Genomic DNA, 458,388 nt, shown 5'->3' on the forward strand with positions numbered 1-458,388 from the left:
CAGGCCGCCGCGACACGCCCGGGATGCGGGTTGTTTTGCGGGGGTGGGGTGGTCCGCGTAATGTCTCCTCTTGTCGCCGGAACGGGCGGGAAGCTGAAAGGCTTCCGGAGCTGTTCTGGCGGGTGATGATCCTGGTGAAACAGAAGTTGCCGCGGCCTACGGGTTGCGTGTGTACCACCAACTGAGCTAGGGTCTGATTCTGCTTCCGACGTGAGTGCTGGGCCTTGTGGTCTGGATCACTCCCACGGGGAGCGGTGGAGTGTGAGCTCCGATGGCTGGCTGTGATGGTCGGTGTCGGGAGCGTCCGTTCCTTGAGAACTCAACAGCGTGCACAATGTCAAATGCCAAATACCCGTGGCATCGTCCTTCTGGATGGTGTCCGGATTCCTTTGGAAAACATTTAAACAAACAAGCAAGTCAGTAATGATTTGTTCTGTCGGTTTCAAACTTGCTGGTTCGTGTTCGATTCCCGTTCACGTCCGGCTTTAGATGTGCCGATCGCCTTCGGGTGATCGTGCGTTTAAGCATTTATGGAGAGTTTGATCCTGGCTCAGGACGAACGCTGGCGGCGTGCTTAACACATGCAAGTCGAACGGTGAAGTCAGAGCTTGCTCTGGCGGATCAGTGGCGAACGGGTGAGTAACACGTGAGTAACCTGCCCCCGACTCTGGGATAACTGCTAGAAATGGTAGCTAATACCGGATATGACGACTGGCCGCATGGTCTGGTCGTGGAAAGAATTTCGGTTGGGGATGGACTCGCGGCCTATCAGGTAGTTGGTGAGGTAATGGCTCACCAAGCCTACGACGGGTAGCCGGCCTGAGAGGGTGACCGGCCACACTGGGACTGAGACACGGCCCAGACTCCTACGGGAGGCAGCAGTGGGGAATATTGCACAATGGGCGAAAGCCTGATGCAGCAACGCCGCGTGAGGGATGACGGCCTTCGGGTTGTAAACCTCTTTTAGTAGGGAAGAAGCGAAAGTGACGGTACCTGCAGAAAAAGCACCGGCTAACTACGTGCCAGCAGCCGCGGTAATACGTAGGGTGCAAGCGTTGTCCGGAATTATTGGGCGTAAAGAGCTCGTAGGCGGTTTGTCGCGTCTGCTGTGAAATCCCGAGGCTCAACCTCGGGTCTGCAGTGGGTACGGGCAGACTAGAGTGCGGTAGGGGAGATTGGAATTCCTGGTGTAGCGGTGGAATGCGCAGATATCAGGAGGAACACCGATGGCGAAGGCAGATCTCTGGGCCGTAACTGACGCTGAGGAGCGAAAGCATGGGGAGCGAACAGGATTAGATACCCTGGTAGTCCATGCCGTAAACGTTGGGAACTAGATGTGGGGACCATTCCACGGTCTCCGTGTCGCAGCTAACGCATTAAGTTCCCCGCCTGGGGAGTACGGCCGCAAGGCTAAAACTCAAAGGAATTGACGGGGGCCCGCACAAGCGGCGGAGCATGCGGATTAATTCGATGCAACGCGAAGAACCTTACCAAGGCTTGACATATACCGGAAACGTGCAGAGATGTACGCCCCGCAAGGTCGGTATACAGGTGGTGCATGGTTGTCGTCAGCTCGTGTCGTGAGATGTTGGGTTAAGTCCCGCAACGAGCGCAACCCTCGTTCTATGTTGCCAGCACGTAATGGTGGGAACTCATAGGAGACTGCCGGGGTCAACTCGGAGGAAGGTGGGGATGACGTCAAATCATCATGCCCCTTATGTCTTGGGCTTCACGCATGCTACAATGGCCGGTACAAAGGGCTGCGATACCGTAAGGTGGAGCGAATCCCAAAAAGCCGGTCTCAGTTCGGATTGAGGTCTGCAACTCGACCTCATGAAGTCGGAGTCGCTAGTAATCGCAGATCAGCAACGCTGCGGTGAATACGTTCCCGGGCCTTGTACACACCGCCCGTCAAGTCATGAAAGTCGGTAACACCCGAAGCCAGTGGCCTAACCGCAAGGGAGGAGCTGTCGAAGGTGGGATCGGTGATTAGGACTAAGTCGTAACAAGGTAGCCGTACCGGAAGGTGCGGCTGGATCACCTCCTTTCTAAGGAGCATGTGCACCTCTCCTCTGTATACAGGGAGATCAAGGGTGCCAAGTCACGCGTCAGGCGTATGTCCTGGCGGTGGCGCTCATGGGTGGAACATTGACATTGATGCCGGCTGATATGTCGTGCTGCTAGTACGCCTCCTTGTGGGGTGGGAACGTGGTGCGGGGTGTCGAGGGCATGTTGCACGCTGTTGGGTCCTGAGGGACCGGGCCGCACCTTTCGGGTGTGTCTGGTTTCTTGTCGGACCCTTTCCGTCGTCCTGTTGTGGATGGCGGTGGGGTACCGCCCGTATATTGAGAACTACACAGTGGACGCGAGCATCTTAGATTCACCGGTTTTCCGGTGGATCACAAAGATCTATTTATAGATCATTGGTCAATTCTGTCTCCTCTAGGGGAGGCGAAACGATTCAATCTCATGTGATTTCAAGATTCTAAGAGCAAACGGTGGATGCCTTGGCATCTGGAGCCGAAGAAGGACGTATAAATCTGCGATAAGCCTCGGGGAGCTGATAATAGAGCTTTGATCCGAGGATCTCCGAATGGGGAAACCCCGCCAGGCCCTTTGGGTGACCTGGTGACTCCCGCCTGAATATATAGGGCGGGTAGAGGGAACGTGGGGAAGTGAAACATCTCAGTACCCACAGGAAGAGAAAGCAAAAGCGATTCCGTTAGTAGTGGCGAGCGAAACCGGAAGAGGCCAAACCGATCATGTGTGATATCCGGTAGGAGTTGCATGGTCGGGGTTGCGGGACTTTCCGTACAGTTCTACCGAGCTGTGAGGGCAATGAGCGCGATATAGACGAATGGTCTTGAAAGGCCAGTCATAGAGGGTGCGAACCCCGTAGTCGAAATGTCGTCGCCTGTCCGGAGAGTATCCCAAGTAGCACGGGGCCCGAGAAATCCCGTGTGAATCTGTCAGGACCACCTGATAAGCCTAAATACTCCCAGATGACCGATAGCGGACAAGTACCGTGAGGGAAAGGTGAAAAGTACCCCGGGAGGGGAGTGAAATAGTACCTGAAACCGTTTGCTTACAAACCGTTGGAGCACCCTTGTTGGTGTGACAGCGTGCCTTTTGAAGAATGAGCCTGCGAGTTAGTGATATGTGGCGAGGTTAACCCGTGAGGGGCAGCCGTAGCGAAAGCGAGTCTTAATAGGGCGTATGAGTCGCATGTTCTAGACCCGAAGCGAAGTGATCTATCCATGGCCAGGTTGAAGCGACGGTAAGACGTCGTGGAGGACCGAACCCACTTCAGTTGAAAATGGAGGGGATGAGCTGTGGATAGGGGTGAAAGGCCAATCAAACTTCGTGATAGCTGGTTCTCTCCGAAATGCATTTAGGTGCAGCGTTGCGTGTTTCTTGCCGGAGGTAGAGCTACTGGATGGACGATGGGCCCCAAAAGGTTACTGACTTCAGCCAAACTCCGAATGCCGGTAAGTGAGAGCGCAGCAGTGAGACGGTGGGGGATAAGCTTCATCGTCGAGAGGGAAACAACCCAGACCACCATCTAAGGTCCCTAAGCGCGTGCTAAGTGGGAAAGGATGTGGAGTTGCATAGACAACCAGGAGGTTGGCTTAGAAGCAGCCACCCTTGAAAGAGTGCGTAATAGCTCACTGGTCAAGTGATTCCGCGCCGACAATGTAACGGGGCTCAAGCACGCCACCGAAGTTGTGGCATTTATATTATAGGCAGGCCTTCGTGGTCCAGCCGTATGGATGGGTAGGAGAGCGTCGTGTGGCCAGCGAAGCGGCGGTGTGAACCAGCCGTGGAGGCCACACGAGTGAGAATGCAGGCATGAGTAGCGAAAGACGGGTGAGAAACCCGTCCTCCGAAAGACCAAGGGTTCCAGGGCCAGGCTAATCCGCCCTGGGTAAGTCGGGACCTAAGGCGAGGCCGACAGGCGTAGTCGATGGACAACGGGTTGATATTCCCGTACCGATGAAGAACCGCCCAAGACAACCCAGTAATGCTAAGTGTCTGAATCCTTGATTCGATCCCTTCGGGGTGACGGTCTTGGCCTAGCACACGACCCTACGCTGGTGCGTTTAGCGTATTAACAGGTGTGACGCAGGAAGGTAGCTGAGCCGGGCGATGGTAGTCCCGGTCTAAGGATGTAGGGCAGAAGATAGGCAAATCCGTCTTCTATTGAGCCTGAGACCCGATGGGTAGTCCTCACGGACGAAATCAGTGATCCTATGCTGCCGAGAAAAGCATCGACGCGAGGTTCCAATCGCCCGTACCCCAAACCGACTCAGGTGGTCAGGTAGAGAATACTAAGGAGATCGAGAGAATCGTGGTTAAGGAACTCGGCAAAATGCCCCCGTAACTTCGGGAGAAGGGGGGCCTGAGGCGTGTAGGGATTTACTCCTGAAGCGTTTGAAGGCCGCAGAGACCAGTGGGAAGCGACTGTTTACTAAAAACACAGGTCCGTGCTAAGTCGCAAGACGATGTATACGGACTGACGCCTGCCCGGTGCTGGAAGGTTAAGAGGAACGGTTAGCACGCAAGTGCGAAGCTGAGAATTTAAGCCCCAGTAAACGGCGGTGGTAACTATAACCATCCTAAGGTAGCGAAATTCCTTGTCGGGTAAGTTCCGACCTGCACGAATGGCGTAACGACTTCCCAGCTGTCTCAACCGCGAACTCGGCGAAATTGCACTACGAGTAAAGATGCTCGTTACGCGCAGCAGGACGGAAAGACCCCGTGACCTTTACTACAGCTTGGTATTGGTGTTCGGTGTGGCTTGTGTAGGATAGGTGGGAGACTTTGAAGCTCGGACGCTAGTTCGGGTGGAGTCATTGTTGAAATACCACTCTGGTCACTCTGGATATCTAACTTCGAACCGTAATCCGGTTCAGGGACAGTGCCTGGTGGGTAGTTTAACTGGGGCGGTTGCCTCCTAAAAAGTAACGGAGGCGCCCAAAGGTTCCCTCAACCTGGTTGGTAATCAGGTGTCGAGTGTAAGTGCACAAGGGAGCTTGACTGTGAGACTGACAAGTCGAGCAGGGACGAAAGTCGGGACTAGTGATCCGGCAGTGGCTTGTGGAAGCGCTGTCGCTCAACGGATAAAAGGTACCTCGGGGATAACAGGCTGATCTTGCCCAAGAGTCCATATCGACGGCATGGTTTGGCACCTCGATGTCGGCTCGTCGCATCCTGGGGCTGGAGTAGGTCCCAAGGGTTGGGCTGTTCGCCCATTAAAGCGGTACGCGAGCTGGGTTTAGAACGTCGTGAGACAGTTCGGTCCCTATCCGCTGCGCGCGTAGGAAATTTGAGAAGATCTATCCCTAGTACGAGAGGACCGGGATGGACGAACCTCTGGTGTGTCAGTTGTTCCGCCAGGAGCACCGCTGATTAGCTACGTTCGGAACGGATAACCGCTGAAAGCATCTAAGCGGGAAGCCGGCTTCGAGATGAGATTTCCATCCCTTTTAGGGTGAAGGCTCCCGGCTAGACTACCGGGTTGATAGGCAGGATGTGGAAGCGAGGACTAAAGACTCGTGGAGCTGACCTGTACTAATAAGCCGATATCTTGAAAACACTTTGCTTGCGTCCACTATGTGGTTCCCGATATACGGTCGGGTATCAATTGAATATCAGCTTGACTGGTCGATTCATCACAGATTTCATGCCCCCTGTGGGGTGTGTATGAGGTGTTTCGGTGGCCATAGCGAGAGGGAAACGCCCGGTTACATTCCGAACCCGGAAGCTAAGACTCTCAGCGCCGATGGTACTGCAGGGGGGACCCTGTGGGAGAGTAGGACACCGCCGGACTTTACTTGTTTGATCGGGGAGGCCCGTCGCACTTTGTGCGGCGGGCCTTTCTGCGTTAACACGCACGATTCCGAGTCGCCGCCGTCACGAGCGCGAGCAGGTGGGCGTAGCGGGCGGGGTCCGTACGGGCTGACATCGATCGGATGCTGATCTCGTGCGGACAGTCCGCCATGCGCGCGTCTCCGGCGAGGGGGCGGACACGTCCCGCAATCTGCCGTCGGCACTGACGCCTTGCAGACGTGCGCGATGCCGATGGTGGACACAGGTGCGCGTCGCGCGATGGGCGTGGCCCGACCGCCACACGACGCTGGTCCGTGCGCAGCCGTTACCCTGGACTCGGATCATCCGCACGACCCACAACACCACAGACATCATCTGGCCCGCGAGGCCGACAGGAGCACAGTGAGCGACTCATCCGATCGAGACAGCCGGCCCGAGGGCCAGGACCGCGGATCGTCGCACTCCCCGCGTGGACGGGACGGCGGGAAGCCTCCGTACGAGCGTGGATCGTCGGGCGCTCCTCGGGGTCCGCGTGACGGCGGGCGAGCATCGGGGCCCCGCGGCGCAGCGGGCGATCGTCCTGCTCGCGATGGCGAGCGGAAGCCCTGGTCGAAGGACGGCGCCGGTGGTCCCGCCCGTCCTGCCCGGGACGGAGAGCGGAAGCCCTGGTCGAAGGACGGCGCCGGCGGTCCCGCCCGTCCCGCTCGCGATGGCGAGCGGAAGCCCTGGTCGAAGGACGGCGCTGGCGGGTCCGCCCGTCCTGCCCGTGATGGCGAACGGAAGCCCTGGTCGAAGGACGGTGCGGCGGGATCCGGCCGACCGTCCGGCGCGGGTGACCGCAAGCCCTGGTCCGCGGACTCCTCCGGTGGCGGTCGTCCGTCGCGCGACGGCGAGCGGAAGCCGTGGTCGCGTGATGGCGCGCCCGCCGGTGCCCGTCCCGCCCGTGATGGCGAGCGGAAGCCGTGGTCGAAGGACGGCCCGCGCGACGCCGGCCGTGGCGGCGGCCGACCGCCCCGCGACGGCGACAAGCTGTGGACGCGGGACGGGCGTCCCGCCCGGAACGACCGCGATGCCCCTCGCTACGAGGAGGCGCTCACCGAGGAGCAGCTCCGCGCTCGCGAGCTGCGATCGGTGCGACCGCGTCATGAGGATCCCGAGATCCCCGAGGACGTGCAGCCGGGGGACCTGGACAGGATCGCGCGCAACGAGCTCAAGACGCTGAGCAAGGACAACGCGGAGGGCGTGGCGCAGCACCTCGTCATGGCGGCCCGTCTGATCGAGGAGGACCCGGAGCTCGCGCACCGCCACGCCACCTCGGCGGCCCGGCGCGCGGGACGCATCGCGGTCGTCCGGGAGTCCCTGGCGATCACCGCGTACGCCGTGGGCGATTACGCACTGGCCCTCCGCGAGCTGCGTACGTACCGGCGCATCTCCGGCAAGAACGACCAGCTGGCCCTGATGGTCGACAGCGAGCGGGGACAGGGACGCCCCGACAAGGCGCTCGAGCTCGGTCGGTCGGTGCCGAAGGAGACCCTGCCCGCGGCGGAGCAGGTCGCCCTCGCGATCGCGATGTCCGGCGCGCGGCTGGACCTCGGACAGACGGAGGCGGCTCTCGACGAGCTGTCCATCGCGCAGCTGAACCGCGACGTGGCCTACTCGTACAGCGCCGACCTGTTCCACGCGTACGCGGAGGTCCTCGAGGAGCTCGGACGGTCCGACGAGGCCGACGCGTGGCGCCAGCGCGCCGACACGGCCGAGGCGGCGTTCGCGGATCCCGACGAGGGGTGGGACGACATGGTCGAGGTCGTCGAGGAGGAGCTGGAGTCCGACGACCAGGTCGACGAGGACCAGGTCGACGAGGAGCTGGTCGACGAGGACCAGACCGGCGACGTCCGGTCCGACGCGGAGGATCTCGACGGCGCGACCGGTGCGGATGATGACGCGGCGGACGAGTCGGCAGAGGACGGCGCCGACGAGCCCGTCGGGCCCGGTGGTGCCGCGCCGGATGACGCGCCGGCTCCGCCGAGCGAGGACGGGGACAGCGCGGAGATCGCCATCGACGTCGACGGCGAGCTGGACGCATCCGCGGGTGCCGAAGGCGACGCGGACACCGCGACCGCGACGGACGTCGACGCGCGACCGCATGCGGATGCGGGCGCCCACGGCGACTCCGCTGACGCCGACGACCGCTCCTCCGACGACGAGGAGCGTGACGGTGTTCGCTAGGGCGGCGAAGGGGAGTGCGCCCCTGGACGGCGTGGACGTGATCCTCGCGGACCTCGACGGCGTGGTGTACGCCGGGCCGGACAGCATCCCGCACGCCATCGATGCGCTGAACCGCGCGGAGGGCGCCGGCATCCGCCTGGGCTACATCACGAACAACGCGTCGCGCACCGACGCGTCCGTCGCCGCGCACCTCAGCTCGCTCGGGCTGACCGTGGCGCCGGAGGACGTCGTCACGTCGCCGCAGGCCGCGCTGCGTCTCCTCGCCGACCGCGTGCCGGCCGGATCCACCGTGCTCGTCGTGGGCGGGGAGGGCCTCGTGCACGAGCTCGAGAAGGCCGGCTACGTCGTCACGCGCACCGTCGAGGACCACCCCGTCGCCGTCGTGCAGGGCTTCGCTCCCGAGGTGGGCTGGACCCAGCTCGCCGAGGCCGCGTTCGCGCTGGCCGACCCGGACGTCGTCTGGGTCGCGACCAACACGGACTGGACCATCCCCGTCGCGCGCGGCATCGCGCCCGGGAACGGCACGCTCGTCTCCGCCGTGCACACGGCCGTCGGCCGGCTGCCGGTGGTCGCCGGCAAGCCGGAGACCCCCATCTTCGACGTGGCACGCGAGCGCTTCGGCGCCCAGCGGCCCGTCTTCCTGGGCGACCGGCTCGACACCGACATCCTCGGGGCGACCCGCGCGGGCATGGCGTCGGTGCACGTCCTGACCGGGATCGACCGGGCCAAGCAGCTCCTCGCGGCGGAGGAGGACCAGCGGCCCACGTTCATCCTCGAGCACCTCGGCCAGCTGCACGAGCCGTACCCGGAGACGCGCTTCTCGCAGCAGGGGAGCGTGGCCACGGTCGGCAAGGCGTCCGTGCGCATCGCGGGCGACCGCGTCGAGGTCGTCAAGGACGGCGGATCCACGATCGACACGCTGCGCGCCGCCTGCGCCGTGATCTGGAACTCCGGCCGGCCGATCTACGGGCTGGACGTGCCGGAGTCGCTGTACGTCGCGACCGGTGCGCGCCCTGCGTAGCGTGACGGCGTGACCGACGACGCGGACCGGCTCGGCGCCCGTGAGCCGGACGCCCGCCCGGCTCCGGCCGGCGACGACCGCGACGTCGCGGAGGAGCTCGTGTCCCGTCTCGAGCTGATCGAGGGGCAGCCGCTCGACGAGCGCGCCGCCTCCTTCGCGCTGCTCCACGACGAGCTCCGCACCCGCCTCGAGGGCGGGGACGGGGCGACGGCGCGTGGCTGACCCGACGCCCGGTCCCGCTGCGGACACGCCGGACGCCGTCGGCGGCGAGCTCCGGCTGGACGCCGCCCTGCCCGCCCTCGGCCTCGCACGCTCACGCACGCACGCCGCCCGCTTGATCGCCGACGGGCTCGTCACGGTCGACGGGCGCGGCGTCGTCAAGGCCTCGTTCCGCGTCGTGCCGGGATCCGTCGTCGAGGTCGCGGGCACGGACGCGTACGTGAGCCGCGGCGCCCACAAGCTCATCGGCGCGCTCGACGCGTTCCCCGGGGTCGTGGTCGCCGGGCGCCTCGCGCTCGACGTCGGCGCGTCCACCGGCGGCTTCACGCAGGTCCTGCTCGAGCGGGGTGCGCGGCGCGTCGTCGCCCTCGACGTGGGGCACGGCCAGCTGGATCCGCTGATCCGCGAGGATCCGCGCGTCGACGTGGTGGAGGGGTTCAACGTCCGCGAGCTCGCGCCGGAGACGCTGGCGGAGGTCGCGCCCGGGACCGCGGGTGAGGCGCCGACGCTGGTCGTCGGCGACCTCTCCTTCATCTCGCTCGGCCTCGTGCTGCCGGCCATCGCGCGCACCGCCGCCGAGGAGGCGGACATCGTGCTGCTGATCAAGCCGCAGTTCGAGGTGGGGCGCACGGGCATCCGCGAGGGCATCGTGCACGACGCGGGCCTGCGGGACGACGCCGTGATGCGCGTGCTCTGGTCGGCGTGGGACCTGGGGCTCGGCACGGCCGGCCTCGTCTCCTCCCCGATCGTCGGCGGTGCCGGGAACCACGAGTACCTCGCCTGGTTCAGCGGTCGTGCGGGGAGCAATCCGACACAATGGAGATCGACGTCGAACGAGATCACAGGAGCGTGAGCGAAGTGGCTGGACCCGCGAGGCACATCCTGGTCGTGTCCCACACCGGGCGGCGCGACTCCATCGACGCGGCGCTCAGCGTGTGCGCGCAGCTCGCGGAGGCCGACGTCCGCATCGTGCTCACGGCCGAGGAGAAGGCCGACATCCTGCCCTTCGCCCCGGAGATGTCCGGCGTCGCGGTGCTCGGCGAGGACGTGCAGACGGCCGACCTCGAGATCGTCATCGTCCTGGGCGGCGACGGCACCATCCTCCGCTCCGCCGAGCTCGTGCGCGGCACCTCGGTGCCGCTCCTCGGGGTCAACCTCGGGCACGTCGGCTTCCTCGCCGAGAGCGAGCGGGAGGACCTGACGGCCACGGTCCGGCGCGTGCTCGACCGGGACTACACGGTGGAGGAGCGGATGACGCTCGACGTCACGCTCAAGGTCGGCGCCGACATCGTCTACCGCACGTGGGCGCTCAACGAGGCGACCGTGGAGAAGGCCAGCCGGGAGCGGATGCTCGAGGTCGTGGTGGAGATCGACGGCCGCCCGCTCGCCTCCTACGGCTGCGACGGCATGGTGGTCTCGACGCCCACCGGATCCACGGCGTACGCGTTCTCGGCCGGCGGTCCCATCGTGTGGCCGAGCCTCGAGGCCATGCTCGTCGTGCCGCTCAGCCCTCACACGCTCTTCGCGCGCTCCCTCGTCGTGGGGCCGGAGTCCACGGTCGCCGTCGAGGTGCTGAGCCGCACCGCCGGCTCCGGCGTGCTCTGGTGCGACGGCCGCCGCACGCGCGACATGCCGCCCGGCGCCCGCGTCGAGGCGCGGCGATCCACCATCCCCGTGCGCCTCGCGCGCCTCAAGCAGTCGCCGTTCACCGACCGCCTCGTGAACAAGTTCGAGCTGCCGGTCACCGGCTGGAGAGGTCCCGTCGACCGTGATTGAGGAGATCACCATCCGCGACCTCGGGGTGATCGGCCAGGCGACGCTGCCGCTCGGCCCGGGCTTCACGGCCGTCACCGGCGAGACCGGCGCGGGCAAGACCATGGTCGTCACCGCGCTCGGGCTCCTGCTCGGCGCGCGTGCCGACTCGGGAGCCGTGCGGCAGGGGAGCGAACGGGCGGTGGTCGAGGGGCGCTGGATCATCGCGGCGGACGGCCCCGTGTCGGAGCGCGTGCGGGACGCCGGGGGGGACGTCGACCCGTTCGGCGACGGCACGCGCGGCGAGCTCATCGTCACGCGCCAGCTGTCGGCCGAGGGCCGCAGCCGCGCGTCCGTCGGGGGCCGGGGCGCCCCCGCGGCGCTGCTCACCGAGATCGGCGAGCAGCTCGTCGTGGTGCACGGGCAGTCCGACCAGATGCGGCTGCGGTCGTCCACGGCGCAGCGCCAGGCGCTCGACCGGTTCGCGGGATCCGCGCTCGCGCCCGTGCTCGGCGAGTACCAGGAGGTCTTCCGGCGCTGGCAGTCCGCCCGGGCCGAGCTCGACCGGCTCGTGACGGAGCAGGACGCCCGCACGCGCGAGGCCGAGGAGCTGCGCGCCGCCATCGACGCGATCGAGGCCGTCGCCCCGCAGCCGGGCGAGGACGAGGAGCTGCGCGAGCGCATCGACCGCCTCACGAACCTCGAGGACCTCCGCGCCGCCGCGTCCGCCGCGCACGAGCTGATGTCCGCGGAGGACGCCTCGGGCGAGATGGCCGACGCCGCCTCCGTGCTCGACACCGCGCACCGCCGGCTCGACCGCGTCGCGGCGCACGACCCGGGCCTCGCGGAGATCATCGAATCCCTCGACACCGCGCGCATCCTCGTGTCGGAGATCGCGGTGCAGCTCTCCGGCTACCTCGCGGGACTCGACGCCGACGGTGCCCGCGAGCTCGAGTCGCTGCAGGACCGCCGGGCGGAGCTCACCGCCCTCACGCGGGTGCACGGGCCCACGGTGGAGGACGCGCTCGCGTTCCTCGACACCGGCAGCGCCCGCCTGCTCGAGCTCGACGGCGACACGGACCGCATCGACCTGCTGCGCGTGGAGGTGGAGCGCGACGAGGCGCTCGTCGGCGAGCTCGGCGCGCGCGTCACCGCGGTGCGCGCGGAGCACGGCGCCCGCCTCGCGGAGGCCGTGACCGCGGAGCTCGGCGCGCTCGCCATGGCCGACGCCTCGCTCGAGGTGCGCGTGTCGCCGCGCGAGGAGCCCGCGCTGTCCGGGGCCGACCGCGTCGAGATCCTGCTGCGGCCGCACGCCGGCGCCGAGGCGCGCCCGCTCGGCCGCGGAGCGTCCGGCGGCGAGCTGTCGCGCGTGATGCTCGCGATCGAGGTCGTGGTGGCCGGCGACGACCCGGTGCCCACCTTCGTGTTCGACGAGGTCGACGCGGGGGTCGGCGGTGCGGCCGCCATCGAGATCGGCCGGCGCCTCGCGCGGCTCGCCGAGCGCGCGCAGGTCATCGTCGTCACCCACCTCGCGCAGGTCGCCGCGTTCTCCACGAACCACCTGCGGGTCGTCAAGGGCGGCGACGGGCAGGTCACCGCGTCCAGCGTCACGCAGCTCGAGGGCGACGCGCGGATCCAGGAGATGGCGCGCCTGCTCTCCGGCTTGCCGGACAGCGAGAGCGGCCTCGCGCACGCCCGCGAGCTCGTGGAGACGGCCGCCTCGCTCCGCTGATCCGCGGCCGACCCGTGGTCCATCCGCCGGGGACCCGCTGCCGGGGCCCGGCGCGGGCCGTCCGCCAGTGGGCCACGCGGGCCGTCGGCGCGCCCGGCTGTCGCACCGCCCCGATTCCCACGTAGGATGGAAGCCCGTGGCGGACATTCATTCAGCAGCGGACACGGACTCGAGCAACACGACCAGCACGACCAGCACGGCAGCAGGCAGGACCACCCGGCACATCTTCGTGACCGGCGGCGTCGTCTCCTCCCTCGGCAAGGGCCTCACGGCGGCCAGCCTCGGCAACCTCCTCACGGCGCGCGGCGTCCGCGTCGTCATGCAGAAGCTCGATCCCTATCTCAACGTGGATCCGGGCACCATGAACCCCTTCCAGCACGGCGAGGTCTTCGTGACCGACGACGGCGCGGAGACCGACCTCGACATCGGGCACTACGAGCGCTTCCTCGACATCGAGCTCGACCAGGCGGCCAACGTGACCACGGGCCAGATCTACTCCGAGGTCATCGCCAAGGAGCGCCGCGGCGAGTATCTCGGCGACACCGTGCAGGTCATCCCGCACATCACCGACGAGATCAAGCGCCGCATGCGCCTGCAGGCCTCCGACGAGCCGCAGCCCGACGTGATCATCACCGAGATCGGCGGCACGGTCGGCGACATCGAGAGCCAGCCGTTCATCGAGGCGGCGCGACAGGTGCGCCACGAGCTCGGGCGGAACAACGTCTTCTTCGTGCACGTCTCGCTCGTGCCGTACATGGGCGCGTCCGGCGAGCAGAAGACCAAGCCCACGCAGCACTCGGTCGCGGCGCTGCGCTCCATCGGGATCCAGCCGGACGCGCTCGTGCTCCGCAGCGACCGGCCCGTCTCCGACTCGAACAAGAAGAAGATCGCGCTCATGTGCGACGTGGACGAGCAGGCCGTCGTGAACGCGGTGGACGTGCCGAGCATCTACGACATCCCGGAGATGCTGCACCGCCAGGGCCTCGACAGCTACATCATCGACCACCTGGGGCTCCCCGCCGCGGACGCCGTCGACTGGTCCGGCTGGAGCGACCTCCTCGACGCCGTGCACGACCCGAAGCACGAGGTCACCGTCGGCCTGGTCGGCAAGTACATCGACCTGCCCGACGCGTACCTCTCGGTCACCGAGGCGCTCCGCGCCGGCGGGTTCGCGCACTCGACGCGCGTGAAGCTGCGCTGGGTCGCGTCCGACGAGTGCGAGACGCCCGAGGGCGCCGCGAAGATGCTCGGCGACCTCGACGCGCTGTGCGTGCCGGGCGGCTTCGGGATCCGCGGCATCGAGGGCAAGCTCGGCGCGCTGAAGTTCGCGCGCGACAACAAGATCCCCGTGCTCGGCCTGTGCCTCGGCCTGCAGTGCATGGTCATCGAGTACGCGCGCAACGAGGCCGACCTCGCCGGCGCCTCCTCCACCGAGTTCGACCCGGACAGTGCGTTCCCCGTCATCGCGACGATGGCGGAGCAGGTGGACATCATCGCGGGCGGCGACCTGGGCGGCACCATGCGCCTCGGCGTGTACGAGGCGGCGCTCACGGAGGGCAGCCTCGCGGCCGAGCTCTACGGCGCACCCGTCTCGCACGAGCGCCACCGCCACCGCTACGAGGTCAACAACCAGTTCCGCGAGCGCATCCAGGACGCCGGGCTCGTGTTCTCGGGCACGTCGCCCGACGGCACGCTCGTCGAGTACGTGGAGCTCCCGCGCGAGGTGCACCCGTTCTACATCGGCACGCAGGCGCACCCGGAGCTCCGGTCGCGCCCGAACCGCGCGCACCCGCTGTTCGCCGGGCTCATCCGCGCGGCCCTCGACCGCCAGGCGGCCAGCACGCTGTTCGCCGAGGACGACGCGGAGGCCGTCGCGTGACCGACGCCCCCACGGGATCCCCGGCCGACGGGCTCCACGACGACCCGGTGACGTACGAGATCACGTCGAGCGAGCGCGTATTCGAGGGCAAGATCTGGGACATCCGCCGCGAGACGTTCCGCTACGGCGACGGCGAGATCACGCGGGAGTACGTCGACCACACGGGCGCCGTCGCGGTCCTCGCGATCGACGACCAGGACCGCGTGCTCCTCATCAAGCAGTACCGGCACCCCGTGCGCACGCGCGAGTGGGAGATCCCGGCGGGACTCCTCGACGTCACGGACGAGCCGCCGCTGACGGCCGTGCAGCGGGAGCTCGCGGAGGAGGTCGACCTCGAGGCCGCCGAGTGGAGCGTGCTCGCCGAGTTCCTCACGACGCCCGGCGGCAGCGACGAGGCGATCCGCGTCTACCTCGCCCGCGGGCTCACCCCCACGGCGGAGGCGTTCGCGCGCACCGACGAGGAGGCCGACATCGAGAAGCGCTGGGTCGACCTCGACGAGGTCGTCACCGCGGTGCTCGAGCGGCGGATCCAGAACCCGTCGACCGTGATCGCGGTGCTGCAGGCGCACGTCGCCCGCTCGCGCGGCTGGGCGTCGCTCGGACCCGCGGACGCGCCGTGGCCCCGGCACCCGAAGCTCCGCGACGGCGGGAGCGCGTCGGGGTCGTGACCGCCGCGGCCGAGGGGACCGGGGGAGCCGCGCCCGACGTCGCGCCCGAGGTCCCGGCTGCGCCCGAGGTCCCCGTCGCGCTGCGCCGCGCCGTCGACCGCTGGCTCCGCCACGTCGAGGTCGAGCGGGGCCTCTCGCGCAACACGGTCCAGGCGTACCGCCGCGACCTCGCGCGCTACACGGCGCACCTCGCGGAGGCGGGCGTCGCGGATCCCGCCGACGCGACCGCCGCGCACGTCACCGGCTTCGCGCAGCGGGTCCGCGACCCCGAGCAGGGCGGCCTCACCGCGTCGTCGCTGGCGCGCATGCTGTCGAGCGTCCGGTCGTTCCACCGCTTCCTCGTGGAGGAGGGGATCGTCGAGGTCGACGTGTCCGCCGACGCGCGGCCGCCGAAGCTGCCGAGCCGCCTCCCGAAGGCCGTCTCCATCGAGACGATGACGCGGATCCTCGACGCGACCGACGGCGACGATCCGCTCCGCGTGCGCGACAAGGCCCTCCTCGAGCTGCTGTACGCCACGGGCGCGCGCGTCAGCGAGATCACCGCGCTCACGGTCGACGACGTGCTCGGCCCGGACGGCGCCGCCGACGAGCTGGTGCGCGTCCTCGGCAAGGGCGGCAAGCAGCGGATCGTGCCCGTGGGGTCGTTCGCGCGCCGCGCCGTGGACGCCTACCTGGTGCGGGTCCGCCCGATCCTCGCCGCGCGCGGCACCGCGACGCCCGCCCTCTTCCTCGGCCTCCGCGGGCACGCGCTATCCCGTCAGAACGCGTGGCTCGTGATCAAGGCGGCAGCCGAGCGCGCCGGCGTGACGGAGGAGATCTCCCCGCACACGTTCCGCCACTCCTTCGCGACGCACCTGCTGGCGGGCGGCGCCGACGTGCGCGTGGTGCAGGAGCTGCTCGGGCACTCGTCGGTCGCGACCACGCAGATCTACACGCGCGTGACGGTCGACACCCTGCGCGACGTCTACACGACCGCGCACCCGCGTGCCCGCCGGGCGTGACGCGGCCTCCCCGGTAGACTCGCAGGATCCGGCGGGACCGCGCCGGAGGAGCGGCAGGAAGAGACCCACGTGACGCGCAAGCCAGATGTGACCGAGCTCCCGGGAATGGACGTCCCCGTGCTCGGACCCACCGGCCGGGAGCTGCGCGACTTCGCCGAGCCGGAGCCGCTCGCCTCGCACGGGCCCGCCAAGATCATCTCGCTCTGCAACCAGAAGGGCGGCGTCGGCAAGACGACCACCGCCATCAACCTCGGTGCCGCGTTCGCGAGCTACGGCCGACGGGTGCTGGCCGTCGACTTCGACCCGCAGGGCGCGCTGTCCGCCGGCCTCGGCGTGCAGACCCACGACGCCGTCACGGTCTACGACCTCCTGCTCGGCACCGTGAAGGACCCGCGCGAGGCCATCCAGACCACGGGCTTCGAGGGCCTCGACATCATCCCGGCCAACATCGACCTGTCGGCGGCGGAGGTGCATCTCGTCAACGAGGTGGCGCGCGAGCAGATCCTCGCGAGCGTGCTGCGCAAGGTGAGCGGCGACTACGACGTCATCCTCATCGACTGCCAGCCGTCCCTCGGCCTCCTCACCGTCAACGCTCTCACGGCGAGCCACGGCGTGCTGATCCCGCTCGAGTGCGAGTACTTCGCGCTCCGCGGCGTGGCCCTGCTCGTGGAGACCATCGAGAAGGTCAAGGACCGGCTGAACCCGGGGCTCGCGCTCGACGGGATCCTCGCGACCATGTACGACTCCCGCACGCTGCACTCCCGCGAGGTGCTGCAGCGCGTGGTCGAGGCGTTCGACGACAGCGTGCTCGAGACCGTGATCGGCCGCACCGTGAAGTTCCCGGACGCGTCGGTGGCGGGCAAGCCCATCATCCAGTTCGCGCCCGAGCACCCGGCCGCGCTCGCGTACCGCAAGGTGGCGCGGGAGCTCATCGCGCGTGGCGCCGTCGCGTAGGGGCACGTCCCTGGTGGAGCCCGAGCTCCCCGACGCCCCGACCGGCACGGATCCGGAGCGCGCGTTCCGCGTCAGCATCGGCAACTTCGAGGGCCCGTTCGACCTGCTGCTCTCGCTCATCGGCAGCCACGAGATGGACATCACCGAGGTGAGCCTCAGCCTCGTGACCCACGAGTTCATCGCGCACATCCGCGGGCTCGACGGGCCGGACGACCTCGACGAGGCCAGCTCGTTCCTCGTCGTGGCCGCGACCCTGCTCGACCTCAAGCTCGTCGGCCTCCTGCCGCAGGGGGAGCTGGTGGACGCCGAGGACGTCGCGCTCCTCGAGGCCCGCGACCTGCTGTTCGCGCGGCTGCTGCAGTATCGCGCGTTCAAGCAGGCGGCCGCGTGGTTCCAGGAGCGGATCGCCGCCGAGTCGACCCGCGCCTTCCGCGACGTGCCGCTCGAGGAGCGGTTCCGCGCGCAGGTGCCGGAGCTCGTCTGGACCACCTCGCCCGCCGACCTCGCCGCCATCGCGCTGCTCGCGCTCGCGCCGCGCGAGATCCCGACCGTGGGGCTCGACCACCTGCACGCGCCGCTCGTGAGCATCCGCGAGCAGGCCGCCGTGGTCGTCGCGCGGCTGCGGGACGGGGAGCCGGTCACGTTCCGCGAGCTCGTGGCCGACGCGGGGCTCACGGGCGTCGTGATCGCGCGGTTCCTCGCGGTTCTCGAGCTGTACCGGGTCGCCGCGATCGAGTTCGACCAGCCGGAGGCGCTCGGCGAGCTCACGCTCACCTGGACCGCCGAGAGCTGGTCCGACGACGCGCTCGCGAGCCTGGGGGCCGGCTATGACAGCTGAGCCGGATCCCGTGGACGCGGACGTGGACGCGGGCGCCGTCGACGGCCGGCCCGACGCCCCGCTCGACCTCGACCGCGCGCTCGAGGCGCTGCTCATGGTCGCCGACGAGCCGCAGAGCGTCACGACGCTCGCGACCGCCACCTCGACGCCCGTGAAGGAGGTGCGGCGCTCCATCCAGCGCCTCGTCGACGACTTCGACGGTCGGACCGGGGGAGTGCGCCGCGGCTTCGAGCTGCGCGAGGTCGGCGGCGGCTGGCGCGTGTACGTGCGGCCCGAGTACGACGTGGTCGTGCGCGACCACGTGCTCACCCAGAACCCCACCCGCCTCTCGCAGGCGGCCCTCGAGACGCTCGCGGTGATCGCCTACAAGCAGCCGATCAGCCGCAGCCAGGTCGCCGCCATCCGCGCCGTGAACGTCGACTCGGTGGTGCGGACGCTGCTCGCGCGGGGCCTCGTGACCGAGGCCTACACCGACGGCGAGACCGGCGCGATCCATTACGGTACGACAGACCACCTGCTCACGCAGCTCGGCATCAACTCGCTCGACGAGCTCCCCCCGATCTCCCCGTTGCTCCCCGACGGGGCGGAAGGCTTCCATGACCCCCTCCACTGAGAACAGCCACGCCTGGCAGCCCCACTCGAACGCACAGGCCGACGAGCCGGTGCAGGGCGTCCGCCTGCAGAAGGTGATGGCCGCCGCGGGCGTCGCCAGCCGCCGCGTCTGCGAGGACATGATCGCCGCCGGTCGCGTCACCGTGAACGGCGAGGTCGTCACCGAGCCCGGCCGCCGGATCGACCCGGACGTGGACGAGGTCGCGGTCGACGACCAGGCCGTGCAGCTCGACACCTCCAAGCGCTACCTGATGCTCAACAAGCCCGTCGGCATCTACTCCTCGCTGCGCGACGAGCGCGGCCGGCCCGACCTCCGCGAGTTCACCGAGGAGTTCGAGGAGCGCCTGTTCAACGTCGGCCGCCTCGACGCGGAGACGAGCGGCCTGCTGATCCTCACCAACGACGGCGACCTCGCGCACGTGCTCGCGCACCCGTCGTTCGGCGTGCTGAAGACGTACATCGCCAAGGTCACCGGTCGGGTCACGCCGCAGACGATCCAGCGGCTCACGCAGGGCGTCGACCTCGAGGACGGGCCGATCCAGGCGGATCGCGCGCGCATCCTCTCGGGCGGCGGCGACCAGACGCTCGTGGAGATCACGCTGCACTCGGGCCGCAACCGCATCGTCCGCCGCATGCTCGACGAGGTCGGCCACCCGGTGGAGGAGCTCGTGCGCCGCCAGTTCGGGCCGCTGCACCTCGGATCCCTCGGGGTCGGCCGCGTGCGCGACCTGACGTCCGACGAGCTCGGCCAGCTCCTCACCATCTCCCGCGAGGCCCGCGCGCAGGCCGGACCCGCGAACCCGCAGGGCGCCGGCGCGGCCGCCGAGGCGCAGGGGGACGTCGACCGCGAGGACGGCGAGTGAGCGATCAGGCCGCCTCCCCGGAGGCGACCGACACGCGCGTGCAGGGGACCGTCCGCATCGTCGGCACAGGTCTCCTCGGCACGAGCATCGCCCTCGGGCTCCGAGCCCGCGGCGTCGACGTGGTGCTCGCCGACGCGTCGCCGACCACGCTCCGCCTCGCCGCCGACATGGGGGCGGGACGCATCGCCGACGTCGGCGCCGCGCCCGACCGCCCGTCGCTCGTCGTGGTGTGCGTGCCGCCGGACGTGACCGCGCGCGTGGTCGCGGCCGAGCTGGACGCGCACCCGGACGCGCTCGTCACCGACGTCGCGAGCGTGAAGGCCGCCCCGCTCGAGGAGCTGCGCGCCCTGGGCGCCGACCTCTCCCGCTACCTCGGGTCGCACCCGCTCGCCGGGCGCGAACGCGGCGGCCCCGTCTCCGCGACGGGCGACCTCTTCCTCGGCCGGCCCTGGGTCATCGCCGGGCACGGCGGCATCAGCTACACCGCGGGCGCGCCCGTCGAGCAGCTGATCCTCGACCTCGGCGCCGTCCCCATCGAGATGACGGCGGAGGAGCACGACGCCTCCGTGGCGCTCGTGTCGCACGTGCCGCAGATCGTCGCGAGCCTGCTCGCGTCGCGGCTGACGGACGGATCCGGCACCGCCCTCGGCCTGTCCGGGCAGGGCCTCCGCGACACCACGCGCATCGCGTCGAGCGACGCGTCGCTGTGGGTGCAGATCCTCGGCGCCAACGCGTCGCGCATCGTGCCGATCCTCCGCGCCATGCGCACCGACCTCGACGAGGTCATCGACGCGCTCGACGACGTCGACGCGCAGGGCGCCCGGCTCCGGGTGGCCGAGCGGATCCAGGCGGGCAACGCCGGCGTCGCCCGCATCCCCGGCAAGCACGGGCAGGACCGCCGCTTCGCCGCGATCACCGTGATGATCGACGACCGCCCCGGCCAGCTGGCCGCGCTGATCTCCGACGTGGGCGCCGCCGACGTCAGCATCGAGGACCTGCGCCTCGAGCACTCGCAGGGCGCGCAGGTGGGTCTCGTCGAGATCGCCGTGCTGCCCGAGGCCCGCGACCGCCTGGTCGCGCGGCTCGACGAACGGAACTGGAGGATCGCCGGATGACCGGACGAGACATGCCCGCCGACGACACCACCGTGCCCGGGACGGAGGCGAGCGAGGCGCCCGCGCCGGACGCGCTCGCGCCGGACGCGCCCGGGGCCGACCCGCTGGAGGACGTCCTGCTGGTGGACGCCACGCTCAACCGCACGGTCGTCGCCGTCGACGGCCCCGCCGGCAGCGGGAAGTCGAGCGTGAGCCGCGCTGCCGCGCGCGCCCTCGGCTTCGACTACCAGGACACGGGCGCCGCGTACCGCGCGCTCAGCTGGTTCGCGCTGGAGAGCGGCGTCGACACCGAGGACCCCGCGACGGTCACGAGCCTCATCGAGGGCTTCGAGTACGACATCGCGATCGACCCGTCCGAGACGCGCGTCACCGTCCGCGGCACCGACGTCACGGAGGCCATCCGCACGCCCCGCGTGTCCGCCGTCGTGAGCCGCGTGGCCCGCGTGCCGGAGGTGCGCCACTACATGGTGGAGCTGTTCCGCTCGCTCATGGCATCGAGCGACAAGCCCGGCATCGTGGTCGAGGGGCGCGACATCACGACCGTCGTCGCACCGGACGCGCAGGTGCGCATTCTGCTGACGGCCTCCCCGGAAGCTAGGATGAGGAGGCGTTCCGCGGAGACGACCGACCAGTCGGCCGCCGCGGTCGGCGAATCACTCGCCTCCCGGGATCGGGCCGACTCGCAGGTCGTCGATTTCATGAACGCCGCAGATGGTGTGACCACCATCGACTCCACGGAGATCGACTTCGACCAGACCGTCCAGGCGGTGGTCGATCTCGTTCACGCACGAAACAGATTGAGGCGCGGCCCGGTGACGGGCCGACACGCCAGAGGAACAACATGGCTGATCACGACGACGACTTCCCCGAGCTCGACAGCGGGCTCTCCGAGCGCCTGTCGAGCATCGACGAGGAGCTGGCCGCGCAGCGCGCGCAGACGCTCCGCGCAGGGCTCGAGGACTACGAGCTGGAGGACGAGGACCTGGAGGTCCTCGAGTCCGCCACCGACGACCCGGACCAGGTCACGTACCTGCCGGCGCTGCCCGTGCTCGCGGTCGTGGGCCGCCCGAACGTGGGCAAGTCGGCGCTCATCAACCGGATCCTCGGCCGCCGCGAGGCCGTCGTCGAGGACACCCCCGGCGTCACGCGCGACCGCGTCTCCTACAAGGCCGAGTACGCCGGCCGCTGGTTCACCCTGGTGGACACCGGCGGCTGGGAGCCCGACGCCAAGGGCATCAACGCGTCCGTGGCCATGCAGGCCGAGATCGCGATGGACCTCGCCGACGCCGTGCTCTTCGTCGTCGACGCGAACGTGGGCGCCACGAGCACGGACGAGCACGTCGTCCGCCTGCTCCGCAAGACCAAGAAGACGGTGATCCTCGCGGCCAACAAGGTCGACGACGCGCGCCAGGAGCCGAACGCCGCCACGCTGTGGTCGCTCGGCCTCGGCGAGCCGCACCCCGTCTCCGCGCTGCACGGCCGCGGCGTCGCGGACCTGCTCGACCTGGTGCTGAAGACCCTGCCGCTCGTCTCCAAGGTCGCCAAGGAGGAGGTCGGCGGTCCCCGCCGCGTCGCCATCCTCGGCCGCCCGAACGTCGGCAAGTCGAGCCTGCTCAACAAGGCTGCGGGCGAGGAGCGCGTGGTCGTCAACGAGCTCGCCGGCACCACGCGCGATCCCGTCGACGAGCAGGTGGAGATCGCCGGCAAGGTGTGGCGCTTCGTCGACACCGCCGGCATCCGCCGCCGCATGCACCTCGCCCAGGGCGCCGACTTCTACGCGTCGCTCCGCACGAGCGCGGCACTGGAGAAGGCGGAGGTCGCGGTCGTCATGATCGACGTCTCCGAGGTCATCAGCGAGCAGGACATCCGCATCATCGAGCTGGTGCTCGAGTCGGGCCGCGCGCTCGTGCTGGCGTTCAACAAGTGGGACCTCCTCGACGACGAGCGTCGCCGCTACCTCGAGCGCGAGATCGAGACCGACCTCGCGCACGTGTCGTGGGCGCCGCGCGTCAACATCTCGGCGCGCACCGGCCGCCACATGGAGAAGCTCGTGCCGGCGCTCGAGACGGCGCTGGAGTCGTGGGACACCCGCATCGCGACGGGCAAGTTCAACGCGTTCCTCGCCGAGCTCACCGCGGCGCACCCGCACCCCGTGCGCGGCGGCAAGCAGCCGCGCATCCTGTTCGGCACGCAGGCCTCGAGCCGTCCGCCGACATTCGTGCTCTTCACGACCGGGTACCTCGACCCGCAGTACCGCCGCTACATCCAGCGCCGCCTGCGCGAGATCTACGGCTTCGAGGGCAGCCCGATCATCGTCAACATGCGCGTGCGGGAGAAGCGGAAGCGCTAGCGAGCGCGGCGCGGAAGCGCTAGCACGCGCTCCCGCGGGCTCCGGCTCGCAGTACGACGGACGGCGTCGATCCCTTGTCGGGGTCGGCGCCGTCCGTCGTCGTGCGTCAGCGGCCGGGCGCGGAGGCCGGCTGCAGGAACACGGTCAGCTCGAGGGCGGTGGCGGGCACGTCCTCGAGGGCCACGGCCATCTCGGGGGTCACCCGCTGCACGGATGCGGTCGACCGGCACACCCCGTCGCGGTCGGTCGACTCGCCGACGGAGCCGAGGATCTCCTCGGGGGTCACAGCGGTGATCCTCCGGCTCGCCGTCACCAGCTCCGCGGTCGAATGCGGCGCACGGCGCACGACCAGGTGGTCGAAGATCGGCTCCAGCCTCTCCCTCGCCAGCCGCACGTCTGTCGCCGTGACGGTGGCGGACCGGCTGTCGGCGGTGATCTCCAGGTGGACCCCCACGATCACGCCCCTCTCGCGGAGCGCCCGCAGGGCCGTCGTGATCTCGGAGCTCGGGGGATCGCCGTGGTCCATGGTGCCCACCGGTGCGACGGGACCCTCGTCGACCGCCCGGGAGACCGCGACCGACCTGCCCGTCCAGACGCCCGTCAGGCGTGCGTGCCGCGCCTCGGCGTCCGGCCACGCGGGCGTGTCGGCGCCGCCGCCGTCCAGCCGCACGACCAGGGGCTGGTCCAGCATGACTCCGGGGAGGAGGTCGGGGTGCAGCGGTCCCAGCAGCAACCCTCGATCCCTGCCGTCCGTGACGACGATGCCCGAGACCGTCACCTCGTCCCCGGGGCGGAGGACGAGCGGCCATGCGTTCATGCGTCGACGTCCCTCGTCCGATGCCACCTCGTGCAGTGGGTCGCTCGCGCTCCCTGTCTCAGGAGCCTCGTGTCCTCGAAGCGTAGACGGACGGCGTCGATCCCCTGTCGGGGTCGGCGCCGTCCGTCGTCGTGGGGCCGGTGCGGATCACGTGTACCAGGTGGGCTCCGGGATCTCGCCGAGGAGCACGTGCCGGCCGACCTCGCGCCGCTTGTACGCGATCGGGTCGTGGAGGCTGTGGGTGCGGAGGTTCCGCCAGAAGACGTCGAGCCCGACGCTCGACGCCGACGCGCGAGCGCCCGTGAGCTCGAACACGCGCGTGCCGACCTCGAGGCCGTCCTCGACGATGCGCGCCTTGGCCGCGGCGACCCGCACGGCGATCTCGCCGCGCTTCCGCTCGGTGAGCTTCTCGCGGGGCGCGTGCAGCACCGCGCTGATCTCGGCGCCCACCGCATCCAGCAGCGCCTCCGACGCCCAGAGCTTCGACTGCAGCTGCCCGTAGCCCTCCAGGACGTACCACTCGTCGGTCGCGCGCTCCTTGTCGTCGCCGCCGTAGGGCCACGCACGCGTCGTGCTCCGCGTGTAGGCGGCGGCCGTCTCGAGCGCGCCCTCCGCGATGCCCTGGTAGAAGTTCGCGAACACGAGCTGGATGGCGGGGACGTTAAGGGTGCCGTAGGTGAGCGGCTGGAAGACCCTGTCGACGAAGCCGGCCGCGTCGGACCACGGCACCCGCACGTCGCGGATCTCCACCGATCCCGACTCCGTGAGCCGCTGCCCGAGGCTGTCCCAGTCGTGGCCGAAGACGATGCCCGGCTGGTCCGTCGGCACGATCGCGAAGACGTGGGTGTCCGTGCCCTCGACGACGCCCTCGAGCACGGTGAGGTCCGAGACGACGCCGCCCGTGGAGAACGACTTCCGGCCGGAGTAGACGAGCTCGTCGCCGTCCTCGCGGATGACGAGGTCGGAGTCGCGCGGGTTCACGGCGCCGCCGAAGAGGAGGTTCCCGGTGGTGGCGAGCTTCTCGACCGCCTCGATCTGCGCATCGGTCGCGACGAGACGCGCGGCCCACGCCCAGAGGTAGTGGTAGCCGAGGAGCTGGCCGATGGATCCGTCGCCGCGGGCGACCGCGCGGATCACCCTGTACGCCGTGTCCCAGGTCTGCCCGCCGCCGCCGTGCTCCGCGGGGCCGAGCAGCGTGACGAGGCCGGCGTGCTTGAGGAGCGCGACCTCCTGGTGCGGGCTGGCGCCGGCGCGGTCGCGCTCGACCTGGTCGACGGCGAGGATGTCGGCGACCTCCCGGGCGCGGGCGATCCACGCGGCCGGGGTCGTGGGGCGCCGGGTGCCCTTCCAGCGGTCGACGGGGGCGTCGCCGAGGGGTGCGGGGCGGGGGCGGTCCGCGGCGGATCGCGCGGTTCCGGGGGATGCGGCCGAACCGGATGAGGGTCGGGGCTCGCGGTCGATCAGGGTCATGTCCTGTCCTCTCGTGAAGGGGCGCGACCGGTGCCGCGCCTCGCGGTGGGGCCACGGTAGGTGCGGGTCGTCCGGGGCCGCGAGGGGTGTGACGGCGGGTGTCCCCGCGTGACTACGCGGGGCGTCACGGGGTGTCACGCGGGGATCCGCGGTCGGGCGCGACCAGGCAGGGGAGGGCCGCCGAAGTGTCCCGATCCCGCGCTCCTGCGCGTTCCCGGCCGGTGCGCGGCGTCGCGTCGTACCCTGATCCGGGCGCACCCGACGCCCGCTCACGAGACCGTGGAGGATCGCACCGGTGGACCAGCTGCTCAGCCGTCTCGACCGCATCGCCGCGGGTCGCCAGGCGGGCCACGTGATCGCCGAGGACATGCGCGACCACCCGTGGACGGCTCGGGCGTTCCGCTGGATCCGGTGGATCCTCGTCGCCGAGACCTTCGTGGGCGCGGCGGCCGTGGCGATCGCCGTGATGCTCGCGGCCGACGGCGTCGACGTGGCGCCGGCCGTCTGGTTCCGCTCCTTCGTGGTGCTCGCGATGACCGTCACGCTCTACTACTTCGCCTGGCGCGCGTCGGCCGGCTACTGGTGGGCATACTCGCGCCTGCGGCTGTTCAGCCAGGTCTTCCCCGTCGTGACCCTCGTGATCGCCGCGATCCCGGGCCTCTACCCGCTCTGGATGGTCGTCGAGCAGATCGTGTTCTCGCTGCTGCTCATCGGGGTGGGGGACATCCTGCGGGGCGACCACATGCGGGAGGCGTTCCCGAAGCCGGGGCGGGTGGGGCGCGCGGCGTCCGGCTCGTCCTCGGCCCGGCCGTCGGGTGGCGCGGCCGCCTGATCCGGGTGCTGCTCTCGCGGCTCGCGCGTGCCGGAGCAGTCCCGCTGATGCGGTAGGCTCTACGAGTTGCCCAGCGATGGGTAGCGGGCTGTGGCGCAGCTTGGTAGCGCACTTGACTGGGGGTCAAGGGGTCGCAGGTTCAAATCCTGTCAGCCCGACGGACATGCCTCGGAAGGACCTATGGGTCCGGCCGGGGCATTCGTCGTTTTACGACACCTCCCCTATGGGGGCCGCAGCCTCGCTTGCGAGAGCGCTCACTGATAATTTAGCCTTATTGTTACCAGGCGCAGTCAAGAGGATCTCCATGGCTGAGCAATAGATGCTGCGTGGTCCGCACGACTGCTTTGGTACCGGCGATAGAGGTTGACATGGTGCAAGAGGCTCGGTCGATCGCGATTCTTGTCGGAAACGGACTATCAATTGCGTTTAATCACGAGCTTGCCCTCCAAAGTCTTACAAGCGAAGTTTTAAGCCGGATCGAAAATGCCGAAGGCGGAGATGTGGTATCCGCAATGAAAGAAATTGCGGAGCGCGCCCTACCACGCGGAGTCTCCAGTGACAGTGATTTCGAGATGCTTGTAGGCGCATTTGGTGCTGAGTCCCGAACTTTAGGACTGTTGGGCACCTTGGCCAAATTGCAATCCCCTTCAGATAGAAAGCTACGACGTTCTATAAAACGCGTCTCAGTCTTTGCAAATCAAGTAAGAGACAACGGCATAAGCTACGTACTGCAGGTCATTGCAGAGCGTTCTCATGCTTATGAAGACGAGTCGGTGCAACTACGTAACCTCGTAAAGGACATAATACGCGACTTTGATGGAAAAGTCACATTTGGCAATCTAAACTACGATACTCTTCTATTGGCTGCCCTGCTTTCTGTCTGCCAAGACGAACTCGCAGATATGGGGCATGGCTGGAGAAGCGTGTCGGTTACTGTCGAAGACCACCGAACTATTTCTGTTCCTGCTCTACGGGCTGATGTTACGGATTTTCCCACTAATCGTAGGGTGCAGCTGCTGCACATGCACGGATCTCTTACCTTTTGGGCAACAGCGGACGGTACCATTTTCGCGAAGTTGCCCCGGGAGTCGCTCGAGGATGCTGACCAGTGGGAGGCAGTCCGGGCGCGAACTACTAACGTAAGACCTGTTGTTGTGCTCGCTAATCAAAAAGACAAAGCTGAGCACGTAGAGAGATACCCATTTAACCTGGCATATGAGGCGTTCAGTGCCGGCCTCTCGCGGGCGGCCCACTGGCTCATCATCGGGTACTCCTTCCGAGACGCTCCGGTAAACACTCAATTGAAAGTAAAGTTTCGGCTTGCGATTGACCCTCCGATCGTGCTAGTTGTTTTATTTGGAGATTCACCTACGAGGGTTGAGATAGAACAAGCCTTTGGTTGGTCACGCGACGATGGGGCTTCTGAGGAATGGCTGCTTATCGACCGAGAAGGCGCAGACGGCGTACAAGATCGAGCGGTATGGACCACCTTTGTTTCGTAATTACTTTTATAACTTTCTAAGTGCTTGTCCATGCGTGTTTAAAGAGTGAGTCAAAAGCTTCTTCCTAGCAGATCTCAAATCCGAAACCAATCACAAATTCTTGATACGTGAATAGTTATGCGGCGAGGCGTTCCTAACGATAGGAAGCTGTTGTCATATCAGCGCTGACTCCGAAGGGCATAAGCACAGTCCGTTGTAGGTTACGAATATACTGGCCTCGGCGGTCCCATATAATGTATCGTTTTATCCTAATGCTGCCACCGGCAGCGTTCCATCACCAAGTGCGTGCTCAGGACCACCTGCGGACATACGCAGTAATCGAGAAAGCTGTAGAGAAGTAAGATAGCGAAAACTTTGAGCTGGCTCGACGTGAAGATATCGTCGAAGATCTGGCAGGCTCACGGGGTGCGCCCACACGTCCGGCTCTCCGAGCTCAAGAACAGAACACACTCGTGCTCCCGAAAGATATTCGGATAATTCAGCCTGCCCAATGCCAATGGCACTTGAATAGTCTCTCCAAATGTCCTCCGCGTTACTGCGCACTAGGCCTTTTACGCGCATCGTACCGAGTATGGCTTTCTCGGGCGAGCTCGAGTAAATGACAACCGTCATCCCCTCGGGCACGGCCGGAAAACGACGGCGGACTTCCGCCGTCTTTGTACCGGTAAGTAGTCCTTGGGCAAAGCGCGGACGAACAGATAGTAGTAAAATCGAACTCACGATCTAGGCCCTTTGTCGGTCTGAATGTTCATCACGTCATCGAACATCTCAGGGCTAACCTTCCGCATACTTTGCACATTTCCGTTTACATGGCGCACGAAAACCTCATCGTGACGCGAGATCGATTGTTTGAGTACTTCAGTGTCTTCAAATCGTATAACACTGACAGTGCCGGTTTTGTCGGCTGCGGCCTCAATATCGGATCGACGGAGAACGCCGACCGTGCCAAACCGGGTCAAAGCATCATTTACTGGCAAGCGGACGGCTTCCACGAGTAGCGACCTTGCAACAATTCGGCGAATGACGTGCTCCGTCTTCGAATCGCTGGTCGCGTACCACAGAATGCGAGCGGGCAAGTTCGTGGGAACAATTCGCGTGCCCGAGAAGTAAACAAGCTCGCGTGACAGACCAAGTCCTCGTCGCCGAAGCGATATAAGTCCGTCGTTCAAGCCTAGGAGATGAGTCGCCCACCGAGGCTGAATAGGTATCACGTACGTGTCCAGACCCGCGTTGCGAACGACGAGCGGCCATCTATTCCTTTCGGCCAGGCGAATCTCGTAAGGCGAGCTGATGGTAAGGGCAGACGCATCTGCTGAAGCAGGGCCGAGGGCCGCAGCACGCGGATTCGCGGCGCTAAATCCGTCGGCTAATAACGCAGCGTCAAGGGTATCGGTAACGCCGGGATCAGAAACTTCTATTCGGGTCGCTCCTCGCTCCCAGGCTTCACGTCGAAAATGTCGAAGTAGCTGGAACGCGACTGTACTACCTCGTTCCCCGCGAACCGCCCGGATCATCAGTAGTCGTAGCGTTGGCCCATCTAGTTCCCACGCAGCGAGAGCCCATAAGCCACCTTGCGAGTCTGTAAGCTTCTGCACTTGAGTTGAATGCCGTTTTGCGAGGAGCTCACGAAATCGTCGTGCGAACACCTCGGGTTTGGTCTCCTTGGCGTATGCGCGAAATGCCGGTTCTAGCTCAGGCTCCACGTCAATGACGTCGCGCCATTCAAGATCGCCGTCGTCGATAAGGTGTGAACGAAAGTCCGTCAGAAACGACGTTGGACTAAGGGCTGCAATGAGCTGATGCGGCCGGACTATTCGGATGCCATGTTCGCCCAGATTCCATCCACGGGCTGCGGTAATTACGTTGCCATCATTTGTCACAAAGTAATCGGCGCCCGCATGAACAGCGTCAGCGATGTGGAGTACGTCCTTTTGTAAGCTCGGGTCTTTGCTAAGTAGCTGAGGTGCCGTTGCGGCCAGTAGGTTGTCCTCGACCTTACGGTTATCTGGGCGAAGAGTGCTTAATCGTGTAAGGTGCTGCGTCGCAGCCCGAACATGCCGACGTGCAGTCTGGTTCTTGTTTTGGCTTATTTCATTGTCCACTTCTCCTGAGACGGCGAATGTGATCAGCGGCTGGAGCCAGTCTGCTTCAAGCTCGCTACTTTCTTTTCGATGAGCACGTACAACGTCTGTAGGAAGGAACAAGTCATTTATAACATTGGTATCGAGAATGGCGAGGGGAAGATTCGATGAGAGGATCGCGGATTCAAATAGATCAAGTCCTTCTTCAATGTGAATCCTCTTGACCCAGTTCATTAGCACTGAGCCTGTCAGGGCTCGACCTGCGCGCTCTGACGCAACATGCATCCCCAAGGATTGCCAAAAGCCGTCTACCCCGTAGTCAGTTCTGCACGAGGCCGTGACGAATATGCGATGAGGATGCAAGCTGATCGCAGTGTCAACCATCGCGCGCGCCAGGCCCGTTCCCCGTGCCTGCTTTTGTACACACACGTGAACTAGTTTAATGAGATTACTTCGCGGTACGTCGTAAAGGACGTAGCCGGCGATCGCGTCGTCGACTACTCCGACTAGGAGGCCGCCGTGTTTTGCCCGATCGCGGAACCCCATATCGGGCATGGGACCAAGCCGCGCTCGATTTAGTTTATGAATTGCAAGAACGGCATCGAACTGCACCTGCGCGTCGGGCAGGTCCGGTTCCCATACCACAACGTCTACATGCACTCGATGCCCCTGTCTCTTCGCGCGTCCGCTACTGTCTAGCACTGGTTGCGCGGCAGAACAGTGAGCCATGCCGTAGGCCCCCCCGTTTACTGCTTGTGCATTGCCAACTGTCCTGCGAGGCGCAAGTGCTGGTTGGGCGTGTCCGAGGTGCGGCTAGGCCGTCCTGGAGAGCAAGGCCGCAGGTGCTGGGGCGCTTCGACGAGCCTTGTAAGTTATATTGGTTCGCGACGCGCATTAATGAAGGGTGAGGCTGTACTACTGTCGGTGGCAGCTTCTTCATCGCCGCAGTCGGGGCCGTGCGAGCTTCCGCGTCTACGGCGGTAAATACGCTCGGGCTCCGTCGCGTTGACAGGTTCCAGCTGCTCGCACTCGCCACAGCTACGCCTCGTGATGGGGAGAATAACTTTACTCCGGCTCTGGAGCGGGTCACGCCTGCTTCGGCTCCTAAGCTGGCGGCGCGCGCGAACTGCCGGCTTCTGCGCCTGCGGCACCGGCGGCAGCCCGGCCCCGCAAACCACTCTCATTGAGCTGGTCGCCTACTGCTCTCCGTCGTGGCGTAGTCGTGCCGCTGGCCGCCGTAACTGCGCCGGTGGCAGCAAGGTAGTTGCCAACAGCGGAGACTTCCACTGGAACGCCATGTGAGCGATGTCCAGGCGGCCGCCGCCGGCCGGCGCGGGCACCCTCACCGCACATTCCGCACCGTAACCATTTCCGCGCCCTGGAACGTCTGCCGCTCCTCGGCGCCGTCGCGGGCGAAGCGGTTGCGGCGGTAGAAGGACTCCGCGCGCGGGTTGTCGTCGGCCGCCCAGAGGTAGGCGGGGGCGTCGACCACGGCCGCGTCCAGCAGGGCCTGGCCCGCGCCGGAGCCGTGGGCGGAGGCGACCACGTTGATCGCGTAGAGCTGGAACGGGCGCGGCGGATCCTCGTCGCGCGCCGGCCCCGCGAGCGTGAAGCCCACGATGCGGTCGCCGTCGAGGGCGACGAAGGGCAGTGCCTCGGCGAGGCCTTCTGTGAGAGTTCGACGCCACTGCTCGGCCCGCGTCGTGACGTCGAGCCCGTCGAGGTACGACGCCGGGAGCAGGTGCGCGTACGTCTCGCGCCAGGCGCGGACGTGGACCTCGGCGATCCCATCCGCGTCGTCGGGGACGGCGGGGCGGACGGTCGGTGGCACGGTCATCCCGAGATCCTAGGCGGGTCGGCATCCGGCGACCGAGACGGCCAGGCACCATGCAAGCCCGAGAACGGCGTACCCGCCGGATCCATTCCCCCCATGACGCCGCGTTTCACCCCGTTACGCCGTGTGATGACGCCTACTGCGAAAACCCTGCGTGCGTGTTGGAGTGGCGTCATCCCACCCGCATCACAGACACGCAGGAGCAGAACCATGCCTCGTCCACCGCGCACCGCCATCGCTCTCACCGCCTTCGTCGCGGCGACCGGTCTGCTGGCCGGCTGCTCGGCCGGTGGCGGGGGAGGGGCGGATCAAGCCGCGAGCGGCGAGCCGAAGCCCGGCGGCACGCTCACGTACCTCGAGCCGCAGACCTGGACGACGCTCTACCCGCCGGCCGCGGGCTTCTACCCGAACGGCGCGGTGGTCAGCAACATCACCGACCGTCTGCTCTGGCAGGACCCGGAGACGCTCGAGCTGCAGCCGTGGATCGCCACCGCGCTGCCCGAGGTCAACGCCGACGCGACCGAGTACACGTTCGACATCCGCGACGACGTCACCTACTCCGACGGCACGCCGCTGACCGCGGAGAACGTCGTCGCCAACTTCGACCTCTACGGCAAGGGCGACACCGCGCGCGCCCTCACCGTCAGCGAGGCGATCAACAACTACGACCGCGGCGAGGTCGTCGACGCGGACACCGTCAAGTTCCACTTCACGGCGCCGGCGCCCGGCTTCGCGCAGGCCACGTCGACCATCAACTCGGGGCTCGTCTCCGACTCCACGCTCGCGAAGGCGGACGACGGCTTCGGGCCCGGCCAGGCGAACACGGTCATCGGCAGCGGCCCGTTCGTGGTCGGCGACGAGGCCGTCGGCACGCAGATCTCCCTCACCGCCCGCGAGGACTACGACTGGGCGCCGCCCGAGGCCGAGCAGCAGGGCCGCGCGCTCGTCGACGGGGTCGACCTCATCGTCGCCGCCGAGGACAGCGTGCGCGTCGGCACGGTCGTCTCCGGGCAGGCGGACGTCGCCCGGCAGATCGAGGCGCCGGACGAGGCGCAGTTCCGCACCGGCGACCTGCAGCTCGTCGCCGCGGCGACCAACGGCGTCGACAACGGCCTCAACCTCCGCTTCCGCACCCCGCAGCTCGAGGACGTGCGGGTGCGGCAGGCGATCATCGCGGGCGTCGACCGCCAGGCGATCCTCGACACCCTCTTCAGCGACAGCTACCCGCTCGCGACCGGCGTGCTCGCCAAGAGCGCGCTCGGCTACGTCGACACCTCCGCCTCCTACGAGCACGACGCCGACAAGGCCGCCGCCCTCCTCGACGAGGCCGGGTGGACCCTCGGATCCGGCGGCGTCCGCCAGAAGGACGGGCAGGACCTGGAGCTCGTGTTCAACGAGGCGCTCCCGCAGCCGCGCTCCAAGGAGGTCGTGACGCTCATCCAGTCGCAGCTCGCGGAGCTCGGGATCAAGGTGGAGCTGTTCTCGGGCGACCAGGCCGCGCAGACCAAGGCCTCGCAGGACCCGGACGCGCTCGAGGTGTACCACTCCATGGTCGGCCGCGCCGACTACGACGTGCTCAAGTCGCAGTACTTCTCGACCAACCGGAACGTGCTCCTCAACCGCGACCCGTCCGACGGCACCATCGCCGACCCGGAGCTCGACGCGCTCCTCACGGCGATCGCGTCGGAGCCCACGACCGAGGGTCGCCAGGCCGCGTCCGCCGCGGCGCAGCAGCACATCGCCGACCAGGCCTACGTGCTCCCGATCTTCGAGGAGCCGCAGGTCTACGGCCTCCGCGGCGACGTGCAGGGCTTCGCCACCGAGTCCGTCGGCCGTCCGACCTTCTCGGGCGTCTGGCTGAACCGCTGATGCGCCGGCCGTCGCGCGCGACGGCGCGGCGGGCGGCACGGCGAGGGGCACCGCGATGAGCTACGTCCTCCGCCGCGCCGGCCAGGCCGTCGTCGTGCTGGTGCTCGCCTACGTCGTCGCCTACGTGCTGCTCGCGGCGCTCCCCGGCGACGCCGTGCTCGCCCGCTACGGCAGCCCCGAGCTCGGCCTCTCGCCCGAGCAGCTCGCCGCGATCCGCGAGTCCTACGGCGCCGACCGGCCGCTGATCGTGCGGCTCGGCGAGTCCGCGGGCGCGTTCCTCCAAGGGCAGCTCGGGTACTCCGTGCAGAGCGGCGCGGCCGTCTCGACGCTGCTCGCCACCGCGATCCCGTCGACGCTCGTGCTCGCCGTGCTGGGACTCGTCGTGGCCGTGGTGCTGGCCGTGCCGATCGCGTTCCTCGCGACCTACGGCGGCGCCCGCTGGATCCGCCGGATCTTCCGCGACCTGCCGCCGCTGCTCGTCTCGCTGCCGGTGTTCTGGGTGGGGATCATCCTCATCCAGGTGCTGTCGTTCCGCCTGGGGCTCGTGCCGCTGATCGGGGCGAGCCCCGGCGAGGCGCTGATCCTCCCGGTGCTCACCATCGCGGTGCCGATCGCGGCGCCGCTCGCGCAGGTGCTCATCCGCAGCATCGACGACGTATCCGCGATGCCGTTCGTGCAGGTGGTGCGCGCGCGCGGCGCCGGCACGCCGTGGCTGCTCCTCCACGGGGTCGGCCGGAACGCGCTGCTGCCGACGCTGACCATGGCGGGGCTCCTGTTCGGCGAGCTCGTCGGCGGGGCCGTCGTGACCGAGGCCGTGTTCGGCCGCGCGGGCGTCGGCCAGCTGACCGTCCAGGCCGTCGCCAGCCGCGACAGCCCGGTGCTGCTCGCCGTCGTCGTGCTCTCCACCGTCGCCTACGTCGTGATCAACCTCGTGGTCGACCTCCTCTATCCGGTCCTCGACGCGCGCCTGCGCAGAGGAGGTGCGCGATGAGCGCCACCACGCTCGCCACCCTCGACGCGCCCCGCGCGCGCCCTGCCAGCCGGGCCCGCCTCGCGTGGGGGCTCGCCGTCCCCGTGCTCGTCGTGCTCGTGATGCTGCTGTGGGCGGTCGCGCCGCAGCTGTTCGCGTCGGGCAGCCCCACGGCCTCCGTCGCGCCGTCGCTCCAGGCGCCGAGCGCCGCGCACTGGTTCGGCACCGACTCCACCGGCCGCGACCTCTACACGCGGGTCGTCTACGGGGCCTCGCAGTCCGTCGTGGGCGCGGTCGTCGCGGTGCTCGTGGGGCTCGTCGTCGGGACGCTGCTCGGCGTCGTCGCGGGGGCCGTCGGCGGCGTCGCCGACGACGTCCTCATGCGGCTCGTCGACGTGCTGCTCGCGATCCCCGGGCTGCTGCTCTCGCTGAGCATCGTGATCCTGCTGGGCTTCGGCACCACGAACGCCGCCATCGCGGTGGGCGTCACCTCCATCGCCGTGTTCGCCCGGCTCTCCCGCGCGGAGGTCGTGCGGGTGCGCGTGAGCGAGTACGTGGAGGCGGCCTACGGATCCGGCGGCACGCTCGTGCAGGTGCTCCGCCGGCACGTGCTGCCCAACTCCCTCACACCCGTGATCGCCCTCGCGGCGCTCCAGTTCGGATCCGCGATCCTGCAGATCTCCACCCTCGGCTTCCTCGGCTACGGCGCGCCGCCGCCCACGCCCGAATGGGGCCTCCTCGTCGCCGAAGGCCGCGACTACGTGGCCACCGCGTGGTGGCTCACCGTGCTGCCGGGCGCCGTGGTGGTCGCGGTCGTGCTCGCCACCAACCGCATCAGCCAGTCCATCCGAGGAGGGCAGCTCGCATGACCGATCCCACGCCCCCGCTCCTCGCCGTGCGCGACCTCCGGGTCGACTACCGCACGGCGGCGGGCACGCGCACGGCCGTCGACGGCGTCTCCTTCGAGGTCGCCGCCGGCCGCGTCACCGCGCTCGTCGGCGAGTCCGGGTCCGGCAAGTCGTCCGTCGCGCAGGCCGTCGTCGGGCTGCTCGCGCAGAACGGGACCATCGCGGGCGGCGCCGTCGCGCTCCGCGGCACCGAGCTCGTGGGCATCGGGGAGTCGCGGCTCCGCGGCATCCGCGGGCGCCGCATCGGGCTCGTGCCGCAGGATCCGGGCAGCTCGCTCGACCCCGTCGCCACCATCGGCCAGAGCGTCGCCGAGGGCCTGCGCATCCACGGATCCCGCGACCGCCGCCGGAACCGGGCCCGCGTGCTCGACCTCCTCGAGCGCGTCGGCATCGACGACCCCGAGACCCGCGCCCGGCAGTACCCGCACGAGCTCTCCGGCGGCATGCGCCAGCGCGTGCTCATCGCCGCGGCGATCGCGCTGGAGCCCGAGCTGATCATCGCCGACGAGCCCACCAGCGCCCTCGACGTGACCGTGCAGCGCCGCGTGCTCGACCTGCTCGACCGCCTCCGCGCGGAGACCGGCGTGGGCGTGCTGATGATCACGCACGACCTCGCGGTGGCGGCCGAGCGCGCCGACGACGTGGTCGTCCTGCAGCGGGGCCGCGTGCAGGAGCAGGGGCCCGCCTCCCGCGTGCTCGCCGCGCCCGCCTCGACGTACACGCGCGCGCTCCTCGCGGACGCGCCGTCGTTCCGCCAGGTGGTGGAGCGGCGGCCCGCGGTCGTCGACGCGTCGGCGCCGCCGCTCGTGGAGGTCGCGGGGCTCCGGCGCGAGTTCCGGCGCCGCGGATCCTCGCCGCTGGTCGCCGTCGACGACGTCTCCTTCGCGGTGCCGCGGGGCACGACGCACGCGATCGTGGGGGAGTCGGGCTCCGGCAAGACCACCACCGGCCGCGCCATCGCCGGCTTCGACCGGCCGACCGCGGGCACCGTCCGGGTCGGCGGCGTCGACGTCACCGCGCTCCGCGGGCGCGCGCTCCGGGAGTCCCGGCGCACGGTCCAGCTCGTGCACCAGAACCCGTTCGGGTCGCTGGATCCGCGCCAGACCGTCGCGCAGATCATCCGCGAGCCGCTGCTCAACTTCCGCGACGGCGCCGACGCGGCATCGCGGCGGGAGGCCGTCGCCGAGCACCTGCGGCTCGTCGACCTGCCGCCCGAGACCGCCGAACGGCACCCGCGGGAGCTGTCCGGCGGCCAGCGGCAGCGCGTCGCGATCGCCCGCGCGCTCATCCTCCGGCCCGAGCTGGTGGTGCTCGACGAGGCCGTCTCGGCGCTCGACGTGACCGTGCAGGCGCAGGTGCTGCGGCTGCTCGCGCGCCTGCAGTCCGAGCTCGGGCTCACGTACGTGTTCATCTCGCACGACCTCGCGGTCGTGCGGCAGATCGCCGACACGGTCTCCGTGCTCCGGCGCGGCCGGCAGGTCGAGGGAGGACGGGTGGACGACGTGTTCCACGACCCGCAGCACGAGTACACGAGGGAGCTGATCCGGGCGATCCCCGGCACCGGTCGTCCCGCCCGCGAGGACGAGGGGGCGCGCGCATGACCGGCGCCCGGCTCGGCTTCTTCGGCCGCGTGCTCGACGCGGGCACGCCGGCGGAGCGCTACGAGGCGGCGCTGGAGCAGATCCAGCACGCCGAGCGGCACGGCTTCGCCTCCGTCTGGCTCGCGCAGCACCACTTCGGCGAGGAGGGCGGCGGTCTGCCGTCCCCGTTCGTGTTCCTCGCGGCGGCCGCCGCCCGCACCTCGCGCATCGGCCTCGGCACGGCGGTGCTCACGCTGCCGATCGAGGATCCGCTGCGCGCCGCCGAGGACGCCGCCGTGCTCGACCTCCTGAGCGGCGGACGCGTGCAACTCGGCCTCGCGAGCGGCGGCACGCCCGCGTCGTTCCCGGCGTTCGGACGCGACCCCGGGGAGCGGCACGCCCTGTTCCAGGATCACCTCCAGGTGCTTCTCGACGCGCTCGACGGCCGCGGGGTGCGCGGAACCGACTCGCGCATCTACCCGCCCGCGCCGACTCTCTCGGCCCGCATCTGGCAGGGCACGTTCTCGGTGGCGGGCGGCGCGCGCATCGGATCCCGCGGCGACGGCCTCATGCTCTCCCGCACGCAGCCGCGCCCCGACACGGCGCCCGACGCGCCGCTGCACGAGCTGCAGCTGCCCATCATCGACGCGTACCGGGAGGCGCTGCCCGAAGGCGCGCCCGAGCGGGTGCTCGCGTCGCGCACGGCGCTCGTGGTGGATCCTTCCGACGTCGCGGCCGCCCGCGCCCTCGCCGAGCCCGCCCTCCGCCGCTTCGCCCGCACGATCGTGGGCGACGCGGTCGACGCCCTCGACCTCGACGCCGTGCTCCGCGTGACCGACACGCACCTCGGCACGGTCGACCAGGTCGCGGACGGCCTCGCCGCCGACCGCACCCTCGACGCGGCGACCGACGTCTCGTTCCAGGTGCACTCCATCCCCGCCACGCACGCGCTCACCCTGCGGAGCCTGGAGCTGCTGGGCGCGGAGGTCGCGCCGCGGCTCGGCCTCGCCACCGGAGGAGCCGCCGCCGACGGCCTCCGCGACGCGCACCTCGGCATCGCCGACCGCACCCCGACCCCCGCACGCCCGACCCCCGCACGCCCGACCCCCGCACGAGGAGGAGCCTCATGACCGGATCCGACACCGCCCGCGCCGACGTGATCGACCTGCTGGCCGGCCTCACGCCCGACCACCCGCTGAGCCGCGTGCGCGACCTGCGCCCCGACGCCCGCGCCAACGCCCAGCGGAGCTTCGAGGCGCTGCTGGAGCCCGCGGATCCCGGCGCCTTCGGGTACGCGGAGCGGTACGCCGTGGCCGCGTTCGTGGCCGGGCTGCACGGATCGGAGCGGGCCGCCGCCTTCTACGCCGACCTGCTCGGCGACGCCGACGCGGAGCTCGCGCCCGTCGTCGACCGGGCCGCCCGCGCCGCCGCGACCGCGGGGCCGACCGGGGCGTACCGGGAGCCGGGCCTCGCCGACGAGAGCGTGCCCGGGGACTCGTGGGAGCCGGACGCCGCCGCGCGCGACGCCCTCGGCACGCGGCTGGCCGCGGCGCTCGCGCACGCGCACCTGCTCGTGATCCGCCCGCGCGAGTCGAGCCCCGCGGCCCTCCGCGCGCTCGGCGCCGCCGGGTGGACGCCCGACGAGATCGTGAGCCTCTCGCAGCTGATCGCGTTCCTCACCTTCCAGCTGCGCGTCGCGTGGGGGCTCGCGGTGCTGGCCGCCGAGTCCGCCGACGCGACCGCCGAGCCCGCCGCCGCGACCGCGGAGCCCGCCGACCGGACCGCATCCACCCCCGACCCGGCAGGAGCCGCCCGATGACCGCCGTCGATCCCGTCACCGACCCCGTCGACCTCGCCCGCCCCGACGTGTTCACGCAAGAGGGCCTCGGCTGGGTGCCGTGGCTCGAGCCCGTGGCCGAGGACGCCCTCGACGACGTCCAGCGCGCCGCCCTGATCGAGCCCGCCCGCGCGCGCATGCCGTACTTCCGGCTGCTGGCCCGGGATCCGGCCGCCCTCGAGGCCCGCACGCTCACCGACCTCGACATCTTCCACAACCCCGACGGCGGCATCGGCCGCGCCGAGCGCGAGCTCGCGGCGGCCGCCACCTCGCGCGCCAACGGCTGCGTGTTCTGCGCCTCCGTCCACGCCGCCGCGGCCACCCGCTTCTCCGGGCGAGAGACCGACGTGCAGCGCCTCCTCGACGAGGGCACCGACGCCGTGCTCGGCGACGAGCGGTGGGACGCCGTGATCGCCGCCTCCGTGGCGCTCGCGTCGACGCCGCTCGCGTTCGGATCCGCCGACGTCGCCCGCCTGCGCGCGGCCGGGCTCGACGACGCGGCCGTGGTCGACGTGATCAACGGCGCCGCGTTCTTCAACTGGGCGAACCGGCTGATGCTGTCCCTCGGCGAGCCCGAGGTGCCCGCGTCCCGGCGCGGAGCGGGCGCGTGAGCGGCCCCGGTGGCTCCGCCGTGCCCGCGCTCCTCGACCACGTCGTCATCGCGGGCCCGGACCTCGCGGCCCTCGTCGCGTGGTTCGCCGAGCGCACGGGCGTCGAGGCCGAGCCCGGGGGCGTGCACCCCAGCGGCACGGCGAACGCGCTCGTCGCGTTCACGGTCGACGGCGTCCGCGGCCCGTGGTACCTCGAGCTCATCGGCCCGGATCCGGCGCGCGTCGACCGCACGGTGCCCACGCGCTTCGGGATCGCCGGGCTGACGGCGCCGCGCGTCGTCACCTACGCGATCCACCCGTCCGCCATCGCCGATGTCGCGGCCCGAGCGCGCGAGGCGGGCGAGGATCCGGGACCCGTGTCGGACCTGTCCCGGCGGACGCCCGACGGCACCCTCCTCGAATGGCGCCTCACGCACCCGCGCGGCGACCGGCCGGACGTGCCGTTCCTCATCGACTGGGGATCCACGCCGCAGCCGGGCACGACGATCGGCCCGGCCGTCGAGCTCGTCGCGTTCACCCAGACGGCGGCGGATCCGACGCCCACCGAGGCCGCCCGCGCCGCCCTCGACCTGCCGCCGGGCTCCCTCGCGGACCTCGCGGCGGGCCCGCGCGACGGCTACGCGCTGCGGCTGCGCCGGGCCGACGGGACGCCGGTCGACCTCTGACCCGGGCGGCGAGGCGACGCGACGGGCACCTCGTGCTCGGGCAGGGGCACGGTCACGGCGCGTGACGCGCGCACCAGGATGTGGGGACGGTGCCCGCCGCATCGCAGGTGGCGATGCGGCGGGACCTCCTCAGTTCGCGATGACGGACGCCTCGTCGTACGCCTCGTGCTGGAGTCCCTGCCAGAGCGGTCCGAGGTTGTGGGACTCGTCGCCGTAGACGTTCGCGATGTTCGCGAACTGCGGGGCCTCGGAGGAGTCCCCGGCGAGGATCGGTCCGCCGGACGCGCCGCCGGTCATGTCGCACCGGAAGGCGATCTGCTGGGGCGAGACCTGGCTGCCCGTCGCCGTGCAGCGTTGGAGCGACGTGCCGTCGAATCGTCCCGCCCCGGGGTATCCGTACGCGGTGACCGCCTGGCGCGCCGGCACGTCGAAGAGGACGGGGGACGCGCCCACCCGGCTCGTGATGTCCACGTGGTCCTGGTCCCGCGCGACGACGAGGAACGCCGAGTCCAGGGCGTCGTCGTCGCCGCCCGCGGTGTAGCCCGCGGTGACCCTCCCGCCGACGACGGCCCACGCGCCGAAGGGTGCGTCGCCCCCTTGCTCGTCCGGGTAGAAGACCATCGACGACGCGTACTTCCCGCCCTGCGTCACGCAGTGGGCGGCCGTCGCGATGGTCGAGCGGTTGGGCGACTCGACGACGTTGGCGGTGCACCAGCGCGTGTCGTCGCCGATCGTGAAGTACATGCGGCCCATGTGCGACACGCGGGGGACGCGTTGCGCGTGCCCCGTCTCGGCCGCCGCGCGGTCGTCCACCGCACCGGTGGGCCGCGGGGCGGCGGCGGCCACGGATCCCGATCCGGTGGTCGGGGTCGCGGCTGCCCGCCTCTCGGGCGTCCAGAAGGCGACGGCGGTGGCAGCGCGATCGGGTGCCACGGAGAACGACGTGCTGCCCGCGCCCGCGGCGTGGCCGGCCGCCTCGGCGGTGGGGGCGACGACGAGGAGGGCGGCGGCGACGCAGACGGCGGCGGACGCCGAGATCCGGGCGCGGGTGGGCGGTGCGGTGCGGGGGGTCATGAGGAGCCTCTCGATGGGTGCCGCAGAGCGGCAGGGTCGCGACGACGGACGTCATCGCGGGTGGCGCGGGGGGGGGGGGGGCGACCGTGGATCAGGAAGCGGCCTTCAGGTAGGCGGCGCGGATCACGGGGCCCCAGCCAGGGGAGAACAGGCGGCCGTCGCCGGCGTTCGTGCTGACCGAGTACTGCGCACCGGAGGGGCCGACGCCGTCGAACCAGGGTCCTCCGGAGGCTCCCGGCGTCATCGAGCAGCCGACGCCCTGGCCGTCGTCGAACTCTGCCGGCTCGGCCGGTCCGCGGCACGTCCACAGGTGCTGCGAGTCGTACTTCCCGAGGGCGGGGTAGCCGTAGAGGCTCGAGTACAGGGAGCGGCTCGCTCCGAACTCCACGGCGGACGCCCCGACCGTGTCCGTGAGCGTGCGACCCGTGGGGCTGGCGACCGTGAGGAACGCGGTGTCGAGGTGCGGGTCGTACGACCCGTGCCAGCCGGCCGTGATGGTGACGCGCGTGACGGGCCACTCGCCGTACGGCATCGCACCCCCGTCGTACGCGGGGACGAACACCGTGTACCGCGGGGCGCCGTCCGTCTCGTCGTCCATGCAGTGCGCGGCGGTCGCGACGGTCAGCCCGTTCGTCGACGCGACCGCGTTGGCGCTGCAGTTCGTGGACGCGCCTGCGTAGCCGAGGTAGAGGCGCCCGATGTGCGGGACGGGCGCCGCGCGGCGGGCCTCGGAGATCGGAGGGGGCCCGGCGGCCGGGCCGGCGAGGGACGCGGCCGGATCGGAGGCGGCCTGCGCTCCGGCGGGGATGGAGCCCGCTGCGGATCCCGCCGCCTCGGCCGTGGCGCGATCGGTCTCGGCGATGCGCTCGGGCGTCCAGTACGCGAGGGCCTCGGCGGCGGCGTCGCCGGGCAGGTCCACGACGGTCGGGGCCTCGGCGGCGGCATCCGCTCTCGACGCGGGCTCGGGGGCGGCGTGCGCGGACGTCGACGACAGCGACAGGGCCGGGGCCAGGCACCCGCCGAGGACCACCGTGGTCACGACGCCCCGGACGACCGCGCGCGTCATCCTGCTGCGGGGTCGCGCGGGCGCCGCGCGGCGGTCACCGCGGGCGGTTTCGGCGGACGGCCGCGACGGTGCCGCCGAGCTGGAGGGGAGGGGCGCTGCCGGGGGCAGCGCTGCGGAGCGGTGGGACATGGGGATCCTCTCGAGATGCCACCGGGGTGGCCGTGATGGCGGCCGCGGACGCGGACGCCGGGCGGGTCGTGGGTCGTGTGTCGTGCGTCGGAGGGACAGGGGCCGCCGAGGCGAGGACGGCGGCACGGAGGCAGAGGCCCCGGCCGACGCGATCCGTCGGCCGGGGCCGGGCAGCATGCGACGGCACGGGTGGGGAGATGGTGCGCGTCCGCGTCGGGGGCCCGCGGTCGGAGGAGGCCGAAGCTAGCGGCACCGGGGCAGGCGGCGTGCGCCCGCCGCACAGACCCCGTGTGACGGAGCGCTACCGCCGCGGCGAGCGCTCCGCCCGGCCCATGGGAGGGTGGAGATCCGACGAGAGGATCCCCATGCCCGACGCCCGGCCCCCGCTCCGCTTCGCCGCGTTCGTGATGAACACCGCCAGCCACATCCAGCACGGGCTGTGGCGGCACCCGTCGGCCCGGCAGCACGAGTTCGACGACGTCCAGCTGTGGGTGGACCTCGCGAGGACCCTCGAGCGCGGCCGCTTCGACGCCATGTTCTTCGCCGACGTCGTGGGCCTCTACGGACCGGGCGACGGCGCCTACGACGTGAACGCGCGCGAGGGCCTCCAGTTCCCGAGCAACGACCCGTCCGTGCTGATCTCCGCGCTCGCCGTGAGCACCGAGCACCTCGGATTCGCGTTCACGAGCTCGGTGCTGCAGGCGCACCCGTTCGACTTCGCCCGCAAGGTGTCGACGCTCGACCACATCTCGAAGGGCCGCATCGCCTGGAACGTCGTGACCAGCGCGCTCGACGGCGCCGCCCGCAACTTCGGCCACGACGGCCTCGAGGACCACGACGCCCGCTACGCCTGGGCCGACGAGTACCTCGAGGTCGTCTACAAGCTGTGGGAGGGCTCGTGGGACGACGACGCGCTCCAGCGCGACAAGGAGCGCGGGGTGTTCTCGGACGCGTCGCGGATCCACCGCATCGACCACGAGGGGCCGCGCTACAGGGTCGCGGGTCCGCACCTGTCGTCGCCGTCGCCGCAGCGGACGCCCGTGCTGTTCCAGGCCGGATCCTCACCCGTCGGCCGCCGCTTCGCCGCCCGGAACGCGGAGGCGCAGTTCATCCTGTCGTCGACGCCCGAGAAGACCCGCGCCCTCATCGAGGACACCCGGGCGCTCGCCGTGGACGCCGGCCGCCGGGCGGACGACCTCTCCTTCTGGCTGGGGCTCTCCTTCATCACCGGGAGCACGGAGGAGGAGGCGAAGCGCAACGAGGCCGAGATCGACGAGCACCTGAGCGCCGACGGCTTCCTCCTGCACTCCAACCTCGGCTTCGACCCGAAGACGGGCGAGCAGCTGGATCCGGCGACGCCGCTCTCCCAGGTCGAGACGCAGGCCGGGCAGAGCCACCTGAACTGGCTGCGGGAGGCGTCGCCCGACCGCGAGCCGACCATCGCGGACCTCGCCCGGCTCTCCGCGAAGCTGCGCGGCCGGGTCGTGGGCACCCCCGAGCAGATCGCGGACGTGCTCGCGGGCTGGCAGGAGGCGGGCGTGGATGGGATCATCGTCATCAACTGGACCCTGCCCGGCAGCTACGAGGACTTCGTCGACCACGTGACGCCCGTGCTCCAGGAGCGCGGCCTGCAGCAGCGCGAGTACGCGCCCGGGACGCTCCGGCACAAGCTCACCGGGCGCGACCGGCTGCCGGAGTCGCACCCGGCGGCGGCGTACCGGGGCGCGTTCTCGTGACGCTCGGCTCGGCGACGGGCGCGTCCACCGTCGAGCTGCCCTGACCCGGTCCCGCCGCGCGCCGTGCCGCCCGACCTGGGGGCGTCGGAGCGGCCGGGAGCGCGGCGCGCGCTCGGTACGGTGGAGGGGCGGCCGCGACGCCGCCGGACCGGGGGATCCATGACGACGCACGCGCCCAGCCGAGCGCAGCTGGACACGACGCCGCTGACCGGCCGCATCGACCGCGACGACCTCCGCCGGTTCCGCCGCGAGTTCACCGCGCGGTTCCCGGTGCTCGCGTCGCCGCTCCTCGTCGGCGGCCGCATCGGGATGGGCCTCCTCGCCGCGCTCGCGATCCCGCTCGGCGGCGTCCTCGTGCTCGTCGGGGGCCTCGGCGCGATCCTCACCGAGGATCCCGAGACGCGCGGCGACGCGCTCGGCATGACCGTCTTGGGGATCCCGCTGCTGGGCGCCGGCGTCTTCTTCGCTTGGTACCTGATCCGCACCCGCCCTCGCCGCAGCACCATCCGCGCCCACTACCGGCTCGCGCGCTTCGGCCGGGCCAACGGCCTCAGCTACGCGCCCGGCCCGCTCGCCGACGGGCACATGGGCCAGGCCGCCGCGCGCGGCATGCACCTCACCCGGATCATGCGCCCCCGCACCGCCCGCCCGGTGGAGTTCGGCAACCATGAGCTGAGCCGTGGCTCGGACTTCCACGGGATCACGCAGTTCGGCGGCTACGCGATGATCGGGCTGCGACGCGAGCTGCCCCACATCCAGGTGCTCGCGCGCGGCACGCGCCTCCGCCGGGCGATGACGCCGACCGTCGACGTGGCGCGCGCGCAGCGGCTCGAGCTCGAGGGCGACTTCGACCGGCACGCGGCGCTGTACTGCCCGGAGGGGTACGAACGCGACGCCCTGTACCTCTTCACCCCGGACGTGATGGCGGTGCTCGTCGACCGGGTGCGCGGCTTCGACGTGGAGATCCGCGGCGACCGCCTCCTGCTGCGCTCGCCGGCGGACATGGTGACGCTGGATCCCGACCGCTGGCGCGACGTCATCGACGCGACCGCCGCCCTCCTGGCGAAGGTCGACCGCTGGGAGCGCTGGCGCGATGACCGGCTCGCGTCGCTCGAGGGCGTCGAGGGGTCGGTGCTGACGGGATCCGACGACCCGCTCGCCGTGCCCGCCCCCGGAAGGGCCCGTCGTCGCGCCCGGCGCTCGCGCGGCGTCGCGGCGGCCGGACGGCGTCTCCGCACCCGGCCGACCGTCGGGCTCCTCCTGCTCTGCCTGCTGGCCGCCGTGTTCGTCGGCTTGGGCTTCCTCATCACGACGCTGCCGTGAGCGACGACCGGGCCCTCACGCGGTCGCGCCTCGAGGCGGCTCCGCTCACCGACCGGATCCGCCGCCGCGACCTCCGCGCGTTCCGACGGGAGTTCCGCCGGGCGCACCCGGAGGCGGAGGGGATCGGGGTGAGGGGACGCACCGCGCTCATGGTCCTCCTCACGTGGATCAGCGCCCTGGCGCTCGTCCTCCTGGCGGGGACCGTCGTCGACACCCTGCAGGAGGGCGAGCCCGACGCCCGCGAGGAGGTCGTGTTCCAGGGGCTCATCGGCGCGATCTTCCTCCTCATGCTGGTCGTCTTCGGCAGCTGGGTGATCCGCTCGCGCGGCCGCCGCGGCGGCTACCGCGCCCACCTGCGCCTCGTCCGCTTCGGCGAGGCGAACGGCATGTCGTACCTGCCGGGGCCCATGTCCGACGGGCACTTCGGATCCGCGCGCCGCTACCTCGACCTCACGCGCGTGATGCGGCCGATCGCGGCGCCCGGGGTCGAGTTCGGCAACCACGAGATCGTCGCGTCCGGACGGAACGGGTCGCCGCGCTTCGGCGGGTACGCGATGATCCGGCTCGGGGCCGAGATGCCGCACATCCGCGTGATCGCCCGGCGGGGCGCGCTCCGACGCGCCCTCTCGGCCGCGCGGCAGCCCGACCGGGATCAGCGCCTCTCGCTCGAGGGCGACTTCGACCGGCACTTCGCGCTCTACTGCCCGGAGGGGAGCGAGCGCGACGCCCTCTACCTCTTCACGCCCGACGTGCTCGCCGTGCTCATCGACCGCGTGCGCGGCCTCGACGTCGAGATCGCGGGCGACCGCCTGCTCCTCACCTCGCACGACGACGTGGTGACGCGCGACCCGGAGCGCTGGCGCGACGTGATCGAGGCGACGACCGCGCTCGTCGCGAAGGTCGACCGCTGGGAGCGCTGGCGGGCCGATCCCCTCGAGCGGCCGGAGGACCCGTCCGCGCTCGACGCCGTCCTCGCCGCCATGGGCCTCCCGGACACGGGGCGGGCCTCCCGGCCGAGGCGCGTGCGGCGGCTGCGGATGCGGCCGACGCTCGGCGGCGTCGTCGCGGTGGGCGTGCCGGTCCTCCTCGCCATCGTGTGGTGGATCGCGGTGGCCGTCCTCGCGTGACCCGCCGCCGCCCGCGTCACTCGCCCGTGACGCCGTCGACGAGCTCCCGGATCACGTCGACGTGGCCCGCGTGGCGCGCCGTCTCCTCGATAAGGTGCACCACGATCCAGCGCAGGGACGGCATCTCCTCGGGCGGCCCGGCGGCGGCGATGTCGTCGAGGTCGTGCCGCGCGATGACGGCGTCGCTCTCCGCGCAGGCCCGCTCGTAGTCCGCGACGATCTCCGCGAGGGAGTCCTCGGGGCCGACGCGCCACTCGCCGTCGGGATCGTCGTCGCCCCCGAACCGCCGGTCGTAGTCGCCGGCCTCCATGGTCTCCACGGTCCACGACCGCTCGACGTCGGCCAGGTGGCGCAGCACGCCGGAGATCGACGTGGCGCTGGGGAGGACGCGCCGCGCGCCGTCGGCGTCGGAGAGGCCGCGGGCCTTGCGGATCACGGTGGCGCGGTTGAGCGCGAGGAAGCCGGTGAGGCAGGCGCGCTCGTCGGCGCGCGGCGGGAGGGGGCGGTCGTCGGGGCCGAGGGCGTCGGCATCCGCGCCGCCCGCCGTGTCGGGGCTGTCGCTCGTCATGGCCGGAGCCTAGGGCGGGTTCCGGCACCCGGGGAAGGGCTGCGGGCGCGGGGATCCCGCGTGGAGGGCCCGCGCATCCACCGCGGGTCAGACTGGGCCCATGACCTCCCGTCCCGCCTCCCGCCCGCGTGCCGCGACCACGGATCCGCGCATCGCCCCGGACGGCGGCCGGCGCTCGGTGCCGCGCACGCTCGCGCGGATCCTGCTCGGGCTGGTGCTGCTCCTCGCCGGCACCGGCCACCTCACGGTCGCGCGCCAGTCGTTCCAGGCGCAGGTGCCGACGTGGCTGCCGATGGATCCCGACTTCGTGGTGCTCGCGTCGGGCGTGGTCGAGATCCTGCTCGGCCTCGCGCTCGTGCTGCTGGGGCGCTGGCGGGTGTGGGTCGGGCTCGTGGTCGCGGTCTTCTTCGTCGCGATCTTCCCGGGCAACGTCTCGCAGCTCGTCAGCCGCACGCCGGCCTTCGGGCTGGAGACCGACGCCGCGCGCGCGATCCGGCTCGTCTTCCAGCCGCTCCTCGTGATCTGGGCCCTCTGGTCGACCGGCGCCTGGTCCGCCTGGCGGAACGGGCGCGCCCGCCGCTGACCGGGGTCGTGACTCCTTGCATGGGTGCGTGTGTCCGAGCAATCGAGGCCGATGGCTACTTGAGCAGTCGACTCACCGCGCGCTCGGCCTCTGCAGTCCGCGACCCGAGTGCGAACCATGCGAGTGCCCCGACCAGTGGCATGGCGATGATGGCGAGGATCCATGCGGCACGGGACCACGAGTGCAGACCCGGGACGCGACTGATCCGCAAGAGCGCGACGACGATCGTCCCCAGGTAGACCGCGAAGAAGACGATGGCTGTGACGTATCCGATGGTATTTGCGCGTTCGTCCGCATATTGTGCATGCCTTCTGCGGACGATCAGGCCCGCGGGAACGACCCGCCGGGGGGATCGTTCACAGAAGGAGGCTGCATCCATGAAGGTCAGAACATCGTCAGCACCAGCGCTCGGGGTCTGCGGCGCATCGGTGATCGCCGTATCGCTCGTGAGCCCCGCGCACGCGGCAGAGAGCCGAGCATCCGAGGTGGAGGCGGGTCGATCTCGGACGATCACCCATCCGAGTGGCGTGGCGACGACGGTGGAGCTCGGGATCCCGGAGAAGGTCGGCGTGGCCGAGGTCGAGTCGGATCCCGGGCTGACGCGCAGGCAGAAGCAGGAGATCGAGGACGCGGCAGCGGTTTCGACGGACGCTCTATCGTCGAACCATTGGAGCCGATTCACCATCGGCGGCTCGTATCAGCAGACCCGGAACGGCACCTTCTACTACGGCGGAAGTCGGGTGTGGATCTCGCAGAGCTACGGTGGGCGGCAGGGATCCCACGTGTGTTTCTCGAATCATGATGTGACTCCCATCGAGAACATCACAGTCGGCGAGAACGGGGGGATCACCTTCCGCCGCCTGACCTGCGATCGGGACGTCGCGCAGCCGATCGGGATCACCACCCGTGCGAGCATGACGGCGACTGTCTCGAAGGACGGTCGCATATCGGGATTCGGTGCCACGGTGGGCTGACGGTGTGAGGTCGCCCAGGTCGCGGTCGGTTCCGGCCGGCCGCGACCCGCGGGGGAAGCTGCGCGCCCTCGGGTGGGCACGGGCACATCTCGATGGGAGGAATGCGGATCGAGACCTGCACGGGTTCCTCGTCAGGCCCGGGCCGTCCCGACGCGCGAGAGGATGGCGGCCGTCGCGGCCCGGACGCCGGTCTCGAGGGTGCCCTCGAGCGTCGGCGCGAACTGCGGCGTGTGGTTGCCGGGCGGCGGGGTCGCGCCGCCGAAGGCCTCCGGCTCCACGCCGCCGAACGCCCAGTAGACCGTCGGCACGCCGATCGCCTCGCCGAGGATCCCGAAGTCCTCGCTGCCCATGATGGGCGGCGACTCGACGACGCGGTCCGCCCCGAGCTGCGCCGTGAGCGCCGCGACGACGCCGCGCGTCGCCTCCGGGTCGTTGCGGTTGAGCGGGAACGAGACGATCTCCTCGATCTCGGGCTCGGGCGCCCCGCTCGCGGCGGCCTCGGCCAGGATGATCCGCCGCACGGCCGCCAGCACGCGCTCGCGCACGGCCACGTCGAAGGTCCGGATGCTCAAGCCCAGCACCGCGTGCTCGGGGATGATGTTCTCCTTCGTGCCCGCCTGGAACGTGCCGACGGTCACGACGGCCGCCGCCTGCGGGTCGATCTCGCGGGCGACCACGGTCTGCAGGCGGAGCACGATGGCGCTGGCGGCGACGATCGGGTCGATGGAGTTGTGCGGCTGCGACCCGTGGGCCCCGCGGCCCTTGACGGTCACGCGCCACGAGTCGGACATGCTCATGAACGCGCCCTCGCGGGTCGCGACCACGCCGACGGGGAGCGGGAACACGTGCTGGCCGAGGATCACCTCGGGGCGCGGCGCGCGGTCCCAGAGGCCGTCGGCGAGCATCGCGCGGGCGCCCTCGCCGGTCTCCTCGCCGGGCTGGAAGACGAAGACGACGGTGCCCGCCCAGGCATCGCGGTTCGCGGCGAGCGCCTGCGCCGTCGTGAGCGCGGCGGCGACGTGGAAGTCGTGGCCGCAGCCGTGCATGGTGGGCACCTCGGTGCCGTCGCGCTGCACGCCGGTGTCGCGGCTGGCCCACGCGAGGCCGGTCTCCTCGAGGAGGGGGAGCCCGTCGGTGTCCGCGCGGAACGCGACCACCGGGCCGTCGCCGTTGCGGAGGATCCCGACCACGCCGGTGCCGCCGCAGCGGCTCGTCTCGGCGCCGATCGCCTCGAGGTACGCCTCGATCGCGGCGGCGGTCGCGTGCTCCTGCATCGACAGCTCGGGGTGCGCGTGCAGCGAGCGGAACAGCTCGTGCGCGTCCCGCACGTCGTCGTCCAGCAGGGTGACACCGGGGTGCACGTCCATGGGGATCCTCCTCGCGGGGTGGGTGGCCTCCCTCGTGGGGACAGGTGGATCCAGGCTAGGCCCGTGCCGCTCCGGCCTCAGTCGTCGGAGTCGGGCGTGCGGTCGTCGACGGACCGGCTGACGACGTCGCCGGAGCCGGCGTCGATCCGCACGCCGTGCGTGACGCCCTGCGCGTCGACCACGTCGCCCTCCCAGACCACGGTGCCGCGGTCCTCGTCGAGGCCGAGCTCGGTGACCGTGCCGGCGACGGCGCCCGTCATCGCGGTTACGGCGTCGGTGGAGGAGACGCGGGCGGCCTGCAGGAGGGCGGCGTCCTCGGCGAGGTCGTCCGGGTCGTCGGAGTCGGCGACGGGTCCCGCGGTCACGGCGGATCCGTCGGCAAGCGTGTGCACCTCATGCGTGCGGCCGTCCTGCTCGGCGACGACGACCTCCCACGCGGTGCCGCCGGCCTCCTGGTCGACGGAGAGGAGCGCGCTGCCCGGGACGGCGGCGACGGCGGTCTCGACGGCGGCGGCGAGCGCGCCGTCGGCCGGGATCTGGGCGGCGCCGTCGGTACCGGTGGTCGGGGCGGCGGACGCGGACGAGGAGTCCGGGGCGGGTGCGGCGGCGGGAGCCGTGCCGCCGGTCGAGCAGCCGGCGAGGGCGAGGCCGCCGAGGAGGGGGAGGGCGAGCGCCAGGGCGGCGCGGCGGGCGGTGGGGGATGCGGTGTGCGTGGTCATACGGCCACGATGCCCGGGGGCACCTTGCGCGGACCTTAAGCCGCCGTCAGCCGACGCCCAGGCGCGTCGGCGGGGTCAGGCCGCGTCGCCGTAACTGGGCCCGTGCGCGGATCAGCGGGCGTCGCCGGCCGCGGCCGGCAGGCGCAGCACCACGCGGGTGCCGCCGCCGGGCGCGTCCGCGATGGCGACGGATCCGCCGTGCGCCTCCGCGACCGCGCGCACGATGGCGAGCCCGAGCCCGGATCCGCCGGAGTCCCGGTCGCGTCCCTCGTCGAGGCGCACGAACCGGTCGAGGACGCGCTCGCGCTCGGTCGCCGGGATCCCGCGGCCGTCGTCGTCGATCGCGAGCACGACGCCGTCGGCGCTGGCCGCGGTGGAGACGGCTACGGTGGACGCCGCGTGCCGTGCCGCGTTCTCCGCGAGGTTGCGCACGGCCAGCGCGAGGAGGCGCGCGTCACCGGCGACGCGGGCGGCGGCGATCCCGGATCCGTCGACCCGCACGCCCGTGCGCGCCCGCAGCCGGGCGATCTCCTCCAGCGCGACGTCGTCGAGGTCCACGTGCCGCCGGTCGAGCGCCGCGCCCTCGTCGAGGCGGCTGAGGACGAGGAGGGCGTCGACGAGGTCCTGCTGCCGGGCGCCCTCGGCGAGCACCACGTCGGCGAGCTCGGCGAGGCTGGTGCGGTCCGGGTGGATCCGCGCGAGCTCGGCGTGCTGCCGCACGGTCGCGAGCGGGGAGCGGAGCTCGTGCGACGCGTCGGAGACGAAGCGGCGCTGCGCCGTGCGGGCGGCGTCGAGCCGGGCGAGCATGCCGTTGAGCGTGCGGGCCAGGCGGTCGAGCTCGTCGCCCGTGCCGGGCTCGTCGATGCGCCCGTCGCCGGGAGTGGAGCCCACGGCCTCGGCGTCGCGGCGGATCCGCTCGACCGGCCGGAGCGCGCGGCCCACGACGACCCACGCCAGGAGCGCCACCAGGGCCACCACGACGGGCACCGCGACGAGCAGGAGGCGGACGACGGCGGCGAGCGCGTCGTCGGCGTCCTCGAGCGGGGCCGCGACCACGACGGTCACGCCGCCCGCGTCATCCACGTCGTCGGACACCGCGACCCGCCGCTCGCCGTCGTGGACGATCACGCCCGATCCGCCGCCCGCCGTGAGCGCGGATCCGCCGGCATCCTCGCCGTGCGCGATCACCCGGCCGTCGGCGTCGAGCACCTGCACGAGGTCGTCGTCGCCGAGGCCCGTCACGGCGTCGGGGCCGCGGGCCGCCACGGCGTCCGCGATGGTCTCGAGGGAGCGCTCCGCGCCCTGGCGCACGCCATCCTCGAGCGAGGCCCGCAGCACCAGCGCGAACGCGACCCCGCCGACCGCCCCGAGGACCAGCGCGATGAGGGCGACCGCCGTCGTGGCGCGCACGCGCAGGGACCGGCGCCGTCGACGCGGCTCACGCATCGGATCCGCCCAGCCGGTAGCCCGCACCGCGCACCGTCTCGATGGTCGCGGTGCCGTACGGCCGGTCGAGCTTGCGTCGGAGGTGCGCCACGTACACCTCGACGATCGACGGGTCGCCGTCGAAGTCGTCGTCCCACACGTTCGCCACCACCTCGCGCTTCGACACGACGCGGCCGGCGTTCCGCGCGAGGAACTCGAGGACCGCGAACTCGCGGCTGGTGAGGTCGATCTCGTCGCCGCCGCGCGAGGCCCGGCGCGGACCCGGGTCGACGACGAGGTCGCCGATGCGGTGGGCGACCGGCCGCGCGGGTGCCCCGCGACGCACGAGCGCCCGGATCCGGGCCACCAGCACGGGGAACGCGAACGGCTTGGTGACGAAGTCGTCGGCACCCGCCTCGAGCGCCTCGACCTCGTCCCACTCGCCGTCCTTGGCGGTGAGGATGAGCACGGGCGTCCAGATGCCCTCCTCGCGGAGCGTCCGGCAGACGGCCCAGCCGCTCATGCCGGGCATCATCAGGTCGAGCAGGATCGCGTCGTAGCGGTTCTCGCGCGCCCACCACAGGCCGTCGACGCCGTCGTGCGCCACGTCGACCGCGAAGCCCTCGGCCTGGAGCCCGCGCCGGATCCCGTCCGCCAGGCGCCGCTCGTCGTCCACCACCAGGATCCTCATCCGACCACCGTGGCAGACGGGCCCGCCGCGCACCTGCGGGGCGGGGTCAGGAGGGGCCGACGGCGCCGCCGGGTGCGGGGTCCACGAGCGCCGGGTCGCGGATGATCCCGATGGGCGTCGTGTCGAGGTTCACCGACTGCACGACCACGCGCTTGGAGCGGCGGCGGAGGTGCCGCCGGGCCTGCGGGGTCGCGAGGAGGTTGCCGAGCACGAGGCCCGCGCCGATCGCGAGGGTCGTCGCCATCGCCCCGACGAACGCGCCCGTCGCGCCGGAGGTGCCCGCCATCGAGTTGAGCAGCGCCGAGGCGACCGCGAGCGACGGCAGGAGGGATCCGCAGAACGCCGGCACCGCGATCGCCGTGGCCGAGACGCGCAGGCGCGCCGCGACCACCGTCCCCAGCGCGCCGAGCAGCGTCGCCACGAGGAAGGTGGCGGCGAGCAGCGGCACGCCGGCCGACTTGAGGAGCCACAGCGACGACGTGCCGACGAGCGCGACGGCGATGGCGACGGGCATCACGCGCGCGTTGGCGCCCTGCGTGATCCCGGTGGCGCCGGCCGCGAAGAACGTGGTGATGAGCAGCATCCAGAACGGCAGGGCGCGGAGAGTGATGTCGGTGGGATCCACCTCGATGTCGACGCCGGAGGTGAGCGCGAGTCCGCCGGGGATGCCGACGGCGATGCCCGCGACGATGAGCAGGATGATCATGGCCCGCGACACCGACATGGCCCGGAAGCCCGAGATGGCGTCCTGCGCCCAGGTCACGATCGTGACGTGGGGGAGGATCAGCACCACCACCGCCGCCACCATCGCGGCCGAGCTGCCCGCGGGCAGGAGGCCCCACCAGATGGCGAGCGTTCCCAGCGCGGCGACGGCCGCCGACTGCAGGGCGACCACGAAGAACGGCGGGATGCCGCGGCGCGACAGCTGCCGGCCGAGCACCATGACGCCGATCATCAGGAGGAACGCGCCGACCGCGCCCGCGAGGGATCCGCCGGCCTGCAGCGACACGGAGACGCCGAAGAGGCCCATGGCCGCGTCGGTGATCCACGACGGCCAGCGCGGCGGCGACTTCAGCACCTCCACGAGGCCGTCGACGGCGCTCGTCATGTCGCGGTCGTCGTGGAGGAGCTCGTCGACGATCTGGTAGACGAGCGAGAGCCGGTGCAGGTCGCTGCCCTCGGCCGTGACGACGCGGAGCTTCACGAGCGGCGGGCCCTCGAGCGGCGCGTACTGGATCGTGATGGCGGTGCCCGTGATGTCGAGCTCGAGCGGCGCGAGGTTCCACTTCGTGCTCACGGCGACGATGGCGATCTCGACCGCGCGCACGTCGGCGCCCGAGGCGAGCATCACCTCGCCGAGGTCGAGGCAGAAGTCGATGATCTGCCGCGGCGAGTACAGGTCGCCGAGGCGGCCGTGCGCGGGCTCGGTGCCCTCGTAGATGGTGCCGCGGAGGCGCGCGCGGACGTCGCGCATCTCCTGCGGGTTGACGCGTCGGCGGCGCTGGCGCGGTGGACGTGCGGCGCCGGGGTCCCGGCGGGGACGACGCGGATCCGCGGGCGGCGGGCTGGTGCTCAGCGCGATCAGCGCTCCGTTCGTGGCCAGCCCGCATCGAGCGGGGGCGGATGGTGGATCGGTCCCACCCTAGGCGCGCGTCGGGGGAACACGAGCGCGGCCGAGCTGGGAGCATGTGCGGATGGACGAGGCCGAGGCGATCGCGCGCGCCGCGCGGCTGTGGCAGTCCGGTCGACGCGCGGCGGCGCTGGAGTCGCTGCGCGCCCGGGTCCGCCGGTCGCCCGGTGACGCCGAGGCCCGGCGGACGCTGGTCGGGTACTACCGGGAGCTGCGGGCGCCGGATCAGGCGGGCCGCTACGCGCTCGCGATCCCCGGTCTCGCGACCCCGGCCGAGCAGGACCGGGCGGCGCGCCAGTTCGCCGCGGCCGGCCGGGGCACGGCCGCGCTGCCCGGCTACCTGGCCCTCCCGGGCGGCGACCTGCCGACGGAGGTGCTCGCCTTCGTGATCGCGGTCGAGCGCCACCGGGAGCAGCGCCGGTCGGCGTGGGCTGCCGCGCACGCGCGGGAGCAGCCGGAGGACGACGACCTCGCCTTCGCGGTGTGGGCGCTCGTGGGGACGTCGGTCGCCCTCGCCCTGCTGGCGGGGGTCGTGGGCGCCCTGGCCGGCGTGCCGGTGACGGGCTTCGCGCGCTGGTCGGCCCTCGTCGTCGTCGTCGCCGTGCTCGTCGGCTGCGCCGTGCAGTGGCGCCGGCCGATCGCGCGGGCGCTCGCCCGCTAGCCGAGGCGGGCGGCCAGCTCCGCGAGCTCGCGGGAGAGGGCGCGCGCCCGGGCCGCGAGGTCGGCCTGCTCCGCGGCGGGCGTCCGCGGCGGCGCGGAGGCGGGCGGGGACGCGAGCCCCGCCGGCGCTGCCGCGGGCGCCGGATCCACGGGCTGCACGGGCGCCGCCGAGTCGCCCTCGGTCGTGAGCACGTCGATGTCGAAGACGAAGCGGTCGGCGCGGTGCCAGGTGCGGAACACCTCGACCGGGTCGCCGGACGCGTCCGTGCTGGTGCCCTCCAGCACGAGGACGGGCGCGCCCTCGGCGACGCGCAGCGCGGCGGCCACCTCGGACGAGGCGCCGACCGCGCGCACCTGGCGCCGTCCGGCGGCGACCTGGATCCCCAGGCGGGAGCGGAGGAGGGCGTGCAGGGAGGCGTCCGTGAGGTCGTCCGCGGTCAGCCGGTCGGCGATCCCGCTCGGCAGCCAGGTGTGGATGAGCGCCACGGCCTCGCCGCCCGCGGAGCGGAGCCGGCGGAGGAGGTGGAGGTCGGATCCTCCGAGCGTGCGCTCCGCGTCGGCGTCGCGCCCGGGCGCCAGCTCGAGCACGCGCGTGGCCACGGACGGGACCTGCGTCGAGAGCCCCGACACCCGCTGCACGAGGCGGTGCAGCTCACCGCGCGGCGCGACGATGCTGCCGCGCCCGCGTCCTCGCTGGACCAGCCCCTCGGCCGTCAGCGCGTGGAGCGCCTGGCGGACCACCGACCGGGACACGCCGAACCGCTCCTGCAGCTCGGCCTCGGTCGGGAGCTGCGAGCCGGGCGGCCAGGTGCCGTCGACGACGGGGGCGCGCAGCACGGCGGTCAGCTGCGCGTGCAAAGGCCCCGCATGCGCCGAGGAGACCGCGCCGGGATCCAGGTCGTCGATCCGGTTCGGCACGGTCTCCTCGGGTGTCACGGGTCAGGCGGCGGGGGCGTCGATCTTCTGCGCCGTGCGCCACACGTGGTCCCAGCCGGGGGCCAGGGACGCGGCGCGCTCCACCGACAGTACAAGGCTCGCCTCGCGGGCGATGCCCTGGCCCGCGATGTCGAACGCGGTGCCGTGATCGACCGAGACGCGCACCACGGGCAGGCCCACGGTGATGTTCACGCCGTCGTCGCCGTACACGGCCTTGAAGGGCGCGTGCCCCTGGTCGTGGTAGCAGACGACGACCAGCTTGTACTTGCCGCGGACGGCCGCCGGGATCAGCGCGTCGCCGGGCACGGGCCCGACCACGTTGAGGCCCCGCGCCCGGGCGGCCTCGACCGCGGGCGCGAGGATGTCCGCGTCCTCGTCGCCGAACAGCCGGTTCTCGCCCGCGTGGGGGTTGAGGCCCGCGAGGCCGATGAGCTCGTCGGGCGTGCCCATGGACGCGGCGAACGCGCCGGCCAGGTCGAGCACGTCGCCCGTGCGCTGGGGCGTGATGTCGTCGATCGCCTGGCGCATCGACACGTGGGTCGTGAGGTGGAAGAAGAACAGCTCGCCGGCGGAGAGCACGAGCGAGAAGTTCTCGACGCCGAACTCGTGCGCGAGGAGCTCGGTGTGACCGGGCCACTTGTGCCCACCTGCGTGCATGGCGGCCTTGTTGAGCGGTGCGGTGACGATGCCGTCCACCTCGCCCTCGCGCGCCAGCCGGCACGCCTCCACGACGAAGCGGTAGGAGCCGTCGCCGGCCGCGGCGCTGAGCTCGCCGACCGGCACGTCGGCGAGCGACGGACCCGTCTGGATCAGCTCGATCGTACCGGGCTCGTTGCGCGCCTCGGCGACGGAGGCGATGACGCGCACCTTCTCCGGGTCGCCGCCCACGGCGACGACGCCGCGGCGCATGGCCGCCTCGTCGCCGATGACGACCGTGACGGCCTTCTCGCGCAGGTCGTCGTGGCCGAGCAGGGTCTTGGCGGTGATCTCGGGGCCGATGCCCGCGACGTCTCCGAGGGTGATGGCGAGTCGGGGGAGGGTCATGGTGCTTCTCCTTGCGTGGGGGTGGATGCGGGGTGGTCGAGGAGCTCCGGCACGATGTCCGTGAGCGACGAGGGGGAGCCGAAGCCGCCCGCCTTGGTCACCACGGGCATGCCGTGCAGCCGTCCGCCCTCGATGGTGCCGAGGGGCATGCCCTCGCGGATGGCGTCGCGGACGAGGATCGCGTCGGCGCCCTGACGGGTGAGCACGGCGCGCGCGCCCTCTCCGCCCATGAGCACGAGCGCGCTCGCGCCGCGGCGCGTGATGACGCGGTCGGCGATGCGGGCGAGCCCGGCCGCCACGCGCTCGGCGACGGTCGGCGATGCGTCGGGCGTGGAGCGGTCGACGCGCGCCGTGCGCTCGGGGGCGAGGACGACGGTGACGGACACGGCGTCCGCGTCGATCCCGTCCTCGTCGGCGGTCGCATCCGCGTCGCCGTCGCCGATCAGCGCGTCGAGCGCGGGGGCGATGGTGCGGACGCGCTCGGCGAGGGATCCCTCGGCCGCCGCGGCCGCCAGGTGGGCGTGCTGCCCGCGGGAGACGTCGTGCAGCGAGCTGACGACGACCACCACGTGGCGCGGGGCGGCGACGGAGGCGGCGGCGCGCGGGGCGTCCGCGCGCGGGGCCTCGAGGCCGACGCCCCACTCGCGCGCCATCTCGCCGGCGAGCCCCGCGGATCCCACGGGGACGGCGCGCGGCCCGAGCAGGGCGAGCGCCTCCGCGACGAAGCGCAGGTCGGCGGTGGTGACGGCGTCGACGGTGACCACGCGGGCTCCCGCCGCGGCGGCCGTGGCGATGCGGACGGCGAGGTCCGCGGCGTCGGAGGCCGCCTCGACGTGCGCGCTGCCGGGCAGGAGGACGGCCAGGGCGCTCGTCGTGACGGGGGTCACGGGGTCGCGGCCGACCGACGTGGTCTCGACGCCCCGGCCGTCGACGAGCAGCAGCCCGCCCTCGACCGTGCGGCCCATGGCGGGGTAGGCGGGGCAGACGACGGCCACGGCGCTCGGCTCGCGCGAGGACCAGGCGGCGAGCGCCCCCTCGACCTGCTCCTGCACCGTGCCGCGCATGGTCGAGTCGATCTTCACGAAGAGCCGGTCGTCGCCGTCGGCCACGGCGCGCGCCACGGCGGCGCGCGTCGACGCGCGGGCCTCGTCCGGATCCTGCGCCCGCGCGTCGGTGACGATCGCGATGACGGAGCCGTCGTGGCCGTGCTGCTGGACGTCGCCGCCGAGCGCCAGGCGCGCGGCCCAGCCGGCCCGGGCGAACTGAACGGCGGAGTCGGCGGCGCCCGTGAGGTCGTCCGCCACGATGGCGACGGATCCGACGGACGCCCGCGTGCCTGCGGCGGGGGCCGTCACGGCGGGGGAGGCCGGCGTCACGCGGCACCCGCCCCCGGGCCGGCGCTGCGGCGGCCGGTGGATCCGGGACCCGAGCCGTCCGCGTCCGCATCGGCCGCGATCGCCGCGGCCTCGCTCTCGGCCAGCGCCTCGTCGCGGGCGCGGTCGTCGGAGATGGCCTTCATGCCGCCCTCGCGCTTGAGCACCCAGGCGGCGAGGATCGGCGCGAGGACGGCCGAGACGAGCACCGCCGAGGCGACCTGCGCGGTCGCGACCTCGACGTACGGCGCGAAGCTCGGATCGGCCGCGCCGACGATGGCGGGCGTGGCGATCGCGTTGCCCGCGGTGGTCGCCGACGCGATGCCGAGGCCGGACTCCTTCCCGCGGCGCAGCAGGAACCGGTAGCCGAGGTAGGCCACGGTGCCGGTGAAGACGGTCGCGATCACGCCCACCACGATGCCCGACAGCCCGCCCGAGACGACGTTGCCGAGGTCGATGCCGGTCCCCAGCGCGAACGCGAAGAACGGGATGACCATGTTGGGGATGGGTCGCATGATCTCGGTCCACTTGGCGTCGAGGTTGCCGACGATCACGCCGAGCAGCAGCGGGATGACGGCGGCGAGCAGCAGCGTGTAGGGGATGTCGGCGAGGCCGGCGGCGCCGAGGAACAGCAGCGAGAAGAAGGGGCCGTCGTTCACGGCGCTGGCGATGTACGCCCCGCGGTCGCGCTCCCGGCCGTAGCGACCGGTGAAGGCGAGCCAGATGCCCCCGTTGCTGTTGTCCATGCTCACCAGCAGCGCGAGGATCGACACCCCGAGCAGGCCGTCGAGCCCCACCAGGTTGCCGAGGACCACCACCGCGGTGGCCGGGATGATCGACTTCGTCAGCAGCAGCACGCCCGAGGTCGCGAGCACGGGACCCGAGGTGCGGAGCGTGATCTGCATGCCGGTCGCGAAGATCAGGATGCCGATGAGGGGGAGCGCGCTGTCCTTGAAGAGCGCGGTGGTGAAGTTCCCGAGGTCGAGGAAGCCGGGCGCGAACGTGCCGACGATCGATCCGAGGATCAGCGGGATGAGCATGAGGCCGCCGGGGATGCGGTTCATCCCGTCGAACAACGGGACGCGGCTGGTCGGTAAGGGGTCGGATGCCATGGCGGATCTCCTCTGATCGTCGGCGACGTTGCCGCGCGCACCCTCGGCGTTGAGTACGTACACGGTGTACCTACATTAGATCGCGCTCCCTGCGCGCGTCAACGGCGTCGGCGATCACGGCTCGTCCGTCAGCCGATCCCGCGGGCGTCCCGGATGAGCCGGGCCACCGCCGGCAGGTCCGGCGCCGACCAGGCGAGCGCCCCCAGCTCGGCCACGGGCACCCAGCGCAGCTCGTCGTGGTCGGTGCTGGTGGTGGGGAGCGGGCCGACCGGATCCGCGAGGTAGCAGGCGAGGTCGATGACGCGGTCGCCGACGGGCACCTCGGAGCGGTCCACGAGCGCGCCCACCGTCACGTCGATCCCGAGCTCCTCGCGGATCTCCCGCACGAGCGCCTCCTCGGGCCGCTCACCGGGCTCGACCTTGCCGCCCGGGAACTCCCACGTCCCCGCGCCCGGCTTGTGCGCCGCGCGACGGCACGCGAGCACCCGCCCCTCGCGGACCATCACCGCCGCCACGACCTCGAGTCCCGCCATCGTGCGCCTCCCGTCTGGGGCCGCCGGGCCCGCGTCGACGCTACCGGCCCGACCGGGCGGGCCCTCGGTCGGCCTGTACCGTGGGTCCTCCGGCATCCGCCGCGACGAGAGGCTCCACCACGTGAAGATCAGCCACCAGCGTCACTTCGTGGTCGCGGCCGAGGTGCTGCACCTCCCGAAGGCCGCGGATCAGCTCGGCATCTCGCGCGCGAAGCTCGCCTCCTCCATCCGCGCGGTCGAGGAGCACTACGGCAAGGCCGTGTTCGACCCGCAGAGCACGGAGACCCGGCTGACGAAGACCGGGCGGCTCGCCTACGAGGAGGCGCTCGAGGAGCTCGCGAAGCCCTCGACCCCGCCCGAGGCGCCGAAGCCCCCGGCCGGCGGCAAGGCCAAGGCGTCGAAGGGGCAGGGCCGTGCGCCCGTGGTCAAGGGCCAGCCCAAGCCCTACAAGCGCACGCAGGGGCGCTGACCCGCTACGGATCAGCGCCCCTGCGCGGTGGTGCGTCGTGCTACCTCGCGAGGAACTCCAGCACGACCCGGTTCCACTCCTCGGGGTGGCTGACCGTGACGCCGTGCGGGGCGCCCTGCACGACGTGCAGCTCGGAGCCCGGGATGGCGCGGTGCGTGCGCTCGCCGGATCCCTCGAACGGCACGGTCGCGTCGCCGTCGCCGTGGATGACGAGCGTGGGCACGGTGACCTTCGGGAGGTCGTCGCGGAAGTCCGTGGTCGCGAAGGCCGCCATCGACGCGAGCGCCGCGTGCTTCTTCGACTGGTGCGCGAGGGCGATCGCCTCCTGGCGCTCCGCCTCGGTGACCTTCAGCACGCCGTCCACCGAGAAGAACCCGGTGGTGAACTCCTCGTAGAAGGCGTCCTCGTCCTTGGTGAGGCCGGCGGTCATCTCGGCCGCGGCCTCCTTCGTGAGCGGGCCGTCCGGGTTGTCGTCGGTCCTCTCCAGGTACGGCGGCACGGCGGACGCGAACACGACGCTGCGGAGGCGCTCCTCGCCGCGGGTGCCGATGTAGCGGGCGATCTCGCCGCCGCCCATCGAGAAGCCGACGAGGGTGACGTCGCGGAGGTCGAGCTCCGTGAGGAGCGCGTCGAGGTCGGACGCGAAGGTGTCGTAGTCGTACCCGGTGAGCGGCTTGTCGCTGCGGCCGAAGCCGCGGCGGTCGTACGTGATGACCCGGAAGCCCGCGGCCTGGAACGCGGGGACCTGCTTCGACCAGGACTCGCCCGACAGCGGCCAGCCGTGGATCAGGACCACGGGGCGGCCGGAGCCCCCGGTGTCGTCGACGTGCAGGTTCGTGTCCTTGAGCAGCCCGTGGTGGGCGGTGATCTCGGTCATGCGGTCGTCCTTCCGTCATGCGATGGGTTCGTGCGCTACCTGTTGCCTTCGGAGCCGTGCCGGGATCGGGGCGGTCGCGTGGGCCGACGTCCGGCGCCGAGGCGCAGGGCGGGAGGATGGACCCATGACCCGAGCGAACTCCACGTACCGCGCTGCCCGCGACCTGCTCCAGGATCTCCGCGCTGACCGGACATCCGCCACCGAGCGCTTCGCCTGGCCGGACGTCGGCGCCTCCTTCAACTGGGCGGTCGACTGGTTCGACGAGATGGCGCGCGGGAACGACCGGGTCGCGCTGCGCGTCGTCGCGGGCGACGGTTCCGAGCGCAGCCTGACCTTCGACGAGATGGCCACGCGGTCCGACCGGGTCGCGACCTGGCTCGTGGCCCGGGGCGTCCGCAAGGGCGACCACGTCATGCTCATGCTCGGCAACCGGGTGGAGCTGTGGGAGGCGATGCTCGCCATCATGAAGGCCGGCGCCGTGATCCTGCCCACGTCCACCGTGCTCGGATCCGCCGACCTCGCCGACCGCGTCACCCGCGCGGGCGTCGCCCACGTCATCGCCGACCTCGCGCACACGGCCGTGTTCGACGACGTGCCGGGCGGCTACGGCCGCATCGCGATCGGCGCCACCGAGGCCGCGCCCGTCCCCGCGGGCTGGGCCGACTACCGCGACGCCGACGACGCGCCCGCCGACCGGGTGGGCGTCGCGGTCGCGTCCACGGATCCGGCCCTCGTCTACTTCACCTCCGGCACCACGAGCAAGCCGAAGATGGTCGTGCACACGCACACGTCGTACCCGGTCGGGCACCTGACCACCATGTACTGGCTGGGGCTGCGGCCGGGCGACGTGCACCTCGCCATCAGCTCGCCCGGCTGGGGCAAGCACGCGTGGAGCTGCTTCTTCGCGCCGTGGATCGCCGAGGCCACCGTCTTCGTGCACGACTACGCCCGGTTCGACGCGCACGCGCTCGTGGAGCAGCTCGACCGCGCGGAGGTCACGACGTTCTGCGCGCCGCCGACCGTGTGGCGGATGCTCATCCAGGCCGGGATCCGCGAGCGGCCCGGGAGGCTGCGCGAGATCATGTCCGCCGGGGAGCCGCTCAACCCCGAGGTCATCGCGCGCATCGAGGAGTGGTGGGGGCTCGTGATCCGCGACGGCTACGGCCAGACGGAGACCACCGCCATCGTGGCCAACCCGCCCGGCGCGCCCGTCGTGCCGGGATCCATGGGCACCGCGCTGCCGGGCGTCGACCTCGTGCTCGTGGATCCGGTCACGGGGGAGCCCGCCGACGAGGGCGAGATCTGCCTCGACCTCACCACCCGGCCCGTGAACCTCATGGCCGGCTACCTCGGCGACGACGCCCGCACGGCCGAGTCGATGCGCGACGGGTGGTTCCACACGGGCGACGTCGCCCGCCGCGACCCCGACGGCACCATCACGTTCATCGGCCGCACCGACGACATCTTCAAGTCCTCCGACTACAAGATCTCCCCGTTCGAGGTCGAGAGCGTCCTCATCGAGCACCCGGCCGTCGCCGAGGCCGCGGTGGTGGGCGCGCCGGATCCCGTGCGGCTCAACGTCGCCAAGGCCTACGTGCACCTCGCGGCCGGGTGGGAGCCCGACGAGGAGACCGCGCTCGCCGTGCTGAGGCACGCGCGCGAGCGGTGCCCCGCGTTCATGCGCGTGCGCCGGGTGGAGTTCGGCGAGCTGCCGAAGACCGCGTCGGGGAAGATCCGCCGCGTCGAGCTCCGGCAGCGCGAGGTCGCAGCGGCCGACGCCGGAGAGCGCCTCGCGGGGGAGTGGCGCGACGACCAGTTCCCCGGGCTGCGGACGCGCTGAGCCGGACGCGATCGGCTGCCGCCGCGGGGTGACGGGAGGGGTGCTCGGCGCCGGGTAGCATCCCGTCATGCCCCTCGCCTCCCCGTCCGCCCTCGAGCCGCGGCCGGTCGCCCGGTGAGGGAGAACCCGTCGTACGCCCTCGAGGACGAGGGCGAGGTCCGCCGGCTCGTCGCCGAGAACCCGTGGGCGACGATCGTGAGCGGCACGGGCGCCGGGCTCGTCGCCTCGCACTACCCGGTCCTGCTCGATCCCGACCGCGACGACCTCACGCTCCTCACCCACGTCGGCCGACCCGACGAGCGGATCCACGAGCTCGGCCAGCGTGACGGCGCCGACGGCGAGGTGCTCGTCATCGTCCAGGGCCCGCACGGCTACGTGTCGCCCGGCTGGTACGACGCCCACCCGGCCGTGCCCACCTGGAACCACATCAGCGCGCACCTCACCTGCCGCGTCGAGATCCTCTCGCCCGAGGAGAACCTGCGGGTGCTCGGGCAGCTCGTCGACCGCTTCGAGGACCGGATGCCGGAGCCCCGCCGCATCGCGGGCACCGCCCCCGACGCCGCGTACGCCGCCCGGATCAGCGCCGGCACCGTGGGCGTCCGCCTCGTCGTCACGCGGTTCGTCGCGAAGGCGAAGCTCAGCCAGGACAAGCCGCCGCACGTGGTCGAGCGCGTCCTCCAGGAGCTCGAGCACGGCGCGGAGTACCCGGACCCGGCGCTCGCCGCGGAGATGCGGCGCGCGGCGGCGCGGGCCCGTGCCGCGGCCCCCGCGGCTGCGGCGCCAGGGGAGGGCCCCGCGTGACCGCGCTCCTCCTCGCGGGCGGGCGCCTGCCCGGATCCCCCGCGCTCGTCGACGTGCTCGTGCGCGACGGCGTCATCGCGTCCGTCGGCCCCGCCGGCTCCGCGGACGCCGCGGGCGTCGAGGCGCGCGCCCTCGACGGCCGGTTCGTGATCCCCGGCCTCTGGGACAACCACGTCCACTTCACCCAGTGGACGAAGGTCTCCCGCCGCCTGGACGTGTCGCGCGTGACCTCCGCCGCCGAGGCCGTCGCGCTCGTCCGGGACGCGCTCGCGGCGCGTGCCCGGGCCACGGGATCCGGCCCCGTCACGAGCGCGGGCGCCCCCGAGGCGCTCGTCGGCTACGGCTTCCGCGACGGCCTCTGGCCCGACCTCCCCACGAAGCACCTGCTCGACGCCGTCGCGGGCGACACCCCCGTGCTCCTCGTCAGCGGCGACCTGCACTGCTGCTGGGCGAGCTCCGCGGCGCTCGCGCCCCACGGCTACGGCGACCACCCCACCGGGCTCCTCCGCGAGGACGACTGCTTCGACTTCATGTACCGCGTGGAGGAGGGCGACGCGTCGTCGCTCGACGCGCGCGCCGTGCAGGTCGCCCGCGACGCCGCCCGCCGCGGCGTGGTCGGCGTCGTCGACCTCGAGATCGACGAGAACGCCGACCGCTGGCGCCGGCTCGCCGCCCTCGGCCACGACGCGCTGCGGGTCGAGTTCGGCGTCTGGCCGCAGCACCTCGACCGCGCCCGCGAGGAGGGCCTCCGCACCGGCGACGTGCTCGACGGCACGCGCGGCCTCGTGCGCGTGGGACCCGCGAAGGTCGTCACCGACGGGTCGCTGAACACCCGCACGGCGTACTGCTTCGACCCGTACCCCGACCTCGACGGCCAGGGCGGCGGCGCGCACGGCGGCGCCTGCGGCACGCTGTCCGTCCCGCCGGACGAGCTGCTCGGCCTCATGGTGCAGGCCGCCACGCAGGGTCTCCGGCCCGCGATCCACGCCATCGGCGACCACGCCAACCGCCTCGCCCTCGACGCCTTCGCGCACCTCGACCGGGAGCTGCGCGGGGCGCACCGCGACGCGGACGGGCTCGTCGGATCCATCGAGCACGCGCAGCTGCTCACGCACGAGGACGTCGCGCGGTTCGCCGCGCTCGGCGTCGTCGCGAGCGTGCAGCCCGAGCACGCCATGGACGACCGCGACGTCGCCGACGTCTACTGGGCCGGCCGCACGGGCCGCGCCTTCGCCCTGGCCGACCTGCGCGCCGCGGGCACGCGCCTCGCGCTCGGCTCCGACGCGCCCGTCGCGCCGCTGGATCCCTGGGTCACCATGTCCGCCGCCGTCGGCCGCGCGCGCGACGGCCGGGAGCCGTGGCACCCGGAGCAGGCGATCGACCGCGCCGCCGCGCTCGACGCGTCCGTCCGCACGCGGGTGGCGCCGGGCGAGCGGGCCGACCTCGCGGTCGTGGATGCGGATCCGCTCGCGGGCGGCCCCTCCGCCGACGACCTCCGCGGCATGAACGTCGCCGCGACGCTCCTCGGCGGCCGGTTCACGCACGACACGCTCGGGAGCTGACGGCAGGAACACCCCGGGGGAGCCGGGCGTTGGGCCCAGCATGAGAGCGATCACCTACACCCGCACCGGTGCCCCCGACGTCCTGCAGCTCGTCGACCGCGACGAGGCCGCGCCCGGCCCCGGCGAGGTGCGCGTCCGCGTCGTCGTCTCGGGCGTGAACCCCACCGACTGGAAGTCCCGCGACGGCGGATCGCCCGGCCAGGAGCTGCCGTTCCCCGAGGTCGTCCCGAACCAGGACGGCGCGGGCGTCATCGACGCCGTCGGCCCGGACGTCACCGACCTCGCCGTCGGCGACCGCGTCTGGATCATGCTCGCCGCGCACGGTCGCCCCACCGGCACCGCGCAGGAGAAGACGATCCTCCCCGTCGACCGCGTCGCGCCGCTGCCCGACGGCCTGTCCTTCGAGCTCGGCGCGAGCCTCGGCGTCCCCTCCGTCACCGCGCACCGCGCGCTCACCGTCGCCGAGGACGGCCCGTCGCGCCTCGCGCCCGGCGCCCTCGCGGGGAAGCACGTGCTCGTCGCGGGCGGCGCGGGAGCGGTCGGCCACGCGGCCATCCAGCTCGCGCGCTGGGCCGGAGCCACCGTGATCACCACGGTCAGCTCGCCCGAGAAGGCCGCGCTCGCGACCGCCGCCGGCGCCCAGCACGTGGTCGACTACCGCGCGGGCGACGCGGCCGCGGAGATCCAGGCCATCGCGCCCGACGGCGTCGACCTGATCGTGGAGGTCGCCCCCGCGCAGAACGCGGACCTCAACCAGCAGGTCGCGCGGAACCGGGCGTCCATCGCCGTCTACGCGAACAACGGCGGCGACGAGATGACGCTGGCCGTCGTCCCCAGCTTCGTGAAGAACCTGCGCTACCAGTTCCTGCTGCTCTACACGGTGGGCCAGGAGGCGCTCGACGCCGCCCGCGCCGACATCCACCTCGCGCTCATCGATGGCGCGCTGCCCGTCGGCGAGGAGGCGGGTCTGCCCCTGCACCGCTTCGCGCTCGAGGCCACGGCCGACGCGCACCAGGCGGTCGAGGACGGCGTGACCGGCAAGGTGCTGATCGACGTGACGCCCGCCTGATCAGCGGGCGCGGACGACGGATGACCGCATCGCCTCGGGCGATGCGGTCATCCGCGCTTCCGGCCGGCCTCGGCCCGGTGCGGCGACTCCGTGCGCCCCCACGCGCGTCGTCAGGCGTCGGCGCGGACGAGCGGGGTCGCCCCGGTGAGGTCGAGACCCACGTCCACGAGCACCACGCGGCCCGCGAGCGCGCGACCGGGCTCGCGCAGGAGGCCGGCCTTGCCCGCGCCGAAGGTGACCGTGACGTCCGCGGGCAGCACGGTCGGATCCGGCACCGCGCCGTCGTCGCAGCCCACGCCGCTCGGGATGTCGCACGCGACGACGATCGGACCGCCGGCAGCCGCGACGACGGGCAGCAGGGCGGCGACGACGCGCCGGGCCTCGCCGCGGAGGGCCGGGCTCGACGTCGTGCCGATGCCGAGGATCCCGTCGACGACGAGCCCGGATGCCCGGCCGAGCGCCGCCACCTCGTCGTCGGCCAGCTCCTCCGCGGCGGCGACGGCGATGCCCGCGGCGGCGGCCTGCGCGGCGCCGCGCTCGTGGACGCGGTCGGCCGTGCGGATCACGCGCACCGCGCGCCCCTCGCGCGCGAGCTCGGCGGCGGCGAGCAGGGCGTCACCGCCGTTGTTCCCCGCGCCGACGAGCACGAGCACTGCCCCCGAGGGCGCGAGGGCGCGGCACTCCCGGGCGAGCCCGGCCGCGGCGATCCGCATGAGCTGCGCCCCGGCCGCGAGCAGCGGCGCCTCGGCCGCGCGGATGTCCGCGGCCGCGTACCCGTCGGCCAGGGAGCCGGGCGCGATCATGCCGACGCGATCCGGTCGACCAGCAGCTCCGCCCAGGCCCGGTAGACGCGCCCGTAGAGCGTGTCCTCGGGGTTCGGGGCCGCGAACTCGGGGATGCGCCACGCCGGGAACGGGACGCTGTCGGCGCGGTCGAAGCGCTCGACGACGCGTCGGGTGCTGCGGTTGAGCGCATCCGCGTGCCGACCCACGGGACCGGCGATGAGCGGCGGCGTGACCGGCGAGATCTCCAGCGGCGGGACCTCCGTCACGAGCACGAGCGCGCCCTCGGGCATGCGCGCCTGCATCTCCGTGATGCACGCCCCGAGCAGCGACTCCCAGAGCGGTGTCGGCGTGAAGCGGATGGCGTCCCCGATCCCGAGGGCGAGGACGGCGACGTCGGTGCTCGCCCACGCGGGGAACGCGTCGAGGCCCGCGCGCCAGGAGCGCACGGTGAAGTCGGGGAACGACTGGACGGACCAGAAGACGCCGCGTCCGGTGCGGACGGAGAGCTTGTGCGCGACCTGCCCGGCGACGCCGAGGTCGTGCGACACCGTCTGGTAGCCCACCGCCGTGCCCTCGCCGACGACAGCGAGGCCGTACGGATCCGGTCCCGGCATCGAGCCGGTGGGGGAGTCGCGGGGGAACGTGGCGCGGCGCATCTCCCGGTAGAGGACCCGGTACTGCAGCCGGCCGACGGTGGCCGAGCGGAGCGACGCGAGCGGGCCGGAGGACAGCAGGCCGGCGCCCGACGCGTCGCGGACGGGGTCGCGGTCGCGGCCCGGATCGGCGGAGGTGGGCGGAACGCCGGTCATCGCAGCCCGTCCCGTCCGTCGCGATGCCCCCGAGCGGGGACGTTCGCAGGATATCCCGCGGGCGGGGGCGCCCTCCACCGGAGGCGCCCCCGCCTTCGCAGGACGGCCGGGCGGATCAGGCCAGGATGTCGCGGACCATGGGCGCCACGATCGTGCCGTAGCGCTCGATCCCGCCCATCATGCGCTCGTGCGAGAACGGGCCCGCGCTGTACTTGAGGTCGAAGCGGGTGGCGCCCACGGCCTTCAGGGTCGCGGCGATCTTGCGGGCGACGGTCTCCGGGGATCCGACGTACAGCGAGCCGTGCTCGATCTCCTGCTCGTAGGAGGCGCGGGCGAGCGGCGGCCAGCCGCGGTCCTTGCCGATGCGGGCGTGCATGACCTGGTAGTCGGGGAAGAACGCCTCGCGCGCCTCGGCGTCCGTCTCGCCGACGTAGCCGGGCGAGTGGATCCCGACGGGCAGGCGCGGCTGCTCGAGCTGGTCGAGGGCGCGCGCGAACAGGTCGGCGTACGGGGCGAAGCGGTGCGGCTCGCCGCCGATGATCGCGAGCATGAGCGGCAGGCCGTGGCGCGCCGCGCGCACGACCGACTCGGGGCTGCCGCCCACGCCGACCCACGTCCTGATGCCGTTCACCGTCTTCGGGAACACGTCGTGCTCGGTGAGGGAGGCGCGCGTGGAGCCGCTCCAGGTGACGGGCGTCTCCTTGATCAGCTCGGCGAACAGGCCCAGCTTCTCCTCGAAGAGGCGCTCGTAGTCGCTCAGCTCGTAGCCGAAGAGCGGGAAGGACTCGGTGAAGGAGCCGCGGCCGAGGATGACCTCCGCGCGGCCGTCCGAGACGGCGTCGAGCGTGGCGAAGCGCTGGAAGACGCGCACCGGGTCGTCCGAGCTGAGGACCGTGACGGCGCTGCCGAGGCGGATGCGCTCCGTCTTCGCGGCGATGGCGGCGAGCGCGACCTCGGGGGAGGAGATCGCGTAGTCGTCGCGGTGGTGCTCGCCGAGGCCGATGAAGTCGATGCCGACCTGGTCGGCCAGCACGCCCTCCGCGACGACGTTGCGGATCACCTGGGCGTAGGGCAGCTCACGGCCGTCCGATCCCACGGTCACGTCCCCGAACGTGTCCAGTCCGAGCTCGATCTCCTGCGCCATGCTGTCCTGCTTCCTGATCCATGCGAACGTATGCATTCGGTTCAACTGTAGGGGCGGGTCCGGCATTCCCGCGAATCGGCGGGACCGGATCCGCCGCCTGCGGGATCAGTCGGCGACGGGCTCGGTGCGCGCGATCTCGGTGTCCTCGACGCGGGACTCCGGCATCAGCAGCCCCGCGACGACGGTCGCGAGCGCGCAGACGCCCACCGCGAGGAACACGGCGCCCGAGGCGGCGATCACGGCGTCCGGATCCCGCTGCCCGCCCGCGGAGGCGGCGAAGATGGCGTTCGCGATGGCCCCGAACACGGCCACGCCGACGGCGCTGCCGATGGACCGGGCGAACAGGTTCGCGCCCGTGACGACGCCCCGCTCGCCCCAGCCGACGCTCGACTGCGCGCCGATGAGGCTGGGCGTCGCGACGAGGCCGAGCCCCAGGCCCACGACGAAGCAGCCCGCGGCGATGCCGGCGAGGGTGGGCGTGGCCGCCAGCCCGGCGATGGACCCGGTGCCCACGATGGTGAGCGCCATGCCGATGAGCACGGTGCGGCGGAACCCGATGCGGAGGTACAGGCGGCCCGAGAGCGACGCGGAGATCGGCCAGCCGATCGTGAGCGCCGCGAGCGCGAGGCCCGAGACGAGCGGCGTGACGCCGATCGACCCCTCCAGGTACGTGGGCACGTAGGACGTGAGGCCGATGAGGATCGCGCCGACGCCGAGCGATACGAGCGTGGTCGTGAGCAGGAGGCGCCGCGAGAAGACCCAGAGCGGCAGCACGGGCTCGGCGGCGCGGCGCTCCACGAGGAGGAAGGCGACGATGAGCACGGCGCCGACGCCGAACGCGCCGATGCTGGGCAGGGAGTCCCACGCCCACGCCTGGCCGCCCTCCAGCACCGCGAGGATCAGCAGGCTGAGGCCGACCGTGAGGAGCGCGGCCCCGGCGTAGTCGACGCGGTGGCGCGTGCGCTCGATGGACTCGTGGAAGCGGCGGACGATCATCCAGCCGGCCACGAGGCAGAGCGGGACGTTGACGAAGAAGATCCAGCGCCAGCTCGTGAACTCGGAGAACACGCCGCCGAGGGTCGGGCCGACCACGCTGGAGACCGCCCACACGCTCGCGAGGTAGCCCTGCGTCTTGGCGCGCTCGGCGACCGTGTAGATGTCGCCGGCGATCGTGATCGCCATGGGCTGCACGGCCCCGGCGCCGAGGCCCTGGATGGCGCGGGCCGCGATGAGCGCGGGCATGCTCCAGGCGAACCCGCACAGCACGGATCCGACGAGGAAGAGCCCGATGCCGATGAGGATGATGGGCTTCCGGCCCACGGTGTCGGCGAGCTTCGCGTAGAGCGGCACCGACACGGCCTGCGCGAGCAGGTAGATCGAGAACAGCCACGGGAACGAGGCGAAGCCGCCGAGGTCCGCCACGATGGACGGCACCGCGGTGGCGAGGATGGTCGAGTCGATGGCCACGAGGCCCGTCGTCATCATCAGGGCGATGAGGATCGGGCCGCGCTCGGATCGGAATCCGACGCCGCTGGTGTCTGTCATGAGCCTCCCGGGTCGTCCGGTCAACGCAGGGCGGGGCCGGGCGCATTCCCGCACCGGGAGGAACGCATGTGGTCGACTGGGGGCATCCCCACCGGAAGGACCCCCTCGTGACGTTCCGCGCCCCCGACGCCTTCACCACCCGCCCGACGCTCCGCGGCACCTTCGGCATGAGCTCCGCCACGCACTGGCTCGCGTCCGGCACCGGCCAGGCCGTGCTCGAGCGCGGCGGCAACGCGTTCGACGCCGCCGTCGCGAGCGCCTTCGTGCTGCACGTGGTCGAGCCGCACCTCAACGGGCCGGGCGGGGACATGACCGCGGTCGTGCACGTCGCGGGGGAGGACGCGCCGAAGCTGCTCATGGGGCAGGGATCCGCGCCCGCCGCCGCGACCCCGGAGCGCTTCCGGGAGGAGGGTCTCGACCGCGTGCCCGGCGCGGGCGCCCTCGCGGCCGCCGTGCCCGCCGCGGTCGACGCCTGGCTCCTGCTGCTGCGCGACCACGGCACGTGGGAGCTCGCCGACGTGTGGGCGTTCGCCATCGGGTACGCCCGCGACGGGCACCCGATGCTCGCGCGCGTGAGCCGCACCATCGCGGGCGTCGCCGACCTCTTCCGCGACCACTGGACCGCGTCCGCCGCGTTCTGGATGCCCGACGGCGAGGCCCCGGTCGCCGACTCGCTCGTCACGAACCCGGCGTGGGCGGCGTCCTTAGAGCGGATCCTCGCCGAGTCGTCGGCCGCCGCGGGCCCGGACGCGACGCGCGAGGACCGCATCGAGGCGGCCCGCACGGTCTGGGCCGAGGGCTTCGTGGCGGAGGAGATGGTCGCGAGCGCGCAGGAGGCGCACCGCCACTCGACGGGCGCCGACCACGCCGGCCTCCTCACGGCGGAGGACCTCGCGTCCTCGCGCGCCTCATGGGAGGACCCGGTATCGATCGCGTTCCGCGGGCTGCGCATCTGGAAGACGGACGCCTGGGGCCAGGGGCCGGCGCTGCTGCAGGCGCTGATGATCCTCGACGGGTACGCGGACGACGAGATCGACCCGTCGACGGCCGCGGGGATCCACCGCATCATCGAGGCGCAGAAGCTGGCGCTGGCCGACCGCGAGGCGTACTACGGCGACGCCGTGCCGGGCGGGGCGCCCCTCGACGTGCTGCTGTCGGCGGAGTACGCGGCCGAGCGGCGCGCGCTCATCACGGACGCGGCGTCGCACGAGCTGCGGCCCGGACGCGTCGACGGCGTGGAGCCCTTCCTGCCGCCGCTCCTGGTCGAGGGCGACGCGCCCGCCTCCGCCGGCGGCACGGGCGAGCCGACCGTGTCCCGCACGGGCGAGACGCGCGGCGACACGTGCCACCTTGACGTGGTCGACCGGTTCGGCAACATGATCTCCGCCACGCCCTCCGGGGGCTGGCTCCAGTCGTCCCCGTTCATCCCCGCGCTCGGCTTCTGCCTCGGCACGCGCCTGCAGATGACGTGGCTCGAGCCGGGCGGCCCGTCGTCGCTCGTGCCCGGGCGCCGGCCGCGCACGACGCTGACGCCCACCCTCCTCACCCGCGATGGCGAGCCGGTGGAGGCGCTCGGCTCGCCCGGCGGCGACCAGCAGGACCAGTGGCAGCTGCCGTACCTGCTGCGCACGATCATCGGCGGGTTCTCCCCGCAGGAGGCCGTGGACGCACCGACGTTCCACACGACGAGCGTCCCCGGGTCCTTCTGGCCGCGCACCTGGACGCCCGGCGGCCTCGTGGTCGAGGGGCGCGTGGGCGAGGACGTCATCCAGGACCTGCGGGCGCGCGGCCACGAGGTCGAGGTGGTGGGGGACTGGACCCTCGGGCGCCTGTCGGCCGTGACGCGTGATCCCGCCACCGGCCTCCTCGGCGCGGCGGCGAACCCGCGCGGGGCGCAGGGGTACGCGGTCGGGCGATGACGCTCGACCGGCAGATCGCGTCGGCGCTCATCGCGGACCACGCCCGGCGTCGGGTCGGCAGCGACGCGGCCCTGCGGGCGGCGTCCGCCCCGGGTCGGTTCGTCGCGGAGCCGGACGCCGCGACCCCGTCGGCCGGCATCGTGCTCGGCGCCTCGGAGCAGCGGAACGCGACATGCGGCGACGTGGTCGACCTCCGGGTGCTCGCGGCGGATCCGCCGGATCCCGCGGAGCCCCCGCATCCGGCGCTCGACGCGGGCGCGGTCGTGGATCCCGCCGAGCGCATCGCCGTCCGCTGGCACGGCCGCGGCTGCACCGTCTCGCAGGCGTCGGCGTCGATGCTCGCCGAGCTGGTCGAGGGGCGCACGGCCGCGGAGGCGTCGGCGCTCGTGGTGGAGCTGCGCGCGCTGATCCGCTCGCACGAGCTCCTCCCCGGCGCGGAGGACCGCCTCGGCGACGCGTTCGCCCTGGCCGACTCCGGCCGCTACCCGCTCCGCGGCACGTGCGCGCTGCTCGCGTGGCACGCGCTGCAGGAGGCGCTGGGGCGCTGAGGGTCCGCCGCGACCTGCGCAGCCCACCGACAAGTGTCCTGTGCACAAGCGTTCGTGCCCGGGGCTCGGTCGCTGCATGATGCGTGCAGGGGCCGCGACGGTCGCGGTCCCTCGGCATCGGAGGAAGCATGCGGCTCTCGCGCACGACACTGTCCATCCTCGCCATCGGCTCCCTCGCCCTCGGTGGAGCCGCGGCTCCGACAGGGGCGGCTGCCGCCTCTGGACGATCGGCATCGGTCCCGGCCGCGCTGTCCGCGGGCGATCGCGCGCGCATCGAGCAGCGCCTCATCGACTTCGCCGTCCCCGAGCACCTGCGCGCCGGCCTCCTGGAGGCGGCCCGGCACGGACGCGCGTTCGACGCCGCGACCGGCGCGGCACCCACATCGACCGACACGGTCGTGCACGACGGGCTCCAGTACTCCGTCTCCCGATTCGACGACGGCTCCTTCATCGCGACGGCGCTCGAGACGCCCGGCGGCGGCACCGCGGTCCAGCCCGACGACATCCAGGGCTGCTCGCGGTACACGGGCGCGGGGGTCACGGAGTACTCGCACTGCCTCGTCATCAGCGACACCCCGACGCTCACGCTGCAGTTCCGCGCGTCCTACCACCGGTCGGCAGCGGCGTCGGGCATCGACGGGATCTCCGACTGGGACATCCAGGCCTACGGCGGATCCTGCGCCCTCCAGGAGTTCGACGTTGTCAAGGCGGGATACGGGTCGGCCACCGGCCCCGCGAGGGCGCGGCTGCGCTGCTTCGCGACCGCGGTAAGCGGCATCGCGAGCTCCTACCCGTACCTCGACCTGGTCATCGACGGCTCAGGGGCGCGTTCCGAGTCGAACTTCTGAGGCGCCGTCACGGGCGCCGGTCGACGTCCGCGCCGGTGCTGAGGTCCGCCGCCTCGATGAGGCGCGCGTCGTGGGCGGCGAGGTACGCACGGGCTCCTGCGTCGCCGCGCACCTCCGCGGCGAGCGGTTCCCAGTGGTCCCGCCCGATGAGCGCGGGGTGCCCGACGCGGCCGCGGAAGACGGCCTGGCGGAGCGTCGTCGGATCCACGGCGCCGGCCGCGAGCACGCGGCGGACGGTCGCCGTGTCGAGGTCGGGCACGTCGACCGGCACGATCGCGAGCGCGACGGGTGGCGGATCCAGGGCGGCGGCAGCCCTCAGCGCCGCGCGCAGGGAGGCGGACATGCCGTCGGCCCAGTCGTCGGCGCGCACGACGACCGCGGAGCCGGCCTCGGGCAGCGTGCGGAGCAGCGCCTCCGCCTCATCCGCCGCCGCGCCGAGCACGACGAGCACGGGCGAGCAGCCGGCCTCGGCGAGCGCGCGGACCGCGGTCGCGAGCCAGCGCCTGCCGTCGGGATGCGTCGCGAGCGCCTTGGGACCGCCGTACCGGGTGCCGGCGCCCGCGGCGAGCACGACGCCCGCGACCCGCGCGCTCCGTCCCGCGCTGCCGCCCGCGTCCCCTGCCTCCGCCATCCGCCCATGCTAGGAGCCGGCTCGCCGCTCCCTCGCCCTCCTCAGCCGCGCGTCCTACGCTCGACGCATGGATCCCGACACCGCGTCCGCGCTCGCGCTCACCCTCTCGCTCGGCGTGCCCGTGCTCGCGATCCTCGTCGCCGTCGTCCTCGCCGTGGCCAAGGCCCGCGGGGCCGGGTGGGGCTGGTACATCGTGGGCTGCACGGTCGGGGCGCTCGTGCTCGCGCTCGGCCTCGCGATCCTCGCGACGTGGGCCGCGCAGACGGGGACCGGGTACCTCGACGAGGGCGGCAGCACGTTCGGGATCGTCGTGATGGGCGTGCTGGGCGGCATCGCGACCTTCGTGGTCGGCCTGGTCGCGGGCGTGGTCGGGCTCATCTCGGCCGCCGTCCGCCAGCGCGACCGCGCGCCCTCCTCCGCGCTCGTCCACGGGTGACCCGGCGCGCTTCCGGCACGGGCATCGCCCCGACCGGCGACCGCCTGCCCCCGCGTCGCCCCCGCACCCGTCCGCCCGGACGCGTCGCCCGCACCGCGACCGGCGTCGCGACCCGCATCGGCCCGACGGGCGCCTTCGCCGCCTTCCTCGCCCTCGGCCTCCTCGTGATGACCGCGGCGTCGAGCCTGTTCGCCGGCCTCTACGTCGCGGTCGTCGACGACGCCAGCATCGCCCTCCTCGACGAGCCCGTGCTGCACCTCGCCATGGACATCCGGTCGCCGTGGCTCGACGCCGCCGTCACCGTCTTCACCGAGGCGGCGGGCGTCTACGCCGTGCCGATCGTGGGCGTGGCCGTGATCGTCGCGCTCGCCATCCGTCGACGGCAGTGGGTCCCGGTCGTCCTCGGCGTCACCGCGGGCGCCGGGTCCCTCCTCATGACCGAGGTGGGCAAGGAGCTGCTCGGCCGCGATCGCCCGCCGCGCGCCGACGCGGTGCCGCCCTACGAGACGTCGCCGTCGTTCCCGTCCGGCCACACGCTCAACGCGACCGTCGTCGCCGGGATCGTCGCCCACCTGCTCGTGCTGCGCCAGGTGCGTCGGGCCGCGCGCGTGCTCACCTACGTGATCGCCGTCGCGTTCGCCGCGTCGGTGAGCCTCAGCCGCGTGTACCTCGGCCACCACTGGCTCACGGACGTCCTCGCCGGCTGGCTGCTCGCGCTCGCGTGGCTGGCGCTCCTCGTCGTGGCGCACCGGGTGCGGCTGCGGCTGCGGGAGGCGCGGCACGCGGAAGCCGAGGCGTCGGAGATCCCGACCCGATGAGACGGCGGGGCGTGCCCGCTCGCCGCTGATGCGGCCGGTTACGTTCGGTCTGGTCGCACCGGGCGGCCGGAGACGAGGTGCCCTGTGCCGCTGGACGAGCTCGACCGCGAGATGATGCGATCCGTCGCCGCCTACCTCGACCGCGTCACCGCGCTCGCGGCCGAGGGCGTCGGCGAGCGCACGCCGCTGGGCGACGCGCTCTCCGCCCACCTGGGTGAGGACGCGACCGGCCTGCCCATCGTCGTCGAGCAGGTGCCGGCGCACCGGCTCGTCGACGCGGACATCGCGCTCGACGAGCTGGCCGCCTCGGCTCCCGGGACCCTCATCGGGTCCACCGGCGGCGAGCAGCGCTTCCACTCGTCGATGTCGGAGCTGATCGCGAACCCGCACGTGCGCTATGCGCCGGGGCCCGTCTCCTACGCCGACCGGGCCACGGGTCCCGACGCCCGGCGCCGGGTCGTGCAGTTCGGCATCCGACTCCTCCGCCACGACGGCGTGCCGCTCGTCGTCGTGCAGCGCGGCGCGGCCCCGCAGTTCGGTCGGGAGGAGGCGCAGCTCGAGGTGATGGGGGCGGACGCCGACGCGGTCACCGCCTTCCTCGAGCGGCTGCGCGCCCTCATGATCGAGCGCAGCGTGCTCCGCGGGCAGGTGCTGTCCTTCCAGGCCACGCAGTTCGGCGCGTCCGCGGGCGCGTCCTTCGTGGCCCGCCCGGACGTGCCGGAGGACGCGGTGGTGCTGGAGGAGGGCGTCCTCGAGGAGGTCGTCCAGCACGTCGTCGGGATCGGCGACCATCGCGACGCGCTCCGGGCCGCCGGGCAGCACCTCAAGCGCGGCGTCCTGCTCTACGGTCCTCCCGGCACGGGGAAGACGCTGACCGTGCGGCACCTGCTCGCGCGCACGCCCGGGGTGACGGCGGTCGTGCTCACCGGCTCGAGCATCCAGTTCATCACGCAGGCGGCGGAGATCGCGCGGACCTTCGCGCCGTCGATCGTGGTGCTGGAGGACATCGACCTCGTCGCGATGCAGCGCAACGCCTCGCCGCAGCCGCTCCTGTTCGAGGTGCTGGACGCGCTCGACGGCCTCGACAGCGACGCGGACGTGGCCTTCGTCATGACCACCAACCGCGTGGAGACGCTGGAGCGCGCCCTCGCGACGCGACCGGGCCGTGTGGACCTCGCCGTGGAGATCCCGCTGCCCGGCGCGGAGGCGCGCGCCCGCCTGTTCCGCCGGTACGCGGACGGGCTGCCGCTCTCGGAGCAGGCGCTGGACGCGGCCGCGCTGGCCGCGGACGGGACCACCGGCTCCTTCGCGAAGGAGCTCATGCGCCGGACGGTCCTCCGCGCCGCGCTCGACGGGCGGCGACCCGGGGACGACGACCTGGCCGCGGCGCTCGACGGGCTCCTCGCCGCGGGTGCCGCCCTCACCCGACGCCTCCTCGGCAGCGGCGGTCCGGAGGACGGACCCGCCTACGACCCGGACGAGGAGGGCGACGCCGGCTACCACGTGGGCACCGCGGGCGGGGCCGTCTTCGACGGGTCGTACGCGCCGTACGGGTCGCACGATCCGTCGGGGGAGATGGGCTCGGTGACCTCGTCGTCCTCCGGCATGGACCCCGACGGCGGGCCGCACGGCTCCGCGCCTCACGTGGACGGCGACGCCGAGGACCGCGCCGCGCACGAGGGCGACGCGCGGCGGTAGCGGCACCGTCGCCGCAGGGCGACGCGGCCGGCCCGCGACCGGAGGCCGCCTCGTCCCTTCGGATGACGATGGCCGTGACGCCCCGGCCCCTCAGCCCGCCGACACCCGCCGCCCCTGCACGAAGACGCCCGCGATGGCCGGCTCGCGCAGACCCATGAGCAGCGTGAAGAGGATCTGGTCGGTGGCGCGGGCCTCGTCGTCCGAGCGGATGCCGTGCGCGAGCGTCAGGGCGAGCGGCTCCCAGAGGTCCGGCGTGATCGTCAGGAAGTCGGCGTCCTTGCCGACGTCGAGGTTGCCGTAGCGGTCCTCCATGTCGAGGGCGCGGGCGCCCGCGAGGGTGCCGGTGAACAGGAGCTCCGCAGCGTCGAGCTCGACGCCCTCGTCGCCCGGCTCCGAGAGGTGCACCTTGAACGCATCGTTGAGCACGCGTGAGATGAGCCACTCGTCGCCGGCGCCGACGTCGGATCCGAGGGCCACGTTCACGCCCGAGGCGACCGTGCGCCGCCACGGCATGGTGCCGGAGCCCAGGAACTGCTGCGACGTCGGGCAGTGCGCGATGCTGCTGCCGGTCTCGCGGAGGCGCGCGAGCTCGGAGTCCTGGCAGTGCACCGCGTGCGCGAGCACGCTCCGGCGGCCGAGGAGGCTGGATCCGCCGCGCGCGGACCCGGGCAGGAACCGCCCGTCGTAGGTGTCGAGGTAGGTGTCCGTGCCGTAGACCTCCCGGACGGCGGCGATCTCGCCCGTGCCCGGCCGGTCGTTCTCGTTGAGGTGCGAGTGGAAGTAGACGCCCTCGCCGCGCGCCACGTCGTACAGCTCGCCGAGGCCGCGCAGCGTGGTCGGCGTCACGGACAGGCTGAAGCGCGGCACGATCGCGACCTGCAGGAGCGCGGTGGTCGCGTCCCCGGTGTCGACGGCGTGCCAGCGGTCGATCTCGTCGCACGAGAGGGAGATCGCCGCGTCCTCCGTCGTGAGCAGCGGGGCCGCCGGGCCCGATCCCACGGTCTGGATCCCGCGCCCGCTGACCAGCCGGAGGCCCGCGTCGCGGGACGCCTCGAACAGCGCGTCCTGGGCGTGGGGGAAGGCGGACCCGAACACCAGCGCGCTCGTCGTGCCCGCCATGATCCGGCGGCGCGTGAAGTCGTGCGCGATCATGCGCGCGAAGCCCTCGTCCTCGAGGCGCGCCTCCGACGGGAACACGCACGAGTCCAGCCACTCGAGCAGCTGGCCGCCGCCGTGCGCGCTCGTCGTGTACGTCTGCGGGAAGTGCACGTGCGCGTCCACGAAGCCGGGCAGGAGGAAGTCCGACGCGTCGCCGTGCACGGGGGCGTCGGCGAAGCGCGCCGGCAGCTCGCGGAACGGGCCGACCCACGCGATGCGGCCCGCGTCGTCCACCGCGAGCGCGCCGTCGGGGACGGAGACGAGGTGCCGCCGCGCGTCCTGGACGACCGGGGCGCCCGAGATGTGGAGGACGTGGCCGCGGTGCACGGCCCGGCGGCCGGGGGTGGCGGGGGTCGAGGAGGGGCGGTCGGTGCTCGTGGCGCGGTGGTCGCTCATGCGGATCCGTTCGCTCGGCGGGCGGGGGACGACGGGGCGCCCGCGTCCGGCGAGGTGCGTCGACATGCTGCCGGTGCGCCCGCGTGGAGGCCGGCGGGAGAGCCCTCGACATGATGGTCGCACTCCCGGCTGGGGCACGCGCCGGGCGCACCGACATGCGGAGTCACCCAGCGAGCCGTCACACGGAGCGCGCTGCGTCCTCCGCGTCGAGCAGGGGCATGAGGAGGGCGTCGATGCGGGCGAGGCGCCGCGGGGTCATCACGTGGAGCGCCACGATCACCGCCGCGAGACCGAGGGCGAGCGCCCACGCGTACCAGGGGCCGCCGAGCACGCCCCACACGACCCCTCCGACGACGAGCGCCCCGCCGAGGACGGACAGCAGCGGGGCCACCTCGGCCTCCGCGGACGCGCGGCGGCGGAGCAGGGCGCCCGTCCACGCCTCGACGTCGGCTCCGGGAGGCAGGCGGCCGTCCTCGACGGCCTCGGTGAGATCCAACCCGTCGGGCCCGGCGTCCGCGCGGGCGCGGATGCGGCGGAGGACGACGCCCAGGATCACCCCGCTGACGGCGGCGAGCACGGCGCGCGTGATCAGACGCTCGGGGCGCAGCGCGTCCTCGCCGAGGGACAGGTCGACGAGCGTGTGCACGACGACGTACCCGATGACGACGGGGAGGACGAGGAGCGCGACCGGACCCCCGAGCCAGCGGCGGCGGAGGCGGCGCCATCGGCCGTGGGGGGCCACTGGCGACGGGGCGCCCTCCGGCGAGGACGTCACGCGGACACGCCGCCCGACGGGGGCGAGGCCCGGACGGACGATGACGCGGCCCGGTCGTCACGCTCGCGGACCTGCTGGAGGAGGGCCTCGATGCGCGGCAGGGCGCGCCGTGCCTGCAGGACGACGCCGATCCCGAGGCCCACGAGCACGACGATGGCGAACCAGCCGACCGGGCTGCCGGGATCGAGCACGACGAGCGCGATGCCCATGGCGGCGAACACGAGGAGGACGAGCGGCGTCAGCCACACGCTGCGGCGGGACTGGCCGCGGCGCCACTTGAGGGCCGGGATCCAGACGGCCGGCTCGGCCGCCAGCGGGGCCTTCCCCGTCCGGATCGCCGCCGTGATGTCCGCCGAGGTCGACGCGCCGCCGTTGCGGCGGCGCTGCCATGCGACGACGGCGACCATGGCGCCTCCGAACAGGAGCGACCCGACGAGGCGCAGGACGACGCCGATCACGGACAGCCCGTCGCCCGTGATCAGCAGATCGATGACCGTGCGGACCACGAAGTAGACGGCCGTGACGATGAGGAACACGCTGCTCAGCGACGCGCGCTCGATGCGCTCCTGCAGCCCCCTCACGAGATGCGGGCCGGGGCGGTGTCGGGGCGGGCGCGGTGCGTCATCGTGTCTCCTCGCGTGCGGGGCGCCGGGTCCGTGGGCCCCGCAGCACGACCCTATCCAGCGGCCGGCGGGATCCGATCCCCGGGCGCGGGCGGCGTCCATGCGGCGCGCTCCTCGGCGTCCTGCCGGCTGCGCTCCCTGGAGCGGGATGAGGAGGGCGTCCACGCGGTCGCGGCGGAAGGGGCGGGACACGATGTGCCACGCGGACCAGGTGACGAGGACCGCGAGCGCGACGAGAGCCACCGCGTCGGCGGCACCGCGCGGGTCGCCGTCCCCGCCGCGCGCCGGGAGGACGACCAGGAACGCCACGCCGACGACGAGCACGAGCGCGACGGGCATGCCCCAGGTCTCCTGGCGGATCTCGTGACGGCGGCGCTCCAGCGCGCGGAGCCAGGCGGACGCGTCGGCGCCCGCGGGCAGCTCGCCGTCCTCGACCGCCTCCGACACCTCGACCTCGCGCGGGGCACCGGGCCGGAGGCGCGCGCGGATGCGGCGCGACCCGACCGCCAGGGTCCCGAAGAGCAAGGCGAAGCCGATCCGGAGGACGAGGGCGCCCGACCCCTCCGACGGCCCGTCCGCGTCGAGCGCCCAGAGCCAGGCGTAGAACAGGGCGGCGATCACGAGCGCCTGGACGGCGGCCGGGGCGTCGGCCCAGGTGCGACGTAGCCGTCGGAACAGCGGCTGACGGCGCTCGGGAGCGGTCGTGGTCATCGGGCCTCCTCGTCCAGCGCGGCGGATGCGGCGCACGGCACCGAGGGAGCCCCCCGGCATCCGGGCCCACCCTATCCAGGCGGCCGCCGGGGCGTGACGCGGGCGGTAGCATGCGCGCGCCGGCGGTCGGCGGCACCGCGGACCGGTGCCTGGGCGGATCCGGCCCCCGGTCGTGGCAGGCTGGGCGCCGAAGGGCACACGTCCCGTCCTCACATCCCGTCCCATCCCGCCGTCCACCCGCCCCGCGCCCGCTCGCCGGCGCGTCCGTCCCGGAGGTGCCGTGCTCGAGATCGCCGCTGAGGTGCTCGACGCCCTCGCCGACGGCCGCCGCCTCGCGGTCGCCTGCGTGACCGACGTGCTCGGCAGCGCGCCGCGCACCGCCGGCACGGCGATGGCCGTGGACGACCGGGGCCGCGTCATCGGATCCATCTCCGGCGGGTGCGTCGAGGGCGCGGTCGTCGAGGTCGCCGCGGGCGTGCTCGACGACGGGGTCCCCGTGCTCACGTCCTTCGGCGTCAGCGACGACGACGCGTTCCAGGTCGGCCTCACCTGCGGCGGGCGGATCGGCGTGGTCGTGGTGGAGGTCGCCCCGTCGGGGGATGCGCGCTCGCCCGTGCCGGACGCCGTGCGCGCCGCCCTCGAGGACGCCCGTGCCGGCCGCGGCGCAGCGCTCGCCCTCGTGCTGGAGGGCCCGACGGCCGGCACGTGGATCACGGCCGCCCCCGACCCCGACGTCGACGCGGCCGTCGGCGCCGACCCCGCCCGGCGGATCCGCGCCGAGCTCGCCGCCCGCCTCGCCGCCGGCCGCTCGGGCACCACCGAGGTCGACTGCGCCGACGGACCGCTCCGGGTGCTGCACCTCGTCGCCGCGCCGCCGCCGCGCCTGCTCGTCTTCGGCGCCGTCGACTTCTCCGCCGCCCTCGCGGACGCCGCCGCGCTCCTCGGCTACCGGGTCACCGTGTGCGACGCCCGGCCCGCCTTCGCCACCCGCGCGCGCTTCCCGTCGGCGCACGAGGTGGTCGCCGAGTGGCCCGACGAGTACCTGGCCCGCACCGAGGTCGACGCCCGCACCGTGATCTGCGTGCTCACCCACGACGACCGCTTCGACGTGCCGCTCCTCGTCGCCGCGCTCCGCCTGCCCGTCGCGTTCGTCGGGGCGATGGGAAACCGCACGACGCACGAGCGCCGCCGCGCCCGCCTCGTGGAGGAGGGCCTGACCGACGCGGAGCTCGCGCGGCTCCGGTCGCCCATCGGCCTCGACATCGGCGCGAGCACGCCGGGGGAGACGGCCGTCTCGATCCTCGCGGAGGTGCTCGCGGCCCGCGCCGGCGCCGCGGGCGCACCGCTCACCACCACCACCGGGCCGATCCACGGGGAGACCTCATGACCGCCGCATCCGCCTCCGCCGCGCCCGCCGCCTCGGCCCAGCCCGGCCTCGCCCGCCGGCTCGGCCTCCTCGACGCCACCGTGCTCGGCCTCGGCGCCATGATCGGCGCCGGCGTCTTCGCCGTGATGCCCGCGGCAGCGCGCGCGGCCGGCGGCGGGCTCCTCGTCGGGTTGGCGATCGCCGCGGTCGTCGCCTTCTGCAACGCGACCGCGTCCGCGCAGCTCGCGGCCCGCTACCCGTCGTCCGGTGGCTCGTACCTCTACGGCCGCGAGCGCCTGGGGGAGTGGCCGGGCTTCCTCGCGGGCTGGTCGTTCGTCATCGGGAAGACCGCGAGCTGCGCTGCGATGGCCCTCACCTTTGCCGCGTACGCGGTGCCCACGGCATGGCAGCGCCCGGTCGCGGCGCTCGCCGTGGCCGCGCTGGCGGTCGTGGGCTGCCTCGGCGTGACCCGCACGGCCCGGCTCGCGCGGGTGATCATCGCGGTCGTCCTCGCGGTCCTCGCGCTCGTGCTCGTGGCGGGCCTCGTCGCGGGCGGCCCGGGCGCGGCCTCGGGCCCCGCGGCCGGCGTGGTCGACACGACCCCCTACGGCGTGCTCCAGTCCGCGGGCCTGCTGTTCTTCGCCTTCGCGGGATACGCGCGGATCGCGACCATGGGGGAGGAGGTGCGGGATCCGGCGCGCACCATCCCGCGCGCGATCCTCCTCGCGCTCGGCGGCGCCCTCGTCGTCTACGCGCTCGTCGCCGTGACCCTGCTCGGCGTGCTCGGGGAGGCGCGCCTCGCCGGATCCACGGCACCCCTCGCCGACGTCGTGCGCGACGCGGGCTGGGCGTGGGCGGTGCCCGTGGTCGCGGTGGGCGCGGCCGCCGCCTGCCTCGGCGCGCTGCTGGCCCTCCTCGCCGGGATCGGCCGCACGTCGCTCGCGATGGCACGCGAGGGCGACCTGCCGCGCGGGCTCGCCGTCGTGCACCCGCGGTACCGGGTGCCGCAGCGGGCCGAGATCGCCGTCGCGGTGGTCGTCGTGGCGCTCGTGCTCACGGTGGACCTCCGCGGCGTCGTCGGCTTCTCGTCCTTCGGCGTCCTGCTGTACTACGTGGTCGCCAACGCCGCGGCCTTCACGCAGGACCGCGCCGACCGCCGCTACCCGAAGGCGCTGCAGGTGCTGGGCGTCGTCGGCTGCCTGGTGCTCGTCGCGACCCTGCCGCTGCCGTCGATCGCCGCGGGCGCGGCCGTGCTCGCGGTGGGCGTCGTCGGGCGGTCGGTCGTGCTCGCCCGGCGTCGTCGCGGATCCGCGCCCGCCGCCTGACCCCGCCGCCTGACCCTGCCGCCTGATCCGCTCAGGACTCCCGCGTGCCCCGCTCGCCGAGGGTCGTCGGGCTGTCGAACCGCGGCTGCGGCCCGCCGCCGTGGAGGAGCCGCCACACGCGGTCGCGGGACATGGGCAGGTCGTGCGGCCGGATCCCGACGGCGTCCCGCACCGCGTTCGCGAGCGCCGGCGCGACCGGGTTGTAGGGCGCCTCGCTCATCGACTTCGCGCCGAGCGGCCCGTTCTCGTCGTGCGTGTCGGCGAACAGCACCTCGGTCACGGGCAGGTCGGCGAGCTGCGGGATGTGGTAGTTCCGCAGCACGTCGGTGAGGATCCGGCCCTCCCCGTCGTGCACGACCTCCTCGTACATGGCCGTGCCGATCGCCTGCGCCGTGCCGCCCTCGACCTGTCCGCGCAGCTGGGCGGGGTTCAGCACGGTGCCCGCGTCGACGGCCTGCACGGAGCGGAGGATGCGCACCTCGCCGGTCGCCGGATCCACCGCCACCCGGAACGCGTGCACGTTGAACGCGAGCGAGCGGAGCGCGCCGTCCTCGCGGGCCTCCGCGGCGAGCCCGTCCGGCCCGACGAGGTCGGCGACGGGCACCGCGACGTCGCCGGCGACGAGCGCGTCGGGCGTGAGGGCGAACGCGGCGCCGGCGATCCCCGTGCGCGCCGAGGCGGCCTCCCGCAGCAGGCCGGCGAGCGCGGTCGCTGCCCGGTGCACGGCCTTCCCGGCGACCACCGTGCCCGCGGAGCCGAACGCGCCCGTGTCGTAGCCCGTGACGTCGGTGTCGGACTGGCGGATGCGGATCCGCTCGGGCGTCGTCCCCAGCGCGGTCGCGGCGAGCTGGGCGTGCACCGTGGTGGTGCCGTTGCCGAACTCGGCCGTGCCGACGGACACGGTCACGATCCCGTCCGCGGCGAGCCCCACGTGCACCTCGGCGAAGTGCCCGCGCGGCGGCATGGTCGCGATCATCGCCGCGGCCATGCCCTCGCCCACGACCCACCGGTCGCCGTCCGGCACCGGATCCCCGCCGCCGTCGCGGAGCGCCGCCTCGGCGAGGTCCAGGCACTGGTCGAGGCCGTAGCTGCCGCCGAAGCCGAGGTCCGGGCCCTCGGCGTGCGTGATGATCAGCGGGTCCCCCGGCACGACCGCGTTCCGCCGCCGGATCTCGAAGCCCGAGATGCCGAGCCTCCGCGCCAGCTCGTCGAGCGCCGACTCGATCGCGAAGATCACCTGCCCGAGGCCGTAGCCGCGGAACGCGCCCGACGGGAGGTTGTGCGTGTAGACGCTCTGCGCGTCCACGCGCTTGGCCGGCGCGCGGTACAGGGCGATCGACTCGTTGCAGCCGTGGAACATGACGCCCGGCCCGTGGTTGCCGTACGCGCCCGTGTCCGAGAGCACGTCGACCGCGAGGGCCGTGAGCACGCCGTCGGCGGTGGCGCCGACCGTCACGCCGACCCGCATCGGGTGCCGCGCGGGCGAGAGCGTGAACTCGTCGGACCGCGTGAACTCCAGCTGCACCGGGCGGCCGGTCGCGAGCACGGCGAGGGTCACGACGTCCTCCGTGAGGATCTCCTGCTTGCCGCCGAAGCCGCCGCCCACGCGCGCCGTGAACACGCGCACCCGGTCGGGCTCCAGCTCGAACAGCCGGCAGATCTCCCGCTGCACGAGGAACGGGACCTGGGAGCTCGTGCGGAGGACGAGGCGGCCCTCCTCCATCCAGCCGACGGTCGCGTGCGTCTCGAGGTGCGTGTGCGCGACGCGCTGGGTGGACCAGGTGCCCGACACGACCTCGTCGGCCTCCGCGAGTCCCCGCGCCACGTCGCCGTGCTCGCCGTGCATCTCCGCCACGATGTTCCGCTGCGGGTCGGCGAGGCGGGAGACGGCCGGGTCCTTGTCGCCGTGCACGAGGGGCGCACCGGGCCGCCGGGCGTCCTCGGGGTCGAACACGGCGGGCAGCGGCTCGTAGTCGACCCGCACGAGGCGCACGGCCTCCTCGGCGATCCCGACGGTGTCGGCGATCACGGCCGCGACCCGCTGGCCGCGGAACCGCATCACGTCGTCGAAGACGCGGCTGTCGTCGGGGTCGTCGAAGCGGTCCTCGTGCCGGGCCGAGGAGTAGAGCGTCGCGGGGGAGTCATGGTGCGTGAGGACGGCGTGCACGCCCGGCAGCGCGAGGGCGGCGGAGGCGTCGATCGACCGGATCCGCGCGTGCGGGTGGGGGCTGCGCACCAGGCTCGCGTGCAGGAGGCCGGGGACCGTCACGTCGAGCGTGTACGGCTCGAGCCCGCTGACGACGCGCTCGCTCGCGGGGGCGTGCAGGGACGTGCCGACGCGGCCGGTCTGGGCGCGCTCGCCCGACGGGGCCCGCTCGCCCGCCAGGGCACCGGGAGCCGCGGTCCCGGTCCCGGATCCGGTCCCGGTCCCGGTTCCCGTCGTCCGCACCGGTCCCAGCCCCTCGGGCCGCGCGCCCCCGCAGCCCGGCGCGTGCGCGTGGTCGGGTCCGCCGTGCGCGCCCCGGATCGCCTCGTCGATGGCGCGGTACCCGGTGCACCGGCAGAGGCTGCTCTTCATCAGGCGCGGCAGGTCGTCCAGCTCGTCGTCGGCGAGCGACGCGGCCGTGACCACCATGCCGGGCGTGCAGAACCCGCACTGGAACCCGGCCTCCTCCACGAAGCGCTCCTGCACCGGGTGCAGGTCGCCCGGCGTCCCGAGTCCCGTCGCCGTCGTGACCACGCGGCCCGCGGCCCGGAACGCCGGCATGATGCACGAGTGCACGGCCTCCCCGTCGAGGAGCACCGCGCACGCGCCGCAGTCGCCCGAGTCGCAGCCCTTCTTGACGCTGTGCACCTCGTGCGCGCGGAGCCAGGTGCGCAGGCTCTGCCCGGGAGCGGGGTCGCCCGGGATGTCGCGTCCGTCCACCGTCATGCTCACGTGCGCGCTCCCGTCGTCGTGGTGGCCGCGGCCCCGGGCGGGGTGCCGCGCTCGCCGGATGCGGGGCCGTCGCCCGCGCCCGACGCGTCGCCGGCCAGCTCCGCGCGGATCTCCTCCGCCAGCAGCGCGCTCACCGCACGGCGCCAGTCGGCGGCTCCGTGCGCGTCGGTGAACCAGGATCCGATCGCCCGCACGTCGTCCGCGAGCGCGCCCGCCGCGGGGAGCCCCGGGTAGCGGAGCAGCTCGGGCCGGAGCGTCGCGCCGGTGACGCAGAGCGTGAACGCCCCGTCCTCGTCGAGCCGCCCGATCACCACGGACCCCGACCGCCCGATGGGCGACAGCGCGATCTTCCGGAACGCCGTCCGCGCGCGCAGCGACGCCGCCGGCACGTGGATCGAGCGGAGCACGTCACCCGGCTGGAGCGCGGTCGTGCGGTCGCCCGTCACGAGCTCGGCGACGGGCATCCGCTCGTCGTGCGCCGGCACCTCGTCGGTCGCCGCGCGCCAGATGAGGGCGTCCGCGTCGAGCGCGGCGGCGAGCGCCGTCATGGGACCGGCGGGAAGGGCGGAGCAGATGTTGCCGCCGACCGTGGCGACCCGCCAGATCTTGGTCGACCCGAACAGGGCCGTGCACGCCCGCAGGAACAGCGGGTGCGCGCGCCAGCCGTCGCGCTCCGCGATCCCCGCGACCTCCGCGATGGTGCACGTCGCCGCGATCTCGAGCCCGTCGTCGGTCACCGTCAGCGACGGCCAGCCGAGCGTCTGCAGGTCCACGAGCCCGATGAGGTGCGGATGCGGCTCGGCGAAGATCCCGGATCCCCCGGCGAGCGCGGCGACCGCGGGGCCGAGGGCGGCGAGGTCGGCACGGGTGCGGGCGGGGAGGACGGAGCGGACGGTCGGCTGGTCCATGGGTCTCCTCCGGGCGTCCCGGTCGGCGGCCGCGGTCCTCGTGGAGCGCGGGCGCGTCGGGCGTTCGAGAGCGATCCTCGCATCCGCAGCCCGGCGCCCCCGACCGGCGCCCCCGCGCTTGCCGACCCTCACCGGCAGCTGTCACAGTCGGGTGATCGACCCGGGGGACACCATGAGCAGCCGCACGCCCGCACGCAGCCGACGACGACGACGACGCGCGGCCCCGACGGGGCGGGGTGCCGCCGCGCTCGCCGCAACCGCCCTCCTCCTCGCTGGATGCTCCGTGGGACCGGACGGCCCGCCGCCGGTCCCGTTCGAGGCCGTGGCGATGCCGGCCGACGCCCCGACCGCCACCCCGGGCCAGCGCCTGGCGATCGGCGACCCGATCGCCCTGCCGAGCGCGGACGCGACCGGCGCCGTGTCCGACGTCGTCGCGACGGCGCTGCTCGGCGTCGTCGAGGGCCAGCCCACCTACTGGTCCGGCTACGAGGACGGCGAGCGCTTCGCGGATCGGACGCCGTACTTCGCGTTCGTGCAGACCCGGTGGCTCCAGGGCGACCGCGGCCCGCAGGACGGGCCGGTCCTCCGCCCGTTCCTCGCCGACGGCACGGAGGTCGACATCATCCAGCGCGAGGTGGGCGGCATCAGCATGAGCGGTGAGTGCCCGTACGAGGTGCCGGACCTCCGCCTGGAGGAGGGCCACGACGTCGAGGAGGACCTCGCGTGCGTCGTCTACGCGGTCCCCGCCGGCCAGGAGCTGACGGAGCTGCGCTGGCACGACGTCCCGCGCATCGTCGTGCAGACGCCGGATCCCGCCACGCACCCGTTCCTCGCGGCCCCCGTGGTGTGGGAGGTCGACCCCCTGCCGGCCACCCCGGTGGAGGGCTGATCGCCGTGCGCTCGTCGCGTCCGTCGCGCCTCGCCCGCCGTGAGCTCCGGGCTGCGGCCGTGCTCCTCCTCGCCCAAGGCGTCCTGATGGAGGGCCTGGTGGCCGTCGGGCTCGTCGTCCTGCTGGTCCTCGGCGTCCCGCAGTCCACGCTGACCGACAACGCGCAGGTCTTCGCGCTGCCCTATCTGCAGGAGCACCTCCACCTGATGATGGCGATGAGCGGGATCTTCGCCGCCCTCCGCATCACCGCGGGCATCGCCCTCTGGCGGGACCGGCTGTGGGGGCTCGCGCTCGCCGCGATCATGTGCGCGGTCACCCTCGTGCTCATGGTGTTCCTGCTGCCGGCCGGGCTCCTCGACGGCGTGCTCTCGGGCACGGCCCTCGTCCTCCTCCTGCACGCGCGGCTCGGCCGCGACGCCGACGGGCGCCCCCGACCCGCCCTGCCGGCGCGCTGACCGCCCCCGGCCGGGGGCGCGCACCCGCGCTCGGTACAATGATCCGTCGCCCCCTCATCGGTCGGGCGCACACGACAGCACACGAGAAGCAACAAGGGGATGATCCATGGCGGGCAGCGCACGGCAGTTCAACGTCGCGCTCGAGCCGACCGTGGATCCGGCCACCAGCGAGGAGGAGTTCTCCCGCCAGGACGACGCGGTCGCCCCCGCCCCGGCCACGTGGCCCACCACGCACCACCGCCCGGACGTCATGGTCCGCAAGGGCCTCGCCACGCTGGTCAACCGCGAGCTCACGCCCCACCAGGCGCTCGTGACGGACCTCCTCTTCATCCGGGACGCGCTGCTCGCGACCGGCATCGACTTCTGGCTCATCCGCGGCAACGACGAGCGCCCCGTCATCGCCATCGACGTGCAGCACCGCGACACCGTCGTGCGCGCCCTCGTCGCCGCGTGCGCCGACGAGCCGCTCTACGCGAAGACCGTCGACGGCCGCCGCCGCCCGCCGCTCCTCGTCGCCGACGGCCGCGTCACCGACAACCCCGACGCCGGCATCTTCCGCCTCTACCGCCCGCGGATCGAGCCGGTCGGCCTCCTCGCGTACGGCGCCTCCACCGCGGTCGAGCTGCAGTTCTTCCGCTTCGAGGGCGAGACCATCGTCTGGCCGGTCGAGAACTCGCTGACCCGCGAGATCCTCCCGGCGAACGAGGTCGTGCCCACCACGGTCGAGATGTACGGCCACGAGTGGAGGACGCTCCGCGGCATGTTCGACGCGCAGGCGTCCGACATCACGTTCGACATCGACATGGTCTTCTCCTGGGTCGACGGCAACGACCCCGAGTTCCAGAAGCGCCGCGCCGAGCGCATGAAGGACGTCGTGGTCGGCGAGGGCGACGACTCGGAGGCGCGCTTCCGGCAGATCGACGAGCTCAAGTACGCGCTGCGCTCGGTGTACCTCTTCGCGCCCTGGGTGCGCCGGATCTTCATCGTCACCGACTCCCCGCGGCCGGCGTGGCTCGCCGACCACCCCGGCGTCACGTTCGTGCGCAGCGAGGAGTTCTTCACGGATCCCGCCGCCCTGCCCACGCACAACTCGCAGGCCGTCGAGTCGCAGCTCCAGCACATCCCGGGGCTCAGCGAGCACTTCCTGTACTCCAACGACGACATGTTCTTCGGCCGGCCCGTGCAGCCCGGCATGTTCTTCTCGCCCGGCGGGATCACGAAGTTCATCGAGGCATCCACGCGCATCGGCCTCGGGGACAACGACTCCGACCGCAGCGGCTTCGAGAACTCGGCGCGCGTCAACCGGCGCCTCCTCATGGACCGCTTCGGCCGCCTCATCACGCGGCACCTCGAGCACGCGGCCACGCCGCTGCGGAAGAGCGTGCTGCTGGAGCTCGAGCAGGAGTTCGCCGAGGACTTCCACCGCACGCAGCTCAGCCGGTTCCGGTCCAGCACCGACATCTCCGTCACGAACTCGCTGTACCACTACTACGCCCAGATGACGGCGCGCGCCGTGCAGCAGGAGAGCGCCAAGGTCACGTACGTGGACACCACGTCCCGTGCCGGGCTCGACCTCCTGCCGGGCCTCCTCAAGCGCCGCTCGCAGGACTTCTTCTGCCTGAACGACGGCTCGTTCCCCGAGGTCCCGGCTGACGAGCGGCAGGAGCGCGTGCAGGACTTCCTCGAGCGCTACTACGGCATCCCGGCGCCCTGGGAGGCGGAGGTCGCCGACGCGGCCGGGTCCTCGGACGCCGCGCCCGCCGCACCCGCCTCGCCGGCGGATTGAGCCGCGCGGGCAGCCCCGCCGACCGCACCCCGTACGAGGTGCTGGGCGTGGATCCCGCGGCCGGCACCGCGGACCTCCGCGCCGCGTACCGTCGGCTCGTGCGCGCCACCCACCCGGACACGGGCGGGGAGGCGCACCTCTTCCACGCCGTGCAGCGCGCGTGGGAGGTCATCGGGGATCCCGCCGACCGCGCCGCGTACGACCGCGGGCAGGGCCGCGCGTCGGCGTCCGACGACGACCCGCTCGGACCGGACGACGCCGGGTACGCGCCCGCGCCCGGATCCGGCACGCGCCTCGGCGCGACCGTGCACGGCACCGCGGGCGCCCTCGCCCGCGCCCACTACCTGGATCGCGTCGCCGCGTGGCAGGGCGTCGCGCCCGGCGCGGACCTCGGCGTGGATCCCTGGTCGCCCGAGCTCGTGCGCCGCGCCCCCCGCGACGTCCGCTGGCTCCTCGCGAAGGCCCTCGCGGAGGAGGCGACCGCGCGCGCCGCGGCGTCCCTCGGCATGGGCGCGACGATCTTCCACGACGTCCGGCCGCTCGCCGGCGACGGCAAGGTCGACCACGTCGTCCTCGCGCCCGCGGGCCTGTTCGCGCTCAGCTCGGAGGACTGGGGCGTCGCGGTGCAGCTGGTGCGCGGCGAGCTGCAGCCCGTCGCCGCGGATCCCGACGGCGCCTTCGCGCCCGGCGACGCGCCGGTCACCTGGCTCGCCGGCGCTGCGCGCTCGCTCGCGGCGTCCGCGGGCGTGCGGTTCGCGGCCGCGGTGGTCGTCGTGCCGGACGACGCGCTCGCGCAGCCCGTCGAGCGGGTGGAGCGCGGCCGCAACCGCGGCGCGCTCGTCGTCCGCCGGTCGGTGCTGCCGCTCGTGCTGCGCGACGGCGTCTCCGAGGAGGGCCGGCTGAGCGTGGCGGATCCCTACGCCGTCCGGGCGCTCCTCCGCGAGCGGCTGACGCTGCTGGGGCCCGCCGCGGGCTGACGCCTGCCTCGCCGCGGGTCAGGCGGGCAGGTCGGTGGGCGCGTCCTCCGCGCCCGACGCGGTGTCGGCCGCGTCCTCGTCGGCCGCGACCGAGTCGCCGCCGCTCGACAGGCCGCCGTCGCCCGGGGCCTCCTCGTCGTCGAGGTGCCGGACGGCCTCGCCGTCGGGGACGATGCCGCCGGTGCTCGAGTCGGGGTCGCCCTCGCCGGGCATGCCCTGCGTGACGCCGGGGGCGCCCTGGACGGTGGACAGGGGATCGATGTCGGAGTCGCTCATGCGTCGACCGTACGCCGGAGCCCCGCGCGCGTCAGGGCGGGCGGGGCTCCGGGGTCCGTGCGGACGGGGATCAGTCGATGCGCTTGATGCCCTCGAGGCGGCCGAGCAGGTCGCGGTCCTGCGCGTCGAGGTCGCCCTCGGCCGCGACGACGCGGATGGCGGCCTCGAAGTCGAGGTCCTGGTCGTCGGCGACGCCCGCGACGTCGGCCACGACCCAGAGGAAGCTCACGAGCTCGGGGAGGATCTCGGACAGCACCGCGTCCGGGAAGATCGCCGCGGCCTGGCGGAACAGGCGGTCGGTGGCCGGGCCGCCGAACGCGTGGTCGAGGTCGGCGACGATGCCGTCGTCCTCGTCGAGGTCGGTCGAGATCCAGTTGGCGACGTGCTCGCCGTCGAGGAGGATCGCGGAGATGAAGAGCGGCTCGCCGCCGGACTCGCTCTCGACGATCTCGGTGATCGTGTAGCCGGCGACGCCGGGAGGCGTGAGAAGGGAGTCGTCATCCATGCGCCAATGCTAGCCGTGCGGGGCCGCCCGTCGAGGCCGGATCCGCGTCCCGACGGCGCGGGATCGCCCGGCGGCCGCGGGTAGCCTCGTCAGGTGATCCCCGCCGCCGACCTCCTGCCCGCCGAGCGGGCCGACGCGTCGGCGCACGCGGGGGAGCGGCCCGTCGCGGCGGTCCTCGATCCGTCCGCCTGGCACGACCGCGCCGACCGGCACGCCGGCCGGGCCGACGCGTTCTCCGCGGGCTTCCGCGAGCGCCGCATGGCCGGCCGCACCCACGAGGTCGACGACTTCCTCTTCACCTACTACCCGCACAAGCCGTCGCTCCTCCGCCGCTGGCACCCGGGCGCGGGAGCGGTCCTCGCCGACGCCGCGGGCGAGGAGCGGGCGGCCTGGCGGTGGTACGTCGCCGACGCCGAGCGCGCGGCGGGCGGTGTGCGGGTGGACGCCGCCGCGTACCTCGCCGCGCGCGGGTCCACGGCGTCGTTCGTCGAGCGGATCCTCTCCCGCACCGCCGCCCGCCCCGGCCGCTTCTCCTGCTTCGGCCTGCACGAGTGGGCCATGGTCTACCGCGTCGCGCCCGGCGAGCAGCGGCACGAGAAGCTGCCGCTCCGGCTCGGCTCGGCCGCGACCGACGAGGTCGTGGAGACGCACAGGCTGGCCTGCACGCACATCGACGCGTTCCGCTTCTTCACGCCCGAGGCCGTGCCGCGGAACGCGCTGGCGCCCACGCGCGAGACGCAGCCGGACCTCGAGCAGCCCGGCTGCCTGCACGCCGGCATGGACGTCTACAAGTGGGCGACGAAGCTCGGCCCCCTCGTGCCCGGCGAGCTCCTCCTCGACGCGTTCGAGCTGGCCCGCGACATCCGCTCGCTCGACATGCGCGCGAGCCCGTACGACGTCTCCGGGCTCGGCCTCGAGGCCGTGCGCATCGAGGAGCCGTCGGGCAAGGCCCGGTACGCGGCGGAGCAGCGCGGGTTCGCGGGGCGGTCGAACGCGCTGCGGGCGCGGATCCTCGACGAGCTCGCGCACGCGCGCCGCGTGGCCGCCGCCGGGCTCTAGGGCCGCGGCGCCGTGACGCCGATCAGACCCGCCGACCGCGCGGGTCAGCGTCCGCGCACGCCCTCCGGGTCGCGCAGCCGCTCGATGTCGCGCCGGTCGCGCTTGGTGGGGCGCCCCGCGCCGCGGTCGCGCACGACCGTCGCGGGCGCGGCGTCGCGCGGCGGGGGCGGGGGAGTGAGGTCGGTCATGGCCTCCGCGGCGACGGCGGGACCCACGCGCTTCACGAGCGTGCGGCGCACCACGAGGATCCGCTCGGCGCCCGCGACCCGCACGCGCACCTCGTCGCCCGGCCGCACCGCCTGCGACGCCTTGACGCGCTCGTCGGCGACCCGCACGTGCCCGGCCCGGCACGCCGCCGTCGCCTGCGACCGGGTCTTGTAGACGCGCACGGCCCAGAGCCAGCTGTCGACGCGGACGGCGGCCTGCCCGGCGGGGGCGGGGGGCAGCGCGTCGTCGAGGGGCATCCTCCGACCCTAGGCGACGGCTCCCCGGTACGCTGGCCCGAGCATGTCGATCACCCGCCGCACACTCCTCACCGCGTCCGTGTCGGGGCTCTCGCTCCTCGGCCTCGCGGCGTGCACGCGGACGACGCCCACCCCGGCCACCCCCACGTCGATGCCCTCCGCGACGCCGACGCCCGTGCCCACGGCGGATGCCACGGGCCTCCCGGATCCGGTGGCCTTCGCGCGCTCCGACTGGGCGGGCGACCCGTTCGCCCGGGGATCCGGCAGCTTCCTGCGCCCCGGCGCCACGCGCGCCGACCGCGAGGCCCTCGCGCGTCCCGTCGACGACCGCGTCTTCTTCGCCGGCGAGGCGACGAGCGCCGACCGCCCCGGCACGGTCGCGGGCGCCTACGCGTCCGGCCTGCGCGCGGCGGACGAGGTGGACCGCGCGGGCGCCGGCACCGAGCGCGTCGCCGTCGTCGGCGCCGGCATCGCGGGCACCGCCGCCGCGCGGGCCCTCCGCGACGCCGGGCACGACGTCGTGCTCGTCGAGGCGCGCGCGGAGCTCGGCGGCAGGATCCGCGCCGCCGGCGGCATCGACAGCCCGGACTGGCCGCACCCCGCCGAGCTCGGCGCGCTCTGGCTCGCCGCCGACGACGACCACGTGCTCCGCGACGCCGTCGAGGCGGCGGGCATCTCCCGGTACGGCCTCGCGCTCATCCCCGAGCACCGCGGCCCCGACGGGCAGGTGCGGGATCCGTCGACCGCGGGATCCGACGCCCTCGCCGGCGCGCGCGCCCACGCCCTCGCCCAGCCGGGCGCGACCAGCCTCGCCGCCGCCCTGCGCGACACCGGCGCCGACGAGCTCGACGCGGACGGCGGAGCGGCCTCGCCCGCCGCCGATCTCGCCGCGCTGATCGCGACCGACGTCGCGATCGCCCACGGCGCCGCCCCGGACGAGCTCTCCGCCGCCCACGGCCTCGACGAGCCGGGGCCCGTCGGCAACGTCGCCGTCACGGGCGGCTTCGCCGGCCTCGTGCAGCACCTGCTGCGCGACCAGGACATGGACGTCCTGCGGGAGGCCACGGTGTCGCGCATCGCGTACGGCGAGGGGCGGGTGGGGCTGCGCCTCGGATCCGGCGAGTCCCTCTCGGTCGACCGCGTCGTCGTCACGGTGCCGCTCGGGGTGCTGCAGGAGGGCGCGATCGCGTTCGACCCGGCGCTCCCGGCCGCGCACGACCAGGCGATCCGCGCGCTCGGCCCCGGCCGCGCCGATCGGATCTGGCTCCGCTTCGCCGCGCCGTTCTGGTCGACGACCGCCACGGTGTGGACCTCGCACGACGCCGACGGGAGCATCACGCGCTGGTACAACCTCATGCCCATCTCGGGCGAGCCCGTCCTCATGGCCGAGGTCGGCGCCCTGGCGGCCGAGCGCGTCGCGGCCATGGACGACCAGGAGCTGCGCGCGGCGGCGCTCCGCACGCTCCTGCCCTTCGCGGATCCGGACCTCCTCGAGCCGGCGACGCCCGCCCCGACGGACGGACCGGGCGGGACGGCGACGCCGAGCCCGACTCCGACGCCCTAGCGGTCGACGCGCGCGGCGGCCGGGTGCGGCGCGGCGGGCGCGTCCTCCGCGGGATCCGGGACGGCCGGCGGCGGCGACGCGAGCCCAGGAGCGCTCCCCGGGGAGGCCGCGTCCTCGACTGCCCCCGCCCGCGGCGGCGCATCCGCCGGCCGAACTCGGCTGAGGCCCACGACCAGCGCCGTCACGCCCGCCAGCACGCCCGCGACGAGCGCCAGCCACGCGGCGATCTCGAACGGCACGCCCACCTGCGCGGGGTCGAGGAAGAAGTACGGGTACCAGCCGACGCGCGGCCCGCGGATCTCCGTGAACGCGCACCAGGCGAGGGGGAACGGCATCGCCCAGCCGACGGCCTTCCAGGTCACGCGCGGGCGGCCGGGCGCGAGGGTCCAGTCGAGGAGCGCGTACGCCGGGATCACGAAGTGCAGCAGCCGGCTCGACCACGGCACCTCGACGTAGTAGGCCTGCGCGCTCGACTCCAGCACGATGAGCCCGAAGACGACGCCGGACACCACGACGTAGCTGAGGACGACGGCGCGCACGGCCGCCATGAGCCGCGGCTCGATGCCGCCGCGGAGCGCGTGGAGGCCCGACGCGGCGAGCACGACGACCCCCGCCATCCCGCTCTGCGTGGTGAAGTAGCTGAACCAGTTCTCCGCGGCGAAGGTCGTGAACCCCTGCACGTAGTCGAAGTCCGCGGCGAGCGCGACGACGCCCACGAGCGCGGCGGCCAGGCGCACGGCACCGAGGATCCTCTGCACAGCACTCCGATCGCGGCCGACTCCCGGCATCCCCGTCGCGTCCAGTCTACGAACGAGGTCTCACGATCGCCTCCGTGCCCTCGCGCGTCGCGGGCGGGGACGGCAGGATGACCGCCATGAGCCCTTCATCGCGATCCACCAGCCAGCAGGTGCAGTTCGCCTCCTTCGGGGGTGTGGACGTCCTCGAGGTCGTCGACGTCCCGCGGCCGACGCCCGGCCCCGGCGAGGTGCTCGTCGAGGTGTTCGCCGCGGGCATCAACCACATCGAGGCGTACATCCGGCAGGGCCGCTTCCCCGACGAGGTGCCGACGGCCTTCCCGAACGGCCAGGGCAGCGACTTCGCGGGCTGCGTCGCCGCGGTCGGCGAGGGCGTCACGCGCTTCCGCAAGGGCCAGGACGTCCTCGGCCACACCGTCATGGCGGCGCACGCGACGCACGTGGTCGTGCCCGCGGGCAACGTCGTCCCGAAGCCCGCGCAGCTCCCGTGGGAGGTCGCGGGCGGCCTCTTCCTCGCGGGCCTCGTCGCGCACGACGTGCTGCACGCCGTCACGGTGGGCGAGGGCGACACCCTCGTCGTGTCCGCCGCGGCAGGCGGTGTCGGCAGCATCGAGGCCCAGCTCGCGATGCGCCGCGGCGCCCGCGTCATCGGCACGTGCGGCGAGCGCAACTTCGACTACCTCCGCCAGATCGGCGTCACCCCCGTCGTCTACGGGGACGGCCTCGCCGACCGGATCCGGAAGGCCGCCCCGAACGGCGTGCAGGCCTTCGTCGACAACTTCGGCGGCGGCGAGCAGGTGGCCGAGGAGCTGGGCGTCGCGGCCAAGCGCTTCAGCTCCAGCGACGACCGGAAGCACCTCGAGCTCGAGGCCGTGCTGCCGCCCGTCGAGGAGGACGACGTGCACCGGTCCCGGACCCTCGCCACGGTCGCCGAGCTCGCGGCCAAGCGCGAGGTGGACGTGCTCGTCTCCGGCTTCTACCCGCTGGCCCAGGTGCAGGAGGCGTTCGACGACCTGGAGCGCCGGCACGCGCGCGGCAAGATCGTGCTCGGCATGCGCCCCGTGCACTACCCGGGCGACCGGCGGAGCACGGCGAAGGCCCGCGACGTCGCCGACGGCCGGGCCTGACGCGGACGTCGGCCGGGGTCGCGCGGTGTCCGCGCGCCCCGGATCGACGCCGTCAGGTGCGGAGGACCTCGGCGGGCTCCGGCTCGGCCGGCGTCTCGATGTGCGCCTCGCGCCAGCGGAGCAGGTCGCGCACGGCGGGCGACTCGTCGCACTCGAGCATCACGACCGCGGCCCGCGGCGTCGCGTCGTTCACGGCCAGCCACGAGCGCACGCGCTCCGAGGTGTCGCCCACGAGCATCGTGAGCACGGCCGCCGGCGTGGCGGAGTTCCGTGCGAGGCACGCCCGCACGCCCTCGTCGGGATCGCGCGCGAGCGCCTGCTGCACGTCGAGCGGCGCGTGCCGGCTGCTGGCGACGCTCTCGCGCACCTTGGGATCGCGGTGCTCGGCCAGCAGGCGCAGCCGGCGGATCTTGCTGGGCGTGACCTCGGGCGCGGGATGCAGGGCGGCGGCCTGCTCCGCGGTGAGGACGGCGGGCGCGGTCCGGTGCAGGGCCTCGAGCTGCGCGGCGGTGGTGAACCTGATGCACGACATCCTCCGACGCTACCCAAGGCGGCCGTGAGATGGTGGATCGCATGAGCGCCGATCGCCCGCCCGAGCCCCCGCGCGGGGCGCATCGCGACAGCGGCGACGCGTGGGTCGAGGGTCCCGACGGCCAGCGCTTCTGGGGCGCCTTCGGCGCTGCGGGCCTCCTCGTGCACGACCCCGACCGCGGCGTCCTCCTGCAGCACCGCGTCGCCTGGAGCCACCACGGCGGCACGTGGGGCCTCCCGGGCGGGGCGCGTCACGCGGGCGAGTCCGCCGTCGACGGCGCGGCGCGCGAGTCGGCCGAGGAGGCGGGCGTGCCGCCCGCCGGGATCCGGCCGGTGCTCGCCACCGTGCTCGACCTCGGCTTCTGGAGCTACGCCACGGTCACGGCGCGCGTCCTCCGCCCCTTCGAGCCGCGCGTCGCCGACGCCGAGAGCATCGAGCTGCGCTGGGTGCCGGTCGACGAGGTCGACGCGCTGCCGCTGCACCCGGGCTTCGGCGGATCCTGGCCCATGCTGCGCGCGGAGCTCGCGCGCGACGTCACCCTGGTGGTCGACACCGCGAACCTCCTGGGCTCGCGGCCGGACGGCTGGTGGCGGGACCGCGCCGGCTCCACGACCCGCCTCCTCGCCGAGCTCGACGCCCTGGCGCGCGACGGGCTGCCCGCCGCCGACCTCGACCTGCCGGGCGACGTGCGCTGGCCGGACGTCGTGGCCGTCGTGGAGGGCGCCGCGCGCGACGCGGCGCTCCCCGAGGTGCCCGCGACGGATCCCGCGCTCCCCGTCCTCCGCGCCCCCGGGCTGACCGTGGTCCCGGCCCCGGCGGACGGCGACGGCGAGATCGCGCGGGTCGTCGCCGCGGCGCGGGACGCCGGCCGGGAGGTCGTGGTGGTCACGGCCGACCGCGGGCTGGCCGCGCGCGTCGAGGAGCTCGGCGCCCGCGTGCTCGGTCCCGGCCGCATCCGCGCGCTCCTCGACGCGCGCGCGGCCCGCGACGCGCGCTAGGCCGGGCGGGCCGGCGGCTACCGGCCGGCGGGATCCGTCACGAAGTCGATGAGCTGCTCCACCCGGCCGAGGAGCGCGGGCTCCAGGTCCCGGTACGAGCGCACCTGGCCGAGGATCCGCTGCCAGGCCCGGGCGATGTCCGCCTGCTCCTCGTGCGGCCAGCCGAGCGCGGCGCAGATGCCGTGCTTCCACTCGACGCTCCGCGGGATCACGGGCCATTCGCGGAGGCCCAGCCGCGCGGGCTTCACCGACTGCCACACGTCGACGTAGGGGTGCCCGACCACGAGCGCGTGCGCCCGGTGCGGCCCGCGCGCGACGGCCTCGGCGATGCGGCTCTCCTTGGATCCGGGCACGAGGTGGTCGACGAGCACGCCGACGCGGCGGCCCTTCCCGGGGCGGAACCGGTCGAGCTCCTCGTCGAGGTGGTCGACGCCCTCGAGGTACTCCACGACGACGCCCTCGATGCGGAGGTCCTCGCCCCACACCTTCTCCACGAGCTCGGCGTCGTGCCGGCCCTCCACGAAGATCCGGCTGGGCAGCGCCACGCGCGCCTGCCGGTCGGCGACCGCGAGCGACCCGGACGCGGTGCGCGCGGGGCCGGCGGGCGCGACGCGCGGCACCCGGAGCGCGACGGGCTCGCCCTCGAGCAGGAAGGATCCGCTGAGCGGGAAGGTGCGCTGCTTCCGCCGGAAGTCCTCGAGCACGACCATGCCGGACTCGACGCGCACGATCGCACCGCAGAACCCCGTCGACAGCTCCTCCACCACGAGGTCGCGCGTCGCGTCCTGCGGCCGGGGCGCCGCCTTCGCGGGGCCGCGCCAGCCGGTGGCGAGCACGTCCTGTCCGTAGCGGTCGTCGTCGAGGGGAGGCGGCGTCATCCCCCCAGGCTCCCACGGGACGCCTCGCGCACCCGGTCGACGAGCCGACGCCACGGGCCCTCGACGGCGGCCTCGCCGAGGTGCGCCTCCCGGTCGTCGGCGCGCACGAGGTACGTGAAGCGGTCGGTGCCGGGCGTGGGCGGGGCCGGCTCGTCCCAGGGGCAGTCGTCGACGAGGGCGCACCACGCCGCCTGCTCGTCCGCGCCGTCGTCCACGCGCACCGACCAGGTGCGGGTCATGCCCGCGATCCCGCCCGTGCGCGACACGGCGATCTCCACCTAGACCTCGATCCCGACGCCCTCCCACGCCGCCTGGACCGCGGCGACCTCGGACGCGTCCTCACCGTACCGCGCCGCCGCCGCGTCGATCGTGGCCCGGGCGAACGCCGGGAAGTCGCAATCGGCCCGCACGCTGCCCGACTCGAGCACGTCGTACCAGATCCGTCCCGCGCCCTCCCAGGCCGCGCCGCCGATGGCCGTGGCGGCCAGGACGAAGGCGCGGTTCGGGATCCCGGAGTTGATGTGGACCCCGCCGTTGTCCTCCTGCGTCTCCACGTAGTCGTCCATGTGGCCGGGCTGCGGGTCCTTCCCGAGCACGTCGTCGTCGTAGGCCGTCCCCGGCACGCGCATCGACCGCAGCGCGAGCCCCGTCGACCGGTCGAGGAACAGCTCCGCGCCCACGAGCCAGGTCGCCTCGTCGGCCGACTGCCCGAGCGCGTGCTGCTCGACGAGGACGCCGAAGACGTCGGAGATCGACTCGTTGAGCGCGCCCGACTGCCCCTGGTAGACGAGGCCGAGCGTCAGCTCCGTGACCCCGTGCGTCAGCTCGTGGCCGATGACCGTGAGCGAGCGCGTGAACGGCGCGAACACCTCGCCGTCTCCGTCGCCGAAGACCATGCGCGTGCCGTCCCAGAACGCGTTGTCGTACTCCTCGCCGTAGTGCACGGTCGCGAGCAGCGGGAGGCCCCGGTCGTCGAGCGACTCCCGGCCGTAGACCTCGGAGAACAGGGAGTAGGTGGCGCCGAGGCCCGCGTAGGCCTCGTCGACCTCCGCGTCGCCGGTGTCGGGCGCCCCCTCGACGCGCACCGTGCGGCCGGGCAGCTCCTCGCGGTTCCCGGCGTCGGAGATCGTGCGGTGGATCCCGGACGGGTCGCGATCCGCGCGCGCCGACGCGTCCGGCTCGGCACCGGGTCCCCGTCGGTCGTGGATGAGCGGCCCCTGGTCGCGGAGCGCGCGGCGCGCGGCCTGCCGCGCGGCGGACATGCGCTCGGGGTCGGCCTCGGCGAGGCGGGTCAGCAGGTACGGCGGGAGGATCGTGCGTCTCATGCCCCGAGACTCGCACGGGGCGGCGACATCGTCACGGGCCGGGGCGGATCCCGCCCCGCCGTGCCGCGACCGGATCCGGTGCCGCGCGGCGCCTCACCGCGTCCAGCGGTACCCGAGCTCCGGCCGCCCGGGCGTCCCGTACCGCGGCACGCGCTCCACCTGGCCGACGTCCGCGAGGTACTCGAGGTACCGGCGGGCGGTCACGCGCGACACCTCGAGAGCGCCGGACACCTCCGCGGCGGACACGCCCTCCGCGACCGGCGCGCCGTCCACCCCGCCGCCCGCGGGCCCGTCCCCGCGGGCGATCCCGCGCACGAGGTCGAGCGTCTCGGCCGACATGCCCTTGGGCAGCCGGGAGTCGGACGCGGGGGAGCGCAGCGCGGCGAGCGCCCGGTCGACCTGCAGCTGCGTCGTGCTGCCGCTCCCCGCGCCGAGGCCCTCGCGGTAGCCGACGTAGGCCGCCATCTTCTCCGCGAAGGCGGCGAACGTGAACGGCTTGATGAGGTACTGCACGATCCCCGCGGTCACGGAGCTGCGCACCACGGCCTGGTCCCGCACCGCGGTCACGGCGACGACGTCCGTCGCGCGTCCGGCCGCGCGCAGCCGGCGGCAGACCTCGAGGCCGTGCATGTCCGGCAGGGTCATGTCGAGGAGCACGAGGTCGATCCCGTCCGCGCCGGCCTCGGCGACGAGCCGCAGCGCCTCGCCGCCCGTGTGCGCGACCCCCGCGACCGCGAAGCCGTCGAGCCGGCCGACGTAGAGGGCGTGCGCCTCCCCGGTCAGCACGTCGTCGTCGACCACCAGCACCCGGATCACGCGCGCACCTCCCCGGCGCGGGCCACGTCGGCCGCGTCGTCGTCGACGCGGGGCCCCGCGGGGTCCGCCGGCAGCACCACCCGGACGCGCGCGCCGCCCAGCCGGGAGTCCGCGTCGCCCACGTCGACCGCGCCGCCGAGCCGCGCGGCCGATCGCGCGACGAGCGCGAGCCCCACCCCGCGCGGCCCCGCGTCGCCCGTCTTGGTCGTCACGCCGAACTCCAGCACGCGCGGCCGGACCGCGGGATCCACGCCCGGACCGTCGTCCGCGACCTCGATGACGAGCGCGCCCGCGCCCGTCCGCGACAGCGACAACTCGACCCGCCCCCGGTCGTCCCCGCGCGCCGTGGCGACCGACGGGTCGGCCGCGGCGTCGATCGCGTTGTCCACGAGGTTGCCGAGGATGGTCACGAGCTCCGGGGCGGGGACGCCCGGATCGCCCGTGCCCTCGGCGACGCGCACGGTCAGCTGGACGCCGCGCTCCGCGGCCTGCGCCGCCTTGCCGCGCACGAGCGCCCGCACGACGGGATCCGCGTCCTCCGTCAGCCCGTCCTCCGACGCCCGCCGGTCCGTCTCGAGCTCCGCCGCCGCCAGCGCGAGCGCCTCGCGCGGCCGCTCCAGCTCGATGAGCGAGACGATCGTGTGCAGCCGGTTCGCGAACTCGTGCGTCTGGGCGCGCATCGCGTCGGCGAGCGTCCGCAGGGTGGCCAGCTCGCCCGAGAGGCGCTGGACCTCCGTGCGGTCGCGCAGCGTCGTCACCGTCCCGAGCCGTGCGGCGCTCCCCGTGCGGCCGGTCGGCAGCGCCGGCCGCTGCGTGACCACGAGCACCCGCCCGGACGGCAGGTGCACGACCTCGTCGGCCGTCGTCCCGGCGGCCAGCATCCGCTCGATCGCGGGCGGGAGGCCGAGCGCCTCGACCGCGACGGGCGCGTCGGCCGGGTCGAGGTCCGTCTCCAGCAGCTCGGCCGCCTGGTCGTTGTGCAGCACGAGCCGCCTGTCCCGGTCGACGAGCACGATGCCCTCGCCGACGGAGTGCAGCACCGACTCGTAGTAGGCGAGCATCCGCGCCATCTCCTCGGGCCCGAGGCCCCACGTCGTCCGCTCGAGCGACCGGCTGAGGAGCACCGCGCCGGCCGCGAGCAGCAGCGCGAGCGCGCCGACCGTGCCGACGAGCCCCGGCAGCCGGGCACCCAGCACCTCGGTCACGCGCTCGACGGTGACCCCGGCCGCGACCAGCCCGACGATCCCGCCGTCCGCGTCGCGCACGGGCACGACCGCGCGGACGCTCGGCCCGAGCGTCCCGGTGGAGGTCTCGGTCAGGGACCGTCCCGCGAGCGCCGGGCCGGTGGTGCCCCGGTACGTCCGGCCGATCTCGTCGGGGTCGGGGTGGGTCACCCGCACCGTGTCGCGGTCCATGATCGTGACGAAGTCGACGCCGGTGTCGCGCGTCACGTCGAGCGAGTAGTCGAGGAGCGCGCCCGTCGGATCCGCGGAGGTGAGCCCCTCGGCGACGCGCGGCGAGTCCGCCACGGTCGTCGCCACCGCGAGGCTCCGGTCGGCGGCGGCCTGCTCGGCGCGCTGGCGGGAGTCCGCCCAGAGCGCCGCCGTGGCGACGACGGCGACGACGAGGAGCACGGCCAGCTGGACCGCGAGGAGCCGCGCCGCGATGCCGCGCGGGAGGCCGGGGCGGCGGAGGCGGATGCGGCCGGGCAGCGCGGCTCGCGACATGCTGCCTCCTCGCGTCCGCTGCCGGCACCCCGGCAGGAACATTATGAACACAACCCCGGGCCGTCCCGCCCCCTGGGACATCCTGACGTGACCGCCTGGCGCACCCCGTGCGCCGGCGCCGCTCACGAGACAAGGACGTCCCATGACCAACCCCATCGCCGCGCTCCGCCGCCTGGACCGCCAGCACTACCTCTACATCGCCGTCATCGTGGCGGTGCTCCTCGGCGTCACCGTGGGCCTCGTCGCCCCCGAGACGGGCGTGGCGCTCAAGCCCGTCGGCGACGCGTTCGTCGCCCTCATCAAGATGATGATCGCGCCCATCATCTTCTGCACCATCGTGCTCGGCGTCGGATCCGTGGCGAAGGCCGCCACGGTCGGCCGGGTCGGCGGGCTCGCGCTCCTCTACTTCATCGTCATGTCGACGTTCGCGCTCGCGATCGGCCTCGTCGTCGGCAACCTCATCCACCCGGGCGAGGGCCTCGACCTCAGCGGGCTGCGCGCCCCGGAGGGCACCGCGGAGGCGACCGACGAGAAGGACTTCCTCCTCTCGATCATCCCCACGTCGCTCCTGTCGTCGCTCACCTCGGGCAGCATCCTGCAGACCCTCTTCGTGGCGCTCCTCGTCGGCTTCGCCCTGCAGCAGCTCGGGAAGCGCGGCGAGCCCGTGCTCGAGGGCATCCGCAACATCCAGATCCTCGTGTTCCGCATCCTCAGCATGGTGATGTGGGTGGCGCCCCTCGGCGCGTTCGGCGCCATCGCGGCGGTCGTGGGCGCCACGGGGATCCAGGCGGTCATCAGCCTCGCCACCCTCATGATCGGCTTCTACATCACGTGCGCGCTCTTCATCGTGGTGGTGCTCGGCTCGCTGCTCTGGTTCGTCGCCCGCGTCAACATCTTCCGGCTGATGAGGTACCTGGGCCGCGAGTACCTCCTCATCGTGTCGACGTCCTCCTCCGAGGTCGCGCTGCCCCGCCTCATCGCCAAGATGGAGCACGTCGGCGTCTCGAAGCCGGTCGTCGGCATCACGGTGCCCACGGGCTACTCGTTCAACCTCGACGGCACCGCCATCTACCTCACGATGGCGTCCCTGTTCATCGCGAGCGCGCTCGGCAGCCCGCTGGCGATCGGCGAGCAGGTGTCGCTGCTGGTGTTCATGATCATCGCCTCGAAGGGCGCCGCGGGCGTCACCGGCGCCGGCCTCGCGACCCTCGCGGGCGGCCTGCAGTCCCACCGCCCCGACCTCGTGGACGGCGTCGGGCTCATCGTCGGCATCGACCGGTTCATGTCCGAGGCGCGCGCGCTCACGAACTTCACCGGGAACGCGGTCGCCACCCTCCTCATCGGCACGTGGACCCGCGGCATCGACGCCGACCGCGTCGCCCTCGTCCTCGGCGGCGGCGACCCGTTCGACGAGACGAGCATGGGCACCGAGCACGACGGCGACCTGGAGGCGCCGGCGGAGGCCCTCGAGGCCGACGTGACCCGGTCCGGCGAGCACGGCGACGACCCGCGACCCGCATCCCGCTGATCCGCCGCCGGGACCACGCCCGGGTCGTCCCCCGTCGTGGTCCCGGCCGTGTCCGATCCGTTACGCTGTCAGGTCACAGGAGGTACGACCATGGATGGACGCGAACAGGGTCACGACGCCACGCGCGTGCCCGAGCAGTACACGAGCACGGACACCACGGCCACCTTCCGCGACGAGCTCGGAGCGGCCCTCGCGGGCCTCGACGGCGTCGTGTCGGTCGAGGAGAAGGACGCCGTCACGGCGCTCCCCTCGGGATCCGCCCTCCTCGTGGTCCGGCGCGGACCGAACCAGGGGGCCCGCTTCCTCCTCGACGCCGACGTCACGGTCGCCGGCCGCCACCCCGACGCGGACATCTTCCTCGACGACGTGACCGTGTCCCGCCGCCACGCGGAGTTCGTCCGCCAGGGCACGTCGTTCCAGGTCAAGGACCTCGGCTCGCTCAACGGCACGTACTTCGACGGCGTCCGCATCGACACCGCCCTGCTCCAGGACGGCGCGGAGGTGCAGGTGGGCAAGTTCCGCCTCACGTTCTACGCGTCGCGCACCGACCTCGTCGGCCGGACGATCGAGTAGTGCCGGCGTCCGCCGCCCGGTCGACGCCAGCCCGCACCCCCGGTCTCCTCAGCATCGGGCAGGTGCTCGCGCGCCTCACCCCGGAGTTCCCCGACCTCACCAACAGCAAGCTCCGCTTCCTCGAGGAGCAGGGCCTCGTCCAGCCGTCCCGCACGGAGTCCGGCTACCGCAAGTTCAGCCCGGCCGACGTGGAGCGCCTCCGCACCGTCCTCGGGATGCAGCGCGACCACTACCTGCCGCTGAAGGTCATCCGCGCCTACCTGCGCGACCTCGACGCCGGCCTGTCGCCCGCGCTCCCCGGCGCGGCGACCACGCCGCCCGCGTCCATGCTCGACCAGGAGCGCCGCTACAGCCGAGCGGAGCTGGTGCGGGAGTCGGGCGCCACGGCGCCGCTCCTCGGCGACGCGATCACGGCGGGCGTGCTCGTGCCCGCCGAGGTCTACGGCGAGGAGGCCGTGCAGGTGATGCGCGCGCTCGTCGAGCTGCAGCGCACGGGCATCGAGCCCCGGCACCTCCGCGGCTTCCGACAGGCGGCGGAGCGCGAGCTGAGCCTCATCGAGTCGGCCCTCGTGCCCGTGTCCCGGCGTCGTGACGCGTCGAGCCGCGCCCACGCCGCCGAGCTCGCGCGCGAGATCGCCCAGCAGCTCGAGGTCGTGGCGGGGGAGCCTCATCCGCTCCGCGCTCGGCCGTCTCTCCTCCTGATCGCGCTGGCGTCCACGGGCCCGGCCCGTAGACTGACATGTCCGCACGGGGCCGTCCGCTTGTCGGAGGGCGCCGTCGGGACCGGCCGATCCGCACCCCCGACGGGGGCGCCGCGGAGGGCCGGGGCGACACGCCGGGCGCTTCCGCCGGATGTCGTTGATCGGGCCCGCGGGCCCCGCTACCGTGAGAACACGATCCCGACGAACCGACCTGAGCAGCGCGCGACCCCCACCGGGGCGGGCGGCGAGGGGTGGAAGGCAGAACGATGAGCGACTCCACCCCGGACTCCGGGCGCTACGACCTCGGTCTGCTGTTCACCGACGGCCTCCCCGAGATGGACGCCAGCGCCGGCTACCGGGGCGCCGTCGCCGCGCGCGCCGCGGGGATCACCTACCGCCAGCTCGACTACTGGGCCCGCACCGGCCTCGTCGAGCCCACCGTCCGCGGAGCGTCGGGCTCCGGCACCCAGCGCCTCTACGGCTTCCGCGACATCCTCGTGCTGAAGCTCGTCAAGCGCCTCCTCGACACCGGCATCTCCCTGCAGCAGATCCGCACCGCGGTCAACCAGCTCCGCGAGTCCGGCGTCGTCGACCTGGCGCAGACCACCCTCATGAGCGACGGCGCGAGCGTCTACCTCTGCACCAGCAACGACGAGGTCATCGACCTCGTGAGCCGCGGCCAGGGCGTCTTCGGCATCGCGGTCGGGAAGGTGCTCCGCGAGGTGGAGCACAGCCTGGTCGAGATCGACACGCAGACCGTGGACCCCACCGACGAGCTCGCGGCCCGCCGCGCCGTCAAGGCGTCCTAGCCCGCTCCTCGGGGCCACGGCGCATCGGGCGCACGGTCGGCGCCTCCGCGATCGGGTGTGCTCGGCGAGGCGATCGCCTCCGGCCTGCGATCTCGACGGTCATGCCGATCCGCGCCGTCGTCGCGGCCGTGGAGCCGGGCAGCGGATCAGCGCGCGGTGTTCTCCGCGTAGTCGCCGATCTTGGCCGTGCGCATGATGCGCTCGAGCAGCTGGTCGAAGTTGCGCGCCATCTCCTGCGCGCTCTCGCCCGGCCAGACGTGCAGCGGCTTGGCGGCGCCCTGCGCCTGCTGCAGCGACGTGCGCTCGGGCAGCTGGGGGCTCAGGACGAGCGGGCCGAACATGTCGCGGAGCTCCTTGATGCGGAACTGGTGCTCGAGCGACTGCACGCGGGCGCGGTTGACGATGATGCCGAGCGGCTGCAGGCGCGGGGAGAGGCCGCGGCGGATCTCCTCGATGGCGCGGAGCGCGCGGTCGGCGGCGGCGACGGAGAAGAGGCCGGGCTCGGTGACGACCGTGACGCGGTCGCTGGCCGCCCACGCGGTGCGCGTGAGGGCGTTGAGCGACGGGGCGCAGTCGATGAGCACGAGGTCGTAGTCGGCCTCGACGTTGGCGAGCGCCTCCTCGAGCTTCCAGATGTCGCGGATGCTGGGGTGCGGGCCGTCGAAGTTGATGGCGGACGGGCTGCCGATCATGACGTCGATGGTGCCCGAGCGGCCCTTGGTCCAGCCGCTGGGGGCGATGGCCGCGCGCACGATCTTCTCCTTGGGGGAGGCGAGCACGTCGGCGACGTTGAGGTGGCCGGCGACCTGGATGTCCATGCCCGTGGACACGTCGGCCTGCGGGTCGAGATCGACCACCAGGGTCCTCAAGCCGCGGGAGAAGGCGGCGGACGCCAGTCCCAGGGTCACGGTGGTCTTCCCCACGCCCCCCTTGAGGGAGCTGACGCTCAGTACATGCACGTGGGAGAGGCTACCGTCGATACTCTGGGAAGACCTAAACGCGGGGGTGCCCGAAGCCCCGTCCGACGAGAGGCCCCGCCATGTTCGAGAAGATCCTCGTCGCCAATCGCGGGGAGATCGCGATCCGGGCCTTCCGCGCCGCCGTCGAGCTGGGCGCCCGCACGGTGGCCGTCTACCCGCACGAGGACCGGCACTCGCTGCACCGGCTGAAGGCTGACGAGGCGTACCTGATCGGCGAGGAGGGCCACCCGGTCCGGGCGTACCTCGACGTCGACGAGATCATCCGCGTGGCGCTCGAGTGCGGCGCCGACGCCATCTACCCGGGCTACGGCTTCCTCTCGGAGAACCCGGGCCTCGCGCGCGCGGCCGCGGCGAACGGCATCGTCTTCATCGGACCCGATGCCGACGTGCTCGAGATGGCGGGCAACAAGGTCACCGCCAAGGAGCACGCGACCTCGGCCGGCGTGCCCGTGCTCGCGTCCACGCCGCCGTCGACCGACGTCGACCTGCTCCTCGCCCAGGCCGAGGGGATCGGCTTCCCCATCTTCGCCAAGGCCGTCGCGGGCGGCGGCGGTCGCGGGATGCGCCGCGTCGAGCGCGCGGAGGACCTCGAGGACGCGCTGCGGGCCGCCATGCGCGAGGCCGACAGCGCCTTCGGCGACGCGACCATGTTCCTCGAGCAGGCCGTGCTCCGGCCCCGGCACATCGAGGTGCAGATCCTCGCGGACGCCGCCGGCGAGACCGTCCACCTCTTCGAGCGGGACTGCTCGGTGCAGCGGCGCCACCAGAAGGTGGTGGAGATCGCCCCGGCGCCGAACCTCGACCCGGCCGTCCGGGACGCGATGCACGCGCACGCCGTCGCCTTCGCCCGCAGCATCGGCTACGTGAACGCCGGGACGGTGGAGTTCCTGCTCGACACGGACGGCCCCCGCGCGGGCCAGCACGTCTTCATCGAGATGAACCCGCGCATCCAGGTGGAGCACACGGTGACCGAGGAGGTCACCGACGTCGACCTCGTGCAGTCGCAGATGCGCATCGCGGCAGGGGAGACCCTCGCCGACCTCGGCCTGCACCAGGAGGACGTCGTGCTGCACGGCGCGGCGCTCCAGTGCCGCATCACGACCGAGGATCCCGCGCAGGGCTTCCGGCCGGACACCGGCAAGATCACGACCTACCGCTCGCCGGGCGGCGGCGGGATCCGCATCGACGGCGGCACGGTCGCCACCGGGGCGCAGATCAGCCCGCACTTCGACTCGATGCTCGCGAAGCTCACCTGCCGCGGGCGCGACTTCCCCTCGGCCGTCACGCGCGCCAAGCGCGCCCTCGCCGAGTTCCGGATCCGCGGCGTCTCCACCAACATCCCGTTCCTCCAGGCCGTGCTCGACGACCCGCAGTTCCAGGCGGGCGACCTCAGCACGTCCTTCATCGACGAGCGGCCGGGCCTCGTCCGCAGCAACGTCTCCAAGGACCGCGGCACGAGGATCCTCAACTGGCTGGCCGACGTCACGGTCAACCAGCCGAACGGGCCGCGCACCGCCCTCGTCCGGCCCGCGGACAAGCTGCCCGACGTCGACCTCCGGCAGGCGGCGCCCGCCGGATCCCGCCAGCGCCTGCTCGAGCTCGGCCCCCGCGGCTTCGCGGAGGCCCTGCGCGCGCAGACCGCCCTCGCGGTCACCGAGACCACGTTCCGGGACGCGCACCAGTCGCTGCTCGCCACCCGGGTCCGCACGCGCGACCTCGTGGCCGTCGCGCCGCACGTGGCGCGCACGACGCCCGAGCTCCTCTCGGTCGAGGCGTGGGGCGGCGCGACGTACGACGTCGCGCTGCGCTTCCTCGGCGAGGACCCGTGGGAGCGGCTCGCGTCGCTCCGCGACGCGCTGCCGAACATCGCCATCCAGATGCTCCTCCGCGGCGCCAACACGGTCGGCTACACGCCGTACCCGACCGAGGTCACCGACGCGTTCGTGCAGGAGGCGGCCGCCACGGGCGTCGACGTCTTCCGCATCTTCGACGCGCTCAACGACGTGGAGCGCATGCGCCCGGCCATCGACTCGGTCCTCGCCACGGGCACCACGGTGGCCGAGGTCGCGCTCTGCTACACCGGCAACCTGCTCGACCCGGCCGAGGACCTCTACACGCTCGACTACTACCTCGCCCTCGCCGAGCGGAGCGTCGCCGCCGGGGCGCACATCCTCGCGATCAAGGACATGGCCGGTCTCCTCCGGCCGGCCGCCGCCGAGCGGCTCGTGACCGCGCTCCGCCGCGAGTTCGACCTGCCGGTGCACGTGCACACGCACGACACCGCGGGCGGGCAGCTCGCGACCCTCCTCGCCGCCAGCCGCGCGGGCGCCGACGCGGTCGACGCCGCGAGCGCGCCGATGTCGGGCACCACGAGCCAGCCCTCCGCCTCCGCGCTCGTCGCGGCCCTCGCGGACACCGAACGCGACACCGGGCTCTCGCTCGACGCGGTCAGCGACCTCGAGCCGTACTGGGAGGCCGTGCGCCGCCTCTACCGTCCCTTCGAGTCCGGATTGCCGGGTCCCACCGGCCGCGTCTACCGGCACGAGATCCCGGGCGGCCAGCTGTCGAACCTCCGGCAGCAGGCCACCGCGCTGGGACTCGCCGACGACTTCGAGCTGATCGAGGACATGTACCAGGCGGCCGACCGGATCCTCGGCCGCATCCCCAAGGTCACGCCGTCGTCCAAGGTGGTCGGCGACCTGGCCCTCCAGCTCGCGGCCGCGAAGGCCGACCCGCGGGACTTCGCCGAGAACCCGCAGGACTACGACATCCCCGACTCCGTGATCGGCTTCATGGCCGGCGAGCTGGGCGACCTCCCGGGCGGCTGGCCCGAGCCCTTCCGCACCCGCGTCCTCCAGGGCCGCGACGTGCGCATCGGCGTGACGCCCCTCTCCGTCGACGACCGCCGGGTGCTCGAGGTGCCGGGCGCCGAGCGCCGGCGCACCCTCAACCGCCTCCTGTTCCCGCAGCCCACCGAGCAGTACGAGACCATCCGCGAGCTCTTCGGCGACCTCTCCGTGCTCGACACCGAGGACTACCTGCACGGGCTCCGCCAGGGCCAGGAGCACGTCGTGCGGATCGGCCGGGGCGTCGAGGTCATCATCGGCCTGGAGGCCGTGGGCGACGCCGACGCGTCGGGCATGCGCACCGTCATGGTGGTCATGAACGGCCAGCTCCGGCCCGTGTTCGTGCGCGACCGGGGCATCGCCGTCACGACCGTCGCCGCCGAGAAGGGCGACGCCTCCCGGCCCGGGCACGTGTCCGCGCCGTTCTCCGGCGTGGTGACGCTCAAGGTGCGGGAGGGCGACGTGGTCGCCGCCGGCCAGGCCGTCGCGTCGATCGAGGCCATGAAGATGGAGGCGGCCATCACGTCGCCGGTCGCCGGCCGCGTCGCGCGGCTGGCCGTCCCCACCACCCAGCAGGTCGACGCGGGCGACCTGCTCGTGGTCGTCGAGAACGAGAAGTGAGCCCGATGACCAGCACGCACCCGACGCCCGACGAGACGCCCGACGAGCGCTACGACCTCGTGGTCGTGGGCGGCGGATCCGGCAACTCCATCGTCGACGAGCGCTTCGCCGACCAGCGGGTCCTGCTCGTGGACGACGGCGCGCACTTCGGCGGCACCTGCCTCAACGCGGGCTGCATCCCCACCAAGATGCTCGTGCACGTGGCCGACGTCGCCGCGGGGACGCGCGAGGGCGCCGCCCTCGGGATCCGCGCCTCGGTCGAGGCCGTCGACTGGCCCGCGATCAGCGCGCGCGTCTTCGGCCGCATCGACGCCATCAGCGAGGGGGGACGCGAGTGGCGCGAGAGCGGCGCGGAGAACGTCACGCTCCTGCGCGAGAGCGTCGGCTTCGAGGCGCCCGGCGTGCTCGTGACGGCCAGCGGGCAGCGGATCACCGCGGACCGGATCGTGCTCGCGGCGGGGTCCCGGCCGCGCCCGCTCCCGGCGGCGTACACGCCGGACCCGGCGATCCACGACTCCGACTCGATCATGCGCATCGCCGAGCTCCCGGCCTCGCTCCTCATCGTGGGCGGCGGCTACGTGGCGGCCGAGTTCGCCCACGTCTTCAGCCACCTGGGCGTGCACGTCACGCAGGTGGCCCGCTCCCCGCACCTCCTCGCCCACCTCGACGAGGACGTGTCCACCCGCTTCACGACGCTCGCGCGCACCCAGTGGGACCTCATCACCGACTGCGAGGTGGAGGAGATCGAGCGCGACGGCGACGTGCTGCGCTCGCGCCTCGCATCCGGCCACCTGGTCGAGACGGAGGCGGTCCTGGTCGCGCTCGGCCGGATCCCCAACACCGACACGCTCGCCGTCGCCAACGCCGGCTACGACCTGCACGAGGACGGCCGCATCGTCGTGGACGCCGAGCAGCGCGTGCTCGCGGGCGGGGAGCCGGTGCCCGGCGTCTTCGCGCTCGGCGACATCAGCTCGGAGCACCAGCTCAAGCACGTCGCGAACCACCAGGCCCGCGTCGTGCAGCACAACCTGCTGCACCCCGACGACCTCGTCGGCGGCGCGCCCGGGCCCGTCCCGCAGGCCGTGTTCTCGCGTCCGCAGATCGGCTCGTTCGGCCTCACGGAGGCGGAGGCGCGGGCGGCCGGCCCGGTCGTCACGGTCGAGCAGCCGTACTCGTCCACCGCCTGGGGCTGGGCGCTCGAGGACACGACGTCGTTCTGCAAGCTGGTGGTGGATCCGCGCGACGGCGGCACGATCCTCGGCGCGCACATCATCGGCTCCGACTCGGCCGCGCTCATCCAGCCCCTCCTCACGGCCGCGAGCCTCGGCCACCGGGTCACGGGGCTCGCCCGCGCGCAGTACTGGCCGCACCCGGCCGTGACGGAGGTCGTCGAGAACGCCCTGCTCTCCGCCGAGTCCGCGGTGGCCGACTGGGCACGGGAGAATGGTCCGGGCGATGCGCCCGCGGGGGCCGGTCGACCCTGACCCGCCGCCCGCTGAGGACCCACGGAAGCAGAGAATGACTGAACGACAGATCCGCCTGTTCGGCGATCCGGTGCTGAAGACCGTCTCCTCGGAGATCCGCGAGATCGACGAGGGCGTGCGCGCCCTGGTCGAGGACCTCCTCGACAGCGTGCGGCCCGACGGCCGGGCCGGGGTGGCGGCGGCGCAGATCGGCGTGAACCTCCGGGCGTTCAGCTACGACGTGGGGCCGGCGTTCGGCTACATCCTCAACCCGGTCATCGAGGAGCTCCGCGGCGAGGCCGTGCTCGTCGACGAGGGCTGCCTCTCGGTGCCCGGCCTGTGGTTCCCCACGATGCGCCACCCCGAGGCCGTGATCAGCGGCATCGACCTGGACGGGAACGCGGTCCGCCTCGAGGGCACGGGCGTGCTCGCGCAGGCGTTCCAGCACGAGGTGGACCACCTCGACGGCCTCGTGTACCTCGACCGGCTCGACAAGCAGCGCCGCCGCGAGGCGATGAAGCAGGTGCGCGAGTCCGACTGGTTCTGATCCGGTCCCGGTTCCGGTCCCGCGCACGTGCACGGGACCGGCGACCGGGCGTCAATGCACCAGCGAGTGGCCCTCGGTGTTCGGCGCCGCCTCGTAGATCCGGGTGATGACGTCGGCGAACGCGTCGAGCACCACCTGGCGCTTGATGCTGAGCTTCGGCGTGAGGTGCCCGGCCGCCTCGGTGAGCTCCACCGGGAGCACCACGAACTTCCGGATCGACTCGGCGCGCGAGACCGTCGCGTTGGCCGCGTCGACCGCGCGCTGCACCTCGGCGAGCACCGCGGGGTTCTGCGACGCCTGCTCGAGCGTCAGCGACGGGTCCTGGCCGTTGTTGCCGAGCCAGACCTTGAGCATCTCGGGGTCCAGCGTGATGAGCGCCGAGATGAACGGCCGCCGGTCGCCCGCGACCACGACCTGCCCGACGAGCGGGTTGGCGCGGATCGGGTCCTCGAGCGCGGCGGGCGCCACGTTCTTGCCGCCCGCCGTGACGATGATCTCCTTCTTGCGTCCCGTGATCGTGAGGTAGCCGTCCGCGTCGTAGCTGCCGAGGTCGCCCGTGCGGAACCAGCCGTCGTCGAAGACGGCCGCGGTCGCCTCCTCGTCCTGCCAGTAGCCGTCGAAGACGTTGACGCCCTTGACCTCGATCTCGCCCTCGTCGGTGATCCGCGTGGAGACGCCGGGGAGCGCGGGCCCCACGGTGCCGATCCGGAAGCCGGCGACGAGGTTCACGCTCACGGGTGCCGTCGTCTCCGTGAGCCCGTAGCCCTCGAGGATGGTGAGCCCGAGCGAGCGGTAGAAGTGGCCGAGCCGGAGGCCGAGGGGCGCGGACCCGCTCACCGCGTAGCGCACGCGACCGCCCATCGCCTGCCGGATCTTCGAGTAGACGAGCGCGTCGAACAGCGTGAACTGCAGCGCGAGCGCCAGCGGCACCTTCCCCGCGTCGACCGCGACCGAGTGCGCGTACGCGACCTCGGCGGCCTTCCGGAACACCTTGCCCCGGCCGGCGCCCTCCGCCTTCTGCTCCGAGGAGTTGTAGACCTTCTCGAACACGCGCGGGACGGCGAGCAGGAACGTCGGCTTGAACGACGCGAGCGCGGGGAGGAGCTGCGTGGTGTCGGCCTGGTGGCCGGTCTTCACGCCCGCCTGCACGTTGAGGATCGAGATGAAGCGCGCGAACACGTGCGCCGTCGTGATGAACAGCAGCGTGGACGCGCCGACCTGCACGACCTCGCTCATCGCGACCTCGGCGTTCCGCGCGAGCTCGACGAAGTTCGCGTGGGTGAGCACGCAGCCCTTGGGCCGTCCCGTGGTGCCCGACGTGTAGATCAGGGTCGCCATGTCGGAGCCCACGGCGATGTTGCGTCGGCGCTCGATCTCCTCGTCCGGCACGTCGACGCCCTGCCGCGCGAGCTTGTCGAGGTCGCCGAGGTCGATCTGCCACACGTGCCGCACCGCGGGCAGCTCCGGGTGCACCTCGTCGAAGCGGGAGAAGTGCTCGGCGGACTCGAGGACCACGGCGACGCTGCCGGAGTCCTGCATGTTCCAGTGCACCTGGCCGGGGGAGGACGTCTCGTAGACGGGCACGAGGACGCCGCCGGCGAAGAAGACCGCGAAGTCGACGAGCGTCCACTCGTAGCGCGTGCGGCACATCATGCCGATGCGCTCGCCCGGCTCGATGCCGGCGGCGACGAAGCCCTTCGCGAGGGCGACGACCTGGCGGTGGAACTCGGACGCCGAGACGTCGGTCCACCCGCCGGACCCGTCCGGCAGCGCGAACAGCGGAGCGTCGGGGCTCGTCCTCACGCGGTGGACGAGGACGTCGGTGACGTTGTCCTCGGGTCTCGCCTCGACGGCGGCGGGCATGGTGTGCTGTTCCACGGCAGCTCCTTCGGTACCGGAAATGGTGGGGTCAGCTTAACGGCGGCCGGCGCCCCCGCGCTCGTCCCCGGTCGGGGGCGTCCGGCGCGTCACTAGGATCGACTGGCGAGACGAACGGAAGGGCCCGCGGAGTGCATGCAATCGGGATAGACATCGGCGGGACGAAGATCGCGGGAGCCGTGGTCGACGAGCTCGGCGTCATCGCGGCGGAGGACCGGGTCCCGACCGAGGCGAGCAGCCCGGACGCCATCGTCGAGGCCGTCGTCGGCATGGTCGAGCGCCTGCGCGCCCAGCACCCCGACGCCGTGGCCGTGGGCGTCGCGGCGGCCGGCTTCATCGACGCCGCGCAGTCCACCGTCTACTACGCCCCGAACATCAACTGGCGCAACGAGCCGGTGCGCGAGAAGCTGCGCGGCCGGATCGACCTGCCCATCGTCATCGAGAACGACGCGAACGCCGCCGGCTGGGCCGAGTTCCGCTACGGCGCGGGCCGTCTGGTCAGCGACATGGTCACCCTCACCATCGGCACCGGCGTGGGCGGCGCGATCGTCGCCGACGACCGCCTCTTCCGCGGCGGGTTCGGCGCGGGCGCGGAGCTCGGCCACATGCGCGTCGTGCCCGACGGACTGCCGTGCGGCTGCGGCGCCCGCGGCTGCATCGAGCAGTACGGTTCCGGCCGCGCGCTCCTCCGCACCGCCGACGAGCTCGCGGACCTCGGCGGCACGCACGGTGCGGGCCTCGCCGCGCGCCGCCAGGAGGTGGGCACGCTCACCGGCCACGACGTGAGCGACCTGATCCAGGCCGGCGACCCCGGCGCCCTCCTCGCCCTCCGTCGCCTCGGCGGCTGGCTCGGGGAGGCGGCCGCCAGCATCGGCGCGATCCTCGACCCGCAGATGTTCGTCATCGGCGGCGGCGTCGCCCAGGCAGGCGACCTCCTGCTCGACCCGATCCGCGATGCCTACCTCGCGCACCTCCCGGCCCGCGGCTACCACCCGGAGCCGGAGTTCCGCATCGCCGAGCTCGTGAACGACGCCGGCGTCGTGGGCGCGGCCGACCTCGCCCGCCTGCACGCCGCCGCCCTCCGTCACGGAGCCTGACGCCGGGCGGCCCGGTCCCCGCCTGCCGGGCGCGGGCGTCGCCGCTGGCTATGCTGGATCCGACCCCGCCCGGAAGGTGGCCATCCGATGTTCTACTGGTTCATGAAGAACCTGGTCGCGGGACCCGTCCTCCGCAGCACCTTCCGCCCCTGGGTCACCGGCCTCGAGAACATCCCCGCGAAGGGCGGCGTCATCCTCGCGAGCAACCACCTGTCGTTCATCGACTCCGTGTTCCTGCCGCTCCTGGTCGACCGCAACCTCGTCTTCCTCGCGAAGAGCGACTACTTCACGGGCACCGGCCTCAAGGGCTGGGCCACGAAGATGTTCTTCACCGCCACGGGCATGCTCCCCATCGACCGGTCCGGCGGCAAGGCCTCCGAGGCGTCGCTCAACACGGGGCTCCGCGTCCTGGCCGAGGGCCGGATGCTCGGCATCTACCCCGAGGGCACCCGCAGCCCCGACGGCAAGATGTACCGCGGCCGCACGGGCGTCGCCCGCATGATCCTCGAGGGGGAGGTCCCGGTCGTCCCGATCGCGATGATCGACACCGAGAAGGTCATGCCCATCGGCACGCGCATCCCCAAGGTCCGCCGGATTGGTGTGGTCATCGGCGAGCCGCTAGATTTCAGTAGGTTCGCCGGCCTCGAGGGAGATCGGTTCATCCTCCGCTCCATCACCGACGAGATCATGTACGAGCTCTCGAGGCTGAGCGGCCAGGAGTACGTCGACGTCTATGCGACCTCGGTCAAGGAGAAGCGCGCGAGCGCGGCCCGCTGACCGTCTCCCGCACCGCCTCCACCGCGCACCACGCGCACGACACGAACCGGGATCCCACCGTGGCCTCTGAGCACCTCGTCCCCGCCCACCCCGACGTCCTCGCCGGACTCGACCACTGGCGCACGCTCGAGGTCAAGCAGCAGCCCGCCTGGCCGGACGCCGCCGCGGTGCACGCCGCCAGCGCCGAGATCGCGCTCCTGCCGCCGCTCGTGTTCGCGGGCGAGGTCGACCAGCTGCGCAGCCGCCTGGCCGCCGCCGCCGACGGCCGCGCGTTCCTCCTCCAGGGCGGCGACTGCGCCGAGACCTTCGCCGGCGCGACCGCCGACCAGATCCGCAACCGCGTGAAGACCGTGCTGCAGATGGCCGTCGTCCTCACCTACGGCGCCGCGATGCCCGTCGTGAAGATGGGCCGCATGGCCGGCCAGTTCGCGAAGCCCCGGTCGAGCGACTCGGAGACGCGCGGCGACCTGACGCTGCCCGCCTACCGCGGCGACATCGTCAACGGCTACGACTTCACCCCGGAGTCCCGGGCGGCGGATCCCGCGCGGCTCGTGAAGGGGTACCACACGGCCGCCTCCACGCTGAACCTCATCCGCGCCTTCACGCAGGGCGGGTTCGCCGACCTGCGCGAGGTGCACAGCTGGAACAAGGGATTCGCCGCGAACCCCGCCAACCAGCGCTACGAGCAGCTCGCCCGCGACATCGACCGCGCCATCAAGTTCATGGAGGCCGCGGGCGCCGACTTCGACGACCTCAAGCGCGTCGAGTTCTACACCGGCCACGAGGGGCTGCTCATGGACTACGAGCGGCCCATGACCCGCATCGACTCGCGCACCGGCACGCCGTACAACACGTCGGCGCACTTCATCTGGATCGGGGAGCGCACGCGCGACCTCGACGGGGCGCACGTCGACTTCCTGTCGCGCGTCCGCAACCCGCTGGGCGTCAAGCTCGGCCCGAGCACCACGCCCGAGACGGTCCACGAGCTCATCGAGAAGCTCGACCCGGATCGCGAGCCCGGCCGCCTCACCTTCATCACGCGCATGGGCGCCGGGAGGATCCGGGATGCCCTCCCGCCCCTGCTCGAGGCCGTCAAGGCGTCGGACGCGAACCCGCTGTGGGTCACCGACCCGATGCACGGCAACGGCCTGACCACGCCGACCGGCTACAAGACCCGTCGCTTCGACGATGTGGTCGACGAGGTCCAGGGCTTCTTCCAGGCCCACCGGGCGGCGGGCACGCACCCGGGCGGCATCCACATCGAGCTCACCGGCGACGACGTCACGGAGTGCCTCGGCGGCTCCGAGCACATCGACGAGGCCACCCTCGCGACGCGCTACGAGTCGCTGTGCGACCCGCGGCTCAACCACATGCAGAGCCTCGAGCTCGCGTTCCTCGTCGCGGAGGAGCTGGCGGCCGCGCGCGGCTGAGCCGCATCCGGCGCATGACGCCCCGTCGCCCTCGAGGCGGCGGGGCGTCGTCGTGTCCGCGCCGGGGAAGGGAGCGGGGATCAGCCGGAGGCCGTGATGCCGAGGTTGATCGTCGAACCGCGCCGCGCGAGCGCCTGCGCCTCGGGGCTCGCCGAGGCGACCCGCGTGATGCTGTTGGGCAGCGCGTCCCAGAACGCCGAGTACGCGTACTTGAACCCGGCCGCGTCGAGCGCTGCCTTCGCCTCGTCGCGCGTGAGCCCGACGACCGCCGGGACGGCGACGAGGTCGGGGCCCTTCGACACCTCGAGCCCCACCGTGCTGCCCGGCGCGCCGTCGAGCCCGGAGCGGACCGGGTCCTGGTTCACGGGGTAGACCGAGATGACCTCGCCCTTCTCCACGTCGTCGCTGAAGCTCTGCTTGCCGGCCTCGCCGACGAGGCCCGCCTGGGCGAGCGTCGCGACGGCCTGGTCGACCGAGCGCCCGTTGACGTCCGGGATCGGGCCGGCCGCGACCACCAGGGTCACCGGCTGCTGCTCGGGGTACTGGGCGCCGATGGGCGCGCCGGCGGCGTCGAGGACCTGCACGACCGTGCCCTCCTCCGCGTCGCCGTACTGGCGGATGGTCGACTCCTGCACCACGAAGGGCACGTCCTGCAGCCGGGTCCGGGCGTCGCCCTCCGCGCTGCCGACCACGTCGGGCACGTCGAGGAGCTGCGGGCCGGTGGAGGCGTAGACGGTCACGGTGGATCCCTGGTCGACGGGCGTGCCCGACGCCGGATCGCTGCGGGTCACGTGCCCCACCGCGACGTCCACGCTCGGCTCCTCGGCGCGCGCGACCACGAAGCCCTGGCCCTGCAGCGTGCCCGCGGCGTCGTCGACCGCCATCTCCGCGACGGTCGGGACCGGCACGCGCGCTCCGGGTCCCTGGCCGTAGTACCAGCCGGTGCCGCCCGCGAGGGCGGCGAGCATGACGATGAGGAGGGCGAGCACCCAGCCGCGCGCGCGACGGCGCTGTCCCGCCGAGACCAGCGCGGCGACGGACTCCGGCTCGGAGCGCTCCGTCTCCTGCCGCAGCATGACGGGCGGACCGCCGACCACCTGCGTCTCGCCCGTCGTGACGGGCGGCAGCGCCGGGGCGCTCGGGAACACCACGGTGCGCTGGAGCGGGGCGGGGTCGCCGGACCGCGCGTCGAGCCGGTTCTGGACGGCGTAGAGCTCGTCCAGGAGGGCCCGGGCGTCGCGGGGGCGCTGCTCGGGATCCCGCGCGGTCGCCCACAGCACCAGCTCGTCGAGCTCGACGGGCACGGACGCGTTGGCGATGCTGGGCGTCGGCACCTGGTCGTTGGCGTGCTGGTACGCGATCTGCATGGGCTGCTCGCCCTTGAAGGGCTGCTCCCCGGCGAGCATCTCGTACATCATGATGCCGACGGCGTAGATGTCGCTGCGGGTGTCCGCGATGCCCCGCGTGACGAGCTCGGGGGAGAGGTACGCGATCGTGCCGAGGAGCGCCTGGCCGGTCGCGGTGTTCGCGCTGACGGCGCGCGCGAGGCCGAAGTCGCCGATCTTGATGCGCCCGTCGTCCGCGAGCAGCACGTTCTCGGGCTTGAGGTCGCGGTGCACGATCCCGGCCTTGTGCGCGGCGGCCAGCCCCGACAGCACGGCCTCGAGGATGTCGAGGGTCTGCTCGGGCGTCAGCCGCTCGTACTCCTGGAGCAGCTCGCGGAGCGTCATGCCGGGCAGGTACTCCATGACGAGGTACGCCATGTCCGAGTCCTGGCCCTGGTCGAAGACGTTCACGACGTTGGGGTGCGCGAGGCGCGCAGCGGACCGCGCCTCCTGGATGAAGCGGTCGCGGAAGGCGCTGTCGTCCGCGAGGTGGCCGTGCATGACCTTGACGGCCACGCGGCGCTCCAGGCGCAGGTCGGTGGCGACGTAGACCGTCGCCATGCCGCCGCGCGCGATGCGGGACCTGACCTGGTACCGGCCGTCGAGGAGACGGCCGATCATCGGGTCGGTCGGGCTGGAGGTCACTGGATGATTCTAGGGATCGACGGTGTCCCGGCCTCCCCGGCACACCGGTGCGCCGCCGCGCGGGTGCGCACGCCGATCGGCGTCAGCCGATCTCGTCGAGCCAGGCCCAGGCCGAGGCCTCCCACTTGGCGTACGCGTCCGGGTAGGCCGAGTACTGCACGGCCTGCGCCGCCTGCGTGACGGTCATGGACTTCCAGCCGGCGATGTCCAGCAGACCGCGCGTCGCTCCCGGGTTCGGGTTGACGGGTCCGCCGAAGAACGCGCGGGACGCGAAGACGGGGTCGTTCAGCTGGGCGGGCTGGCCCCAGCCCTGGCTCGGACGCTGCTGGAACAGGCCGATGGAGTCGCGGTCGCCCCAGTCGAGGTTGCGGAGGGTGGACTCCTGGGCTGCCGTCGCGAGCGCGATGACGAGGCCGTAGTCGCTGACGCCGGCGTCCCGTCCGACCTGCACGATGGCGCGCGCGTTGCGGCGCATCTCGTCGGTCAGGATCGTCGTCCCGTGGAGCGACGCGACCTGCACGACCGCGGCGGAGGCGTGCGGGATGGTGAGCTTGCTGCCGGCGTAGATGATGCTCGACCAGTTGAGGCCGTTGGCGTTCAGGAGGTCCTGCACCGTGACGCCGGACTCCTGGGCGATGCTGTGCAGCGTGTCGCCGGTCTCGATCGTGTAGGTGCCGGACAGCCCCGCGGTCGCGGCGGGCGATGCGCTGGCCGGCGCCGCGGGAGCGGAGGGTGCGGCGGGAGCCGACGCGCCGGGGATCGTGAGCCGGTTGCCCGGGAAGATCGTGCTCGTGGCCTGCAACCCGTTGGCCTGGAGGACGGCGGACGTCGAGACGCCGTGCTTGCCCGCGATGCCCGACACGGTGTCGCCGGCGACGACCGTGTAGCTCGCCCCGGACCCGCGGGGCGCCGTCGCGGGCGCCGGGGTGGAGGAGGAAGCGCCGGAGCCGCCGAGGGTGAGGGTCTGGCCGGGGAAGATGGTGGTCTTCCAGCCGAGGCCGTTCTGCGCGAGCACCGACGCGGTGGAGATGCCGAAGCGGCCGGCGATGCCGGAGACGGTGTCCCCCTGCTCGACGACGTACGTGGCGGGTGCGGCGACCATGGGCGCGGCGGCCGGGGCGACGGCGGGCGCGGCGACGCGCGGGATCTTCGTCTGCGTGGGACCGGACTTGGCCTTCGGCACGCGCTTGACGGGAGCGGCCTCGGCGGGCGTCGCCATCCCGAGGCTGACGGCGAGCGAGCCGACCAGCACGATCGGCATGGTGGCGAGGAGCGCCTTGGAGCGGCGGGCTGCCGAGCGTCCGGTCGAGGAGTCCGCGGACCGGCTGGGGTCGCGAGGAGGGGTGGGTTCGGTCATGGGCATGTTGGTCTACTCCGGCCGTCGTGCTCGATTCCCTGATGCAGGAGTTCCACGTTAACACGCAGGGGAAGCAGAGCGCACATAAGTGACGGATGTGGCTGGAGTGAACAGCGACACGCCTGTTCGGCGGATGGGCAGCTGCATCCACCCCTCACCCCCTGCGCGGCGCCACGACGGTCCCTGTCCCGCCCGCGGCCCGGGACGTGCCAGCATGAGAGACGTGAACGAGCCCTATTCCGACCGTGAGTGGTTGACCGTCCCCGATCTCGTCGACCTCCTGGGTCTCACCGTGAGCCGCGTCCGACGGCTCATCGAGGACCGGCGCCTGCTGGCCGTCCGCCTCGACGGCGTGCTGAAGGTCCCGGCCGTGTTCCTGCGCGACGGCGAGCCGCTGTCGGAGCTCCGCGGCACGATCATGGTCCTCGGCGACAACGGGTTCACCGACGAGGAGGCCATGGACTGGCTGCTGACGGAGGAGCCGAGCCTCAGCGCCGCTCCCGTCGACGCGCTCCTGGCCGGACGCAAGGCCGAGGTGCGACGGGTGGCGCAGGCGACGGCCTGACCCGCTCCACCGGCGTCCGCCGACGTGCGCGATCCGCGACGGTCCCGGGTCCGGTCAGGTGACGCGGCGCGTGACGCTGTCGACGAGCAGCTCGAGCTGGTTGCGCGCGCGGGCGCCGATGGGCGCCTCCCGCAGGGCGGCGAGCGACTCCCGCACGTGGCGCGCGATCATCCCCTCCACCTCGTCCAGCGCACCGCTCTCCCGCAGGATGGACTGGAGCGCGCGGATCTGCTCGTCGTCGAGGTCGGGGTCCCCGAGCAGCGCGTCCACGGTGCGCCGCACGCCGTCCGGCAGCCGCCGCCGCGCGAGCGCGATGAGGACCGTGCGCTTGCCCTCGCGGAGGTCGTCCCCGCTGGGCTTGCCCGTCACGTCGCTGTCGCCGAAGACGCCGAGCACGTCGTCGCGCAGCTGGAACGCGATCCCGAGCGGGAGGCCGACGGCGCGCAGCGCGGCGACCTGCTCCGGCGTGGCCCCCGCGAGGCTGGCGCCCACGACGAGCGGCGCCTCGATGCTGTACTTCGCGGACTTGTAGACGATCACGTTGTGGGCGCGGGCGAGGGTCTCGTCCTCGGGGACGGTCGGCCACGCCACCTCCTCGAGCACGTCGAGGTACTGGCCGACCGTCACCTGCGTGCGCATGGTGGCGAGCTCGGCGCGGGCGGCCCGCGCGGCGGAGCCGTCCGCGAGCGCCAGCAGCGAGTCGATGAGGAGCTCGTCGCTCCAGCCGAGGAGCAGGTCGCCCAGGAGGATGGCGCCGGCCTCGCCGAACGCGGCCGACGACCCGCCCCAGCCGCTCGACGCGTGGAGGGTCTCGAGGCGCCGGTGGGCGGCGGGCCGACCGCGACGGGTGTCGGAGCGGTCGATGATGTCGTCGTGCACGAGCGCGGCCGCGTGGAAGACCTCGAGGCCCGCGGCGACCCCGACGACGGCCCGGTAGCCGGGTCGCTCCGCGCCCTCCGGGCGTCCCGCGGGGGAGGGCTCGAGGTCGATGACCGACCGCCAGCCCCAGTAGCAGAACTGCGCGCGGAACCTCTTGCCGCCTCTCAGCAGATCCGAGGAGAACTCGTGGATGCGCACAAGATCCGGGCTGATCTCCCGGAGTCCCGCCGCCTGCGCCGTCAGGAAGTCGTCGAGGCGGGTCTGGACGTGGCTGACGAGGCGGTCGCTTTCGGGCACCCGCCTAGCCTAGCCAGGGGCAGGGAGCTAGAATTCACGGGTGAACACCAACGCGTCGTCCCGAGCCTGAGGGGAACATGATGCCGCTTTCCGAGCAAGAGCAGCGCCTGCTGGAGGAGATGGAGCGCAGTCTCTATCACAACGACGCGGACTTCGTGGCGACCGTCAGCGGTCGCCGCAGCAGACCCAACTACACGATGGTCGTCGTCGGGGTGCTGGTCATCGTGCTGGGCATCGCCGCCCTCGCCGCCGGCGTCATCACCAAGCTGGCCATCATCGGCATCCTGGGCTTCGCGATCATGATCGTGGGCGCGCTGCTCATCTTCAGCCCGCGCGGCACCGTCGAGGACGCGTCGCCGACGAACGCCCCGCGTGCTCCCGGCCGCGGAGGCGGCGCGCGACCGGCCTCCTCGTCGTCCTTCATGGACCGGATCAACGAGCGCTGGGAGAAGCGCCAGGGCGGTCGGGACTGACCACCCGCTGAGGCGGTCCTCCACCGCCCTCCACTCGACCCGAAGGGGCCGATCCCGTACCGGGGTCGGCCCCTTCTCGCGTCTCCCACACCCCTCCCGGTCCCTCCCCAGCGCCCTCCGCGCGGTCCTCCGACCCCCCGGAGGGCGCTTCCGCGTGCCCGCGGCGCGCCGGGAGCGAGACATCCCTCCACATCCCTCCCCGCCGCACCGCCCCCGGATCCACGGCGATCGGAGCCCGCACCCCGCGAATTCACCCCGGCGCTCTGGCGGTCGGTGGAGGGGTGTGGAGTAAAGTGGAGCAAGTCCTGAACCACGGCCGGAGAGACAGGGGGTGTCGGTGTGTTCCTCGGTACCCACTCGCCCCGCCTCGACGACAAGGGGCGGCTCATCCTCCCCGCCAAGTTCCGCGACGAGCTCGAGGGCGGCGTCGTCATGACCCGCGGCCAGGACCGCTGCATCTACGTGTTCACCACGCGCGAGTTCGAGGAGCTGCACGACCGCATGCGCCAGGCGCCGCTCGCGAGCAAGCAGGCGCGCGACTACATGCGCGTCTTCCTGTCCGGGGCGAACGCCGAGACGCCGGACAAGCAGCACCGCATCACCATCCCGCAGGCCCTCCGCACCTACGCCGGACTCGACCGCGAGCTCGCGGTCATCGGCGCGGGCAGCCGCGTCGAGATCTGGGACGCCGGCACGTGGGACGAGTACCTCACCGCCAACGAGAGCGCGTTCGCCGACACCGCGGAGGAGGTGATCCCCGGCCTGTTCTGACCCCGGCCCCTGACTCCCAGCCGTCCGACGCCCTGCCGCACTTCCCCGGTGGCAGGTCGGGACGGATGGGGATCAGGAGCCGCGGACAGGGCAGCGGGATGCCATGGCCCTCGACGACATCCACACCCCCGTCCTCCTCGCGCGGTGCCTCGAGCTGCTCGCCCCCGCCCTCCAGGGCGAGGGCGCCGTGCTGGTCGACGCCACCCTCGGCATGGCCGGCCACTCCGAGGCGTTCCTCGACGCGATCCCCGGGCTCCGCCTCGTGGGGCTCGACCGCGACCCCGACGCCCTCGCCATCGCGGGGGAGCGGCTCGCCCGCTTCGGCGACCGCGTCCACCTCGTGCACACGGTCTACGACGGCATCGGCCGCGCGCTCGACGGGCTGGGCATCGGCGAGGTCCAGGGCGTCTTCTTCGACCTCGGCGTCTCCTCGCTCCAGCTGGACCGCGTGGAGCGCGGCTTCTCCTACTCGCAGGACGCGCCGCTCGACATGCGCATGGACGGCACCGCCGGGCTGACCGCGGCCCAGGTCGTCGCGGAGTACGACGAGCTCGAGCTGCGGCGGATCTTCTACGACTACGGCGAGGAGAAGCTCGCCCCGCGCTACGCCAGCCGCATCGTGCAGGCGCGCGAGCTGGAGCCGATTACCACGTCCGCGCGGCTGGTCGAGATCATCCAGCAGGCGACCCCGGCCGCGGTGCAGAGGGCCGGGCACCCGGCCAAGCGCGTGTTCCAGGCGCTGCGGATCGAGGTCAACCAGGAGCTCAGCGTGCTGGCCCGGGCCATGCCCGCGGCCATCGACCGCCTCGCCGTCGGCGGACGCGTCGTCGTCGAGTCGTACCAGTCCCTCGAGGACCGGATCGTCAAGCGCGAGCTGCGTGCCCGCTCCACCAGCACGGCCCCGGTCGGGCTCCCCGTGGAGCTCCCCGAGCACCGGCCCGAGCTGAAGCTCCTCGTCCGCGGCGCCGAGCTCGCGGACCAGGACGAGATCGCCCAGAACCCCCGCGCCGCATCCGTACGGCTGCGCGCCGCCGAACGAGCCAGGAGGCGACACGCATGACCGATGCAGCACGCGCGACCGCGCGTCCCCGGATCCGGCCGTCCGCCGAGCCCGCACCGCGCCACATCGAGGTCGTCGCCACCCGCGGACAGCGACGCGCGCGGCCCCGCACCGTCTACGCGCTCATCGTCGTCGGCGGGCTCTTCGTCGTCCTGCTCGCGCAGCTCCTGCTCTCCATCGGGCTGTCGGACGGCGCGTACGCCATCCAGTCCCTCCAGCAGCAGCAGAAGGAGCTCGACCGGACGCACCAGTCGCTGACCGAGGACGTCGACCGGCTGTCGTCCCCGCAGAACCTCGCGCGGAACGCGCAGGCGCTCGGCATGGTCGCGAGCGCGTCGCCCTCCTTCCTGTCGCTCGACGGCACGATCCAGGGCACGCCGCAGGCGGAGGACGGCGCGACCACGCCGCTCACCGCGGACACGCTCATCGGCAACTCGCTCCTCTCGGGCGTCCCGCTGACGATCGAGAGCGACCCGGCGAAGCGCGCCGCCGCGGTCCAGGCGGCCACCGCGCAGGACGGCGGCGCCGCCGTCGACCCGGGCTCGGCCATCCCCGGATCCGCCGAGGCGGTGGGCGGAGTGACGGCCGGGAGCGTGAGCGCGCCTCCCGCCTCCGGCGCGGCCTCCGGGCTAGCGTCGGCCACGGCGATCCCCACCCCCACGACCCGCTGACGCGCGCCCCGCTGAGGGGCCGCGGACGCCGCACGACCCCGCGCCGACCGAGCATCGCACCGCCCCGCAGGCACCGAGAGGAAAACCCGAGTGAGCACGATCTCGAACCGACGGCGCATCGCCTTCTCGCTCATCGCGATCCTCGCCGTCATCGGGGTCTTCGTCGTGAAGCTCATCGACATCCAGGTCGTGCAGGCCACGGAGCTCAACGAGGCCGCGCTCGGCAAGCGGGCGATCTCGCAGACGCTCCCGGGCGTCCGGGGCAGCATCTACGACGCGCAGGGCAAGGTCCTCGCCGACAGCGTCCTCCGCTACGACGTGACGATGGACCCCTCGAAGGCCGGTGACTTCACGCGCACCGTCACGGGCGACGACGGCAAGCCCGCCAAGCAGGACGTCACGCTCGCCGAGGCGGAGGCGCAGCTGGGCGCGATCACCGGGCAGAGGCCCGAGGAGATCGACGGGCTGATCGACGGCGCCCTCGCCAAGGACCCGGACTCGCTGTTCGCCTACGTCACCAAGGGCGTCGACGTGGAGGCGTACCTCGCCATCCGGGACCTCGAGATCCCGTGGATCTACTTCCAGGCGGTCTCGAGCCGCACGTACCCGAACGGGCAGATCGCCGGCAGCATCCTCGGCTACATCGCCGGCGACGGCACCGTCAAGGCCGGGCTCGAGCAGGAGTACGACTCGTGCCTGTCCGCCGAGGACGGCGCGCAGACGTACGAGCGCGGTGCCGACGGCGTCGCCATCGCGGGCAGCACCGTGACGCAGAAGCGGGCCGTGGACGGCAGCGACGTGATGACGAACATCGACACGGACCTCGAGTACTTCGCGCAGACCGCCGTGGCGGAGCAGGCCGTGAAGGTGGGCGCGGACTACGGCCACGCGACCATCGTCGAGGTGAAGACGGGCAAGGTCATCGCGGTCGCCGAGTACCCGTCCGTCGACCCGAACGACGTCACGGCGACGAAGCCGGAGGACCGGGGGAGCCGGGCGTTCGGCTCGCCCTTCGAGCCGGGATCCACCCTCAAGGCCGTGACGGCCGCCGCCCTCGTCGACTCCGGCAAGGCCGACGCGTCCACCCGCGTGGTCGCGCCGTACACGTTCACGCGGCCCGACGTGAGGCTCAGCGACAGCTACGTCCACCCCGACCTGCGCTTCACCCTCGCGGGCGTCCTCATGGACTCCTCCAACACGGGCATCTCGGCGCTCGGCGAGCGCCTCCCGGCCGCCGACCGCTACGACTACCTGAAGGCCTTCGGCGTCGGCGAGAAGACGGCCATCGACTTCCCCGGCGAGAGCAGCGGCCTCATCCGCCCGTGGCAGGACTGGGACCCGCAGACCAACTACGCGACCATGTTCGGCCAGGGCCTCACGACCACGGCGCTGCAGGTCGCGAGCATCTACCAGACCATCGGCAACCACGGCGTGAAGCTCCCGCTGTCGCTCGTCGCGGGCTGCAAGCAGGCCGATGGCACCGTGACGGACCAGCCCTCCACCGAGGGCACGCAGGTCGTCTCGCCGGAGGCCGCCGAGTCCACCGTGAACATGCTCGAGACGGTCGTCACCTCCGGGCACCTCGCAAAGGACCTCACGATCCCCGGCTACCGCGTCGCCGCGAAGTCCGGCACGGCGCAGGTGGCGGAGGCCGACGGCAAGTACGGGAAGAACTACCTGGTGTCGATCGCGGGGCTCGCGCCGGCCGAGGACCCCCAGTACGTCGTGTCGATCAGCCTGGCCAATCCGGATACCATGAAGTCCTCGGCGGCTGCGGCGCCGGTCTTCCAGAAGATCATGTCCCAGGTCCTGAAGACCTACCGGGTCCCGCCCTCCAGCGTGCCGTCCCCGAACCTCCCGACGACCTACTGAGAGATGAGGGCGATGACCTCCCCTGCCACTCCCGCCCTCCGCCCCGAGCATCCCGTCGCACGGTCGCTGTCCGGCCTCGTGCGCGACTTCGCGCTCGACGTCGTCGGCGACGTGGACGACGTCGAGGTCACGGGCGTCACGCTCTCGTCCGGGGACGTCCAGCCCGGCGACCTCTACGTCGGCCTCCGCGGAGCACGCGCCCACGGCGCGCGCTTCGCGACCGACGCGGCCGCCAGCGGCGCCGTCGCGGTGCTCACCGACCCCGACGGCCTCGCCGACGCGCAGGCGTCCGGCCTCCCCGTGATCCTCACCCCCGACCCGCGGGCCGCCCTCGGCGACATCGCCGCGTGGGTCCACCGCTCGGCGGAGGACCCGGCCACCCTCTACGGCGTCACGGGCACCAACGGCAAGACCAGCGTCGTCTACCTGCTCGACGGGCTGCTCCGCCAGCTCGGCGTCGTCACCGGCCTCACCTCCACGGCCGAGCGGCGCATCGGCGAGGAGAGCATCACGAGCCGCCTCACCACCCCGGAGGCGAGCGAGCTGCACGCGCTCCTGGCGCGCATGCGCGAGGCCGAGGTCCGCGCCGTCACGATCGAGGTCTCCGCGCAGGCGCTGTCCCGCCACCGCGTCGACGGCCTCGTGTTCGACGTGGCCGCCTTCATCAACCTGAGCCACGACCACCTCGACGACTACGCCGACTTCGAGGAGTACTTCGAGGCGAAGGCCGCGTTCTTCGACCCCGACCGCGCCCGCCGCGGCGTCGTGTCGCTCGACACGGAGTGGGGGCAGCGGATCGTCGACGGCTCCCGGATCCCGATCACCACCATCTCCACGAAGCCCGGCGTCGAGGCCGACTGGACCGTCACGGTGCTCGAGCAGACCCCCGACTCCACGGGCTTCCGCCTCGAGGGGCCCGACAACCGCGTGCTCGTCTCCCGCGTGCCCGTGCCCGGCTGGTTCATGGCCGCGAACGCCGGCCTCGCCATCGTGATGCTCGTCGAGTCCGGCTACGACCTCGACGCCGTGGCGCACGTGCTCGACCGCGACGGCGGCATCCGGGCCTACATCCCGGGCCGCGCCGAGCGCGTCTCCGGCGACCGGGGCCCCCTCTTCTTCGTCGACTACGGCCACACGCCCGACGCCTTCGAGCAGACGCTGCGGGCCCTGCGGCCGTTCACGCCGGGCCGGCTGGTGATGGTGTTCGGGGCCGACGGCGACCGCGACACCACGAAGCGCGCCGAGATGGGCGCGATCTCCGCCCGGCTCGCCGACGTCGTGGTCATCACCGACTACCACCCGCGCTACGAGGACCCGGCATCGATCCGCGCGTCGCTCATCGCGGGGGCGCGGGCCGCGGTGCCCGACCGCGAGATCCACGAGGTGCCCGACCCCGCGACCGCGATCCGCACGGCGGTGTCGCTGGTCGGCGAGGGGGACACCATCCTCGTCGCCGGACCCGGGCACGAGGACTACCACGAGGTGGCCGGGCGCAAGATCCCGTTCTCCGCCCGTGACGACGCGCGCGCGGCCCTCCGCGACGCAGGCTGGAGCTGACATGATCGCCCTCACCCTCGCCGAGATCGCCGAGGCGGTCGACGGCCGCCTCCTGCTCCGGGGCGACGCCTCGGCGCAGACCGTCGTCGACGGCGCGGTCGACACCGACAGCCGGCTCATCGCGCACGGCGGGATCTTCGTCGCCAAGCCCGGCGAGGAGACCGACGGCCACCTCTTCGCGCCCCAGGCCGTCGAGGCGGGCGCCGCGCTCCTCCTCGTCGAGCGCGAGCTCGACCTGGCCGTGCCCCAGGTGCTCGTGCCCGACGTGGTCGACGCGCTCGGCCGGCTGGCCCACGAGGTCGTCGCCCGCGTGCGCGCGATCGGCGACCTGCGGATGGTCGCGGTGACCGGATCCAACGGCAAGACGACCACCAAGAACCTGCTGCACGCGATCCTCTCCACCCAGGGCGAGACCGTGTCGCCCGTCGCGTCCTTCAACAACGAGGTCGGCGCGCCCCTGACGATGCTCAAGGTCACGCGCACGACGCGCTTCCTCGTGGCGGAGATGGGCGCGAGCGGGCTCGGCGAGATCACGCGCCTGGTGCGCATGGCGAAGCCCGACGTCGGCATCGTGCTCACGGTGGGCCTCGCCCACGCGGGCGGGTTCGGCGGCATCGAGCGGACGCTCGCGACCAAGACCGAGATGGTCCAGGACCTCCTGCCCGAGGACACGGCCGTCCTCAACGCCGACGATCCGCGGGTCGCCTCCATGAGCGACAAGACCCAGGCGCCCGTGCTGTGGTTCGGCCGGGACGCGCGCGCCGCGGTCCGCGCGACCGACATCGTCGCGTCCGCCGCGGGCACGACCTTCACGCTGCACCTGCCCGACGGGTCCGAGCGTCCCGTGTCCTTCCGCGTGCTCGGCGAGCACCACGTCACCAACGCGCTGGCCGCGGCGGCCGGCGCCTGGGCGCTCGGCGTCGACGGCGACGCGATCGTCTCCGCCCTGCAGACCGTGCAGCGCGCCGAGCGGTGGCGGATGGAGGTGCTCGGCGGGAACGGCGTCACGGTCATCAACGACGCCTACAACGCGAGCCCCGACTCCATGGCGGCGGCGCTGCGCACCCTCGCGCAGATCAAGGGACCCGACCAGCGCACGGTCGCGGTCCTCGGCGAGATGAGCGAGCTCGGCGAGTTCTCCGAGGAGGAGCACGACCGCGTGGGCCTCCTCGCGGTGCGCCTCAACATCGGCCAGCTCATCGTGGTGGGCCGGCCCGCGCGCCGCCTGCACCTCGAGGCCATCGCGCAGGGCTCCTGGGACGGCGAGTCGATCTTCGCCGAGGACGCCGCCGAGGCCCGCGAGGTGCTCGACCGGATCCTCCGCGACGGCGACCTCGTGCTGGTGAAGTCCTCGAACTCCGCGGGGCTCCGCTTCCTCGGCGACGAGCTGGGGGAGAAGTACGCGTGGTAGCCCTCCTCTTCGCGGGCGCCTTCTCGCTCGCCTTCACGCTCTTCCTCACACCGCTCTTCATCAAGCTGTTCCACCGCCTGCAGTGGGGCCAGTTCATCCGCGACGACGGCCCGCAGACGCACCACACCAAGCGCGGCACGGCCACGATGGGCGGCATCGTCATCATCCTGGCGAGCGTCATCGGCTACTTCGTGGGGCACCTGCTCACGTGGGACGGGGTCGGGTTCGACCCCGTGACCCCGTCGGGCCTGCTCGTGGTGTTCATGATGGTGGGCCTCGGCTTCGTCGGGTTCCTCGACGACTACCTCAAGACCCGCAAGCAGCAGTCCCTCGGGCTCGGCGGCTGGCAGAAGATCGCCGGCCAGGTGCTCGTCGCGGCCGTCTTCGCGGTGCTCGCCATCACGCTGCGCGACCCCGTGTCGGGCCTCACGCCCGCGTCCACCGCCATCAGCCTGTTCCGCGACCTGCCGCTCGACTTCATGGCTCTCGGCGCGGTCATCGGCACGGCGCTGTTCATCGTGTGGATCTGCCTCATCGTCGCGAGCACCTCGAACGGCGTCAACGTGGCCGACGGCCTCGACGGATTGGCCGCGGGCGCCTCCATCTTCTCGATCGGCTCCTACGTCATCATCGGCTTCTGGCAGTTCAACCAGTCGTGCGACAGCGTCTCCAGCTACCAGAACGAGTACCGCTGCTACGAGGTGGCGAGCCCGCTCGACCTCGCGATCATCGCGGCCTCCATCGTCGGCGCCCTCATCGGCTTCCTCTGGTGGAACACCTCGCCCGCGCAGATCTTCATGGGCGACACCGGCTCCCTCGGCCTCGGCGGCGCCCTCGCGGCCCTCGCGATCCTCAGCCGCACCGAGCTGCTGCTCGTCTTCATCGGCGGCCTGTTCGTGATCGTCGCGGGCTCGGTGATCCTGCAGCGCATCTACTTCAAGCTCACCCATGGCAAGCGCATCTTCCTCATGAGCCCGCTGCATCACCACTTCGAGCTGAAGGGGTGGGCGGAGGTCACGGTCGTCGTGCGCTTCTGGATCATCGCCGGCCTGCTGGTCGCGGCCGGCGTCGGCACCTTCTACCTGGAATGGATCACGCAGTAGAGATGACGGACGCTCCCCTCGACGACGACGGCCCGGCGCTCGCGCGCCCGGACTCCCTGCACAGCTGGCACGACGACTGGACGGGGCTCCGGGTCGCCGTCCTCGGCCTCGGGCGCACGGGCTTCTCGGTGGCCGACACGCTCGTGGAGCTCGGCGCGGACGTGCTCGTCGTCGCCTCCGACGCGTCGCCCGAGCGGCTGGCGCTGCTCGACGTGATCGGGGGGCGGCTCGTGCGCCCCACCGAGCAGGAGCCCGTGCCCGCGGAGCTCGAGGCGTTCGCGCCCGAGCTCGTCGTGGTGTCGCCCGGCTACGCGCCGACGCACCCGCTGCCCGCGTGGGCGAGCGCGGCGGGGATCCCGCTGTGGGGCGACATCGAGCTGGCGTGGCGCGTGCGCGACAAGACGGGCACGCCGGCCGAGTGGATCACCATCACCGGCACCAACGGCAAGACCACCACCACGCAGCTCACGGCCGCGCTCCTGCAGGAGGGCGGCGTGCGCGCGGTGCCGTGCGGCAACATCGGCCTGCCCGTGCTCGACGTCGTCCGCCACCCGGACGGCTTCGACGTGCTGGTGGTCGAGCTCTCCAGCCACCAGCTGCACTACATGCGCGGTGTCCGGCCGTACTCGAGCGCGTTCCTCAACCTCGCGGACGACCACCTCGAGTGGCACGGCTCCCGGAAGGCGTACGCGGCCGCCAAGGGCCGGGTCTACTCCGACACCCGCGTCGCGTGCGTCTACAACCGCGCCGATCGCGCCACCGAGGACGCGCTCCGCGAGGCCGACGTGCAGGACGGCGCGCGCGCCGTCAGCTTCGGACTGGACGTGCCCGGAGCGAGCGACCTCGGCATCGTGGAGGGGATCCTCGTCGACCGCTCGTTCCACGAGGAGCGCTTCACCACGGCGCTCGAGCTGACGACGCTCGACGAGCTCCGCTCCGTCGGCCTCGCCGCGCCGCACATCGTGCAGAACATCCTCGCCGCCGCCGCCCTCGCGCGGTCCTACGGCGTCTCGCCCGCGGTCGTGCGGCAGGCGCTCCTGCGCTTCGAGCTCGACAGCCACCGCATCGAGCGGATCGGCGAGCGGGACGGCGTGGCGTTCGTCGACGACTCCAAGGCCACCAACCCGCATGCCGCGTCCGCGTCGCTCGCGGCCTTCCCGTCGGTCGTCTGGGTGGTCGGCGGGCTCCTCAAGGGGGTCGAGCTCGACGCGCTGATCCGCGCCCACGCGACGCGCCTCCGCGCCGCCGTCGTGATCGGCGCCGAGCGCGCGGAGGTGCTCGCGGCATTCGCGCGACACGCGCCCGACGTCTCCGTCCTCGAGGTGACGGACAGCGACACTGAGGAGGTCATGCGGTCCGCGGTGCGGCTCGCGGCGGGCGCCGCCCGGGAGGGCGACACCGTCCTGCTGGCACCGGCAGCGGCATCCATGGACCAATTCACCGACTACGCCGACCGCGGGCGCCGATTCCGCGCCGCGGTCGACCACCACCTGGGAGGTGCGGCGGATGACACTGCCCCCGAGAACGACGCGGACCCCTCGCGCGGCTGACGCGCCGGGCCCCCGCGGCTCGCGCACCCCCGCCGCGCCCGAGGTGACCGACGACGAGGGGACGCAGCGTCGCGGCCTCGCCGCCCGGATCCACCTCGGCCGCGCCTTCCACGCGGAGAGCGGCTCCTACTTCCTGCTCCTCGGCACGACGCTCTTCCTCGTGGTCTTCGGCCTCGTAATGGTGCTGTCGTCGTCGAGCATCGACTCGTTCGTCGCCGGCGGCGGCTTCTTCGGCATCTTCCTCAAGCAGGGCCTGTTCGCGCTCATCGGCGTGCCGCTCATGCTGCTCGTCTCGCTGGTCCCGCCCCTGTTCTGGAAGCGCTGGGCGTGGATGCTGCTGCTCGCGGCGTGCGCCGTGCAGCTGCTCGTGTTCGGCCCGATGGGCGTCAAGGTCGGCGAGAACATCGGCTGGATCCGCATCGCCGGCACCACCTTCCAGCCCGCGGAGCTCATCAAGGTGGGCCTCGTGATCTGGCTGGCGTTCATCCTCGCCCGGAAGCGCCACCTGCTGCGCACCTGGCCGCACATCCTCATCCCCGTGCTCCCCGTCGCGGGCGGCGCGGTCGGCCTGGTCGCGCTCGGCGGCGACCTCGGGACCGTCATCATCATGGCGAGCATCGTGCTCGGGGCCCTCTTCTTCGCGGGCATCCCCATCGGCAAGCTCACGCTCATGCTCACGATCGGCTCGGTCCTGGCCGTGCTCATGACGGTCATCAGCGACAGCCGCATGCGCCGCGTGACCGAGTTCCTCACCGGCCAGTGCGACTACGCGGGCGGCTGCTGGCAGTCGACGCACGGCCTCTACGCGCTGGCCGCGGGCGGCGTGTTCGGCGTGGGACTCGGCAACTCGAAGGCCAAGTGGATGTGGCTGCCCGAGGCCGACAACGACTACATCTTCGCGATCATCGGCGAGGAGCTCGGCCTCATCGGCGCGATCGTGCTCATCCTCCTCTTCGTGGTGCTGGCCGTGGGCTTCATCCGCGTGATCCGCGCCAACACCGACACCTTCGCCCGCGTCGCGACCGGCGCCGTCATGACCTGGATCATCGTCCAGGCCTTCGTGAACATCGGCGTGGTGCTGAACCTGCTCCCCGTGCTCGGGGTGCCGCTGCCGTTCGTCTCCTCGGGCGGCTCGTCGCTCGTGACGACGCTCGTGGCGATGGGCATCGTGCTCGGCTTCGCCCGGCGTCCCACGACCGAGGAGTCGCCGGACGTGGTCCCGGCCGTCATCGGGATGCGCTCGTGACCGTCTACCTGCTCGCCGGCGGCGGCACCGCCGGGCACGTCAACCCGCTGCTCGCCGTGGCCGACGAGCTGCGCGCGCGCGAGCCTGCGGCGACGATCCTCGTCCTCGGCACGCGCGAGGGCCTCGAGTCCCGCCTCGTCCCCGCCCGCGGGTACGAGCTGCTCACCATCGCGCGGCTGCCCTTCCCGCGTCGACCGGACCGCGCCGCGGTGGCGTTCGCGCCGGCGTTCGCCCGGGCCGTCGCGCAGATCCGGCGCATGATCGCCGACCGCCATGTCGACGTGGTCGTGGGCTTCGGCGGCTACGCGGCCGCTCCCGCGTACCTCGCGGCCCGCCGCGCGGGCGTCCCCGTCGTCGTGCACGAGGCGAACGCGTCGCCCGGCCTCGCCAACCGCCTGGGCGCGCGCGTCGCGACCGCGGTCGGCACCACGTTCCCCGACACCGTCCTCCCGCACGCGGAGGTGGTCGGCATGCCGCTCCGCCGCGAGATCGCGACCCTCGACCGGGAGGCCGTCCGCGACGTCGCGCGCGTCGAGCTCGGCCTCGACGCCGACCGCCCGACCCTCCTCGTCACGGGCGGCTCCACGGGCGCCCGGAGCCTCAACCGCACGGTCGTGCAGGTGGCCGAGCGCATCACCGCGACGGGAGCGCAGATCCTCCACATCGTCGGCGGCGCGCAGGAGTTCACCGACCCCGGCGTCGAGCGCTACCACGTGGTCGGCTACTCCGACCGGATGGAGCTCGCCATCGCCGCCGCCGACCTCGTCGTCTCGCGGGCGGGCGCCGGCGCCCTGTCCGAGCTCACGGCCGTGGGCATCCCCGCCGTCTACGTGCCGTACCCGGTCGGCAACGGCGAGCAGGCCGTCAACGTCCGCGGCGTGGTCGCGGCCGGCGGCGGCGTCGTCGTGGCCGATGCCGACTTCACGCCCGACTGGGTCCTCGCGCGCGTCCTGCCGCTCCTGTCCGACCCGGCGGCGCTCGCGCGCATGTCCGACGCCGCCGCCTCCGTCGGCACCCGCGACGGCGCCGCCCGGATGGCCGACCTGGTGCGCGACGCCGTCGCCGCCCGGCCGTCCCGGCCCCGCGCCCGGCGCTGACCACCGCCCGCCCCGCTTCCCCCACTCCCGAGGAGACCGCACGTGATCGCACCCGACCTGACCATGGACATCCCGACCGAGCTCGGGCGCGTCCACTTCGTGGGCATCGGCGGGTCCGGCATGAGCGGCATCGCCCGGCTGTTCCTCGCCGCGGGCCACCGCGTGACCGGGTCCGACTCCCGCGACTCCGACGCGGTCGAGGCCCTGCGGGCGCTCGGCGCGGAGATCCACGTCGGACACGACGCCGCCCACGTGGGCGACGCGGAGGCGCTCGTCGTCACCGGCGCGCTCTGGCAGGACAACCCCGAGTACGTGCTCGCCAAGGAGCGGGGCCTCCCGATCCTGCACCGGTCGCAGGCGCTCGCCTGGCTCATCTCCGGCCAGCGGCTCGTCGCGGTCGCCGGCGCGCACGGCAAGACCACGTCCACCGGGATGATCGTCACCGCCCTCCTCGAGGCGGGCCGCGACCCGTCCTTCGTCAACGGCGGCGTGATCGGCGGGCTCGGGGTCTCGAGCGCACCCGGCTCCGAGGAGCTCTTCGTGGTGGAGGCCGACGAGTCCGACGGCTCGTTCCTCCTCTACGACACGGCGGTGGCGCTCATCACCAACGTCGACGCCGACCACCTCGACCACTACGGCTCGCACGAGGCCTTCGACGACGCGTTCGTGCGCTTCGCCTCGGCCGCCTCCGAGCTCGTCGTGATCTCGAGCGACGACCCGGGCGCGCGCCGCGTCACCGAGCGCATCGAGGGACGCATCGTCACGTTCGGCGAGGACCCCGCGGCGGACGTGCGGATCTCCGACATCGTCACCGACGGCCCGGTCGCCTTCACGCTCACGCAGGACGGCGTCTCCCGCCGCGCCGCGCTCCGCGTCCCCGGCCGCCACAACGCGATCAACGCGGCGGGCGCCTACGCCGTCCTCGTCGGTCTCGGCGTGGATCCCGACGACGCCATCGCGGGCCTCGCCGGCTTCTCCGGCACCGGCCGCCGCTTCGAGCTGCACGCGGAGGTCCGCGGCGTGAGCGTCTACGACGACTACGCGCACCACCCCACCGAGGTCCGCGCCGCGCTCGAGGCCGCGCGCACCGTGGTCGGCGCGGGCCGCATCATCGCCGTCCACCAGCCGCACCTCTACAGCCGCACGCAGATGATGGCGGGCGACTTCGCGCGCGTGTACGAGGAGCTCGCCGACCACACCATCGTGCTCGACGTCTTCGGCGCCCGCGAGGACCCGGTCCCCGGCGTCACCGGCGCGCTCGTCTCCGAGCGCTTCGCCGACGCGAGCCGCGTGGACTACCTGCCGGACTGGCAGGAGGCCGCCGACCGCGCCGCCGAGCTCGCGCGCGACGGCGACTTCGTCGTGACCCTCAGCTGCGGCGATGTGTACCGCATCATCCCGCAGGTCGTCGGGGCGCTGGAGCGCCCGGTCGCGTCCGGCGGGACGGCCGCACCCGCCGCGTCCCCGCGGCCGCGCGAGTGAAGCGGCCCGAGGGCTTCGACCGGCCCCGGGCCCCGCGGCAGCCCGCCCCCGGCGCCCCCGCGGAGGACGGTGAGGCGCCCGCGGCCCGCCGCCGCGGATCCCGAGCAGCCGTGCCTTCCGACGCCGGGCCCGCCGCGGATGGCCCCGCGGGTGCCAGCGTGCCCCCGGCGCGCCCGGGCGCGGGGTCCCCGTCCCGCCCGGCCACCCCGCGTCCCGCGTCCGCACGTCCGGTGACCCCGCCGCCGGCGCCGAGCACGGGCGCCGCGCGGACGTCGGGCGCGCCCGCGTCCGGGCCCCCGCCCGCGCCGCCGCGCCCGCGCGCGGACTGGCGCGACGACGACGAGCCCGACACCGAGCCGATCGTCCTCCCGCACCTCGCGCAGGCGCCCGTCGAGGCCCCGCCCGTCCCGCGCACCGGGCGCGAGCCCGCTGCGCCGGGCGCGGGCGGCCTGGTCGGCCGGTTCGGTGCGCGCGCCCGCGGTGCCGCGTCGGGCACCTCCGCCGCGGCCGGCGCGAAGCCGCTGAGGCGCCGCGCCCGGGCCGAGGGCGAGCCCGCACCGCGCGCGCACCGTCCGGCCCGTCCCGCGAGCGCCGCCACGGGCGACGCCGAGGCGCGTCGTCAGCTGCGGCGCGCCCGTCGCGAGCGCCAGCGGTACGAGCGCCAGGAGGTGCGCCGCTTCACGCAGCGCGCCCGCCGTCGTCGCGCGGGCCTGCTCGGCGCGCTCGGTGCGTTCCTCGTGCTCGCGATCGTCGTGGGCGTCGCGGTCTACTCGCCCCTCCTGGCGCTGCGCACCGTCGAGGTCGAGGGCGCCGACCGCGTGTCTCCCTCGAGCATCCAGGCCGCGCTGTCGGACCAGGTGGGCACGCCGCTGCCGCTCGTGGACCTCGACCGCGTGGGCGATGAGCTCCGCGCCTTCCCCCTGATCCGCAGCTACAGCACCGAGAGCCGCCCGCCGTCGACCCTCGTGATCCGCATCGTCGAGCGCACGCCCGTCGCCGTCATCCAGTCGGGCGCCGGGTTCGACCTCGTGGATCCCGCGGGCGTCACGATCGAGCGCGCCACGGCCCGCCCGGACGGCTACCCAGCTCATCGACCTGCCGAGCGCCGACTTCTCCAGCCCCCGGTTCCAGGCGGCCGCCGCCGTGCTCGTCGCGCTCCCGGGGGACTTCCTGCCGCAGGTCGACTCCATCGAGGCGAACACCACCGACGACGTCATGCTCACGCTCCGCAGCGGCAAGAGGGTGCTGTGGGGGAGCGGCGAGCGGTCGGCCGACAAGGCGCAGGTCCTGCAGGCGCTCGTGAAGGCCCGCGGCGACGTGGGCTCGTACGACGTCTCCGCCCCGGACGCTCCCGTCGCCGGACCCTGATCCCGCTCCATCCCGTCGCGCCCGCCCCGGATCCGACCCGGCTTCGCGACACGCGGCACGGGAGTCGTCGCACCGACCCCGGGCCCCCTAACGTCGGGATCAGGAAATGCATACTGAGTAAACTCTAAGCCTCCACCGGAGGTCGAAGGTTCTAGCGGAGGCCCGTCGTGTCGAACAACCAGAACTACCTCGCCGTCATCAAGGTCGTCGGCATCGGCGGTGGCGGCGTGAACGCCGTCAACCGCATGATCGAGCTCGGTCTGCGGGGCGTGGAGTTCATCGCGATCAACACCGACGCGCAGGCGCTCCTCATGAGCGACGCCGACGTGAAGCTCGACGTCGGCCGCGAGATCACCCGCGGCCTCGGCGCGGGCGCCGACCCCGAGGTCGGCCGTCGCGCCGCCGAGGACCACGCGGAGGAGATCGAGGAGGCCCTCGCGGGCGCCGACATGGTCTTCGTCACCGCGGGCGAGGGCGGCGGCACCGGCACCGGCGGCGCGCCCGTCGTGGCCCGCATCGCCAAGTCGATCGGCGCGCTCACCATCGGCGTCGTCACGAAGCCGTTCGGCTTCGAGGGCAAGCGCCGCTCGGCGCAGGCTGAGCTCGGCGTCGCGACGCTGAAGAACGAGGTCGACACGCTCATCGTCGTCCCGAACGACCGCCTGCTGGAGATCAGCGACCGCGGCATCAGCATGCTCGAGGCCTTCGCGACCGCCGACCAGGTGCTCCTCGCGGGCGTCCAGGGCATCACCGACCTCATCACCACCCCGGGCCTCATCAACCTCGACTTCGCCGACGTCAAGTCGGTCATGCAGGGCGCCGGATCCGCCCTCATGGGCATCGGCTCCTCGCGCGGCGCCGACCGCTCCATCAAGGCCGCCGAGCTCGCGGTCGCGTCGCCCCTGCTCGAGGCGAGCATCGAGGGCGCGCACGGCGTGCTCCTCTCCATCCAGGGCGGTTCGAACCTCGGCATCTTCGAGATCAACGACGCGGCCAAGCTCGTGCAGGAGGCCGTGCACCCCGAGGCGAACATCATCTTCGGCGCGGTCATCGACGACACCCTCGGCGACGAGGTGCGCGTCACCGTCATCGCCGCCGGGTTCGACGGCGGCGAGCCGGCGTCCAAGGTCGAGAACCGCCGCAGCGGCTTCGTCGCCGCCGGCGGGGGAGCGGTCGCCGCTCCCGAGGCCGCCGCGCCCGCGCGTCCCCAGGCGGAGGCGCCCGTCGCGTCCGTCCCGGCGAGCGACCCGACGTTCGAGGACGACGGCGACGACCTGGACATCCCCGACTTCCTGAAGTGACGGACGCCCCGCTGGCAGGCGGCGCCCCGGCGTCCGGTGCCCACCCCGACGACGCCCACCCGGGACTCGCCGAGCGGTGGGCGTCCGTGCAGGCGGACATCGCCGACGGGATCCGCGAGGCCGGCCGTCGCCCGGAGGAGGTGACGACGATCGTCGTCACCAAGTTCCAGCCCGTGTCGCTCCTCCGCGCGCTCGTCGACCTCGGCGTGCGCGACCTCGGCGAGAGCCGCCACCAGGAGGCGCAGGGGAAGGCCGCCGAGCTCGACGGCCGGGGTGTCGCCTGGCACTTCGTCGGCCAGCTCCAGGGCAAGAAGGCGCGCCAGGTGCGGCGCTACGCGTCGGCGATCCACTCGGTCGACCGCCCGTCCCTCGTGGACGCCCTGTCCTCCGACGACGAGGAGACCCGCGTCTTCCTGCAGGTCAACCTCACCGAGGACCCGGCGCGCGGCGGCGTGCGCCCCGAGGAGGCGGAGGCCCTCGCGGAGCACGCGGCAGCCGCGGCGGGGATCCGCGTCCTCGGCGTCATGGCGGTCGCACCCGACGACGGCGAGCCGCGTCGGGCGTTCGCGCGCCTGCGCGGCATCTCCGACGACGTGCGCCGCATCCTGCCCCAGGCGGGCGCGATCTCGGCGGGCATGTCGGGCGACCTCCGCGAGGCGCTGCTCGAGGGCGCGACACACCTTCGGATCGGGTCGGCAATCACGGGAAAGCGACCCGGCGGCCCTTAATGTCGGGAGTGCGGTCCGGTTCGGAGGCCGACCCGGAAAGAGGAATGATGGCCAACCCACTTCGCAAGACCATGGTGTACCTGGGACTCGCCGACGAGGAGCTCGACTACCCGCAGCAGCAGCAGCCCGCGCAGCCGCAGCAGTCGCCCGTCCAGGCCGTCCCGGCGCCCGCCCCCGCTCCCCAGCAGCAGCAGGCGAAGCGCGCACCCGTGACCCCCCTGCACAAGAGCTCGACCACCACAAGGAATGCGGCGCCGGCTGAAATGAACGAGATCCTCACCGTCCACCCCAAGGCCTACAAGGACGCCCAGGTCATCGCCGAGAACTTCCGCGAGGGCGTCCCGGTCATCATCAACCTGTCGCAGATGACGGACGACGACGCACGCCGCCTCATCGACTTCGCGAGCGGCCTCTCCATCGGCCTCTACGGCAAGATCGAGCGCGTCACCGCCAAGGTCTTCCTGCTGTCGCCGTCGCACGTCGCGATCTCCGGCGAGCAGTCGGCCACCGAGGCCGAGGTCGAGGCCTCCTTCTTCGGACGCTGATCCGAGCACGCCCCGCGTGATGGCGGGCGCCGACGGGTTCTCCCATCGGCGCCCGCCATACTTGTCGGTGTGATCATCGTCAACATCGTCGCCACCGTCCTGTGGTTCGCCCTCCTCGCGTTCATCGTCTGCATGTGGGGCCGGTTCGTCCTCGACCTGGTGCAGTCGCTGTCCCGGCAGTGGCGTCCGCGCGGCGCGATGCTCATCGTGGCGGAGGCGTCGTACACGGTCACCGACCCGCCCATCGGCTTCGTCCGCCGCCTCATCCCGCCGCTGCGCCTCGGTCCGGTCGCGCTCGACTTCGGCTGGATGATCACGATGCTCGTGGCGATCATCCTGTTCAACGTCGCGAGCGGCCTCATGCGCTGACGCCCGCCTGGCGCATCCGTCGATCCGCGTTCCGGTCCCCGGAGCCATGCGATCCGCTGATAGCGTTGGGTCGCACGTTGTCCCGAATCCCCGTCCGCTCCGGCGGACCCCGCTCTACGCACAAAAGAGGTGGCAGGCCATGGCTCTCACTCCTGAAGACGTCGTCAACAAGCGTTTCCAGCCGACCAAGTTCCGCGAGGGATACGACCAGGACGAGGTCGACGACTTCCTGGACGAGGTGGTCGTCGAGCTGCGCCGCCTCCACCAGGAGAACGAGGAGCTGCGCCAGCGCCTCAGCTCGGGCGACTCCGCCCCGGCCGCGACCTCGGTCATCGACACCCCCGCTCCCGCGCCCGCCGCGGTCGAGCAGGCCCCCGTCGTCGCCGAGCCCGAGCCGACCCCCGAGCCCGAGCCCGTTCCGGCCCCCGTCGTCGCGCAGGCCCCCGTCGCCTCGGCCCCCGTCGTCTCCTCGGACGACGACGACGAGGAGACCTCCAGCACCAGCAGCCTCCTCAAGCTCGCCCGCAAGCTCCACGAGGAGCACGTCCGCGAGGGCATCGAGAAGCGCGACGCGCTCGTCGCCGAGGCGCACGCCACCGCCGCGCGCATCGCCGCCGAGGCCGAGGCCGAGCAGCGCTCGAAGACCGCCGTCCTCGAGAAGGAGCGCCAGGTCCTCGAGGGACGCATCGACGAGCTCCGCACGTTCGAGCGCGAGTACCGCACGAAGCTCAAGGGCTACATCGAGGGCCAGCTCCGCGAGCTCGACGCCTCCGGTTCCAGCGAGGCGCCCGCCACCGCCTCGTTCGGCAGCTAGCACGCACCACCCGCTCGCCTGACGGCGACGCGGGACCCGGCTCCGAGGAGCCACGGGGTCCCGCGTCGCCGTCGTCGTTCTCCCGGGCGCCGCCGCGCCCGACCGCCCCCGCACCGGAAGAGGTCCCCGATGGAGCACCGCACCCTCCCCGTCCCCGACGGGCTCGACGGGCAGCGCGTCGACGCGGGCCTCGCCCGCCTCCTCGGCTTCTCCCGCAGCTTCGCGGCCGAGGTGGCGGAGTCGGGCGGCGTGACGCAGGACGGCCGGGAGGCCGGCAAGTCCGACCGGCTCGTCGGCGGATCCATGCTCGCCGTGAGCTGGCAGCCCAAGCGGGAGCCGTCGGTCGTGCCGCTCGCGGTGCCCGACCTCGGGATCGTGCACGACGACGACGACATCGTCGTGGTCGACAAGCCGGTCGGCGTCGCCGCGCACCCCAGCGTCGGCTGGACGGGGCCGACCGTGCTCGGCGCGCTGGCCGCCGCCGGGTTCCGCCTCAGCACGTCGGGCGCCGAGGAGCGCCAGGGCATCGTGCACCGCCTCGACGCGGGCACGAGCGGGCTCATGGTGGTGGCCAAGACGGAGCGCGCCTACACGGAGCTGAAGCGCCAGTTCCACGACCGGGAGGTCGAGAAGGTCTACCACGCGGTGGTCCAGGGCCACCCGGACCCGCTCGCCGGCACCATCGACGCGCCCATCGGCCGGCACCCCCGGAGCGACTGGAAGTTCGCGGTCACGGCGGACGGCAAGGCGTCGGTCACGCACTACGAGACGCTCGAGGCCTTCCGGCGCGCGGCGCTGCTCGAGGTGCACCTGGAGACCGGCCGCACCCACCAGATCCGCGTGCACATGGCGGCGCAGCGCCACCCCTGCGTGGGCGACGCCATGTACGGCGCCGACCCCACGCTCTCCGCGCAGCTCGACCTCCACCGGCAGTGGCTGCATGCGATGCGGCTCGAGATCACGCACCCCGCCACGGGTGACCGCGCGTCCTTCTCGAGCTCCTACCCGGCCGACCTGCAGCACGCCCTCGACGTCCTCCGCGACTGACGCGCGACACGCCCGCGGGCCCCCGCGGAGCCTGCCTATGATGGCCACACCCTCGACACCACCAGCAGAAGAGACCCGTGCCCCGCAACGACTCGTTCGTCCACCTCCACGTCCACAGCGAGTACTCGATGCTCGACGGAGCCGCCCGCGTCGGCCCGCTCGTGCAGGCGGCGGCCGAGCAGAGGATGCCGGCCGTCGCGATCACCGACCACGGCAACGTGTTCGGCGCGTTCGACTTCTGGAAGCAGGCGAAGAACGCGGGCGTGAAGCCCATCATCGGCACCGAGGCGTACATCACGCCCGGCACGCACCGCGGCGACCGCACGCGCATCCGCTGGGGCAACGGCGGCCAGGACGACGTCTCCGGATCCGGCGCCTACACGCACCTCACGATGCTCGCCGAGACCACGGAGGGCATGCACAACCTCTTCCGCCTGTCGTCGCGCGCCTCGCTCGAGGGCTACTACTTCAAGCCCCGCATGGACCGCGAGCTGCTCAGCACGTACGCGAAGGGCCTCATCGCCACGACGGGCTGCCCGTCGGGCGAGGTGCAGACCCGGCTCCGCCTCGGCCAGTACGACGAGGCCGTGAAGGCCGCGAGCGACTTCCGGGACATCTTCGGGGCGGGCAACTACTTCTGCGAGATCATGGACCACGGCCTCGGCATCGAGCGCCGGATCATGAGCGACCTCCTCCGCCTCGCGAAGGACCTCGACCTCCCGCTCGTCGCCACGAACGACCTGCACTACACGCACGAGCACGACGCGACGAGCCACGCGGCGCTCCTCTGCGTCCAGTCCGGCACCACGCTCGACGACCCCAACCGGTTCAAGTTCGACGCCGACGAGTTCTACCTGAAGACCGCGCAGCAGATGCGGCACCTCTTCCGCGACCACGAGGACGCGTGCGACAACACGCTCCTCATCGCCGAGCGGTGCGACGTGCAGTTCAACGAGTCCGCGAACTACATGCCGCGGTACCCCGTGCCCGAGGGCGAGAGCGAGCAGACCTGGTTCGTGAAGGAGGTCGAGCGCGGCCTCGTCCGGCGCTACCCGCGCGGCTTCTCGGACGACGTGCGGAAGCGCGCGGACTACGAGGTCGGCGTCATCGCGCAGATGGGGTTCCCGGGGTACTTCCTCGTCGTCGCGGACTTCATCGCCTGGTCCCGGGAGAACGGGATCCGCGTGGGCCCCGGCCGCGGATCCGGCGCCGGGTCGATGGTCGCCTACGCCATGGGGATCACCGACCTCGACCCGCTGCAGCACGGCCTCCTCTTCGAGCGGTTCCTCAACCCGGACCGCGTCTCCATGCCCGACTTCGACGTCGACTTCGACGACCGTCGCCGCGGCGAGGTCATCCGGTACGTGACCGACAAGTACGGCGACGAGCGCGTGGCGCAGATCGTCACCTACGGCACCATCAAGGCCAAGCAGGCGCTCAAGGACTCCAGCCGCGTGCTGGGCTACCCCTTCTCCATGGGCGACAAGCTCACGAAGGCCATGCCGCCCGCCATCATGGGCAAGGACATCCCGCTCTCCGGCATCCTCGACACCGACCACCCGCGCTACCGCGAGGCCGGAGACTTCCGCGAGGTGCTCGCGATGGACCCCGAGGCGCAGAAGGTCTTCGAGACCGCGCAGGGCATCGAGAACCTCAAGCGCCAGTGGGGCGTGCACGCGGCCGGCGTCATCATGTCGAGCGAGCCGCTCATCGACATCATCCCGATCATGAAGCGGGAGCAGGACGGCCAGATCGTCACGCAGTTCGACTACCCCGCGTGCGAGTCGCTCGGCCTCATCAAGATGGACTTCCTGGGGCTGCGGAACCTCACGATCATCGACGACGCGCTCAACAACATCGAGTCGAACCGCGGCGAGAAGCTCGTGCTCGAGGACCTCGGCCTCGACGACCAGGGCGCGTACGACCTCCTGGCCCGCGGCGACACCCTCGGCGTCTTCCAGCTCGACGGCGGCCCCATGCGCTCGCTCCTGCGCATGATGAAGCCGGACAACTTCGAGGACATCTCGGCCGTCATCGCGCTGTACCGACCGGGCCCCATGGGCGCCAACTCCCACACGAACTACGCGCTGCGGAAGAACGGGCTGCAGGAGATCACGCCCATCCACCCGGAGCTCGAGGAGCCGCTCCGCGAGGTGCTCGGCACCACGCACGGCCTCATCGTGTACCAGGAGCAGGTGATGTCGGTCGCGCAGAAGCTCGCGGGCTTCACGCTCGCGCAGGCCGACCTCCTCCGCCGCGCCATGGGCAAGAAGAAGAAGTCGGAGCTCGACAAGCAGTTCGCCGGCTTCTCGCAGGGCATGCTCGACAACGGCTACTCCATGGCCGCGGTGAAGGCGCTCTGGGACATCCTGCTGCCGTTCTCGGACTACGCGTTCAACAAGGCGCACTCCGCGGCGTACGGCGTCGTGTCCTACTGGACCGCGTACCTCAAGGCGCACTACCCGGCCGAGTACATGGCCGCGCTCCTCACGAGCGTCGGCGACTCCAAGGACAAGATGGCGCTCTACCTCAACGAGTGCCGCCGCATGGGGATCAAGGTGCTGCCCCCCGACGTCAACGAGTCCATCGGGTTTTTCGCGGCAGCCGGATCCGACATCCGGTTCGGCCTCGGCGCCGTGCGGAACGTCGGCGCCAACGTGGTGGAGGCGCTCCGCGGCGCCCGCACCGAGCAGGGCGCGTTCGAGTCGTTCGACGACTTCCTCAAGAAGGTGCCGCTGCCCGTCGCCAACAAGCGCACGGTCGAGTCGCTCATCAAGGCCGGCGCGTTCGACTCGCTCGGCGACACCCGCCGCGCGCTGCTCGAGGTGCACGAGGGCATGATCGACGCCTCCGTGAGCGACAAGCGCGCGGCCATGAACGGCCAGGTCGGCTTCGACTTCGACAGCCTCTGGGACGAGCCGCAGCACGCGCGCAGGGTGCCCGAGCGGCCCGAGTGGGCGAAGCGCGACAAGCTCGCGTTCGAGCGGGAGATGCTCGGCCTCTACGTCTCGGACCACCCGCTGGCCGGGCTCGAGATCCCGCTGGCGAAGCTCGCGTCCACGGGGATCGCCGAGCTGCTGGCGACCGACGCGTCGATGGACGGCGAGACGGTGACGCTCGCGGGCCTCCTCACGAGCGTGCAGCACCGCACGGCCCGCAACTCCGGCAACCAGTACGGCATGGTGCAGCTCGAGGACTTCGGCGGCGAGATCACCTGCATGTTCATGGGCAAGGCGTACCAGGAGTTCGCGCCGGCCCTGCAGGGCGACACCGTCGTGGTGATCCGCGGCCGGGTGTCGACGCGGGACGACGGCATGAACATCCACGCGTTCTCGATGTTCCAGCCCGACCTCGGCCAGAGCCTCGGCTCGGGCCCGCTCCTCATCAGCCTCGCCGAGAGCCGCGCCACGACCGAGACGGTCATGGGGCTCAACGACGTGCTGATCCGCCATGCGGGCGACACGGAGGTGCGGCTCCAGCTCGTGAAGGGCGAGAGCGGGCGGGTCTTCGAGATCCCGTTCCCGGTCACGGTGAGCGCCGACCTCTACGGCGAGCTCAAGTCGCTGCTCGGCCCGAACTGCCTGGGCTGACCCGTCCCGCCGCGGCTGCCGGCCGTCAGGCGTCGGCGCCCGGACGCAGGTAGCGCCGCGCGTGGTACACGAGCGGGTCGTCGTCCGCGCCGGGGCCGCCGTCCTCGACGCGCACGACCACCAGGATCGCGTCGTGCACGTGCACGCGCTCGACGATCCGGGCGACGAGGAGCGCCGTGCCGCCCGCGAGCACGGGCAGGCCGTGCGGGCCGGGGGACCAGTGGTCGCCGGCGAAGCGCTCGGCCGCCGGGCCGCTGAGCCGCTCCGCGAGGTGCCGGTCGCGCGCGCCCAGCACGTGGATGGCGACGTGCTCGGCGACCGCCAGGGCCGCCGCGCTCGACGCGGTGCGCGCGAGGCTGAAGCTCGCGAGCGGCGGATCCGCCGAGACGGAGGCGAGCGAGGTCGCCGTGAACCCGACGGGGGAGCCGGAGGCGTCCCGCGTCGTGACGACCGCGACGCCCGCGGCATGGCGTCGGAACGCCGCGCGGAAGGCGGCCTGCCCGGGGGCCTCGGCGAGGGTGGTGACGGGATGCGCGTCCATGCCGGAGACGCTAGCCGCCGGATCCCCCAGGCGCCCGCTCGGTAGACTTCCGGAGTCATGATGCGCATCCAGGACCTCCGCGGCACCACGCCCAGCACCGCCGACCTGCTCGACCTCCTCCCGCGTCCGGTCACCGACGTCGCCGTCGCGCTCGACGTGGCCCGCGAGCTCGTCGAGGACGTGCGCACCCGGGGGAGCGCCGCGCTCCTCGACCAGGCGGAGCGACTCGACCGCGTGCGCCCGACGTCCCTGCGCGTCCCCGCCGACGCCATCGCCGCGGCCGTCGAGGCCCTCGACCCGGCCGTCCGCGCGGCGCTCGAGGAGGCCATCCGCCGCGTCCGGCTGGGATCCGCCGCGCAGGTCCCGCCCGAGATCACGACCACGGTCGTCCCCGGCGGCACCATCGTGCAGCGGTGGCAGCCCGTCCGCCGCGTCGGCCTCTACGTGCCCGGCGGCAAGGCCGTCTACCCGTCCAGCGTCGTGATGAACGTGGTCGCCGCGCAGGTCGCCGGCGTCGCGTCCATCGCGCTCGCCTCGCCCGCGCAGGCCGCGCACGGCGGGTCCGTGCACCCCGTCATCCTCGGTGCCGCCGGCCTCCTCGGGGTCGACGAGGTGTACGCCATGGGCGGCGCGGGGGCCATCGGCGCCTTCGCCCACGGCGTCCCGGACCTCGGTCTCGAGCCCGTCGACGTCGTCACGGGCCCCGGCAACATCTACGTCGCCGCGGCGAAGCGCGTCGTGCGCGGCGTCACGGGCATCGACTCGGAGGCCGGGACGACCGAGATCCTCCTCATCGCCGACGCGCAGGCCGACGCCCGGCTCGTCGCGGCGGACCTCGTCAGCCAGGCCGAGCACGACGAGATGGCGGCGTCGGTCCTCGTCACCGACTCGCCCGGGCTCGCCCGCGCGGTCGACGCCGAGGTCGAGGCGCTGGCCGCGTCCACCGCGCACTCCGCACGGGCGACCCAGGCGCTCACCGGGCCCCAGTCGGCGATCCTCGTGGTCGACGACCTCGAGACCGCCGCGCGCTACAGCGACGCCTACGGCCCCGAGCACCTGTCGGTGCAGACCGTCGACCCGGACGCCCTGCTCGCGCACCTGCACAGCGCGGGCGCGATCTTCCTCGGTCCGCACTCGCCCGTGAGCCTCGGCGACTACCTCGCCGGATCCAACCACGTGCTCCCCACGGGCGGCCAGGCACGCTTCGGATCGGGTCTCGGCGCGTACACCTTCCTCCGTCCGCAGCAGGTGGTGCGCTACGACGCCGACGCGCTCCGCGAGGCCGAGCCGATGATCGTCGCGCTCAGCCGCGCCGAGGACCTCCCGGCGCACGGCGACGCGGTGACGGCGCGTCTCGCGCGCTGACGTATCCTGGCCACACCATGTTCTGCCCCTTCTGCCGCCACCCCGACTCCCGCGTCGTCGACTCGCGCACGAGCGACGACGGCCTGTCGATCCGCCGGCGCCGGCAGTGCCCCGAGTGCGGCCGCCGCTTCAGCACCACCGAGACCGCGAGCCTCAGCGTGATCAAGCGCAACGGCGTGGTCGAGCCGTTCAGCCGGGAGAAGATCGTCACCGGCGTCCGCAAGGCCTGCCAGGGCCGGCCCGTCACGGACACGGACCTCGCGGTCCTCGCGCAGCGCGTGGAGGAGGCGATCCGGGCGACCGGCGCGTCGCAGATCGAGGCCAACGACATCGGCCTCTCGATCCTGCCGCCGCTCCGCGAGCTCGACGAGGTCGCGTACCTCCGCTTCGCGAGCGTCTACCAGGGCTTCGACTCGCTCGACGACTTCGAGTCGGCCATCGCGCAGCTGCGCGTGGCGCACACGGCGTCCTCGGACGCCGACGCGGTCTAGGCCGCCCGCGGCGCGTCGTCCGCACCCGATAGCCTGGTGCCGATGTATCCCCTCCTCTTCCGCACGGTCCTGTCGCGCATGGACCCGGAGGACGCCCACCATCTCGCGTCCACGGCCATCGCCCTCCTCCCGCCGTCCGGCTTAGGCTGGATCGCGCGCCGGCTGACGGCGCCCGACCCGTCGCTCGCGGTCGACGCGCTCGGCCTCCGGTTTCCCTCGCCGTTCGGCGTCGCCGCCGGCTTCGACAAGGACGCCGACGCCGTCCTCGGCCTCGGCCAGCTCGGCTTCGGGCACGTGGAGGTCGGGACGGTGACCGCGGAGGCGCAGCCGGGGAACCCGCGCCCGCGCCTGTTCCGCCTCGTCGACGACCGGGCGGTCATCAACCGCATGGGCTTCAACAACGGGGGAGCGGCGGCCCTCGCCGACCGCCTCCGTCGACTGCGCGCCCGCCGCGACCGGCCCGTCATCGGCGTCAACATCGGCAAGACCCGCGCGGTCGCCGTCGAGGACGCCGTGGCCGACTACGTGCGGACGACCCGCCTGGTCGCGCCCGTCGCCGACTACCTCGCCGTCAACGTCAGCTCGCCGAACACCCCCGGGCTCCGCGGGCTCCAGGAGATCGACCTGCTGCGGCCGCTGCTCACGAGCATCCGCGACGCGGCCGACGGCGTGCCGGTCCTCGTCAAGATCGCCCCCGACCTGCAGGACGCCGAGGTCGAGCGCATCGCCGGGCTGGCCACCGAGCTCGGCCTGGCGGGCGTCATCGCGACGAACACCACGCTGTCCCGCACCGGCCTCCGCTCGGATCCGCGCGTCGTCGAGGCCGCGGGCGCCGGCGGCCTGTCCGGGGCGCCGCTCGGCACCCGGTCGCTCGAGGTGCTGGCGATCCTGCGACGGGCGCTGCCGGAGGACTCCTGCGTCATCTCGGTCGGCGGCGTGGACACCGCCGCGGACGTGCAGGCTCGGCTCGACGCCGGCGCGACGCTCGTGCAGGGCTACACGGCGTTCCTCTACCGGGGACCGCTCTGGGCCCGCTCGGTCAACGCCGGGCTCCTCCGTATCCGCCGCGGTCGCTGACGGCTGCCGTCCCGGCGGGCCGCGGCGGGGCGACGGCGGGGATCAGCCGAAGGTGACCTTCTCGCGGCGCTTCACCTGCGGCTTCGGCAGGCGCATCGGCCGCATCTGGATGGTCCGCATGCCCGTGTACCAGCGGATCCCGCGCTCGACGCGGTCGGCGCCGACCCGCTCGGCGATGGCGGCGCGCACGCGGCGGCCGGTGAAGTACGCGTCGATGATCGCCGCGAAGACGAACACGTAGATCGACAGCAGCGGGATCGCCGACAGGTTCGGCAGCACGAAGGTGAGGACCACGACCACTCCCATCACGGGCAGCAGCAACTCGCCGACGCTCCAGCGCGCGTCCACGACGTCCCGGGCGAACCGCTTCTGCGGGCCCTTGTCGCGGACGGGGAGGTAGCGCTCGTCGCCCGCCGCCATGCCGGCGTTCGCGCGGGCGCGCGCCTCGCGCGCCTTCTCCTTCGCCTGCTGCGCCGCGAGCTTGCGGTCCTGGGGGACGAGCGGGCGCAGGTTCGCGGCCTCGCGCTCGCGGCGGGTGGGGGTCGGGCCCTTCTTCCCGTCGACCGTGCGGCCGTCGGCGGTCGCCGCGGCGCCCGTCTCGGAGGGGGTCTCTGCGGGGGTCTGCTGCTTCGCCACGTCTCTCGTCCTTGCCTGGAGTGAATCTAAGATTACCTGCATGACGCCTCCCGAGACCTCCGCAGACGCCGTGACCCCGCCGGACCAGGAGGCCGTCGACCGGCTCGCCGCCGCGGTCGCGGGCGGCCTGCCCACCACGATCGCCGACCTCTCGGCCCTCGTGCGCATCCCCTCCGTCTCCTGGCCGGCCTTCGACCCGACCCACGTCGCCGCCAGCGCGGACGCGGTCGCCGGCCTCCTCGCCGGGCTCGGCGTCTTCGACGACGTCTCCGTCCATCGCGCTTCCACCTCCTCGGGCGACGACGGGCAGCCCGCCGTGCTCGCCACGCGCGCGCCGCGGGACGGCAAGCCCACGGTCCTCCTCTACGCCCACCACGACGTGCAGCCGCCCGGGGCGGACGAGCACTGGGAGACCCCTCCCTTCGAGCCGACCCTCCGCGGCGACCGCCTGCACGGCCGCGGCGCCTCCGACGACAAGGCCGGGATCATGACGCACGTCGCCGCGATCCGCGCGCTCGTCGAGGCGGAGGGCGACGACCTCGACCTCGGGCTCGCCGTGTTCATCGAGGGGGAGGAGGAGGCGGGATCGCGATCCTTCTCCGACTTCCTCCGGAAGCACCACGACGCGCTCGCGGCCGACGTCATCGTGGTGGCCGACAGCGACAACTGGGACATCGACACCCCCTCCATCACCATCGCGCTCCGCGGCAACGTCACCTTCCGCCTCACCGTCCGCACGCTCGACCACGCGTCGCACTCCGGCATGTTCGGGGGCGCGGTCCCCGACGCGATGATGGCGGCCGTCCGCCTCCTCGACTCGCTGTGGGACGCCGACGGCTCGGTCGCCGTCGCCGGCCTGACCTCCGCGGAGATGGAGACGCCCGCCTACGACGACGCGCGCCTCGCCGAGGAGGCCGCGCTCCTGCCCGGCGTCTCGCCCGTGGGCAGGGGCCCGATCCTCACGCGCCTGTGGGCGCAGCCGTCGATCACCGTGACGGGCATCGACGCCCCCTCCGTCGCCAACGCGAGCAACACGCTGCTCCCCGAGGTCTCCGTGCGCATCAGCGCGCGCATCGCGCCCGGGCAGACGGCGGCCGACGCGTACCGGGCCCTGGAGGCCCACGTCCAGGGGCACCGTCCCTTCGGTGCGCACGTCGAGATCACGGACGTCGACCAGGGCGACCCGTTCCTCGTCGACACGACGGGCTGGGCGATGGCCGAGGCCACGGCCGCCATGACCGCCGGGTGGGGCCGCGCGCCCGTGCAGGCCGGCATCGGCGGATCCATCCCGTTCATCGCCGACCTGGTCGAGGCGTTCCCCGCGGCGCAGATCCTGGTCACGGGCGTCGAGGACCCGGACACGCGGGCGCACAGCCCCAACGAGTCGCAGCACCTGGGCGTCCTGCAGCGTGCGATCCTCAGCGAGGCCGTCCTCCTCTCGCGCATCGCGCGCCGCGACTGACGCGCGACCACTGCGGGGGCCCGCCCGGATCCCCGCGCGGTGGCGGGAACACGCGGGTGACTCCCGCGGTTGCACGACGTAGACTCCACCGGAGTCGCCCGACCGCAGATCCCACCCCCGAGGAGTGCTCATGACCGACACCACGCTGACCGAGACCGCCCAGGCGGCCCACCGCGTCGGACTGACGGACACCGCGGCGAGCAAGGTGAAGAGCCTGCTCCAGCAGGAGGGCCGCGAGGACCTCCGCCTCCGCGTCGCCGTCCAGCCCGGCGGATGCTCGGGCCTCATCTACCAGCTGTACTTCGACGAGCGCGAGCTCGACGGCGACGCCACGGTCGACTTCGACGGCGTCGAGGTCATCGTCGACAAGATGAGCGTCCCCTACCTCGACGGCGCCACCATCGACTTCGAGGACACCATCCAGAAGCAGGGCTTCACCATCGACAACCCCAACGCCGGCGGCTCGTGCGCGTGCGGCGACTCGTTCCACTGACACATGGAGCGGTAAGCGATCCGACCCCGGGAAACCGGGCCTCGAACAGGGAGTCGTCCATCGGGCGGCTCCCTGTCGCGTAGGGTGGAACACGTCACATCCGGTTCTTCGAAGGGTCTGCACGTGCGCTTCACTCGCCGTCAACGTTGGCTGACGATCCCCGTCGCCATAGGCATCTCGGTACTCCTCGCGGGGTGCACGCAGCAGCAGCTCCAGGGCTTCCTCCCCACCGAGGCCGGCACGACGAACCACGTCGACTCGGTCATCGGACTGTGGGTCACGGCGTGGATCGTGCTCCTCGCGGTCGGCGTCCTCACGTGGGGCCTCACCATCTGGGCCGCGGTCGTCTACCGCCGCCGCAAGGGCCAGACCGGCCTGCCGGTGCAGATGCGCTACAACATGCCGATCGAGATCTTCTACACGATCGTGCCCCTCATCCTCGTGCTCGGCTTCTTCGCCTTCACCGCCAAGGACCAGGCCGCGATCGAGGCCCGCTTCGACCAGCCCGAGGTCAAGGTCCAGGTCTTCGGCAAGCAGTGGGCGTGGGACTTCAACTACCTCGGCGGCGAGACCGAGTCCGGCCAGGCCATCGAGGGCGGCGCGTACGAGCAGGGCGTCCAGGCCGTGGACGACCCGGACGGTCCCCAGGGCTCGATCGACAAGGACAAGCTCCCCACGCTCTACCTGCCGGTCAACACCAAGGTCGAGCTCGAGCTCAACACCCGCGACACGCTCCACTCCTTCTGGGTCGTCGACTTCCTGTACAAGAAGGACCTCATCTCCGGCAAGACGAACTACATGACGTTCATCCCGGAGAAGGAGGGCACGTACATGGGCAAGTGCGCCGAGCTCTGCGGCGAGTACCACTCCCTCATGCTCTTCCAGGTGAAGGTCGTCTCGGTCGACGAGTACAACGCCTACATCGAGAGCCAGAAGGCGGCGGGCTTCGAGGGTGACCTCGGCACCGACTACGACCGCCTCCAGAACCTCCCCGGCACAGAGGTGCCGGCCACCACCGAGTCGTCCGAAGAGTAGGGCAGCAGCACGTGACATCGACCCTGAATCGTCCCACCGCGATCCCCGCCGGTCAGGCGAAGGTCCTCGACGGCTCCGGCAAGGCCGACCGCCGCGGCAACGTCGTGGTCAACTGGATCACCTCCACCGACCACAAGACGATCGGGTACCTGTACCTGATCACGTCGTTCCTCTACTTCTGCCTGGGCGGCGTGATGGCCCTGGTCATCCGCGCCCAGCTCTTCGAGCCCGGCCTGCACGTGGTGGAGACGAAGGAGCAGTACAACCAGCTCTTCACCATGCACGGCACGATCATGCTGCTGATGTTCGCGACGCCGCTGTTCGCCGGCTTCGCCAACGTGCTCATGCCGCTGCAGATCGGCGCCCCCGACGTCGCGTTCCCGCGTCTCAACGCCTTCGCCTACTGGCTGTTCAACTTCGGCTCCCTCATCGCGGTCGCCGGCTTCCTCACCCCGTCGGGGGCTGCGTCGTTCGGCTGGTTCGCCTACGCACCGCTGTCGAGCACGACGTTCTCGCCAGGGTTGGGAGGCAACCTCTGGGTGATGGGCCTGGCGCTCAGCGGGTTCGGCACCATCCTCGGTGCCGTCAACTTCGTGACCACCATCATCACGATGCGCGCGCCGGGCATGACCATGTTCCGCATGCCGATCTTCACCTGGAACATCCTGGTGACGTCGATCCTCGTGCTCATGGCCTTCCCGGTCCTCGCCGCCGCCCTCTTCGGCCTCGGCGCCGACCGCATCTTCGACGCGCACATCTACGACCCGGCCAACGGCGGCGCCATCCTGTGGCAGCACCTCTTCTGGTTCTTCGGGCACCCCGAGGTGTACATCATCGCGCTGCCGTTCTTCGGCATCGTCTCCGAGGTCTTCCCGGTCTTCAGCCGCAAGCCGATCTTCGGGTACAAGACGCTCGTGTACGCGACCATCTCCATCGCGGCCCTCTCGGTCACGGTGTGGGCGCACCACATGTACGTCACCGGCTCCGTCCTGCTGCCGTTCTTCTCGCTCATGACGATGCTCATCGCGGTGCCCACGGGCGTGAAGATCTTCAACTGGATCGGCACCATGTGGCGCGGCTCGGTCACGTTCGAGACCCCGATGCTCTGGGCCATCGGCTTCCTCATCACGTTCACGTTCGGCGGCCTGACCGGCGTCATCCTGGCGTCGCCCCCGCTCGACTTCCACGTGTCCGACACGTACTTCGTCGTGGCGCACTTCCACTACGTGGTGTTCGGCACCGTCGTGTTCGCGATGTTCTCGGGCTTCTACTTCTGGTGGCCCAAGTGGACGGGCACGATGCTCAACGAGCGCCTCGGCAAGGTCCACTTCTGGCTCCTGTTCGTCGGCTTCCACACGACGTTCCTCATCCAGCACTGGCTGGGTGTCATGGGCATGCCGCGCCGCTACGCGACGTACCAGCCCGAGGACGACTTCACCTGGATGAACCAGCTGTCGACCATCGGGGCGGGCATCCTGGCGCTGTCGATGATCCCGTTCTTCCTGAACGTCTGGATCACCGCCCGCACCGCGCCCCGCGTGACCGTCAACGACCCGTGGGGCTACGGCCGCTCGCTCGAGTGGGCGACCTCGTGCCCGCCGCCGCGGCACAACTTCACCTCCATCCCGCGGATCCGCTCCGAGGCACCGGCGTTCGACCTCAACCACCCGGAGGCCGGCATCCCGGTCGGCATCGGGCCGGCGAAGGACGCTCCCGACGCCGCGACCTACGACATCTCCAGCGACAAGGTGAAGTGACGTGCGCGCCAATAGGAATCTCTTCTACGTCCTGACGGTCTTCTTCGTCATCGCGGCGGCCGCCTACACGGTCTGGCACGTCATCGACACCGGCGAGGTGGAGTGGGTCGGCACGCTGGCCATCGCCCTCTCCGGCGCCCTGTCCGGCTTCATCGGCTTCTTCGTGGCACGGCTCTACGCCGCCCAGAACGGCGAGCTCCCGGAGGACCGCAGCGACGCCAACGTCGACGACGGCGACCCGGAGCTCGGCTTCTTCAGCCCGTGGAGCTGGTGGCCCGTGATCCTCGCGGCCGGGGCGGCCTCCGTGTTCCTCGGCCTCGCCGTGGGCATCTGGATCGCCCTCATCGGCGGCTGCCTCGCGATCATCGCGCTCGTGGGCTGGACCTACGAGTACTACCGCGGCTTCTTCGCCCGCTGATCCGATGGTCGACATCCGGCACGCGCTGGCCACGGACGGGGACGCGGTCTTCGCCCTCTGCCAGCAGCTCGACATGATCAACGCCCCCGCCACGCGGGACGACTTCGACGTCACGTTCTCGCACATCCTGCGGGCCAACAAGGACGTCGGTCGCGACGTGCTGCTGGTGGCGGAGGAGGAGGGCCGGGTCGTGGGGTACGCGTACCTCGTCGTCTCGCGGCTCCTCTACGCCGGCGGGCTGAGCGCCCATCTCGAGGAGCTGGTGGTCGACACCGGCGCCCGCAGCGCGGGCACGGGCTCGTCCCTGGTCCGCGCCGTCGAGCGCCTGTGCGGCGACCGCGGCGTGGGGCAGATCACCATGAGCACGCGCCGGGCAGGCGAGTTCTACAAGCGCCTCGGCTACGAGCGCACCGCGGAGTTCTACAAGAAGCTGCTGCGCTAGGGGCACCCGCGCGACGCCATGATGCCCGACCCCTCCTGGGGTCGGGCATCGTCGCGTCCGGGGGAGGGAGCGAGCTCGGCGGCGCCTCTCCGCGACGCGTGCACGGTCGTCGTCACGGGGCGGGGCCGCGTCAACCCAGGTCCGGACGGAGCGGTCGCGAGCCTCGTGCGGCGAGCCGGCTCGCCGGCGGGCCGGGTCAGCGCTCGGCGGCCATCCGGCGGATCGCCACGACCGTCACGTCGTCGGGAGGCGTGGCCTCCGGCACGAGGCGCGTCAGGCTCGCCACGGCGGCCACCGCCGTGGGCTCGGCGGCCATGGCCGTGAGGGCAGCGCGGTCCATCGACGCCATCGTGCCGTCGAAGAGGTCCAGCACGCCGTCGCTGCAGATCAGGAGCAGGTCGCCCGGCTCGAGCCGCAGGGCCGTCGTCTGCCACTCCTGCGCGCCCAAGGCGCCCAGGGGGAGGTTCCTCGACGCGATGGGCTCGCGGGTGCCGTCCGCGCGGCAGAGGATCCCGAGGCCGTGCCCGGCGTCGACGAGCGCGATGTCGCCGGTCCGGGCGTCGAGCCGCAGGTGCAGGAGCGTGACGAAGGCGTCGTTGGCGTCGAGGTCGGACTCGACGGCCCGGTCGACGACCGTGAGGGTGCCCCGGGGATCGTGCGCGGGCGAGGCCACGTGCAGCGCGGCGCGCACCGTCGCGGCGATCATGGCGGCGCCGACGCCCTTGCCCATGACGTTGGCCACCGTGACGACGAGGCCGTCCGGGGTCTGCTGCCAGTCGAAGAAGTCGCCGCTGACGTCGCCGCTGGGGACGCACGCCCCGGCCACCTCGTAGCCGGGCAGGTCCGGCACGGTCTGGGGGAGGAGCCGGCGCTGCACTCCGCCGCCCTCGACGAGCTCCTGCCGAGATGACGCCGCCCGAGCGGACAGGACCCGCGCCACCTGCTCGCCGCTCAGGGAGGCCATGCTGAACGACACCACGACGAGGAGGACGAGCGTGATCAGGGTGGTCGACGGCGTGCCGAACCAGGTCGTGAAGGCGGTGCTCCGCGGCCCCTCCGCGAGGAAGACGACGAGCCGGGCGGCGTAGTAGGCCGCCAACGCGCCGGACGAGAGGATCAGCGGCCAGCGCGTGCGGGACAGGCCGGCGTCGAGCAGGATGATCTCCCGCGTCGACATCCCGATGAGGCCGGCCATCAGGGCGAGGTACAGCGGCCCGCCGGACCAGTCGTTGGTCGCGGGGGAGTCGACGCTCGAGACGGCGACGATCGACGCCGCCGGCGCGACGACGAGCCACCAGGGCGTCGGTCGTCCGCGGAGGGACCGGCTGCCCATCCACACCGATGCAGCGCCCGCCACGATGAGCCCGTTCCCGAGCGGGTTCCCCCAGACCTGCGCTCCCGTGCCGTCCTGCAGATACGCGAGGGAGCCGCCCATGAAGAGGGCCAGCGCCGCGCACCACCAGAAGCTGAAGGCGGAGCGCGTGGTCCGGAAGGTGACGAGGGCGAAGAGCAGGAACAGCGTGAGGGTCGTGACGCCGAAGGCGACGCGGAGGGTGATCGAGTCGAGCAAGGTGCGGTCCGTGTTCCGTGGGTCGGGCCGGCGCGCGATCCCGTCGGGGATCAGCAGGCCGCGAGGGCGGGGCTCCCGGACCAGGGGCGACGAGCACCGGCGGACCGCTTCCCCCGGACAGCAGCAGTGACAGCCTCCACGCTACCCGGCACGGGTCCCGATGCGGAGCTCCTATGCGTCCTCGATGCCATGCGCGAGAGGCGGCGCATGCCGGGCGGAGAGGGACCTCCGAGCAGGGAGGAGCCGCCTCAGGCGGAGGCGACGTCGTCGCGGCGGCGGAGGACGTGGATCATGACGTCGATCGTCACGTCCTGGGCCGCCCCGGATCCCGTGCCTGGCGCGTCCGGAGCATCGGGAGACGCCGTCCGTGCGCCCATGTGGTGAGCGGAGGGACCCATGCCGAGCAGCAGGGCCACGTCGTCCTCCGGGAGCCGCAGGACGCGCTGCACGCGCGTCTCCACGACCGGCTCGAAGAGCGCGTCGGCCGCGCCCAGGATCCGCTCCCGCTTGTCCTCCTGCACGCCCACGGCACGCCCCCGCCGCCCTCAGCTCCGCGAGGTGCTCCGGTCCGGCCGCCACGACGGCGACGCGACCGCCCGGGGCGAGCGCACGGTGGAACTCCGGCAGGTTGCGCGGGGCGAACACGTCGAGGACCAGGTCGGCGACGCCATCGCGCAGGGGGAGGGAGGACCAGGTGTCCGCCACCAGCCCGTCGACGTCGGCGCGACCCCGGACGGCGACCGCCACCGCTGGGGGGGAGAGGTCGGCGGCGAGGCCCGCCGAGCCGGGGATCCCGTCGAGGAGCGCGTGCAGGTAGTGCCCGGTGCCGCAGCCGGCGTCGAGGATGCGGAGGCCGGACCGCCCGTGCGCGCCGGGGACGACCGGATCGGATCCCGTCGGCGACGTCCCTTCGCCGACCGCGTCCCGCAGGGCTGCCATGAGCGGCGCGTAGTGCCCTCGATCGAGGAAGCGGCCGCGGGCGGCGATCATCTCCGCCGAGTCACCGGTGACGCGCGTGCCGGGCATGAGGAGGCTCGCGTAGCCCCGCTTGTTGGCGTCGACGGCGTGCCCGCGATCGCAGCGGAGGACGAGCGGCGGGACGGCGTGCAGGTCCGCGCCGCACGCCGGGCAGCGCAGCCAGGACGCGAGCCGGGCGAGGTCCACGGATGCTCCTCGAGTCGGTGCCGATGCGGTGGGTGGACGCACGAGAGCCGGTCCAACGTGTCGCCGGACCGGCTCTCGATGCCTGCTCGCGGATCAGCGCGAGCGGGGGTGGTGCCTAGTGGTGGTCGCCGTGGCTGCGCTCGACGTCCTTCGTGGTGACCGGGGAGATCCGGTCCTCGAAGAACCACTTCGACAGCGCCGCGCGGGCCCGCTGGTTGACCGTGATGCGTCCACGGCTGTCCGGGCGGATCATGAGCGGCTTGTAGTCGTCGTAGCTCACGAGGCGCCAGCGCTCGTACTCGTCGAGCTGCTCGTGCACCTCGATGAACTCGCCGCCGGGCAGCTTCACGATGCGGCCCGACTCGACGCCGTGGAGGGCGATCTCGCGGTCCTTCTTCATGAGGGCCAGGCAGATGCGCTTCGTGACCTGGTAGGCGATGACCGGTCCGAGGATCAGCAGCGCCTGCAGCGTGTGGATGACGCCCTCCATCGACACCTTGAAGTGCGTGGCGATGAGGTCGGAGCTCGCGGCGGACCAGAGGACCGCGTAGAACGAGACACCGGCGGCGCCGATCGCGGTGCGCGTCGGGGCGTTGCGCGGGCGGTCGAGGATGTGGTGCTCGCGCTTGTCGCCCGTGATCCACGCCTCGATGAAGGGGTAGAGCGCGACGAGCACGATGAACAGGCCCAAGACCGTGATCGGCAGGATGATGTTGAACGAGAACGTGTGGTCGAACAGCACGAACTCGAGTCCCGGCGGGACGAGGCGCAGGGCGCCGTCCGCGAAGCCGATGTACCAGTCGGGCTGCGTCCCCGCGGACACCGGGGACGGGTCGTAGGGGCCGTAGTTCCAGATCGGGTTGATCGTGAAGAACGACGCCATGACCACGATCACGCCGAAGACGACGAAGAAGAAGCCGCCGGCCTTGGCCGCGAAGGTGGGGAGCACCGGCACGCCGACCACGTTCTCGTTCGTGCGGCCGGGGCCGGCGAACTGGGTGTGCTTGTGCACGACCACGAACAGGAGGTGGAGCGCCAGGAACGCCACGAGGATCGCGGGCAGCAGCAGGATGTGCAGCGTGTAGAGCCTCGGGATGATCGCCGTGCCGGGGAACTCGCCGCCGAAGAGGAGGAACGAGATCCACGTGCCGATCACCGGGATGCCCTTGACCATGCCGTCGATGATCCGCAGGCCGTTGCCGGAGAGCAGGTCGTCGGGGAGGGAGTAGCCCGTGAAGCCCTCGGCCATCGCGAGGATGAAGAGGACGAAGCCGATGAACCAGTTGAGCTCGCGCGGCTTGCGGAAGGCACCCGTGAAGTAGATGCGCAGCATGTGCAGGCCGATCGAGGCCACGAACAGCAGGGCCGCCCAGTGGTGGATCTGGCGCATGAGCAGGCCGCCGCGGATGTCGAACGAGATGTCGAGCGACGACGACATGGCCACGGACATCTCGACGCCCTTGAGGGGCGCGTACGAGCCCTCGTAGTGCGTCTCCGCCATGGACGGGTCGTAGAAGAAGGTGAGCCAGGAGCCCGTCAGCAGGATGACGACGAAGCTGTAGAGCGCCACCTCGCCGAGCATGAAGGACCAGTGGTCCGGGAAGATCTTCCGCCCGAACTCCTTGACGGCGACGCTGACGCTGGTGCGCTCGTCGAGGTAGGTCGCGGCGGCGGCGGTGAGGCCGCCCCCGCTCTTGGCGGCGGGCGCGGTGGCACCCGTCGTGGTCGGATCAGCTGTTGTAGTCACCACGACGCTCCCAGAAACTCGCCCCTACGGGCTCGGTGAAATCACTCTGTGCAATGAGGTAGCCCTCGTCGTTGACGGCGATGGGCAGCTGCGGCAAGGGCCGCTTGGCCGGTCCGAAGATGACCTCGCAGTGGTTGGTCACGTCGAACTGGGACTGGTGGCAGGGGCAGAGCAGGTGGTGGGTCTGCTGCTCGTAGAGCGCCACCGGGCAACCCACGTGCGTGCAGACCTTGGAGTACGCGACGATCCCGTCGTAGGACCAGCCCTTGCGCTCGGGCGACTCGACCAGGTCCTCGGGACGCAGGCGCATGAGCAGCACCGCGGCCTTGGCCTTCTCCTCGAGCTTGCCCTCCTCGAGCTCCATGAGGGAGGCGGGGATGACGTGGAACGCCGAGCCGATCGTGACGTCCGACGCCTTGATGGGGGTGCCGGAGGGATCGCGGGTGAGGACCTCGCCCTTCTTCCACAGCGTGTGGCTGAGGGCGGAGGCGGGCTCCTCGGCGCTGCCCGGGTACAGGTCGCGGAACAGGACCACGGCCGGCAGCGGGAAGGCGACGAGGGCGCCGATGAGGCTGTTGCGGATGAGCGAGCGACGGCCGAAGCCGGACTCCTCGTTCGCCTGGGCGGAAGATCTCGACGGCGCGGGCCTGGGTGGCGGGGGAGCCGCCCTGCGGGTGGCGCTCGTCGATCAGCTCGTGGTCGCTCATGAGCGCCTTCGACCAGTGGATGGCGCCGATGCCGAGGCTCAGCAGCGCCAGGGCGATGCCGACGCCGAGGAACAGGTTGTTCAGCCGCACGCTGCCCGGGTCGTCCGCATAGATCGGGAAGCCGAAGTAGGCGCCGATGGCGAAGACGCTGCCCACGATCGACAGGTAGAACCAGGTGTAGACGACGCGCTCGGCCGTCCGGGCCTTCTTCGGGTCCTTGTCGGTGACGCGGAGGCGGTGCTCCGGGAAGCCGGGGTTCTGGAAGGCGTCGCGGGTGGCGACGGCCGTGCCGCCGGGGAGCACGACGTCGCGGCCGGCCGCTTCGAGCTGGCCCGCGTCGTAGCCCGCGGGGACGACGCCCGACTCGTCCTTATCGTCGTGTGCCATGTGCGTGCCTCTCCTGTGTGCGTGTGCAGATCATCGATGCGGGCGTCAGTTGGACCGGGCCGTGAGCCACACGGTCAGGGCGACGATGCCGCCGAGGCCGAAGATCCACATGAAGAGGCCCTCGGACACCGGGCCGAGCCCGCCGAGGTTCGCGCCGCCGACGTTGCTGTTCTCCTCGATGTACTGCAGCGACGTGATGATGTCGCGCTTGTCCTCGGGGGAGATGTTGGTGTCGTTGAAGACCGGCATGTTCTGCGGGCCGGTGACCATGGCCTCGTAGATGTGGACCGGGTCCACGCCCTCGAGGCTGGGGGCGAACTTGCCCTCGGTGAGGGCGCCTCCGGCCGCCGCCACGTTGTGGCACATGGCGCAGTTGATGCGGAAGAGCTCGGCGCCGTTGGCCGCGTCGCCCTCGCCGTCGAGGTACTGGGCCTCGGGGATGGCGGGGCCGGGGGCCAGCGACGCGACGTAGGCCGCGAGCTGCTTGACCTGGGTGTCCGTGAACTGGACGGGCTTCTCCTGGGCCTGGACCGTGGTGGCCTGGAGCGGCATGCGGCCGGTGCCGACCTGGAAGTCGACCGAGGCAGCGCCGGCGCCGATGAGGCTGGGAGCGATCTCCGAGCCGGTCGCGTCCATGCCGTGGCAGGTGGCGCAGTTGGAGCCGAAGAGCTTCTGGCCCTCGTCGATGGTCTGCGCCGACTTGAGGTCGACCTCGGCGGAGGCGGTGCCCGTCTGGATCAGCGCGTAGGCGCCGCCCGTGAAGAGGAGGCCGATGGCCAGGAGGGCGACGGTGGTCAGGGGGCTGCGGCGGCCGGTGCGTCGGGCGCGTGCTGTGGTGGTGCTCATGCTGTGTTCGTTGCTCCCGCTCGGTGCTATTTGAGGACGTAGATGACCAGGAAGAGCCCGATCCAGACCACGTCGACGAAGTGCCAGTAGTAGGACACGACGATGGCGCTCGTCGCCTCCCGGTGCCCCATCGACCGGACGGCGAAGATGCGCCCGATGACGAGGAGGAAGGCGATGAGCCCGCCGGTGACGTGGAGGCCGTGGAAGCCCGTGGTCATGTAGAACGCCGAGCCGTAGGCGTTGCTGCTGAGCGTGATGCCCTCGGTGACGAGGGTCGCGTACTCGAAGATCTGGCCGACGACGAAGATCGCGCCGAGGGCGTAGGTGAGGAAGAACCACTCGACCGTGCCCCACTGGCTCGGCTTCCACCCCGTGGCCCGCGCCTGCAGGCGCTCCGCCGCGAAGACGCCGAACTGGCAGGTGAACGAGCTCGACACGAGGATGAGCGTGTTCACGAGGGAGAAGGGCACGTTGAGGCGGCCCGCCTCGAACTCCCAGAGGGCGCCGGACGTGGAGCGGAGGGTGAAGTAGATCGCGAAGAGACCCGCGAAGAACATCACCTCGCTGCCGAGCCACACGATGGTGCCCACGGCGACGGTGTTCGGCCGGTTCACCACCGGCGCGGTGGATGCTGGGGAGATTGAGGTCGTCGTCACAGGATCCATTATGTCCCAGCCCGACGACGCCGGACGCCCACCCCGGCCGCCCGTGAGATCCGATCCAGCCTCTCGTTAGGCTGATCCGCATGCCCTCCGCCCCGTCCTGGCCCGCGCTCATCACGACCCTGATCGAGGGCCGCCACCTGTCCGTCGCGGAGTCGACCTGGGCCATGCGCCAGGTGATGCGCGGGGAGGCCACGGACGCCCAGCTGGGCGGCCTCCTGGTGGCCCTCCGGGCCTCCGGCGAGACCGTGGACGAGATCGTCGGGTTCCGCGACGCCGTGCTCGAGGACGCCCTGCCGCTCGACGTGGATCCCCGCGCGCTCGACATCGTGGGCACGGGAGGAGACCCTTACGGCGCGGTGCTCAACATCTCCTCCGTGGCCAGCGTCATCGCGGCCGCGGCCGGCGTGCCCGTCGTCAAGCACGGCAACCGGGCGGCGAGCTCGTCGTCGGGCGCCTCGGACGTGCTGACCGCGCTCGGCGTCGACCTCACGATCCCGCCGGCACGCGTGGCCGAGGTGCACCGGGAGACGGGGATCACGTACGCGCACGCCGCGGTGTTCCACCCGGGCTTCCGTCACGCGGCCGCGACGCGACGCGAGCTGGGCATCTCCACGCTCTTCAACGTGCTCGGCCCGCTCTGCAACCCGGCGCGTCCCGAGGCCTCGGCGGTGGGCGTCGCCGACCTGACGCGGGTCCCGCTGCTGGTGGGCGTCTTCCGCACGCGCGGCGCGACCGCCCTGGTCTACCGCGGGGACGACGGCATCGACAAGCTCACCACGACCGGCCACAGCCACATCTGGGAGGTGAGCCGGGGCGCCGTCACCGAGCACGACCTCGACCCGCTCGAGCTCCAGATCCCGCGTGCGCCCATCGAGGCGCTCCTCGGCGAGGGACCGGAGCAGAACGCCGAGGTCATCCGCCGCGTGCTGGCGGGCGAGCGCGGACCGCAGCGCGACGTCGTCCTGCTGAACGCCGCGGCGGGCCTCGAGTCCTTCGACCTGATGGGCGATCCCGCGCGCGTGCAGCAGCCCATGGCCCGGCGGCTGCGCGAGAAGCTCGCCGTGGCGGCGGAGGCCGTGGACTCCGGCCGCGCCGCCGCGAAGCTCCAGGAATGGGCCGCCGCCACGCGCGCGTGACGGGATGCCGCCCGGGCGACGCCGCCGGAGCGGGGGATGATGGGCGCATGTGCGGGAGATTCGTGGTGGCGCGGGCGACGGGCGACCTCGTCGGGGACTGGGCGGTCGACGACGTCGAGGGCGAGGATCCGCCGCCGTCCTGGAACGTCGCGCCGACGACGACGGTCCGGATGGTCGCGGACCGGCGGCCGCGCGACGACGCGGAGGGCGAGGCCCGACGCGTGCTGACCGCCGCGCGCTGGGGCATCGTCCCGCCGTGGGCGAAGTCCCTCCAGGGGCCGCCGCTCATCAACGCGCGCGTCGAGACGGTGACGGAGAAGCCGACCTTCCGCCGGGCGGTGCTCATGCGTCGCGCCGTCGTGCCGGCCGACGGCTACTACGAGTGGCAGGTCACCCCGAGCGGGAAGCAGCCGGTCTACCTGCACGGCGAGGACGAGGGCCCGCTGGCCTTCGCCGCCGTCTACGAGCACTGGCGGGACCCGCGCGTCGCGGAGGGCGAGCCCGGCGCGTGGCTCCGGAGCCTCGCCATCATCACGTCGGCCGCGAGCGACGCGCTGGGGCACATCCACGACCGCACCCCGGTCATCGTCCCGACCGACCGCCTGGACGACTGGCTGGACGCCGGCACGACCGCGGTCGACGACGTGCGGCACCTGCTGGGGTCCCTGCCGGAGCCGCACCTCGTGCCGCGGCGGGTGTCGACGCGCGTCAACAGCGTGCGCAACGACGGTGCCGACCTGGTCGCGCCCGTCGACGACGTCCCCGCCGGCGACGGACAGCCGACCCTGATCTGACGATCGTCGCGCGCCCGGACGCACCGCACGCCCCGTCACCGAGGGCGACGGGGCGTGCGGATCGTGCGGGTGCGGTCTACTGCACGTCGTCGTCGACCCAGTCGAAGGTCTTGGTGACGGCCTTCTTCCAGAGGCGCAGCTGGCGCTCGCGCTCGGCGTCGTCCATGTCCGGCGTCCAGCGGCTGTCCTCCTGCCAGTTGCTGCGCAGGTCGTCGAGGTCCTTCCAGAACGCGACGGCGAGGCCCGCGGCGTACGCGGCGCCGAGCGCGGTGGTCTCCGCGACGACGGGGCGGACCACGGGCACGCCGAGGATGTCGGCCTGGAACTGCATGAGCAGGTTGTTGGCGATCATGCCGCCGTCGACCTTGAGCTCCGTGAGGTCGACGCCCGAGTCGGCGTTCACCGCGTCGAGCACCTCGCGGGTCTGGAAGGCCGTGGCCTCGAGCGCCGCGCGGGCGATGTGGCCCTTGTTCACGTAGCGCGTGAGACCCACGAGCGCGCCGCGGGCGTCCGAGCGCCAGTACGGCGCGAAGAGGCCCGAGAACGCGGGGACGAAGTACACGCCGCCGTTGTCCTCGACGGTGGCGGCCAGGGTCTCGATCTCCGCGGCGCTCGACACGAGGCCGAGGTTGTCGCGCATCCACTGCACGAGCGAGCCCGTGACGGCGATGGATCCCTCGAGCGCGTAGTGCGGCTCCGCGTCGCCCAGCTTGTAGCCGAGCGTGGTGAGCAGGCCGTTCTGCGAGTGGATGATGTCGGTGCCGGTGTTGAAGATCAGGAAGTTGCCGGTGCCGTACGTGTTCTTCGACTCGCCCTGGTCGAACGCCGCCTGGCCGAACGTGGCCGCCTGCTGGTCGCCCAGGATGCCCGCGATGGGCACCTCGCGCAGGAGGCTGGAGGACTCGACGGTGCCGTAGACCTCGGACGAGCTCTTGATCTCGGGGAGCATCGAGCGCGGGACGTCGAAGGCCTGGAGGATCTCGTCGTCCCACTGGAGCGTCTCGAGGTCCATGAAGAGGGTGCGCGACGCGTTGGTGACGTCCGTGACGTGGACGCCGCCGTCGGTGCCGCCCGTGAGGTTCCAGAGGACCCAGGTGTCGGTCGTGCCGAACATGAGCTCGCCGGCCTCGGCCTTGGCGCGGGCGCCGTCGACGTTCTCGAGGATCCAGACGATCTTCGTGCCGGAGAAGTAGGTGGCGAGGGGGAGCCCGACGGTGGGCTTGAAGCGCTCGACGCCGCCGTCGGCCGCGAGACGGTCGACGATCTTCTGGGTGCGGGTGTCCTGCCAGACGATGGCGTTGTAGACGGGCTTGCCGGTGGTGCGGTCCCACACGACGGCGGTCTCGCGCTGGTTGGTGATGCCCACGGCCTCGACGTCGTGGCGCGTGATGTCGGCCTTGGACAGCGCCTGCCCGATGACCTCGCGCGTGTTGCGCCAGATCTCCATCGGGTCGTGCTCGACCCAGCCGGCGCGGGGGAAGATCTGCTCGTGCTCGAGCTGGCCCGTGGAGACGATGGATCCGGAGTGGTCGAAGACGATGGCGCGCGTGCTGGTGGTGCCCTGGTCGATGGCGACGATGTACTTCTCGCTCATGTGGTCTCTCCTTGTGGGGTCGAGGGGTTCTAGAGGATGGGGAGCAGCGCGTAGGACGCGAGTCCGGCGAGGACGCCGCCGATGGCGGGACCGACGACGGGGACCCAGGCGTAGGACCAGTCGCTCGAGCCCTTGCCCTTGATCGGCAGGATCGCGTGCGCGATGCGGGGGCCGAGGTCACGGGCGGGGTTGATGGCGTAGCCGGTCGGCCCGCCGAGGGACGCGCCGATGCCGACCACGAGGAGGGCGACGGGGACGGCGCCGAGCGCCGAGAGGCCGGCGGGGGTGGAGGCGTCGGCGTCCGGGTTGTTGGCGAGGCTGAAGCCGAGGATCACGATGACCAGCACGAACGTGCCGATGATCTCCGTGACGAGGTTCCAGCCGTAGTTGCGGATGGACGGGCCGGTCGAGAACACGCCGAGCTTGGTCGCCGCGTCGGGCTCCTCGTCGAAGTGCTGCTTGTAGGCGAGCCAGCAGAAGACGGCTCCGATGATCGCGCCGACCATCTGGGCGAGGATGTAGACCGGCACGCTCGCCGGGTCCTCGACCTTGCCGGCCGCCAGCAGCCCGAGCGTGACGGCGGGGTTGAGGTGCGCGCCGGATGCGTACGAGACGGTGACGCCGGCGAAGACCGCGAGGCCCCAGCCGAAGTTGACCATCAGGGTGCCGCCGGCGAGACCCTTCGACTTGATGAGCGCGACGTTCGCCACGACTCCGCATCCCAGGAGGATGAGGAGGGCGGTGCCCACCGTCTCCGAGAGGAATATGACTCCAAGATCCACTGAGTGGTGCTCCGATCGTTCGTCGAGGCGCGGGGGCGGCCTCTGCCGCGTCATCGCGGTGCCTCCAACCTAGTGCCGGGGGCCTCCCCGGCCGGGTTGCGGCGGGCCGCTCCTCGACGCGGACCCGTCCCCCCGGCCGGAGCTCGTCGGCGTCCGTCCGGTCGGGCGCGGGGACTGTCCCCGCGCGTGCCGCCGGGCGTATGTTGGCGGCACGCCCGAGTCGCCGCCGACCGAGTCCCGTCCTCGATCCGGCTCGGATGCGCGGCGGCGCGCTGCCGCCCGAGACCCGCGAGGAGCCGGCCGTGAAGAAGCTGATCAACGACCCGAGGTCGGTGGCCGAGGAGGCCGTCGCGGGCTTCGCCGCCGCGCACGCCGACCTGGTCGTGCTGAGCGCCGACCCGCTGTTCGTCCGTCGCGCCGAGCCGACCCGACCCGGCCGCGTCGCCCTCGTGAGCGGCGGCGGCAGCGGGCACGAGCCCCTGCACGCGGGGTTCGTCGGGCACGGCATGCTCGACGCCGCCGTGCCGGGGCCGGTCTTCACGAGCCCGACGCCGGATCCGGTCGTCGCCGCCACCCTCGCCGTAGACGGCGGAGCGGGCGTGCTGCACATCGTCAAGAACTACACGGGAGACGTCCTGAACTTCGAGACGGCGGCCGAGCTCGCCGAGGCGGAGGGGGTCCGCGTGCGGAGCGTGCTCGTCGACGACGACGTCGCGGTCACCGACTCCCTCTACACGGCCGGCCGGCGCGGCGTCGCGGGCACCGTGCTCGTGGAGCGCATCGCGGGCGCCGCGGCCGAGCGCGGGGACGACCTCGACGCCGTCGCCGGTATCGCCGAGCGCGTCGTGGCGCGGGTCCGCAGCATGGGCGTCGCGATCCGCGCCTGCACCGTCCCGCACGCGGGCGAGCCGAGCTTCGCGCTGGAGGACGACGAGATGGAGATCGGCATCGGGATCCACGGCGAGCCCGGGAGGGTCAAGCTGCCGCTCGAGCCGGTGGACGCCATCGTCGACCGCCTGCTCGATCCCGTGCTCGAGGACCTGGCCGCGCCGGCGGGCAGCCGGGTGCTCCTGCTCGTGAACGGCATGGGCGCGACGCCGCTGTCCGAGCTGTACATCGCGTACCGGCGGGCGGCCGCCGTGCTCGAGGAGGCCGGCCTGACCGTCGCCCGGAGCCTCGTGGGAGACTACGTCACGGCCCTCGACATGGAGGGGCTGTCCCTCACGGTGCTGCAGCTCGACGACGAGCTCATCGAGCTGTGGGACTCACCCGTGCAGACCGCCGCCCTGCGGTGGGGGAGGTAGCTGATGGCACTCGGGACCGACTGGATCGTGGCCTGGACCGCGGAGGCGGCGCGCGTCGTCGCCGAGCGGCGGGGCGAGCTCATCGCCCTCGACCGCGAGATCGGCGACGGCGACCACGGCGAGAACCTCGACCGCGGCTTCAGCGCCGTCACGGCCAAGCTCGCGGGCCTCGCGTCGGACGCCTCGCCGGCCGACGCGCTCAAGACCGTCGCCACCACGCTGATCTCCACGGTCGGCGGCGCCTCCGGACCGCTGCTCGGCACGGCGTACCTCAAGGCCTCGGCGGCCGTGGCGGGCCGCGACGGCCTGGACGCGTTCGCGATGGCCGACCTGCTCGAGGCCGCCGTGGGCGGGATCGTCCTCCGCGGCAAGGCCGAGCGGGGCGACAAGACCATGGTCGACGCCTGGGGTCCCGCGGCGGAGGCCGCCCGTGCCGCGGCGTCCGCCGGGTCCAGCCCCGTCGACGCCCTGTCCGCCGCGGCCGACGCCGCCGAGCGGGGGGCCGAGGAGACCGAGCCGCTCGTCGCCCGCAAGGGCCGCGCGTCCTACCTCGGGGACCGCGCGATCGGCCATCGGGATCCGGGCGCGCAGTCGTCCGCCCTTATCCTCCGCGCGGCGGCCTCGACCGCCCGCGACGCCGACGGGTCGGCCTCGTGAGCGTCGGCCTCGTCCTCGTCTCGCACAGCGCCCTCATCGCGCACGGCCTCGTCGCCCTCGCGCGGCAGATGGCCCCGACGGTCGCGCTCGTGCCTGCCGGGGGGTCCGGTGACGGCACGCTCGACGACGCGGGCATCGGCACGAGCTTCGACGTCGTGTCCGCGGCGCTCGCCGCGGCGGAGGGCGGCGACGGCGTGGTCGTGCTCGCCGACCTGGGTTCCGCGTACCTGACGGCCGAGACCGCCGTCGACCTCCTCGACGAGGACGCCGCCGCCCGCGTCGTCGTCGTGCGCGCGCCGCTCGTGGAGGGCGCCGTCGCCGCCGCGGTCGCGGCCGAGACCGGCGGCTCGCTCGAGGAGGTGGCCGCGGCCGCCGCCTCGGCCGCGGGAGCCGATGCCGCGCAGGACGCGGACGCGGGGATCGCACCGGATCCCGAGGTCGCCGCGCCCGCGGCCGCGAGCGGCTCCGCATCCGGCACCGTCCGCGGCGAGGCCGTCCTCGTCAACCGCGACGGCCTGCATGCCCGCCCGGCGGCCGACTTCGTCACGCGCGCGTCGACGTACTCGTCGGCCATCACCGTCAACGGCCAGAACGCCGTCTCGCTCCTCGGCGTCATGGCGCTCGGGCTGACCCGTGGCGCGCACGTGGTCGTGGAGGCGACGGGAGACGACGCCGCGGAAGCCGTCACCGCGCTCGTCGAGCTGATCGAGTCGGGCTTCGGGGAGGCCTGAGGACCCGTCCGCGCGTCGGTCGCGCCGGGGTCAGACCGCGTCGACGTAGACCCAGGATCCCGCGTGCCGGGCGAAGCGGCTGACCTCGCGCTGGCTGCCGCGCGTCCCCTCGTGCCGGTACGCCGCCTCGAACTCCACGACGCCCGTGGCGTCCTCCCGTCCGCCGAGCGCGGTCCGCACGATGGTGAGCCGGTACCAGCGCACGGCCGCGTCCAGCTCGAGCTCCTCCGGTCGGGTTGACGGGTGCCAGCTGCGCGCCAGGTACGCCGCGTCGCCGCGCGCGTAGGCGGCGAAGCGGGATCGCATGAGCCGCTCGGCGGTGGGGGCCGGGGCGTCGCCGCGGTGGAGCGGTCCGCAGCACGCGCCGTACGGGTTCCCGCTCGTGCAGGGGCACCACGCGTCGTCGTCGGGCGTCGACCACGGGGCGTCGGGGGAGAGGCGCGTCATCCCCCGAGCCTCCCACGGCGGAGGACCCGGAGCAGGATGGGGGAGCGGCCGCGGACGCGGACCCGTCCCGATGCGAGGAGATCACCATGACCGACGCCACCGACCTCCTCGTGGACGCCTTCGGGCGCATCGGCGGGATCGTGCACGACGCCGTCGACGGCCTCGACGCCGACGACCTCGCCTTCCGCCCGGATCCCGAGGCGAACTCCGTCGGCTGGCTCGTCTGGCACCTCGCCCGCGTCCAGGACGCCCAGGTCGCGGACGTCGCCGGCGCCGACCAGACGTGGACGAGCGGCGGGTGGGCCGAGCGGTTCGCCCTGCCCTTCGACGACGGCGCGACGGGCTACGGGCAGTCGCCGGAGGACGTGGCCGCGCTCGCGGGCACAAGGCCGGAGCTCCTCACGGGCTACCTCGACGCCGTGCAGTCCGCGACGCTGGCCTACCTCGCCGGCCTCGACGCCGCCGAGCTCGACCGCGTGGTGGACGAGGACTGGACGCCCGTCGTCACCCTCGGCGCGCGCCTCGTGAGCGTCCTCGCGGACGACCTGCAGCACGCCGGCCAGGCGTCGTACCTCGCGGGCTTGATCGCGCGCCGACGCTGAGCGGGTCGGACCGGATCCGCCGCGCCCGCCGCCGGGCCGCGCTCAGCCGGGCAGCCCCGCCTCGATCGCCGCGATGACCTCCGGCGCGTCCGGCTCGACCGTGGGACGGAAGCGGTGGACGGTGCCCGACGGCGCGACGACGAACTTCTCGAAGTTCCACTTCACGCGCCCGGCCTTCCCGTCGGCGTCCGGCGTCTGCGTCAGCTCCGCGTAGACGGGGTGGGCGGACCGTCCGTTGACCTTGACCTTCTCCATCATCGGGAACGTGACTCCCCAGGTGGTGGAGCAGTACTCGTCGATGGCCTCCGCGGATCCGAGCTCCTGCAGGAACTGGTTGCTCGGGAAGCCGATGACGGTGAAGCCGCGCTCCCCGTAGGTGCGCTGGAGCTGCTCGAGCTTCTCGTACTGCGGCGCCAGGCCGCAGCGCGAGGCGACGTTGACGACGAGGACGACCTTGTCGGCGTACGCGCCGAAGGTGGTGGCCTCGCCCTGGAGCGTGGTGAGCGGGATCGCGTCGAGCCGGGGATGCGTCATGGCCCGACCGTAGACCGGGCGGCTGACAGCGGCCGGGACGCGGCGGCGACGCGCTCCCCGGACGCGGAGGAGGCCGGCCGCCTCTCGGCGACCGGCCTCCCGGGTGCGGACGGTCCCGCAGGACGCGACGCTAGTTCGCGAACTCCGTGACGGTCGCGTCGGCCGCGACCTTCGTGGCGCCCACGTCGACGCCGTGGTGCGTGCGCAGCGTGTCGACGGTGTCCTGGATCTCGTCGTCGCGCTCATCGTCGCTCCAGCCGAGCGCCTCCTGAAGCACGTCCGCGATCTCCGCGAGCATCTCGTGGGTCACGCCGCCGACGAACGCGAGGTTCGTGCGCCGCAGGACGACGTCGGCCAGGTGCACGGCGTCCTCGTGCGTGGCGAAGTACGCGATCTCGGCGCGCGTGAGCTGCGGGTCGGTCGCGAGCGGCGTGGAGGGCTGGCCCGAGAGCACGTCGATGACGCTCGTGGCGCGCGTGCCGTAGCGGTTGAGCAGCCGGTCGACCTGGTCGGTGCCGATGCCCTCCGCACGGGCCGCCTGCGTGGCGATCCAGCGGGCGCGGGCGGTGCTGGAGGACGGGAAGTCCTTGCCGCCGCCGATGGGCATGCCCGTCGTGTCGACCGAGCGCTCGACGCCGAGTCGCGTGGTCGCCTCCGTCGAGAGGTGGGCGGACAGCGCGCGGAACGTCGTCCACTTGCCGCCGACGAGGCTCAGCACCTTCGCGTCGGGCAGGCCGGCGATCTCGGTCTCCACGATGCGGTAGTCGCGGGAGACGAAGCCGGGCGCCGTGTCCTCGTGCCGCGGCAGGGGACGGATGCCCGAGTAGCGGTACACGATGTGGTCGCGGTTCAGCTCGATCTGCGGGAAGACGTGCTTCACGAGGTCGAAGAAGTAGTCGACCTCCTCCTCGGTGCACACGGCCGGCTCGCGCGGGTCGGCGTCGATGTCGGTCGTGCCGATGAGCACGCGGCCCTTCAGCGGGTAGATGAGGACGATCCGGCCGTCGTTGTTCTCGAAGAAGATCTCGCGGCCCTTGGTGGCCTCGAGCAGCTCGGCGTTGTCGACGACGATGTGCGAGCCCTTGGTGCCGCCCATGAACTTCGTGTCGCCGCCCATGGCGTCGTTGGTGAGGTCGGTCCAGGGACCGGACGCGTTGACCACGACGTCGGCCTTGACTACGAACTCGGTGCCGGAGATGACGTCGCGAAGCTTGACGCCGCCGTCCTCGACGCCGACGGCCTCGAGGTAGTTGGCGCTCCGGGCGTGGTCGCCCGCGGCGAGGCCGTCCTTGAGCACGTCGAGCGCGAGGCGCTCGGGCTCGTGCACGGAGGCGTCGTAGTACGTGCCGGTGAACTTGACGTCCTTGTTGAGGGCGGGCATGTCCTCGCGGGCCGCCTTGCCGATGCGGAAGCGGTGGCGCGGGACCGAGCCGCCGTCGCGCGAGAAGGAGTCGTAGAGGGTCATGCCGACGCTGATGAGGAGCGCCCCGCGCTCCTTGGTCGAGCGCTGCTTGTGCGTGAGCATGCGCAGCGGCGCGTTGAGGATGCCGGAGAAGGCGGAGAAGATCGGCATCGTGGTCTGCAGCGGCTTCACGTAGTGGGGCGCGATGCGGATGAGGCCGTTCCGCTCCTCGACGGACTCGCGGACGAGCCGGAACTCGCCGTTCTCGAGGTAGCGGATGCCGCCGTGGATCATGTGCGAGCTGGCGGCCGAGGCGCCCGAGCCGTAGTCGGCGCGCTCGACGAGCACGACGTCGACGCCCTGGAGCGCCAGGTCCCGGAACGTCGCGATGCCGTTGATGCCGCCGCCGATGACGAGCACCTGCGCGCTCGGGCGGTCGTCGATGCGGGCGACGTTGTCCCGCAGGTCGGTCTTCTTCGACGTGGTCACGAGGAGGCTTCTTCCTGTTGTCCTGATGCGTGCGCTGTGCGCGTTCTCCGTCCATCATCCGCCCGCGAACGGATTCCGCGAAGCCCGTGCACGGATGTGCAACCATGACCGGATGGTCGACGGCATCGCGCACGAGCGCACCCAGGACGCCCTGCGGGCGGCGCACCTCTACTACATGCAGGACCTGACGATGGAGGCCATCGCGCGCGAGCTGGGCACGAGCCGCTCGTCGGTGTCGCGCCTCCTGTCCTTCGCCCGGGAGACGGGGCTCGTGGACATCCAGATCCGCTCGCCCCTGGACCTCGCGACCGTCCTGGGCGAGCAGCTGCACGAGCGCTACGGCGTGGTCGCGCACGTGGTGCCCGTGCCGGACCAGACGAGCGACGTCGACCGCGTCGACCGCGTCGCCCTCTCGGCTGCACGGATGCTCACCCAGTACGTCGACTCCAACATGGTGGTCGGCGTCGCATGGGGCTCGACCGTGAGCGCCGTCAGCCGCTACCTCGTGCCGAAGCCCACGCACAACACGCTCGTCGTGCAGCTCAACGGCGCCGGCAACGTCCGGACCACGGGGATCATGTACGCCAGCGAGATCCTCCGCCGCTTCGGCCACGCCTACGGCGCCACGGTGCAGCAGTTCCCGGTCCCCGCGTTCTTCGACGACCCGGCCACCAAGCTGGCCCTCTGGCGCGAGCGGAGCACGAAGCGCGTGCTCGAGCTGCAGGAGCGCATGGACATGGTGCTGTTCGGCGTGGGGTCCCCCGTGGCCCTCGTGCCGAGCCACGTCTACTCGGGCGGCTACCTGGAGCGGTCCGATCAGCGGGCCCTCGACGCCGACGGCGTCGTGGGCGACGTCTCCACCGTCTTCTTCCGGGAGGACGGGTCGTCGGCGGACATCGCGATCAACGCCCGCGCGAGCGGCCCGGACCTCGCCACGATCCGCAAGGCGCCCCGGCGCGTGTGCGTCGTCGCGGGCGCGTCGAAGGCGCGGAGCGTCCGCGGGGCCCTGGCGGCGGGCCTCGTCACGGACATCGTGCTCGACGAGGGGACGGCGCGGGCGCTGCTGCAGTGACGCCGCGAGGAGGGGGAGGGGAACGGTGGGCGATACCGGACTCGAACCGATGACCTCTTCCGTGTGAAGGAAGCGCGCTACCAACTGCGCCAATCGCCCGTGCTCGCACCGCGGACGGTGCGGATCCATGATGCCATACCGCGGGGGCGGCCACGGTCACCCGGGGCGCGCGGGCGATGACCGGTGGCGGCCGCCGGCGCGACACGCCCGGGTCGACCCATTCCGCGCGCCCGCCCGATCCGCGTGGACACGGGGCAGCAGGCCTGTGGACGGGGTCGCGCAGGCCCTCCGGCGACCGTCGTTTTGCACCCGCGCCGGGAGATCGGCTAGAGTCATCGAGCACGCAGGGTCACCGGGAAGCCGGGGACGGCGTGCGGAATGCGGATGTGGCGCAGTGGTAGCGCATCACCTTGCCAAGGTGAGGGTCGCGAGTTCGAATCTCGTCATCCGCTCGAACAGGGGCCCCGTGAGGGGTCCCTTTCACAAGGTGGGAACCACCGGTGGTGGGGTGGCCGAGAGGCGAGGCAGCGGCCTGCAAAGCCGTCCACGCGGGTTCAAATCCCGTCCCCACCTCGAGCAAGTGCATGAGCGATTGGCGCAGCGGTAGCGCGCTTCCCTGACACGGAAGAGGTCGCTGGTTCGATCCCAGTATCGCTCACCACCCAGAAGGCCCCGGGCAACCGGGGCCTTCTGCTTTTCCCGGGCGCCTGCCGTCGAGGAGGCCCTCCCGCGCGCCGGTAGTCTGGATCGGTTCCGTCCCCGTCCCGCAAGGAGCCCTCAGTGGTAGACGCCGCCCAGCCCGAGATCCACCACGAGGCCGCGCCCGCGGAGACGACCGCGCAGCCGGTCGAGGCGACGGAGGCGGGCACGGGGTTCACGCTCTTCGCGGACCGCGCCGTCGTCGCGATGCGCATCGACGGGGAGCTGAAGGACCTGGCGGCCGACGTCGCGCCGGGCGACGTCGTGGAGCCGGTCCGCATCGACTCGCCCGACGGCCTCGCGATCCTCCGGCACTCGGCGGCGCACGTCATGGCGCAGGCCGTGCAGCAGATCGACCCGGAGGCGAAGCTCGGCATCGGGCCGCCCGTCACCGACGGCTTCTACTTCGACTTCGACGTGGCGGAGCCCTTCACGCCCGAGGACCTCAAGGCCATCTCCAAGAACATGGAGCGGATCATCCGCCAGGGGCAGCGGTTCACCCGCCGGGTGGTCTCCGAGGAGGAGGCGCGCGAGCTGATGGCCGACGAGCCGTACAAGCTCGAGCTCATCGGCCTGAAGGGCGGGTCCAGCGAGGAGCTCGGCGAGGACGGCGAGTCCGTCGAGGTCGGCGGCGCGGAGCTCACGGTCTACGAGAACGTCGACGGCAAGACCGGCGAGGTCTTCTGGCGGGACCTGTGCCGGGGCCCGCACCTCCCGAGCACCCGCATGGTGGGCAACGGCTGGGCGCTGTCGCGCGTCGCGGCCGCCTACTGGCGCGGATCCGAGAAGAACCCGCAGCTCCAGCGCATCTACGGCACGGCCTGGCCCACGAAGGACGAGCTGCGCGCGTACCAGGGCCGCATCGAGGAGGCGCTGAAGCGCGACCACCGTCGCCTCGGCGCCGAGCTCGACCTCTTCTCCTTCCCGGACGAGATCGGCTCCGGCCTCGCGGTCTTCCACCCCAAGGGCGGCATCATCCGCCGCGAGATGGAGGACTACTCGCGCCGCCGGCACGAGTCGGCCGGATACGAGTTCGTCTACTCGCCGCACATCACGAAGTCGAACCTGTTCGAGACGAGCGGGCACCTCGACTTCTACAAGGACGGCATGTTCCCCGCCATGCACCTGGACGAGGCGCGGAACGACGAGGGCGAGATCACGCGCCAGGGCGCGGACTACTACCTCAAGCCCATGAACTGCCCGATGCACGTGCTCATCTACCGGTCGCGCCAGCGCTCCTACCGCGAGCTGCCGCTGCGCCTGTTCGAGTTCGGCACCGTGTACCGCAACGAGAAGTCCGGCGTGATCCACGGCCTCACCCGCGTGCGCGGCATGACGCAGGACGACGCCCACATCTTCACGACGCGCGAGCGCATGGCGGACGAGCTCAAGGGCACGCTGGAGTTCGTGCTGTCGCTGCTCCGCGACTACGGCCTCGACGACTTCTACCTCGAGCTCTCCACGAAGGACCCGGACAAGTTCGTCGGCTCGGACGAGGTCTGGGAGGAGGCGACCGAGACGCTCCGCCAGGTGGCGGTCGACACCGGGCTCGAGCTCGTGCCGGACCCCGCGGGCGCCGCGTTCTACGGGCCGAAGATCTCGGTGCAGGCCAGGGACGCGATCGGCCGCACGTGGCAGATGTCCACCATCCAGCTCGACTTCAACCTGCCGGAGCGCTTCGGCCTGGAGTACACGGCCAACGACGGGACGCGCAAGCAGCCGGTGATGATCCACCGTGCGCTCTTCGGCTCGATCGAGCGCTTCTTCGGCGTGCTCACCGAGCACTACGCGGGCGCGTTCCCGGTGTGGCTGTCGCCCGTGCAGGTCGTCGGCATCCCGGTGGCCGAGGACTACGAGGAGTACCTCGGCGGCGTCCTCGACCGCCTCCGCGCGGAGGGCGTCCGGGTGCAGCTCGACACGTCCGACGACCGGATGCCGAAGAAGATCCGAACCCACACCAAGCTGCGCGTGCCGTACCAGCTCATCGCCGGCGAGGACGACCGCGCCGCGGGATCCGTGAGCTTCCGCTTCCGCGACGGGACGCAGGTCAACGGCGTGCCCGTGGACGAGGCCGTCGAGCGGATCACGGGCGCCATCGCGCGCCGCGAGCAGGTGGTGACCGCGTGGCCCGTCTGACACTGTCGGACCACGAGTCCGGGGGAGACGACGAGCAGGGCGCCGCGCGCGTGGACGACCCCGGGCACCTCGCCGGCGTGCCGGACGAGTTCCAGCGCCTGTGGACCCCGCACCGCATGGTCTACATCCAGAAGGGGCAGCAGCCCGATCGCGACGACTGCCCCTTCTGCATCGCGCCGTCGATGTCGGACGAGGACGCGCTCATCGTCGCCCGCGGCGAGCACGCCTACGTGCTGCTGAACCTCTTCCCCTACAACAGCGGCCACCTGCTCGTCTGCCCCTACCGGCACATCGCGACCTACGACCTCGCGAGCCCGGAGGAGGTCGCCGAGATCGGATCCCTCACGCAGACGGCCATGCGCGTCGTGCGCGAGGTGTCGCGGAACGACGGCTACAACATCGGCATGAACCAGGGGCAGGTCGCGGGCGCCGGCATCGCGGAGCACCTGCACCAGCACATCGTGCCCCGGTGGGGGCAGGACGCGAACTTCCTGCCGATCATCGCCAAGACGAAGGCGCTGCCGCAGCTGCTGGGCGACGTCCGTGCATCCATCGCAGCAGCCTGGCCCGCCCCCGCGGGCGAATAGGATAGGGACCACAATGACTGACACCAACACCCCCGGACAGGTCGGCTCGAGCCGCGTCAAGCGCGGACTCGCGGAGATGCTCAAGGGCGGCGTCATCATGGACGTCGTCAACGCCGAGCAGGCGCGCATCGCGGAGGACGCGGGAGCCGTCGCCGTCATGGCCCTCGAGCGCGTCCCCGCGGACATCCGCTCGCAGGGCGGCGTCGCCCGCATGAGCGACCCCGACCTCATCGACCAGATCAAGGCCGAGGTCTCCATCCCCGTCATGGCGAAGGCCCGCATCGGCCACTTCGTCGAGGCGCAGGTCCTGCAGTCCCTCGAGGTCGACTACATCGACGAGTCCGAGGTGCTGAGCCCGGCCGACTACGTGAACCACATCGACAAGTGGGGCTTCACGGTCCCCTTCGTCTGCGGCGCCACCACGCTCGGCGAGGCCCTCCGCCGCATCACCGAGGGCGCGGCCATGATCCGCTCCAAGGGCGAGGCCGGCACGGGCGACGTCTCCGAGGCCACCAAGCACATCCGCACCATCAAGTCGGAGATCCGCGCGCTCAGCGCCCTCACGCACGACGAGATCTACGTCGCCGCGAAGGAGCTGCAGGCGCCGTACGACCTGGTGCTCGAGGTCGCGAAGACGGGCCAGCTGCCCGTCGTGCTGTTCACCGCGGGCGGCGTGGCCACCCCGGCGGACGCGGCCATGATGATGCAGCTCGGCGCCGACGGCGTGTTCGTCGGATCGGGCATCTTCAAGTCCGGCAACCCGGTTGCGCGCGCCAAGGCCGTCGTCACGGCCACGGCGCTCTACCAGGACCCCGACGCGATCGCGCAGGCGTCGCGCGGGCTGGGCGAGGCCATGGTCGGGATCAACGTCGCCGACGTCCCGGCACCGCACCGCCTCGCCGAGCGTGGCTGGTAGCAGCGCGGCTCCGCACGGCGACGGCCAGCTCGTCGGCGTCCTCGCGATCCAGGGGGACGTCCGCGAGCACGTCCGCGTCCTCGAGGGCTTCGGTGCCCGGACCCGGCTCGTCCGCCAGCCGAAGGACCTGCCGGGGCTGTCCGGCCTCGTGATCCCCGGCGGCGAGTCGACCGTGATGGACAAGCTGTCGCGCCAGTTCGGGGTCGCGGAGCCGCTGCGCGCCGCGATCGACGACGGACTGCCGGTCTACGGCACGTGCGCCGGTCTCATCATGCTGGCCGACGAGATCGTCGACGCGATCCACGGGCAGCGGAGCATCGGCGGCCTCGACGTGTCGGTCCGGCGGAACGCCTTCGGATCCCAGACGGCCTCGTTCGAGGTCGACCTCGACGTCCCGGCGATCGGCGACCCGCCGGTGCATGCCGTGTTCATCCGCGCCCCCGTGGTCGCGTCGGTGGGCGAGGCCGCGACGACGCTCGCCGCGCTCGACGACGGGCGCGTGGTCGCGGTCCGGCAGGGCGCGCTGCTCGGCACGTCGTTCCACCCGGAGGTCACGGGCGACCTCCGCTTCCACCGCCTCTTCCTCGACATGGTCGAGGAGTCGGGCCGCACCCTCTGACCTCGCGGCCCCTCGGCGGGGCCGCCCGATGGTCCATCATGGACAGCGATCACACGCCGCGTTAGGAGAACCACCCGTGTCCGGACATTCCAAGTGGGCGACCACGAAGCACAAGAAGGCGATCATCGACTCGCGTCGCGCGAAGTCGTTCGCGAAGCTGATCAAGAACATCGAGGTCGCGGCGAAGATCGGCGGCGCCGACATGTCGGGCAACCCGACCCTTGTCGACGCGGTGCAGAAGGCCAAGAAGACCAGCGTCCCGAACGACAACATCGACCGCGCCGTCAAGCGCGGGGCCGGCCTGCTCGGTGAGGTCGTCGACTACCAGACGATCATCTACGAGGGCTACGCGGCCAATGGCGTCGCGATGCTCGTCGAGTGCCTCACGGACAACAAGAACCGCGCGGCCGCCGAGGTCCGCACCGCCATGAGCCGCAACGGCGGCACCATGGCCGACCCGGGCAGCGTCGCCTACAACTTCCACCGCAAGGGCGTCCTCGCGGTGCCGCATGCGGAGACCCCCTCGGAGGACGACGTCCTCGCGGCGGTCCTCGACGCGGGCGCCGAGGACGTCACCGATCACGGCGAGGTGTTCGAGATCCAGTGCGAGCCCGCCGACATGGTGGCCGTCCGCCAGGCGCTGCAGGAGGCGGGCATCGACTACGACTCCGCCGACGTGGAGTTCGTGCCGCAGGTCAAGGTCGAGGTCGACCTCGAGACGGCGCGCAAGGTCAACAAGCTCGTTGACGCCATGGAGGACCTGGACGACGTGCAGAACATCTACATCAACAGCGACGTGCCCGCCGACGTGCAGGCCGCGCTGGACGACGAGGACGAGGAGTAGGTCCTCATCGCCGGGGTGCGGGGGAGCGGCGCGGGCGGCAGCGGACCGTCCGTGCGGATCCTCGGGATCGACCCCGGCCTGACGCGCTGCGGCGTCGGGGTGGTCGACGTGTTCGCCGACCGCTCCGCGCGCATCGTCGACGTCCAGGTCGTGCGCACGAGCCCCACCGAGGAGCTGCACCACCGGCTCATGGCCGTGGGCGACGGCATCGAGGAGCTGGTGGACCGGCACCGGCCGTCGGTCGTGGCCGTCGAGCGCGTGTTCGCGCAGGACAACCTCTCCACGGTCATGGGCGTGGCGCAGATCACGGGGGTGGCGCTGGTCGGCGCGGCCCGGCGCGGGCTCGACGTCCGGATGCACACGCCGAGCGAGGTCAAGGCCGCCGTCACCGGGTACGGGCAGGCCGACAAGAAGCAGGTCGCGGCCATGGTCGCGCGCATCCTGGGGCTCGACGAGCTGCCCGCTCCCGCCGACGCGTCGGACGCCCTGGCCCTCGCCATCTGCGCGGGGTGGCGCGCCGGGATCTCCCGCGCGGGCATCGCCGGGACGCCTGCGCCGACCGCCCGGAGCGTGCCGCCGGGAGCCGTTCCGGCGACCTCCGCCGTCGCGGGGCCGACGGCGGCGCAGGCCGCGTGGATCGCCGCCGAGCGTGCGCAGCGGGGTCGGCGCTAGCTCATAGGCTGGGCGGCGTGATCTCCTCCCTCCGCGGCACCGTGCTGTCCGTCTCCGGTCAGACCCTCCTGCTGGAGGTGCACGGGGTGGGCTACGGCGTCTCCGTGACGCCCCGGCACGCGCTCCAGCTGCGGCACGGATCCGAGGCCACCGTCCTCACGTCCCTCGTGGTCCGCGAGGACTCGCTCACCCTCTTCGGCTTCCCGGGCCCGGACGAGCTCCGCGCCTTCGAGCTCCTCTGCGGCGTCACGGGCGTGGGACCCAAGTCGGCCCTCGCGGTGCTGGAGCACCTCGACCCCGAGGCCATGGCGCACGCGGTCGCCGTCGAGGACGACGCCGCCTTCCGCCGCGTCTCCGGGATCGGGCCGAAGACAGCCAAGCTCATCGTGCTGCAGCTCGCGGGGAAGCTCGTCGTCACGCAGCGCGCACGTGCCACGGCGTCCGCCGCCGCCTCCACCGTCACGGCCGACGTCGTCATGGCGCTGATCGGCCTCGGCTGGTCCGAGCGCGTGGCCCGCGTCGCCGTCGACGACGCGGCCGCCGCCGCGGCCGAGCAGGGCACGCCTGCCGACATGGCCCGCCTGCTGCGCGTCGCGCTCGGGATGCTCGGACCGCAGCAGCCCGGGGGCCAGGCTGCGGCCGGCCAGGCGGCGGAGAGGTGACCGGCATCGCGCCCGGCGACGCGGCGAGCCCCGTCCCCGAGTCCGACGCGGAGCTCGCGTTCGAGGGCGCGCTCCGGCCGCGCTCGCTCTCGGAGTTCGTCGGGCAGGTGAAGGTGCGGGGTCAGCTGGAGCTGCTGCTCACGGCCGCCGCGATGCAGAACCGCTCGCCCGACCACATCCTGCTCGCCGGCCCTCCCGGGCTCGGCAAGACCACGCTCGCGATGATCGTCGCCGAGGAGAGCCGCCGGCCGCTGCGGTTGACGAGCGGGCCGGCGATCCAGCACGCGGGCGACCTGGCCGCCGTGCTGTCCGCGCTCGTGCCGGGCGAGATCCTGTTCGTCGACGAGATCCACCGCATGGCGCGCTCGGCCGAGGAGATGCTGTACCTCGCGATGGAGGACTTCCGCATCGACATCATGGTCGGCAAGGGCGCGGGCGCCACGTCCATCCCGCTCGAGCTCTCGCCGTTCACGCTCGTCGGCGCGACCACGCGCTCGGGCATGCTGCCCAGCCCGCTGCGCGACCGCTTCGGCTTCACCGCGCACCTCGAGTTCTACGAGACGCACGAGCTGGAGCAGGTGATCGAGCGGGCCGCCCGGATGCTGCACCTGGAGATCGAGCACGAGGCCGTCGCGGAGATCGCGGGCCGCTGCCGGGGGACGCCGCGCATCGCCAACCGCCTGCTCCGTCGCGTGCGCGACTACGCGCTCGTGCACGGGACGGAGGCGGACCTCGCGTCCGTCCGGGCCGCGCTGGAGCTCTACGACGTGGACCCGCTCGGCCTCGACCGCCTCGACCGGGCCGTCATGCGCGGCATCCTCACGCGCTTCGGCGGCGGGCCCGTGGGGCTGAACACGCTCGCGGTCTCCGTGGGGGAGGAGGCGGAGACGATCGAGTCGGTCGTCGAGCCGTTCCTCGTGCGCATCGGTCTCGTGACGCGCACGCCCCGGGGGAGGGTCGCCACGCCCGCCGCGTGGCGCCACTTCGGCCTCGAGGCGCCCGTCGCGCCCGGCTCCCCGGCGCGCGCGACCGGGGCTCCGGGAGCACCGGGAACCGCCGAGGCCCTCCGGGGCGATGGCCTATGATTCAAGCTGGCCTCCCGCGGAACGTCGCCGGTTCGTCGTGTCCGTCACCCCCCAGAACCTGAAAGGCCCGTCCCGCATGGACCCGTTCACCCTCATCATGTTCGCCGTCCTGGCGCTGCTCATCTTCTTCATGTTCCGCAACAGCCGGAAGCGCCAGAAGGACCTCGCCGACCTGCAGACGCAGATGGTCCCCGGAGCCGAGGTCATGACCGCGTCCGGCATCTACGGCACGCTCGTCTCCTTCGACGAGGAGAACAACCTCGCGTACCTCGAGGTCTCGCCCGGCACCGTGCTGAAGCTGCACCGCCAGACGATCGCCCGCGTGGTCGAGCCGACGACCGGGGTCGCCGACGACGCCGCGGTGCTCGTGGACGACGCCCCCGCCGCCGACGCCCCCGTCATCGACGAGACCGGCACGTCCGACTCCGCCCGTCGCCTCGACGACGGCGACGCGCCGACCGCGCGCCCCTGATCCACCCGGCGGGCGTCCTCGGGACGCCCGCCGCACCCGGGCGGGATCGCGCCCGGCCCAGCTCCCACCCTCCATCCGGGAAGCGCGCCCTCGCGGCGGGTCCCGTGAAGAAAGTCGAGTGTCCAGGTGGCCAAGTCGCCCACACCGGTACGCAAGGCCCGGCGCAAGCTCGTCTGGCTGCTCGTCATCATCGGCCTCCTCGCCGGCGGCAATGCCGCGAGCGTCGCGTTCAGCAACGGCTCGTGGACGCCGAAGCTGGCGCTCGACCTCGAGGGCGGCACGCAGATCATCCTCGCGCCGCAGCTCGACGGCGCGTCCTCCGGCCCCACGAGCGAGCAGCTCGCCCAGGCGGTGTCGATCATCCGCCAGCGCGTCGACGCGAGCGGCGTCTCCGAGGCGGAGATCACGACCCAGGGCGGCAGCAACATCGTCGTGAGCCTGCCGGGTGAGCCCGATGCGGCCACCATGCAGCGCCTGCAGTCGTCCGCGAAGCTCGAGCTGCGCCCCGTGCTCGTCGGCGCGGCCGGCACCGCCTCCGTCGGCGCCACGCCCACGCCCGCGCCCACCGACGGATCCGCCCCCGCGCCCACCGACGGTTCGACGCCCGCCGCCGAGCCGCCCGCTGCCGAGACGCCCGCTGCCGAGGCGACCCCCGACCCCGCGACGCTGTCCGACGAGCCCACGGCGGAGCCGACCGGCCCCAGCGACATCTCCTGGGTCACGCCGCGCCTCCAGGCCCAGTTCGCCGCCTACGACTGCGCGACCGCGCCGGAGAGCGACGGCCAGTCCGCGCCCGCCGACCGCGCGATCATCGCCTGCTCGGACGACGGGGCCGCGAAGTACGTCCTCGGTCCGGTCGAGGTCGACGGCAGCACCATCTCCGACGCGACGAGCGGCCTCCAGCAGTCCAGCCAGGGCGTCAGCACGGGCACCTGGTCGGTCAACCTCGTCTTCGACGGCGCCGGCACGAAGCAGTTCGGCGACATGTCGACGCGCCTCATCACGCTCGAGTCGCCGCGCAACCAGTTCGCGTTCGTGCTCGACAACGAGGTCATCTCGGCGCCGGTCACCCAGGGCGTCGTCACGAACGGCAAGCCCTCGATCACCGGCAACTTCACGCAGGAGAGCGCGAAGGCCCTGGCCGACCAGCTCAAGTTCGGCGCCCTGCCGCTGAGCTTCACGCTGCAGAGCTCGGACGTCATCTCGGCGACCCTCGGTTCCTCGCAGCTCACGAGCGGCCTCATCGCGGGCCTCATCGGCCTCGTGCTGGTGGTGCTCTACTCGCTCGTGCAGTACCGGGCGCTGGGGATGGTCACCATCGCCTCGCTCGTCATCGCGGCGGTGATCACCTACCTCCTCATCACGCTGCTCAGTTGGCGGGAGGGGTACCGGCTGTCGCTCGCCGGGGTGGCGGGTCTCATCGTGGCCATCGGCATCACGGCGGACTCGTTCATCGTCTACTTCGAGCGGATCAAGGACGAGCTCCGCGACGGCCGGGGCCTCGTCTCGTCCGTCGAGCAGGGCTGGAAGCGCGCGCTGCGCACGATCATCGCGTCGGACACGGTCAACTTCCTCGCGGCCGCCGTGCTCTTCATCCTCGCGGTCGGCAACGTGAAGGGCTTCGCGCTCACGCTCGGGCTCACGACGATCATCGACCTCATCGTCGTCTCGCTCTTCACGCATCCGATCCTGCAGCTGCTCGCCAACCGGCGGTTCTTCGCGGAGGGCCACCGCATGAGCGGGCTCGACCCGCGGGCGCTCGGCGCGGTCTACCGCGGGCGCGCGACGTTCAAGGCGCCCACCGCCCCCACCGGACGCGGCGCCGCCGCGGCCAAGGAGGCGGCCCGCCGCCAGACCATCGCCGAGCGCAAGGCCGCCCAGGGCGCGCCGGCCGGATCCACGAAGACCGCGACGATCGACGCGCCGCGGCCCGACGACACGAGCAGGGACGACTGATGGCTGGCTTCTCCGAGTTCGGCAACGACCTCTACACGGGCAAGCGCTCGTTCGACATCGTCGGGCGTCGCCGCCTCTGGTACGGCATCGCCGCCGTCTGCATCCTCATCTCGATCCTCGGACCGCTCATCCGCGGGGGCTTCACCTTCGGCATCGAGTTCACCGGCGGATCCGAGTACACGGTGAGCGGGGTGCAGTCGCAGTCGCAGGACATCGCGAGCGACGCCGTCGCCACCGTCACGCCGGTGCCCGCCCGCGTCTCGTCGGTCGGGGCGGACGCCGTGCGCGTGCAGACCGACCAGCTCGAGCCCGCGGACAGCTCCGCGGTCCGCGAGGCCCTCGCGACGGCCTACGGGGTCGAGACGTCGAGCGTCACCGAGTCGTTCATCGGCCCGTCGTGGGGACAGGACATCACCCGCCAGGCGCTGTGGGGGCTCGTGGTCTTCCTCGCGCTGGCGGCGGTCGTCATGTCCGTCTACTTCCGGACGTGGAAGATGTCCGTCGCCGCGATCGTGGCCCTCCTGCACGACCTCGTCCTCACGGCCGGCATCTACGGGCTCACGGGCTTCGAGGTCACGCCGGCCGCCGTCATCGGCTTCCTCACGATCCTCGGGTACTCGCTGTACGACACCGTCGTGGTGTTCGACAAGATCCGCGAGAACACGGCGGAGGACGGCCAGGAGTCGAGGCGCACGTTCGGCCAGTCGGTGAACCTCGCGGTCAACCAGACGCTGGTGCGCTCCATCAACACGTCGGTGGTCGCGATCCTGCCGGTCGGCTCGATCCTCTTCATCGGCGCCGTGGTGCTCGGTGCCGGCACGCTGCGCGACATCGCGCTGTCGCTGTTCATCGGCATCATCGTCGGCACGTACTCGACGATCTTCATCGCCGCCCCGCTCTACGCGCATCTCCGCGAGGGCGAGCCGAAGGTGAAGCGGGGCGACGCGCTGGCGGCCACCGCCGCGAGCCGTGCCCAGGCCGAGCGCGCCGCGGCTACGGTGGAGGCATGACCAGCGCACAGGGAGCCGGCGTCCCCGAGGATCTCGACGCCGCCACCGCCAAGGCCCGGACCACCACGGGCGAGTCCTGGCTCCTCGACGTCCGCGAGGACGACGAGTGGACCGCCGGGCACTCCGCCGTCGCGCACCACATCCCCATGGGCGAGCTCCAGGCCCGCGCCGAGGAGATCCCCACCGAACAGCACATCGCGGTCGTCTGCCGCTCCGGGCACCGCTCGTCGATCGCGACGCAGGCGCTGCTGCGCGGCGGCTTCGCGGCCTCGAACGTCACCGGCGGCATGCAGGCGTGGTCCGAGATGGGCGGCGACGTGGTGACGGACGACGGCGAGCCCGGCCGCGTCGCCTGACCGCCGTCCCGCCGCGGTCGTGGCGCGCGCGTGCACGACGCACGACACGCGCGCTTTCGGCGGCATCACCCCGTGGTCGGGAGCGCTCGGGCGCGGTGATAATTTGGTCTCCAGCACACGCCTGGGAGGCTGAACGATGACGGAGACGACCTCGAGCACCGCTTCCCTCCGGCGCCTGGTGCCCCGGCTGTTCTCGCGGGCCCAGCCGGCCGGTGCCGTGGAGCAGCTCATCCGGACCGCGCGGCTGCACCACCCGAAGGCCGACATGAGCCTCATCGAGCGGGCGTACGCCGTCGCGGAGCGGGCGCACGACGGGCAGAAGCGCAAGAGCGGCGAGCCGTACATCACGCATCCGGTCGCGGTCGCCCAGATCCTGGCCGACCTCGGCATCGGCCCCAAGACCCTGGCGGCCGCGCTCCTCCACGACACCGTCGAGGACACCGAGTACACGCTGGACATGCTCCGTCACGACTTCGGCGACGAGATCGCCATGCTCGTCGACGGCGTCACCAAGCTCGACAAGCTCAAGTACGGCGACAGCGCCCAGGCCGAGACGGTGCGGAAGATGGTCGTCGCGATGTCGAAGGACATCCGCGTGCTGGTGATCAAGCTCGCCGATCGCCTGCACAACGCGCGCACCTGGGGCTTCGTCGAGTCGGCCTCCGCCGAGCGCAAGGCCAAGGAGACGCTGGAGATCTACGCGCCGCTCGCGCACCGCCTCGGCATCTCGACCATCAAGTGGGAGCTCGAGGACCTCTCGTTCGCCGTGCTGTACCCGAAGATCTACGTCGAGATCGAGAACCTCGTGAAGCAGCGCACGCCGCAGCGCGAGCAGTTCGTGCAGCAGGTGATCGACAGCGTCAACGACGATCTGCGCGCCGCCCGCATCCGCGGCAAGGTCGCCGGCCGACCCAAGCAGTACTACTCGATCTACCAGAAGATGGTCGTGCGGGGCCGCGAGTTCGACGAGATCTACGACCTCGTCGGCATCCGGGTCCTGGTCGACTCCCTGCGCGACTGCTACGCGGTCCTCGGTGCGATCCACGCGCGGTGGACCCCCGTGCCGGGTCGCTTCAAGGACTACATCGCCACCCCGAAGTTCAACCTCTACCAGTCGCTGCACACCACGGTCATCGGACCGAAGGGGCGGCCCGTGGAGATCCAGATCCGCACGCACGAGATGCACCAGCGCGCCGAGTTCGGTGTCGCCGCGCACTGGAAGTACAAGGAGCGCATGAACGGCGGGCGCGCGACCGAGGTCTCGCCGCAGGGCGACACCGACCTCGCGTGGCTGGCCCACATCTCCGACTGGCAGTCCGAGACCGCGGACCCCGGGGAGTTCCTCGACTCGCTGCGCTTCGAGATCGGCGCGAAGGAGGTCTACGTCTTCACGCCGCACGGCAAGGTGATCGGGTTGCCCGCCGGCGGCACGCCCGTGGACTTCGCCTACGCGGTGCACACGGACGTCGGGCACCGCACGATGGGCGCGAAGGTCAACGGGCGCCTCGTGCCGCTCGAGAACCCGCTCACCACAGGCGACGTCGTCGAGGTCTTCACGTCGAAGAACCCCGACAGCGGTCCCAGCAAGGACTGGCTGGCGTTCGTCAAGAGCGCCCGCGCGCGCAACAAGATCAAGCAGTGGTTCACCAAGGAGCGCCGCGAGGAGGCGATCGAGCAGGGCAAGGACGCGATCGCCCGCGCCATGCGCAAGCAGAACCTCCCGCTGCAGAAGCTCATGAACCAGGACGCGTTCTCCGACGTGGCCCAGAGCATGAAGTACGACGACGTCGCCGCGCTCTACGCGGCCGTCGGCGAGGGGCACGTCTCCACGCAGTCCGTGATCGAGAAGGTGCTCACGTCCATCCAGGGCGACAGCGGCGGGGAGGCGGAGGAGGTCTTCGCCGTCACGCAGCGCTCGCGCGTCTCGCGGAACAGCGACTCGGGCGTGCTGGTGCGCGGGGCCCCCGACATCCTCGTGAAGCTCGCCAAGTGCTGCACGCCCGTCCCCGGTGACGAGATCATCGGGTTCGTGACCCGCGGCGCCGGCGTCTCCGTGCACCAGGCGAACTGCCACAACGTGGACAGCCTGCGCGCGGAGCCGGACCGCATGATCGAGGTCGAGTGGGCCCCCTCGTCGAAGAGCCTCTTCCTCGTCCACATCCAGGTCGAGGCGCTCGACCGCTCCGGCCTGCTCAGCGACGTGACGCGCGTGCTCTCCGAGCACCACGTGAACATCCTCTCGGCATCGGTCTCGACGTCGTCGAACCGTCTCGCGATCAGCCGCTTCGTCTTCGAGATGGGCGACGTGACGCACCTGGATCGCGTGCTCAACGCCGTGCGGCGCATCGACGCCGTGTACGACGTCTACCGCGTCAACGGGGGCTGACCGCCCCGGATCCGCGACCGTCGCCCGCCCCGTCCGACGCCTCCGTCGAGGCGCGACGGGCGAGGGCGTCGAGGCGGGCGAGCGCCCGTCGCTTGTCGGGAAGGGCCCCCGAGGCCGCCAGGTGCTCGCGGGCGCCGGCAGCGGTGACCCCGGGCAGGGCCAGGAGGCCGAGGCAGGCGCTCTCGTGCCGCGGCGTGAGGTCCGCCACGGTGCGGGTGATGTCGCAGAGCGTGCGCAGCGGCGTGGTGACGCGGAGCCCTGCCAGGCCGATCGTGTCGCGCTCGTCGAGGACGACCTCGCGGATCCGGACGTGGCGTAGGGCCGGCGGATGGCACCGCGCCACCGTGTCGACGCAGTACTCGTGGGTGCGCGGCGGGGTGCGGATGGCGCCGTGCACCCACGCCGCGGTCATGCGCTCGGCGATGAGCCGCGAGGGGACCTGCGCGGCCAGCGCCGCAGCGCGGAGCCACGGCGAGGCCAGCTCGTCGACGGGGGAGTAGCAGGCGTCGACCTCGTACACCTCGCCGTCGAGGCGGGCGGAGCAGAGCTCGGCGAGCGGGAGGTCGAGGACCGACAGGACGGGGGCGAGGCGCGGGGACATGGGCGCACCATGCCATCGCGCGGGCCGGGACGGACGACGGCCCGGGATGCTGTGGAGGATCCCGGGCCGTCGTGGTCGTGCGGAGGAGCGGCCGGCTAGGAGCCGAGCGCGTCCAGCCAGACGCGGCGGGCGGCGAGCGCCTCCTCCGCGTCCTTGATGCGGCGGGCGTCGCCGTCGGCCTGGGCCGCGTCGAGCTCCCGCTGCAGCTTGTCGATGGCCGCGCCGAGCTGCGAGGCGAGGCCCTCGGAGCGGGCCTTCGTCTCCGGGTTGTTCTTGCGCCAGAACTCCTCGTCGAGCGTGCGGACGTGCGTCTCCACCTTGCGCAGTCGGTCCTCGACGGTCTTGACGCTGTCGCGGGGGACGCGGCCGATCGCGTCCCAGCGGAGCTGGATCGCCGTCAGCCTGTCCCGCGCCGCGGTGCGCTCGGTGATCTGGAGGACGGGCTCGGCCTCGTCGAGGAGGGCGAGCTTCGCCTGCAGGTTGGCCTGCTGCTCCTCGTCGTCCGCCGCGTCGACCTCGGCCTTGGCGCCGTAGAGCACGTCGCCCGCGGCCTTGAACTGCGCCCACAGCGCGTCGTCGTAGCGCTTGCCGGCGCGGCCGGCGAGCTTCCACTCGTCGAGGAGACGGCGGTAGGCGGGGATGCCGCCGACGCCCTGCGGCTCGAGCGCGCGCGCCTGCTCGACGATGGCCTGCTTCTTCGAGCGGGCGTCCTTGTGCGCGTTGTCGAGCTCGGCGAAGAAGGCCTTGCGCTCGGTGTCGATGGTGGAGCGCGCCGTGCGGAAGCGCTTCCAGAGCTCGTTGGCCTCGTTCTTCGGCAGGCGCGGGCCGGTCTGCTGGTGCTGCTGCCACCGGCCGAACAGGGCGTCGACCTCGGCGGTCAGCTGCTTCCACTGGACCTTCGAGAAGTCCTGGCTCGCCAGGCGCTCGGTCTCCTCGACGATGGCGGTGCGCTCGGCGATGGCGCCCTGCACGACCTGCCGCTGCTCCTCGCCCTGCTTCTCGGTGAGCTCGCCGACGGTGGCGGCCAGGACGTCCAGGCGGGCGCGGAGCGCGGCGAGGTCGCCGACCGCGTTGGCGCCGTCGACGGCCTGGATGAGGTGGGCGACGGCCTTGGAGATGTCGGTCGCGGGAGCGCCGCGCTTGGCGCGCTGCTCCAGGAGCGTGACCTGCCCGGCGAGGTCGGTGTACTTGCGCTGGAAGTAGGCGAGGGCCTCCTCGGGAGTCCCGTCGGGGTACTGCCCCACGGCGCGCTCGCCGTCGCCCTCGCGCAGGAAGACGGTGCCCGTCTCGTCGACGCGGCCCCAGGGGGTCTGATCGTTGTCAGCCACGGATTCCACCTTGTTCGTAGGACCGGACGGACCGGTGCGGAGACGTGCACGTCAGCCTAGAGCACCGCTCGCGGACGGGATCGCCCGGGAGCCGGTGCAGGCCGCCGTACCGATCATGCCCCAGCGGCGGTCCGACCGACGCGGTCGCGGGCGGAACGGACCTCCGCTCGCAGGCGCTCGTGAGGACCGGCGGTCGGGCCGAGGGGTCAGGGGGCGGGGCTGGGAGCCGGCGTCGTCGGGTCCGGCTCGGGGGCGGGCGCCGGGGACGACGACGGCGCGGGAGCCGGCGCGCCCGGCCCGGACTCGTACGTGACCTGCGCCCCCACGGCCAGCGCCGCGACGAGGACCAGCCCGACGACCGCGGCGACGTCGTCGCGCCGACGACGACGGATCAGGCGCGCGTGCATCTCCTGCCGCGCCGCGTGGCGGCGGATGCGGGCCTGCGCCTCGCGGGCTGCGCGGTCGTTCCTGGGCACCACGGCGTCCTCCTGTCCCCGCCCGAGGAGGCGGTACGGGAACCGTAGCCGGTCGCGCCTACCATCGAGATCATGACCGACACCCGACCGGGCCTCCGCTCGGGGGCCACGCCCCTGGCCGTCCGGATGCGTCCCCGGAGCCTCGACGAGGTCACGGGCCAGCGCCACCTGCTCACGCCCGGGTCGCCGCTCGTGAGCCTCGCCTCGGACGTCGCGGGGGAGCAGGGCTCGGTCTCGATCATCCTGTGGGGTCCTCCCGGCACCGGGAAGACGACGCTCGCGCAGGCCATCGCGCACGGCTCGAGCCGCCGGTTCGTCGAGCTGTCCGCGGTGACGGCCGGGGTGCGCGACGTCCGCCAGGTGATGGAGAAGGCGCTGAGCGACCGGGACCTCTTCGGCGTCTCGACCGTGCTCTTCCTCGACGAGATCCACCGCTTCACGAAGGCGCAGCAGGACGCGCTGCTGCCGGGCGTCGAGAACGGCTGGGTGATCCTGATCGCGGCCACCACGGAGAACCCGTCCTTCTCGGTGATCTCGCCGCTGCTGTCGCGCAGCCTCCTGCTGACGCTCGAGCAGCTCGACGACGACGACCTCGGCGTGCTCGTGGACCGCGCGGTGGCCGACGCGCGCGGGCTCGGCGGGCGGTTCGCGCTCGACGACGACGCGCGGGCGATGATCATCCGGCTCGCCTCGGGCGACGCCCGGCGCGCCCTCACGGCGCTGGAGGCGGCGGCGGTCTCGGCCCAGGCCGACGCGTCGGGCAGGGCGCGCGCGGAGGAGGAGGCAGCCGAGGACGCGGACGATGACGACGACCACGAGAAGGACGGCGACGAGCGGGACGCGCCGGACGCCGATCCGGCCCCCATCCCCATCTCCACCGAGCAGGTCGCGCTCGCGGTCGACCGCGCGCTCCTCCGCTACGACCGCAACGGCGACGAGCACTACGACGTCATCAGCGCGTTCATCAAGTCCATCCGCGGATCCGACGTCGACGCGGCCCTCCACTACCTGGCCCGGATGATCGAGGCGGGGGAGGACCCGCGCTTCATCGCCCGCCGCATCATCGTCTCGGCGTCCGAGGACATCGGGCTCGCCGACCCCCAGGCCCTCGTCGTGGCGGTCGCCGCCGCGGACGCCGTGCAGCTCATCGGCATGCCCGAGGGCCGGATCCCGCTGGCGCAGGCGGTCGTGCACCTGGCGACCGCGCCGAAGTCGAACGCGTCCTACCTCGGGATCGACCAGGCCATCGCCGACGTCCGCGCGGGCGCGTTCGGCCGCGTGCCGCTGCACCTCCGCGACGCCCACTACCCGGGCGCGAAGCGGCTCGGCCACGGCGAGGGCTACCGCTATCCCCACGACGCCGACATCGGGGTCGTGCGGCAGCAGTACCTGCCCGACGAGCTCGACGGCCGCACCTACTACTCGCCCACGCAGCACGGGCACGAGCGGGACCTCTCCGCTCGGCTGGAGAAGCTGCGGCGCATCGTCCGCGGGGGATGAGCCCGGCGCGGCGCACCCCGGGGATCACGGCGACCGCGTGCTACGCTTGCTGACGCCTCAATCGGGTGTCGCGTGCGGCTGCGTCGACATCATGATCAAGGGACACGTCCTGTAGCCGGACGACCCGTGGCGAATCCCTCTACTCACGCAGGAACCGCATCAGCGGTGTCGATCGTCGCGCGCCCATGCGTGTGCGCGGACGCCCTGCATCATCCGCAGTCAGAGACTTTCTCCCCTGGAAGGAAAACGTGTCCACCAAGTCACGCACCCGCAGCAAGACCCGCCTCTCCCGCGCGCTGGGCATCCCGCTCACGCCGAAGGCGGCCAAGTACCTCGAGAAGCGCCCCTACGCGCCGGGCGAGCACGGCCGGTCCAAGCGCAAGCAGGACAGCGACTACGCCGTCCGCCTGCGCGAGAAGCAGCGCCTGCGCGCCCAGTACGGCATCCGCGAGGCCCAGCTCAAGATCGCGTTCCAGGAGGCGCGTCGCGCCCAGGGCCTGACGGGTGAGAACCTCGTCGAGATCCTCGAGCAGCGCCTCGACGCGCTCGTCGTCCGCTCCGGCCTCGCGCGCACCACGGCGCAGGCCCGCCAGCTCGTCGTGCACCGCCACATCATGGTCGACGGCAAGATCGTCGACCGCCCCTCCTTCCGCCTGAAGGCCGGCCAGATGATCCACGTCAAGCCGCGCTCCGAGGGCACCGAGCCCTTCCAGGTCGCGGCCGCCGGCGGCCACGCCGACGTCCTGCCGAAGCTGCCCTCGTACCTCGAGGTCGAGCTCGACAAGCTGCAGGCCCGCCTCGTGCGCCTGCCGAAGCGCGCCGAGGTCCCCGTGACCTGCGAGGTCCAGCTGGTCGTCGAGTACTACGCAGCCCGCTAGCACTCCTCTCCACCGTCCGCGAGGCGGGTCGTCCCTTCCGGGGCGGCCCGCCTCGCGGCGTTTCCCCGGCCGAGCCCGGCGTCGACCGGCGGGGACGGACGGCCGTCAGCCGCCGGTCGCCCGCACCGCGGCCGGTAGGATCGCCCTCGGCCCCCGTGGCCGCACGCCCGGTACGACACCTCCCGGAAGGGGAGCCGCATGAAGAACCTCGTCCTCATCGCCGTGGGGGTCGTCCTCGGCTTCGCCGTCGCCCACGTGGTCGACCGCACGCCCGCCGGGCACCGCCTGCTCCAGGACGTCGACGCCCGGGCCCGCCGCTTCGGGGAGGCCGTCGAGGACGGCTACCGCCGCCGCGAGGCCGAGCTGCGCGCCGCCGTGGGCGAAGCCGAGGACACCATCACCGAGCTGGGAAAGCAGTAGACCGCATGCAGACCGCAGACATCCGCAACGCCTGGCTGACGTACTTCGGCGACCGGGGGCACACCGTCGTGCCGTCGGCGTCGCTCGTGAGCGAGGACCCCACCCTGCTGTTCACGGTGGCCGGCATGGTGCCGTTCGTGCCGTACCTCACGGGCGTGGTGCCCGCGCCGTTCCCCCGCGCCACGAGCGTGCAGAAGTGCATCCGCACGCTCGACATCGAGGAGGTCGGCCGCACGCCCCGGCACGGCACCTTCTTCCAGATGAACGGCAACTTCTCGTTCGGCGACTACTTCAAGGAGCAGGCCATCGCGTACGCGTGGGAGCTGCTCACCACGAGCGAGGCCGACGGCGGGCTGGGCTTCTCGCCCGACGACCTGTGGGTCACGGTCTACCACGAGGACGACGAGGCCCGGCAGGCGTGGAAGCGCATCGCGGGCCTGCCGGACGACCGGATCCAGGGCCTCGGCCGCGACACGAACTACTGGCACACCGGCCAGCCCGGCCCCGCGGGCCCCTGCTCGGAGATCTTCTTCGACCGCGGTCCCGCCTACGGCGCCGACGGAGGCCCCGCCACGGACGACGACCGCTACGTGGAGATCTGGAACCTCGTCTTCATGCAGTACCTGCGCGGGCAGGGCACGGGCAAGGCCGACTTCGAGATCCTCGGCGACCTGCCGAGCAAGAACATCGACACCGGCATGGGCCTCGAGCGCGTCGCCTTCCTCAAGCAGGGCGTCGAGAACATGTACGAGATCGACCAGGTGCGCCCGGTCCTCGACCGCGCGTCCGAGCTCGCGGGCCGCCGCTACGGCGCGGACCACGAGGACGACGTGCGCATGCGCATCGTCGCCGACCACGTGCGCTCGTCCCTCATGCTCATGTCCGACGGGGTCCGGCCGTCGAACGAGGGGCGCGGCTACATCCTGCGTCGCCTCATGCGCCGCACGGTGCGGGCGATGCGCCTCATGGGCGTCGACACCGCGACCTTCGGCGAGCTCTTCCCCGCGTCGCGCGACGCGATGAAGGCCGCCTACCCCGAGGTCTCCGACGACTTCGACCGCATCTCCCGCCTCGCGTACGCGGAGGAGGAGACCTTCCTCCGGACGCTCGCCGGGGGCACGACGATCCTCGACGTGGCCGTCGGCGAGACGAAGGCGGCCGGCCGCGAGCGGATCGCGGGCGACACGGCCTTCCTGCTGCACGACACGTTCGGCTTCCCCATCGACCTCACGCTCGAGATGGCGGAGGAGAACGGCCTCACGGTCGACCGCGAGGCGTTCGACCGCCTGATGCTGGAGCAGCGCACGCGCGCCAAGGCCGACGCCAGATCCAAGAAGACCGCCCTCGCCGACCTCACCGTCTACAGCGCGTTCCGCGCCGCCGGCGAGACGCGCTTCACGGGCTACGACGAGCTCGAGACCGGCACGACGATCCTCGGCCTCATCGTGGGCGGCCACAGCGTCGACCACGCGGTCGTGGGCGACATCGCCGAGGTCATCCTCCCCGAGACGAGCCTCTACGCCGAGTCCGGGGGACAGGAGGCCGACGCCGGCAGCATCGTCGGCCAGGGCTTCGACCTCGAGGTGCTGGACGTGCAGAAGCCCGTGAAGGGCCTCATCAGCCACCGCGTGCAGGTGCGCTCGGGCGAGGTGGGCGTCGGCGACGCCGCCACCACGGTCGTCGACGCCGACTGGCGCCGCGGCGCCACGCAGGCGCACTCGGGCACGCACCTCGTGCACGCCGCGCTCCGCCAGGTGCTCGGTGAGGACGCGCACCAGTCGGGCTCCTACAACCGCGCCGGCTACATGCGGCTCGACTTCGCCTGGAACCAGGCGCTGTCGCCCGCGACCCGCAGCGAGATCGAGGACATCGCGAACGGCGCCGTGCGCGACGACCTGCAGGTCGTCACCCGCGTCATGCCCATCGACGAGGCGAAGCAGCTGGGCGCGATGGCGCTGTTCGGCGAGAAGTACGGCGACACCGTGCGGGTCGTCGACATCGGCGGCCCGTGGTCGCGCGAGCTGTGCGCGGGGACGCACGTGTCGTCGAGCGCGCAGATCGGGCTCATCAACGTCGTGGGGGAGTCGTCCGTCGGTTCCACGAACCGCCGCATCGAGTCGCTCGTCGGCCGCGAGGCGTTCCAGGACCTGGCCGTCGAGCGCGCCATCGTGTCGCAGCTCACCTCGAGCCTCAAGACGCCGCGCGAGCAGCTGCCGGACCGCATCGCCGACCTCATGCAGAACCTCAAGACCGCGGAGCGGCGCATCGCCGACTTCGAGGCGCAGGCGCTGCAGCAGCGCGTGCCCGCGCTCCTGCAGCAGGGCGCGCGCGTCGGCGCCGTGACGCTGATCCAGGAGTCGCTCGGCAGCGTCCGCTCGGCCGACGAGGTGCGGCAGCTCGTGACCCTCGTGCGCGAGCGCGCCGGGTCCGAGCCCGTCGTCGTCGCCCTCGCGGGCGACGCGGGCGGCAAGCCGACGGTCATCGTCGCCACCAACCAGGCCGCGCGCGACGCCGGCGCCAAGGCCGGGCAGCTCGCCCGCGCGGCGGCGGCGGTGCTCGGCGGCGGCGGAGGCGGCAAGGACGACCTCGCGCAGGGCGGCGGATCCGACGTGTCGGCCATCGGCGACGCCCTCGCGGCCGTCCGCCAGGCGCTCGCCTCCTGATGCGCGTCGGGGCGCGCCTCGCGGTGGACGTCGGGAAGGCGCGCATCGGGCTGGCCCGATCGGATCCGCACGGCCTGATCGCGACGCCCGTCGAGACCGTCCCGCGCGACGCGTCGGGCTCGGCGGACGTGCGGCGGATCCTCGAGCTGGCCGCGGAGGTCGACTGCGTGGAGCTCGTCGTGGGCCTCCCGCTGGCGCTCTCCGGCCGCGCGACGGCCTCCACCGACGACGCGGAGGGCTTCGCCCGAGGGCTGGCCGATGCCTCCGAGATCCCCGTCCGACTGGTCGACGAGCGGCTGTCCACGGTGTCCGCCCAGAGCGCGCTCCGGTCCTCGGGCAGAGGGTCCCGTAAGCAGAGGCCCGTGATCGACCAGGTCGCGGCAGTTATAATCCTTCAACATGCGCTCGACACCGAGCGCTCCGCCGGCTCCCCACCCGGCGCTCTCGTCCCGAGGAACCGAGTCGATCCTGACCGACACGCCTGAGACCGACCCCGCCCGACGCGCCACGACGGCCGCGGGCGCCGGAGCCGACCCCTTCGAGAGCCTCTTCGGGGAGGCCGCTCCGGGGGCTTCCCCCGCACCGGGATCGACTCCTTCCCCGGGCCGTGACGGCGCCCCGAGCGGCGAGCTCGCCGGCACCGGACCCGGTGCCCCCATGACGCGCCGCGAGCTGCGGGCCCTCCGCGAGAACGCCCAGGCGCGCTCCGGTGCCGCCTCCGCCGTCCCGGACGACGACCCGCGGACCGGCACCTCGCCCGTCGCGGACCGCCACGACGCGTCCGCCGCCCCCGCATCCCGCGCGCGTCCCGCCGCCGACGACCGCCCGCGGGCCGACGTCGCGGCCGCCGCCACGTCGTCCGCCTCCGCCGCGGCAGCCGACGCGTCGTCCGCCTCGGCGGCCGCCGCGGGTCTCGCGGCCTCCGCCGCCGATCCCGCGGCGTCCCGTCCCGCGGTCGCGGCCGCCCGCACGGCCTCCTCGTCCCCCCGCTCCGGCGACGGCAGCGGGCGCACGCGCGTGGCGCCGACGGCCCCGGCGCGCACGGCCGCCGCGCCGAAGGCGAAGCGTCGCCACCCCAAGTGGCCGTACGTGCTCGTCCTGCTGGTCGTGCTCTTCGGCGGCGCGGCCGTCATCGCCACCTCGCTCTTCGGCCCCGTCGTGAGCGCACTCATGACGCCGGCCGAGCCCACCGACTACGACGGCGACGGATCCGGCGAGGTGCAGGTCGTCGTCAAGACGGGCGACACCGGCACCACCATCGGCGACACGCTCGCCGAGCAGGACGTCGTCAAGACCTCGAAGGCCTTCTACCAGGCCGTGGTCCGCTCCGGCGAGGTCGTGTTCCAGCCGGGGACCTACACGCTGCGGAAGCAGATGAGCGCGGCATCCGCGCTCGAGCTGCTGCAGGATCCGGCGAGCCAGGTGCAGCAGAAGGTCACCATCCCCGAGGGCCACACCGCCGCGCAGGTGTTCGAGCTCATCGCGGAGGGCACCGGGACCCCCGTGGCCGACCTCGACGCGGCCGCCGCCGACCTCGCGGCGCTGGGTATCCCCGCGGAGGCGCCCGGCATCGAGGGCTACCTGTTCCCCGCGACCTACGACTTCCCGCCCGGCACGTCCGCGCCGGACATGGTGAAGGCGATGGTGGAGCGCGCCTTCCAGGCGCTCGACCAGGCGGGCGTCCCCGTGGCCGACCGGCACCGCGTGCTCACGATGGCCGCGCTGATCCAGAAGGAGGCGCGCTTCGAGGGCGACTTCTACAAGGTGTCGCGCGTGTTCCAGAACCGCATCGACGTCGGCATGCCGCTGCAGTCCGACGCCACCGTGGCGTACGGGGCGCAGTCCGTGGGCCGGGTCGCGACGACCGACGCCGAGCGCGCCGACGACAACCCCTACAACACGTACGTCCACCCCGGACTGCCCGTCGGACCCATCTCGAACCCCGGCGATCTGGCGATCAAGGCGGCCCGGGCGCCGGCCGACGGGCCGTGGCTCTACTTCGTGACGGTCAACACGATCACCGGCGACACCGTCTTCTCCCAGACCTTCGACGAGCACCTCCGGGCCGTCGCCCAGTGGCAGAAGTTCATGAGGGACAATCCGGGCAATGGCTGACCCGCGGACGCCGGCCGTGCGGCTGGCAGTCCTCGGCAGTCCCATCGCGCACTCGCTGTCGCCCCGGCTGCACCGGGCGGCCTACGACGTGCTCGGGCTCGACTGGTCGTACGAGGCCGTGGAGTGCGCGGGAGCGGACCTCGGCGGGTTCGTCGCGGGCCTCGGATCGGGCTGGCGCGGCCTCTCCCTGACGATGCCGCTCAAGCGCGACGTGCTGCCGCTCCTCGACCGGGTCGACGACACCGCCCGGCTCGCGGGCGCGGCCAACACCCTCCTCCTCGAGCGGGACGCGGCGGGCAGCGTGGTCCGCCGCGGCGCGAACACCGACGTCGCGGGCATCGTCCGCGCGCTCCGGACGGCCGGCGTCGCGCGGTCGTCGCGCGCGGTGGTGCTGGGCGCCGGAGCGACCGCCCGCTCGGCCCTGGTCGCGCTCGCCCGCATCGGCGTCCGGGACGCGACCGTCGCCGCACGCCGGCCGGACCGCGCGGGCGACCTCCGTCCGCTCGCCGACGAGCTCGGGGTCCGGCTCCGCATCGTGCCGCTGGACGAGGCCACGGCCCCCCTCCGCGACGCCGACACGGCGATCAGCACCCTCCCGGGCGATGCCGCCGCTGCCGTCCCGCTGCCGGAGGACCTGCCCGAGGCGGCGGTCCTCCTCGACGTCGCCTACGCGCCGTGGCCCACGGGCATCGCGTCCGGCTGGGAGCGGGCGGGCGGGTGCGTCGTGCCGGGCATCGACATGCTCGTGCACCAGGCGCTCATCCAGGTGCGCCTGTTCGCGCAGGGGGACGACGAGCGGGAGCTGCCGGACGAGGAGCGCGTGCTCGCCGCCATGCTCGCCAGCGTCGGCCGTGATCCGCGGAGGCCCTGGACCGGCCCCTGACCCGCCGGTCACCCCCGACCGCTGTGGGAGGATGGGCGCATGCTGCGTTGGCTCACCGCCGGGGAATCCCATGGCCCCGAACTCATCGCCGTCCTGGAGGGCCTCCCCGCGGGCGTGCCCGTGAGCCTCGACGGCATCCGCGCCGACCTCGCCCGTCGCAAGCTCGGCTACGGCCGCGGCGCGCGCATGGGCTTCGAGCAGGACGAGCTGAGCCTGTCCACGGGCGTGGTGCACGGGCGGACGCTCGGCAGCCCCATCGCGGTGCGGATCGGCAACACGGAGTGGCCCAAGTGGGTCGACGTGATGAGCCCCGAGCCCGTGGACCCCGCCAAGCTGCAGGGCGCGCGCGCCGCCGCCCTCACCCGCCCGCGCCCCGGCCACGCCGACCTCGTGGGCATGCAGAAGTACGACTTCGACGAGGCGCGGCCCGTGCTCGAGCGCGCGAGCGCCCGTGAGACCGCCGCCCGTGTCGCCCTCGGCGCCGTCGCCCGCGCGTTCCTCGCCGAGCTCGGCATCACGCTCGTCAGCCACACGCTGTCCATCGGCCCGGTGCGCGTGCCCGAGGGCGCGCCCCTGCCGACGCCCGCCGACGTCGAGGCGCTCGACGCGGATCCGCTGCGCTGCTTCCACGCCGAGACGAGCGCGCGCATGGTCGCCGAGGTCGACGACACGAAGGCGAGCGGCGACACGGTCGGCGGCGTCGTCGAGGTCCTGGCCTACGACCTCCCGCCGGGCCTCGGCTCGCACGTGCACTGGGACCGCCGGCTCGACTCGAAGCTCGCGGCCGCGCTCATGGGCATCCAGGCGATCAAGGGCGTGGAGGTCGGCGACGGCTTCCTCACCACGACGCGCCGCGGATCCGAGGCGCACGACGAGCTGTTCTCCACCGCGGACGGCATCGGCCGGTCCACCGACCGCGCCGGCGGCACCGAGGGCGGCATGAGCACGGGCACGGTCCTCCGGGTCCGCGCGGGCATGAAGCCCATCGCCACCGTGCCGCGCGCCCTCCGCACCATCGACACCGCCACCGGCGGCGCCGCCCCCGCGAACCACCAGCGGTCCGACGTGTGCGCCGTGCCCGCCGCGGGCGTGGTCGCCGAGGCCATGGTCGCGCTCACTCTCGCCGACGCCGTGCTCGAGAAGTTCGGCGGCGACTCCGTGGGCGAGACCCTCCGGAACCTCCGCGGCTACCTCGACGCGATCCCCGAGGGCCGCCGCACCGGCGCCGACCTCGTGGACGAGGCGGACGCCGCGCCGCCGGCGGCGCCCGGGTCCTGAGCGTGCCGGTCGTCCTGATCGGCCCGCCGGGCGCGGGCAAGACCACGGTCGGACGCCGTGTGGCCCGCGCGCTGGACGCGCCGTTCACCGACACGGACCGTGCCGTGGTGGACGCGCACGGATCCATCGCCGACATCTTCCGCGACCACGGCGAGCCCCGGTTCCGCGAGCTGGAGCGCGCGGCGGTCGCGCGCGCCCTCGCGGACGACGGCGTCGTGTCGCTCGGCGGGGGAGCGGTGCTCGATCCCGCCACGCGCGCGGACCTCGCGTCGCACGTCGTCGTGCTCCTCACCGTGAGCGAGGAGGCCGTGCGGTCGCGGATCCGCGGCGACGACCGCCCGCTCGTGGACGGCCTCGCGAGCTGGCGCCGCATCGTCGCCGACCGCGAGGAGCTCTATCGCTCGCTCGCCGACCTGACCATCGACACCTCCGACCGCCCGCTCGCGCGCATCGCGCGCGAGATCGAGCGCTTCGCCCGGGAGAGGCAGCCATGACCGACCACGACACCCCCGACACCGCTGCTGCCGCCGCCGAGCCGGACGCCCCCACCGTGATCCACGTCTCCGGCACGCCCGGCTACGACGTGACCGTGGGCCGCGGCCTCGTCGCGGGCGTCGGGCGCCTGCTCGGTCCGCGCGTCCGCAAGGTGCTCATCGTGCACGCGCCCGCCCTCGCCGAGGAGGCGTCGCGCCTCCGGGAGCGCCTGCAGGGCGACGTGGAGGTCTACCTCGCGGAGGTGCCGGACGCCGAGGGCGCCAAGCGCATCGAGGTCGCCGCCTTCTGCTGGAAGATCATGGGCACGACCGCCTTCACGCGCTCCGACGCCGTCATCACCCTGGGCGGCGGCGCCACCACCGACCTCGGCGGCTTCGTCGCGGCGACCTGGCTTCGGGGCGTCATGCTCATCCAGGTCCCCACGACCGTGCTCGCCATGGTGGACGCGGCCGTCGGCGGCAAGACGGGCATCAACACGTCCGAGGGCAAGAACCTCGTCGGGGCGTTCTACGCGCCGACGGCCGTGATCGTGGACCTCGACCTGCTCGCGACCCTGCCGCGGGAGGAGATCGTCACGGGCTTCGCGGAGATCGTGAAGGCCGGGTTCATCGCCGTGCCGGAGATCCTCGACGTCATCGAGCGGGACGTCGCCCGCGTCACCGACACCACGAGCCCCGAGTTCCGCCGGGTCGTGGAGCTGTCGATCGCGATGAAGGCCGAGGTCGTGGGGGAGGACTTCACCGAGAAGGGCCGCCGCGAGATCCTCAACTACGGGCACACGCTGGGCCACGCCATCGAGCACGCCGAGCGCTACCGCTGGCGGCACGGCGCCGCCGTCGCGGTGGGCATGGTGTTCGCCGCCGAGCTGTCGCGCCTCACGCGGTCGCTCTCGGACGAGGCGGTCGACCGGCACCGGCGGATCCTCGACTCGCTCGACCTGCCCACCAGCTACCCCGTTGGCCGCTGGCCCACGCTCGTCGCGAGCATGAAGCGGGACAAGAAGGCGCGCGGCGACATGATGCGCTTCATCGTGCTCGACGGCGTCGGCCGCGCGAGCGTGCTCAACGGCCCCGAGGAGGCGCTGCTCTTCGCCGCGTACCAGGAGATCGGGTCGTGACCGACGACGCGCGTCCCGTCGCGCTCGTCACGGGCGTCGGGCGCGTCGCCGGCCTCGGCGCGGCGATCGCGGAGGACCTGGCCCTCGGCGGCTGGGACGTCGCGTTCTCCTACTGGTCCGCGTACGACGCGCGCATGCCGTGGGGCCGCCAGCCGGAGGACCCGGCCCGGGTGGCCGAGGCCGTCGAGCGCGCGGGCGGCCGGGCGCACGCCATCGAGGCGGACCTCATGGACACCGGGGCCGCCGAGCGGATCCTCGACGAGGTCGAGCGCGGTCTCGGGCCGCTCACGGGCCTCGTCCTCAGCCACGCCGAGTCGGTGGAGGGCGGGCTGCTCGACACGACGGTGGAGAGCCTCGACCGCCACCTGGCGGTGAACGTCCGCGCGTCGCTGCAGCTCGTGCAGGGGTTCGCGCGCCGGTACCGCGCGGTGCCCGGTGCCGGCCGCATCGTCGCCCTCACGAGCGACGCCGTCGTGGGCGAGGTCGCGTACGGCGCGAGCAAGGCCGCGCTCGACCGCATCGTCATCGCGGCGGCGCGCGAGCTCGAGGACGTGCGGATCACGGCGAACCTCGTGGATCCCGGCCCCACCGACACGGGCTGGTTCACGCCCGAGATCCGGGAGACCCTCCGCGAGACCACGCCGCGCGGCCGGCTCGCCGAGCCCCGCGACGCCGCCGCGCTCGTGTGCTTCCTGCTCTCCGCGGAGGGCGGCTGGATCAACGGCCAGCGCATCCGCTCCGACGGCGGCCAGAGCGTCGCCTGACCCCGCCTAGGCTGGGCGCATGTCACGCGTGCTCGTCCTCAACGGCCCCAACCTCGGACGGCTCGGCAGCCGCGAGCCCGACGTGTACGGCACGGGATCGCTCGACGACCTCCGCCGGGAGCTGGTGGCCTTCGCGCCGGACGACGTGGAGATCGACCTCCGCCAGACCGACGACGAGGCGACCCTCATCGGCTGGCTGCACGAGGCCGTCGACACCCGGACGCCCGTGATCATGAACCCGGCGGCGTTCACCCACTACTCGTACGCGCTCCGCGACGCGGCCGCCCTCGTGACGAAGGCGGGCATCCTCCTCCTCGAGGTGCACCTGTCTAACCCGCACGCGCGCGAGGAGTTCCGGCACCAGAGCGTCATCTCGCCCGTCGCGACGGGCGTCATCGCGGGCCTCGGCCAGGGGTCCTACCTCCTCGCCCTCGCGCACGTGGTGACCGGCACCCGTTAGGCTGATCCCTCGGATCGACCGCACGCGCCCGACGACGGGAGCGGAGCCGGCATCCTCCGCGCGGCCGCTCGATCGCCGCATCCCGCTCGTCGAACAGGCAAGGACCTCCCCGCATGGCCTCTACCGCTGACATCAAGAACGGCATCGTCCTCAACATGGACGGCCAGCTGTGGACCGTCATCGAGTTCCAGCACGTGAAGCCGGGCAAGGGCGGCGCGTTCGTGCGCACCAAGGTCAAGAACGTCATGACCGGCAAGGTCGTCGACCGGACGTTCAACGCGGGCGCGAAGATCGAGACCGAGACGGTCGACCGCCGCGACTTCCAGTACCTCTACGCCGACGGCGAGAACTACGTGTTCATGGACACGAGCGACTACGACCAGATCACGCTGTCCGCGGCGCAGGTCGGCGACGCCAAGAACTTCATGCTCGAGAACCAGGACGTGACCGTGGCGCTGCACAACGGCGAGGGGCTCTACGTCGAGCTGCCCGCGTCCGTCGTGCTCACGATCACGTACACGGAGCCGGGCCTCCAGGGCGACCGCTCCACCGGCGGCACCAAGCCCGCGACGGTCGAGACCGGGCACCAGATCCAGGTCCCGCTCTTCCTCGAGCAGGGCACGCGCGTCAAGGTGGACACCCGCACGGGCGACTACCTCAGCCGCGTCACCGACTGACCCCGTGAGCGCACGCACCAAGGCGCGCAAGCGCGCCCTCGACGTCCTGTACGTCGCCGACATCCGCGGGGAGACGATCCCCGCGACCCTCGCGGTCGAGCAGCAGCGGGCCGCGGCCGAGCCCGACCGGCAGGCATCGTGGCAGTACGCCCGGGAGATCGCCGAGGGCGTGGTGGAGCACCAGGACGAGATCGACGAGCTCATCGAGACGTACTCGGTGAACTGGACGCTCGCCCGGATGCCCGCCGTCGACCGCGCGATCCTGCGCATCGGCATCTGGGAGATCCTCTTCAACGCCGACGTGCCCGACGGCGTCGCGATCTCCGAGAGCGTGGACCTCGCGTCGTCGCTCTCGACGGACGAGTCGGCGTCGTTCGTGAACGGCATGCTCGCGCGGATCGCGGCGACGCAGGCCTGATCCCACGCCGTCGGTTACGTCGGATGACGCCCGGCGACGGCGTGTGACGGGCCGGGATCCGCGCGGGGGCGCATCGCCCTAGCGTCGGGTCATGCCCGTCACCGCCCCCGCCACGCACCGCGATCCCGCCGCGGCCGCCGCCCCGACGGATCCGGCACCCGCCTCCGCCGGTGCCGTCGCCCTCCGCGGGGTCGGCCGGTCGTTCGCCGTCGACGGGTCGCGCGCCCGGCGCCCCGTGCTCCGCGACGTGGACCTCGACCTCGCCGCGGGCGACGTCGTGGCGATCCTCGGCCCGTCGGGCTGCGGCAAGTCCACGCTCCTCCGCCAGGTCAGCGGACTCGACCGGCCGGACGCCGGCACCATCCGCATCGACGGCACGCCCGTGCAGGACGTCGACCAGCGCTCCGCGGTCGCGTTCCAGGAGCCGCGCCTCCTCCCGTGGCGCACCATCCGCGCCAACGTCCGGCTCGGCCTGCCCCGCGACGTGCCGCGTGCCGAGGGCGACGCCCGCGTTCGCGACCTCCTCGAGCTCACGGGCCTCGCCGAGGCGGCGGACCTCCGCCCGCGCCAGGTGTCCGGCGGCATGGCCCAGCGCGCCTCGCTCGCGCGCGCCCTCGCCCGGCGGCCGCGCGTCCTCGTGCTCGACGAGCCGTTCGGCGCGCTCGACGCCCTCACGCGCCTCCGCATGCAGGACCTCCTCCTCGACGTGCACGCCGCCATCCCGACCACCGTCCTGCTCGTCACGCACGACGTGGACGAGGCGCTGCACCTCGCCGATCGCGTGGTGCTGCTCGGGCCGGATCCCGCGCCCGGCAGCGCGCCCGGCGCCACCGTCCGCCGCGTGCTCGAGGTGCCCGGCGCCCGGCCGCGCGACCGCGGCGACGCCACCCTCGCCGCCCTCCGGGCCGAGCTACTCGAGGGTCTCGGCGTGCCCGGGCACCGCGCGGCGGCCCCGCGCGACGCGGGCTGATCCGCCGTCCCACCGCACGCGCACGGCCCCCGCATCCACCGCATCCCCGCATCACCCGCCCCCGCCCCCCCCGCACCCCGACACCGCACCGAGGACCCACCGTGACCCGTCTCCTGCCCCGCAGATCCGCCCTCCCCGCGCTCGCCCTCGCGAGCGCCGCCGTGATGCTCCTCGCCGGCTGCGCCGCGGGCGAGGGATCCTCCGTCGCGCCGGCCGCCGCCGACGCGGCCGCCGACCCCGCCGGCTGGAGCGCCGACACGCTCACGGTCGACTGGGCCACCTACAATCCGCTCAGCCTCATCGTGAAGGACCAGGGCCTCCTCGAGGAGCGCCTGGGATCCGACGTCGCGGTGGAGTGGGTGCAGAGCGCCGGGTCCAACAAGGCCAACGAGCTGCTCCGCGCGGGCGCGGTCGACGTCGGCTCGACCGCGGGATCCGCCGCGCTGCTCGCGCGCGCCAACGGCTCGCCCATCCGCACCATCGACGTGTACTCGCAGCCCGAGTGGACCGCGATCGTCGTGCCGCAGGGATCGCCCATCACGAGCGTCGACCAGCTCCGCGGCGCCGACATCGCCGCGACGACGGGCACCGACCCGTACTTCTTCCTGCTGCAGGCGCTCGACGAGGCCGGCATCCCCGCCTCCGAGGTGACGATCCAGAACCTCCAGCACGCCGACGGCCGCGCGGCCCTCGAGAACGGCTCGGTCGACGCGTGGGCCGGCCTCGACCCGCTGATGGCGGCCAGCCAGGCGCAGGCGGGATCGACGCTCCTGTACCGCAACGTCGACTTCGCGACCTACGGGTTCCTCAACGCCACCGAGTCGTTCCTCGACGCGTCGCCCGACCTCGCGCAGGCCGTCGTCGACGCCTACGAGCAGGCGCGCGCGTGGGCGGTCGAGCACCCGGACGAGACCGCGGCCATCCTCGCGCAGGCCGCCGCCATCGACCCGGCCGTCGCCGCCACCGTGATCGACCGGACGAACCTCGGGGTCGATCCCGTGCCCGGCGACGCCCAGCGCTCCGTGCTCGAGCGCGTCGGGCCGATCCTCGTGGACTCGGGCGACGTGCCCGACCAGGGGAAGGTCGACGCGGCGATCGACGAGCTGTTCGAGCCGCGCTTCGCGGAGTCCGCCGATCCCGCCGCCGGGACGGCCGGATGACCGCCGTTGACCAGGACCCGGCCGCGGCGGACGACCTCCGCGTCCCGGACCCGCGGCCCGGGGACGCCCGCCGCTCCGCCGGCGGCCGGCTCGCCCGCGCCGGCCTGGGACTCGTCGTCCCCGTGCTCGTCGTCGGCCTCTGGGCCGTCGTCACCGCCACCGGCGCGGTCGCGCCGCACCTGCTCCCGGCGCCGCTCGACGTCGTGCGGGCCGGGGTGCAGCTCGCCGAGCAGGGGATCCTCGGGCAGTACGTCGCCATCTCGCTGCAGCGCGTGCTCCTCGGCTTCGCGCTCGGCGCGACGGTCGGGCTCGTGCTCGGCGCGGTGGTCGGGCTCTCCCGCGTCGGCCGGCTCCTCCTCGCGCCCACCGCGGGCGCGTTCCGGACGGTGCCGTCGCTCGCGTGGGTGCCGCTGCTCCTGCTCTGGATGGGGATCAACGAGGACTCGAAGGTGACGCTCGTCGCCATCGGGGCGATGTTCCCCGTGTACACGACCGTCGCGGGCGCGCTCCGGCACGTGGACCCGCACCTCGTCGAGGTGGGCCGCGCGTTCGGGCTCGCCCGGATCCCGCTGCTGGTCACCGTGCAGCTGCCCGCCGTGCTGCCCGCCGTGGTCTCGGGTCTCCGCCTCGCGCTCGCGCAGTCGTGGCTCTTCCTCGTCGCGGCCGAGCTGCTCGCCGCGTCCATGGGGCTCGGCCACCTGCTGACGGAGTCGTCGGCGAACGGGCGCGTCGACCGGGTGCTGCTCGCGATCGTGCTGCTCGCGGTGCTCGGGGCCGTCACGGACGCCGTCGTGGGGGTCGTCGAGCGCGTGCTGGTGCGCCGCTGGGGCTGATCCCGCCGTCCCACGTGTCGTCGCGTGACGCGCCGGTTCCGGATCCCGCCCCCGGCGCACGTAGCGTCGGCGCATGACCTCCCCGCGCATCGAGCAGGCCGAGACCGTCCCCGCGACCGCCCCCGCCGACGAGCGGGACCTGTTCCCGCCGCCCGTCGCGCTCGCCCGGGCCGCGAACGTCACGGCGGAGGCGTACGCGCGCGCCGACGCGGATCCGATCGCCTTCTGGGAGGACGCCGCCCGCCGCCTCGACTGGGAGACGCCGTGGAAGACGGCGCACACGTGGGTCCCGCCGGTCGCCGACGACGGCACGCCGCAGGTCCCCGCCGCCACCTGGTTCGCGGGCGGCCGCCTCAACGTCGCCGCCAACTGCGTCGACCGGCACGTCGCGGCCGGCCGCGGCGGGAAGGTCGCCCTGCACTTCGAGGGCGAGCCGGGCGACCGCCGGACGGTGACCTACCTCGACCTCCAGGAGGAGGTGTCGCGCGCCGCGAACGCGCTCACGGCCCTCGGCGTCGGCCCCGGCGACCGCGTGGTGATCTACCTGCCCGTGCTCGTCGAGACGGTCGTCGCGACGCTCGCGGTCGCCCGCATCGGCGCCGTCCACTCGCTCGTGTTCGGCGGGTTCTCCGCCGAGGCGCTGCGCTTCCGCGTCGAGGACACGGGCGCGAAGCTCCTCATCACGAGCGATGGGCAGAACCGCCGCGGCACCGCCGTCGCCACCAAGCCGCAGGCCGACGAGGCCGTCGCCGGCGTGGCGTCCGTCGAGCACGTGCTCGTCGTCCGCCGCACCGGGCAGGACGTGCCGTGGACCCCGGGGCGCGACGTCTGGTGGCACGACGCCGTCGGATCCGCGTCGCCCGTGCACGCGCCGGAGGCCTTCGACGCCGAGCACCCGCTCTTCGTGATCTACACGTCCGGCACCACCGGCCGCCCCAAGGGCCTCGTGCACACGTCCGGCGGGTACCTGACCCACGCGTCGTGGGCGCACTGGGCCCACTTCGACGCGAAGCCCGACGACGTGCACTGGTGCACGGCCGACCTCGCCTGGGTCACCGCCCACACCTACGAGATCTACGGCCCGCTCTCCAACGGCCTCACGCAGGTGATCTACGAGGGCACGCCCGACACGCCCCACCGCGGCCGGCACCTGGAGATCATCGAGCGGTACGGCGTCACCACGTACTACACGGCGCCCACGCTGATCCGCTCCCTCATGAGCTGGTACCCCGACGGCGTCGCCGGGCACGACCTGTCGAGCATCCGGCTGCTGGGCTCGGTGGGGGAGGCGATCAACCCGGCCGCCTGGCGCTGGTTCCACCGGGAGGTCGGCGCGGGGCGCGCGCCCGTGGTCGACACGTGGTGGCAGTCGGAGACGGGTGCCGCCGTGATCGCGCCCCTGCCCGGCGTCTCGACGCTGAAGCCCGGTCACGCGGGCCGCGCCCTGCCCGGGTTCCTCGTCGACGTGGTGGACGACGCCGGCGAGCGGGTCCCCGCGGGGGAGGGCGGCCTGCTCGTGATCCAGCGGCCCTGGCCCGGCATGGCCCGCACGGTCTGGGGCGACCCCGACCGCTACCGCAGCGCCTACTGGGAGCGCTTCGCCGACCGCGGCTGGTTCCTCGCGGGCGACGGCGCCCGGCGCGACGCGGACGGCGACGTGGCGCTCCAGGGGCGGATCGACGAGGTCGTCAACGTCTCCGGCCACCGCCTCTCGACCATCGAGATCGAGTCCGCGCTCGTCGCGCACCCGCGGGTGGGGGAGGCCGGGGTCACCGGCGTCGCCGACGGGCTCACCGGCCAGCGCGTGGTCGCGTTCGTCGTGCCGCGCGGCGACGACCGCCCCGCGGACGACGACGCCGCCGGCTGGGCGGCGCTCGCCGCGGAGCTGGGGCCCGTCCTCACGGCGCACGTGGCGCGGGTCATCGGCCCCGTCGCGAAGCCCCGGCGCATCGTCGCGGTGCCGGACGTGCCGAAGACGCGATCGGGGAAGATCATGCGGCGGCTCCTCGCCGACCTGGTCGAGGGCCGGACCCTCGGTGACGCGACGAGCCTGCAGGACGCCGCCGTGCTGGGGCGGATCCGCGCGGTGCTCGACGCGTCCGCCCGCTGAGGACACACGCGGGCGGCCCGGTCGCCTCGCGCCGCGGCGGGCACCCGGTAGAGTGACCGGCGGAACAGACCACCTTTAACATCCGTCCCGAGAGGCGGGGAAGGAGGTCGGATTGCCTCAGCGCGTCGTGCTGCAGCCCTCTGACATCACCCGTGCGCTCACGCGCATCGCCCACGAGATCCTCGAGTCGAACCGCGGCCCCGCCGGCCTGCTGCTCCTCGGCATCCCGACCCGGGGCACCGTCCTCGCCGAGCGCATCGGCCGGATCATCGCCCGCCTCGAGCCCGACGCCCCCGCCGACCTGGTGGGCTCGCTCGACGTCACCATGTACCGCGACGACCTGCGGCGGAACCCCACCCGCGCCCCGGCGCCCACGCGGCTCCCCGCGGGCGGCGTGGACGGCCGCACGGTCGTGCTCGTCGACGACGTGCTCTTCTCGGGCCGCACGGTGCGCGCCGCCCTCGACGCCATCGGCGACCTCGGCCGCCCGACGGCCGTGCGCCTCGCCGCGCTCGTCGACCGGGGCCACCGCGAGCTCCCCATCCGGGCCGACTTCGTGGGCAAGAACCTGCCCTCGAGCCTGGCCGAGCGGATCTTCGTCCGGCTCGACGAGATCGACGGCGAGGACGCCGTCACCATCCAGGGCCCCGACCACGAGGGGGGCGACCGGTGAGGCACCTGCTCTCCACCCGCGACCTGTCGCGCGACGAGGCCGTCCGCATCCTCGACGTCGCCGAGGACATGGCCGACGTCGGCACGCGCGAGATCAAGAAGCTCCCCGCGCTCCGCGGCCGCACGGTCGTCAACCTCTTCTTCGAGGACTCGACGCGCACCCGGATCTCGTTCGAGGCCGCCGCGAAGCGCCTCTCGGCCGACGTCATCAACTTCAGCGCCAAGGGGTCGAGCGTGTCCAAGGGCGAGAGCCTCAAGGACACCGCGCAGACGCTGCAGGCGATGGGCGCCGACGGCGTCGTCGTCCGCCACCCGTCGTCGGGTGCGCCGCACACGCTCGCGGGCAGCGGCTGGATCGACGCGGGCATCGTCAACGCGGGCGACGGGACGCACGAGCACCCCACGCAGGCGCTCCTCGACGCCTTCACGATCCGCCGCCGGCTGCACGGATCCGCCGCCCGGGGTCGGGGCCTCGACGGCGCGCGCGTCGTCATCGTGGGCGACATCCTGCACAGCCGCGTCGCGCGCTCGAACGCGTGGCTGCTCACGACGCTCGGCGCGGAGGTCACGCTCGTCGCGCCGCCCACCCTCGTGCCGGTGGGGATCGACTCATGGCCGGTCACCGTGCGCTACGACCTCGACCGGGCCCTCCGCGAGGTCCGGCCGGACGCCGTGATGATGCTCCGGATCCAGGCCGAGCGCATGCGCGCCGCCTTCTTCCCGAACCCGCGCGAGTACGCGCGCATCTGGGGCCTGGACGACGCGCGGCTCGCGCTCCTCGGGCCCGATACGATCGTCATGCACCCGGGGCCCATGAACCGCGGGCTCGAGATATCCGCCGCCGCCGCCGACTCGGAGAGGTCCACGGTGCGCGAGCAGGTCGCCAACGGCGTCTCGGTGCGCATGGCCGTCCTCTACCTCCTGCTGTCCGGCGACGGGAAGGCCGACCGATGACCCAGAACGCGAAGATCCAGGACGCGACCACCATGGACGACACCCACCTGATCCGCGGCGCGACCCTGCCCACGGGCGAGCGCGCCGACATCCTCCTCGCGGACGGGCTGATCCGCGCGATCGGCCCGGACCTCGTCGCCCCGGCCGACGCGCACGTCGTCGAGGCAGACGGCCTCGTGGCCCTGCCCGGCCTCGTCGACCTGCACGTGCACCTCCGCGAGCCCGGCTACGAGCAGAGCGAGACCGTGCTCACCGGGTCCCGCGCCGCGGCCCTCGGCGGCTTCACGGCCGTCTTCGCCATGGCGAACACTATGCCCGTGCAGGACACCGCGGGCGTGGTCGAGCAGGTCAAGGCGCTCGGCGACGCCGCGGGGTACGCCACCGTCCGCCCCATCGGCGCCGTGTCCGTGGGCCTCGCGGGGGAGTCGCTGGCCGAGATCGGCGCCATGGCCTCGAGCCGCGCCGCCGTCCGCGTCTTCTCCGACGACGGGAAGTGCGTCTCCGACCCGCTCCTCATGCGCCGCGCGCTCGAGTACGTGAAGGCGTTCGACGGCGTCATCGCGCAGCACGCGCAGGACCCGCGCCTCACCGAGGGCGCCACCATGAACGAGGGCGCGCTGTCCGGCGAGCTCGGCATCACGGGCTGGCCCGCGGTCGCCGAGGAGTCGATCATCGCGCGCGACGTGCTGCTCGCCGAGCACGTCGGATCCCGCCTCCACGTCTGCCACGTCTCGACCGCCGGCTCCGTCGACGTGATCCGCTGGGCCAAGGCCCGCGGGGTCGACGTCACCGCCGAGGTTACGCCGCACCACCTGCTGCTCACCGAGGACCTGGTCGCCGGCTACGACGCCCGCTACAAGGTGAACCCGCCGCTGCGCCGCCGCGAGGACGTGGAGGCGCTCCGCCTCGCGCTCGCCGACGGCACCGTCGACGTGGTCGCCACCGACCACGCCCCGCACCCGACGGAGGCCAAGGACTGCGAGTGGGACGCGGCCGCGTTCGGGATGGTCGGCCTCGAGTCGGCGCTCTCCGTGGTCCAGCTCGCGATGGTCGACACGGGCCTCCTCGACTGGCAGGGCGTCGCGCGCGTCATGTCGCACGCGCCCGCGCGCATCGGCCGCCTCGCCGAGCACGGGCACGCGCTCGAGGCCGGGTCCCCGGCCGACGTCACGCTCTACGACCCCGCGGCCTCGCGCGTCTTCGGCCGCGCCGACCTCGGCGGCCAGAGCGCCAACTCGCCCTACCTGGAGATGACGCTGCCCGGCCGCGTCGTCGCGACCTTCCACCGCGGCTACCCGACCGTGCTCGACGGCGCGCTCGTCGACCGCGATCGCGTCGCCCGCGCCGCGGTCCTCCGCGACCGCGCGGACGCCGACGCGCGCTCGGCCGCCGCCGCCGCCTCCTCGGCGGGACCCGCATGAGCGACCGCATCGGACCCGCGGTCAGCGTGATCGCGCTCCTCGTCCTGCTGCTCGGCCTCATGGCGCTCGGCTGGCGCGCGCGCCGCCGCCGCCAGCGCGCGCTGCCCGAGCCGCCGCGCCCGCCCGCCGGGCTCCAGGCGCCGACGCTCGAGGTCGACGTGCTCTACGTCGCCACGACCACCGCCGGCCAGCCGCTCGATCGGCTCACGGTCCGCCCCCTCGGCTTCCGGGGACGCGCGGCGGCCCGCGTGCACGACGCCGGGCTCGTGCTCGCGATCGACGGCGAGCGCGAGGTGCTCGTGCCCGCCGGCCGCATCACCGGCTCCGGCCTCGCGACCTACGCGATCGACCGCGTCGTGGAGGAGGGCGGCCTCGTGGCCGTCACCTGGATCCTCGACGAGGCCGCCGGGACCCCGGTCGACACGTACCTCCGGGTGATCGACCCGCGCGAGAAGTCCGCGCTGGTCGACGCCCTCCACCGGATCCCGCGCCTGGCGCACGACGACGACAACGAAGGGAAGTGACCGACATGGCCCGACACGAACCTGCTGTCCTGGTACTCGAGGACGGACGGAGGTACGTCGGACGCGCGTACGGCGCCCGCGGCACCAGCCTCGGCGAGGCCGTCTTCGCGACCGGCATGACCGGCTACCAGGAGACCATCACCGACCCGTCCTACGCGGGCCAGATCGTGCTCCAGACGGCGCCGCACATCGGGAACACGGGCATGAACGACGAGGACATGGAGTCCCGCCGCATCTGGGTCGCCGGCTACGTCGTGCGCGACCCCTCCCGTGTCGTCAGCAGCTTCCGCGGCACCCGCACGCTCGAGGACGACCTCGTCGCGCAGGGCGTGGTCGGCATCTCCGGCATCGACACGCGCGCCGTCACGCGCCGGATCCGCGACGAGGGCGCCATGCGCGCCGGCGTCTTCTCCGGCGAGGCCGCGTCGCTCAGCGACGAGGAGCAGCTCGCGCAGGTGCGGCAGGCGCCCGACATGACGGGCCGCAACCTGTCCGCCGAGGTCTCCACGCAGGAGACGTACACGATCCCCGCGGTGGGCGAGCGCATCGGATCCGTCGCGGTGCTCGACCTCGGCATCAAGACCGCGACCGTGAAGCACCTCGCCGCGCGCGGCCTCGACGTGCACGTGGTGCCGCAGAGCATCACCACCGAGGAGCTCGCCGAGCTCGCGCCCACCGCCGTCTTCTACTCGAACGGCCCCGGCGACCCCGAGGCGTCGCAGTACCACGTGGAGCTCCTGCAGGACGTGCTGCGGAAGGGCATCCCGTTCTTCGGGATCTGCTTCGGCAACCAGCTCCTCGGCCGCGCCCTCGGCTTCGACACCTACAAGCTGCCGTTCGGCCACCGCGGGATCAACCAGCCCGTGCTCGACCGCCGGACCGGTCGGGTGGAGATCACGAGCCAGAACCACGGCTTCGCGGTCTCCGCGCCGCTCGACGGCCCCGTCGAGAGCCCCGCGGGCTTCGGCCGCGCGGAGGTCAGCCACGTCTCGCTCAACGACCAGGTGGTCGAGGGGCTCGAATGCCTCGACATCCCCGCCTTCAGCGTGCAGTACCACCCCGAGGCCGCCGCCGGCCCGCACGACTCGTCGTACCTCTTCGACCGGTTCGTCCAGCTGATCCACGACGCGTCGGGCACCGCCCCCGCCGCCGCGACCCCCCAGGAGACCGTGTAATGCCCAAGCGCGCCGACATCAACTCCGTCCTCGTCATCGGCTCCGGGCCGATCGTCATCGGACAGGCGGCCGAGTTCGACTACTCCGGCACCCAGGCCTGCCGCGTGCTCCGCGAGGAGGGCGTGCGCGTCATCCTCGTGAACTCGAACCCGGCCACGATCATGACCGACCCGGACTTCGCGGACGCGACCTACATCGAGCCGATCACGAGCGAGGTGCTCGAGAAGATCATCATCAAGGAGAGGCCGGACGCGGTCCTCCCGACGCTCGGCGGCCAGACGGCCCTCAACGCGGCCATCCGGCTCGACGAGCTCGGCATCCTCGCCAAGCACGGCGTCGAGCTCATCGGCGCCAAGGTCGAGGCCATCCAGAAGGGCGAGGACCGCCAGCTCTTCAAGGACCTCGTGATCGAGTCCGGCGCCGACGTCGCCCGCTCGCACGTGGCGAAGACGCTCGAGCAGGCCGTGGAGTACGCCGAGGACCTCGGCTACCCGCTCGTGATCCGCCCCTCCTTCACCATGGGCGGCCTCGGCTCCGGCTTCGCGCACACGCGCGCCGAGCTCGAGCGCATGGTCGCCGACGGCCTGCAGTCGAGCCCCACCACCGAGGTGCTCCTCGAGGAGTCGATCCTCGGCTGGAAGGAGTACGAGCTGGAGCTCATGCGCGACACGGCCGACAACACGGTCGTCGTCTGCTCCATCGAGAACGTCGACCCCGTCGGCGTGCACACGGGCGACTCGATCACGGTCGCGCCCGCCCTCACGCTCACCGACCGCGAGTACCAGCACATGCGCGACATCGGCATCGACATCATCCGCCGGGTGGGCGTCGACACCGGCGGCTGCAACATCCAGTTCGCGGTCGACCCCGCGGACGGCCGCCTCATCGTCATCGAGATGAACCCGCGCGTCTCCCGGTCCAGCGCGCTCGCGTCGAAGGCCACCGGCTTCCCGATCGCGAAGATCGCGGCGAAGCTCGCCATCGGCTACCGGCTCGACGAGATCCCGAACGACATCACCAAGGTCACGCCCGCGAGCTTCGAGCCCACGCTCGACTACGTGGTCGTCAAGGTCCCGCGCTTCGCGTTCGAGAAGTTCCCGGCGGCCGACGCCGAGCTCACCACGACCATGAAGTCGGTGGGCGAGGCCATGGCCATCGGCCGCAACTACTCCACCGCCCTGCAGAAGGCGCTGCGCTCGCTCGAGAAGCGCGGATCCTCGTTCCACTGGGGCCCCGAGGCCCGCTCGGTCGACGAGCTCCTCGAGGTGAGCCGCACGCCCACCGACGGCCGCATCGTCACGGTGCAGCAGGCCCTCCGCGCCGGCGCGACCGCCGAGCAGGTCTTCGACGCGACGAAGATCGACCCCTGGTTCATCGACCAGATCGTGCTCATCAACGAGGTCGCCGACGCCGTGCGCGACGCCGAGGAGCTCGACGCGGGGACGCTGCGCGAGGCGAAGGACCACGGCTTCTCGGACGCGCAGATCGCCGAGATCCGCGGTCTCGCCGAGCAGGAGGTGCGCGACACCCGCCACGCGGCGGACATCCGCCCCGTCTTCAAGACGGTCGACACCTGCGCGGGCGAGTTCCCGGCCCTCACGCCGTACCACTACTCGAGCTACGACTCCGAGACGGAGATCGTGCCCTCGGACCGCCGCAAGGTGATCATCCTGGGCTCGGGCCCCAACCGCATCGGCCAGGGCATCGAGTTCGACTACTCGTGCGTGCACGCGTCCTTCGCGCTGGCCGAGGCCGGGTACGAGACGATCATGATCAACTGCAATCCGGAGACGGTCTCCACCGACTACGACACGAGCGACCGGCTCTACTTCGAGCCGCTCACCCTCGAGGACGTGCTCGAGATCGTGCACGCGGAGCAGCAGGCGGGCGAGCTCGTCGGCGTCGTCGTGCAGCTCGGCGGGCAGACCGCGCTCGGGCTCGCCAAGGGCCTCGAGGCCGCGGGCGTCCCGATCCTCGGCACGAGCCCGTCGGCCATCGACCTCGCGGAGGAGCGGGGCCTGTTCTCCGGCATCCTCGACGCGGCCGGCCTCGTGGCCCCGCGCAACGGCACGGCCACCGTCATCGAGGAGGCCGTGGTCGTGGCCGAGGAGATCGGCTACCCCGTCCTCGTCCGCCCGAGCTACGTGCTCGGCGGCCGCGGCATGGAGATCGTCTTCGACACCGCCACGCTGCACGACTACTTCCTGCGCATGGCCGACCAGGGCATCATCGGCGCGGGGAAGCCCCTCCTCATCGACCGGTTCCTCGACGACGCCATCGAGATCGACATCGACGCCATCTACGACGGCACCGAGCTGTACGTCGGCGGCGTGATGGAGCACATCGAGGAGGCCGGGATCCACTCGGGCGACTCGAGCTGCACGCTCCCGCCCGTCACGCTCGGCCGCGGCCAGATCCAGCAGGTCGTCGACGCCACGCGCGCCATCGCCGAGGGCGTCGGCGTGCGCGGCCTCCTCAACGTGCAGTTCGCCATCGGCGCGGGCGTGCTCTACGTCCTCGAGGCGAACCCGCGGGCGAGCCGCACGGTGCCGTTCGTCTCCAAGGCGCTCGGCATCCCGCTCGCGAAGGCCGCGTCGCTCGTCATGGTGGGCACCTCCATCGCGGAGCTGAAGGCGTCGGGCCTCCTGCCCGAGCGCGACGGATCCGACGTCCCCATGGACTCGCCCGTGGCCGTCAAGGAGGCCGTGCTGCCCTTCAAGCGGTTCCGCACGAAGGACGGCCTCATCGTCGACTCCGTGCTCGGCCCGGAGATGCGCTCCACGGGCGAGGTCATGGGCATCGACCGCGACTTCCCCCGCGCCTTCGCCAAGAGCCAGGAGGCGGCCTTCGGCGGCCTCCCGCTCTCGGGCACGGTGTTCGTCTCCGTCGCCGACCGCGACAAGCGCTCCATCGTGCTCCCGGTGCTCCGGCTCCAGCAGCTCGGCTTCGAGGTGCTCGCGACCGCGGGGACGGCCGAGATCCTCAGCCGCAACGGGATCCAGGCGCGCGTCGTCCGCAAGTACAGCGAGTCGCCGGCCGAGGGGGACTCGCCGTCGATCGTCGACCTCATCAACCGCGACCAGGTCGACGTCGTGATCAACACGCCCTCGGGCCGCACGGCCCGCGCGGACGGCTACGAGATCCGCGCGGCGGCCGTCGCGGCGGACAAGCCGCTGTTCACGACCATCGCGCAGCTCACGGCCGCGGTCGCGTCCTTCGACGCCATCCGCGCCGGGTTCGACGTGACGAGCCTGCAGGACTACGCGATCGCCCGCGAGGCCCGCCGGTGACGACCGCGGACGGCGGGGCGACGCAGGTCGCCCCGCCGTTCGGCGCGCGCCTCGCCCGCGCGTTCCGCGAGCGCGGCCACCTCTGCGTGGGCATCGACCCGCACCGGTCGCTGCTCGACGCGTGGGGCCTCCCGGACGACGCGCGCGGCCTCGAGGAGTTCGGTCTCCGCGTGGTCGAGGCGACCGCGGGGCGGGCCGGCATCGTGAAGCCCCAGGTCGCGTTCTTCGAGCGCCATGGATCCGCGGGGTACGCCGCGCTCGAGCGCGTCCTCGCCGCGGCGCGCGACGCGGGGCTGCTCGTGATCGCCGACGCCAAGCGCGGGGACATCGGCTCCACGGTCGACGCCTACGGCGCAGCCTGGCTCGCGCCCGACAGCCCGCTCCGCGCCGACGCCGTGACCCTCACGGCCTACACGGGCGTGGGATCCCTCGACGGCGTCCGCGCCGCGGCGGACGCCTGGGGGGCGGGCGTGTTCGTCCTCGCCGCCACCAGCAACCCGGAGGCCGAGCGGCTCCAGCGCGCGCTGCTGCCCACCGACGGATCCGCCGGCCCCGCCCGGACGGTCGCCCGCGGGATCCAGGACGCGGCCGTCGCGGCGAACGGCCCCCGCGACGATCCGTCCGCCGAGCCCGGCGCCTTCGGCCTCGTCATCGGCGCCACGGTCGACGCCGCCGACGCGGGCCTCGACCTGGCCGAGCTCACCCGCACGCCGATCCTCGCGCCCGGCTTCGGCCACCAGGGCGCGCTCCTCGGCGATGTCCGGAAGCTGTTCGGCCCCGCGTCCGGCGTTGTGATCGCGAGCGCGTCGCGGAGTATCCTCGCGACTGGGCCACGGCGTGTCGCGGAGGCCGTCACCGACCACGCCGGACGACTCGAAGAGGTGCTGCCATGAGGCCCGAACCACCCGAGGTCGACCGCATCGCCGCCTCCCAGGCCGCCGTCGCCGCCCGCCGCGCCCGCGCGCAGGTGAAGAGCGACATCGTCACGGGGGAGCGCACGCCGCTCGGCGTGCTCGACGCGTCGGCCGACCCCGCGCGTCGCGCCGAGGCGACGCTCCGGGTCACCGAGTTCCTCACGAGCATCCCGAACATCGGCCCCACCAAGCTCGAGCGGATCCTCGGCGAGCTCGGCATCTCCACGGCCAAGCGCCTCGGCGGGCTCGGCGTCCACCAGCGCGTGCGGCTCACCCGCTTCCTCGAGGAGTGGCAGACCGCGAAGCAGATCGTCGAGCCCAGCCGGCTCGTCGTGCTCGCGGGTCCCACGGCCGTCGGCAAGGGCACCGTCTCGACGTACATCCGCGAGAACGAGCCCGACGTGCTCCTGTCCGTGTCCGCCACGACGCGCGCGCCGCGTCCCGGCGAGGTCGAGGGGGTCAACTACTACTTCGTCTCCGACGCCGAGTTCGACGCGATGGTCGAGCGGGAGGAGCTCCTCGAGTGGGCGAAGGTCCACAACGCGCACCGCTACGGCACGCCGCGCGCGCCCATCGACGTGGCGCTGGCCGAGGGCCGCAGCGTCCTGCTCGAGATCGACATCCAGGGCGCGCGCCAGGTGAAGGCCGCCATGCCTGAGGCCCGGCTCGTGTTCCTGCTGCCGCCGACCTGGGAGGAGCTCGTGCGTCGCCTGGTCGGCCGCGGCACGGAGGGACCGGAGGAGCAGCAGCGCCGTCTCGACACCGCGAAGGTCGAGCTGGCCGCCCAGGACGAGTTCGACCACCTCGTCGTCAACCGCGATGTCGCGGAGGCCGCGCGCGAGGTCGTAGAATTGATGAAGACCAGGAAGGCCGTCGGTCCGTGAACCGGACCCGGACGGCCTTCGTCCATGTAATGAGGAAGCGGCACATCCATGGTTGACAAGACCCAGGGCATCATCGACCCGCCCATCGACGAGCTCCTCTCGAAGGTCGACTCGAAGTACGCGCTCGTGATCTTCGCCTCCAAGCGGGCCCGCCAGATCAACGACTACTACGCCGACCTCCACGAGGGCAGCCTGTTCGACAACGTGGGGCCGCTCGTCGACTCCACCATCGACGACAAGCCCCTCTCGGTCGCCATGCACGAGATCAACGAGGACAAGCTCGTCGCCACGCCCATCGTGGAGCCCGCGGCCTCCTAGCCGCCCGCCGTCCCGGATGACCCGCGCCGACCGCACGCCGCACGAGCCCCCGGCCTCCGAGCCCCGGAGCGCCGCCGCGTGATGGTCGTCGTGGGGATCACGGGCGGCATCGCGGCCTACAAGGCCGTCGGCGTGGTCCGCGGCCTCGTGCTGCTCGGCCACGACGTGCACGTCGTGCCCACCGAGGCCGCGCTCCGCTTCGTCGGCAAGCCGACCCTGGAGGCCGTGAGCCGGAACCCGGTCACGAGCGACCTCTACGACGGGGTCTCCGAGGTGCGCCACGTCGCGCTGGGCCAGAAGGCCGACCTCATCGTCGTCGCCCCGGCCACCGCCCACACGCTGGCGTCGATGGCCCTCGGCCTCTCCGACGACCTGCTCGGCACCACCATCCTCGCGAGCCGCGCGCCCCTCGTCATCGCCCCCGCGATGCACACCGAGATGTGGCAGCACCCGGCGACCCAGGCGAACGCGGCCATCCTGCGCGCGCGCGGCGCGACGCTCATCGGCCCCACCTCGGGTCGCCTCACCGGCACGGACTCCGGGCCCGGCCGCATGGCCGAGGTCGAGGACGTGCTGGCCGCCGCCCTCGCCGCCGTCCGCCCGGGCGGCCGTGACCTCGCGGGCCGGCGCGTCGTCGTCTCCGCGGGCGGCACGCGCGAGCCGCTGGACCCCGTGCGGTTCCTCGGCAACCGCTCCTCGGGCCGGCAGGGCGTCGCCCTCGCGACCGCCGCGCGCGACCGCGGCGCCGACGTCGTGCTCGTCGCCGCGCACCTCGAGGTCCCCGCGCCGACGGGCGTCCGCGTGGTGCCCGTGTCCACCGCGCTCGAGCTCGAGGACGCCATGGTGCGCGAGGCGGAGGGCGCCGACGTCGTGATCATGGCCGCGGCCGTGGCCGACTACCGGCCCGTCGCGGTGTCCGCCGGCAAGATCAAGAAGGAGGAGGCGGGGGACGAGCTGTCCGTCGCCCTCGTGCGCAACCCGGACATCCTGCAGCGCCTCGCGGCCGACGCCGCCGTGCCGCGGGCGGACGGCTCGCACCGCCTCGTCGTCGGCTTCGCCGCGGAGACCGAGGAGGACCCGGCGGAGCTGCTGCGGATCGGCCGCGCGAAGCTCGCGCGGAAGGGCTGCGACCTGCTCGTCCTCAACAGGGTGGGGTGGTCGCAAGGGTTCGCCACGGAGGGCAACGCGATCACGGTGCTCGGGAGGACCGGAGATACACTGGCCGAGGCCTCCGGCTCCAAGGAGCAGGTCGCCCATCGAATTCTCGACGTAGTGGGCACGCCGACGCCTGTGTAGCGGACGGCGCGCGACCACGCGATCCCCCTGGAGCTCCCCCCGTGACCGACCTGCGCCTGTTCACCTCCGAGTCCGTCACCGAGGGCCACCCGGACAAGATCTGCGACCAGATCTCGGACAGCATCCTCGACGCGCTCCTCACCCAGGACCCGGCGAGCCGCGCGGCCGTCGAGACGCTCGTCACCACGGGCCTCGTGCACGTTGCGGGCGAGGTCACCACCTCGGGCTACGTCGACATCCCGCAGATCGTGCGCGACCGCATCCGGGACATCGGCTACGACTCCTCCGAGGTCGGGTTCGACGGCAGCAACTGCGGCGTCACGGTCTCCATCGGCGCGCAGTCGCCCGACATCGCGCAGGGCGTCGACCGCTCGTACGAGTCCCGCTCGGGATCCGCGTCCACGGACGCGCGCGACCTCCAGGGCGCCGGCGACCAGGGCCTCATGTTCGGCTACGCCTCGCGCGACACCCCCGTCTTCATGCCCCTGCCCATCTACCTCGCGCACCGCCTCGCCGAGCGCCTCGCGGCGGTCCGCCACGCGGGCGAGCTCGCGTACCTGCGGCCCGACGGCAAGACGCAGGTCACCATCGGCTACGAGGGGCTCGTCCCGCGCACGGTCGACACCGTCGTGCTCAGCACGCAGCACGGCCCGCAGGTCTCCCAGGAGGACCTCCGCCGCGAGGTCGAGGAGCACGTCATCCGGCCCGTGCTCGCGGAGGCGGCCGAGATCGGCATCGAGCTCGACTCGCGCGACGCGACGATGCTCATCAACCCGACGGGCAAGTTCGAGATCGGCGGGCCGAAGGGCGACGCCGGGCTCACGGGCCGGAAGATCATCGTCGACACCTACGGCGGGTTCAGCCGGCACGGCGGCGGCGCGTTCAGCGGCAAGGACCCGTCGAAGGTCGACCGCAGCGCCGCGTACGCCATGCGCTGGGTCGCGAAGAACGCGGTCGCCGCGGGCCTCGCCGACCGGCTCGAGGTGCAGGTCGCGTACGCGATCGGCAAGGCCGCGCCCGTGGGGCTGTACGTCGAGACGTTCGGCACGGCGCACGTGCCCGAGGACCGCATCGTCCGCGCGATCCGCGAGACCTTCGACCTGCGTCCCGCCGCCATCGTCGAGCAGCTCGACCTGCTCCGTCCCATCTACGCGCAGACCGCCGCCTACGGGCACTTCGGCCGCGAGCTGCCGGACTTCACCTGGGAGGCGCTCGACCGTGTCGCCGACCTGCAGAGCGCCGCGGGGCTCTGACGCGCCCGGTCGCACGAGCCGCCGCGTGAGCGGGGGAGCGCGATGACGGCGGAGGCGGACGGCGCGCACGCGGACGGCGCCGCGACGCCCGTCCCGGTGCCGACGTCCGCGGATGCACCGGTGCGCCCGCCCGTGGTGCGGGTCATGGTCGACTCGCCGCTGCCGCAGCTCGACCGGCTGTTCGACTACGCGGTGCCCGAGGCGCTGCGCGCGACGTGCGTGCCCGGCGTGCGCGTGCGCGTGCCGCTCCGGTCCGCGGGCCGCGTGGCCGACGGCTACGTCGTCGGGGTCGGCGACGGCGGCGGCTACGACGGCACGCTCAGCGAGGTGGAGCAGGTCGTGTCGCCGCTGCCCGTGCTGCTCCCGGAGATCTGGGCGCTCGCTCGGGAGGTCGCCGACCGGCAGGCCGGGACCGCGTCCGACGTGATCCGGCTCGCCGTGCCGCCGCGCCAGGTGCGCGTGGAGAAGGCGCACCTGGCCGCCTTGGAGACCGCCGCCGAGGGTGACCCGGCCGCCGCGGACGACGCCCCCGCGGCCGACGCTCCCGTCGACCCCGGCGCGCTGCCGCCCGTCGACGGCTACGCGCCCGAGGGCCTCGCCGCCGCGGTCGACGGATCCGGACGCCTGGCCGTCGACGCGATCCCCGAGGTCGTCGAGCTCCCCGGCGGCGCGTGGGCCGGCCGCTGGGCGGTCACGCTCGCCCAGGCCGCCGCGCGCGTGCTCGCGTCGGGACGCAGCAGCATCCTCGTCGTGCCCGACTACCGCGACCAGGACCAGCTCGAGGCCGCCCTCGCGGCGCACGCGCCGGCCGGGTCCGTGCTGCGCACCGACGCGCGCCAGTCCGGCCCCGACCGCTACCGCTCGTTCCTCGCGGGCCTCGGGGACGCGCCGCGCATCGTCGTCGGCAACCGGTCGGCCGTGTACGCGCCCGCTCCGCGCCTCGGCCTCGTCGCCCTGTGGGACGAGGGCGACCCGCTGCATGCCGAGCCCCTCAGCCCCTACGCCCACGCCCGCGACGTCGCGCTCCTCCGCAGCAGGCAGCAGGCCACGGCGCTCGTGCTGCTCGCGCACTCACGGAGCACCGAGGTCGAGCGGCTCGTCGCGATCGGGTACCTCGGCACCGCGTCGCCCGTGGTCGCCCGGCCGCCGCGCGTGATCCCGACCACCTCGCAGACGGGCGACGAGGGCTTCGCCCGGCAGGCCCGGATCCCGTCGGGCGCCTGGCGCGCCGCGAAGGACGCCGTCGAGCACGGGCCGGTCCTCATCCAGGTCGCGCGGCCCGGCTACGCGCCGCTCGTGGCGTGCCGGGCGTGCCGTCAGGCCGCGCGCTGCACCGTCTGCACCGGCCCGCTCGGCATGTCCACCGCCACGAGCACCCCCACGTGCGGCTGGTGCGGGCACCTGGCCGGCGACTGGCGCTGCGCGAACTGCGGGTCCGACGAGCTGCGCCTCGTCACCATCGGCGCCGGCCGGACGGCGGAGGAGCTGGGTCGCGCGTTCCCCGGCGTGCAGGTGGTGCTGGCCGACGGCGAGCGCCACGTGCAGGAGGTCGACGCCGAGTCCCGGCTCGTCGTCGCCACGCGCGGCGCCGAGCCCGTGGCCGCGGGCGGCTACCGGGCGATCCTCCTCCTCGACGGCGAGCGGATGCTCGCGCGCGAGAGCCTGCGGGTGGGGGAGGACGTGCTCCGGCAGTGGTCGAACGCCGCGGCCCTCGCGGCTCCGCGCGCGCCCGTGATGCTCGTGGGCGTCGGCGGCCAGGTCGCCCGCGCCCTCGCCACGTGGCAGCAGCCGCGCTACGCGCGCGAGGAGCTCCTCGAGCGCCGCGCCCTCCGGTTCCCGCCCGCGGTGCGCGCGGCGAGCGTCGAGGGGCTGCCGGACGCGGTCGGCGCCGCGGTCGAGCGGCTCGACGGGATCGCCGGGGTCGACGTCCTGGGTCCCGTGCCCACCGAGGGCGGCAAGGTGCGGGCGATCGTCCGGCTCGACTACGCGAGCGGGGCCGACGCCGCGCGCGAGCTCCGGGCGGCCGTCGTGCGCACCGCCTCGAGCCGGCGGAAGCCCGTCGCCGGACGCACCGGGTTCCGGCCCACGGTCCCGCTCCGTGTACGGTTCGACGACACGGGCCTGTTCTGATCCGCGTCCGACGCGCCGCCCGCGCCCCGGACGCCGTCGCCCCGGCACCCGCCTCCGCCGCTCACCCCGCACGCCGTCCCCGGGAGGGATCCGCATGAGACTCGTCTTCGCCGGCACGCCCCTCGCGGCCGTGCCCTCGCTCCAGCTGCTCGCGGCGTCCGGCCACGAGGTCGCGCTCGTCGTCACGCGCGCGGACGCGCCGCTCGGGCGCAAGCGCGTGCTCACCCCCTCGCCCGTCGCCGCCGAGGCCGAGCGCCTCGGCATCCCGACGCTCCGCACGAACCGGCTCGACGAGGAGGCGACGGCCCGCGTCGCGGCGGTCGGGGCGGACCTCGGCGTCATCGTCGCGTACGGCGGCCTCGTCCGCGAGCCGCTGCTCGCGACGCCCGTGCACGGCTGGATCAACCTGCACTTCTCGCTGCTCCCGCGCTGGCGCGGCGCCGCGCCCGTCCAGCGCTCGATCATGGCGGGCGAGCGCGTCACGGGCGCGAGCGTGTTCCAGCTCGAGCGCGGCATGGACACCGGTCCCGTCTTCGCGATGGAGGAGCGCCCCACGGGCGACCACGAGACGGCCGGCCACGTGCTCGAAGCCCTCGCGGTCCAGGGTGCCGACCTGCTCGTCCGCACGGTCGACGGGATCGCGGACGGCACCGCCGTCGCCCGCCCGCAGGAGGGCGAGCCCACGCTCGCGCCGAAGACGACCATCGAGGACGGCCGCGTCGACTGGGCGCGTCCCGCGGACGAGGTGCTCGCGCGCATCCGCGGCGTGACGCCCGAGCCCGGCGCGCACACGTCCGTGGGCGACGTGCGCCTCAAGGTCCACCGCGCCGCGGTCCTCCGCGACGCCGCGCCGCTCGAGCCCGGGCGCATCGCCTCCGTCGGCGGGCGTGTCGTCGTCGGCACCGCCGGCCACCCCGTGGAGCTCATCCAGGTGCAGCCCGCGGGGAAGAGCCCCATGCCCGCCGCCGACTGGTGGCGCGGCGTCACCGAGGAGGACGTCACCGCACGATGAGCGACAGCACCGGATCCCCCGCCCGCCGCCCGGGCGGCCGACGTCCCGCAGGAGGAGGCCGCCGGCCCGACGACCGCGGCCGCGCGCCCGAGCGCGACCGCGCCGACGTCGGCGGCCCCGCGACGGTCAGCCCCGCCCGCCGCGTCGCCTACGAGGTGATCAGCGCGGTCCGCGAGTCCGACGCGTACGCGAACCTCCTGCTGCCCGTGCGGATCCGCCGCGCGGCCCTCTCCGCGCAGGACGCGGCCCTGGCCACGGAGCTCGCCTACGGCACGCTCCGCATGTCCGGCTACTACGACCGCGTGATCGAGCTGGCGGCCGGCCGCCCCGTCTCCGCGATCGACGCGCCCATCCTCGACGTGCTGCGCCTCTCGGTGCACCAGCTGCTCAGCATGCGCGTCGCCACCCACGCGGCCGTCAACGAGGGCGTCGACATGGCGCGCGCGGTCGGGTCCCGCTCCGCGACCGGCTTCGTCAACGGCGTGCTCCGGACCATCACGCGCTCGGAGCCCGCGGAGTGGCGCCAGCGCGTCCTCGACAGCGCCGCGAGCGACGACGAGCGCCTCGCGCTCGAGCACTCCCACCCGCTCTGGGTGCTCCGCGCCTTCCGCCAGGCGCTCGCCCGCGAGGGCCGCGCCGACGAGCTCGAGGACCTGCTGCGCGCCGACAACGTCGCGCCCGCCGTCAGCCTCGTGGCGCTGCCCGGGCTCGCGACCGTCGCGGAGACCGGCGAGCAGCCCGCCGCCTTCTCGCCCGTCGGCGCGTACCTCGAGGGCGGCGACCCGATGGACGCCCCGGGCGTCGCCGAGGGCCGCGTCCGCGTGCAGGACGAGGGCTCGCAGCTCGCGGCCCTCGCGCTCAGCCGCGCGCGTGCCGTGACCCCCGGCGAGCGCTGGCTCGACCTCTGCGCCGGCCCCGGCGGCAAGGCCGCGCTGCTGGCCGCCGAGGCCGGCCGGTCCGGCGCCCTCCTCACCGCGAACGAGCTCGTCCCCGCGCGCGCCGGTCTCGTCCGCGACGCCCTCCGCGCCGTCCCCGGCGACACCGAGGTGTGGGAGGCCGACGGCACGACCGTGGGGGAGGAGCACCCGCACGCGTTCGACCGGATCCTCCTCGACGCCCCGTGCAGCGGCCTCGGCGCGCTCCGCCGCCGTCCCGAGGCGCGGTGGCGGAAGTCCCCGCGCGACGTCGCCGGTCTCGGCGCCCTGCAGACGGGCCTCATCGACTCCGCGATCGGCGCGCTCGCGCCCGGCGGGATCCTCGCCTACGTCACGTGCTCGCCGCACCTCGCCGAGACCCGCGCCATCGTCCAGGCCGCGCTGCAGCGCCACCCCGACGTCACCGCGCTCGACACGCGCGCGGTGCTCCAGGAGGTGGCCGACGGCGACCTGGAGCTGCCGGAGGCCGAGGGCGACGCCGCGGACCGCGGATCCAGCGTGCAGCTCTGGCCGCACCGGCACGGCACGGACGCCATGTTCATCGCCCTCCTGACCCGCGGGTAGGGTCGGGAGCATGCCCGTCCGCATCGAACCGAGCATCCTGTCCGCCGACTTCGCGAACCTGGAGCGCGAGATCCAGCGCCTCCGGACCGCCGACCTCGTGCACGTCGACATCATGGACAACCACTTCGTCCCCAACCTCACGTTCGGGCTGCCCATGGTCGAGCGCCTCCAGCAGGTGACGCCGGTGCCGCTCGACATCCACCTCATGATCGACGACGTCGACCGCTGGGCCCCCGGCTACGCGGAGGCGGGCGCCGCGAGCGTCACCTTCCACGCCGAGGCCACGCGCGAGCCCGTGGCGCTGGCCCGCCGGCTCCGCGACATCGGCGCGCGCGCCGGCATCGCGCTGAAGCCCGGCACGCCCGTCGACGACTACCTCGACCTCCTCCACGAGTTCGACCAGGTCCTCGTGATGACGGTGGAGCCCGGGTTCGGCGGCCAGTCCTTCATGCCCGAGACGATGCCGAAGCTGCGCGCCCTCCGCGCGCGCCTCCGCGACAGCGGCCACGACGTGTGGCTCCAGGTCGACGGCGGCATCGACGTCGAGACCATCGGCCGCGCGGCCGAGGCCGGCGCCGACACGTTCGTCTCCGGATCCGGCGTCTTCCGCGGCGGCGACCCGGAGTCCGCCATCGCCGAGCTGCGTCGCGCCGCCGAGGGGCACGTGCACGCGCACTGACGGATCCCGGGCACGGGTGCGGCCGGCCGGATCTGCTTGACTGGATCCATGACCGACAACACGAAGCCCGAGGTCGAGCCCGTCGACGGCCCGGCCCCCGCAGAGCTCACCATCTCCGACATCACCGTGGGCGACGGCCCCGAGGCCCAGCCCGGCGACACGGTCGACGTGCACTACCTCGGCGTCGACTACGAGACCGGCGAGGAGTTCGACTCCTCGTGGAGCCGCGGCCAGTCCGTGAACTTCCCGCTCCGCAGCCTCATCGCCGGCTGGCAGCAGGGCATCCCCGGCATGAAGGTCGGCGGACGCCGCCAGCTCGTCGTCCCGCCGGAGCTCGCCTACGGCCCCGCCGGCGGCGGCCACCGCCTGTCCGGCCGCACCCTGATCTTCGTGATCGACCTGCAGGGGCGTGGGCTAGGACCCGTCCGCACCACCACCGGGAGGCCGGGAGCCGAGGGCTCCCGGCCTCCCGTCGTCGTGCGGCGGCCGCGCGCCCGGCCTGTACCCTGGAGCACGTGAAGACCTTCGATGACCTGTTCGGCGAGCTGACCCGCATCGCCGCCGAGCGGCCCGAGGGGTCCGGCACCGTCCGCGAGCTCGACGGCGGCGTCCACGCGATCGGCAAGAAGGTCGTCGAGGAGGCCGCGGAGGTCTGGATGGCCGCCGAGCACGAGTCCGACGACCGCGCCGCCGAGGAGATCTCGCAGCTGCTGTACCACGTGCAGGTCATGATGATCGCGCGCGGCCTCACCCTGGAGGACGTCGGCCGACATCTGTGACGCGCGAGTCACCCGTCGACCCCCTCCAGAGAAGAAGTGATCCCCATGCTCCGTGTCGCCGTGCCCAACAAGGGCTCGCTCGCCGAGACCGCCGCCCAGATGCTCGCGGAGGCCGGGTACGCCGGCCGCCGCGACCCCAAGGAGCTCTACGTCCTCGACGCGCGCAACGACGTCGAGTTCTTCTACCTCCGCCCGCGTGACATCGCGACCTACGTCGGATCCGGCGCCCTCGACGTCGGCATCACCGGCCGCGACCTCCTCATCGACTCGTCCTCGGACGCGACCGAGACCGCCGAGCTCGGCTTCGCGGGATCCACGTTCCGCTTCGCGGGTCCCGTCGGCCGGTTCGCCGACCTGGCCGACCTCGCGGGCGTCCGCATCGCCACGAGCTACCCGGTCCTCGTCGGCGGCTTCCTCCGCGAGCACGGCGTCGAGGCGCAGCTCATCCGCCTCGACGGCGCGGTCGAGTCGGCCATCCAGCTCGGGGTCGCCGACGCGATCGCCGACGTGGTCGAGACCGGCACCACGCTGCGCAAGGCCGGGCTCGAGATCTTCGGCCCCGTGATCCTGCGCTCCACCGCCGTGCTCATCTCGGGGACCGAAGAGAAGCCCGGCGCGTCGACGCTGCTGCGGCGCCTCGAGGGCGTGCTGGTGGCGCGCCGCTACGTGCTCATGGACTACGACGTGCCGCTCGACCTCCTCGACGCCGCGACCGCCATCACGCCCGGCATCGAGTCGCCCACCATCTCGCCGCTGCAGGACCCCGCCTGGGTCGCCGTGCGCTCGATGGTGCCGCGCGACGACACGAACCAGATCATGGACCGCCTGCACGAGGTCGGCGCGCGCGCCATCCTGGTCAGCCCGATCCACGCCGCCAGGATCTGACCGTGGCCGCCGCCTCGGACCGTCCTGCCGCGGAGCTCGCCGTCCGCGTCATCCCGTGCCTCGACGTGGCCGCCGGCCGCGTCGTCAAGGGCGTCAACTTCCTCGACCTGCAGGACGCGGGCGATCCCGTCGGGCTCGCGCGCCTCTACTACGAGCAGGGCGCCGACGAGCTCACCTTCCTCGACGTCACGGCCACGGTCGAGGACCGCTCGACGATGTACGACGTCGTGAGCGCGACCGCCGAGCAGGTCTTCATCCCGCTGACCGTGGGCGGGGGCGTGCGCAGCGCCGACGACGTGGCCCGCCTCCTCGCGAGCGGCGCCGACAAGATCGGCGTCAACAGCGCGGCCATCGCCCGGCCCGACCTCGTGGGCGAGATCGCGGACCGGTTCGGCGCGCAGGTGTGCGTGCTCTCGCTCGACGTGACCCGCGGCGACACGGAGTCCGGCTTCGTCGTCACCACGCACGGCGGCCGCACGCGCACGGCCCTCGACGCCGTCGCCTGGGCCTGCGAGGCCGTCGAGCGCGGCGCGGGCGAGCTGCTCGTCAACTCCATCGACGCCGACGGCACGCGCGACGGCTTCGACCTCGAGCTGGTGGCCGCGATGCGCGCCGCGAGCCGCGTGCCCGTCATCGCCTCGGGCGGAGCGGGCGAGCTCGACCACTTCGCGCCCGCCATCGAGGCCGGCGCCGACGCCGTGCTCGCCGCGAGCGTCTTCCACTCCCGCCGGTTCACGATCGGCGACGTCAAGGGCGCCCTGCGGGACGCCGGTCAGGTGGTCCGACGATGAGCGGCTCCGTCGCCCTCCCCGACGTGGACGGGATCCTCGCCCGCGCCTCCTTCGCCGACGACGGGCTCCTGCCCGCCGTGATCCAGCAGCACGACACGCGCGAGGTGCTCATGCTCGGGTACATGGACCGCGAGGCGCTCCGCCGCACGCTCACCACCGGGCGCGTCACCTTCTGGTCGCGTTCCCGTCAGGAGTACTGGCGGAAGGGCGACACCTCCGGCCACGCCCAGTACGTCCGCGACGCGGCCCTCGACTGCGACGGCGACACGGTCCTCGTCCAGGTCGACCAGGTGGGGGTGGCCTGCCACACCGGCACGCGCACGTGCTTCGACGCCGACCACCTCCACCCCGTCACCGCCGCGCGTCCCGCCGCCGACGAAGGGCCCCGCACATGACCACCACCCCGCGCGCGGCGTCGTCCGTCCCCGCTCCCGGCAGCACCACGCGCGAGGGCTTCCGCGCCCTCGCCGCCGACCACCGGGTCATCCCCGTGCTCCGCGAGGTCTTCGCCGACGGCGAGACCCCCGTGGGCGTCCACCGCAAGCTCACCGCCGGCCGCCCGGGCAGCTTCCTTCTCGAGTCCGCCGGCCAGGGCGGCATCTGGACGCGGTTCTCCTTCGTCGGCGTCTCGTCCTTCGGCGTGCTCACGCAGCACGGCGACTCCGCGCGCTGGCTCGACTACGGCCTCGACGAGCGGCGCGCCCTCGGCGACGACGCGCCCGACGGCCCGCTCGCCGCCCTCGCCGCGCTCTACGCGCGCTGGGAGACGCCGCGGATCCCCGGCCTGCCGCCCCTCACCGGCGGCCTCGTCGGCTTCATCGGCTGGGAGGCGGTGCGCCAGATCGAGCGCCTGCCGGACCGCCCGCCGGCCGAGGTGCCCGTCCCCGGGCAGGCCCTGTCCTTCGTGTCCGAGCTCGCCGTCCTCGACCACCGCCGCGGCACCGTGACCCTCGTGGCCACCGCCCTCAACGACGGCGTCGACGACGAGGACGCCATGTGGGCGGACGCGCAGGCGCGCCTCGACCGCATGCAGGCCGACCTCGCGCGGCCGGCGGAGACGTTCCTCGCGGAGGTCGACCTGCAGGCGCAGCCCTCGCCGACGCTCCGCACCGCGCCCGCCGACTTCCACGCGTCCATCGCGCGCAGCAAGCACCACATCCACGAGGGCGACGTGTTCCAGGTGGTCGTCTCGCAGCGCTTCGACCAGCCGACCACGGCCGACCCCATCGACGTCTACCGGATCCTGCGCGTGCTCAACCCGAGCCCGTACATGTACCTGCTCACCCTCGAGGACGCCGACGGGACGCCGTACTCGATCGTCGGCTCGTCGCCCGAGGCGCTCGTCACGGTCACCGACGACCACGTCTACATGCACCCCATCGCGGGATCCCGCCCGCGCGGCGGCACCGTGGAGGAGGACGTCGCCCACGAGGAGTCGCTCCTGGCGGACCCGAAGGAGCGCGCCGAGCACCTCATGCTGGTGGACCTCGCCCGCAACGACATGCTGAAGGCCTGCGCCCCGGGATCCGTCGAGGTCACCGAGTTCATGCGCGTCGAGCGGTTCAGCCACATCATGCACCTGGTCAGCTCGGTCGAGGGCACGCTGCGGCCCGGCGTCTCGAGCATCGACGTCTTCCGCGCCACCTTCCCGGCCGGCACGCTGTCGGGCGCGCCGAAGCCCCGCGCGCTGCAGATCATCGACGAGCTCGAGCCCGCCCAGCGCGGCGTGTACGGGGGAGTGGTGGGCTACTTCGACTTCGCGGGCGACGCCGACCTCGCCATCGCGATCCGCACGGCCACCATCGTCGGCGGCGTCGCGCACGTGCAGGCCGGCGGCGGCATGGTCGCCGACTCCGACCCCGACGCCGAGTACCTGGAGTCGCAGAACAAGGCCGCCGCGCCGCTCCGCGCCGTCGCCGTCGCCGAGGCCATGCGGCGCGTGCGCTGATGCGCGTCACCCGCCGCACGAAGTCGCTCGCCCTCCTGCTCGTCCTCGCGACGAGCGCCGCCACCTTCCTCGGCTGGTCCCAGGACTGGTCGACGCTCCGCATCGGCGGGCAGGCCCCCGCGCTCATCCCCGTCCCGGGCAGCGTCGCGGCGCCCGCCCTCAGCGCGCTCGCGCTCTCCAGCCTCGCCCTCGCCGGGGCGCTCGCCATCGCGGGCCGTGCGCTCCGCGTCGTCCTCGGCGTGCTGCAGGCGCTCATCGGCGCGACCGTCGCGCTCACGGCCCTCGCGGCCGTCGCGGGCCCCGTCCAGGCGGGCGAGGCCGCGGTCACGACGGTCACGGGCGTCGCCGGATCCGCGCCCGTCGCCGACCTCGTGGTCGGCTGGACCACGACGCCGTGGGGCCACGTCACGCTCGCCGCGGGCATCGCCTCCGCGCTCACGGGCCTCGTCGTCGCGATCACCGGCCCGCGCTGGCCCACGCGCCGCTCCCGCTACGACGCGCCGACCGACGTCCCGGCCCGCCGCATCGTCCCGCGCGAGGACCCGGTCGCCGCCTGGGACAGCCTGAGCGGCGGCGCGGATCCCACCCGCCGCGACGCGGACGAGGCGCCCGCCGACGTCCCGTCCGACGCCGTCGGCGGCACGCGCCCGGACACCACTGCGGCCCGTCCCGAGGCCGACGGCCGTGTCGGCGACGCCCGGTAGACTCGACCCGTCCCGATCGCACGACCCCCGAGGAGCACGCATGTCCACCCAGCCCGCAGAGTCCGGCCACGGCAACTCGCCGGCGGCCTGGACGGCCGTCGTCATCGCGCTCATCGGCTTCGCCGTCGGCACGATCGCGTTCTGGTTCGCCATCGTGCCCGTCGTGTGGATCTCGGCGGGGGTCGTCGTGCTCGCGTTCGTCATCGGCGGCATCATGAAGAAGCTCGGCTACGGCGTGGACGGCCACCGCACGGCGCCCACCAAGGCGCACTCCTAGATGCTGGGCGACCTCCTCGCCGGCGCCCGGGAGGACGCGGCCGCCCGACGCGAGCTGCGCCCCCTCGCCCAGGTCGAGGCCGACGCGCTCGCGCGTCCGGCGGCCCTCGACGCCCTGAGCGCCCTCGCCCCGGCCGACCGCGTCAAGATCATCGCCGAGGTCAAGCGCTCCAGCCCCTCGCGCGGCGCCCTCGCCGAGATCCCCGATCCCGCGCTCCTCGCCTCGCGATACGAGACCGGCGGCGCCAGCGCCATCAGCGTGCTCACGGAGGGCCGCCGGTTCGGCGGGTCGCTGCACGACCTCGAGCAGGTCCGCGACGCGGTCTCCATCCCCGTGCTCCGCAAGGACTTCATCGGCGAGGCCTACCAGGTGCTCGAGGCGCGCGCGTCCGGCGCCGACCTCGTCCTCCTCATCGTGGCCGCGCTCGACCAGCCCACCCTCGTCGAGCTGCACGCCCTCATCGGCGAGCTCGGCATGACCGCCCTCGTCGAGACGCACTCGGCCGAGGAGGTGTCCCGCGCCCTCGACCTCGGCGCCCAGGTCGTCGGCGTCAACGCCCGGGACCTCACCACGTTCGAGCTCGACCGGGACCTCTTCGGCCGCCTCGCCGACTCGATCCCCGCGGGCGTCGTCCGCATCGCCGAGTCCGCGGTCACGACCGCGGACGACGTGGCCCACTACCGCCGCTCCGGTGCGGACGTCGTCCTCGTGGGCGAGGCCCTCGTCACGGGCGATCCCGTCCGCACCCTGTCCGAGTTCCTGGAGACCCGACCATGACCGACCTCCGCAGCGTGACCGGCCCGTACTTCGGCGAGTTCGGCGGGCGGTACGTGCCCGAGTCGCTCGTCGCGGCCCTCGACGAGCTGTCGGAGGCGTGGGACGCGCTGAAGGTCGACCCCGGCTTCATCGCGGAGCTCCGGGAGCTGCACCGCAGCTACACCGGCCGTCCCTCCCTCATCACCGAGGTGCCGCGCTTCGCCGAGCACGCCGGCGGCGCCCGCATCATCCTCAAGCGCGAGGACCTCAACCACACCGGCTCGCACAAGATCAACAACGTGCTGGGCCAGGCCCTGCTCACGAAGAAGATCGGCAAGAAGCGCATCATCGCCGAGACGGGCGCGGGCCAGCACGGCGTCGCCACCGCCACGGCGGCCGCGCTGTTCGGCCTCGACTGCGTCATCTACATGGGCGAGGTCGACACCGAGCGCCAGGCCCTCAACGTCGCGCGGATGCGCCTGCTCGGCGCCGAGGTGATCCCGGTCCGCTCAGGCTCCCGCACGCTCAAGGACGCCATCAACGACGCGATGCGCGACTGGGTCACCAACGTCGAGACCACGAACTACGTCTTCGGCACGGTCGCGGGCCCGCACCCGTTCCCGGCCATGGTCCGCGACCTGCAGAAGGTCATCGGCGAGGAGGCGCGCGAGCAGGTCCTCGCGCTCACCGGGCGGCTGCCCGACGCGGTCGCCGCGTGCGTCGGGGGCGGATCCAACGCCATCGGCATCTTCCACGCCTTCCTCGACGACGCCGACGTCGCCCTCTACGGCTTCGAGGCCGGCGGCGACGGCGCGGACACCCCGCGCACGGCCGCCACCATCACCAAGGGCCGCCCCGGCATGCTGCACGGTGCGCGCAGCTACCTGCTCCAGGACGAGGACGGGCAGACCATCGACTCGCACTCGATCTCCGCCGGCCTCGACTACCCGGGCGTGGGACCCGAGCACTCGTGGCTCTCGGACCTCGGCCGGGCGACGTACCGCCCCGTCACGGACGACCAGGCCATGAGCGCGCTGCGCCTCCTCAGCCGCACCGAGGGCATCATCCCGGCCATCGAGTCCGCGCACGCCCTCGCCGGCGCGCTCGAGCTCGGCAAGGAGCTCGGCCCGGACGGGATCATCCTGATCAACCTCAGCGGCCGCGGCGACAAGGACATGGAGACCGCGGGCGCGTACTTCGACCTCATCGACGCCGGGGCGGAGCAGTCGTGAACGCGGCCGCCCACGCCGCGCCCGCCCAGGGCAGCCCCGTCGAGCGGGCCATCGCGCTCCGCCGCGAGCAGGGATCCGGCGCGCTCGTCGGGTACCTGCCCGTCGGCTTCCCGGACGTCGCGACGAGCATCGAGGCCGCCGTCGCGCTCGTCGAGAACGGCGTCGACGTCATCGAGCTCGGCCTGCCCTACAGCGACCCCGTCATGGACGGGCCCGTCATCCAGCGGGCCACCCAGACCGCCCTCGCGCAGGGCTTCCGCCTCCGCGACGGCTTCGACGCATTGCACGCGATCACCCAGCGCGTGGACGCGCCCGTCCTCCTCATGACCTACTGGAACCCCGTCGTGCAGTACGGCGTCGAGCGCTTCGCGGACGACATCGTCGCCGCGGGCGGCGCCGGCCTCATCACCCCCGACCTCATCCCCGACGAGGGCGCCGACTGGCTCGCCGCCTCGGAGCGCACCGGCCTCGACCGCGTGTTCCTCGCGGCGCCGTCGTCGAGCGAGGCGCGCCTGCACCAGGCCGTCGAGCGCAGCCGCGGCTTCGTGTACGCGGTCTCGACCATGGGCATCACGGGCGCCCGCCAGGACGTCGACCAGGCGGCCCGCGGGCTCGTGTCCCGCCTTCGGGACGCGGGCTCGACGAGCGCGTGCGTGGGCATCGGCATCTCCACGGGCGACCAGGTGCGCGAGGTCCTCGGCTACGCCGACGGGGCCATCGTCGGATCCGCGCTCGTGGCCGCCCTGGCCGACGGGGGCGTCCCCGGCGTCGCCCGCGCCGCGGCCGATCTCGCGCGGGGAACCGCGCTACAGTAGCCCCCGGCCCGCGGCCCCGCCGCGCCCGCCGATCCCCCTGCGAAAGTGAGCGCCATCCGTTGTACGCCCCGATGAGCATCCCCAGCCCGGATCCGTCCGACACCCGGTTCGACGTCACGGCGTGGCTCCAGGGCTTCGGCATCGACCTCCCGCTCACCTTCGTCATCCACGCCTACGCGGTGTGCATCCTCATCGGCATCGTCATCGCGGCGTTCCTCACGAACCACCGGCTCACCCAGCGCGGCGCCGAGCGATGGGTGACCATCGACTTCACGCTGTGCGCGCTCGTCCTCGGCATCGTCGGCGCCCGCGCCTTCCACGTGCTCACCCATCCGGGCGACTACTTCTACGACGGTGCGAACCCCTGGCGCGTCCTGTTCGTGTGGGAGGGCGGCATCGCCATCTTCGGCGCGCTCATCGGCGGCGCCGTCGGCGTGTGGCTCGGCTCCAAGTGGACGGGCGTCCGCTTCTGGACCTTCGCCGACGCGCTGGCCCCGGGTCTCCTCCTCGCCCAGGCCGCCGGTCGCATGGGCAACTACTTCAACCAGGAGCTGTTCGGCACGCCGACGACCCTCCCGTGGGGCCTCGAGGTCGACCCGACCAACGCCGCGTTCCCGGCCGGCCTCCCCGCCGGCACGCTCTTCCACCCCACGTTCCTCTACGAGATCGTCTGGAACGTGGCGGGCGCGATCCTCATCATCGCCCTCGGGCGCGCGGTCCGCCTGCAGTGGGGGCGCGGCCTCGCCGTCTACCTCATGTGGTACGGCCTCGGGCGCATGGTGTTCGAGTCCATCCGCATCGACCCGAGCGAGATCCTCCTCGGCATCCGCACCAACGTGTGGGCCGCGTTCCTCGCCGTCGCGATCGGCCTCGTCCTGTTCATCGTGCAGACCCGCCGCCACGTCGGCAGCGAGCCGAGCCCGTACCTCCCGGGCCGCACCCCGGAGGACGTAAGCGGGCGCGTGAAGGCGGGCCGCGACGGCGAGGTAGCATCGGTGTACACGGATTCGGATTTCACCGACGGCGACGCCGATCGGACATCCACCGGGTCGGACTCCCACGCTCTCCCCGCCACAAGCGGACGCGGCGCCTAGTCCCCAGCGCGGGCACCCCCGCGGTCACCGTCTCCTCCTGCGAGGCGGTCCCCACCACAGGGCCAGCGACGTCCCTCCGCAGTGCATCTAGGACGGTTCCCATGGCGTTCTCCTCCACCTCCCCTCCCGGCGGCGCGTTCCCCGCGAAGCAGGGCCTCTACGACCCCGCGTTCGAGAAGGACGCGTGCGGCCTGGCCATGGTGGCCACCCTGCGCGGCACCCCCGGGCACGACATCATCGTGAACGCGCTCGACGCGCTCCGGAACCTCGAGCACCGCGGAGCCATCGGCTCCGACGCGGGCACCGGCGACGGCGCCGGCATCATGACCCAGATCCCGGACGAGTTCCTCCGCGGCGTGGTCGGCTTCGACCTGCCGCCCATGGGGGAGTACGCGGTCGGCATGGCGTTCCTCCCCACGGACGACGCGGAGCGCGAGGAGCTCCAGGCGGGCATCGAGCGCCTCGCCGGCGACGAGCGCCTGCGCGTGCTCGGGTGGCGCGAGGTCCCCGTGGACGCGACGCACCTGGGCAACCTGGCCCGCAAGGCCATGCCCGCGTTCCGTCAGCTGTTCCTCGCCTCGGACGCCCCGGAGTCCTCCTTCGAGCGCCCCGCGGGCCTCGTCCTCGACCGCCTGGCCTTCCGCCTCCGCAAGCGCGCGGAGCGGGAGCTCGGCGCGTACTTCATCTCGCTGTCCTCGCGCACGCTCGTCTACAAGGGCATGGTCACGACGCTGCAGCTGGAGCCCTTCTACCCGGACCTCTCCGACGAGCGGTTCGCCTCCAAGCTCGCCATCGTGCACTCCCGGTACTCGACGAACACGTTCCCGTCGTGGCCGCTCGCGCAGCCGCTGCGGATGATGGCGCACAACGGCGAGATCAACACGGTCGCGGGCAACCGCAACTGGATGCGCGCCCGCCAGTCCCAGCTGGAGTCGGAGCTCCTCGGCGACCTCTCCCCGCTGCTGCCCATCGTCACGCCCGGGGCCAGCGACTCGGCGTCCTTCGACGAGGTGCTGGAGCTCCTCAGCCTCAGCGGCCGCAGCCTCCCGCACGCGATGATGATGATGGTCCCCGAGGCGTGGGAGAAGCAGACGGACATCGACCCCGTCCGCCGCGACTTCTACGAGTACCACTCCATGGTCATGGAGCCGTGGGACGGCCCCGCCGCGCTCACCTTCACCGACGGCACGCTCGTCGGCGCCACGCTCGACCGGAACGGGCTGCGCCCCGGCCGCTACCTCGTCACGCACGACGGGCTCGTGGTGCTCGGCAGCGAGATCGGCGTGCTCGAGATCGACCCGGCGCGCATCGCGCGCAAGGGCCGCCTGCGCCCCGGCAAGATGTTCCTCGTCGACACCGAGGCCGGCCGGATCATCGAGGACGACGAGATCAAGTCCCAGCTCGCGGCCAGCGCGCCGTGGGGGGAGTGGCTCGAGAACCGCATCCACCTCCAGGACCTGCCGGAGCGCGAGCACATCGTGCACACGCCCGCGTCCGTCGTCCGCCGCCAGCGCACCTTCGGCTACACGGAGGAGGAGGTGCGGATGCTCCTCATGCCCATGGCGAAGGTCGGCGCGGAGCCCCTCGGCGCCATGGGCTCCGACACGCCCATCGCCGTCCTCTCGCAGCGCCCGCGCCTGCTGTTCGACTACTTCACCCAGCAGTTCGCGCAGGTCACGAACCCGCCGCTCGACTCCATCCGCGAGGAGGTCGTCACCAGCCTCCGCCAGGGCCTCGGGCCGCAGCGGAACCTCCTCGACGCCGGCCCCGAGCACACCAAGCAGGTCGTGCTCGACTTCCCGGTCATCGACAACGACGAGCTCGCGAAGGTCATCCACATCGACCACCGCCCCGGGAGCAGCACCACCACGATGGTCAGCGGCCTGTACCGCGTCGACGACGGCCCGCTCGCCATGCAGAAGCGGATCGACGCCATGTGCGACGAGGTCGACCGCGCCATCGAGCACGGCGCGCAGTTCATCGTGCTCTCGGACCGCGACTCCAACCGGGACCTCGCGCCCATCCCGTCGCTCCTGATGATCGCGGCCGTGCACCACCACCTCATCCGCAAGCAGACCCGCATGAAGGTCGGCCTCGTGGTCGAGGCCGGCGACGTGCGCGAGGTGCACCACATCGCGCTGCTCATCGGCTACGGCGCCTCGGCGGTCAACCCGTACCTGGCCATGGAGTCCTGCGAGGAGCTCGTCCGCAGCGGCATGCTTACGGGCGTGACGCCGGAGAAGGCCACGCGGAACCTCATCAAGGGGCTCGGCAAGGGCGTGCTGAAGATCATGTCCAAGATGGGCATCTCCACGGTGGCGTCGTACGCCGGCGCGCAGTGCTTCGAGGCGGTGGGCCTGTCGCAGGAGCTGGTGGACCAGTACTTCTCGGGCACCACCACGCGCCTCGGCGGCGTCGGCATCGACGTCATCGCGGCCGAGAACGCCGCGCGCCACCGCAGCGCCTACCCGACCGACGGCGCGGTGCTCTCGCACGAGCGCCTGCAGACGGGCGGCGAGTACCAGTGGCGCCGCGACGGGTCCCCGCACCTCTTCAACCCGGACACGATCTTCCGGCTGCAGCACGCCACCCGCATGCGCCGGTACGACATCTTCCGCGAGTACACGTCCATGGTCGACGCGCAGTCGAAGGACCTCATGACGCTGCGCGGCATGTTCCACCTCAAGACCGGCACGCGCCCCGCGGTGCCGCTCGACGAGGTGGAGTCCATCTCCGACATCGTCAAGCGCTTCTCCACGGGCGCGATGAGCTACGGCTCGATCTCCGAGGAGGCGCACGAGACGCTCGCGATCGCGATGAACCGCCTCGGCGCGAAGTCGAACACGGGCGAGGGCGGCGAGAACGTGGAGCGCCTGCTCGACCCCGAGCGCCGCAGCGCCATCAAGCAGGTCGCGTCCGGGCGCTTCGGCGTCACGAGCATGTACCTCACGCACGCCGACGACATCCAGATCAAGCTCGCGCAGGGCGCCAAGCCCGGCGAGGGCGGGCAGCTGCCACCCGGCAAGGTCTACCCGTGGGTGGCCCGGACGCGCCACGCGACCGCGGGCGTCGGCCTCATCTCGCCGCCGCCGCACCACGACATCTACTCGATCGAGGACCTCAAGCAGCTGATCTTCGACCTGAAGCGCGCGAACCCGTCCGCCCGGATCCACACGAAGCTCGTCAGCCAGTCGGGCATCGGCGCGGTCGCGGCGGGCGTCGCGAAGGCGCTGAGCGACGTGATCCTCGTCTCCGGCCACGACGGCGGCACGGGCGCGAGCCCGGTGAACTCGCTCAAGCACGCGGGCACCCCGTGGGAGCTGGGCCTCGCCGAGACGCAGCAGACCCTCCGCCTCAACGGCATGCGCGACCGCGTGGTCGTGCAGGTCGACGGGCAGATGAAGTCCGGCCGCGACGTCATCGTCGGCGCGCTGCTCGGGGCCGAGGAGTTCGGCTTCGCGACGGCGCCGCTGGTGGTCTCCGGCTGCATCATGATGCGCGTCTGCCACCTCGACACCTGCCCCGTCGGCGTCGCCACGCAGAACCCGGAGCTGCGCAAGCGCTTCCCGGGCAAGGCGGAGCACGTCGTCAACTTCTTCGAGTTCATCGCGCAGGAGGTGCGCGAGCACCTCGCGGCGCTCGGCTACCGCTCGCTCGACGAGATCGTGGGCCGCAACGACCTGCTGGGCGTCGAGGACGCGGTCGACCATTGGAAGGCGTCGGGCCTCGACCTCTCGCCGATCCTCGTGGGCCCGACGTTCGCGGAGGGCGAGCCGATGAAGCACGCCCGCTCCCAGGACCACGAGCTCGAGGACCACTTCGACAACGAGCTCATCCGCCTGAGCCGCGACGTGCTCGAGCACGGCGGCCGGGTCGAGATCGACCTGCCCGTGCGGAACACGGCGCGCGCGGTCGGCACGATGCTCGGGCACCTGGTCACCAAGGGCCACGGCGAGGACGGGCTGCCGACGGGATCCATCGACGTCACGCTGCGCGGCTCCGCCGGCCAGTCCTTCGGGGCCTTCGTGCCCGCGGGGATCACGCTGCGCCTCGTCGGCGACAGCAACGACTACCTGGGCAAGGGCCTGTCGGGCGGCGACATCGTCGTCCGCCCCGACGCGAGGGGCCGGCTTCCCCGCGGAGGAGAACGTCATCGCGGGCAACGTCATCGGCTACGGCGCCACCCAGGGCACCATGTTCATCCGCGGCATGGTGGGGGAGCGGTTCCTCGTCCGCAACTCCGGCGCGACCGCGGTCGTCGAGGCCGTGGGCGACCACGCCCTCGAGTACATGACCGGCGGGCTCGCGCTCGTGCTCGGCGGCACCGGCCGGAACATCGGCGCGGGCATGTCGGGCGGCACCGCCTACGTGATCGACCTCGACCGCGACCGCATCAACACCGACGCGCTCGCGTCGGGCGAGCTCGAGCTCCACCCCCTCGGCGGCGCCGACGCGGAGATCGTGCTCGACCTGCTCCGCCGGCACCTCGCCGAGACCGGCTCGACCGTGGCCGAGCGCCTGCTCGCCGACCCGGAGACCTCCATGGAACGCTTCACCAAGATCCTGCCGCGGGACTACGCGGCCGTCCTCGCCACCCGCCAGACCGCGGTGGACGAGGGCATCGACCCCGACGGCGACGTCGCCTGGAAGCGCATCCTGGAGGTGACCGGTGGCTGACCCCAAGGGCTTCCTCAAGGTGACGGAGCGCGAGCTCCCCAAGCGCCGACCCGTCTCGGTCCGGCTCATGGACTGGAAGGAGGTGTACGAGCAGCAGGAGCGCGGCGAGCTCGTGCGCCAGGCCGGCCGGTGCATGGACTGCGGCATCCCGTTCTGCCACCAGGGCTGCCCCCTCGGCAACCTGATCCCGGAGTGGAACGACCTCACGTGGCGCGGCGAGGGCCGCCAGGCCATCGAGCGCCTGCACGCGACGAACAACTTCCCCGAGTTCACGGGACGGCTGTGCCCGGCGCCCTGCGAGAGCTCGTGCGTGCTCGGCATCAACCAGCCGCCCGTGACCATCAAGCAGGTCGAGGTGTCGATCATCGACGACGCCTTCCAGAACGGCTGGGTCGAGCCGCACCCGCCCGAGCGCCTCACGGGCAAGACCGTGGCGGTCGTCGGATCCGGTCCCGCCGGCCTGGCCGCCGCCCAGCAGCTCACGCGCGCCGGCCACACGGTCGCCGTGTTCGAGCGCGACGACCGCATCGGCGGCCTGCTGCGCTACGGCATCCCGGACTTCAAGATGGAGAAGCGCCACCTCGAGGCGCGCCTCGCGCAGATGACCGCGGAGGGCACGCGCTTCCGCGCCGGCGTCGACATCGGCACGGACATCACCTGGTCCGACCTGCGCCTCCGCTACGACGCGGTCGTCGTCTGCACGGGCGCGCTCGTGCCCCGCGACCTCGACATCCCGGGTCGCGACGTCGACGGCGTGCACTTCGCCATGGACTACCTCCGCCAGTCGAACCACGCGACCGCGGGCGACCAGGTGCCCGGGCAGATCCACGCGGAGGGCAAGCACGTCGTCGTCCTCGGCGGCGGCGACACCGGCGCGGACTGCATCGGCACCGCGCACCGCCAGAAGGCGGCCTCCGTCACCAACCTCGCCATCGGCCAGCAGCCGCCGTCGGAGCGCCAGGCGAACCAGCCGTGGCCGACGTACCCGACCCTCTTCGAGGTGTCGAGCGCGCACGAGGAGGGCGGCGAGCGCCACTACCTCGCGTCCACGGTCGAGTTCCTGAAGGACGACGACGGGCACGTGCGCGCCGTCCGCGTCGCCGAGACCGAGTTCCGCGACGGCCGACGCGTGCCGAAGTCGGGCACCGAGCGGGAGATCCCGGCCGACCTCGTGCTGCTCGCGCTCGGCTTCACCGGTCCCGAGAGGGACGCCCTGGAGTCGCAGCTCGCGGTCCCGTTCGACGACCGCGGCAACGTGGCGCGCGACGAGGACTTCCAGACCGACCAGCCCGGCGTGTTCGTCGCCGGCGACGCGGGTCGCGGGCAGTCGCTCATCGTCTGGGCCATCGCGGAGGGACGTTCAGCGGCGTCCGCCGTCGACCGGTACCTTGAGGGGGACACGGAGCTCCCGTTCCCGGTCCGTCCCACGGACCGCGCTCTCTCCATCTGACCCGGCCGCCGCGCACGCGTGCGCGGCCCTCACCCGAACCGCGTCCGTGTGCGACGCAGAAACGCGAGACAGACAGAGCATGACCAGACGAGCGAAGATCGTCGCGACCCTCGGGCCCGCGACCAGCTCCTATGAGAGCATCCGCGCCATCATCGACGCCGGCGTGGACGTGGCCCGGATGAACCTGAGCCACGGAACCTACGACGTCCACGAGGGCATCTACTCCACCATCCGGAAGGCCGCCGACGACGCGGGTCGCGCGGTCGCGGTCCTCGTCGACCTGCAGGGTCCGAAGATCCGCCTCGGCAAGTTCTCCGACGGCCCGCACGACCTGGCCTTCGGCGACACGTTCGTCATCACCGTCGAGGACATCCTCGGCACGAAGGACATCTGCTCCACCACCTACAAGGGCCTCCCGGGCGACGTGAAGGCGGGCGACCCGCTCCTCATCGACGACGGCAAGGTCACGCTGCGCGTGGTCTCCACCGACGGCACGCGCGTCACGACCACGGTCGAGGTCGCCGGCACGGTCAGCAACAACAAGGGCATCAACCTCCCGGGCGTCGCGGTCAACGTGCCCGCCCTCTCCGAGAAGGACGAGGCCGACCTCCGCTGGGGCCTCCGACTCGGCGCCGACCTCATCGCCCTGAGCTTCGTGCGCGACGCGTCCGACATCGTCCGGGTGCACGAGATCATGGACGAAGAGGGCCGCCGCGTCCCCGTCGTCGCCAAGGTCGAGAAGCCGCAGGCCGTCGACGCGCTCGAGGAGATCGTCGACGCGTTCGACGCGATCATGGTCGCCCGCGGCGACCTCGGCGTCGAGCTGCCGCTCGAGGCCGTGCCGATCGTGCAGAAGCGCGCCGTCGAGCTCGCCCGCCGCAAGGCGAAGCCCGTCATCGTCGCCACGCAGATGCTCGAGTCGATGATCACGAGCCCGCGCCCGACGCGCGCCGAGGCCTCTGACTGCGCCAACGCCGTCCTCGACGGCGCCGACGCGCTCATGCTGAGCGGCGAGACGAGCGTGGGCGAGTTCCCGGTCGTCACCGTGAAGACCATGGCGCGCATCATCGAGTCCACCGAGGAGCACGGGCTGGAGCGCATCCCCGCCCTCGGCTCGCGCCCCTTCACGCAGGGCGGCGCCATCACGCTCGCGGCCGCCGAGGTGGCCGAGTTCGTCGAGGCCAAGTTCCTCTGCGTCTTCACCGAGTCGGGCGACTCCGTCCGCCGCATGACGCGCCTGCGCAACGGCATCCCGATCCTCGCCTTCACGCCGAACGAGGGCATCCGCCGTCGCCTGGCGCTGTCGTGGGGCGTGCAGTCCTACCTCGTCGAGCCGGTCACGCACACCGACCAGATGTTCCACCAGGTCGACGACGTCCTCCTCGCCGAGGGCCTCGCCGAGGTCGGCCAGAAGGTCGTCGTCATCGCCGGGTCCCCTCCCGGCATCGCGGGCTCGACGAACGAGCTGCGCGTCCACGTCGTCGGCGACGCCGTGAACGAGGCGGCTCCCGCATACGAGAAGTAGCGCGTCACCGCGGGGGCAGCGCCCCCCGCGGGAGCACGAGAGGGCGGGCGACCACGCGGGTCGCCCGCCCTCTCGCGTGTCCTCGCGGACCGGTGCCGGATGTGGGACTCGAACCCACACGCCCTCACGGACAGAGCATTTTGAGTGCCCCGCGTCTGCCATTCCGCCAATCCGGCGCACCTCGGTGCGACCGCGGTCCGGCGGGCAACCCCGCGGATCCGCCGCGCACCGGCCCGCCCGACGATACCGTAGGCTCCTATCCGTGAGTGACCAGGAAACAGCCCCCGCCGCCCCCCGCCGTGTCGTCGTCGCCGAGGACGAGTCGCTCATCCGCCTGGACATCGTCGAGACCCTCCGCGACAACGGCTTCGAGGTCGTCGGCGAGGCCGGGGATGGCGAGACCGCCGTCGCGCTGGCCACGGAGCTGCGTCCGGACCTCGTCATCATGGACGTCAAGATGCCCCAGCTCGACGGCATCTCCGCGGCCGAGCGGCTGAACCGCAACCACATCGCGCCGGTCGTCCTCCTCACCGCCTTCAGCCAGAAGGAGCTCGTCGAGCGCGCGGGCGAGGCGGGTGCGCTGGCCTACGTCGTCAAGCCGTTCACGCCCAACGACCTCCTGCCGGCGATCGAGATCGCGCTGGCCCGCTACGCCCAGATCATCACGCTCGAGGCCGAGGTGTCCGACCTCGTCGAGCGCTTCGAGACGCGCAAGCTCGTCGACCGGGCCAAGGGCCTGCTCAACGAGAAGATGGGGCTCACCGAGCCCGAGGCGTTCCGCTGGATCCAGAAGGCGTCCATGGACCGCCGCCTCACCATGCACGACGTGGCCCAGGCCATCATCGAGCAGCTGAGCGCCAAGAAGCCCTAGCCGCCGCGGCGTCACGCGGGCCGTCGCGCGGCGTGCCCACGCCGCGGATCGTCCTCAGCGTCGTGAGCGCTCGCGGATGATGTTCGTGATGCGCACGGTGGAGAGCCGCCGTCCCTCGTCGTCGGTCAGCACGATCTCGTGCGTCGTCAGCGTGCCGCCGAGGTGGATCGCCGTGCAGGTGCCGGTCACCGTGCCGGACGACGCGCTCCGCGTGTGGCTGGCGTTGAGCTCGATGCCGAAGGCCACGCGATCGGGCCCCGCGTGCACGTTCGCGGCCATGGATCCGAGCGACTCCGCGAGCACGACGTAGGCGCCGCCGTGCACGACGCCGTAGGGCTGCGTGTTGCCCTCGGCCGGCATGGTGGCGACCGCCCGCTCGGGGCTGAGCTCCTGGAAGACGATGCCCATCTTCTCGGCGAGCGCGCCCACGTCCTGGGGCTGCCGGAGCCGGCGGTCCGGCGTCTCGTCCTCCGGTGCGGGCTGGGTCATGGGGATCCTCCGAGGCCGGGTCCGAGGTCGGGAGCCCTCGATAGGCTGGACCCGTGCCGAACACGGAAAAGCCTACCCTCCTCGTCATCGACGGCCATTCCCTCGCGTTCCGGGCCTTCTACGCCCTGCCGGCGGAGAGCTTCCAGAACCGCGAGGGGCAGCACACGAACGCCGTGCACGGATTCATCGCGATGCTCATCAACCTCCTGCAGAAGGAGAAGCCCACGCACGTCGGCGTCGCGTTCGACATCTCGCGCTTCTCGTTCCGCACGCGCGAGTACCCGGAGTACAAGGGCACGCGCGGCGAGACGCCGGCGGAGTTCACCGGCCAGGTGCCGCTGCTCGAGCGCGCGCTCAAGACCATGAACATCCCCACCCTCACCAAGGAGGACCACGAGGCGGACGACATCCTCGCGACGCTCGCCACGCAGGGTCGCGAGCAGGGCTTCCGGGTGCTGGTCGTCTCGGGCGACCGCGACGCCATCCAGCTCGTCAACGACGACGTCACGCTGCTCTACCCGTCGACGCAGGGCGTCTCGCAGCTCACCCGCTACGACGCCGAGAAGGTGTTCGAGAAGTACGGCGTGCAGCCCGAGATGTACCCGGACATCGCCGCGCTCGTGGGGGAGACGAGCGACAACCTCATCGGCGTCGACAAGGTCGGGCCGAAGACCGCGGTGAAGTGGCTGAACCAGTTCGGCTCGCTCGACGCGGTCATCGAGCACCGCGACGAGATCACCGGCAAGGTCGGCGACAACCTGCGGGCGCAGTACGAGAACGTCCTCCGCAACCGCCGCCTCAACCGCCTCCTCACGGACGTGGAGCTGCCCCTCGGTCCGGCGGACCTCGAGCGCAAGCCCATCGACGAGCCCGCGCTCCGCGAGGTGTTCGCGGTGCTCGAGTTCAAGCAGCTGCTCGAGCGGGTGCTGAAGCTCGAGGGATCCGGTGCCTCCGCGTCGAGCGAGGGCACGCCCGTCGGCGCGCTCGAGCAGGAGCCGTCCACGGCGCCCGCCGCACCGAAGGCGCAGCAGCTCCTCGACGAGGAGCTGGAGAAGTGGATCCGCACGCAGAGCGCCGCCTCGCCGCACGGCCTCGGCCTCACGGTCGAGACGCAGGACGGGAAGCCCGTCGGGTTCGGCCTCGCGAGCGCGACCGAGGCGGTCACCCTGCCGTGGCAGGAGGGCCGCGCCGACTACGCGCCCTTCGAGCGGTGGCTCGCGAGCGACGCGCCCAAGATCATGTCGGACGCCAAGGTGCAGGTGAAGGCCGTGCGCCGCGCCGGCCTCGCGTTCTCCGGCCTCGCCTTCGACGTGCTGGTCGCCGGCTGGCTCCTGCGGCCGGGGTTCACCGACAAGACGCTCGCCGCGCTCGTCAGCCGCTACCTCCTCGAGGACCTGCCCGAGCCCGACGCCAACCAGCTCGTGCCCGAGACCGAGGCGCTCACCGCGCCCGTCGAGGCCTGGTACACGCTGCGCGTCGAGCACGCGCTCCGCGAGGTGCTCGACGAGCGGACCCTCGGGGTCCTCGTCGACATCGAGATGCCCACGCTCCTCGTCCTCGTCGAGATGGAGCTGCGCGGCGTCGCGACCGACCGGGCGGGGCTCGCCGAGCTGTCGGCGCAGCTGCTGGAGCGCATCACCGACCTCGCCGACCGCGCCTTCGCGGAGATCGGCAAGGAGATCAACCTCGGCTCGCCCAAGCAGCTGCAGGAGGTCCTCTTCGACCAGCTCGGCATGCCGAAGACGCGCGCCAACAAGACGGGCTTCTCCACGGACGCGGGCGCCCTCGCCGACCTGCAGGCGTCGAACCCCCACCCGTTCCTCGACCTGCTCCTCGAGCACCGCGACGCGAGCAAGCTGCGCCAGATCATCCAGACGCTCGAGCGCGGCATCGGCGACGACGAGCGGATCCACACCACGTACGTGCAGACCGGCACGACCACCGGCCGCATCTCCTCCAACGACCCGAACCTGCAGAACATCCCCGTCCGCACCGAGGAGGGCCGGCGCATCCGCAGCGCCATCCGCGTGGGCGAGGGGTACGAGACGCTCCTCACCGCCGACTACTCGCAGATCGAGATGCGGATCATGGCGCACCTGTCGGGCGACGAGGGCCTCATCGAGGCGTTCGCAGCGGGGGAGGACCTGCACCGGTTCGTCGGCTCCCGGATCTTCGGCGTCGACCCGGCCGACGTGAGCCCCGAGATGCGCACCAAGGTCAAGGCCATGAGCTACGGCCTCGCGTACGGGCTGAGCGCGTTCGGGCTGTCGAAGCAGCTGCGCATCCCGTCGTCCGAGGCGAAGCAGCTCATGACCGACTACTTCGCGCGCTTCGGCTCCGTGCGCGACTACCTGCGCCAGGTCGTGGAGGAGGCGCGCGCGGCCGGGTACACCGAGACCATCTTCGGCCGCCGCCGCCCGTTCCCCGACCTCACTAGCCCCAACCGCGTGCTCCGCGACAACGCCGAGCGCGCCGCCCTCAACGCGCCCATCCAGGGGTCGGCCGCCGACATCATGAAGATCGCGATGATCCGCATCGAGGCCGACATGCGCGAGCGCGGCATGGCCTCGCGCATGCTCCTGCAGGTGCACGACGAGCTCATCCTCGAGGCCGCCGCGGGCGAGTGGGACGCGCTCGAGGAGATCGTCACCGACCGCATGGCGCACGCGGCCGACCTCCGGGTGCCGCTCGAGGTCCAGGTGGGCCGCGGCGACTCGTGGGCCGCCGCCGCCCACTGACCGGCGCCGCACGGCCCCCATCCACCCCCAGCACGAGGAGCACCAGCGCATGACGGACGCACGACTCTCGGACCTCCTCGCGGACGGGTCCATCCGGCTCGACGCACGCGCCGCCGACCGCGAGGCCGCCATCCGGCAGGCCGGCGAGGCGCTCGTCGCGTCCGGCGCCGTGCAGCCCGGCTACGTGGACGCCATGGTCGAGCGCGAGCGCTCGGTGTCCACCTTCGTCGGCGAGGGCGTCGCCGTGCCGCACGGCTCGTTCGCCGCGGGGCGCGACCTCGTGACGGCGGATGCGATCAGCGTCCTGCGCCTCCCCGACGGCGTGGACTGGGACGGGCACGACGTCCGCATCGTCATCGGCATCGCGGCCACCGGCGGCGGCCACATCGCCCTGCTGTCGCGTCTCGCGGAGATCCTGCTCGACCCCGTGCGGGCCGAGCAGCTGCGCGGCGCCACCGATCCCGCGACCGTCCGGGCGCTCCTGGGAGCCGGTACGGTCGAGGGATGACGACGACGCCGAAGGCACCCCGACCGCAGACGGACATCGACCGCATCGCCGAGGGGTGGATCGACGCCTCGCTCGACCTGCACCCCGAGGAGCGGGTGTACCTCGGCCGTCCGGGGCGCGAGGGGGAGTACGGCGACCACTCGCCCGCGGGCCACGCCGCGCACGCGGAGGCGGCGCGCCGGGTCATCCGGCAGCTGGACCGGGCGACGCCCGTCGACGCGGTGGACGAGGTCACGCGCATGGACCTCGCGCGCGAGCTCCAGCTCGACGTCGAGATGCACGACGCCGGCGTCCACCTCTCCGACCTCAACGTCATCGCGTCGCCCGCGCAGGGCATCCGCGACGTCTTCGACATCTCGCCCACCGCCACCGAGGGCGACTGGGAGCACCTCGCCACCCGCCTCGGCAACGTCGCGGGCGCGGTCGACGGCTACATCGAGACGCTGCGCGAGGGCGTGCGCCGCGGCCAGACGCCGGCCAGGCGCCAGGTCCGCGAGGTGCTCGGACAGGTCGAGCGCCAGGCGGCGCCCGACGGCTTCTTCCGCTCCTTCGCCGAGGACGCCCGCCCCGACTCCGGCGAGCTGCCCGCCGCGCTCCGCCGGGACCTCGGCGCACGCGCCGAGGAGGCCCGCGCCGCCTACGAGCGCCTCGCCGGGTTCCTCGGCTCGGAGCTGGAGCCCGCCGGCCGCGAGGCGGACGCCGTGGGCCGCGAGCAGTACGCGCTCCGGTCGCGCTCCTTCCTCGGCGCCGAGGTCGACCTCGACGAGACGTACGAGTGGGGCGTCGGCGAGCTGGCGCGCATGACGGAGGAGCAGGAGTCCATCGCCCGCGAGATCCTCCCCGGCGCGAGCGTGCTCGAGGCCATCGCGCACCTCGACGGTGACGCGTCCCGCAAGCTCCACGGCACGGACGCCCTCCGAGCCTGGATGCAGGAGACGAGCGACCGCGCGGTCGAGGAGCTGGGCCGCACGCACTTCGACATCCCCGAGGAGATCCGCGCGCTCGAGTGCATGATCGCCCCCACGCAGGAGGGCGGCATCTACTACTCCGGCCCCGCGGACGACTTCAGCCGGCCGGGCCGCATGTGGTGGTCGGTGCCCGAGGGCGTGACCGAGTTCGACACGTGGCGCGAGCTGACCACGGTGTACCACGAGGGCGTCCCGGGCCACCACCTGCAGATCGCCCAGGCCACCTACAACAAGGCCGAGCTCAACACCTGGCGCCGCTTCGCCGGCACGTCCGGCCACGCGGAGGGCTGGGCGCTCTACGCCGAGCGCCTCATGCAGGAGCTCGGCTACCTCGACGACCCGGCCGACCGCCTCGGCATGCTCGACGGCCAGCGCATGCGGGCCGCCCGCGTCGTGCTCGACATCGGCGTGCACCTCGGCAAGCGCGTGCCCGACGGCGACGCCGTCTGGGACGCCGCGTACGCGTTCGACTTCATGGGCCGCAACGTGAACATGGACCCGTCGTTCGTGCGCTTCGAGGTCAACCGCTACCTCGGCTGGCCGGGCCAGGCCCCGTCCTACAAGGTGGGCCAGCGCATCTGGGAGGACCTCCGCGACGAGACGCGCCGCCGGGAGGGCGCCGCGTTCGACGTCCGCGAGTTCCACCGCCGCGCGCTCGACGTCGGCGGCGTCGGCCTCGACACCCTGCGCGCCGCGGTCCTCCGCTGATCCCCGTCCCGGCCCGTGCGGCGCGGTTGTCGCGCCCCCCGGGCCGGGTCTAAGATCGACTGTCGCAGTTCTGCGACGACCCATCCGTCCGCCGCTCGACCGGTACCCGCGCGGGTCCGCGCCAGCGGCCTTATTCATGCCCATCCTGGAGCACTAACTACATGACAATCGCAACGACCGACAAGGCGCCCAAGCAGGTCGCGATCAACGACATCGGATCTGCTGAGGACTTCCTCGCCGCGGTCGAGAAGACACTGAAGTTCTTCAACGACGGGGACCTCATCGAGGGCACCGTCGTGAAGATCGATCGGGACGAGGTCCTGATCGACGTCGGCTACAAGACCGAGGGCGTCATCCCCTCGCGTGAGCTGTCCATCAAGCACGACGTCGACCCCACGGAGGTCGTCAAGGTCGGCGACACCGTCGAGGCCCTCGTCCTCCAGAAGGAGGACAAGGAAGGCCGTCTGATCCTGTCGAAGAAGCGCGCGCAGTACGAGCGTGCGTGGGGCGACGTGGAGAAGATCAAGGAGTCCGACGGCGTCGTCACCGGCACCGTCATCGAGGTCGTCAAGGGCGGCCTCATCGTGGACATCGGCCTCCGCGGCTTCCTCCCGGCCTCGCTCATCGAGCTGCGCCGCGTCCGCGACCTCACGCCGTACCTCGGCCAGGAGATCGAGGCGAAGATCCTCGAGCTCGACAAGAACCGCAACAACGTGGTCCTGTCGCGCCGTGCGCTCCTCGAGCAGACGCAGTCCGAGAGCCGCAGCACGTTCCTCAACAACCTCCAGAAGGGCCAGGTCCGCAAGGGCGTGGTCTCCTCGATCGTCAACTTCGGTGCGTTCGTGGACCTGGGCGGCGTCGACGGCCTCGTGCACGTCTCCGAGCTCAGCTGGAAGCACATCGAGCACGCCAGCGAGGTCGTCGAGGTGGGCCAGGAGGTGACCGTCGAGATCCTCGAGGTCGACCTGGACCGCGAGCGCGTCTCGCTGTCGCTCAAGGCGACGCAGGAGGACCCGTGGCAGGTCTTCGCCCGCACGCACGCCATCGGCCAGGTCGCGCCCGGCAAGGTCACCAAGCTGGTGCCGTTCGGTGCGTTCGTCCGCGTGGCCGAGGGCATCGAGGGCCTCGTGCACATCTCGGAGCTCTCCGGCAAGCACGTCGAGCTCGCGGAGCAGGTCGTGTCCGTCGGCGACGAGGTGTTCGTCAAGGTCATCGACATCGACCTCGAGCGTCGCCGCATCTCGCTGAGCCTCAAGCAGGCCAACGACGGAGTCGACCCCGAGGGCACCGAGTTCGACCCCGCCCTCTACGGCATGCTCACCGAGTACGACGACCAGGGGAACTACAAGTACCCCGAGGGCTTCGACCCGGAGACCAACGAGTGGAAGGAGGGCTTCGAGGCCCAGCGCGAGACCTGGGAGCAGCAGTACGCCGCCGCTCAGGCCCGCTGGGAGGCCCACAAGAAGCAGGTCGCGGCAGCAGCCGAGGCCGAGGCGGCCGACACGGGCATCACGTCCGCCGGTCCCGGCTTCACGAGCGACTCGACGGGCGCCGGCACGCTGGCGGACGACGAGAGCCTCGCCGCCCTGCGCGAGAAGCTGTCCAGCTCGAAGTAGTCCCACCCGCACCACGACGAGGCGGCTCTCCCTTCCGGGAGGGCCGCCTCCGTCGTCCCCGGGGAGGCTCCCCGCCTAGGCTGGATCCATGCGGGTGATCGGACTGACGGGCGGCATCGCCGCGGGCAAGACGGTGGTGGCCGACCGGCTGGCGGAGCTCGGGGCGGTGCGCATCGACGCCGACCGGCTCGCCCGCGAGGTCGTCGAGCCCGGCACGCCGGCGCTGGCGCAGATCGCGCGGTCCTTCGGCCCCGGGGTGATCGCCGCCGACGGCACGCTCGACCGCCCGGCCCTCGGGGCGATCGTGTTCCAGGATCCGGATGCCCGTCGCGACCTCGAGGCCATCACGCACCCCGCCGTCCGCGCCCTCTCGGCGCGCCGGATGGCCGAGGCCGGGGAGGCGGATCCCGACGCGGTCGTCGTCTACGACATCCCTCTCCTCGTCGAGTCCGGCCGCGTCGACGAGTTCGAGAGGATCGTCGTGGTCCACGCTCCGCGCGAGGAGCGGATCCGCCGTCTGATGGAGCTCCGCGGCATGGCCCGCGAGGAGGCCGAGCGCCGCATCGCGTCGCAGGCGCGCGGACGAGGACCGGCTCCAGGTCGCCGACGACGTCATCGACTCGGGGGAGTCCCTCGCGAGCACGCTCGCGCAGACGGATCGGCTCTGGGCGAACCTGTCCGGCGGTGTCGGAGGCCGCTCGTAGACTCGGAGGCATGCAGCCCACCCGGTCCGTGCGCCCCTTCAAGGTCGTCAGCGAGTACTCCCCGAGCGGCGACCAGCCCACGGCCATCGCCGAGCTGGCCGGTCGCATCAACGCCGGCGAGCCCGACGTCGTCCTCCTGGGCGCCACCGGCACCGGCAAGTCGGCGACGGCAGCCTGGCTCATCGAGAAGGTGCAGCGGCCCACGCTGATCCTGGCGCACAACAAGACCCTGGCCGCGCAGCTCGCCACCGAGTTCCGCGAGCTCATGCCGGACAACGCCGTGGAGTACTTCGTCTCGTACTACGACTACTACCAGCCCGAGGCGTACGTCCCGCAGACGGACACCTTCATCGAGAAGGACTCGTCGGTCAACGCCGAGGTCGAGCGCCTCCGCCACTCCACCACGAACTCGCTGCTCAGTCGGCGCGACGTCGTGGTGGTCAGCACCGTCTCCTGCATCTACGGCCTCGGCCAGCCCGAGCAGTACATGAACGCCATGATCGCGCTCCAGGTCGGCATGCAGATCAACCGCGACACGCTCATCCGCAAGTTCGTGTCCATGCAGTACCAGCGCAACGACGTCGACTTCTCGCGCGGGAACTTCCGCGTGCGGGGCGACACCATCGAGATCATCCCGATGTACGAGGAGCTGGCCATCCGCATCGAGATGTTCGGCGACGAGATCGAGGCGCTGTACACGCTGCACCCGCTCACGGGCGACGTGGTCCGCAAGATGGACTCGGTCTCCGTCTTCCCCGGATCGCACTACGTCGCCGAGACCGAGGTCATGCAGCGGGCCATCGGCACCATCCAGCAGGAGCTCGAGGAGCGGCTGGCGGTGCTCGAGCGCGAGGGCAAGCTGCTCGAGGCCCAGCGGCTGCGCATGCGCACCAACTTCGACATCGAGATGATGCAGCAGATCGGCTTCTGCTCGGGCATCGAGAACTACTCGCGCCACATCGACGGGCGCTCGCCCGGCGAGGCGCCGCACTGCCTGCTCGACTACTTCCCGGACGACTTCCTGGTCGTCATCGACGAGTCGCACGTCACCGTCCCGCAGATCGGCGCCATGTTCGAGGGCGACTCGTCGCGCAAGCGCACGCTCGTGGAGCACGGCTTCCGCCTGCCCAGCGCCCTCGACAACCGGCCGCTGAAGTGGAACGAGTTCACCGAGCGGGTCGGCCAGACCGTCTACATGTCGGCCACACCGGGCAAGTACGAGCTCGGCATGGGCGACGGCGTGGTGGAGCAGATCATCCGCCCGACGGGTCTCATCGATCCCGCCATCGTCGTGAAGCCCACGAAGGGCCAGATCGACGACCTCCTCGAGCAGATCCGCATCCGCGTCGAGAAGGACGAGCGCATCCTCGTGACCACCCTCACGAAGAAGATGGCCGAGGAGCTCACCGACTACTTCGCCGAGGCGGGCGTGCGCGTGCGCTACCTCCACTCGGACGTCGACACGCTCCGCCGGGTGGAGCTGCTGTCCGAGCTGCGCGCCGGCGTCTACGACGTGCTCGTCGGCATCAACCTCCTGCGCGAGGGCCTCGACCTGCCGGAGGTGTCGCTCGTCGCGATCCTCGACGCCGACAAGGAGGGCTTCCTCCGGTCGTCCACGTCGCTCATCCAGACCATCGGCCGCGCAGCCCGCAACGTCTCGGGCGAGGTGCACATGTACGCCGACGTGCTCACGGACAGCATGAAGCGCGCCATCGACGAGACCGACCGCCGCCGCGAGCGGCAGGTGGCCTACAACACCGAGCACGGCATCGACCCGACGCCGCTGCGCAAGCGCATCGCCGACATCACCGAGATCCTGGCGCGCGAGGGCGAGGACACCAAGAAGATGCTCGAGGGTCGCGGCGGCGGCAAGCGGTCGCCCACGCCGAACCTCCGTCGCGAGGGCAAGGCGGCGGCCGGCGCGAACGAGCTGGAGACCATCATCTCCGACCTCAACGACCAGATGCTGCAGGCCGCGGGCGAGCTCAAGTTCGAGCTGGCGGCGCGCCTCCGCGACGAGCTGGGCGACCTCAAGCGCGAGCTGCGCCAGATGGAGAAGGCCGGGCACCTGTCCTGAGGGGCGTCGGGGGAGCGGGGGCGAACACGGCCGGAGGCCGCCGCCGCTCCCCTCCGTCTGCTCTGTCGGTGGCGGCGCATACGATGGACGGGTGTCAATCTCCCCCGTCGAGTCCTCCTCCCTCCTCAGCGTCCGTGGTGCCCGTGTCCACAATCTCCGTGACGTCGACCTCGACATCCCGCGCGACTCGCTGGTGGTCTTCACCGGCCTCTCCGGGTCCGGCAAGTCGTCCCTCGCCTTCGACACGATCTTCGCCGAGGGCCAGCGCCGCTACGTCGAGTCGCTCTCCGCGTACGCGCGCCAGTTCCTCGGCCAGGTCGACCGGCCCGACGTCGACTTCATCGAGGGCCTGAGCCCCGCGGTCTCCATCGACCAGAAGTCGACCAACCGCAACCCGCGGTCCACGGTCGGCACCATCACCGAGATCTTCGACTACATGCGACTCCTCTGGGCCCGCATCGGCGTCGCCCACTGCCCCGTCTGCGGGGAGCGCATCTCCCGCCAGACCGTGCAGCAGATCGCCGATCAGCTCATGGAGCTCGAGTCCGGCACGCGGTACCAGATCGTCAGCCCCATCGTGTCGCAGAAGAAGGGCGAGTTCGTCGACCTGTTCGCGGAGCTCGCCTCCGGAGGGTACTCGCGCGCCATCGTGGACGGGGAGCTCATCCAGCTCAGCTCGCCGCCCAAGCTCAAGAAGCAGTACAAGCACGACATCTCCGTGGTGGTCGACCGCCTCGTCGCGAACGACGACATCCTCGGGCGCCTCACCGACTCGCTCGAGACGGCGCTGCGCCTCACCGACGGCATCGTCATGATCGACTTCGTCGACGTCGAGGGCCCCGGAGGGCTCCGCACGTACTCGGAGAAGCTGTCCTGCCCGAACAACCACCCCATCCAGCTCACCGAGATCGAGCCGCGCACCTTCTCCTTCAACGCGCCGTTCGGCGCCTGCCCCGAGTGCTCCGGCCTCGGCACGCGCATGTCGGTCGACCAGGAGCTCCTCATCGGCGACGAGTCGCTGAGCATCGCCGACGGCGTCATCCTGCCGTGGACCACGCAGGGCAAGGGCCTGTTCCAGTACTACGAGAAGCTCCTGGCCGGCCTCGCCCGCGACCTCAAGTTCTCGCTCACCACCCCCTGGCGGAAGCTGTCGGAGGAGGTCCGCGAGGCGGTCCTCCGCGGCAACGACTTCGAGGTGCAGGTCAAGTGGAAGAACCGCTACGGCCGAGAGATGACCTACTCGTCCGGCTTCGAGGGCGTCATGCCCTACATCGAGCGCCAGTTCGCGCAGGCGGAGACGGACAACCAGCGGGCGCGCTGGGGCGAGTACCTGCGCGAGATCCCGTGCCCGGTCTGCGACGGCAAGCGCCTGAAGCCCGAGGTCCTCGCGGTGCTCGTGCACGGTGCGAACATCGCCGACGTGGCCGAGATGAGCCTCTCGGACGCCCAGGCGTTCATGGCGCAGCTCGAGCTCACGGACCGCGAGGCGCACATCGCCGCCCAGGTGCTGCGGGAGATCCGGGTGCGCCTGGAGTTCCTCATCGAGGTCGGCCTCAACTACCTGAACCTCGCGCGGGCGGCCGCGTCGCTCTCGGGCGGCGAGGCGCAGCGCATCCGCCTGGCCACGCAGATCGGCTCGGGCCTCACGGGCGTGCTGTACGTGCTCGACGAGCCGAGCATCGGCCTGCACCAGCGGGACAACCGGCGGCTCATCGAGACGCTCGTCAAGCTGCGCGACCTCGGCAACACGCTCATCGTCGTCGAGCACGACGAGGACACCATCCGCACGGCCGACTGGGGTCGTCGACATCGGACCGGGCGCGGGCGTGAACGGCGGCAAGGTCGTCCACTCCGGCTCCTACGAGGGGCTCCTCGAGAACCGCGAGTCGCTCACGGGCGACTACCTCGCCGGGCGCCGCGCCATCGCCACGCCGACCAAGCGCCGCAAGATCGACCGGAAGCGGCAGATCCAGGTGGTGGGGGCGCGGGCCAACAACCTGCAGAACGTCAGCGCGTCGTTCCCGCTCGGCACGCTCACGGCCGTCACGGGGGTCAGCGGATCCGGCAAGTCGTCCCTCGTCAACGACATCCTCTACCGGGTGCTCGCCAACGAGCTCAACGGCGCCCGCAAGGTGCCGGGCAAGCACTCGCGCGTCACGGGGCTCGAGAACCTCGACAAGGTCGTCCACGTCGACCAGAACCCCATCGGCCGCACCCCCCGCTCGAACCCCGCCACGTACACGGGCGTCTTCGACCGGATCCGCACCCTCTTCGCCGAGACGACCGAGGCGAAGGCCCGGGGCTACCTCCCCGGCCGCTTCAGCTTCAACGTCAAGGGCGGGCGCTGCGAGGCGTGCTCGGGCGACGGCACCATCAAGATCGAGATGAACTTCCTGCCCGACGTCTACGTGGCCTGCGAGGTCTGCGGGGGAGCGCGCTACAACCGCGACACGCTCAGCGTCCACTACAAGGGCAAGAGCATCGCGGAGGTGCTCGACATGTCCATCAGCGAGGCGGCGGAGTTCTTCGAGCCCATCCAGGCCATCCACCGCTTCATGAAGACGCTGGTCGACGTGGGCCTCGGCTACGTGCGGCTCGGCCAGAGCGCCACCACGCTCTCCGGCGGCGAGGCGCAGCGCGTCAAGCTGTCCACCGAGCTGCAGCGCCGCTCGAACGGCCGCAGCATCTACGTGCTCGACGAGCCGACCACAGGCCTGCACTTCGAGGACGTGCGGAAGCTCCTCCTCGTGCTCAACGGGCTGGTCGACAAGGGCAACACGGTCATCGTCATCGAGCACAACCTCGACGTCATCAAGTCCGCCGACTGGCTCATCGACATGGGCCCCGAGGGCGGCGCGGGCGGCGGCACGGTGCTGGCCACCGGCACGCCCGAGCACCTCGCCACGGTGCCCGAGAGCTACACCGGCGGCTTCCTCCGCGAGGTGCTCGAGGCCGAGGCCGAGGCCGCCGGGGCCACGCGTGCGCGCGAGGAGCGCGCGGCCGTCTGATGGCCCGCACCGACACCGTCGGCTACCGCCCGGCAGCGGGGGAGATCCCCACGTCGCCGGGCGTGTACCGCTTCCGCGACGCGGCTGGCCGCGTGCTCTACGTGGGCAAGGCCAACAACCTGCGCGCGCGGCTCGCCAACTACTTCGCGCCGCTCGAGAGCCTGCACGAGCGCACCCGCCGGATGGTCACGTCCGCCGCGGGCGTCGAATGGACGGTCGTGGGCAGCGAGTTCGAGGCGCTGCAGCTCGAGTTCACGTGGATCAAGGAGTTCGACCCGCCCTTCAACGTCAAGTTCCGGGACGACAAGTCGTACCCGTACCTGGCGGTGACGCTCGGGGAGGAGTATCCCCGGGTCGTGGTCACCCGCAACCGCAAGATCCGGGGTGCCAAGTACTTCGGGCCCTACACGAAGGTCTGGGCCATCCGCGAGACGGTCGACCACATGCTCAAGGTGTTCCCGATGCGGTCGTGCTCGGAGAGCACCTTCAAGCGCGCCCGTCAGACGAACCGCCCCTGCCTCCTCGGCGACATCGGCCGCTGCGCCGCGCCGTGCGTCGGCCGGGTGTCGGAGGAGGAGCACCGCGAGATCGCGGACGACTTCGTCAGCTTCATGGCCGGCAACGACTCGAAGTACGTGGGCCAGCTCACCCAGCGGATGAAGGACGCCGCGGCGGAGATGGACTACGAGGCCGCCGCCCGGCACCGGGACGACATCGGCGCGCTCGAGGCGGCCCTGTCCAAGACGGCCGTCGTGTTCGACGACCGGGTCGACGCCGACGTGTTCGGCATCGCCGCCGACGAGCTCGCCGCCGCCGTGCAGCAGTTCATGGTCCGCGGCGGACGCATCCGCGGCACGCGCACGTGGGTCGTCGACAAGGAGCTCGACATCGGCATCGGCGAGCTCGTCGAGACCGTCCTGCACAACGCCTACGAGGACGAGGCGCACCCGCCGCGCGAGGTCCTCGTCCCCGAGCTGCCGGCGGATGCGGCCGAGCTCGAGCTGTGGCTCAGCCAGCGCCGGGCCGCCGGGGAGGACGACGGGACGGTGCGGCGCGGCCGGCCGAGCTCCTGGCAGGTCGACCTGCGGGTCGCCCAGCGGGGCGACAAGGCGGCGCTCGCGCAGACCGCGGCCACCAACGCGCAGAACGCCCTCATGCTCTACAAGACGCGACGCAGCTCCGACTTCACCACCCGGTCGAAGGCCCTGGCCGACATCCAGGAGGCGCTCGGCATGCCGGACGCGCCGCTGCGGATGGAGTGCTACGACGTGTCGCACCTCAGCGGCACCAACATCGTCGCGTCCATGGTCGTGTTCGAGGACGGCCTGCCGCGGAAGGACCAGTACCGCCGGTTCAACATCGCGGACTCCACCGACGACACCGAGTCGATCCACCAGGTCATCACGCGCCGCCTCGCGTACCTCGGCAAGGAGGCGGAGGTCCCGGCCGACGCCGCGCCGCCCGAGCTCGGAGAGGCGCCGCCCGTGAACAAGTTCTCGTACAGCCCGAACCTGCTCATCGTGGACGGCGGGCAGCCGCAGGTCGCCGCGGCCCAGCGGGCGCTCGAGGAGTCGGGTGTCACGGGGATCCAGCTGGCGGGCATCGCCAAGCGACTCGAGGAGATCTGGCTGCCGGACTCCGACTACCCGATCATCCTGCCGCGCAACAGCGACGCGCTCTTCCTCATCCAGCGCATCCGCGACGAGGCGCACCGCTTCGCCATCACGCACCAGCGCGCCCGGCGGAAGCGCGACATCACGTCGGTGCTCAACGAGATCCCCGGCCTCGGCCCTTCGCGCGTGCAGCGCCTGCTCCAGCAGTTCGGGTCGGTCGCCAAGCTCAAGCAGGCCGAGGTCGACGAGATCGCCGCGGTCCGCACCATCGGCCCCACGCTCGCGCAGGCCGTGTACGAGCGGCTCCGCTCGTGACCCGCGCCCGGGCCGGTGTCGCGGGTCCCACCTAGACTGGATCCACCGACCAGCGCGACGAGAGGTGCATGCCCGCATGAGCGTGGAGATCCCCCAGCAGGACGTCATGATCGTGACGGGGATGTCCGGCGCGGGCCGCTCCACCGTCGGCAACGCCCTGGAGGACCTCGGCTGGTACGTGGTCGACAACCTCCCGCCGCAGATGCTCAAGCCGCTCGTCGAGCTCGCGGGCCGGGCGGGCACGTCGCTGCCCAAGATCGCCGCGGTGGTCGACGTCCGCGGCGGCGACTTCTTCTCGGAGCTGCGGGACGTCCTGCAGACGTTCGGCACGGGTCCGCGGCTGCGGGTCCTGTTCCTCGAGGCCACGGACGCGGCGCTCGTGCGGCGCTTCGAGCAGGTGCGCCGACCGCACCCGCTGCAGGGCAACGGCACGCTGCTCGACGGCATCGCCGCCGAGCGCGCCCGCATGATCGAGATCCGCGAGGCGAGCGACATCGTCATCGACACGTCCGAGCTCAACATCCACCAGCTCGCCACGACCATCACCGAGCAGTTCAGCGGGGCCGACGACGCCGGCGTGCGCGTCACCGTCATGAGCTTCGGCTTCAAGTACGGCACGCCCGCGGACGCCGACATGGTGGCCGACATGCGCTTCCTGCCGAACCCCTTCTGGACCCCGGAGCTCCGCCCGCTGACCGGCCGCGACAAGGCCGTCAGCGACTACGTGCTCGGCCAGGAGGGGGCGGAGGAGTTCGTCCACGCCTACGCCGGCGCCCTGGCCCCGGTGCTCGCCGGCTACCAGCGCGAGAACAAGAGACACGCTACGATCGCTATCGGCTGTACCGGCGGCAAGCACCGCTCGGTCGCCGTCGCCGAGGAGCTCTCCAGCCTCCTCCGCGCCCTTCCCGGCGTCGCTGTCAGCACCAAGCACCGCGACCTCGGCCGGGAGTAGGGCACCCATCTCATCAAGGGAGTAAGCATTTGCCTCTGACCTCGGACGTCAAGGAAGAGCTGTCACGCGTCGAGGTCAGCAAGACCACGGTGAGGGCCGCCGAGCTGGCCACCATCCTGCGCTTCTCCGGCGGTCTGCACCTCATCTCGAACCGCATCGCGGTCGAGTCCGAGCTCGACACCCCGCTCCTCGCCCGCCGCGTCCGCAAGGACCTCGCGGAGCTCTACGGGGTCCGCAGCGACATCTCCGTCATCCCCGCGTCCGGCATGCGCCGCGCCACCCACTACCTGGTCCGGGTCATGGAGGGCGGCGAGACCCTCGCCCGCCAGACCGGCCTGCTCGACGCCCGGCGCCGCCCCATCCGCGGGCTCCCCAACCGCCTCACGACGGGCTCCCGGGAGGAGATCGCGGCCGTGTGGCGCGGGGCGTTCCTCGCCGCCGGGACGCTGACGGACCCCGGCCGCTCGGCGGCGCTCGAGGTCACCTGCCCCGGCAACGAGGCGGCCATGGCGCTCGTCGGCGCCGCGGGTCGGCTCGACGTGAGCGCGAAGGCGCGCGAGGTCCGCGGCGTGCACCGCGTCGTCATCCGCGACGGCGACGCCATCGGCCAGATGCTGCGGGCCATGGGCGCCCAGGGCACGGTCGTGAACTGGGAGGAGATGCGCCAGCGCCGCGAGGTGCGGGCCACCGCCAACCGGCTCGTCAACTTCGACGACGCCAACCTGCGCCGTTCCGCCCAGGCCGCCGTCGCCGCGTGCGCGCGCGTGGAGCGCGCCATGGAGATCCTCGGCCCGGACATCCCCGAGCACCTCAAGTACGCGGGCGACCTGCGCCTGCGCTTCCGCGACTCCAGCCTCGACGAGCTCGGCCACCACGCGGACCCCCCCATGACGAAGGACGCGGTCGCGGGCCGCATCCGCCGGCTGCTGGCCATGGCCGACAAGAAGGCCGTCGACGAGGGCCTGCCCGGCACCGACGCGAACCTGCCCGCCGACCTCGACGACGTCTGATCGCGCGCCGTCCGGTGCGGACGCCGGGCGTCATCCGGCCAGGTGGCGCGGGGGGCCGCCGGACTAGACTCGATCCGTCACCCACCCCCGGCCTCTGGCCGGGAGCCCCCGGGCAATGAAGAGGAGATACACCTATGGCTGACTACACTCTCGTCGACCTCCCGTACGACTACTCGGCCCTCGAGCCGAACATCAGCGGCCGCATCATGGAGCTGCACCACGACAAGCACCACAAGACGTACGTCGACGGCGCGAACACCGCCCTCGTCAAGCTGCAGGAGGCGCGCGACGCCGGAGACCTGACCTTCGTCAACAAGTTCCAGAAGGACCTCGCGTTCAACCTCGCGGGCCACGTGAACCACACCGTGTTCTGGAACAACCTCAGCCCGGACGGCGGCGACAAGCCCACCGGCGAGCTGGCCGCGGCCATCGACGAGTTCTTCGGCTCGTACGACAAGTTCCAGGCGCACTTCACCGCCTCCGCCCTCGGCATCCAGGGCTCCGGCTGGAGCATCCTCGCGTGGGACTCGCTCGGCCAGAAGCTCATCATCGAGCAGCTGTACGACCACCAGGGCAACCTCGCGGCGGGCACCGTCCCGATCCTCCTGCTCGACATGTGGGAGCACGCCTTCTACCTCGACTACGTCAACGTCAAGGCGGACTACGTCAAGGCGTTCTGGAACATCGTCAACTGGGCCGACGTGCAGGCGCGCTTCGAGGCCGCCCGCACCAAGACGCAGGGCCTCTTCCTCCTCTCGTAGCCGCATCCGGGGGCGGCCGGCCGGGAGACCCCGGCCGCCCTCGGATCCGCACGCCAGGCTCCCCGAAGACCCTCCACCACCCACCGCCGCCCCCGAGCGCGCAGAACATCAGGAGAACACGTGACCGTCAAGATCGGCATCAACGGCTTCGGCCGCATCGGCCGCAACTACTTCCGCGCCGCGCTCGCCAAGGGCAGCGACATCGAGATCGTCGCGGTGAACGACCTCACCGACAACAAGGCGCTCGCGCACCTGCTCAAGTACGACTCCGTCAACGGCCGCCTGGACGCCACCGTCGAGCTGGACGGCGACAACATCGTCGTCAACGGCAAGGCCATCCGCGTCCTCGAGGAGCGCGACCCCGCGAACCTCCCCTGGGGCGAGCTCGGCGTCGAGATCGTCATCGAGTCGACCGGCCGCTTCACCAAGGCGGAGGACGCGCGCAAGCACATCGCCGCCGGCGCCAAGAAGGTCCTCGTCTCCGCGCCCGCCACGGGCGACAACGTCGCGACCCTGGTCCTCGGCGTCAACGAGGGCACCTACGACCCCGCCACGCACGACGTCATCTCCAACGCGTCCTGCACCACCAACTGCCTCGCGCCCCTCGCCAAGGTCTTCCTCGACGAGTTCGGCATCGAGCGCGGCCTCATGACGACGGTCCACGCGTACACCGCCGACCAGAACCTGCAGGACGGCCCGCACAGCGACCTCCGCCGTGCCCGCGCCGCCGCGCTCAACATCATCCCCACGTCGACGGGTGCCGCGAAGGCCCTCGGCCTCGTGATCCCCGAGCTCGTCGGCAAGCTCGACGGCTACGCGCTGCGTGTGCCCGTGCCCACCGGCTCGATCACCGACCTCACCATCGAGACCACGGCGAACGTCACGGTCGAGCAGGTCAACGCCGCGTACAAGGCCGCCGCCGAGGGCCCCCTCAAGGGCATCCTCAAGTACACCGAGGACCCCATCGTCTCCAGCGACATCGTGAACGACCCGCACTCCTCGATCTTCGACGCCGGCCTCACCAAGGTCATCGGCTCGCAGGTCAAGGTCGCGTCCTGGTACGACAACGAGTGGGGCTACTCCAACCGCCTCGTCGACCTCACCGAGTACGTCGCCGACCGCCTGTAACCGGCCGTGGCACTCCGCACCATCGACTCCCTGGGGGATCTCCGGGGACGCCGCGTCATCGTGCGCTGCGACCTCAACGTCCCCCTGAAGGACGGCGTGATCGGCGACGACGGGCGCATCCGCGCCTCGCTGGGGACCCTCACGGGTCTCCGCGAGGCCGGCGCCCGCGTCGTCGTGATCTCGCACCTCGGCCGTCCCGACGGCACGCCCGATGAGAAGTACAGCCTGCGGCCCGTCGCAGCCCGCCTCGGCGAGCTGCTCGGAGTCGACGTCGCCTTCGCCGCGGACACCGTGGGCGACTCCGCCGCCGCGGCCGTCGCGGCCCTCGGCGACGGCGACGTCGTCGTGCTCGAGAACCTCCGCTTCCACGCGGAGGAGACGAGCAAGGACGAGTCCGTGCGCCGCGGCTTCGCCGAGCGGATCGCCGAGCTCGGCGACGCGTTCGTCTCCGACGGCTTCGGCGTCGTCCACCGCAAGCAGGCCAGCGTGTTCGAGCTCGCGTCCGCGCTGCCCAGCGCGGCCGGCTCGCTCATCGCCAGCGAGCTCGAGGTCCTCGACCGGCTGACGGAGAACCCGGAGCGGCCGTACACGGTCGTCCTCGGCGGATCCAAGGTGTCGGACAAGCTCGGCGTCATCGGCCACCTGCTGCCGCGCGTCGACTCGCTGCTCATCGGCGGCGGGATGCTGTTCACGTTCCTCAAGGCCCAGGGCCACGAGGTCGGATCCAGCCTCCTCGAGGAGGACCAGGTCGAGACCGTCCGCGGCTACCTGGCCGAGGCCGAGGAGCGGGGCGTGAAGATCGTGCTCCCGACCGACGTGGTCGTCGCCGACGGGTTCTCCGCCGACGCCGCGCACGAGGTCACCGGCGCCGACGCCATCGAGGGGACGCCCGCGGGCGCGAAGGGGCTGGGGCTCGACATCGGGCCCGAGACCGCCGACGCGTTCGCGACGATCATCCGCGGCTCGACGACCGTGTTCTGGAACGGCCCCATGGGCGTCTTCGAGCTGGAGCCGTTCGCGGCCGGCACGAAGACGGTCGCCGACGCGCTCACGCGCGTCGAGGGACTGTCCGTGGTCGGAGGCGGCGACAGCGCCGCGGCCGTCCGCGCGCTCGGATTCGATGATGACCGCTTCGGTCACATCTCGACCGGAGGCGGCGCGAGCCTCGAGTTCCTCGAGGGGAAGCGCCTGCCGGGACTGGAGGTCCTCGGATGGCAGTGACCGATCGCCCGCAGGGGCGCACGCCCCTCATCGCGGGCAACTGGAAGATGAACCTGGACCACCTCCAGGCCATCGCCTTCGTGCAGAAGCTCGCATGGAGCCTCAAGGACGCGAAGCACGACTACGCGGAGGCGGAGGTCGCGGTGTTCCCGCCGGCCACCGACATCCGCAGCGTGCAGACGCTCGTCTCGGCCGACAAGCTCGAGCTCGCGTACGGCGCGCAGGACGTCTCCGAGCACGAGTCCGGCGCGTACACGGGGGAGATCTCCGCGGCGTTCCTGGCGCAGCTCGCATGCCGCTACGTGATCGTCGGGCACTCCGAGCGGCGCACGCTGCACGGCGAGACCGACGAGCAGGTGGCGGCGAAGTCCGCGGCGGCCGTCACGCACGGCATCGTCCCGGTGATCTGCGTGGGCGAGACCGCGGCCGACCTCGAGGAGCACGGCGCGAGCGCCGTCCCCGTGGCCCAGCTGCGCGTCGCGCTGCAGGGGCTGCCGAAGGGCGCCGATGTCGTCGTCGCCTACGAGCCGGTCTGGGCCATCGGGTCCGGGCAGGCCGCGACGCCGGAGCAGGCCCAGCAGGTCGCGGCGCCGCTGCGCGCCGTCGTCGCCGAGCTCCTCGGCGACGAGGCCGCGAAGGCCACGCGCATCCTCTACGGCGGCTCCGTCAAGTCCGGCAACATCGCGGGGTTCCTCCGCGAGCCGGACGTCGACGGCGCCCTCGTCGGCGGCGCGAGCCTGGACGTGCAGGAGTTCTCCGCCATCGCGCGGTTCCGCTCGCACGTCGGCGTCTGAGCCGCACGCGCATCCCGAGCCGTCCGCGCCCCACCGGGTGCGGACGGCTCGCCGCATCCAGCCTGCCGCTATAATCGACAACGGCCCATCGGCCGATCACGGTCGACTCGGCCACAGCACCGCGCACCCGAAAGGCCGCACGTGGAAATCCTCCAGGTAGTCCTGCAGGTGGTTCTGGGAATCACCAGCCTCCTGCTGACCATGCTCATCCTCCTGCACAAGGGGCGGGGCGGCGGTCTGTCCGACATGTTCGGGGGCGGCACCACGTCGAGCCTCGGCTCGTCGGGCGTGGCCGAGCGGAACCTGAACCGCATCACCGTCATCCTCGGCCTGATCTGGGTCACGTGCATCGTGGTCCTCGGGCTGATCACCAAGTTCGACACCGGATTGTAGGGAGCAGCCACATGGCATCAGGAGGAAGCGCCATCCGCGGTTCGCGCGTCGGCGCGGGCCCCATGGGCGAGCAGGACAGGGGCTTCCACGCGGAGCGCATCTCGATCTCGTACTGGGACGCCCTCGGCAACGAGACCGTCCGCCACTTCGCGGCGAACCTGCCAGAGGACGAGATCCCGGTCACCATCGACTCGCCGCAGTCGGGTCTCCCGGCTGGGCGCGACAAGGCGAACCCGCCGTCGGTCGCCAAGCTGGAGCCCTACAAGACGCACCTCGCGTACGTGAAGGAGCGTCGCAGCGAGGAGGAGGCGAGCCAGCTCCTCGAGGAGGCGCTCGAGCAGCTCCGGGCGCGTCGCGGGACCGTCAAGGCCACGAAGTAGGTCCCCGCTCCCATCTCGTCGAACGCCCCCGTCCGTGAGGACGGGGGCGTTCTGCATGCGGTCGCGGGCGGTCGCACGGGCGGACGACGAAGGGCGGGTCCCGGAGGACCCGCCCTGTGTCGTGCTCGCGCCGGTGCGCCCGGCGCCGTCGTCAGTAGGACGACAGCATCAGGTTCTCCGGCACGTCCGCGGCCGCTTCGCGGTCGATGAAGAACACCGTCCGCTTGCGGCCCTTGATGCCCGCGACGGGCACCTCGGTGCGGTCGGCACCCGCGAGGGCGAGACCCAGCGCGAACGCCTTGTCCGGCCCGGCGAGCACCATCCAGATGCGCAGCGACGAGTTCAGCACCGGGAGCGTGAGCGAGATGCGCTCGGCCGGCGGCTTGGGGGAGTTGCGCACGGGGATCACCGCGGCGTCCATCGTGCGGATCCCCTCGCTGTCGGGGAAGAGCGACGCCACGTGCCCGTCCGGTCCGACGCCGAGGAACGTGATGTCGAAGCGGGGGAGGCCGGAGTCGCCGTTGGCGTGCTCGGCGAGCTCCGCGCGGTACGCCGCGACGGCCTCCTCCAGGCTCAGACCCTGGTCGCTCGCGCCCATGGCGTGGATGTTCGCCGCGGGCACGTCGATGTGGTCAAGCAGGGCGTCGCGCACCGTGGTGTCGTTGCGCTCCGGGTCCCCCTGGGGCAGCCACCGCTCGTCGCCGAACCAGAAGTGGACGCGGGTCCAGTCGACGCTGTCGCGCGCCGCGGACTCGTTGACGGCCGCGAGGATGCTCGGGCCCACCGTCCCCCCGGTGAGGACGACGTTGGCCGCCTCCTCCTCATCCAGGATGTCGACGAGCTTCGTGAGGAAGCGCGCGGCGACGGAGCCGGTCATGGCCTTCTTGTCGGGGTGCACGAGCACCCTGCGGTCGTTCGTCATCAGTCGTCCGAGTCCTTCCGTGCGGTCGTCGACGCGGTGATGTAGCCGTGGCCCGCCGTCGCCCGCTCGAGGCCGTGACGGATCACGTCCCCGTAGAGGGAGTCGGGGTCGAGGCGCCGCAGCTCCTCGGCCAGGCAGTCACGGAGGCTCCGGCGGGGCAGGCTCACATCGTGCGTCGGCTGGTTGGGCTGCTTGAGCGTCGCGACGTTGGCGATCGGCCGGTCGAGGTCGATGACCCCCGACGCGCGGTGGAGCCGCACGCCGTGGATCCCGCTCGAGCCGGTGGCCCGGGTGGTGACCTCGTGCAGCACGGGCACCTGCAGCTGCAGTCCGAGCCACGCCGCCAGCAGCACGGTGGAGGGGGAGTCGGCGGCGCCGGACACCTCCACCTGCGTGACGGGCTCGTACGGCGGCTGGTCGAGCACCGCCGCGAGGAGCGCCCGCCACAGCGTGAGGCGCGTCCACGCGAAGTCCGTGTCGCCGGGGGCGTACGTCTCCGCGAGGTGCTGCAGGGTCACGCGCGGGTTGCTGCTCGTGGACGAGTCCGTGATGCGGCGCTGCGCGATGCGGCCGAGCGGCGACTGGCTGACCACCGCGGGAGCGTCGTGCGGCCACCAGGCGACGACGGGCGCGTCGGGGAGGAGGAGGCCGGTGACCAGGCTCTCCTCGTCCTCGGCGGCCGCACCGTACACGCGGAGGACGACGACCTCGCTCGCGCCGGCGTCGCCGCCCACGCGGATCTCGGCGTCGACCCGGGCCGTCTCGGTGGTCGTCTCCCGGGCGGCTCCGCGCTCGGTCGAGATCACGATGACGCGCATGGGGTGCTCGCGCGACGCGTCGTTGGCGGCCTCGATGGCCTCCTCCTCGCTGCCGAGCGACGTGGAGATCACGAGGGTCAGGACGCGGCCGAGGGCGACGGCGCCGCCCTCCTCGCGGATCTTGACGAGCGCCTTCGAGATCTTGGCGGTGGTGGTGTTCGGCAGATCGACTCTCATGGCCGCCTCCAGGTCCGTCCGTCGCGGGCGAGGAGCTCGTCGGCCGAGGCCGGCCCCCAGGTGCCCGGACGGTACTGCTCGGGCTGGCCCTGCGTGCGCCAGAATTCTTCGATGGGGTCCAGGATCTTCCAGCTCAGCTCGACCTCCTGGTGGCGGGGGAAGAGCGGCGGGTCGCCGAGCAGCACATCGAGGATGAGCCGCTCGTACGCCTCCGGGCTCGCCTCGGTGAAGGCGTGGCCGTAGCCGAAGTCCATGGTGACGTCGCGCACCTGCATCCCCGCGCCCGGCACCTTGGAGCCGAAGCGGATGGTGACGCCCTCGTCGGGCTGCACCCGGATGACGAGCGCGTTCTGCCCGAGCGCCGAGGTCTGGTCCTCCGCGAACAGGTTCTGCGGGGCGCGCTTGAACACGACCGCGATCTCCGTCACGCGGCGGCCGAGGCGCTTGCCCGCCCGCAGGTAGAAGGGCACGCCCGACCAACGGCGCGTGTTGATGTCGAGCCGCATGGCCGCGTAGGTCTCGGTCGAGGACTGGGGATCCATCCCCTCCTCGTCGAGGAAGCCCACGACCTCCTCGCCGCCCTGCCAGCCGCCGGCGTACTGCCCGCGGGCGGTGGCGGTGGACAGGTCCTTCGGCAGGCGCACCGCCGACAGCACCTTCTCCTTCTCGTCCCGGAGGCTCGACGCGTCGAACGCGACGGGCTCCTCCATGGCAGTGAGGGCGAGGAGCTGCAGGAGGTGGTTCTGGATCACGTCGCGGGCCGCGCCGATGCCGTCGTAGTACCCGGCTCGTCCGCCCACGCCGATGTCCTCGGCCATGGTGATCTGCACGTGGTCCACGTAGTTGGCGTTCCACAGGGGCTCGTACAGCTGGTTCGCGAAGCGCAGCGCCAGGATGTTCTGGACCGTCTCCTTGCCCAGGTAGTGGTCGATGCGGAACACCGAGTCCGGCGGGAAGACCGACTCGACGACCGCGTTGAGCTCGCGGGCCGTCGTGAGGTCGCTCCCGAAGGGCTTCTCGATGACGACGCGGCGCCAGTGACCCTCCTTCTGGTCCGCGAGGCCCGAGCGGCGGAGCTGCTCGGTGACCAGCGGGAAGGACTTCGGCGGGATCGACAGGTAGAACGCGTGGTTGCCCATCGTGCCCCGCTCGCGGTCGAGCTCCTCGGTGATGTCCTTCAGCGTCTGGAACGCCTCGTCGTCGTCGAAGGTGCCCTGCACGAAGCGGATGCCCTGCGCCAGCTGGCGCCAGACGTCCTCGTCGAACTTGGTGCGCGAGTACTGCTTGACGGCCTCGTACACGACCTGCTCGAAGTCCTGGTCCTCCCAGTCCCTCCGGGCGAAGCCGATGAGCGCGAAGCCGGGGGGCAGGAGCCCCCGATTGGCGAGGTCGTAGACGGCCGGCATCAGCTTCTTGCGCGACAGGTCACCCGTCACGCCGAAGATGATGAGGCTGCTCGGCCCCGCGATGCGGTTCAGCCGACGATCGGCCGGGATCCGCAGGGGATTGAATTCCGGGGTGATATCCACCGGCGACATGTAACTCCTCGATCTGCCGGACGGATCCGGCGATGCGGTCATTCGAGCGTCGAGAGCAGGGCCCGGGCGTCCGTGGTGGGGTCGGTCAGGTTCAGTCGCAGGACCGGACGGCCGTGCTCGGCGAGCACGGTGGCGTCGCCGGCGGCCTGGGCCTGGATGAGCTCGCCGAAGGTGAAGGGCCGGTCGGGGATCGCCAGATCCTCGGCCGCGTCCGCGGTGATCTGCAGGAACACGCCGACGGGGGTGCCGCCCTTGTGGAACTGCCCCGTGGAGTGCAGGAAGCGGGGTCCCCAGCCGAACGTGACCGGACGTCCGACCTTGCGGGCGACGGCGTCGCGGAGGCGCTCGAGCTCGGGGAGGGCGAGGCGGTCGACGAAGGCCTGGACGGCCACGTATCCCGTGGGGCCGACCTGCGCGAGCAGGGCGTCGATGGCGGACGACACGTCGGTCGCGCCCTCGGTGACCTCGCTCGTGCCGCGCACCTCGATGCCGTCCGTCGTGACGACGGGGGCCTCGGGGGCGGGACGGTCGTCGAGCAGGCCGCGCGCGGCGACCTTGGCGGCCTCCACGTCGGGCTGGTCGAAGGGGTTGATCTCCAGCAGGCGTCCCGCGACGGCGACCGCGTACTCCCACGTGAGGATCTGCGCGCCGAGCGTGCCGCTGATGACGATCTCGCCCTCGGCCGCCTCGTGCGCGTCGACGTCGGCGACGAGCCGCGCGATCTGCAGGTCGGCGAGGTCGAGGCCGAGCTCGGGCGCGTCGGTCGGCAGCACGACGGGCAGGAGGCCCGTGCCGAGCTTGCCGGTGGACTCCGCGATGAGCTGCTCGACCCAGTCGCCGAAGCCCACGATGTGCGTGCCGTCGGAGACGATGCCCAGCTTGTCCTTCAGCGGCGAGGTGCCGGCGATCGCGGCGCCGAGCACGAGGCCCGGGTTCGACACGTCGTCGACGGCGAGCTGCGCCGACGCGGCCTCGGCCTCGTCGAGCAGGCCGGAGATGTCGGCGCCGGCGAGGCCGGACGGCACGAGGCCGAACGCGGTCAGCGCGCTGTAGCGGCCGCCCACGTCGGGGTCCGCGTTGAAGACGCGGTAGCCATCGGCGCGCGCGGACTCGTCGAGCGGGGAGCCCGGGTCGGTCACGATGACGATGCGCGCGGTCGGGTCGATGCCCGCCTCGCGGAACGACTTCTCGTACACGCGCTTCTGGCTGTCGGTCTCGAGCGTGGAGCCTGACTTCGACGAGATGACGACGGCCGTGGTCGCGAGGCGGTCGCCGAGGGCGGCGAGCACCTGGCCCGGGTCGGTCGAGTCGAGGACGGTGAGCTCGACGCCCGCGGTGCGGGTGATGACCTCGGGCGCGAGCGAGGATCCGCCCATGCCGCCGAGGACGATGTGGTCGACGCCCTGGCCGCGGAGCTCCTCGCGGAGCGCCGTGATCTCGGCGACGAGGGGACGCGAGACGGTGACCGCCTGCGTCCAGCCGAGGCGCTTCGTGGCCTCGGACTCGGCGTCCGGGCCCCACAGCGTGCCGTCGAGCCCCGTGATGCCGGAGGCGACGTGCGCCTCGACGAGCGCGGGGACGTGGGTCTCGACGGCCGTGGCCGCCGCGCCGCTCAGCGCGATGCGGACGCTCACTGGGCGCCGTCCAGGGCGTTGGTGACGGTCTCGATGAGCTCGCTCCACGACACCTTGAACTTCGCGACGCCCTCCTCCTCGAGGAGCTCGGTGACCTCCTTGTAGGAGATGCCGAGCGCGTCGACGCGGTTGAGCACGTCGTTCGCGGCGTCGTAGGAGCCCGTGATGGTGTCGCCCTCGATGACGCCGTGGTCGAAGGTCGCGTCGAGCGTCTTCTCGGGCATCGTGTTGACGACGTCCGCGGCGACGAGCTGCGTGACGTAGAGCGTGTCGGGCAGGTCGGGGCTCTTGACGCCCGTCGAGGCCCAGAGGGGGCGCTGCTTGTTGGCGCCGGCGCCGAGGAGGCCCTGGGCCCGCTCGGACGCGAAGGACTGCTCGAACGCCTGGTAGGCGAGCTGCGCGTTGGCGACGCCGGCCTTGCTCTTGAGCGAGGTGGCCTCGTCGGTGCCGAGCGCGTCGAGGCGCTTGTCGATCTCGGTGTCGACGCGCGACACGAAGAAGGACGCGACCGAGTGGATGGTGGACAGGTCGATGCCCGCCGCCTTGGCCTTCTCGAGGCCGGTGAGGTACGCGTTGATGACCTCGCGGTAGCGCTCGAGCGAGAAGATCAGGGTGACGTTGACGCTGATGCCGGGCGCCGATGACCTCGGTGATCGCCTCGAGGCCCTCGCGGGTGGCGGGGATCTTGATCATGACGTTGGGCTCGGCGATCTTGTCCCAGAGCTTGTGGGCCTCGTCGATCGTGGCCTGGGTGTCGTTGGCGAAGTCGGGGGAGACCTCGATGGAGACGCGGCCGTCGAATCCGGCGGTGCGGTCGTAGACGGGGCGGAAGATGCGCGCGGCCTCGCCGACGTCGCGGGTGGTGATCTCGAAGACCGCGCGGTCGACGTCGGCGCCGTCGGCCGCGAGCTCGCGGACCTGGGCGTCGTACGCCTCGCCCTTGGCGAGGGCCGACGCGAAGATGGTGGGGTTCGTGGTGATGCCGACGACGTCGCGCTCGGCGATCACCTTCTCGATGCCCTTGGCATCGATGCGCTCGCGGGACAGGTCGTCGAGCCAGATGCTGACGCCCGCGGCGGAGAGCTGCGCGGTGGGGGAAGTGGTGTCGGTCATGTTGCCTTCTTCATGCTGGTTGTGAGGTACAGGGGGAGGGGCGGGTCCGCCGCCCCTCCCGGGACCCGTCCGGCCGCCTGTGAGGCGGGTCGGTCGGGGCGAGCCGGCGGGGAGCGGAGCAGCTCGGCCGCCCCGCTCCTCGTCAGCTTCTAGAGGGAGGCGATGGACTCCTTGGCGGCGGCCACGACGGCCTCCGTCGTGATGCCGAACTCGCGGTACAGGACCTCGTACTCGGCGCTGGCGCCGAAGTGCTCGATCGAGATGCTGCGGCCGTGGTGCCCGACGTACTGCTTCCAGGAGAGCGAGACGCCCGCCTCGACGGAGACGCGCGCGGCGACGGCCTCGGGGAGCACGTGCTCCTTGTACGCCGCGTCCTGCTCCTCGAACCACTCGAGGCTCGGGGCGCTGACGACACGGGCCTGGACGCCGTCCGCGGCGAGGGCCTCGCGGGCCTCGACGGCGAACTGGACCTCGGAGCCCGTGGCGATGAGGATCACGTCGGGCGTGCCCTCGGTGTCCGCGAGGATGTACGCGCCCTTGGCGACGCCGGCGGCCGAGGCGAACTCGGTGGCCGTGGCCTCGCCCGCGCCGCGCTCGAGGACGGGCAGGTTCTGGCGCGAGAGCGCGATGCCGGCGGGTCCCATGCGACGCGTGAGGATGGCCTTCCACGCCTGCGCGGTCTCGTTGGCGTCCGCGGGGCGGATGACGTCGAGGCCCGGGATGGCGCGGAGGCTGGCGAGCTGCTCCACCGGCTGGTGCGTCGGCCCGTCGCCGCCGAGGGCGACCGAGTCGTGCGTCCAGACGAAGATCGACGGCGCCTTCATGAGCGCGGCGAGACGGACCGCCGGGCGCATGTAGTCGCTGAAGATGAGGAACGTGCCGCCGAAGGGGCGCGTGTTGCCGTGGAGGACGATGCCGTTGAGGATCGCGCCCATGGCGTGCTCGCGGATGCCGAAGTGGAGGACGCGGCCGTAGGGGTCGCCCTTCCACATGTCGGTGGAGCGCTCGGCCGGCACGAAGGACGGCGCCGACTCGATGGTCGTGTTGTTCGACTCGGCGAGGTCGGCGGAGCCGCCCCACAGCTCCGGCATGACCTCGGCGATGGCGTTGATGACCTTGCCCGACGCGGCTCGCGTGGAGACGGCCTTGCCTGCCGGGAACACGGGGAGCGCGTCGTCGAGGCCCTCGGGGGCGTCGCCCTTGAGGACGCGGTCGAGCAGCGTCTTGCGCTCCGGGTTCGCCTCGGCCCACGCGGCGAGCTTCTCGTCCCACTCGCGGTGCTGCTCCTGGCCGCGCTCGACCGCCTGGCGGGTGTGCTCGAGGACGCCGTCCGGCACCTCGAAGCTCTTCTCGGGGTCGAAGCCGACGATCTCCTTGACGGCCGCGAGCTCCTCGGCGCCGAGGGCGGAGCCGTGGATCTTGCCCGAGTTCTGCTTCTTCGGGGAGGGCCAGCCGATGATCGTCTTCAGGATGATGAGCGACGGCTTGCGCGTCTCGGCCTTGGCGGCCTCGACGGCGTCGAACAGCTCCTGGACGTCCTCGACGTACTCGCCGGTCTTCTTCCAGTCGACGAGCTGGACGTGCCAGCCGTAGGACTCGTAGCGCGCGGCGACGTCCTCGGTGAAGGCGATGTCGGTGTCGTCCTCGATCGAGATCTGGTTGCTGTCGTAGATCGCGATGAGGTTGCCGAGCTCCTGGTGCCCCGCGAGGGAGGAGGCCTCGGAGGTGATGCCCTCCTGCATGTCGCCGTCGCCGGCGATCACGTACACGAAGTGGTCGAAGGGGCTCTCGCCGGCCGGGGTCTCCGGGTCGAAGAGGCCGCGCTCGTAGCGGGCGGCGTAGGCGAAGCCCACGGAGGAGGCGAGGCCCTGGCCGAGGGGGCCGGTGGTGATCTCGACGCCGTCGGTGTGGCCGTACTCGGGGTGGCCCGGGGTCTTGGAGTCCCACGTGCGGAGCGCCTGGAGGTCCTCGATCTCGAGGCCGTAGCCGCCGAGGAAGAACTGCGTGTACTGCGTGAGCGAGCTGTGGCCCACCGAGAGGATGAAGCGGTCGCGACCGATCCAGGTGCTGTCGGACGGGTCGCGGCGCATGACCTTCTGGAAGAGGAGGTAGGCCGCCGGGGCCAGGCTCATGGCGGTGCCGGGGTGACCGTTTCCGACCTTCTCGACCGCGTCCGCGGCGAGGATCCGTGCGGTGTCGACCGCCTTGCTGTCGATGGGGTCCCATTGCAATGCTGCCACTTGGTTCTAGCCCTTCTGAAGATGGGGGAGGCCCAGCCGGACCGCCTATCAGTATAGGGAACACCCACTTGCCCCTCGGTGTTCCGGCGGCCCTCGTGACGGGCCCCGCGCGGCTCGGCTCGCAGGTGCCGTGGCCTACCATGGGGAGGGAATGTCCGGCGAGTTAGAGGTGCGATGAACGTTGCGGTGCAGAGTCGGGTCGATCGGGAGACGATCGGCGTGGCGAGGAAGACCAAGGCGTACGTCGCACTGACGAAGCCGCGCGTCATCGAGCTCCTGCTCGTGACCACCGCGCCCGTCATGATCCTCGCGCAGGGCGGCCTCCCGGACCTCTGGCTGGTCCTCGGCGTCCTCATCGGCGGCACGCTCAGCGCCGGCAGCGCGAACGCCTTCAACTGCTACATCGACCGCGACATCGACCGCGTCATGAAGCGCACGCAGCGCCGCCCCCTCGTCACCGGCGAGCTCACCGACCGCGAGGCCCTGGTCTTCGCGTGGATCATCGGCGTCGCCAGCATCGTGTGGCTCGGCGTCATCGCGAACTGGCTCGCCGCCGCGCTCTCGCTCGCCGCGATCCTCTTCTACGTCTTCGTCTACACGCTGTGGCTCAAGCGCCGCACGCCGCAGAACATCGTGTGGGGCGGGGCCGCGGGCTGCATGCCCGTCCTCATCGGCTGGGCGGCCGTCACGGGCGACATCTCATGGGCGCCCGTCATCCTCTTCATGATCGTGTTCCTCTGGACCCCGCCGCACTACTGGCCGCTGTCCATGAAGTACCGCGACGACTACGCCTCGGTCAACGTGCCGATGCTCGCCGTCGTCCGCGGCCGCGCCGCCGTGGGCCTCCAGACGATCCTGTACGCGTGGGCCACGCTCGCCTGCTCGCTCCTGCTCATCCCGGTCGCCGACATGGGCCTCGTCTACACGCTCGCGGCCCTCGCGGGCGGCGGCTGGTTCGTGTACGAGACGCACCGCCTCTACGACCTCGCGGTGCGGCACGAGCCCATCAAGCCGATGCGCGTCTTCCACGCGTCCATCTCGTACCTCTCGCTGCTGTTCCTCGCGGTCGGCATCGACCCGCTGCTCCCGTTCTGATCCGCGCGGTCCCCGCGTCGCGCTGAGTCCCCGCGGACGCCCGACGGTCCCACGCCCGTGAGCTCCGCGGAGTCCCGCTGACGCCCGCTGGCCGAGCTGCTCATGACCGGTCTCCGCACCGCCCGGGCATCCCCGTCCCGCCGGACGCGACGACGCCCGCCTCGAGCGGTGCTCGGGCGGGCGTCGACGGACGGGGAGGGGGTTCAGCCCACGTGGGCGGACCGCCGCACCTCGGCGGGCGTGATGCGGAGCGTGTCGGCGCGCCGCGTCGTGCTCAGCAGCGTCGCCGTCATGGCGGAGGCCAGCAGGCAGGCGAGCACCATGTGGAGCCCCACCAGGAACTCCGGGAGTCCCGTGCGCGCCTGGATGAGGCCGACGGCGATCTGCGCCAGCTCCACCCCGAGCAGCACCCGGGTCCAGCGCGACACGACGGTCCAGCGGTGGCGCGCGGCCAGGACGACGAGGACCACGGTGAGCCCGAGGGTCGCGTAGGCCGGCCAGCTGTGGACGTGCTGCAGCAGCTCCGGGTCCAGGCCGTTGCGCGCCGCACCCTGGTCGCCCGCGTGGGGACCGGACCCCGTCACGACGATGCCGACGAGGATCGTGATCCCGACGACGACCGCCGTGGCCCGGGCGATCCGGAGGAACGACGCCGGGACGGAGCGCTCCGCCTCGTCGAGCCGGTGGTAGGTGCGCCACACCAGCACGGTCGACAGCACCACGAGCACCACCGACACGACGAAGTGCAGGCCGACGATGTAGGGGTTGAGGCCGGTGAGCACGGTGATGCCGCCGATCACTCCCTGCGCCGGGATCCCGAGGCCGATGGCCAGCGCGATCGAGAAGAGCCCGCGGCCGCGGTTCCGGAGGCGGAGCACGGCGAGGAACGTGGCGATCGCGACGATCACGAGCAGGAAGGTGAGGAGCCGGTTGCCGAACTCGATGACCCCGTGGACGCCCATCTCCGGCGTGGAGACGAAGGAGTCCGCGGTGCAGCGCGGCCAGGTGGGGCAGCCGAGGCCCGAGCCCGTGAGGCGTACGAGCCCGCCCGTGCCGACGACGAGCGTCTGCACCACCAGCGTCGTCCAGACGAGGAACCGCGTCGTGCGGGTGATCCCGTCCGGCAGCCGCTCCCGCAGCCGCCTCGCGACCATGGTGGTCTGACCTAGCACGCTCCCACTGGGAAGACTGCCCCGCATCGGTGCCGTGAGTCACTGCCTGCCTTCCGCGCCCGCTGGATTGCCCGTAGAATCGGGTGGTTCATGGAACACGTCGGGGCTTGCAGCATCCGGCACGTCAGCGAGGACGGCGGGAACAAGTCCACCCGCGTTCGTGTTCATCCTAAGAGGGGTGCGAGGCGTGAAGCCGCCGCATCCCGGACACCCACAGTCTTCCTCTCGTCACCGAAGCGGCGTCGCCGTGCGGGGGAATGCCGATACGGCGCTGATACGCCCAGATCGTCAGGAAAGCAGGTAGCCATGTCAGATGTGCTCATCGACCGACCGGAGCTCGAGAGCCTGGGGCAGTACGAGTTCGGCTGGTCCGACTCCGATGTCGCCGGTGCCTCCGCCAAGCGCGGCATCTCGCCCGAGGTCGTCGCGGACATCTCGCGGCGCAAGAGCGAGCCCGAGTGGATGCTCGCCAACCGCATGAAGGGCTACGAGCTCTTCGGCAAGAAGCCCATGCCGACCTGGGGTGCCGACCTGTCCGGCATCGACTTCGACAACATCAAGTACTTCGTGCGCTCCACGGAGAAGCAGGCCCAGACGTGGGACGACCTGCCCGACGACATCAAGAACACGTACGAGCGGCTCGGGATCCCCGAGGCGGAGCGCCAGCGCCTCGTCTCCGGCGTCGCGGCCCAGTACGAGTCCGAGGTCGTCTTCCACTCGATCCAGAAGGACCTCGAGGACCAGGGCGTCATCTTCATGGACACCGACACGGCACTGCGCGAGCACCCGGAGCTGTTCAAGGAGTACTTCGGCTCCGTCATCCCCGCGGGCGACAACAAGTTCGCGGCGCTGAACACGGCCGTGTGGTCGGGCGGCTCCTTCGTCTACGTGCCCAAGGGCGTCCACGTCGAGATCCCGCTGCAGGCCTACTTCCGCATCAACACGGAGAACATGGGCCAGTTCGAGCGGACGCTGATCATCGCGGACGAGGGCAGCTACGTCCACTACATCGAGGGCTGCACCGCGCCCATCTACAAGTCCGACTCGCTGCACTCCGCGGTCGTCGAGATCATCGTGAAGAAGGACGCCCGCGTCCGCTACACGACCATCCAGAACTGGTCGAACAACGTCTACAACCTCGTCACCAAGCGCGCGACGGCGGCCGAGGGCGCGACCATGGAGTGGATCGACGGCAACATCGGCTCCAAGGTCACGATGAAGTACCCCTCCATCTACCTCATGGGCGAGCGCGCCAAGGGCGAGACCCTGTCGGTCGCGTTCGCGGGCCCCGGCCAGCACCAGGACGCCGGCGCGAAGATGGTGCACATGGCGCCGTACACGCAGTCGTCGATCGTCTCGAAGTCCATCGCCCGCGGCGGCGGCCGTGCCGGGTACCGCGGCGAGATCCGCGTGGACGCGGCGGCGCACCACTCCGCCAACACCGTCCGCTGCGACGCGCTGCTGGTCGACACCATCTCGCGGTCCGACACCTACCCGGCCATCGACATCCGGGTGGACGACGTCCAGCTCGGCCACGAGGCCACCGTCTCCCGCGTCAGCGAGGAGCAGCTGTTCTACCTGATGAGCCGGGGCATGCCCGAGGACGAGGCCATGGCCATGATCGTCCGCGGCTTCATCGAGCCCATCGCCCGAGAGCTGCCCATGGAGTACGCGCTCGAACTCAACAAGCTCATCGAGATGGGCATGGAAGGATCCGTCGGCTAGATGACGACCCCACTCGCCACCACAGAAGCCGTCGCCCCCATCGGCAACGGCGCCCGCGCGCACACCGACGGGGGGTGGGGCGTCATCCCCATCCAGACCCGCTCCGAGCGCTTCACCTCCACCGATGTCGAGGCGTTCGACGCGGTCACCGGCCGCGAGGCCGTCTGGAAGCTGACGCCCGTCCGCCGTCTCGACGACCTCATCTCGGGTGAGCTCGACGGCTCGCGCTACCCGGTCACCAGCACCGAGGCCGCGGGCACGTCAGTCTCGTGGATCCCGCGGGACGACGCGCGCGTCGGCACCGCCGGGGCTCCCGAGGACCGCGCGGCCGCGAACGCATGGTCGTCCTTCGGCGAGGCGCTCGCCATCGAGGTCTCGGGGGAGGAGCCGGTCACCGTCACGGTCGGCCGCTCCGAGCTCGGCTCCGCGCCGCGTGCGGCGCACACCGTCATCACGGCCGCGCCGTTCAGCCGCGGCGTCGTCATCCTCGACAACGCCGGCTCCGCATCGCTCGCCGAGAACGTCGAGATCGTCGTCGGCGACCAGGCCGAGCTCACGGTCGTCAGCGTCCAGCAGTGGGACGACGAGGCGCGCCACCTCGCCGCGCACCAGGCCGTCGTGGGCCGCGACGCGAAGCTCAAGCACGTGGTGGTGACGCTCGGCGGCTCCATCGTCCGGGTCAACCCCTCGGCGCACCTCTCGAACGAGGGCGCGGACGGCGAGCTCCTCGGCGTGTACTTCGCCGACGCCGGCCAGCACCTCGAGCAGCAGGTCTACGTCGACCACGATGCTCCCAACACCCGCAGCCGCGTCACCTACAAGGGCGCGCTGCAGGGGAAGGGCGCCCGCACGGTCTGGGTCGGCGACGTGCTGATCCGCCGCTCCGCGCCCGGCACCGACAGCTACGAGCAGAACCGCAACCTCGTCCTCACGGACGGCACGCGCGCCGACTCGGTCCCGAACCTCGAGATCGAGACCGGCGACATCGCCGGCGCCGGTCACGCGAGCGCCACCGGCCGCTTCGACGACGAGCAGCTGTTCTACCTGCAGGCCCGCGGGATCACGGAGGAGGAGGCGCGTCGCCTCGTCGTCCGCGGCTTCCTCAGCGAGATCGTGCAGCAGATCGGCGTCCCGGACCTCGAGGAGCGGCTCCAGGCCGCCATCGAGGCCGAGCTGTCCGGCACGACCACGGGCGCGGTGGCCCGATGACCGCCGTCCGCATCTGCGCCGTCGACGAGCTCGGGGAGAACGAGGCGCTCCGGATCGAGATCGAGGGCCTCGCCATCGCGCTCGTCAAGGACTCGTCGGGCACGGTCCACGCCATCGGCGACACCTGCACGCACGGCGACATCTCGCTGGCCGAGGGCTTCGTCGAGGGCGACACCCTGGAGTGCTGGGCGCACGGGTCCAAGTTCTCCCTCGAGACGGGCAAGCCGCGCACGCTGCCGGCGTACGAGCCCGTCCCCGTCTACCCCGTGTCCATCGTGGACGGCGACATCCACATCGACACCACCCCGAAGAGCTAGAGGAACGCACCGATGTCAACACTCACCATCACCGACCTGCACGTCAGCGTCGACACCGAGCAGGGCCGCAAGCAGATCCTCAAGGGCGTCGACCTCACGATCAACGAGGGCGAGATCCACGCGATCATGGGCCCCAACGGCTCGGGCAAGTCCACGCTCGCGTACTCCATCGCGGGCCACCCCAAGTACCACGTCGACTCCGGCTCCGTCACCCTCGACGGCGTCGAGGTCCTCGACATGACGGTGGACGAGCGCGCCCGCGCGGGCCTGTTCCTCGCCATGCAGTACCCGGTCGAGATCCCCGGCGTCACGACCACGAACTTCCTCCGCACGGCGAAGACGGCGATCGACGGCGAGGCCCCGGCCATCCGCGGCTGGATCAAGGACGTCCGCACCTCCATGGCCGCGCTCAAGATGGACCCCGCGTTCGCGGAGCGCAACGTCAACGAGGGCTTCTCCGGCGGCGAGAAGAAGCGCAACGAGGTCCTGCAGCTCGAGCTGCTGAAGCCGAAGTTCGCGGTGCTCGACGAGACCGACTCCGGCCTCGACGTCGACGCGCTCAAGATCGTGTCCGAGGGCGTCAACCGCGCGAAGGCGAACACGGGCCTCGGGCTCCTGCTCATCACGCACTACACGCGCATCCTCCGCTACATCCAGCCCGACTTCGTCCACGTATTCGTGGCCGGGCGGGTCGCCGAGCAGGGCGGCCGCGAGCTGGCCGACCGCCTCGAGGAGGAGGGCTACGACCGCTTCCTCACGCCCTCCACCACGGTGACGGCGTGACCATGCAGAGCACGCTGCCCCCGCAGAAGTTCGACGAGGTCGAGGAGGCGCTGAAGGACGTGATGGATCCCGAGCTCGGGATCAACATCGTCGACCTCGGCCTCATCTACGACCTGGCGTGGGACGACGAGAACGACGCCCTCATCATCCACATGACGCTGACGTCCGCGGGCTGCCCGCTGACCGACGTGCTCGAGGAGCAGACCGCGGAGGCCCTCGACGGCGTCGTGGCCGCGTTCCGCATCAACTGGGTGTGGATGCCGCCGTGGGGCCCCGAGAAGATCACCGACGACGGGCGCGACATGATGCGGGCGCTCGGCTTCTCGATCTGAGACCCGCGGCCCGCGCCGCGACGACGACGGCCCCACCCGCCCGGGTGGGGCCGTCGTCGTGCGGGCCCGGGCCGCGCTCCCCGCCCCGGCGGGCCCTCCACGCCCGCGTCTCGTACACTGGACCGGTCGGGTCCGATGGACGCCCTCGACCGACCGGGCTCGACCCCCTCTGCTGCGGGTCGCCCTCCTCCCACGGACCGTGGGACATCCGCTGATCAGAAGGACCCCTCACCGTGCTCGCTGTACACGACCTGGAGCTGCGCGTCGGCGCCCGCGTCCTCATGGAGGACGTCTCGTTCCGGGTGAGCCCGGGGGACAAGATCGGCCTCGTCGGCCGCAACGGCGCGGGCAAGACCACGCTGACCAAGATCCTCGCGGGCGAGGGCCAGCCCACGGGCGGCCGCATCGACCGTTCCGGCGAGATCGGGTACCTGCCCCAGGATCCGCGTTCCGGCAACCCGGAGGACCTGGCGCGCACGCGCATCCTCGACGCCCGCGGCCTGGGCACGCTGTCGCTCGACATGCAGCGCGCGATGATCGACATGGCGTCGACCGACGACAAGGTCTCCGCGAAGGCGATGAAGGACTACGGCCGTCTCGAGGAGCGCTTCGTCGCACTCGGCGGGTACGCCGCGGAGGCGGAGGCCGCGTCGATCGCGAGCAACCTCAGCCTGCCCGACCGGATCCTCGACCAGCCGCTCAGCACGCTCTCCGGCGGCCAGCGCCGCCGCATCGAGCTCGCGCGCATCCTCTTCTCCGGCGCCGACACGATGCTCCTCGACGAGCCCACCAACCACCTCGACGCCGACTCCGTCACCTGGCTCCGCGAGTTCCTCAAGGGGTACCAGGGCGGGCTCATCGTGATCAGCCACGACGTGGAGCTCGTCGGCGACACCGTGAACCGCGTCTTCTACCTCGACGCGAACCGCATGGTCATCGACATCTACAACATGGGCTGGAAGCACTACCAGCGCCAGCGCGCCGCCGACGAGGAGCGCCGCAAGAAGGAGCGCGCCAACGTCGAGAAGAAGGCGGGCGTCCTGCAGCTGCAGGCCGCGAAGTTCGGCGCCAAGGCGTCGAAGGCCGCCGCCGCGCACCAGATGGTGCGGCGCGCGGAGAAGATGCTCTCCGGCCTCGAGGAGGTGCGCGCGGTCGACCGCGTCGCGAAGCTGCGCTTCCCCGAGCCCGTGGCCTGCGGGCGCACGCCGCTCATGGCGAGCGACCTCAGCAAGAACTACGGCTCGCTCGAGATCTTCACGGCCGTGGACCTCGCCATCGACCGCGGCAGCAAGGTGGTCATCCTCGGCCTCAACGGCGCCGGCAAGACGACGCTGCTGCGGATCCTCGCGGGGGTCGACCAGCCCGACACCGGGCGGCTCGAGCCCGGCCACGGACTGCGTGTCGGCTACTACGCGCAGGAGCACGAGACGATCGACGTCAAGCGCAGCGTGCTGGAGAACATGGTCTCCTCCTCGCCCGACATCTCCGAGATGGAGGCGCGCCGCGTCCTCGGCTCGTTCCTCTTCACGGGCGACGACTCGGCGAAGCCCGCGGGTGTGCTCTCGGGCGGCGAGAAGACCCGCCTGGCGCTGGCGATGATCGTCGTGTCCGGCGCCAACGTGCTGCTGCTCGACGAGCCCACCAACAACCTCGACCCCGCGAGCCGCGAGGAGATCCTCGGCGCGCTCAACACGTACTCGGGCGCCGTCGTGCTCGTCAGCCACGACTCCGGCGCGGTCGAGGCGCTCAACCCGGAGCGGGTCCTCATCATGCCGGACGGCACCGAGGACCACTGGAGCCCCGACTACATGGACCTCATCGAGCTGGCCTGATCCCCGCGAGCGTGCGTCAGCGCGCGTCGTCCAGGATCCGGTCCTCGACGTCCGCGTCCGACGGCCGCTTCCGGGCGCGCTTGGCCTGACGGGCGCGCTCGCGCTCTTGCTCCTCGGGGTCGTCCGCGTTGATGATCCGGTACTCGTTGCGCACCGCGATGCCGAGGCCCGCGAAGCCGATGATCGCGAACACGATCCACTGGAACGCGTACGACAGGTGCGGGCCCTCGTCCTCGGCCGGGCGCGGCGTCGCGAACGGCGCGGCCTCGGCGGGGGCGGGGCTCTCGGAGATCAGCAGCCCGTAGGCCCCGGTGTACGTCGGCGCGTCCACGCGACCGGCGATGTCCGGCAGGTGCACCGTGGCGATCTGCCCGGCGGGCGCGGAGCGGCCCGGCAGCTCCGGCTCGCCCGCCTTCAGCCGCGCGGTCACCGTGACCTGGCCCTCGGGAGGCGCGGGCACGGAGTCGGGGGAGTCCTGCGAGTTGCCGATGGGCACCCAGCCGCGGTCGACCACGAAGACGCGGCCGTCCTCCAGGCGGAGCGGGGTGAGGACCTCGAAGCCGGGCTGGCCGTTGAAGGGGCGGTTGCGCGCCAGGAGCTGCTCGTCGACCAGGTAGGTGCCGGTCATGCTGACGGGCGTCCACTTCTGCGTGTCGACGTAGGAGGAGGTGTCGGCGAGCACCTGGTCGACCGGCAGGGGCGCGCTGTCCCAGTTGTCCTCGACCTTGGCGATCTCCGCCAGCGCCTCGTCGCGACGCGCGAACTGCCAGTGGCTGAGCAGCACGCACGCGATCGCGAAGACCACGGCGACCAGGAGGTACCCGGCCCAGCGCCGGTTGAGCACGAAGCGCCAGCGGGTCACGGGATCGCCCCCTCGACGGGTGCGTCGACGGCGGCCACGCGCACGGGGAAGTCCCGGCCGGCCAGGAAGTCGCGGAGGAAGCCGACGTGCTCGTCGCACGCCGTCCAGGTCTTCACCCGGTCGGCGGTGTGGATGCGCGGGTTGCGCCACTCGACGCGCCAGGCGGCGTCCGCACGGCAGCCGGCGCGCGAGCACTCGACGACGTCGGACGACGGCCCGGCGGACCCGAGGCCCCAGGAGGCGAGACCGCTCACGTCGCGTCGGGGTTCTCGGACGTGGGGGCGTCCCCGGCGGGAGCAGGTCGGGCCCCCGTCGTCGGCGTCGGGCCGCGCCCCGTCTCGTACGTCGTGAAGGACGCGGGCATCGTGAACGGCTCGGACGGCATGGAGGGCTCGGAGGACGCGTACGGTGCGGATGCCGCGAACGGCGTCGACCCCGCGGCGGGCGCCGAGGCCTCGGCCGGCGGCGGGAACCCGGAGTGGCGCGCGGACACGGCCACGACGCCGCCCGGACGCTCGACCGCGGTGCCCTGGTTGCCGCCGACGTTCGCGAGGATGACCGCGAAGTAGGGGAGGACCACGGCGCCGATGGCGGCGACGGCCAGCCACCAACCCTCGAGGAAGAGGCAGGACAGGATGCAGACCATGCGGATGGTCATGGCGATGGTGTACTTCACCATGCGGGCATGGCGGTCCTCCTGCGGGGACCGGGGGAGGCTGGTGACCGACTGCTGCGGGGTGGGCATGGGTGGATGGCGTCCTTCGGGGGCGCGTCGCGCGCCCCATCGGAACCAGGGTACGCCGACCCACCGATAGGCTCGTCCGAGTCCGCAAGCCCCCTCCAAGCCGTAATGGAAGGTCCCCACATGAGCATCGCACGCACCGTCGTCGTCACCGGAGGCAACAGGGGGATCGGGTTCGCGATCGCCGAGGAGATGCTCCGCCGCGGACACCGCGTCGCGGTCACGGCCCGCTCGGGCGAGGGCCCCGAGGGTAGCTTCACGGTCCGCGCGGACGTCACCGACGCGGCGTCCGTGGACGGCGCCTTCGCGGAGGTCGAGGCCGCGTACGGTCCCGTCGAGGTCGTGGTCGCCAACGCCGGAATCACGCGCGACATGCTCATGATGCGCATGAGCGACGACGACTTCACCGAGGTCGTGGACACCAACCTCGGTGGCGCCTTCCGCGTCGTCAAGCGCGCGTCGAAGGGCATGCTCAAGGCGCGCTTCGGGCGCATCGTCCTCATCTCCAGCGTCGTCGGCCTCTACGGGTCCGGCGGCCAGGTCAACTACGCCGCGTCCAAGAGCGGTCTGGTCGGCCTCGCCCGCTCGATCACGCGCGAGCTCGGCGGCCGCGGCATCACCGCCAACGTCGTCGCCCCCGGCTTCATCGAGACCGACATGACGGCCGAGCTGCCCGAGGCCACCGCCGCGGAGTACAAGAAGTCCATCCCCGCCGGCCGCTACGGCACGGCCGCCGAGGTCGCGGGCGTCGTGGCCTGGATCTCCTCCGACGAGGCGGCCTACATCTCCGGCGCGGTCATCCCCGTCGACGGCGGCCTCGGCATGGGCCACTGACGCCGCTCGCCGAGGAGCGCGCCGTGTCCGACCTCCTGGCGGCCTGGGACGCGGGTCCCGCCGTGCTCACCGAGCTGGGGGCCACGCACAACCACGCCTACCGCGTCGACGTCGACGGCGGAGCCCGGTACCTGCTGCGCCTGCACGTCGCGCGCCGTCAGCAGCACGAGATCGACCTGGAGCTCGACTGGCTGGCGATGCTCGCCGCCCGGGGCGGCCCGTCGGTGCCGGTCCCGCAGCGCACGCGCGCCGGATCCTGGACGGCCACGGTCGAGGTGCCGGTCCCCGACGACGACGAGGTGGGCCTCCGCCGCGCGGTGGTCGGCGCATCCGGCGGCCGCGTGGAGCGGCGCCTCGCGACCCTCCTCACCTGGCACGACGGCGAGATGCTGAGCAGCCTCCCCGCGTCCTCGGACGCGGGGCCGTTCGCCGAGACGCTGGCCGCCCTGCACGCCGCGGGCGCGGATCCGGCCGCCGTCGCGCTCGCGGGCCAGCGCCGCCGCTACGACGCCGACTACGCGACGACGCGGCTCGAGCGCCTGGTCGAGGGCTACCCCGGCATCATGGCCGACGGCTCCACGGCGGAGGCGCTGGCCGCGGCGATCGCGGAGCTGCGCGCGACGCTCGCGCAGGCCGGGCCGCCGATCATGGTGCACGGCGACTACCACCCGGGCAACCTGATCCAGGGGCCCACCGGCGTCTCCGTCATCGACTTCGACCGGTGCGGGCTGGGTCCCGCGGGCCTCGACGTCGCCGCGGCGATCATGTACCTGGCGCCCCGGCAGCGCGCCCAGTTCCACCGCGCCTACACGGCCGCGGGCGGCAGCACGGGCGTCCCGGACGAGCGCTTCGGCGCCTTCATCTTCCTGGCGTACCTCGACAACGTGACCCACCTCGCGAGCCTGCCGTCGGAGCGGGAGCGGATGCCCGCGAACATCGCGCAGCTGGCGGCCATCGCCCGCGCGGTCGTCGCGGGCTGACCCGCGGCCGCCGCGGCCGCCGCGACGGCCGCGACGGCCGCGTCAGCTGGGGAGGCCGAGGAGCGCGAGGACCTGCGCGAGGTCGCGGCGATCGACGCACACGTCCGCGCGTCGGCGGACGGCCGGCTTCGCGTCGAACGCGACCGACAGGCCGGCGACGGCCATCATCTCGAGGTCGTTGGCACCGTCGCCCACCGCGACGATCCGGGCGAGCGGGATCTCGAGCTCCCGGCTCCACTCCTCGACGGCCGCGCGCTTGGCCGCCGCGTCGATGACGGGACCGGAGACCCGGCCCGTGAGGCGCCCGTCGACGGACTCGAGCCGGTTCGCCCGCCAGAGGTCGAGCCCGAGGCGCTCGGCGAGCGGATCCAGCAGCTCGTGGAAGCCCCCCGAGACGACGGCGACGACGTGGCCGGCGTCGTGCAGCCCCGCGACCAGCCGCTCGGCGCCGGGCGTGAGGCGGATCCGGGAGCCGACCGTCGCGTGCACCGCGTCGGGCAGCCCCGCCAGCGTCGCCACCCGCGAGCGCAGGCTCTCGGCGAAGTCGAGCTCCCCGCGCATCGCCCGGTCGGTGACCGCGGCGACCTGCTCGAGCGAGCCCGCCTCCGCGGCCAGCAGCTCGATGGCCTCGTCCTCGATGAGGGTGGAGTCGACGTCGAGCACGACGAGCATGCGCGGGTGGGTGCGCGCGACGGACGTCGGCGCCGCGGGCGTCGGCGTCATCGGGAGGACGGCGCTCACGGGGTGACGCGCACGCCCTTGCCCACGACGGTGATGCCGCCGTCGGTCACGGTGAACCCGCGCTCGCGGTCGCGGTCGTGGTCGACGCCGACCGTCGCGCCGGGCGCGACCTCGACGTCCTTGTCGAGGATGGCGCGACGGATGTCCGCTCCCGCCCCGATGTGCACCTTGTCGAACACGATCGAGTCGACGATCCGCGCGCCGGACTCCGCGATGACCCACGGGCCGAGGACGCTGCGCTCCACGTGCGCACCGCTGATGACGCCGCCGAGCGACGTGATGGAGTCGATCATCGTGCCGGTGTTGCCCTGCGCGTCGCGGACGAACTTCGCGGGCGGGCTGTTGAGCTGCTGGCTGAAGATCGGCCAGTCCTTGTTGTAGAGGTTGAACACCGGCAGCGCCGAGATGAGGTCCTGGTGCGCGTCGAAGAAGGACTCGATCGTGCCGACGTCGCGCCAGTAGTACCGGTCGCGGTCGTTGGCGCCGGGGACCTCGTTGCGGTTGAGGTCGTAGACGCCGGCGTTCCCCTGCTCCACGAACCACGGGACGATGTCGCCGCCCATGTCGTGCGCGGACTCGGCGTTCTCGCCGTCGCGGCGCACCGCGTCGATGAGCTGGTCGGTGTCGAACACGTAGTTGCCCATGGAGGCGAGCACCTCGCCGGGGGAGTCGTCGAGCCCCACCGGGTCCTTCGGCTTCTCCAGGAATGCCCGGATGGCGGCCGGGTTCGCGGGATCGGTGTCGATCACGCCGAACTGGTCGGCGAGCTCGATGGGCTGCCGGATGGCGGCGACCGTGGCGCCGCGCCCCGACGCGATGTGAGCGTCGATCATCTGGCTGAAGTCCATGCGGTACACGTGGTCGGCGCCGACCACGACGACGATGTCGGGCTTCTCGTCGTTGATGAGGTTGAGGCTCTGCAGGATGGCGTCGGCCGACCCGCTGAACCACCGCTTGCCGAGCCGCTGCTGCGCGGGCACCGAGGCGATGTAGGAGTTGAGCATCTGGTTGAGGCGCCAGGTCTGCGACACGTGGCGGTCGAGGGAGTGCGACTTGTACTGGGTCAGCACGACGATCTGCGTGAGCCCCGAGTTGATGAGGTTCGACAGCGCGAAGTCGATCAGCCGGTACTGCCCGCCGAACGGGACGGCGGGCTTGGCCCGGTCCGCGGTGAGCGGCATGAGCCGCTTGCCCTCGCCGCCGGCGAGCACGATTCCAAAGATCTTCTTCGATGCCATTGCCCCAGCGTAGATGCACGCCAGGGCATGTACTAGCGTTCGACCAATGCGAGCAGACGTGATCACCAAGGAGTATCCGCCCGAGGTCTACGGGGGTGCCGGCGTGCACGTCACGGAGCTCGTGAAGGCCATGCGCCAGCAGACCGAGGTGGTCGTCCGCGCCTTCGGGGCGCCGCGGGACGAGCCCGGCGTCTTCTCCTACCCGGTCCCCGCGGAGCTCGCGGGCGCCAACGCGACGCTGCAGACCATGGCCGTCGACCTCGCCATCGCGAGCGACGTCGCGGGCGCCGACGTCGTCCACTCCCACACCTGGTACGCGAACCACGCGGGCCATGTGGCGTCGATGCTGCACGGCATCCCGCACGTCGTCACCGCGCACAGCCTCGAGCCCCTCCGGCCGTGGAAGGCGGAGCAGCTGGGCGGCGGCTACCGCGTCTCCAGCTGGATCGAGCGCACCGCCTACGAGGCGGCCGACGCCGTCATCGCCGTCAGCGACGGCATGAAGCGCGACATCCTCCGCTCGTACCCGGCGCTCGACGAGGACCGCGTGCACACCGTCTACAACGGGATCGACCTCGAGGCCTGGGCGCCCGTGCACGACGACGAGCTCGTCCGCTCCCTCGGCATCGACCCGTCGCGCCCCTCGGTCGTGTTCGTCGGCCGGATCACCCGGCAGAAGGGCCTGCCCTACCTCCTCCGCGCGGCGGCGCTGCTGCCCGCCGACGTGCAGATGGTGCTCTGCGCGGGGGCGCCGGACACCCCGCAGATCATGGAGGAGGTCACGGCCCTCGTCCGCGGCCTGCAGGAGGAGCGCTCCGGCGTCGTCTGGATCGACCGGCTCCTGCCGCGTCGCGAGCTGTCCGCCGTGCTCACAGCCGGCACGGTCTTCGTCTGCCCGTCCGTCTACGAGCCCCTCGGCATCGTGAACCTCGAGGCCATGGCGTGCGGCGCGCCCGTCGTGGGCACCGCCACGGGCGGGATCCCCGAGGTCGTCGACGACGGCGTCACCGGCCGGCTCGTCCCCATCGACCAGGCCACCGACGGCACGGGGACGCCCACCGACCCGGAGCGGTTCGTCCGCGACCTCGCCGCGGCCCTCACCGAGGTCGTGCAGGATCCGGACGCCGCCCGCCGCATGGGCGAGGCCGGCCGGGTGCGCGCCGAGCGCGAGTTCGGCTGGGACCGGATCGCCCGCCAGACCGAGGCGATCTACGCGTCGATCCTGCGCTGACCGCGCGTCGGCCAGGCCCCGCCGGGTCGTCCGCGGACCTCTCCCGGGCGGGCCGCACGCGGGGTCCGGGCCGGTAGACTCGTGGGCATGAGCCACGTCCTCTCCCTGTCCGGAGTGTCCTTCGTCCGGAACGGGACGACCATCCTCGACCGCGTGGACTGGACGGTGGACGGCGACGAGCGCTGGGTCGTCCTCGGGCCGAACGGCGCGGGCAAGACGAGCCTCCTGCAGATCGCCTCCGCCATGGTGCACCCGTCCTCGGGCACGGCCACGGTCCTAGACCACGAGCTCGGCCGCGTCGACGTGTTCGAGCTGCGCTCGCGCATCGGCTTCGCCTCCACCGCCATGGCCCGGCGCATCCCCGCCGACGAGACCGTGCTCGACGTGGTCCTCACGGCGGCGTACTCGGTCACCGGCCGCTGGAACGAGGACTACGAGGACATCGACGTGCGCCGCGCCCAGCGCGTGCTCGCGGAATGGCGCCTCGACCACCTCGAGCAGCGCCGCTTCGGGACGCTGAGCGACGGCGAGCAGAAGCGCGTCCAGATCGCCCGCTCGATCATGACGGACCCCGAGCTCCTGCTCCTCGACGAGCCGGCCGCGAGCCTCGACCTCGGCGCCCGCGAGGAGCTCCTGCAGCTCCTCGGCGGCTACGCATCGGCACCCGAGGCGCCCGGCATCGTCATGGTCACGCACCACGTGGAGGAGATCCCGCGCGGGTTCACGCACGGCCTGCTCCTGCGCGAGGGCCAGGTCGTCGCAGCCGGCCCGCTCGGGGACGTCATCACGGTCGAGACCCTCGGGCGCACCTTCGGCCTCGAGCTCGAGGTCACGCAGGACGACGGGCGCTTCACCGCCCGCGCCGTCCGCTCCTGATCCCGTCCCGGCGCGCTCCGGCGCGCCGACCCGCGGCGGGCACCCGTCTGGTAGGCTCGTCCACTGGTCCGGTGATCATCCCGGCCGCCCACGCTTCCCACGCAGACACCAGAAACGACGAAGGACACCCCCGATGAAGACCGCCATCCACCCCCAGTACGCCCCGGTCGTCTTCCGCGACCTCGCCTCCGGTGAGACCTTCCTCACGCGCTCCACCGTGGGCAGCTCGAAGACCATCGAGTGGGAGGACGGCAACACGTACCCCGTCATCGACGTCGAGATCTCGAGCGCCTCGCACCCGTTCTACACGGGCAAGCAGCGCATCATGGACTCCGCCGGCCGCGTCGAGAAGTTCAACTCGCGCTACGCGGGCTTCGGCAAGAAGTAGCAGCCACCCGCTGCAGCACGAAGGGCGCCCGGCTCCGGCCGGGCGCCCTTCGTCGTCCCCGTCGTGCCGCGGACCGGGCACGGTGCAGCGCCGGGGGCGGCGGGTCAGGATCCGACGTGCCGCTCCGGCCACGCGCCCGACGTCGTGAAGGCGGGGTCGCGCGTGCGGCGCATGTAGTCCTGGAAGCTCTCGGCCTGGACGCGGGACCAGTCGACCTGCCGGTCGTGCAGGTCGAGCACGGGGATGTCGAGCTGGTCCGCGTAGCGCCCGGCGATGGCCTGGGCGACGCGGCCCGCGGCGATGGCGTCGGCGCCCGCGTCGTGCGCGTCGTCGAGCCGCACGCCGTAGTGCTCGGCCGCGACGGACAGGGTGCGCTTGCCGCGGCGGTACGTGTCGACCGCCTTGTCGATGACGAGCGGGTCGATGACGGGGCCGGTGTCCCGGAGCGGCTCCACGCCGTGCCGCACGGCCTCGCGGTTGAGGAGCGTGAGGTCGTAGGGCGCGTTGTAGACGACGAGCGCGAGGCCGCGCGCGAACATCTCGCGGATGGTGGTCACGATCTCGAGCACCACGGCCGCGGCGTCCCGCCCCTCCGCCTGCGCGCGCTCCGTCGTGACGCCGTGGATGGCCGCGGCGCCCGCGGGGATCTCGACGCCGGGGTCCGCGAGCCAGTCGTGGCGCTCGAGGACCTCGCCCCGCTCGTCCAGCACGACGATGCACGCCGTGACGATGCGCGCGGTCTCGACGTCCACCCCCGTCGTCTCGAGGTCGAACGAGGCCAGGGTGTCGTGCCAGCGGGAGGTCATCCTGTAGATGCTACGGGCGACCGCCGATGGCGGGCGCGCCCATGTGCAGCCAGTAGAAGCTCTGCGTGGCGAGTGTGAGGGTCAGGCGGCCGTCGTCGCCGACGGTCGGGAAGACGCCGCCGCCGAACAGGTCGTACAGCTGGGATCCCGCGAAGTCCGACGCGTCGATCGTGACCGAGACCGGGTTGTGCGCGAACGAGAAGACGCAGAGCACGTCCTCGGCGCGGTCGCCGAAGTGCGTGCCGCTGCCCTCGTAGGAGCGCACGAACGCGAGCACGCTCTCGTGGTCGGTCGGCAGGACCGTGATGGTGCCCTGGCCGAACACCGGGTGCGCCTTCCGCACGTGGATGACGTTGCGGACCCAGTGCAGCAGCGAGCGGGACTGCGCGAGCTGCGACTCCACGTTGATCTGCGCGTAGTTGTAGACGAGCGACTGCACGACGGGCAGGTAGAGCTTCCCCGGGTCGGCGGTGGAGAAGCCGGCGTTGCGGTCCGGGGTCCACTGCATGGGCGTGCGCGACGCGTCGCGGTCCGGGAGCCAGATGTTGTCGCCCATGCCGATCTCGTCCCCGTAGTAGAGGAACGGGCTGCCGGGCAGCGAGAACAGGAGCGCGTGCACGAGCTCGAGCTCGGCGCGCGAGTTGTCGAGGAGCGGGGCCAGGCGGCGCCGGATGCCGATGTTGACGCGCATGCGCGGGTCGTACGCGTACCAGCCGTACATGGCCTGGCGGTACTCCTCGCTCACCATCTCGAGCGTGAGCTCGTCGTGGTTGCGGAGGAAGACGCCCCACGCCGCCGCGTCCGGGATCTCGAACGTCTCGCTCATGATCCGCTTCAGCTCGTCCGCGGTCTGCGAGCGGAGGGAGTAGAAGATGCGCGGCATGATCGGGAAGTCGAACGCCATGTGGCACTCCGGCTCCTCCTCGGTGCCGAGGAACGCGGAGACCTCACGGGGCCACTGGTTGGCCTCGGCGATGAGGATCCGGCCCGGGTACTCCTCGTCGACCATGGCGCGCAGGCGCTTGAGGAACTCGTGGGTGGCGGGCTCGCCCTCGCCGTTGCCCTCCTCGGTCTCGTAGAGGTACGGGATCGCGTCGAGGCGGAGGCCGTCGACGCCCATGTCGAGCCAGTGGCGGATGACGCCGTAGATGGCCTCGTGCACCTTCGGGTTGTCGAAGTTGAGGTCGGGCTGGTGCGAGAAGAAGCGGTGGAAGAAGAACTGGCGGCGCACCGGGTCGAAGGTCCAGTTGGACTCCTCGGTGTCGACGAAGATGACGCGGATGTCCTCGTACTTCTCGTCGGTGTCGCTCCACACGTAGAAGTCGCCGTAGGGGCCGTCCGGGTCGGAGCGGGACTGCTGGAACCACTCGTGCTGGTCGGACGTGTGGTTCATCACGAGGTCGATGACGATGCGCATGTTCCGCTCGTGCGACTTGGTGACGAGCTCCTTGAAGTCGTCGAGGGTGCCGAACTCGGGCAGCACGGCCATGTAGTCGCTGATGTCGTAGCCGCCGTCGCGGAGCGGGGACTGGAAGAACGGGGGCAGCCACAGGCCGTCGATGCCGAGCCACTGCAGGTAGTCGAGCTTGGAGATGAGGCCCTGTATGTCGCCCGTGCCGTCGCCGTTGGAGTCGACGAAGGAGCGGATCATCACCTCGTAGAAGACCGAGCGCTTGTACCACTGCTTGTCGAGGGTGAGTCCGGGCAGGGTGATGGGGGCGGTGAAGCTCACGGTTCTCCTCGTGGGGGCGACGGGGCGTCGACGGAAGGGCGGGGAAGGCTCGTGGGCAACTCTAGGCGGGGCGGACGAGCGCCGGAGGCCCGGCGCGCCCGGGGGCGCGGGCGGCCGCCGCTCGTAGACTCGACCCCGATGACCGTCCCCTCGCCCTACGCCGCCCAGCTCGATCGCATCCCCGTGGTCCGCCGCACCGTCGACCTCCTCGGGAGCCGCACCGCCTGGTGGGAGTACGGGCCCGCGGACGCCGAGCAGGTGCTCGTCGTCGTGCACGGGTTCCGCGGGGACCACCACGGGCTCGAGCCGGTCGTGGCGCAGCTGCCGGGCGTGCGGATCCTCTCGCCCGACCTCCCGGGCTTCGGCGACTCGACGCCGCTCGCGGACGCGCGGCACGACATCCCCGGCTACTCCGCGTGGCTCCGCGCGTTCGTCGACGCGACGGGCACGCGCGACGCGACCGTGCTCGGGCACTCGTTCGGGTCCATCGTCGTGTCGGCCGCGCTCGCCGACGGGCTGCCCGCCCCGCGGGCGGTCCTCGTGAACCCGATCGCCGCGCCCGCGCTCGAGGGGCCGCGCGGGATCCTCACCCGCCTCGCCGTCCTCTACTACCGCGCCGCCGCGGTGCTGCCCGAGCGCGCGGGGTTCGGCCTGCTGCGCAACCGCGCCATCGTGCGCGTGATGAGCGAGGCCATGGCGAAGACCCGCGACCGCGGCCTCCGCCGGTGGATCAACGACCAGCACGACCGCTTCTTCAGCGCCTTCAGCGACCGCCGCGTGGTGCTCGAGGCCTTCCGCGCGTCGGTGTCGTCGGACGCGAGCACGTACGCGTCGCGCGTGCGGATCCCCGTGCTGCTGGTCGCCGCCGAGCGCGACGACATCACCCCCGTCGCGGCCCAGCACCGCCTGCGCACGCTGTTCGCCGACGCGCGGCTCGAGGTGATCCCGCGGGTCGGGCACCTCATCCACTACGAGACGCCGGGGGAGGCCGCGGGCTTCGTCCGCCGCTTCCTCGACGAGGGGAGCGCGTCGTGAGGCTCGTGTTCGACTGCCGGTACACGCGCATCGGCCGGCACGACGGGATCAGCCGCTACGGCGCCGAGCTCGTCGCGCGGCTGGGCGCGCGCTTCGACGTGACCATGCTCATCAGCGACCACCGCCAGCTCGCGCTCCTGCCCGACCTCCCGTGGCAGATGGTCAGCTCGCCCACCGGGCCCCGCGAGCCGTGGGTCGCGCGCCGGATCTCCCGGCTGCGACCGGACGTCGTCTACAGCCCGATGCAGACCATGGGCTCGCGCGGGCGCACGTACCCGCTCGTGCTCACGCTGCACGACCTCATCTACTACCGCCACCGCCGCCCGCCGCGCGACCTGCCCGCGCCCGTGCGTGCCCTGTGGCGCGCGTTCCACCTGGCGTGGTGGCCCCAGCGGCTCCTGCTCGACCGGGCGGACGCGATCGTCACGGTGAGCGAGACGACGCGCGGCCTCATCCGCCGCCACCGGCTGACGACCCGGCCCGTGGTCGTGGTGCCGAACGCGGCGGAGCTCGTGCCCGCCCCCGACGGGACGCCGGACGGGCCGCGGGACGCCCCGGAGGAGCGGACGCTCGTCTACATGGGCTCGTACATGCCCTACAAGAACGTCGAGACGCTCGTGCGCGCGGCGGACGACCTGCCCGAGCACGAGCTGGAGCTCATGAGCCGCATCGTCCCGGCGGAGCGCGAGCGGCTGGAGGCGTTGGCCGACGGCGCCCGGCTGGTCTTCCGCGACGGCGCGAGCGACGCCGAGTACGCCGCGACCCTGCGCCGCGCCACCGCGCTCCTCACCGCGTCGCGTGACGAGGGCTTCGGCATCCCGGTCGTGGAGGCGATGAGCGTCGGCCTGCCGGTCGTGGTCAGCGACATCCCGATCTTCCGCGAGATCGGCGGCGACGCGGCCGTGTACGTCGACCCCGACGACCCCGAGGGGTTCGCCGCGGCCGTGCGCGCGCTGGAGGACCCGGCGGAGTGGCGGCGGCGCTCGGCGGCGTGCTCCGCGCGCGCGGCCGAGTACGGCTGGGGCCGCTCGGCCGCGGTGCTCGGCGACCTCCTGGAGCAGGTCGCGCGCACGGGGCGCCGAGGCGCCTGAGCGCGCGACCGGACCGCCGATCCGGCGACGTGCCGGGACCGCGTGCGGGTGACGCGGGTCAGGCGCGGCGCGCGGTGTCGAGGTCGGCGATGGCCCCGAGGTCCGCGACGCCGCCGAAGCGCAGCAGCGACAGCTCGCCGTCGACCACGCCGAACGTGTGGGCCGAGCCGTTCTCGATCATGGGGCCGGGGCGGCCCACGAGGGACGCGTCGAGGCTCCGCGCGAGCGCCGCGATGACCCCGCCGTGCGACACCGCGATGATCGACCCGCCGGGGTGCATCTCGGCGAGGCGGAGGAGCGCGGCGCCCGCCCGCTCGGTCACGGACTCGACGGTCTCGCGCCCCGGCACGTCGCCGTCGGGGAAGCGCGCCTCGATCTCCTGGTGCGTGAGCCCCTCCGCGAGGCCGTAGCGGCGCTCGGCCAGCGCGGGCTCCGGCAGCGGGCCCGTCGTGGGGGCGCCGCCGAGCGCGAGGTGCTCGGCGATGATCGACGCGGTCTCGAAGGCACGGCTCAGGGGGCTCGCATGGATCGCGTCCCAGCCCGCGTCGCCCGCGACCGCCTCGGCGAGGAGGGCGCCCGCGGTGGCGGCCTGCGCGCGACCGGTGTCGTCGAGGGGGATGTCGCTCGACCCCTGCACGCGGCGCTCCACGTTCCAGGCGGTGCGGCCGTGGCGGACGAGGACGATGCGCGTCACGACGCGAGCTCCGTCGCGATGGCGCGGAGGGTCTCGCTCGTGCCGCCCTCCAGGCGCACGGTGGCGCGGGTGTCGCCCTTGGTGACGCCGCGGTTGAGGATCACGATCGGCATGCGGCTCCTCCGGGCGAGCTCGAGCAGGCGGATGCCGGAGTTGACCGCGAGGGACGACCCGGCGATGAGGAGCACGTCCGCGTCGGAGACGATGGCGCTCGCCTCGCGGAAGCGCTCGGTGGGCACCAGCTCGCCGAAGAAGACCACGTCCGGCTTCAGCATCCCGCCGCAGACGCTGCACACGGGGATCCGGAAGCGGTCGACGTCGTGCACCTGCGCGTCGCCGTCCGGGTTCAGCTCCACCGCGTCGGGCTGGTCGAGCCACGGGTTCTCGGCGCTGATCCGCTCGGCGATCGCGGAGCGCGCGTAGGCCTGGCCGCACTCGAGGCAGAGGACCCGGTCGAGCGAGCCGTGCAGGTCGACGACACGGCGGGACCCGGCGCGCTCGTGCAGGCCGTCGACGTTCTGCGTGACGATCCCGCCCACGACGCCCGCGGCCTCGAGGTCGGCCAGCGCCGCATGGCCGTCGTTGGGGCGCGCGGAGCTGAACGCCTTCCAGCCGAGGTGGCCGCCCGCCCAGTAGCGGCGGCGGAAGTCGTCGCCCTCGCTGCGGAACTGCTGGAACGTCATGGGGTTCCGCTTGGGGGCGCCCTCGCCGCGGTAGTCGGGGATGCCGGAGTCGGTGCTGAGGCCGGCGCCCGTGAGGACGGCGGTGCGGCGGCCGCGCATCAGCTCGACGGCCTCGGCGATCGTCGACCCCGCGGGGGGTCGGGGATCGTCACGGAGAGCGGTGCTCATGGGGCCTCCCGATGCCGAGCGGACGCCCGATCCCGTCCGCGGGCGGCGACGGGGCAGGGCATCATGGTGCTCCCGAGTCTAGACAGCAAGCCCCCGTGTAAGCTCCGCGCGACAAGCGCCGCCCCCGTCGTGGGCGGACGGAGAGAGGATCGGCGTGCACATCCACCGCATCGAGGACCTGGGCTCCCCGGGACTCGAGGACTACTCGCGCCTCACCGACGTGGCCCTCCGCCGCGTGAGCGAGCCCGAGGGCGGTCTGTACATCGCCGAGTCGACCAAGGTCATGGGGCGCGCGCTCGCCGCGGGCCACGTGCCGCGCTCGGTCCTCGTGCAGGAGCAGTGGCTCGACGACGTCGCCCCGCTCCTCGAGGGCTTCCCCGAGGTGCCCGTCTTCGTGGGCGCCGCCGCCGTGCTCGAGCGGCTCACGGGCTACAACCTGCACCGCGGGGCGCTCGCCGCGATGCACCGACCGCCCCTGCCCGCCGTCGCCGACGTGCTGCGCGGCGCCCGCCGGGTGGTGGTGCTCGAGGACATCGTCGACCACACGAACGTCGGGGCGATCTTCCGCGCGGTCGCCGGCATCGGGGCCGACGCCGTGCTCATCACCCCGCGCTGCGCCGACCCGCTGTACCGCCGGAGCGTCCGCGTCAGCATGGGCACCGTCCTGCAGGTGCCGTGGACGCGGCTGCCCGAGTGGTCGGAGGCCGCGCCGCTCCTGCACGAGGCCGGGTTCCACCTGGCCGCGCTCGCCCTCGAGGACGACGCCGTCACCCTCGACGCCTTCGCGGCGGATCCGCCCGAGCGGATCGCGCTCGTGCTCGGCACCGAGGGGGACGGCCTCAGCCGCCATGCGCTCCGGCACGCGGACTCGACGGTCGTGATCCCGATGCTCCACGGCGTGGACTCGCTCAACGTGGCCGCGGCGAGCGCCGTCGCGCTCTACGCCCTGCGGGTCGCGGCATGAGGCGCTCCCGCCGCGCCACCCTCACCGGCGTCGTCGCGGCGCTCCTCGTCTCCGCGGGCGTCTACGTCCCCGTGACCCTCACGGCGGATCCGCCGGCCGCGGTCGCGCAGGTCGAGGCCCCGGATCCCGTCGTCAACGTCGCCACCCCGGAGACCTGGCCGGGGAGGGGCGTCTCGGCCGTCGGCGCGGTCGGGTTCGACGGCGTGCTGGCCACGGACGACGCGGCGCCGGTGCCGCGGCCCATGGCGAGCATCACCAAGACCGTGACCGCCCTCGTCGTGCTGCACGCGAAGCCGCTGGCCGCCGGCGCGGAGGGGCCGCAGGTCACCTTCACCGCCGAGGACGAGGCGCTCCGCGTCGAGATCCTGAAGCAGGACGGCATCGTCGAGCCGGCGGTGCCCGGCACGAGCCTGTCGCAGCGCGACCTCCTCGAGGGCGCGCTGCTCGCGAGCGCCAACAACTACGCGGCGGCCCTCGGCGTCTGGGCGTTCGGGTCGAACGACGCGTTCGTCGAGGCCGCGAACGCCTGGCTCGCCGAGCAGGGGCTCACGGGCACGCACGTCGCCGACGCGATGGGGCTCTCGCCCGAGACGGTGAGCACGACGACCGACCTCGTCCGCATCGGGGAGATGGTGCTGGCCGACCCGGTGCTCGCGGACATCGTCGACGAGCGGAGCGCCGACGTCGCAGGCGTGGGCGCCGTCGTGAACCGCAACCTGCTCGCGGCCGTGCCCGGGTTCCGCGGCATCAAGACCGGCACGCTCGAGCAGGCCGGCAAGTGCCTCCTCTGGGCCGTGGACACGAAGGTGGGCGACCGCGAGGTGACGCTCGTCGGCGTCACCCTGGGGGCGCAGGACCACGCGGAGCTCGCGCGCCAGGTGCTCGCGCTGCTGCCGACCGTGACCGCCAACATGCACGTGGTGCAGGTCGCGACGGCGGGGGAGCCGTTCGCCGACTACACGACCGCGTGGGGTGCGACGGCGCAGGCCGTGAGCACGGCCGACCAGTCGCTCCTCGTGTGGGCTGACACGCCCGTCACGACGACCGTGGAGGCATCCGCGACGGCGGAGGCCGAGGCGGGCGCCGAGGTGGGGACGGCCACGGTCACGGCCGGCGGGGAGACCGTGCGGGTGCCGCTGGCGCTCGACCGGGCGATCCCCGGCCCCGACGGCTGGTGGCGCCTCGCTAACCCGGGCGAGCTGCTGGGCTGACCGCCGGCGACGCCCTGAGGATGGTCCTCGGGATCAGCCCGCCGCGTCCGGGCGCGTCCACGGCGACGCGTCGGGCCTCTTGGCCGTGCGCCCGTCGCCGGAGGACTGGTGGCGGAGGCGTCGCAGCACCCACGGCACGAAGTAGGAGCGCGCCCAGTCGATGTCGCCCGCGCGGGCCTGACGCCAGGTGCGCGCCGGGAGCGGCTCGGGTCGGAGCGGCTGCAGGTCGTTCTCGACGGCGAGCGCCTGCAGGACCATGCGCGCGACCGTGTGGTGGCCGAGGGGCGCGAGGTGGAGCCGGTCGACGTCCCACATGCGCGGGTCCTGGATCTCGGTGAGCGCCCACTGGTCGGCGACGATGCAGTCGTGCCGGGCGGCGATCGCCCGGATGTCCTCGTTGTAGATGGCGACCTTGCCGCGCAGGCGGCCGAACACGGGGGAGAACTTGACGTCGGTGCCGGTGAACAGGATCACGGTCGCGCCCTCCGAGGAGAGCCGCTCCACCATGCGGTCGAGGCGGTCGGCGAGCCGGTCCGGGTCGGCGCCGGGGCGGAGGATGTCGTTGCCGCCCGCGGACAGGGAGACGAGGTCGGGGTGCAGGGCCATGGCCGGCTCCACCTGCTCGTCCGCGATCTGCGCGAGGAGGCGCCCGCGGATCGCGAGGTTCGCGTACGAGAAGCCCTCGACCTGGTCGGCCAGCACCTCGGCCACGCGGTCGGCCCAGCCCCGGTGCCCGGTGGGGCTGCCCGGCTCGGGATCGCCGATGCCCTCCGTGAAGGAGTCGCCGAGGGCGACGTAGCGGCGCCAGGGATGGGGCTCGGTCATGCGCTTCCTTCCGGGTGGGACGCCTCCCATCATAGGAACGCCCTCGGCTCGGGCCGCGGGGAATGCCCGGACCCCCCTGGTAGTTGAGCATTCAAGCAACCTGATGCGCACCCAAGGAACGAGGACCCATGCCCGACCTGCTCTCCGCCGACACGTCCATGGGTCCCGTGACCCTGCTGGTCGGCGACCTGGACCGGATGACCGCCTACTACCGCGACGCCGTCGGCCTCGACGTCCTCGCCGAGGGCGTCGAGTCGACGACGCTCGGACGGGCCGGGACCCCCGCCGTGGTCCTCGAGCCCGCGCACGGGCTCGCCCTGCCGAGCCCCGGGAACGCCGGCCTCTTCCACACGGCCGTGCTGTTCGACACCCCGGCCGGTCTCGCCCGCGCCGTGGCGTCCGTCGCGCGACGCGCGCCCGGCACCTTCACGGGGAGCGCCGACCACCTCGTGAGCCGCGCCTTCTACTTCACCGACCCCGAGGGCAACGGCGTCGAGCTCTACACCGACCGCCCGCGCGACGCCTGGACGTGGCAGGACGGCCGGATCGTCATGGACAGCCTGCGGCTCGACCCGGACGCGTTCCTCCGCCAGGAGCTCGCGCCCGTGGCCGACCCCGCCTCCGACGCCGCGGGCATCGGCCACGTGCACCTGCAGGTCGGCGACACGGAGACCGCGTCCGCCTTCTACGTCGACGCGCTCGGCTTCGAGCTGGTGGCGGGCTGGCACGGATCCGCGATCTTCGTCTCCGCCGGCGGGTACCACCACCACATGGCCATGAACACGTGGAACAGCCGGGGTGCGGGCCGACGCCCGGCGACGCTCGGGCTCGGCACGGTGCGCATCGAGGTGCCGACGCGCGACGAGGTCGAGGCGGTGGACGCGCGGCTCCGACGGGTCGGCGTCGCCACGCGCGACGACGGCCGCGCGCTCGCCTTCGAGGACCCGTGGGGGAACGCCCTGGTGCTGTCGGCCGGCTGAGCCCTCGGCGGCGGCCGGGTGCCCGGGCACCGGCGCGGGGGAGACTGGGCGCATGACGCCCGCCGCCCCGGTCGACCCGCTCGCGCACCTCGACGACGCCCTGCTGCGGCGCATCCGCTCCCGCGCCGCCGGGTACGACGCCCGCAACGCCTTCTTCGCCGAGGACCTCGACGAGCTCCGCGACGCCGGGCACCTCCGGCTGCTCGTCCCGGGGGAGCTCGGCGGATCGGGCGCGTCCCTCGCCGACGCCGTCCGCGCCCAGCACCTCCTCGCGCAGGCGGCGCCCGCCACCGCGCTCGGGGTCGGCATGCACCTCGTCTGGACGGCCGTCGCGCGGATCCTCGCCGACCGCGGCGACGACTCCCTCCGCGGCGTCCTCGAGGACGCCGGCCGCGACGAGCTGCTGGCCTTCGCCATCAGCGAGCCCGGCAACGACCAGGCGCTCGCCGACGCCCTGACCCGGGCCGAGCCCGACCCGGACGGCGGCTACCGCTTCACCGGCACCAAGGTGTCCTCGAGCATGGCGCCCGCGTGGACCCGGCTCGGCCTCTTCGGGCGCGACGACACGGATCCCGCGCGGCCGCTCCTCGTGCACGCCTTCGTGCCGCGCGATGCGGCCGGCCTCGAGATCGTCCCCGACTGGGACACCCTCGGCATGCGCGCGACGCAGAGCCACACCGTCGTGCTCCGCGACGTGCGGGCGGAGCCGCGCGACGTCGTCCGCCGCCGCGAGCACGGGCGGCGCGACGACCCCTTCGTGCTCGCCGTCCTGCAGGCGTTCGAGCTCCTCGTGGCGGCCGTGTACGCCGGGATCGGGCAGCGCGCGCTCGACCTCGCCGTCGAGTCCGCCCTCCGCCGCACCTCGCTCGCCGCCGGCGGCCGCACGCTCGCGACCGACCCCGGCATCCGGCACCTGGTCGCGGAGGCGGCCCTCGCGCAGGACGCGCTCCTGCCGCAGCTGCAGGCGCTCGCCGCGGACGTCGACCGCGGCGTCGACCACGGCGACCGGTGGGCGTCCCTCCTCGTCGGCGCCAAGGTGCGCGCGACCCGCACGGCCGCCGACGTCGTGCAGCAGGCCGTCGCCGTCGCGGGCGGGGGATCCTTCCGCACGGGCGACGAGCTCGGGCGGCTGTACCGCGACGTGCTCGCGGGCGGCTTCCACCCGTCGAGCGACAGGCAGGCCGCCGAGACCATCGCGACCACGCTGCTCGGGCCCGTGCCGCGACCGTCCTGAGCGCCGCCCGGGCGGCCGGTGGGAGCGCGGCCGACGCCTCCCGACGCGACGCGCCCGGCCCGTCGTCCGGGGTCGGATCCGCTCCCGCCGCGCCACGCCGACGACGCCCGGGCGGCCGCGCCGATCCGTCCCGTCCGCCCCGCCATGACCCGCCGGCGGTCGTCGGGAGCCCGACCCGGTGCGGGTATCGTGAGGTCGAGTGAGCACCTTGCCGACCCCTCCTCCGCACGTCGGATCCGCCGCGGCCGAGCACCTCTCGCCGGCCTTCCCGGAGCGCGCCGCCTGGGGCACCGTCAGCAAGCTGCGGGCCTGGCAGGAGGAGGCGCTCACCGCGTACTTCGAGAAGGAGCCGCGCGACTTCCTCGCCAACGCGACGCCGGGCGCCGGCAAGACGACCTTCGCCCTCCGCCTCGCCTCCGAGCTCCTGCACCGCAAGACCGTCGACCGGATCACCGTCGTCGCCCCCACGGAGCACCTCAAGAAGCAGTGGGCCGACGCCGCCGCGCGCGCGGGCGTCCGCCTCGACCCCATGTACAGCAACTCCTCCGGCGCGCTCGGTCGGCACTACCACGGGGCCGCCGTCACCTACGCGCAGGTCGCGGCGAACCCCTACCTGCACAAGACCATGACCGAGCAGAGCCGCACCCTGGTGATCCTCGACGAGGTCCACCACGGGGGCGACGCGCTCAGCTGGGGCGACGCCATCCGCGAGGCCTTCGAGCGCGCCACGCGCCGGCTCTCGCTCACGGGGACGCCGTTCCGCTCCGACACCGCGCCCATCCCGTTCGTCAGCTACCTCCGCGACCACCGCGGCGTCCGCCTCTCGCAGACCGACTACGACTACGGCTACAGCCGCGCGCTCGCCGACGGGGTCGTGCGGCCCGTCATCTTCCTCGCGTACGCCGGCAGCATGCGCTGGCGCAACAAGATGGGCGACGAGATGGAGGCCCAGCTCGCCGAGGGCAACACGAAGGACATCACCTCGCAGGCGTGGCGCACGGCGCTCGCCCCCGACGGCGAGTGGATCCCGCAGGTGCTGCAGGCCGCCGACCGCCGGCTCAGCGAGGTCCGGCAGTCGATCCCCGACGCGGGCGGCCTCGTCATCGCCACCGACCACACCACGGCCCGCGCCTACGCCGCGATCCTCCAGCGCATCAGCGGGCAGCCGGTCACGCTCGTGCTCTCCGACGACGTGGAGGCGAGCGCCAACATCGACCGGTTCTCCCAGAGCACCTCGCGCTGGATGGTGGCGGTGCGCATGGTGTCCGAGGGCGTCGACGTGCCGCGGCTCGCCGTCGGCGTGTACGCCACGAGCGCGTCCACCCCGCTGTTCTTCGCGCAGGCGATCGGCCGCTTCGTGCGCGCCCGGCGCCGGGGCGAGACCGCCTCGATCTTCCTGCCGAGCGTCCCGAACCTCCTCGTGCTCGCCAACGAGCTGGAGCGCCAGCGCGACCACGCCCTCGACCGCGACTCCTCGAAGGAGGGCGACCTCTACAACCCCGAGGACGCCATGATGGGCGAGGCGAACCGCAGCGAGAAGGGGTCCGACTCCCTGCTCAGCGAGTTCTCCTTCGAGGCGATGGGCTCCGAGGCCACCTTCGACAAGGTGCTGTTCGACGGCGCCGAGTTCGGGCAGATGGCCGACGTCGGCAGCCTCGAGGAGGAGGAGTTCATCGGGCTCCCGGGGATCCTCGAGCCCGAGCAGGTGCGCGAGCTCCTCGCCCAGCGTCAGCACCGGCAGTCGCGCCACGCGTCCGAGCGGGAGCGCAAGCAGGCCGAGAGCGGCGCGCCGAAGGACCCGGACGACATCCCGCTGTACCGCACGCTCAAGGAGCAGCGGCAGCTCCTCAACAGCCTCGTCGGCATGCGCGCGAAGCTGCACGGCGAGCCGCACGGCCTCGTGCACGCCGAGCTCCGGCGCGTGTGCGGCGGGCCCGCCGTCGGGCAGTGCAGCGTCACGCAGCTGCAGCAGCGCATCGACCAGCTCCGCAGGTGGATGCGCAGCTGACGCGTCCGTGTGCTCCGGGGCCGCTCCGCAGGTGGATGCGCAGCTGGCGCGTCCGTGTGATCCGGGGCAGCTCCGCAGGTGGATGCGCAGCTGACGCGTGCGTGTGATCCGGGGCAGCTCCGCAGGTGGATGCGCAGCTAGCGCGCACCCACTCGCGTCGCTCCGCTAGGGCGCGGTCACGAACCCGTTGTCGACCATGAACTCGTAGGCGACGTCCGCCGGCTCCTCGCCCTGGTCGTCGACGCGGAGGTTCATCGCACGGAGCGCGTCGTCGGTGACGACGAGGGAGACCCGGTCGAAGACGTCCTGCAGGCCCGGGTGCTCCTCGAGCGTCCGGGTGTCGAGCACGGCGGCGACGTTGTAGGCGGGGAAGAAGCCGAGGTCGTCCTCGAGGATCCGGAGGCCGAGCTTGTCGATGCGGCCGTCGGTCGCGAACACCTCGCCGAACGCGCACGTGCCGCGATCCGTCGCGGTGTAGACCGCACCCGTGTCGAAGATGCTGACGTTGCCGTCCGGCACGCCGTCGTCGGACCCGCGGGGGATGCCGTACGCCTCGAGCAGCGGCGACAGGCCGTCCGGGCGGGAGTTGAACTCCGCCTCCACGCAGAAGGTGCGGTCGTCGACGGGGAGGTCCTTCACCTGCGACATCCTCGTGATGCCGAGCCGCTCGGCCTCCTCCTCGCGGATGGCCATCGCGTACGTGTTGTTGAGCGGCGCGGGGGTGAGCCAGGTGAGCCCGTTGGCCCGGTCCGCGTCGCGCACGGCCTCGTACTGGGCGCGCTGGTCCGGGATGCCCTCGGGCTCGCCGAGGTAGCTCAGCCAGGCGGTGCCCGTGTACTCCCACGTCATGTCGGCGCCGTGGCTCGTCATGAGCTCGCGGGCCGGCACGCTGCCCGGGACGTTCGTCTTGTCCGTGACCTCGAAGCCGGCGGCCTTCGCAGCGAGGACCGCGATCTTGCCGAGGATCAGCTGCTCGGTGAAGTTCTTCGACGTGATCGTGATCCCCGCGCCGTCGGGCAGGTCGAGCGGCTGGATCGACCCGGGCGCGACCTCCGGCACGTAGGCGGTGGCCGGCTGGAGCCCGCAGCCGGTGAGGGCCGCGAGGGCCGCGGCGACCAGGGCGGGCACGCCGAGCGCGCGGCGGAGGCGGACGGTGCGGGGGAGGGTCGTCACGGTCAGAGTCCCTTCGGGCGGGCGACGTGCTCGACGACGCGACCCAGCCAGTCGATGGCGAGCGCGAGGAGCGCGATGAGCAGGGCGCCCGAGACGAGCACGGGGTAGAGGTAGAGGTTCACGCCCGTGGTGATCAGGATCCCGAGCCCGCCGCCGTTCACGAACGCGGCGAGGGCCGCGGTGCCCACGAGGAGCACGAGGGCGGTGCGGATCCCCGCGAGCATGACGGGGACGGCCAGCGGCAGCTCGATGCGGAACAGCACCGCGCCGCGGCTCATGCCCATCCCGCGGCCGGCCTCGACGAGCCGCTCGTCGACGCCGCGGATCCCGAGGATCGTGTTGCCGAGCACGGGGAGCGCGGCGTACAGGACCAGGGCCACGAGGCTCGCCTGGAACCCGTTCGGGATGATCATCGCGAGGAGCACCACCAGGCCGATGGCGGGGGCCGCCGTGCCGAAGTTCGCGACCGCGAGGACCGGGCCGGAGTACCGCCGGAGCCGGCCGCGGGTGAGGAGCACGCCGAGCGGCACGGCGATGACGAGCACGACCGCGGCGGCCGAGAAGGTGAGCCCGAGGTGCTCGAGGGTCGACCGGCCGAGGGCGGTCGGGGCGAGGGTGGTCCGCTCCTGCGCGCTCAGCGGCGCGATCGCGAGCCAGACGAGGTAGGCGCCGAGCACCGCGGCGATCGCGACCGGCTGCGCGACGAGACCCCGCCAGGACCGTGCGCCGCCGACGGTCCCGGCGCTGGCGTCGAGGGCGGCGCTCATCCGTGCTGCCCGTCCTGCGCATCCGGCGCGGCGACCGCGGCGGGGGCGCGCGCGGCGTCAGCGCCGACCGTGCCGACGGTGCCCGTGTTCGTGCCCACCGGCGCGCCGTCGAGCCCGCCGGCCGCGGAAGCGCGGGCGCGCGTGATGGCGTCCATGACGGTCTCGACGTCGATGACGCCGAGGAACGCGCCGCCGCGCCCCGTCACGAGCGCGGCGCCGGCGCTCGAGACGAGCATGGTGTCGAGCGCGTCATTGAGGGTCGCGCGGTTGCCGACGACCGGCAGGCCGGGCTCCGCGCCGTCGCCCACGAAGTCGACGCGGCCGAGCTGGCGGCGCGAGAGCCACTGGATCGGGCGGTCGCGGGCGTCGATGATGACCGCGTGCTGGTGACCGGCCGCGTCCATGCCCGCGAGCACGTCCGCCGCGGAGTCGCCGGGACGGCCGAGGACGGCGCTCGCCAGCGGCACCTCGTCGACGCGGCGGAGCGTGAGCTGCTTGAGCCCGGCGCCGGAGCCGATGAACTCCTCCACGAAGGCGTCGGCGGGCTCGGCGAGGATCCGCTCCGGGGTGTCGTACTGCACGATGCGCGCGCCCTCGGCGAAGACGACGATCCAGTCGCCGAGCTTCACGGCCTCGTCGAAGTCGTGCGTGATGATGACGATGGTCTTCTGCAGCTCGGCCTGGATGCGGATCAGCTCGTCCTGCAGGCGCTGGCGGGTGATGGGGTCCACCGCGCCGAACGGCTCGTCCATGAGGAGCACGGGCGGGTCGGCCGCGAGCGCGCGGGCCACGCCGACACGCTGCTGCTGGCCGCCCGAGAGCTCCTTGGGGTAGCGGTCGCGGTACTGCGCGGGGTCGAGCGACACGAGCTCGAGGAGCTCGTCCACGCGGGCGCGGATCCGGGCGGCATCCCAGCCCAGCATCCTCGGCACCACGGCGATGTTCGCCGCGACCGTCATGTGCGGGAACAGCCCGCCGGCCTGGATCACGTACCCGATGCGGCGTCGGAGCTCGTCGCCGTCGATGCCGGTGACGTCCTCGTCGCCGAGCACCACGCGGCCCTCGGTGGGCTCGATCAGCCGGTTGATCATCTTCAGCGTCGTGGTCTTGCCGCAGCCCGACGGGCCGACGAGCATGACGATCTTGCCGGCGGGGATCTCCAGCGTGATCCCGTCGACGGCCGGCTTCGCCTGGCCCGGGTACCGCTTGGTGACGCCGTCGAGCAGGATCGAGCGCCCGCTGACCTCGGGGGTGCGGGGCGGGGTGGTGGTCTCAGACACGGATGCCTCTCGGTGTGGTGAGCCGGCCGATGCCGACGAGGACGAGGTCGAGCAGGAGGGCGAGGAGGACGACGCCGAGGACGCCCGTGAGGACGGACTCGATCGAGTTCTCGCCACCGAGCCGCGAGAGCCCGGAGAAGATGAAGCCGCCGAGGCCGGGACCGAGCACGTACGCGGCGACGGCGGCGATGCCCATCACCATCTGCGCCGAGACGCGGATGCCGCCGAGGATCACGGGCCATGCGAGCGGCAGCTCGACCCGGAGGAGCGTGCGGAGGCGGCTCATGCCGATGCCCCGCGCCGACTCGACGACGGCCGGGTCGATCCCGGCGAGGCCGACGACCGCGTTCCGGAGGATCGGCAGGACGGCGAAGAAGGTCACGACCGCCACGGCAGGGGCGACCCCGAAGCCGAGCGGCGCGATCAGGAGGCCGACGAGCGCGAAGGCGGGGAGGGTCAGGCCGATGGCGGAGACGCTGTTGGCGACGGAGCGGAGCGGGCCGCTGCGGTAGACGAGGGCCGCGATGCCCACCGCGATGACCGTGGCGAGGATGAGGCACTGGACCACGAGGCTGAGGTGCTGCCACGCCGAGAACGCGATCTGGTCCGAGCGCTCGGACACGAAGTCCCACATGACGATCTCCTCTGCATGGGTCGGGCACCGGGAGGGAGTCGGCTCGCATCACCCTACGCATGCCGCGGGGCCGCGCGAAGTTCGCGAAGGGGGGCTTGCGCCTGCTACCCGCGCACCCGCCGGGCGCGGACGCCCACGCGAGGGGCGGACGCCCACGCGAGGGGACGAGGGACGCCGCACGGGGCGCGCCCAGGCGCCCTCGCCTACGATCCTCATCTGGGGAGCCGCCCGACCGGCGCCCGCGAGGAGCGAACGATGCCCGTCCCGTCGCGCGACGCCGACGCCTACGCGATCCTCGGCGTCGACCCGTCCGCCACGCAGGACGAGATCCGCCGGGCGTACCGCCGCGGCGTCCGCACGGCGCACCCCGACATGGGCGGCACCGCCGAGCGCTTCCAGGCCGTGCGCGACGCGTTCGCCGCCGTGGGCGATCCGGAGAGCCGGGCCCGCTACGAGCGGGGGCTCCGCGAGTCACCGCACCCCGAGGATCCCGCCGGCGGCGCCCGTCCCGCCCGTCCCGCGTCCTCCGCATCGGCGCCCGCCGCCGCCGCGTGGGATCCGGCGGCCCGGCGCGGCCGCCCCGGCGCGCCCCGCGAGCGGCCCGCGTCCCGCACCCGCAGCTTCGGCCACCCGGGCGGCTTCGCCCGGCTCCGCTACCTCGCCCTGGTCCGCGAGTGGCTCGCGGATCCCGCCGAGCCGTCGGTGCCGGCGACGCCCGTCCCGCCGCGTGGAGGACCCGCCCTGTCCGACCGCCCGGAGCCCTACGTCCGCCGCGCCCGCGCCATCGTGCCGCCGGTCGCCGCCGTCCTGCTCGCCCTCGTGCTGCTCGTCTCGGGCCTCGGCGCGATCCCGGCCGTCGTCGGCCTGGTCGTCGGCGCCGCCGCCGGCCTCGCGGCCGCGGGTCCGGTCGGTCGCGCCTGGTTCCGCGCCGAGGAGCCGCGTCGGCGGGCGGCCGCGCGGCTCCAGGAGGACGTCCTCGCGCACGAGCGGGCCCTCCGCGCCTACCCCGACGTCATGGCGGCGTACAGCGCCCGCCTCGCCCGCCTCGAGGACCTCCGTCGGCGCTTCGAGGCCGACGCCTACGCACCCGACCTCGTCGCCGAGGTGCCGGCCCCGGCCGCCGAGGCCCTGCGCGCCGCCGTCGCGCAGGAGGAGACGGCGCGCGAGCTGATGGAGCTCGGCCCGTCGTACGCGTTCTGGAACGGCGTCGCCGTGCCGCGCTCGGGCGACGCGGTCGACCACCTCGTGCTCGGGCCGCAGGGGCTCGTGGCGGTCGAGTCCGTGCCCGAGGGATCCGCCGCCGCGACCGACCCGGCCGCCCGCGACGCCGCGCTCCGCGGCCTCGACGCCCGGGCGCGCGCGGTCGCGTCGGAGATGCAGGTGCCGGTCGTCGGCCTCGTGCTCTCGCTGCCGTCCGGGGTCCTGGGCGCCGCGCCCGTGGTGCTGCACGCGGCCGACGACGCGCAGGCGATCCCCGCCTACGCGGTCGCCCGGACGCTGCTCGCCGACCACGTCGCCGCGGGCCTGCCCGGCCTCCGCGCGATGGATCCCGAGCGCCTGCTCGCGGTCCGCACGCGCCTCGTGCTCGACGCGCGCTTCGTCTGAGGCTGCGGCCGGACGAGGGCGTCGGGGCGGGTCAGCGGGGGAGCGGCACGTCCAGCTCGCCGGAGCGCACCATCCACTCGACGGCCTCGCGGGCCGCCTCCTCGCTCGTGTACCGGGGCGCGTAGCCGAGCACGTCCCTGGCCTTGTCGATGCTCGCCACGTGGCTGCGGCTGAGGTGCTCCCAGCTGGTGTCGGCGTGGTCCGCCTCGGTGCGTGCGCGGAACGCGTCCCAGTCGAGGTGCTCGAGCTCCGGCTCGCGGCCGAACCAGGCGGCCGCCGCCCGGGCGAACCCGCGCACGGACAGCGCGCGCTCGGAGACGGCGTGGAAGCTCTCGCCGACGCTCGTCTCGCGGTTCGCGATGGCGAGCTGCACGACCTGCGCGACGTCGTCGGCGTGCACGTGGTGCATCGTCTCGCTGCCGGATCCCGGCACCGCGAGGGGGCTCCCGGTGGCCAGCGCGGTCCACACCCCGGGGTCGAGGTTGCCGACCGGGGTGATCACGGGCCAGCCGCCGCCGCTGATGTGGCCGGGGTGCACGACCGTGGCGGGAACGCCGCCCGAGCGGGACTCGGCGATCAGGTAGCGCTCGATCTCCGCCTTCTGCACGCCGTACTCCCCGAACGGCTCCTTGGGGTCGTCCTCCCGCAGCGGCAGCGCGGCGCTGAGGCCGTGGGTCCAGATGCTGCCGATGTGCACGAGGTGCCGGACCCGACCGCGGAGCCCCTCGACGAGGTTGCGCGCGGACTCGGGGGTGAAGCAGACGAGGTCGACGACGACCTCGGGCGCGAGCGCCGCGATCCGGTCGGCGAAGGTGCCGGCGGCGTCCTCGGCGTCGCGGTCGACCTGCACGCGCTCCACGCGGTCCCACAGGGGCGACTCGCGGTACGGCTCGCGGGTCCCGCGGCTGACGGCGACGACGTCGTGGCCGGAATCGACGAGGCGGGGGACGAGGAAGGTCCCGATGTGGCCGGTGGCTCCGATGACGACGACGCGCATCCCGTCACCCTATCGGCGCGCCGGACGCCCGCCGCGCCCGAGGCTCAGATCCATCCCCGCTTCCGGAACGCCGCGTAGAGCACGACGCCCATCACGACCATGAGCCCGAGCGCGAGCGGGTACCCGTAGGTCCACCTCAGCTCCGGCATGTGCGTGAAGTTCATGCCGTAGATGGTGCCGACGAGCGTGGGCGCGAAGAGGATGGCCGCCCACGAGGAGATGCGCTTGACCTGGTCGTTCTGCGCGAGGCTCGTCTCGGTGAGCTTCTTCATCTCGTCGTTCTGCCGCTGGCCGACGAGCGTCGTGTGCACCGTGAGCGCGTTCTGCAGGAGCGTCCGGAACGCGTCGGCGCGCTCGGCGACGCGGATGACGTGGTCGTGCACGTCGCGGAAGCCGCGGCGGAGCTCGAGGTCCACCTCGCGCTCCTCGGCCCGGTGCCGCAGCTCGTCGAGCATGGCGCCGAGCGGGGCGGTGGCGCGCTGGAACGCGGTGACCTCGCGCATCAGCGCGTAGATGCGGCGCGAGACGTCGGGGTCGGCGCCGAATATCTGGTCCTCGATCTGGTCGACGTCGTCCTCGAGGCCCGAGGCGACCGGCCCGTACTCGTCGACGACCTGGTCGAGGATCGCGTAGAGGACGGCGGTCGGGCCGAGGGCGAGGAGGTCGCGGTCGCCCTCGAGCCGGTGGCGGACCGCCGCGAGGTCGGGCGACTCGGCGTGCCGGATCGTGACCACGAAGTCGGGCCCGACGAAGACGTGCAGCTCGCCGAACTCCACGCGCTCCTCGGCGTCGACGTAGCGGGCGGGACGCAGCACCACGAACCAGGTGTCGCCGTAGCGCTCCATCTTCGAGCGCTGGTGGCCGGTGAGCGCGTCCTCCACCGCGAGCGGGTGCAGGCCGAACTCGGCCGCGACGCGGTGGACCTCCGCGGGCTCCGGGCGGTACAGGCCGATCCACGCGAGGCCGTTGCGGGCGCGCATGACCTCGAACGTCTCGTCGAGGCTCTCGGGATCCGCCGTGCGGACCCCTCGGACGTACACGGCGCTGTCGACGACGGTCATGGGATCTCGCTCTCGGGTCGGGGGACCCGCGCGGGCCGAGTGCGACTGTAGCCCGTGACGTCCGGCGATCGCCGCGCGCCGACCGGGCGCGACCGGCGGTCGAGCGCCACGGGGCCGCGCCCCGAAAGAGGGGTGCCGCGAGCCGGACGCGGCGACACGCCCGGCCGTACTCTCGACGAGGCCCGCGAGGCGTCCCGTACCCCACCGGGACGGCGGGCCGACGAAGCGGAGCAGCACCATGGAAGACAACGGCGAGCGTCCTGTGCCGGCAGGCTGGTACCAGGCACCCGACGGCACGGTCAAGTACTGGGACGGCCAGCAGTGGCTGGCTCCTGCAGCTCCTCCAGTTGAGCCGGCAGCGGCAGAGGCAGCCCCGGCGGTCGCCCCGACCTCGCGCAGGCCGGCATCCAATCGGACCCGGTGGATCGCGGGTTCGGTCGCGGGAGTCCTGCTGGTCGGCGGCATCGGTGCCGGCGTGTCCGTGAAGCTCGGCCAGGATGCCCAGCGTGATCGCGAGGTCGCGGCTCAGCAGGCTGCCGATGCCGCTGAGAAGGTCCGGAGCGATGCCGCTGCTGCATCCGAGAAGGCGGAGAAGGAGGCGGACGACCGGGAGCGTGCCACTCGGGCCCTGTCCGTGGACGGGATACAGGAGAGCATCAAGAAGATGGCCGAGGGCCATGCCGCGGACGGACTCATCGACGGTCCCATCCTCGACGCGTCCTGCTCGCCTGTGGGCGGCGGCTCGACCGACGACCTGACGGAGACGACCACGGTCTTCGAGTGCTTCGTCTCCAGCGAAGACAACGGGGACGGCACCATGAGCGGGTACAACTACCACGCGACGATGAACTGGACTTCGGGCAGCTACACGTACGGACTAGGCAAGGACTGACGTCGACGCTCGGAACGCCTGCCCCGGGCTGCGAGTGCCCTCGCTTATGTCCCGTTTCCCGTCCCGCTCGATCGTGGGAGGCACGGGATCGGCCTCGGGAGCCCGGGAGCGACCGGCCCGGGAACGAGGAAGAGCCGGCCGGATCCTCGTGGATCCGACCGGCTCTCGTGTGTGTCCGAAGGGGGACTTGAACCCCCACGCCCTAATACGGGCACTAGCACCTCAAGCTAGCGCGTCTACCAATTCCGCCATCCGGACAGGATGTGCGGCTCGCCGTCTCCGGCTGCCGAGAGACGACATTAGCACGGCTCCAGGGCCCTCTCGACCACCGCCGGACCGGACGCCGTCGCCGGGCCTCGATAGCGTGGACCCATGACCGACACGCTGCCCGACGACCTCGACGCCACCGCGCGCATCGCCCGCGACCTCATCCGGTTCGACACCACCAACCACGGCGAGGGCCGGTCGGAGGGGGAGACGGAGGCCGCGGAGTACGTGGAGCAGCACCTCAAGGACATGGGGCTCGCCCCCGAGCTCATCGACGCCGCGCCGGGTCGCACGAGCGTCCTCGCGCGCATCCCCGGCCGCAACCGCGACAAGCCGGCGCTCGTCGTCCACGGCCACCTCGACGTGGTCCCGGCGGATCCCGCGAACTGGACCGTCGACCCCTTCGCGGGCGAGATCAAGGACGGCATGCTCTGGGGCCGCGGCGCGGTCGACATGAAGAACATGGACGCCATGATGATCACCGCGATGCAGGAGATCATCACGTCCGGCCGCGCGCCCGAGCGCGACATCGTCATGGCCTTCTTCTCGGACGAGGAGGCGGGCGGCGTGCTCGGCTCCGCGTACGTCGTCGAGAACCGGCCCGACTGGTTCGAGGGCGCGACCGAGGCCATCAGCGAGGTCGGCGGCTACTCCATCGACCTCGCCGGGAAGCGCGCCTACCTGCTGCAGACGGGCGAGAAGGCCCTCGTCTGGGTGCGGCTCGTCGCCACGGGCACCGCGGGCCACGGCTCCCAGGTCAACCGCGACAACGTCGTCACGCGGCTCGCGGGCGCCGTCGCGCGGATCGGCATGGAGGAGTGGCCCGTGCACCTCACCGACACGACGCGCCAGCTCCTCGACGAGATCGCCCGCATCGTGGGCCAGGACCCTCGGCAGGTGACGCCGGACGACCTCGCCATCGCCACGGGCACCGCCTCCAAGTTCATCGCCGCCACGCTCCGCACCACGACGAACCCGACGCTGCTCACCGCCGGCTACAAGCACAACGTGATCCCCGACACCGCCGAGGCGCTCGTCGACATCCGCGTGCTCCCCGGCGAGGAGGACGCGGTGCTCGCCCGCGTCCGCGAGCTCGCGGGGGACGGGGTCGACGTGCAGGTCGTGATCCAGGACGTGGGGCTCGAGAACCCGTTCGAGGGCCCCCTGGTGGACGCCATGGTGGCGACCCTCGGCGCGCACGACCCCGAGGCCGAGGTGCTGCCCTACATGCTCTCCGGCGGCACCGACAACAAGGCGCTCAGCCGGCTCGGCATCACGGGCTACGGGTTCGCGCCGCTGCGGCTGCCGGCCTCCATGGACTTCCCGGCGATGTTCCACGGCGTCGACGAGCGCGTCCCGCTCGACGCACTAGTCTTCGGGAGGCAGGTCCTGCGGGACCTCCTCCTCGACTACTAGTACCGAGCCCCAGGTGGGCCGTCCGACACTTGGAGCATCCGTTTGAGCTACCTCGAGGCGATCATCCTGGGCCTGGTCCAGGGATTGACCGAATTCCTGCCCGTCTCCTCGAGCGCCCACCTCCGCATCGCCGGCCTGTTCATGGGCGGCGACCCGGGTGCCACGTTCACCGCCATCACGCAGCTCGGCACCGAGCTCGCGGTCGTCGTGTTCTTCCGCAAGCGCATCGGCACGGTCCTCTCGGCCTGGTTCCGCTCGCTCCGCGGCGGGATGCCGAAGGGCGACCCGGACGTGCGCATGGGCTGGCTCGTCATCATCGGCACCATCCCCATCGGCATCGCGGGCTACCTGTTCCAGGACACGATCCGCTCCACGTTCCGCTCGCTGTGGATCGTCGCGATCGTCCTCATCGTCTTCGGCGTCCTGCTCGGCCTCGCCGACCGGTACAGCCGGAGCGACCGCCGCGAGGAGGACATGACCTACGGGCACGGCGTGAGCATCGGCGTCGCGCAGGCCCTCGCGCTCGTCCCCGGCGTCTCGCGCTCGGGCGCCACGACGACCGCCGCGCGGGCCTTCGGGTACGCCCGCCCGGTCGCCGCCGAGTACTCGTTCCTGCTCGCCGTGCCGGCCGTCTTCGGCAGCGGGCTCTACGAGCTCGTGAAGAGCTTCGACGAGACCGGGCAGGCGGGCGCCGGGCAGACGGCCGTCGCCACGCTCATCGCCTTCGTCGTCGGCCTCGCCGTCATCGCGGGCCTCATGCGCTACATCTCCACGCGCACCTTCATGCCGTTCGTGGTCTACCGCGTCGCCCTCGGCGCCGTGCTGCTCGTGCTCCTCGGCACGGGCACGATCGCGGCCTGATCCCGTGCGCGCCTGGTCACGCCCCGCCGTCCCCGCCGTCCCGGGGGAGCCGCCCGTCCCGTCCCTGTTCGACACGAGCACCGGATCCGTCCGGCCCGCCGAGTGCACGGGCGACGGCCGCGTGGGGCTGTACGTCTGCGGCATCACGCCGTACGACGCCACGCACCTCGGCCACGCCTCCACCTACCTCGCGTTCGACACGCTGCAGCGCGTGTGGCTCGACCGCGGGTACGACGTCGCCTACGTCCAGAACGTGACCGACGTCGACGACCCGCTGCTCGAGCGCGCGACGGCGACGGGCGTCGACTGGCGCGATCTCGCCGCCGAGCAGGTGGAGCTCTTCCGCACCGACATGGAGGCGCTCCGGATCCTCCCGCCCGACTCCTACGTCGGCGTCACCGAGGTCGTCGACGAGGTCGCGGCCGCCGTCGCGGAGCTCGTGCGCCGGGGCACCGCGTACCCGGTCGACACCCCCGACGCCGCCGAGCCCGGTGCGCGGGACCTCTACTTCGACGTCGCGCGGGCGGGGGAGACGGGACCGTGGTCCCTCGGCGACGAGAGCGGCTACGACCGCGCGACCATGGCCGTCCTCTCCGCCGAGCGCGGCGGCGACCCGGAGCGCGCGGGCAAGCGCGACCCGCTGGATCCGCTGCTGTGGCGTGCCGAGCGCGCGGGCGAGCCCGCGTGGGACAGCGTCGTCGGCCGCGGCCGACCCGGCTGGCACATCGAGTGCGCCGTCATCGCGCTGCGGAAGCTCGACCGGCCCGTCACCGTGCAGGGCGGCGGCAGCGACCTGATCTTCCCGCACCACGAGATGTCCGCCGGCCACGCGTCGGCGCTCACGGGCGAGGAGTTCGCGTGCGTCTACGCGCACACCGGCATGGTCGCGTACCAGGGCGAGAAGATGAGCAAGTCGCTCGGCAACCTCGTGCTCGTGTCGCGCCTGCGCGCGGCGGGCGTCGATCCGCGGGCCATCCGCCTCGCGCTCCTCGCGCAGCACCACCGCGCGGACTGGGAGTGGACGGACGCGCTCCTCGAGGAGTCCGTCGCCCGCCTCGCCGCCTGGGACGCCTGGGCGTCGGACGACGCGGATCCGCGCACGGCACCCGCCGTCGACGGCGCCGGCGACCTCGTGCAGCTCGTGCGCGAGCGCCTCGCCGACGACCTCGACACCCCGGGCGCGATCCTGCTGCTCGACCTCCGGGTCGCCACGGGCGTCCCCGCCACGCCGATCGAGGTGGACGCGGTCGACGCGCTGCTCGGCGTCCGGCTCGGGAGCCCGGCCGCCTGATCCGCGGCGCGTCCCGCGACCGGGCCGCCGGGTCCTACTGGTCCTTGGGGTCCTTCGGCCGCCACGGCTCGTCCGGCCGGTCGTCGCCGCGACCGCGCGGCCCGTCGTCCCGGCGCAGGTACCGCTCGAACTCCTGCGCGATGGCCTCGCCGCTCGCCTCGGGGGAGTCGACCGTGTCGCGGGCCTGCTCGAGCTGCTGGATGTAGGACGCCATGTCCTCGTCCTCGCCCGCGAGCTGGTCGACGCCGGCCTCCCAGGTGGCGGCCTCCTCGACGAGCTCGCCGCGCGGGATCACCACGTCGACCATCTCCTCGAGCTTGTCGATGAGCGCGAGCGTGGCCTTCGGCGACGGCGCGCTGTGCACGTAGTGCGGCACGGACGCCCAGAGCGAGACCGTGGGCAGGCCCATCTCCTCCGCGCGCTGGGCGATGATGCTGAGGATCCCGACCGGGCCCTCGTACGTGCTCCGCTCGATGCCGAGCTCGGCGCGGACGCCGGCGTTCTCGCTCGAGGAGTAGACGGAGATGGGGCGCGTGTGCGGCACGTCGGCCAGCAGCGCACCGAGCAGCACGACGCCCTCGACGCCGCGGGCGCGCGCCGCGTCGAGCACCTCGGCGGTGAACGCCGTCCAGTGCCGGGACGGCTCGACGCCCAGGAGGAGGTGGATGCTGCCGCCGTTGTCGCCGCTCACGCCGAGCTGGGCGTCGGCGGCGAGGTCCTGCGCGGGTCGACGCGGCTGCTTCGGGCCGTAGAGCGTGGCGCCCGGCCACTCGAGCTCGCGCGTGCCGTCCTCCGCGAAGCCGATGGTGGGGCGGTTGAACTGGAAGTCGAAGTAGTCCTCGGGATCCACCGACGACACCGCCTCGAGGTCGAGCAGCTCCTTCAACGCCCGGACCGCTCCGCTGGCTGCCTCGCCCGCGTCGTTCCAGCCCTCGAAGGCGACGACCAGCAGCCGTCCGCTCACGAACCTCTCGGCATCCGCCACGTGTCTCCCGTCCCGTGCTGCAGGTCTCGACGTCACCCGGCCGGCGGTCGTCGGACAAGCTTAGGACGCGCCGCCCACCGATAGACTCGCTCCCCGTGATCAGCAACAGACCCGCGGCCGTCCTCTGGGACATGGACGGCACCATCGTGGACACGGAGCCCTACTGGATGGTGGCGGAGCAGGAGCTGGTCGGCTCGTTCGGCGGCACGTGGACCCACGAGGACGGCCTCCGACTCATCGGCAACGGCCTGCCGGACTCGGCGCGCATCCTCCAGGCGGCAGGCGTCGACCTGCCCGTGGACGAGATCATCGGGCGCCTCAGCGACCGCGTCATGGAGCAGATCCTCGTCGAGGTGCCGTGGCGCCCGGGTGCGCGCGAGCTCCTCCGCGGGATCCGCGACGCCGGCGTCCCCACCGCGCTCGTCACCATGTCCATCGGCCGCATGGCCCGCCAGGTCGCCGAGGCCGTCCCGTTCGACGCGTTCGACCGCGTGGTCGCCGGCGACGACGTGACGCACAGCAAGCCCCACCCCGAGGCCTACCTCACCGCCGCCCGCCTGCTCGGCGTCGACGTCCGCGACTGCGTCGCCATCGAGGACTCCGCCCCCGGCGTCGCCTCCGCGGCCGCCTCCGGCGCCACGGTGATCGCCGTGCCGCATCACGTCCCGCTCCCGGCGGACGACGCGTACGTCCTCTGGGACACCCTCGCCGGCCGCTCGCTCGCCGACGTCGAGGCCGCGCACGCCGACCGCCGCGCGCGCGCCGCGTCCGCTTCCGCCGCGACCCGGGACGGGGTGCGCGCATGACCGTCGACACCTCGGCCGCGCGCTTCAGCGGCCCCTTCCGCGCGGGCGACCGCGTCCAGCTCACCGGCCCGAAGGGCCGCCTCAACACGATCCTGCTCGAGCCCGGCAAGGTGTTCCACACCCACCGCGGCATGATCGACCACGACGACCTCATCGGCCTGCCCGACGGCAGCGTCGTCACCAACAGCGCCGGCATCGAGTGCCTCGCGCTCCGGCCGCTCCTCTCGGACGTCGTCATGTCGATGCCGCGGGGCGCCGCGATCATCTACCCGAAGGACGCCGCGCAGATCCTCGGCCTCGCCGACGTGTTCCCCGGCGCGACCGTCGTCGAGGCGGGCGTCGGATCCGGCGCCCTCTCGATGTGGCTGCTCCGCGCCCTCGGCCCGACCGGCACGCTGCTCTCCTTCGAGCGCCGCGAGGAGTTCGCGGACGTCGCCCGCGGCAACGTCGCGAGCTACTTCGGACACAGCCCGGAGAACTGGTCCATCACGCTCGGCGACCTCGCCGAGGCGCTGCCGACCGTCACCGAGCCGCACTCGGTCGACCGGGTCGTGCTCGACATGCTGGCCCCGTGGGAGTGCGTCGACGCGGTCGCCGAGGCGCTCACGCCGGGCGGCGTGCTGCTCTGCTACGTCGCGACCGTCACGCAGCTCTCGCGCGTCGCCGAGGCGCTCCGCGACACGGGCCTCTTCACGAACCCGGACGCGAGCGAGACCATGATCCGCGGCTGGCACGTCGAGGGCCTCGCGGTCCGCCCCGAGCACCGCATGATCGGGCACACCGGCTTCCTCATCACGGCCCGCCGCCTGGCGCCCGGATCCGTCCTGCCGCAGCTCAAGCGCCGCGCGTCGAAGTCCGACTTCAGCGACGAGGACATGGAGGCGTGGACCCCCGGATCTCTCGGGGAGCGCCGCGTGAGCGACAAGGTGCTGCGCAAGCGCGTCCGCATCGCGGAGCACGGCGCGGAGCTCGCGGGCGCGCGGGACGCGGGCGACGAGGGCGGCCCGGCCGTCCCCGCCGACGCGGCCGACGCGGCCGGGCCCGCCGACCCCAGCGCCTAGGATGACAGGGCCGATCACGCGGGTGCGTGCCGGCCGCCCCCACCATCGAAAGAGGAGTCACGTGCGCCGTTCCGCCGCGCTCACCGTCTGCGCAGGGCTCGTCCTGTCGCTCGCCGCCTGCGCCCCGTCCGGGTCCGGATCCGATGCGGCGTCCGACTGCACGCCCCTCGCCCGGTCCGGCAGCTCGTCGAGCACGGTCTCGGCCACGGGCGACGTCGGCAGCGCGCCGGAGTCGGTCACGTTCCCCACGCCGCTGAAGCCCGCGGACGTCGAGGTCTCGACACTCGTCGAGGGCGACGGTCCCCGGGTGCAGTCGCGCCAGGGCATCACGGCCGCCGCCTCTATCGTCGACGGGACGACGGGCGACACCCTCGCCCAGTACGCGCGCATCTCCCCGAACTCCCGCACCACGGGCTCGGACGTGTTCACCACCGCCTCGCTCCGGGAGGGCCTGCCCTACCTCGAGGAGGCCATGGAGTGCATGCCGGTCGGCTCGCGCCTCGCCGTGGCCGTCCCGGTCGCCACGGTGTTCCCGGGCCAGGACCTCTCCGCCCAGGGCCTCGAGCCCACGGACGGCCTCGTCCTCGTCGTCGACATCACGTCGTCCTACCCCGAGCGCGCGACGGGCGATCCCCAGCCCGCGCAGGCCGGCTTCCCCTCCGTCGTCACCACCGACGACGGCATCCCCGGCGTGACCATCCCGCCGAGCACCCCGCCCGCCGAGTACCGCGACGCCCTGCTCCGCGCGGGCGACGGCGACGAGGTGGCCGAGGGCGACGTCGTCACGATGCAGTACACGGGCGTCGTCTGGGGCACGAGCACGTCGGCCGAGAGGCAGGCCGTGTTCGGATCGAGCTGGACCGGCGGCGGACCGCTGCAGGTGCCGGCCACGGCCAGCGCGGGCGGCGCGTCCGCCGGCGCGCAGGCGCTCGTCGTCACGCCGGGGCTCGCGAAGGCGCTCGTCGGCAAGCACGTCGGCGACCAGGTCATCGCGGTCGTCCCCCCGGGCGACGGCTTCGGCGACCAGGCGGCCCCGAAGGTGCCCGCCGGTTCCACGCTCGTCTACGTGGTGGATATCCTCGGGACGAGCAAGCAGAGCAAGTAACGTCGCATCGCCACCGGCCGGGGGCTGCACCACCGTGAGGACCACCGCGTGCCAGGAACATCCCGCCGTCCGACCGTGCCGGTCGAGGAGCGCCTCTTCAGCCTCGTGCTGGCGCTGCTCGCCACCGAGCAGGGGCTGACCAAGAACGAGGTCCTCTCCAGCGTCCAGGGCTACCGCCAGCGGTACGCCGCGGGCGGGGACAACGCCAACCTCGAGCGCCAGTTCGAGCGCGACAAGGACGACATCCGCGACCTCGGCGTCCCGCTCGAGACGGTCGAGGCGCCAGGCCAGGAGGGGAACAACCAGCTCCTGCGCTACCGGATCCCGCGCGGCGCCTACGAGCTCCCGGCCGACCTCTCCTTCACCCCCGAGGAGACGACGCTCCTCAACCTCGCGGCCATGGTGTGGCGCGAGGGCTCGCTCTCGGGGGAGTCGCGGCGGGCGCTCATCAAGCTCCGCTCGCTCGGCGTGGAGTCGGACGACCCGGTCATCGGCTACGCACCCCGCCTGCGCACGCGCGAGGCGGCGTTCGCGCCGCTGAGCGTGGCCCTCGAGCGGCACGTCCTCGTCACCTTCGGCTACCTCAAGCCGGGCGAGCGCCTGCCGCGGATCCGCACGGTGGCGCCGCTCGCGCTCGTGCAGCACCAGGGGCGCTGGCACCTGCACGGCATCGACCAGGACGCGCAGGGGCCCCGGACGTTCCTCCTGTCCCGCATCGTCGACCGCGTCCGCGTCACGAGCCGCGGCTTCACCCCGGAGGGCGAGGACCACGCCGAGCGCGCCCTCGCCGACCTCGACCGGGTGTGGGCCAACGGCGTGGGTGAGGTGGCGGTGGCACCCGGATCGGATGCCGAGATCCGCCTCCGCCGGCGCCGCGGCACCGAGGACCTGGGCGACGGCCGCCTGCGCGTCCACTACTCGGACACCAACCTGTTCGCGGACGAGGTGGCCGGCTTCGGGCCCGAAGCGCGCGTCATCGCCCCGCCCCGGCTCCGGGACGCCGTCCGCTCCCGACTCGCCGAGACCATCGCCGCCCACCGTGAGGACGCCTCGTGACCGACCGCGCCGCGCCGCTCCAGGCGCAGGACAAGCTGGCGTTCCTGCTGGCGCTCGTGCCGTACCTCACCGACCACGGCCGGGTCAGCGTCAGCCAGGCAGCGGCCCACTTCCGGGTGCCGCCCGAGCAGATCCGCCAGGCCGTGCGCCTCATCGCGGTCTCCGGCGTGCCCGGCTCCACCGCGTCGTACCAGCACGGCGACCTGTTCGACATCGCGTGGGACGACTTCGAGGACAACGACCAGATCGTCATCACGCACATGGTCGCGATCGACGACTCGCCGCGCTTCTCCGCGCGGGAGGCGGCCGCGCTCATCGCCGGGCTCCAGTACGTGTCGTCCCAGGCGGACGCGAGCGACCTCGACCTCGTGGGCCAGCTCATGGCGAAGCTCGCGCGCGGGTCGTCGGCGAGTCCCAGCCAGGTCGCCGTGGCGGCGGGCGGCGGCGACGGCACGCGGGAGGACCTCCGCCGCGCCATCGCCGACGAGCGCCGCGTGGAGTTCGACTACCGGAGCCCGCGGGGCGGCACGGAGCGCCGGGTCGTGGATCCGCTCCGCCTCGAGTCGATGGACGAGGACTGGTACCTGCGCGGCTGGGACCTGGCCCGCGGCGCCGTCCGTACCTTCCGCCTCGACCGCCTCGATGAGCTCGTCGTCACCGACCTCCCGCCGGAGCACCGGCCGCAGGACGTGGTGCTCGGCGACACGCTGTTCGAGCCGAGCCCCGACGACCTGCGCGTGACGCTCGAGGTCGCGGAGGGCGCGGTGCCGCTGCTCGGCGACTTCGTGGGCGACGAGCGACCGGTGCCCGTCGCGGGCCGGCCCGGTCGCGTGTCCGTCACCGTCCGCGTCGCGCACTACCAGGGCCTCGTGCGCCTGGTCGCGGGCATGGCGGGCGTCGTGGTCGTCACCTCGCCCCCCGAGGCGCGCCGGGCCGTGGCCGAGTGGGCCGAGCGCGCCGCGGCCGCGTACGACGACGCGGACTGACCCGCACCGAGCGCTCCGGGGCGCGGCTCCGAAGACCGGGCACCGGGAGGTCCACGTGCGCCAGCGGACAGGCGATGGGAACTCCAGGTGAATCGCACCGCCGCACCGGGCGTCGCGGGCCCCGCGCCGTTAGACTCATCGCGGATCCCGACACCGACTGTCCGGCCCCCGACCTGAAGGAACGTGAACCACATGCTCGGAAACCTGACCGGATGGCACCTCGTCATCATCCTCGTCGTCATCGTGCTGCTCTTCGGTTCGACCAAGCTGCCGGCCCTCGCGAAAAGCGTGGGCCAGTCCATGCGCATCTTCAAGGGCGAGGTGAAGACCATGAAGGAGGAGAGTGGCTCCGACCGCCGCGACGACCTCCGCGACGAGGACCGCCGCCGCGAGGACGACCGCGCCCGCGACGCCGCGCCGCGCGACTACGTCCGCCCCGGCGAGACCCGCGTCGACGAGCCCCGCTACGACGCCCCGCGCTACGACTCCCCGCGCGACGGCGGGGACTCCCGCCCCCGCGCCTGATCCGTGAGCACCACGGAGCGTCCACGCCAGAGGAAGCGGGACGCCGAGGGACGCATGTCCCTCGTCCAGCACCTGGTCGAGCTCAAGAAGCGCCTGTTCATCGCGGGCATCGCCATCCTGCTCGCGATGGTGGCGGGCTGGTTCCTCTCCTCGTTCGTGCTCGAGGCGCTCCGGCAGCCCATCGAGACGATCAACGCGGAGCAGGGGCGGAACGCCAGCCTCAACTTCCCCACCATCACGTCCGCGTTCGACCTGCGCCTGCAGATCGCGCTGTACGTGGGCCTCATCATCTCGAGCCCCGTATGGCTCTACCAGATCTTCGCCTTCCTGGTGCCCGGCCTCACGAAGAGGGAGCGTCGCTACACGTTCGGGTTCTTCTTCTCCGCGGTGCCGCTGTTCCTCGGCGGATGCGCGGCCGGATGGTTCGTGCTGCCGCACATCGTCGCGCTGCTCACGCAGTTCGCCGGTGACGGGGACTCGTCCTTCATCACGGCGCGCGAGTACTTCGACTTCGTCCTGAAGCTCGTGTTCGCGGTGGGCATCGCGTTCGTCCTGCCGGTGTTCCTGGTGCTGTTCAACTTCATGGGCATCCTGTCGGGCGTCACGATCATCAGGTCGTGGCGCATCGCGATCTTGCTGATCATCCTGTTCTGCGCGATCGCGACGCCGGCCGCGGACGTCATGTCGATGTTCCTGCTGGCCATCCCCATGACGCTGCTCTACCTGGTCGCCGCCGGCATCGCGCTGCTGAACGACCGCCACCGCGCGCGTCGGGACGCGAAGCTCGCCGCCGACCTCATGTCCTGAGCGACGCCGACGCCGACGCCCGTCCCGCGAGGGGCGGGCGTCGGCGCGTCCGCACCCGGACGACGTGCGGATCCGGAGCCTAGGATGGCGGCATCGTGACAGACCAGCTCTCGCCCGCCGAACGGTACGCCGCCTCCCGAACCCGACGGAGCCTCCCGCTCCTGGAGTCGTTCGCGAGCGGTCTCCGCTTCGACCTCGATCCCTTCCAGCGCGCCGCCGCGGAGTCCCTCGAGAACGGACGCAGCGTCCTCGTCGCCGCGCCGACCGGCGCGGGCAAGACCGTCGTCGCGGAGTTCGCCGTCTACCTCGCCATGCAGCGGCCGAGCGCGAAGATCTTCTACACGGCGCCCATGAAGGCGCTCAGCAACCAGAAGTACGCCGAGCTCGTGGCCGCGTACGGGCCGGACGAGGTGGGCCTCCTCACGGGCGACACCAACGTCAACAGCCGCGCGCGCATCGTCGTCATGACGACCGAGGTGCTGCGCAACATGCTCTACGCCGACTCCGACCTGCTCCGCGACCTCGCGTTCGTGGTCATGGACGAGGTGCACTACCTGGCCGACCGCTTCCGCGGCGCGGTGTGGGAGGAGGTCATCATCCACCTCCCGCAGAGCGTGCGCATGATCTCCCTGAGCGCCACGGTCTCGAACGCCGAGGAGTTCGGCGACTGGCTTCAGGCCGTCCGCGGCGAGACCGACGTCATCGTCTCGGAGGAGCGGCCCGTGCCGCTCGAGCAGCACGTCATCGTCCGGCAGCGCATGGTCGACCTCTTCGACTCCTCGGGCCTCGCGGCGACGCACCGCGTGAACCCCGAGCTCGTGCGCATGACGCACGGCGGCGGCCGGGAGGCCGTCCGCGTGCGCGGCGGGCAGGTCCAAGGCCGCGGACGCGCGGGAGCCGGCGGCGGATCCGGCCGGCGCGCGCCCGGGCCGTGGGACCGCGGGCGCATGGACCGCCCCGAGGTCGTCGCCCTCCTCGAGGAGCGCAACCTCCTGCCCGCCATCTTCTTCATCTTCAGCCGCGCCGGCTGCGACGCCGCCGTCAAGCAGGTGCTCCGCGCCGGCGTGCGGCTGACGCACGCCCACGAGCGCGACGAGATCCGCGCCGTCGTGGAGGAGCGCTGCCGCACGCTGCGCGACGAGGACCTCGCCGTCCTCGGCTACTGGGAGTGGCTCGAGGGCCTCGAGCGCGGTGTCGCCGCGCACCACGCCGGCATGCTGCCCGCCTTCAAGGAGGTCGTGGAGGAGCTGTTCCAGCGGAAGCTCGTGAAGGCCGTGTTCGCGACGGAGACGCTCGCGCTCGGGATCAACATGCCCGCGCGCACCGTCGTCCTGGAGCAGCTGGAGAAGTTCAACGGCGAGGCGCGCGTGCCGCTCACGCCCGGCGAGTACACGCAGCTCACGGGACGTGCGGGCCGCCGCGGCATCGACGTCGAGGGCCACGCGGTCATCCAGTGGAAGGACGGGCTGGATCCGCAGGCCGTCGCCTCGCTCGCCTCCCGCCGCACCTACCCCCTCAACTCCAGCTTCCGGCCGACGTACAACATGGCCGTGAACCTCATCGACCAGTTCGGGCGCGAGCGCACGCGCGAGGTGCTGGAGTCGTCCTTCGCGCAGTTCCAGGCCGACCGCGCCGTCGTCGACCTCGCGCGCAAGGTCCGCACGCAGGAGGAGTCGCTCGCCGGCTACGAGAAGGCGATGGTCTGCCACCTCGGCGACTTCCGCGAGTACTCGGGGCTCCGCCGCGAGCTCAGCGACCTCGAGCGCGCCACCGCCGCCCGCGCCGACATGCAGCAGCCCGGCCAGCACGGCGAGCGCGACAAGCGCCAGCGCCAGCTCGCCGACCTGCGCCGCCGCATGAAGGCGCACCCCTGCCACGCGTGCAAGGACCGCGAGTCGCACGCGCGCTGGGCGGAGCGCTGGTGGCGCCTGAAGAAGCAGACGGACGCGCTCGGCCAGCAGATCCGCAGCCGCACCAACGCCGTCGCCAAGGTCTTCGACCGCGTCACGGAGCTGCTGCTGTCCCTCGGCTACCTGAAGCGCGACGCGGACGGCCAGGTCGCGCCCACGCCGAACGGGCGGATGCTCAAGCGCATCTACGGCGACCGCGACCTGCTCGTGGCCGAGTGCCTGCGCACGCAGGTCTGGGTGGACCTCGACCCGGCCGGCCTCGCCGCCATGGCCGCGTCGCTCGTCTACCAGCCGCGTCGCGACGAGGGCGACCGCAACGAGCGGAACCTCCCGCGCGGCGCGTTCCGTTCCGCGCTCGACCGCACCGAGGAGATCTGGTCCCGGCTCGACGACATCGAGCGCGAGCGGCGCCTGCCCACCACCGAGCCCCTGTCCACCGGGCTCTGCGCGCCGATGCACCGCTGGGCGCGCGGCGGCAGCCTCGACATCGTGCTCGACGAGGCCGACCTCGCCGCGGGCGACTTCGTGCGCTGGACCAAGCAGACCATCGACCTGCTCGACCAGCTGTCGATCGTGGCGGACGGGCCCGTGTCCCGGAACGCCCGCACGGCGCTCGACAGCATCCGACGCGGCATCGTCGCGTACTCGTCGGTGTGACGGCGGTCGCCCGCGCTCCCCGCCGGGAGCGCACCTCCGTCCCGCCCGCGCCGACCCTCGCCGATGCGTCGCCGATCCGCCCCCCGATGCCGCTCTGGGGCGCCCTCCTCCTCGCCGCGCTCTCCGGGCCCGTGCTCGACGCGGCCTTCCCGGACCGCGGCCTGTGGCCGCTCGTGTTCCCGGGGATCGCCCTCGTGCTCGTGGCGCTGCGCGGCCGCCGTGCGGGGCCCGCGTTCCTCGTCGGGCTCGTGGCCGGGCTCGCCTTCTACCTGACCCACATCGAGTGGGCGTCGCTGTACCTCGGCCCGGTGCCGTGGATCGCCCTGTCGGCGCTCGAGTCGCTCTTCGTCGCGACCGGCGCGGTGGCCCTCGCGACCGCGACGCGCTGGATCCCGCGGGCCTTCCCGACGGTCGTCGGCCGCGTGGTGCTGCTGCCCGTCGTCGTCGCCGGGCTCTGGACCGCCCGCGAGGCGATCTCCGCGGTCTGGCCCTACGGCGGCTTCGCGTGGGGGAGGGTGTCGCTCTCGCAGTCCGAGAGCCCGTTCGCGCACCTCGTCACGTGGCTCGGCCTGTCCGGGCTCTCCTTCGTGCTCGTGCTCCTCGTGGCGCTCGCCCTGGAGCTCGCGGCCGAGGGACGGGTGCGGGTGTCCGCCCGCGCGCTCGTCGCGGGGATCGCCGTCGGGCTCGTGCTCGCCGTCCCCGCCTTCCCCGTCGCCACGACGGGGACCACGCGCGTCGCAGCCGTGCAGGGCAACGCCAAGGCCGGGTACTTCGACGGCGCGCGCTACGGGGACATCCTGCGCGCGCACCTCGCCGCGACGGCCGAGATCCGGGCCGATGAGGGCATCGACATGGTGGTGTGGCCGGAGAACGCGGCGGACGCGGATCCGCTGCGGGATCCGGGCTCCGCCGCGGCCCTCGACCGCGTGGTCGCGCGCCTCGGGGCGCCGCTCGTCGTCGGCACGGTCACCGAGCGCGACGGCCGCTTCTACAACGAGTCGCTCGTCTGGACCGGGGGAGGGGCGACCGACTTCTACGACAAGAAGCACCCCGTCCCGTTCGGCGAGTACGTGCCCGACCGCGCGTTCTGGGAGCCGTTCGCGCCCGACCTCATCGGACTGATCCAGCGCGAGTACTCGCCGGGCACGACCGACCAGGTCATGGACGTCGCGAGCGTCACCGCGGGCATCGCCATCTGCTTCGACATCGTCGACGACCAGCTGACGACCGACATGGTCGACGAGGGCGCGGACATCATCCTCGCGCAGTCCAACAACGCGGACTTCGGCCGCACCGACGAGAGCGTGCAGCAGCTCGCGATCGCGCGCATGCGGGCGCTCGAGACCGGCCGCAGCGTCGTCAACATCTCGACGGTCGGCACGAGCGCGGTCGTCGGCCCCGATGGTCGCGACCTCGACCGGCTGCCGTGGTTCACGGCCGGCTCGCTGGTGGTGGACGTGCCGACCGCGGACGTCGTCACGCCGGCGATCCGCGTCGGGCGCGACATCGAGTGGCTCGTGTCGGGTCTGGGGCTGGGCGCGCTGGCCGTGGCCGGGATCGCGCTGGGCCGACGCGGGCGGCGCGCCGCGCGCTGATCCAGCGGAGCAGCCGGCACACAGAGGAGCACCCCCCGGCGATGCCGAGGGGTGCTCCGGACGTACGCGAGCGGAGGGGCCGGGTCAGGCGCCGATGCGGTGCTGACCGCGCCGCGCGCGGAGGGTGGCGAGGCGCTCCTCGAGGAGCTCCTCCAGCTCGGCGCGCGTCCGGCGCTCGAGCAGCATGTCCCAGTGGCTCCGGGGGACCTTCGCCTCGACCTCGTCGTGGGCGACGGGCGCGCCCTCGGAGTCGAGCAGGCGACCCTCCTGTCCGCTCTTCGGCGACTCCCACACCTCGGGGACGTCGGCCTCCGCCGAGAACACGACCTCGAATGTGGTTCCGTCCGCCGTGCGGTACGTCTTCCTCTGCCGGGGGGAGAAGCTGACGCCCTCCTCGCTCTGCAGGCTCGTGGACCCGAGCCGCATCCCGCGCAAGCTGCGATCTGCCATGGTGGTCTCCTCTCGCGATGCACTCCCCGTTGTAAACCGCGCGGCTGTGAGGATCCTTTCTCAGGAGACCCGGTTCCCAGGCGAATCCCAGCCCCCGCGTGCAAGCGCGGCGAGGGCCAGATCGGGTCGGTCCGTCACGACGCCGTGGACGCCCGCCCGGACCAGGCGGATCACGTCGTCGGGGTCGTCGACCGTCCAGACGTGCACCTCGCGGACGGCGGCGGCGAGCCGGGAGACCATCGCGGGGGACACGGTGCCGATCCCGAGCACCCGAGGGGGCATCTGCACGGCGTCGACGCCGCGGAGGGCGAGCCGGACCACGGGCGCGAGGCCGAGGCGCGCGCCGAGGACCGCGAGCACGAGCCGCCCCGCGTCGGCGGACGTCGCGACGCCGGGAAGGAGGCCGACCGCGCGGCGCCGACGGGAGCCGGAGAACGAGGTGACGAGCACCCGGCCGACGGCGTCGGCGTCGCGGATCGCGCGGGCCGCGGCGGCCGCGGCGTCCCGTCCCTTCACGTCGACGTTCACCCGCGCCTCGGGCAGCGCCTCCAGCAGCTCCGACAGCGTGGCCACGCGGGCGCCGGATCCGAGGTCGAGCGCCCGGAGGTCCGCCAGCGTCGCGTCCCGCACGCGTCCCGGGCCACCCGTGATGCGGCGGAGGTCGGCGTCGTGCCACAGGACGCACGCGCCGTCCGCGGTGACGTGCACGTCGGTCTCGAGGTGCGTGACCCCGAGCTCCCACGCGGCCAGGAAGGCGCCGAGCGTGTTCTCGACGGCGCCGGATCCTGTCCAGCCGCGGTGTGCGAGCACGCGCGGCACGGCGCCGTCGAAGTAGGCGGCGCGGGTCACGGTCGGCGGTCGTCGTCGGGTCGCGCGGGGGCGTCGTCCTCGCCCGGGAGCGCCGCCACGGGAGCGTCCTCGAGCGGGAGCGCGCGCAGCAGCGCCGGTCGCACGACGCCGAGCAGGGCGGCCGCGGCGGCCACGCCCACGACCACCTGCAGCCACCAGGGGGCCCCGACGGTCCCCGACAGCAGGGCGCTGAGCGCCGCGCCGCCGCCGCACAGCGCGGCGAGGTCCAGGCGGCGCATCTCGACGACGACGAGGACCACGATGACCGCCAACCAGACGATCCAGGCGCTCTCGTCGAGGAGGACCGTCACCCGCTGCTCCCTCGCTCCGCCGACCGGACGCCCCCGAACCTAGTCCACCGTGCGGATCGCGGGCGGTAGGCTCTCAGGGCCGTGCGTCCGGGGTCCCGCCCGCGCGAACCGGCCCGTCTCGTCCCTCGCCGGACGACCCGTCGCGCGCCATCGGCCGCGCCTACCTGAGGAGTACCGCTGTGAGCACCGTCGACGAGATCCGCCCCTTCGCCCCCGATGAGCTCCGCGGCCGCCGCGCCCTCGTGACCGGCTCCTCGCGCGGCATCGGCGCCGACACCGTCGCGTACCTCGCGGACGCGGGCGCCGACGTCGTCGTCAACTACCGCAACAAGGCCGCGCGGGCGGAGAAGCTCGTGGCCAAGCTCGTCGAGGGGGGCACGAAGGCCATCGCGGTCGGCGCGGACCTCACCGACCCGGAGTCCGTCGACCGCCTCATGGCGACCGTGCGCGCCGAGCTCGGCGGCCTCGACGTGCTCGTGCTCAACGCGTCCGGCGGCATGGAGAGCGGCATGGCCGAGGACTACGCCATGACCCTCAACCGCGACGCGCAGCTCGACGTGCTCCGGAGCGCGCTGCCGCTCATGTCCGAGGGCGGCCGGGTCGTCTTCGTCACGAGCCACCAGGCGCACTTCATCCGCACCACGCCGACGATGCCCGAGTACGAGGGCGTCGCCCGCAGCAAGCGCGCGGGCGAGGACGCCCTGCGCGAGCTCCTGCCCGAGCTCGACGCCCGGGGCATCGGCTTCGTCGTCGTCTCCGGGGACATGATCGAGGGCACCATCACCGCGACGCTCCTCGGCCGCATGAACCCCGAGGCGATCCAGCAGCGCAAGGAGGCGTCGGGCGGCCTCTACAACGTCTCGCAGTTCGCGGCCGAGGTCGCGCGCGCGGTGGTCGACCCGATCCCGGCGGACCACACCCGCCTCGTCGGCGACACGGGCAGCTTCCAGCCCGAGTGACCCGGGGAGGGGCGACGCCCCGGGGCTAGGCTCGATCCGATGAAGACCACGGATCTCGACCTCCTCACCTCCGTCTCCCGCCCCGCCGTCTCGCCTGACGGCCGCCTGGCCGTCGTCTCCGTGACGCGGCCGCGGGTGCATGCCGACGCGTACACCGGCCAGCTGTGGGAGGTGAGGACGGACGGCTCCGCGCCGCCGCGCCGCATCACCCGCGGCTTCCGCGACACCGCCCCGCGGCTCTCGCCGGACGGGCAGGTGATCGCGTTCCTGCGGGCCGAGCCGAAGTGCCCGCCGCAGCTGCACGTCGTGGGCGCCACGGGCGGCGAGCCGATCGCCCTCACCGACGAGCTCCTCGGCGTCGGCGCCTTCGACTGGTCGCCCGACGGCACCCGCATCGTCTACGCGGCGCGCGTCGCCGAGCCCGGGCGGTACGGCAGCGTCGAGGGCGTGTCGTCCGCGGCCGAGCCGGCGCGGCGGATCACGACCACGAAGTACCTGGCCAACGGCCTCGGCTGGTCGACCGACCGGCATGTGCAGCTGGCCCTGGTCGGGGTGCCGGAGCTCGACGGGGAGCCGTTCGCGGCCGCCGTCGCGTCCGGCTACCCCGACGCTGCGGATCCCGCCGTGCGCGGCGTCGGCGCGGACGCGACCCCGTCCGCCGCCGAGCGCGCGGGCGTCGGCCCCGTCGTCCGCCTCACCGACGAGCCCGTCGACCACGACGCACCGCGGTTCTCCGCCGACGGCAGCGAGGTCCTGTTCGTCACCGCCCGCCACGAGCGCCGTGACGACGACCTCGTCACCGGCGTCTACGCGGTCGCGGTCCCCGCACCGGGTGACGCGCCCGCCGGGATCCCCGAGGTCCGGACCGTCGTCTCGCACGAGGCGGGGCTCGGGATCGGCGAGGCCGCCTCCGTCGAGGGCGGACGCCTGTACCTCCTCGCGCAGGAGCTGGGGGAGTCGGGCGTCGACTTCGTGGCGCGCAACACCGCGCTCTACGTGCTCGACGCCGGTGACGCCACCCCGCGGGTGCTCACCGACGCCGAGACGATCGACCTCGGCGGCAGCGGCATCACGGTCGAGGACCGCGACGCCGTCCTCGTGCTCAACGCCTCCCGCGGCACCGTGCAGCTCCTGCGGGTCACCGCGGACGGCACCGTCGAGGCGCTGGTGGACGACCAGGTGGAGGTCACCGGGGTCGGCATCGGGGGAGGGACCGTGGTCGTGGCGCTCACCGACCCCCGCACGCACGGCGACCTCGCGCTCGTCCGCACCGACCGGGCGCCCGACGCGGCGTCCGCCCTCGAGCCGCTCACCGACTTCTCGGCCGCGCTGCGCGAGACGGGGATCCGCCCGCTGCACGAGCTCGTGGTCGACGGCCGCGACGGCTACCCGGTGCACGGCTGGGTCGTGCTGCCCGAGGGGGAGGGGCCGCACCCCGTCCTCCTCGTCATCCACGGCGGGCCGTACGCGGCGTACGGCGTGCACCTCTTCGACGAGGCCCAGGTCTACGCCGACGCCGGATACGCCGTGCTGCTCTGCAACCCGCGCGGCGCCGCCGGCTACGGCCAGGAGCACGGCCGCGTCATCAAGGAGCGGATGGGGACCGTCGACATGCACGACGTCCTCGACTTCCTCGACGGCGCGATCGCCGTGCACGACTCCATCGACGGCTCCCGCGCGGGGATCATGGGCGGCTCCTACGGCGGCTACCTCACGGCCTGGACCATCGCGCACGAGCACCGCTTCCAGGGCGCCATCGTCGAGCGCGGCTTCCTCGACCCGGAGCTGTTCACGGGCACCTCCGACATCGGCACCTTCTTCGGGGAGGAGTACACCGGGCACGACGCCGCGGTCCGCCTCGCGCAGAGCCCGCAGGCGGTCGCGCACCAGGTGCGGACGCCCACGTTCGTGGTCCACTCCGAGGACGACCTCCGCTGCCCGCTGTCGCAGGCGGAGCGGTACCACCTGGCGCTCGTGCGCGCCAGCGTCGAGACCGAGATGCTCGTCTTCCCGGGCGAGGACCACGAGCTGAGCCGCTCCGGCCGGCCGCGCCACCGGGTCCAGCGCTTCGAGGCGATCCTCGACTGGTGGGCCCGGCACCTGCCGGTCGCCGGCGACGCCCGATGACCGACGGCGAGGTCGTGCGGCACGTCCGCGACACGGCGCGCATCCTGCTCGTCGACGAGCGCGAGCGCCTGCTGCTGTTCCTCACGAACTACTCGACGAACGTCGACCTGCCGCCGCGCTGGCTGACGCCCGGCGGCGGCATCGACCCGGGCGAGACGCCGGCGGTGGCCGCCCGGCGGGAGCTGTTCGAGGAGACGGGCCTCCGGGTCGACTCCGTCGGCGAGCCGGTCTGGGAGCACGACTACGCGCGCCGGCGCATCGACGGGGGTCTCGACGTCGGGCATTCGACGTTCTACCTGGTGCGCGCCGACGCGTTCGCGCCCGTGTCGGACAACTGGATGCCCGACGAGTTCGACGACATCCACGCGCACCGGTGGTTCGCGCTCGACGAGCTCGCGGCGACGGTCGATCCCGTCGAGCCCGCGGAGCTCGTGGAGGTCGCGCGTCAGGTGCTGTCCCGCGGCGTCTGAGGCGGCCGATCGGTCGTCGGATCGGCGGGCTCCGTGGTGCTCGCCGTCCCCCGTGCATTGGGGCCCCGACGGGAGTAGAAGCGCCGGTTCGTCTTCCCCGCATCGTCCCGTACGGGCGTCGTGACCATGTGGACGGCGGCCGGTCGACGTCGCGCATCCAGGCGCGTGCGGCACCACTCCAGGATCTGCTCGGACGTCGTCTCGCCGTCCGGCGCGTCGGTGCGCCTGCGGATGCAACTCTGTTCTGCGTCAGCGGCGCGCGCAGCGGCCCTCAGTGCGGTTACAGCCTCCTGCCTGTGTTCCGCGATCCCGACCTGACTCCTGGCGAACGTGTTGCCGTAAATAACCTGGGGAATGAGACCGTCGGGCCAGGTGATTCAGGCGGTCTTGTTTGCGCCCCTGACGGGCGCGCCTACGGCATCCTGAGCGGCGGCCTCACGACCGCAGGAGATTACCGCCCCAAGCTGATCTACACGCCGATTGGTCTCTTTTTCGAGCACATCCCTGAGCGCTATTCGATAGCCCCCGCGAACACTTATGGCAACTCGCATCTTTGACGCGCGGTGAGCAGCGCGACAATGATCGGCCGGTCTTCTCACACGATGTCAGAGTGGCTAGGTGAACGGGCTGCCGCGTGACGTCCTCAGTAGCTACTACATGAAGTGACAAGCGATGCGGTCGCCTTGGCCATCAGTTGCCGATGCCGCATCATCCCCATCACATTGGTGCGCTCAGGCCGAACCGAGGCCCCCGGGAATCCCTGGGCACCTTCGTTCGTCGGCCCATCGACGGCGTGAAGGTTGTCAAGGTTCGTCGCGAGCTGCCCGTGATGAACGATGCTGCGTTGCACCTCTCGCCGCATGTTCTCCTGCGCCGATAATGCACATTATGTCACACACTCCGGGTCGGGTGACTTCGGGTTGCGCCGTCGCCGGCGTACTCGACACCCGCAGGACGTCAGCGAGCGGCACCGCGTGCGCTCAACGCTCGATGAGACGCCCCGGGGCACTTCGTGGAACAGGCCACGGTCGAGCTCACCATGGCAGCTGGCGCAGCCGAGGCGGAGGACAGGGCATGTGCACAGCGACGCTCTACCCCACTGCCCCCTACCGTACGGTGTGGCCCGACACGGAAGCCGACATCCCGTCGGAACCCTGATGAAAGGTGACTCGTGCGACACGTCTCAATCCCTACAATCTCGCTCTTGAGCAGGCCGAATGCCGATTCACGGCGGGTTCTGCCCCTCGTTGCCGTCGTGGGCATCTTGTCTATCGTCGGCTCGCTCGCCATGACCCCCGGTGAAGCACATGCCGCGACGAAGCGGGACACCGACACGATTGCAAGCAGCCTGAAGTCCGGGACGCTGCCAGAGGACATCGTCAGCGGACGCATCTCCGTTGAGGAGCTAGTGGACGCGAACCTCGCCTCCCGTGCCGTAACGACGTCGCATTTCAGCCGCGACGAATTGACCCGCGAGGTAACAAAGGAAGTCGAGGCCCTCAAGGCAGGACACCTGGAGGAGGTCTCAGGTGTCAACGCTGGCAGCCGCGCCACCGGAGATCCCCTCGGGACGAACCTCAGTGTGTGGAAGAAGTTCAAGCACTTGTTCAAGCACTGGTTCACCGTGACGCTCGACACGTCAGTCGTCCTCACCATTGCATCGGGCGGATCAGCTGGAGCCGCAGCCGGGGCCACGGCTCTTGCAGCTATGGGCTCCGTGGCATGGGCCATTGTTTACGCGGGCATAGCCGCAGGCACTGGAGTGCTCGCCGGCGTCGCCATCTATTGCCATGCCAACGGATACCCGAAAATGCAAATCACTGTCCCGGATCTCAAGAACAGTCACTGCTTGGGGTGATCCCTCGACGAGCTTTCGACTGACAGTTCCGTTCGGTCACCCATTTTCGGGCATGCACACGCCACATACGACTGAGGCGTAGTCGGAATTACGTGAGTGTGCCGCGTAGCGGGCCCCTGCAAGACAAGGTCGAACAGCTCGCGGCCGACTACGTCGTGGCCATCGACTCCGTGGACGCAACGAACGACGAGACCCAGCGCGAGATCGCGAAGCTCCGGGAGCGGGCGGAGCAGCAGACGCGGAAGGCACGCGGCGACGCCGAGCAGGCCATCGCACGCATGCTCGATGCCGGTGCCAGCCCCGCCGAAGTAGTAGCGCGCGTCGGCATCACCGCGCGCGAGGTCAGGAAGACAACCCGAGCCACCCCTTCGTCCGCCCCGATCGCCATCGGCGACGCCTGGTCTCCACCGTCCTGGCGCCATCTCGATCGGAACGGCCGAGCGAGTTCTAGCGATACGACTGGTCAGCCCGATCCCTGGGCCCGGCCGAGTCCCTTCCCCAGGCGACCGTCCTCGTGGTCGACCTGATCGGTCTCTCTTACCCCGAAGCGCTTCCTACCCTCGACCTGAGGGTCTGGTGCGACGTCGATCTCCACACGGCCACCCGCCGCGACATCGCACGCGACAAGGGTCTCGGCCGCGATCACGAGCCGCTGTGGCACGAGGTCTGGGTCCCGAACGAGATCGACTTCGCCGCACGCTTCGCTCCCCGAGTGGCCGCAAATGTCCTCTACTGCTCGTCTCGGTAGAGGATCCCCTTCCGGACAGCTGTGCTGGGCTCAGACTCGCTGAGTTGCGGTGCTGGTCGTCGGGAGGTTAATGGTGTCGCCGTCCCAGGAGAGGTCGTCGTCTTCGGCGACTTCGTAGGCCTCGAAGCGGTTGTCGGCGAGGATCGCGTCGATCAGGGCACGCGTGCCTCCGATGACGGTGGAGTCGAAGTCGATCTCGGCGCCGAGGGCCCACGCGTGGTCGTCGGGCCACAGGAGCTCGAGGGAGATGGTTCCGAGGCCGTCGATGTGGTCGGGGTCCATGGCCGCGGCCCATGCGGGGTCGCCGAGCTCGTCGATGTCGGTGCGGGCGAGGACGTAGCGGCGTCCGCCTCCGTCGAGCACGCGAGCGCGAGGGAGGCCCTGGCCGTGGCTGCCCTCCCAGAAGCCGGCGGTGAGGTCGTCGGGCGTCGAGGTCGCGGCCCCGAGGAGAGGCGCGAGCGCGGCGATCACCGCAGGGTCGAGCCACCCGACGTCGCTCGTGGTGTCCTCGATCGGGTCGTCGAGCCCGAGCAGGCGGCCCCACTGCACTAGCCGGTGCATGGTCCGCCCGTGATGTGCGGCGACATCTGCCCAGCGACGTGTCGACCAGGATCCGTCGAGCGTCGGCTGGCGGAACAGCTCGTCGTCGGGGAGGGGATGCAGGATGCGCACGTAGGCCTCGAATTCGGCTCCTGCGGTCTCGCTGACGGAGCCGGTGCCCTCGTCCATGCGGTGCACCAACCACGTGCCACGCTCGATGCCGTCGGTGATGTGCATGTCTGGAGAGTGTCAGAGCGATGGTGGTAGCGCCATGGCTCGCCTGAAGATCGCGTGCCCGGGAGCCGAGGTGGTCCGGAGGGGGGATCGGCAAAAGGGTCGGGGCGGCGTCAGCGCCCCCAAAGACATACTCATTCGCTCTGGTGCCTTCTACGCTCGGTGAATGAACCTCGCCGCGCGCGCTGCCGCAAACACCCTCCTTGACCTTTACTCGAGCACTCAGTCCGGAGACCTTGCTAGCCAAGAGGTCGCCTTCAGCCTCTCCATGCGGCGCCTCAGCGATCTGGACGCCGTTGTCGCCACCCAGGACGACAACGGCGACCTCACGTTGGACTTCACGCCCCTCCTTCTAGCAGCCGGTGTAACCCATCAGTGGCTCTTCGACCGGCTCGCAGCGGCCACGGGCAGCAGCACCGAGGAGCTGACGTTTGAGCTCCGCGCAGCTATCGACCGCATTAGCGACTAGGCCCGCGTAGTCCGACTAGAAGGAGCCCTGGAAGGACCTAGCGGCCGGAAACCAGCGTCCGTTGAGGGATCCCTACCCGGACGCCGTGATCTCCTCGTGGAAGAGTCGCCAGCGTCGACGGTCTAGCAGCGTCGGCCATGCGATTGTGGCGACCGCCGCACCCGAACACGGCTGGTGCGGCGATCGCCACTGCTGACGGGCGCTCTATTTGGCCGACGAGGCGACAGCGTCTCGGACGCTGTGACGAATGTCGGCGACGGTCTTCGGCTGGGAGACGTAGATCGCGTGGCTGCCCGGGGTCTCGACGACGGTCGCGCCGATACGGGCAGCCATCGATGTCTGGACGACCGGAGGGATCATGCGGTCGTCGCCGACGTGCAGGTACCAGCTGGGCTTGGATCGCCAGGCTGCGTCTGTGATGGTGTCACCGAGTGCGTCGAGCCCCCACGGGACCTGCGAGTCGGCCAGGAAGGCCGCGTCCTCGGCCGAAATGTCCGCCGCGAACGAGTCGTGGAAGTTGGCGCGGTCGAGGAGCAAGTAGCCGTTAATAGGCGGCAGGATGGGCGGCTGCGGGCCGTCCTGCGGGAATCCGCCCAGGAGCGTGTTGACGGACTCCCCCTCATCGGGCGCGAACGCGGTCACGTAGACGAGAGCGGCCACCTTGTCGTGGTTACCCGCTTCCGTGATCACCGCTCCGCCGTACGAGTGGCCGACGAGGACCACGGGGCCGTCGACGCCATCGAGGACGTCGCGGGTGGTCGCGGCGTCGTCGGCGAGCGACTTCGTGGCGTGCTGGACGATACGGACATCGAGCCCGTCGGCGTGGAGCTCGTCGTACACGCCTCGCCAACCGGATCCGTCGACGAAGCCTCCGTGGACGAGGACGACTGTTGCGCTCATGATGCTTCCTTCTCTGAGTGGGTGTGGGAAATGGGGTTCTGGGTCTTCTGCGCGAATCCGAGCCGGAAGACGACGATGGACACGGCGAGGACGACGGCGCCGGCGATGGGGATGAGGCTCGGGCCGGCGATGCCTGCCGCGCTGGTCGCCACCACCGGTGCGACAGCGATCCCGAGGTACTGGGCGCTGGTGAACCAGGACAGGGTGAGACCCGTGGTTGCCCGGTCGATGGTCGCCAACCGGTGCTGGACGGGGATGGTCGCGCCGAGAGCTGTGGCGCCCCATAGGGCGAACAGGACGACTTCGACCCAGAAGGTGCCGCCGATGAGGGTGATGAGCACGAGGATCACGATCTGCATGAGCACCAGCACGGTGAAGGTGCTGCGGGCGGAGAAGCGGTCGGTGATGGGGCCGGCGATCACGTTCCCGGCTACCGAGCCGAGGCCGAAGGCGAGCAGCAGGAGCGCGAGGAGCCCACCCGATCCGCCGGTCGATGCCTCGGTGACGGAGGCGCTGAAGAGGTACACGATGTTGAAGCCGAGGATGAGCAGCAGCGTGGACACGAGTCCGAGGCTGACGCGGGTGTCCCGCAGCGGGCGCAGCCTCTGCCGAATCGACGCCACCGGGGGGATGGGGACCTTGCGGAGAACGACGGCGACCGCGACGGCGAGCAGCACCGCGAGGCCGGCGATGACGAACAGCGGTGCACGCCATCCGAACGCTGCCGCGAGAGCGGTGCCCGCGGGGGCGCCGACCGCGGTCGCGAGGCTGAACCCGAGCGTGACGACGGCGATCGCTGTGGCCACTCGCTTCGGAGGTAGGAGCGCGGGGCCCGCGGCCGTCGAGGTCGGCACGAGCAAAGCCCCACCGAGGGCGCCGATGGCACGACCGGCGATGAATACCTCGATGGTCGGCGCCATCGCGGTGATCAGGATCCCGATCGCCATCACGGCCAACCCGGAGACGATGAGGGTCGTGCGGGAGACCCGGCCCAGCAGGATCGACGCCGCGGGCGCGGCGACGGCGATCACCAGGGCGTAGACCGTGATCGAGTACCCGACCGTCGCTCGAGTGGTGTCGAACGCGTTGGCCAGGGTCGGCAGCAGCCCGGCGATCACGAACGCGTTCGTGCCCGTCAGGAACAGCCCGGCGGAGAGGAGGGCGAGTTTGAGATACGTCGCCCGGGTCACGGGTGGATCGTCAGTGGTGGTCATCGATTTGGTTTCCTCAGTACGTCGTGGTGTGGTCTGCGGAGCCCCCCCCTTCTGGCGGGGTGGTCGCTCAGAGAGTGGGTTGCGCACGCATGGGCGCGGCGGTGTCCTCAGCTCGGTCGAGCGGTTCGCCGTCCGCCGTTGGCGGCCACGATCGCGCCGTTGACGTAGCTACTGGCCGGCTGGATGAGGAACAGCACGACCTCGGCGATCTCGGCCGGGTCGCCGATGCGCCCGCGGGCTGTGGTGTTGTCCATCGCGTCGCCGGTCGCGTCGAGCAACGACTTCGTTCCGGCGGTGCGGACCGGGCCTGAGGCGACGGCGTTCACGCGGATGCCGTGGGCGCCGAACTCGGATGCCCAGTAGTGGGTGAAGACATCGAGGGCGGCCTTCGATGCCCCGTAGATGGCGCCAGCGGGCATGACGGTCGTGGCGGCGCCCGAGCTGATGTTCACGATCGCGCCGTTGCTGCGCTCGATCATGTGGGGCACGAGAGCTGCCACCAGCTGGAAGGGCGCGCGGGCGTTGATGGCGAAGTGCCGGTCGACGCTCTCTGCCGTGGTGTCGAAGGTGGACGTGAACTCGTAGATGCCGGCGTTGTTGACGAGGATGTCGACCGGGCCCGCCTCGCGGGCCAGCCGCTCGACGTCCCGGGAGTCGCCGAGGTCGGCAGCGACGAAGCGTGCAGAGCCGCCGTCGGAGGTGATCGAATCGACTACCTCCGCTCCCCGCTGGGGATCGCGGCCGTGCACGACGACGTCGGCGCCATGCTGCGCGAGCAACTCCGCTACCGCACGCCCGATGCCCGAGGTTGCTCCTGTGATCAGGGCTGTCTGTCCTGCGAGATCCGACATGATGCTCCTTCTGGGTTGAATGACCCAATCGTTGCACAGATTGGGTGGATCAACCCACTCGAAGAGTGCGGCAGCGCTCTACCGAATGCCGGATCCGCTGCCGAGGCGCACTCCCGTCATGCGGCGACCTGCGCACGCGCACGACGACACGGCTCGAGAGGAGGTGCCTGCGAAGGCGAGAAGCGAAGGGGCGCCACCCCGGAGATGGAGCGGCCCCCATCCTCAGGACCGGTCAAAGTGCGCTCAGGCGGCGAAGGACTCGACGTAGCGGAGGGCGGCATTCATGGCCGACCGCATGGGTGCCGACGTCTGCATCGTCTGGCCCAGGAGGGTGCCTCCCTGAAGGGCGGTGAGCAGCACCAGCGACAGTTCGTCGAGGTCGGCCTCCGGACGGAGGTCACCCCGGTCGCGCATGGAGCTGAGTCCGTCGCGCAGCAGGGACTGCAGGCGGACGAACGCGCTGGAGAGCTCCTCGCGGGTCTGCTCGTCACCGGGGTTCGCCGAACCCGCCAGCATCGCGAGCGTGCAGGCGCCGTAGCCCATGTCGTGATCCTGGTTCTCGACCGCGGCGTCGGCCCACGCACGGAGGGCGTCGATGCTATCGAGCGGACGCAGCATGGGGTGGCCCGCGATCGCCTCGGTCTCAGACCGATGGTTGATGACTGCCCGGACGAGCGCCTGCTTGCTGCCGAAGTAGTGCGACAGCTGTGATCCGCTGACGCCCGCGGCCTTGCGCACGTTCTCGGTACTGGTGCCGGCCACGCCGAGCTGACCCATGAGCGCCGCCGCCGTCTCGACGATGTGCTCCTTGGTCGCCTGCCCCTTGCTGGTGATCACGTCCCCAGCCTACGCGAGTGGGTCAGCCCACCCATACTTAGCGCGTCCTCTTGCTGGGGACGCCATGATCGCGATGAGTGTCCGGTACTGATTCCGTGTTCGGACGCCACCTCGCGTCGAATACCCCGAAGTCGTGATCGGCCTCTTTGGCTTCTTGACGCCCGGTGCGCCGTGCAAGGTAGCCTTGCCTTCATGAACGCATCAGCGAAGATCCGCTCGCTCCGCCGCCTCCTCCTCGCCTTCGTCCTCGTCGGGATCGCCCTCACCTTCTACGGGCTCTTCATCGGAGTCGGGTTGCCCGGCCTGATCGTCAGCGTCGCCGGCCTGATCCTGGGGATCGTGGGCATCATCTGGTTTGTCCTCACTCTCATCCGCCAGTCGCGCGGAGGACCTCGAGCGAACACATGGCGGCCGGGCGATGAGTCACCCACCCGATGACGGCAGCGTCCGACCCCCAGCTGTCCGTCGATCTGTCCCGCCTCGCCGCCCAGCACGCCACCTCTACCGGTTCTTTCTCTGCATCCGAGCAGCTGATGGCGTCCATCACCGCGTTCGACGACCTCTCGCGCGTCTCGACGGAGCTGCAGGGGCAGGCCGTGCGGGCAGCACACGAGGCGGGCATCAGCTGGTCGAGGATCGGTGGGCTCCTCGGCATCTCGCGCCAGGCCGTGCAGCAGCGGTTCGACCCGCACTACTTGATCCAGGACGGATTGGGCGTCAACACCCGCATGCTCGGACCCGTCTCCCGTGCCGAGGAGATGCATCACCTGGCCGAAGCCGGCGGGCAGGGTTGGCGGCCGGTCCGCTCCGCGCACGGCGAGCATGAGCTCGAGCGCGACGATCAGGTGTGGGAGATCCGCCGGGTCTCCGTGCTCTCTCCGAAGCCCATGCCCTCGACGAAGGACGGCTGGCAAGCCGCAACCACGCGCTTCCCGGACTGCTTCTATATCCGCATCCGGAGAACCCAGACTGCCTGACGTGGGCCAGACCAGATGACGACAGGGTGTGGGATAGGGCGCCGCTCCCCCGGACGAGGACGGTGTCTGATGCGGGACCCCTCCCGGACTTGGCCACGGCCGCCGAGCACGCCGACCTTGCAGCAGCGGTGCCGCATGCACGCGTAGCCGCAGCCCTACTAGCGCGCGTCCCGCCACCTGGACCGGACCGGACCAGAAATGGGGGTGTTGCGGCTGCCGTTACGGCAGTTCATAGCGTCATGAGCGACTGCTTGGATGGTCCAGGCAGTCGGAGTGGAGGGCGCTCATGCGGATGACCATCTCGGAGCTGGCCAAGGTGACGGGCCTGACGGTCCGGACGCTGCGGTTCTACGACGAGATCGGTCTCGTGGCGCCGGCCGGGACGACGGCATCAGGGATGCGCGAGTACGGCGGTGACGAGGTCCTGCGCCTGCAACGCGTGCTCGTCTACCGGCAGTTGGATGTGCCGCTCGAGCAGATCCGGCGGATCCTCGCCGGGGAGCTCGACCCGCAGACGGCGCTCCTCCAGCAGCGCGAGATGCTGCGGCTGGAGCAACAGCGCCTGGCCGACCTGGTCGGCTCCGTCGACTACGCCCTCCGCTCCTTCGCAACCAAGGAGGAAGAGATCATGACCGCAGAGGACGCACGGAACCTGTTCGACGGGTTCGACACCACCGCCATCGAGGCGGACGCTCAGCGCCACTGGGCTGAGCAGGCGGATGCATCGCGCACCGCCGTCGACGGCATGTCGGCCGAGGACGCCCGCACGGCGCAGGACGCGCACGAAGCCCGGCTCCGGCAGATGGGCACGCTCGTGGACGAGGGAGCAGCGGCCGACGATTCGCGCACACAGGCAGTCGTCGCCGAGATGCATCACGCGATGACAGCGATGTGGACTCCGGACGCGGCAGCGTTCACGCAGGTGGGTGAGCAGTTGGCGAGCCAGCCGGAATCAGCGGCCGTCCTCTCGAAGGTGACACCGGCCCTGCCGGTGTTCCTCCGTGACGCCTACGCCCACTACGCCGCTACCCGCTTGTCCTAGCGGCACCAGGGAAGGGCAGCATGCACGCGCTGCCCTTCCCCTTCCTAGGTTGCCCCGGGCAACCCGTGAGGTCGCCTCAGCAGCGGATCGCTTACTGGATACGGCTTCTCCACCTCTGCAGGACGCCGGCGAGGAAGAGGCTGACGCCGAGGAGCATGACGGCCATGGCGATCATCATCACCGTTGCATCGCCGTCGAGCATCGCACACCCGGCAGCGGTGTCTTCGTAGGGGCACGTCCGCCACGGCTGGAAGAAGTACAGCACCGTCACGGCCGCACCGACGAGCGCCAGAACAGCACCAAGCACGAGCCAGAGGGTCCTTCGCATCATCACCATGATTTCGACGCTACGGACGGAACACACCCCGCGAGTCGGCCGCCAGACCAATCATCCGTGATCATCTGGTAGGGGATCCCTACCCGGACACGATGTGGTCGTCCGCGACCGCGTGCCATCGTGGGCGGATGACGTACGTGGAGCCGCTGCCCGAAGATCCCGAGATCCCCCTCGTCGGCGGCGACGTGACGGAGGGGCTGGTACGGAAGGGCTCGACGGTGCGGCGACCGGTCAGCACGTCATCAGCCCGAGTGCATCAGCTCCTGCAGGAGCTCGAGCGTCGAGGCTTCGACCACGCACCGCGGTACCTGGGCACCGACGGCGACGGACGCCAGGTCCTGACCTTCGTCACCGGCGAGGTCGCCGGCCGCCCCTGGCCCGCATGGGTGGGCGACGACCGCCGCGCTGCAAGCGTGGCTCGTCTGCTGCGGCGCTACGACGACGCCGCAGAGCAGGTGGGGCTGCCCGCGTGGGCCGTCACCGCGTCCGATCCCCCAGCCCTGCCCTCCGCAGGTCCCGCCACCCTCCTCGGACACCGGGACATCACACCGGAGAACGTCGTGTTCCACGACGAGGAGGCGGCCGCGCTCATCGACTTCGACCTCGCCCGCCCATCTGCACGCGTGGAGGAGGTGGCGAACCTCCTGCTGTGGTGGGGGCCTTGGATGCACGAGGACGATCGGCAGGAGGCAGTCAACGGCGTCGATCCCTTCGCGCGCGGCGCGCTCTTGGTCGACGCGTACGGGTTGGACGACGACGGGCGGCGCCGACTCGTCCCCGTCTCCCGGGAGATCGCGGACCTCTCATGGCACGCCATGAAGCACCGCGCGGACACGCTGGGCGGTGGCTGGCGACGGATGTGGGATGACGGCATAGGCGACGTGATCCTCCGCCGTCAGGCGTGGCTGGCGGAAAACAATGACGCCCTCACGGCCGCGGTTCGCGGCTGAACCGCATGCATGCCCAGCCGGACGCACCTGTTCCGCGCAGGCCACCCCACGAGCGGCCATCGTCACACCGACTGTCGGCCTTCTGCCTTCGTGGCGTCAGCTGAGCGCTCGTGCGAAGTGGTGAGCCGTGATGTCCATCCGCTCTCGGAGGTAGAACCGGTGGGCGTCGTGGCGTTGCACGCCGGAGTCGAGCTCGATCGACCGGCAGCCCAGCTCCCGCCCGCGAGCCGCAAGAGCGTCCAGGAGCGCCGCGCCGTGGCCACGGGAACGCGCGGCCGCGTCCGTGGCGAGGTCATCGATGTAGAGCTTCCGGATGGCGCTCGTGTTGACCACGACTCGCCAACCCGCGACCGCGACGCAGCGATCGTCCTCGAACAGCGCCGTGAAGCGGAGGCCCTGCGACGCCCCGTCCCTGAGAACGTGGTCGAGCAGCTCGTCGGTGAGATGCGGACGGAGTTCGCGAAGAACAGGGAGCGCAGTCGCCCACTGCGGGTCACCTCGCTCCAGATCGCGCAGCACGGGGGAAGAGGGCATGCCCAGAACCTAGCGCCGCCATGCCACACGAGTACGTCTCGACAAGGGATGCTCTAGCGGACCCCGCGCTGCGGAATGCCTTTCTTCTCCGGAGCGGCGGCGCTCAGCGACTCGATGGCATCAGCGAGTTCACTCACGGGGCGTCGCCCGTCGAGTTCCAGGTGAGCTCCGCGGCGCAGCAGGGGTTCCACCTCTGCAGTGTCGCGCCGGATCGCGTCGCGTTCCTCCGGCGAGTTCCCGTACGGGTTGTTCGTCCGATGCGTGACTCGGTCGAACAGCACGTCAAGTGGTGCGCTCAAGAGGATCACGTAGTCGAAGCGGTCGTAGAACTCGACCTGATTTTCGACGGTGCCGGCAACCACCACGTCACGGCGAGATGCCAGCAGGTCGGTCATTCTCGCGACGTTCCACGGCCCGCCGTCGTGGTCGGCCCACCCGCCGTAGTCAGTGTCAACCGTGAGGTGGCCACGGCGTGCGAGCTCAAGGAGCAGGGTCGTCTTGCCCGCTCCGGACATACCGGTGATCAAGAGTTGCGCCATGAAGTCACGCTATCTACCCCTGGAGCCCGGAACGGCCGGCGCGGTATCTGATTTAGCGCCCGGCAGGGAATCCCTGGCCGGACACGTATGCGTGCCACGACTCATCACGTGTCGGCGAGGACGCCCGCGTCCAACGAATCCACCGCTCCTCCCGCCGCACTACTGGACGGCGTCACAGGCCAATCCACGGCCGCGGCCCCACACGACGCCCGTCCGTGCTGGCACGATGATGCCGTGACCGCCCTGACCCGCCTCGGCTTCGCCACCGTCGACGGCCCAGATCGGGAGGGTGACGTCCTCCGTGACGTGACGCTCGACGGGGTCGGCGTCGAGGAGGCCGTCCTCGGCCCAGGGGACGAGCTCGCGCCGACCGGGATCCAGAGCCCGCCCTCATGGGACCGGCCGGGGTACCTACGCTCGCTCATAGGCGAGGGCCCGTCCCTCGTCGAGGACATGGCCCCCGACCGCGTCGCAATCCTCTGCTGTAGCGCCTGCGGGGATCCCTGGTGCGGCTACGTCGGCGCCCGTATTGAGATGACAAACGAGCGCGTGCTCTGGACGGACGTCAGATTTGAGTTCCCGCCCGGCATGACGGAGGCTTTGCCCTCTGGCATCGGGAGCAGGCTCCGCCGCCTCCTCGGGCGGGCCCGGCCCGAGGACCTCGAGCCCTGGCGCCCCGAAGCCGCAATGCCGAACGTGGAGATCACCTTCGAACGCGGCGCGTACGAGGACGCGGTACGCCGCGAGCTGGCCGCGGCCGAGCGCGCGGCCACCGACGGCGGCTGACGCGACCCGTCAGCCGCGCCGCGCCGCCCGGAGCATCGCCGGCCCCAGAGCCCGCGACGTAATGAGCTTGGCGCCGGAGAACACCGATCAGACCGGACGGGTGGGCCAGCATCTGGCCGTACTGTGCAACCACCACCGTCGGGGCTCGACGCAAGAGGCGTCCAGTAGGGGATCGGTTGGCGGACACGCAGCACGCAGCCCGCAGCCAAGGCGCCCTTGTCTCCCTCGGAACTAGAAGGGCGGCCCGTTCCGGTGACGCAGGTCCAAGCCCAGGCCGACCAACAGCGCCCCGATGGCGAAAAGTAGAGCGGCAAGCTGCCAAGGCTCCGTCGACGAAGACGGCGGGAACCGAGAGAACAGCATGAAAGGCGATCCGAGAAGCAAGAGCGCGCCGCCGATGAGGAAGAACCCGAAGGGTAGTTCAGCGTCGGGCTGCTCACGTCTCATGCCCCGAGAGTAGTGCGGACCTGACATACGACTCGGCCGAGGGTGCTGACACTCGCATCTAACGCGTCCGATAGGGGATCCCTACCCGGACGCGGCACCGCAATCGGCGCAGGGGCGCATGGCGGCACAGTTCGACGATCAAGGTGAAGCAGGATCGTGACATCGCGCTCTCCTTGTGGACGGCTCGGCGCGTGCCGGACATGTAGGTCGTGAAGCCACGAGACAGAGGGGGCCAGCATGTCGGAGTCGGATGACCCGTTTGAGCAGGCGTTGCGCAAGGCGGCGCCTGTCACCCGAGCGGGCAGCGTCAGCGAGGACGCTCTCCGCGCGATGATCGCTGGCTTACCAGATGAGGATGCCCGCCGGACACGGCGTGGTCACGGGGTGCGCGGAGCCGCCATCGGGACCCTGGTTGTGCTGTCGCTCGTCGGCGTGGGAAGTGCAGCAGCGCGGATCCTTCCGGTCGAGTGGCAGCCCTGGGCGGTCGAGGAGGCGCACGGCTCCATGGAGTACGAGCTGCCAAGCGGAGAGTGGTGCGAGTACCGGTGGGGAAACTTCGCCGGCGACCCGGACGCTGTGGCCGCGGCCGAACGGATCGCTACCGGCGGCAACCTCCCCCGCTTGGACATGGACGAGGAGATCGAGCGCGCCCGCGCCACGACGACCTACACACAGGTGATCCCCGGTGGCCCGGACGAGCCGGGAGGCTTCGGCACCAAGTACTGGGATGCGGACATGGAATACCAGTCGGTCCTCGGCACCGCCATGAACGAGCTCCTCTTCGCAGCGCTCGAACGTGAGGGCTTCGAGCACGAAGCCCTCACCACCATTGACGGGGAAACCCACTGCGGGGAGAGTCGATGAGCCGGCGCATCCCGTCCATCGAGACCTCCCGCATCACCGCCGCTCTCGAGGACGCGTCCCGCGACCTGCTCGCGTTCCTCGCACGGCGAGCCGGTGACGACGACGCGGCGGATCTCCTCGCGGACGTCGCCCTGACCGCCTGGCGACGCCGATCCTCGATGCCGGAACAGTCAGAGGGTGCACGGATGTGGCTCTTCGGCATCGCCCGCAACACGCTAGCAAACGCACAGCGCAGCGAACGGCGCCGATGGAGCCTCGCAGACCGGGTCCGCAACGAGATGACGACCGCGACCCCCACAGCCGGCCCAGACACCGACCAAGCACTCGAGATCCGTGCCGCCCTTGACACCCTCGAGCCGGATGACGCCGAGCTCGTCCGACTGATCCACTGGGACGGCTTCTCCGTCCGAGAATCGGCCGAGCTGCTCGGACTCAACGAGTCAACGGCACGCAGCCGACATGCGCGCGCGAAGAACGCCCTACGACAGGCACTCGAACCCGAACAGCCGAAGTGACGACACAGACCCAGCGCGCAAGCCCGTCCGATAGGGGACCGCTCACCGGACGGAGTCGGCGGCTCCCTCTCGAATGCACCCCCGCCACAACCCGGTGTCTCAATAGACCAGTCCGGTGAAGAGTCCGGTGAAGGGGGGCTGAGCGAGACACCCTCCGTGCCCTCTCAGCTGGTGATCGCGGCCGCTGCCTCGGCTCTCTGAATATCCCGAAGTCGGCGGTATAGCGTCGCCCTCGACATGCCCATGTCGCGCGCGACCTGGGCGGCCGGCTCTCCGGCATCGATCAGTCGGGCCGCGTTCTTGACCTGACTGTCGGTGAAGGCCTGGCGCCGGCCGCCCAGGTCCTTGCCCGCCGCCCGCCGCTTCGACACCGAGTCGGTGACCCGCTCCCGCTTGATCTCGAGCTCCATCTGCGCGAGAGCCGCCATCACGGTGAACACCATCGATCCCATCGGGGTTGCGGTGTCCACGTCTCCCCCGCCGAGGTTCAGTACTCGAAGGGACGCCCCTCTCCCCCGCAGGTCCTCCGCGAGGGCGAGCATGTTCTGCGTCGACCGGCCGAGCCGGTCAAGCGTGGTGATGACGAGGGTGTCGTCGTCGTGCAGCGCGCGCAGCGCTTCATCGAAGGCGGGTCGGGACGCGCGAGCACCGGAGACACCGTGGTCGACATAGAGGTCGTCGCGCCGAACGCCGGCCGCGAGGAGGTCCGTCGACTGTCGGTCCGTGTCCTGCTGACGTGTTGACACCCGTGCGTACCCGATGAGCTTGCCCACGACGACCAACCTGTCTCACAACCAACGATGAACACAGCTAGTCGAGCACCTACTTGAGGTACATGGTTGCGCGACACTCCCCCGCCAGGAAGTAGCAGCGCCCCGAGCTCGGATCATGAGACGTCTCGCAACCCATGGGACAGGAGACGCGGGTGACGGCGTATCCACGATCCCGGCCGACGATCACAGCACGAGCGACGCGAGCTGCACATCGAGGACGTGCTCGCGGCGAGCAGGCGTGGATGCCTGACTGCCCGTCCACGCGAAACCCGCGGCGAGGAGGAACAGGTCCGCGCCATCCAGGTCAGCCCGGGCGACGCCGGCGTGCTGCGCGCGCGCGAGCAGCTGGGCGCCCGACGTCCGCATCTCGACGCACGCCGCATGCAGCGCTGAATCCTGGTCCTCGATCGCCGACGCCATGACCTCGACGGCACCGCGGTAGACGTCTGCGCATCTGATGAACTCCCGCAACCAGGTGAGGAGCGCGGCGCGGGGGTCCTCGGCCGCCATCAGCGCACGGCCTTGCTCGGCCAGCTCCTGGAAGCCGTTGTGCAGCAGCACCTCGAGCAGGGCATCTCGGGTCGGGAAGTTCCGGAGCAGCGTCGCCAGCCCCACGTCGGCTCGGCGAGCGATCACGCGGAGCGAGGCATCGGCGCCCTGGTCGGCGAAGACCGCGGCGGGCCGCCTCCAGCAGGGCGTCGTAGTTCTTGCGCGCATCCGCTCGCATCAGCTCACCTCATTTGCTATCTGGATCAGTGATCCATATATTCGGAGCACTGGTCCGTTTCGGCCAGTGTAGACGACCACCAGGAGAGCACCATGACCGAGTCGATGATGCACGCAGTCCAGATCCACAGCGCAGGCGGGCCGGAGGTCCTGCGATACGAGCAGGTGAGGCGGCCGGAGCCACGGGCGGGCGAAGTCCTCGTCCGGGTGCACGCCATCGGGCTCAACCCGCCGGACTGGTACGTGCGGGAGGGCATGACGAACGTGCCCGAGGAGTGGCGGCCCGTGTTCACCTATCCCCTGATCCTGGGCTCGGACATCTCAGGCGTAGTCGAAGCGGTCGCGCCCGATGTCACGCATCTCGCGCCCGGCGACGAGGTCTTCGGCCTGATCCGATTCCCCGACGGCCTCGCCAACGCCTACGCGGAGTTCGTCGCGGCGCCGGCGACCGATCTGGCGCGCAAACCCGCGAGCATCGACCACATCCACGCGGCTGCAGCGCCCATGGCCGGGCTGACGGCCTGGCAGTTCCTCATCGAGCGCGGCCACGACACGGTGCCGCCGTTCCAGGCGGAGCTGCATCACCCGGTCCCTCTGCACGAGGGGACGCGGGTGATGGTCAACGGCGCCGCCGGCGGAGTGGGGCACATCGCCGTCCAGCTGGCCAAGTGGAAGGGCGCTCACGTCCTCGCGGTCGCCTCAGGAGCACATCGATCCTTCCTCGAGCAGATCGGGGCGGACGAGGTCCTCGACTACACCGTCACCTCCCCCGAGCACTCGGGCGAGGTGTTCGACCTCGTCCTCGACAGCGTCGGCGGAGCCGACACGGGCCGGTTCCTCGCGAACGTCACGCGCGGCGGCGCGCTCTTCCCGGTCTTCTTCGGGCCGGTAGACCCTCAACGGGCCGCGGCGGAGGACGTCTACGTGTCCAGCACGCAGGTGCGCGCGAACGGGGCGCAGCTCGCCGAGCTCGCAGAGCTCCTCGACTCGGGGATCGTGCGAGTCGCGATCGACAGCACCTACCCGCTGGCCGACGCGCAGCTCGCGCACGAGCGGGCCGCCGAAGGCCACCTCCAGGGCAAGATCGTCCTCACCGTCGCATGAGCACCGCGACCCACGAGATCCAGCAGGTCATCGCGCGATACGGCTGGGCGCTCGACGCGCACGACCACGACGCCCTCGCAGCACTGCATCATGAGGACGCCGAATGGACGTTCGCGGTCGGGTCCCACGTCGTCATGGGCCCACTCCGCGGGCGAGACGCCATCATCGCCTTGGCTTCCACTGCCCCGGACGGCCCACCGGTCCAGCAGCGTCACGTACTGACGAACATCGTCGTCTCGGACACGTTGAATGGGACGAGTCGGGCGACCGCCTACCTGACCCTGATCGCCGCCCATGACGCAACGCCGGTCATCGCGGCGACAGGCACGGCCACCTTCACGCTGAGGGAGACCGAGGGGACATGGAGCATCGAGATGCTCCTCATCTCCTTCGACAATCCACCCCTCCCCCGCTGACCGCACGGGAGCGCTAGGAGGAAGCTCCTCGCGCTCCCGTCGAGGTCAAGGACTACTGACCAGCACCCACCCGCCAGCAAGCGTCAAGCGGCCGGCCCGCTCCCCCATCGACACGAGACGTCTTGCAACACAAGGGCTGCGAGACCCCACACGGGCCATGACCGCGGCGTGGACCGTCGTGACCTGTCACCCCCCCCCGAACCAAGGTGCGTCGGACCGACTACACGCCGCGCAGGGCCGCCGGGGCCGCGACCACACGGCGGCATTCACGGGATGTCGGTCGCGTGCCCTTTCGGCCATCACGCGTTCGTACGCCTCACTTCGCGAGCTTCGCGAGCAGCCGCGGACGACGGTGGTCCTCCGCATCCACACCAGTCATGCCGGTAGTCCGGAATGGGGATGTGAATTCCCTGTTGACCGCACTTGGAGGAGGCGACGACCGCGAAGACGCCGCCGAGCAGGCCTCCCACCGCCGCACAGGCAACCGGAGCGAGGTAGAGCTGCGAGCATGTGACGGTCGTACCCACGCCCAGCGCGGTTCCGACAATCGTTCGCACAGTGATTCCGTCGAGGTGGATGACGGGGTGGGTCCTGATGTCATGCAGCGCTCGCCTCACCACCATCTGGCTCGCCGCTTGATCGTGGGCGGCTGGCACACCCGCCGTCGCGCCTCCTCCTCGGCTCACCGCCGGAGCGGCTGATCCGCGCCCTTGCTCCGCACGACAGGCGTGCGCATCCGCCGTCGCGCTCCCGCTCGATGGCGGAGACGGATGTCGCCCTCCGGCTCGATGCCGCGCGAGGCGTGCGACGTCTCACCTGTCCCAGCAGCCGGCAGAGGATCTATCGGTACCAGGAGCTTCCCCTATGCGGACCCCGCCGTCGCTGTCCCTGCGGGTCGGGGTCGAGTGTCTCCCGGGATCGCGGCGATGGGCCTCGCGCTCCGATGCGATCGCGTGGCGCGGTCGCCGGACCCAGTCACCACCACCAGTGGCCGAGGTCGTGACGCATTCCACTGGCGCGCATCTCGAGACGGGTGCGGGCGGTCGCGGACATCATCCCTGCTGCGCGGCGATGCTTGGCGAGCCACACCGGCACGACCATCCCGCACGACATCCCAGGAGCTTCATGTCCACGCGAAAGCACACCGGCCTCCGCCCCGTGGCGGCAGCACTGTTCCTCCTTCTCCTCGGCGGCACCTCAGTCGTCGACTCCACCGCCGCGATCGCAGCGGTCAAGCCCCACGTGACGACGATCCAGACCGAAGTCGTACCGAACCGACCTCAGGTCCGTGCAGTGCTGATCGATCTCCGCGATGGAACACGCGAATGCAGGCGGCTCGTCGACGGAGGTGCCGGCGGATATGGGCAGGTCTCCTACGGGTCGAGGTTCACGACCGTCATCTCGGATGGGGCTGCCATCGAGGTGACGAGCATGGCCACCGATGATTGCCGGCCGGGAACCGGGTACGCATCCACGTCCGGCTGGGTCGTCCTCGCGCATCACCCTCGTCATGCCGTGTACTTCGATCGTCGGCCACAGGTGATCCACTAGCACCGCGAAGGGGTGCCGAGCTGTGGCATGCACGGTCGTCGAACACCTCCGACAAGAGCGACACGCATCGGCTGCTCACCGCGTCCGTGGCGGAGCAGATGCCATGAGGCGCGGTCTGCTCCGACTCCGCGTCACGCATGGGCACAGCGCGCGAGAGCGCCGGGCGGACATCTCGTGCGGCGAGTGCTGCACGAACTCCAGCCCCACGTCGCTGATCCAGCGCGAGCACCCAGGCCCGCTCGATTCACCGCGACCTTCCTGATGACGAGTGGAACGCGCGCTCGTCCCCAGTCTGGGCTGTCGTCGAGGTCCCGCCTGACGGCGCGGTCGGGATGCTCGTGCCGCTGCAGCTCGCGAAGCCGGGCTGACGCGGCAGGAGGGACGGCGCGCTGCACGTCGTCCACCTGGCAGCACACGCCGGCAGAACCGCGCCGACCAGCTCGGTGACCTGACCCGCGAGGACTCCCCCGCGCCGCGATCGCGCGTCGCTCCCGCCCGCGGCACGCGCGTGGTCCTCGGGATGCGCGTGGTCCACGGAAGACGGGACAGGCCCGCACCCTGGTGGGGTGCGGGCCTGTCGGATTGCCGAGCGGACTATCGGATCGTGACGGTCCCCTGCTGACGGATGTCGCCCGAGGACGTGCCGACGTACACCGGGACGGTCCCGGTCGGCGTGACCCAGCGGTCGGCGGCGCTGTCCCAGTAGGAGAAGGCGCGGGAGTCGAGCGCGACCTTGACCTTGGTGGACGCTCCCTTGGCGAGGTCGACCTTCGCGAAGCCGGCGAGCTGCTGCGGAGGCGTCTGGACCGAGGTCGGCAGCGCTCCCACGTAGACCTGCACCGTCTCGGTTCCCGCGCGGGCGCCGGTGTTCCTCAGGTCGACCGTCACGGACACGTCGGCCGTGCCGCCGTTCTTCACCGGCTTGCCGGAGGTGGTCGCCTTGAACCCGGAGTAGCCGAACGTCGTGTAGCTGAGCCCGTGACCGAAGGCGAACTGCGGAGCGATGCCCTCGGCCTTGTACGCGCGGTACCCGATGTTCACGCCGTCCGAGATGGTCGCCGTGCGATCGATGCCCGGGAACGACGCGACGTCCGAGGTCGGGGTGGCGCTGTCGCTCGTGGCGAAGGTCACCGGCAGCTTGCCGGAGGGGTTCACGTCCCCGAAGAGCACGGAGGCGATGGCGTTGCCCTGCTCCTGCCCGCCGTACCACGCCTCGACGACCGCGGGGACCTGAGCCGCCCACGGGGTGTTCACCGAGCCGCTCGTGGTGAGCACGACGACGGTGCGGGGGTTGGCCTTCACGACGGCGCCGATGAGAGCGTCCTGCTCGTTGGCCAGCGTCAGGGTCGACTTGTCCCGACCCTCGCCGACGTAGTCGCGAGCGACGACGACGGCGACCTCCGAGGCCTTGGCCGCAGCCACGGCCTGGGCGACGGCGGGGGTGACGATGCCGTCCGGGTGCGTCCAGGTCATGACCAGGTCGGCGGCGCTCTCCTGGTCGGGGTCGTACGCGTTGTTCACGTACTCGACGCGGAGGTCGTGCGCCTCGCCGGCGCGCAGCTCCAGAGCGGCTCCCGTGTCGGTGCGCACCACGTGCGGGTCCGATGCGTCGACGACCTGCTTGCCGTCGAGGAAGAGCCTCGCGCTGCCGAAGCCGGTCAGCGACAGGGCGTACCGACCCGTGGCCGGAGCGGTGATGGTGCCCGTCCAGCGGGCGGACAGCGGTCCGCCGAACTCGTAGCCGGGCACCTTCGGGACGGAGGATCCGTACAGGCCGCTCAGCGCGAGGAACCCGCCGCTGAGGGCGATCTGGTCCTCGTTGCGCGTGACGGCGGGAGCGCCGGAGCGGTCGGAGTTGAACCAGTACTCGGCGGTCAGGCCCGTCGCGGTGGGCTGCCCGAGGGGAGCGAGCACCGAGGAGGGCACGGCAGCGCCGCTGAGGGTGTGCGCGGGGCCGACCGGGTCGGTCCCCTCCGCGTACGTCACCTTCACGCCCGTGCCGGCACGAGCCGTCAGAGCGTCCAGGGGCGTCACGGAGTACGTCGGCTTGACGACCGAGCTTCCGCCACCCGTGGCCAGGGCATCCGCGTCGGCACCGATCACCGCGAGGGACCTGATCGACGAGGACAGCGGGAGGACCGGGGTCTTCGCTCCGGCGGGCGTGCCGTTCTTCAGCAGCACCGTGCCGGCTTCGGCGACCTTGCGGGCGACGGCGCCGTCCGCCGCCTCGGGGAGGGCGGTGATCGCGATGGGGGTGTCGAACGACCCGAACTCGAACATGGTGCGGAGGACGCGGTGCACCTTGTCGTCGATGGTGGCCGTGCTCACGCGCCCCGCCGTGACGGAGTCGATGAGGGCCTGGCCGAAGTAGTTCCCGGCGGGGAACTCGACGTCGAGGCCGGCGTTCGCGGCCGTGTCCGTGCTGTGCGCGGCGGCGTAGTCCGTCTGGATGAAGCCGGCGAAGCCGTAGTCCTTCTTGAGGATGTCGAAGACCTCGGCGCTCTCGCACGCGTAGACGTCGTTGACCTTGTTGAAGGAGCACATGGCCGAGCCGACGCCGGCGTCGATGGCCGCCTCGATGGGAGCGAGGTAGACCTCGCGGAGAGCGCGCTCGGTGACGTCGACGTTGCCGCCGGCGAGACGGCTGGTCTCCTCGGTGTAGGCCGCCGGATGCTTCACCGTGGCCACCACGTCGTGGGACTGCACGGCCTCGACCTGGGCGGCGAGCAGCGCGGAGACGAGTCGCGGATCCTCGCCGAGCGACTCGAACTGGCGTCCCCAGCGCGCATCGCGCACGAGGTCGCCGGTCGGGCCGAGCAGTCCGTTCTGGCCGGTCGCGCGGGTCTCGGTGCCCAGCACGTCGCCGTAGGCGGTGGCGAGGTCGGTGTCCCACGTCGCGCCGAGGGCGATGGGGGCCGGGAGCGCGGTCGCCTCGCCGCCGTTGGTCGTGGGGTTCGTGACCCGGACCCCGGCTCCGGCGTCGGTGAGGAGCAGCGCCGGGATGCCGAGTCGGGGAAGCGGCGCGATGTAGAAGGCGGTCTCGCCGCTGAACTCGCCGTGCAGGCGGGTGACCTTCTCCTCGAGGGTCATCTGCGCGAGGAGCCGGTCGGCGCGCTGGTCGGAGGACAGCTTCGTGTCCATCCACGGACCGGCGACGGGAGCGACCTTCGTGGCCTTGCCGGAGCCGTTCGCGATGGCCTTCCGGGCTGCCTCGGCATTGGCGGCGCGACCGTGCGAGCGGGAGTCGGACTTCGGCGTGGACGGGGAATCGGGCTTCGGCGCGGCAGAGGCGGAGATGCCGCCTCCGAGCACGACGGAGAGGGCGAGGACTCCGGATAGGGCGGCTGCAGCGCGCCGCTTCCGGGGTCGGGGGGTGTTCGACACAGGGTTCCGTTCGGGTGGAGCAATCCGCTCGAGACCGTCGTCCACCTCTCCTGCGCCCGAGGGGAGCATCCGCTCGAGGCCGTGGTCGGACTCCACGTGGGGTCGTACGACTCGGACAGCGCGATGCGGAGAGAGGATCTCGACGGCGAGGCGGGAGTGCGGAGATGACATCACGGTGGAGAGACCGCGTGAGCGCGTCGGGTGAATGCGCAGGGCGAGCATAGGTAATACCAATGCCACGATGCAACCGGGGAGCGGGTCCCCTCCCCGGGAAGCCGGAATGGAGCGGAGGAGCACGTCCTGCGTGTCGTTCTGCGGATAGGGGACCCGGTGGATCGTCACGTGCAGGACCCGGTCGCCACGACCGTCCGCTCCCCCGGATCCGATGTCGATCCGATCCCCCGCACCGTTCGCCTAGGGTGAGCGCCATGCCCGAGTCGACACCCGCCAGACGAGCGCGCTTGTCGCGCGAGGACGCGGCCAGCCGCATCACGGCCTACGTGTACGGCAACATCGTCGCCCTCGCCACGATCGCCCCCATGACCGTCGACGCCGCCGAGAGCGGTCAGGGCCTGCTGTACCTGCTCGCGACCGCGTTCTCGACCTTCCTCGCGCACACGTTCGCCGAGTCCATCGGCCGTCGGGCGAGGAGCGATCACCGACTGACCGCCGCCGCCATCCGAGCCGAGCTCCGCGACTCGATGCCCGTGCTGACCTCGAGCCTCATCCCCGCCGCCGTCCTCGCGTACGCGTCGTTCACGAGCATGCCCGGCCTGGTCGCCGAGGTCGTCGCCATCGCGTACCTCGTGATCCGCCTCGCCCTCCTGGGCCCCGTGGTCTCCCGGCTCCGTGGGGAGCGTCCGTCCCTGCGGACCTTCGTCGCCGGCATCGCGCTCGCCCTCGGGGGGATCGGCATCGCGCTGGTCAAGGCCGGCCCGCTCTCCTGACCCCGGCGGGCGTGGGAGCTCGTCCCGGCGGATGACGTGCCTGCCGGCCCTCGAGCGGTCCCGACGGGACGCTGCCACTGCTCCGTCGATCGGCGAGCAGGTCCCCTCGATCGCGGGAGGAAGGCGCGACGGAGGGCGCTCTCGTGCGAATGGCGCTGTCCTCTCCCGGGGGGATGTGCCACCCGCCGGGTCCACCCCCACCCGCACCCGCTAGCCTCAGCGCCAGCGTGCCCTCCCGACACGAGCACCCGTACCCCGCACAGCCCATTCGAGAGGCAGGCCCATGGACGCCGATCCGGTCATCCGCGTCGTCGTCGTCGACGACGAGTCGCTCGTGCGCTCCGGCATCTCGCTCGTGCTCGACTCATCCCCCCGCATCACCGTGTCGGCAGCCGTCTCGAGCGGGACCGCGATCGACACCATCCGTGAGCACGCGCCCGACGTGGTGCTCCTCGACATCCGGATGCCCGATCCCGACGGTCTGACGATCCTGCGGGACCTGATGGCCGAGCCCGCTCCGCCCGCGGTCGCCATGCTCACGACGTTCGGCCCGGATGAGACCGTCCTCGAGGCGCTGCACCGGGGCGCGTCCGGCTTCCTGCTGAAGGACACGGATCCGGAGCAGCTCGTGCGGCATGTGCTCACGCTCGCCGCCGGCGGGCTGGTCCTCGCGCCGGGGCTGCGGCCCGGGAGGCTGTTCCGCTCCCCCGACGACTCGGCTCAGGCCGCATCGGTCGCGGATCTCACGGAGCGCGAAGCCGCCGTGCTGGGGGCGCTCGCCCGCGGCCTCTCCAACGCGGAGATCGGCGCGGAGTGCGGGTTGAGGCTGGGAACCGTGAAGGAGACCGTCAGCTCGGTCATCTCCGCTCTCGGCGTGGGTTCCCGTGTGGAGGCGGCGATCGTCGCCGCTCGCGCGGGGCTGGTGCCGCGCCCGTGAGCCTCCCGCGCACGCGGGACGCGCTCGCGCACGCTGTCCGGAAGCACCCGAACGCGGTCGACGTCGCGATCGTCGCTGCCGCGGCATCCTTCTCCGTCCCGTTGCTGCTGCTCGGTCCGGATGCGCCGACCGTGCTCGCCGCCGCGACGGCGTGCCTCGGGCTGTTCCTGCGTCGGCGCCTCCCGTGGGTGTGCCTCGTCCTGACGATCCCCGCCTTCATGATCGGGGTGGCGCTGGTGCCCGTCATGATCGCGCAGCTCCAGATCGGCCTCGTCCGTCGGAGGCGATGGCACGCGTACGCCGCGAGTCTCGGGGTGGGCGTGGCCTTCGGCGCCGTCGGCGGATCCGTGACGATCGAGACCTTCCTCCAGCTGGTCATGTACGTCTCCCCGTTCACGGCCATGCCGACGATGCTCGGGGACATCCTGCGTGAGCGTCGCATCGTCGCGATGCAGTTGGAGGAGCTGCACGCGGCGCAGGCCCTCGGGCAGAGCCAGGCGGCGGAGATGGCGCTGGCGCGGGAGCGCGCCGTGCTGGCACGGGAGATGCACGACGTGGTGTCGCATCAGGTCAGCCTCATCGCCGTGCAGGCCGGCGCGCTGCAGGTCGCCTCCGAGGACCCGAAGGCGAAGGCCGTCGCACGCGTGATCCGAGGGCTCAGCACGGTCACCCTGGACGAGCTCCGGTCGATGGTCGGCGTGCTGCGCAGCACGGGAGGCACCGACCGCGTCACCGCGCCGCAGCCGACCGTCGACGACCTCCCGGCGCTCATCGCATCCAGCGGCATGGACGTCACGTGCTCCCTGGATCTGCCCGTCGGCCTCAGCCCCGCCGCGCAACGCGCCGTGTACCGGACCGTGCAGGAGGGCCTCACCAACGCCCGCAAGCACTCGACCGGCGGCGCGGTCACCGTGACCGGGTGGCACGAGGCGGATGAGGTCGTCGTCGACATCCACGCCGGCGTCGCGACCGAGCCGCTCCTCGACCTCCCGAGCGGCGGCTACGGACTCACCGGCATGCGTGAGCGGGCGCAGCTCCTCGGCGGCACGCTCACGAGCGGCACCCGCCCCGACGGCTCGCACGACCTCCGGCTCCGTCTCCCGGTCTGATCCAGGTCGCCTGAGCGCGGCGGATCGTCGGCTCCCCCGCATCGCGGCGACGAACACGGACCCGCGACATCCGGCGGACGCGCGGCACGGAGATCCGAAGCGCCTGGGCTCATCCGGAGGCGAGCGGACGACAGGGCTGTCAGTCCAGCGGACACGGGGACGTCGACGTCCCCTACCGTGCAGGTGCGTCGCCGTCGCTCGGATCGGCGCCGACCCGCCTTCCGCACGGCCCCACGTCACCCGTGGCCACGTCGACGACCAGATGGAGACCAGTCCATGCACGGGACCCGCAGCGCACGCACCCCCACGATCGTCGAGGTCGAGTCGGACGTGTTCCTCGTCCAGGGGACGCACGTCAACTGGACCATCCTCTCGGAGGGGTCGGCCATGACGCTCGTGGACACCGGGTACCCGCGGGACGGCGACGCGGTCCTCGCCAGCCTGGCGGAGGTCCGCAGGCGCACGGGCGCACGCGACCTCGAGGCCGTCCTCATCACGCACGGTCACGCCGATCACATCGGCGGCCTCGGGCGCGTCCTCGCCGCGATGCCCAACACGCCCCGCGTCCTCTGCTCGCCCCTCGAGACGGGCCACGTCCGCCGCGAGTACGTCCAGCAGGTGACGCTCGGCCAGGCACTGCGCCACGCGCACGACCCGCGTGTGCTCGGGTGGCTGCTCGCCGCGGTGCGGCACGGCGGCCTCGAGGAGGTCGGGTTCCCGGATGTCCGGGAGTTCCGTGTCGATGCCGTCGTCGACGTCCCCGGTCGGCCGGCATCCCTCGCGACCGCGGGACACACCACGGGGCACACCTCCTTCTCCGTCGAGCGCGCCGGCGTCCTGATCACGGGGGACGCGCTCATCACCGGTCACGCGACGTCGAGGGAAGCCGGCCCCCAGATGCTCCACGACATGTTCAACGCGGATGAGGACACCACCCGGTCGACGTTCGAACGGCTGGCGGCGTGGCCCCGCCCGGTCCGCTACGTCCCCGGACACGGGCCCGTGATGGCGTCCCCGCACGCCTGACCCCGAGGTCTCGACGCACGAAGGCCGGTCCGCCCCGTTCCCCGGGAGGTGTCCATACCGCTAGGGGATGCCCGTCGCGCATCCCGAGGCGATCGAGGGCCGGGCAGGGACGCGAGCATCGGGGTGCGCCGGTCGGGCATGATGCCGCGCGCACGCCTGCACCTCCGGACAGCCACCGCCGGTCGGCTGACGGGCCCAGCCGATCGGCGATCACTCCGGCGCCTCGCGAGGGACGCGTGACGTGAGGCTCCTCTCCGAGACTGGTCGAGCCCCGCCATGCCCGAGCTGGCGCATCCCGACCGCCCAGGGGGACGGTCACAGCAGCACCCGATCCTGGAGGATCCATGCACACCGTCACCCGAGCGGTAGCCGCAACGGCGCTCGCCCTCACCAGCGCCCTCTCGATCGGCTTCATCGCGGCGAGCGCCGCGCAGGCCGCTGACCGCGTGCACGTCCATGCCGTTGCGGCGGAGCCTCCGACGGTGCTGCCCGCGCCGACGCACCTCACCGGCTCGGCCGACGGCGTCGCTCCTGTGCCCGTCGAGGTCACCCGGCGCTGCACCGGCGCGACCGGACGGACCGCGTCCGGTGGTCCCGGCGCACCCGATCACACCGTCGTCGACGCCGACGAGGTGACGGAGGACCCGTCGTCCGGCACGCGCGGAGCTGCAGGCGACACCGCAGCGGCGGAGCGGGTGCACGTCGGCGGCGCCGGCACGTGGTCGATGCTCGCCGGATCCCCCGGTGCTGCGACCTCCACGGATCCCTCGGGTCGACGCGGCGCCGAGTACCACGTGGTCGAGCCGGAGGACGTCGGCTCGCTCTTCGCGTCGGTGCGATGCGCCAGGGCCGTTCCCCTCCGCTGACCGCAAGGGAGGTGTCGCGAACCGAGGGGCTCCACCCCGGTGCGATCTCCCTCGCTTCGCGCCGGCACGACGACGTCGGTCGACGCACGCGCACGACACGTGGCCGTCGGCGCACGCATCACGCACAGGAGACGAAGGGTCCCATGTCACATCGATCCGCCCGCCCTCTCGCGGACACCACGACCCCGACCCCGGTCGTCGGACCGCGGCGGGAGCCGACCCGACACCCCGGCCTCGACGCCCTGCGCGCGGTCGCGCTGACCGCCGTGATCCTCTTCCACGTCGCCCCGACGGCAGTGCCCGGCGGCTACGCAGGTGTCGACGTGTTCTTCGTCATCAGCGGCTTCCTCATCACCGATCTGATGCTGCGGGAGCACGAGGCTTCCGGCACGGTCCGGCTCGGCATGTTCGCAGCCCGGCGTGCCCGGCGGCTCATCCCGGCCGCGATGGTCCTGGTGCTGGTCGCCACGTCGTGCGCCGTCGTCCTCGGCGGCGACGTGCTGGTGGGCTTGCCCGCCCAGCTGCTGGGCATGGCGCTCTTCGTGACGAACTGGCAGATGCTGCTCGGAGGCGTCGACTACTTCCACCATGCCGGCTCGGGCCTCTTCGACAACTTCTGGTCCCTCGCGATCGAGGAGCAGTTCTACGTGGTCTGGCCTCTGGTGCTGGTGCTCCTCGTGCTGGCCGGACGGACGGTACGGGCCGGATGCCTCTGGGCGGCGGGGGCGCTCGCCGCAGCGGTCCCCCTCGTCCTCTCGTCGATGGGGATGCCGGACGCCGCCTACCTCGCCACCCCCTCCCACGCGTTCGGGTTGCTGGCAGGCGCGGCCCTCGCCGCATCGCTGCGGCAGCGGCAGCGGCAGATCCTGCCGGCGGCGGGAGCGGCTCGCGCCCGGTGCGCCTGGGTGGTCACGGGGTGCATCTCGCTGGTGGGCTTCGGCTGGCTGGTCGTGTCGCCCGTCGCCGCCGAGCCGTCCGCGCGTGCCGCGGTGACCGTCCTCGGCGCCGCCCTCGGCTCGACCATGGTGCTGGTCTGCGTGCGGTCGGGTGGGCGCCTCCTGGCGCACGTCGACGAGGGTCCCCTCGGGTGGGTCGGCCGACGCTCGTACGGGCTCTACCTCTGGCATCTGCCCATGGTCGTCCTCGCCGCGAGCGCCGTCCGTGGGGGCGACGCGTGGCAGGCAGCCACAGGCACGCTGGCCGCGATCGTGGTGTCCGTCGTCGCCGCGGCAGCGAGCTACAGGTGGGTGGAGCTCCCCGTGATGCGTCGGGGGTTCCGGCTGACGCTGCAGCGCCCCGCTGTCGCCATGCTCGCGGTCGTCCTGGTGATCGGCCTGGGGGCGTCGACCGCCGCCGCGGTCCATGCCGATCCCGGTCGGACCGAGGCGCAACGACTCGTCGAGGAGGGCAGCGCGGGACTCGGTCCCCGCGGCCACGGCGGCACGACGACCCCGACGACGCCCGGACCGGGTGGCGGCGTGCAGCTCGCACCACGACCCTCACCCGTCGTGACGCCGCAGGCGGACGCTCCTGCGACCGAGGCCCCCACCGCGCAGCCGGACCTGCCGTCGGGCGGAGTGGACGGCGCGTCCGTGGTCGCGGTCGGCGACTCGGTCATGCTCGCGTCCGGCGCAGCCCTCCAGCAGGCGTTCCCCGGCATCGCCATCGACGCGGCCGTGAGCCGCCAGCTCCCCCACGCTGCGGCGTTGATCCGCCGCCTCCTCGCGGACCGGCCTGCGGCGAGGGTGGTGATCATCGCGCTGGGCACGAACGGCGTCGGCACCAGCAGCGACCTCGCCGAGGCGATCGACGCCGCCGGGACCCGGGAGGTCGTCCTCGTGGACGTGGCGGGTCCGATGTCCTGGACGTCGAGCGTCAACGAGATGGTGCACGACGCCGCGCGAGATCGCCCGAACGTCCGTGTGGCCGGATGGCGGGCGGAGGCCATGGCGCATCCCGGCCTCCTGGCGCGGGACGGCATCCACCCAGGGCGTCGCGCTGCCGACCTGTACGCGTCGGCGATCGGCCGGGCGATCGACTCCTTCCGATGATCGACGGGCCGGGACGACGCGAGCTCCGTCACGGGGAGCGGAGCACCGTCGCCGGCGCGAGCGCTGCGAGGAGCGAGGGCCGTCTCCCGAGGGCCCCTGAGGGTTCCTCTCCCGCGCGGCCGCCGCGAGCGCCTACGCTGTTCTACAGATGATGGAATCAGGGACGCTGGGCATGGCCGGACGTGGGGCGCGCGTAGTGCGCGGCACCGTCACGGCCGCCTTCGCGATCCTGGTCGCCACGCTGTCCCACCTGGCCGGTGGCGGCCACGCACCCGGCGCCGTCGGGCTGGTCCTCGCCGCGGCGCTCGCCGTCCCCACGTGCGTCCTGCTCGCGGGACGGACCGTCTCCGCCGTCCGCCTGTCGGTGGCGGTGGCCTGCAGCCAGGCCGTGATGCACCTGCTCTTCTCCGTCGGGACCCCGACGTCGACGACCATGCAGGTCGTCGGAGGACACCACGGCCATGGCGGTCACCTGACGACCACCGGCCCTGCCGCGCCCGAGCTGTCGGGCATGGCGGAGATGCACGCGGGCTCCTCCATGTGGGTGGCGCACGCTCTCGCCGCCGTCGTCACGATCGTCGCGCTCCGGTTCGGCGAGCGGGCCTTCTGGGACCTCCTCGCCCTCGCACGCACGAGCGTGGCGATCGCGTTCCGCGCCGTCGCGCTCGTGATCGCTCCTCGCGTCGAGCTGCGTCACCGGATCGCCCGCGTGGTCCGGATGGAGATCCGCGACCTCGGCGTGTGCGTCGCCGCCTCCCCGCATCGCGGGCCGCCGGCCACCGCCTGACCCGACCTCCTCGCCCGGAGCGCTCCGCCGCGCCCGGACGCCGCGTCGCGCCTCTGAGCGCGCCATGCGACTCCCGCGTCCCCTGACGCGCCCCCACCGATCCGCGCCCTCGGCCGCGCTCGGACCCTCCGTGCTGCTCGCGCGGCACCCACCCCAGGACGTCCATCCGTGCCCTCGCACTCCCCCCTGCCCTCCGTCGATCCCGAGACCCACGCAGACGATCCCGTCTTCGAGCAACGGACCCTGTCCCTCCCCCGCATCCGCTCACGCGACGTCCTGCTGTGGGGATCCCTGCCGCTCGCGGTCGCCGTGATGCTGCTCGCCGCCGCCTTCACCGGCGCGACGGCCCGGACGCTGCTGGTCTACCCCGGCGACTTCGTCACCTACGCCCTGCCCACCGCGCGCGTGGTCCACGACGCCGCCGCCTCGTCCACGATCGGCCTGCTCGTGGTGGCCGCGTTCGCGCTCCCGGGGCAGAGGAGGCACCCCGGCATGGCGGGCTTCGCGCAGTGGACGGCGACCCGATGGGCCTTCCGCGCCGCCGCCGTGTGGCTGGCCGCCAGCATCGCCGTGCTCGCGCTCTCGGGCGCCAACGTCATCGGGGTCCCCCTCACCTCCCCCACTTTCCGCGGCCAGTTCGGCTACTTCGCGCTCCAGCTCGAGCTCGGTCAGACGCTCCTCGCGTCGCTGATCTGCGTCGCGATCGCCTTCGGCGTGAGCGCGTGGACGCGGCGCACGTCGGGGATCGGCATCGCGGCCGGCGCGGCCCTGGCATCGCTGCTCCCCCTGTCGCTGTCCGGTCACGCCGCCGGGACGTACGAGCACGCGAACGCCGTGAACAGCCTCGGGATCCACCTCCTCGGCGTCACCGTCTGGGCCGGAGGGCTGGTCGCCGTCATCCTCTGCCAGGGCCTCGCGAAGAGCGCGCTGCCGACGGTCGTCGGCCGCTACTCGATGCTCGCCGGCTGGTCGTTCGCCGCCGTCGCGCTGTCGGGGATCGTCAACGCGTCCCTGCGGATCGGGACGCCCCTGGATCTCGTCACCACCGCCTACGGGGCGCTGCTGCTGGTGAAGACGGCGCTGCTCGTCGTGCTCGGTCTCGCCGGCTTCGCGCACCGCCGCATCGTGATCCCCGGCCTCGTCCGGGACGCGACCCGCCGCACCGCGTTCATCCGGCTCGCCGTCGGGGAGGTCGTGGTCATGTCCGTCGCCATGGGGATCTCCGTCGCCCTGTCCCGCAGCGAGCCGCCCGTGCCGCAGACGACGATCGCGGACGTCGACCCGCTGGCGTCGCTCATCGGCTTCACGTTCCCCGACCCCGTGACCCCGCTGCGGATGCTCACCGCCTTCCACCCGGACTTCCTGTTCCTCAGCGTCGCCGCGGTGATGGCCGGCCTCTACCTGGCCGGCGCGGCGCGCCTGCGCCGCCGGGGCGATGCGTGGTCCGCGGCTCGTACGGTCCCGTGGCTGCTCGGCTGCGCGATGCTCGTCTACGCCACCAGCGGCGGGCCCGGCGTGTACGGGGCCGTGCACTTCAGCACGCACATGGTCCAGCACATGCTGCTGATGATGTACGTGCCGCCGCTGCTCGTGCTCGGCGCGCCCGTGCTCCTCATCCTGCGGGTGCTGCCCGCGCGGCAGGACGGCAGCCGCGGCGTCCGCGAGTGGGTGCTCGCCGCCACGCACTCCCGGTACGCGCAGGTGGTGACGCACCCGGTCGTCGCCGCGGTCGTGTTCGCGGGGAGCCTCGTCGCGTTCTACTACACGCCCTGGTTCGCGTGGTCCCTCTCCACCCACCAGGGGCACATGATCATGAGCGTCCACTTCCTGATCAGCGGGTACCTGTTCTTCTTCGTCCTCATCGGCGTCGACCCGGGACCCCGCCGCCCGGCGCACCCGATCCGGCTGATGCTCCTGCTCGCCACGATGGCGTTCCACGCGTTCTTCGGCCTCGCGATCATGTCCGGCACCGAGATCCTCGCCCTCGACTGGTGGCACCAGCTGGGGCTCGAGCCCGACGCGCAGCTCCTCGCCGACCAGGCCGTCGGCGGCGGCATCGCCTGGGGTGCCGGCGAGCTGCCCGTGGTCCTGGTCGCCCTCATGGTGGTGCGCCAGTGGTCCACCTCCGAGACCCGCGCCGCGAAGCGCTACGACCGGGCGGCGGCACGCGACGGCGACGCCGAGCTCCGCGCCTACAACGCCCGCCTGTCCGCCCTCGACGAGCGCACCCACGACCCCAGGAGGACCCCGTGACGCCGATCAGCCGCGCCCACCCCCGCCGTCGGCGTCCACGGACGCCGCGCGCCGCCCGCGCGCTGGTGCCGGCCGTGCTGCTGGCGATCGCCGCCGCCGTCGGCCCCGCGCTCGCCGCGTCGGCGCACGACAGCATCATCGCCACCACCCCGGCTGACGGCGCCCACGTCGACACCGCTCCCGCACGGGTGTCGATGGTCTACACCGACAGCCTCATCGAGGTCGGCGCAGCCGTCGCCGTGGTCGATGAGGACGGCACGGATTGGGCGGACGGACCCGTCACCCTGACCGGCCCCGACGCCGTCCAGCCCCTGCGCGCCGGCATGCCCGACGGGACGTACGAGGTCCGGTGGCGCGTCGTCTCCCGCGACGGGCACCCCATCGCCGGCGCCTACGGGTTCACCGTCGGCGACGCGGACCCCGCCGCTCCAGCCGACGACGCCGCGAGAGGCGATGCCGCCGGGAGAGGCGATGCCGCCGCGGCCGCCGACGCCGCCGCGGCGACGCGGGGCCCGGAGCCGACAGCCGCGACGGGCTCCGCGTCCGCCGCACCGGCCGGCGACGACACCGCCGGCGGCTCCGCCGGCCGCACCGTCGGCATCGGCGCGCTCGGTGCGCTCGTCGGCATCGGTGCGTACGTCGCCGTCACCCGGTACCGCGGCCGCCGCCGCACCACCTGAGCCACCCCGATCCACCCCCACAGAAGGAGAAGCACGATGCGCACCACGACACTCACGACCACCCTCACGACGAGCGCGATCCTCGTCCTCGCCCTGAGCGCCTGCGGCAGCCCTGCCGAGGACGCCGGCGCCGCACCCACCGCGGCACCGTCCGCCGTCGGCGCGGTGACGGCGACCGAGCTCGAGGTCGACGACGCGTGGGTCACCTCCGCCGAGACCGGCATGGCCGCGGCCTTCGGCACGATCAGGAACGACTCCGCCGAGGACATCACCATCGTCTCCGCCGCATCCCCCGCGTCGCCCATGATGGAGCTGCACGAGACCGTCGCGGACGACGCCGGGGAGATGGTCATGCGGCCCCGGGACGGCGGCTTCACCGTCCCCGCCGGCGGCTCCCTGGAGCTCGCCCCCGGCGCGGACCACCTCATGCTGATGGGCCTCACCTCGCCCCTCGTCGCGGGCGACGACATCGAGGTCACCCTCACCCTCGCCGACGGCTCCGCGTACGACTTCCGCGCCCCCGTGAAGGACTTCTCCGGCGCGAACGAGACCTACGAGGGCGATGGCGGCATGGACATGGACCGGTGATGCCCGACGACGCGCGGGTCCCCGCCGGTCGCGGCGTCAGCCGGCGGCACCTCCTCCTCGGAGGTGCGGCCGGCACCCTCGGCGCGGCCGGGGCGGTCGGCATCGACCTCCTCCGCCGCGCACCGGACGCACCGGCCACCACCCCCGCCGCCGCGGTGGCGGGTGCCGAGACCGTCCCCTTCCACGGGATCCACCAGGCCGGCATCGAGACGGCACCGCAGGCTCACGCGGCCTACCACGCCCTGGACCTGCGGGCGGAGACGGACGGGCCCGCCCTGCGGCGGATGATGCGGATCCTCACCGACGACGCCCGACGACTCAGCCAGGGGACGAGCGCCCTCGCGGACTCCGAACCGGAGCTCGCGACGGTCCCGGCGCGCCTCACCGTCACCTTCGGCTTCGGTCCGGAGCTGGTCGCCCGGGGCGCCGGGGAGGAGGCGGTCCCGTCGTGGCTGCGCCCTCTCCCGGCGTTCTCCGTCGACCGGCTCGATCCCGCCTACGGCGACGGCGACCTGCTGCTGCACGTCGCCGCCGACGACCCCCTCACCGTCGCGCACGCGAGCCGCATGCTGCTGAAGGACACCCGCTCGTTCGCGACGCTCCGCTGGACCCAGACGGGGTTCCGGCGAGCGGCAGGATCGGAGAGGCCCGGCACCACCATGAGGAACCTGTTCGGGCAGGTCGACGGGACCGTCAACCTGTCCCCCGGCACCCCCGACTTCGAACGGCTCGTCTGGCGCGAGACCGGCCCGTCGTGGATGGCCGGCGGCACCGGATGCGTGCTGCAGCGCATCGCGATGGACCTCGACGAGTGGGACCAGCTCGACCGGTCCGGCCGCGAGCAGTCCGTCGGACGCACCCTGTCCACCGGGGCCCCGCTCACCGGTGCGCACGAGACCGACGAAGCCGACCTCACCGCCACCACCGCGATCGGGTTCCCCGTCATCCCCGAGTTCTCGCACATGCGTCGGGCCCGCTCCGACGACCCCGACGAGCGCATCTTCCGGCGTGGGTACAACTACGACGACGCCCCCGCACCGGGTGGCAGCGTCTCCGACTCCGGCCTGCTCTTCGTCTCCTACCAAGCCGACGTCGACACGCAGTTCGTGCCCCTGCAGCGACGGCTCGACGAGCTCGACCTGCTCAACAGGTGGGTCACCCCCGTCGGCTCCGCCGTGTTCGCCATCCCGCCCGGATGCGGACCCGACGGCTACGTCGGCGACACCCTCCTGTGAGCGCCGCCGCCGGTCAGCGGATGGTGCTGACCCACGCGGTCGTCGCCATCGCGATCCGGACGCCGTCCCCGGCGCGGATCCCCTCCTACCTCCCCCTCCCCTGACAGACCTCTCGAAAGGACCCCACCATGAGCAAGAAGACCTCCGCCGACCGTGATCGCATCCGTGAGATCCGGGAGAAGGCCAACGCCCAGCGCCGCCTCGAGGAGGTGAGGCACAGGCGCCGACGCCTGCTCACGCAGCTCGGCGTCGCCGTCGCCGTCGTGGTCCTCATCGCGGGCATCTGGGGAGGCACCTCGCTGCTGCGCGATCGAGCTGCCGCGGGCAGCAGGCCCCCGTCGGCGGACGCCGTGGTGGATCTGGCCAGCGGCGGCCGAGCGCAGGTCACGGCCGAGGCGGACGGCGTCTCCATCGGAGCGCCCGACGCTCCGGTGACCCTCGACCTCTACGAGGACTACTCCTGCCCGCACTGCGCGGAGTACGAGGTCGCCGCCGGCCCCCTCCTTGACCGCCTCGCCGCATCCGGGCAGGTCCGGGTGGTCCACCACCCGATGCAGATCGTCACCAACTACGGCCGCGCCGCCGGCAGCACCGCCGCCTGCGTCCTCCAGCACGACGCCGCCGCCTGGCCGGGCGTGCATTCCGCCCTGTTCGAGAACCACTCCGCGGCGACCGACTCCTGGACGGGCGCGGACTTCTCCTCCTGGCTCCCCTCCGAGGGCGTCACCGACCAGGACGCCCTGACCTGCACCGACAAGGGCGCCTACGCCGGTTGGATCAGCAGCAACACCGAGAGCGCGGCCGAGGCAGGGGTCACGAGCACCCCCACGCTGCTCATCGACGGGCAGAAGACCCCGACCGTCGGGGGCCAGGACCTCGTCGACGCGCTCACGGCCGCCGGCGCGACGCTGCCGACCGGGATCGCCGCCGGGTAGGTGCCCGCCCGGCACGCCTCGCTGCGTGTCGCTCACCGATGGCCGGCCGGCAGCCACGGGAGGAGCGCCTGCCGGGACCCCGGCGCCGTCGGTGACGGATGGTCGGACATCCGCGATCGGCGGCGTCGGTGGCGACCCGGGAGCGGTCGCGAGTGCGGTGGCGACGAGGACGGCGGTCTGCGGCGCGCAGGAGCGGATCCCTGTCCCTCGCCGGACTGCCCTGTTGACAGCGGCTGACCCTCCCCCTAGGTTTTCGAAAACGCACTGTTACCGTTAACAGACTTCGAGGGCAGCCCGACCGGCGCCTTTGGAGTCGCCCCGATCCGCCGGAGGGTCGGCCACGACGCCGTGGCCGGCCCGGAGGACCACACCGCGCCTGCGTGATCAACGCGCGCGAGCTGCACCACCGTCACCGCGGCACTGGCACGTCGCCAGCGCGCCGCGGGGCGATCGACACGAGATCGAAGGAGCTCTCCTTGTCACCGACCCGCACGACCACCTTCCTGGCGCTGATGTGCGCCCTGCTCACCCTGACCGGCGTCATCGCGGCTCCGGCACCGCGGGCGACCGCCATCGGCGAGGCAGACGTTCACGAACCCGCTCATCGCGGACGGCGCCGACCCCACCATCGAGTTCCACGACGGCAACTACTACGCGGTCGTCACCACGTGGGACAACCGCGTGGTGATGCGCAAGGCGCCGACCCTCGAGGGGCTGAAGACCGCCGCGCCCACCACCGTCTTCTCCGACACCACGCCCGGCCGCAACGCCAACATGTGGGCGCCCGAGCTCAAGCGGATCACCGGCCCGAACGGTCCGCGCTGGTACCTGATGTACACCATGGGGACCGCGGGCGACTTCGGCCGACAGCACCTGCAGGTCATCGAGAGCAGCGGCGACGACCCGATGGGCCCGTACACCTACAAGGGCCGCCCGATCCCGACCGACGACTGGAACATCGACGGCTCCTACCTCGAGCTGAACGGCGAGCTCTACGTGACCTGGTCCGCGTTCACCCCGGAGCCGAACCGGCTGCAGAGCAACTTCATCGCCCGGATGTCGGACCCGTGGACGGCGACCGGACCGCTGAACGTCCTGTCGCAGCCGACCGCGGCATGGGAGCGCATCGGCGAACCGGTCAACGAGGGACCCGTCCCGCTGCAGAAGGACGGGAGGACGTGGATCGTCTTCTCGGCCAGCTTCTGCGGCACCGAGGACTACCAGCTCGGGACCCTCCGCTACACCGGAGGCGACCCCGTGCTCGCCTCGTCCTGGAACAAGAGCGCCGGACCCGTCTTCTCCAAGGGCAACGGCGTCTTCGGGCCCGGGCACAACGACTTCTTCACGTCGCCGGACGGCACGCAGACCTGGAACCTGTACCACGGCAACGCCCGCGCGAACGGCGGCTGCGCTCGTGAACGATCCGCACGCGCGCAGCAGGTGACGTGGGATGCGAACGGCGAGCCGGTCTTCGGCACCCCGACCAGCACCGGCACGCCCATCGCGGTGCCGTCCGGGGAGCGCGGGCCTCTCACCGCGGCCGTGGAGGGCGCGTCCTTCGAGGTCGTGAACCGCAACAGCGGCCTCTGCCTGACCGTGGCGGGCGGCTCGAGCGCCGACGGCGGCGACGTCGTCCAGGGCGCCTGCTCGAACGGTGCGAGGAGCGCCTCCAGCTGGATCCTCGATCCGACGGCCGACGGCCACCACCGGTTCGTGAACGCCTCGACCAGCAAGGTCCTCGACTCGGCGAGCTGCGGGACCGCCGACGGCACCGACGCCCGGCAGTGGGCGTGGCTGGCGAACGCCTGCCAGCAGTGGCAGCCGACGCCCACCGGCGACGGCGGCTACCTGACGATCGCGAACCGCGCCAACGGCAAGGTGCTCGACGTCGCGAACTGCACCACCGCGGTCGGGGGCGATGTCCGGCAGTGGCGCTCCCTCGGCAACGCCTGCCAGCAGTGGTCGATCCGCCCCGTCGGCCCCAGCACGGTCACGAGCGTCTCCAGCGGCAAGTCCTTCGACCTGCCCGGCTGCACGACCGCGGCCGGAGCCGTGCTGCAGCAGCACGCCTACCTCGGCTCGCCCTGCCAGGGCTACTCCTTCACCGCCACCACGGCCGGCGCCGTGCAGATCCGGCCCGGGTCCGCTCCGTCGCTCTGCCTGGGAGTGAGCGGCGGGTCCACGGCCGAGGGGGCTGCCATCACGCAGGGCACCTGCGGCCCCGCCGCGGCATGGCGGATCCTGCCGCTCCCCGATGGCGCGATGCGCTTCGTCTCCGCGCTCACGGGCAAGTCGCTCGACCTCGACGGCTGCTCGACGGCCGACGGGGCGGAGCTCCAGCAGTACTCCACGCTCGACAACCCCTGCCAGCGATTCCGGATCGCGCGATGACGCGCGACCACGCACGACGAGAGGACCAGGTCATGACCGAGATCACCGACGAGATGCGCTTCGAGGCGCTCCTGAGCCGCCGCACCCTCCTGCTCGGAGCCGCGGGCGGCGTCGCCCTGGCGGGGGCCGCGGCCGCTGCCGGTCCCGGAGCGCTGCGCGCCGACGCCGCCGGACTCGCGCTGACGAATCCGCTCATCCGGCAGCGGGCCGACCCGCACATCCAGCGGGCATCGGACGGGACGTACCACTTCACCGCCTCGGTGCCCGAGTACGACCGCATCGTGCTCCGCTCCTCCCCCACGCTCGCCGGACTCGCCACGGCGGCCGAGCGCACGCTGTGGACGCGGCCCGCGTCGGGGACGATGGGGGGCTTCATCTGGGCGCCCGAGATCCACCTCGTCGACGGCGTCTGGCACATCTACTTCGCCGCGGGCGACTCCGGTGCGCCGTTCCGCGTGCGTCCCTACGTGCTGCGCGCGGACGGACCCGACCCCATGACGGCGCGTTGGAGCGTGCTGGGGCGGATCTACACCGCATGGGACACCTTCTCCCTCGACGCGACGACGTTCGTGCACGGCGGCACGCGCTACCTCGCCTGGGCCCAGGGCGAGCCGGGCGTGGACACCGGGTCCAACATCTACATCTCGGCGATGTCCGGTCCGGCGACGCTCACCGGCCCGCAGACGCGGATCGCGGTGCCGACCGCACCCTGGGAGACGATCGGCTTCAAGGTGAACGAGGGCCCGTCGGCTCTCGTGCGCAACGGGCGCGTGTTCCTCTCGTTCTCCGCCAGCGCCACGGATGCGAACTACTGCATGGGCCTGCTCACCGCAGCTGCGGGTGCCGACCTCCTGGCCGCGTCGTCCTGGACCAAGTCCCCCGGGCCGGTGATGGTCTCGAACGAGACGACGCAGCAGTACGGACCCGGCCACAACTGCTTCACCACGGCCGAGGACGGCAGCGACATGCTCGTCTACCATGCGCGGCAGTACCGGGACATCCAGGGCGACCCCCTGTTCGACCCGAACCGGCACGCACGGATCCAGGCGCTGCACTACCGGACGGACGGGACGCCGGACTTCGGGATCCCCGTGCCGGACGGGACCCCTCCGGTGCGGTTGAGGTCGGCGAACTTCGCCACCCGCTACCTGCGGCACCAGGACTTCCGCGCACGCATCGACCCGGATGTCGCCCCGCTCGAGGACTCCCAGTTCCGGCTCGTCGCCGGGCCCGCCGGAGCGGGGACCGTCGCACTGGAGGCCATCGGCTTCCCGGGGCGCCACCTCGTCGAGTCGGCGGGCGCGGTGGTGCTGTCGGCACCCGACGGCCGAGCGGACTTCGCTGCGCGCGCGTCCTTCCGGCAGCGCGCGGGCCTGTCCGGAGGCGGGTCGTCGTCCTTCGAGTCGGTCGCGCGACCCGGAGCGTTCCTGCGCCATCGGGGCTTCACCGCGTTCGTGGAGCCGGTGACGGGCGCCCTCGGAGCAGCGGACGCGTCCTTCGCGATCGTCTGAGCCGGGGCACCGGCCCCCTCCGCCAGGCGGCGGGGGCCGGTGCCGCGTGCGGGCCGTCCGGACCGGGCGCCGTCGGACCGCGCGAGCTAGGCGCGGAGCCCCAGTGCGGCCACGAGCTGCTCCACGCGCGCCCGCCCGGCCGCGTCCAGCCCGCGGACCGGCCGCGGCAGGCAGTCGGGGGCGACCAGCCCGAGGTGCTCGGCGATCGCGGCGACGACGCGGTAGCTGCCCCCGGACTCGGCGAACAGGTCCCACAGCGGCTGCAGCCGCGCCGACTCCGCGGACGCTGCGGCGTGGTCGCCGTCCAGGGCCGCGCGGGTGATGCTGACTGCAAGCTCGGGCAGCGTGCCGCCGATGACCGAGTACCACGCGTCGCAGCCGGCGATCAGCCCCGTCGCCGCGGAGGCGTCGCCCGACACCCCGATCGTGACGGAGGCCGGCACGCGGTCCCGGAGGGCCCGCACACGCGCGGCGGCCTCGTCCGGATCCGCGGGGACGCCGGGGATCTTGATCGACGCGACGTGGGGCAGCTGCGCGATGCATGCGTGGAGGTCGTCGGTGAAGGTCACGTGCGTCGTGCCGGGGTTGTCGTAGACGACCAGCGGCACGGACAGCTCCGCGGTCACGTCCTCGAACAGGCCGAGCACCTCGTCGTCGGACAGGGCCTGGTAGGTCACGGGGGCCAGCAGGACGGCACTCGCGCCCGCCTGCTGGGCGTCCTCGGCGAGCGCGAGGACCTGGGAGGTGCGGAGCGCCCCGATGCCGACGATCACCGGGGTCTCCCCCGCGTGGTCCACGGCAGCGGTCGCGACCCGGCGGCGCTCCTCGCGATCGAGGTACATGTACGAGCCGGTGGACCCGAGCGCGGTGATCGAGTCGACGCCGGCGGCGGCGGCACGCTCGACGAGCCCCGCGAACGCGACCGCGTCGAGTGCGCCGTCGCGCAGCGGCGTCAGGGGGAAGGCGCTGAGACCCGTGAGCATGGGGACGTCCGATCTGGTCGAGGGGGATCACCGCCTGGGCGGGGCCGTACCGGATCAGGGTCCGTCAAGCGGGGCAGTGCACTTGGGTGCGAGGGCCCGAGCGATCGATGTCGTGATCCGGCATGGGCTTCCCGCACATCGGGCACAGCAGTGACCGCGGCACCGGTGCCGGGTCGTCCGTGTACGGCCCGAGGGGCGGCGCACCCAGGTACGGCCGCAGCCGCTGGTTGAACCTCTCGACGGCCGCACCGAAGCCGCGCTCGCGTGGCTGCCCGTCCCTGTCCCTGGTACCGCGTGTCATAGTATTCAGTGTACGCGGTAAACGCCCGGGGATGACCGGCGGACGGACGCAGGAAGCGGGACATGAGATGAGCGCGGATCCCCTGACCCTCGACAACCAGGTGTGCTTCGCGGCCGTCCTGGCGGCGCGGACCGTCGTCTCGCTCTACCGGCCGATCCTCGAGCCGCTCGGGCTCACGCATCCGCAGTACCTCGTCATGCTCGCGCTCTGGGAGCGCGACGGCCGGTCGATCTCCGACCTCGGTGGGGCCCTCCAGCTCGAGCCGGCCACGCTGACGCCCCTCCTGAAGCGCCTCGAGGCCGCCGGGCTGGTGCGACGCGCGCGCAGCGACGAGGACGAGCGCGTCGTGCGCGTGACCCTCACCGACACCGGGCGCGCGCTGCGCGAGCAGGCCGAGCACGTGCCGGGCCGGATCGCCGCCCGCACCGGGATGTCGATCGCCGAGCTCACGCAGCTCCGCGACACCCTGCACGCCTTCGTCGACCGCATCGGGGCCGCCCCTGCGGGGAGCGTCACGATCTAAGGCGGGGCGGGCGGCCGCGATCGCGCTGTCTCGGGGATGTCCGGTGATGGTCGGGTCGCTGTCGCGGCCCGCGCGGATGCCCTTCCCCGCCGCGGCGCTGGTCGTGCTCCCCCCTCCGTCCCAGGCGGCGTCAGTCGGAGAGCCGGTGCCCACCGGCCGTGCTCTGGCGCCGCTGGCGGATCACCAGCCAGGCGCCGACCGCGAGGAGGAGGGCGATGGCGACGGCCACGGTGACGATGAGCGGCGTGGGGCTCACGGCGACGGGTACGGGTGCCGCGGTGCCCGGACGATCGGGGAAGGTGATCTCGGCCGTGTCCGTCTCGCTGACCAGGCCGCCGTGCAGCTCCAGGGTCGCTGTCCAGGGACCCACCGCCACGTCGTCCGCGATGTCGACTCGGACGTCGCCTGTCGCTCCGGGAGCGAGCGTCGTGCCATCGGACACCGGGTACGGGCCCGCGCTGAGCGCACCCGTGACGGAGGCGAGGGTCAGGGAACCGGCGAGGTCGAGGGCGCGGCCTCCGGTGTTCTCCACGCTGGCCGTGACGGTCGCGGAGCCGTCCTCGTCGCGCCCGGCGGTGATGCTCGAGATCGCGAACCGGCTCGGGGGCGGGTTGTCGCCGCCCACGGAGAGGTAGACGCGGATGCCGGTCCGGGCCACGAGCGCGACGTTCCCGCCGCTCGCGCCGCCCACCTCGGCCCAGATGACGCCGTAGTGCTCCTCGGGGGCGGCGTCCTCGGGGACGGAGATGGTCACGGTGTCGAGCACGGCGCCGCCGGGAGGGACGGTCACGGTGGGCGCGCTGAGCGACGTCCACGTGGTGAGCGTGTTCTCGCCCCTGCCCGCTGATGCGACGAAGGCGTCGTCCTCGATGGCCGCGGCGGCACCGTAGACGGCCACCGTCAGGGCCCCGCCGGTGGTGTTCGAGATCTCGACGCGCCGCTCGATCGAGATGCCCGGCTGCAGGTGGTCGACCACGTACTCGCGGGTGCGGGGGTCATCCGCCGTCGCGGCCGGGATGTCCACGAGACGGATCCCGACGGAGCCGGCCGGCTGCTCCGCCGTTCCCGGGGCCGGTGCAGGGCGTGCGGACGCCGGCGTCGCCGTGGGGACGACGAGGAGCGCGGCGAGGACGGCGACGAGGAGGATCGGGAGGGCACGGTCCGCGCGCGCACCAGCGCCGCGGGTCGGCTCGGATCGGGCCGCCGCGGGCTGGTGCGGCACGCTCAGTTGACCGAGTGCGTCAGGATCGTCGAGTACGTGCCCGCCAGCGTGCCGGCCGGGATGCCGAGGGAGATGGTGGGAGACCAGCTGGCGGAGTTGGCGCCCGCGACGTTGGTCGCGGTCTGCACGGCGCCTCCCGGGTAGAGGCCGGCCAGGTCGCTCGGGGCGACCGTCACGACGCCGACGGTGTTCGCCTCGGGCGCGTCGTAGCCGCTGGTGGTGGCGCCGTTGACGCTGATGTTCTGCGGGCCGGTGAAGTCGTTCGCCGACGCGGAGACGGTCCATCCCGCGTTCCCCCCGCGGTAGTCGCTGACCGTGACGAGGCCGAGGGCCGCGGAGACCGTCTGGGCGGACGAGCTCTCGTTGACGGAGCCCAGGGACACCGTCGCGGCGGGCACGGTGATCGACAGCGCGCCGCCGACCACCTCGACCGAGACGGGGGTGCCGCCGTCCGTGGCCGCCGCGGCGGGGTTGGCGATGCCGAGGACGAGGAGCAGCGTCGCGGCCGTTCCGGCGATGGGGAGGATGTGGGTGCGCATGGGGACTCTCTCTGAAGCGTCGTGGAGCGTCTCGGCAGGCGATCGCCGCCGATCGTGCGATCGTCCCCGCGGGTGGATCTTCACCGACGTTCAGGGATCCGAGGCGCCTGGCCCCGATCTGGGCACCGCCCCCCGGGGGTGCCCACCACTTCCGCATGCGCACGACGTCGAAGACGTCGCATCGCGCTGATGCTACCGCTCCGCTCACCCCCCATGCGATGTCCGGCGGGTGGCGACCAGCGGAAGCGTCGGTGCCGCCGCGACCCGTCTCGCCACGATGCGGTCTGCTCGGTCGCATCGGTCGCATCCGTCGTGACGGGGGATGCGACGAGGGCGGCACCAGCTGTCGCGGCGATCGCCCGTCCGGCCACCGCATGCGGGTCGCCGGCACCTGTCCGCCTCCGGATCTTCGGCTGGCGTCCATGACGCGGCCTCCCGCCGACACGCAGCCGGGTGCGACCCTGGGCCATGGTGACGCGACTCCGGACCCTCGTCGTCGGCCTCGTGGCGGTCGGCCTGCTCGGCGGCGGTCTGCTCCTGCTCGGCTGGACGATCGACGAGACGCGCTTCGCGCGGCCGGATGCCGGCTTCGATCGGCTGACGTCGCGCATGGAGGCGCTGCCGGGCGTCGACGTGCAGCACTCCGAGCGCTGGGTCGAGGCGCCCATGTTCCTGCACCCGGACTCCTGGATCGAGCTCGAGGTCGACGCGGCAGGGCTCCCCGGGATGCTCGCCGCCGTCTGCGAGGCCGACCACCCGGATGACGTCGCGTGGTCGCTCGTGGTCGACGCCGGCGCGGGCACCACCGTCACCGTCCACGATGCGGTCCCCGCGGCGGGCGACGCGAGCGGATCACGGTGCCTCGATCCCGGCGTCGACGTCGTGCGCCTCGCCGACGCGGCCCGGCGCCTCGACCTGCAGCCGAGCATCGGGGAGGACGGCGTGCTCGCGCTCGCGTCCCTCGACCCCGGGATCGGCGACGTCGCCGACATGCTGCCCCTCGTGGCGCACGCCGACGACCTGCGGGACGCCGCCGGGCTCGCCGCGGAACGACCCGTGGTGCTCGACTCGATGACGATCGGGGTCACCATCGGGCCCGACGAGCACGATCGATGGCTCGCCCTGCTGGACGGCCTCATCACCGAGCACGGGGTCGCGAGCCTCTCCGCCGACGACGGCAGCGCGCAGATGGACGGCATCGCGAAGGTGCAGGTCGTCGCACCCGACGAGGCGCACGACGCCGTCCGGGCCCGGATCCGGGCGTCGGGCCTGGCCGTCGCTGGGTACCCCGTCCGGTTCCTCCCGTCCGACGAGCCGGACGTCCCCGGCGAGCAGCCCGCACCGGAGGACGCCCGAGGCGGATCGCGGCGACCTGCCGTGGGCCCATGACAGGCGACGGGACGCGCCGTGCGGCGGTCGATCCGACGGGCAGGGCGTCGACGGCGCTGGCCGCCGTGCTCGTGCTCGCATCCGCCGCGCTCCAGCACCAGGCGGCGCTCGAGCGCTGGCCCGACGACGGGCGCCTCCGCGGCGGCCACTCCCTCCAGAGCCACCTCTTCGACTACACGTTCCCGGCGGACCCGTGGGAGAGCCTGGGCGTCGCCGCGGAGCTGATCGGGATCGGCTACCTGCTGCTCGCGTTCGCGCTCCCGCTCGCCTTCGCCGACGCGCGGAGCCGAGGCCACCGGGGAGTCGTCCCGGCGGTCGTCGGGGCTGCCGGCTCCTTCGGGTACCTGGGAGCGCACGCGCTCGTGTCCGGGCTGATCGACGCGCCGACGGTCCTGCAGTCGACCCTCGTGGCGGCGGTGCCGGGACTCGTCGCGCCGGCCAGCCTGATCGCGCTCGTCCTCCTCCACGCCCGGTCCCGGCCCGCGACCGCCGCCGCCTGCGCGTTCCTCCTCGGCGCGACCCTGCCGGGTCACTCGGTCGCGATGTTCCTCGTGGCGCCCGCGATCGTCGGCTACGCGTCCTTCGACACCACGCCGTGGACCGAGTCCGTCGTCGCGGCGTCGACGGCCCTGGCCGGGGTGATGCTCCTGGTGGCGGCCGCGACGCGAGGGCGCGCGGGCGGGCGGGGCCGCGCACCGGCTCCGGAACGTCCGGCCGCGGGGCACGGACGCGTGGCGCACGTGGACGGACGACCCGGGAGGCCGACCGGCTGAGGGACCCCCGCCGCGGGCGACGTCCGTCGGCGGAGGCGGGACCGGACCGGACCGGACCGGACCGGACGGGCCGGTCCCGAGCCCGATGGCGCGTCCCGGGCGAGGTGGGCGGAGGACGGGATCGATGCGGGAGCGGCCGCTGCCCGGATCACGCGGACGCGCGCGGGACTCCCGGTGCCCGCAGCAGGGTCGCGAGCCAGGCGACCAGCGTCGCGGGGATGAGGAGCTCGGTGAGCGAGGGGCGATCCACGACGGCGACGCCGTCGATGAGCCAGGTGCACGTGCGTCCGAGGGGGAACCAGCTCCATCCCGCCTCGCCGAACACCGATCCCCCGGGCGAGAGCTCGCAGCCGACCGTGTCGCCGAGCAGCAGCTGCTCGGCGACCACCGACCCGATCCACGCGAACGCCAGCACGGACCAGGGCAGGAAGCGGAGGCGGGGATCTCGGACGGCGCGCATGCTCCCAGCCTCCCGATGCCTCCTCGCGGACGCGTCCTCCGCGGTGATGATCCGTCCGGTGTCCCCGTGCCTCCCCGCTCCCCGGCGCCAGGCTGCGGCCGTCGTCGAGGGGAGGCCTGCGCTCCGTCCGCGGCTACCCGATGGACGCGACCGCGGCCTCGACCCGGGCGGCGATCGCGGCGGACAGGGGCGCGGAGCCGACCTGCTCGGCGGCGAGCCGCTGGCCCTCGGCGCTGGTCACGTAGCCGAGGTACGCCCGGACGAGGTCGGCGACGGCAGGATCCTCGTACTCCTGGCAGGCGATCAGGTAGCTGACGAGGACGATCGGGTACACGCCCGCGGTCTCCGTCGTGTAGTCGAGGTCGATCGCGATGTCGTTCTCCGCGCGGCCCTCGGCCTCGGGCGAGGCCTCGACGACCGCCGCGGCCGCCTCCGGGGAGTAGCCGACGAACTCGTCGCCGACCCGGATCCTCGCGACGCCCAGGTCGCCGGCCTTGGAGGCGTCCGCGTAGCCGATGGTGTTCGCCCCGCCCCGGACGGCCTCGACGACGCCCGAGGTCTGCGCCGCGGCCTCGCCGCCCTCGTAGGGCCACGTGTCGGCCGGCTCCGCGTCCCAGACGCTCGCGGCGGCGGTGTTCAGGTACTTCGCGAAGTTCTCGGTGGTGCCCGACTTGTCGGAGCGGTGCACGGCGGTGATGCCGGCGTCGGGCATCGGGGTGTCGGGATTCAGGGCGACGATGGCCGGATCGTCCCACCTCGTGATCGTGCCCCGGAAGATGGCCGCGGCGGTGGCGGCGTCGAGGTCGAGCTCGTCGACGCCGTCGATCTGGAAGATCATCGCGATCGGGGAGATGTAGGCCGGCACGCCGATGGGCTGGGCGCCGTCAGCGCACTGGCCGAAGGTGCCCGCGAGCTCCTCCGTCGTGAAGGCCCGGTCGGAGCCGGCGAACATGGCGTTCGGCCCACCGGCGATGAACGCCTCGCGACCGGCGCCCGACCCGTCGGGCGAGTAGAGGACGGTCACGTCGGGGTTCGCGGTCTGGAAGGCGGCGATCCACGACTCCTGGGCGGAGCTCTGCGACGAGGCGCCGATCCCGTTGAGCGAGCCGGACAGGGTCGACGCGCTGGCGCCGTCGCTGTCGGCGGGAGCGGGGCCCTCGTTGGCGGCGCAGGAGGAGAGGGTCAGGGCGACGACGGCGGCGAGGGCCGCGGCGCCGGAGAGGCGGGTGCTGTTCACGGGGAGCCTTTCGGGAGGGATGCTCGGTCGGCCGGCGTGACGCCGGACGTGCTCAGGAGGAGCGGCGGAGGATGCGGGTCCTCGGCGGCGGCGGAGGTCGCCGGCGGATGGCCGGGGGCCGGGCCAGGAGGGCCCGGGGTCGACGTGCACGCGCGTGCAGGGCGGTGCACGCACTGTCGTCGTGCGGACGCAGCCCGGAGGCCGGTCGGCGTCAGAGGGGCAGGATCTCGCCGGCCAGCAGCATCGCGCCGGCGCGCGCCTTCGCGGTCCGGGTGTCGCTCTGCCACAGGGCGGCGATCCGCACCGCGTCGGCGTCGGTGTAGCCCACGAGTCCGAACGCGGCGATGTCCTGCTCCTCCGTGAAGGAGGCAGGCGCCGCGGGGACGGGCTCGTGCGCGAGCAGCAGGGCGCCGACCCTCGCCTTCGCGGCGAACAGCTCGGTCGAGCCCCAGACGGTGGCGAGGCCGAGGGCGTCCTCGTAGTCGGCTCCGCCGAAGTAGAACGCGGAGAGCTGCTGCTCGTCCGAGTACGGCGCCGTCGCCGCCTCGTCGGGGGCGAAGGGCAGCGGCGCGCCGGTCCGGAGCTTCGATCCGGCCTTGCCCTGCGCGGCTTCCGTGTCCACGCCCCACACGACGGCGAGGTTCACGGCGTCGTCGGCGTACGGCGAGGAGGCGAAGGCGGCCAGGTCGGCCTCCGAGTACACGATCTTCGGCGCGGGGGTGGGGGCGGCGACGGCGGGCGCCGTCATTGCGGCCTCGGCGGAGGCGGACCCGCTCGGCCCCGCGAGCACCCCGGCGGATCCGAGCGCGACGATCGATCCGGTGAGGAGGCAGGCCGCGGCGGCGGTGACCGCGACGCGCTGGAACGCCGATCCCGATCCCGAGCTCGGGCGGCGGTCGGTGGTGGGCTGTCGGGGTGAGTCGGTCATGTCGTGCTCCTCGTCCTGGTCGGCGGGATGCGCCGCGATCCGTCTCGCGTCGTCCCTCGGCCGACGCTAGGTGCGCCGGGACCCCTCGACGACGTCCCGCGAGCCGATCGGGCCCTCCGGCAGAGGATCCCCGCCGCGGGGAGGAACGCCGCGGGCGCGCCTTCCGTCCCGAGGATGAGCGGCGCTGCCGCCCGGCAGGACCCCCGGACGAGTCCGGTCGGCGCCGGGGTCCGCGGAGCCCGCGGCATCGACCGCGTGGTCGCGTGCCCGCGCGGCACCGTCGCCGGTCGGCCGCCGGTCCCCGGAGTGCCCCGCACGGCGCTCGTCCGCTCCCGCACGGCGCTCACCCGTCCCCGCGCGGGCCCGCGCCGGGCCTCGTGAAGCCCGACTGGAAGGCGAAGACGGCGGCCTGCACCCGCGTGCTGCTGCCCGTCTTGGCCAGCATGCTCGACACGTGCGACTTGATGGTCGCGGTGCTGAGGAAGAGCTCCGTCGCGATGTCGACGTTGCTGAGTCCGCGCGCGACGGCGTCGAGCACGTCCCGCTCCCGCTCGCTGAGGGTCGCCAGCGCCGCCAGGCGCAGCGCGTCGGCCGCGACGGGGACGCTCGGCGCCGCCCTCTGCTCGATGAGCGCCCGCGTCATCGCCGGGTCGATGAGGGAGTCGCCGCGGGCGGCCGATCGCACGGCGGCGGCGATGAGGTCGGGTCCGGAGTCCTTGAGCAGGAAGCCCGACGCGCCGGCGGCGATGCCGTCGAACAGGTGCTCGTCGTCGTCGAAGGTGGTGATGAGGACGACCGCGCAGCCGAGCTCGGGCACGAGCCGACGGGTGGCGGAGATGCCGTCCAGGCGCGGCATGCGGATGTCCATCACGATCACGTCCGGTCGGGTCGCGCGCGCGTCGCGGACCGCCTCCTCGCCGTCGGCGCTCCGGCCGACCACGCTCATGTCGTGCTCGGCCTCGAGCATGGTCGCGATGCCCGCCCGCGCGATGGCCTGGTCGTCCACGACGAGCACCCGGAGGGTCACGCCGGGTCCTCCCGTCCGCCGGATGCGATGGGTCGCGGCAGCTCGGCGTGGACCGACCACCCGGCGCCCGCAGTCGGCGGGCCGGTGGTCAGGCTGCCCCCGAGGGAGGCCACCCGCTCGCGCAGGGACGGGGTGCCGGAGCCGCCGCGCGGGAGCTCCGGGAAGCGCTCGCGGGCCGGCCCCGGATCCGTCACGGTCACCGTCCACGCGGACGGCGTCTCCTCGACGACGACGCGGACCTCGGTCGCCGCGGAGTGCAGCATCACGTTGGTGACGCCCTCCTGCACGACGGCCACGATCACGGAGCGGTGCGCGGGCAGGAGGCCGTCGCCGACGCGGACGGCCACGTCGACGTCGTAGCCGATGCCCCGCCCCCGAGCGCAGAGGAGGTCGAGCTCGGCGGCGAGGCTCTGCGGCGCGCTGGAGGCGGGATCGAGCGGCGCGGCTTTGAGGATCCGGACCACGCGGCGGATGCGGGCGAGGACGTCCTGGCCGCCTGCGGCGATGTCGGCGACGGCCGCGGGCAGCTGCTCCGGCTGCCGGTCGGCGACCCGGAGCGCGGCCTGCGCGCGGATGACCAGGGCGGCCACGTGATGGGCGACCTCGTCGTGCAGGTCGCGGGCGATGCGCGTCCGCTCCCGCTCCGCGATGCGCGCCTCCTCGGCCGCCCGCAGCTCGACGAGCTCCCGGTTCTGCGCCGCGAGCGCCGCCGCCGCGAGCCGCTGCCGCCGGAGCATGAGGGCGACGAGCACGACGAGGGCGCACGCCACGAGCTCCGCGACGAGGAGCGACCGGTCGACGTCGGTGTCGAGCAGCAGCACGTCGTCGAGCGGGCGGCCGGCGAGGATGTTGGCGACGATGTCCCGCCAGGGGGTGAGCACCAGCACGCCGAGGACGCCGAACGCGGCCGAGGCGACGAGGACCGGGCCGCGGCCCGCGATCGCGAGGAACGCGACGACGCCCAGCGGCACCAGCGACTCGGGGGCGCGCACGTAGAGGCCGTAGAGCGCGGGCGGCAGCGGGCCCAGCGTCGTGTACGCCGTGTAGCCGGCGACGATGACGAGCGTCTCCACGGGCCACCGACCGGCGGTCGCGGCCCCGAGGATCCCGATGGCTCCGAGGTACGCGTAGCCCGGGAGACCCTGGGGCTGCCAGTCGAGGTGCAGGGCGACGGCCAGACCCGAGGCGTAGCAGGCTCCGGCGATGACGACCACCGCGAGGGTGCGCAGGACCCCGGCGTGAGCACCGGCGAGGGACGCGAGGGCGCCTCGCGGCCGTCCGCCGAGGAGACGGCGGCCGGCTGCCTCCCCTCCGGCGTGCGTCACCCGGCTCACGCTAGCGTCACGACGGCGGAGCGTTCTCGGCCGAAGGGATGAGTCCCGCCAGTCGCCGGAGCTCGGCACGCGCGGTCCCCGGATCGTCCGTGGTCGGGCGCGGGAGGGGCTCCGGCCGCAGGCAACGTGCCAGCAGGCGCTCGACCAGCTCGGCGCGTCGTGCGATCTCGGCGCCGTGCAGGGCGCCGGGGAGGATCCGCACCTCGACGGTGTCCCGGGTCGGCTGATCGGTGAGCAGCGCGGTGAGGTTGACGTCGAAGTACTTCGTGAGACCCGTCTCCGCGGCGAGCCCCTGCATGCGTCGCCAGCGGTCGGCCTCCCCGGACGGCGGGGCACCGCCGTCCGCCGCGTCGGCGTCGACGAGCTCGAGGAGCGCCGGGGGCAGCGCCTGCAGCCGCACGCAGGCCGGGTTGGTCGCGAGCTCCGCGCGCAGCGGTTCCCTCCAGTGGCCGAACAGCCGCACGAGGTTCGCGAACGCGCAGGCGGAGCGGAACGGCGCGGCGTCGAGGTGCATGTGCACGGCGGCTTCCGTCGGGACGCCGAAGCCCGCCTCGCGCGCCGGTCGGAGCAGGGCCTCCAGGGCGGCCTCGTGGTCCTGACGCAGCGGCGGCGTGACGATCTCGCACGGCCGCTCCCGGCCGTGCGCGAGGGCGGTCGCCATGGCGATGCTCGCGCCCGCGCGGTCACGGAGCCGCCGGACGGGACCGATCGTCTCCACCGCCGTGCCGAAGAGGACCGCCACGTCGTCGAGGACGGTCCGGTAGGGGGCGGCCGCGTCGGTGCGGTCGGCGACGAGCCGGAGGAGCCGGGGATCGTCGGACAGCACGCGGTAGAGGTCCGGGTCCGGCCGCTCCCCCGTGCCCGCGTCCGGACGGCGCCCCGCGTCCTGCCCCGCGGCCTGCACCTGCTCGCGCCGGAGGTCCGCGACGATCGTGATGTCGTCGACGAGCGTCGCGAGCGGGCCGCCGTCCCGGTCCCGGACGTCGAACCCGGGCGTCAGGTGCCAGAAGTGGCCCATGCCGGGCACGAGCGACGGCTCGGAGTCGACGTGGAAGAACCGTGTGACGCGTCCCCCGTGCTCGGCGGCGATGCGCTCCGCCAGGGTGAGGCGGCTGGCACCGGGCGGCGCGATCAGCTCGATCTCGAAGCCGATGCGGCTGCGGAGGTGCGTCATGCCCGCGCCCGCGCCCGCGCTCGTGCGGATGCCTCGCGGGCGATGGGACGCGGATGGTGCCGTGAGCCGGTCACGCTGTCTCCTCGCTGGGTCGGGCGCAGATGACGCGGGCTCGTGCCGACCCTGCCCGTCCACTATCGCATCGCCGGCTGCCCTCGGCGTCCGACGGCGGCGCGTCCCCCACCCGTGCCGCGTCCGCCGCGTGCCCGACTCGACCCCGGCCCTGCGGGGCCACGCGGTCGACGCGTGGGCTATGTTCGCCCTGCACCTCGTGCTGGTTCCGCGGCGTGGTCGCGTGATCGTCGAAGCCCAGGCCGACCTGTCTGCCGATCGATCACCGGACGCCGCGCCGGAGGCATCGCCCATGGCGACTGCGCGTTCCCTTCTGTCCACGATCCACGGCTCCATCCGCTCCTCCACCGCCCGGTACCGCCGGGTCCTGGCCCTCCCCGGCGCCCTCGGCTTCGTCGTCCCGGCCGCCGTCGCCCGACTCGGCGTGGCGATGACCGGACTCGGCCTGCTGCTCTCGATCCAGCACGCGTCCGGGTCCTACGCCGTCGCGGGAGCCGCGACCGGCGTCTTCGCCGCTGCGGAGGCGGTCGTCGGTCCGCAGCTCGCCCGCCTCGTCGACCGATGGGGGCAGGGCGCCACCGTGCCGGCCCTCGTGGCCCTGCACGCGTCGGCGATGATCCTCGCCCTCACGTCGGCGGGCGCGGTGCCGGTGCTCGTGACGCTCGGCCTCGTCGCCGCCGCGGGCGCGACGGTGCCGCAACCTGGGGCGCTGTCGGCCGCCCGGTGGGTCCACCTCGTCTCCGAGCCGACGACCCTGCGGACCGCGTTCGCGCTCGAGGCCACCATGAACGACGCCGTGTTCCTCGGCGGCCCGGTCCTCGTCACCGTCGCCAGCACCTCCGTCACCCCGTGGGCGGGCTCCCTCGTCGCCGGCCTGCTGCTCGTCACCGGGTGCGTCGTCCTCGCCTGCCAGGGCAGCACCGCGCCCGCGCCGCAGCGACGCCGGCGACCTACGACCCGCGCACGGAGGACGCCGTCGGTCGCCCCGCGCTTCGTCGCGGCGCTCGGGGTGAACCTCGGCCTCGGCTGCTTCTTCGGCGCCGTCCCGCTCCTCGTCACCGCCCACGCCGCCGAGAGCGGCGTCCCGTCCCTCACCGGCGCCGTCCTCGCCCTCTCCAGCGCGGCCAGCATCGTCGCCGGGCTCGCCTACGGCGCCCTGCGGACGGACCCGACGCCGCAGGTGATCCAGCTGGTGGCCACGATCGTCCTCGCCGGCGCCGTGACGATCGGCGCGCTGTGGCCGTCCCTGCCGGGGGCGACGCTCATGCTCGTGATCGGCGGATGCGCGATCGCCCCGCTGCTCGCGTCGTCGTCGCAGATCGTCCAGGCGACGATCCCTCCTGCCCGTCTCACGCAGGCGTTCACGTGGATCAACACCGCGTCGGCCGCCGGCATCGCCGCCTCGGCCGCACTGACGGGCACCCTCATCGCCACCGCGGGCATCCGCACGGCGACGGGCGCGCTCGTGGGGCTCGTCCTCGTCGCGGTCCTGTCGGCGGGACTCGCGGCACGCAGCGGGCCGGCGACGCCGCGGGGAGCGCCGTCGCCGGGTGCTCGCGGAGGGCAGGATCGACGGTCATGCGGCCCGGAGTCCGGGCGGGGCGCCGAGCCCCGCGGCTAGCTCCCGCTGCGCGCCGCCTCGTCCGCCGCGACGTCCTTCCGCACCGCGAACTGGGTCCGGTGCAGCTCCTCGTACCGTCCCGCGGCGGCCAGCAGCTCCTCGTGCGTGCCGCGCTCGACGATGGCGCCGTCCTCGACCACGAGGATCAGGTCGGCGCTGCGGATCGTGGAGAGGCGGTGGGCGATCACCAGGGCGGTGCGCCCCTCGAGCGCCTCGCTGAGGGCCGCCTGCACGGCCGCCTCCGACGTCGAGTCCAGCGCGGCCGTCGCCTCGTCGAGGATCACGACGCGCGGCTGGGCGAGCAGGAGCCGCGCGATGGTCATCCGCTGGCGCTCGCCGCCGGACAGCCGGTAGCCGCGCTCCCCCACCATGGTGTCCAGCTGGTCCGGCAGGGACCGGATGAGCGGCTCGAGCCGGGCGCGGCGGACGGCGTCCCACACCTCGTCCTCGGTCGCCTCGGGCCTCGCGAGGCGCAGGTTGGAGAGGACCGTCTCGTGGAACAGGTGGCCGTCCTGCGTCACCATGCCCAGCGTGTGCCGCATCGAGGCGGAGGTGACGTCGCGGACGTCCGTCCCCCCGAGGCGCACGGCGCCGTCGTCGACGTCGTACAGGCGCGCGAGGAGCTGCGCGATCGTCGACTTGCCGGCGCCGGACGTGCCGACGAGGGCGACGGTCTGCCCCGGCTCGATCCGGAAGGACACGCCGTGCAGCACCTCCTCGCCGCCGCGGGTGTCGAGCGTGGAGACCTCCTCGAGGGAGGCGAGGGACACCTTGTCGGCGGACGGGTAGGCGAAGCGGACGTCGTCGAACTCGACGGACACGGGGCCCGCGGGGACGGCGACCGCGTCGGGCGCCTCCTGGATGAGCGGTTCGAGGTCCAGCACCTCGAAGACGCGCTCGAAGCTGACCACCGCGCTCATGATCTCCACCCGGGCGTTCGCGAGGCTGGTCAGCGGGGCGTAGAGGCGCGTGAGGAGGAGCGCGAGGGTGACCACCTCGCCGGTGTCCAGCTGGCCGGCGAGCGCGAGGAAGCCGCCGAGCCCGTAGACGAGGGCGAGCGCGAGGGCGGAGACGAGCATCAGAGCGGTGAAGAAGACGAACTGCAGCATCGTGCTCCGCACGCCGATGTCGCGGACGCGGGCGGCCCGGACGCGGAACTCCTCGGACTCCTCGTCGGGGCGGCCGAACAGCTTGACGAGGGTGGCGCCCGGCGCCGAGAAGCGCTCCGTCATCTGCGTGCTCATGGCGGAGTTGTGGTCGGCGGCCTCGCGGCGGAGGGCCGCGAGGCGGCTGCCCATGCGGCGGGCGGGCACCAGGAAGACGGGGAGCATGACCACCGCGAGGACCGTCACGAGCCAGGAGGTGCTGAGCATGACGATGAGGGTGAGGATCAGCGCCACGAGGTTCGTGACCACGCCGGAGAGCGTGCCGCTGAAGGCCTGCTGCGCGCCGATCACGTCGTTGTTGAGGCGGCTCACGAGCGCGCCCGTCCGGGTGCGGGTGAAGAACGCGATCGGCATCCGCTGCACGTGGTCGAAGACGGCGGTGCGGAGGTCGAGGATCACGTCCTCGCCGATCCGCGCCGAGTACCAGCGCGTCACGAGCGACACCCCGGCGTCGGCCACGGCCACGAGGGCGATGACGACGGCGAGCCAGACGATCGTGCCGACCGCGCCCCGGGCGACGATGACGTCCACCACCTGGCCGGCGAGCACCGGCGTGGCGACCGCGAGGAACGCGCCGACGACCGAGAGCGCGATGAAGACCGCGAGCTTCGACCGGTACGGCACGGCGAACGCCAGGATCCGCCGGACGGACGCACGGGAGATGCCGTGCGCTCCGTCCCGGGCGCTCGAGATCTTGTAGAGCGAGCTCCAGGCCGCGCCTTCCATGCTCATGGCGTCTCCTTCGGTGGGCAGCGCGCCCGGATCGAGTGGCGGATCCCCGAGCCCGGGGTCCGTTCCAGCGGCGGCGATCCGGGAGGGCGTCCCGGAGGACGGCCCGGTCGGCGACGCCCTCGGCGTCGTGGCCGTGCTCGCGGACGCGGCGGGTGGGCCGGGCGACCCGCTCGCGCTCGCTCCCCTCATCATGCGCCACGGACGGCAGGGTCGGCGTCCGCGCAGGCGAGCCGTCACCCGGCGCCGGCGGGGTCACGCCCGTCGGAGCCCGCTGTCCGACACGGCTGAGGACGACGGGCGGCGGATCACGCCGGGACGCGCACCCCCGTCAGCTCCTCGGAGAGCGACCACATGCGGCGGGCGTCGTCGGCGTCGGCGACGCGCGGGTAGGGCCGCTGCTCCGCGGGCGCGCCGCCCAGGTGACCGGGTCCGCTCGGGCCGACGAGCCGGCCGCCGCCTCCGGTCGAGGTCGCCGCCATCAGCGCGGGCAGGGAGGCGCTGTCGGCGGTCCCCACGAGGATCCCGAGCCGCGACAGGAGCCGGATCGTCCGCACGTCGAGCCCGTCGCGGGAGCGGCCGGTCGACGTGCGCGCGGCGAGGAGGCTCGTCGGGGCGACGCCCGGGTGGGACAGGTCGCTCGTGATCCCCCATCCGCCCGCCGCGCTCCGCCGCTGCAGCTCGAGGCCGACGAGGCCGGACGCGATCTTCGACGAGCTGTACGCCCGCATCGCGTGGTACCGGCGCTCCCACTGGAGGTCGTCCCATTCCACCGCCCCCTGGGCGGTGGCGATGCTGAGCTGCGACACGACGCGCGCGGATCCCGCGCGCAGCAGCGGCAGCAGCCGGCCCACGAGCGCGAAATGGCCGAGGTGGTTCGTGCCCAGCTGCAGCTCGAAGCCGTCGGCCGTGGTGCGGCGCTCGGGCGGCGTCATCACGCCGGCGTTCGCGACGAGCAGGTGGAGGGGCGCGCCCTCGTCCGCGAGGCGGGCGGCGAGCGCCGCGACGGAGTCGAGCGCCGCGAGGTCGAGGTCGTGCAGCGCCACGCGGGCCGCGGGGTGGCGCTCCCGGATGCGCGCCACGGCGGCCTCGCCCTTCCGCCGGTCGCGCACCGGCAGCAGGACCTCGGCCCCGGCGCCGGCGAGCCGCGTCGCGAGGGCGAGGCCGATGCCGTCGCTGCCCCCGGTGACGAGGGCGCGGCGACCGGCGAGGTCGGGGACGGGGATGTCGATCGGGCGACGGGGCATGGCGGATCCTCCTGGCGGGCCGACGCGGCGGATCCGCGGCGGCTGCGACGAGACTGCCCGGCCCGCCGATCCGGATCCACGGCGCGTCGAGACGTGGATCGGCAGGTCCTGGCTGGGACGGCCGCTGCCCGGGAGGATGGAAGCGACACCAGGAGGACGCATGCGCCAGATGGACCCCGCGGGCCTCGCCCAGTTCCTCCGCGGCCGCCGCGAGGCGCTGCAGCCCGAGGATGTCGGCCTGCCGCGCACCGCGCGTCGCCGCACGAGCGGGCTCCGCCGCGAGGAGGTCGCGGCGCTCTCCAGCATGTCGGCCGACTACTACGCCCGCATCGAGCGCGGCAGCAGCCCGCAGCCGTCCGAGCAGATGCTCGCGGCGATCGCGCACGGACTGCACCTCACGGTCGACGAACGCGACCACCTGCTCCGTCTCGCGGGGCACCGGCCCCCGGAGCGCGGCGGCACGAGCGACCACGTGGCCCCCGGGCTGCTGCGGATCCTCGACCGGCTCGAGGACACGCCCGCCGAGGTGGTCACCGAGCTCGGCGAGACGCTGAGGCAGACGCCGCTCGGCGTCGCGCTCACGGGCGACACCGCCACCCTCACGGGGCCCGAGCGGAGCATCGGCTACCGCTGGTTCGCCGATCCGGCCACCCGTCGCCTCTACGCGGAGGAGGACCACGACCTGCTCGGCCGCCTGTGGGTCTCGGGCCTCCGCGAGGTCGCGACGCGGCGCGGCCCGGGTTCCCGGGCCGCGCGCTACGTGGAGCTCCTGATGCCGCGGAGCGCGGAGTTCCGCGCGCTGTGGGCGGCGCACGAGGTCGGGGTCCGGCCGAACGCCGTCAAGCGGTTCGTGCACCCCGAGCTCGGGCGGCTGGAGCTGTCGTGCCAGACGCTCGTGGATCCGGAGCAGTGGCACCACCTGCTCGTCTACACGGCCGCCCCCGGCTCCGAGAGCCACGAGAAGCTGCGGCTGCTCTCGGTGATCGGCAGCCAGGCGATGGGCTGACGGTCCGGGTCAGTCCGCGTCCACCACCACGGCCGTGATGACCGGCTGGCGGCGGTGCTGGCGCTGCAGCCAGCGGGAGAGGCCCTCGCTCATGGCGCGTTCGGCGGCCGGGCCGTCGAGGCGGCGGCGGCCCGCGGCGGCGGAGAGGGCCTTGGCGACCGCGGCCTCCGCCTCCTTCTTCCAGCCGTCGTGCGCGACGAAGCCGCGGGTGAGGAACTCGGCCGGGTCGAGGAGCCTCTGGCTCGGCTCGTCGAAGATCCCGAGCACGGTGATGTGCCCCTCGCTCGCCAGCGCGCGACGGTCCTCGAGGGCCTTCTCGGTGGCGACGCCGATGGTGGCGCCGTCGACGAAGACGTAGGGCGCCGGGATCCGGCCGGAGACCGTCGCCTTGCCCTTCACCAGGTCGACGCTCACGCCGTCCTCGATGATGAGCACGTTGCTCTCGGGGAGACCCGTCCGCACCGCGAGGGCGGCGTTCGCGACGAGGTGGCGCCACTCGCCGTGCACGGGCAGGACGTTGCGGGGCTTCACGAGGTTGTAGCAGTACACGAGCTCGCCGGCGCTGGCGTGGCCGGACACGTGCACCTTGGCGTTGCCCTTGTGCACGACGTCGGCGCCCCAGCGGATGAGGCCGTTGATCACGCCGTAGATGGCGTTCTCGTTGCCGGGGATGAGCGAGCTCGCGAGCAGGATCGTGTCGCCCTCGCCCACCTGGATGATGTGCTCGCGGCGCGCCATGCGGGACAGCGCCGCCATCGGCTCGCCCTGCGAGCCCGTGCAGACGAGCACGACCTTCGCGTCGGGCATCCGCTCGAGCTGCTTGAGCTCGACGATGAGGCCCTTCGGCACCTTCAGGTAGCCGAGGTCGGCCGCGATCTTCATGTTCCGCACCATGGAGCGGCCGACGAACGCGACCTTCCGGCCGTGCTTCTCGGCGGCGTCGAGCACCTGCTGGATCCGGTGCACGTGGCTGGCGAAGCTGGAGACGACGATGCGCTTGGGGGCGCTGCGGAACACCTGCTCGATGGCGGGCGCGATGTCCTGCTCGGCGGTGGTGAAGCCGGGCACCTCCGCGTTGGTGGAGTCGGTGAGGAACAGGTCCACGCCCTCCTCGCCGAGGCGGGCGAACGCGCCGAGGTCGGTGAGGCGGCGGTCGAGCGGGAACTGGTCCATCTTGAAGTCGCCCGTGTGGAGGACCATGCCGGCCGTGGTGCGGATCGCGACGGCGAGCCCGTCCGGGATGGAGTGGTTCACGGCGACGAACTCGAGGCCGAAGGCGCCGGCGTCGATGCGGTCGCCCTCGCGGACCTGCCGCGTGACGGGCTTGATCTTGTGCTCCTCGAGCTTCGCGGTGATGAACGCGAGCGTGAGGCGCGAGCCGATGATGGGGATGTCAGGCCGCTCCTTGAGGAGGTACGGGACGCCGCCGATGTGGTCCTCGTGCCCGTGCGTGAGGACGATGCCGGCGATCTTGTCGAGGCGGCCGCGGAGCATGCTGAAGTCGGGGAGGATCACGTCGATCCCGGGCTGGGTCTCCTCGGGGAAGAGCACGCCGCAGTCGACGATGAGCAGCTCGCCGTCCTGCTCGAAGACCGTCATGTTGCGGCCGACGTCGCCGAGCCCGCCGAGCGGGGTGATGCGCATGCCGCCGCGGGGCAGGCGCCCGGGCTTCGCGAGGTCGAGGGTGTGGGCGGTGGTGGGAGGCATGGTGCCTTTCTGGTCCGATGGTGCGGGTCGTGCCGTGCGACGGCTGCCCGGTCCGGGCGGGTCGCGCTTCGAGGCGGTGCCTCGGGTGGTCGTGGGCCCGTCGGCGGCGACGGGTGCGGTCGGACGGGGCCGCGGAGGGCGGTCCCGAGCGCCGCGGGAGAGCGGAGCCGGTGCCGATCCGAGCACGAGGGGCGCGGATCCGACGAGGGCGTCGGGGACCAGTCTCCCAGGCCCGGGAGGGGTTCCGCCCCACACGGGGCCGGGCGCCCCCTCGGGCCGGCATCGGCGCGGGTCGCGGAGCCCGCGGACCGACCGCTCCCCGACCCGTCGGTCCCCGGACACCCGGGGTCCACGGACGGTCGAACCCCGACCGCTACGGTGCCCCTGTGGATGCGGATCGGTGGCGGGCGGTGGGATTCGGCGCGTCCGTGCACGTGCTCCGGTTCGGGGTGATCCTGGCGGCCCTGGCGCTCGCGCCGCTGCTGGGGATCACGGGCTGGTACGCGGGCCTCGCCGCCAACGTGGCCTGCGTCCTCCTCGCGGTGCTGCTCGTGACCGTGCGCGGCCAGTGGCGCGCGTCCGGCCTGCTCCGGCTCCGCGCGAGCAGGTCGGCCCTCCTGTTCCTCGTGCCGTTCGCGGTCGAGGTGCTGCTCTGGCTCGTGCCGGGCGGTCTCGTCGAGCGGCCGCCGGGCTTCGGGCTCTGGGCGCTCACCCTGCTCCTGGTGGGGCTCAACGAGGAGCTCACCAGCCGCGTGGTCGTGCTGGAGCGGATGCGGCGCTCCTTCGGCGCCGCCGGAGCCGTCGGGCTCACCGGCGCCCTCTTCGGCCTGCAGCACCTCTCCGCCTTCGCCACCACCGCGCGCACGGTCGACGACGTCCTCCTGAACGTGGTCGTCTCCACGTGCTTCGGCATCGGCCTGGCGGCGTTCCAGCACCGCTTCCGGTGGGTGCTCCCCCTGGTCCTCCTGCACGGCGCCGCCGACTTCACGACGATCCACTCCGCGGACCCGCTGCCCGACGCGGTCGTCGCCATCACCTGCGTCGCCTTCCTCGCGACCGCCGCGCTCATCCTCCGCGGCCGCTCGCCGCGGACGGTCCCCGCGGCAGCGCCCCCGCCGCCGGGCGACGCGCGGACGCCCTGAGGCTGCCGCCCCGCCGCGCGCCTTCCGGGCACGCCGCGGCCCCCGCCTCGCGAGGAGACGGGGGCCGCGTCGTGCCGTGCGTCAGCGCATCACGAGCCGGCGCGCGTCACGATCACGTCGAAGGTCGTCGTGCGGACGTTGCCCGCCCGGTCCTTCGCGGTGCAGGTCACGGTCGTCGTCCCGACGGGGAAGATCCCCCCGCGGGGCGGCACGCACACCACCCGCACGTTCCCGTCCCGGGTGTCGATGGCCGACGGGAGCGCGTACGGCACGCGCACCCCGGTGTCCTTCTTGGCCACGGCCTGGATGTCGTCGACGTCCGCGATGCGGGGCGCCGAGAGGTCCGCCGGGCGGGCGGGCAGCTGCCGCGGCGCGACGATGCCGTAGTACGCGGGCGCGGCCTGCAGCTCGTCGTCGAACGGGAGCGGCTGCTCCCAGGGACGCGCGATCGGCCACGTGCGCAGCCAGCTGCGGGCGTTGCTCGCGCCCCAGAAGGTGACCGAGTCGATGGACGTGGCCTGCGTGCGGAGCATGGCGAAGAGGTCGCGGTAGTAGTAGCCCACCTCCACGCCCGCCTGCGCGTCGTCCGCGTAGACCGGCGTGTACGGATCCTGCGGCGCTCCGCTCACGTCGGCGCCCTCGTTCTGGTTCGAGGCGTTCACGTCGAGCTCGGTGATCGCCTGCAGCAGCCCCGTGTCGATGCGCTCGACCGCGCGGATCGAGTCGCGCAGCCACGCGACCGGACGGGCGAAGTCGACGTGCGCCTGGTGGCCGACGCCGTCGATCGGGACGCCGCGCGCGACGAGCGCGGAGATCAGCTCGAGGTAGTCGGCGCGCTTCGTGGGCAGCTCCGTGTTGTAGTCGTTGATGAAGAGCTCGACGCCCGGGAAGTACTCGCGCGCGAGACGGAAGCCCTCGTCGACGAAGCCCTCGCCCAGCACCTGGAACCAGCGGCTGTCCCGCATGTCGTGCGGGTTGTCGTTCGGGCCGTCGTCGATGACCTCGTTCACGACGTCCATCGCCCAGATCGGGCTGTCCCCGTCCGGGTAGCGCGCGGCGACGTGGTCGGCGATCCCCTTCACGTGCGCCTCCATGCGCGCCCGCAGGAGCGCCTGGTCGGCGGGGCTGTCGGTGAGCGGGCGGTCGCCGTCGAGGAAGAACCACGCGGGCGTCTGCGAGTGCCAGAACAGCACGTGGTAGTAGACGTCGATGTCGTTGGCGTCCGCGAAGTCGAGCAGCTGGTCGAGCTGCGTGAAGGTGAACTGCCCCTCGACGGGCTGGACGCTCTCGGGCTTGCCCGCGTTCTCGGGGGTGAAGGCGTCGAACTGGTGGCGCACCAGGTCGGCTCCGGCACCGACGGTCTCGCGGCCGTCGATCGCGACGCCCACGTGCTCGATGCCGCGGGCGCCGAGGACGTCCTTCAGCGCCGGGATGTCGGTCTGCACGGGCGTCGCGACGACCTCGCCGAGCTGGAAGTCGTCGAGGAGGAAGTCGGCGCCGACCGTGCCCTCGACGTAGACCTGCGCCTTGTCGACCGGGCCGCCGAGCGTGTACGTGCCCGTGAGCTCGGTCCAGGCGTCGGCCGTGACGCGCGCGGCCGCGCCGGCGACCCCGTCGTATCCGCTGCCGCCGCCGGTGTCGCGCTGGACGGAGACCTTCAGCGACGCGGGCTCCTCCCCCGCCGCCAGGCGCGCCCAGACCGTCACCTCGACCTGCTGGCCGACGGCGAGCGCGGTGGTCACGTCGAGGGCGGCGCCGTGCCACTCCTGCGTGCGGTCGGTCACGAGCAGGCTGCCGGAGCCGGTGTGCGCCTCCGTGCTCGGCGCGATGCGGACGCCGTCGCCGCGGGGCGCCCAGGCGCCGGTGCCGGCCTCGAAGTCGGATCCGATGCCCGCGGGGACGGCGTCGACCGCCTGCGCGGCGGGCATGGCGAGTGCCCCGGCGCCCACCACGAGGCCGAGGGCGGTGACGGCGGCGAGCCCGCGGCGCGGGGCGGGGCGGATGCCGCGGGTGCGGCCGCCGGCGGACCTGCTGCGGTCCGGGCGGGGAGGGCTGACGTCCGCGAGCGCGGACGGGGTGGTGCGGGGAATGCTCATCGTCGAACACCTTCCGTGTGGTCCGACGTCGATGTCGGATGCTCGCACCGTAGGCACCGACCCCCATCGGGGGGCGGGGTTTCGAAAGAGTTTTCGTCGTGGGGGGCGACGGATGCGGGGCCATCCAGCCGGGGGGAGGGCGGCCCTCGGCCGCCCGTTCAGCTCGTCCGACGCCCGAGGACCACGACGGTCCCGTCGTCGTCGTCGCCCGTCCCTTCCTCGACGTGGGCGGCGAGCCCGGCGGCCGCCATCGCGGCCCGCGCCGCGGCCTCCTGCGCGTCCGCGACCTCCAGGAGCACCACGCCGCCGGGGGCGAGCCAGCGCGGGGCCGCTCCGACGACGCGGCGCAGCACGTCGAGCCCGTCGTCGCCGCCGTCATGGGTCGCCACCGGCTCGTGCAGGCGGGCCTCGGGCGGCAGGAGCGCGAGGCCGGCGCGCGGGACGTAGGGCACGTTGGCGACGAGGACGCGGATCCGTCCGCGCAGGTCCGCGGGGAGCGCGTCCAGCAGGTCGCCCTGGTGCACAGCGGCCCCGCGCGGCACGAGGTTCTCCGCCGCGCAGGCGACGGCGACGGGATCGACGTCGGCCGCATGCAGGATCGCGCCCGGCACCTCGTCGGCGACCACCGCGCCGATCGCGCCGGAGCCGCAGCAGAGGTCGACGACGAGCGGATCCGGGATCCGGTGCGCCTCCGCGACGGCGGCGCGGGCCAGCCGCTCGGTGCGACGGCGGGGCACGAAGACGCCGGGGCGCACGATGATCCGTCGGCCGGCGAACGCGACCCACCCGAGGACGGTCTCGAGCGGCTCCCCCGCGACGCGGGCGGCGGTCATGGCCTCGAGCCCGGCGGCCCGGGCGCCGGACGCGTCGGCCGCATGGCGGTCGGCCGCCTCCGCGACGAGCAGCGCGGCCTCCTCCTCCGCGAAGACGCAGCCCGCCGCGCGCAGACGCGCGACCAGGGGCGCGGTGTCCGGCACGCTGTCCCGGCCGCGAGGCCCGCTCAGACGAGCTCCGTGCTGCCGAGGTGCTCGAGCAGCGCCGCGACGCGGACGAGGTCGTCCCCGCGCACCGGCGGCACGGCCTCGCGGGCGGCCCGCTGGAGCCAGGCGGCGCGAGCCGCGCGGACGCCGGAGAGGAGCGCGCGTCCCTCGTCCGTCAGGTGCAGGTGGGCACCGGCCTCGTCCTCCGCCTCCGCGACGAGGCCCTTGTGGAGGAGGGACGCGAGGCTCGGCACGGTGGCGGCGCGTGCGGTCCGCGTGTCGAGCGCGAGGGAGGCCCGATCGGTGCGCTCGGCCCCGTCCAGCCGCCGGAGGATGAGGACCTGGACCCCGGTGAGCCCGTCCCAGCTCGGGTCCACGGAGGCGTCGATGCGCTCCGTGACGGCGCTGAGGGCGTCGGCCAGGCGGGTCTGCGGGAGGGACGGATCGGTCATGGTTCTCCTGACGGTCGCGTGACCCGCCGGTCGCCGCTCGTGGCTCCGCCCGGGGCGTCGTGTGGCTCAGGCTAGCCCTCTCGTGCCTGCGTGACCGGGGCGGCGCCGAGGTCCGGGGCGACGAGGTCCGGACGCGACGACGCCCGCCGCGGCGGGAGCCGGGGCGGGCGTCGTGGTGCCGGCGGACCGGCGGGTGTCAGGACGGGTACTGCGTGAAGTCGGCCGTCGCCGGGTCGGCGCCCAGGCGCGTCCCGGTCTCCAGCGTGTCGATCTCGGCGAGCTCCTCGACGGACAGCTCGACCTCGATGCTCTGGAAGTTCTGGACGATGCGCTCGGGCGTGACCGACTTGGGGATCACGATGCGTCCCTGCGCGAGGTGCCAGGCGAGGACGATCTGCGCGGGCGTGGCGTCGTGCTGCTTCGCGAGGCGCGTGACGATCTCCGACTCGAGGTCGGCGCCCTGGCCGAGCGGGCTGTACGCCTCGACCTCGATGCCGCGCTCGACCGAGAAGGTCGAGAGGTCGTGCTGCTGGAACGTCGGGTGCACCTCGATCTGGTTCACCGCGGGCACGACGTCGGTCTCGGCGGCCAGCTTCTCCAGGTGCTCCGGGAGGAAGTTGGAGACGCCGATGGCGCGGATGAGGCCCTCGGCGTGCAGCGCCTCGAACGTCTTCCAGGTCTCGACGTACAGGCCGTGCTTCGGGTAGGGCCAGTGGATGAGGTAGAGGTCCACCGCGTCGACGCCGAGCTTCCGGCGGCTGTCCTCGAAGGCGGCGCGGGCGCTGTCCGTGCCCTGGTCGCCGTTGCGGAGCTTCGTGGTGATGAAGAGCTCCTCGCGCGGGATGCCCGTCGCCGCGATGGCGGCGCCGACGCCCTCCTCGTTGTAGTAGCCGGCTGCGGTGTCGATGTGGCGGTAGCCGGCCTCGAAGGCGCGCTCGACGGCCTGCTGGGTCTCCGCGGGCGGGGTCTGGAAGACGCCGAACCCGAGCTGCGGGATCGTGACGCCGTTGTTCAGGGTGATGAGGGGGGATGCCATGTGCTCTCGTCTTCTTCGTCTCGATGGTCACGGTGCGGGGTGCCGTGGTGCTCGTGCCCCGCGTCCTCCCACCGTACGCCCGGCTCGTTCTCGGACCACCGGCCGGGGCGGTCGCTCCGCTCCGAGCGAACAGGGTGGGCGCTCGCCGGATGGGCCGGCGTGCTGATCAGGCCGAGCGCCAGTCGTCGCTCGTGATGTGCGACCCGCCCTGCGGCCCCATCTGCAGCATCCCGCCGTCGACGGCCCAGGACGCGCCCGTGACGTAGCCGGCCGCGTCGGACGCGAGGAACGCGATGACGTCGGCGATCTCGTCGGCGTGGCCGGGGCGGCCGAGCGGGATGCCGGGGCGCGAGGCGCCGCGCGGGTCCTCGTCGGTCTGCCCCGTCATGGGCGTCGCGATCTCGCCGGGCGCGACGCTGTTGACGGTGATCCCATGCTGTCCGAGCTCGATGGCCGCGGTCTTCACGAGGCCGCCGAGGCCGTGCTTCGCGGCGTCGTAGGCGCTCGCGCCCACGCGCGGCTGGTGCTCGTGGACGCTGGTGACGGCGATGATGCGGCCACCCGCGCCCTTCTCCACCATGATCCGGGCGGCGGCCTGCATCACGACGAAGGCGCCGGTGAGGTCGACGTCGAGCACGTGGGTCCAGCTCGCCAGGTCGACCTCGAGGAACGGGGAGCTGTCGCCCGTCCCGGAGTTGTTGACGAGCACGTCGAGGCCGCCCAGCTCGCCGGCGAGCGCGGTGATCGCGCCGCCCGCCGTGGCGACCTCCGAGGTGTCGAGGCGCGCGGTGACGGCGCGGACGCCGTGGGCGCGCACCTCCTCGGCGGTGGCCTCGGCCCCCGCCTCGTCCTCGTGCCAGGTGATGCCCACGTCCAGGCCGGCCTTGGCCAGCGCGACGGCGGTGGAGCGGCCGATGCCCGAGTCGGCACCGGTGACGATCGCGGTTCTCGATGTGAAGTCCATGCTGCGAGTCAACGCCGTGCTGCCGCGGGTGCCAAGGCCTGCACCGCTCCCGGCCCGCGCGCGCACGGCCCGGACGACGGGACGGGCGCCGCCCTCTCGCGAGGTGCAGCGCCCGTCAGGTTGTGCGATGCGGCGGATCAGCGGCCGGAGGTCTCCAGCACGTAGCCCTCCTCGCCGTGGACGATCGTGTCGATGCCCGCGATCTCGTCCTCGTTCCTCACCCGGAAGCCCATGGTCTTCTGGATGGCGATGCCGATGAGGTACGAGAGCACGAACGAGTAGATCAGGACGGCGAAGGCGGCGAGCGCCTGCTTGCCCAGCTGCTCGAGCGAGCCCGAGTAGACGAGGCCCACGTCGGTGGCGAAGAGGCCGATGTAGAGCGTGCCGATGAGGCCGCCGATGAGGTGGATGCCCACCACGTCGAGCGAGTCGTCGAAGCCGAGCTTGAACTTCAGCTCGATGGCCATGGCGCAGACGGCGCCGGCGACCAGGCCGAGCACGATCGCCCACGTGGGCGACAGCGCGGCGCACGCCGGGGTGATGGCCACGAGGCCCGCGACGGCGCCGGACGCGGGCGCCGACCGAGGTGGGCTTGCCGTCGCGGATCTTCTCGACCACGAGCCAGCCGAGGATGGCCGCGGCGGGCGCCGCGATGGTGTTGAGGAACGCGATGGCGGCGATGCCGTCGGCCGCGAGCTCGGAGCCGGCGTTGAAGCCGAACCAGCCGAACCACAGCAGGCCCGCGCCGAGGAGGACGAACGGCGGGTTGTGCGGCACGTGCATGCCCTTGGCGAACCCGACGCGCTTGCCGAGGACGAGCGAGAGCGCGAGTGCCGCGGCCCCGGCGTTGATGTGGACCGCCGTGCCGCCCGCGAAGTCGATGGCGCCGACGTTGTAGGCGATCCAGCCGCCGTCGGTGACCGCGCCGTCGGCGAGCGTGAAGTTGAAGACCCAGCTGGCGACGGGGAAGTAGACGACCGTGGCCCAGACGCCCGCGAAGACCATCCACGCGCCGAACTTCGCCCGGTCCGCGATGGCGCCGGAGATCAGCGCGACGGTGATGATCGCGAAGGTCGCCTGGAAGGCGGCGAAGGCGAGCGTCGGGTAGGCGGAGGTCTGCTCGCCGAGGGCCGCCGTGTAGGCGTCGCCGAGGCCGAGCTGGCCGAGGTCGATGCCGAGGATGCCGTCGATGCCGACGAAGCGCGCGTTGCCCGCGGCGCCGTCCGGCCCGTTCCCGAACGTGACCGCGTAGCCGTAGAGCACCCAGAGCAGCCCGATGAGGCCCATGGCCCCGAAGCTCATCATCATCATGCTGATGACGCTCTTGGCCTTGACGAGTCCGCCGTAGAAGAACGCCAGACCCGGCGTCATCAGGAGGACCAGCGCCGCGGCGATCAGGAGGAAGGCGGTGTTGCCTTGATCCATGGTGTTTCACCTCTCGTAGATCGTGCAGGGGGTCGCACCGGACGAGGGCGAGCGGCCGCCCGTGTGGTCGGGAGGTTCGGCGCGAGCCGTGTGCCGGGTACGCGTCCAGTGTCCGGGGGCGAGGTTTCGCCGGCTCGCCGGACGTGTTTCGGGCGCGTTACACGGGTGCCGGCCGTGTGAACATCGTGTTTCCGCGCGCCTCGGGGGCGCTCCCGATCGACTCCCGTCCAGGTCGGACGGAGCGCGATGGGCTAGAGCTCGCGCCCCGCCGCGGTGAGGGAGATGAGCCGCGAGATCGCGCGCAGGTACTTCTTGCGGTAGCCGCCGGCGAGCATCTCCGCGGAGAACGCCTCGTCGAACGGGGTGCCCGAGGCGAGCAGCGGGATCTGCGCGTCGTACACGCGGTCGACGAACGCGACGAAGCGGAGCGCGTCGGTCTGGCCCTGCAGCTGCGTCACGTCGCGGAGCGCGATGACGTCGACGCCCTCGATGACCTTGACGTACTTGGAGGGGTGCAGCCGGGAGAGGTGCGCGACGAGCTCCGGGAAGCCGTCGACCGTCACCGACCGGCCGCCGGCCTGCGCGGCGTCGGCGCGCGCGTCGAGCGCGCCCGCGTCCACCGTGATCGCGTGGCCCTCGAAGGCGCGGCGGCGGTAGTCGAGGCCGTCGATGCGGATCGTGTCGAAGCGGTCGCTCATGGCCTGGATCTCGCGGAGGAAGTCGGCCGCGGCGAACCGCCCCTCCCCCAGCGCGTTCGGCGGGGTGTTGCTCGTCGCGGCGATCCGGGTGCCGTCGGCGACCAGGTCGGAGAGCAGGCGCGTCATCATCATGGTGTCGCCCGGGTCGTCGAGCTCGAACTCGTCGATGGCCACGAGCGTCGCTCCCCGGAGGATCCCGACGGCGCCCTGGTAGCCGAGGGCGCCCACCAGCGCCGTGTACTCGATGAAGGTGCCGAAGTACTTCGGTCCCGGCATGGCGTGCCAGAGGGACGCGAGCAGGTGGGTCTTGCCGACGCCGAACCCGCCGTCGAGGTAGACGCCGGGCTTCGCGGCAGGCGCCTTCCGGCGGGAGAAGAGGCCGCCGCGGGAGGCCTGGCGGTCGCCGGAGAACGCGCGGAGCACCTCGACCGCCTGCGCCTGCGTGTCGTACTCGGGATCGGGCCGGTAGGTGTCGAACCGCGCCTCGTCGAACTGGCGCGGCGGCACCAGGTGCGCGGCGATCTCCTCGCCCGAGATGCTCGGCGAGCGGCCGACCAGCGCGCCCGGCGCGGTGCCCTCCGCGTCGTGGCTCCGCGATCCGGTCTCGGCGTTCGTCACAGGTGGGTCTCCGGCTGTCATGGGAAGGTCCCGCGCATCGCGAACCGTTACCGTTGAGGGTGGTCGACGCGGCGCCCTCGGCGCCCGCGCGACACCCCAGACTAAACCGCGTCCCACCGAGCGCGGCCCCCGCGGCCGCGAGATCAGGAGAGCCCCATGGCCGTCGAGCCGGACACCACCCCCAGGTTCGCCGAGTACGCCCACCCGGAGCGCCTCGTCAGCGGCGACTGGCTCGAGGAGCGCCTCCAGGACGGCGCCCTCACGCCCGGCCTCGTGGTCGTGGAGTCCGACGAGGACGTGCTGCTGTACGAGACCGGCCACATCCCCGGCGCGGTCAAGCTCGACTGGCACACCGACCTCAACGACCCCGTGCAGCGCGACTACGTCGACGGCGAGCGCTTCGCCCAGCTCATGTCCGAGCGCGGCATCGCGCGCGACAGCACGGTCGTCATCTACGGCGACAAGAGCAACTGGTGGGCCGCGTACGCCCTGTGGGTGTTCACGCTCTTCGGCCACGAGGACGTCCGCCTCCTCGACGGCGGCCGCGACAAGTGGATCGCCGAGGGCCGCCCGACGACGACCGACCAGCCCGCGGTCGCCCCCGTCGAGTACCCGGTCGTCGAGCGCCGCGACGAGGAGATCCGTGCCTTCAAGGACGACGTCCTCGCGCACCTCGGCAACCCGCTGATCGACGTCCGCAGCCCCGAGGAGTACACGGGCCAGCGCACCACGGCGCCCGCGTACCCCGAGGAGGGCGCGCTCCGCGCGGGCCACATCCCCACGTCGCGCAACGTGCCGTGGGCCAAGGCCGCGGCCGAGGACGGCTCGTTCAGGAGCCGGGCCGAGCTCGACGCGGTGTACCGCGAGGGCGCAGGCCTCGGCGACGGCGACGACGTCGTGGTGCTCTGCCGCATCGGCGAGCGCTCCAGCCACACCTGGTTCGTGCTCACGCACCTGCTCGGCTTCGAGGGCGTCCGCAACTACGACGGCTCCTGGACCGAGTGGGGCTCCGCCGTGCGCGTGCCCATCGTGCAGGGCGCCGAGCCCGGGGAGCTGCCCTCCCGATGACCGGCTCCCCCGCGCTGCCCGCGGCGCTCGCCGAGATCCGCGACGACTTCCTCGCGCTCGGGCAGCGCGACCGGCTGCTGCTCCTGCTCGACTTCAGCAACGAGCTCCCGGCGCTGCCCGCGCACTACGCCGAGCATCCGGATCTCCTCGAGCGCGTCGAGGAGTGCCAGTCGCCCGTGTTCATGTTCGTGGACGTCGTCGACGGCGGCGTCCACGTCCACGCGCAGGCGCCGGCCGAGGCGCCCACGAGCCGCGGCTTCGCGTCGATCCTCGCCCAGGGGCTCGACGGGCTGGCGGCCGACGAGGTGCTCGCCGTGCCGGACGACTACCCGTCCACCATCGGGCTCGACGCCGCGGTCTCGCCGCTGCGCATGCGCGGGATGACGGCGATGCTCGGGCGCGTGAAGCGCCAGGTGCGCGAGCGGCTCGCGGGATGAGGATCACGCGGGTCCTCCCCGTCGCAGGAGCCGGCGGCACCGCCGCCTCGCGGGGGCTGGAGGACGACGGCACCCGCGCCTGGCTCGAGGACCTGTACCGTCCGCCCTCTCCCGACCACGTGCGGCTCAACTTCGTGGCCTCCGTCGACGGGAGCGTCGTCGGCGCCGACGGATCCTCCGACAACCTCAGCAGCGTCGTCGACCGGCGGATCCTCGGGGTCATCCGGGAGCTCGCCGACGTCGTCCTCGTCGGCGCGGGCACGGTGCGCGCCGAGCGGTACGTCCTGCCCCGCCGGACGCCGCTGGCCGTGGCGACCTCGACGGGCGACCTCGACGGGCACCGGTTCGACGCCGACGCCGCCGAGGGACGCCTCCTCGTGCTCTGCCCGCCCGAGGCGCGCGACCGGGCCGTCGCGACCCTCGGCGGCGTCCCCGCGGAGATCGTGCCCGTCCCGCTCGGTGCGGCGGCCGACGGCCGTCTCGGCGGCGACGACGTGGTCGACGCGCTACGCGGCCGCGGCCTCACGAGCATCGTGTGCGAGGGCGGGCCGGCGCTCGCCGCCGCGCTCCTCGCCGCGGGTCGCGTGGACGAGCTGTGCCTCACGACGTCGCCCGAGCTCGTCACCCCGCTCACGCCGCTGGTCCCCGCCGGCGTCGGCGTGCACGCGGCCCTGCGCCTGGAGCAGCTGCTCGTCGACGACGACCACCGCACCTACGCCCGCTGGGCAGTCGACCGGGGCTGATCCCCGTGGTCGCGCGGCCATCGCCGCTGCGGGGCGGGTCCGGCGTCGCGGCGTGGCTCCCGGACCCGGGCGCGGCGGACCCTAGTCTGCAGACGTGGTAGAGACCCGTGACAGTCCCGAGGATCCGCCCGAGTTCCGCGCGGCGCTCGACGCCCTGCGCCGCGCGACGACGCGGTCGGAGCTCGTGCTGACGGAGATCCCCTCGCCGTCGAGCAGCCTGGCCCCGTACGCCGTGGCCCTCGCGGCCGACGTGTCCCCGTCGGGCCACGCCGCGGACTCCGAGCTCGGCACGGGCCGCTTCATCCTCCTGCACGATCCCGAGGAGCCGGACGCCTGGGGCGGTGCCTTCCGCATCGTCTGCTTCGCGCAGGCGCCGCTCGAGACCGACATGGGCACGGATCCGTTCCTCGCCGACGTCGCGTGGTCGTGGCTCGTCGACGGACTCGCCTCCCGCGGCGCGCGCTACTCGGCGCCCTCGGGCACGGCGACCCGCATCATCAGCACCGGCTACGGCGAGCTGGCCCGTCAGGGCAGCGGCGCGAAGATCGAGCTCCGCGCCTCGTGGACCCCCGCGGACGCCGACGTGACCGCCCATGTGGAAGGCTGGGGGGAACTACTGTGCATGCTCGCCGGGCTGCCTCCCGCGGGCGAAGGAGTGACACTGCTATCAGCGCGACGCACCCGGACGTGAACGCCCCGTCCGACATCCCCGACCCCGACACCGCCACCCCGCCGCCTCCCGCGGCCCCGCTGAGCCGTCCCGCCATGGGCGCGTCGCTGTTCTCCGACGTCCCGGGCTCGACCGCCACGGACGCGGTCGTCGCCCGCACCCGGACCCAGCGGGAGCCGGCCGAGGAGGCGCTCACGCCCGCACCGGTTGCCGACCGTCCCGACGCCGACGCCGACGCTCCGGCCCTCGAGGGCGGACGACGCGGATCCTCGCGATCCGGGCGCCGGTCCTCCCCCGCCGCCGAGCCCGCCGGGCGACCCGTGGAGCAGCCGGCCGACGCCGACGCCGACGCCCCCGCGCGGGCGCCCCTCCGCGAGGTCACGGCCACGGGCGACCTCGCCGTCATCGACACGCGCGAGGACTACCTCCGCGCGGTCGAGGCCATCGCGGCCGGGACGGGCCCCATCGCCGTCGACGCCGAGCGCGCCTCCGGGTTCCGCTACAGCCAGCGCGCCTACCTGATCCAGGTGTTCCGCCGCGGCGCCGGCACCTTCCTCTTCGACCCGCCCGCCGTGGGCGACTTCTCCGAGCTCGACGCGGTCATCCGGGACGTGGAATGGGTCCTGCACGCGGCGAGCCAGGACCTCGCCTGCCTCCGCGAGGTGGGCCTCGACCCGCAGCGGATCTTCGACACCGAGCTCGCGTCGCGTCTCCTCGGGCTGCCGCGCGTCGGCCTCGGCACCGTGGTGGAGGAGCTGCTGGGGATCCACCTGGCGAAGGAGCATTCCGCCGCCGACTGGTCGACCCGTCCGCTCCCCCGCGCCTGGCTCGTCTACGCCGCCCTGGACGTCGAGCTCCTCGTCGACGTGCGCGACGAGATCGCCCGCCGGCTCGAGGAGCAGGGCAAGACCGCCATCGCGGAGCAGGAGTTCGCCGCCACCATCGCGAAGGAGGCGAAGCCCGCCCGCATCGAGCCGTGGCGTCGCCTCAGCGGGCTGCACGGCGTCCGCGGCGGCCGCAACCTCGCCGTCGCCAAGGAGCTGTGGGAAGCGCGCGACGCCTACGCGCGCGAGGTCGACACGAGCCCCGGTCGCCTCGTCCCCGACGGCTCGCTCGTCGCGGTCGCCCGCGTCCTCCCCCAGACCAAGCGCGACCTCGCCGCCGTCCGCGAGTTCTCGGGTCGGGCGAGCCGCAGCGAGATCGACCGCTGGTGGGCCGCCGTCGAGCGGGGCCTCGCGGCCACGGAGTTCCCGCAGCTGCGCGGCACGGGCGAGACCATGCCGCCGGCCAAGGCGTGGGCGGACAGGGACCCCGCCGCGGACCGCCGCCTGAAGCGCGCCCGCGTCGCCGTCCAGGAGGTCGCCACCTCCATGGCCGTGCCGCAGGAGAACCTGCTCACCCCCGAGGTCCTGCGCCGCGTCGCGTGGACGCCGCCCGCCGACCTCGCGCCCGAGGCGGTCGCCGCGGCGCTCGCGTCCTGGGGCGCCCGCCCGTGGCAGATCGAGGCGACGGCCGCTCCGGTGGCCGCGGCCTTTGTGGATGCGGACCAAGACGACGACGCGTCCGACGACGGGGCCTCGTAGGAACAGTCAACGGATTCGGCCTCCCATCGGCCCCTCCCTAGGGTGGGGGAAATCGATGCGAGGAGGCGTCAGTGGTCGAGAGAGCCGAAGTCTATTTCGTGGACGGGGTCCGCACCCCGTTCGGACGAGCGGGCGAGAAGGGCATGTACTGGCGGACCCGGGCCGACGACCTCGTCGTCAAGGCCATGATCGGGCTGCTGGAGCGGAACCCGCAGGTGCCGAAGGACCGGATCGACGAGGTCGCCATCGCGGCCACCACGCAGACGGGCGACCAGGGTCTCACCCTCGGCCGCACCGCCGCGCTCCTCGCGGGGCTCCCCCGCTCCGTCCCCGGCTTCGCCATCGACCGCATGTGCGCGGGCGCCATGACGAGCGTCACGGCGACCGCGGGCGGCATCGCGTTCGGCGCCTACGACCTCGCGATCGCGGGCGGCGTCGAGCACATGGGCCGTCACCCCATGGGCTTCGACGCGGACCCGAACCCAAGATTCCTCGCGGAGCGACTCGTGAGCGAGGACGCCCTCAACATGGGACGCACCGCCGAGCGCATCCACGACCGCTTCCCGACGCTCACCCGCGAGCGCGCCGACCGCTACGCGCTCGCCAGCCAGCAGAAGACGGCGCTCGCGTACGCCGCCGGCCACATCCAGCCGGACCTCGTCCCCGTCGCCACCCGGTCCGAGGAGGGCTGGGGCCTCGCGACCCGCGACGAGGCGATGCGGCCGGAGACCACCCTCGAGGGCCTTGCCGGCCTCCGCACCCCGTTCCGCCCGCACGGCCGCGTCACGGCCGGCAACTCGTCGGGCCTCAACGACGGCGCGACCGCCGCCCTGCTCGCGAGCGGCGACGCCGTCAAGGAGCTCGGCCTCGCCCCCAAGATGACCCTGGTGTCCTTCGCGTTCGCGGGGGTCGAGCCCGAGATCATGGGCATCGGCCCGGTCCCGAGCACCGAGAAGGCGCTGCGGAAGGCCGGGCTCACGATCGACGACATCGGCCTCTTCGAGCTGAACGAGGCGTTCGCGATCCAGGTGCTCAGCCTCCTCGATCACTTCCGTCTCGACGACGCCGATCCGCGCGTCAACGAGTACGGCGGCGCGATCGCCGTCGGCCACCCGCTGGCCTCCAGCGGCGTCCGGCTCATGAACCAGCTCGCGCGCCAGTTCGAGCAGCACCCCGAGGTCCGCTACGGCCTCACGGCGATGTGCGTCGGCCTCGGCCAGGGCGGCAGCGTCATCTGGGAGAACCCGCACTTCACCGGCAAGAGGAAGAAGAGGAACAAGTGACCGACACCAGCCGCTTCCGGGAGCTCGTGGCGCTCGATCCCGACGAGGTCGTCACGCACTCGCACGTCCGCGACGTGCCGCTGCCCTCGGGCGGCGTGCTGGCGCTCGTCACGCTCGACAACGGCCGCGACCACACCCGCCCGTCGACCCTGGGTCCCGCCACGCTCCTCGAGCTCGCGGACGCGCTCGACGGGCTGGCCGTCCGGGCCGCCGCCGGGGAGATCCGCGGCGTCGCCCTCACCGGCAAGCCGTTCATCCTCGCCGCGGGCGCCGACCTCAGCAAGGTCGGCGAGATCCCGAGCCGCGAGGTCGGCCGCCAGATGGCGCAGCTCGGCCACGACACCCTCGGCCGGCTGCACCGGCTGGGCGTGCCGTCGTTCACCTTCATCAACGGGCTCGCGCTCGGCGGCGGTCTCGAGATCGGCCTCAACTCCGACTACCGCACGGTCGACGCGTCCGTGCCGGCCGTGGCGCTGCCCGAGGTCTTCCTCGGGATCATCCCCGGCTGGGGCGGCGCCTGGCTGTTGCCGAACCTGATCGGGATCGAGAACGCCCTCAAGGTGATCATCGAGAACCCGCTGAAGAACAACCGCACCATGAAGGCGGCGGACGTGATGGAGCTCGGCATCGCCGACGCGTCCTTCCCGTCGGCGTCGTTCCTCGAGCAGTCGATCCGCTGGGCCGACGGCGTCCTCTCCGGCGCGATCGAGGTGAAGCGGCCGAACGCCCCCGGACGACTGGAGCGCATCGCCAAGTGGGACGTCGCGATCGGCATCGCGCGGAGGTCGCTCGAGCAGCGCATCGGCACGGTCGCGCAGTCGCCGTACCGCGCCCTCGACCTGCTGCAGGCCGCCAAGCGGAGCACCCGCGAGGAGGGCTTCGCCGCCGAGGACGAGGCCCTCGCCGACCTCATCTCGGGCGACCAGTTCCGCGCCAGCATCTACGCGTTCGACCTCGTCCAGAAGCGCGCCAAGCGGCCCGCGGGAGCCCCCGACAAGGAGCTCGCCCGCCCGGTCACCAAGGTAGGCGTCGTCGGCGCCGGCCTCATGGCGTCGCAGTTCGCGCTGCTGTTCGTCCGTCGCCTGCAGGTGCCCGTGATCATCACCGACCTCGACCGGGCGCGCGTCGACGCGGGCGTCGCGGGCATCCACGGCGAGATCCGGAAGCTCGCCGAGAAGGGGCGCATCTCCCCCGACGAGGCGAACCGGCTCACGGCGCTCGTCACGGGCACGACCGACAAGGCCGACTTCGCCGACGCGGACTGGGTCATCGAGGCCGTGTTCGAGGAGCTGGGCGTGAAGCAGGCGGTGTTCGCCGAGATCGAGCAGCACGTGTCCGAGACGGCGATCCTCGCCACCAACACGTCGAGCCTCTCGGTCGAGCGGATCGCCGAGCGCCTGGCGCACCCCGAGCGGGTCGTCGGCTTCCACTTCTTCAACCCGGTGGCCGTCATGCCGCTGATCGAGGTCGTGCGCACCCCGCAGACGACCGACGAGACGCTCTCGACGGCGATGCAGGTGGCGCGGAAGCTCAAGAAGAACGCGGTCATCACCCGGGACACCCCGGGCTTCGTGGTGAACCGGATCCTCGCCAAGGTGCTCGGCGAGGCCATGCACGCGGTGGACACGGGCACGCCGTTCGAGGTCGTCGACCGGTCGCTCGCGCCGTTCGGCCTGCCGATGACGCCGTTCGAGCTGCTCGAGCTGGTCGGCCTCAAGGTCGGCGCGCACGTGCTCGACACCCACCACGCCGCCTTCCCGGACCGCTTCTTCGAGAGCCCCAACCTGCACCGTCTCGCCGAGCTCGGCCGCATCTACGCGCGGGACGCCAAGGGACGGGCCACGGGCTTCGACAAGGAGGCCGTGCGCATCGTGAAGGGCGGCGACTCGCCCATGACGGCCGAGGAGATCCGCGCGCGCGTGGAGACCGGGCTCGCCGACGAGGTGCACCGCATGCTCGACGACGACGTGGTGCACGCGGCCGAGGACATCGACCTGTGCCTCATCCTCGGCGCCGGCTACCCGTTCCAGATGGGCGGCCTCACGCCCTACCTCGACCGCGTCGGCGCGAGCGAGCGGGCGTTCGGCGACACGTTCCACCACCCGCCCATCCGCGGCGTGGCGTAGCGACCGCACGCGAGAGGGCCCGGCCGCATCGGCCGGGCCCTCTCGCGTGCGCGGGCGGTCAGGCCTGCTCGTCGTCCTCGCGCGCGATGGACACGCGCTCCCCGTCCTCGGGCAGCGGCCGGGCGGCGGGCACACGGCTTCCGAGCACCTGCGCGACGACGTCGCGCGCGATGTGCTGCGGCGTGAGCCCCACGCGCTCGAGGATCTCCGAGCGGGTGCCGTGGTCGAGGAACTCGTCCGGGAGGCCCAGCTCGGTCACGCCCGTGTCGATGCCGGCCTCGCGGAGGTCCTGGCGGATCCGCGTGCCGATGCCGCCGACCACGACGCCGTCCTCGATGGTCACCACGAGCCGGTGTCTGCGGCCGAGCTCGACGACGCTCCGCGGGACGGGCACGACCCAGCGCGGGTCGACCACGGTGGCGCCGATGCCCTGCGCGGCGAGGCGCTCGGCGACCTCGATGCCCATGGTCGCCATGGGCCCCACGGTGACGATGAGCACGTCCTCGGACGAGGACTCGTACAGCACGTCCACGCCGTCGGGGAGCCGGCGGATCGCCTCGATCTCGTCGCCGACGCTGCCCTTGGAGAAGCGCACCACGGTGGGCGCGTCGTCGACCTTCACGGCCTCGCCCAGCTCCTCGCGGAGCCGCGTGGCGTCGCGCGGGGCGCTCAGCCGGATGTGCGGCACGATCTGCAGCAGCGCGAGGTCCCACATGCCGTGGTGGCTGGGACCGTCCGGCCCGGTGACGCCCGCGCGGTCGAGCACGAAGGTCACGCCGGCGCGGTGCAGCGCGACGTCCATGAGCACCTGGTCGAACGCGCGGTTGACGAAGGTGGCGTAGAGCGCGACGACGGGGTGCAGGCCGCCGTACGCGAGGCCGGCGGCGCTCGTGACGGCGTGCTGCTCCGCGATGCCGACGTCGTGCACGCGGTCGGGGTGCTTCTCGGCGAAGCGGTGGAGGCCCACGGGACGGAGCATGGCGGCGGTGATCCCGACGATGCGCGGGTCCTCGTCGGCGAGGGCCAGGATCTCGTCGGCGAACACGCTCGTCCAGCTCACGGCCTGCGAGGGATCGATGGGCTCGCCCGTCTCGGGGTCGATCTGCCCCACCGCGTGGAACTGGTCGGCCACGTCGCGACGGGCGGGCTCGTATCCGCGCCCCTTCTCCGTGATGGCGTGCACGATGACGGGTGCGCCGTAGTCGCGCGCCTGCCGGAGCGCCTCCTCCATGGCCGCCTGGTCGTGCCCGTCGATGGGACCCAGGTACTTGATGTCGAGGTTCGAGTACAGCGCCTCGTTGTCCGTCACGCGGGTGAGGAACCCGTGCAGCCCGCCGCGGAGGCCGCGGTAGAGGCTGTCGCCGGGCGCCCCGAACACGCCGAAGACCCGCTGGCTCGTCTCGTAGAGCCCGCGGTAGGTGCGGCGCGTGCGCACGGTGTTGAGGAACCGGGCCATGCCGCCGATGGTCGGCGCGTAGGAGCGGCCGTTGTCGTTGACGACGATGATGAGCTTCCGCGTGTTGTCGTCGGAGATGTTGTTGAGCGCCTCCCACGTCATGCCGCCGGTGAGCGCGCCGTCGCCCACCACCGCGACCACATGGCGGTCGATCTGCCCGGTGATCTCGAAGGCGCGCGAGATGCCGTCGGCCCAGCTGAGCGAGCTCGACGCGTGCGAGCTCTCGACGATGTCGTGCTCGGACTCCGCGCGCTGCGGGTAGCCCGCGATGCCGCCCGACTCGCGCAGTCGCGAGAAGTCCTGGCGGCCCGTCAGGAGCTTGTGGACGTAGGACTGGTGGCCGGTGTCGAAGACGATGGGATCCTTGGGCGAGTCGAACACCCGGTGGATCGCGAGCGTCGTCTCGACGACGCCGAGGTTCGGCCCCAGGTGGCCGCCCGTCTTGGAGACCTCCGCGACGAGGAACTGCCGGATCTCCACGGCGAGCTCGAGCATCTGCTCGGGGCTCAGCCGGTCGAGGTCCCGGGGTCCCGTGATCGTCTCGAGGATTCCCATGCTGACCGCCTTCCATCGGACGCCATGTCGCGACGTCCGCCTCATCGAGTGTACGCAGGGCCCTGCATGCACGAAGGAGGCCGGGCGTCGCCGCCCGGCCTCCTCAGCCTGCTGTTACGCGACCAGGCTGCGCAGCACGTACTGCAGGATGCCGCCGTTGCGGTAGTAGTCCGCCTCGCCGGGGGTGTCGATGCGCACGACCGCGTCGAACTCCACCGTCTCCTTGCCCGCGGGCGAGTCGGAGGTGGGCGCCGCGACGACGCGCACCGTGCGGGGCGTGGTGCCCGAGTTCAGCTCCTCGAGTCCCGTGATGCTGATCTCCTCGGTGCCGTCGAGCCCGAGCGTGTCCCAGGTCTCCCCCGCGGGGAACTGCAGCGGGACGACGCCCATGCCGATGAGGTTCGAGCGGTGGATGCGCTCGAAGCTCTCGGTGATGACCGCCTTGACGCCCAGCAGGCTCGTGCCCTTGGCCGCCCAGTCGCGCGACGAGCCGGAGCCGTACTCCTTGCCGCCCAGGATGACGAGCGGGGTGCCCGCCGCCTGGTAGTTCTGCGCCGCGTCGTAGATGAACGACTGCGGGCCGTCGGGCTGCGTGAAGTCGCGCGTGTAGCCGCCCTCGACGCCGTCGAGCAGCTGGTTGCGCAGGCGGATGTTCGCGAACGTGCCGCGGATCATGACCTCGTGGTTGCCGCGACGCGAGCCGTAGGAGTTGTAGTCCTTGCGCCCGACGCCGTGCTCCTCGAGGTAGTGGCCCGCGGGGCTGTCCGCCTTGATGGACCCGGCGGGGCTGATGTGGTCGGTCGTGACCGAGTCGCCGAGCTTCGCGAGGACGCGTGCACCGGCGATGTCCGAGACCGGCGTGGTCTCCATCGTCATGCCCTCGAAGTACGGGGGCTTCCGCACGTAGGTCGACTCGGCGTCCCACTCGAACGTCGCGCCCGTGGGCGTCGGGAGCGAGCGCCAGCGCTCGTCGCCGTCGAAGACGCCGGCGTACTGGTGCGTGAACATCCCGGTGTCGATGGAGCTGTCGATGGTCGACTGGACCTCGTCGGCGTCGGGCCAGATGTCCTTGAGGAACACGTCGTTGCCGTCGGCGTCGGTGCCGAGCGCGTCGGTGTCGAAGTCGAAGTTCATCGACCCGGCCAGCGCGTACGCGATCACCAGCGGCGGGCTCGCGAGGTAGTTCATCTTCACGTCGGGGTTGATGCGGCCCTCGAAGTTGCGGTTGCCCGAGAGGACGGCCGTGACGGCGAGGTCGTTGTCCTGCACCGCGGCGGAGATCTCGTCGAGCAGCGGGCCGGAGTTGCCGATGCAGGTGGTGCAGCCGTAGCCGACCGTGTAGAAGCCGAGGTCCTCGAGGTAGGTCGTGAGCCCGGACTTCTCGTAGTAGTCGGTGACGACCTTCGACCCGGGCGCGAGCGTGGTCTTCACCCACGGCTTGGCCTTCAGGCCCTTCTTGCTGGCGTTGCGGGCGAGCAGCCCGGCCGCGAGCATGACCGACGGGTTGGACGTGTTGGTGCAGGACGTGATGGCCGCGATGGCGACCGCGCCGTGGTCGAGCGTGAAGTCGCGCCCGTCGTCGAGCGTGACGCGCGTGGGCTTCGTGACCGAGGCGGGGCTCTGCGACGCGTGGTGCGTCGCGTGCATCGAGTGCTCGTCCTCCGGCTGCAGCTCCCCCGGGTCGGACGCCGGGAAGCTCATGGCGCTCGCGAGGTCGACGATGTCGTGGTCCGTCTGCGCGTAGTCGTTGAGGTCGCGCTCGAACTGCGACTTCGCGTCGGTCAGCTCGATGCGGTCCTGCGGGCGCTTGGGGCCGGCGATGGAGGGGACGACCGTGGAGAGGTCGAGCTCCAGGTACTCGCTGAACGCGGGCTCCACGTCGGCGTCGTGCCAGAGGCCCTGCTCCTTCGCGTACGCCTCGACCAGCGCGACCTGCTCCTCGCTGCGGCCGGTGAGGCGCAGGTACTCGAGGGTGACGTCGTCGATGGGGAACACCGCGGCGGTCGAGCCGAACTCGGGGCTCATGTTGCCGATGGTGGCGCGGTTCGCGAGCGGGACGGCGCCGACGCCGGTGCCGTAGAACTCCACGAACTTGCCGACGACGCCGTGCTTGCGCAGCATCTGCGTGATGGTGAGCACCACGTCGGTCGCGGTGACGCCCGTGGGGATCTCGCCCGCGAGCTTGAAGCCGACGACCTTGGGGATGAGCATCGACACGGGCTGGCCGAGCATGGCCGCCTCCGCCTCGATGCCGCCGACGCCCCAGCCGAGGACGCCGAGTCCGTTCACCATGGTGGTGTGCGAGTCGGTGCCGACGCAGGTGTCGGGGTAGGCCTGCAGGACGCCGCCCACCTCGCGCGTCATGGTGACGCGGGCGAGGTGCTCGATGTTGACCTGGTGGACGATGCCGGTGCCGGGCGGGACGACCTTGAAGTCCTCGAACGCCGTCTGGCCCCAGCGGAGGAACTGGTACCGCTCGCCGTTGCGCTCGTACTCGATGTCGACGTTGCGCTCGAGCGCGTCCTCGGAGCCGAAGAGGTCCGCGATGACCGAGTGGTCGATGACGAGCTCGGCGGGCGCCAGCGGGTTGATCCTCGTGGGATCGCCGCCGAGCTCGCCGACCGCCTCGCGCATGGTGGCGAGGTCGACGATGCAGGGCACGCCGGTGAAGTCCTGCATCACGACGCGGGCGGGCGTGAACTGGATCTCGGTGTCGGGCTCGGCCTCGGGCGCCCAGTCGCCGAGGGCGCTGATCTGGCTGCCGGTGACGTTCTTCCCGTCCTCGGTGCGGAGCAGGTTCTCCAGCAGCACCTTGAGGCTGAACGGGAGACGCTCGTGGCCCGCCACGGTGTCGATGCGGTAGATCTCGTAGTCGGTGTCCCCGACGCGGAGTGTGTCCTTCGCGCCGAAGCTGTTGATTGCAGACACGTGGCCCTCTTCCCTCGCTGGATGGGCGCGGAACTCGATTCCGCCCGTCATCCGATCTTGGTCGCCCGCCGCGGCCGGGTCCAGTAAGGCGACCCTGATCGGGCACGCCGACGCGGGCGGGGACGGCGCCGATGTATCTCGACGTCGAGATGAATCTATCACCGCCCGGGCCGGACGGGCCCGCGGCGCGCGGCGCGCGGGTCAGGCGGCGGTCGGGGCCGCGGGGTCCTTCGCGTAGACGGCGCGCACGAACAACCACGACAGCACGAGGAGCACGCCGTAGAGCGGCGTCCCCATCACGAGGCGGGCGACGCCGAGCGCGTCGATCGAGTCGGCGAGGTAGAGCGGGAGCTGCACCGCGAGCCGCAGCGCGAAGAAGCCGACCCACACGAGCGTGAGGAGGCGGAGCGCCCGGGCCTTCCTGCGGTCCTGCCGCCATGCCGTGCCGTCGCCCATGAGGAAGCCCACGGCCACCCCGACGAGCGGCCAGCCGACCACGACCGAGACGAGCAGCACCGCGAAGTACGCGCCGTTCGTCCAGAGGCCGAGCGCGTAGAAGTCGCGTCCCTCCCCCGAGCGCAGCGCCAGGAGGGCGGAGATGACGATGCCGACGAGTCCGCCCACCGCGGGCGCCACGGCGGAGCGCTGGACCATCCGCGCCACGACGGCCGCGACGGCGACCACGACCGGCACCGCGACCGAGAGCACGATGTCGCGCGTGAACGTGAAGGCGATGAGGAAGAGGAGCCCGGGGACGATCGCCTCGAGGACGCCGCGCGCGCCGCCCATGGCGCCGAGGAGGGCGGATGCGGTCATCGTCTCGCCGCGCGCCGCCTGTCCGAGGCCCGCGCGCTCGGCCGCCTGCGCCATGCCGGCGCCGATGGCCTCGCGGGGTGCGGGCGTGCGGGCATCGGGATCGACGGGCGTCGCGTCCTCGGCGGCCGGGTCACGCGCGGGATCGTGCCCGGCCGGGCCCTTCCCCGTCACGCTCAGGAGCCCAGCGCGGGGGCGGGGCTCTCGCCCGCGGGAGCCCCGCCCGGGGTGGTGCCGACCTGGGCGGCCGGCATCTTCAGGGGGATGAGGTCGCGCGGGGGCATCGGGGAGGATCCGCGGACCACGACGACGCTGCGGAACAGGTCCTCGACGGCGGCGGCGGCCTCGGGGTCGGCGACGGCGCGGCCGGTGATGACGCCGCGCAGGAACCAGCGCGGCCCGTCGACGCCGATGAAGCGCGCCTCGCGTGTGCTCGCCGCGGGCTGGTCGGGCTGCTGCACGACCGGGATGACGGCGTGGAGCTCGGGGCCGAAGGGGCCGTCGGCCAGGCGGGTCGTGCCGCCCTGCCTCTGGATCTGCTCGCCGATGGTCGTGCGGATCTCGTGCCACAGCCCGCTCGAACGGGGCGCCGCGAACGGCTGCACCTGCAGGCTGGAGTCGGCGAAGTCGAGGCCGACCGCGACGACCTGCTGCGTGCCCTCCGCGACCTCGAGGCGGAGGTGCAGGCCCTCGCGGGGCAGGATCTTGATCCCGCCGAGGTCGACGTAGGGGCGGACCGGGTTCGCCTCGGTCTCGTCGAGCGGACCCTCGTCGGCACGGTCGTCAGGGGCGGACTTGGCATCCAGGACGTGCTCGGCGTCGTCCGCGACGGCGTCGTCCGGCTGGTTCGCGTTCTCGTCGGTCATGTTCGGTCTCCTGTGTCTCGGACGGGGAGGGCGCCGGTGCCCGTGGAGCCGAAGCCCCCCGAGCCGCGGTGGCTCCCGGGCAGCTTCTCGACGGGCACGAAGCGCACCCGGCTGACGGGCATGACGACGACCTGCGCGATGCGGTCGCCGACCGCGACATCGTACGGGGCGTGGGCGTCGGTGTTGAGGAGCGTCACCCGGATCTCGCCGCGGTAGCCCGCGTCGACGGTCCCGGGGGCGTTCACGATCGTGATCCCGTGGCGCGCGGCGAGGCCGCTGCGGGGGAGGACGAAGGCGGCGTAGCCGTCCGGGAGGGCGATCGACACGCCGGTCCCCACGGTCGCGCGCTGACCGGGCTCGAGGCGGAGGGACTCCGCGCTCACGAGGTCCGCGCCGGCGTCGCCGGGATGCGCGTAGGCCGGGATCGGGGCGTCGCCCGCGATGAGGACGTCGACGGGATCGGGCACGGTCCGAGGCTAGTGCAGGAATCTGATCGAATAGGCGCATGCATGCGTCCCCCTACAGGGAGCGGCTGTGGCCGGCTCCCTGGCTCTTCGTCGCCACCGCCCTCGTCATCCCCGCGAGCCTGCTCGTGTTCCTCCCCATCAGCGTCCTCGCCGGGGTGGTCGTCGCGATCGTGCTCTACGCGGGCGTGGTGGCGACCCTGGTGCTCACGAGCCCGGTGATCGAGGTGGTCGACGGGCGGCTGCGGGCGGGACGCGCGACCATCGACGTCGACCAGCTGGGCGAGCCCGAGGGGTTCCGGTCCGCCGAGGCCACCGCGGAGCGCGGCACCCGGCTGCACGCGCGGGCGTACCTCGTGATCCGCGGCTGGGTGGATCCGGTGGTGCGGGTGCCGCTCCTCGACACGGCGGACCCGGCTCCCTACTGGCTCCTCTCCACCCGGACCCCGGAACGACTGATCGCCGCGATCCGGGGATCGCGGCGATCATGACGTTCGGTGGAGGGACATCCCTCCTGCTGGTGGCCCGGCGTCGCTAGGCGGCGCACTCCTGGCAGATGGGGCCGAGCTTCTCCTGGTGGTCGATCTGCGAGCGGTGCTTCACGAGGAAGCAGCTGACGCAGGTGAACTCGTCGGCCTGCGGCGGGAGCACCACCGTCTCGAGCTCGAGGTCGGAGAGGTCGGCTCCGGCGAGGTCGAAGCTCCCGGGGTTGTCGGCATCGTCGACGTCCACGACCCCGGACATGCGGTCCGGGACGCGCTCCTTGAGAGCCTCGATCGAGTCGGAGTCGTCCTCCGTCTTGCGCGGGGCGTCGTAATCAGTTGCCATTCCTGTCCACTTCTCGAATAACCGCCGAACGGAATCGGCGGGCACAGTTTGCATGAATCGCATCCGGATAGCAAACCGTCGGAGGACCCCTGTCGGGGCCCCTGATCGGCGGTTTGGATGCGGGGAGCAGGCCCGTCGCCGGGCCGCGGACGCGGACTCACACGGTACACCGTTCGCGCACTAACTGAGTGCCGTCCCGGGCGGTGATCCCGCCTCCCGGCGCTCTCGTCCCATGCAAGTCGCGGCGCGCCACGCGTATTCCCCGGAAGAGGGGCCGACTCGTGCCATCGTGAATCGTCCAGTGAGCGCGAGAGGCGTGGAACACATGCAGGATCTGAAGATCGTCGGAGTCGAGGACGGCGCCCTCGTCGTCGAGACCGCGGGAGGTGAGCGGCACCGCCTCGTCATGGACGACTCCTTCCGCCAGGCGCTGCGTCGCCAGTCCGACGGCGCCGCCACCACGCGCAAGGCCGCGCCGCGCATCATCCAGTCGTTCATCCGCCAGGGCATGAGCGCCGAGGACGTGGCGCGGGAGACCGGCGCATCCGTCGAGTACGTCCGGAAGTTCGAGGGGCCGGTCGTCGCCGAGCGCGAGCACGTCGTGCGCAGCGCGATGAAGGTCCCCGTGCACACGGCCATCGAGGTCGACCCCATGGGCCAGGGCACGCTCTTCGGCCAGGTCATCGAGGACCGCCTCGAGTCGCTCGGCGCCGTCGACGTGCGCTGGAGCAGCTGGAAGGAGCAGCTGGGCGGCTGGGTCGTGAAGGTCGCGTTCACCTCCGAGGAGATCGACCACGACGCCCGCTGGTCGTACGACGCCAAGAAGCACGCGCTCTCCCCCGCCAACAACGAGGCCATCACGCTCTCGCAGCAGGGCGAGATCCGCGGCGCCCTCATCCCCCGCCTCCGGGCCCTGCCGCCCGAGGCCGTGGACACGCACCAGGAGGACGGCGTCACGCGCTTCGACAGCGGCGCGTTCCGCCTGCCCGAGACCTCCGCGTCCGCCACCCAGGACACCGCCCCCCAGCAGTGGGAGACGCCGCGCCGCGACGAGGGCGCGTCGGTCTCGCACCTCGGCCGGCAGGGCAACCACCCCGCCGGCACGCAGCAGCCCGCGCGCGTCGCGCAGGTCGAGCTGAACGAGACGGCCGACCTGCTGGAGGCTCTGCGTCGTCGGCGCGGCGAGCGGGAGCCCGTGCCGCGCGACGACGAGGGCGACGACGTCGTCGACGAGGCCCCGGCGCCCGCACCCGCTCCGGCGGCCCGGCGCGACGAGCCGCTGTCCCGCCCGCGCGGCGGCCAGCGCTCGGTGCCCCCGCTCCGCTCCGCCGTGATCCCCGGCATCGGCCGCGTCGACCCGGGCCGTGACCGCGCCGACGCCGAGGACGACGGCCTGCGCACCCCGCCCTCCGGCGAGGGCCGAGGATCCGGCAAGCCCTCCGGCCGTCGCGGACGCACCGCCATGCCCAGCTGGGACGAGATCGTGTTCGGCGCCCGCAGCGACGACGACCACCTGGCCTGATCCCCCGCCGCCGCGGGTGCCCGGGACGGCGGGGCCGCCGGGGTCAGCCGCGCGCGAACGCGCCGGCGCGGATGAGCGGCACCAGGCGCTCCTCGTCGGAGAAGGATCCGTGCTGCCCGACCATGCGACGGGCGCCCTGGTCCCGGGGTCGCCCGTCGTAGTAGGCGATGAGGGCGCGCGTGGCGACCACGACGTCGCCGATGCGCTCGGCGACGCCCGACCGCAGCGGCCCGTACCAGTCGGCGGCGATCGCCTCCGCGCGCGTGGCCACGTGGGCTCGCGTGCCCTCGGAGGCGCGCCAGGCCGAGGCGAGCGCGTCAGCGTCCGTGCCGGGTTCGAGGTGCAGGTGCAGGCAGCGCGGCTCCCCCGCGACGTGGCGGACGCCCGCGACCAGCTCCGGCACCCGGTCGAACAGCACCTGGGACTCGGCGGGCACGTCCACGATCCCGTGGTCCGCCGTGATGAGCACGCCTTCCCGCGGGCCGAGACCGGCGAGGAACGGACCGGCGGCCGCGTCGAGCTCCTCGAGGCCGCGCAGCCAGCGGTCCGACTGCCAGCCGTGCGCGTGCGCGGCCTGGTCGAGCTCCGGGACGTAGAGGTAGACCAGCGCGCGGGGGGTCCGGTCGAGCAGGGCGCGCGTCGCGGTGAAGCGGTCCGCGATGGACTCGGCCGCGACGAAGGTCGCGCCGCGGAGCGCCGCGCGGGAGAAGCCGGACCCGGCGTAGCGCGCCGCGCCCACGACGAAGGCGGGGACACCCGCGGCGGTCGCGCGCTCGAACGTCGTCGGCACGGGCTGCCACTCCTCGGGCACGCTCCGCGCGTCCCAGCCGGAGAGGAGCTTGAGGACCCGGTCGTGCGCGGGATCCAGGGCGCTGTAGCCGACGAGGCCGTGCTCGCCCGCGCGCACGCCGGTCGTGAGCGAGGTGATGCTCGCGGCGGTCGTCGTGGGGAAGCCCACGTCGACGACGTCCTTCTTCCGCCAGTCCTGCACGAGGTGGCGGGCGTGGCCGGCGCGGGCGCGGAGGGCCGCGGATCCGAGGCCGTCCACGAGGACCACGACCGCGCGGTCGACGGGCGGGAGGCCGGCCTCCGATGCCTCCCCCGCGAGGGCGGCGAGGCAACCCGGCATCACCGCGGTGAGGCTCATCCGGGCGGATCCGGGCGCCGGTAGCATGGGGGCCATCCGGCCCAGTCTGCCACAGCAGCCCGGCGCGCATCCGCGTCACGACGCCGATCGACGCAGCGCCGATCCCGACCCAGAGAGTCCATGAGTCCCTCCACCACGAACACCACGCCCGACGAGCCCGCCGAGCGGATCGAGGACGTCGACGTCTCCACCGAGATGGAGAACTCGTTCCTCGAGTACGCCTACTCGGTCATCTACTCCCGGGCCCTGCCCGACGCGCGCGACGGGCTGAAGCCCGTGCAGCGCCGCATCCTCTACCAGATGAGCGAGATGGGCCTCCGTCCCGACCGCGGGCACGTGAAGTCGGCGCGCGTCACGGGCGAGGTGATGGGCAAGCTCCACCCCCACGGCGACTCCGCCATCTACGACGCCATGGTCCGCATGGCGCAGCCGTTCACGCTCCGCGTCCCGCTCATCGACGGGCACGGCAACTTCGGGTCGCTCGACGACGGGCCCGCCGCGCCCCGGTACACGGAGGCGCGGCTCGCGGCGTCCGCCCTCGCGATGGTCGAGGGCCTCGACGAGGACGTCGTCGACTTCGTTCCGAACTACGACAACGCCTTCATGCAGCCGGCCGTGCTGCCCGCCGCGTTCCCGAACCTGCTCGTCAACGGCGCGAGCGGCATCGCGGTGGGCATGGCGACGAACATGGTGCCGCACAACCTCATCGAGGTCGTCGGCGCCGCGCGCCACCTCATCGACCACCCGGACGCGACGCTCGACGACCTCATGGCGTTCGTCCCCGGTCCCGACCTGCCCACGGGCGGCACGATCATCGGGCTCTCGGGGGTCAAGGACGCGTACCTCACGGGCCGCGGCAGCTTCAAGACCCGCGCGCGCGTCTCCGTCGAGAGCCTCACCCCGCGCAAGTCGGGGCTCGTGGTCACCGAGCTGCCCTACCTCGTCGGGCCCGAGAAGGTCATCGAGAAGATCAAGGACGGGGTCCAGAGCAAGAAGCTGTCGGGGATCACGAACGTCATCGACCTCACCGACCGCACGCACGGCCTGCGGCTCGTCATCGAGATCAAGACGGGGTTCAACCCGCAGGCGGTGCTCGAGCAGCTGTACCGCTACACGCCGCTCGAGGACGGCTTCAGCATCAACAACGTCGCCCTCGTCGAGGGCAGCCCGCAGACGCTGGGCCTCCGGGAGCTCCTGCAGGTCTACGTGGCGCACCGGCTCGACGTGGTCACGCGCCGCACGCGCTACCGTCTCGCCCGGCGCCAGGAGCGGCTGCACCTCGTGCTCGGCCTCCTCATCGCGATCCTCGACATCGACGAGGTCATCCAGGTCATCCGCGGCAGCGATGACACCGAGCAGGCGCGGGCGCGGCTCATGGACGTGTTCGACCTCTCGACGCTGCAGGCCGACTACATCCTGGAGCTCCGCCTCCGCCGCCTCACGCGGTTCAGCCGCATCGAGCTGGAGGAGGAGCGCGACCGGCTGCAGGCCGAGATCGCGGAGCTCGAGGGGATCCTCGCGGACCCGCGCCGGCTCCGCGCCCTGGTCTCGAGCGAGCTGCAGGAGGTCGCCGACCGGTTCGGCACGCCGCGTCGGACGCTCCTCACCGAGGCGGCGCCGAGCGTCGCCGGGGCCGCGAGCCGTCGCTCCGCACCGGTGCTCGAGATCGCCGACGTGCCCTGCCGGGTGCTGCTGTCGACCACGGGCCGCGCCGTCCGCGTCGACCTGCCGACCGACGCGCCCGGCACCCCGTTGCAGACCGTCCGACGCAGCTCCCACGATGCCGTGCTGACGGCCATCGAGACCACGAGCCGCACCCGGATCGGCGCCATCACCAACACCGGCCGCCTCGTCACGATGACGCCCGTCGACCTGCCCGTCGTGCCCGTCGCGAGCGTGCAGCTGGGGGCCGGCGTCCGGATCCGCGACTACCTCGGCCTGACCGACAGGAAGGAGCGCGTCGTCGCGCTCGTCGCCCTCGGCACGGAGGAGGCCATCGCGCTCGGCACGCGCCAGGGCATCGTCAAGCGCGTGGCGCCGTCGGCGCTGCCCGCCAAGCCGGAGTACGAGGTCATCGCGCTGAGGAAGGGCGACGAGGTCGTCGGCGCGCGCCAGGGCGCCGAGACGGACGAGCTGGTCTTCGTCACGAGCGAGGCGCAGCTGCTGCACTTCCCCGCGGTCTCGGTGCGGCCGCAGGGCGTCCAGGCGGGCGGTGTCGCCGGGGTCAACCTCGGCGCGGGCGCCCGCGTCCTGTTCTTCTCCTCGGTGGCGCCCGAGGGCGCCGAGGTCGTCACGGTCTCCGCGTCGTCGGCGACCATCTCCGGCGTCGACCCGGGCCGCGCCAAGGTGTCCGCGTTCGGCGACTTCCCGCGCAAGGGCCGGGCCACCGGCGGGGTGCGCGCCCACGCGTACCTCAAGGGCGAGGATCACCTGGCCCTCGCCTGGGTCGGACCTGGCCCGGCGCTGGCCGTCGGCCCCGCCGGCGAGGTGCGCCAGCTGCCGCCCACGGGCATGAAGCGCGACGGCTCCGGGATCCCGCTCGAGAAGGGCATCGGGAGCGTCGGCCAGGCGGTCACGCCCGCCGAGGCGCCCGATGCCGCGTCGGGCGCCGCCGTGGGCGTCGTCGAGTCCGCGGCCGAGGACGGATCCGCGCCGCTCGAGACATGACCTGACCTGCCCTGATCCGGCTGGCACGGCACGACGGCCGCGGACCCCGAGGGGTGCGCGGCCGTCGTCGTCCCGTTCCCGGGCGGACCTCAGACGTCGATGCGGTCCCGCACGCTGCCCGCGCCGTCGATGATGAACTCCTTGCGCGGCGCCACGTCGTTGCCCATGAGCAGCTCGAACATGCGGGTGGCCGCCTCGGCGTCATCGACCCGCACCCGGCGGAGCGTGCGGTTCCGGCGGTCCATGGTCGTCGTGGCGAGCTGGTCCGCGTCCATCTCCCCGAGTCCCTTGTAGCGCTGGATCGGATCCTGGTAGCGCTTGCCCTGCCGCTTCGCCTGCGCCAGCACGGCCGCGAGCTCGCGCTCCGAGTACGTGTAGATGACGTCGTTGGGCTTCGAGCCCGGGTTCATCACCACGACGCGGTGCAACGGCGGCACCGCGGCGAACACGCGTCCCTCGTCGATCATCGGCCGCATGTAGCGGAAGAGGAGCGTGAGCAGCAGCGTGCGGATGTGGGCGCCGTCGACGTCGGCGTCGCTCATGATGATGATCTTCCCGTAGCGCGCCGCCGAGAGGTCGAACGTCCGGCCGGACCCTGCGCCCAGCACCTGGATGATCGAGGCGCACTCGGCGTTCGAGAGCATGTCGGGCAGGGACGCCTTCTGCACGTTGAGGATCTTGCCGCGGATGGGCAGCAGCGCCTGGTACTCGCTGTCGCGCGCCAGCTTGGCCGTGCCGAGCGCGGAGTCGCCCTCGACGATGAACAGCTCGCTGTTGGCGACGTCGTTGGACCGGCAGTCGACGAGCTTCGCCGGCAGCGACGAGCTCTCCAGCGCGTTCTTCCGACGCTGCGTCTCCTTGTGCGTGCGCGCGGAGATCCGCGACTTCATCTCCCCGACGACCTTCTCGAGGAGCACGGCGGTCTGCGCCTTGTCCTCGCGCCGGGTCGACTCGAAGCGCTCCCCCATCGCCTTCTGCACGACCTGCGACACGATCGCGCGGACGGCCGGCGTGCCGAGCACCTCCTTGGTCTGCCCCTCGAACTGCGGCTCGGGGAAGCGCACCGTGAGCACGGCCGTGAGGCCGGCCAGGACGTCGTCCTTCTCCAGCTTGTCGGTGCCGACCTTGAGCTTGCGGGCGTTGGCCTCGACCTGTGCGCGCACGAACTTGAGGAGGCCCGCCTCGAAGCCGGCCTGGTGGGTGCCACCCTTGGGGGTCGCGATGATGTTGACGAACGACTTGAAGCGCGTGTCGTATCCCGTCCCCCAGCGCAGGGCGATGTCGACGGCGCACGTGCGCGTGAGCTCCGTCGGCACCATCGCGCCGCCGTCGGTGAGCACGGGCACGGTCTCGGTGAACGTGCCGGATCCCTCGAGGCGCCAGGTGTCCGTGAGGGGCGCGTCGACGGCGAGGTGGTCGACGAACTCGGCGATGCCCCCGTCGAAGCGGAACGACTCCCGCACGGGCTGCTCGCCGCGGAGGTCCTCGATGTCGATGCTCAGGCCGGGCACGAGGAACGCGGTCTGCCGCGCCCGGCCGAGCAGCTCCTCGGTGAGGAAGGAGGCGCCGCGCGTGAAGATCTGCCGGTCGGCCCAGTAGCGGATGCGGGTGCCGGTGACGCCCTTGCGCACCTTGCCGACGACGCGCAGCTCGCTGCCCGAGGTGAACGGGCGGAAGGGGGCATCGGGGCTCGCCCCGCCCTCGTCGTCGAAGACGCCCGGCTCGCCGCGGCGGAAGCTCATGGCGTGCGTGCGGCCGTCGCGGTCGACCTCGACGTCCAGGCGCTCCGACAGCGCGTTGACGACGGAGGCGCCCACGCCGTGCAGCCCGCCGGAGGAGGCGTAGGAGCCGGATCCGAACTTGCCGCCGGCGTGCAGCTTGGTGAACACGACCTCGACGCCGGAGAGGCCCGTCTTGGGCTCGATGTCCACGGGGACGCCGCGCGCGGTGTCGCGCACCTCGACGCTGCCGTCCGGGTGCAGGCGGACGTCGATGCGGTCGCCGTGGCCGCCGAGCGCCTCGTCCACGCTGTTGTCGATGATCTCCCAGAGGCAGTGCATGAGCCCGCGGGAGTCGGTCGACCCGATGTACATCCCGGGCCGCTTGCGCACCGCCTCGAGGCCCTCGAGGACGGAGAGATGGCGGGCGGAATAATCGGATGCTGCCACGTGCTGTCCTCCATGTACGTCCGGCGATCGCCGGACGCGAGCCGGTGTCGATCTTAACCGCCACCCGGTGCCTCCCCCTCCGACCCGCCGTCCCCGCCCGCGCCTACGCGCAGAGCGAAACGGCGGCCCCCGGAGGAGCCGACACCCGGGAGCACGTGGTCTACTTGATGCATTCGGCTCGACCCACGACCCGACCCGGAGGGGAGCATCACATGACACCGACCGCCACCGAGCGTCCCGTCGACGAGCTCGACGACCACCAGCTCACCGCCAACGACCGCTGCGACAGCTGCGGGGCGCAGGCCTACATCCGAGTCGAGGTCAACAGCTCCGAGCTCCTCTTCTGCGCCCACCACGGCAAGAAGTACCAGGAGAAGCTGTCGGCCATCGCGACGAGCTGGCACGACGAGTCGAGCCGCCTGCTCGACGAGCGCGCGTAGCACGGACCACGTCGGCTCTGGCCGACACGAGAAGGGCGCATCCCCGCGGGGATGCGCCCTTCTCCCGTCTCCGGGACCCTCCCGCGCCGAGGCGGCGGGACGTCAGTAGTGCGCGGGGCGCGCCATGACGGTGGCGCGCGCCTCGCGGGCCCAGCCGTCGAGCCGGTCGAGCGTCCCCGAGATGTCGGCGGGCAGCGCCCGGTCGCGGCGCGCGAGCGAAGCGGCGAGCAGTTCGTCCGCGAGCCGCGGGTTGAGCGCGAGCACGGGGCCGCCGAGGTGGGTGCCGATGGAGGCGCCGACGCGGACGCCCTCGCCCCCGCCCTGCCCGCCGTTGCCGAAGCCGGCGCGGACGGATCCGAGCGGACGATGCCCGCCGATCTCGAGCGTCGACCCGTGGTTCTCGTAGCCCACGATCTCGCCCTCGGGCGTGTCCAGCACCAGGTCGCCCACGCGGCGCTCGGCCGTGAGCGTCGTCCGGACGGGGAGCACGCCGGCGCCCACGAGCTCGCCGCCGTCGACGAGCCGCACGGACTCCCCGAGGAGCTGGAGCCCGCCGCCCACCGCGAGCAGCGGGACGCCCGCCTGCTGCAGGGCCACCAGGTGCGGGGCGTGCGCGACGAGGTCGGGCAGGACGGCGCGCTGGGCCGTGAGCGGGCCGGAGCCGATGATGACGAGGTCGGCATCGCCCGGGTGCCCGTCGCCCGGCGCGTGGCGCACGACCTCGGTGCGGATGCCGCGGATCCGGGAGCGCTCGACGAGGACGGTCACGTTGCCGCGGTCGCCGTTGATGCCGAGCTCCTCGGGATACAGGTGCAGGATGCGCAGGGCGTCGCTCACGCGGGTCCTCCCTCGAGGTCCGTGTAGCCGAGGATGCGGCGGATCGCCATCATCTGCTCGTAGTTGACGATCATGGTCTTCACCCCGCGGGACGGCTTCTCGAGTGCGAGGAACGCCTGGACGGCGCGGCGCAGGTCGGGCTCGACGCAGCCCACGTCCAGCCCCTCGTACCCGAAGCGCACCGCGAGCTGGTACCCCTTGGTGCCGGAGACGACGTCGGCGTGCGTGAGCGCCGAGAGGTCGGTGTCGTAGATCCACGAGGGGTCCGGCGTGCCGTCGTCGACCGCCAGCAGCACCTGCTCCGGCGGGTCGCCCAGCGCGTCGAGGTTCATCTGCAGGCTCGCCGGGTTCTTCATCATGATGATCTCGATGTCCTCGTCGCCCGCGCGCAGCATCTCGCCGCGCCCGTAGACGGCCGCGACCGAGCCGAGGCCCTGCGCGGCGACGGCCGGGTCGAACCGCTCCCCCAGCACACGACGCGCGGTGGCGAGCGCGCCGGCGGCGTCGACCGCGTAGTGGAGGCCGCGCGACGGCAGGGCCACGGCGAGGTCCCCGGACGCGAGGCGGAAGACGGCGTCGCGCCCGGTGAGCGCGACGGCCTCGACCTCGGCCGCCGCCTGCACGAGCTCCGGTGCCTCGGACCCGAAGCGCGGCGCGGACGCGAGCCCGTGCTTGCTGTCGCCGAGGAGCTCCTCGGACACGCCGAACCAGTCGACGGCCGCACGGCCGACCCGGGCTGTCTGCGCGGCGATGGCGTTGACGTGCGCGTCGTCGCGGTTGGCGACGACCGCCTCCGTGGCCGTGGCGGCGATGCGCTCGAGCATGCCCACGACCCGGTCGGGCTCGTGGAAGCGGTTGAGCTGGTCGATCTGGATGTTGAGGAGCAGCACCGTCCGCGGCGTCAGGAGCGCGGACAGCGCGACGCCGTACGCCTCGTCGATCTCGAGCACGGCGACGTCGGCGTCGATGCGACCCGACGCGTCGGCGTCGGCCAGGACAGCGGAGGCGATCCCCTGGGGCAGGTTCCCGCCCGAGGGGTTCGTGAACACGCGGAGCCCGTGCGCCCGGAGGACGGCGGTGAGCATGTGGGTGGTCGTCGACTTGCCGTTGGAACCGGTGACGGCGACCACACCGTGCGGGAGGTCGGCGATCGTGCGCTCGAGGAAGCGCGGCTCGAGGCGGAGGGCGACGACGCCGGGCACGGCGGATCCGCCGCCGCGGAGGCGGGCTGCCCAGCGGGCGGCCCGTCCGGCGGCGACGGCGAGGCGCAGGGGCACGGCCTACTCGAGGTAGTCGCGCAGCGACTGCGAGCGCGACGGGTGGCGGAGCTTGGCCATGGTCTTCGACTCGATCTGGCGGATGCGCTCGCGTGTGACGCCGAACGTGTCGCCGATCTGGTCGAGCGTCTTCGGCATGCCGTCACCCAGGCCGAAGCGCATGCGGATGACGCCCGCCTCGCGCTCCGAGAGCGAGTCGAGGAGCGACTCGAGCTGCTTCTGCAGCATGGTGAAGCCCACCGCGTCGGCCGGGACGACCGCCTCGGTGTCCTCGATCAGGTCGCCGAACTCGCTGTCGCCGTCCTCGCCGAGGGGCGTGTGCAGCGAGATGGGCTCGCGGCCGTACTTCTGCACCTCGATGACCTTCTCGGGCGTCATGTCGAGCTCGCGCGACAGCTCCTCGGGCGTGGGCTCGCGGCCCAGGTCCTGGAGCATCTGCCGCTGGACGCGGGCGAGCTTGTTGATGACCTCGACCATGTGCACCGGGATGCGGATGGTGCGGGCCTGGTCGGCCATGGCGCGCGTGATGGCCTGGCGGATCCACCACGTGGCGTACGTGGAGAACTTGAAGCCCTTGGTGTAGTCGAACTTCTCGACCGCGCGGATGAGGCCGAGGTTGCCCTCCTGGATGAGGTCGAGGAACTGCATGCCGCGACCCGTGTAGCGCTTGGCGAGGCTCACCACGAGGCGGAGGTTGGCGCCGAGCAGATGGCTCTTGGCCCGCTGGCCGTCGCGCGCGACCCAGCGGAGCTCCCGCTCGAGCTCACGCGAGATGCCGGGCGTGTTCGCCAGCTTGTCCTCGGCGAAGAGTCCCGCCTCGATGCGCATGGCGAGCTCGACCTCCTCCGCGGCGTTGAGCAGCGCGACCTTGCCGATCTGCTTGAGGTAGTCCTTGACCGGGTCGGCGGTGGCACCCGTGATGGTCGTGGAGTAGACGGGGACGTCCTCGTCCTCCTCCTTGTTCGACAGCACCATGGCGCCGGTGGGGAGGGGCTCGAGCACGACGGGCGGCTTCGGCGCGGCACCCTCCTCGACGACCTCGTCCTCGGTGTCGTCCTCGACGGCGGGGACCACGACCTCCTCCGCGTCCTCGTCGGTGGGCTCGCCCGGGCCGTCGGCCGGCGCGGCCTTCTTGGCGGCGGTCTTGCGCGGCGCCTTGGCGGGCGCGGCGTCGCCGGATGCGGCGGCGGCCTTCTTGGCGGCTGCGGCCTTGGCGCGGGCGGTCGGCGCCTTCACGGGCGTCTCCGTCTCGGCCGGAGCGTCGGCCTCCGCGGCTGCGGCCTTGGCGGCGGCTGCCTTGGTCGGCGCCTTGGCGGCGGCCGGCTTCGTCGTCGCGGTCTTCGCCGCGGTGGTCGTGGCGGCCGCGCGGGTGCGGGCGGGCGCGCGCTTCGCGGGTGCCTTCGCCTCACCCGTCGCGGCGTCGTCGGCCGTGCCGGTCGCGGCGGCCGCGTCCAGGGTGGCGGACGGGGTGGAGGGGGTGGCCATGCGAACACCTTTCGTCCCCACGACGACCGGTCGTGCGCTCCGCGCTGCTGCTGCGGGGTGACCTGCCGGAGGTGGGTCGGGGTTGTTTTCGGACATTGCTAGGACCCATGTCAAGTCCGCTGCTCGGGCGCCACCGGAGCGGCGCGGGATGCGGGACATGAACGGGTCCGTACCTGATTATTGCACGGATGTGCGCGCGGGCGAGCCATCGTCGCCCGTGCGTCGACCGTCGTCACGCGCGGCGGCGATGTCGTCTGTCGAGGTAGGCAACCCACAGGGGGCCCACGCGTATTCCCTCGTCCGCCAGCACGCGGCGCGTCCGACGCCGCGTGCGCACCAGCATGACCGTGCCGAACCCCACCACGAGGTACTGCACCGCGAACGCGACCCGGAAGGAGTCGAACGCGTAGAGGTCGCTCGCGGCGCCCCCGGCGACCCGGATCCCGTCCTGCACGTCGAGGGCGATCCCGATCAGCAGCATCATCGTGAAGCTGGCCGCGAAACCGGCCACGTTCACGATCCCGGAGGCCGCGCCGAGGCTCCGCGGCGGATTGAAGGTGCGGGCGAAGTCCAGCCCGACCTGCGAGCCCGGCCCGCCGATGCCGATGGCCACGACCACGAGCAGCACGACGGCGAGCGGCGGCACGCCCGGCCAGAGGAGGAGGACCGCCCACGCCGCGCCCATCATGGCGACGATGCCGAGGACGAGGTTGGAGCGGCGGAACGGGAAGCGCCCGGTGAGGATCCCGATGACGGGTCCCACGACCATGCCCGACGCCACGACGACGATGAGGAGGCCGGACGCGAGGGCGGGGCTGTAGCCCAGCGCCCCGACGAGGAAGGGGAAGCCCCACAGGAGGCTGAACACGACGCCGGAGGACTGCGTCACGAAGTGCGACCAGAAGCCGAGCTGCGTCCCGGGGCGACGGAGGCTCCGGCCGAGCTCGCGCATCGAGTCGCCCCAGGTCGCGCGCGGCGGCCGTGCGTCGCCGGCCGGGCGGTCGCGCACGGCGACCAGGACGGCCACGAGGGCGACCACCGCCACCGACGCGGAGCCCAGGAAGGCGGGGGTCCACCCGGCGGTGTGGAGCACGAGGGAGAGCGGGATCGCGGAGAGCACCTGCCCGAGCTGGCCGACGTTCGCGAACCACTGCGAGAGCACCGGCACCCGCGGGCCCGAGAACCAGGAGTTGATGAGGCGCAGGCCCGAGACGAAGGTCATGGCGTCGCCCGCCCCCACGAGCATGCGCCCGAGGATCGCGACCTCGAGCGTCGTGGACAGCGCGAGCGTGACCTGCCCGGCGACCATGAGCAGGGCCCCGCTCGCGAGCAGGACCCGCGGACCGATCCGGTCGATGAGCACGCCGACCGGGATCTGCAGGGCCGCGTACACGACGAGCTGCGCGACGGCCAGCGTCGAGAGCAGCGAGGCCGACGCGTGGAACCGCTCGCCGGCCTCGACCGAGGCGATCCCGAGCGATCCGCGCTGCAGGACGGAGGAGAGGTACGCCGCCATCGCGACGCCGAGGACGATGCGGGCGCGACGGGTGCTCATCGGGTCGAGGATACCGAGGCCGGGAGCTGACCCTCGCCCGACGTCGCGGCGGTCGCTCGGGGACCGACGGTCCCAGGCCGGTCGGATCAGAGCTGCGGGATCACGCCAGGTCGCCGTCGCCGGGACGGCGACGGGCGAGGAACTTCTCCAGCTCCGCCGCGATCTCGTCCGCGGTCGGCAGCGCGCCGTCCTCGTCCGTGAGCGGCGACTTGAGCGGGGTGTCCTCCATGTAGCTGTCGTAGCGCTCCTCGAGCGTGGTGACGAGGCGCGCGAGCTCCTGGTTGCCGGCGACCTGCTCGTCGATGCGGCCCACGAAGTCGCGGCCCTCCTCCCGCAGCCGGTCGGTCGGGAAGATCAGCCCGGTGGCGGCGCTGATGCTCTCGAGCGCGGCGACCGCGGCGAGCGGGAACTCCGTGTCCGCGAGGTAGTGCGGGACGAGGAGCACGAAGCCGGCGACGGGGTGGCCCGCGTCGTGGAGGCGGTGCTCGACGAGGTGCAGCGCGTTGGCGGGCACCTGCGTGTGCGGCTTCCAGACGCTGAGCGCGTCGATGAGCTCCGTGCGGTTGCCGCTGACGGTGACGTTGATGTCGCGGGTGTGCGGCACGGGCATCGGGATGCTGTGCACCCAGGTGGTGGTCGAGACGCGGTACCGGTCGACGATCCCGAGGACGGCGGCGGTGAAGGCCTCCCATCGGAAGTCGGGCTCGAAGCCGGTGAGCAGGAGGAAGGGCTGGCCGATCTCGTCGTGCGCCAGGTACAGGGCGAGCCGCGCCGGGCGGTAGTCGGCGAGGTGGTCCTGGTCGAAGTAGATCGTGGGACGGCGGGCCCGGTAGTCGAGCAGCGTGTCGGTGTCGAAGCGCAGCACGTCGCGGTGGCTCAGCGTGCTCAGGAGGTACTCGCTGACCTGTGAGACGCCGGACCCCGCGTCGGAGAACCCGGTCAGGCCGGCGACCAGGGGCAGGCCGGTCGGGACCTCGCCGATGTCGGTGTCGATCTCGTACAGTCCGTCCGCGTCAGCCATGCTCCAACTCTAGGCCGCGCCTCCGGCACGCCCTCCCGGACGGCGGCCTCTCGGTGCCGCCCTCAGCGAACACGCGTGCCGACTCCGGCCCGTCGGTGCGCGGCCGGGCTGCTGCACAGGCGCCCGCGCGCCCCGACGGATGCCCGGACGCGCGTCGATAGGCTCGTGGCCCATGACCACTCCCCTCCTCTCCGTGTCCTCCGACCGCGCCATCGACGTCGAGGCGGACGCGCTCGTCGTCGCCGTCTCCAGCGAGAAGGAGGGCATCCGCGTCCACGCTCCGGAGGGCCTCGAGCTCGACGCCGCGGGCCTGGTCGCGGTGGGGGTGACGGGCGCCCGCGACGAGGTCGTCCGCGTCGCCGGCACGGGGACCGCCGCCCGCGCGATCGCCCTGGTCGGCCTGGGCTCGGCCCCGCTGGACACGGTCGCGCTCCGCTACGCCGTCGGCACCGCCACGCGCCAGCTGCGGGGGGTGGAGCGCGTCGCGGTCGCGGTCCCCGTGTCGTCGCTCGACGAGCTCACCGCCGTGCTCGAGGGCGCCGCGCTCGGGGCGTACTCCTTCGACGCGTACCGCCACGACTCGCTCGCCGGGCAGAAGCCGCGCGCGTCCGCCGTCACCGTCGTCGCGCAGGGCGACTCGTGGACCGCCGAGGACGCCGACGAGGCCGTGGCGCGCGCGACGACCGTGGCGGACGCCGTCGGCGGGACCAAGGACCTCGTCAACACGCCGCCGCTCGACCTGTACCCGGCGACCTTCGTGGACGCCGTCCGCGAGCGCGCCACCGGCCTGCCCGTCGACGTCCGCGTCTGGGACGAGGAGGCCCTCGCGGCGGACGGGTTCGGCGGGATCCTCGGCGTCGGCCAGGGATCCACCCGCCCGCCGCGCCTCGTGAAGGTCGCCTACTCCCCCGCCGGCGCGACGCGCCACCTCGCGCTCGTCGGCAAGGGCATCACCTACGACACCGGCGGCATCTCGCTGAAGCCCGCCGTGCCGATGATCGGCATGAAGTACGACATGACCGGAGCGGCCACCATCCTCGAGGTCGTCGTCGCCGCGGCGCGGCTGCAGCTCCCCGTGCGCCTCACGGCATGGCTCTGCATCGCCGAGAACATGCCGTCGGGATCGGCCATCCGCCCGGACGACGTCCTCCGCATGCGCGGCGGCACGACGGTCGAGGTCCTCAACACGGACGCCGAGGGCCGGCTCGTCATGGCCGACGGCATCGTGGCCGCCAGCGAGGAGCACCCGGACGCGATCGTGGACATCGCGACGCTGACCGGCGCCCAGGTCGTGGCGCTCGGCGAGCGGTACTCCGCGGTCATGGGAGAGGACGCGCTCGTCGCGCGCCTCCTCGACGCGGCTCGCGAGCAGGGCGAGAGCATGTGGGGCATGCCCCTCCCCGAGGAGATGCGCGCGCTCCTCGCCTCCGATGTCGCGGACATCGCGAACGTCAAGCCGGGCAACCCCGCGGGCGGCATGCTCGTGGCCGGCGTCTTCCTCAAGGAGTTCGTGGGTCGCACGAGCGACGCCGACGACGCCCCGCGGATCCCGTGGGCCCACATCGACATCGCCGGGCCGTCCCACAACAAGGGCGGTGGGCACGGCTTCACGGGCAAGGGGCCGACCGGCGTCGCCGTCCGCACGCTCCTGGCCCTGGCCGCCGGTTTTTCGCGCGCGTAGTAGGCTCGGAGAGGCCTCCTGAGGGGGTCCCGCGCCTGCCCGGTCGGGCGGTCGCATGACACGACCTGATGCATACGAGGGAGATCCTGGGTGTCGGAACAGAACTTTGACGTGGTGGTGCTCGGCGGCGGGAGCGGCGGATACGCGGCAGCGCTCCGCGCGGTGCAGCTGGGCAAGACCGTGGGCCTCGTGGAGAAGGGCAAGCTGGGCGGCACGTGCCTCCACCGCGGCTGCATCCCCACCAAGGCCCTCCTGCACTCGGCCGAGGTGGCCGACGTCTCGCGGGAGTCGGAGAAGTACGGCGTCAACGTCACGTTCGACGGGGTCGACATCGCGCGCGTCACGGCGTACCGCGAGGCCATCGTCGCCAGCAAGTACAAGGGCCTCCAGGGCCTCATCAAGGCCCGCGGCATCACCGTCATCGAGGGCGAGGGACGCCTGACCTCCGGCACCACCGTGCAGGTCGGCGACCAGACCATCACCGGCACGAGCATCGTCCTCGCGACCGGCTCCTACTCGCGCACGCTCCCCGGCCTCGAGATCGGCGGGCGCGTCATCACGAGCGAGCAGGCCCTCGAGCTCGACTACATCCCCAAGAAGGTCGCGATCCTCGGCGGCGGCGTCATCGGCGTGGAGTTCGCCTCCGTCTGGCGCTCGTTCGGTGTCGACGTGCAGATCATCGAAGCCCTCCCCCACCTCGTCCCGAACGAGGAGGAGTCGATCAGCAAGCAGTTCGAGCGCGCGTTCCGCAAGCGCGGAATCGCCTTCTCCCTCGGCGTGCGGTTCAAGTCGGTCACGCAGGACGACCAGGGGGTCCAGGTCACCCTCGAGGACGGCACCTCCTACGACGCGGACATCCTCCTCGTCGCCGTCGGTCGCGGTCCGGCCACGCAGGGCCTCGGCTTCGAGGAGGCGGGCGTGAAGACGGACCGCGGCTTCGTGCTGACGGACGAGCGCCTCCAGACCAGCGTCCCCGGCGTCTACGCTGTCGGCGACATCGTCCCCGGGCTGCAGCTCGCTCACCGCGGCTTCCAGCAGGGCATCTTCGTGGCCGAGGAGATCGCGGGCAACAAGCCCGTCGTCGTCGAGGACATCAACATCCCCAAGGTCACCTACTCCGACCCCGAGGTCGCGAGCGTGGGCTACAGCGAGGCCAAGGCCGTCGAGAAGTTCGGCGCCGACAAGGTCTCCAGCTACGAGTACAACCTCGGCGGCAACGGCAAGAGCTCGATCATCGGCACGGCGGGTTCCGTCAAGGTGGTCCGGGTGCAGGACGGCCCCGTCGTCGGCATCCACATGATCGGCGCGCGCGTCGGCGAGCTCATCGGCGAGGGCCAGCTCATCGTGAACTGGGAGGCCTACCCCGAGGACGTCGCCAACCTGGTGCACGCCCACCCCACTCAGAACGAGGCGCTCGGGGAGGCCCACCTGGCCCTCGCCGGGACCCCTCTGCACGCCCTGTAGCACCCTGCCAACACCGACACACAAGCCGGGTCCGGAGTCGGGCCTGAAGGAGACAACCCCATGAGCGAATCCGTCCACCTCCCCGCACTCGGCGAGAGCGTCACCGAGGGCACGGTGACCCGCTGGCTCAAGAACGTCGGCGACCACGTCGAGGTCGACGAGCCCCTGCTCGAGGTGTCGACCGACAAGGTCGACACCGAGATCCCCTCCCCTGTCGCCGGCGTGATCGAGGAGATCCTGGTCCAGGAGGACGAGACCGTCGAGGTCGGCGCCGTCCTGGTGCGCATCGGCGACGGATCCGGCGGCGGCGACGCCCCGGCCGAGGAGCCCGCTGCGGCCGCCGAGGAGCAGCAGGAGGCTCCCGCGGAGGAGGCGGTGGACGACCAGGTCATCCCCTCCACCGAGGCGGACGACGACGCCGAGGCCCCCTCGCCCGTCGAGCCCGAGCCGGCTCCCGCGGCCGCGCAGGCCGCTCCCGCTCCTGAGGCCACCCCCGCTCCCGCTCCGGCCGCTCCTGCGCCCGCTGCAGCTCCGGCGCCCGCTGCAGCTCCGGCGCCCGCTGCCGCTCCGGCTCCTGCCGCGGCGCCCGCTGCTGCCGCAGCCCCGGCTCCGGCCCCGTCCGGCAACGCCGGCTACGTCACCCCGCTCGTCCGCAAGCTCGCGAACGAGCGCGGCGTCGACATCAGCAGCGTGACCGGCACGGGCGTTGGCGGGCGCATCCGCAAGGAGGACGTCCTCGCCGCGGCGGAGGCTGCGGCGGCGAAGGCCAGCGCGCCCGCCCCGTCCGCTCCCGCGACGGCCGCAGCGGCTCCTCTCGAGACGTCCCCGCTCCGCGGCACGACCGCGAAGATGTCCCGCATGCGCAAGCTCATCGCCGACCGCGCGGTCGTGTCGATGCAGTCCACCGCCCAGCTCACCTCGGTGGTGGAGGTGGACGTCACGAAGGTGGCGCGCTTCCGCGACCGCGTGAAGGGCGACTTCGTGGAGAAGACCGGCGTCAAGCTGTCCTTCCTGCCGTTCTTCGCCCTGGCCGCCGCCGAGGCGCTCAAGGCGTACCCCGTCGTGAACGCGACGGTCGACGGCGACAGCATCGTGTACCCGGACCACGAGAACATCAGCATCGCGGTGGACACCGAGCGCGGACTCCTGACGCCCGTGGTGAAGAACGCCGAGGGCAAGAACCTGGCGCAGTTCGCGTCGGAGATCGCCGACCTCGCCGCCCGCACGCGTGACAACAAGCTGTCGCCGGACGAGCTGGCGGGCGGCACCTTCACGCTGACCAACACGGGTTCGCGTGGAGCGCTCTTCGACACGCCCGTCGTGTTCCTGCCGCAGTCGGCCATCCTCGGCACCGGCATCGTGACCAAGCGTCCGGTCGTCATCACGGCCGACGGCCAGGACACCATCGCGATCCGGTCGACCGTGTACCTCGCGCTGTCGTACGACCACCGGATCGTCGACGGCGCCGACGCGTCGCGCTTCCTCGTGGCCGTGAAGAACCGTCTGGAGGCCGGCGCCTTCGACGCCGACCTGGGCATCTAGCCCGCGACCGGAACCACGACCGACGGCTAACGTCACCGGTCGTCCATCAGGTCCCTGATCCGCCACCCGGCCTCCCCCCTGACCATCAGGAGGGAGGCCGGTCGGCGTTCCCGGGCGTCCTCGGCCTGCAGCTCCACGACGGCGCCGTCACCGAGCCGCTGGACGGGTCCGATCCGATCGCCGGCATGCAACGCCGCGTCGTCCGAGGTGCCGCCGCCGCCGTCGGCGATCCTCGTCCTGTCGGCGTCCTCGACGGCGGAGCCGCTCTCGTCGACCCCGGAGAGGCACGCAACGTCGGCGTTCCGCAGGCATGTCGCCCGCATCCGGAGTAGCGCGGGGGCCGCTGCGCCCGGGTCCGCGGATGCCGACGCGAGTGCGTTCGGTGCAGCCGGGCTCTCCGGTCCCGGGGAGGGATCTAGGTCCGCATGCGCGACCGCCGCCGGCGGGGCCGTCGGCTCGGCCGCCGGATCCTCGGCGTGGGCGGACCGGCTGTGCGCGGCGTCCGCCAGGGACGAAAGCGTGACGGTCCCCGCGACGAGCAGCAGGAGGGCGGACACGCCGAGCGCCCACACGCGCGGGCGGACCGCGGCCAACTCCCCTCGCACCGCCTGACGCCACCGCAGCCCTCGCGTCGCAGACCCCCTCGCCCGGCGACTCGGGACCGCACGGTGTCGGCGCCCGACACCGGCCCTCGCCGCCGTGGAGTGCGAGCGTCGCAGGTCCTCCTGACCGCCCCGCGCACCCGCCGCTGGTGCGAGAGCACCCGTCGCCATGCCCCTGAGGGCCCCGTCAGCGCGCGCGGGCTCGGCCGCATCCGCGAGCGGGGCGCCGTCCGCCACGTCGAGCAGGCGATCCGCGAGGTCGTGGGCCGAGAGATCGGACTCGCCGTGGATGGTGAGGTCGAGCACCTCGAGCCAGTCCTCCCAGCGGTCATCCGAGACACGTCCGCGTGCGTCGGCGGGATCCCGGAGAGCCCGGACGATGCGCGCGACACGGGTCAGGTCCTGCTCGACGGGGTCGAGGGCCCGCACATGCTCGGCCCCTCCGCCGTCGTCCAGCGAGTGGGAGGATCCGAGGCCGGCGAGCATCGGACGTCCCGACGCGTCCAGGACCACGTGCGTCAGGTCGAGGGCGCCGTGCGCGAACCCCGCGTCATGGAGGTCGCCCAGGCCCCGCAGCAGGGAGACGACGAGGGTCACGGTCTCCCCCGGCGTCAGGGCTCCCCGACGCGCGAGGAGGGCGGCCGCGGTGCCGCGGGACCCGAGGGACTGCACGATGCAGAGGCTCCCGTCCGCGAGCGTCGCGACGTCCCGCAGGGCGACGACGTGTTCGGACGAGACCGCCTGGAGCGCGAGGATCTCGGCCTCCCCACGGCTGCGGTCCGTCGCCGGCACGATCTTCACCGCGACGTTCTCGGCGACGCCCCCGGCGTCGCGTGCACCCGACGGTCGCCCGAGGTGCACCTCACAACACCTGCCCCTCCCCATGAGCCGCACCAGGCGGTACCCGGCGACGACCGGCGCCGCGTCCACGGCGTTCGCCTTCCTACGCCGACGCGTCCTGGCACGCACCACCTCATCCGGGGTTCCGTCGGCGCGAGGCCCCATCGCGTCCGGACGTCGCCCTCCGGTCGCCGTCCGCCGTCTGTCCGCGGCTCGTCCCTCGCGCATCGCATCACGTCCTCTCGTGCTCGCATCCCGCCCCCGGCTCCCGTGCGACCGATGGCGGGTCGGGCGGGAGCGGCTCCCGGTCGCGAAGGTGGCGCTCCCCGCGGGGGCACGTCCATCGCGAGCGCGCAGCCGGGGAGCCCGATGCTGATCGCGCACCTGTGGGGGACGCGGTGGCGTCCCGTCCGCTCCCCGGGATCGCGGGTCCCGCCCGCCCCGTTCCGGGACGGTGCCGCGCACCGGTATCGTGGGCGGCATGGCCCGCAAGACAGCCTCTCCGAAGGCGCCCAAGGAACCCGGCCGCATCAAGCAGATGTGGCAGGTCTTCCAGATGACCCGGCGATACGACAAGAGCTCGGTCTGGTGGATGCTCCTGGCGCTGCTGGGCCCCGTCGTCGTGGGCGTCCTCCTCGCGATCTTCGCCACCGGAGGCAACTGGCTCACCGGGATCCTGTTCGTCGTCGCGGGCGTGTTCGCGGGCGTGCTCGCCTTCCTCATCGTGCTCGGCCGCAAGGCGGAGCGCGCCGCGTACCTGCAGATCAAGGGCCAGCCCGGCGCCGTCGGCGTCGTCCTCCGCAGCTCGCTCAAGCGCGGGTGGGTGGGCAGCGAGATGCCCGTCGCCGTGAACGGCAAGTCGCAGGACGCGGTCTACCGCGCCGTCGGCCGGTCGGGTGTCGCCCTCATCGGCGAGGGTCCGAAGAGCCGCACCACGCGCATGCTCGAGGACGAGCGTCGCAAGATCGCGCGCGTCCTCCCCAACGTCCCGGTGCACTTCGTCTTCGTCGGTCCCGACGCCGACTCCGTCGAGCTGCACAAGCTCGCCGGTCGCCTGCAGCGGTTCCCGCGCACCATCACCAAGGCCGAGGTGCTGGCCGTCAACAACCGACTCACCTCGCTCGGGCAGAACAGCATGCCCATCCCGAAGGGCGTCGACCCCTTCAAGGTCCGCCCGTCCCGGGCACGCTGATCCGCCCGCCGACCGGCGTTTGCGCGGTCACCGGCCCCGGCGCAGACTGAGCCCATGGATCCGGCCTCCGCTGCGGCACTGCTCGGCGTCGACGTGGACGCCGACCGGGCGGCCGTCAGCCGCGCGTACGCACGCCGGGCGCGCGAGACGCATCCCGACCGCCTTCCCGGCGCGACTCCGCAGCAGCTGCGTGCCGCGCACGAGCGCTTCGTGCAGCTGACCCTGGCGCGCGATGCCCTCCTCCTGCGTCAGCGCACGGCGGCGGGTGCGAGCTCGCCCTCGGGACCGCCGCGCCCGGCGCCCTCGTCGGCCGGTGCCCCGTCGGGTCCACCGGCCGCCCGCACGACGACCGAGCGGCGCTCCCCCTACGGCCGGTCCCGACGTGAGCGCGCGAGCCGCGGACTCGGGCCCTCCATCGCCGCGGTCTGCGCCCTGGCGGGCGTCCTGGTCGTGCTGGTGAGCTTCCAGGACTCCACGCGCGCGCAGTTCACCACGATCGGGACCGACCTCACGGACGGCGCGACCATCGTCCCGGTCGTCGATCCGGCGACCCGGGCGAGCGAGTGCGTGGACACGAGCTCGTGCACGCTCCTCGACATGACGGCGCCGACGGACTGCAGCGCCGCGCTCGTCCGCTTCGAGGTGACGACCGGGAGGTCGGACGACGGCCGCGAGACCGAGAGCCGCGAGCTCGGCGCCGTCCGCGCCGGATCCCCCGCGCGCGTCGTGCTCGGGGGCGTCGACCCGGAGCTCGTGTACCTGGGGTGCGAGCCGAGCTGAGTCCGCCGTCCGCCGTCCTCGCGGCCACCGTGCCACGCGTGCGGGACGCGTCAGGACGTGCGGACCAGCACCGTCCCGGAGAAGACATCGTGCAGCCCGCGCTGGTCGGCGTTCCAGACGACGGCGGGCAGGACCAGGCAGATCAGCAGGGTGCGCACGGCGGGACGCCACAGCGAGACGTAGCCGCCGCCGAGCGGTCGGACGCGCATGCCCAGCACGACGTGGCCGACGCTCCCGCCCAGCGTGACGATGAGGACGTACTGCATGACCGCGAAGATCGCGAGGGTGGCCGCGGAGTCGTACGCGAAGAACGCCCACGAGACGAGGACCGCGAGGGCCCAGTCGATGCAGATCCCGACGATGCGACGCCCGGCCCGGGCGACGGAGCCGCGGCCGCGCTCGGGGAGGCCGAGGCGCTCCCCCGGCCACCTGTTCCGTCCGGGATCGCCGAGAGCGGACATGTCGGGAGTCGCGGCCACGATCCGATCCTAGGCGCGCCACCGGTGGATCCCCTGATCCCCGGCGCATGCGGACAGCGGGCGACGCGCCCGGGTCGGTCTGCGTAACATCGCGGAAACACGGTGGTTATGGCGAGGTAACCCCTTCCCCCTAGGGTCGTAAGGGCTGAAACCGTCAGTCTCATCCGCTCCGGCCCCCCTTTTGGAGACACCACATGTTCAGAGACTCATCCGAGGTGCTCGCGTTCATCAAGGACACCGACGTCAAGTTCCTCGATATCCGGTTCACCGACCTGCCCGGGGTGCAGCAGCACTTCAACATCCCCGCCTCCACCGTCGACGAGGAGTTCTTCTCCGTCGGCCAGCTGTTCGACGGGTCGTCGATCCGCGGCTTCGCGAGCATCCACGAGTCGGACATGCAGCTCATCCCCGACGTGACGACGGCGTACGTCGACCCGTTCCGCATCGAGCGCACGCTCATCATGGTCTTCGACATCTACAACCCCCGGAACGGCGAGATCTACGCCCGCGACCCGCGCCAGGTGGCCAAGAAGGCCGAGAAGTTCCTCGCTGCGTCCGGCATCGCCGACACCGCGTTCTTCGCACCCGAGGCCGAGTTCTACATCTTCGACGACGTCCGCTACGAGGTGAACCAGCACACGAGCTTCTACTCGGTCGACTCCGAGGAGGGCGCCTGGAACTCGGGACGCGAGGAGGAGGGCGGCAACCTCGGCAACAAGACGCCGTACAAGGGCGGCTACTTCCCCGTCAGCCCCGTCGACAAGCAGGCCGACCTCCGCGACGACATCAGCCTCAAGCTGATCGACGCGGGCCTCATCCTGGAGCGCGCGCACCACGAGGTGGGCACCGGCGGCCAGGCCGAGATCAACTACCGCTTCGACACCATGGTGCATGCGGCGGACGACATCCTCAAGTTCAAGTACATCGTCAAGAACACGGCCGAGCAGTGGGGCAAGACGGCCACGTTCATGCCGAAGCCACTCTTCGGCGACAACGGCTCGGGCATGCACACGCACCAGTCGCTCTGGAACGACGGCAAGCCGCTCTTCTACGACGAGGCCGGCTACGGCGGACTGTCCGACCTCGCGCGCTGGTACATCGGCGGCATCCTCAAGCACGCGCCCGCCATCCTCGCGTTCACGAACCCGACGGTGAACTCCTACCACCGCCTGGTGCCCGGCTTCGAGGCGCCCGTCAACCTGGTCTACTCGGCGGGCAACCGCTCCGCGTCGATCCGCATCCCGATCACGGGCACGAACCCGAAGGCCAAGCGCATCGAGTTCCGCGCCCCCGACGCCTCGAGCAACCCGTACCTCGCGTTCGCGGCGCAGCTCATGGCCGGCATCGACGGCATCAAGAACCGCATCGAGCCGCACGAGCCCGTCGACAAGGACCTCTACGAGCTCCCGCCCGAGGAGGCGAAGAACATCCCGCAGGTGCCCGCGTCCCTCGGTGCCGCCCTCGAAGCGCTCGAGGCCGACCACGAGTTCCTCACGGCCGGCAACGTGTTCACGACCGACCTCATCGAGACGTGGATCGAGTACAAGCGCGAGATGGAGATCAAGCCCCTCGCGCAGCGCCCGCACCCGTTCGAGTTCGAGCTGTACTACGGCGTCTGATCCTGCCGGCGCCCCGCACCGGGGCGCATGACGCACGGGCCGTCCTCCTCCGGGAGGGCGGCCCGTCGTCGTGACGGCGCATGCCGCCCGGTCAGGCGCCGCGCGGTTCGGGACGTTCGTCGAGCCCGTAGAAGAGCCGCTCGAACACCGCCCGGGAGCGACGGGTCACGCCCAGGTACTCCTCCTCGAGCACCGTCGCCGAGCCGGGCGGGTACTCCAGGAGACGGGCGATGGCGTCCAGCGCGGCGCGATCGGCGGGCAGCACGTCGGCCGTGCGGTTCGTCCAGAGCGTCATCGCGGAGCGCACGCGGGAGGCGAGCAGCCACGCGTCACGGAGCCGTGCCGCGTCGTCCGGGAGGACGAGGCCGGCGTCGACGGCGGCGTCGAGGGCGCCGAGCGTCGTCGGCGTGCGCAGGGCGGGGTGCGCGTGCGCGTGCTGCAGCTGGATCAGCTGCACGAGCCACTCGACGTCGCTGAGCGAGCCGCGTCCGAGCTTCAGGTGACGGGTGGGATCCGCGCCCTGCGGCAGCCGCTCGTTCTCCACGCGCGCCTTGATGCGCTTGATCTCGCGGACGTCCGCCTCGCCCATGCCGTCCGGGTACCGGAAGCGGTCGGCCAGCGCCGTGAAGTCGGCGATGAGCCCGCTGTCCCCGACGACCCCGCGGGCACGGAGCAGCGCCTGGGCCTCCCACGTGAGCGACCAGCGCTCGTAGTAGGCGCGGTACGAGGCGAAGGAGCGGACCACGGGGCCGTTGCGGCCCTCGGGGCGCAGGCCCGTGTCGAGGTCGAGCGGGAGGCGCGAGTCGTCCGTGAGGCGCGTGAGCTCGGACACGATGAGCTGGGCGCGGCGCTGCGCCAGCTCGGGATCCATCCCCGCGATCGGGCGGTAGACGTGCATGACGTCGGCGTCGGATCCGAAGCCGAGCTCGGCGCCGCCGTAGCGGCCCATCGCGACGACCGCGAACTCGGGCCAGGGGCCGTCCTCGCGGCGGATGGCGCGCATGACGCCGCGCAAGGTCGCCGAGGTGATGTCGGCGAGCGACGGCCCGAGCGTCTCGACGTGCGTGACGCCGACGATGGCGCCGATGGCGAGGCGCAGGACCTCGCGACGGCGGAGGGTGCGCAGCGCGGCGGCCGCGGCATCGGCGGTCGGGTGCCGGTTGACGGTCGCGACGGCCTCCTCCTCGAGCGCGGCCCACGTGCGCGGGCGCAGGTCCTCGTCGCGGGCGAGCCAAGCCGCGGCTTCGGGGACGCGGTCGAGGAGCTCGGACACGTAGCGGGATCCGGACAGCACCTGCGCGAGGCGCTGGGCCGCGCCCGAGGAGTCGCGGAGCATGCGGAGGAACCAGGTGGCCTCCCCCAGCGCCTCGCTGAGCCGGCGGAACGCGAGCAGGCCGTGGTCGGGGTCCGGGCCGTCGGCGAACCACTGCAGGAGGACCGGGAGCAGGTGCCGCTGGATGGCGGAGCTCCGGGAGACCCCCTGCGCGAGGGCGCGGATGTGGGCGAGCGCGCCGCGCGCGTCCACGAAGCCGATGGCCGAGAGGCGCGCGGCGGCCTGGTCGCTCGTGAGCGCGAGGGTCTCCTCGGGCAGCGACGCGACGGCGGCGAGGAGCGGGCGGTAGAACAGCCGCTCGTGGAGGGTGCGCACCCGGGTCTTGGTCGCGGTCCAGCGCGCCGTCAGCTCCTCCGCGCGGCCGTCGAGTCCCGTGCTCCGGGCGAGGACGCGGATCCGCTCCTCGTCGGTCGGCATCAGGTGCGTGCGGTGCAGGCGGTCGAGCTGCAGGCGGTGCTCCAGCAGCCGCAGGTAGCGGTAGTCGCGGGCGAAGTCGCCCGCCTCCGTGCGGCCGATGTAGCCGGCGTCGGCGAGGGCCACGAGCGCCGGCAGGGTCCCCCGGTGGCGGACCTCCTCGTCCGTCTGCCCGTGCACGAGCTGGAGGAGCTGCACCGTGAACTCGATGTCGCGGATCCCGCCCGGTCCGAGCTTGATCTGCTGGTGGAGCTGGTCGGCGGGGATGTTGTCGGTGACCCGCGTGCGCATCCGCTGCACCTGGCCGACGAAGCCCTCCCGCGAGGCGCTCGACCAGACGAGCGGAGCGACGGCGTCCGCGTACCGCTCCCCCAGGTCCACGTCCCCGGCGAGCGGCCGGGCCTTGAGCAGGGCCTGGAACTCCCAGTCCTTCGCCCAGCGGTCGTAGTACGCGAGGTGCGACTCGAGCGTGCGGACCAGCGCGCCCGCCTTGCCCTCGGGACGGAGGTTCGCGTCCACCTCCCACAGGGCCGGCTCGATCTCGTGCTCGTCGATGCCACGCATGGTGAGCACGGCCAGGCGGGTCGCGAGCTCGACGGCGCGATGCGGCTCGATGAGCGGCTCGCCGTCGGCGTCGGTCGCGGCCTCGGCGACGAAGATCACGTCGACGTCGCTCACGTAGTTGAGCTCCCGGGCGCCGGCCTTGCCCATGCCGATGACGGCGAGGCGGGTCGCGGCGATCTCCTCGGGCCGCGCCCGCCCGAAGGTGCCGGGGGCCGAGAGCTCGGCGCGGGCGACCGCGAGGGACGCCTCGAGCGCCGCGCCGGCGAGGTCCGCGAGGGCGGCGGTGACGGGGCGGACCGCCGCCAGCGGATCCGCGTGGACGAGGTCCCAGGCGGCGACCCGGGCGACGAGGGCCCGGTACCGGATCCTCAGCGCCGCGCGCGCCTCCGTCCCCGTCAGCGCGGCGACGCCCTCGACGGCGCCGACCGCCGCGAGGAGCTGCTCCCGGGCGTCGTCCGGGGCCGGAGCGCGCCCGAGCGGTCGGGCGAACGCATCGAGCTCCGACGGATGCCGGGCCAGGAAGTCGGCGAGGCCGTGGGAGGAGCCGAGGACCCGGGCCAGCCGGTGGCGGGCGTCGTCGTCGCCGAGGACGGCGCGCGTGCGCTCGGGGTCGATCCGGAGCAGGTGCACCAGCGCGTCGAGCGCCGCGTCGGGGTCGGCGCTCGGCGTGAGGGCCTCGACGAGGTCGGCCTCGGGCCAGCCCGACAGCTCCGAGGCCTCCGCGAGCGTCGCGCCGACCTCGCTCAGGCGCGCGAAGCCCGCCCGCGCCAGGGCGCCGATCAGGGTCTGTCCGCGTCTCATCGGGGGCTCCGGCCTCGTCGTCGGATGTCGGTGCTCGTGCGGGTGCTGCTCTGCCGGACGGGGATCCGGGTCAGAGCATCTCGAGGTTGGAGCGCAGCTCGTACGGCGTCACCTGTGCGCGGTAGTCGCGCCACTCCTGCCGCTTGTTGAGCAGGACGTAGTTGAACACCTGCTCCCCGAGGGTCTCCGCGACGAGCTCGGAGCGCTCCATGAGCTGGATCGCGTGGTCGAGGCTCGACGGCAGCGGCGCGTAGCCGAGGGCGCGGCGCTCGGCGTCGCTGAGGCTCCACACGTTGTCCTCGGCCTCGGGCGGCAGCTCGTAGCCCTCCTCGATGCCCTTGAGGCCGGCGGCCAGCATGAGCGAGAACGAGAGGTACGGGTTGGCCGCGGAGTCGATGGCGCGGTACTCGACGCGCGAGCTGTTGCCCTTGTTGGGCTTGTACAGCGGCACGCGCACGAGCGCGGAGCGGTTGTTGTGGCCCCACGTGACGAAGCTCGGCGCCTCGCCGCCGCCCCAGAGCCGCTTGTACGAGTTGACGAACTGGTTGGTGACCGCCGTGATCTCGGGGGCGTGCCGCAGCAGGCCCGCGATGAACTGGCGGCCGATCGTGGAGAGCTGGTACTCGGCGCCCGACGCGTAGAACGCGTTGACGTCGCCCTCGAACAGCGACATGTGCGTGTGCATGCCGCTGCCGGGCTGCGCCGCGAGGGGCTTCGGCATGAACGTCGCGTAGACGCCCTGCTCGATCGCCACCTCCTTGATCACCGTGCGGAACGTCATGATGTTGTCCGCCGTGGTGAGCGCGTCCGCGTACCGGAGGTCGATCTCGTTCTGGCCGGGGCCCGCCTCGTGGTGGCTGAACTCGACGGAGATGCCGAGGTCCTCGAGCATGCGCACCGAGCGGCGGCGGAAGTCGTGCGCCGTGCCGCCGGGGACGTTGTCGAAGTAGCCGGCCGCGTCGACGGGCTCCGGCCCGTCGACGCCGAACTCGCTCGACTTGAGGAGGTAGAACTCGATCTCGGGGTGCGTGTAGAAGGTGAAGCCGCGGTCGGCGGCCTTCTCCAGCGTGCGCTTCAGCACGTTGCGCGGATCGGCGATGGCGGGCTGGCCGTCGGGCGTGGAGATGTCGCAGAACATGCGCGCGGTCGGGTCGATCTCGCCGCGCCACGGGAGGATCTGGAACGTCGTCGGATCCGGGTGGGCCAGCATGTCGGCCTCGTAGGAGCGGGTGAGGCCCTCGATGGCGGAGCCGTCGAAGCCGAGGCCCTCCGCGAACGCGCCCTCGACCTCGGCCGGGGCGATCGCGACCGACTTCAGGGTGCCGGTCACGTCGGTGAACCACAGGCGCACGAACTTGATCCCGCGCTCCTCGATCGTCCGCAGGACGAAGTCACGCTGCTTGTCCATCCACCACCCTCTCGTCGGTGTCCAACCTACCGGCTGGCCGGGGGTCGGACGGAGCGCCCGCGGGGCCCGCCGTAGACTTCGCGTCATGCAGAGCCCCGATGCTGCCGTGCCCCCGACCGAGCCCGCTGCCCTGCCCGCGGATCCCGCCGCCGGGCCCAAGCGCGTCCGCATCCGCCACTTCGCGCGGGCGAAGGAGCAGGGCCTCAAGATCACGGGGCTGACGAGCTACGACATGCTCACGGCGGGCGTCTTCGACGAGGCCGGCATCGACTTTTTGCTCGTCGGCGACTCGGCGGGCAACACGGTGCTCGGGTACGACACGACCGTGCCCGTCACGGTCGACGAGCTCATCCCCCTCGCCCGCGCCGTGGCCGCGTCCGTGGAGCGCGCGCTCGTCGTAGCCGACCTGCCGTTCGGGTCGTACGAGTCGGGGCCCGACCAGGCCCTCGCCACCTCCGTGCGCTTCATGAAGGAGGCCCGCGCCCACGCCGTCAAGCTCGAGGGCGGCGTGCGCAGCGCGGAGCAGATCCGTCGCGTCGTGTCGTCCGGGATCCCGGTCATGGGCCACGTGGGGTTCACGCCGCAGAGCGAGCACGGGCTGGGCGGTCACATCATCCAGGGCCGCGGAGACGCGGCCGAGGCGCTCCTCGCGGACGCGCGCGCCGTCGAGGACGCGGGAGCGTTCGCGGTGGTGCTCGAGATGGTGCCGCAGGAGATCGCCCGTCGGGTCACCGCGGAGCTCCGGATCCCCACCATCGGCATCGGCGCCGGGAACGGGACGGACGGGCAGATCCTCGTGTGGACCGACTTCGCCGGCCTCACCTCCGGTCGCGTGCCGCGGTTCGTGCGTCGCTACGCGGACATGCGGGCGGTGCTGCGGGACGCGGCGACCCGCTACCGGGACGACGTCGTCTCCGGCGCGTTCCCGGACGCGTCCGAGAGCTACTCCGACTGAGGAACGCGCCGAGGGCCGGTCAGTCCCGGTCGCGCTCCTCGGCGGCCCACTGCTCGGCGCGCTCGCGCAGCCTCTGCGGCGCGCGGGCCGCCTCCTCCGCCGTCGCGAACGGTCCGATGCGGTGCGCGCCCGGGGACAGCATCCCCTTCTCCACCTCGCCCGTGCGGTCGTCGTACCAGTACTGCTCGTCGGTGTCGCTCATGCTGCCGATGCTAGGCCCGTCCGGTCCCGGCGCGACGACCGGGACGGCGCGGACGAGCCGGTAGGGTCGCTTGCATGAGCGACGACGCGACGACCGCAATCGGCATCGACATCGGCGGGACCGGCATCAAGGGCGCCATCGTGGACGTCGCGACCGGCGAGCTGCGCAGCGAGCGCGTGAAGCTCCCGACGCCCCAGGGCGGCGAGCCCGAGGACATCGTGGCCACGGTGAAGCAGATCATCGAGGAGCTCGGCGAGGTCCCCGCGGGCACCCCGCTCGGCGTGTGCTTCCCGGCCGCGATCGTGCACGGCACGACCATGTCGGCCGCCAACGTCTCCCCCACCTGGATCGGCCTCGAGGCCGAGAAGCTGTTCGAGGAGCGCCTGGGCCTCGGCATCACGTTCGTCAACGACGCGGACGCCGCCGGCTACGCCGAGGCGCGCTACGGCGCGGCCAAGGACGTGCGCGGCCTCGTGATCATGACCACGCTCGGCACGGGCATCGGCACCGCCCTCATCCACGACGGCGTCCTCATCCCCAACGCCGAGCTCGGCCACATGGACGTCGCGGGCCGCCGCGACTTCGAGCGCCGGGCGTCGTACGCCGCCAAGGAGCGCGCCCACCTCAACTGGAAGCGCTGGGCCGCCCGCCTGCAGGTGTACTACGGCCAGCTCGAGAAGCTGATGTGGCCGGAGCTGTTCATCGTCGGCGGCGGCGTGTCGAAGAACCACAAGCACTTCCTGCCGCTGCTCCGCCTGCGCACGCCCATCGTGCCCGCGGAGCTGCGCAACAACGCGGGCATCATGGGCGCCGCGGCCCTCGCGGCCCACGCGGCAGGCGTGAGCCCGCACGCTCCCGCCGCCGAGCTCGTCGACAAGACGAAGCCCGAGGACTGAGGCCGCGCCACGCGGAGCACGACGAAGCGGCCGGACCCCTGGGGATCCGGCCGCTTCGTCGTGTGGATGCGGATGGGCCGGCTGATACGCCGGGTTCTGTCCCGGTGCCGGAGCACCATGGACGGCCATCTATCTCGGAGCTGCGTCACCGCAGCCCTCCAGCGGTCTACCCGGGGACTGGACGAGCAGCCTGTGCGTCCCCTGTTCGACCTTGCTCCGGGCGAGGTTTGCATAGCCGACCCGATCACTCGGGCCGCTGGTGGTCTCTTACACCGCCGTTTCACCCTCACCCGCCGCTCGCGCGACGGGCAGTCTGCTCTCTGTTGCACTGTCTCGCGGGTCGCCCCGGGTGGGTGTTACCCACCGCCCTGCTCTGCGGAGCCCGGACGTTCCTCGACGCGGTCGGTGTCCCGGAGGATCGACCGCGGCGCGACCGTCTTGCCGACCCATCCGCGGGGACGAGTCTAGGGCAGCGGCAGCGGCAGCGGCAGCGGCGGACCGTCGCCTAGAGCCCCGACTCGTCCGTGCGCACGAGGATCGCGTTGCTCTCGGGATCGATGATCACGTCGTCGGGCGCGCGCTTCCGCAGCGCGTCGAGGTCGCTCTGGTGGAGCGCGATGTTGCTGCCGAGCGAGATGCCGCGGTGCAGCATGGCCGCGCCGACGCCGTAGCGGGCACGCTGCTTCTCGTACAGGGCGAGGAGGTCCTCGGGGAACCGGGGCGCCAGCGCGTCGCGGTCCTTCTGCGCCTGCTCCGCCTGCACGCGCAGCTCGACGGCCGCGGCATCGCGCTGCGCCTCGACGGCGGCGAGGCGGTCGGCCAGCGCGTCGCGCTCGACGACGACCTCGGCCTGGGCGGCCTGCGCCTCCTCGAGCCGCTGCATCACCTCGAGCTCGACCTCCTCGAGCGTGTCGCGGCGGCGCAGGAGCGACTCCAGCTCGCGCTCGAGCGCCTGCACGTCCTTGGAGCTGCCGCCCGCCTCGATGCGCGACCGGTCGCGGTCCATGCGGGCCTGGACGACGGCGACGTCGGACTCGATGCGGGTGAGCTCGGTCTGTGCGTCCTCCACGACGCCGGTCCGCTCGCCGAGGCGGCGGCGCACGAGCTCCATCTCCCGCTGCAGCGCGTCGATCTCCTTGAGCTGCGGGAGCTGCGCGAGCTGGCGCTTCAGGTGGGTGAGACGCGTGTCGATCTCCTGCAGGTCGAGGAGGTCCTTCTGGATGCTCGGATCGGCTTTCATGCTCTCCCTCTCGTGGTGCGTGCCCGCCTGTCGTGCAGGCGGGCGCGCGGTGCGTGTCGTGGATGCGCGGACCCGGCCGCGCGGCGTGCCGTCACTGCGTGACGACGAAGTCCCAGGGGTCGGTGCGGATGTCGCTGACGGCGACCTCCACGTCGGGCAGGGCCGCGCGCAGCGTGTCGGCCGCGCGGTCGAGCCACAGCCACTCGCTCGCCCAGTGCGACGTGTCGATGAGGTACGGCGTGCCTCCGCGGAGGGCGGCGGACTCGCGCGCCTCGCTCGCCGGGTGGTGGCGGAGGTCGGACGTGATGTAGACGTCGGCCGCCTGCACCTCCGCCGCACCGAGCAGCGAGTCGCCGGTACCGCCGCAGAGCGCCACGCGGGGTGACGGGGGCGTCGTAGTCGCCGGCGACCCGGATCCCCGTCGCGGTCGGCGGCAGGATCCGGGCGAGCTCCCCGGCGAGGCGGCCGAGCGTCGTGGTCGCGGGGAGGTCGCCGACGCGGCCGATGCCGCGCACGCCGCCCTCGGCGGGCTCGAGCGGGCGGATGGTCCCGGGCACCAGGCCGAGGAGCGCCGCGAGCCGTCCCGACGTGCCCTCCTCGACGACGTCGGCGGTCGTGTGGGAGGCGTGCAGCGCGCAGTCGCCGCGGACGAGGTCGGCGAGGAGCCCGCCCTTGTACCCGGTCTCGGCGATGCTCGTGACGCCGCGGAGCAGGAGCGGATGGTGGACGAGCAGGAGGTCGGCGTCGGCGGCGAGGGCCTCGTCCACCGTGGCGCGCACGGCATCGACGGCGAGGTGGATGCGGCGGACGGGGCGACGGGGATCACCCGACACGAGACCGGAGGCGTCCCAGTCGGAGGCGCCCGCGGGCGGCCACGCGCCCTCGACGACCCGGATGACGTCGGCGAGGGTGGGGATCACGTGCCCATCGTAACGAAGGGGCGGTGGCGGCCGGTCGCCCGGACGGATCCCGTCAGTCGCGGCGGGAGGAGCTGCGGGGCGCGGCCTCGTCGTGCGCCTCGTCCGTGGACGCGCCGGGCGAGGGCACGAGCGGCGCGAGGGGCCAGAGGCTCCGCTGGGCGGATCCGGGGTGGGTGCTGGATCCGTGCGATGCGGCGTCGACGACCGACCAGGCGGCGGCGTCCTCGGCCGTGTCGGAGCTCATGGGTGGATGCTACCGCGACGAACGCCCGGCGAGCGGGCCCATGCGGCCCGCGGCCATGCGGATCCCGCGGGTGGGGCGCCGAGCGCGGATGGGCGTCTCCGAGCGGTACGTCAGCGGACGCCGCGGGCGGTGAGCGCGTCGCCGAGCGCGTCGGCGTGCTTGAGGGCGAGGACGAGGAAGGGCACCACGAAGGCGCGCACGCTCGGACGGACGCCCGCGGGCCCGCTGCGCCTCCCGCACGTCGGCGGCCAGGCGGCCGAGGACGGGCACGGTGCCGGCCGTGACCGTGAGCAGCAGCGCGATGCGCTCCGTGTCGACCCCGAGCCGCTGCAGTGGTCGGAGCCCGCGTTCGACGCTGTCGAGCAGCGCGGTCATGGACGTCGTGAGGACGAGCAGGCCGGCGACGGCCACCGCGGACGTGACGCGTGCCGTGTTCGCGACCGCGGGCTCGGGCCCCAGCAGGACGAGCTGGCTCACGAGCGTGACGAGCACGAGCCAGCGCACCGCGCGCACCTGCGCGAGGAGCCGGCGCATGCCGAGCAGGCCGTCGCCCAGCTGCGCGGCGGCGTAGGCGACCACGGCCGCGGCGATGGCGAGTCCGGCGGCCCACCACGTGGAGGGCAGGAGGGAGACGGCGAGCACGAGGACCATGAGCAGGACGAGCTCGGGACCCGCGGGCATCCGCGCGAGGCGGCCGGGGCGGGGCGGGACAGCGGCCGTCACCCGAGCATCGCCTCGTACTCGCCGATGACGGCGGCCGGCTCCCCCGTCCGGACCAGCCGCCCGCCCGCGAAGAGGACGGCCGCATCGCACCGGGCCGCAGCGGCGAGGTCGTGGGTGACGAGCACGAGCCGGTGCCCGTCCTCGAGGAGGTGGTCCGTGACCCGACGCGCGTTGCGGGCGTCGAGGTACGCGGTCGGCTCGTCGGCGATCACGAGCTCCGGTCGACGCACGAACGCCCCGGCCAGGGCGAGGAGCTGCTTCTGCCCCCCGGAGAGCTCGTGCGACGAGCGGTCGGCGAGGTCCTCGATGCCGAGACGACGGAGGGCCTCGGCGACCCGGGCCGCCGACTCGGCGCGCGGCAGCCGCTCAGGCCGCAGCGAGAAGGCGACGTCCTCCGTCACCGTGGGCATGACGATCTGCGCGTCCGGGTTGCTGAACACGAGTGCGACGCTGCGGCGCAGCTCGCGGGATCCGGTCGCCGGGTCGACGCCCAGGACCCGCAGCTCCCCGGTCGTCGCGGCGACGAGCCCGCCGAGCAGACGGGCGAACGTGCTCTTGCCGGATCCGTTCTCGCCGACCACCGCGAGCGTGCGCACGTCGATGTCGAGCGTGACGTCCCGGAGCGCCTCGACCTCGCCCAGGCGCACGCCGACGCCCGCGAGGTGCAGCGGGGCGGCCGCCGGTGGCTCGCCGGGGGTCACCGCTCCGCCGTGGCGACTCGCTCCCGGCGGGCCGGGTTCCAGCCGGACGCGCGACGGAAGGCGCGGGGGTAGCCGCGCACCAGCGTCATGACGATGGCCGTCGCGACCGCGGCCTTGACGAGGTCGCCGGGCAGGAAGACGAGGCTGGTCAGCGCGGTCTCGGCCAGCGGCAGGCGCGTGACGAGGCTCTGGACCGGGATCCCCACGGCGTAGATCGCCGCGATCCCGCCGACGAGCATCGCCACCGCGGTGCGCCAAGCGGTGGGTCGCCTCCCGCCGAGGTGCACGATGCGGCCGACGACCGCGGCGCCGAGCACCCAGCCGAGGAGGTAGCCGGCCGTGGGCCCGACGAAGACGCCGAGCCCGCCGTGCCCGCCCGAGAGGAGCGGGAGGCCCAGCGCGACGAGCGCGAGGAGGACGGCGAGGGCGAGCGCGCCGAGCCGGGGACCGAGGACGGCGCCCGCGAGCATGACACCGAGCGTCTGCGCGGTGATGGGCACCCCGCCCACCACGCCGATGCTGCCGGGCAGGCCCAGGACGGCGACGACGGCGGCGAGCACGGCGACCCGGGCGAGATCGGTCGCGTCGACGCGCGACGCGCGCCGCTCGCCGACGGGGCGGGAGGAGGACGTGGTCATGGGCAGCCTTCGATCGGGTGGCGCGAGGAGGTGGCGCGCCGTCACCTGAACGGCGTTCACCTGAACGCCGTTCACTATAGTGGCGGCATGGCACGGGCGGGGGCGACGGGGCGGCACTCGCGGGAGGACGTCGCCCGCACCGCCCTGCGGATCCTCGACGAGCACGGGCTGCCCGACTTCACGATGCGTCGTCTCGCCGCCGCGCTCGACGTCCAGCCCAGCGCCCTCTACTGGCACTTCCCCGACAAGCAGAGCCTCCTCGCGGAGCTGGCCGACCGCATCGTCGCGGAGGTCCGGGACGTCCGGGAGGACGATGATGCTGCCTCCTCCGCGTGGACCGGGCGCGTGCGGCACGAGGCGGTCGCCCTGCGAGCGGCGCTCCTCGCGCACCGCGACGGCGCGGAGGTGGTGGCGAGCACCACCGCCCTCGGGCTCGGCGCATCCGCGGCGCGCGACGCGCTGTCGTCCGCGGTCGCCGACGGAGGCCTCGACGAGGCGGCATGCGCCCGCGCCGCGTCCGCGCTCCTGCACTTCGTCCTCGGGCACGTGGCGCACGAGCAGCAGCGGATCCAGCTCGACCGCCTGGGCCTGCTCCCGGCCGACGCGGCCCGCGAGGATCCCGCCGGCGACTTCGCGTTCGGCGTGGACCTGCTGATCCGGGGCCTCGGCACGCTCGCCTGACGCGAGACGACGCCCAGGCGCTCCGCCTGCGGTCGAGGCGATGAGGTGGTGGGCCCTGCCGGGCTCGAACCGACGACATCCACGGTGTAAACGTGGCGCTCTACCAACTGAGCTAAAGGCCCCCGCGTCCGGTCGCCCGGCGCTCGGCCATGCTAGCCGACCTCGTGGTCGCTGCCCGGCTCCCCGGACCGCGGGCTTCCGGACCCTTCCCCGTGTCGGTGGACCCTCACCGCGGCGCGCTCCCTGTGGCGACGACGGCCGTGGCCCCGCTCGTACCGCGGGTCGCGCTCGTGGTCGTCCGACCGACTCGCCGCGTCGGGCCGGGCAGCCGCGCCCGGATCAGGCGGGGACGAGCGCCAGGTCGCGGATGGCGGAGCGGTACGCCTCGAGCTCGCGCGCCTCGCCGGGCGCGGTGATGAAGCTGCCGCGGATGATCCCGCGGGTGTCGATGAGGAAGGTCGCGCGGTTCGCGAAGCCCTTCTCCTCGAGGAAGACGCCGTACTCCTTCGCGACCTGGCCGTGCGGCCAGAAGTCCGCGAGGAGCTGGAATTCGATGCCCTGCTGCTGCGCCCAGGCGCGCAGCGTGTGCTTGCTGTCGACGCTGATGCCGATGAGCTCGACGCGGCTGTCGGCGAAGAGGGCGAGGTTCTCCTCGAGCTGGCACATCTCGCCGGTGCACGTCCCGGAAAAGGCGAGGGGGAAGAAGACGAGGGCGACCGCGCGGTGTCCGCGGTACTCGCTCAACCGGACGCGCTCGCCGTACTGGTTGGCGAGCTCGAAGTCGGGAGCCTGTGTGTCGTTGGCCAGGGCCATGGGGTGCGGATCCTTCCGTGCCGGCGAGTGTCTCCTGTCTGGCACGAGGGTC

401 protein-coding genes, 8 tRNA genes, 3 rRNA genes, 1 other RNA gene and 15 pseudogenes are annotated in these 458,388 nt (G+C 72.7%); 277 read left to right on the forward strand and 151 right to left on the reverse strand.

Going from position 1 to position 458,388, the window contains the following annotated elements:
- Positions 1-527 precede the first annotated feature (527 nt).
- The 19 genes and pseudogenes from QFZ62_RS00005 (at position 528) to der (ending at position 23,059) form a co-directional block, all read left to right on the forward strand.
- Positions 528-2,048 (forward strand): 16S ribosomal RNA (locus tag QFZ62_RS00005).
- Between the two features lie 427 nt (positions 2,049-2,475).
- Positions 2,476-5,595, forward strand: a 23S ribosomal RNA gene (locus QFZ62_RS00010).
- A 117-nt stretch (positions 5,596-5,712) separates the two neighbouring features.
- Positions 5,713-5,829 (forward strand): 5S ribosomal RNA (gene rrf / locus QFZ62_RS00015).
- The 16S, 23S and 5S rRNA genes sit together here, the layout of an rRNA operon.
- A 1,131-nt stretch (positions 5,830-6,960) precedes the next feature.
- The gene (locus QFZ62_RS00020; RefSeq protein ID WP_307500735.1) at positions 6,961-8,055 is read left to right on the forward strand and encodes a hypothetical protein; all 1,095 of its coding nucleotides are present in this window, start codon (positions 6,961-6,963) and stop codon (positions 8,053-8,055) included.
- Positions 8,045-9,076 carry an HAD-IIA family hydrolase gene (locus QFZ62_RS00025; RefSeq protein WP_307507630.1) on the forward strand — a complete coding sequence of 344 codons (1,032 nt, stop codon included), beginning with the start codon at positions 8,045-8,047 and terminating at the stop codon, positions 9,074-9,076. Before QFZ62_RS00020 ends, QFZ62_RS00025 begins: the two co-directional genes overlap by 11 nt.
- Before the next feature lie 9 nt (positions 9,077-9,085).
- On the forward strand, positions 9,086-9,298 hold the full coding sequence (locus QFZ62_RS00030) for a hypothetical protein (protein ID WP_307500736.1): 213 nt from the start codon (positions 9,086-9,088) through the stop codon (positions 9,296-9,298).
- A complete protein-coding gene (locus QFZ62_RS00035) occupies positions 9,291-10,148 on the forward strand; it encodes a TlyA family RNA methyltransferase (RefSeq protein ID WP_307500737.1) in 858 nt (285 codons plus the stop codon). The genes QFZ62_RS00030 and QFZ62_RS00035 overlap by 8 nt, the downstream gene beginning before the upstream one ends.
- Before the next feature lie 5 nt (positions 10,149-10,153).
- Positions 10,154-11,071 carry an NAD kinase gene (locus QFZ62_RS00040; protein ID WP_373425922.1) on the forward strand — a complete coding sequence of 306 codons (918 nt, stop codon included), beginning with the start codon at positions 10,154-10,156 and terminating at the stop codon, positions 11,069-11,071.
- A complete protein-coding gene (gene recN / locus QFZ62_RS00045) occupies positions 11,064-12,779 on the forward strand; it encodes a DNA repair protein RecN (protein ID WP_307500739.1) in 1,716 nt (571 codons plus the stop codon). Before QFZ62_RS00040 ends, recN begins: the two co-directional genes overlap by 8 nt.
- Before the next feature lie 136 nt (positions 12,780-12,915).
- A complete protein-coding gene (locus tag QFZ62_RS00050) occupies positions 12,916-14,658 on the forward strand; it encodes a CTP synthase (protein ID WP_307500740.1) in 1,743 nt (580 codons plus the stop codon).
- The gene (locus QFZ62_RS00055; RefSeq protein ID WP_307500741.1) at positions 14,655-15,326 is read left to right on the forward strand and encodes an NUDIX hydrolase; all 672 of its coding nucleotides are present in this window, start codon (positions 14,655-14,657) and stop codon (positions 15,324-15,326) included. The genes QFZ62_RS00050 and QFZ62_RS00055 overlap by 4 nt, the downstream gene beginning before the upstream one ends.
- Positions 15,323-16,327, forward strand: a complete 1,005-nt coding sequence (gene xerD / locus QFZ62_RS00060) for a site-specific tyrosine recombinase XerD (protein WP_307500742.1) — start codon at positions 15,323-15,325, stop codon at positions 16,325-16,327. The genes QFZ62_RS00055 and xerD overlap by 4 nt, the downstream gene beginning before the upstream one ends.
- 105 nt (positions 16,328-16,432) lie before the next feature.
- Complete coding sequence (locus QFZ62_RS00065) at positions 16,433-17,281, forward strand: ParA family protein (protein ID WP_373425965.1); 849 nt, start codon at positions 16,433-16,435, stop codon at positions 17,279-17,281.
- 13 nt (positions 17,282-17,294) lie between these two features.
- The gene (locus tag QFZ62_RS00070) at positions 17,295-18,119 is read left to right on the forward strand and encodes a ScpA family protein (protein ID WP_307500744.1); all 825 of its coding nucleotides are present in this window, start codon (positions 17,295-17,297) and stop codon (positions 18,117-18,119) included.
- The gene (scpB, locus tag QFZ62_RS00075) at positions 18,109-18,732 is read left to right on the forward strand and encodes an SMC-Scp complex subunit ScpB (RefSeq protein WP_307500745.1); all 624 of its coding nucleotides are present in this window, start codon (positions 18,109-18,111) and stop codon (positions 18,730-18,732) included. The genes QFZ62_RS00070 and scpB overlap by 11 nt, the downstream gene beginning before the upstream one ends.
- On the forward strand, positions 18,716-19,594 hold the full coding sequence (locus QFZ62_RS00080) for a pseudouridine synthase (RefSeq protein ID WP_307500746.1): 879 nt from the start codon (positions 18,716-18,718) through the stop codon (positions 19,592-19,594). The genes scpB and QFZ62_RS00080 overlap by 17 nt, the downstream gene beginning before the upstream one ends.
- Positions 19,591-20,709 (forward strand): prephenate dehydrogenase, encoded by a 1,119-nt coding sequence (locus QFZ62_RS00085; RefSeq protein ID WP_307500747.1) that lies wholly within the window; start codon positions 19,591-19,593, stop codon positions 20,707-20,709. Before QFZ62_RS00080 ends, QFZ62_RS00085 begins: the two co-directional genes overlap by 4 nt.
- A 119-nt stretch (positions 20,710-20,828) precedes the next feature.
- Positions 20,829-21,500 (forward strand): annotated as a pseudogene (gene cmk / locus QFZ62_RS00090) ((d)CMP kinase); the annotation flags it as partial.
- A 50-nt stretch (positions 21,501-21,550) separates the two neighbouring features.
- Positions 21,551-23,059: a ribosome biogenesis GTPase Der gene (der, locus tag QFZ62_RS00095; protein ID WP_307500748.1), complete on the forward strand. Its 1,509-nt coding sequence runs from the start codon at positions 21,551-21,553 to the stop codon at positions 23,057-23,059.
- 106 nt (positions 23,060-23,165) lie between these two features.
- Here the strand turns inward: der and QFZ62_RS00100 are convergent, their stop codons facing one another.
- Together QFZ62_RS00100 and QFZ62_RS00105 are read right to left on the reverse strand one after the other, a co-directional pair.
- Positions 23,166-23,876 carry a hypothetical protein gene (locus tag QFZ62_RS00100; RefSeq protein ID WP_307500749.1) on the reverse strand — a complete coding sequence of 237 codons (711 nt, stop codon included), beginning with the start codon at positions 23,874-23,876 and terminating at the stop codon, positions 23,166-23,168.
- A 147-nt stretch (positions 23,877-24,023) separates the two neighbouring features.
- Complete coding sequence (locus QFZ62_RS00105) at positions 24,024-25,346, reverse strand: acyl-CoA dehydrogenase family protein (RefSeq protein WP_307500750.1); 1,323 nt, start codon at positions 25,344-25,346, stop codon at positions 24,024-24,026.
- 295 nt (positions 25,347-25,641) lie between these two features.
- Here QFZ62_RS00105 and QFZ62_RS00110 point away from each other — a divergent pair, with 295 nt between their 5' ends.
- The 3 genes from QFZ62_RS00110 (at position 25,642) to QFZ62_RS00120 (ending at position 27,680) form a co-directional block, all read left to right on the forward strand.
- Entirely contained in the window at positions 25,642-26,178 is a 537-nt protein-coding gene (locus tag QFZ62_RS00110) for a hypothetical protein (protein WP_307500751.1), read from the forward strand.
- An 84-nt stretch (positions 26,179-26,262) separates the two neighbouring features.
- Positions 26,263-26,336, forward strand: a tRNA-Pro gene (locus tag QFZ62_RS00115).
- Between the two features lie 168 nt (positions 26,337-26,504).
- Positions 26,505-27,680, forward strand: coding sequence for an SIR2 family protein (locus QFZ62_RS00120; protein WP_307500752.1), 1,176 nt, complete (start codon positions 26,505-26,507; stop codon positions 27,678-27,680).
- 716 nt (positions 27,681-28,396) lie between these two features.
- Here QFZ62_RS00120 and QFZ62_RS00125 read toward each other — a convergent pair.
- The 3 genes and pseudogenes from QFZ62_RS00125 to QFZ62_RS00130 all read right to left on the reverse strand — a co-directional run bounded on the left by QFZ62_RS00125 (position 28,397) and on the right by QFZ62_RS00130 (position 31,598).
- Positions 28,397-29,995, reverse strand: a complete 1,599-nt coding sequence (locus tag QFZ62_RS00125; protein ID WP_307500753.1) for a hypothetical protein — start codon at positions 29,993-29,995, stop codon at positions 28,397-28,399.
- 117 nt (positions 29,996-30,112) lie between these two features.
- Positions 30,113-30,490, reverse strand: a pseudogene (locus QFZ62_RS15540) (GNAT family N-acetyltransferase); the annotation flags it as partial.
- Positions 30,491-31,103: 613 nt separating this feature from the next.
- On the reverse strand, positions 31,104-31,598 hold the full coding sequence (locus QFZ62_RS00130; RefSeq protein WP_307500754.1) for a GNAT family N-acetyltransferase: 495 nt from the start codon (positions 31,596-31,598) through the stop codon (positions 31,104-31,106).
- Positions 31,599-31,805: 207 nt separating this feature from the next.
- Here QFZ62_RS00130 and QFZ62_RS00135 point away from each other — a divergent pair, with 207 nt between their 5' ends.
- From QFZ62_RS00135 to QFZ62_RS00170, 8 genes are read left to right on the forward strand one after another with little or no spacing between them, the layout of a single operon-like run.
- Positions 31,806-33,464 (forward strand): TIGR04028 family ABC transporter substrate-binding protein, encoded by a 1,659-nt coding sequence (locus QFZ62_RS00135; RefSeq protein WP_307500755.1) that lies wholly within the window; start codon positions 31,806-31,808, stop codon positions 33,462-33,464.
- 55 nt (positions 33,465-33,519) lie between these two features.
- Positions 33,520-34,455: an ABC transporter permease gene (locus QFZ62_RS00140; protein ID WP_307500756.1), complete on the forward strand. Its 936-nt coding sequence runs from the start codon at positions 33,520-33,522 to the stop codon at positions 34,453-34,455.
- A complete protein-coding gene (locus tag QFZ62_RS00145; protein WP_307500757.1) occupies positions 34,452-35,303 on the forward strand; it encodes an ABC transporter permease in 852 nt (283 codons plus the stop codon). Before QFZ62_RS00140 ends, QFZ62_RS00145 begins: the two co-directional genes overlap by 4 nt.
- The gene (locus QFZ62_RS00150) at positions 35,300-36,943 is read left to right on the forward strand and encodes an ABC transporter ATP-binding protein (RefSeq protein WP_307500758.1); all 1,644 of its coding nucleotides are present in this window, start codon (positions 35,300-35,302) and stop codon (positions 36,941-36,943) included. Before QFZ62_RS00145 ends, QFZ62_RS00150 begins: the two co-directional genes overlap by 4 nt.
- On the forward strand, positions 36,940-38,052 hold the full coding sequence (locus QFZ62_RS00155) for a putative FMN-dependent luciferase-like monooxygenase (RefSeq protein ID WP_307500759.1): 1,113 nt from the start codon (positions 36,940-36,942) through the stop codon (positions 38,050-38,052). Before QFZ62_RS00150 ends, QFZ62_RS00155 begins: the two co-directional genes overlap by 4 nt.
- Positions 38,049-38,741, forward strand: a complete 693-nt coding sequence (locus tag QFZ62_RS00160; protein WP_307500760.1) for a CMD domain protein — start codon at positions 38,049-38,051, stop codon at positions 38,739-38,741. Before QFZ62_RS00155 ends, QFZ62_RS00160 begins: the two co-directional genes overlap by 4 nt.
- A complete protein-coding gene (locus QFZ62_RS00165; RefSeq protein WP_307500761.1) occupies positions 38,738-39,370 on the forward strand; it encodes an alkylhydroperoxidase domain protein in 633 nt (210 codons plus the stop codon). Before QFZ62_RS00160 ends, QFZ62_RS00165 begins: the two co-directional genes overlap by 4 nt.
- Positions 39,367-40,035: a VOC family protein gene (locus tag QFZ62_RS00170; protein WP_307500762.1), complete on the forward strand. Its 669-nt coding sequence runs from the start codon at positions 39,367-39,369 to the stop codon at positions 40,033-40,035. Before QFZ62_RS00165 ends, QFZ62_RS00170 begins: the two co-directional genes overlap by 4 nt.
- Before the next feature lie 129 nt (positions 40,036-40,164).
- Here the strand turns inward: QFZ62_RS00170 and QFZ62_RS00175 are convergent, their stop codons facing one another.
- Both QFZ62_RS00175 and QFZ62_RS00180 read right to left on the reverse strand, forming a co-directional pair.
- Positions 40,165-41,109, reverse strand: coding sequence for a serine protease (locus QFZ62_RS00175; RefSeq protein ID WP_307500763.1), 945 nt, complete (start codon positions 41,107-41,109; stop codon positions 40,165-40,167).
- A gap of 91 nt (positions 41,110-41,200) precedes the next feature.
- Positions 41,201-42,175, reverse strand: coding sequence for a serine protease (locus QFZ62_RS00180; protein ID WP_307500764.1), 975 nt, complete (start codon positions 42,173-42,175; stop codon positions 41,201-41,203).
- Positions 42,176-42,669: 494 nt separating this feature from the next.
- On the opposite strand from QFZ62_RS00180, the gene QFZ62_RS00185 reads away from it, so the two are divergent.
- From QFZ62_RS00185 to QFZ62_RS00195, 3 genes are all read left to right on the forward strand, one after another.
- Entirely contained in the window at positions 42,670-44,040 is a 1,371-nt protein-coding gene (locus QFZ62_RS00185) for an LLM class flavin-dependent oxidoreductase (RefSeq protein ID WP_307500765.1), read from the forward strand.
- 159 nt (positions 44,041-44,199) lie between these two features.
- A complete protein-coding gene (locus QFZ62_RS00190; RefSeq protein ID WP_307500766.1) occupies positions 44,200-45,363 on the forward strand; it encodes a hypothetical protein in 1,164 nt (387 codons plus the stop codon).
- On the forward strand, positions 45,360-46,490 hold the full coding sequence (locus QFZ62_RS00195; RefSeq protein ID WP_307500767.1) for a hypothetical protein: 1,131 nt from the start codon (positions 45,360-45,362) through the stop codon (positions 46,488-46,490). The genes QFZ62_RS00190 and QFZ62_RS00195 overlap by 4 nt, the downstream gene beginning before the upstream one ends.
- Before the next feature lie 16 nt (positions 46,491-46,506).
- Here QFZ62_RS00195 and QFZ62_RS00200 read toward each other — a convergent pair whose 3' ends face one another.
- Positions 46,507-47,058, reverse strand: coding sequence for a DinB family protein (locus QFZ62_RS00200; protein ID WP_307500768.1), 552 nt, complete (start codon positions 47,056-47,058; stop codon positions 46,507-46,509).
- A gap of 100 nt (positions 47,059-47,158) precedes the next feature.
- Between QFZ62_RS00200 and QFZ62_RS00205 the strand changes: the two genes are divergently transcribed.
- A complete protein-coding gene (locus QFZ62_RS00205) occupies positions 47,159-47,641 on the forward strand; it encodes a DoxX family membrane protein (RefSeq protein ID WP_307500769.1) in 483 nt (160 codons plus the stop codon).
- A gap of 55 nt (positions 47,642-47,696) precedes the next feature.
- Here the strand turns inward: QFZ62_RS00205 and QFZ62_RS15545 are convergent, their stop codons facing one another.
- Complete coding sequence (locus QFZ62_RS15545; RefSeq protein WP_373425923.1) at positions 47,697-48,020, reverse strand: PLDc N-terminal domain-containing protein; 324 nt, start codon at positions 48,018-48,020, stop codon at positions 47,697-47,699.
- Between QFZ62_RS15545 and QFZ62_RS00210 the strand changes: the two genes are divergently transcribed.
- Positions 48,019-48,615, forward strand: coding sequence for a hypothetical protein (locus tag QFZ62_RS00210; RefSeq protein WP_307500770.1), 597 nt, complete (start codon positions 48,019-48,021; stop codon positions 48,613-48,615). The two genes, QFZ62_RS15545 and QFZ62_RS00210, sit on opposite strands and share 2 nt — an antisense overlap.
- A gap of 131 nt (positions 48,616-48,746) precedes the next feature.
- On the opposite strand, the gene QFZ62_RS00215 is transcribed toward QFZ62_RS00210, so the two are convergent.
- The 5 genes from QFZ62_RS00215 to QFZ62_RS00235 all read right to left on the reverse strand — a co-directional run bounded on the left by QFZ62_RS00215 (position 48,747) and on the right by QFZ62_RS00235 (position 54,291).
- The gene (locus QFZ62_RS00215) at positions 48,747-49,982 is read right to left on the reverse strand and encodes an amidohydrolase (RefSeq protein WP_307500771.1); all 1,236 of its coding nucleotides are present in this window, start codon (positions 49,980-49,982) and stop codon (positions 48,747-48,749) included.
- Positions 49,983-50,059: 77 nt separating this feature from the next.
- Positions 50,060-50,701, reverse strand: a complete 642-nt coding sequence (locus tag QFZ62_RS00220; RefSeq protein WP_307500772.1) for a PepSY domain-containing protein — start codon at positions 50,699-50,701, stop codon at positions 50,060-50,062.
- Between the two features lie 111 nt (positions 50,702-50,812).
- Positions 50,813-52,111, reverse strand: coding sequence for a cell wall metabolism sensor histidine kinase WalK (locus QFZ62_RS00225; protein WP_307500773.1), 1,299 nt, complete (start codon positions 52,109-52,111; stop codon positions 50,813-50,815).
- 28 nt (positions 52,112-52,139) lie between these two features.
- Positions 52,140-52,817, reverse strand: a complete 678-nt coding sequence (locus QFZ62_RS00230) for a response regulator transcription factor (RefSeq protein WP_307500774.1) — start codon at positions 52,815-52,817, stop codon at positions 52,140-52,142.
- Between the two features lie 46 nt (positions 52,818-52,863).
- Positions 52,864-54,291, reverse strand: a complete 1,428-nt coding sequence (locus tag QFZ62_RS00235) for a threonine/serine exporter ThrE family protein (protein ID WP_307500775.1) — start codon at positions 54,289-54,291, stop codon at positions 52,864-52,866.
- A gap of 220 nt (positions 54,292-54,511) precedes the next feature.
- On the opposite strand from QFZ62_RS00235, the gene QFZ62_RS00240 reads away from it, so the two are divergent.
- The gene (locus QFZ62_RS00240) at positions 54,512-55,108 is read left to right on the forward strand and encodes a hypothetical protein (RefSeq protein WP_307500776.1); all 597 of its coding nucleotides are present in this window, start codon (positions 54,512-54,514) and stop codon (positions 55,106-55,108) included.
- On the opposite strand, the gene QFZ62_RS00245 is transcribed toward QFZ62_RS00240, so the two are convergent.
- The 5 genes from QFZ62_RS00245 to QFZ62_RS00265 form a co-directional block, all read right to left on the reverse strand.
- Positions 55,105-56,025 (reverse strand): GntR family transcriptional regulator, encoded by a 921-nt coding sequence (locus tag QFZ62_RS00245; RefSeq protein WP_307500777.1) that lies wholly within the window; start codon positions 56,023-56,025, stop codon positions 55,105-55,107. The two genes, QFZ62_RS00240 and QFZ62_RS00245, sit on opposite strands and share 4 nt — an antisense overlap.
- Before the next feature lie 21 nt (positions 56,026-56,046).
- Entirely contained in the window at positions 56,047-57,087 is a 1,041-nt protein-coding gene (gene pdxA, locus QFZ62_RS00250) for a 4-hydroxythreonine-4-phosphate dehydrogenase PdxA (protein WP_307500778.1), read from the reverse strand.
- Complete coding sequence (locus QFZ62_RS00255; protein ID WP_307500779.1) at positions 57,084-58,463, reverse strand: four-carbon acid sugar kinase family protein; 1,380 nt, start codon at positions 58,461-58,463, stop codon at positions 57,084-57,086. The genes pdxA and QFZ62_RS00255 overlap by 4 nt, the downstream gene beginning before the upstream one ends.
- Positions 58,460-59,572, reverse strand: coding sequence for a 2-keto-3-deoxygluconate permease (locus QFZ62_RS00260; protein WP_307500780.1), 1,113 nt, complete (start codon positions 59,570-59,572; stop codon positions 58,460-58,462). The genes QFZ62_RS00255 and QFZ62_RS00260 overlap by 4 nt, the downstream gene beginning before the upstream one ends.
- Before the next feature lie 128 nt (positions 59,573-59,700).
- Positions 59,701-60,105 carry a (deoxy)nucleoside triphosphate pyrophosphohydrolase gene (locus tag QFZ62_RS00265; RefSeq protein ID WP_307500781.1) on the reverse strand — a complete coding sequence of 135 codons (405 nt, stop codon included), beginning with the start codon at positions 60,103-60,105 and terminating at the stop codon, positions 59,701-59,703.
- A 121-nt stretch (positions 60,106-60,226) separates the two neighbouring features.
- On the opposite strand from QFZ62_RS00265, the gene QFZ62_RS00270 reads away from it, so the two are divergent.
- The gene (locus QFZ62_RS00270) at positions 60,227-60,574 is read left to right on the forward strand and encodes a LysR family transcriptional regulator (RefSeq protein ID WP_307500782.1); all 348 of its coding nucleotides are present in this window, start codon (positions 60,227-60,229) and stop codon (positions 60,572-60,574) included.
- Positions 60,575-60,614: 40 nt separating this feature from the next.
- Here QFZ62_RS00270 and QFZ62_RS00275 read toward each other — a convergent pair whose 3' ends face one another.
- Positions 60,615-61,451 carry an alpha/beta fold hydrolase gene (locus QFZ62_RS00275; protein WP_307500783.1) on the reverse strand — a complete coding sequence of 279 codons (837 nt, stop codon included), beginning with the start codon at positions 61,449-61,451 and terminating at the stop codon, positions 60,615-60,617.
- A gap of 124 nt (positions 61,452-61,575) precedes the next feature.
- Between QFZ62_RS00275 and QFZ62_RS00280 the strand changes: the two genes are divergently transcribed.
- From QFZ62_RS00280 to QFZ62_RS00295, 4 genes are all read left to right on the forward strand, one after another.
- Positions 61,576-63,291, forward strand: a complete 1,716-nt coding sequence (locus tag QFZ62_RS00280; protein WP_307500784.1) for an AMP-binding protein — start codon at positions 61,576-61,578, stop codon at positions 63,289-63,291.
- A 114-nt stretch (positions 63,292-63,405) separates the two neighbouring features.
- Positions 63,406-64,092: an FMN-binding negative transcriptional regulator gene (locus QFZ62_RS00285; RefSeq protein ID WP_307500785.1), complete on the forward strand. Its 687-nt coding sequence runs from the start codon at positions 63,406-63,408 to the stop codon at positions 64,090-64,092.
- Positions 64,089-65,654, forward strand: coding sequence for an amidohydrolase (locus tag QFZ62_RS00290; RefSeq protein WP_307500786.1), 1,566 nt, complete (start codon positions 64,089-64,091; stop codon positions 65,652-65,654). The genes QFZ62_RS00285 and QFZ62_RS00290 overlap by 4 nt, the downstream gene beginning before the upstream one ends.
- A gap of 40 nt (positions 65,655-65,694) precedes the next feature.
- Entirely contained in the window at positions 65,695-66,723 is a 1,029-nt protein-coding gene (locus tag QFZ62_RS00295; protein WP_307500787.1) for an NADPH:quinone reductase, read from the forward strand.
- 110 nt (positions 66,724-66,833) lie between these two features.
- On the opposite strand, the gene QFZ62_RS00300 is transcribed toward QFZ62_RS00295, so the two are convergent.
- From QFZ62_RS00300 to QFZ62_RS00315, 4 genes are all read right to left on the reverse strand, one after another.
- Positions 66,834-67,526, reverse strand: a complete 693-nt coding sequence (locus QFZ62_RS00300) for an NAD(P)H-hydrate epimerase (protein WP_307500788.1) — start codon at positions 67,524-67,526, stop codon at positions 66,834-66,836.
- The gene (locus QFZ62_RS00305; RefSeq protein WP_307500789.1) at positions 67,523-68,317 is read right to left on the reverse strand and encodes an esterase; all 795 of its coding nucleotides are present in this window, start codon (positions 68,315-68,317) and stop codon (positions 67,523-67,525) included. The genes QFZ62_RS00300 and QFZ62_RS00305 overlap by 4 nt, the downstream gene beginning before the upstream one ends.
- 115 nt (positions 68,318-68,432) lie before the next feature.
- Positions 68,433-69,461 carry an LLM class flavin-dependent oxidoreductase gene (locus QFZ62_RS00310; RefSeq protein WP_307507632.1) on the reverse strand — a complete coding sequence of 343 codons (1,029 nt, stop codon included), beginning with the start codon at positions 69,459-69,461 and terminating at the stop codon, positions 68,433-68,435.
- 105 nt (positions 69,462-69,566) lie between these two features.
- Complete coding sequence (locus tag QFZ62_RS00315; RefSeq protein ID WP_307500790.1) at positions 69,567-71,006, reverse strand: MFS transporter; 1,440 nt, start codon at positions 71,004-71,006, stop codon at positions 69,567-69,569.
- A gap of 107 nt (positions 71,007-71,113) precedes the next feature.
- On the opposite strand from QFZ62_RS00315, the gene QFZ62_RS00320 reads away from it, so the two are divergent.
- From QFZ62_RS00320 to QFZ62_RS00330, 3 genes are all read left to right on the forward strand, one after another.
- On the forward strand, positions 71,114-72,925 hold the full coding sequence (locus QFZ62_RS00320; protein ID WP_373425924.1) for a gamma-glutamyltransferase family protein: 1,812 nt from the start codon (positions 71,114-71,116) through the stop codon (positions 72,923-72,925).
- Complete coding sequence (locus QFZ62_RS00325; protein WP_307500791.1) at positions 72,922-73,473, forward strand: iron-sulfur cluster assembly scaffold protein; 552 nt, start codon at positions 72,922-72,924, stop codon at positions 73,471-73,473. The genes QFZ62_RS00320 and QFZ62_RS00325 overlap by 4 nt, the downstream gene beginning before the upstream one ends.
- Positions 73,474-73,601: 128 nt before the next feature.
- Complete coding sequence (locus tag QFZ62_RS00330) at positions 73,602-74,321, forward strand: hypothetical protein (protein WP_307500792.1); 720 nt, start codon at positions 73,602-73,604, stop codon at positions 74,319-74,321.
- 7 nt (positions 74,322-74,328) lie between these two features.
- Here the strand turns inward: QFZ62_RS00330 and QFZ62_RS00335 are convergent, their stop codons facing one another.
- Entirely contained in the window at positions 74,329-74,952 is a 624-nt protein-coding gene (locus QFZ62_RS00335) for an NTP transferase domain-containing protein (RefSeq protein ID WP_307500793.1), read from the reverse strand.
- Between the two features lie 67 nt (positions 74,953-75,019).
- Here QFZ62_RS00335 and QFZ62_RS00340 point away from each other — a divergent pair, with 67 nt between their 5' ends.
- The 3 genes from QFZ62_RS00340 to QFZ62_RS00350 all read left to right on the forward strand — a co-directional run bounded on the left by QFZ62_RS00340 (position 75,020) and on the right by QFZ62_RS00350 (position 77,904).
- Entirely contained in the window at positions 75,020-75,388 is a 369-nt protein-coding gene (locus tag QFZ62_RS00340; protein WP_307500794.1) for a hypothetical protein, read from the forward strand.
- On the forward strand, positions 75,385-76,206 hold the full coding sequence (locus QFZ62_RS00345) for a phosphatase PAP2 family protein (RefSeq protein WP_307500795.1): 822 nt from the start codon (positions 75,385-75,387) through the stop codon (positions 76,204-76,206). Before QFZ62_RS00340 ends, QFZ62_RS00345 begins: the two co-directional genes overlap by 4 nt.
- A gap of 84 nt (positions 76,207-76,290) precedes the next feature.
- A complete protein-coding gene (locus QFZ62_RS00350) occupies positions 76,291-77,904 on the forward strand; it encodes an ATP-binding protein (RefSeq protein WP_307500796.1) in 1,614 nt (537 codons plus the stop codon).
- Between the two features lie 90 nt (positions 77,905-77,994).
- Here the strand turns inward: QFZ62_RS00350 and QFZ62_RS00355 are convergent, their stop codons facing one another.
- The 3 genes from QFZ62_RS00355 to QFZ62_RS00365 all read right to left on the reverse strand — a co-directional run bounded on the left by QFZ62_RS00355 (position 77,995) and on the right by QFZ62_RS00365 (position 81,567).
- A complete protein-coding gene (locus QFZ62_RS00355; protein WP_307500797.1) occupies positions 77,995-79,458 on the reverse strand; it encodes an amidohydrolase family protein in 1,464 nt (487 codons plus the stop codon).
- Positions 79,459-79,636: 178 nt separating this feature from the next.
- The gene (locus QFZ62_RS00360) at positions 79,637-80,200 is read right to left on the reverse strand and encodes a hypothetical protein (protein ID WP_307500798.1); all 564 of its coding nucleotides are present in this window, start codon (positions 80,198-80,200) and stop codon (positions 79,637-79,639) included.
- 29 nt (positions 80,201-80,229) lie between these two features.
- Positions 80,230-81,567 carry a hypothetical protein gene (locus QFZ62_RS00365; protein ID WP_307500799.1) on the reverse strand — a complete coding sequence of 446 codons (1,338 nt, stop codon included), beginning with the start codon at positions 81,565-81,567 and terminating at the stop codon, positions 80,230-80,232.
- 280 nt (positions 81,568-81,847) lie between these two features.
- Between QFZ62_RS00365 and QFZ62_RS00370 the strand changes: the two genes are divergently transcribed.
- Both QFZ62_RS00370 and QFZ62_RS00375 read left to right on the forward strand, forming a co-directional pair.
- On the forward strand, positions 81,848-82,954 hold the full coding sequence (locus QFZ62_RS00370) for an XdhC family protein (protein ID WP_307500800.1): 1,107 nt from the start codon (positions 81,848-81,850) through the stop codon (positions 82,952-82,954).
- The gene (locus QFZ62_RS00375) at positions 82,951-84,258 is read left to right on the forward strand and encodes an APC family permease (RefSeq protein ID WP_307500801.1); all 1,308 of its coding nucleotides are present in this window, start codon (positions 82,951-82,953) and stop codon (positions 84,256-84,258) included. Before QFZ62_RS00370 ends, QFZ62_RS00375 begins: the two co-directional genes overlap by 4 nt.
- A gap of 31 nt (positions 84,259-84,289) precedes the next feature.
- Here QFZ62_RS00375 and QFZ62_RS00380 read toward each other — a convergent pair whose 3' ends face one another.
- The gene (locus QFZ62_RS00380) at positions 84,290-87,196 is read right to left on the reverse strand and encodes a molybdopterin-dependent oxidoreductase (protein ID WP_307500802.1); all 2,907 of its coding nucleotides are present in this window, start codon (positions 87,194-87,196) and stop codon (positions 84,290-84,292) included.
- Positions 87,193-88,104 carry an FAD binding domain-containing protein gene (locus tag QFZ62_RS00385; protein ID WP_307500803.1) on the reverse strand — a complete coding sequence of 304 codons (912 nt, stop codon included), beginning with the start codon at positions 88,102-88,104 and terminating at the stop codon, positions 87,193-87,195. The genes QFZ62_RS00380 and QFZ62_RS00385 overlap by 4 nt, the downstream gene beginning before the upstream one ends.
- A 328-nt stretch (positions 88,105-88,432) precedes the next feature.
- Between QFZ62_RS00385 and QFZ62_RS00390 the strand changes: the two genes are divergently transcribed.
- The 4 genes from QFZ62_RS00390 (at position 88,433) to QFZ62_RS00405 (ending at position 92,211) form a co-directional block, all read left to right on the forward strand.
- Positions 88,433-88,993, forward strand: coding sequence for a hypothetical protein (locus QFZ62_RS00390; RefSeq protein WP_307500804.1), 561 nt, complete (start codon positions 88,433-88,435; stop codon positions 88,991-88,993).
- Between the two features lie 5 nt (positions 88,994-88,998).
- Positions 88,999-89,448 (forward strand): hypothetical protein, encoded by a 450-nt coding sequence (locus tag QFZ62_RS00395; protein ID WP_307500805.1) that lies wholly within the window; start codon positions 88,999-89,001, stop codon positions 89,446-89,448.
- Between the two features lie 106 nt (positions 89,449-89,554).
- The gene (locus QFZ62_RS00400; protein ID WP_307500806.1) at positions 89,555-91,234 is read left to right on the forward strand and encodes a stealth family protein; all 1,680 of its coding nucleotides are present in this window, start codon (positions 89,555-89,557) and stop codon (positions 91,232-91,234) included.
- Complete coding sequence (locus QFZ62_RS00405; RefSeq protein WP_307500807.1) at positions 91,231-92,211, forward strand: DnaJ domain-containing protein; 981 nt, start codon at positions 91,231-91,233, stop codon at positions 92,209-92,211. Before QFZ62_RS00400 ends, QFZ62_RS00405 begins: the two co-directional genes overlap by 4 nt.
- 18 nt (positions 92,212-92,229) lie before the next feature.
- Here QFZ62_RS00405 and QFZ62_RS00410 read toward each other — a convergent pair whose 3' ends face one another.
- Together QFZ62_RS00410 and QFZ62_RS00415 are read right to left on the reverse strand one after the other, a co-directional pair.
- A complete protein-coding gene (locus QFZ62_RS00410) occupies positions 92,230-92,487 on the reverse strand; it encodes a hypothetical protein (RefSeq protein WP_307500808.1) in 258 nt (85 codons plus the stop codon).
- A 70-nt stretch (positions 92,488-92,557) separates the two neighbouring features.
- Positions 92,558-92,992, reverse strand: a complete 435-nt coding sequence (locus tag QFZ62_RS00415) for a hypothetical protein (RefSeq protein WP_307500809.1) — start codon at positions 92,990-92,992, stop codon at positions 92,558-92,560.
- Positions 92,993-93,085: 93 nt separating this feature from the next.
- Between QFZ62_RS00415 and QFZ62_RS00420 the strand changes: the two genes are divergently transcribed.
- Positions 93,086-94,051, forward strand: a complete 966-nt coding sequence (locus QFZ62_RS00420) for a 3-methyladenine DNA glycosylase (protein ID WP_373425925.1) — start codon at positions 93,086-93,088, stop codon at positions 94,049-94,051.
- 44 nt (positions 94,052-94,095) lie between these two features.
- On the opposite strand, the gene QFZ62_RS00425 is transcribed toward QFZ62_RS00420, so the two are convergent.
- Positions 94,096-94,515, reverse strand: a complete 420-nt coding sequence (locus QFZ62_RS00425; RefSeq protein WP_307500810.1) for an RNA-binding S4 domain-containing protein — start codon at positions 94,513-94,515, stop codon at positions 94,096-94,098.
- 43 nt (positions 94,516-94,558) lie between these two features.
- Here QFZ62_RS00425 and QFZ62_RS00430 point away from each other — a divergent pair, with 43 nt between their 5' ends.
- Positions 94,559-96,079 (forward strand): FAD-dependent oxidoreductase, encoded by a 1,521-nt coding sequence (locus tag QFZ62_RS00430; RefSeq protein ID WP_307500811.1) that lies wholly within the window; start codon positions 94,559-94,561, stop codon positions 96,077-96,079.
- Here the strand turns inward: QFZ62_RS00430 and QFZ62_RS00435 are convergent.
- Positions 96,076-96,837 (reverse strand): Pr6Pr family membrane protein, encoded by a 762-nt coding sequence (locus tag QFZ62_RS00435; protein ID WP_307500812.1) that lies wholly within the window; start codon positions 96,835-96,837, stop codon positions 96,076-96,078. The genes QFZ62_RS00430 and QFZ62_RS00435 overlap by 4 nt on opposite strands.
- A 116-nt stretch (positions 96,838-96,953) precedes the next feature.
- Between QFZ62_RS00435 and QFZ62_RS00440 the strand changes: the two genes are divergently transcribed.
- Entirely contained in the window at positions 96,954-97,961 is a 1,008-nt protein-coding gene (locus QFZ62_RS00440) for an NADP-dependent oxidoreductase (RefSeq protein ID WP_307500813.1), read from the forward strand.
- Between the two features lie 52 nt (positions 97,962-98,013).
- Here the strand turns inward: QFZ62_RS00440 and QFZ62_RS00445 are convergent, their stop codons facing one another.
- Positions 98,014-98,493: a hypothetical protein gene (locus tag QFZ62_RS00445; RefSeq protein WP_307500814.1), complete on the reverse strand. Its 480-nt coding sequence runs from the start codon at positions 98,491-98,493 to the stop codon at positions 98,014-98,016.
- Positions 98,494-98,534: 41 nt separating this feature from the next.
- On the opposite strand from QFZ62_RS00445, the gene QFZ62_RS00450 reads away from it, so the two are divergent.
- The gene (locus tag QFZ62_RS00450) at positions 98,535-99,491 is read left to right on the forward strand and encodes an NUDIX domain-containing protein (RefSeq protein ID WP_307500815.1); all 957 of its coding nucleotides are present in this window, start codon (positions 98,535-98,537) and stop codon (positions 99,489-99,491) included.
- Positions 99,492-99,508: 17 nt separating this feature from the next.
- Here QFZ62_RS00450 and QFZ62_RS00455 read toward each other — a convergent pair whose 3' ends face one another.
- The 5 genes from QFZ62_RS00455 to QFZ62_RS00475 form a co-directional block, all read right to left on the reverse strand.
- The gene (locus tag QFZ62_RS00455) at positions 99,509-100,369 is read right to left on the reverse strand and encodes a DUF3097 domain-containing protein (RefSeq protein WP_307500816.1); all 861 of its coding nucleotides are present in this window, start codon (positions 100,367-100,369) and stop codon (positions 99,509-99,511) included.
- Entirely contained in the window at positions 100,366-100,647 is a 282-nt protein-coding gene (locus tag QFZ62_RS00460) for a protealysin inhibitor emfourin (protein ID WP_307500817.1), read from the reverse strand. Before QFZ62_RS00460 ends, QFZ62_RS00455 begins: the two co-directional genes overlap by 4 nt.
- Positions 100,648-101,694: a M4 family metallopeptidase gene (locus QFZ62_RS00465; RefSeq protein ID WP_307500818.1), complete on the reverse strand. Its 1,047-nt coding sequence runs from the start codon at positions 101,692-101,694 to the stop codon at positions 100,648-100,650.
- Between the two features lie 93 nt (positions 101,695-101,787).
- Positions 101,788-102,510, reverse strand: a complete 723-nt coding sequence (locus QFZ62_RS00470) for a response regulator (RefSeq protein WP_307500819.1) — start codon at positions 102,508-102,510, stop codon at positions 101,788-101,790.
- Complete coding sequence (locus tag QFZ62_RS00475; RefSeq protein WP_307500820.1) at positions 102,507-104,237, reverse strand: ATP-binding protein; 1,731 nt, start codon at positions 104,235-104,237, stop codon at positions 102,507-102,509. Before QFZ62_RS00475 ends, QFZ62_RS00470 begins: the two co-directional genes overlap by 4 nt.
- Positions 104,238-104,379: 142 nt before the next feature.
- Here QFZ62_RS00475 and QFZ62_RS00480 point away from each other — a divergent pair, with 142 nt between their 5' ends.
- The 4 genes and pseudogenes from QFZ62_RS00480 to QFZ62_RS00495 all read left to right on the forward strand — a co-directional run bounded on the left by QFZ62_RS00480 (position 104,380) and on the right by QFZ62_RS00495 (position 107,848).
- On the forward strand, positions 104,380-105,765 hold the full coding sequence (locus QFZ62_RS00480; RefSeq protein ID WP_307500821.1) for a cation:dicarboxylate symporter family transporter: 1,386 nt from the start codon (positions 104,380-104,382) through the stop codon (positions 105,763-105,765).
- A 90-nt stretch (positions 105,766-105,855) separates the two neighbouring features.
- Positions 105,856-106,338: an FHA domain-containing protein gene (locus QFZ62_RS00485; protein WP_307500822.1), complete on the forward strand. Its 483-nt coding sequence runs from the start codon at positions 105,856-105,858 to the stop codon at positions 106,336-106,338.
- Positions 106,338-107,040: pseudogene (locus tag QFZ62_RS00490) on the forward strand (MerR family transcriptional regulator). Before QFZ62_RS00485 ends, QFZ62_RS00490 begins: the two are co-directional and overlap by 1 nt.
- A 265-nt stretch (positions 107,041-107,305) precedes the next feature.
- Complete coding sequence (locus tag QFZ62_RS00495) at positions 107,306-107,848, forward strand: MerR family transcriptional regulator (RefSeq protein WP_012038569.1); 543 nt, start codon at positions 107,306-107,308, stop codon at positions 107,846-107,848.
- 146 nt (positions 107,849-107,994) lie between these two features.
- Here the strand turns inward: QFZ62_RS00495 and QFZ62_RS00500 are convergent, their stop codons facing one another.
- A complete protein-coding gene (locus QFZ62_RS00500; protein ID WP_307500823.1) occupies positions 107,995-108,807 on the reverse strand; it encodes a ParA family protein in 813 nt (270 codons plus the stop codon).
- A gap of 80 nt (positions 108,808-108,887) precedes the next feature.
- Here QFZ62_RS00500 and QFZ62_RS00505 point away from each other — a divergent pair, with 80 nt between their 5' ends.
- From QFZ62_RS00505 to QFZ62_RS00515, 3 genes are read left to right on the forward strand one after another with little or no spacing between them, the layout of a single operon-like run.
- Entirely contained in the window at positions 108,888-112,295 is a 3,408-nt protein-coding gene (locus QFZ62_RS00505; protein ID WP_307500824.1) for a pyruvate carboxylase, read from the forward strand.
- Between the two features lie 5 nt (positions 112,296-112,300).
- A complete protein-coding gene (locus QFZ62_RS00510) occupies positions 112,301-113,779 on the forward strand; it encodes a mycothione reductase (RefSeq protein WP_307500825.1) in 1,479 nt (492 codons plus the stop codon).
- 34 nt (positions 113,780-113,813) lie between these two features.
- The gene (locus QFZ62_RS00515; protein ID WP_307500826.1) at positions 113,814-114,305 is read left to right on the forward strand and encodes a peptide deformylase; all 492 of its coding nucleotides are present in this window, start codon (positions 113,814-113,816) and stop codon (positions 114,303-114,305) included.
- A gap of 51 nt (positions 114,306-114,356) precedes the next feature.
- Here the strand turns inward: QFZ62_RS00515 and QFZ62_RS00520 are convergent, their stop codons facing one another.
- Positions 114,357-116,183 (reverse strand): long-chain fatty acid--CoA ligase, encoded by a 1,827-nt coding sequence (locus QFZ62_RS00520; protein ID WP_307500827.1) that lies wholly within the window; start codon positions 116,181-116,183, stop codon positions 114,357-114,359.
- 131 nt (positions 116,184-116,314) lie between these two features.
- On the opposite strand from QFZ62_RS00520, the gene QFZ62_RS00525 reads away from it, so the two are divergent.
- From QFZ62_RS00525 to QFZ62_RS00535, 3 genes are all read left to right on the forward strand, one after another.
- Entirely contained in the window at positions 116,315-117,280 is a 966-nt protein-coding gene (locus QFZ62_RS00525; RefSeq protein ID WP_307500828.1) for an ROK family glucokinase, read from the forward strand.
- 87 nt (positions 117,281-117,367) lie between these two features.
- On the forward strand, positions 117,368-118,057 hold the full coding sequence (locus QFZ62_RS00530) for a 1-acyl-sn-glycerol-3-phosphate acyltransferase (RefSeq protein WP_307500829.1): 690 nt from the start codon (positions 117,368-117,370) through the stop codon (positions 118,055-118,057).
- Positions 118,058-118,116: 59 nt separating this feature from the next.
- Positions 118,117-119,487, forward strand: coding sequence for a class II 3-deoxy-7-phosphoheptulonate synthase (locus tag QFZ62_RS00535; protein WP_307500830.1), 1,371 nt, complete (start codon positions 118,117-118,119; stop codon positions 119,485-119,487).
- Positions 119,488-119,567: 80 nt separating this feature from the next.
- Here QFZ62_RS00535 and pknB read toward each other — a convergent pair whose 3' ends face one another.
- On the reverse strand, positions 119,568-121,517 hold the full coding sequence (gene pknB, locus QFZ62_RS00540; RefSeq protein ID WP_307500831.1) for a Stk1 family PASTA domain-containing Ser/Thr kinase: 1,950 nt from the start codon (positions 121,515-121,517) through the stop codon (positions 119,568-119,570).
- An 82-nt stretch (positions 121,518-121,599) separates the two neighbouring features.
- Complete coding sequence (locus QFZ62_RS00545) at positions 121,600-122,880, reverse strand: LysM peptidoglycan-binding domain-containing protein (RefSeq protein ID WP_307500832.1); 1,281 nt, start codon at positions 122,878-122,880, stop codon at positions 121,600-121,602.
- Between the two features lie 208 nt (positions 122,881-123,088).
- Between QFZ62_RS00545 and QFZ62_RS00550 the strand changes: the two genes are divergently transcribed.
- Positions 123,089-123,439 (forward strand): Rv2175c family DNA-binding protein, encoded by a 351-nt coding sequence (locus tag QFZ62_RS00550; protein WP_307500833.1) that lies wholly within the window; start codon positions 123,089-123,091, stop codon positions 123,437-123,439.
- A gap of 54 nt (positions 123,440-123,493) precedes the next feature.
- Here QFZ62_RS00550 and QFZ62_RS00555 read toward each other — a convergent pair whose 3' ends face one another.
- Positions 123,494-124,615: a polyprenyl synthetase family protein gene (locus QFZ62_RS00555; protein WP_307500834.1), complete on the reverse strand. Its 1,122-nt coding sequence runs from the start codon at positions 124,613-124,615 to the stop codon at positions 123,494-123,496.
- A 77-nt stretch (positions 124,616-124,692) separates the two neighbouring features.
- Between QFZ62_RS00555 and QFZ62_RS00560 the strand changes: the two genes are divergently transcribed.
- The 13 genes and pseudogenes from QFZ62_RS00560 to QFZ62_RS00620 all read left to right on the forward strand — a co-directional run.
- Positions 124,693-125,088, forward strand: a complete 396-nt coding sequence (locus QFZ62_RS00560) for a DUF3040 domain-containing protein (RefSeq protein WP_307500835.1) — start codon at positions 124,693-124,695, stop codon at positions 125,086-125,088.
- 339 nt (positions 125,089-125,427) lie between these two features.
- A complete protein-coding gene (mraZ, locus tag QFZ62_RS00565) occupies positions 125,428-125,859 on the forward strand; it encodes a division/cell wall cluster transcriptional repressor MraZ (RefSeq protein WP_012038555.1) in 432 nt (143 codons plus the stop codon).
- 103 nt (positions 125,860-125,962) lie between these two features.
- Positions 125,963-126,919, forward strand: a complete 957-nt coding sequence (rsmH, locus tag QFZ62_RS00570) for a 16S rRNA (cytosine(1402)-N(4))-methyltransferase RsmH (RefSeq protein ID WP_307500836.1) — start codon at positions 125,963-125,965, stop codon at positions 126,917-126,919.
- On the forward strand, positions 126,916-127,590 hold the full coding sequence (locus QFZ62_RS00575; RefSeq protein ID WP_307500837.1) for a hypothetical protein: 675 nt from the start codon (positions 126,916-126,918) through the stop codon (positions 127,588-127,590). The genes rsmH and QFZ62_RS00575 overlap by 4 nt, the downstream gene beginning before the upstream one ends.
- Positions 127,591-127,680: 90 nt before the next feature.
- Positions 127,681-129,462, forward strand: coding sequence for a penicillin-binding protein 2 (locus tag QFZ62_RS00580; RefSeq protein ID WP_307500838.1), 1,782 nt, complete (start codon positions 127,681-127,683; stop codon positions 129,460-129,462).
- Between the two features lie 12 nt (positions 129,463-129,474).
- Positions 129,475-131,019, forward strand: coding sequence for a Mur ligase family protein (locus tag QFZ62_RS00585; RefSeq protein WP_307500839.1), 1,545 nt, complete (start codon positions 129,475-129,477; stop codon positions 131,017-131,019).
- A 1-nt stretch (position 131,020) separates the two neighbouring features.
- Positions 131,021-132,430: a UDP-N-acetylmuramoyl-tripeptide--D-alanyl-D-alanine ligase gene (gene murF / locus QFZ62_RS00590; protein WP_307500840.1), complete on the forward strand. Its 1,410-nt coding sequence runs from the start codon at positions 131,021-131,023 to the stop codon at positions 132,428-132,430.
- Positions 132,424-133,533, forward strand: a complete 1,110-nt coding sequence (gene mraY / locus QFZ62_RS00595; RefSeq protein ID WP_307500841.1) for a phospho-N-acetylmuramoyl-pentapeptide-transferase — start codon at positions 132,424-132,426, stop codon at positions 133,531-133,533. Before murF ends, mraY begins: the two co-directional genes overlap by 7 nt.
- 2 nt (positions 133,534-133,535) lie before the next feature.
- Positions 133,536-135,083 carry a UDP-N-acetylmuramoyl-L-alanine--D-glutamate ligase gene (gene murD, locus QFZ62_RS00600; RefSeq protein ID WP_307500842.1) on the forward strand — a complete coding sequence of 516 codons (1,548 nt, stop codon included), beginning with the start codon at positions 133,536-133,538 and terminating at the stop codon, positions 135,081-135,083.
- Positions 135,040-136,329 (forward strand): putative lipid II flippase FtsW, encoded by a 1,290-nt coding sequence (ftsW, locus tag QFZ62_RS00605; protein ID WP_373425926.1) that lies wholly within the window; start codon positions 135,040-135,042, stop codon positions 136,327-136,329. Before murD ends, ftsW begins: the two co-directional genes overlap by 44 nt.
- Positions 136,326-137,426, forward strand: a complete 1,101-nt coding sequence (gene murG, locus QFZ62_RS00610) for an undecaprenyldiphospho-muramoylpentapeptide beta-N-acetylglucosaminyltransferase (protein WP_307500844.1) — start codon at positions 136,326-136,328, stop codon at positions 137,424-137,426. The genes ftsW and murG overlap by 4 nt, the downstream gene beginning before the upstream one ends.
- Before the next feature lie 42 nt (positions 137,427-137,468).
- A complete protein-coding gene (gene murC / locus QFZ62_RS00615; protein ID WP_307500845.1) occupies positions 137,469-138,908 on the forward strand; it encodes a UDP-N-acetylmuramate--L-alanine ligase in 1,440 nt (479 codons plus the stop codon).
- Between the two features lie 818 nt (positions 138,909-139,726).
- Positions 139,727-139,834: pseudogene (locus QFZ62_RS00620) on the forward strand (cell division protein FtsQ); the annotation flags it as partial.
- A gap of 5 nt (positions 139,835-139,839) precedes the next feature.
- Here the strand turns inward: QFZ62_RS00620 and QFZ62_RS00625 are convergent.
- Positions 139,840-139,971: a hypothetical protein gene (locus QFZ62_RS00625; RefSeq protein WP_307500846.1), complete on the reverse strand. Its 132-nt coding sequence runs from the start codon at positions 139,969-139,971 to the stop codon at positions 139,840-139,842.
- Positions 139,972-140,051: 80 nt separating this feature from the next.
- Between QFZ62_RS00625 and QFZ62_RS00630 the strand changes: the two genes are divergently transcribed.
- The 8 genes from QFZ62_RS00630 to dnaE all read left to right on the forward strand — a co-directional run bounded on the left by QFZ62_RS00630 (position 140,052) and on the right by dnaE (position 148,670).
- A complete protein-coding gene (locus QFZ62_RS00630) occupies positions 140,052-140,276 on the forward strand; it encodes a cell division protein FtsQ/DivIB (protein WP_307500847.1) in 225 nt (74 codons plus the stop codon).
- Positions 140,277-140,443: 167 nt separating this feature from the next.
- The gene (gene ftsZ, locus QFZ62_RS00635; RefSeq protein WP_307500848.1) at positions 140,444-141,577 is read left to right on the forward strand and encodes a cell division protein FtsZ; all 1,134 of its coding nucleotides are present in this window, start codon (positions 140,444-140,446) and stop codon (positions 141,575-141,577) included.
- Entirely contained in the window at positions 141,574-142,305 is a 732-nt protein-coding gene (locus tag QFZ62_RS00640) for a YggS family pyridoxal phosphate-dependent enzyme (protein ID WP_307500849.1), read from the forward strand. Before ftsZ ends, QFZ62_RS00640 begins: the two co-directional genes overlap by 4 nt.
- Positions 142,306-142,352: 47 nt before the next feature.
- Positions 142,353-142,850: a cell division protein SepF gene (locus QFZ62_RS00645; RefSeq protein WP_307500850.1), complete on the forward strand. Its 498-nt coding sequence runs from the start codon at positions 142,353-142,355 to the stop codon at positions 142,848-142,850.
- 69 nt (positions 142,851-142,919) lie between these two features.
- Complete coding sequence (locus tag QFZ62_RS00650) at positions 142,920-143,219, forward strand: YggT family protein (protein WP_307500851.1); 300 nt, start codon at positions 142,920-142,922, stop codon at positions 143,217-143,219.
- Between the two features lie 139 nt (positions 143,220-143,358).
- The gene (locus QFZ62_RS00655) at positions 143,359-144,033 is read left to right on the forward strand and encodes a DivIVA domain-containing protein (RefSeq protein ID WP_307500852.1); all 675 of its coding nucleotides are present in this window, start codon (positions 143,359-143,361) and stop codon (positions 144,031-144,033) included.
- A 129-nt stretch (positions 144,034-144,162) separates the two neighbouring features.
- Positions 144,163-145,080, forward strand: coding sequence for an RluA family pseudouridine synthase (locus tag QFZ62_RS00660; protein WP_307500853.1), 918 nt, complete (start codon positions 144,163-144,165; stop codon positions 145,078-145,080).
- A 128-nt stretch (positions 145,081-145,208) separates the two neighbouring features.
- Complete coding sequence (gene dnaE, locus QFZ62_RS00665; protein ID WP_373425966.1) at positions 145,209-148,670, forward strand: DNA polymerase III subunit alpha; 3,462 nt, start codon at positions 145,209-145,211, stop codon at positions 148,668-148,670.
- Positions 148,671-148,695: 25 nt separating this feature from the next.
- Here dnaE and QFZ62_RS00670 read toward each other — a convergent pair whose 3' ends face one another.
- The gene (locus QFZ62_RS00670) at positions 148,696-149,211 is read right to left on the reverse strand and encodes a flavin reductase family protein (RefSeq protein ID WP_307500855.1); all 516 of its coding nucleotides are present in this window, start codon (positions 149,209-149,211) and stop codon (positions 148,696-148,698) included.
- 60 nt (positions 149,212-149,271) lie between these two features.
- On the opposite strand from QFZ62_RS00670, the gene hisD reads away from it, so the two are divergent.
- Genes hisD through QFZ62_RS00685 form a run of 3 tightly spaced genes read left to right on the forward strand, consistent with a single transcriptional unit; the run spans position 149,272 to position 152,144 of the window.
- Entirely contained in the window at positions 149,272-150,576 is a 1,305-nt protein-coding gene (gene hisD, locus QFZ62_RS00675; protein WP_307507638.1) for a histidinol dehydrogenase, read from the forward strand.
- Between the two features lie 17 nt (positions 150,577-150,593).
- Positions 150,594-151,067: a transcriptional regulator NrdR gene (gene nrdR, locus QFZ62_RS00680; protein WP_307500856.1), complete on the forward strand. Its 474-nt coding sequence runs from the start codon at positions 150,594-150,596 to the stop codon at positions 151,065-151,067.
- A 42-nt stretch (positions 151,068-151,109) separates the two neighbouring features.
- Positions 151,110-152,144 (forward strand): quinone-dependent dihydroorotate dehydrogenase, encoded by a 1,035-nt coding sequence (locus tag QFZ62_RS00685; protein WP_307500857.1) that lies wholly within the window; start codon positions 151,110-151,112, stop codon positions 152,142-152,144.
- Positions 152,145-152,186: 42 nt separating this feature from the next.
- On the opposite strand, the gene QFZ62_RS00690 is transcribed toward QFZ62_RS00685, so the two are convergent.
- Positions 152,187-152,780 carry a DUF3043 domain-containing protein gene (locus QFZ62_RS00690; RefSeq protein ID WP_307500858.1) on the reverse strand — a complete coding sequence of 198 codons (594 nt, stop codon included), beginning with the start codon at positions 152,778-152,780 and terminating at the stop codon, positions 152,187-152,189.
- Positions 152,781-152,820: 40 nt separating this feature from the next.
- Between QFZ62_RS00690 and QFZ62_RS00695 the strand changes: the two genes are divergently transcribed.
- The 6 genes from QFZ62_RS00695 to QFZ62_RS00720 all read left to right on the forward strand — a co-directional run bounded on the left by QFZ62_RS00695 (position 152,821) and on the right by QFZ62_RS00720 (position 158,387).
- Positions 152,821-154,242: a dipeptidase gene (locus QFZ62_RS00695; protein ID WP_307500859.1), complete on the forward strand. Its 1,422-nt coding sequence runs from the start codon at positions 152,821-152,823 to the stop codon at positions 154,240-154,242.
- A gap of 130 nt (positions 154,243-154,372) precedes the next feature.
- Positions 154,373-154,735, forward strand: a complete 363-nt coding sequence (gene erpA, locus QFZ62_RS00700) for an iron-sulfur cluster insertion protein ErpA (protein WP_012038530.1) — start codon at positions 154,373-154,375, stop codon at positions 154,733-154,735.
- 123 nt (positions 154,736-154,858) lie between these two features.
- Positions 154,859-155,770, forward strand: a complete 912-nt coding sequence (gene coxB / locus QFZ62_RS00705) for a cytochrome c oxidase subunit II (RefSeq protein ID WP_307500860.1) — start codon at positions 154,859-154,861, stop codon at positions 155,768-155,770.
- Between the two features lie 11 nt (positions 155,771-155,781).
- A complete protein-coding gene (gene ctaD / locus QFZ62_RS00710; RefSeq protein ID WP_307500861.1) occupies positions 155,782-157,527 on the forward strand; it encodes a cytochrome c oxidase subunit I in 1,746 nt (581 codons plus the stop codon).
- Position 157,528: 1 nt separating this feature from the next.
- Positions 157,529-157,945 (forward strand): cytochrome c oxidase subunit 4, encoded by a 417-nt coding sequence (locus QFZ62_RS00715; protein WP_307500862.1) that lies wholly within the window; start codon positions 157,529-157,531, stop codon positions 157,943-157,945.
- A 4-nt stretch (positions 157,946-157,949) separates the two neighbouring features.
- Positions 157,950-158,387, forward strand: a complete 438-nt coding sequence (locus QFZ62_RS00720; protein WP_307500863.1) for a GNAT family N-acetyltransferase — start codon at positions 157,950-157,952, stop codon at positions 158,385-158,387.
- Between the two features lie 196 nt (positions 158,388-158,583).
- On the opposite strand, the gene QFZ62_RS00725 is transcribed toward QFZ62_RS00720, so the two are convergent.
- The 7 genes and pseudogenes from QFZ62_RS00725 to QFZ62_RS00755 all read right to left on the reverse strand — a co-directional run bounded on the left by QFZ62_RS00725 (position 158,584) and on the right by QFZ62_RS00755 (position 165,473).
- On the reverse strand, positions 158,584-159,957 hold the full coding sequence (locus QFZ62_RS00725; protein WP_307500864.1) for a PP2C family protein-serine/threonine phosphatase: 1,374 nt from the start codon (positions 159,955-159,957) through the stop codon (positions 158,584-158,586).
- Between the two features lie 248 nt (positions 159,958-160,205).
- A complete protein-coding gene (locus QFZ62_RS00730) occupies positions 160,206-160,484 on the reverse strand; it encodes a hypothetical protein (protein WP_307507850.1) in 279 nt (92 codons plus the stop codon).
- A 115-nt stretch (positions 160,485-160,599) separates the two neighbouring features.
- Positions 160,600-160,983, reverse strand: a pseudogene (locus QFZ62_RS00735) (methyltransferase domain-containing protein); the annotation flags it as partial.
- A gap of 253 nt (positions 160,984-161,236) precedes the next feature.
- The gene (locus tag QFZ62_RS00740) at positions 161,237-162,871 is read right to left on the reverse strand and encodes a cytochrome bc complex cytochrome b subunit (protein ID WP_373425927.1); all 1,635 of its coding nucleotides are present in this window, start codon (positions 162,869-162,871) and stop codon (positions 161,237-161,239) included.
- Positions 162,852-163,962 (reverse strand): annotated as a pseudogene (locus tag QFZ62_RS00745) (Rieske 2Fe-2S domain-containing protein). The gene QFZ62_RS00740 and the pseudogene QFZ62_RS00745 overlap by 20 nt, the downstream one beginning before the upstream one ends.
- Positions 163,963-164,007: 45 nt before the next feature.
- Positions 164,008-164,808, reverse strand: a complete 801-nt coding sequence (locus QFZ62_RS00750; protein WP_307500866.1) for a cytochrome c — start codon at positions 164,806-164,808, stop codon at positions 164,008-164,010.
- 26 nt (positions 164,809-164,834) lie between these two features.
- Complete coding sequence (locus QFZ62_RS00755) at positions 164,835-165,473, reverse strand: heme-copper oxidase subunit III (RefSeq protein WP_307500867.1); 639 nt, start codon at positions 165,471-165,473, stop codon at positions 164,835-164,837.
- Positions 165,474-165,553: 80 nt separating this feature from the next.
- Between QFZ62_RS00755 and trpD the strand changes: the two genes are divergently transcribed.
- Both trpD and QFZ62_RS00765 read left to right on the forward strand, forming a co-directional pair.
- Positions 165,554-166,609: an anthranilate phosphoribosyltransferase gene (trpD, locus tag QFZ62_RS00760; RefSeq protein ID WP_307500868.1), complete on the forward strand. Its 1,056-nt coding sequence runs from the start codon at positions 165,554-165,556 to the stop codon at positions 166,607-166,609.
- A gap of 47 nt (positions 166,610-166,656) precedes the next feature.
- Positions 166,657-167,403 (forward strand): SOS response-associated peptidase, encoded by a 747-nt coding sequence (locus tag QFZ62_RS00765; protein ID WP_307500869.1) that lies wholly within the window; start codon positions 166,657-166,659, stop codon positions 167,401-167,403.
- A 76-nt stretch (positions 167,404-167,479) separates the two neighbouring features.
- On the opposite strand, the gene glpK is transcribed toward QFZ62_RS00765, so the two are convergent.
- On the reverse strand, positions 167,480-168,997 hold the full coding sequence (gene glpK, locus QFZ62_RS00770; protein ID WP_307500870.1) for a glycerol kinase GlpK: 1,518 nt from the start codon (positions 168,995-168,997) through the stop codon (positions 167,480-167,482).
- A 29-nt stretch (positions 168,998-169,026) separates the two neighbouring features.
- Positions 169,027-169,833, reverse strand: coding sequence for an MIP/aquaporin family protein (locus tag QFZ62_RS00775; protein WP_307500871.1), 807 nt, complete (start codon positions 169,831-169,833; stop codon positions 169,027-169,029).
- Between the two features lie 248 nt (positions 169,834-170,081).
- On the opposite strand from QFZ62_RS00775, the gene dhaK reads away from it, so the two are divergent.
- From dhaK to dhaM, 3 genes are read left to right on the forward strand one after another with little or no spacing between them, the layout of a single operon-like run.
- Complete coding sequence (gene dhaK, locus QFZ62_RS00780) at positions 170,082-171,083, forward strand: dihydroxyacetone kinase subunit DhaK (protein WP_307500872.1); 1,002 nt, start codon at positions 170,082-170,084, stop codon at positions 171,081-171,083.
- Between the two features lie 3 nt (positions 171,084-171,086).
- On the forward strand, positions 171,087-171,740 hold the full coding sequence (dhaL, locus tag QFZ62_RS00785) for a dihydroxyacetone kinase subunit DhaL (protein ID WP_307500873.1): 654 nt from the start codon (positions 171,087-171,089) through the stop codon (positions 171,738-171,740).
- Positions 171,737-172,471 carry a dihydroxyacetone kinase phosphoryl donor subunit DhaM gene (gene dhaM, locus QFZ62_RS00790; RefSeq protein WP_307500874.1) on the forward strand — a complete coding sequence of 245 codons (735 nt, stop codon included), beginning with the start codon at positions 171,737-171,739 and terminating at the stop codon, positions 172,469-172,471. The genes dhaL and dhaM overlap by 4 nt, the downstream gene beginning before the upstream one ends.
- Positions 172,472-172,501: 30 nt before the next feature.
- Here the strand turns inward: dhaM and QFZ62_RS00795 are convergent, their stop codons facing one another.
- Complete coding sequence (locus QFZ62_RS00795) at positions 172,502-172,918, reverse strand: YchJ family protein (protein WP_307500875.1); 417 nt, start codon at positions 172,916-172,918, stop codon at positions 172,502-172,504.
- 86 nt (positions 172,919-173,004) lie between these two features.
- Between QFZ62_RS00795 and QFZ62_RS00800 the strand changes: the two genes are divergently transcribed.
- Positions 173,005-173,520, forward strand: coding sequence for a DinB family protein (locus tag QFZ62_RS00800; protein ID WP_307500876.1), 516 nt, complete (start codon positions 173,005-173,007; stop codon positions 173,518-173,520).
- Positions 173,521-173,562: 42 nt separating this feature from the next.
- Here QFZ62_RS00800 and QFZ62_RS00805 read toward each other — a convergent pair whose 3' ends face one another.
- Positions 173,563-174,054 (reverse strand): glutathione peroxidase, encoded by a 492-nt coding sequence (locus tag QFZ62_RS00805; RefSeq protein WP_307500877.1) that lies wholly within the window; start codon positions 174,052-174,054, stop codon positions 173,563-173,565.
- A 130-nt stretch (positions 174,055-174,184) separates the two neighbouring features.
- Positions 174,185-175,945, reverse strand: coding sequence for a glycerol-3-phosphate dehydrogenase/oxidase (locus tag QFZ62_RS00810; protein ID WP_307500878.1), 1,761 nt, complete (start codon positions 175,943-175,945; stop codon positions 174,185-174,187).
- Between the two features lie 112 nt (positions 175,946-176,057).
- Here QFZ62_RS00810 and QFZ62_RS00815 point away from each other — a divergent pair, with 112 nt between their 5' ends.
- A complete protein-coding gene (locus QFZ62_RS00815) occupies positions 176,058-177,017 on the forward strand; it encodes a sugar-binding transcriptional regulator (protein WP_307500879.1) in 960 nt (319 codons plus the stop codon).
- Positions 177,018-177,043: 26 nt separating this feature from the next.
- On the opposite strand, the gene QFZ62_RS00820 is transcribed toward QFZ62_RS00815, so the two are convergent.
- Positions 177,044-177,116 (reverse strand) — tRNA-Val (locus QFZ62_RS00820).
- A gap of 281 nt (positions 177,117-177,397) precedes the next feature.
- On the opposite strand from QFZ62_RS00820, the gene QFZ62_RS00825 reads away from it, so the two are divergent.
- The 16 genes from QFZ62_RS00825 (at position 177,398) to QFZ62_RS00900 (ending at position 191,417) form a co-directional block, all read left to right on the forward strand.
- A tRNA-Gly gene (locus QFZ62_RS00825) sits at positions 177,398-177,469 on the forward strand.
- A 50-nt stretch (positions 177,470-177,519) separates the two neighbouring features.
- A tRNA-Cys gene (locus QFZ62_RS00830) sits at positions 177,520-177,590 on the forward strand.
- Positions 177,591-177,603: 13 nt separating this feature from the next.
- A tRNA-Val gene (locus QFZ62_RS00835) sits at positions 177,604-177,678 on the forward strand.
- Between the two features lie 119 nt (positions 177,679-177,797).
- Positions 177,798-179,852, forward strand: coding sequence for a threonine--tRNA ligase (gene thrS / locus QFZ62_RS00840; RefSeq protein WP_307500880.1), 2,055 nt, complete (start codon positions 177,798-177,800; stop codon positions 179,850-179,852).
- Complete coding sequence (locus QFZ62_RS00845) at positions 179,840-180,439, forward strand: HIT domain-containing protein (RefSeq protein WP_373425928.1); 600 nt, start codon at positions 179,840-179,842, stop codon at positions 180,437-180,439. The genes thrS and QFZ62_RS00845 overlap by 13 nt, the downstream gene beginning before the upstream one ends.
- A gap of 13 nt (positions 180,440-180,452) precedes the next feature.
- Complete coding sequence (gene pdxS / locus QFZ62_RS00850; RefSeq protein ID WP_307500881.1) at positions 180,453-181,355, forward strand: pyridoxal 5'-phosphate synthase lyase subunit PdxS; 903 nt, start codon at positions 180,453-180,455, stop codon at positions 181,353-181,355.
- Positions 181,345-181,974: a pyridoxal 5'-phosphate synthase glutaminase subunit PdxT gene (gene pdxT / locus QFZ62_RS00855; RefSeq protein ID WP_307500882.1), complete on the forward strand. Its 630-nt coding sequence runs from the start codon at positions 181,345-181,347 to the stop codon at positions 181,972-181,974. Before pdxS ends, pdxT begins: the two co-directional genes overlap by 11 nt.
- 76 nt (positions 181,975-182,050) lie before the next feature.
- Positions 182,051-182,818: a YebC/PmpR family DNA-binding transcriptional regulator gene (locus QFZ62_RS00860; RefSeq protein WP_307500883.1), complete on the forward strand. Its 768-nt coding sequence runs from the start codon at positions 182,051-182,053 to the stop codon at positions 182,816-182,818.
- Positions 182,819-182,869: 51 nt separating this feature from the next.
- A complete protein-coding gene (gene ruvC, locus QFZ62_RS00865) occupies positions 182,870-183,490 on the forward strand; it encodes a crossover junction endodeoxyribonuclease RuvC (protein ID WP_307500884.1) in 621 nt (206 codons plus the stop codon).
- A 17-nt stretch (positions 183,491-183,507) separates the two neighbouring features.
- Positions 183,508-184,152, forward strand: a complete 645-nt coding sequence (gene ruvA / locus QFZ62_RS00870) for a Holliday junction branch migration protein RuvA (RefSeq protein WP_307500885.1) — start codon at positions 183,508-183,510, stop codon at positions 184,150-184,152.
- Positions 184,149-185,237 (forward strand): Holliday junction branch migration DNA helicase RuvB, encoded by a 1,089-nt coding sequence (ruvB, locus tag QFZ62_RS00875; RefSeq protein WP_307500886.1) that lies wholly within the window; start codon positions 184,149-184,151, stop codon positions 185,235-185,237. Before ruvA ends, ruvB begins: the two co-directional genes overlap by 4 nt.
- A 76-nt stretch (positions 185,238-185,313) precedes the next feature.
- Positions 185,314-185,709, forward strand: coding sequence for a preprotein translocase subunit YajC (yajC, locus tag QFZ62_RS00880; protein ID WP_307500887.1), 396 nt, complete (start codon positions 185,314-185,316; stop codon positions 185,707-185,709).
- A gap of 126 nt (positions 185,710-185,835) precedes the next feature.
- A complete protein-coding gene (gene secD, locus QFZ62_RS00885) occupies positions 185,836-187,665 on the forward strand; it encodes a protein translocase subunit SecD (RefSeq protein WP_307500888.1) in 1,830 nt (609 codons plus the stop codon).
- Positions 187,665-188,675 carry a protein translocase subunit SecF gene (gene secF, locus QFZ62_RS00890; protein ID WP_307500889.1) on the forward strand — a complete coding sequence of 337 codons (1,011 nt, stop codon included), beginning with the start codon at positions 187,665-187,667 and terminating at the stop codon, positions 188,673-188,675. Before secD ends, secF begins: the two co-directional genes overlap by 1 nt.
- Complete coding sequence (locus tag QFZ62_RS00895) at positions 188,672-189,031, forward strand: rhodanese-like domain-containing protein (RefSeq protein WP_307500890.1); 360 nt, start codon at positions 188,672-188,674, stop codon at positions 189,029-189,031. Before secF ends, QFZ62_RS00895 begins: the two co-directional genes overlap by 4 nt.
- Positions 189,032-189,167: 136 nt before the next feature.
- The gene (locus QFZ62_RS00900) at positions 189,168-191,417 is read left to right on the forward strand and encodes a bifunctional (p)ppGpp synthetase/guanosine-3',5'-bis(diphosphate) 3'-pyrophosphohydrolase (RefSeq protein WP_307500891.1); all 2,250 of its coding nucleotides are present in this window, start codon (positions 189,168-189,170) and stop codon (positions 191,415-191,417) included.
- Here the strand turns inward: QFZ62_RS00900 and QFZ62_RS00905 are convergent.
- From QFZ62_RS00905 to QFZ62_RS00915, 3 genes are all read right to left on the reverse strand, one after another.
- Positions 191,404-192,018, reverse strand: coding sequence for a hypothetical protein (locus tag QFZ62_RS00905; RefSeq protein ID WP_307500892.1), 615 nt, complete (start codon positions 192,016-192,018; stop codon positions 191,404-191,406). The genes QFZ62_RS00900 and QFZ62_RS00905 overlap by 14 nt on opposite strands.
- Before the next feature lie 95 nt (positions 192,019-192,113).
- Entirely contained in the window at positions 192,114-193,346 is a 1,233-nt protein-coding gene (locus tag QFZ62_RS00910) for a DUF349 domain-containing protein (RefSeq protein WP_307500893.1), read from the reverse strand.
- Positions 193,347-193,552: 206 nt separating this feature from the next.
- Positions 193,553-193,822: a dioxygenase gene (locus QFZ62_RS00915; RefSeq protein WP_307500894.1), complete on the reverse strand. Its 270-nt coding sequence runs from the start codon at positions 193,820-193,822 to the stop codon at positions 193,553-193,555.
- A 72-nt stretch (positions 193,823-193,894) separates the two neighbouring features.
- Between QFZ62_RS00915 and QFZ62_RS00920 the strand changes: the two genes are divergently transcribed.
- The 48 genes and pseudogenes from QFZ62_RS00920 to pyk all read left to right on the forward strand — a co-directional run bounded on the left by QFZ62_RS00920 (position 193,895) and on the right by pyk (position 247,517).
- Entirely contained in the window at positions 193,895-195,322 is a 1,428-nt protein-coding gene (locus QFZ62_RS00920; protein WP_307500895.1) for a replication-associated recombination protein A, read from the forward strand.
- Positions 195,323-195,570: 248 nt separating this feature from the next.
- Positions 195,571-196,200: a 30S ribosomal protein S4 gene (gene rpsD, locus QFZ62_RS00925; protein ID WP_307500896.1), complete on the forward strand. Its 630-nt coding sequence runs from the start codon at positions 195,571-195,573 to the stop codon at positions 196,198-196,200.
- A 198-nt stretch (positions 196,201-196,398) separates the two neighbouring features.
- Entirely contained in the window at positions 196,399-196,620 is a 222-nt protein-coding gene (locus tag QFZ62_RS00930; RefSeq protein WP_307500897.1) for a hypothetical protein, read from the forward strand.
- A gap of 5 nt (positions 196,621-196,625) precedes the next feature.
- The gene (gene alaS / locus QFZ62_RS00935; RefSeq protein WP_307500898.1) at positions 196,626-199,283 is read left to right on the forward strand and encodes an alanine--tRNA ligase; all 2,658 of its coding nucleotides are present in this window, start codon (positions 196,626-196,628) and stop codon (positions 199,281-199,283) included.
- Positions 199,283-199,768 (forward strand): Holliday junction resolvase RuvX, encoded by a 486-nt coding sequence (gene ruvX / locus QFZ62_RS00940; protein ID WP_307500899.1) that lies wholly within the window; start codon positions 199,283-199,285, stop codon positions 199,766-199,768. Before alaS ends, ruvX begins: the two co-directional genes overlap by 1 nt.
- Before the next feature lie 172 nt (positions 199,769-199,940).
- Complete coding sequence (gene mltG / locus QFZ62_RS00945) at positions 199,941-201,398, forward strand: endolytic transglycosylase MltG (protein ID WP_307500900.1); 1,458 nt, start codon at positions 199,941-199,943, stop codon at positions 201,396-201,398.
- Positions 201,391-202,281 carry a shikimate dehydrogenase gene (locus QFZ62_RS00950; RefSeq protein WP_307500901.1) on the forward strand — a complete coding sequence of 297 codons (891 nt, stop codon included), beginning with the start codon at positions 201,391-201,393 and terminating at the stop codon, positions 202,279-202,281. Before mltG ends, QFZ62_RS00950 begins: the two co-directional genes overlap by 8 nt.
- Before the next feature lie 39 nt (positions 202,282-202,320).
- Positions 202,321-203,559: a chorismate synthase gene (gene aroC, locus QFZ62_RS00955; protein ID WP_307500902.1), complete on the forward strand. Its 1,239-nt coding sequence runs from the start codon at positions 202,321-202,323 to the stop codon at positions 203,557-203,559.
- A gap of 2 nt (positions 203,560-203,561) precedes the next feature.
- On the forward strand, positions 203,562-204,053 hold the full coding sequence (locus QFZ62_RS00960; RefSeq protein ID WP_307500903.1) for a shikimate kinase: 492 nt from the start codon (positions 203,562-203,564) through the stop codon (positions 204,051-204,053).
- Positions 204,050-205,171, forward strand: coding sequence for a 3-dehydroquinate synthase (gene aroB, locus QFZ62_RS00965; RefSeq protein WP_307500904.1), 1,122 nt, complete (start codon positions 204,050-204,052; stop codon positions 205,169-205,171). Before QFZ62_RS00960 ends, aroB begins: the two co-directional genes overlap by 4 nt.
- Entirely contained in the window at positions 205,168-205,935 is a 768-nt protein-coding gene (locus QFZ62_RS00970) for an SDR family oxidoreductase (RefSeq protein WP_307500905.1), read from the forward strand. Before aroB ends, QFZ62_RS00970 begins: the two co-directional genes overlap by 4 nt.
- A gap of 19 nt (positions 205,936-205,954) precedes the next feature.
- Entirely contained in the window at positions 205,955-206,395 is a 441-nt protein-coding gene (locus tag QFZ62_RS00975; protein ID WP_307500906.1) for a type II 3-dehydroquinate dehydratase, read from the forward strand.
- Between the two features lie 113 nt (positions 206,396-206,508).
- A complete protein-coding gene (gene efp / locus QFZ62_RS00980) occupies positions 206,509-207,072 on the forward strand; it encodes an elongation factor P (protein ID WP_307500907.1) in 564 nt (187 codons plus the stop codon).
- 4 nt (positions 207,073-207,076) lie between these two features.
- Complete coding sequence (nusB, locus tag QFZ62_RS00985; RefSeq protein WP_307500908.1) at positions 207,077-207,490, forward strand: transcription antitermination factor NusB; 414 nt, start codon at positions 207,077-207,079, stop codon at positions 207,488-207,490.
- 91 nt (positions 207,491-207,581) lie between these two features.
- Positions 207,582-208,460 carry an ABC transporter ATP-binding protein gene (locus tag QFZ62_RS00990; protein ID WP_307500909.1) on the forward strand — a complete coding sequence of 293 codons (879 nt, stop codon included), beginning with the start codon at positions 207,582-207,584 and terminating at the stop codon, positions 208,458-208,460.
- A 101-nt stretch (positions 208,461-208,561) separates the two neighbouring features.
- Positions 208,562-209,620, forward strand: a complete 1,059-nt coding sequence (locus QFZ62_RS00995) for an aliphatic sulfonate ABC transporter substrate-binding protein (protein WP_307500910.1) — start codon at positions 208,562-208,564, stop codon at positions 209,618-209,620.
- A complete protein-coding gene (locus QFZ62_RS01000; RefSeq protein ID WP_307500911.1) occupies positions 209,617-210,453 on the forward strand; it encodes an ABC transporter permease in 837 nt (278 codons plus the stop codon). Before QFZ62_RS00995 ends, QFZ62_RS01000 begins: the two co-directional genes overlap by 4 nt.
- A gap of 73 nt (positions 210,454-210,526) precedes the next feature.
- Positions 210,527-212,563, forward strand: coding sequence for an acetate--CoA ligase (gene acs / locus QFZ62_RS01005; protein ID WP_307500912.1), 2,037 nt, complete (start codon positions 210,527-210,529; stop codon positions 212,561-212,563).
- Between the two features lie 112 nt (positions 212,564-212,675).
- A complete protein-coding gene (gene pyrR, locus QFZ62_RS01010) occupies positions 212,676-213,236 on the forward strand; it encodes a bifunctional pyr operon transcriptional regulator/uracil phosphoribosyltransferase PyrR (protein ID WP_307500913.1) in 561 nt (186 codons plus the stop codon).
- Positions 213,233-214,189 carry an aspartate carbamoyltransferase catalytic subunit gene (locus QFZ62_RS01015; protein WP_307500914.1) on the forward strand — a complete coding sequence of 319 codons (957 nt, stop codon included), beginning with the start codon at positions 213,233-213,235 and terminating at the stop codon, positions 214,187-214,189. Before pyrR ends, QFZ62_RS01015 begins: the two co-directional genes overlap by 4 nt.
- Before the next feature lie 32 nt (positions 214,190-214,221).
- A complete protein-coding gene (locus QFZ62_RS01020; protein ID WP_307507642.1) occupies positions 214,222-215,610 on the forward strand; it encodes a dihydroorotase in 1,389 nt (462 codons plus the stop codon).
- A complete protein-coding gene (locus tag QFZ62_RS01025; protein WP_307500915.1) occupies positions 215,607-216,134 on the forward strand; it encodes a hypothetical protein in 528 nt (175 codons plus the stop codon). Before QFZ62_RS01020 ends, QFZ62_RS01025 begins: the two co-directional genes overlap by 4 nt.
- Positions 216,135-216,139: 5 nt before the next feature.
- Positions 216,140-217,309, forward strand: a complete 1,170-nt coding sequence (carA, locus tag QFZ62_RS01030; RefSeq protein WP_307507646.1) for a glutamine-hydrolyzing carbamoyl-phosphate synthase small subunit — start codon at positions 216,140-216,142, stop codon at positions 217,307-217,309.
- Positions 217,309-220,599, forward strand: a complete 3,291-nt coding sequence (gene carB, locus QFZ62_RS01035; protein ID WP_307500916.1) for a carbamoyl-phosphate synthase large subunit — start codon at positions 217,309-217,311, stop codon at positions 220,597-220,599. The genes carA and carB overlap by 1 nt, the downstream gene beginning before the upstream one ends.
- A complete protein-coding gene (gene pyrF / locus QFZ62_RS01040) occupies positions 220,596-221,492 on the forward strand; it encodes an orotidine-5'-phosphate decarboxylase (protein WP_307500917.1) in 897 nt (298 codons plus the stop codon). Before carB ends, pyrF begins: the two co-directional genes overlap by 4 nt.
- Positions 221,489-222,397, forward strand: coding sequence for a guanylate kinase (gmk, locus tag QFZ62_RS01045; RefSeq protein WP_307500918.1), 909 nt, complete (start codon positions 221,489-221,491; stop codon positions 222,395-222,397). Before pyrF ends, gmk begins: the two co-directional genes overlap by 4 nt.
- Before the next feature lie 48 nt (positions 222,398-222,445).
- Complete coding sequence (rpoZ, locus tag QFZ62_RS01050; protein ID WP_012038467.1) at positions 222,446-222,715, forward strand: DNA-directed RNA polymerase subunit omega; 270 nt, start codon at positions 222,446-222,448, stop codon at positions 222,713-222,715.
- 81 nt (positions 222,716-222,796) lie between these two features.
- Positions 222,797-224,011: a bifunctional phosphopantothenoylcysteine decarboxylase/phosphopantothenate--cysteine ligase CoaBC gene (gene coaBC / locus QFZ62_RS01055; RefSeq protein ID WP_373425967.1), complete on the forward strand. Its 1,215-nt coding sequence runs from the start codon at positions 222,797-222,799 to the stop codon at positions 224,009-224,011.
- 41 nt (positions 224,012-224,052) lie between these two features.
- Positions 224,053-225,264: a methionine adenosyltransferase gene (metK, locus tag QFZ62_RS01060; protein ID WP_307500920.1), complete on the forward strand. Its 1,212-nt coding sequence runs from the start codon at positions 224,053-224,055 to the stop codon at positions 225,262-225,264.
- Positions 225,265-225,306: 42 nt separating this feature from the next.
- A complete protein-coding gene (locus tag QFZ62_RS01065; protein WP_307500921.1) occupies positions 225,307-227,394 on the forward strand; it encodes a primosomal protein N' in 2,088 nt (695 codons plus the stop codon).
- A 94-nt stretch (positions 227,395-227,488) separates the two neighbouring features.
- The gene (gene fmt / locus QFZ62_RS01070) at positions 227,489-228,406 is read left to right on the forward strand and encodes a methionyl-tRNA formyltransferase (RefSeq protein ID WP_307500922.1); all 918 of its coding nucleotides are present in this window, start codon (positions 227,489-227,491) and stop codon (positions 228,404-228,406) included.
- Positions 228,403-229,905 (forward strand): RsmB/NOP family class I SAM-dependent RNA methyltransferase, encoded by a 1,503-nt coding sequence (locus QFZ62_RS01075; RefSeq protein ID WP_307500923.1) that lies wholly within the window; start codon positions 228,403-228,405, stop codon positions 229,903-229,905. Before fmt ends, QFZ62_RS01075 begins: the two co-directional genes overlap by 4 nt.
- Positions 229,906-229,915: 10 nt before the next feature.
- Complete coding sequence (gene rpe / locus QFZ62_RS01080) at positions 229,916-230,584, forward strand: ribulose-phosphate 3-epimerase (protein WP_307500924.1); 669 nt, start codon at positions 229,916-229,918, stop codon at positions 230,582-230,584.
- Between the two features lie 48 nt (positions 230,585-230,632).
- A pseudogene (locus tag QFZ62_RS01085) lies at positions 230,633-230,992 on the forward strand (FKBP-type peptidyl-prolyl cis-trans isomerase); the annotation flags it as partial.
- 107 nt (positions 230,993-231,099) lie between these two features.
- Complete coding sequence (locus tag QFZ62_RS01090) at positions 231,100-231,363, forward strand: phosphoribosyl-ATP diphosphatase (RefSeq protein WP_012038459.1); 264 nt, start codon at positions 231,100-231,102, stop codon at positions 231,361-231,363.
- A gap of 45 nt (positions 231,364-231,408) precedes the next feature.
- Positions 231,409-232,248: an ATP phosphoribosyltransferase gene (gene hisG, locus QFZ62_RS01095; RefSeq protein WP_307500925.1), complete on the forward strand. Its 840-nt coding sequence runs from the start codon at positions 231,409-231,411 to the stop codon at positions 232,246-232,248.
- Between the two features lie 2 nt (positions 232,249-232,250).
- Positions 232,251-233,039, forward strand: a complete 789-nt coding sequence (gene hisF / locus QFZ62_RS01100) for an imidazole glycerol phosphate synthase subunit HisF (protein ID WP_307500926.1) — start codon at positions 232,251-232,253, stop codon at positions 233,037-233,039.
- A complete protein-coding gene (hisI, locus tag QFZ62_RS01105; protein WP_307500927.1) occupies positions 233,036-233,434 on the forward strand; it encodes a phosphoribosyl-AMP cyclohydrolase in 399 nt (132 codons plus the stop codon). The genes hisF and hisI overlap by 4 nt, the downstream gene beginning before the upstream one ends.
- The gene (locus QFZ62_RS01110) at positions 233,431-234,987 is read left to right on the forward strand and encodes an anthranilate synthase component I (protein WP_307500928.1); all 1,557 of its coding nucleotides are present in this window, start codon (positions 233,431-233,433) and stop codon (positions 234,985-234,987) included. The genes hisI and QFZ62_RS01110 overlap by 4 nt, the downstream gene beginning before the upstream one ends.
- Positions 234,987-235,691: a Trp biosynthesis-associated membrane protein gene (locus QFZ62_RS01115; protein WP_307500929.1), complete on the forward strand. Its 705-nt coding sequence runs from the start codon at positions 234,987-234,989 to the stop codon at positions 235,689-235,691. The genes QFZ62_RS01110 and QFZ62_RS01115 overlap by 1 nt, the downstream gene beginning before the upstream one ends.
- A gap of 40 nt (positions 235,692-235,731) precedes the next feature.
- Positions 235,732-235,968, forward strand: coding sequence for a DUF6704 family protein (locus QFZ62_RS01120; protein WP_307500930.1), 237 nt, complete (start codon positions 235,732-235,734; stop codon positions 235,966-235,968).
- Complete coding sequence (gene trpC, locus QFZ62_RS01125) at positions 235,969-236,745, forward strand: indole-3-glycerol phosphate synthase TrpC (protein WP_307500931.1); 777 nt, start codon at positions 235,969-235,971, stop codon at positions 236,743-236,745. It abuts the gene before it with no gap.
- The gene (gene trpB, locus QFZ62_RS01130; RefSeq protein WP_307500932.1) at positions 236,742-237,956 is read left to right on the forward strand and encodes a tryptophan synthase subunit beta; all 1,215 of its coding nucleotides are present in this window, start codon (positions 236,742-236,744) and stop codon (positions 237,954-237,956) included. The genes trpC and trpB overlap by 4 nt, the downstream gene beginning before the upstream one ends.
- Entirely contained in the window at positions 237,953-238,771 is an 819-nt protein-coding gene (gene trpA / locus QFZ62_RS01135; protein WP_307500933.1) for a tryptophan synthase subunit alpha, read from the forward strand. The genes trpB and trpA overlap by 4 nt, the downstream gene beginning before the upstream one ends.
- A 71-nt stretch (positions 238,772-238,842) precedes the next feature.
- A complete protein-coding gene (gene lgt, locus QFZ62_RS01140; RefSeq protein WP_307500934.1) occupies positions 238,843-239,865 on the forward strand; it encodes a prolipoprotein diacylglyceryl transferase in 1,023 nt (340 codons plus the stop codon).
- A gap of 101 nt (positions 239,866-239,966) precedes the next feature.
- Positions 239,967-244,542, forward strand: a pseudogene (gene gltB / locus QFZ62_RS01145) (glutamate synthase large subunit).
- Positions 244,535-245,992, forward strand: a complete 1,458-nt coding sequence (locus QFZ62_RS01150) for a glutamate synthase subunit beta (protein WP_307500935.1) — start codon at positions 244,535-244,537, stop codon at positions 245,990-245,992. Before gltB ends, QFZ62_RS01150 begins: the two are co-directional and overlap by 8 nt.
- Before the next feature lie 79 nt (positions 245,993-246,071).
- Positions 246,072-247,517, forward strand: coding sequence for a pyruvate kinase (gene pyk / locus QFZ62_RS01155; RefSeq protein WP_307500936.1), 1,446 nt, complete (start codon positions 246,072-246,074; stop codon positions 247,515-247,517).
- A gap of 93 nt (positions 247,518-247,610) precedes the next feature.
- Here pyk and QFZ62_RS01160 read toward each other — a convergent pair.
- Positions 247,611-247,693 (reverse strand) — tRNA-Leu (locus QFZ62_RS01160).
- 86 nt (positions 247,694-247,779) lie between these two features.
- Between QFZ62_RS01160 and QFZ62_RS01165 the strand changes: the two genes are divergently transcribed.
- A complete protein-coding gene (locus QFZ62_RS01165) occupies positions 247,780-248,388 on the forward strand; it encodes an ANTAR domain-containing response regulator (RefSeq protein WP_307500937.1) in 609 nt (202 codons plus the stop codon).
- Between the two features lie 54 nt (positions 248,389-248,442).
- Here QFZ62_RS01165 and QFZ62_RS01170 read toward each other — a convergent pair whose 3' ends face one another.
- Entirely contained in the window at positions 248,443-248,877 is a 435-nt protein-coding gene (locus QFZ62_RS01170; protein ID WP_307500938.1) for a PaaI family thioesterase, read from the reverse strand.
- 53 nt (positions 248,878-248,930) lie between these two features.
- Here QFZ62_RS01170 and polA point away from each other — a divergent pair, with 53 nt between their 5' ends.
- From polA to QFZ62_RS01250, 16 genes and pseudogenes are all read left to right on the forward strand, one after another.
- Positions 248,931-251,615: a DNA polymerase I gene (gene polA / locus QFZ62_RS01175; RefSeq protein ID WP_307500939.1), complete on the forward strand. Its 2,685-nt coding sequence runs from the start codon at positions 248,931-248,933 to the stop codon at positions 251,613-251,615.
- 49 nt (positions 251,616-251,664) lie between these two features.
- Positions 251,665-252,123 carry a PTS sugar transporter subunit IIA gene (locus QFZ62_RS01180; protein ID WP_307500940.1) on the forward strand — a complete coding sequence of 153 codons (459 nt, stop codon included), beginning with the start codon at positions 251,665-251,667 and terminating at the stop codon, positions 252,121-252,123.
- Positions 252,120-253,799, forward strand: a complete 1,680-nt coding sequence (locus QFZ62_RS01185; RefSeq protein WP_307500941.1) for a DUF885 domain-containing protein — start codon at positions 252,120-252,122, stop codon at positions 253,797-253,799. The genes QFZ62_RS01180 and QFZ62_RS01185 overlap by 4 nt, the downstream gene beginning before the upstream one ends.
- 161 nt (positions 253,800-253,960) lie before the next feature.
- The gene (gene rpsA, locus QFZ62_RS01190) at positions 253,961-255,415 is read left to right on the forward strand and encodes a 30S ribosomal protein S1 (protein ID WP_086513559.1); all 1,455 of its coding nucleotides are present in this window, start codon (positions 253,961-253,963) and stop codon (positions 255,413-255,415) included.
- A gap of 88 nt (positions 255,416-255,503) precedes the next feature.
- Positions 255,504-256,119, forward strand: a pseudogene (coaE, locus tag QFZ62_RS01195) (dephospho-CoA kinase).
- 10 nt (positions 256,120-256,129) lie between these two features.
- The gene (gene uvrB, locus QFZ62_RS01200; RefSeq protein ID WP_307500942.1) at positions 256,130-258,196 is read left to right on the forward strand and encodes an excinuclease ABC subunit UvrB; all 2,067 of its coding nucleotides are present in this window, start codon (positions 256,130-256,132) and stop codon (positions 258,194-258,196) included.
- 91 nt (positions 258,197-258,287) lie between these two features.
- Positions 258,288-261,204, forward strand: a pseudogene (uvrA, locus tag QFZ62_RS01205) (excinuclease ABC subunit UvrA).
- Positions 261,204-263,132, forward strand: a complete 1,929-nt coding sequence (uvrC, locus tag QFZ62_RS01210; RefSeq protein WP_307500943.1) for an excinuclease ABC subunit UvrC — start codon at positions 261,204-261,206, stop codon at positions 263,130-263,132. Before uvrA ends, uvrC begins: the two are co-directional and overlap by 1 nt.
- Before the next feature lie 76 nt (positions 263,133-263,208).
- On the forward strand, positions 263,209-264,084 hold the full coding sequence (gene rapZ / locus QFZ62_RS01215) for an RNase adapter RapZ (protein WP_307500944.1): 876 nt from the start codon (positions 263,209-263,211) through the stop codon (positions 264,082-264,084).
- A gap of 29 nt (positions 264,085-264,113) precedes the next feature.
- On the forward strand, positions 264,114-265,094 hold the full coding sequence (whiA, locus tag QFZ62_RS01220) for a DNA-binding protein WhiA (RefSeq protein WP_012299318.1): 981 nt from the start codon (positions 264,114-264,116) through the stop codon (positions 265,092-265,094).
- 134 nt (positions 265,095-265,228) lie between these two features.
- Positions 265,229-265,855, forward strand: a complete 627-nt coding sequence (locus tag QFZ62_RS01225) for a superoxide dismutase (RefSeq protein WP_307500945.1) — start codon at positions 265,229-265,231, stop codon at positions 265,853-265,855.
- A gap of 120 nt (positions 265,856-265,975) precedes the next feature.
- Positions 265,976-266,983 carry a type I glyceraldehyde-3-phosphate dehydrogenase gene (gene gap / locus QFZ62_RS01230; RefSeq protein WP_307500946.1) on the forward strand — a complete coding sequence of 336 codons (1,008 nt, stop codon included), beginning with the start codon at positions 265,976-265,978 and terminating at the stop codon, positions 266,981-266,983.
- 6 nt (positions 266,984-266,989) lie between these two features.
- Entirely contained in the window at positions 266,990-268,204 is a 1,215-nt protein-coding gene (pgk, locus tag QFZ62_RS01235; RefSeq protein ID WP_307500947.1) for a phosphoglycerate kinase, read from the forward strand.
- Positions 268,195-268,998, forward strand: a complete 804-nt coding sequence (gene tpiA, locus QFZ62_RS01240; RefSeq protein WP_307500948.1) for a triose-phosphate isomerase — start codon at positions 268,195-268,197, stop codon at positions 268,996-268,998. The genes pgk and tpiA overlap by 10 nt, the downstream gene beginning before the upstream one ends.
- A 141-nt stretch (positions 268,999-269,139) precedes the next feature.
- On the forward strand, positions 269,140-269,391 hold the full coding sequence (secG, locus tag QFZ62_RS01245) for a preprotein translocase subunit SecG (protein WP_012299313.1): 252 nt from the start codon (positions 269,140-269,142) through the stop codon (positions 269,389-269,391).
- Positions 269,392-269,402: 11 nt separating this feature from the next.
- Entirely contained in the window at positions 269,403-269,771 is a 369-nt protein-coding gene (locus tag QFZ62_RS01250) for an RNA polymerase-binding protein RbpA (protein ID WP_307500949.1), read from the forward strand.
- A 151-nt stretch (positions 269,772-269,922) separates the two neighbouring features.
- On the opposite strand, the gene pgl is transcribed toward QFZ62_RS01250, so the two are convergent.
- The 6 genes and pseudogenes from pgl to tkt form a co-directional block, all read right to left on the reverse strand.
- A complete protein-coding gene (pgl, locus tag QFZ62_RS01255; RefSeq protein WP_307500950.1) occupies positions 269,923-270,693 on the reverse strand; it encodes a 6-phosphogluconolactonase in 771 nt (256 codons plus the stop codon).
- Positions 270,693-271,688, reverse strand: a complete 996-nt coding sequence (locus QFZ62_RS01260; protein ID WP_307500951.1) for a glucose-6-phosphate dehydrogenase assembly protein OpcA — start codon at positions 271,686-271,688, stop codon at positions 270,693-270,695. The genes pgl and QFZ62_RS01260 overlap by 1 nt, the downstream gene beginning before the upstream one ends.
- Entirely contained in the window at positions 271,685-273,226 is a 1,542-nt protein-coding gene (gene zwf, locus QFZ62_RS01265) for a glucose-6-phosphate dehydrogenase (protein WP_307500952.1), read from the reverse strand. Before zwf ends, QFZ62_RS01260 begins: the two co-directional genes overlap by 4 nt.
- Before the next feature lie 38 nt (positions 273,227-273,264).
- A complete protein-coding gene (locus tag QFZ62_RS01270) occupies positions 273,265-274,860 on the reverse strand; it encodes a glucose-6-phosphate isomerase (RefSeq protein WP_307500953.1) in 1,596 nt (531 codons plus the stop codon).
- Positions 274,857-275,973 (reverse strand): annotated as a pseudogene (gene tal / locus QFZ62_RS01275) (transaldolase). Before tal ends, QFZ62_RS01270 begins: the two are co-directional and overlap by 4 nt.
- Positions 275,974-276,122: 149 nt before the next feature.
- Positions 276,123-278,213, reverse strand: coding sequence for a transketolase (gene tkt / locus QFZ62_RS01280; protein ID WP_307500954.1), 2,091 nt, complete (start codon positions 278,211-278,213; stop codon positions 276,123-276,125).
- A gap of 174 nt (positions 278,214-278,387) precedes the next feature.
- Between tkt and QFZ62_RS01285 the strand changes: the two genes are divergently transcribed.
- On the forward strand, positions 278,388-279,308 hold the full coding sequence (locus QFZ62_RS01285; RefSeq protein ID WP_307500955.1) for a heme o synthase: 921 nt from the start codon (positions 278,388-278,390) through the stop codon (positions 279,306-279,308).
- A 203-nt stretch (positions 279,309-279,511) separates the two neighbouring features.
- Here QFZ62_RS01285 and QFZ62_RS01290 read toward each other — a convergent pair whose 3' ends face one another.
- Entirely contained in the window at positions 279,512-280,480 is a 969-nt protein-coding gene (locus QFZ62_RS01290; protein WP_307500956.1) for a heme A synthase, read from the reverse strand.
- A gap of 306 nt (positions 280,481-280,786) precedes the next feature.
- Here QFZ62_RS01290 and sufB point away from each other — a divergent pair, with 306 nt between their 5' ends.
- The 6 genes from sufB (at position 280,787) to QFZ62_RS01320 (ending at position 286,678) form a co-directional block, all read left to right on the forward strand.
- A complete protein-coding gene (sufB, locus tag QFZ62_RS01295; RefSeq protein WP_307500957.1) occupies positions 280,787-282,205 on the forward strand; it encodes a Fe-S cluster assembly protein SufB in 1,419 nt (472 codons plus the stop codon).
- Positions 282,206-283,414: a Fe-S cluster assembly protein SufD gene (gene sufD, locus QFZ62_RS01300; protein ID WP_307500958.1), complete on the forward strand. Its 1,209-nt coding sequence runs from the start codon at positions 282,206-282,208 to the stop codon at positions 283,412-283,414.
- On the forward strand, positions 283,411-283,731 hold the full coding sequence (locus QFZ62_RS01305; protein WP_045528105.1) for a non-heme iron oxygenase ferredoxin subunit: 321 nt from the start codon (positions 283,411-283,413) through the stop codon (positions 283,729-283,731). Before sufD ends, QFZ62_RS01305 begins: the two co-directional genes overlap by 4 nt.
- Before the next feature lie 12 nt (positions 283,732-283,743).
- Positions 283,744-284,514: a Fe-S cluster assembly ATPase SufC gene (sufC, locus tag QFZ62_RS01310; protein ID WP_053774582.1), complete on the forward strand. Its 771-nt coding sequence runs from the start codon at positions 283,744-283,746 to the stop codon at positions 284,512-284,514.
- A gap of 2 nt (positions 284,515-284,516) precedes the next feature.
- The gene (locus QFZ62_RS01315; RefSeq protein ID WP_191149136.1) at positions 284,517-284,846 is read left to right on the forward strand and encodes a metal-sulfur cluster assembly factor; all 330 of its coding nucleotides are present in this window, start codon (positions 284,517-284,519) and stop codon (positions 284,844-284,846) included.
- 233 nt (positions 284,847-285,079) lie between these two features.
- Complete coding sequence (locus QFZ62_RS01320; protein ID WP_307500959.1) at positions 285,080-286,678, forward strand: ABC-F family ATP-binding cassette domain-containing protein; 1,599 nt, start codon at positions 285,080-285,082, stop codon at positions 286,676-286,678.
- Positions 286,679-286,694: 16 nt separating this feature from the next.
- Here the strand turns inward: QFZ62_RS01320 and QFZ62_RS01325 are convergent, their stop codons facing one another.
- From QFZ62_RS01325 to QFZ62_RS01335, 3 genes are read right to left on the reverse strand one after another with little or no spacing between them, the layout of a single operon-like run.
- Positions 286,695-287,540: an SURF1 family protein gene (locus QFZ62_RS01325; protein WP_307500960.1), complete on the reverse strand. Its 846-nt coding sequence runs from the start codon at positions 287,538-287,540 to the stop codon at positions 286,695-286,697.
- Positions 287,537-287,794: a hypothetical protein gene (locus QFZ62_RS01330; protein ID WP_307500961.1), complete on the reverse strand. Its 258-nt coding sequence runs from the start codon at positions 287,792-287,794 to the stop codon at positions 287,537-287,539. The genes QFZ62_RS01325 and QFZ62_RS01330 overlap by 4 nt, the downstream gene beginning before the upstream one ends.
- On the reverse strand, positions 287,791-288,285 hold the full coding sequence (locus tag QFZ62_RS01335; RefSeq protein ID WP_307500962.1) for a DUF3099 domain-containing protein: 495 nt from the start codon (positions 288,283-288,285) through the stop codon (positions 287,791-287,793). The genes QFZ62_RS01330 and QFZ62_RS01335 overlap by 4 nt, the downstream gene beginning before the upstream one ends.
- 120 nt (positions 288,286-288,405) lie before the next feature.
- On the opposite strand from QFZ62_RS01335, the gene fabG reads away from it, so the two are divergent.
- Together fabG and QFZ62_RS01345 are read left to right on the forward strand one after the other, a co-directional pair.
- A complete protein-coding gene (gene fabG, locus QFZ62_RS01340) occupies positions 288,406-289,116 on the forward strand; it encodes a 3-oxoacyl-ACP reductase FabG (RefSeq protein WP_307500963.1) in 711 nt (236 codons plus the stop codon).
- Positions 289,117-289,139: 23 nt separating this feature from the next.
- Positions 289,140-290,096 (forward strand): phosphotransferase enzyme family protein, encoded by a 957-nt coding sequence (locus QFZ62_RS01345; protein WP_307500964.1) that lies wholly within the window; start codon positions 289,140-289,142, stop codon positions 290,094-290,096.
- 42 nt (positions 290,097-290,138) lie between these two features.
- Here the strand turns inward: QFZ62_RS01345 and serB are convergent, their stop codons facing one another.
- Together serB and QFZ62_RS01355 are read right to left on the reverse strand one after the other, a co-directional pair.
- On the reverse strand, positions 290,139-290,837 hold the full coding sequence (serB, locus tag QFZ62_RS01350) for a phosphoserine phosphatase SerB (protein ID WP_373425929.1): 699 nt from the start codon (positions 290,835-290,837) through the stop codon (positions 290,139-290,141).
- Positions 290,834-292,075, reverse strand: coding sequence for a glucose-1-phosphate adenylyltransferase (locus QFZ62_RS01355; protein ID WP_104289226.1), 1,242 nt, complete (start codon positions 292,073-292,075; stop codon positions 290,834-290,836). Before QFZ62_RS01355 ends, serB begins: the two co-directional genes overlap by 4 nt.
- Before the next feature lie 46 nt (positions 292,076-292,121).
- Between QFZ62_RS01355 and glgA the strand changes: the two genes are divergently transcribed.
- The 3 genes from glgA (at position 292,122) to QFZ62_RS01370 (ending at position 294,570) form a co-directional block, all read left to right on the forward strand.
- A complete protein-coding gene (gene glgA, locus QFZ62_RS01360) occupies positions 292,122-293,306 on the forward strand; it encodes a glycogen synthase (RefSeq protein ID WP_307500965.1) in 1,185 nt (394 codons plus the stop codon).
- A gap of 87 nt (positions 293,307-293,393) precedes the next feature.
- On the forward strand, positions 293,394-294,182 hold the full coding sequence (locus QFZ62_RS01365; protein ID WP_307500966.1) for an ABC transporter ATP-binding protein: 789 nt from the start codon (positions 293,394-293,396) through the stop codon (positions 294,180-294,182).
- A 133-nt stretch (positions 294,183-294,315) separates the two neighbouring features.
- Positions 294,316-294,570, forward strand: a complete 255-nt coding sequence (locus QFZ62_RS01370) for a type B 50S ribosomal protein L31 (protein WP_191146726.1) — start codon at positions 294,316-294,318, stop codon at positions 294,568-294,570.
- Between the two features lie 104 nt (positions 294,571-294,674).
- Here the strand turns inward: QFZ62_RS01370 and QFZ62_RS01375 are convergent, their stop codons facing one another.
- Both QFZ62_RS01375 and treS read right to left on the reverse strand, forming a co-directional pair.
- Positions 294,675-295,376, reverse strand: a complete 702-nt coding sequence (locus QFZ62_RS01375) for a 3'-5' exonuclease (RefSeq protein WP_307500967.1) — start codon at positions 295,374-295,376, stop codon at positions 294,675-294,677.
- Between the two features lie 10 nt (positions 295,377-295,386).
- Entirely contained in the window at positions 295,387-297,108 is a 1,722-nt protein-coding gene (gene treS / locus QFZ62_RS01380) for a maltose alpha-D-glucosyltransferase (RefSeq protein WP_307500968.1), read from the reverse strand.
- 138 nt (positions 297,109-297,246) lie between these two features.
- Here treS and QFZ62_RS01385 point away from each other — a divergent pair, with 138 nt between their 5' ends.
- Positions 297,247-298,143: an alpha/beta fold hydrolase gene (locus tag QFZ62_RS01385; protein WP_307500969.1), complete on the forward strand. Its 897-nt coding sequence runs from the start codon at positions 297,247-297,249 to the stop codon at positions 298,141-298,143.
- Positions 298,140-299,234 (forward strand): glycosyltransferase family 1 protein, encoded by a 1,095-nt coding sequence (locus QFZ62_RS01390; protein WP_307500970.1) that lies wholly within the window; start codon positions 298,140-298,142, stop codon positions 299,232-299,234. The genes QFZ62_RS01385 and QFZ62_RS01390 overlap by 4 nt, the downstream gene beginning before the upstream one ends.
- A gap of 58 nt (positions 299,235-299,292) precedes the next feature.
- On the opposite strand, the gene QFZ62_RS01395 is transcribed toward QFZ62_RS01390, so the two are convergent.
- The gene (locus QFZ62_RS01395) at positions 299,293-299,928 is read right to left on the reverse strand and encodes a histidine phosphatase family protein (protein WP_307500971.1); all 636 of its coding nucleotides are present in this window, start codon (positions 299,926-299,928) and stop codon (positions 299,293-299,295) included.
- Complete coding sequence (locus tag QFZ62_RS01400) at positions 299,925-300,779, reverse strand: Sir2 family NAD-dependent protein deacetylase (protein ID WP_307500972.1); 855 nt, start codon at positions 300,777-300,779, stop codon at positions 299,925-299,927. Before QFZ62_RS01400 ends, QFZ62_RS01395 begins: the two co-directional genes overlap by 4 nt.
- Positions 300,780-300,933: 154 nt before the next feature.
- Between QFZ62_RS01400 and QFZ62_RS01405 the strand changes: the two genes are divergently transcribed.
- Entirely contained in the window at positions 300,934-301,743 is an 810-nt protein-coding gene (locus QFZ62_RS01405) for an RNA methyltransferase (protein ID WP_307500973.1), read from the forward strand.
- On the forward strand, positions 301,740-302,954 hold the full coding sequence (locus QFZ62_RS01410) for a D-alanyl-D-alanine carboxypeptidase family protein (protein WP_307500974.1): 1,215 nt from the start codon (positions 301,740-301,742) through the stop codon (positions 302,952-302,954). Before QFZ62_RS01405 ends, QFZ62_RS01410 begins: the two co-directional genes overlap by 4 nt.
- A 33-nt stretch (positions 302,955-302,987) precedes the next feature.
- Here QFZ62_RS01410 and QFZ62_RS01415 read toward each other — a convergent pair whose 3' ends face one another.
- A complete protein-coding gene (locus QFZ62_RS01415; RefSeq protein ID WP_307500975.1) occupies positions 302,988-303,779 on the reverse strand; it encodes an SGNH/GDSL hydrolase family protein in 792 nt (263 codons plus the stop codon).
- A gap of 128 nt (positions 303,780-303,907) precedes the next feature.
- Between QFZ62_RS01415 and QFZ62_RS01420 the strand changes: the two genes are divergently transcribed.
- The 3 genes from QFZ62_RS01420 to QFZ62_RS01430 all read left to right on the forward strand — a co-directional run bounded on the left by QFZ62_RS01420 (position 303,908) and on the right by QFZ62_RS01430 (position 308,001).
- Complete coding sequence (locus tag QFZ62_RS01420) at positions 303,908-304,759, forward strand: VOC family protein (protein WP_307500976.1); 852 nt, start codon at positions 303,908-303,910, stop codon at positions 304,757-304,759.
- A gap of 52 nt (positions 304,760-304,811) precedes the next feature.
- Complete coding sequence (locus QFZ62_RS01425; RefSeq protein WP_307500977.1) at positions 304,812-305,993, forward strand: acyl-CoA dehydrogenase family protein; 1,182 nt, start codon at positions 304,812-304,814, stop codon at positions 305,991-305,993.
- A 199-nt stretch (positions 305,994-306,192) separates the two neighbouring features.
- Complete coding sequence (locus QFZ62_RS01430; protein WP_307500978.1) at positions 306,193-308,001, forward strand: DEAD/DEAH box helicase; 1,809 nt, start codon at positions 306,193-306,195, stop codon at positions 307,999-308,001.
- Between the two features lie 165 nt (positions 308,002-308,166).
- Here the strand turns inward: QFZ62_RS01430 and QFZ62_RS01435 are convergent, their stop codons facing one another.
- The 4 genes from QFZ62_RS01435 to QFZ62_RS01450 are packed head-to-tail and all read right to left on the reverse strand — an operon-like array spanning position 308,167 to position 311,855.
- Positions 308,167-309,174 (reverse strand): glycine betaine ABC transporter substrate-binding protein, encoded by a 1,008-nt coding sequence (locus QFZ62_RS01435; RefSeq protein ID WP_307500979.1) that lies wholly within the window; start codon positions 309,172-309,174, stop codon positions 308,167-308,169.
- A 2-nt stretch (positions 309,175-309,176) separates the two neighbouring features.
- Positions 309,177-309,941, reverse strand: coding sequence for an ABC transporter permease (locus QFZ62_RS01440; RefSeq protein ID WP_307500980.1), 765 nt, complete (start codon positions 309,939-309,941; stop codon positions 309,177-309,179).
- Complete coding sequence (locus QFZ62_RS01445) at positions 309,938-311,221, reverse strand: ABC transporter ATP-binding protein (RefSeq protein ID WP_307500981.1); 1,284 nt, start codon at positions 311,219-311,221, stop codon at positions 309,938-309,940. Before QFZ62_RS01445 ends, QFZ62_RS01440 begins: the two co-directional genes overlap by 4 nt.
- Positions 311,214-311,855, reverse strand: coding sequence for an ABC transporter permease (locus QFZ62_RS01450; protein WP_307500982.1), 642 nt, complete (start codon positions 311,853-311,855; stop codon positions 311,214-311,216). Before QFZ62_RS01450 ends, QFZ62_RS01445 begins: the two co-directional genes overlap by 8 nt.
- Before the next feature lie 255 nt (positions 311,856-312,110).
- Between QFZ62_RS01450 and QFZ62_RS01455 the strand changes: the two genes are divergently transcribed.
- Positions 312,111-313,460: a J domain-containing protein gene (locus QFZ62_RS01455; RefSeq protein WP_307500983.1), complete on the forward strand. Its 1,350-nt coding sequence runs from the start codon at positions 312,111-312,113 to the stop codon at positions 313,458-313,460.
- A gap of 31 nt (positions 313,461-313,491) precedes the next feature.
- On the opposite strand, the gene QFZ62_RS01460 is transcribed toward QFZ62_RS01455, so the two are convergent.
- A complete protein-coding gene (locus QFZ62_RS01460; protein WP_307500984.1) occupies positions 313,492-314,457 on the reverse strand; it encodes an NAD(P)-dependent oxidoreductase in 966 nt (321 codons plus the stop codon).
- Between the two features lie 44 nt (positions 314,458-314,501).
- The gene (locus tag QFZ62_RS01465) at positions 314,502-315,518 is read right to left on the reverse strand and encodes a magnesium and cobalt transport protein CorA (protein ID WP_307500985.1); all 1,017 of its coding nucleotides are present in this window, start codon (positions 315,516-315,518) and stop codon (positions 314,502-314,504) included.
- A gap of 238 nt (positions 315,519-315,756) precedes the next feature.
- Between QFZ62_RS01465 and QFZ62_RS01470 the strand changes: the two genes are divergently transcribed.
- On the forward strand, positions 315,757-316,410 hold the full coding sequence (locus QFZ62_RS01470) for a DUF2510 domain-containing protein (RefSeq protein ID WP_307500986.1): 654 nt from the start codon (positions 315,757-315,759) through the stop codon (positions 316,408-316,410).
- Between the two features lie 172 nt (positions 316,411-316,582).
- Here the strand turns inward: QFZ62_RS01470 and QFZ62_RS01475 are convergent.
- Positions 316,583-316,668, reverse strand: a tRNA-Leu gene (locus QFZ62_RS01475).
- Between the two features lie 114 nt (positions 316,669-316,782).
- Between QFZ62_RS01475 and QFZ62_RS01480 the strand changes: the two genes are divergently transcribed.
- The 3 genes from QFZ62_RS01480 to mshC are packed head-to-tail and all read left to right on the forward strand — an operon-like array spanning position 316,783 to position 320,245.
- On the forward strand, positions 316,783-318,093 hold the full coding sequence (locus QFZ62_RS01480; protein WP_307500987.1) for a M20/M25/M40 family metallo-hydrolase: 1,311 nt from the start codon (positions 316,783-316,785) through the stop codon (positions 318,091-318,093).
- A gap of 42 nt (positions 318,094-318,135) precedes the next feature.
- Positions 318,136-318,954 carry an undecaprenyl-diphosphate phosphatase gene (locus QFZ62_RS01485; RefSeq protein WP_307500988.1) on the forward strand — a complete coding sequence of 273 codons (819 nt, stop codon included), beginning with the start codon at positions 318,136-318,138 and terminating at the stop codon, positions 318,952-318,954.
- Positions 318,955-318,958: 4 nt separating this feature from the next.
- Entirely contained in the window at positions 318,959-320,245 is a 1,287-nt protein-coding gene (gene mshC / locus QFZ62_RS01490) for a cysteine--1-D-myo-inosityl 2-amino-2-deoxy-alpha-D-glucopyranoside ligase (protein ID WP_307500989.1), read from the forward strand.
- A gap of 34 nt (positions 320,246-320,279) precedes the next feature.
- Here mshC and QFZ62_RS01495 read toward each other — a convergent pair whose 3' ends face one another.
- Entirely contained in the window at positions 320,280-321,230 is a 951-nt protein-coding gene (locus QFZ62_RS01495) for a PAC2 family protein (RefSeq protein ID WP_307500990.1), read from the reverse strand.
- Between the two features lie 95 nt (positions 321,231-321,325).
- Between QFZ62_RS01495 and QFZ62_RS01500 the strand changes: the two genes are divergently transcribed.
- The 9 genes from QFZ62_RS01500 (at position 321,326) to lnt (ending at position 331,738) form a co-directional block, all read left to right on the forward strand.
- Entirely contained in the window at positions 321,326-322,036 is a 711-nt protein-coding gene (locus tag QFZ62_RS01500; protein ID WP_307500991.1) for an HAD family phosphatase, read from the forward strand.
- On the forward strand, positions 322,033-323,097 hold the full coding sequence (locus QFZ62_RS01505; RefSeq protein ID WP_307500992.1) for a tRNA (adenine-N1)-methyltransferase: 1,065 nt from the start codon (positions 322,033-322,035) through the stop codon (positions 323,095-323,097). The genes QFZ62_RS01500 and QFZ62_RS01505 overlap by 4 nt, the downstream gene beginning before the upstream one ends.
- Positions 323,098-323,158: 61 nt before the next feature.
- A complete protein-coding gene (locus tag QFZ62_RS01510) occupies positions 323,159-324,202 on the forward strand; it encodes an FKBP-type peptidyl-prolyl cis-trans isomerase (protein ID WP_307500993.1) in 1,044 nt (347 codons plus the stop codon).
- Positions 324,203-324,250: 48 nt separating this feature from the next.
- Positions 324,251-325,258 carry a YafY family protein gene (locus tag QFZ62_RS01515; RefSeq protein WP_307500994.1) on the forward strand — a complete coding sequence of 336 codons (1,008 nt, stop codon included), beginning with the start codon at positions 324,251-324,253 and terminating at the stop codon, positions 325,256-325,258.
- Positions 325,255-326,244: a YafY family protein gene (locus QFZ62_RS01520; protein WP_307500995.1), complete on the forward strand. Its 990-nt coding sequence runs from the start codon at positions 325,255-325,257 to the stop codon at positions 326,242-326,244. The genes QFZ62_RS01515 and QFZ62_RS01520 overlap by 4 nt, the downstream gene beginning before the upstream one ends.
- A gap of 192 nt (positions 326,245-326,436) precedes the next feature.
- Positions 326,437-326,769: a Sec-independent protein translocase subunit TatA gene (gene tatA, locus QFZ62_RS01525; protein WP_307500996.1), complete on the forward strand. Its 333-nt coding sequence runs from the start codon at positions 326,437-326,439 to the stop codon at positions 326,767-326,769.
- 54 nt (positions 326,770-326,823) lie between these two features.
- Positions 326,824-327,576 carry a twin-arginine translocase subunit TatC gene (tatC, locus tag QFZ62_RS01530; RefSeq protein ID WP_307500997.1) on the forward strand — a complete coding sequence of 251 codons (753 nt, stop codon included), beginning with the start codon at positions 326,824-326,826 and terminating at the stop codon, positions 327,574-327,576.
- 95 nt (positions 327,577-327,671) lie between these two features.
- Positions 327,672-330,143 (forward strand): RNA helicase, encoded by a 2,472-nt coding sequence (locus tag QFZ62_RS01535; protein WP_307500998.1) that lies wholly within the window; start codon positions 327,672-327,674, stop codon positions 330,141-330,143.
- Positions 330,144-330,229: 86 nt separating this feature from the next.
- The gene (gene lnt / locus QFZ62_RS01540; RefSeq protein WP_307500999.1) at positions 330,230-331,738 is read left to right on the forward strand and encodes an apolipoprotein N-acyltransferase; all 1,509 of its coding nucleotides are present in this window, start codon (positions 330,230-330,232) and stop codon (positions 331,736-331,738) included.
- Between the two features lie 84 nt (positions 331,739-331,822).
- On the opposite strand, the gene QFZ62_RS01545 is transcribed toward lnt, so the two are convergent.
- The 3 genes from QFZ62_RS01545 to QFZ62_RS01555 are packed head-to-tail and all read right to left on the reverse strand — an operon-like array spanning position 331,823 to position 333,348.
- Positions 331,823-332,188 (reverse strand): RNA polymerase-binding protein RbpA, encoded by a 366-nt coding sequence (locus tag QFZ62_RS01545; RefSeq protein WP_307501000.1) that lies wholly within the window; start codon positions 332,186-332,188, stop codon positions 331,823-331,825.
- A gap of 60 nt (positions 332,189-332,248) precedes the next feature.
- Entirely contained in the window at positions 332,249-333,037 is a 789-nt protein-coding gene (locus tag QFZ62_RS01550; RefSeq protein ID WP_307501001.1) for a glycerophosphodiester phosphodiesterase family protein, read from the reverse strand.
- The gene (locus QFZ62_RS01555; RefSeq protein WP_307501002.1) at positions 333,034-333,348 is read right to left on the reverse strand and encodes a hypothetical protein; all 315 of its coding nucleotides are present in this window, start codon (positions 333,346-333,348) and stop codon (positions 333,034-333,036) included. Before QFZ62_RS01555 ends, QFZ62_RS01550 begins: the two co-directional genes overlap by 4 nt.
- Before the next feature lie 179 nt (positions 333,349-333,527).
- Here QFZ62_RS01555 and QFZ62_RS01560 point away from each other — a divergent pair, with 179 nt between their 5' ends.
- The 6 genes from QFZ62_RS01560 (at position 333,528) to QFZ62_RS01585 (ending at position 339,510) form a co-directional block, all read left to right on the forward strand.
- Complete coding sequence (locus tag QFZ62_RS01560; protein ID WP_307501003.1) at positions 333,528-334,307, forward strand: SDR family oxidoreductase; 780 nt, start codon at positions 333,528-333,530, stop codon at positions 334,305-334,307.
- A gap of 39 nt (positions 334,308-334,346) precedes the next feature.
- The gene (locus tag QFZ62_RS01565) at positions 334,347-336,434 is read left to right on the forward strand and encodes a S9 family peptidase (protein WP_307501004.1); all 2,088 of its coding nucleotides are present in this window, start codon (positions 334,347-334,349) and stop codon (positions 336,432-336,434) included.
- A complete protein-coding gene (locus QFZ62_RS01570; protein ID WP_307501005.1) occupies positions 336,431-336,904 on the forward strand; it encodes an NUDIX hydrolase in 474 nt (157 codons plus the stop codon). The genes QFZ62_RS01565 and QFZ62_RS01570 overlap by 4 nt, the downstream gene beginning before the upstream one ends.
- Positions 336,905-337,200: 296 nt before the next feature.
- Positions 337,201-337,461, forward strand: coding sequence for a hypothetical protein (locus QFZ62_RS01575; RefSeq protein WP_307501006.1), 261 nt, complete (start codon positions 337,201-337,203; stop codon positions 337,459-337,461).
- Positions 337,462-338,108: 647 nt separating this feature from the next.
- Positions 338,109-338,762 carry a hypothetical protein gene (locus QFZ62_RS01580; RefSeq protein ID WP_307501007.1) on the forward strand — a complete coding sequence of 218 codons (654 nt, stop codon included), beginning with the start codon at positions 338,109-338,111 and terminating at the stop codon, positions 338,760-338,762.
- A gap of 514 nt (positions 338,763-339,276) precedes the next feature.
- Entirely contained in the window at positions 339,277-339,510 is a 234-nt protein-coding gene (locus QFZ62_RS01585) for a hypothetical protein (RefSeq protein WP_307501008.1), read from the forward strand.
- A gap of 30 nt (positions 339,511-339,540) precedes the next feature.
- On the opposite strand, the gene QFZ62_RS01590 is transcribed toward QFZ62_RS01585, so the two are convergent.
- Positions 339,541-340,287, reverse strand: a complete 747-nt coding sequence (locus tag QFZ62_RS01590) for a hypothetical protein (RefSeq protein ID WP_307501009.1) — start codon at positions 340,285-340,287, stop codon at positions 339,541-339,543.
- A 163-nt stretch (positions 340,288-340,450) separates the two neighbouring features.
- Between QFZ62_RS01590 and QFZ62_RS01595 the strand changes: the two genes are divergently transcribed.
- On the forward strand, positions 340,451-340,753 hold the full coding sequence (locus QFZ62_RS01595) for a hypothetical protein (RefSeq protein WP_307501010.1): 303 nt from the start codon (positions 340,451-340,453) through the stop codon (positions 340,751-340,753).
- Positions 340,754-340,957: 204 nt separating this feature from the next.
- On the opposite strand, the gene QFZ62_RS01600 is transcribed toward QFZ62_RS01595, so the two are convergent.
- The 4 genes from QFZ62_RS01600 to QFZ62_RS01615 all read right to left on the reverse strand — a co-directional run bounded on the left by QFZ62_RS01600 (position 340,958) and on the right by QFZ62_RS01615 (position 344,555).
- Entirely contained in the window at positions 340,958-341,653 is a 696-nt protein-coding gene (locus tag QFZ62_RS01600) for an alpha/beta fold hydrolase (protein WP_307501011.1), read from the reverse strand.
- Positions 341,650-342,954: an MFS transporter gene (locus tag QFZ62_RS01605; protein ID WP_307501012.1), complete on the reverse strand. Its 1,305-nt coding sequence runs from the start codon at positions 342,952-342,954 to the stop codon at positions 341,650-341,652. The genes QFZ62_RS01600 and QFZ62_RS01605 overlap by 4 nt, the downstream gene beginning before the upstream one ends.
- A gap of 20 nt (positions 342,955-342,974) precedes the next feature.
- Positions 342,975-343,718 carry an SDR family NAD(P)-dependent oxidoreductase gene (locus QFZ62_RS01610; protein ID WP_307501013.1) on the reverse strand — a complete coding sequence of 248 codons (744 nt, stop codon included), beginning with the start codon at positions 343,716-343,718 and terminating at the stop codon, positions 342,975-342,977.
- 243 nt (positions 343,719-343,961) lie between these two features.
- On the reverse strand, positions 343,962-344,555 hold the full coding sequence (locus QFZ62_RS01615; RefSeq protein ID WP_307501014.1) for a TetR/AcrR family transcriptional regulator: 594 nt from the start codon (positions 344,553-344,555) through the stop codon (positions 343,962-343,964).
- Between the two features lie 192 nt (positions 344,556-344,747).
- Between QFZ62_RS01615 and QFZ62_RS01620 the strand changes: the two genes are divergently transcribed.
- From QFZ62_RS01620 to QFZ62_RS01630, 3 genes are all read left to right on the forward strand, one after another.
- Positions 344,748-344,993 (forward strand): hypothetical protein, encoded by a 246-nt coding sequence (locus QFZ62_RS01620; RefSeq protein WP_307501015.1) that lies wholly within the window; start codon positions 344,748-344,750, stop codon positions 344,991-344,993.
- The gene (locus QFZ62_RS01625) at positions 344,990-345,532 is read left to right on the forward strand and encodes a hypothetical protein (protein ID WP_307501016.1); all 543 of its coding nucleotides are present in this window, start codon (positions 344,990-344,992) and stop codon (positions 345,530-345,532) included. The genes QFZ62_RS01620 and QFZ62_RS01625 overlap by 4 nt, the downstream gene beginning before the upstream one ends.
- A gap of 286 nt (positions 345,533-345,818) precedes the next feature.
- Positions 345,819-346,574 carry a MerR family transcriptional regulator gene (locus QFZ62_RS01630; protein ID WP_307501017.1) on the forward strand — a complete coding sequence of 252 codons (756 nt, stop codon included), beginning with the start codon at positions 345,819-345,821 and terminating at the stop codon, positions 346,572-346,574.
- 91 nt (positions 346,575-346,665) lie between these two features.
- Here the strand turns inward: QFZ62_RS01630 and QFZ62_RS01635 are convergent, their stop codons facing one another.
- The gene (locus tag QFZ62_RS01635; RefSeq protein WP_307501018.1) at positions 346,666-346,911 is read right to left on the reverse strand and encodes a hypothetical protein; all 246 of its coding nucleotides are present in this window, start codon (positions 346,909-346,911) and stop codon (positions 346,666-346,668) included.
- Between the two features lie 128 nt (positions 346,912-347,039).
- On the opposite strand from QFZ62_RS01635, the gene QFZ62_RS01640 reads away from it, so the two are divergent.
- Entirely contained in the window at positions 347,040-347,861 is an 822-nt protein-coding gene (locus QFZ62_RS01640) for a phosphotransferase (protein WP_307501019.1), read from the forward strand.
- Positions 347,862-347,957: 96 nt separating this feature from the next.
- Here QFZ62_RS01640 and QFZ62_RS01645 read toward each other — a convergent pair whose 3' ends face one another.
- On the reverse strand, positions 347,958-348,395 hold the full coding sequence (locus tag QFZ62_RS01645; protein WP_307501020.1) for a GNAT family N-acetyltransferase: 438 nt from the start codon (positions 348,393-348,395) through the stop codon (positions 347,958-347,960).
- Positions 348,396-348,448: 53 nt separating this feature from the next.
- The gene (locus QFZ62_RS01650) at positions 348,449-348,934 is read right to left on the reverse strand and encodes an AAA family ATPase (protein ID WP_307501021.1); all 486 of its coding nucleotides are present in this window, start codon (positions 348,932-348,934) and stop codon (positions 348,449-348,451) included.
- A 234-nt stretch (positions 348,935-349,168) separates the two neighbouring features.
- On the opposite strand from QFZ62_RS01650, the gene QFZ62_RS01655 reads away from it, so the two are divergent.
- The 3 genes from QFZ62_RS01655 (at position 349,169) to QFZ62_RS01665 (ending at position 351,546) form a co-directional block, all read left to right on the forward strand.
- Positions 349,169-349,720, forward strand: a complete 552-nt coding sequence (locus tag QFZ62_RS01655) for a hypothetical protein (protein ID WP_307501022.1) — start codon at positions 349,169-349,171, stop codon at positions 349,718-349,720.
- A 684-nt stretch (positions 349,721-350,404) separates the two neighbouring features.
- Complete coding sequence (locus QFZ62_RS01660; protein WP_307501023.1) at positions 350,405-351,031, forward strand: hypothetical protein; 627 nt, start codon at positions 350,405-350,407, stop codon at positions 351,029-351,031.
- Positions 351,028-351,546 (forward strand): RNA polymerase sigma factor, encoded by a 519-nt coding sequence (locus QFZ62_RS01665; protein WP_307501024.1) that lies wholly within the window; start codon positions 351,028-351,030, stop codon positions 351,544-351,546. The genes QFZ62_RS01660 and QFZ62_RS01665 overlap by 4 nt, the downstream gene beginning before the upstream one ends.
- Positions 351,547-351,710: 164 nt before the next feature.
- Here the strand turns inward: QFZ62_RS01665 and QFZ62_RS01670 are convergent, their stop codons facing one another.
- Positions 351,711-352,319 carry a recombinase family protein gene (locus QFZ62_RS01670; protein WP_307501025.1) on the reverse strand — a complete coding sequence of 203 codons (609 nt, stop codon included), beginning with the start codon at positions 352,317-352,319 and terminating at the stop codon, positions 351,711-351,713.
- A gap of 183 nt (positions 352,320-352,502) precedes the next feature.
- Complete coding sequence (locus QFZ62_RS01675; RefSeq protein WP_307501026.1) at positions 352,503-353,036, reverse strand: TetR/AcrR family transcriptional regulator; 534 nt, start codon at positions 353,034-353,036, stop codon at positions 352,503-352,505.
- 102 nt (positions 353,037-353,138) lie between these two features.
- On the opposite strand from QFZ62_RS01675, the gene QFZ62_RS01680 reads away from it, so the two are divergent.
- The 3 genes from QFZ62_RS01680 to QFZ62_RS01690 all read left to right on the forward strand — a co-directional run bounded on the left by QFZ62_RS01680 (position 353,139) and on the right by QFZ62_RS01690 (position 356,116).
- The gene (locus QFZ62_RS01680) at positions 353,139-354,149 is read left to right on the forward strand and encodes an NADP-dependent oxidoreductase (protein WP_307501027.1); all 1,011 of its coding nucleotides are present in this window, start codon (positions 353,139-353,141) and stop codon (positions 354,147-354,149) included.
- Entirely contained in the window at positions 354,146-354,565 is a 420-nt protein-coding gene (locus tag QFZ62_RS01685; protein ID WP_307501028.1) for a nuclear transport factor 2 family protein, read from the forward strand. The genes QFZ62_RS01680 and QFZ62_RS01685 overlap by 4 nt, the downstream gene beginning before the upstream one ends.
- Positions 354,566-355,690: 1,125 nt before the next feature.
- Positions 355,691-356,116 carry a hypothetical protein gene (locus QFZ62_RS01690; RefSeq protein ID WP_307501029.1) on the forward strand — a complete coding sequence of 142 codons (426 nt, stop codon included), beginning with the start codon at positions 355,691-355,693 and terminating at the stop codon, positions 356,114-356,116.
- 594 nt (positions 356,117-356,710) lie between these two features.
- Here QFZ62_RS01690 and QFZ62_RS01695 read toward each other — a convergent pair.
- Positions 356,711-359,257 carry a glycoside hydrolase family 3 protein gene (locus QFZ62_RS01695; protein ID WP_307501030.1) on the reverse strand — a complete coding sequence of 849 codons (2,547 nt, stop codon included), beginning with the start codon at positions 359,255-359,257 and terminating at the stop codon, positions 356,711-356,713.
- Positions 359,258-359,928: 671 nt separating this feature from the next.
- On the opposite strand from QFZ62_RS01695, the gene QFZ62_RS01700 reads away from it, so the two are divergent.
- The 15 genes and pseudogenes from QFZ62_RS01700 to QFZ62_RS01770 all read left to right on the forward strand — a co-directional run bounded on the left by QFZ62_RS01700 (position 359,929) and on the right by QFZ62_RS01770 (position 376,816).
- Entirely contained in the window at positions 359,929-360,447 is a 519-nt protein-coding gene (locus QFZ62_RS01700) for a hypothetical protein (protein WP_307501031.1), read from the forward strand.
- 283 nt (positions 360,448-360,730) lie between these two features.
- Positions 360,731-361,384: a response regulator transcription factor gene (locus tag QFZ62_RS01705; protein WP_307501032.1), complete on the forward strand. Its 654-nt coding sequence runs from the start codon at positions 360,731-360,733 to the stop codon at positions 361,382-361,384.
- A complete protein-coding gene (locus QFZ62_RS01710) occupies positions 361,381-362,493 on the forward strand; it encodes a sensor histidine kinase (protein WP_307501033.1) in 1,113 nt (370 codons plus the stop codon). Before QFZ62_RS01705 ends, QFZ62_RS01710 begins: the two co-directional genes overlap by 4 nt.
- Before the next feature lie 276 nt (positions 362,494-362,769).
- Entirely contained in the window at positions 362,770-363,519 is a 750-nt protein-coding gene (locus QFZ62_RS01715) for an MBL fold metallo-hydrolase (RefSeq protein ID WP_307501034.1), read from the forward strand.
- Between the two features lie 344 nt (positions 363,520-363,863).
- Positions 363,864-364,385: a hypothetical protein gene (locus QFZ62_RS01720; RefSeq protein ID WP_307501035.1), complete on the forward strand. Its 522-nt coding sequence runs from the start codon at positions 363,864-363,866 to the stop codon at positions 364,383-364,385.
- 143 nt (positions 364,386-364,528) lie between these two features.
- Complete coding sequence (locus tag QFZ62_RS01725; protein WP_307501036.1) at positions 364,529-366,436, forward strand: acyltransferase family protein; 1,908 nt, start codon at positions 364,529-364,531, stop codon at positions 366,434-366,436.
- Positions 366,437-366,632: 196 nt separating this feature from the next.
- Positions 366,633-367,223 (forward strand): hypothetical protein, encoded by a 591-nt coding sequence (locus tag QFZ62_RS01730; protein ID WP_307501037.1) that lies wholly within the window; start codon positions 366,633-366,635, stop codon positions 367,221-367,223.
- A gap of 168 nt (positions 367,224-367,391) precedes the next feature.
- Complete coding sequence (locus QFZ62_RS01735) at positions 367,392-369,476, forward strand: cytochrome c oxidase assembly protein (RefSeq protein WP_307501038.1); 2,085 nt, start codon at positions 367,392-367,394, stop codon at positions 369,474-369,476.
- A complete protein-coding gene (locus QFZ62_RS01740) occupies positions 369,473-370,156 on the forward strand; it encodes a copper resistance CopC family protein (protein WP_307501039.1) in 684 nt (227 codons plus the stop codon). Before QFZ62_RS01735 ends, QFZ62_RS01740 begins: the two co-directional genes overlap by 4 nt.
- A 36-nt stretch (positions 370,157-370,192) precedes the next feature.
- A complete protein-coding gene (locus QFZ62_RS01745) occupies positions 370,193-370,744 on the forward strand; it encodes a copper chaperone PCu(A)C (RefSeq protein WP_307501040.1) in 552 nt (183 codons plus the stop codon).
- Complete coding sequence (locus QFZ62_RS01750) at positions 370,744-371,979, forward strand: Dyp-type peroxidase (RefSeq protein ID WP_307501041.1); 1,236 nt, start codon at positions 370,744-370,746, stop codon at positions 371,977-371,979. Before QFZ62_RS01745 ends, QFZ62_RS01750 begins: the two co-directional genes overlap by 1 nt.
- Positions 371,980-372,107: 128 nt before the next feature.
- Complete coding sequence (locus tag QFZ62_RS01755; protein ID WP_307501042.1) at positions 372,108-372,914, forward strand: thioredoxin domain-containing protein; 807 nt, start codon at positions 372,108-372,110, stop codon at positions 372,912-372,914.
- Between the two features lie 600 nt (positions 372,915-373,514).
- Positions 373,515-374,369, forward strand: a pseudogene (locus QFZ62_RS01760) (family 43 glycosylhydrolase); the annotation flags it as partial.
- A gap of 87 nt (positions 374,370-374,456) precedes the next feature.
- Positions 374,457-375,305, forward strand: a complete 849-nt coding sequence (locus QFZ62_RS01765) for an RICIN domain-containing protein (protein WP_307507654.1) — start codon at positions 374,457-374,459, stop codon at positions 375,303-375,305.
- Positions 375,306-375,337: 32 nt separating this feature from the next.
- On the forward strand, positions 375,338-376,816 hold the full coding sequence (locus QFZ62_RS01770; RefSeq protein ID WP_307501043.1) for a family 43 glycosylhydrolase: 1,479 nt from the start codon (positions 375,338-375,340) through the stop codon (positions 376,814-376,816).
- 86 nt (positions 376,817-376,902) lie between these two features.
- On the opposite strand, the gene QFZ62_RS01775 is transcribed toward QFZ62_RS01770, so the two are convergent.
- Positions 376,903-377,799, reverse strand: a complete 897-nt coding sequence (locus tag QFZ62_RS01775; protein WP_307501044.1) for a dihydrodipicolinate synthase family protein — start codon at positions 377,797-377,799, stop codon at positions 376,903-376,905.
- A 368-nt stretch (positions 377,800-378,167) separates the two neighbouring features.
- Between QFZ62_RS01775 and QFZ62_RS01780 the strand changes: the two genes are divergently transcribed.
- A complete protein-coding gene (locus QFZ62_RS01780; protein WP_307501045.1) occupies positions 378,168-378,623 on the forward strand; it encodes a MarR family winged helix-turn-helix transcriptional regulator in 456 nt (151 codons plus the stop codon).
- A 130-nt stretch (positions 378,624-378,753) separates the two neighbouring features.
- Here QFZ62_RS01780 and QFZ62_RS01785 read toward each other — a convergent pair whose 3' ends face one another.
- Positions 378,754-379,845, reverse strand: a complete 1,092-nt coding sequence (locus QFZ62_RS01785; RefSeq protein WP_307501046.1) for a hypothetical protein — start codon at positions 379,843-379,845, stop codon at positions 378,754-378,756.
- A 2-nt stretch (positions 379,846-379,847) separates the two neighbouring features.
- Entirely contained in the window at positions 379,848-380,384 is a 537-nt protein-coding gene (locus QFZ62_RS01790; protein WP_307501047.1) for a WxL domain-containing protein, read from the reverse strand.
- A 468-nt stretch (positions 380,385-380,852) separates the two neighbouring features.
- Here QFZ62_RS01790 and QFZ62_RS01795 point away from each other — a divergent pair, with 468 nt between their 5' ends.
- Together QFZ62_RS01795 and QFZ62_RS01800 are read left to right on the forward strand one after the other, a co-directional pair.
- Complete coding sequence (locus QFZ62_RS01795; RefSeq protein ID WP_307501048.1) at positions 380,853-381,773, forward strand: hypothetical protein; 921 nt, start codon at positions 380,853-380,855, stop codon at positions 381,771-381,773.
- A complete protein-coding gene (locus QFZ62_RS01800) occupies positions 381,770-382,546 on the forward strand; it encodes a hypothetical protein (RefSeq protein WP_307501049.1) in 777 nt (258 codons plus the stop codon). Before QFZ62_RS01795 ends, QFZ62_RS01800 begins: the two co-directional genes overlap by 4 nt.
- A gap of 148 nt (positions 382,547-382,694) precedes the next feature.
- On the opposite strand, the gene QFZ62_RS01805 is transcribed toward QFZ62_RS01800, so the two are convergent.
- From QFZ62_RS01805 to QFZ62_RS01830, 6 genes are all read right to left on the reverse strand, one after another.
- On the reverse strand, positions 382,695-383,006 hold the full coding sequence (locus QFZ62_RS01805; protein WP_307501050.1) for a hypothetical protein: 312 nt from the start codon (positions 383,004-383,006) through the stop codon (positions 382,695-382,697).
- Positions 383,007-383,139: 133 nt separating this feature from the next.
- A complete protein-coding gene (locus tag QFZ62_RS01810) occupies positions 383,140-384,243 on the reverse strand; it encodes a phosphate ABC transporter substrate-binding protein PstS (protein WP_307501051.1) in 1,104 nt (367 codons plus the stop codon).
- A gap of 211 nt (positions 384,244-384,454) precedes the next feature.
- Positions 384,455-385,171: a hypothetical protein gene (locus QFZ62_RS01815; RefSeq protein ID WP_307501052.1), complete on the reverse strand. Its 717-nt coding sequence runs from the start codon at positions 385,169-385,171 to the stop codon at positions 384,455-384,457.
- Between the two features lie 343 nt (positions 385,172-385,514).
- On the reverse strand, positions 385,515-386,198 hold the full coding sequence (locus QFZ62_RS01820; protein WP_307501053.1) for a response regulator transcription factor: 684 nt from the start codon (positions 386,196-386,198) through the stop codon (positions 385,515-385,517).
- Positions 386,195-387,523: a sensor histidine kinase gene (locus QFZ62_RS01825; protein ID WP_307501054.1), complete on the reverse strand. Its 1,329-nt coding sequence runs from the start codon at positions 387,521-387,523 to the stop codon at positions 386,195-386,197. Before QFZ62_RS01825 ends, QFZ62_RS01820 begins: the two co-directional genes overlap by 4 nt.
- Before the next feature lie 16 nt (positions 387,524-387,539).
- On the reverse strand, positions 387,540-388,706 hold the full coding sequence (locus QFZ62_RS01830; RefSeq protein ID WP_307501056.1) for an amidoligase family protein: 1,167 nt from the start codon (positions 388,704-388,706) through the stop codon (positions 387,540-387,542).
- A gap of 364 nt (positions 388,707-389,070) precedes the next feature.
- On the opposite strand from QFZ62_RS01830, the gene QFZ62_RS01835 reads away from it, so the two are divergent.
- Positions 389,071-390,399 carry an MFS transporter gene (locus QFZ62_RS01835; protein ID WP_307501058.1) on the forward strand — a complete coding sequence of 443 codons (1,329 nt, stop codon included), beginning with the start codon at positions 389,071-389,073 and terminating at the stop codon, positions 390,397-390,399.
- On the opposite strand, the gene QFZ62_RS01840 is transcribed toward QFZ62_RS01835, so the two are convergent.
- Together QFZ62_RS01840 and QFZ62_RS01845 are read right to left on the reverse strand one after the other, a co-directional pair.
- A complete protein-coding gene (locus QFZ62_RS01840; RefSeq protein ID WP_307501060.1) occupies positions 390,396-392,297 on the reverse strand; it encodes an ABC transporter ATP-binding protein in 1,902 nt (633 codons plus the stop codon). The two genes, QFZ62_RS01835 and QFZ62_RS01840, sit on opposite strands and share 4 nt — an antisense overlap.
- Before the next feature lie 305 nt (positions 392,298-392,602).
- Positions 392,603-393,541 carry an SDR family oxidoreductase gene (locus QFZ62_RS01845; RefSeq protein WP_307501062.1) on the reverse strand — a complete coding sequence of 313 codons (939 nt, stop codon included), beginning with the start codon at positions 393,539-393,541 and terminating at the stop codon, positions 392,603-392,605.
- A gap of 160 nt (positions 393,542-393,701) precedes the next feature.
- Between QFZ62_RS01845 and QFZ62_RS01850 the strand changes: the two genes are divergently transcribed.
- Positions 393,702-394,547, forward strand: coding sequence for a helix-turn-helix transcriptional regulator (locus QFZ62_RS01850; RefSeq protein ID WP_307501064.1), 846 nt, complete (start codon positions 393,702-393,704; stop codon positions 394,545-394,547).
- Between the two features lie 9 nt (positions 394,548-394,556).
- Here the strand turns inward: QFZ62_RS01850 and QFZ62_RS01855 are convergent, their stop codons facing one another.
- Entirely contained in the window at positions 394,557-396,254 is a 1,698-nt protein-coding gene (locus QFZ62_RS01855) for a ribonuclease J (protein WP_307501066.1), read from the reverse strand.
- A 386-nt stretch (positions 396,255-396,640) separates the two neighbouring features.
- On the opposite strand from QFZ62_RS01855, the gene QFZ62_RS01860 reads away from it, so the two are divergent.
- Complete coding sequence (locus QFZ62_RS01860; protein ID WP_307501067.1) at positions 396,641-397,396, forward strand: CPBP family intramembrane glutamic endopeptidase; 756 nt, start codon at positions 396,641-396,643, stop codon at positions 397,394-397,396.
- Between the two features lie 89 nt (positions 397,397-397,485).
- Here the strand turns inward: QFZ62_RS01860 and QFZ62_RS01865 are convergent, their stop codons facing one another.
- The 7 genes and pseudogenes from QFZ62_RS01865 to zapE all read right to left on the reverse strand — a co-directional run bounded on the left by QFZ62_RS01865 (position 397,486) and on the right by zapE (position 405,665).
- Entirely contained in the window at positions 397,486-399,492 is a 2,007-nt protein-coding gene (locus QFZ62_RS01865; protein ID WP_307501069.1) for an endo-1,4-beta-xylanase, read from the reverse strand.
- A gap of 158 nt (positions 399,493-399,650) precedes the next feature.
- A complete protein-coding gene (locus QFZ62_RS01870) occupies positions 399,651-400,469 on the reverse strand; it encodes a putative protein N(5)-glutamine methyltransferase (protein ID WP_307501071.1) in 819 nt (272 codons plus the stop codon).
- A gap of 23 nt (positions 400,470-400,492) precedes the next feature.
- Positions 400,493-400,924 (reverse strand): MarR family transcriptional regulator, encoded by a 432-nt coding sequence (locus QFZ62_RS01875; RefSeq protein ID WP_307501073.1) that lies wholly within the window; start codon positions 400,922-400,924, stop codon positions 400,493-400,495.
- A gap of 196 nt (positions 400,925-401,120) precedes the next feature.
- The gene (locus QFZ62_RS01880) at positions 401,121-401,960 is read right to left on the reverse strand and encodes an aldo/keto reductase (RefSeq protein WP_307501074.1); all 840 of its coding nucleotides are present in this window, start codon (positions 401,958-401,960) and stop codon (positions 401,121-401,123) included.
- A 166-nt stretch (positions 401,961-402,126) separates the two neighbouring features.
- Positions 402,127-402,924 (reverse strand): SDR family oxidoreductase, encoded by a 798-nt coding sequence (locus tag QFZ62_RS01885; RefSeq protein WP_307501076.1) that lies wholly within the window; start codon positions 402,922-402,924, stop codon positions 402,127-402,129.
- Between the two features lie 137 nt (positions 402,925-403,061).
- Positions 403,062-404,349: pseudogene (locus tag QFZ62_RS01890) on the reverse strand (ammonium transporter).
- Between the two features lie 251 nt (positions 404,350-404,600).
- A complete protein-coding gene (gene zapE / locus QFZ62_RS01895) occupies positions 404,601-405,665 on the reverse strand; it encodes a cell division protein ZapE (RefSeq protein ID WP_307501078.1) in 1,065 nt (354 codons plus the stop codon).
- Between the two features lie 156 nt (positions 405,666-405,821).
- Here zapE and QFZ62_RS01900 point away from each other — a divergent pair, with 156 nt between their 5' ends.
- From QFZ62_RS01900 to QFZ62_RS01930, 7 genes are all read left to right on the forward strand, one after another.
- Positions 405,822-406,733, forward strand: coding sequence for a sulfurtransferase (locus tag QFZ62_RS01900; protein ID WP_307501081.1), 912 nt, complete (start codon positions 405,822-405,824; stop codon positions 406,731-406,733).
- Complete coding sequence (locus QFZ62_RS01905; RefSeq protein WP_307501083.1) at positions 406,730-407,170, forward strand: SufE family protein; 441 nt, start codon at positions 406,730-406,732, stop codon at positions 407,168-407,170. Before QFZ62_RS01900 ends, QFZ62_RS01905 begins: the two co-directional genes overlap by 4 nt.
- Positions 407,167-407,913, forward strand: a complete 747-nt coding sequence (locus QFZ62_RS01910; protein WP_307501085.1) for a dihydrofolate reductase family protein — start codon at positions 407,167-407,169, stop codon at positions 407,911-407,913. The genes QFZ62_RS01905 and QFZ62_RS01910 overlap by 4 nt, the downstream gene beginning before the upstream one ends.
- A gap of 94 nt (positions 407,914-408,007) precedes the next feature.
- Complete coding sequence (locus QFZ62_RS01915; RefSeq protein ID WP_307501086.1) at positions 408,008-408,604, forward strand: DUF3000 domain-containing protein; 597 nt, start codon at positions 408,008-408,010, stop codon at positions 408,602-408,604.
- A 383-nt stretch (positions 408,605-408,987) separates the two neighbouring features.
- Positions 408,988-410,166 carry an HRDC domain-containing protein gene (locus tag QFZ62_RS01920; protein WP_307507657.1) on the forward strand — a complete coding sequence of 393 codons (1,179 nt, stop codon included), beginning with the start codon at positions 408,988-408,990 and terminating at the stop codon, positions 410,164-410,166.
- A gap of 71 nt (positions 410,167-410,237) precedes the next feature.
- Entirely contained in the window at positions 410,238-411,449 is a 1,212-nt protein-coding gene (locus tag QFZ62_RS01925; protein ID WP_307501089.1) for a thiolase family protein, read from the forward strand.
- Positions 411,446-413,575: a 3-hydroxyacyl-CoA dehydrogenase NAD-binding domain-containing protein gene (locus QFZ62_RS01930; protein ID WP_307501091.1), complete on the forward strand. Its 2,130-nt coding sequence runs from the start codon at positions 411,446-411,448 to the stop codon at positions 413,573-413,575. The genes QFZ62_RS01925 and QFZ62_RS01930 overlap by 4 nt, the downstream gene beginning before the upstream one ends.
- A 58-nt stretch (positions 413,576-413,633) precedes the next feature.
- Here QFZ62_RS01930 and dxs read toward each other — a convergent pair whose 3' ends face one another.
- The 5 genes from dxs to dut form a co-directional block, all read right to left on the reverse strand.
- Entirely contained in the window at positions 413,634-415,586 is a 1,953-nt protein-coding gene (gene dxs / locus QFZ62_RS01935) for a 1-deoxy-D-xylulose-5-phosphate synthase (protein ID WP_307501092.1), read from the reverse strand.
- Between the two features lie 114 nt (positions 415,587-415,700).
- Positions 415,701-418,514, reverse strand: coding sequence for an aconitate hydratase AcnA (gene acnA, locus QFZ62_RS01940; RefSeq protein ID WP_307501095.1), 2,814 nt, complete (start codon positions 418,512-418,514; stop codon positions 415,701-415,703).
- Between the two features lie 201 nt (positions 418,515-418,715).
- The gene (locus tag QFZ62_RS01945; protein ID WP_307501097.1) at positions 418,716-419,501 is read right to left on the reverse strand and encodes a DUF3159 domain-containing protein; all 786 of its coding nucleotides are present in this window, start codon (positions 419,499-419,501) and stop codon (positions 418,716-418,718) included.
- 2 nt (positions 419,502-419,503) lie between these two features.
- Positions 419,504-420,193: a DUF3710 domain-containing protein gene (locus tag QFZ62_RS01950; RefSeq protein ID WP_307501099.1), complete on the reverse strand. Its 690-nt coding sequence runs from the start codon at positions 420,191-420,193 to the stop codon at positions 419,504-419,506.
- A complete protein-coding gene (gene dut, locus QFZ62_RS01955; protein WP_307501100.1) occupies positions 420,190-420,660 on the reverse strand; it encodes a dUTP diphosphatase in 471 nt (156 codons plus the stop codon). The genes QFZ62_RS01950 and dut overlap by 4 nt, the downstream gene beginning before the upstream one ends.
- Positions 420,661-420,698: 38 nt before the next feature.
- On the opposite strand from dut, the gene QFZ62_RS01960 reads away from it, so the two are divergent.
- On the forward strand, positions 420,699-421,148 hold the full coding sequence (locus tag QFZ62_RS01960; protein ID WP_307501101.1) for a DUF3093 domain-containing protein: 450 nt from the start codon (positions 420,699-420,701) through the stop codon (positions 421,146-421,148).
- Between the two features lie 43 nt (positions 421,149-421,191).
- Here the strand turns inward: QFZ62_RS01960 and QFZ62_RS01965 are convergent, their stop codons facing one another.
- Entirely contained in the window at positions 421,192-421,485 is a 294-nt protein-coding gene (locus tag QFZ62_RS01965; protein WP_012038342.1) for a DUF4193 domain-containing protein, read from the reverse strand.
- A gap of 325 nt (positions 421,486-421,810) precedes the next feature.
- Between QFZ62_RS01965 and sepH the strand changes: the two genes are divergently transcribed.
- On the forward strand, positions 421,811-423,007 hold the full coding sequence (gene sepH, locus QFZ62_RS01970; protein WP_307501103.1) for a septation protein SepH: 1,197 nt from the start codon (positions 421,811-421,813) through the stop codon (positions 423,005-423,007).
- Positions 423,008-423,050: 43 nt separating this feature from the next.
- On the opposite strand, the gene QFZ62_RS01975 is transcribed toward sepH, so the two are convergent.
- Complete coding sequence (locus QFZ62_RS01975; protein WP_307501105.1) at positions 423,051-424,190, reverse strand: alkaline phosphatase family protein; 1,140 nt, start codon at positions 424,188-424,190, stop codon at positions 423,051-423,053.
- An 84-nt stretch (positions 424,191-424,274) separates the two neighbouring features.
- Between QFZ62_RS01975 and QFZ62_RS01980 the strand changes: the two genes are divergently transcribed.
- On the forward strand, positions 424,275-426,821 hold the full coding sequence (locus QFZ62_RS01980) for a DNA topoisomerase (ATP-hydrolyzing) subunit A (RefSeq protein WP_307501107.1): 2,547 nt from the start codon (positions 424,275-424,277) through the stop codon (positions 426,819-426,821).
- A gap of 89 nt (positions 426,822-426,910) precedes the next feature.
- On the opposite strand, the gene QFZ62_RS01985 is transcribed toward QFZ62_RS01980, so the two are convergent.
- Positions 426,911-428,989, reverse strand: a complete 2,079-nt coding sequence (locus tag QFZ62_RS01985; RefSeq protein ID WP_307501109.1) for a type IIA DNA topoisomerase subunit B — start codon at positions 428,987-428,989, stop codon at positions 426,911-426,913.
- Between the two features lie 212 nt (positions 428,990-429,201).
- Between QFZ62_RS01985 and QFZ62_RS01990 the strand changes: the two genes are divergently transcribed.
- The gene (locus tag QFZ62_RS01990) at positions 429,202-429,429 is read left to right on the forward strand and encodes a hypothetical protein (RefSeq protein ID WP_307501110.1); all 228 of its coding nucleotides are present in this window, start codon (positions 429,202-429,204) and stop codon (positions 429,427-429,429) included.
- Between the two features lie 102 nt (positions 429,430-429,531).
- Here QFZ62_RS01990 and QFZ62_RS01995 read toward each other — a convergent pair whose 3' ends face one another.
- From QFZ62_RS01995 to QFZ62_RS02015, 5 genes are all read right to left on the reverse strand, one after another.
- On the reverse strand, positions 429,532-430,266 hold the full coding sequence (locus QFZ62_RS01995) for a type 1 glutamine amidotransferase (RefSeq protein ID WP_307501112.1): 735 nt from the start codon (positions 430,264-430,266) through the stop codon (positions 429,532-429,534).
- Positions 430,263-431,543, reverse strand: a complete 1,281-nt coding sequence (locus tag QFZ62_RS02000) for a MurT ligase domain-containing protein (RefSeq protein WP_307501114.1) — start codon at positions 431,541-431,543, stop codon at positions 430,263-430,265. The genes QFZ62_RS01995 and QFZ62_RS02000 overlap by 4 nt, the downstream gene beginning before the upstream one ends.
- A 3-nt stretch (positions 431,544-431,546) precedes the next feature.
- A complete protein-coding gene (locus QFZ62_RS02005) occupies positions 431,547-433,028 on the reverse strand; it encodes an RNA polymerase sigma factor (protein ID WP_307501116.1) in 1,482 nt (493 codons plus the stop codon).
- 232 nt (positions 433,029-433,260) lie between these two features.
- Positions 433,261-434,583, reverse strand: coding sequence for a nitrate/nitrite transporter (locus QFZ62_RS02010; RefSeq protein WP_307501118.1), 1,323 nt, complete (start codon positions 434,581-434,583; stop codon positions 433,261-433,263).
- 100 nt (positions 434,584-434,683) lie between these two features.
- The gene (locus QFZ62_RS02015; RefSeq protein ID WP_307501120.1) at positions 434,684-435,604 is read right to left on the reverse strand and encodes a proteasome assembly chaperone family protein; all 921 of its coding nucleotides are present in this window, start codon (positions 435,602-435,604) and stop codon (positions 434,684-434,686) included.
- A gap of 172 nt (positions 435,605-435,776) precedes the next feature.
- Between QFZ62_RS02015 and QFZ62_RS02020 the strand changes: the two genes are divergently transcribed.
- The 3 genes from QFZ62_RS02020 to sucB all read left to right on the forward strand — a co-directional run bounded on the left by QFZ62_RS02020 (position 435,777) and on the right by sucB (position 440,291).
- Positions 435,777-437,285 (forward strand): leucyl aminopeptidase, encoded by a 1,509-nt coding sequence (locus QFZ62_RS02020; RefSeq protein WP_307501122.1) that lies wholly within the window; start codon positions 435,777-435,779, stop codon positions 437,283-437,285.
- A 90-nt stretch (positions 437,286-437,375) separates the two neighbouring features.
- Positions 437,376-438,749 (forward strand): dihydrolipoyl dehydrogenase, encoded by a 1,374-nt coding sequence (gene lpdA / locus QFZ62_RS02025; protein ID WP_307501124.1) that lies wholly within the window; start codon positions 437,376-437,378, stop codon positions 438,747-438,749.
- Positions 438,750-438,809: 60 nt separating this feature from the next.
- Positions 438,810-440,291, forward strand: coding sequence for a 2-oxoglutarate dehydrogenase, E2 component, dihydrolipoamide succinyltransferase (gene sucB / locus QFZ62_RS02030; RefSeq protein ID WP_307501126.1), 1,482 nt, complete (start codon positions 438,810-438,812; stop codon positions 440,289-440,291).
- A 32-nt stretch (positions 440,292-440,323) separates the two neighbouring features.
- Here sucB and QFZ62_RS02035 read toward each other — a convergent pair whose 3' ends face one another.
- Positions 440,324-441,823 carry a protein kinase gene (locus QFZ62_RS02035; RefSeq protein ID WP_307501128.1) on the reverse strand — a complete coding sequence of 500 codons (1,500 nt, stop codon included), beginning with the start codon at positions 441,821-441,823 and terminating at the stop codon, positions 440,324-440,326.
- Positions 441,824-442,214: 391 nt separating this feature from the next.
- Here QFZ62_RS02035 and QFZ62_RS02040 point away from each other — a divergent pair, with 391 nt between their 5' ends.
- Together QFZ62_RS02040 and QFZ62_RS02045 are read left to right on the forward strand one after the other, a co-directional pair.
- The gene (locus QFZ62_RS02040; RefSeq protein WP_307501130.1) at positions 442,215-442,925 is read left to right on the forward strand and encodes a DUF4191 domain-containing protein; all 711 of its coding nucleotides are present in this window, start codon (positions 442,215-442,217) and stop codon (positions 442,923-442,925) included.
- A 54-nt stretch (positions 442,926-442,979) separates the two neighbouring features.
- Entirely contained in the window at positions 442,980-443,705 is a 726-nt protein-coding gene (locus tag QFZ62_RS02045) for a J domain-containing protein (RefSeq protein ID WP_307501132.1), read from the forward strand.
- Positions 443,706-443,755: 50 nt separating this feature from the next.
- Here the strand turns inward: QFZ62_RS02045 and QFZ62_RS02050 are convergent, their stop codons facing one another.
- Complete coding sequence (locus tag QFZ62_RS02050; protein ID WP_373425930.1) at positions 443,756-444,184, reverse strand: RDD family protein; 429 nt, start codon at positions 444,182-444,184, stop codon at positions 443,756-443,758.
- A 194-nt stretch (positions 444,185-444,378) separates the two neighbouring features.
- On the opposite strand from QFZ62_RS02050, the gene glnA reads away from it, so the two are divergent.
- Positions 444,379-445,803, forward strand: coding sequence for a type I glutamate--ammonia ligase (gene glnA / locus QFZ62_RS02055; RefSeq protein ID WP_307501134.1), 1,425 nt, complete (start codon positions 444,379-444,381; stop codon positions 445,801-445,803).
- A gap of 91 nt (positions 445,804-445,894) precedes the next feature.
- On the opposite strand, the gene QFZ62_RS02060 is transcribed toward glnA, so the two are convergent.
- Positions 445,895-448,915, reverse strand: a complete 3,021-nt coding sequence (locus QFZ62_RS02060; RefSeq protein ID WP_307501136.1) for a bifunctional [glutamine synthetase] adenylyltransferase/[glutamine synthetase]-adenylyl-L-tyrosine phosphorylase — start codon at positions 448,913-448,915, stop codon at positions 445,895-445,897.
- Between the two features lie 70 nt (positions 448,916-448,985).
- On the reverse strand, positions 448,986-450,323 hold the full coding sequence (locus QFZ62_RS02065) for a glutamine synthetase family protein (RefSeq protein ID WP_307501138.1): 1,338 nt from the start codon (positions 450,321-450,323) through the stop codon (positions 448,986-448,988).
- 85 nt (positions 450,324-450,408) lie between these two features.
- Between QFZ62_RS02065 and panB the strand changes: the two genes are divergently transcribed.
- Positions 450,409-451,278 (forward strand): 3-methyl-2-oxobutanoate hydroxymethyltransferase, encoded by an 870-nt coding sequence (gene panB, locus QFZ62_RS02070; RefSeq protein WP_307501140.1) that lies wholly within the window; start codon positions 450,409-450,411, stop codon positions 451,276-451,278.
- A 19-nt stretch (positions 451,279-451,297) separates the two neighbouring features.
- On the opposite strand, the gene QFZ62_RS02075 is transcribed toward panB, so the two are convergent.
- Positions 451,298-451,480: an SPOR domain-containing protein gene (locus QFZ62_RS02075; protein WP_307501142.1), complete on the reverse strand. Its 183-nt coding sequence runs from the start codon at positions 451,478-451,480 to the stop codon at positions 451,298-451,300.
- A gap of 74 nt (positions 451,481-451,554) precedes the next feature.
- Between QFZ62_RS02075 and ppgK the strand changes: the two genes are divergently transcribed.
- Positions 451,555-452,376: a polyphosphate--glucose phosphotransferase gene (ppgK, locus tag QFZ62_RS02080; protein ID WP_307501144.1), complete on the forward strand. Its 822-nt coding sequence runs from the start codon at positions 451,555-451,557 to the stop codon at positions 452,374-452,376.
- Positions 452,377-452,445: 69 nt separating this feature from the next.
- Here the strand turns inward: ppgK and rnpB are convergent.
- The 7 genes and pseudogenes from rnpB to QFZ62_RS02115 form a co-directional block, all read right to left on the reverse strand.
- An RNA gene (gene rnpB, locus QFZ62_RS02085) (RNase P RNA component class A) lies at positions 452,446-452,825 on the reverse strand.
- 56 nt (positions 452,826-452,881) lie between these two features.
- Positions 452,882-453,616 carry a zinc ribbon domain-containing protein gene (locus tag QFZ62_RS02090; RefSeq protein ID WP_307501145.1) on the reverse strand — a complete coding sequence of 245 codons (735 nt, stop codon included), beginning with the start codon at positions 453,614-453,616 and terminating at the stop codon, positions 452,882-452,884.
- A gap of 214 nt (positions 453,617-453,830) precedes the next feature.
- Positions 453,831-454,536 (reverse strand): annotated as a pseudogene (locus QFZ62_RS02095) (Nif3-like dinuclear metal center hexameric protein); the annotation flags it as partial.
- A gap of 52 nt (positions 454,537-454,588) precedes the next feature.
- A complete protein-coding gene (locus tag QFZ62_RS02100) occupies positions 454,589-454,780 on the reverse strand; it encodes a hypothetical protein (protein ID WP_307501147.1) in 192 nt (63 codons plus the stop codon).
- Between the two features lie 110 nt (positions 454,781-454,890).
- A pseudogene (locus QFZ62_RS02105) lies at positions 454,891-455,461 on the reverse strand (CbiQ family ECF transporter T component).
- A 38-nt stretch (positions 455,462-455,499) separates the two neighbouring features.
- Positions 455,500-456,204 carry an energy-coupling factor ABC transporter ATP-binding protein gene (locus QFZ62_RS02110; RefSeq protein ID WP_307501149.1) on the reverse strand — a complete coding sequence of 235 codons (705 nt, stop codon included), beginning with the start codon at positions 456,202-456,204 and terminating at the stop codon, positions 455,500-455,502.
- Positions 456,201-456,842: a biotin transporter BioY gene (locus QFZ62_RS02115; protein WP_307501151.1), complete on the reverse strand. Its 642-nt coding sequence runs from the start codon at positions 456,840-456,842 to the stop codon at positions 456,201-456,203. Before QFZ62_RS02115 ends, QFZ62_RS02110 begins: the two co-directional genes overlap by 4 nt.
- A gap of 87 nt (positions 456,843-456,929) precedes the next feature.
- Between QFZ62_RS02115 and QFZ62_RS02120 the strand changes: the two genes are divergently transcribed.
- Positions 456,930-457,523, forward strand: coding sequence for a TetR/AcrR family transcriptional regulator C-terminal domain-containing protein (locus QFZ62_RS02120; protein ID WP_307501152.1), 594 nt, complete (start codon positions 456,930-456,932; stop codon positions 457,521-457,523).
- A 46-nt stretch (positions 457,524-457,569) separates the two neighbouring features.
- On the opposite strand, the gene QFZ62_RS02125 is transcribed toward QFZ62_RS02120, so the two are convergent.
- Positions 457,570-457,645: transfer RNA gene (locus tag QFZ62_RS02125), tRNA-Val, on the reverse strand.
- Positions 457,646-457,862: 217 nt separating this feature from the next.
- A complete protein-coding gene (locus QFZ62_RS02130) occupies positions 457,863-458,336 on the reverse strand; it encodes a peroxiredoxin (protein ID WP_307501154.1) in 474 nt (157 codons plus the stop codon).
- Positions 458,337-458,388: the final 52 nt, after the last annotated feature.

Source organism: Clavibacter sp. B3I6 (genome assembly GCF_030816895.1).
Classification (GTDB): Bacteria; Actinomycetota; Actinomycetes; order Actinomycetales; family Microbacteriaceae; genus Clavibacter.

What these genes read in the sequence shown, in the direction of transcription:
- QFZ62_RS00065 (WP_373425965.1), top strand. Translation starts at nt 16,433, where the DNA reads ATGGACGTCCCCGTGCTCGGACCCACCGGCCGGGAGCTGCGCGACTTC.
- scpB (WP_307500745.1), top strand. Translation starts at nt 18,109, where the DNA reads ATGACAGCTGAGCCGGATCCCGTGGACGCGGACGTGGACGCGGGCGCC.
- QFZ62_RS00080 (WP_307500746.1), top strand. Translation starts at nt 18,716, where the DNA reads ATGACCCCCTCCACTGAGAACAGCCACGCCTGGCAGCCCCACTCGAAC.
- der (WP_307500748.1), top strand. Translation starts at nt 21,551, where the DNA reads ATGGCTGATCACGACGACGACTTCCCCGAGCTCGACAGCGGGCTCTCC.
- QFZ62_RS00100 (WP_307500749.1), bottom strand. Translation starts at nt 23,876, where the DNA reads ATGAACGCATGGCCGCTCGTCCTCCGCCCCGGGGACGAGGTGACGGTC.
- QFZ62_RS00105 (WP_307500750.1), bottom strand. Translation starts at nt 25,346, where the DNA reads ATGACCCTGATCGACCGCGAGCCCCGACCCTCATCCGGTTCGGCCGCA.
- QFZ62_RS00125 (WP_307500753.1), bottom strand. Translation starts at nt 29,995, where the DNA reads ATGAACTGGGTCAAGAGGATTCACATTGAAGAAGGACTTGATCTATTT.
- QFZ62_RS00130 (WP_307500754.1), bottom strand. Translation starts at nt 31,598, where the DNA reads ATGACCGTGCCACCGACCGTCCGCCCCGCCGTCCCCGACGACGCGGAT.
- QFZ62_RS00135 (WP_307500755.1), top strand. Translation starts at nt 31,806, where the DNA reads ATGCCTCGTCCACCGCGCACCGCCATCGCTCTCACCGCCTTCGTCGCG.
- QFZ62_RS00140 (WP_307500756.1), top strand. Translation starts at nt 33,520, where the DNA reads ATGAGCTACGTCCTCCGCCGCGCCGGCCAGGCCGTCGTCGTGCTGGTG.
- QFZ62_RS00145 (WP_307500757.1), top strand. Translation starts at nt 34,452, where the DNA reads ATGAGCGCCACCACGCTCGCCACCCTCGACGCGCCCCGCGCGCGCCCT.
- QFZ62_RS00150 (WP_307500758.1), top strand. Translation starts at nt 35,300, where the DNA reads ATGACCGATCCCACGCCCCCGCTCCTCGCCGTGCGCGACCTCCGGGTC.
- QFZ62_RS00155 (WP_307500759.1), top strand. Translation starts at nt 36,940, where the DNA reads ATGACCGGCGCCCGGCTCGGCTTCTTCGGCCGCGTGCTCGACGCGGGC.
- QFZ62_RS00160 (WP_307500760.1), top strand. Translation starts at nt 38,049, where the DNA reads ATGACCGGATCCGACACCGCCCGCGCCGACGTGATCGACCTGCTGGCC.
- QFZ62_RS00165 (WP_307500761.1), top strand. Translation starts at nt 38,738, where the DNA reads ATGACCGCCGTCGATCCCGTCACCGACCCCGTCGACCTCGCCCGCCCC.
- QFZ62_RS00175 (WP_307500763.1), bottom strand. Translation starts at nt 41,109, where the DNA reads ATGACCCCCCGCACCGCACCGCCCACCCGCGCCCGGATCTCGGCGTCC.
- QFZ62_RS00180 (WP_307500764.1), bottom strand. Translation starts at nt 42,175, where the DNA reads ATGACGCGCGCGGTCGTCCGGGGCGTCGTGACCACGGTGGTCCTCGGC.
- QFZ62_RS00185 (WP_307500765.1), top strand. Translation starts at nt 42,670, where the DNA reads ATGCCCGACGCCCGGCCCCCGCTCCGCTTCGCCGCGTTCGTGATGAAC.
- QFZ62_RS00190 (WP_307500766.1), top strand. Translation starts at nt 44,200, where the DNA reads ATGACGACGCACGCGCCCAGCCGAGCGCAGCTGGACACGACGCCGCTG.
- QFZ62_RS00200 (WP_307500768.1), bottom strand. Translation starts at nt 47,058, where the DNA reads ATGACGAGCGACAGCCCCGACACGGCGGGCGGCGCGGATGCCGACGCC.
- QFZ62_RS00205 (WP_307500769.1), top strand. Translation starts at nt 47,159, where the DNA reads ATGACCTCCCGTCCCGCCTCCCGCCCGCGTGCCGCGACCACGGATCCG.
- QFZ62_RS00210 (WP_307500770.1), top strand. Translation starts at nt 48,019, where the DNA reads ATGAAGGTCAGAACATCGTCAGCACCAGCGCTCGGGGTCTGCGGCGCA.
- QFZ62_RS15545 (WP_373425923.1), bottom strand. Translation starts at nt 48,020, where the DNA reads ATGGATGCAGCCTCCTTCTGTGAACGATCCCCCCGGCGGGTCGTTCCC.
- QFZ62_RS00215 (WP_307500771.1), bottom strand. Translation starts at nt 49,982, where the DNA reads ATGGACGTGCACCCCGGTGTCACCCTGCTGGACGACGACGTGCGGGAC.
- QFZ62_RS00220 (WP_307500772.1), bottom strand. Translation starts at nt 50,701, where the DNA reads ATGACCACGCACACCGCATCCCCCACCGCCCGCCGCGCCGCCCTGGCG.
- QFZ62_RS00230 (WP_307500774.1), bottom strand. Translation starts at nt 52,817, where the DNA reads ATGAGGATCCTGGTGGTGGACGACGAGCGGCGCCTGGCGGACGGGATC.
- QFZ62_RS00235 (WP_307500775.1), bottom strand. Translation starts at nt 54,291, where the DNA reads ATGCGCGACGTCCGCGCGCGCCTCCGCGGCACCATCTACGAGGGCACC.
- QFZ62_RS00240 (WP_307500776.1), top strand. Translation starts at nt 54,512, where the DNA reads ATGGACGAGGCCGAGGCGATCGCGCGCGCCGCGCGGCTGTGGCAGTCC.
- pdxA (WP_307500778.1), bottom strand. Translation starts at nt 57,087, where the DNA reads ATGACCCTCCCCCGACTCGCCATCACCCTCGGAGACGTCGCGGGCATC.
- QFZ62_RS00260 (WP_307500780.1), bottom strand. Translation starts at nt 59,572, where the DNA reads ATGGCATCCGACCCCTTACCGACCAGCCGCGTCCCGTTGTTCGACGGG.
- QFZ62_RS00265 (WP_307500781.1), bottom strand. Translation starts at nt 60,105, where the DNA reads ATGGCGGGACTCGAGGTCGTGGCGGCGGTGATGGTCCGCGAGGGGCGG.
- QFZ62_RS00275 (WP_307500783.1), bottom strand. Translation starts at nt 61,451, where the DNA reads ATGACCGAGATCACCGCCCACCACGGGCTGCTCAAGGACACGAACCTG.
- QFZ62_RS00280 (WP_307500784.1), top strand. Translation starts at nt 61,576, where the DNA reads ATGACCCGAGCGAACTCCACGTACCGCGCTGCCCGCGACCTGCTCCAG.
- QFZ62_RS00295 (WP_307500787.1), top strand. Translation starts at nt 65,695, where the DNA reads ATGAGAGCGATCACCTACACCCGCACCGGTGCCCCCGACGTCCTGCAG.
- QFZ62_RS00300 (WP_307500788.1), bottom strand. Translation starts at nt 67,526, where the DNA reads ATGATCGCGCCCGGCTCCCTGGCCGACGGGTACGCGGCCGCGGACATC.
- QFZ62_RS00305 (WP_307500789.1), bottom strand. Translation starts at nt 68,317, where the DNA reads ATGACCGGCGTTCCGCCCACCTCCGCCGATCCGGGCCGCGACCGCGAC.
- QFZ62_RS00310 (WP_307507632.1), bottom strand. Translation starts at nt 69,461, where the DNA reads ATGGCGCAGGAGATCGAGCTCGGACTGGACACGTTCGGGGACGTGACC.
- QFZ62_RS00315 (WP_307500790.1), bottom strand. Translation starts at nt 71,006, where the DNA reads ATGACAGACACCAGCGGCGTCGGATTCCGATCCGAGCGCGGCCCGATC.
- QFZ62_RS00325 (WP_307500791.1), top strand. Translation starts at nt 72,922, where the DNA reads ATGACGCTCGACCGGCAGATCGCGTCGGCGCTCATCGCGGACCACGCC.
- QFZ62_RS00330 (WP_307500792.1), top strand. Translation starts at nt 73,602, where the DNA reads ATGCGGCTCTCGCGCACGACACTGTCCATCCTCGCCATCGGCTCCCTC.
- QFZ62_RS00335 (WP_307500793.1), bottom strand. Translation starts at nt 74,952, where the DNA reads ATGGCGGAGGCAGGGGACGCGGGCGGCAGCGCGGGACGGAGCGCGCGG.
- QFZ62_RS00340 (WP_307500794.1), top strand. Translation starts at nt 75,020, where the DNA reads ATGGATCCCGACACCGCGTCCGCGCTCGCGCTCACCCTCTCGCTCGGC.
- QFZ62_RS00355 (WP_307500797.1), bottom strand. Translation starts at nt 79,458, where the DNA reads ATGAGCGACCACCGCGCCACGAGCACCGACCGCCCCTCCTCGACCCCC.
- QFZ62_RS00365 (WP_307500799.1), bottom strand. Translation starts at nt 81,567, where the DNA reads ATGACCACGACCGCTCCCGAGCGCCGTCAGCCGCTGTTCCGACGGCTA.
- QFZ62_RS00375 (WP_307500801.1), top strand. Translation starts at nt 82,951, where the DNA reads ATGACCGCCGCATCCGCCTCCGCCGCGCCCGCCGCCTCGGCCCAGCCC.
- QFZ62_RS00385 (WP_307500803.1), bottom strand. Translation starts at nt 88,104, where the DNA reads ATGGACCAGCCGACCGTCCGCTCCGTCCTCCCCGCCCGCACCCGTGCC.
- QFZ62_RS00390 (WP_307500804.1), top strand. Translation starts at nt 88,433, where the DNA reads ATGCCGGCCGACGCCCCGACCGCCACCCCGGGCCAGCGCCTGGCGATC.
- QFZ62_RS00400 (WP_307500806.1), top strand. Translation starts at nt 89,555, where the DNA reads ATGGCGGGCAGCGCACGGCAGTTCAACGTCGCGCTCGAGCCGACCGTG.
- QFZ62_RS00410 (WP_307500808.1), bottom strand. Translation starts at nt 92,487, where the DNA reads ATGAGCGACTCCGACATCGATCCCCTGTCCACCGTCCAGGGCGCCCCC.
- QFZ62_RS00415 (WP_307500809.1), bottom strand. Translation starts at nt 92,992, where the DNA reads ATGGATGACGACTCCCTTCTCACGCCTCCCGGCGTCGCCGGCTACACG.
- QFZ62_RS00425 (WP_307500810.1), bottom strand. Translation starts at nt 94,515, where the DNA reads ATGCCCCTCGACGACGCGCTGCCCCCCGCCCCCGCCGGGCAGGCCGCC.
- QFZ62_RS00430 (WP_307500811.1), top strand. Translation starts at nt 94,559, where the DNA reads ATGTCGATCACCCGCCGCACACTCCTCACCGCGTCCGTGTCGGGGCTC.
- QFZ62_RS00440 (WP_307500813.1), top strand. Translation starts at nt 96,954, where the DNA reads ATGAGCCCTTCATCGCGATCCACCAGCCAGCAGGTGCAGTTCGCCTCC.
- QFZ62_RS00445 (WP_307500814.1), bottom strand. Translation starts at nt 98,493, where the DNA reads ATGTCGTGCATCAGGTTCACCACCGCCGCGCAGCTCGAGGCCCTGCAC.
- QFZ62_RS00450 (WP_307500815.1), top strand. Translation starts at nt 98,535, where the DNA reads ATGAGCGCCGATCGCCCGCCCGAGCCCCCGCGCGGGGCGCATCGCGAC.
- QFZ62_RS00455 (WP_307500816.1), bottom strand. Translation starts at nt 100,369, where the DNA reads ATGACGCCGCCTCCCCTCGACGACGACCGCTACGGACAGGACGTGCTC.
- QFZ62_RS00465 (WP_307500818.1), bottom strand. Translation starts at nt 101,694, where the DNA reads ATGAGACGCACGATCCTCCCGCCGTACCTGCTGACCCGCCTCGCCGAG.
- QFZ62_RS00475 (WP_307500820.1), bottom strand. Translation starts at nt 104,237, where the DNA reads ATGTCGCGAGCCGCGCTGCCCGGCCGCATCCGCCTCCGCCGCCCCGGC.
- QFZ62_RS00480 (WP_307500821.1), top strand. Translation starts at nt 104,380, where the DNA reads ATGACCAACCCCATCGCCGCGCTCCGCCGCCTGGACCGCCAGCACTAC.
- QFZ62_RS00485 (WP_307500822.1), top strand. Translation starts at nt 105,856, where the DNA reads ATGGATGGACGCGAACAGGGTCACGACGCCACGCGCGTGCCCGAGCAG.
- QFZ62_RS00495 (WP_012038569.1), top strand. Translation starts at nt 107,306, where the DNA reads ATGAGCGACTCCACCCCGGACTCCGGGCGCTACGACCTCGGTCTGCTG.
- QFZ62_RS00505 (WP_307500824.1), top strand. Translation starts at nt 108,888, where the DNA reads ATGTTCGAGAAGATCCTCGTCGCCAATCGCGGGGAGATCGCGATCCGG.
- QFZ62_RS00510 (WP_307500825.1), top strand. Translation starts at nt 112,301, where the DNA reads ATGACCAGCACGCACCCGACGCCCGACGAGACGCCCGACGAGCGCTAC.
- QFZ62_RS00515 (WP_307500826.1), top strand. Translation starts at nt 113,814, where the DNA reads ATGACTGAACGACAGATCCGCCTGTTCGGCGATCCGGTGCTGAAGACC.
- QFZ62_RS00530 (WP_307500829.1), top strand. Translation starts at nt 117,368, where the DNA reads ATGTTCTACTGGTTCATGAAGAACCTGGTCGCGGGACCCGTCCTCCGC.
- QFZ62_RS00545 (WP_307500832.1), bottom strand. Translation starts at nt 122,880, where the DNA reads ATGCCCATGACCGAACCCACCCCTCCTCGCGACCCCAGCCGGTCCGCG.
- QFZ62_RS00550 (WP_307500833.1), top strand. Translation starts at nt 123,089, where the DNA reads ATGAGAGACGTGAACGAGCCCTATTCCGACCGTGAGTGGTTGACCGTC.
- QFZ62_RS00560 (WP_307500835.1), top strand. Translation starts at nt 124,693, where the DNA reads ATGATGCCGCTTTCCGAGCAAGAGCAGCGCCTGCTGGAGGAGATGGAG.
- rsmH (WP_307500836.1), top strand. Translation starts at nt 125,963, where the DNA reads ATGGCCCTCGACGACATCCACACCCCCGTCCTCCTCGCGCGGTGCCTC.
- QFZ62_RS00575 (WP_307500837.1), top strand. Translation starts at nt 126,916, where the DNA reads ATGACCGATGCAGCACGCGCGACCGCGCGTCCCCGGATCCGGCCGTCC.
- QFZ62_RS00585 (WP_307500839.1), top strand. Translation starts at nt 129,475, where the DNA reads ATGACCTCCCCTGCCACTCCCGCCCTCCGCCCCGAGCATCCCGTCGCA.
- murF (WP_307500840.1), top strand. Translation starts at nt 131,021, where the DNA reads ATGATCGCCCTCACCCTCGCCGAGATCGCCGAGGCGGTCGACGGCCGC.
- murD (WP_307500842.1), top strand. Translation starts at nt 133,536, where the DNA reads ATGACGGACGCTCCCCTCGACGACGACGGCCCGGCGCTCGCGCGCCCG.
- ftsW (WP_373425926.1), top strand. Translation starts at nt 135,040, where the DNA reads ATGACACTGCCCCCGAGAACGACGCGGACCCCTCGCGCGGCTGACGCG.
- QFZ62_RS00645 (WP_307500850.1), top strand. Translation starts at nt 142,353, where the DNA reads ATGGCCAACCCACTTCGCAAGACCATGGTGTACCTGGGACTCGCCGAC.
- QFZ62_RS00655 (WP_307500852.1), top strand. Translation starts at nt 143,359, where the DNA reads ATGGCTCTCACTCCTGAAGACGTCGTCAACAAGCGTTTCCAGCCGACC.
- QFZ62_RS00660 (WP_307500853.1), top strand. Translation starts at nt 144,163, where the DNA reads ATGGAGCACCGCACCCTCCCCGTCCCCGACGGGCTCGACGGGCAGCGC.
- dnaE (WP_373425966.1), top strand. Translation starts at nt 145,209, where the DNA reads ATGCTCGACGGAGCCGCCCGCGTCGGCCCGCTCGTGCAGGCGGCGGCC.
- QFZ62_RS00670 (WP_307500855.1), bottom strand. Translation starts at nt 149,211, where the DNA reads ATGGACGCGCATCCCGTCACCACCCTCGCCGAGGCCCCCGGGCAGGCC.
- hisD (WP_307507638.1), top strand. Translation starts at nt 149,272, where the DNA reads ATGCGCATCCAGGACCTCCGCGGCACCACGCCCAGCACCGCCGACCTG.
- nrdR (WP_307500856.1), top strand. Translation starts at nt 150,594, where the DNA reads ATGTTCTGCCCCTTCTGCCGCCACCCCGACTCCCGCGTCGTCGACTCG.
- QFZ62_RS00685 (WP_307500857.1), top strand. Translation starts at nt 151,110, where the DNA reads ATGTATCCCCTCCTCTTCCGCACGGTCCTGTCGCGCATGGACCCGGAG.
- QFZ62_RS00695 (WP_307500859.1), top strand. Translation starts at nt 152,821, where the DNA reads ATGACGCCTCCCGAGACCTCCGCAGACGCCGTGACCCCGCCGGACCAG.
- erpA (WP_012038530.1), top strand. Translation starts at nt 154,373, where the DNA reads ATGACCGACACCACGCTGACCGAGACCGCCCAGGCGGCCCACCGCGTC.
- QFZ62_RS00720 (WP_307500863.1), top strand. Translation starts at nt 157,950, where the DNA reads ATGGTCGACATCCGGCACGCGCTGGCCACGGACGGGGACGCGGTCTTC.
- QFZ62_RS00750 (WP_307500866.1), bottom strand. Translation starts at nt 164,808, where the DNA reads ATGAGCACCACCACAGCACGCGCCCGACGCACCGGCCGCCGCAGCCCC.
- QFZ62_RS00755 (WP_307500867.1), bottom strand. Translation starts at nt 165,473, where the DNA reads ATGGATCCTGTGACGACGACCTCAATCTCCCCAGCATCCACCGCGCCG.
- trpD (WP_307500868.1), top strand. Translation starts at nt 165,554, where the DNA reads ATGCCCTCCGCCCCGTCCTGGCCCGCGCTCATCACGACCCTGATCGAG.
- QFZ62_RS00765 (WP_307500869.1), top strand. Translation starts at nt 166,657, where the DNA reads ATGTGCGGGAGATTCGTGGTGGCGCGGGCGACGGGCGACCTCGTCGGG.
- glpK (WP_307500870.1), bottom strand. Translation starts at nt 168,997, where the DNA reads ATGAGCGAGAAGTACATCGTCGCCATCGACCAGGGCACCACCAGCACG.
- QFZ62_RS00775 (WP_307500871.1), bottom strand. Translation starts at nt 169,833, where the DNA reads ATGACGCGGCAGAGGCCGCCCCCGCGCCTCGACGAACGATCGGAGCAC.
- dhaL (WP_307500873.1), top strand. Translation starts at nt 171,087, where the DNA reads ATGGCACTCGGGACCGACTGGATCGTGGCCTGGACCGCGGAGGCGGCG.
- QFZ62_RS00795 (WP_307500875.1), bottom strand. Translation starts at nt 172,918, where the DNA reads ATGACGCGCCTCTCCCCCGACGCCCCGTGGTCGACGCCCGACGACGAC.
- QFZ62_RS00800 (WP_307500876.1), top strand. Translation starts at nt 173,005, where the DNA reads ATGACCGACGCCACCGACCTCCTCGTGGACGCCTTCGGGCGCATCGGC.
- QFZ62_RS00805 (WP_307500877.1), bottom strand. Translation starts at nt 174,054, where the DNA reads ATGACGCATCCCCGGCTCGACGCGATCCCGCTCACCACGCTCCAGGGC.
- QFZ62_RS00815 (WP_307500879.1), top strand. Translation starts at nt 176,058, where the DNA reads ATGGTCGACGGCATCGCGCACGAGCGCACCCAGGACGCCCTGCGGGCG.
- pdxS (WP_307500881.1), top strand. Translation starts at nt 180,453, where the DNA reads ATGACTGACACCAACACCCCCGGACAGGTCGGCTCGAGCCGCGTCAAG.
- yajC (WP_307500887.1), top strand. Translation starts at nt 185,314, where the DNA reads ATGGACCCGTTCACCCTCATCATGTTCGCCGTCCTGGCGCTGCTCATC.
- secF (WP_307500889.1), top strand. Translation starts at nt 187,665, where the DNA reads ATGGCTGGCTTCTCCGAGTTCGGCAACGACCTCTACACGGGCAAGCGC.
- QFZ62_RS00895 (WP_307500890.1), top strand. Translation starts at nt 188,672, where the DNA reads ATGACCAGCGCACAGGGAGCCGGCGTCCCCGAGGATCTCGACGCCGCC.
- QFZ62_RS00900 (WP_307500891.1), top strand. Translation starts at nt 189,168, where the DNA reads ATGACGGAGACGACCTCGAGCACCGCTTCCCTCCGGCGCCTGGTGCCC.
- QFZ62_RS00905 (WP_307500892.1), bottom strand. Translation starts at nt 192,018, where the DNA reads ATGTCCCCGCGCCTCGCCCCCGTCCTGTCGGTCCTCGACCTCCCGCTC.
- QFZ62_RS00920 (WP_307500895.1), top strand. Translation starts at nt 193,895, where the DNA reads ATGACCGACACCCGACCGGGCCTCCGCTCGGGGGCCACGCCCCTGGCC.
- QFZ62_RS00930 (WP_307500897.1), top strand. Translation starts at nt 196,399, where the DNA reads ATGAAGAACCTCGTCCTCATCGCCGTGGGGGTCGTCCTCGGCTTCGCC.
- alaS (WP_307500898.1), top strand. Translation starts at nt 196,626, where the DNA reads ATGCAGACCGCAGACATCCGCAACGCCTGGCTGACGTACTTCGGCGAC.
- ruvX (WP_307500899.1), top strand. Translation starts at nt 199,283, where the DNA reads ATGCGCGTCGGGGCGCGCCTCGCGGTGGACGTCGGGAAGGCGCGCATC.
- mltG (WP_307500900.1), top strand. Translation starts at nt 199,941, where the DNA reads ATGACGCGCCGCGAGCTGCGGGCCCTCCGCGAGAACGCCCAGGCGCGC.
- QFZ62_RS00950 (WP_307500901.1), top strand. Translation starts at nt 201,391, where the DNA reads ATGGCTGACCCGCGGACGCCGGCCGTGCGGCTGGCAGTCCTCGGCAGT.
- aroC (WP_307500902.1), top strand. Translation starts at nt 202,321, where the DNA reads ATGCTGCGTTGGCTCACCGCCGGGGAATCCCATGGCCCCGAACTCATC.
- aroB (WP_307500904.1), top strand. Translation starts at nt 204,050, where the DNA reads ATGACCGACCACGACACCCCCGACACCGCTGCTGCCGCCGCCGAGCCG.
- QFZ62_RS00975 (WP_307500906.1), top strand. Translation starts at nt 205,955, where the DNA reads ATGTCACGCGTGCTCGTCCTCAACGGCCCCAACCTCGGACGGCTCGGC.
- efp (WP_307500907.1), top strand. Translation starts at nt 206,509, where the DNA reads ATGGCCTCTACCGCTGACATCAAGAACGGCATCGTCCTCAACATGGAC.
- QFZ62_RS00990 (WP_307500909.1), top strand. Translation starts at nt 207,582, where the DNA reads ATGCCCGTCACCGCCCCCGCCACGCACCGCGATCCCGCCGCGGCCGCC.
- QFZ62_RS01000 (WP_307500911.1), top strand. Translation starts at nt 209,617, where the DNA reads ATGACCGCCGTTGACCAGGACCCGGCCGCGGCGGACGACCTCCGCGTC.
- acs (WP_307500912.1), top strand. Translation starts at nt 210,527, where the DNA reads ATGACCTCCCCGCGCATCGAGCAGGCCGAGACCGTCCCCGCGACCGCC.
- QFZ62_RS01020 (WP_307507642.1), top strand. Translation starts at nt 214,222, where the DNA reads ATGGACGACACCCACCTGATCCGCGGCGCGACCCTGCCCACGGGCGAG.
- QFZ62_RS01025 (WP_307500915.1), top strand. Translation starts at nt 215,607, where the DNA reads ATGAGCGACCGCATCGGACCCGCGGTCAGCGTGATCGCGCTCCTCGTC.
- carA (WP_307507646.1), top strand. Translation starts at nt 216,140, where the DNA reads ATGGCCCGACACGAACCTGCTGTCCTGGTACTCGAGGACGGACGGAGG.
- carB (WP_307500916.1), top strand. Translation starts at nt 217,309, where the DNA reads ATGCCCAAGCGCGCCGACATCAACTCCGTCCTCGTCATCGGCTCCGGG.
- gmk (WP_307500918.1), top strand. Translation starts at nt 221,489, where the DNA reads ATGAGGCCCGAACCACCCGAGGTCGACCGCATCGCCGCCTCCCAGGCC.
- rpoZ (WP_012038467.1), top strand. Translation starts at nt 222,446, where the DNA reads ATGGTTGACAAGACCCAGGGCATCATCGACCCGCCCATCGACGAGCTC.
- coaBC (WP_373425967.1), top strand. Translation starts at nt 222,797, where the DNA reads ATGGTCGTCGTGGGGATCACGGGCGGCATCGCGGCCTACAAGGCCGTC.
- QFZ62_RS01065 (WP_307500921.1), top strand. Translation starts at nt 225,307, where the DNA reads ATGACGGCGGAGGCGGACGGCGCGCACGCGGACGGCGCCGCGACGCCC.
- fmt (WP_307500922.1), top strand. Translation starts at nt 227,489, where the DNA reads ATGAGACTCGTCTTCGCCGGCACGCCCCTCGCGGCCGTGCCCTCGCTC.
- QFZ62_RS01075 (WP_307500923.1), top strand. Translation starts at nt 228,403, where the DNA reads ATGAGCGACAGCACCGGATCCCCCGCCCGCCGCCCGGGCGGCCGACGT.
- rpe (WP_307500924.1), top strand. Translation starts at nt 229,916, where the DNA reads ATGCCCGTCCGCATCGAACCGAGCATCCTGTCCGCCGACTTCGCGAAC.
- hisG (WP_307500925.1), top strand. Translation starts at nt 231,409, where the DNA reads ATGCTCCGTGTCGCCGTGCCCAACAAGGGCTCGCTCGCCGAGACCGCC.
- hisI (WP_307500927.1), top strand. Translation starts at nt 233,036, where the DNA reads ATGAGCGGCTCCGTCGCCCTCCCCGACGTGGACGGGATCCTCGCCCGC.
- QFZ62_RS01110 (WP_307500928.1), top strand. Translation starts at nt 233,431, where the DNA reads ATGACCACCACCCCGCGCGCGGCGTCGTCCGTCCCCGCTCCCGGCAGC.
- QFZ62_RS01115 (WP_307500929.1), top strand. Translation starts at nt 234,987, where the DNA reads ATGCGCGTCACCCGCCGCACGAAGTCGCTCGCCCTCCTGCTCGTCCTC.
- QFZ62_RS01120 (WP_307500930.1), top strand. Translation starts at nt 235,732, where the DNA reads ATGTCCACCCAGCCCGCAGAGTCCGGCCACGGCAACTCGCCGGCGGCC.
- trpC (WP_307500931.1), top strand. Translation starts at nt 235,969, where the DNA reads ATGCTGGGCGACCTCCTCGCCGGCGCCCGGGAGGACGCGGCCGCCCGA.
- trpB (WP_307500932.1), top strand. Translation starts at nt 236,742, where the DNA reads ATGACCGACCTCCGCAGCGTGACCGGCCCGTACTTCGGCGAGTTCGGC.
- lgt (WP_307500934.1), top strand. Translation starts at nt 238,843, where the DNA reads ATGAGCATCCCCAGCCCGGATCCGTCCGACACCCGGTTCGACGTCACG.
- pyk (WP_307500936.1), top strand. Translation starts at nt 246,072, where the DNA reads ATGACCAGACGAGCGAAGATCGTCGCGACCCTCGGGCCCGCGACCAGC.
- QFZ62_RS01170 (WP_307500938.1), bottom strand. Translation starts at nt 248,877, where the DNA reads ATGACCCAGCCCGCACCGGAGGACGAGACGCCGGACCGCCGGCTCCGG.
- QFZ62_RS01180 (WP_307500940.1), top strand. Translation starts at nt 251,665, where the DNA reads ATGACGGACGCACGACTCTCGGACCTCCTCGCGGACGGGTCCATCCGG.
- QFZ62_RS01185 (WP_307500941.1), top strand. Translation starts at nt 252,120, where the DNA reads ATGACGACGACGCCGAAGGCACCCCGACCGCAGACGGACATCGACCGC.
- rpsA (WP_086513559.1), top strand. Translation starts at nt 253,961, where the DNA reads ATGACAATCGCAACGACCGACAAGGCGCCCAAGCAGGTCGCGATCAAC.
- uvrB (WP_307500942.1), top strand. Translation starts at nt 256,130, where the DNA reads ATGCAGCCCACCCGGTCCGTGCGCCCCTTCAAGGTCGTCAGCGAGTAC.
- uvrC (WP_307500943.1), top strand. Translation starts at nt 261,204, where the DNA reads ATGGCCCGCACCGACACCGTCGGCTACCGCCCGGCAGCGGGGGAGATC.
- rapZ (WP_307500944.1), top strand. Translation starts at nt 263,209, where the DNA reads ATGAGCGTGGAGATCCCCCAGCAGGACGTCATGATCGTGACGGGGATG.
- QFZ62_RS01225 (WP_307500945.1), top strand. Translation starts at nt 265,229, where the DNA reads ATGGCTGACTACACTCTCGTCGACCTCCCGTACGACTACTCGGCCCTC.
- tpiA (WP_307500948.1), top strand. Translation starts at nt 268,195, where the DNA reads ATGGCAGTGACCGATCGCCCGCAGGGGCGCACGCCCCTCATCGCGGGC.
- QFZ62_RS01250 (WP_307500949.1), top strand. Translation starts at nt 269,403, where the DNA reads ATGGCATCAGGAGGAAGCGCCATCCGCGGTTCGCGCGTCGGCGCGGGC.
- pgl (WP_307500950.1), bottom strand. Translation starts at nt 270,693, where the DNA reads ATGACGAACGACCGCAGGGTGCTCGTGCACCCCGACAAGAAGGCCATG.
- QFZ62_RS01260 (WP_307500951.1), bottom strand. Translation starts at nt 271,688, where the DNA reads ATGAGAGTCGATCTGCCGAACACCACCACCGCCAAGATCTCGAAGGCG.
- zwf (WP_307500952.1), bottom strand. Translation starts at nt 273,226, where the DNA reads ATGTCGCCGGTGGATATCACCCCGGAATTCAATCCCCTGCGGATCCCG.
- QFZ62_RS01285 (WP_307500955.1), top strand. Translation starts at nt 278,388, where the DNA reads ATGAACGTTGCGGTGCAGAGTCGGGTCGATCGGGAGACGATCGGCGTG.
- sufB (WP_307500957.1), top strand. Translation starts at nt 280,787, where the DNA reads ATGTCAGATGTGCTCATCGACCGACCGGAGCTCGAGAGCCTGGGGCAG.
- sufD (WP_307500958.1), top strand. Translation starts at nt 282,206, where the DNA reads ATGACGACCCCACTCGCCACCACAGAAGCCGTCGCCCCCATCGGCAAC.
- QFZ62_RS01305 (WP_045528105.1), top strand. Translation starts at nt 283,411, where the DNA reads ATGACCGCCGTCCGCATCTGCGCCGTCGACGAGCTCGGGGAGAACGAG.
- sufC (WP_053774582.1), top strand. Translation starts at nt 283,744, where the DNA reads ATGTCAACACTCACCATCACCGACCTGCACGTCAGCGTCGACACCGAG.
- QFZ62_RS01315 (WP_191149136.1), top strand. Translation starts at nt 284,517, where the DNA reads ATGCAGAGCACGCTGCCCCCGCAGAAGTTCGACGAGGTCGAGGAGGCG.
- QFZ62_RS01335 (WP_307500962.1), bottom strand. Translation starts at nt 288,285, where the DNA reads ATGCCCACCCCGCAGCAGTCGGTCACCAGCCTCCCCCGGTCCCCGCAG.
- fabG (WP_307500963.1), top strand. Translation starts at nt 288,406, where the DNA reads ATGAGCATCGCACGCACCGTCGTCGTCACCGGAGGCAACAGGGGGATC.
- QFZ62_RS01355 (WP_104289226.1), bottom strand. Translation starts at nt 292,075, where the DNA reads ATGGCATCGAAGAAGATCTTTGGAATCGTGCTCGCCGGCGGCGAGGGC.
- glgA (WP_307500965.1), top strand. Translation starts at nt 292,122, where the DNA reads ATGCGAGCAGACGTGATCACCAAGGAGTATCCGCCCGAGGTCTACGGG.
- QFZ62_RS01365 (WP_307500966.1), top strand. Translation starts at nt 293,394, where the DNA reads ATGAGCCACGTCCTCTCCCTGTCCGGAGTGTCCTTCGTCCGGAACGGG.
- QFZ62_RS01370 (WP_191146726.1), top strand. Translation starts at nt 294,316, where the DNA reads ATGAAGACCGCCATCCACCCCCAGTACGCCCCGGTCGTCTTCCGCGAC.
- QFZ62_RS01375 (WP_307500967.1), bottom strand. Translation starts at nt 295,376, where the DNA reads ATGACCTCCCGCTGGCACGACACCCTGGCCTCGTTCGACCTCGAGACG.
- QFZ62_RS01385 (WP_307500969.1), top strand. Translation starts at nt 297,247, where the DNA reads ATGACCGTCCCCTCGCCCTACGCCGCCCAGCTCGATCGCATCCCCGTG.
- QFZ62_RS01400 (WP_307500972.1), bottom strand. Translation starts at nt 300,779, where the DNA reads ATGAGCACCGCTCTCCGTGACGATCCCCGACCCCCCGCGGGGTCGACG.
- QFZ62_RS01410 (WP_307500974.1), top strand. Translation starts at nt 301,740, where the DNA reads ATGAGGCGCTCCCGCCGCGCCACCCTCACCGGCGTCGTCGCGGCGCTC.
- QFZ62_RS01415 (WP_307500975.1), bottom strand. Translation starts at nt 303,779, where the DNA reads ATGACCGAGCCCCATCCCTGGCGCCGCTACGTCGCCCTCGGCGACTCC.
- QFZ62_RS01420 (WP_307500976.1), top strand. Translation starts at nt 303,908, where the DNA reads ATGCCCGACCTGCTCTCCGCCGACACGTCCATGGGTCCCGTGACCCTG.
- QFZ62_RS01425 (WP_307500977.1), top strand. Translation starts at nt 304,812, where the DNA reads ATGACGCCCGCCGCCCCGGTCGACCCGCTCGCGCACCTCGACGACGCC.
- QFZ62_RS01440 (WP_307500980.1), bottom strand. Translation starts at nt 309,941, where the DNA reads ATGAGCGCCGCCCTCGACGCCAGCGCCGGGACCGTCGGCGGCGCACGG.
- QFZ62_RS01450 (WP_307500982.1), bottom strand. Translation starts at nt 311,855, where the DNA reads ATGTGGGACTTCGTGTCCGAGCGCTCGGACCAGATCGCGTTCTCGGCG.
- QFZ62_RS01455 (WP_307500983.1), top strand. Translation starts at nt 312,111, where the DNA reads ATGCCCGTCCCGTCGCGCGACGCCGACGCCTACGCGATCCTCGGCGTC.
- QFZ62_RS01460 (WP_307500984.1), bottom strand. Translation starts at nt 314,457, where the DNA reads ATGCGCGTCGTCGTCATCGGAGCCACCGGCCACATCGGGACCTTCCTC.
- QFZ62_RS01465 (WP_307500985.1), bottom strand. Translation starts at nt 315,518, where the DNA reads ATGACCGTCGTCGACAGCGCCGTGTACGTCCGAGGGGTCCGCACGGCG.
- QFZ62_RS01470 (WP_307500986.1), top strand. Translation starts at nt 315,757, where the DNA reads ATGGAAGACAACGGCGAGCGTCCTGTGCCGGCAGGCTGGTACCAGGCA.
- QFZ62_RS01480 (WP_307500987.1), top strand. Translation starts at nt 316,783, where the DNA reads ATGACCGACACGCTGCCCGACGACCTCGACGCCACCGCGCGCATCGCC.
- QFZ62_RS01505 (WP_307500992.1), top strand. Translation starts at nt 322,033, where the DNA reads ATGACCGTCGACACCTCGGCCGCGCGCTTCAGCGGCCCCTTCCGCGCG.
- tatA (WP_307500996.1), top strand. Translation starts at nt 326,437, where the DNA reads ATGCTCGGAAACCTGACCGGATGGCACCTCGTCATCATCCTCGTCGTC.
- tatC (WP_307500997.1), top strand. Translation starts at nt 326,824, where the DNA reads ATGTCCCTCGTCCAGCACCTGGTCGAGCTCAAGAAGCGCCTGTTCATC.
- lnt (WP_307500999.1), top strand. Translation starts at nt 330,230, where the DNA reads ATGCCGCTCTGGGGCGCCCTCCTCCTCGCCGCGCTCTCCGGGCCCGTG.
- QFZ62_RS01545 (WP_307501000.1), bottom strand. Translation starts at nt 332,188, where the DNA reads ATGGCAGATCGCAGCTTGCGCGGGATGCGGCTCGGGTCCACGAGCCTG.
- QFZ62_RS01565 (WP_307501004.1), top strand. Translation starts at nt 334,347, where the DNA reads ATGAAGACCACGGATCTCGACCTCCTCACCTCCGTCTCCCGCCCCGCC.
- QFZ62_RS01570 (WP_307501005.1), top strand. Translation starts at nt 336,431, where the DNA reads ATGACCGACGGCGAGGTCGTGCGGCACGTCCGCGACACGGCGCGCATC.
- QFZ62_RS01590 (WP_307501009.1), bottom strand. Translation starts at nt 340,287, where the DNA reads ATGCACATCACCGACGGCATCGAGCGTGGCACGTGGTTGGTGCACCGC.
- QFZ62_RS01595 (WP_307501010.1), top strand. Translation starts at nt 340,451, where the DNA reads ATGAACCTCGCCGCGCGCGCTGCCGCAAACACCCTCCTTGACCTTTAC.
- QFZ62_RS01600 (WP_307501011.1), bottom strand. Translation starts at nt 341,653, where the DNA reads ATGAGCGCAACAGTCGTCCTCGTCCACGGAGGCTTCGTCGACGGATCC.
- QFZ62_RS01610 (WP_307501013.1), bottom strand. Translation starts at nt 343,718, where the DNA reads ATGTCGGATCTCGCAGGACAGACAGCCCTGATCACAGGAGCAACCTCG.
- QFZ62_RS01620 (WP_307501015.1), top strand. Translation starts at nt 344,748, where the DNA reads ATGAACGCATCAGCGAAGATCCGCTCGCTCCGCCGCCTCCTCCTCGCC.
- QFZ62_RS01625 (WP_307501016.1), top strand. Translation starts at nt 344,990, where the DNA reads ATGACGGCAGCGTCCGACCCCCAGCTGTCCGTCGATCTGTCCCGCCTC.
- QFZ62_RS01630 (WP_307501017.1), top strand. Translation starts at nt 345,819, where the DNA reads ATGCGGATGACCATCTCGGAGCTGGCCAAGGTGACGGGCCTGACGGTC.
- QFZ62_RS01635 (WP_307501018.1), bottom strand. Translation starts at nt 346,911, where the DNA reads ATGGTGATGATGCGAAGGACCCTCTGGCTCGTGCTTGGTGCTGTTCTG.
- QFZ62_RS01640 (WP_307501019.1), top strand. Translation starts at nt 347,040, where the DNA reads ATGACGTACGTGGAGCCGCTGCCCGAAGATCCCGAGATCCCCCTCGTC.
- QFZ62_RS01645 (WP_307501020.1), bottom strand. Translation starts at nt 348,395, where the DNA reads ATGCCCTCTTCCCCCGTGCTGCGCGATCTGGAGCGAGGTGACCCGCAG.
- QFZ62_RS01650 (WP_307501021.1), bottom strand. Translation starts at nt 348,934, where the DNA reads ATGGCGCAACTCTTGATCACCGGTATGTCCGGAGCGGGCAAGACGACC.
- QFZ62_RS01660 (WP_307501023.1), top strand. Translation starts at nt 350,405, where the DNA reads ATGTCGGAGTCGGATGACCCGTTTGAGCAGGCGTTGCGCAAGGCGGCG.
- QFZ62_RS01665 (WP_307501024.1), top strand. Translation starts at nt 351,028, where the DNA reads ATGAGCCGGCGCATCCCGTCCATCGAGACCTCCCGCATCACCGCCGCT.
- QFZ62_RS01675 (WP_307501026.1), bottom strand. Translation starts at nt 353,036, where the DNA reads ATGCGCGCAAGAACTACGACGCCCTGCTGGAGGCGGCCCGCCGCGGTC.
- QFZ62_RS01680 (WP_307501027.1), top strand. Translation starts at nt 353,139, where the DNA reads ATGACCGAGTCGATGATGCACGCAGTCCAGATCCACAGCGCAGGCGGG.
- QFZ62_RS01685 (WP_307501028.1), top strand. Translation starts at nt 354,146, where the DNA reads ATGAGCACCGCGACCCACGAGATCCAGCAGGTCATCGCGCGATACGGC.
- QFZ62_RS01690 (WP_307501029.1), top strand. Translation starts at nt 355,691, where the DNA reads ATGTCCACGCGAAAGCACACCGGCCTCCGCCCCGTGGCGGCAGCACTG.
- QFZ62_RS01695 (WP_307501030.1), bottom strand. Translation starts at nt 359,257, where the DNA reads ATGGACACGAAGCTGTCCTCCGACCAGCGCGCCGACCGGCTCCTCGCG.
- QFZ62_RS01700 (WP_307501031.1), top strand. Translation starts at nt 359,929, where the DNA reads ATGCCCGAGTCGACACCCGCCAGACGAGCGCGCTTGTCGCGCGAGGAC.
- QFZ62_RS01705 (WP_307501032.1), top strand. Translation starts at nt 360,731, where the DNA reads ATGGACGCCGATCCGGTCATCCGCGTCGTCGTCGTCGACGACGAGTCG.
- QFZ62_RS01715 (WP_307501034.1), top strand. Translation starts at nt 362,770, where the DNA reads ATGCACGGGACCCGCAGCGCACGCACCCCCACGATCGTCGAGGTCGAG.
- QFZ62_RS01720 (WP_307501035.1), top strand. Translation starts at nt 363,864, where the DNA reads ATGCACACCGTCACCCGAGCGGTAGCCGCAACGGCGCTCGCCCTCACC.
- QFZ62_RS01725 (WP_307501036.1), top strand. Translation starts at nt 364,529, where the DNA reads ATGTCACATCGATCCGCCCGCCCTCTCGCGGACACCACGACCCCGACC.
- QFZ62_RS01745 (WP_307501040.1), top strand. Translation starts at nt 370,193, where the DNA reads ATGCGCACCACGACACTCACGACCACCCTCACGACGAGCGCGATCCTC.
- QFZ62_RS01750 (WP_307501041.1), top strand. Translation starts at nt 370,744, where the DNA reads ATGCCCGACGACGCGCGGGTCCCCGCCGGTCGCGGCGTCAGCCGGCGG.
- QFZ62_RS01755 (WP_307501042.1), top strand. Translation starts at nt 372,108, where the DNA reads ATGAGCAAGAAGACCTCCGCCGACCGTGATCGCATCCGTGAGATCCGG.
- QFZ62_RS01770 (WP_307501043.1), top strand. Translation starts at nt 375,338, where the DNA reads ATGACCGAGATCACCGACGAGATGCGCTTCGAGGCGCTCCTGAGCCGC.
- QFZ62_RS01775 (WP_307501044.1), bottom strand. Translation starts at nt 377,799, where the DNA reads ATGCTCACGGGTCTCAGCGCCTTCCCCCTGACGCCGCTGCGCGACGGC.
- QFZ62_RS01780 (WP_307501045.1), top strand. Translation starts at nt 378,168, where the DNA reads ATGAGCGCGGATCCCCTGACCCTCGACAACCAGGTGTGCTTCGCGGCC.
- QFZ62_RS01790 (WP_307501047.1), bottom strand. Translation starts at nt 380,384, where the DNA reads ATGCGCACCCACATCCTCCCCATCGCCGGAACGGCCGCGACGCTGCTC.
- QFZ62_RS01795 (WP_307501048.1), top strand. Translation starts at nt 380,853, where the DNA reads ATGGTGACGCGACTCCGGACCCTCGTCGTCGGCCTCGTGGCGGTCGGC.
- QFZ62_RS01800 (WP_307501049.1), top strand. Translation starts at nt 381,770, where the DNA reads ATGACAGGCGACGGGACGCGCCGTGCGGCGGTCGATCCGACGGGCAGG.
- QFZ62_RS01805 (WP_307501050.1), bottom strand. Translation starts at nt 383,006, where the DNA reads ATGCGCGCCGTCCGAGATCCCCGCCTCCGCTTCCTGCCCTGGTCCGTG.
- QFZ62_RS01815 (WP_307501052.1), bottom strand. Translation starts at nt 385,171, where the DNA reads ATGACCGACTCACCCCGACAGCCCACCACCGACCGCCGCCCGAGCTCG.
- QFZ62_RS01830 (WP_307501056.1), bottom strand. Translation starts at nt 388,706, where the DNA reads ATGACGCACCTCCGCAGCCGCATCGGCTTCGAGATCGAGCTGATCGCG.
- QFZ62_RS01835 (WP_307501058.1), top strand. Translation starts at nt 389,071, where the DNA reads ATGGCGACTGCGCGTTCCCTTCTGTCCACGATCCACGGCTCCATCCGC.
- QFZ62_RS01840 (WP_307501060.1), bottom strand. Translation starts at nt 392,297, where the DNA reads ATGAGCATGGAAGGCGCGGCCTGGAGCTCGCTCTACAAGATCTCGAGC.
- QFZ62_RS01845 (WP_307501062.1), bottom strand. Translation starts at nt 393,541, where the DNA reads ATGCCCCGTCGCCCGATCGACATCCCCGTCCCCGACCTCGCCGGTCGC.
- QFZ62_RS01850 (WP_307501064.1), top strand. Translation starts at nt 393,702, where the DNA reads ATGCGCCAGATGGACCCCGCGGGCCTCGCCCAGTTCCTCCGCGGCCGC.
- QFZ62_RS01855 (WP_307501066.1), bottom strand. Translation starts at nt 396,254, where the DNA reads ATGCCTCCCACCACCGCCCACACCCTCGACCTCGCGAAGCCCGGGCGC.
- QFZ62_RS01865 (WP_307501069.1), bottom strand. Translation starts at nt 399,492, where the DNA reads ATGAGCATTCCCCGCACCACCCCGTCCGCGCTCGCGGACGTCAGCCCT.
- QFZ62_RS01875 (WP_307501073.1), bottom strand. Translation starts at nt 400,924, where the DNA reads ATGACCGATCCGTCCCTCCCGCAGACCCGCCTGGCCGACGCCCTCAGC.
- QFZ62_RS01880 (WP_307501074.1), bottom strand. Translation starts at nt 401,960, where the DNA reads ATGGCATCCCCCCTCATCACCCTGAACAACGGCGTCACGATCCCGCAG.
- QFZ62_RS01885 (WP_307501076.1), bottom strand. Translation starts at nt 402,924, where the DNA reads ATGGACTTCACATCGAGAACCGCGATCGTCACCGGTGCCGACTCGGGC.
- QFZ62_RS01900 (WP_307501081.1), top strand. Translation starts at nt 405,822, where the DNA reads ATGGCCGTCGAGCCGGACACCACCCCCAGGTTCGCCGAGTACGCCCAC.
- QFZ62_RS01905 (WP_307501083.1), top strand. Translation starts at nt 406,730, where the DNA reads ATGACCGGCTCCCCCGCGCTGCCCGCGGCGCTCGCCGAGATCCGCGAC.
- QFZ62_RS01910 (WP_307501085.1), top strand. Translation starts at nt 407,167, where the DNA reads ATGAGGATCACGCGGGTCCTCCCCGTCGCAGGAGCCGGCGGCACCGCC.
- dxs (WP_307501092.1), bottom strand. Translation starts at nt 415,586, where the DNA reads ATGGGAATCCTCGAGACGATCACGGGACCCCGGGACCTCGACCGGCTG.
- QFZ62_RS01950 (WP_307501099.1), bottom strand. Translation starts at nt 420,193, where the DNA reads ATGACCGACGAGAACGCGAACCAGCCGGACGACGCCGTCGCGGACGAC.
- QFZ62_RS01960 (WP_307501101.1), top strand. Translation starts at nt 420,699, where the DNA reads ATGCATGCGTCCCCCTACAGGGAGCGGCTGTGGCCGGCTCCCTGGCTC.
- QFZ62_RS01965 (WP_012038342.1), bottom strand. Translation starts at nt 421,485, where the DNA reads ATGGCAACTGATTACGACGCCCCGCGCAAGACGGAGGACGACTCCGAC.
- sepH (WP_307501103.1), top strand. Translation starts at nt 421,811, where the DNA reads ATGCAGGATCTGAAGATCGTCGGAGTCGAGGACGGCGCCCTCGTCGTC.
- QFZ62_RS01975 (WP_307501105.1), bottom strand. Translation starts at nt 424,190, where the DNA reads ATGGCCCCCATGCTACCGGCGCCCGGATCCGCCCGGATGAGCCTCACC.
- QFZ62_RS01980 (WP_307501107.1), top strand. Translation starts at nt 424,275, where the DNA reads ATGAGTCCCTCCACCACGAACACCACGCCCGACGAGCCCGCCGAGCGG.
- QFZ62_RS01990 (WP_307501110.1), top strand. Translation starts at nt 429,202, where the DNA reads ATGACACCGACCGCCACCGAGCGTCCCGTCGACGAGCTCGACGACCAC.
- QFZ62_RS02005 (WP_307501116.1), bottom strand. Translation starts at nt 433,028, where the DNA reads ATGGCCACCCCCTCCACCCCGTCCGCCACCCTGGACGCGGCCGCCGCG.
- QFZ62_RS02010 (WP_307501118.1), bottom strand. Translation starts at nt 434,583, where the DNA reads ATGAGCACCCGTCGCGCCCGCATCGTCCTCGGCGTCGCGATGGCGGCG.
- QFZ62_RS02015 (WP_307501120.1), bottom strand. Translation starts at nt 435,604, where the DNA reads ATGGCTGACGCGGACGGACTGTACGAGATCGACACCGACATCGGCGAG.
- QFZ62_RS02020 (WP_307501122.1), top strand. Translation starts at nt 435,777, where the DNA reads ATGACCACTCCCCTCCTCTCCGTGTCCTCCGACCGCGCCATCGACGTC.
- sucB (WP_307501126.1), top strand. Translation starts at nt 438,810, where the DNA reads ATGAGCGAATCCGTCCACCTCCCCGCACTCGGCGAGAGCGTCACCGAG.
- QFZ62_RS02040 (WP_307501130.1), top strand. Translation starts at nt 442,215, where the DNA reads ATGGCCCGCAAGACAGCCTCTCCGAAGGCGCCCAAGGAACCCGGCCGC.
- QFZ62_RS02045 (WP_307501132.1), top strand. Translation starts at nt 442,980, where the DNA reads ATGGATCCGGCCTCCGCTGCGGCACTGCTCGGCGTCGACGTGGACGCC.
- glnA (WP_307501134.1), top strand. Translation starts at nt 444,379, where the DNA reads ATGTTCAGAGACTCATCCGAGGTGCTCGCGTTCATCAAGGACACCGAC.
- QFZ62_RS02060 (WP_307501136.1), bottom strand. Translation starts at nt 448,915, where the DNA reads ATGAGACGCGGACAGACCCTGATCGGCGCCCTGGCGCGGGCGGGCTTC.
- QFZ62_RS02065 (WP_307501138.1), bottom strand. Translation starts at nt 450,323, where the DNA reads ATGGACAAGCAGCGTGACTTCGTCCTGCGGACGATCGAGGAGCGCGGG.
- panB (WP_307501140.1), top strand. Translation starts at nt 450,409, where the DNA reads ATGCAGAGCCCCGATGCTGCCGTGCCCCCGACCGAGCCCGCTGCCCTG.
- QFZ62_RS02075 (WP_307501142.1), bottom strand. Translation starts at nt 451,480, where the DNA reads ATGAGCGACACCGACGAGCAGTACTGGTACGACGACCGCACGGGCGAG.
- ppgK (WP_307501144.1), top strand. Translation starts at nt 451,555, where the DNA reads ATGAGCGACGACGCGACGACCGCAATCGGCATCGACATCGGCGGGACC.
- QFZ62_RS02090 (WP_307501145.1), bottom strand. Translation starts at nt 453,616, where the DNA reads ATGAAAGCCGATCCGAGCATCCAGAAGGACCTCCTCGACCTGCAGGAG.
- QFZ62_RS02100 (WP_307501147.1), bottom strand. Translation starts at nt 454,780, where the DNA reads ATGAGCTCCGACACGGCCGAGGACGCCGCCGCCTGGTCGGTCGTCGAC.
- QFZ62_RS02115 (WP_307501151.1), bottom strand. Translation starts at nt 456,842, where the DNA reads ATGACCACGTCCTCCTCCCGCCCCGTCGGCGAGCGGCGCGCGTCGCGC.
- QFZ62_RS02120 (WP_307501152.1), top strand. Translation starts at nt 456,930, where the DNA reads ATGGCACGGGCGGGGGCGACGGGGCGGCACTCGCGGGAGGACGTCGCC.
- QFZ62_RS02130 (WP_307501154.1), bottom strand. Translation starts at nt 458,336, where the DNA reads ATGGCCCTGGCCAACGACACACAGGCTCCCGACTTCGAGCTCGCCAAC.